This window comes from Rhodopila sp., assembly GCF_965276935.1.
In the GTDB taxonomy this organism is placed as follows: domain Bacteria; phylum Pseudomonadota; class Alphaproteobacteria; order Acetobacterales; family Acetobacteraceae; genus Rhodopila.
On record NZ_CBDIBS010000004.1, the window covers coordinates 1 to 453038 of the forward strand.

416 protein-coding genes, 3 tRNA genes, 1 other RNA gene, 2 pseudogenes and 1 riboswitch (1 of these 423 running past the window's edge) are annotated in these 453038 nt (G+C 64.4%); of the genes and pseudogenes, 166 read left to right on the plus strand and 256 right to left on the minus strand.

The features are described 5' to 3' along the window. The 9 genes from ACQY4S_RS16345 to ACQY4S_RS16385 form a co-directional block, all read right to left on the minus strand. Nucleotides 1-366, minus strand: a 366-nt coding sequence (locus tag ACQY4S_RS16345; protein WP_428486297.1) for an HAD-IC family P-type ATPase, incomplete at its 3' end; no start/stop codon positions are given. Then, nucleotides 302-646, minus strand: coding sequence for a cation-transporting P-type ATPase (locus tag ACQY4S_RS16350; RefSeq protein ID WP_428486298.1), 345 nt, complete (start codon nt 644-646; stop codon nt 302-304). The genes ACQY4S_RS16350 and ACQY4S_RS16345, both read right to left, overlap by 65 nt. A gap of 133 nt (nt 647-779) precedes the next feature. Next, a complete protein-coding gene (gene tpiA / locus ACQY4S_RS16355; protein ID WP_428486299.1) occupies nt 780-1556 on the minus strand; it encodes a triose-phosphate isomerase in 777 nt (258 codons plus the stop codon). 21 nt (nt 1557-1577) lie between these two features. Further along, entirely contained in the window at nt 1578-2129 is a 552-nt protein-coding gene (locus ACQY4S_RS16360; RefSeq protein WP_428486300.1) for a hypothetical protein, read from the minus strand. Continuing rightward, complete coding sequence (locus ACQY4S_RS16365) at nt 2119-2928, minus strand: PRC-barrel domain-containing protein (protein ID WP_428486301.1); 810 nt, start codon at nt 2926-2928, stop codon at nt 2119-2121. The genes ACQY4S_RS16360 and ACQY4S_RS16365 overlap by 11 nt, the downstream gene beginning before the upstream one ends. Nucleotides 2929-3084: 156 nt before the next feature. After that, nucleotides 3085-4263 (minus strand): acetate/propionate family kinase, encoded by a 1179-nt coding sequence (locus tag ACQY4S_RS16370; RefSeq protein WP_428486302.1) that lies wholly within the window; start codon nt 4261-4263, stop codon nt 3085-3087. Nucleotides 4264-4689: 426 nt separating this feature from the next. Continuing rightward, nucleotides 4690-5688, minus strand: coding sequence for a sodium:calcium antiporter (locus ACQY4S_RS16375; protein WP_428486303.1), 999 nt, complete (start codon nt 5686-5688; stop codon nt 4690-4692). 650 nt (nt 5689-6338) lie between these two features. After that, nucleotides 6339-7274 carry an SDR family oxidoreductase gene (locus ACQY4S_RS16380; protein WP_428486304.1) on the minus strand — a complete coding sequence of 312 codons (936 nt, stop codon included), beginning with the start codon at nt 7272-7274 and terminating at the stop codon, nt 6339-6341. A gap of 67 nt (nt 7275-7341) precedes the next feature. Continuing rightward, nucleotides 7342-8220, minus strand: coding sequence for an SDR family oxidoreductase (locus ACQY4S_RS16385; RefSeq protein WP_428486305.1), 879 nt, complete (start codon nt 8218-8220; stop codon nt 7342-7344). 102 nt (nt 8221-8322) lie between these two features. Here ACQY4S_RS16385 and ACQY4S_RS16390 point away from each other — a divergent pair, with 102 nt between their 5' ends. Beyond that, nucleotides 8323-9159, plus strand: a complete 837-nt coding sequence (locus ACQY4S_RS16390) for a helix-turn-helix transcriptional regulator (RefSeq protein ID WP_428486306.1) — start codon at nt 8323-8325, stop codon at nt 9157-9159. A gap of 563 nt (nt 9160-9722) precedes the next feature. Here ACQY4S_RS16390 and ACQY4S_RS16395 read toward each other — a convergent pair. The 4 genes from ACQY4S_RS16395 to tsaA all read right to left on the minus strand — a co-directional run bounded on the left by ACQY4S_RS16395 (nt 9723) and on the right by tsaA (nt 12951). Next, complete coding sequence (locus tag ACQY4S_RS16395) at nt 9723-10223, minus strand: ferritin-like domain-containing protein (protein ID WP_428486307.1); 501 nt, start codon at nt 10221-10223, stop codon at nt 9723-9725. 198 nt (nt 10224-10421) lie between these two features. Continuing rightward, entirely contained in the window at nt 10422-10805 is a 384-nt protein-coding gene (locus tag ACQY4S_RS16400; protein ID WP_428486308.1) for a RidA family protein, read from the minus strand. 13 nt (nt 10806-10818) lie between these two features. Next, nucleotides 10819-12168 (minus strand): hypothetical protein, encoded by a 1350-nt coding sequence (locus ACQY4S_RS16405; RefSeq protein WP_428486309.1) that lies wholly within the window; start codon nt 12166-12168, stop codon nt 10819-10821. Nucleotides 12169-12477: 309 nt separating this feature from the next. After that, a complete protein-coding gene (tsaA, locus tag ACQY4S_RS16410) occupies nt 12478-12951 on the minus strand; it encodes a tRNA (N6-threonylcarbamoyladenosine(37)-N6)-methyltransferase TrmO (protein WP_428486310.1) in 474 nt (157 codons plus the stop codon). Nucleotides 12952-13131: 180 nt separating this feature from the next. Between tsaA and ACQY4S_RS16415 the strand changes: the two genes are divergently transcribed. From ACQY4S_RS16415 to mnmE, 5 genes are all read left to right on the plus strand, one after another. After that, a complete protein-coding gene (locus tag ACQY4S_RS16415) occupies nt 13132-13866 on the plus strand; it encodes a CoA transferase subunit A (protein WP_428486311.1) in 735 nt (244 codons plus the stop codon). A gap of 14 nt (nt 13867-13880) precedes the next feature. Further along, the gene (locus tag ACQY4S_RS16420; protein ID WP_428486312.1) at nt 13881-14555 is read left to right on the plus strand and encodes a 3-oxoacid CoA-transferase subunit B; all 675 of its coding nucleotides are present in this window, start codon (nt 13881-13883) and stop codon (nt 14553-14555) included. Nucleotides 14556-14595: 40 nt separating this feature from the next. Then, entirely contained in the window at nt 14596-15510 is a 915-nt protein-coding gene (locus ACQY4S_RS16425; protein WP_428486313.1) for an AraC family transcriptional regulator, read from the plus strand. A 35-nt stretch (nt 15511-15545) separates the two neighbouring features. Continuing rightward, nucleotides 15546-15956, plus strand: coding sequence for a DUF2000 family protein (locus ACQY4S_RS16430; RefSeq protein ID WP_428486314.1), 411 nt, complete (start codon nt 15546-15548; stop codon nt 15954-15956). A gap of 173 nt (nt 15957-16129) precedes the next feature. Then, complete coding sequence (gene mnmE / locus ACQY4S_RS16435; protein WP_428486315.1) at nt 16130-17422, plus strand: tRNA uridine-5-carboxymethylaminomethyl(34) synthesis GTPase MnmE; 1293 nt, start codon at nt 16130-16132, stop codon at nt 17420-17422. A gap of 213 nt (nt 17423-17635) precedes the next feature. Here the strand turns inward: mnmE and ACQY4S_RS16440 are convergent, their stop codons facing one another. The 3 genes from ACQY4S_RS16440 to ACQY4S_RS16450 all read right to left on the minus strand — a co-directional run bounded on the left by ACQY4S_RS16440 (nt 17636) and on the right by ACQY4S_RS16450 (nt 19496). Next, entirely contained in the window at nt 17636-18040 is a 405-nt protein-coding gene (locus ACQY4S_RS16440; protein ID WP_428486316.1) for a hypothetical protein, read from the minus strand. Nucleotides 18041-18102: 62 nt separating this feature from the next. Beyond that, nucleotides 18103-18273: a hypothetical protein gene (locus ACQY4S_RS16445; protein WP_428486317.1), complete on the minus strand. Its 171-nt coding sequence runs from the start codon at nt 18271-18273 to the stop codon at nt 18103-18105. A 344-nt stretch (nt 18274-18617) separates the two neighbouring features. Further along, nucleotides 18618-19496 carry an aldo/keto reductase family oxidoreductase gene (locus tag ACQY4S_RS16450; RefSeq protein WP_428486318.1) on the minus strand — a complete coding sequence of 293 codons (879 nt, stop codon included), beginning with the start codon at nt 19494-19496 and terminating at the stop codon, nt 18618-18620. A gap of 94 nt (nt 19497-19590) precedes the next feature. On the opposite strand from ACQY4S_RS16450, the gene ACQY4S_RS16455 reads away from it, so the two are divergent. Beyond that, nucleotides 19591-20499 (plus strand): LysR substrate-binding domain-containing protein, encoded by a 909-nt coding sequence (locus tag ACQY4S_RS16455; RefSeq protein WP_428486319.1) that lies wholly within the window; start codon nt 19591-19593, stop codon nt 20497-20499. Between the two features lie 93 nt (nt 20500-20592). On the opposite strand, the pseudogene ACQY4S_RS16460 reads toward ACQY4S_RS16455, so the two are convergent. Continuing rightward, nucleotides 20593-21462: pseudogene (locus ACQY4S_RS16460) on the minus strand (nitroreductase family protein). Between the two features lie 281 nt (nt 21463-21743). Between ACQY4S_RS16460 and ACQY4S_RS16465 the strand changes: the two are divergent. Beyond that, nucleotides 21744-22523 (plus strand): ABC transporter ATP-binding protein, encoded by a 780-nt coding sequence (locus ACQY4S_RS16465; RefSeq protein WP_428486320.1) that lies wholly within the window; start codon nt 21744-21746, stop codon nt 22521-22523. A gap of 36 nt (nt 22524-22559) precedes the next feature. On the opposite strand, the gene ACQY4S_RS16470 is transcribed toward ACQY4S_RS16465, so the two are convergent. The 7 genes from ACQY4S_RS16470 to ACQY4S_RS16500 all read right to left on the minus strand — a co-directional run bounded on the left by ACQY4S_RS16470 (nt 22560) and on the right by ACQY4S_RS16500 (nt 28608). Further along, nucleotides 22560-23435, minus strand: a complete 876-nt coding sequence (locus tag ACQY4S_RS16470) for a TauD/TfdA dioxygenase family protein (protein ID WP_428486321.1) — start codon at nt 23433-23435, stop codon at nt 22560-22562. 107 nt (nt 23436-23542) lie between these two features. Continuing rightward, nucleotides 23543-24562 carry a ketol-acid reductoisomerase gene (gene ilvC / locus ACQY4S_RS16475; RefSeq protein WP_428486322.1) on the minus strand — a complete coding sequence of 340 codons (1020 nt, stop codon included), beginning with the start codon at nt 24560-24562 and terminating at the stop codon, nt 23543-23545. A gap of 23 nt (nt 24563-24585) precedes the next feature. Then, complete coding sequence (gene ilvN, locus ACQY4S_RS16480) at nt 24586-25104, minus strand: acetolactate synthase small subunit (protein ID WP_428486323.1); 519 nt, start codon at nt 25102-25104, stop codon at nt 24586-24588. An 81-nt stretch (nt 25105-25185) separates the two neighbouring features. Next, nucleotides 25186-26964: an acetolactate synthase 3 large subunit gene (locus ACQY4S_RS16485; RefSeq protein WP_428486324.1), complete on the minus strand. Its 1779-nt coding sequence runs from the start codon at nt 26962-26964 to the stop codon at nt 25186-25188. Between the two features lie 58 nt (nt 26965-27022). After that, complete coding sequence (gene miaA, locus ACQY4S_RS16490; protein WP_428486325.1) at nt 27023-28006, minus strand: tRNA (adenosine(37)-N6)-dimethylallyltransferase MiaA; 984 nt, start codon at nt 28004-28006, stop codon at nt 27023-27025. 39 nt (nt 28007-28045) lie between these two features. After that, on the minus strand, nt 28046-28342 hold the full coding sequence (locus tag ACQY4S_RS16495) for a hypothetical protein (RefSeq protein WP_428486326.1): 297 nt from the start codon (nt 28340-28342) through the stop codon (nt 28046-28048). Continuing rightward, on the minus strand, nt 28339-28608 hold the full coding sequence (locus tag ACQY4S_RS16500; protein WP_428486327.1) for a hypothetical protein: 270 nt from the start codon (nt 28606-28608) through the stop codon (nt 28339-28341). Before ACQY4S_RS16500 ends, ACQY4S_RS16495 begins: the two co-directional genes overlap by 4 nt. A gap of 226 nt (nt 28609-28834) precedes the next feature. On the opposite strand from ACQY4S_RS16500, the gene serB reads away from it, so the two are divergent. Next, a complete protein-coding gene (gene serB / locus ACQY4S_RS16505) occupies nt 28835-29710 on the plus strand; it encodes a phosphoserine phosphatase SerB (RefSeq protein WP_428486328.1) in 876 nt (291 codons plus the stop codon). Nucleotides 29711-29723: 13 nt separating this feature from the next. Here the strand turns inward: serB and tam are convergent, their stop codons facing one another. Genes tam through ACQY4S_RS16520 form a run of 3 tightly spaced genes read right to left on the minus strand, consistent with a single transcriptional unit; the run spans nt 29724 to nt 31884 of the window. Next, entirely contained in the window at nt 29724-30494 is a 771-nt protein-coding gene (gene tam, locus ACQY4S_RS16510) for a trans-aconitate 2-methyltransferase (RefSeq protein ID WP_428486329.1), read from the minus strand. Nucleotides 30495-30531: 37 nt separating this feature from the next. Next, entirely contained in the window at nt 30532-31629 is a 1098-nt protein-coding gene (locus tag ACQY4S_RS16515; RefSeq protein ID WP_428486330.1) for a CaiB/BaiF CoA transferase family protein, read from the minus strand. A 27-nt stretch (nt 31630-31656) separates the two neighbouring features. After that, on the minus strand, nt 31657-31884 hold the full coding sequence (locus tag ACQY4S_RS16520; RefSeq protein WP_428486331.1) for a CoA transferase: 228 nt from the start codon (nt 31882-31884) through the stop codon (nt 31657-31659). Nucleotides 31885-32201: 317 nt separating this feature from the next. On the opposite strand from ACQY4S_RS16520, the gene ACQY4S_RS16525 reads away from it, so the two are divergent. From ACQY4S_RS16525 to ACQY4S_RS16575, 11 genes are all read left to right on the plus strand, one after another. Beyond that, on the plus strand, nt 32202-33647 hold the full coding sequence (locus ACQY4S_RS16525) for an amidohydrolase family protein (RefSeq protein WP_428486332.1): 1446 nt from the start codon (nt 32202-32204) through the stop codon (nt 33645-33647). 113 nt (nt 33648-33760) lie between these two features. Further along, entirely contained in the window at nt 33761-34408 is a 648-nt protein-coding gene (locus ACQY4S_RS16530) for a TetR/AcrR family transcriptional regulator (protein WP_428486333.1), read from the plus strand. Then, nucleotides 34408-34776 (plus strand): nucleotidyltransferase family protein, encoded by a 369-nt coding sequence (locus ACQY4S_RS16535; protein WP_428486334.1) that lies wholly within the window; start codon nt 34408-34410, stop codon nt 34774-34776. Before ACQY4S_RS16530 ends, ACQY4S_RS16535 begins: the two co-directional genes overlap by 1 nt. Beyond that, nucleotides 34766-34948: a hypothetical protein gene (locus tag ACQY4S_RS16540; protein ID WP_428486335.1), complete on the plus strand. Its 183-nt coding sequence runs from the start codon at nt 34766-34768 to the stop codon at nt 34946-34948. Before ACQY4S_RS16535 ends, ACQY4S_RS16540 begins: the two co-directional genes overlap by 11 nt. 56 nt (nt 34949-35004) lie before the next feature. After that, the gene (locus ACQY4S_RS16545; RefSeq protein ID WP_428486336.1) at nt 35005-35574 is read left to right on the plus strand and encodes a DUF2852 domain-containing protein; all 570 of its coding nucleotides are present in this window, start codon (nt 35005-35007) and stop codon (nt 35572-35574) included. A 253-nt stretch (nt 35575-35827) separates the two neighbouring features. Then, nucleotides 35828-38707: a 2-oxoglutarate dehydrogenase E1 component gene (locus ACQY4S_RS16550; protein ID WP_428486337.1), complete on the plus strand. Its 2880-nt coding sequence runs from the start codon at nt 35828-35830 to the stop codon at nt 38705-38707. Between the two features lie 111 nt (nt 38708-38818). After that, on the plus strand, nt 38819-40174 hold the full coding sequence (odhB, locus tag ACQY4S_RS16555; RefSeq protein ID WP_428486338.1) for a 2-oxoglutarate dehydrogenase complex dihydrolipoyllysine-residue succinyltransferase: 1356 nt from the start codon (nt 38819-38821) through the stop codon (nt 40172-40174). Between the two features lie 151 nt (nt 40175-40325). Further along, a complete protein-coding gene (locus tag ACQY4S_RS16560) occupies nt 40326-40541 on the plus strand; it encodes a hypothetical protein (protein WP_428486339.1) in 216 nt (71 codons plus the stop codon). Nucleotides 40542-40602: 61 nt separating this feature from the next. Then, the gene (gene lpdA / locus ACQY4S_RS16565; protein ID WP_428486340.1) at nt 40603-41994 is read left to right on the plus strand and encodes a dihydrolipoyl dehydrogenase; all 1392 of its coding nucleotides are present in this window, start codon (nt 40603-40605) and stop codon (nt 41992-41994) included. A 3-nt stretch (nt 41995-41997) separates the two neighbouring features. Further along, complete coding sequence (gene pdxA / locus ACQY4S_RS16570; protein ID WP_428486341.1) at nt 41998-43026, plus strand: 4-hydroxythreonine-4-phosphate dehydrogenase PdxA; 1029 nt, start codon at nt 41998-42000, stop codon at nt 43024-43026. Nucleotides 43027-43462: 436 nt separating this feature from the next. After that, entirely contained in the window at nt 43463-44632 is a 1170-nt protein-coding gene (locus tag ACQY4S_RS16575) for an IS4 family transposase (protein WP_428484488.1), read from the plus strand. 823 nt (nt 44633-45455) lie between these two features. Here ACQY4S_RS16575 and ACQY4S_RS16580 read toward each other — a convergent pair. Further along, complete coding sequence (locus tag ACQY4S_RS16580) at nt 45456-45899, minus strand: hypothetical protein (protein WP_428486342.1); 444 nt, start codon at nt 45897-45899, stop codon at nt 45456-45458. 228 nt (nt 45900-46127) lie between these two features. Here ACQY4S_RS16580 and ACQY4S_RS16585 point away from each other — a divergent pair, with 228 nt between their 5' ends. The 3 genes from ACQY4S_RS16585 (at nt 46128) to ACQY4S_RS16595 (ending at nt 48477) form a co-directional block, all read left to right on the plus strand. Further along, nucleotides 46128-46583 carry an IS1/IS1595 family N-terminal zinc-binding domain-containing protein gene (locus tag ACQY4S_RS16585; RefSeq protein ID WP_428483389.1) on the plus strand — a complete coding sequence of 152 codons (456 nt, stop codon included), beginning with the start codon at nt 46128-46130 and terminating at the stop codon, nt 46581-46583. After that, nucleotides 46517-46849 carry an IS1 family transposase gene (locus ACQY4S_RS16590; protein WP_428483390.1) on the plus strand — a complete coding sequence of 111 codons (333 nt, stop codon included), beginning with the start codon at nt 46517-46519 and terminating at the stop codon, nt 46847-46849. The genes ACQY4S_RS16585 and ACQY4S_RS16590 overlap by 67 nt, the downstream gene beginning before the upstream one ends. Before the next feature lie 569 nt (nt 46850-47418). Next, nucleotides 47419-48477: a saccharopine dehydrogenase family protein gene (locus ACQY4S_RS16595; protein WP_428486343.1), complete on the plus strand. Its 1059-nt coding sequence runs from the start codon at nt 47419-47421 to the stop codon at nt 48475-48477. Nucleotides 48478-48622: 145 nt separating this feature from the next. On the opposite strand, the gene ACQY4S_RS16600 is transcribed toward ACQY4S_RS16595, so the two are convergent. Next, entirely contained in the window at nt 48623-49825 is a 1203-nt protein-coding gene (locus ACQY4S_RS16600; RefSeq protein WP_428486344.1) for an SMP-30/gluconolactonase/LRE family protein, read from the minus strand. Nucleotides 49826-50205: 380 nt separating this feature from the next. Next, nucleotides 50206-51897, minus strand: coding sequence for a methyl-accepting chemotaxis protein (locus ACQY4S_RS16605; protein WP_428486345.1), 1692 nt, complete (start codon nt 51895-51897; stop codon nt 50206-50208). 182 nt (nt 51898-52079) lie between these two features. Here ACQY4S_RS16605 and ACQY4S_RS16610 point away from each other — a divergent pair, with 182 nt between their 5' ends. From ACQY4S_RS16610 to ACQY4S_RS16620, 3 genes are all read left to right on the plus strand, one after another. Beyond that, the gene (locus ACQY4S_RS16610) at nt 52080-53081 is read left to right on the plus strand and encodes an NAD(P)H-quinone oxidoreductase (RefSeq protein ID WP_428486346.1); all 1002 of its coding nucleotides are present in this window, start codon (nt 52080-52082) and stop codon (nt 53079-53081) included. Between the two features lie 108 nt (nt 53082-53189). Then, nucleotides 53190-54125 (plus strand): D-2-hydroxyacid dehydrogenase family protein, encoded by a 936-nt coding sequence (locus ACQY4S_RS16615; RefSeq protein ID WP_428486347.1) that lies wholly within the window; start codon nt 53190-53192, stop codon nt 54123-54125. An 843-nt stretch (nt 54126-54968) separates the two neighbouring features. After that, nucleotides 54969-55451, plus strand: coding sequence for a hypothetical protein (locus ACQY4S_RS16620; RefSeq protein ID WP_428486348.1), 483 nt, complete (start codon nt 54969-54971; stop codon nt 55449-55451). A gap of 35 nt (nt 55452-55486) precedes the next feature. On the opposite strand, the gene ACQY4S_RS16625 is transcribed toward ACQY4S_RS16620, so the two are convergent. Continuing rightward, nucleotides 55487-55960 (minus strand): hypothetical protein, encoded by a 474-nt coding sequence (locus ACQY4S_RS16625; protein WP_428486349.1) that lies wholly within the window; start codon nt 55958-55960, stop codon nt 55487-55489. Nucleotides 55961-56417: 457 nt separating this feature from the next. Between ACQY4S_RS16625 and ACQY4S_RS16630 the strand changes: the two genes are divergently transcribed. Next, nucleotides 56418-58412 (plus strand): hypothetical protein, encoded by a 1995-nt coding sequence (locus ACQY4S_RS16630; protein WP_428486350.1) that lies wholly within the window; start codon nt 56418-56420, stop codon nt 58410-58412. 304 nt (nt 58413-58716) lie between these two features. Here ACQY4S_RS16630 and ACQY4S_RS16635 read toward each other — a convergent pair whose 3' ends face one another. From ACQY4S_RS16635 to ACQY4S_RS16655, 5 genes are all read right to left on the minus strand, one after another. Then, a complete protein-coding gene (locus tag ACQY4S_RS16635; protein WP_428486351.1) occupies nt 58717-60153 on the minus strand; it encodes an amidase in 1437 nt (478 codons plus the stop codon). 115 nt (nt 60154-60268) lie between these two features. Next, on the minus strand, nt 60269-61321 hold the full coding sequence (locus tag ACQY4S_RS16640; protein ID WP_428486352.1) for an aldo/keto reductase: 1053 nt from the start codon (nt 61319-61321) through the stop codon (nt 60269-60271). Nucleotides 61322-61553: 232 nt separating this feature from the next. Beyond that, nucleotides 61554-63065, minus strand: coding sequence for an AMP-binding protein (locus ACQY4S_RS16645; protein ID WP_428486353.1), 1512 nt, complete (start codon nt 63063-63065; stop codon nt 61554-61556). 180 nt (nt 63066-63245) lie between these two features. Further along, on the minus strand, nt 63246-63710 hold the full coding sequence (locus tag ACQY4S_RS16650; RefSeq protein ID WP_428486354.1) for a hypothetical protein: 465 nt from the start codon (nt 63708-63710) through the stop codon (nt 63246-63248). 64 nt (nt 63711-63774) lie between these two features. Next, nucleotides 63775-64038: a hypothetical protein gene (locus tag ACQY4S_RS16655; RefSeq protein WP_428486355.1), complete on the minus strand. Its 264-nt coding sequence runs from the start codon at nt 64036-64038 to the stop codon at nt 63775-63777. Nucleotides 64039-64167: 129 nt separating this feature from the next. Between ACQY4S_RS16655 and ACQY4S_RS16660 the strand changes: the two genes are divergently transcribed. Next, entirely contained in the window at nt 64168-65199 is a 1032-nt protein-coding gene (locus ACQY4S_RS16660; RefSeq protein ID WP_428486356.1) for an aspartate-semialdehyde dehydrogenase, read from the plus strand. A gap of 193 nt (nt 65200-65392) precedes the next feature. Here ACQY4S_RS16660 and ACQY4S_RS16665 read toward each other — a convergent pair whose 3' ends face one another. Then, nucleotides 65393-65854, minus strand: a complete 462-nt coding sequence (locus tag ACQY4S_RS16665; protein ID WP_428486357.1) for a DoxX family protein — start codon at nt 65852-65854, stop codon at nt 65393-65395. A gap of 404 nt (nt 65855-66258) precedes the next feature. On the opposite strand from ACQY4S_RS16665, the gene ACQY4S_RS16670 reads away from it, so the two are divergent. Then, entirely contained in the window at nt 66259-66762 is a 504-nt protein-coding gene (locus tag ACQY4S_RS16670) for a VOC family protein (RefSeq protein WP_428486358.1), read from the plus strand. A gap of 188 nt (nt 66763-66950) precedes the next feature. On the opposite strand, the gene ACQY4S_RS16675 is transcribed toward ACQY4S_RS16670, so the two are convergent. The 4 genes from ACQY4S_RS16675 to ACQY4S_RS16690 all read right to left on the minus strand — a co-directional run bounded on the left by ACQY4S_RS16675 (nt 66951) and on the right by ACQY4S_RS16690 (nt 71292). After that, on the minus strand, nt 66951-68177 hold the full coding sequence (locus tag ACQY4S_RS16675) for an acyl-CoA dehydrogenase family protein (protein WP_428486359.1): 1227 nt from the start codon (nt 68175-68177) through the stop codon (nt 66951-66953). Nucleotides 68178-68632: 455 nt separating this feature from the next. Next, a complete protein-coding gene (locus ACQY4S_RS16680; protein WP_428486360.1) occupies nt 68633-69208 on the minus strand; it encodes a VOC family protein in 576 nt (191 codons plus the stop codon). A 121-nt stretch (nt 69209-69329) separates the two neighbouring features. Further along, nucleotides 69330-70433: a rhamnan synthesis F family protein gene (locus ACQY4S_RS16685; protein ID WP_428486361.1), complete on the minus strand. Its 1104-nt coding sequence runs from the start codon at nt 70431-70433 to the stop codon at nt 69330-69332. A 97-nt stretch (nt 70434-70530) separates the two neighbouring features. Further along, nucleotides 70531-71292, minus strand: coding sequence for a class II aldolase/adducin family protein (locus ACQY4S_RS16690; RefSeq protein ID WP_428486362.1), 762 nt, complete (start codon nt 71290-71292; stop codon nt 70531-70533). A gap of 168 nt (nt 71293-71460) precedes the next feature. Between ACQY4S_RS16690 and ACQY4S_RS16695 the strand changes: the two genes are divergently transcribed. From ACQY4S_RS16695 to ACQY4S_RS16710, 4 genes are all read left to right on the plus strand, one after another. Continuing rightward, nucleotides 71461-72351 (plus strand): sulfite oxidase heme-binding subunit YedZ, encoded by an 891-nt coding sequence (locus ACQY4S_RS16695; RefSeq protein WP_428486363.1) that lies wholly within the window; start codon nt 71461-71463, stop codon nt 72349-72351. Nucleotides 72352-72495: 144 nt separating this feature from the next. Next, entirely contained in the window at nt 72496-73665 is a 1170-nt protein-coding gene (locus tag ACQY4S_RS16700) for an acyl-CoA dehydrogenase family protein (protein ID WP_428486364.1), read from the plus strand. A 19-nt stretch (nt 73666-73684) separates the two neighbouring features. Continuing rightward, complete coding sequence (locus ACQY4S_RS16705) at nt 73685-74485, plus strand: crotonase/enoyl-CoA hydratase family protein (protein WP_428486365.1); 801 nt, start codon at nt 73685-73687, stop codon at nt 74483-74485. A 65-nt stretch (nt 74486-74550) separates the two neighbouring features. Next, entirely contained in the window at nt 74551-75051 is a 501-nt protein-coding gene (locus ACQY4S_RS16710) for a Uma2 family endonuclease (protein ID WP_428486366.1), read from the plus strand. Here ACQY4S_RS16710 and ACQY4S_RS16715 read toward each other — a convergent pair. The 3 genes from ACQY4S_RS16715 to ACQY4S_RS16725 all read right to left on the minus strand — a co-directional run bounded on the left by ACQY4S_RS16715 (nt 75026) and on the right by ACQY4S_RS16725 (nt 77283). Then, on the minus strand, nt 75026-75448 hold the full coding sequence (locus ACQY4S_RS16715; RefSeq protein ID WP_428488437.1) for a type II toxin-antitoxin system VapC family toxin: 423 nt from the start codon (nt 75446-75448) through the stop codon (nt 75026-75028). The two genes, ACQY4S_RS16710 and ACQY4S_RS16715, sit on opposite strands and share 26 nt — an antisense overlap. Then, nucleotides 75445-75696 (minus strand): FitA-like ribbon-helix-helix domain-containing protein, encoded by a 252-nt coding sequence (locus ACQY4S_RS16720; protein WP_428486367.1) that lies wholly within the window; start codon nt 75694-75696, stop codon nt 75445-75447. Before ACQY4S_RS16720 ends, ACQY4S_RS16715 begins: the two co-directional genes overlap by 4 nt. Nucleotides 75697-76026: 330 nt before the next feature. Further along, entirely contained in the window at nt 76027-77283 is a 1257-nt protein-coding gene (locus ACQY4S_RS16725; protein WP_428486368.1) for an alpha-hydroxy acid oxidase, read from the minus strand. Nucleotides 77284-77442: 159 nt separating this feature from the next. On the opposite strand from ACQY4S_RS16725, the gene ACQY4S_RS16730 reads away from it, so the two are divergent. Then, nucleotides 77443-78450: an SMP-30/gluconolactonase/LRE family protein gene (locus ACQY4S_RS16730; protein ID WP_428486369.1), complete on the plus strand. Its 1008-nt coding sequence runs from the start codon at nt 77443-77445 to the stop codon at nt 78448-78450. Nucleotides 78451-78459: 9 nt separating this feature from the next. On the opposite strand, the gene ACQY4S_RS16735 is transcribed toward ACQY4S_RS16730, so the two are convergent. Both ACQY4S_RS16735 and ACQY4S_RS16740 read right to left on the minus strand, forming a co-directional pair. Then, on the minus strand, nt 78460-79446 hold the full coding sequence (locus tag ACQY4S_RS16735) for an aldo/keto reductase (RefSeq protein ID WP_428486370.1): 987 nt from the start codon (nt 79444-79446) through the stop codon (nt 78460-78462). Nucleotides 79447-79491: 45 nt separating this feature from the next. Further along, the gene (locus ACQY4S_RS16740) at nt 79492-80496 is read right to left on the minus strand and encodes a ketopantoate reductase family protein (protein WP_428486371.1); all 1005 of its coding nucleotides are present in this window, start codon (nt 80494-80496) and stop codon (nt 79492-79494) included. An 89-nt stretch (nt 80497-80585) separates the two neighbouring features. On the opposite strand from ACQY4S_RS16740, the gene ACQY4S_RS16745 reads away from it, so the two are divergent. Then, entirely contained in the window at nt 80586-80936 is a 351-nt protein-coding gene (locus tag ACQY4S_RS16745; protein WP_428486372.1) for a RidA family protein, read from the plus strand. Between the two features lie 16 nt (nt 80937-80952). On the opposite strand, the gene ACQY4S_RS16750 is transcribed toward ACQY4S_RS16745, so the two are convergent. The 4 genes from ACQY4S_RS16750 to ACQY4S_RS16765 form a co-directional block, all read right to left on the minus strand. Continuing rightward, the gene (locus ACQY4S_RS16750) at nt 80953-81732 is read right to left on the minus strand and encodes an SDR family NAD(P)-dependent oxidoreductase (RefSeq protein WP_428486373.1); all 780 of its coding nucleotides are present in this window, start codon (nt 81730-81732) and stop codon (nt 80953-80955) included. 328 nt (nt 81733-82060) lie between these two features. Continuing rightward, the gene (locus ACQY4S_RS16755; protein WP_428486374.1) at nt 82061-83113 is read right to left on the minus strand and encodes a sulfurtransferase; all 1053 of its coding nucleotides are present in this window, start codon (nt 83111-83113) and stop codon (nt 82061-82063) included. A gap of 3 nt (nt 83114-83116) precedes the next feature. After that, on the minus strand, nt 83117-83524 hold the full coding sequence (locus ACQY4S_RS16760; protein WP_428486375.1) for a VOC family protein: 408 nt from the start codon (nt 83522-83524) through the stop codon (nt 83117-83119). A 16-nt stretch (nt 83525-83540) separates the two neighbouring features. Beyond that, a complete protein-coding gene (locus ACQY4S_RS16765) occupies nt 83541-84293 on the minus strand; it encodes an SDR family NAD(P)-dependent oxidoreductase (RefSeq protein WP_428486376.1) in 753 nt (250 codons plus the stop codon). A 202-nt stretch (nt 84294-84495) separates the two neighbouring features. On the opposite strand from ACQY4S_RS16765, the gene ACQY4S_RS16770 reads away from it, so the two are divergent. After that, on the plus strand, nt 84496-85692 hold the full coding sequence (locus tag ACQY4S_RS16770; RefSeq protein WP_428486377.1) for an ABC transporter substrate-binding protein: 1197 nt from the start codon (nt 84496-84498) through the stop codon (nt 85690-85692). 157 nt (nt 85693-85849) lie between these two features. Here ACQY4S_RS16770 and ACQY4S_RS16775 read toward each other — a convergent pair whose 3' ends face one another. The 4 genes from ACQY4S_RS16775 to ACQY4S_RS16790 form a co-directional block, all read right to left on the minus strand. Continuing rightward, nucleotides 85850-87028, minus strand: a complete 1179-nt coding sequence (locus tag ACQY4S_RS16775) for a vWA domain-containing protein (RefSeq protein WP_428486378.1) — start codon at nt 87026-87028, stop codon at nt 85850-85852. Beyond that, nucleotides 87028-87873: an AAA family ATPase gene (locus ACQY4S_RS16780; protein ID WP_428486379.1), complete on the minus strand. Its 846-nt coding sequence runs from the start codon at nt 87871-87873 to the stop codon at nt 87028-87030. Before ACQY4S_RS16780 ends, ACQY4S_RS16775 begins: the two co-directional genes overlap by 1 nt. 164 nt (nt 87874-88037) lie before the next feature. After that, the gene (locus ACQY4S_RS16785) at nt 88038-89375 is read right to left on the minus strand and encodes a DUF2254 domain-containing protein (RefSeq protein WP_428486380.1); all 1338 of its coding nucleotides are present in this window, start codon (nt 89373-89375) and stop codon (nt 88038-88040) included. 187 nt (nt 89376-89562) lie between these two features. Further along, nucleotides 89563-91239: a GMC family oxidoreductase gene (locus ACQY4S_RS16790; protein ID WP_428486381.1), complete on the minus strand. Its 1677-nt coding sequence runs from the start codon at nt 91237-91239 to the stop codon at nt 89563-89565. A 132-nt stretch (nt 91240-91371) separates the two neighbouring features. Between ACQY4S_RS16790 and ACQY4S_RS16795 the strand changes: the two genes are divergently transcribed. The 4 genes from ACQY4S_RS16795 (at nt 91372) to ACQY4S_RS16810 (ending at nt 93167) form a co-directional block, all read left to right on the plus strand. Beyond that, nucleotides 91372-91788 (plus strand): hypothetical protein, encoded by a 417-nt coding sequence (locus ACQY4S_RS16795; RefSeq protein ID WP_428486382.1) that lies wholly within the window; start codon nt 91372-91374, stop codon nt 91786-91788. Between the two features lie 23 nt (nt 91789-91811). After that, nucleotides 91812-92333 carry a hypothetical protein gene (locus tag ACQY4S_RS16800; protein WP_428486383.1) on the plus strand — a complete coding sequence of 174 codons (522 nt, stop codon included), beginning with the start codon at nt 91812-91814 and terminating at the stop codon, nt 92331-92333. A 233-nt stretch (nt 92334-92566) separates the two neighbouring features. Continuing rightward, entirely contained in the window at nt 92567-92812 is a 246-nt protein-coding gene (locus tag ACQY4S_RS16805) for a FitA-like ribbon-helix-helix domain-containing protein (protein WP_428486384.1), read from the plus strand. Next, nucleotides 92793-93167, plus strand: coding sequence for a type II toxin-antitoxin system VapC family toxin (locus ACQY4S_RS16810; RefSeq protein WP_428486385.1), 375 nt, complete (start codon nt 92793-92795; stop codon nt 93165-93167). Before ACQY4S_RS16805 ends, ACQY4S_RS16810 begins: the two co-directional genes overlap by 20 nt. 91 nt (nt 93168-93258) lie before the next feature. Here ACQY4S_RS16810 and ACQY4S_RS16815 read toward each other — a convergent pair whose 3' ends face one another. From ACQY4S_RS16815 to ACQY4S_RS16825, 3 genes are all read right to left on the minus strand, one after another. Beyond that, nucleotides 93259-93429, minus strand: a complete 171-nt coding sequence (locus ACQY4S_RS16815) for a hypothetical protein (protein WP_428486386.1) — start codon at nt 93427-93429, stop codon at nt 93259-93261. A 713-nt stretch (nt 93430-94142) separates the two neighbouring features. Further along, nucleotides 94143-94547, minus strand: a complete 405-nt coding sequence (locus ACQY4S_RS16820) for a hypothetical protein (protein ID WP_428486387.1) — start codon at nt 94545-94547, stop codon at nt 94143-94145. Then, entirely contained in the window at nt 94544-95140 is a 597-nt protein-coding gene (locus ACQY4S_RS16825; RefSeq protein ID WP_428486388.1) for a recombinase family protein, read from the minus strand. The genes ACQY4S_RS16820 and ACQY4S_RS16825 overlap by 4 nt, the downstream gene beginning before the upstream one ends. 2 nt (nt 95141-95142) lie before the next feature. On the opposite strand from ACQY4S_RS16825, the gene ACQY4S_RS16830 reads away from it, so the two are divergent. Continuing rightward, nucleotides 95143-96085, plus strand: a protein-coding gene (locus tag ACQY4S_RS16830; RefSeq protein WP_428483280.1) for an IS630 family transposase whose coding sequence is annotated in 2 segments (ribosomal slippage) — nt 95143-95478 and nt 95480-96085 — 942 coding nt in all. Because the reading frame shifts where the segments join, the coding sequence is not laid out codon by codon here. Nucleotides 96086-96265: 180 nt separating this feature from the next. On the opposite strand, the gene ACQY4S_RS16835 is transcribed toward ACQY4S_RS16830, so the two are convergent. From ACQY4S_RS16835 to ACQY4S_RS16850, 4 genes are all read right to left on the minus strand, one after another. After that, nucleotides 96266-98293 carry an alpha/beta hydrolase domain-containing protein gene (locus ACQY4S_RS16835; RefSeq protein ID WP_428486389.1) on the minus strand — a complete coding sequence of 676 codons (2028 nt, stop codon included), beginning with the start codon at nt 98291-98293 and terminating at the stop codon, nt 96266-96268. A 125-nt stretch (nt 98294-98418) separates the two neighbouring features. After that, a complete protein-coding gene (locus ACQY4S_RS16840) occupies nt 98419-99681 on the minus strand; it encodes an MFS transporter (RefSeq protein WP_428486390.1) in 1263 nt (420 codons plus the stop codon). A gap of 8 nt (nt 99682-99689) precedes the next feature. Then, nucleotides 99690-100661 carry a D-2-hydroxyacid dehydrogenase family protein gene (locus ACQY4S_RS16845; protein WP_428486391.1) on the minus strand — a complete coding sequence of 324 codons (972 nt, stop codon included), beginning with the start codon at nt 100659-100661 and terminating at the stop codon, nt 99690-99692. A 16-nt stretch (nt 100662-100677) separates the two neighbouring features. Continuing rightward, on the minus strand, nt 100678-101403 hold the full coding sequence (locus tag ACQY4S_RS16850; protein ID WP_428486392.1) for a maleate cis-trans isomerase family protein: 726 nt from the start codon (nt 101401-101403) through the stop codon (nt 100678-100680). 112 nt (nt 101404-101515) lie between these two features. Here ACQY4S_RS16850 and ACQY4S_RS16855 point away from each other — a divergent pair, with 112 nt between their 5' ends. Beyond that, on the plus strand, nt 101516-102781 hold the full coding sequence (locus tag ACQY4S_RS16855) for an MFS transporter (RefSeq protein ID WP_428486393.1): 1266 nt from the start codon (nt 101516-101518) through the stop codon (nt 102779-102781). On the opposite strand, the gene ACQY4S_RS16860 is transcribed toward ACQY4S_RS16855, so the two are convergent. Next, nucleotides 102782-103594 (minus strand): metallophosphoesterase, encoded by an 813-nt coding sequence (locus ACQY4S_RS16860; RefSeq protein WP_428486394.1) that lies wholly within the window; start codon nt 103592-103594, stop codon nt 102782-102784. It lies immediately after the preceding gene. A gap of 72 nt (nt 103595-103666) precedes the next feature. Here ACQY4S_RS16860 and ACQY4S_RS16865 point away from each other — a divergent pair, with 72 nt between their 5' ends. The 4 genes from ACQY4S_RS16865 to ACQY4S_RS16880 all read left to right on the plus strand — a co-directional run bounded on the left by ACQY4S_RS16865 (nt 103667) and on the right by ACQY4S_RS16880 (nt 108131). Continuing rightward, nucleotides 103667-104149 (plus strand): FAS1-like dehydratase domain-containing protein, encoded by a 483-nt coding sequence (locus ACQY4S_RS16865; RefSeq protein WP_428486395.1) that lies wholly within the window; start codon nt 103667-103669, stop codon nt 104147-104149. A 14-nt stretch (nt 104150-104163) separates the two neighbouring features. Beyond that, a complete protein-coding gene (locus ACQY4S_RS16870; protein ID WP_428486396.1) occupies nt 104164-104586 on the plus strand; it encodes a MaoC/PaaZ C-terminal domain-containing protein in 423 nt (140 codons plus the stop codon). 281 nt (nt 104587-104867) lie between these two features. Next, complete coding sequence (locus ACQY4S_RS16875) at nt 104868-105353, plus strand: hypothetical protein (RefSeq protein WP_428486397.1); 486 nt, start codon at nt 104868-104870, stop codon at nt 105351-105353. Nucleotides 105354-105818: 465 nt separating this feature from the next. Next, the gene (locus tag ACQY4S_RS16880; RefSeq protein WP_428486398.1) at nt 105819-108131 is read left to right on the plus strand and encodes a TonB-dependent receptor; all 2313 of its coding nucleotides are present in this window, start codon (nt 105819-105821) and stop codon (nt 108129-108131) included. A gap of 334 nt (nt 108132-108465) precedes the next feature. On the opposite strand, the gene ACQY4S_RS16885 is transcribed toward ACQY4S_RS16880, so the two are convergent. Beyond that, the gene (locus ACQY4S_RS16885; RefSeq protein ID WP_428486399.1) at nt 108466-109242 is read right to left on the minus strand and encodes a helix-turn-helix transcriptional regulator; all 777 of its coding nucleotides are present in this window, start codon (nt 109240-109242) and stop codon (nt 108466-108468) included. A gap of 111 nt (nt 109243-109353) precedes the next feature. Here ACQY4S_RS16885 and ACQY4S_RS16890 point away from each other — a divergent pair, with 111 nt between their 5' ends. From ACQY4S_RS16890 to ACQY4S_RS16910, 5 genes are all read left to right on the plus strand, one after another. Continuing rightward, nucleotides 109354-110433, plus strand: coding sequence for an alcohol dehydrogenase catalytic domain-containing protein (locus ACQY4S_RS16890; RefSeq protein WP_428486400.1), 1080 nt, complete (start codon nt 109354-109356; stop codon nt 110431-110433). A 72-nt stretch (nt 110434-110505) separates the two neighbouring features. Next, nucleotides 110506-110814 carry a hypothetical protein gene (locus tag ACQY4S_RS16895; protein WP_428486401.1) on the plus strand — a complete coding sequence of 103 codons (309 nt, stop codon included), beginning with the start codon at nt 110506-110508 and terminating at the stop codon, nt 110812-110814. Nucleotides 110815-110851: 37 nt separating this feature from the next. Next, nucleotides 110852-111931, plus strand: a complete 1080-nt coding sequence (locus ACQY4S_RS16900) for an IS630 family transposase (RefSeq protein WP_428486402.1) — start codon at nt 110852-110854, stop codon at nt 111929-111931. A 152-nt stretch (nt 111932-112083) separates the two neighbouring features. Beyond that, nucleotides 112084-112319: riboswitch (cobalamin riboswitch) on the plus strand. 35 nt (nt 112320-112354) lie between these two features. Further along, entirely contained in the window at nt 112355-113419 is a 1065-nt protein-coding gene (locus tag ACQY4S_RS16905) for a HoxN/HupN/NixA family nickel/cobalt transporter (protein WP_428486403.1), read from the plus strand. Between the two features lie 155 nt (nt 113420-113574). After that, nucleotides 113575-113844, plus strand: coding sequence for a hypothetical protein (locus ACQY4S_RS16910; RefSeq protein ID WP_428486404.1), 270 nt, complete (start codon nt 113575-113577; stop codon nt 113842-113844). 147 nt (nt 113845-113991) lie between these two features. On the opposite strand, the gene ada is transcribed toward ACQY4S_RS16910, so the two are convergent. Both ada and ACQY4S_RS16920 read right to left on the minus strand, forming a co-directional pair. Further along, nucleotides 113992-115077 (minus strand): bifunctional DNA-binding transcriptional regulator/O6-methylguanine-DNA methyltransferase Ada, encoded by a 1086-nt coding sequence (gene ada, locus ACQY4S_RS16915; protein WP_428486405.1) that lies wholly within the window; start codon nt 115075-115077, stop codon nt 113992-113994. 104 nt (nt 115078-115181) lie between these two features. Beyond that, a complete protein-coding gene (locus ACQY4S_RS16920; protein ID WP_428486406.1) occupies nt 115182-116309 on the minus strand; it encodes an OmpA family protein in 1128 nt (375 codons plus the stop codon). A 501-nt stretch (nt 116310-116810) separates the two neighbouring features. Between ACQY4S_RS16920 and ACQY4S_RS16925 the strand changes: the two genes are divergently transcribed. Further along, nucleotides 116811-117431 carry a DedA family protein gene (locus ACQY4S_RS16925; protein WP_428486407.1) on the plus strand — a complete coding sequence of 207 codons (621 nt, stop codon included), beginning with the start codon at nt 116811-116813 and terminating at the stop codon, nt 117429-117431. A gap of 60 nt (nt 117432-117491) precedes the next feature. On the opposite strand, the gene ACQY4S_RS16930 is transcribed toward ACQY4S_RS16925, so the two are convergent. Next, complete coding sequence (locus ACQY4S_RS16930; protein ID WP_428488438.1) at nt 117492-118433, minus strand: SMP-30/gluconolactonase/LRE family protein; 942 nt, start codon at nt 118431-118433, stop codon at nt 117492-117494. Between the two features lie 348 nt (nt 118434-118781). Here ACQY4S_RS16930 and ACQY4S_RS16935 point away from each other — a divergent pair, with 348 nt between their 5' ends. The 3 genes from ACQY4S_RS16935 (at nt 118782) to ACQY4S_RS16945 (ending at nt 123479) form a co-directional block, all read left to right on the plus strand. Further along, entirely contained in the window at nt 118782-120227 is a 1446-nt protein-coding gene (locus ACQY4S_RS16935) for a carbohydrate porin (RefSeq protein WP_428486408.1), read from the plus strand. 235 nt (nt 120228-120462) lie between these two features. Next, a complete protein-coding gene (locus ACQY4S_RS16940) occupies nt 120463-121872 on the plus strand; it encodes an aspartate aminotransferase family protein (protein WP_428486409.1) in 1410 nt (469 codons plus the stop codon). Nucleotides 121873-122339: 467 nt separating this feature from the next. Beyond that, nucleotides 122340-123479, plus strand: a complete 1140-nt coding sequence (locus tag ACQY4S_RS16945) for an SDR family oxidoreductase (protein WP_428486410.1) — start codon at nt 122340-122342, stop codon at nt 123477-123479. A gap of 34 nt (nt 123480-123513) precedes the next feature. Here ACQY4S_RS16945 and ACQY4S_RS16950 read toward each other — a convergent pair whose 3' ends face one another. The 10 genes from ACQY4S_RS16950 to ACQY4S_RS16995 form a co-directional block, all read right to left on the minus strand. Continuing rightward, the gene (locus ACQY4S_RS16950) at nt 123514-124365 is read right to left on the minus strand and encodes an SDR family NAD(P)-dependent oxidoreductase (protein ID WP_428486411.1); all 852 of its coding nucleotides are present in this window, start codon (nt 124363-124365) and stop codon (nt 123514-123516) included. 51 nt (nt 124366-124416) lie between these two features. After that, the gene (locus tag ACQY4S_RS16955; protein WP_428486412.1) at nt 124417-125535 is read right to left on the minus strand and encodes an acetamidase/formamidase family protein; all 1119 of its coding nucleotides are present in this window, start codon (nt 125533-125535) and stop codon (nt 124417-124419) included. 79 nt (nt 125536-125614) lie between these two features. After that, entirely contained in the window at nt 125615-126724 is a 1110-nt protein-coding gene (locus ACQY4S_RS16960; RefSeq protein WP_428486413.1) for a Rieske 2Fe-2S domain-containing protein, read from the minus strand. Between the two features lie 267 nt (nt 126725-126991). Beyond that, the gene (locus tag ACQY4S_RS16965; RefSeq protein ID WP_428486414.1) at nt 126992-129781 is read right to left on the minus strand and encodes an EAL domain-containing protein; all 2790 of its coding nucleotides are present in this window, start codon (nt 129779-129781) and stop codon (nt 126992-126994) included. A 308-nt stretch (nt 129782-130089) separates the two neighbouring features. Beyond that, nucleotides 130090-130911: an acyl-ACP desaturase gene (locus tag ACQY4S_RS16970; protein WP_428486415.1), complete on the minus strand. Its 822-nt coding sequence runs from the start codon at nt 130909-130911 to the stop codon at nt 130090-130092. 204 nt (nt 130912-131115) lie between these two features. Then, entirely contained in the window at nt 131116-131526 is a 411-nt protein-coding gene (atpC, locus tag ACQY4S_RS16975; protein WP_428486416.1) for an ATP synthase F1 subunit epsilon, read from the minus strand. Between the two features lie 15 nt (nt 131527-131541). Continuing rightward, nucleotides 131542-132978, minus strand: coding sequence for a F0F1 ATP synthase subunit beta (gene atpD / locus ACQY4S_RS16980; protein WP_428486417.1), 1437 nt, complete (start codon nt 132976-132978; stop codon nt 131542-131544). 41 nt (nt 132979-133019) lie between these two features. After that, complete coding sequence (locus ACQY4S_RS16985) at nt 133020-133901, minus strand: F0F1 ATP synthase subunit gamma (protein ID WP_428486418.1); 882 nt, start codon at nt 133899-133901, stop codon at nt 133020-133022. A 12-nt stretch (nt 133902-133913) separates the two neighbouring features. Then, entirely contained in the window at nt 133914-135461 is a 1548-nt protein-coding gene (gene atpA / locus ACQY4S_RS16990) for a F0F1 ATP synthase subunit alpha (protein ID WP_428486419.1), read from the minus strand. 1 nt (nt 135462) lies between these two features. Then, nucleotides 135463-136047: a F0F1 ATP synthase subunit delta gene (locus ACQY4S_RS16995; protein WP_428486420.1), complete on the minus strand. Its 585-nt coding sequence runs from the start codon at nt 136045-136047 to the stop codon at nt 135463-135465. 226 nt (nt 136048-136273) lie between these two features. On the opposite strand from ACQY4S_RS16995, the gene ACQY4S_RS17000 reads away from it, so the two are divergent. Then, nucleotides 136274-137485, plus strand: coding sequence for an MFS transporter (locus ACQY4S_RS17000; protein WP_428486421.1), 1212 nt, complete (start codon nt 136274-136276; stop codon nt 137483-137485). A 574-nt stretch (nt 137486-138059) separates the two neighbouring features. After that, a complete protein-coding gene (locus ACQY4S_RS17005) occupies nt 138060-139520 on the plus strand; it encodes a purine-cytosine permease family protein (protein WP_428486422.1) in 1461 nt (486 codons plus the stop codon). A gap of 155 nt (nt 139521-139675) precedes the next feature. On the opposite strand, the gene ACQY4S_RS17010 is transcribed toward ACQY4S_RS17005, so the two are convergent. Further along, entirely contained in the window at nt 139676-140230 is a 555-nt protein-coding gene (locus ACQY4S_RS17010; protein ID WP_428486423.1) for a TlpA family protein disulfide reductase, read from the minus strand. A 69-nt stretch (nt 140231-140299) separates the two neighbouring features. Between ACQY4S_RS17010 and argH the strand changes: the two genes are divergently transcribed. From argH to ACQY4S_RS17025, 3 genes are read left to right on the plus strand one after another with little or no spacing between them, the layout of a single operon-like run. Next, nucleotides 140300-141715, plus strand: coding sequence for an argininosuccinate lyase (gene argH / locus ACQY4S_RS17015; protein WP_428488439.1), 1416 nt, complete (start codon nt 140300-140302; stop codon nt 141713-141715). Continuing rightward, nucleotides 141694-141849, plus strand: a complete 156-nt coding sequence (locus ACQY4S_RS17020) for a hypothetical protein (RefSeq protein ID WP_428486424.1) — start codon at nt 141694-141696, stop codon at nt 141847-141849. The genes argH and ACQY4S_RS17020 overlap by 22 nt, the downstream gene beginning before the upstream one ends. Before the next feature lie 18 nt (nt 141850-141867). Continuing rightward, the gene (locus tag ACQY4S_RS17025; RefSeq protein ID WP_428486425.1) at nt 141868-142839 is read left to right on the plus strand and encodes an SMP-30/gluconolactonase/LRE family protein; all 972 of its coding nucleotides are present in this window, start codon (nt 141868-141870) and stop codon (nt 142837-142839) included. Nucleotides 142840-142860: 21 nt separating this feature from the next. Here the strand turns inward: ACQY4S_RS17025 and ACQY4S_RS17030 are convergent, their stop codons facing one another. Further along, on the minus strand, nt 142861-143052 hold the full coding sequence (locus ACQY4S_RS17030; RefSeq protein ID WP_428486426.1) for a Tn3 family transposase: 192 nt from the start codon (nt 143050-143052) through the stop codon (nt 142861-142863). 317 nt (nt 143053-143369) lie between these two features. Then, the gene (locus ACQY4S_RS17035) at nt 143370-144455 is read right to left on the minus strand and encodes an aldo/keto reductase (RefSeq protein WP_428486427.1); all 1086 of its coding nucleotides are present in this window, start codon (nt 144453-144455) and stop codon (nt 143370-143372) included. Between the two features lie 81 nt (nt 144456-144536). Between ACQY4S_RS17035 and ACQY4S_RS17040 the strand changes: the two genes are divergently transcribed. Further along, nucleotides 144537-145160, plus strand: a complete 624-nt coding sequence (locus ACQY4S_RS17040) for a TetR/AcrR family transcriptional regulator (RefSeq protein WP_428486428.1) — start codon at nt 144537-144539, stop codon at nt 145158-145160. Between the two features lie 340 nt (nt 145161-145500). Here ACQY4S_RS17040 and ACQY4S_RS17045 read toward each other — a convergent pair whose 3' ends face one another. From ACQY4S_RS17045 to ACQY4S_RS17100, 12 genes are read right to left on the minus strand one after another with little or no spacing between them, the layout of a single operon-like run. Further along, complete coding sequence (locus ACQY4S_RS17045; protein ID WP_428486429.1) at nt 145501-145800, minus strand: hypothetical protein; 300 nt, start codon at nt 145798-145800, stop codon at nt 145501-145503. Further along, entirely contained in the window at nt 145797-146666 is an 870-nt protein-coding gene (locus ACQY4S_RS17050; RefSeq protein WP_428486430.1) for a cytochrome c oxidase subunit 3, read from the minus strand. Before ACQY4S_RS17050 ends, ACQY4S_RS17045 begins: the two co-directional genes overlap by 4 nt. Then, nucleotides 146659-148299: a cytochrome c oxidase subunit I gene (locus tag ACQY4S_RS17055; RefSeq protein ID WP_428486431.1), complete on the minus strand. Its 1641-nt coding sequence runs from the start codon at nt 148297-148299 to the stop codon at nt 146659-146661. Before ACQY4S_RS17055 ends, ACQY4S_RS17050 begins: the two co-directional genes overlap by 8 nt. Further along, nucleotides 148296-149249: a cytochrome c oxidase subunit II gene (gene coxB, locus ACQY4S_RS17060; protein WP_428486432.1), complete on the minus strand. Its 954-nt coding sequence runs from the start codon at nt 149247-149249 to the stop codon at nt 148296-148298. Before coxB ends, ACQY4S_RS17055 begins: the two co-directional genes overlap by 4 nt. Then, complete coding sequence (locus ACQY4S_RS17065; protein WP_428486433.1) at nt 149246-150037, minus strand: SCO family protein; 792 nt, start codon at nt 150035-150037, stop codon at nt 149246-149248. The genes coxB and ACQY4S_RS17065 overlap by 4 nt, the downstream gene beginning before the upstream one ends. Beyond that, complete coding sequence (locus ACQY4S_RS17070; protein WP_428486434.1) at nt 150034-150432, minus strand: hypothetical protein; 399 nt, start codon at nt 150430-150432, stop codon at nt 150034-150036. Before ACQY4S_RS17070 ends, ACQY4S_RS17065 begins: the two co-directional genes overlap by 4 nt. After that, complete coding sequence (locus tag ACQY4S_RS17075; protein ID WP_428486435.1) at nt 150425-151468, minus strand: hypothetical protein; 1044 nt, start codon at nt 151466-151468, stop codon at nt 150425-150427. The genes ACQY4S_RS17070 and ACQY4S_RS17075 overlap by 8 nt, the downstream gene beginning before the upstream one ends. Continuing rightward, the gene (locus tag ACQY4S_RS17080) at nt 151465-151971 is read right to left on the minus strand and encodes a c-type cytochrome (RefSeq protein ID WP_428486436.1); all 507 of its coding nucleotides are present in this window, start codon (nt 151969-151971) and stop codon (nt 151465-151467) included. The genes ACQY4S_RS17075 and ACQY4S_RS17080 overlap by 4 nt, the downstream gene beginning before the upstream one ends. After that, a complete protein-coding gene (locus ACQY4S_RS17085) occupies nt 151968-152465 on the minus strand; it encodes a DUF3341 domain-containing protein (RefSeq protein WP_428486437.1) in 498 nt (165 codons plus the stop codon). Before ACQY4S_RS17085 ends, ACQY4S_RS17080 begins: the two co-directional genes overlap by 4 nt. Continuing rightward, nucleotides 152462-153817 (minus strand): NrfD/PsrC family molybdoenzyme membrane anchor subunit, encoded by a 1356-nt coding sequence (gene nrfD / locus ACQY4S_RS17090; RefSeq protein ID WP_428486438.1) that lies wholly within the window; start codon nt 153815-153817, stop codon nt 152462-152464. Before nrfD ends, ACQY4S_RS17085 begins: the two co-directional genes overlap by 4 nt. After that, nucleotides 153814-156660 carry a 4Fe-4S dicluster domain-containing protein gene (locus ACQY4S_RS17095; protein ID WP_428486439.1) on the minus strand — a complete coding sequence of 949 codons (2847 nt, stop codon included), beginning with the start codon at nt 156658-156660 and terminating at the stop codon, nt 153814-153816. The genes nrfD and ACQY4S_RS17095 overlap by 4 nt, the downstream gene beginning before the upstream one ends. After that, on the minus strand, nt 156657-157310 hold the full coding sequence (locus tag ACQY4S_RS17100; RefSeq protein WP_428486440.1) for a cytochrome c3 family protein: 654 nt from the start codon (nt 157308-157310) through the stop codon (nt 156657-156659). The genes ACQY4S_RS17095 and ACQY4S_RS17100 overlap by 4 nt, the downstream gene beginning before the upstream one ends. Nucleotides 157311-157461: 151 nt before the next feature. Between ACQY4S_RS17100 and ACQY4S_RS17105 the strand changes: the two genes are divergently transcribed. Then, a complete protein-coding gene (locus ACQY4S_RS17105; protein WP_428486441.1) occupies nt 157462-158385 on the plus strand; it encodes a PfkB family carbohydrate kinase in 924 nt (307 codons plus the stop codon). Here the strand turns inward: ACQY4S_RS17105 and ACQY4S_RS17110 are convergent. From ACQY4S_RS17110 to ACQY4S_RS17135, 6 genes are all read right to left on the minus strand, one after another. Next, nucleotides 158382-159650 (minus strand): hypothetical protein, encoded by a 1269-nt coding sequence (locus ACQY4S_RS17110; protein ID WP_428486442.1) that lies wholly within the window; start codon nt 159648-159650, stop codon nt 158382-158384. The genes ACQY4S_RS17105 and ACQY4S_RS17110 overlap by 4 nt on opposite strands. A gap of 851 nt (nt 159651-160501) precedes the next feature. Next, nucleotides 160502-161713 carry a 5-aminolevulinate synthase gene (hemA, locus tag ACQY4S_RS17115; RefSeq protein ID WP_428486443.1) on the minus strand — a complete coding sequence of 404 codons (1212 nt, stop codon included), beginning with the start codon at nt 161711-161713 and terminating at the stop codon, nt 160502-160504. Nucleotides 161714-161977: 264 nt separating this feature from the next. Beyond that, nucleotides 161978-162895: a heme-binding protein gene (locus ACQY4S_RS17120; RefSeq protein ID WP_428486444.1), complete on the minus strand. Its 918-nt coding sequence runs from the start codon at nt 162893-162895 to the stop codon at nt 161978-161980. Nucleotides 162896-163810: 915 nt separating this feature from the next. Further along, on the minus strand, nt 163811-164428 hold the full coding sequence (locus tag ACQY4S_RS17125; RefSeq protein WP_428486445.1) for a hypothetical protein: 618 nt from the start codon (nt 164426-164428) through the stop codon (nt 163811-163813). 101 nt (nt 164429-164529) lie between these two features. Continuing rightward, the gene (locus tag ACQY4S_RS17130; RefSeq protein WP_428486446.1) at nt 164530-165060 is read right to left on the minus strand and encodes a glycoside hydrolase family 108 protein; all 531 of its coding nucleotides are present in this window, start codon (nt 165058-165060) and stop codon (nt 164530-164532) included. 177 nt (nt 165061-165237) lie between these two features. Continuing rightward, nucleotides 165238-168399 (minus strand): AAA family ATPase, encoded by a 3162-nt coding sequence (locus ACQY4S_RS17135; RefSeq protein ID WP_428486447.1) that lies wholly within the window; start codon nt 168397-168399, stop codon nt 165238-165240. Between the two features lie 378 nt (nt 168400-168777). Here ACQY4S_RS17135 and ACQY4S_RS17140 point away from each other — a divergent pair, with 378 nt between their 5' ends. Genes ACQY4S_RS17140 through ACQY4S_RS17155 form a run of 4 tightly spaced genes read left to right on the plus strand, consistent with a single transcriptional unit; the run spans nt 168778 to nt 172597 of the window. Further along, nucleotides 168778-170811, plus strand: a complete 2034-nt coding sequence (locus ACQY4S_RS17140; protein WP_428486448.1) for a S8 family serine peptidase — start codon at nt 168778-168780, stop codon at nt 170809-170811. After that, complete coding sequence (locus tag ACQY4S_RS17145; RefSeq protein WP_428486449.1) at nt 170808-171863, plus strand: radical SAM/SPASM domain-containing protein; 1056 nt, start codon at nt 170808-170810, stop codon at nt 171861-171863. Before ACQY4S_RS17140 ends, ACQY4S_RS17145 begins: the two co-directional genes overlap by 4 nt. Beyond that, on the plus strand, nt 171823-172107 hold the full coding sequence (locus ACQY4S_RS17150) for a hypothetical protein (RefSeq protein ID WP_428486450.1): 285 nt from the start codon (nt 171823-171825) through the stop codon (nt 172105-172107). The genes ACQY4S_RS17145 and ACQY4S_RS17150 overlap by 41 nt, the downstream gene beginning before the upstream one ends. After that, nucleotides 172097-172597 (plus strand): hypothetical protein, encoded by a 501-nt coding sequence (locus tag ACQY4S_RS17155; protein WP_428486451.1) that lies wholly within the window; start codon nt 172097-172099, stop codon nt 172595-172597. The genes ACQY4S_RS17150 and ACQY4S_RS17155 overlap by 11 nt, the downstream gene beginning before the upstream one ends. Before the next feature lie 38 nt (nt 172598-172635). On the opposite strand, the gene ACQY4S_RS17160 is transcribed toward ACQY4S_RS17155, so the two are convergent. The 6 genes from ACQY4S_RS17160 to ACQY4S_RS17185 all read right to left on the minus strand — a co-directional run bounded on the left by ACQY4S_RS17160 (nt 172636) and on the right by ACQY4S_RS17185 (nt 178944). Further along, entirely contained in the window at nt 172636-173595 is a 960-nt protein-coding gene (locus tag ACQY4S_RS17160; protein WP_428486452.1) for a Crp/Fnr family transcriptional regulator, read from the minus strand. Between the two features lie 348 nt (nt 173596-173943). After that, entirely contained in the window at nt 173944-174831 is an 888-nt protein-coding gene (locus ACQY4S_RS17165; RefSeq protein ID WP_428486453.1) for an MBL fold metallo-hydrolase, read from the minus strand. Between the two features lie 15 nt (nt 174832-174846). After that, the gene (locus ACQY4S_RS17170) at nt 174847-175590 is read right to left on the minus strand and encodes a glucose 1-dehydrogenase (protein WP_428486454.1); all 744 of its coding nucleotides are present in this window, start codon (nt 175588-175590) and stop codon (nt 174847-174849) included. 65 nt (nt 175591-175655) lie between these two features. Then, on the minus strand, nt 175656-177026 hold the full coding sequence (locus ACQY4S_RS17175; RefSeq protein WP_428486455.1) for an MmgE/PrpD family protein: 1371 nt from the start codon (nt 177024-177026) through the stop codon (nt 175656-175658). Nucleotides 177027-177040: 14 nt separating this feature from the next. After that, a complete protein-coding gene (locus tag ACQY4S_RS17180; RefSeq protein ID WP_428486456.1) occupies nt 177041-177832 on the minus strand; it encodes an enoyl-CoA hydratase/isomerase family protein in 792 nt (263 codons plus the stop codon). Beyond that, nucleotides 177829-178944 carry a serine hydrolase domain-containing protein gene (locus ACQY4S_RS17185; protein WP_428486457.1) on the minus strand — a complete coding sequence of 372 codons (1116 nt, stop codon included), beginning with the start codon at nt 178942-178944 and terminating at the stop codon, nt 177829-177831. Before ACQY4S_RS17185 ends, ACQY4S_RS17180 begins: the two co-directional genes overlap by 4 nt. Nucleotides 178945-179025: 81 nt before the next feature. Between ACQY4S_RS17185 and ACQY4S_RS17190 the strand changes: the two genes are divergently transcribed. Next, nucleotides 179026-180210: a cytochrome P450 gene (locus tag ACQY4S_RS17190; RefSeq protein ID WP_428486458.1), complete on the plus strand. Its 1185-nt coding sequence runs from the start codon at nt 179026-179028 to the stop codon at nt 180208-180210. Nucleotides 180211-180415: 205 nt separating this feature from the next. Here ACQY4S_RS17190 and ACQY4S_RS17195 read toward each other — a convergent pair whose 3' ends face one another. The 3 genes from ACQY4S_RS17195 to ACQY4S_RS17205 all read right to left on the minus strand — a co-directional run bounded on the left by ACQY4S_RS17195 (nt 180416) and on the right by ACQY4S_RS17205 (nt 183637). Beyond that, entirely contained in the window at nt 180416-181396 is a 981-nt protein-coding gene (locus ACQY4S_RS17195) for a hypothetical protein (protein ID WP_428486459.1), read from the minus strand. Between the two features lie 253 nt (nt 181397-181649). Then, on the minus strand, nt 181650-182219 hold the full coding sequence (locus ACQY4S_RS17200; protein ID WP_428486460.1) for a hypothetical protein: 570 nt from the start codon (nt 182217-182219) through the stop codon (nt 181650-181652). Then, nucleotides 182216-183637 carry an HD domain-containing protein gene (locus ACQY4S_RS17205; protein ID WP_428486461.1) on the minus strand — a complete coding sequence of 474 codons (1422 nt, stop codon included), beginning with the start codon at nt 183635-183637 and terminating at the stop codon, nt 182216-182218. Before ACQY4S_RS17205 ends, ACQY4S_RS17200 begins: the two co-directional genes overlap by 4 nt. A gap of 326 nt (nt 183638-183963) precedes the next feature. On the opposite strand from ACQY4S_RS17205, the gene ACQY4S_RS17210 reads away from it, so the two are divergent. Further along, the gene (locus ACQY4S_RS17210; protein ID WP_428486462.1) at nt 183964-184701 is read left to right on the plus strand and encodes a hypothetical protein; all 738 of its coding nucleotides are present in this window, start codon (nt 183964-183966) and stop codon (nt 184699-184701) included. Between the two features lie 26 nt (nt 184702-184727). Continuing rightward, entirely contained in the window at nt 184728-185330 is a 603-nt protein-coding gene (locus tag ACQY4S_RS17215; RefSeq protein ID WP_428486463.1) for a hypothetical protein, read from the plus strand. A gap of 92 nt (nt 185331-185422) precedes the next feature. Here the strand turns inward: ACQY4S_RS17215 and ACQY4S_RS17220 are convergent, their stop codons facing one another. From ACQY4S_RS17220 to ACQY4S_RS17245, 6 genes are all read right to left on the minus strand, one after another. After that, entirely contained in the window at nt 185423-185998 is a 576-nt protein-coding gene (locus ACQY4S_RS17220; protein ID WP_428486464.1) for a TIGR04282 family arsenosugar biosynthesis glycosyltransferase, read from the minus strand. Further along, entirely contained in the window at nt 185995-186666 is a 672-nt protein-coding gene (locus ACQY4S_RS17225) for a TIGR04283 family arsenosugar biosynthesis glycosyltransferase (RefSeq protein WP_428488440.1), read from the minus strand. The genes ACQY4S_RS17220 and ACQY4S_RS17225 overlap by 4 nt, the downstream gene beginning before the upstream one ends. Further along, nucleotides 186663-187136 carry a thioesterase family protein gene (locus tag ACQY4S_RS17230; RefSeq protein WP_428486465.1) on the minus strand — a complete coding sequence of 158 codons (474 nt, stop codon included), beginning with the start codon at nt 187134-187136 and terminating at the stop codon, nt 186663-186665. Before ACQY4S_RS17230 ends, ACQY4S_RS17225 begins: the two co-directional genes overlap by 4 nt. Nucleotides 187137-187307: 171 nt before the next feature. Next, a complete protein-coding gene (locus ACQY4S_RS17235; protein WP_428486466.1) occupies nt 187308-188108 on the minus strand; it encodes a hypothetical protein in 801 nt (266 codons plus the stop codon). Nucleotides 188109-188201: 93 nt separating this feature from the next. After that, entirely contained in the window at nt 188202-189128 is a 927-nt protein-coding gene (locus ACQY4S_RS17240; protein ID WP_428486467.1) for a VOC family protein, read from the minus strand. Nucleotides 189129-189226: 98 nt separating this feature from the next. Then, a complete protein-coding gene (locus tag ACQY4S_RS17245) occupies nt 189227-190912 on the minus strand; it encodes a thiamine pyrophosphate-dependent enzyme (protein ID WP_428486468.1) in 1686 nt (561 codons plus the stop codon). Between the two features lie 369 nt (nt 190913-191281). On the opposite strand from ACQY4S_RS17245, the gene ACQY4S_RS17250 reads away from it, so the two are divergent. Continuing rightward, entirely contained in the window at nt 191282-192802 is a 1521-nt protein-coding gene (locus ACQY4S_RS17250; RefSeq protein ID WP_428486469.1) for a glucan biosynthesis protein, read from the plus strand. Continuing rightward, on the plus strand, nt 192787-194940 hold the full coding sequence (gene mdoH / locus ACQY4S_RS17255; protein WP_428486470.1) for a glucans biosynthesis glucosyltransferase MdoH: 2154 nt from the start codon (nt 192787-192789) through the stop codon (nt 194938-194940). The genes ACQY4S_RS17250 and mdoH overlap by 16 nt, the downstream gene beginning before the upstream one ends. A gap of 530 nt (nt 194941-195470) precedes the next feature. Here the strand turns inward: mdoH and ACQY4S_RS17260 are convergent. Beyond that, nucleotides 195471-195911: a GNAT family N-acetyltransferase gene (locus ACQY4S_RS17260; RefSeq protein ID WP_428486471.1), complete on the minus strand. Its 441-nt coding sequence runs from the start codon at nt 195909-195911 to the stop codon at nt 195471-195473. Between the two features lie 197 nt (nt 195912-196108). On the opposite strand from ACQY4S_RS17260, the gene ACQY4S_RS17265 reads away from it, so the two are divergent. The 10 genes and pseudogenes from ACQY4S_RS17265 (at nt 196109) to ACQY4S_RS17310 (ending at nt 206029) form a co-directional block, all read left to right on the plus strand. After that, a complete protein-coding gene (locus ACQY4S_RS17265; RefSeq protein ID WP_428486472.1) occupies nt 196109-196975 on the plus strand; it encodes a DUF72 domain-containing protein in 867 nt (288 codons plus the stop codon). A 53-nt stretch (nt 196976-197028) separates the two neighbouring features. Beyond that, nucleotides 197029-197832 (plus strand): NUDIX hydrolase, encoded by an 804-nt coding sequence (locus ACQY4S_RS17270; RefSeq protein ID WP_428486473.1) that lies wholly within the window; start codon nt 197029-197031, stop codon nt 197830-197832. Nucleotides 197833-198183: 351 nt separating this feature from the next. Further along, nucleotides 198184-199614: an IS1182 family transposase gene (locus tag ACQY4S_RS17275; RefSeq protein ID WP_428486474.1), complete on the plus strand. Its 1431-nt coding sequence runs from the start codon at nt 198184-198186 to the stop codon at nt 199612-199614. A gap of 1129 nt (nt 199615-200743) precedes the next feature. Further along, the gene (locus tag ACQY4S_RS17280) at nt 200744-201325 is read left to right on the plus strand and encodes a chromate transporter (RefSeq protein WP_428486475.1); all 582 of its coding nucleotides are present in this window, start codon (nt 200744-200746) and stop codon (nt 201323-201325) included. After that, nucleotides 201322-201859, plus strand: a pseudogene (locus ACQY4S_RS17285) (chromate transporter). The gene ACQY4S_RS17280 and the pseudogene ACQY4S_RS17285 overlap by 4 nt, the downstream one beginning before the upstream one ends. A gap of 106 nt (nt 201860-201965) precedes the next feature. Then, nucleotides 201966-202793, plus strand: a complete 828-nt coding sequence (locus tag ACQY4S_RS17290) for an ArsI/CadI family heavy metal resistance metalloenzyme (RefSeq protein ID WP_428486476.1) — start codon at nt 201966-201968, stop codon at nt 202791-202793. After that, on the plus strand, nt 202790-203314 hold the full coding sequence (locus ACQY4S_RS17295) for an arsenate reductase ArsC (protein WP_428486477.1): 525 nt from the start codon (nt 202790-202792) through the stop codon (nt 203312-203314). Before ACQY4S_RS17290 ends, ACQY4S_RS17295 begins: the two co-directional genes overlap by 4 nt. Next, nucleotides 203311-203745 carry an arsenate reductase (glutaredoxin) gene (arsC, locus tag ACQY4S_RS17300; RefSeq protein ID WP_428486478.1) on the plus strand — a complete coding sequence of 145 codons (435 nt, stop codon included), beginning with the start codon at nt 203311-203313 and terminating at the stop codon, nt 203743-203745. The genes ACQY4S_RS17295 and arsC overlap by 4 nt, the downstream gene beginning before the upstream one ends. Beyond that, on the plus strand, nt 203742-204815 hold the full coding sequence (gene arsB / locus ACQY4S_RS17305) for an ACR3 family arsenite efflux transporter (RefSeq protein WP_428486479.1): 1074 nt from the start codon (nt 203742-203744) through the stop codon (nt 204813-204815). Before arsC ends, arsB begins: the two co-directional genes overlap by 4 nt. 35 nt (nt 204816-204850) lie before the next feature. Continuing rightward, complete coding sequence (locus ACQY4S_RS17310; protein ID WP_428486480.1) at nt 204851-206029, plus strand: MFS transporter; 1179 nt, start codon at nt 204851-204853, stop codon at nt 206027-206029. A 96-nt stretch (nt 206030-206125) separates the two neighbouring features. Here the strand turns inward: ACQY4S_RS17310 and ACQY4S_RS17315 are convergent, their stop codons facing one another. From ACQY4S_RS17315 to ACQY4S_RS17365, 11 genes are all read right to left on the minus strand, one after another. Then, nucleotides 206126-207121 (minus strand): ABC transporter substrate-binding protein, encoded by a 996-nt coding sequence (locus tag ACQY4S_RS17315; protein ID WP_428486481.1) that lies wholly within the window; start codon nt 207119-207121, stop codon nt 206126-206128. A 268-nt stretch (nt 207122-207389) separates the two neighbouring features. Continuing rightward, entirely contained in the window at nt 207390-209684 is a 2295-nt protein-coding gene (locus ACQY4S_RS17320; protein ID WP_428486482.1) for a xanthine dehydrogenase family protein molybdopterin-binding subunit, read from the minus strand. After that, nucleotides 209684-210166: a (2Fe-2S)-binding protein gene (locus ACQY4S_RS17325; protein ID WP_428486483.1), complete on the minus strand. Its 483-nt coding sequence runs from the start codon at nt 210164-210166 to the stop codon at nt 209684-209686. The genes ACQY4S_RS17320 and ACQY4S_RS17325 overlap by 1 nt, the downstream gene beginning before the upstream one ends. Beyond that, nucleotides 210163-211212, minus strand: a complete 1050-nt coding sequence (locus ACQY4S_RS17330) for an FAD binding domain-containing protein (RefSeq protein WP_428486484.1) — start codon at nt 211210-211212, stop codon at nt 210163-210165. The genes ACQY4S_RS17325 and ACQY4S_RS17330 overlap by 4 nt, the downstream gene beginning before the upstream one ends. A gap of 10 nt (nt 211213-211222) precedes the next feature. Then, entirely contained in the window at nt 211223-211552 is a 330-nt protein-coding gene (locus ACQY4S_RS17335) for a Rieske (2Fe-2S) protein (RefSeq protein ID WP_428486485.1), read from the minus strand. Further along, nucleotides 211549-212403, minus strand: a complete 855-nt coding sequence (locus ACQY4S_RS17340) for an ABC transporter permease (protein ID WP_428486486.1) — start codon at nt 212401-212403, stop codon at nt 211549-211551. Before ACQY4S_RS17340 ends, ACQY4S_RS17335 begins: the two co-directional genes overlap by 4 nt. A 3-nt stretch (nt 212404-212406) precedes the next feature. Next, nucleotides 212407-213525: an ABC transporter substrate-binding protein gene (locus ACQY4S_RS17345; protein WP_428486487.1), complete on the minus strand. Its 1119-nt coding sequence runs from the start codon at nt 213523-213525 to the stop codon at nt 212407-212409. A gap of 204 nt (nt 213526-213729) precedes the next feature. Continuing rightward, nucleotides 213730-215043 carry an amidohydrolase/deacetylase family metallohydrolase gene (locus ACQY4S_RS17350; protein WP_428486488.1) on the minus strand — a complete coding sequence of 438 codons (1314 nt, stop codon included), beginning with the start codon at nt 215041-215043 and terminating at the stop codon, nt 213730-213732. A gap of 308 nt (nt 215044-215351) precedes the next feature. After that, nucleotides 215352-216125, minus strand: coding sequence for an ABC transporter permease (locus ACQY4S_RS17355; protein ID WP_428486489.1), 774 nt, complete (start codon nt 216123-216125; stop codon nt 215352-215354). After that, the gene (locus tag ACQY4S_RS17360; protein WP_428486490.1) at nt 216118-216837 is read right to left on the minus strand and encodes an ABC transporter ATP-binding protein; all 720 of its coding nucleotides are present in this window, start codon (nt 216835-216837) and stop codon (nt 216118-216120) included. Before ACQY4S_RS17360 ends, ACQY4S_RS17355 begins: the two co-directional genes overlap by 8 nt. A gap of 73 nt (nt 216838-216910) precedes the next feature. Then, on the minus strand, nt 216911-217987 hold the full coding sequence (locus ACQY4S_RS17365) for an ABC transporter substrate-binding protein (RefSeq protein ID WP_428486491.1): 1077 nt from the start codon (nt 217985-217987) through the stop codon (nt 216911-216913). Nucleotides 217988-218222: 235 nt separating this feature from the next. Here ACQY4S_RS17365 and ACQY4S_RS17370 point away from each other — a divergent pair, with 235 nt between their 5' ends. From ACQY4S_RS17370 to ACQY4S_RS17380, 3 genes are read left to right on the plus strand one after another with little or no spacing between them, the layout of a single operon-like run. Then, nucleotides 218223-219062: a transporter substrate-binding domain-containing protein gene (locus ACQY4S_RS17370; RefSeq protein WP_428486492.1), complete on the plus strand. Its 840-nt coding sequence runs from the start codon at nt 218223-218225 to the stop codon at nt 219060-219062. Between the two features lie 30 nt (nt 219063-219092). Then, nucleotides 219093-219743 carry an amino acid ABC transporter permease gene (locus ACQY4S_RS17375; RefSeq protein ID WP_428486493.1) on the plus strand — a complete coding sequence of 217 codons (651 nt, stop codon included), beginning with the start codon at nt 219093-219095 and terminating at the stop codon, nt 219741-219743. Further along, complete coding sequence (locus tag ACQY4S_RS17380) at nt 219740-220531, plus strand: amino acid ABC transporter ATP-binding protein (protein WP_428486494.1); 792 nt, start codon at nt 219740-219742, stop codon at nt 220529-220531. Before ACQY4S_RS17375 ends, ACQY4S_RS17380 begins: the two co-directional genes overlap by 4 nt. Here ACQY4S_RS17380 and ACQY4S_RS17385 read toward each other — a convergent pair whose 3' ends face one another. Continuing rightward, nucleotides 220532-220903: a hypothetical protein gene (locus ACQY4S_RS17385; protein WP_428486495.1), complete on the minus strand. Its 372-nt coding sequence runs from the start codon at nt 220901-220903 to the stop codon at nt 220532-220534. It lies immediately after the preceding gene. A 253-nt stretch (nt 220904-221156) separates the two neighbouring features. Here ACQY4S_RS17385 and ACQY4S_RS17390 point away from each other — a divergent pair, with 253 nt between their 5' ends. Continuing rightward, the gene (locus tag ACQY4S_RS17390) at nt 221157-222755 is read left to right on the plus strand and encodes an ABC transporter substrate-binding protein (protein ID WP_428486496.1); all 1599 of its coding nucleotides are present in this window, start codon (nt 221157-221159) and stop codon (nt 222753-222755) included. A 9-nt stretch (nt 222756-222764) separates the two neighbouring features. On the opposite strand, the gene ACQY4S_RS17395 is transcribed toward ACQY4S_RS17390, so the two are convergent. The 7 genes from ACQY4S_RS17395 to ACQY4S_RS17425 form a co-directional block, all read right to left on the minus strand. Continuing rightward, the gene (locus tag ACQY4S_RS17395; protein WP_428486497.1) at nt 222765-224216 is read right to left on the minus strand and encodes a 4-hydroxyphenylacetate 3-hydroxylase family protein; all 1452 of its coding nucleotides are present in this window, start codon (nt 224214-224216) and stop codon (nt 222765-222767) included. Between the two features lie 352 nt (nt 224217-224568). Further along, nucleotides 224569-225276, minus strand: a complete 708-nt coding sequence (locus ACQY4S_RS17400) for an ABC transporter ATP-binding protein (protein WP_428486498.1) — start codon at nt 225274-225276, stop codon at nt 224569-224571. A 2-nt stretch (nt 225277-225278) separates the two neighbouring features. Further along, on the minus strand, nt 225279-226127 hold the full coding sequence (locus tag ACQY4S_RS17405) for an ABC transporter ATP-binding protein (RefSeq protein ID WP_428486499.1): 849 nt from the start codon (nt 226125-226127) through the stop codon (nt 225279-225281). Beyond that, nucleotides 226124-227803 (minus strand): branched-chain amino acid ABC transporter permease, encoded by a 1680-nt coding sequence (locus tag ACQY4S_RS17410; RefSeq protein ID WP_428486500.1) that lies wholly within the window; start codon nt 227801-227803, stop codon nt 226124-226126. Before ACQY4S_RS17410 ends, ACQY4S_RS17405 begins: the two co-directional genes overlap by 4 nt. Then, nucleotides 227800-228900 (minus strand): branched-chain amino acid ABC transporter permease, encoded by a 1101-nt coding sequence (locus tag ACQY4S_RS17415; RefSeq protein WP_428486501.1) that lies wholly within the window; start codon nt 228898-228900, stop codon nt 227800-227802. Before ACQY4S_RS17415 ends, ACQY4S_RS17410 begins: the two co-directional genes overlap by 4 nt. A gap of 53 nt (nt 228901-228953) precedes the next feature. Next, the gene (locus ACQY4S_RS17420; protein ID WP_428486502.1) at nt 228954-230210 is read right to left on the minus strand and encodes a branched-chain amino acid ABC transporter substrate-binding protein; all 1257 of its coding nucleotides are present in this window, start codon (nt 230208-230210) and stop codon (nt 228954-228956) included. Between the two features lie 267 nt (nt 230211-230477). After that, on the minus strand, nt 230478-231776 hold the full coding sequence (locus ACQY4S_RS17425; protein ID WP_428486503.1) for an NtaA/DmoA family FMN-dependent monooxygenase: 1299 nt from the start codon (nt 231774-231776) through the stop codon (nt 230478-230480). 484 nt (nt 231777-232260) lie between these two features. On the opposite strand from ACQY4S_RS17425, the gene ACQY4S_RS17430 reads away from it, so the two are divergent. After that, nucleotides 232261-232455, plus strand: coding sequence for a hypothetical protein (locus tag ACQY4S_RS17430; protein ID WP_428486504.1), 195 nt, complete (start codon nt 232261-232263; stop codon nt 232453-232455). Then, a complete protein-coding gene (locus ACQY4S_RS17435; protein WP_428488441.1) occupies nt 232456-234360 on the plus strand; it encodes a DEAD/DEAH box helicase in 1905 nt (634 codons plus the stop codon). Nucleotides 234361-234429: 69 nt separating this feature from the next. Here ACQY4S_RS17435 and ACQY4S_RS17440 read toward each other — a convergent pair whose 3' ends face one another. Next, nucleotides 234430-234627: a hypothetical protein gene (locus tag ACQY4S_RS17440; RefSeq protein WP_428486505.1), complete on the minus strand. Its 198-nt coding sequence runs from the start codon at nt 234625-234627 to the stop codon at nt 234430-234432. A 331-nt stretch (nt 234628-234958) separates the two neighbouring features. Then, on the minus strand, nt 234959-236326 hold the full coding sequence (locus ACQY4S_RS17445) for an aminotransferase (RefSeq protein ID WP_428486506.1): 1368 nt from the start codon (nt 236324-236326) through the stop codon (nt 234959-234961). A 153-nt stretch (nt 236327-236479) separates the two neighbouring features. Here ACQY4S_RS17445 and ACQY4S_RS17450 point away from each other — a divergent pair, with 153 nt between their 5' ends. Next, a complete protein-coding gene (locus tag ACQY4S_RS17450; RefSeq protein WP_428486507.1) occupies nt 236480-236878 on the plus strand; it encodes a RidA family protein in 399 nt (132 codons plus the stop codon). 13 nt (nt 236879-236891) lie between these two features. On the opposite strand, the gene asd is transcribed toward ACQY4S_RS17450, so the two are convergent. Then, complete coding sequence (gene asd / locus ACQY4S_RS17455; protein ID WP_428486508.1) at nt 236892-237782, minus strand: archaetidylserine decarboxylase; 891 nt, start codon at nt 237780-237782, stop codon at nt 236892-236894. A gap of 191 nt (nt 237783-237973) precedes the next feature. On the opposite strand from asd, the gene ACQY4S_RS17460 reads away from it, so the two are divergent. Next, a complete protein-coding gene (locus tag ACQY4S_RS17460; RefSeq protein ID WP_428486509.1) occupies nt 237974-239527 on the plus strand; it encodes an aminotransferase class III-fold pyridoxal phosphate-dependent enzyme in 1554 nt (517 codons plus the stop codon). A gap of 99 nt (nt 239528-239626) precedes the next feature. On the opposite strand, the gene ACQY4S_RS17465 is transcribed toward ACQY4S_RS17460, so the two are convergent. The 5 genes from ACQY4S_RS17465 to ACQY4S_RS17485 all read right to left on the minus strand — a co-directional run bounded on the left by ACQY4S_RS17465 (nt 239627) and on the right by ACQY4S_RS17485 (nt 245041). Further along, nucleotides 239627-240358: a hypothetical protein gene (locus ACQY4S_RS17465; RefSeq protein WP_428486510.1), complete on the minus strand. Its 732-nt coding sequence runs from the start codon at nt 240356-240358 to the stop codon at nt 239627-239629. Nucleotides 240359-240361: 3 nt separating this feature from the next. After that, nucleotides 240362-241048 carry a class I SAM-dependent methyltransferase gene (locus ACQY4S_RS17470; protein WP_428486511.1) on the minus strand — a complete coding sequence of 229 codons (687 nt, stop codon included), beginning with the start codon at nt 241046-241048 and terminating at the stop codon, nt 240362-240364. A 498-nt stretch (nt 241049-241546) separates the two neighbouring features. Further along, on the minus strand, nt 241547-243352 hold the full coding sequence (locus ACQY4S_RS17475) for a CocE/NonD family hydrolase (protein WP_428486512.1): 1806 nt from the start codon (nt 243350-243352) through the stop codon (nt 241547-241549). A gap of 207 nt (nt 243353-243559) precedes the next feature. Next, entirely contained in the window at nt 243560-244252 is a 693-nt protein-coding gene (locus tag ACQY4S_RS17480; RefSeq protein ID WP_428486513.1) for an SDR family NAD(P)-dependent oxidoreductase, read from the minus strand. Nucleotides 244253-244264: 12 nt separating this feature from the next. Then, on the minus strand, nt 244265-245041 hold the full coding sequence (locus ACQY4S_RS17485; RefSeq protein WP_428486514.1) for an SDR family NAD(P)-dependent oxidoreductase: 777 nt from the start codon (nt 245039-245041) through the stop codon (nt 244265-244267). Nucleotides 245042-245058: 17 nt separating this feature from the next. Between ACQY4S_RS17485 and ACQY4S_RS17490 the strand changes: the two genes are divergently transcribed. Genes ACQY4S_RS17490 through ACQY4S_RS17505 form a run of 4 tightly spaced genes read left to right on the plus strand, consistent with a single transcriptional unit; the run spans nt 245059 to nt 248426 of the window. Further along, a complete protein-coding gene (locus ACQY4S_RS17490) occupies nt 245059-246054 on the plus strand; it encodes an ABC transporter substrate-binding protein (protein WP_428486515.1) in 996 nt (331 codons plus the stop codon). Between the two features lie 7 nt (nt 246055-246061). Then, nucleotides 246062-246796 carry an ABC transporter ATP-binding protein gene (locus tag ACQY4S_RS17495; protein ID WP_428486516.1) on the plus strand — a complete coding sequence of 245 codons (735 nt, stop codon included), beginning with the start codon at nt 246062-246064 and terminating at the stop codon, nt 246794-246796. Then, nucleotides 246793-247572, plus strand: a complete 780-nt coding sequence (locus ACQY4S_RS17500) for an ABC transporter permease (RefSeq protein ID WP_428486517.1) — start codon at nt 246793-246795, stop codon at nt 247570-247572. The genes ACQY4S_RS17495 and ACQY4S_RS17500 overlap by 4 nt, the downstream gene beginning before the upstream one ends. Beyond that, complete coding sequence (locus ACQY4S_RS17505; protein WP_428486518.1) at nt 247569-248426, plus strand: SDR family NAD(P)-dependent oxidoreductase; 858 nt, start codon at nt 247569-247571, stop codon at nt 248424-248426. Before ACQY4S_RS17500 ends, ACQY4S_RS17505 begins: the two co-directional genes overlap by 4 nt. Here ACQY4S_RS17505 and ACQY4S_RS17510 read toward each other — a convergent pair. Both ACQY4S_RS17510 and ACQY4S_RS17515 read right to left on the minus strand, forming a co-directional pair. Then, nucleotides 248382-249155: an alpha/beta hydrolase gene (locus ACQY4S_RS17510; RefSeq protein WP_428486519.1), complete on the minus strand. Its 774-nt coding sequence runs from the start codon at nt 249153-249155 to the stop codon at nt 248382-248384. The genes ACQY4S_RS17505 and ACQY4S_RS17510 overlap by 45 nt on opposite strands. 177 nt (nt 249156-249332) lie before the next feature. Further along, nucleotides 249333-249821: a DUF4410 domain-containing protein gene (locus ACQY4S_RS17515; RefSeq protein ID WP_428486520.1), complete on the minus strand. Its 489-nt coding sequence runs from the start codon at nt 249819-249821 to the stop codon at nt 249333-249335. Between the two features lie 356 nt (nt 249822-250177). Here ACQY4S_RS17515 and trpE point away from each other — a divergent pair, with 356 nt between their 5' ends. Further along, nucleotides 250178-251707, plus strand: a complete 1530-nt coding sequence (gene trpE / locus ACQY4S_RS17520; RefSeq protein ID WP_428486521.1) for an anthranilate synthase component I — start codon at nt 250178-250180, stop codon at nt 251705-251707. A 117-nt stretch (nt 251708-251824) separates the two neighbouring features. Here trpE and ACQY4S_RS17525 read toward each other — a convergent pair whose 3' ends face one another. After that, the gene (locus tag ACQY4S_RS17525) at nt 251825-252418 is read right to left on the minus strand and encodes a TylF/MycF/NovP-related O-methyltransferase (RefSeq protein ID WP_428486522.1); all 594 of its coding nucleotides are present in this window, start codon (nt 252416-252418) and stop codon (nt 251825-251827) included. Nucleotides 252419-252575: 157 nt separating this feature from the next. Next, nucleotides 252576-255245 carry a tetratricopeptide repeat protein gene (locus tag ACQY4S_RS17530; protein ID WP_428486523.1) on the minus strand — a complete coding sequence of 890 codons (2670 nt, stop codon included), beginning with the start codon at nt 255243-255245 and terminating at the stop codon, nt 252576-252578. A gap of 442 nt (nt 255246-255687) precedes the next feature. Between ACQY4S_RS17530 and ACQY4S_RS17535 the strand changes: the two genes are divergently transcribed. From ACQY4S_RS17535 to ACQY4S_RS17555, 5 genes are all read left to right on the plus strand, one after another. Further along, nucleotides 255688-257697 (plus strand): tetratricopeptide repeat protein, encoded by a 2010-nt coding sequence (locus tag ACQY4S_RS17535; RefSeq protein ID WP_428486524.1) that lies wholly within the window; start codon nt 255688-255690, stop codon nt 257695-257697. Nucleotides 257698-257915: 218 nt separating this feature from the next. Next, nucleotides 257916-259040, plus strand: a complete 1125-nt coding sequence (locus tag ACQY4S_RS17540) for a tetratricopeptide repeat protein (protein ID WP_428486525.1) — start codon at nt 257916-257918, stop codon at nt 259038-259040. 118 nt (nt 259041-259158) lie between these two features. Then, nucleotides 259159-260040, plus strand: a complete 882-nt coding sequence (locus ACQY4S_RS17545; RefSeq protein ID WP_428486526.1) for a TauD/TfdA dioxygenase family protein — start codon at nt 259159-259161, stop codon at nt 260038-260040. Between the two features lie 166 nt (nt 260041-260206). Further along, entirely contained in the window at nt 260207-261118 is a 912-nt protein-coding gene (locus ACQY4S_RS17550; RefSeq protein ID WP_428488442.1) for a tyrosine recombinase XerC, read from the plus strand. A gap of 290 nt (nt 261119-261408) precedes the next feature. Continuing rightward, complete coding sequence (locus ACQY4S_RS17555) at nt 261409-263574, plus strand: malate synthase G (RefSeq protein ID WP_428486527.1); 2166 nt, start codon at nt 261409-261411, stop codon at nt 263572-263574. On the opposite strand, the gene ACQY4S_RS17560 is transcribed toward ACQY4S_RS17555, so the two are convergent. Next, nucleotides 263531-264478 (minus strand): SDR family NAD(P)-dependent oxidoreductase, encoded by a 948-nt coding sequence (locus ACQY4S_RS17560; RefSeq protein ID WP_428486528.1) that lies wholly within the window; start codon nt 264476-264478, stop codon nt 263531-263533. The genes ACQY4S_RS17555 and ACQY4S_RS17560 overlap by 44 nt on opposite strands. A gap of 591 nt (nt 264479-265069) precedes the next feature. Here ACQY4S_RS17560 and ACQY4S_RS17565 point away from each other — a divergent pair. The 5 genes from ACQY4S_RS17565 to ACQY4S_RS17585 all read left to right on the plus strand — a co-directional run bounded on the left by ACQY4S_RS17565 (nt 265070) and on the right by ACQY4S_RS17585 (nt 269520). Then, entirely contained in the window at nt 265070-265966 is an 897-nt protein-coding gene (locus tag ACQY4S_RS17565) for a ferritin-like domain-containing protein (RefSeq protein ID WP_428486529.1), read from the plus strand. A 405-nt stretch (nt 265967-266371) separates the two neighbouring features. Continuing rightward, entirely contained in the window at nt 266372-267028 is a 657-nt protein-coding gene (locus ACQY4S_RS17570) for a 3-oxoacid CoA-transferase subunit A (RefSeq protein ID WP_428486530.1), read from the plus strand. Nucleotides 267029-267068: 40 nt separating this feature from the next. Continuing rightward, a complete protein-coding gene (locus ACQY4S_RS17575) occupies nt 267069-267716 on the plus strand; it encodes a 3-oxoacid CoA-transferase subunit B (RefSeq protein ID WP_428486531.1) in 648 nt (215 codons plus the stop codon). Next, nucleotides 267713-268783 carry an alpha/beta hydrolase domain-containing protein gene (locus tag ACQY4S_RS17580; protein WP_428486532.1) on the plus strand — a complete coding sequence of 357 codons (1071 nt, stop codon included), beginning with the start codon at nt 267713-267715 and terminating at the stop codon, nt 268781-268783. The genes ACQY4S_RS17575 and ACQY4S_RS17580 overlap by 4 nt, the downstream gene beginning before the upstream one ends. Further along, on the plus strand, nt 268783-269520 hold the full coding sequence (locus ACQY4S_RS17585; RefSeq protein ID WP_428488443.1) for an alpha/beta hydrolase domain-containing protein: 738 nt from the start codon (nt 268783-268785) through the stop codon (nt 269518-269520). Before ACQY4S_RS17580 ends, ACQY4S_RS17585 begins: the two co-directional genes overlap by 1 nt. Before the next feature lie 172 nt (nt 269521-269692). Here the strand turns inward: ACQY4S_RS17585 and ACQY4S_RS17590 are convergent, their stop codons facing one another. Genes ACQY4S_RS17590 through ACQY4S_RS17600 form a run of 3 tightly spaced genes read right to left on the minus strand, consistent with a single transcriptional unit; the run spans nt 269693 to nt 271681 of the window. Next, nucleotides 269693-270277 (minus strand): carboxymuconolactone decarboxylase family protein, encoded by a 585-nt coding sequence (locus tag ACQY4S_RS17590; protein WP_428486533.1) that lies wholly within the window; start codon nt 270275-270277, stop codon nt 269693-269695. 8 nt (nt 270278-270285) lie between these two features. Continuing rightward, nucleotides 270286-271083 carry an SDR family NAD(P)-dependent oxidoreductase gene (locus ACQY4S_RS17595; RefSeq protein ID WP_428486534.1) on the minus strand — a complete coding sequence of 266 codons (798 nt, stop codon included), beginning with the start codon at nt 271081-271083 and terminating at the stop codon, nt 270286-270288. Between the two features lie 16 nt (nt 271084-271099). Continuing rightward, nucleotides 271100-271681 (minus strand): ester cyclase, encoded by a 582-nt coding sequence (locus ACQY4S_RS17600; RefSeq protein WP_428486535.1) that lies wholly within the window; start codon nt 271679-271681, stop codon nt 271100-271102. A 224-nt stretch (nt 271682-271905) separates the two neighbouring features. Here ACQY4S_RS17600 and ACQY4S_RS17605 point away from each other — a divergent pair, with 224 nt between their 5' ends. Then, on the plus strand, nt 271906-272280 hold the full coding sequence (locus tag ACQY4S_RS17605; RefSeq protein WP_428486536.1) for a nuclear transport factor 2 family protein: 375 nt from the start codon (nt 271906-271908) through the stop codon (nt 272278-272280). Between the two features lie 59 nt (nt 272281-272339). Beyond that, nucleotides 272340-273446 carry an MFS transporter gene (locus ACQY4S_RS17610; RefSeq protein ID WP_428486537.1) on the plus strand — a complete coding sequence of 369 codons (1107 nt, stop codon included), beginning with the start codon at nt 272340-272342 and terminating at the stop codon, nt 273444-273446. 310 nt (nt 273447-273756) lie between these two features. Here ACQY4S_RS17610 and ACQY4S_RS17615 read toward each other — a convergent pair whose 3' ends face one another. From ACQY4S_RS17615 to ACQY4S_RS17630, 4 genes are all read right to left on the minus strand, one after another. Then, the gene (locus ACQY4S_RS17615) at nt 273757-273969 is read right to left on the minus strand and encodes a dodecin family protein (protein ID WP_428486538.1); all 213 of its coding nucleotides are present in this window, start codon (nt 273967-273969) and stop codon (nt 273757-273759) included. A 425-nt stretch (nt 273970-274394) separates the two neighbouring features. Then, entirely contained in the window at nt 274395-274727 is a 333-nt protein-coding gene (locus ACQY4S_RS17620; RefSeq protein WP_428483390.1) for an IS1 family transposase, read from the minus strand. Continuing rightward, a complete protein-coding gene (locus tag ACQY4S_RS17625) occupies nt 274661-275116 on the minus strand; it encodes an IS1/IS1595 family N-terminal zinc-binding domain-containing protein (protein ID WP_428483389.1) in 456 nt (151 codons plus the stop codon). Before ACQY4S_RS17625 ends, ACQY4S_RS17620 begins: the two co-directional genes overlap by 67 nt. A 222-nt stretch (nt 275117-275338) precedes the next feature. Further along, on the minus strand, nt 275339-276538 hold the full coding sequence (locus ACQY4S_RS17630) for a mandelate racemase/muconate lactonizing enzyme family protein (protein ID WP_428486539.1): 1200 nt from the start codon (nt 276536-276538) through the stop codon (nt 275339-275341). 82 nt (nt 276539-276620) lie between these two features. Between ACQY4S_RS17630 and ACQY4S_RS17635 the strand changes: the two genes are divergently transcribed. Continuing rightward, a complete protein-coding gene (locus tag ACQY4S_RS17635) occupies nt 276621-277295 on the plus strand; it encodes an RluA family pseudouridine synthase (protein WP_428488444.1) in 675 nt (224 codons plus the stop codon). A gap of 775 nt (nt 277296-278070) precedes the next feature. Here ACQY4S_RS17635 and ACQY4S_RS17640 read toward each other — a convergent pair. From ACQY4S_RS17640 to leuD, 3 genes are all read right to left on the minus strand, one after another. Further along, nucleotides 278071-278147, minus strand: a tRNA-Arg gene (locus ACQY4S_RS17640). Nucleotides 278148-278192: 45 nt separating this feature from the next. Continuing rightward, a complete protein-coding gene (gene leuB, locus ACQY4S_RS17645; RefSeq protein ID WP_428488445.1) occupies nt 278193-279305 on the minus strand; it encodes a 3-isopropylmalate dehydrogenase in 1113 nt (370 codons plus the stop codon). A 17-nt stretch (nt 279306-279322) separates the two neighbouring features. Next, the gene (gene leuD / locus ACQY4S_RS17650) at nt 279323-279943 is read right to left on the minus strand and encodes a 3-isopropylmalate dehydratase small subunit (protein WP_428486540.1); all 621 of its coding nucleotides are present in this window, start codon (nt 279941-279943) and stop codon (nt 279323-279325) included. 91 nt (nt 279944-280034) lie between these two features. Between leuD and ACQY4S_RS17655 the strand changes: the two genes are divergently transcribed. Further along, nucleotides 280035-280223 carry a GIY-YIG nuclease family protein gene (locus ACQY4S_RS17655; protein ID WP_428486541.1) on the plus strand — a complete coding sequence of 63 codons (189 nt, stop codon included), beginning with the start codon at nt 280035-280037 and terminating at the stop codon, nt 280221-280223. 536 nt (nt 280224-280759) lie between these two features. On the opposite strand, the gene leuC is transcribed toward ACQY4S_RS17655, so the two are convergent. From leuC to gpt, 4 genes are all read right to left on the minus strand, one after another. Then, the gene (gene leuC / locus ACQY4S_RS17660) at nt 280760-282172 is read right to left on the minus strand and encodes a 3-isopropylmalate dehydratase large subunit (protein WP_428486542.1); all 1413 of its coding nucleotides are present in this window, start codon (nt 282170-282172) and stop codon (nt 280760-280762) included. Nucleotides 282173-282259: 87 nt separating this feature from the next. Next, nucleotides 282260-283450 carry a TIGR03862 family flavoprotein gene (locus ACQY4S_RS17665; protein WP_428486543.1) on the minus strand — a complete coding sequence of 397 codons (1191 nt, stop codon included), beginning with the start codon at nt 283448-283450 and terminating at the stop codon, nt 282260-282262. Nucleotides 283451-283609: 159 nt separating this feature from the next. After that, the gene (locus ACQY4S_RS17670) at nt 283610-284122 is read right to left on the minus strand and encodes a GNAT family N-acetyltransferase (RefSeq protein ID WP_428486544.1); all 513 of its coding nucleotides are present in this window, start codon (nt 284120-284122) and stop codon (nt 283610-283612) included. A 126-nt stretch (nt 284123-284248) separates the two neighbouring features. Continuing rightward, nucleotides 284249-284725 carry a xanthine phosphoribosyltransferase gene (gene gpt, locus ACQY4S_RS17675; RefSeq protein ID WP_428486545.1) on the minus strand — a complete coding sequence of 159 codons (477 nt, stop codon included), beginning with the start codon at nt 284723-284725 and terminating at the stop codon, nt 284249-284251. A gap of 100 nt (nt 284726-284825) precedes the next feature. On the opposite strand from gpt, the gene ACQY4S_RS17680 reads away from it, so the two are divergent. Next, entirely contained in the window at nt 284826-285590 is a 765-nt protein-coding gene (locus ACQY4S_RS17680) for an enoyl-CoA hydratase (RefSeq protein WP_428486546.1), read from the plus strand. A 42-nt stretch (nt 285591-285632) separates the two neighbouring features. Here ACQY4S_RS17680 and ACQY4S_RS17685 read toward each other — a convergent pair whose 3' ends face one another. Next, nucleotides 285633-287171 (minus strand): class I adenylate-forming enzyme family protein, encoded by a 1539-nt coding sequence (locus tag ACQY4S_RS17685; RefSeq protein ID WP_428486547.1) that lies wholly within the window; start codon nt 287169-287171, stop codon nt 285633-285635. 447 nt (nt 287172-287618) lie between these two features. On the opposite strand from ACQY4S_RS17685, the gene rutA reads away from it, so the two are divergent. Genes rutA through rutD form a run of 4 tightly spaced genes read left to right on the plus strand, consistent with a single transcriptional unit; the run spans nt 287619 to nt 290631 of the window. Beyond that, entirely contained in the window at nt 287619-288707 is a 1089-nt protein-coding gene (gene rutA, locus ACQY4S_RS17690) for a pyrimidine utilization protein A (RefSeq protein WP_428486548.1), read from the plus strand. Continuing rightward, entirely contained in the window at nt 288707-289450 is a 744-nt protein-coding gene (rutB, locus tag ACQY4S_RS17695) for a pyrimidine utilization protein B (protein ID WP_428486549.1), read from the plus strand. The genes rutA and rutB overlap by 1 nt, the downstream gene beginning before the upstream one ends. A gap of 8 nt (nt 289451-289458) precedes the next feature. Next, on the plus strand, nt 289459-289848 hold the full coding sequence (rutC, locus tag ACQY4S_RS17700; RefSeq protein ID WP_428486550.1) for a pyrimidine utilization protein C: 390 nt from the start codon (nt 289459-289461) through the stop codon (nt 289846-289848). Nucleotides 289849-289854: 6 nt separating this feature from the next. Beyond that, complete coding sequence (gene rutD / locus ACQY4S_RS17705) at nt 289855-290631, plus strand: pyrimidine utilization protein D (protein WP_428486551.1); 777 nt, start codon at nt 289855-289857, stop codon at nt 290629-290631. A 121-nt stretch (nt 290632-290752) separates the two neighbouring features. On the opposite strand, the gene ACQY4S_RS17710 is transcribed toward rutD, so the two are convergent. Then, nucleotides 290753-292330 carry a hypothetical protein gene (locus tag ACQY4S_RS17710; protein WP_428486552.1) on the minus strand — a complete coding sequence of 526 codons (1578 nt, stop codon included), beginning with the start codon at nt 292328-292330 and terminating at the stop codon, nt 290753-290755. 8 nt (nt 292331-292338) lie between these two features. Further along, nucleotides 292339-293010: a cysteine hydrolase family protein gene (locus ACQY4S_RS17715; protein ID WP_428486553.1), complete on the minus strand. Its 672-nt coding sequence runs from the start codon at nt 293008-293010 to the stop codon at nt 292339-292341. Between the two features lie 377 nt (nt 293011-293387). On the opposite strand from ACQY4S_RS17715, the gene ACQY4S_RS17720 reads away from it, so the two are divergent. Together ACQY4S_RS17720 and ACQY4S_RS17725 are read left to right on the plus strand one after the other, a co-directional pair. Next, nucleotides 293388-293648 carry a hypothetical protein gene (locus ACQY4S_RS17720; RefSeq protein WP_428486554.1) on the plus strand — a complete coding sequence of 87 codons (261 nt, stop codon included), beginning with the start codon at nt 293388-293390 and terminating at the stop codon, nt 293646-293648. Between the two features lie 8 nt (nt 293649-293656). Continuing rightward, a complete protein-coding gene (locus tag ACQY4S_RS17725; RefSeq protein ID WP_428486555.1) occupies nt 293657-293977 on the plus strand; it encodes a hypothetical protein in 321 nt (106 codons plus the stop codon). Nucleotides 293978-294300: 323 nt separating this feature from the next. On the opposite strand, the gene ACQY4S_RS17730 is transcribed toward ACQY4S_RS17725, so the two are convergent. Next, nucleotides 294301-295110, minus strand: coding sequence for an IS5 family transposase (locus tag ACQY4S_RS17730; protein WP_428483489.1), 810 nt, complete (start codon nt 295108-295110; stop codon nt 294301-294303). A 329-nt stretch (nt 295111-295439) separates the two neighbouring features. Continuing rightward, complete coding sequence (locus ACQY4S_RS17735; protein WP_428486556.1) at nt 295440-297989, minus strand: beta strand repeat-containing protein; 2550 nt, start codon at nt 297987-297989, stop codon at nt 295440-295442. A gap of 449 nt (nt 297990-298438) precedes the next feature. Between ACQY4S_RS17735 and ACQY4S_RS17740 the strand changes: the two genes are divergently transcribed. From ACQY4S_RS17740 to ACQY4S_RS17750, 3 genes are all read left to right on the plus strand, one after another. Beyond that, nucleotides 298439-301993, plus strand: coding sequence for an ATP-binding cassette domain-containing protein (locus ACQY4S_RS17740; RefSeq protein ID WP_428486557.1), 3555 nt, complete (start codon nt 298439-298441; stop codon nt 301991-301993). An 82-nt stretch (nt 301994-302075) separates the two neighbouring features. Further along, a tRNA-Ile gene (locus tag ACQY4S_RS17745) sits at nt 302076-302151 on the plus strand. Between the two features lie 125 nt (nt 302152-302276). Continuing rightward, a complete protein-coding gene (locus ACQY4S_RS17750; RefSeq protein ID WP_428483734.1) occupies nt 302277-303350 on the plus strand; it encodes an IS4 family transposase in 1074 nt (357 codons plus the stop codon). 386 nt (nt 303351-303736) lie between these two features. On the opposite strand, the gene ACQY4S_RS17755 is transcribed toward ACQY4S_RS17750, so the two are convergent. From ACQY4S_RS17755 to ACQY4S_RS17765, 3 genes are all read right to left on the minus strand, one after another. Next, a complete protein-coding gene (locus ACQY4S_RS17755; RefSeq protein WP_428486558.1) occupies nt 303737-305056 on the minus strand; it encodes a cytochrome P450 in 1320 nt (439 codons plus the stop codon). 87 nt (nt 305057-305143) lie between these two features. Next, complete coding sequence (locus ACQY4S_RS17760; protein WP_428486559.1) at nt 305144-306397, minus strand: LLM class flavin-dependent oxidoreductase; 1254 nt, start codon at nt 306395-306397, stop codon at nt 305144-305146. A 101-nt stretch (nt 306398-306498) separates the two neighbouring features. Then, the gene (locus ACQY4S_RS17765; RefSeq protein ID WP_428483659.1) at nt 306499-307632 is read right to left on the minus strand and encodes an ISAs1 family transposase; all 1134 of its coding nucleotides are present in this window, start codon (nt 307630-307632) and stop codon (nt 306499-306501) included. 695 nt (nt 307633-308327) lie between these two features. Between ACQY4S_RS17765 and ACQY4S_RS17770 the strand changes: the two genes are divergently transcribed. The 5 genes from ACQY4S_RS17770 to ACQY4S_RS17790 all read left to right on the plus strand — a co-directional run bounded on the left by ACQY4S_RS17770 (nt 308328) and on the right by ACQY4S_RS17790 (nt 315488). Continuing rightward, nucleotides 308328-309188, plus strand: coding sequence for an LLM class F420-dependent oxidoreductase (locus ACQY4S_RS17770; RefSeq protein WP_428486560.1), 861 nt, complete (start codon nt 308328-308330; stop codon nt 309186-309188). Between the two features lie 172 nt (nt 309189-309360). After that, on the plus strand, nt 309361-310332 hold the full coding sequence (locus tag ACQY4S_RS17775; RefSeq protein WP_428486561.1) for a LysR family transcriptional regulator: 972 nt from the start codon (nt 309361-309363) through the stop codon (nt 310330-310332). 525 nt (nt 310333-310857) lie between these two features. Next, nucleotides 310858-312015, plus strand: coding sequence for an efflux RND transporter periplasmic adaptor subunit (locus ACQY4S_RS17780; protein WP_428486562.1), 1158 nt, complete (start codon nt 310858-310860; stop codon nt 312013-312015). Beyond that, nucleotides 312012-315179: an efflux RND transporter permease subunit gene (locus ACQY4S_RS17785; RefSeq protein WP_428486563.1), complete on the plus strand. Its 3168-nt coding sequence runs from the start codon at nt 312012-312014 to the stop codon at nt 315177-315179. The genes ACQY4S_RS17780 and ACQY4S_RS17785 overlap by 4 nt, the downstream gene beginning before the upstream one ends. A 138-nt stretch (nt 315180-315317) precedes the next feature. Beyond that, a complete protein-coding gene (locus tag ACQY4S_RS17790; RefSeq protein ID WP_428486564.1) occupies nt 315318-315488 on the plus strand; it encodes a hypothetical protein in 171 nt (56 codons plus the stop codon). Nucleotides 315489-315517: 29 nt separating this feature from the next. On the opposite strand, the gene ACQY4S_RS17795 is transcribed toward ACQY4S_RS17790, so the two are convergent. The 12 genes from ACQY4S_RS17795 to ACQY4S_RS17850 all read right to left on the minus strand — a co-directional run bounded on the left by ACQY4S_RS17795 (nt 315518) and on the right by ACQY4S_RS17850 (nt 325816). Then, nucleotides 315518-316579 (minus strand): dihydroorotate dehydrogenase, encoded by a 1062-nt coding sequence (locus ACQY4S_RS17795; RefSeq protein ID WP_428486565.1) that lies wholly within the window; start codon nt 316577-316579, stop codon nt 315518-315520. Between the two features lie 16 nt (nt 316580-316595). Further along, on the minus strand, nt 316596-317828 hold the full coding sequence (locus tag ACQY4S_RS17800) for an acyl-CoA dehydrogenase family protein (RefSeq protein WP_428486566.1): 1233 nt from the start codon (nt 317826-317828) through the stop codon (nt 316596-316598). Nucleotides 317829-317872: 44 nt separating this feature from the next. Then, nucleotides 317873-318973, minus strand: a complete 1101-nt coding sequence (locus tag ACQY4S_RS17805; RefSeq protein WP_428486567.1) for an acyl-CoA dehydrogenase family protein — start codon at nt 318971-318973, stop codon at nt 317873-317875. Nucleotides 318974-319207: 234 nt separating this feature from the next. Further along, a complete protein-coding gene (locus ACQY4S_RS17810; protein WP_428486568.1) occupies nt 319208-319474 on the minus strand; it encodes a CopG family antitoxin in 267 nt (88 codons plus the stop codon). Then, nucleotides 319449-319754, minus strand: a complete 306-nt coding sequence (locus ACQY4S_RS17815) for a BrnT family toxin (RefSeq protein WP_428486569.1) — start codon at nt 319752-319754, stop codon at nt 319449-319451. The genes ACQY4S_RS17810 and ACQY4S_RS17815 overlap by 26 nt, the downstream gene beginning before the upstream one ends. Nucleotides 319755-319896: 142 nt before the next feature. Continuing rightward, a complete protein-coding gene (locus ACQY4S_RS17820; RefSeq protein ID WP_428486570.1) occupies nt 319897-320703 on the minus strand; it encodes an SDR family NAD(P)-dependent oxidoreductase in 807 nt (268 codons plus the stop codon). 512 nt (nt 320704-321215) lie between these two features. Continuing rightward, nucleotides 321216-321512, minus strand: coding sequence for a hypothetical protein (locus ACQY4S_RS17825; RefSeq protein ID WP_428486571.1), 297 nt, complete (start codon nt 321510-321512; stop codon nt 321216-321218). Between the two features lie 730 nt (nt 321513-322242). Then, the gene (locus tag ACQY4S_RS17830; RefSeq protein WP_428486572.1) at nt 322243-322782 is read right to left on the minus strand and encodes an MOSC domain-containing protein; all 540 of its coding nucleotides are present in this window, start codon (nt 322780-322782) and stop codon (nt 322243-322245) included. A 108-nt stretch (nt 322783-322890) separates the two neighbouring features. Beyond that, nucleotides 322891-323622 carry a DedA family protein gene (locus tag ACQY4S_RS17835; protein ID WP_428486573.1) on the minus strand — a complete coding sequence of 244 codons (732 nt, stop codon included), beginning with the start codon at nt 323620-323622 and terminating at the stop codon, nt 322891-322893. 68 nt (nt 323623-323690) lie between these two features. Beyond that, nucleotides 323691-324470 carry a CDP-diacylglycerol diphosphatase gene (locus ACQY4S_RS17840; protein WP_428486574.1) on the minus strand — a complete coding sequence of 260 codons (780 nt, stop codon included), beginning with the start codon at nt 324468-324470 and terminating at the stop codon, nt 323691-323693. Next, complete coding sequence (locus ACQY4S_RS17845) at nt 324470-325396, minus strand: NAD(P)-dependent oxidoreductase (protein ID WP_428486575.1); 927 nt, start codon at nt 325394-325396, stop codon at nt 324470-324472. The genes ACQY4S_RS17840 and ACQY4S_RS17845 overlap by 1 nt, the downstream gene beginning before the upstream one ends. Before the next feature lie 6 nt (nt 325397-325402). Further along, on the minus strand, nt 325403-325816 hold the full coding sequence (locus tag ACQY4S_RS17850; RefSeq protein WP_428486576.1) for a carboxymuconolactone decarboxylase family protein: 414 nt from the start codon (nt 325814-325816) through the stop codon (nt 325403-325405). A 488-nt stretch (nt 325817-326304) separates the two neighbouring features. On the opposite strand from ACQY4S_RS17850, the gene ACQY4S_RS17855 reads away from it, so the two are divergent. Beyond that, nucleotides 326305-327312: a lysine-2,3-aminomutase-like protein gene (locus tag ACQY4S_RS17855; protein WP_428488446.1), complete on the plus strand. Its 1008-nt coding sequence runs from the start codon at nt 326305-326307 to the stop codon at nt 327310-327312. A 45-nt stretch (nt 327313-327357) separates the two neighbouring features. Here ACQY4S_RS17855 and ACQY4S_RS17860 read toward each other — a convergent pair whose 3' ends face one another. Continuing rightward, nucleotides 327358-328401: a YncE family protein gene (locus ACQY4S_RS17860; protein WP_428486577.1), complete on the minus strand. Its 1044-nt coding sequence runs from the start codon at nt 328399-328401 to the stop codon at nt 327358-327360. A 163-nt stretch (nt 328402-328564) separates the two neighbouring features. Then, the gene (locus ACQY4S_RS17865; RefSeq protein ID WP_428486578.1) at nt 328565-329764 is read right to left on the minus strand and encodes a hypothetical protein; all 1200 of its coding nucleotides are present in this window, start codon (nt 329762-329764) and stop codon (nt 328565-328567) included. A gap of 199 nt (nt 329765-329963) precedes the next feature. Between ACQY4S_RS17865 and ACQY4S_RS17870 the strand changes: the two genes are divergently transcribed. Beyond that, on the plus strand, nt 329964-332300 hold the full coding sequence (locus ACQY4S_RS17870; protein WP_428486579.1) for a xanthine dehydrogenase family protein molybdopterin-binding subunit: 2337 nt from the start codon (nt 329964-329966) through the stop codon (nt 332298-332300). Between the two features lie 173 nt (nt 332301-332473). Here ACQY4S_RS17870 and ACQY4S_RS17875 read toward each other — a convergent pair whose 3' ends face one another. Together ACQY4S_RS17875 and ACQY4S_RS17880 are read right to left on the minus strand one after the other, a co-directional pair. Next, entirely contained in the window at nt 332474-332647 is a 174-nt protein-coding gene (locus tag ACQY4S_RS17875) for a hypothetical protein (RefSeq protein WP_428486580.1), read from the minus strand. Between the two features lie 113 nt (nt 332648-332760). Next, entirely contained in the window at nt 332761-333267 is a 507-nt protein-coding gene (locus ACQY4S_RS17880; protein ID WP_428486581.1) for a hypothetical protein, read from the minus strand. Between the two features lie 53 nt (nt 333268-333320). Here ACQY4S_RS17880 and ACQY4S_RS17885 point away from each other — a divergent pair, with 53 nt between their 5' ends. Further along, nucleotides 333321-333500, plus strand: a complete 180-nt coding sequence (locus ACQY4S_RS17885; protein ID WP_428486582.1) for a hypothetical protein — start codon at nt 333321-333323, stop codon at nt 333498-333500. Between the two features lie 332 nt (nt 333501-333832). Here ACQY4S_RS17885 and ACQY4S_RS17890 read toward each other — a convergent pair whose 3' ends face one another. The 4 genes from ACQY4S_RS17890 to ACQY4S_RS17905 all read right to left on the minus strand — a co-directional run bounded on the left by ACQY4S_RS17890 (nt 333833) and on the right by ACQY4S_RS17905 (nt 336879). Next, nucleotides 333833-334069, minus strand: a complete 237-nt coding sequence (locus ACQY4S_RS17890; RefSeq protein ID WP_428486583.1) for a hypothetical protein — start codon at nt 334067-334069, stop codon at nt 333833-333835. 196 nt (nt 334070-334265) lie between these two features. After that, nucleotides 334266-334559 carry a nucleotidyltransferase family protein gene (locus ACQY4S_RS17895; RefSeq protein WP_428486584.1) on the minus strand — a complete coding sequence of 98 codons (294 nt, stop codon included), beginning with the start codon at nt 334557-334559 and terminating at the stop codon, nt 334266-334268. Nucleotides 334560-334655: 96 nt separating this feature from the next. Continuing rightward, nucleotides 334656-335942 carry an MFS transporter gene (locus tag ACQY4S_RS17900; RefSeq protein ID WP_428486585.1) on the minus strand — a complete coding sequence of 429 codons (1287 nt, stop codon included), beginning with the start codon at nt 335940-335942 and terminating at the stop codon, nt 334656-334658. Nucleotides 335943-336003: 61 nt separating this feature from the next. Then, nucleotides 336004-336879: an alpha/beta hydrolase fold domain-containing protein gene (locus tag ACQY4S_RS17905; RefSeq protein WP_428486586.1), complete on the minus strand. Its 876-nt coding sequence runs from the start codon at nt 336877-336879 to the stop codon at nt 336004-336006. Between the two features lie 270 nt (nt 336880-337149). Between ACQY4S_RS17905 and ACQY4S_RS17910 the strand changes: the two genes are divergently transcribed. Continuing rightward, complete coding sequence (locus ACQY4S_RS17910; RefSeq protein ID WP_428486587.1) at nt 337150-338382, plus strand: MFS transporter; 1233 nt, start codon at nt 337150-337152, stop codon at nt 338380-338382. A gap of 17 nt (nt 338383-338399) precedes the next feature. On the opposite strand, the gene ACQY4S_RS17915 is transcribed toward ACQY4S_RS17910, so the two are convergent. The 6 genes from ACQY4S_RS17915 to leuS all read right to left on the minus strand — a co-directional run bounded on the left by ACQY4S_RS17915 (nt 338400) and on the right by leuS (nt 346037). After that, complete coding sequence (locus tag ACQY4S_RS17915; protein ID WP_428486588.1) at nt 338400-339617, minus strand: multidrug effflux MFS transporter; 1218 nt, start codon at nt 339615-339617, stop codon at nt 338400-338402. 278 nt (nt 339618-339895) lie between these two features. Then, nucleotides 339896-340924 (minus strand): hypothetical protein, encoded by a 1029-nt coding sequence (locus ACQY4S_RS17920; protein ID WP_428486589.1) that lies wholly within the window; start codon nt 340922-340924, stop codon nt 339896-339898. Nucleotides 340925-341353: 429 nt separating this feature from the next. Further along, the gene (locus tag ACQY4S_RS17925) at nt 341354-341737 is read right to left on the minus strand and encodes a hypothetical protein (RefSeq protein ID WP_428486590.1); all 384 of its coding nucleotides are present in this window, start codon (nt 341735-341737) and stop codon (nt 341354-341356) included. 128 nt (nt 341738-341865) lie between these two features. Next, nucleotides 341866-342891 (minus strand): DNA polymerase III subunit delta, encoded by a 1026-nt coding sequence (gene holA / locus ACQY4S_RS17930; protein WP_428486591.1) that lies wholly within the window; start codon nt 342889-342891, stop codon nt 341866-341868. Nucleotides 342892-342897: 6 nt separating this feature from the next. Then, the gene (gene lptE / locus ACQY4S_RS17935) at nt 342898-343428 is read right to left on the minus strand and encodes an LPS assembly lipoprotein LptE (protein ID WP_428486592.1); all 531 of its coding nucleotides are present in this window, start codon (nt 343426-343428) and stop codon (nt 342898-342900) included. Then, nucleotides 343425-346037 carry a leucine--tRNA ligase gene (gene leuS, locus ACQY4S_RS17940; RefSeq protein WP_428486593.1) on the minus strand — a complete coding sequence of 871 codons (2613 nt, stop codon included), beginning with the start codon at nt 346035-346037 and terminating at the stop codon, nt 343425-343427. Before leuS ends, lptE begins: the two co-directional genes overlap by 4 nt. Nucleotides 346038-346283: 246 nt before the next feature. Here leuS and ACQY4S_RS17945 point away from each other — a divergent pair, with 246 nt between their 5' ends. Continuing rightward, entirely contained in the window at nt 346284-346688 is a 405-nt protein-coding gene (locus ACQY4S_RS17945) for a hypothetical protein (protein ID WP_428486594.1), read from the plus strand. A 64-nt stretch (nt 346689-346752) separates the two neighbouring features. On the opposite strand, the gene ACQY4S_RS17950 is transcribed toward ACQY4S_RS17945, so the two are convergent. Beyond that, the gene (locus ACQY4S_RS17950; RefSeq protein ID WP_428486595.1) at nt 346753-347160 is read right to left on the minus strand and encodes a MarR family winged helix-turn-helix transcriptional regulator; all 408 of its coding nucleotides are present in this window, start codon (nt 347158-347160) and stop codon (nt 346753-346755) included. A gap of 63 nt (nt 347161-347223) precedes the next feature. Between ACQY4S_RS17950 and ACQY4S_RS17955 the strand changes: the two genes are divergently transcribed. After that, a complete protein-coding gene (locus ACQY4S_RS17955) occupies nt 347224-349119 on the plus strand; it encodes a chloride channel protein (protein ID WP_428486596.1) in 1896 nt (631 codons plus the stop codon). Then, nucleotides 349116-350657, plus strand: a complete 1542-nt coding sequence (gene hpnR / locus ACQY4S_RS17960) for a hopanoid C-3 methylase HpnR (RefSeq protein WP_428486597.1) — start codon at nt 349116-349118, stop codon at nt 350655-350657. Before ACQY4S_RS17955 ends, hpnR begins: the two co-directional genes overlap by 4 nt. 169 nt (nt 350658-350826) lie before the next feature. On the opposite strand, the gene ACQY4S_RS17965 is transcribed toward hpnR, so the two are convergent. The 3 genes from ACQY4S_RS17965 to ACQY4S_RS17975 all read right to left on the minus strand — a co-directional run bounded on the left by ACQY4S_RS17965 (nt 350827) and on the right by ACQY4S_RS17975 (nt 353404). After that, nucleotides 350827-351207, minus strand: coding sequence for a DUF29 family protein (locus tag ACQY4S_RS17965; protein ID WP_428486598.1), 381 nt, complete (start codon nt 351205-351207; stop codon nt 350827-350829). A gap of 157 nt (nt 351208-351364) precedes the next feature. Further along, on the minus strand, nt 351365-352744 hold the full coding sequence (locus tag ACQY4S_RS17970) for an alkaline phosphatase family protein (RefSeq protein WP_428486599.1): 1380 nt from the start codon (nt 352742-352744) through the stop codon (nt 351365-351367). A gap of 111 nt (nt 352745-352855) precedes the next feature. Continuing rightward, the gene (locus tag ACQY4S_RS17975; RefSeq protein ID WP_428486600.1) at nt 352856-353404 is read right to left on the minus strand and encodes a carboxymuconolactone decarboxylase family protein; all 549 of its coding nucleotides are present in this window, start codon (nt 353402-353404) and stop codon (nt 352856-352858) included. Nucleotides 353405-353460: 56 nt separating this feature from the next. On the opposite strand from ACQY4S_RS17975, the gene ACQY4S_RS17980 reads away from it, so the two are divergent. Continuing rightward, nucleotides 353461-353952, plus strand: coding sequence for a L,D-transpeptidase family protein (locus tag ACQY4S_RS17980; protein WP_428486601.1), 492 nt, complete (start codon nt 353461-353463; stop codon nt 353950-353952). On the opposite strand, the gene ACQY4S_RS17985 is transcribed toward ACQY4S_RS17980, so the two are convergent. Continuing rightward, nucleotides 353942-354967, minus strand: coding sequence for a Gfo/Idh/MocA family protein (locus ACQY4S_RS17985; RefSeq protein ID WP_428486602.1), 1026 nt, complete (start codon nt 354965-354967; stop codon nt 353942-353944). The two genes, ACQY4S_RS17980 and ACQY4S_RS17985, sit on opposite strands and share 11 nt — an antisense overlap. A 107-nt stretch (nt 354968-355074) precedes the next feature. Here ACQY4S_RS17985 and ACQY4S_RS17990 point away from each other — a divergent pair, with 107 nt between their 5' ends. Beyond that, a complete protein-coding gene (locus ACQY4S_RS17990) occupies nt 355075-355821 on the plus strand; it encodes an SDR family oxidoreductase (protein ID WP_428486603.1) in 747 nt (248 codons plus the stop codon). Nucleotides 355822-355895: 74 nt separating this feature from the next. After that, nucleotides 355896-356105: a hypothetical protein gene (locus tag ACQY4S_RS17995; RefSeq protein WP_428486604.1), complete on the plus strand. Its 210-nt coding sequence runs from the start codon at nt 355896-355898 to the stop codon at nt 356103-356105. Between the two features lie 3 nt (nt 356106-356108). Here the strand turns inward: ACQY4S_RS17995 and ACQY4S_RS18000 are convergent, their stop codons facing one another. Genes ACQY4S_RS18000 through ACQY4S_RS18010 form a run of 3 tightly spaced genes read right to left on the minus strand, consistent with a single transcriptional unit; the run spans nt 356109 to nt 358685 of the window. After that, a complete protein-coding gene (locus ACQY4S_RS18000; protein WP_428486605.1) occupies nt 356109-357191 on the minus strand; it encodes a zinc-binding dehydrogenase in 1083 nt (360 codons plus the stop codon). Nucleotides 357192-357207: 16 nt separating this feature from the next. After that, nucleotides 357208-358005 carry a S49 family peptidase gene (locus ACQY4S_RS18005; RefSeq protein ID WP_428486606.1) on the minus strand — a complete coding sequence of 266 codons (798 nt, stop codon included), beginning with the start codon at nt 358003-358005 and terminating at the stop codon, nt 357208-357210. Next, the gene (locus tag ACQY4S_RS18010; protein ID WP_428486607.1) at nt 358002-358685 is read right to left on the minus strand and encodes a GNAT family N-acetyltransferase; all 684 of its coding nucleotides are present in this window, start codon (nt 358683-358685) and stop codon (nt 358002-358004) included. Before ACQY4S_RS18010 ends, ACQY4S_RS18005 begins: the two co-directional genes overlap by 4 nt. A gap of 123 nt (nt 358686-358808) precedes the next feature. Here ACQY4S_RS18010 and ACQY4S_RS18015 point away from each other — a divergent pair, with 123 nt between their 5' ends. Next, on the plus strand, nt 358809-359270 hold the full coding sequence (locus ACQY4S_RS18015) for a CHRD domain-containing protein (RefSeq protein WP_428486608.1): 462 nt from the start codon (nt 358809-358811) through the stop codon (nt 359268-359270). Between the two features lie 419 nt (nt 359271-359689). Here the strand turns inward: ACQY4S_RS18015 and ACQY4S_RS18020 are convergent, their stop codons facing one another. The 8 genes from ACQY4S_RS18020 to ACQY4S_RS18055 all read right to left on the minus strand — a co-directional run bounded on the left by ACQY4S_RS18020 (nt 359690) and on the right by ACQY4S_RS18055 (nt 366483). Beyond that, nucleotides 359690-360460, minus strand: a complete 771-nt coding sequence (locus ACQY4S_RS18020; RefSeq protein ID WP_428486609.1) for a hypothetical protein — start codon at nt 360458-360460, stop codon at nt 359690-359692. A 309-nt stretch (nt 360461-360769) separates the two neighbouring features. Further along, entirely contained in the window at nt 360770-361024 is a 255-nt protein-coding gene (locus ACQY4S_RS18025; RefSeq protein WP_428486610.1) for a DUF433 domain-containing protein, read from the minus strand. Nucleotides 361025-361031: 7 nt separating this feature from the next. Then, complete coding sequence (locus ACQY4S_RS18030; RefSeq protein WP_428486611.1) at nt 361032-361223, minus strand: DUF433 domain-containing protein; 192 nt, start codon at nt 361221-361223, stop codon at nt 361032-361034. A 58-nt stretch (nt 361224-361281) separates the two neighbouring features. Continuing rightward, nucleotides 361282-362703 (minus strand): MFS transporter, encoded by a 1422-nt coding sequence (locus ACQY4S_RS18035; RefSeq protein ID WP_428486612.1) that lies wholly within the window; start codon nt 362701-362703, stop codon nt 361282-361284. Between the two features lie 345 nt (nt 362704-363048). Further along, nucleotides 363049-363777: a flagellar basal body L-ring protein FlgH gene (flgH, locus tag ACQY4S_RS18040; RefSeq protein ID WP_428488447.1), complete on the minus strand. Its 729-nt coding sequence runs from the start codon at nt 363775-363777 to the stop codon at nt 363049-363051. After that, nucleotides 363777-364736: a flagellar basal body P-ring formation chaperone FlgA gene (flgA, locus tag ACQY4S_RS18045; RefSeq protein ID WP_428486613.1), complete on the minus strand. Its 960-nt coding sequence runs from the start codon at nt 364734-364736 to the stop codon at nt 363777-363779. Before flgA ends, flgH begins: the two co-directional genes overlap by 1 nt. A 117-nt stretch (nt 364737-364853) precedes the next feature. Continuing rightward, the gene (gene flgG / locus ACQY4S_RS18050; RefSeq protein WP_428486614.1) at nt 364854-365639 is read right to left on the minus strand and encodes a flagellar basal-body rod protein FlgG; all 786 of its coding nucleotides are present in this window, start codon (nt 365637-365639) and stop codon (nt 364854-364856) included. Nucleotides 365640-365742: 103 nt separating this feature from the next. Continuing rightward, nucleotides 365743-366483, minus strand: coding sequence for a flagellar hook-basal body complex protein (locus tag ACQY4S_RS18055; protein ID WP_428486615.1), 741 nt, complete (start codon nt 366481-366483; stop codon nt 365743-365745). Between the two features lie 209 nt (nt 366484-366692). Here ACQY4S_RS18055 and ACQY4S_RS18060 point away from each other — a divergent pair, with 209 nt between their 5' ends. From ACQY4S_RS18060 to ACQY4S_RS18130, 15 genes are all read left to right on the plus strand, one after another. Beyond that, nucleotides 366693-367202: a flagellar basal body-associated FliL family protein gene (locus ACQY4S_RS18060; protein ID WP_428486616.1), complete on the plus strand. Its 510-nt coding sequence runs from the start codon at nt 366693-366695 to the stop codon at nt 367200-367202. Then, complete coding sequence (gene fliM / locus ACQY4S_RS18065; RefSeq protein WP_428486617.1) at nt 367199-368269, plus strand: flagellar motor switch protein FliM; 1071 nt, start codon at nt 367199-367201, stop codon at nt 368267-368269. Before ACQY4S_RS18060 ends, fliM begins: the two co-directional genes overlap by 4 nt. Nucleotides 368270-368352: 83 nt before the next feature. Further along, entirely contained in the window at nt 368353-368787 is a 435-nt protein-coding gene (locus tag ACQY4S_RS18070; protein WP_428486618.1) for a DUF6468 domain-containing protein, read from the plus strand. Next, nucleotides 368784-369554, plus strand: coding sequence for a MotE family protein (locus ACQY4S_RS18075; protein WP_428486619.1), 771 nt, complete (start codon nt 368784-368786; stop codon nt 369552-369554). Before ACQY4S_RS18070 ends, ACQY4S_RS18075 begins: the two co-directional genes overlap by 4 nt. 24 nt (nt 369555-369578) lie before the next feature. Next, on the plus strand, nt 369579-369965 hold the full coding sequence (locus ACQY4S_RS18080) for a chemotaxis response regulator CheY (RefSeq protein ID WP_428486620.1): 387 nt from the start codon (nt 369579-369581) through the stop codon (nt 369963-369965). After that, entirely contained in the window at nt 369958-370614 is a 657-nt protein-coding gene (locus ACQY4S_RS18085) for a protein phosphatase CheZ (RefSeq protein ID WP_428486621.1), read from the plus strand. Before ACQY4S_RS18080 ends, ACQY4S_RS18085 begins: the two co-directional genes overlap by 8 nt. A 10-nt stretch (nt 370615-370624) precedes the next feature. After that, entirely contained in the window at nt 370625-373633 is a 3009-nt protein-coding gene (locus ACQY4S_RS18090) for a hypothetical protein (protein WP_428486622.1), read from the plus strand. 175 nt (nt 373634-373808) lie between these two features. Continuing rightward, the gene (speD, locus tag ACQY4S_RS18095; RefSeq protein WP_428486623.1) at nt 373809-374273 is read left to right on the plus strand and encodes an adenosylmethionine decarboxylase; all 465 of its coding nucleotides are present in this window, start codon (nt 373809-373811) and stop codon (nt 374271-374273) included. Nucleotides 374274-374343: 70 nt separating this feature from the next. Continuing rightward, on the plus strand, nt 374344-375213 hold the full coding sequence (gene speE / locus ACQY4S_RS18100) for a polyamine aminopropyltransferase (RefSeq protein ID WP_428488448.1): 870 nt from the start codon (nt 374344-374346) through the stop codon (nt 375211-375213). A 305-nt stretch (nt 375214-375518) separates the two neighbouring features. Continuing rightward, on the plus strand, nt 375519-376367 hold the full coding sequence (locus ACQY4S_RS18105; RefSeq protein WP_428486624.1) for a tetratricopeptide repeat protein: 849 nt from the start codon (nt 375519-375521) through the stop codon (nt 376365-376367). A 232-nt stretch (nt 376368-376599) separates the two neighbouring features. After that, the gene (tilS, locus tag ACQY4S_RS18110) at nt 376600-377883 is read left to right on the plus strand and encodes a tRNA lysidine(34) synthetase TilS (protein WP_428486625.1); all 1284 of its coding nucleotides are present in this window, start codon (nt 376600-376602) and stop codon (nt 377881-377883) included. A 179-nt stretch (nt 377884-378062) separates the two neighbouring features. Continuing rightward, a complete protein-coding gene (gene ftsH, locus ACQY4S_RS18115; RefSeq protein WP_428486626.1) occupies nt 378063-379991 on the plus strand; it encodes an ATP-dependent zinc metalloprotease FtsH in 1929 nt (642 codons plus the stop codon). 136 nt (nt 379992-380127) lie between these two features. After that, the gene (locus ACQY4S_RS18120) at nt 380128-381105 is read left to right on the plus strand and encodes an aspartate carbamoyltransferase catalytic subunit (protein WP_428488449.1); all 978 of its coding nucleotides are present in this window, start codon (nt 380128-380130) and stop codon (nt 381103-381105) included. After that, nucleotides 381095-382366: a dihydroorotase gene (locus ACQY4S_RS18125; protein ID WP_428486627.1), complete on the plus strand. Its 1272-nt coding sequence runs from the start codon at nt 381095-381097 to the stop codon at nt 382364-382366. Before ACQY4S_RS18120 ends, ACQY4S_RS18125 begins: the two co-directional genes overlap by 11 nt. 48 nt (nt 382367-382414) lie before the next feature. Next, the gene (locus ACQY4S_RS18130; protein ID WP_428486628.1) at nt 382415-382801 is read left to right on the plus strand and encodes a DUF3574 domain-containing protein; all 387 of its coding nucleotides are present in this window, start codon (nt 382415-382417) and stop codon (nt 382799-382801) included. A gap of 109 nt (nt 382802-382910) precedes the next feature. On the opposite strand, the gene ACQY4S_RS18135 is transcribed toward ACQY4S_RS18130, so the two are convergent. From ACQY4S_RS18135 to selA, 4 genes are all read right to left on the minus strand, one after another. Next, nucleotides 382911-383936 (minus strand): OmpA family protein, encoded by a 1026-nt coding sequence (locus ACQY4S_RS18135; RefSeq protein WP_428486629.1) that lies wholly within the window; start codon nt 383934-383936, stop codon nt 382911-382913. 179 nt (nt 383937-384115) lie between these two features. Beyond that, nucleotides 384116-385183, minus strand: a complete 1068-nt coding sequence (locus ACQY4S_RS18140) for an OmpA family protein (protein WP_428486630.1) — start codon at nt 385181-385183, stop codon at nt 384116-384118. Nucleotides 385184-385367: 184 nt separating this feature from the next. Then, nucleotides 385368-385463 (minus strand) — tRNA-Sec (locus ACQY4S_RS18145). Between the two features lie 19 nt (nt 385464-385482). After that, nucleotides 385483-386835: an L-seryl-tRNA(Sec) selenium transferase gene (gene selA / locus ACQY4S_RS18150; protein WP_428486631.1), complete on the minus strand. Its 1353-nt coding sequence runs from the start codon at nt 386833-386835 to the stop codon at nt 385483-385485. Between the two features lie 154 nt (nt 386836-386989). Here selA and ACQY4S_RS18155 point away from each other — a divergent pair, with 154 nt between their 5' ends. Then, nucleotides 386990-387508: a GNAT family N-acetyltransferase gene (locus ACQY4S_RS18155; protein WP_428486632.1), complete on the plus strand. Its 519-nt coding sequence runs from the start codon at nt 386990-386992 to the stop codon at nt 387506-387508. 42 nt (nt 387509-387550) lie between these two features. On the opposite strand, the gene ftsZ is transcribed toward ACQY4S_RS18155, so the two are convergent. From ftsZ to ACQY4S_RS18260, 21 genes are all read right to left on the minus strand, one after another. Continuing rightward, a complete protein-coding gene (gene ftsZ, locus ACQY4S_RS18160; protein WP_428486633.1) occupies nt 387551-389095 on the minus strand; it encodes a cell division protein FtsZ in 1545 nt (514 codons plus the stop codon). A gap of 70 nt (nt 389096-389165) precedes the next feature. Beyond that, a complete protein-coding gene (ftsA, locus tag ACQY4S_RS18165) occupies nt 389166-390467 on the minus strand; it encodes a cell division protein FtsA (protein WP_428486634.1) in 1302 nt (433 codons plus the stop codon). 12 nt (nt 390468-390479) lie between these two features. After that, nucleotides 390480-391397, minus strand: coding sequence for a cell division protein FtsQ/DivIB (locus tag ACQY4S_RS18170; RefSeq protein WP_428486635.1), 918 nt, complete (start codon nt 391395-391397; stop codon nt 390480-390482). Next, nucleotides 391385-392305, minus strand: a complete 921-nt coding sequence (locus ACQY4S_RS18175; protein ID WP_428486636.1) for a D-alanine--D-alanine ligase — start codon at nt 392303-392305, stop codon at nt 391385-391387. The genes ACQY4S_RS18170 and ACQY4S_RS18175 overlap by 13 nt, the downstream gene beginning before the upstream one ends. Continuing rightward, nucleotides 392302-393288, minus strand: a complete 987-nt coding sequence (gene murB / locus ACQY4S_RS18180; protein WP_428486637.1) for a UDP-N-acetylmuramate dehydrogenase — start codon at nt 393286-393288, stop codon at nt 392302-392304. Before murB ends, ACQY4S_RS18175 begins: the two co-directional genes overlap by 4 nt. Then, nucleotides 393285-394727: a UDP-N-acetylmuramate--L-alanine ligase gene (murC, locus tag ACQY4S_RS18185; RefSeq protein WP_428486638.1), complete on the minus strand. Its 1443-nt coding sequence runs from the start codon at nt 394725-394727 to the stop codon at nt 393285-393287. Before murC ends, murB begins: the two co-directional genes overlap by 4 nt. After that, nucleotides 394724-395854, minus strand: a complete 1131-nt coding sequence (murG, locus tag ACQY4S_RS18190) for an undecaprenyldiphospho-muramoylpentapeptide beta-N-acetylglucosaminyltransferase (RefSeq protein ID WP_428486639.1) — start codon at nt 395852-395854, stop codon at nt 394724-394726. Before murG ends, murC begins: the two co-directional genes overlap by 4 nt. Continuing rightward, complete coding sequence (locus ACQY4S_RS18195; protein WP_428486640.1) at nt 395851-396969, minus strand: FtsW/RodA/SpoVE family cell cycle protein; 1119 nt, start codon at nt 396967-396969, stop codon at nt 395851-395853. The genes murG and ACQY4S_RS18195 overlap by 4 nt, the downstream gene beginning before the upstream one ends. After that, nucleotides 396969-398285 carry a UDP-N-acetylmuramoyl-L-alanine--D-glutamate ligase gene (gene murD / locus ACQY4S_RS18200; RefSeq protein WP_428486641.1) on the minus strand — a complete coding sequence of 439 codons (1317 nt, stop codon included), beginning with the start codon at nt 398283-398285 and terminating at the stop codon, nt 396969-396971. Before murD ends, ACQY4S_RS18195 begins: the two co-directional genes overlap by 1 nt. Beyond that, nucleotides 398282-399370, minus strand: a complete 1089-nt coding sequence (gene mraY / locus ACQY4S_RS18205; RefSeq protein WP_428488450.1) for a phospho-N-acetylmuramoyl-pentapeptide-transferase — start codon at nt 399368-399370, stop codon at nt 398282-398284. The genes murD and mraY overlap by 4 nt, the downstream gene beginning before the upstream one ends. Beyond that, nucleotides 399370-400776, minus strand: coding sequence for a UDP-N-acetylmuramoyl-tripeptide--D-alanyl-D-alanine ligase (locus tag ACQY4S_RS18210; RefSeq protein ID WP_428486642.1), 1407 nt, complete (start codon nt 400774-400776; stop codon nt 399370-399372). The genes mraY and ACQY4S_RS18210 overlap by 1 nt, the downstream gene beginning before the upstream one ends. After that, entirely contained in the window at nt 400773-402245 is a 1473-nt protein-coding gene (locus tag ACQY4S_RS18215; protein WP_428486643.1) for a UDP-N-acetylmuramoyl-L-alanyl-D-glutamate--2,6-diaminopimelate ligase, read from the minus strand. The genes ACQY4S_RS18210 and ACQY4S_RS18215 overlap by 4 nt, the downstream gene beginning before the upstream one ends. Before the next feature lie 4 nt (nt 402246-402249). Continuing rightward, nucleotides 402250-404313, minus strand: coding sequence for a penicillin-binding transpeptidase domain-containing protein (locus ACQY4S_RS18220; RefSeq protein ID WP_428486644.1), 2064 nt, complete (start codon nt 404311-404313; stop codon nt 402250-402252). Between the two features lie 10 nt (nt 404314-404323). Next, entirely contained in the window at nt 404324-405208 is an 885-nt protein-coding gene (ftsL, locus tag ACQY4S_RS18225; RefSeq protein ID WP_428486645.1) for a cell division protein FtsL, read from the minus strand. Further along, complete coding sequence (gene rsmH / locus ACQY4S_RS18230) at nt 405205-406158, minus strand: 16S rRNA (cytosine(1402)-N(4))-methyltransferase RsmH (RefSeq protein WP_428486646.1); 954 nt, start codon at nt 406156-406158, stop codon at nt 405205-405207. Before rsmH ends, ftsL begins: the two co-directional genes overlap by 4 nt. Continuing rightward, nucleotides 406155-406640: a division/cell wall cluster transcriptional repressor MraZ gene (gene mraZ / locus ACQY4S_RS18235; RefSeq protein WP_428486647.1), complete on the minus strand. Its 486-nt coding sequence runs from the start codon at nt 406638-406640 to the stop codon at nt 406155-406157. Before mraZ ends, rsmH begins: the two co-directional genes overlap by 4 nt. A gap of 657 nt (nt 406641-407297) precedes the next feature. Next, nucleotides 407298-407726: RNase P RNA component class A (gene rnpB, locus ACQY4S_RS18240), an RNA gene on the minus strand. Between the two features lie 51 nt (nt 407727-407777). Further along, nucleotides 407778-408842: a tRNA 2-thiouridine(34) synthase MnmA gene (gene mnmA, locus ACQY4S_RS18245; protein WP_428486648.1), complete on the minus strand. Its 1065-nt coding sequence runs from the start codon at nt 408840-408842 to the stop codon at nt 407778-407780. 2 nt (nt 408843-408844) lie between these two features. Further along, nucleotides 408845-409174: a ferredoxin family 2Fe-2S iron-sulfur cluster binding protein gene (locus ACQY4S_RS18250; protein WP_428486649.1), complete on the minus strand. Its 330-nt coding sequence runs from the start codon at nt 409172-409174 to the stop codon at nt 408845-408847. A gap of 5 nt (nt 409175-409179) precedes the next feature. Further along, nucleotides 409180-410388, minus strand: a complete 1209-nt coding sequence (locus ACQY4S_RS18255) for a cysteine desulfurase family protein (protein WP_428488451.1) — start codon at nt 410386-410388, stop codon at nt 409180-409182. A 15-nt stretch (nt 410389-410403) separates the two neighbouring features. Then, complete coding sequence (locus ACQY4S_RS18260) at nt 410404-411501, minus strand: cysteine desulfurase family protein (RefSeq protein ID WP_428486650.1); 1098 nt, start codon at nt 411499-411501, stop codon at nt 410404-410406. Between the two features lie 548 nt (nt 411502-412049). On the opposite strand from ACQY4S_RS18260, the gene ACQY4S_RS18265 reads away from it, so the two are divergent. Next, nucleotides 412050-412715: an alpha/beta hydrolase gene (locus ACQY4S_RS18265; protein WP_428486651.1), complete on the plus strand. Its 666-nt coding sequence runs from the start codon at nt 412050-412052 to the stop codon at nt 412713-412715. A 67-nt stretch (nt 412716-412782) separates the two neighbouring features. Here ACQY4S_RS18265 and ACQY4S_RS18270 read toward each other — a convergent pair whose 3' ends face one another. After that, entirely contained in the window at nt 412783-413856 is a 1074-nt protein-coding gene (locus ACQY4S_RS18270) for an anhydro-N-acetylmuramic acid kinase (protein WP_428486652.1), read from the minus strand. Nucleotides 413857-413914: 58 nt separating this feature from the next. On the opposite strand from ACQY4S_RS18270, the gene tyrS reads away from it, so the two are divergent. Beyond that, complete coding sequence (tyrS, locus tag ACQY4S_RS18275) at nt 413915-415159, plus strand: tyrosine--tRNA ligase (protein ID WP_428486653.1); 1245 nt, start codon at nt 413915-413917, stop codon at nt 415157-415159. A 218-nt stretch (nt 415160-415377) separates the two neighbouring features. On the opposite strand, the gene ACQY4S_RS18280 is transcribed toward tyrS, so the two are convergent. Next, on the minus strand, nt 415378-416427 hold the full coding sequence (locus tag ACQY4S_RS18280; protein ID WP_428486654.1) for a lysophospholipid acyltransferase family protein: 1050 nt from the start codon (nt 416425-416427) through the stop codon (nt 415378-415380). Between the two features lie 162 nt (nt 416428-416589). On the opposite strand from ACQY4S_RS18280, the gene ACQY4S_RS18285 reads away from it, so the two are divergent. Next, nucleotides 416590-418323: an autotransporter assembly complex protein TamA gene (locus tag ACQY4S_RS18285; protein ID WP_428486655.1), complete on the plus strand. Its 1734-nt coding sequence runs from the start codon at nt 416590-416592 to the stop codon at nt 418321-418323. A gap of 23 nt (nt 418324-418346) precedes the next feature. After that, complete coding sequence (locus tag ACQY4S_RS18290; RefSeq protein WP_428486656.1) at nt 418347-422324, plus strand: translocation/assembly module TamB domain-containing protein; 3978 nt, start codon at nt 418347-418349, stop codon at nt 422322-422324. A 13-nt stretch (nt 422325-422337) separates the two neighbouring features. On the opposite strand, the gene ACQY4S_RS18295 is transcribed toward ACQY4S_RS18290, so the two are convergent. Beyond that, nucleotides 422338-422934: a glutathione S-transferase N-terminal domain-containing protein gene (locus tag ACQY4S_RS18295; RefSeq protein WP_428486657.1), complete on the minus strand. Its 597-nt coding sequence runs from the start codon at nt 422932-422934 to the stop codon at nt 422338-422340. Between the two features lie 15 nt (nt 422935-422949). Then, nucleotides 422950-423675 (minus strand): hydroxyacylglutathione hydrolase, encoded by a 726-nt coding sequence (gene gloB, locus ACQY4S_RS18300; protein ID WP_428486658.1) that lies wholly within the window; start codon nt 423673-423675, stop codon nt 422950-422952. Between the two features lie 63 nt (nt 423676-423738). Here gloB and ACQY4S_RS18305 point away from each other — a divergent pair, with 63 nt between their 5' ends. Continuing rightward, a complete protein-coding gene (locus ACQY4S_RS18305) occupies nt 423739-424446 on the plus strand; it encodes a class I SAM-dependent methyltransferase (RefSeq protein ID WP_428486659.1) in 708 nt (235 codons plus the stop codon). Nucleotides 424447-424578: 132 nt separating this feature from the next. Here the strand turns inward: ACQY4S_RS18305 and ACQY4S_RS18310 are convergent, their stop codons facing one another. Genes ACQY4S_RS18310 through metX form a run of 3 tightly spaced genes read right to left on the minus strand, consistent with a single transcriptional unit; the run spans nt 424579 to nt 427508 of the window. Further along, nucleotides 424579-425670: an energy transducer TonB gene (locus tag ACQY4S_RS18310; RefSeq protein WP_428486660.1), complete on the minus strand. Its 1092-nt coding sequence runs from the start codon at nt 425668-425670 to the stop codon at nt 424579-424581. A 13-nt stretch (nt 425671-425683) separates the two neighbouring features. After that, a complete protein-coding gene (metW, locus tag ACQY4S_RS18315) occupies nt 425684-426283 on the minus strand; it encodes a methionine biosynthesis protein MetW (RefSeq protein ID WP_428488452.1) in 600 nt (199 codons plus the stop codon). A gap of 49 nt (nt 426284-426332) precedes the next feature. Beyond that, a complete protein-coding gene (gene metX / locus ACQY4S_RS18320; protein ID WP_428488453.1) occupies nt 426333-427508 on the minus strand; it encodes a homoserine O-acetyltransferase MetX in 1176 nt (391 codons plus the stop codon). Between the two features lie 194 nt (nt 427509-427702). Here metX and ACQY4S_RS18325 point away from each other — a divergent pair, with 194 nt between their 5' ends. The 4 genes from ACQY4S_RS18325 (at nt 427703) to ACQY4S_RS18340 (ending at nt 431190) form a co-directional block, all read left to right on the plus strand. Next, entirely contained in the window at nt 427703-428620 is a 918-nt protein-coding gene (locus tag ACQY4S_RS18325; RefSeq protein WP_428486661.1) for a chorismate mutase, read from the plus strand. Beyond that, complete coding sequence (hisC, locus tag ACQY4S_RS18330; protein ID WP_428488454.1) at nt 428620-429714, plus strand: histidinol-phosphate transaminase; 1095 nt, start codon at nt 428620-428622, stop codon at nt 429712-429714. The genes ACQY4S_RS18325 and hisC overlap by 1 nt, the downstream gene beginning before the upstream one ends. Further along, entirely contained in the window at nt 429707-430594 is an 888-nt protein-coding gene (locus tag ACQY4S_RS18335; RefSeq protein WP_428486662.1) for a prephenate/arogenate dehydrogenase family protein, read from the plus strand. Before hisC ends, ACQY4S_RS18335 begins: the two co-directional genes overlap by 8 nt. A 68-nt stretch (nt 430595-430662) precedes the next feature. After that, complete coding sequence (locus ACQY4S_RS18340; protein WP_428486663.1) at nt 430663-431190, plus strand: VOC family protein; 528 nt, start codon at nt 430663-430665, stop codon at nt 431188-431190. Between the two features lie 175 nt (nt 431191-431365). Here ACQY4S_RS18340 and ACQY4S_RS18345 read toward each other — a convergent pair whose 3' ends face one another. The 6 genes from ACQY4S_RS18345 to ACQY4S_RS18370 are packed head-to-tail and all read right to left on the minus strand — an operon-like array spanning nt 431366 to nt 436746. Continuing rightward, entirely contained in the window at nt 431366-431608 is a 243-nt protein-coding gene (locus ACQY4S_RS18345) for a hypothetical protein (RefSeq protein WP_428486664.1), read from the minus strand. After that, nucleotides 431605-432600: an ABC transporter ATP-binding protein gene (locus tag ACQY4S_RS18350; RefSeq protein WP_428486665.1), complete on the minus strand. Its 996-nt coding sequence runs from the start codon at nt 432598-432600 to the stop codon at nt 431605-431607. The genes ACQY4S_RS18345 and ACQY4S_RS18350 overlap by 4 nt, the downstream gene beginning before the upstream one ends. Then, the gene (locus ACQY4S_RS18355; RefSeq protein ID WP_428486666.1) at nt 432600-433571 is read right to left on the minus strand and encodes an ABC transporter ATP-binding protein; all 972 of its coding nucleotides are present in this window, start codon (nt 433569-433571) and stop codon (nt 432600-432602) included. The genes ACQY4S_RS18350 and ACQY4S_RS18355 overlap by 1 nt, the downstream gene beginning before the upstream one ends. After that, nucleotides 433568-434428, minus strand: coding sequence for an ABC transporter permease (locus ACQY4S_RS18360; protein ID WP_428486667.1), 861 nt, complete (start codon nt 434426-434428; stop codon nt 433568-433570). The genes ACQY4S_RS18355 and ACQY4S_RS18360 overlap by 4 nt, the downstream gene beginning before the upstream one ends. Further along, the gene (locus ACQY4S_RS18365; protein ID WP_428486668.1) at nt 434415-435365 is read right to left on the minus strand and encodes an ABC transporter permease; all 951 of its coding nucleotides are present in this window, start codon (nt 435363-435365) and stop codon (nt 434415-434417) included. The genes ACQY4S_RS18360 and ACQY4S_RS18365 overlap by 14 nt, the downstream gene beginning before the upstream one ends. 10 nt (nt 435366-435375) lie before the next feature. Beyond that, entirely contained in the window at nt 435376-436746 is a 1371-nt protein-coding gene (locus ACQY4S_RS18370; RefSeq protein ID WP_428486669.1) for an ABC transporter substrate-binding protein, read from the minus strand. Here ACQY4S_RS18370 and ACQY4S_RS18375 point away from each other — a divergent pair. Continuing rightward, nucleotides 436723-437022, plus strand: coding sequence for a hypothetical protein (locus ACQY4S_RS18375; RefSeq protein WP_428486670.1), 300 nt, complete (start codon nt 436723-436725; stop codon nt 437020-437022). The genes ACQY4S_RS18370 and ACQY4S_RS18375 overlap by 24 nt on opposite strands. 41 nt (nt 437023-437063) lie before the next feature. Here ACQY4S_RS18375 and ACQY4S_RS18380 read toward each other — a convergent pair whose 3' ends face one another. From ACQY4S_RS18380 to ACQY4S_RS18395, 4 genes are read right to left on the minus strand one after another with little or no spacing between them, the layout of a single operon-like run. Further along, nucleotides 437064-439079, minus strand: a complete 2016-nt coding sequence (locus ACQY4S_RS18380; protein WP_428486671.1) for a 3-hydroxyacyl-CoA dehydrogenase NAD-binding domain-containing protein — start codon at nt 439077-439079, stop codon at nt 437064-437066. Beyond that, nucleotides 439051-439173: a hypothetical protein gene (locus tag ACQY4S_RS18385; protein ID WP_428486672.1), complete on the minus strand. Its 123-nt coding sequence runs from the start codon at nt 439171-439173 to the stop codon at nt 439051-439053. The genes ACQY4S_RS18380 and ACQY4S_RS18385 overlap by 29 nt, the downstream gene beginning before the upstream one ends. A 57-nt stretch (nt 439174-439230) precedes the next feature. Continuing rightward, complete coding sequence (locus tag ACQY4S_RS18390; protein ID WP_428486673.1) at nt 439231-440265, minus strand: LLM class F420-dependent oxidoreductase; 1035 nt, start codon at nt 440263-440265, stop codon at nt 439231-439233. Nucleotides 440266-440277: 12 nt separating this feature from the next. Beyond that, complete coding sequence (locus ACQY4S_RS18395) at nt 440278-441231, minus strand: TIGR03619 family F420-dependent LLM class oxidoreductase (protein WP_428486674.1); 954 nt, start codon at nt 441229-441231, stop codon at nt 440278-440280. Nucleotides 441232-441311: 80 nt separating this feature from the next. Here ACQY4S_RS18395 and ACQY4S_RS18400 point away from each other — a divergent pair, with 80 nt between their 5' ends. After that, the gene (locus ACQY4S_RS18400) at nt 441312-442265 is read left to right on the plus strand and encodes an LLM class F420-dependent oxidoreductase (RefSeq protein ID WP_428486675.1); all 954 of its coding nucleotides are present in this window, start codon (nt 441312-441314) and stop codon (nt 442263-442265) included. After that, the gene (gene cofH, locus ACQY4S_RS18405) at nt 442262-444607 is read left to right on the plus strand and encodes a 5-amino-6-(D-ribitylamino)uracil--L-tyrosine 4-hydroxyphenyl transferase CofH (protein WP_428486676.1); all 2346 of its coding nucleotides are present in this window, start codon (nt 442262-442264) and stop codon (nt 444605-444607) included. The genes ACQY4S_RS18400 and cofH overlap by 4 nt, the downstream gene beginning before the upstream one ends. A gap of 5 nt (nt 444608-444612) precedes the next feature. Here the strand turns inward: cofH and cofC are convergent, their stop codons facing one another. The 4 genes from cofC to fgd are packed head-to-tail and all read right to left on the minus strand — an operon-like array spanning nt 444613 to nt 447998. Then, on the minus strand, nt 444613-445260 hold the full coding sequence (gene cofC, locus ACQY4S_RS18410; RefSeq protein WP_428486677.1) for a 2-phospho-L-lactate guanylyltransferase: 648 nt from the start codon (nt 445258-445260) through the stop codon (nt 444613-444615). After that, nucleotides 445257-446225 carry a 2-phospho-L-lactate transferase gene (gene cofD, locus ACQY4S_RS18415; protein WP_428486678.1) on the minus strand — a complete coding sequence of 323 codons (969 nt, stop codon included), beginning with the start codon at nt 446223-446225 and terminating at the stop codon, nt 445257-445259. Before cofD ends, cofC begins: the two co-directional genes overlap by 4 nt. Continuing rightward, entirely contained in the window at nt 446222-446989 is a 768-nt protein-coding gene (gene cofE, locus ACQY4S_RS18420; protein WP_428486679.1) for a coenzyme F420-0:L-glutamate ligase, read from the minus strand. Before cofE ends, cofD begins: the two co-directional genes overlap by 4 nt. Before the next feature lies 1 nt (nt 446990). Beyond that, on the minus strand, nt 446991-447998 hold the full coding sequence (gene fgd / locus ACQY4S_RS18425; protein WP_428486680.1) for a glucose-6-phosphate dehydrogenase (coenzyme-F420): 1008 nt from the start codon (nt 447996-447998) through the stop codon (nt 446991-446993). Nucleotides 447999-448286: 288 nt separating this feature from the next. Between fgd and ACQY4S_RS18430 the strand changes: the two genes are divergently transcribed. Both ACQY4S_RS18430 and ACQY4S_RS18435 read left to right on the plus strand, forming a co-directional pair. After that, complete coding sequence (locus ACQY4S_RS18430) at nt 448287-448673, plus strand: ANTAR domain-containing response regulator (RefSeq protein ID WP_428486681.1); 387 nt, start codon at nt 448287-448289, stop codon at nt 448671-448673. Between the two features lie 183 nt (nt 448674-448856). Further along, nucleotides 448857-449954, plus strand: coding sequence for a CmpA/NrtA family ABC transporter substrate-binding protein (locus ACQY4S_RS18435; RefSeq protein ID WP_428486682.1), 1098 nt, complete (start codon nt 448857-448859; stop codon nt 449952-449954). Nucleotides 449955-450035: 81 nt separating this feature from the next. Here the strand turns inward: ACQY4S_RS18435 and sthA are convergent, their stop codons facing one another. Further along, entirely contained in the window at nt 450036-451445 is a 1410-nt protein-coding gene (sthA, locus tag ACQY4S_RS18440) for a Si-specific NAD(P)(+) transhydrogenase (RefSeq protein ID WP_428486683.1), read from the minus strand. A gap of 127 nt (nt 451446-451572) precedes the next feature. On the opposite strand from sthA, the gene ACQY4S_RS18445 reads away from it, so the two are divergent. Both ACQY4S_RS18445 and ACQY4S_RS18450 read left to right on the plus strand, forming a co-directional pair. Continuing rightward, nucleotides 451573-452829: a thiolase C-terminal domain-containing protein gene (locus ACQY4S_RS18445; protein ID WP_428486684.1), complete on the plus strand. Its 1257-nt coding sequence runs from the start codon at nt 451573-451575 to the stop codon at nt 452827-452829. 13 nt (nt 452830-452842) lie between these two features. After that, nucleotides 452843-453038 carry the beginning of a Zn-ribbon domain-containing OB-fold protein gene (locus tag ACQY4S_RS18450; RefSeq protein WP_428486685.1) on the plus strand. Its footprint extends 326 nt past the window's final position, so only the first 196 of its 522 coding nucleotides appear in the window; it begins with the start codon at nt 452843-452845; its stop codon lies beyond the right edge, outside the window.

Here is a 453038-nt window from a genome sequence, read left to right on the forward strand (position 1 = left end):
CTTGCCGAAATAGGTCTTGCCGCCGGTGGCATAGACCAGCGCGCTGATCTCGCCGCGCCGGACGATCGAGCCGGAGAACACTGCCTCGCCCGGCTGCTTGGAGGCCGGCAAGGACTCGCCCGTCAGAGCGGACTGGTCGACTGAAAGTTCGTCGCCGTCCAGCAATCGTGCATCCGCCGGCACGATGTCGCCGAGGCGCAGGCGGATGACGTCGCCGGGCACCAGGTCCTTGGCTGGTGGCGTCACCCATTTGCCGTCGCGCTTGACCCGGGCCTTGATCGCCAGCTTGGCCTTCAGCGCCTCAATAGCGTTGCCGGCCTGCCGCTCCTCCCAGAAGCCGATGGTGGCGTTGGCGATGAGCAGCAACGCCCGAGAGCACCACAGCCACTTCAATCATCCAGGGGATCGGCCCCCAGAAATACTTCAGGAACTTCAGCAGCGCGTTGGTTTTCTTTTCTTCAATTTCGTTCGGCCCGTATTTTCCCAGCCGCTTCGTCGCCTCGGTCTGGCTCAGCCCATCCGGTGACGCGTCTAAGCGCTTCTCGACTTCGGGCAAGGGCAACGACTTCAGATCGTCTTTGGCGTCCGAAGGTGAAGCCGGCTTTGCATCCGGCGATTTGGCGTGGGCGGCATTGGGCTTCGCCATGACGGCTGTTCCTCTCGGTTCTCTGTGGTCATGCGTGCCGGGTAGGACGCCGGGCCGGGCCCAGCTAACAGGCCGGTCCCAGGACAAGCCCGGACGATAGGCAACACGCGGTCAGCATGGGGAGGGTCGGAAACTACGCAGGCGCGAAAAGCGCCTCCGGCACGCACCGGAGCACGGCGTCGAAATCCACCGCCAGCAGGCTCGCGCCGCCGATCAGCACGCCGCCCACGTCGGGAAGCCCGAGGACCTCGTCGGCATTGTCCGCGGTGACCGATCCGCCGTAGAGGATGCGAATGCTCGCGCCCGCGGCGCCTGCGAGCGCCACGAGGCAAGTTCGGAGGTGCCGATGCATCTCGGCGATCTGATCGGCGGTGGGTACGTGCCCGCTGCCGATCGCCCACAGTGGTTCGTAGGCGATCGCGGCCGTGCCGGACCGAGCGAGGTCCTGGGGCAGGCTGTCTGCGATCTGGTCGCCGCATACGGCAAGCGCATCGCCGCGCCGACGCTGGACCTCGGACTCGCCGATGCAGACAATGGTGGAAAGACCGGAGCGCCACGCGGCTTTTGCCTTCGCGGCCACCATCGGACCGGTCTCGCCATGATGCAGACGGCGTTCCGAATGGCCGACGATTACCGCAGCCGCACCCGCATCCTTCAGCATGTCGGCGCTCACGTCCCCCGTGAACGCACCGGAGACTTCGGCGTGGCAATCCTCACCGCCGATGGCGATGCGGCCCGCGGCTATCTGCGCCGCTCTGGAGAGCAAGGTCGCCGGAACACAGATCAGCACATCGGCTGCGGGCGGCCTAGCGTGAACGGATGCGGCGATGGCGCCGATCTCATGGAGTTCGGCCGACAACCCATGCATCTTCCAGTTCCCGGCGATCAGGGGCCGCACGGTAGTGCTCATCTTGTGGACACCCTTTCTTGGTTACGGAAGGCCAGCCGCTGTCGGTGGCGCGGCGGCAGTATGCTGCGGGAGCGGTACAGGAGCCGAGGAGGTTGGGCCGGAGATCGCGACCGGCTGTGAGACCGGTGCGATGACGTTGGTCGAGGGCTTTGGCGTCAGCAGCCCGCTCAACACCATCCAGACAGCGACACCCCACCAGATCATCGTGACCGGCAACCAGTTTGGCGTCGCCGCCACTGGCTTCGCGCCTTCCGCCCTTGCCGGGATGTCAGGCCGCGCCTTGCCGGGCAGGAGCTGGACCAGGCGCGCGGCGATGTCGCGGCTGCCGGTGAGCGCGGTCGGCGTGAGAGGCATCTGGGCAATGCTTTGCGAGAGGCCATCGATCGCTGCAGCCCGCGGCAGCCCAGCCCAGCCCGCCGCCTGCGCCCAGGGGTCGTTGCCGAGCCGGGCCAGCACCGAGAGGATCGTGAGCGGCGATCCGTTCAGCTCCGTGCCGACATCGGCATACAGGAACGCATCGAGGCCTGTGTTCTTCAGGGCGAATGCGTCGGGGTATTTGCGTTCACCAGCCATAGCCGGGCCAGTCGTAATGGTTGTGCAGCCGCCGTTCGTATTCGTTGTCGATGACTTGCGCCGGGTTCCAGGGCGGGCTGGATTTGACCCGGCCCCGGGCGATGGCGAGCCGGACATGACGGTCGGGCCAGTCCACGCCCTTGACCGCGTAGGGTGAGACCAGCACGTGCTGGCCGAACCACCAGTTCGAGGTATCGACGATGAGGTAGCGGATGCCCCAGCTTGCGCTGTCAACGAGAATGTCTTGGATGTGCCCGATGTCGCCGTCAGTAGCATGGACGTGGTAGCCGGTGACCTCGGCGATGCTGCGCAGGTGGGGGTCGCCCTCATCGGTGTCGGTCCCGCCCCGCTCGGCCTCTTGCACGGCCGCCGTGCCGAAATAGGCGGGCGCCGACAAAGGCGAGGCGATCGCGCCCATTCCGCCGCCATACCCATACATGGAGCCGCCACACATCCCGGCGCCGAACATTCCTCCGCCCCAGAGCGGATCCCAACCATAATAGCCGTAGAGGTCGTTCTGCATCTGTCGCGAGACCGGGCGGTCCTGCAGGATGTCGGGGCTGTCCTCCACCTGGGCCTTCGTCAGCGCAACTGTGAGTTCCCGCGCCCCATACTCGGCGGAGATCACGGCCGACGGGTGAATCAGAACCTTGCGCCCGCTCAGCCAACGTCCGGTGTCGACGACCATCCAGCGCACCTTCCAGGTGCTGTCATCGAACAGGAAGTCGCTGACGGTCCCGAGGCCGCCATCCTTGGCCTGGATCGCGAACCCCTTAAGCGATGTTACGGCGTTTAGCATGGTGCGCTCCCTTCGCCTGCGTCCATACTCGACGATCCCAGCGGCGGTGAGACGCGTGGCGCCAGAGCTTCGGCACAGGACGGCATGTTGGCTGGCCGGGCCGGGGAACACAGGCTCGGAAACTACTCACGCGATGCAGGCGTCGCGGCGGGCGACTCAGGCGATCAAGTCGCGCGTATGCCCGGCGATGGTGGCCTGCTCGTCCGTCGGGATGACGTGGACCTCGACGCGGCTGCCCGGCGTGCTGATCCGGCCCGCACCGCCCGTATTGGCGGCCGCGTCCAACTCGACACCTAACCAATGCAGCCGCTCGCACACCAAGGCGCGGCACTCAGCCGCGTGTTCACCGATCCCGCCCGTGAAGACAAAGCCGTCCAGGCCACCCAGCGCCGCTGCCATCGCGGCCGTCTCCTGCCCGACGCGGAACGCGAACAGCTCCACCGCCTCGCGCGCTCGCGGGTCGGGACTGGCCAACAGCGTCCGCATGTCGCTCGACACCCCGGACACGCCGAGCAGGCCTGAGCGTTCGTACAGCACGTGCTCCACCTCGTGCGCCGAAAGCCCCTTCTGCTGCAGCATGTAGAGCACCACCCCAGCGTCCAGGGTGCCGCAACGCGTGCCCATCACCAGCCCGTCTAGCGCTGTGAAGCCCATCGTGGTGTCCTGGCTGCGGCCGTCTTGCATGGCGCACAGGCTGGCGCCGTTGCCCAGGTGAGCCACGACCACCCGCCCGGCGGCCAAACCCGGCGCTTGCTGCCGCAGGGTGCGCGCGATGTATTCGTAGGACAGGCCGTGAAAACCGTAGCGGCGAACCCCTTCGGCCTCATACTCGCGCGGCAACGCAAAGCGCGTGGCGACTGCCGGCATGGTACTGTGGAAGGCGGTGTCGAAACACGCGACCTGGGGTAGGCCAGGCCGCAGCGCCATCAGCGCGCGGACTGGCGCCAGGCTGTGCGGCTGGTGTAAGGGCGCTAAAGACGTCAGTGCGTCCAGTTGTTGGAGAATTTCACCCGTCAGCCGCACTGGGACGGTGAACCGGCGGCCGCCATGCACCACGCGGTGCCCCACCGCGGCGAGGGTATCCGGTTGCACGTGGTGTTCCGCCCAGGCCAGCAAGGCACCCAGCATGGCGTCAAATGCCGCGTCCTTCCCCTGCCAATGCTTGTCTGCCAGCGTCGAGCCAGCCGCATCCTTGGCGGTGAAATGCGGGTCACCGCCGACGCCCTCGATGCCGCCTTTCGACATCAGGCGGAGCTTCGAGTCATCGCCGACCTCGAACAGCCCGAACTTGATGCTGCTCGACCCGGCGTTGAGCGCGAGGATGGCAGCCGACATCACAAATTGCCGGACGCGGGGACCGGTTGGCTTAACACCCGCGCCGGGGCCGCGCGGCGAACCAGCCGTTTTCGGCCACCACCATCACCCCTCCTGTAACCGCGTCGTTGCCCGCAACCACGACAACCGTGGCCCCCATCGGCCCCCCCGTCAACTCCACCATCGCGATACCGTCGGGCGCAAGCTCCTCCAATTGCATCCGGTCCGCCACTGCGGGCGCACCGCTGCGCCTCCAGGATTGGCGCGGAACGGGAGGTGGCACAGCGCGAGGCCGGCGCGATCGGGTGACAAGCTGTGCCGGGCTGATCAGCCAGCGGCCGTTTTCCGGCTGATCCGGCCGGGCCGTGAAAAAGGCGCTGCTGTCGAACCGCGGCCAACAGAGCCAATCGACCGACCTGTCACGCCGAGTCTGCTCATTGAGCTTGCTCAACCTACGGCAACCAGGATGGCGAACACCGCGTAGCCCACGATCAGCACCGCCCCCTCCCATCGCGTCAGCACCGCTCGGCGCAGGAACAGGGCCGCGGCGAGCAGAGTGCCGCCCAGCAGCCACCACAGCACCATCCGTCCGGCCCCGGACAACGGCGCCGCGGTCACGAACAGCGTGGGCAGGTAGGCGCCCGCGATCAGGTTCAGGCTGTTGCTGTTGAAGGTTTCGCTGACCACCGCCGCCCCGCGCCCCTGCACCGCCAGCCGGATGGCGGCGACGGCGTTCGGGATGCCCGTGAGCGTCGCTAGCACCAGGGTGCCCAGCACCGCATCCGGCACGGCAAGGTCGGCGCCTAGCACGGTCGCCGCTCTCACGATGCCGATGCTACTGACCACGACCATGCCGAGCAGCGGCACGACCGCCAGCTTGTCCGCCCAGGATGGCGGGGTCGGGAACCGCTCGCCGCCACTATCGACCTCCGCGTCGCGCACGGCCTCCTGCAGCCAGCGCAGCATCGGGCCGGGCAGCAGCGGCGAACGAAGCTGCCGCGGCTTCAGCGCCGACACCGCGACGTACGGCAGCATGACCGCAGCGATCAACGCGCCACCGACCAGCGGCGAGCCGTCCGTCAGAAGCTGCCAGGCCAGCACGCCCGTGATGGACACCGCCACGCCGGCGTTCAGCAGCAGCGTTTCACGCCCGCAGGCAAGCCGCCCGGCCACTACCGCGCCCAAGCCAAAAAGCGCGGCCAAGTTAAAAAGGTTGGAGCCGAAGATCACGCCCCGGCCTAGGTCGTGCTGCCCGCCCACGAGCGCCGTCACGGCGGTCGCGATCTCCGGCGAGTCGGCGCCTAGCGCGGTGACCAGACCCAGCAGGCCTTCCGACAGGCCCAGATACGTTCCGACCTGGTCCAGCCGGTGCGACAGTACGGCGCTGGAAATAGTGCCAAGAACGAGGCACCCGAGGAACAGGATTACGGCCGAGCCGATTGACACTATGCTCACCTCCGCCTGCCGTTGCTGCATCGCCGCATCGTTTTCACCTCCAACCGTATCAGCCCTATGTGACCGGGTAGGCAGTGACGAACCCGCATGCGACCTGCATGGCGAACCATAACTCCAGCACGTCGGCATTCAGAGCGGCGCCGAGCAAGCGGTAGAAGTTTGCGAACGCCATGAAGCCGTACATCCGACCTGCCAAGAGGCTAGCGACTGCGTGTCGGCCTCAAACAATAGCTATTCCGCGCAGATTTCGCCGAGCATACAGCCGCTGCCGCAGTACAGCGTCCCGTTGGCAACCATGACCGGGAACGACTTCTGGCTCCTGCCCGGCATTGTCTGCCCGCGGCCTACCGCGGCACGGGCCAGGATGTCCTGCGCAAGGCGGCCGCAGCGGCGAAGCGAGCGTACCATCTCCAGGATGGCGCGTAGTTTGGGATGAAGTAGCCCAGAACTCGCCCGGATGCCGTCCGACGACCACCGCCGACGCGCTGATCGGCTGTGCCAGCGCTATCGTCGCGCGGTGGGCGTTCCGCTGCCAAATGTGCGACGGGATGTCCCAACGCGCGGAGCCGAAAGCTTAAAGCGCGCGCTGATTATTCTGAAGCGAGGCTGTTCTAAGCGATTCTACGAAGGGCGCAGACCACTTAAGCTATTGTAAGAACTCTGGAAAATCTGGAGCGGGCGAAGGGATTCGAACCCTCGACCCCAACCTTGGCAAGACCCCGTTCGTCGCGTCCGAGCCGTCTCTTTAATGGCGGCAGCTTGGCCTTCCGGCAATATCGAAGGTATGCAGGGTGCCAGATCGGTGGGAAGCTAACCCGCCCATCAAAGCCTCGTGATGGTATTCCTGTTGGTATCTGCGATGACCGAAGGCATCGAAAATGACGCTTTATCAATGGGCTAGCCAACGATCTGGACTCCGCCCCTGGAAGATAGACATAGGCCATCGCGACCTCCTCCGGCGAACCGGCGCGGGGGACCGGCAGCTTTGCGACGAAGGATTGTTGCATTGCCGCCGGCATCGTCTGCTTCACGTGCTCGGTCAGGATGAGGCCCGGGCACACGGCGTTGACCCGCACGGGAGCGAGATCGACCGCGAGGCCACGCGTCAGATGCTCCATCGCTCCAGCCACGGCGGTCACCAGCGGCGCGTTTTTCATCGGCCGATGGCCGAGCATGCCGCTCGTCAGCGTGATCGAGCCATCCTGGGCGATCGTACGGCAACTGTGCTTGGCCGCCGCAAGCGCACCCCAGAAGCGCACCGTCAGGCCGTCCCGCGCCTGCGTGAGGTCGATGTCGGCGGTGGCGGCGAACATCTCGCCGCCCCAGTCACCCGCGGTCATCGCCAGGTGATCGAAAGGACCGAGGTCCTGGAAGAAGGCCGCGACCCCGGCCTCATCGCGAAGGTCGACGACGCGACCCGTTGAACCGCTCAGGCGTTCGATGGCAGCATCGACGGTGGCTGCGCGGCTCGAAGCAATCACGACGTCGGCGCCCGCCTCGCGCGCCAGTTCGGCCACGGCGAAGCCGATGCCCGAGCCGCCGCCGATGACCACCACGCGTTTTCCGCCAAGCGACAAGGATGCATCAGTCATTCTCTTTCTCCTTCAGAGCCACGGTCGCGTTCCGCGCATGGGCGTCGCATTGTCATTGGGTGTAGTAGCCAGGCTGATCGATGTCGGTCAGCAGGTCGGGGCCAGTCGGCTCCCAGCCGAGCTGCGATCGCGTGCGGGCGCTCGACGCAGGCACGTCGGCGGCCGCAAAGTTGGCGAACCAGTCGAAATGGTCGGGTGCCCGCGATTCAACCGGCAGGCCGAGCCGGCGGCCGATTACTTCGGCGATGTCCTTGACCGGCACGCCTTCGTCGGCGACAGCATGATAGGCGGGCTCGGTGCCGCCCTGCTCGAGCACCAGCCGGTAGAGGCGTCCGGCGTCCAGCCGGTGCACGCCGGGCCAGCGGTTCAGGCCCTCGCCGACATAGGCCGACACGCCCTTCTCGCGCGCCAGGCCGATCAGGATCGCCATGAAGCCGTGGTCGCCGAGGCCGTGGACCGAGGGCGACAAGCGAATCGTCGTGGCACGCACGCCCCGCTCCGCCAGCGCTCTCGCCGCCGCTTCGGACTTGCGAGGGAAGGACGGAATGACTGGCGCCACGTCCGCTTCGGTCGCCATTCTGCCGGGCGCGACCAGCGCGACGCCTCCGGTCACGAGGAGCGGTCGGTCCGATCCCTCCAGTGCGCTTCCCAGCGTCTCGATGGCGCGCCGGTCCTGCTCGGCATTCTCGACAAACCGAGAGAAATCGTGGTTGAACGCGAGATGGATCACCGCGTCCGCCGCCGAAGCAGCGCTGTGCAACGCATCAAGGTCGTCGAGCGTGCCGCGGATGACCACCGCCCCGGTCGCGGCGAGGGCGGCAGCCTTTTCATCGGACCGCGCGAGGCCCACCACCTGGTGGCCGGCATCGAGCAGTTCCTTGACTACGACGGAGCCGACCCATCCGGTGGCACCGGTTACGAATATCCGCATGTGCTTATTCTCCAGGTTTCCTGTCCGACTATTGTTGGCAGGTTTTCATGCTATTAAAGTAGGGAGATTATCCCGGTATAATCGCTAACAGGGTGTGCAGTCATGTCCAACAGCAGTTCGCTCGGCGCCTACCTCAAGAACCGACGCACGAAGCTTGATGCGGCGTCGTTCGGCGTCTCCGGCGGGCGGCGACGAACCTCTGGATTGCGTCGCGAGGAGGTGGCGCAGCGCGCCAACATCAGCCCGACCTGGTACACTTGGCTGGAGCAGGGTCGCGGCGGAAGCCCGTCAGCGGACGTGCTCGACCGCATCGCGCGGGCGCTGACCTTGACCGAGGTCGAGCGCGAACACCTCTTTCTGCTCGGTCTCGGCCGCCCGCCGAAAGCCCATTACCGCGGCAGCGACGTGATCACGCCGCGGCTGCAGCGCCTGCTCGACACGCTGACCTACAGTCCTGCCATCGTCCGGACGGCAACGTGGGACGTCGTCGCCTGGAACCATGCGGCCGCTTGCGTCCTCACCGACTACAGCTCTTTGCCGCCGGATCAGCGCAACATCCTGCGCATGCTCTTCTGCGATCCCCGCGTCCGCGCCGTGCAGTCTGAATGGGATGCTGTGGCCCGCTTCGTGGTGGGGGTGTTTCGGATCGATGCCGCCCGCGCGGGCGCCGAAGCCGAGGTTGCGCCGCTGGTCGACGAATTGTGCCGGTCGAGCCCCGAGTTCGCGTCCATGTGGCGCGACAACGACGTGCAAACGCACGGAGACGGCCTCAAGCACCTGCACCATCCCAAACTGGGTGTTATCGCCTTGGAATACTCCGCCTTCGCAGTCGACGCTCGGCCAGACCTCAGCTTGATCGTTTACAATCCCGCTACATCGGCCGACCAGAAGCTTATCGAGTCCCTGCTTGAAGGCAGGCCGGCTCTGGCCGCGGAGTGAGTTCAGGTTGTCCTCCGCTTTAAACTCTGTAAGTTTTGCCGGTCGGCTAAGCGCCTGCGGCGGTCACAGGAGTGCCACCTCAGGATTACTTGCACGCGGAAGTGGCTTCAGGGTGACGAAGTTCCGGGCGTGCCCAGCAGCGGCCCGCCTGCGTTGATTGCGACATGGTAACGCTAGCCATTGGCAGACTGATGCGGCGCCAGTGTCCCGAACAGCGAATGCAGCTTTATCGGCAGTCAAGTATATAATGGATATTAAACTTCAGTGGGCCGTATAAGGCCCTGCAACTTCTTTGCATGAAGCTGCGTGGCCGCGACAATGGCACTTGCGATTGCTGGCGGCGAAAAGCGCCTGCTTGCAGCAGGTGAGCGCACAAACAAGTCGGGATACAAGCCGGACCCCAAACCCGCTCCATCTGAATGGAAGGCGAGTTTGGGACCGATTCGGGGATCAATCGCGCAACAGCATCATGCGGCCTACCGACTTGCCAGGACAAACGCTCTCGCGGTCCCGGCCAGCGTCCACGTGGCTACACGATTGAACATACGCCTCACGTCCAAGGCTTACGCGCTCTTGGCCACGGCCTTCTCGGCTTGCTCTGCCATATGGCTCAAGTATTCGTCCGCCTTGTAGATGTCCTTGACGATCGACTTCAGCTTTGTCTCATCATCCTTCTGACCTAAAGCAGCGGCATAGGCAGCAGCCGTACCGAAGCCGGCCAGGCCATAGTGCGACATCCGCTGATACTGAGCCATGATGACGAGGTCGCGCAGTGAGCCCTCAACATCGTCCTCGCTCGTATGCTTCTTCGCCTCGGCGACGATCCCTTCCATGCCCTTGCAATGTTCCGTCGCGACCTTGCCTCCCTGGCTTTCAAGCACGGACTTGAGCGTCGCCGTATGCTTGGCGATCCCTGTCTCCGACTGTGCCAGCAAGTCCTTCAGCTTTTTGTTGGAAGCCTTTTCGCTCAGGGTTTTCATGACGCGCTGCATCTGGTCGTTCGCCGACCACAGATCTGCCATCTCGTCGATGTAGATCTCCTTCAGGCTTTCGGATGAAGACATAAGACACCTCGAATGATTTTTAGCCGCTCGGACAATCCGAACTCGGAGATCAACTCGCCTGGGCTGCTTTGGTTCAGTCGATGAATGTGAATACCGCGTATGGCAGGGAACTGGCGTTCGCCGCATCTACGCACTTGTCGCTCTGGTTAGGCCACCAGTCGAACATCAGCCCCCTCAACCAGATAGGCCATGCCCGCGCTAGGCCAGGACGGCCTGCGCCTCGATCTCCACCTTCAGCTCCGGCAGGACCAACGCGGAGACCTCGACTAGGCTCGAGGCCGGCCGGTGCGGGCCAAAGTAGCGCTGGCGAATAGGGTTGATCCGGGTGCGGTCCGCGATGTTGGTAAGGTAGACGGTCACCTTCACCACATGCTCCGCGCCCGCGCCGGCCGCCTTCAGACAGGCATCCATGTTGGCGATGGCGATCTCGAACTGCTCGACGACATCTGCCGGGATGCTGCCATTCGCGGTGATGCCGACGGTGCCGGAGACCCAGATCAGGTTGCCAGCCTTGGTGGCATGGCAATAGTGGCTGACCGGCTCGGGCTGGCCGTCCAGCATCAGGCGCTCGATTGCCGGCATGGTTCGCTCTCCCTTACATCAGCCAGCGCGCCGCGGCGGCGTAGCCGGCCCGTTGGATCGGCGGGACGGCATGGCTGGCGGTCTCATCCCCGATCATCGCGGCGACGACGTCGCGTCGATCCGCCTTCATCGCCGAGTCGATCAGGATCTGGCGGAACAGGTCGCGTTGGGCATTGCTGCCGCCGAGCAGGCGGATCTGGTCCAGGCGCGGCGCCAGCAGTGCCACGACCTGAGGATGCTGTCCGCGCCGGTGCGCCAACCCGGCCTGGCAGACCGGCAGGACAACGTCCTTGATCACCGCCGCGTCCCAAAGGGCGTGATTATCCGCCTGCTCGCGCAATGCCGCCAGGAACCGCGCCGCCGCGTCGTCCCGCCCAGTCGCCGCCAGAGCCAGCATCAGGTGCGGCGGCAGCAGCAGATAGGCGCTGTCGCCAATGCGGGCTTCGGCCTTGTCGGCCAGTTCGTCCCATCGAGCGCCGACATCCAGGCCAAGCTGCTCCAGTCGCCACAGCAGCGCCGTTGCGTTCTGCAGATCGTTGAACTGGGCCGGCGTTGCCAGCGTCAGCGGCGCGTTCAGGTTGCGGATATTGGCATCGTAGCTGGCGAGCACGGCGTCCCGCTCACCGAGATCAAGCTGCATCAGCGCGCGGTGCCACCACAAATGATGCACAAGATTGTTGCCGATCGGCCAGTAGCCGGTCTGTCGATCGAGCCAATCGTTGCCTTCACGCGGCCGGTTCTCCATCTCCAGGATGTGCGCCTTGACATGGTGGGCGAAGAAGTTCGTCGGGTCGCAGTCATAGGCATAGTCGATCGCGCGCTCCGCGCCGGCGGTGTCGCCGGCTTCCTCATGCGCAAAGGCCCAGACGGACTGGAAACAGTCGTATCCGGGCCGTCCGGGCGACCAGGCCGGGGCAAGGCGGTCCGCCTGTTCCAGCACCGCCTGTGTCTCGCCAAAGCGGAAATGCGTGGTGTCGCTGATCCGTACCGCCAGCAGATCGGTCGGGTCGGCATCGAGAAGCTCTCGCCAGATGGCAAACGCCTTACCGATCGCACCGCGCCGCCAGGCGGATAGCGCCGCGACATGGCGCTGTTCACGCTTGGTGGCGACGGCGGCACCGGCCTCGGCGGCGGCCAGGCTGGCGGCAATGGCTGACCGATGCGCCGGGTTGGCACCCGCCAGCATCAGGTAGCCCCTGATGCAGTGCCCCATGACGAAACCTGGATCGGCGGCGACAGCGTCGTTCACTAGGTTCATCGTGTCGACATGGTATTTGAGATAGTGCTCCACCGCGCGATCGAACAGCGCCGCGGCCGCCGCGCTGTCGGTCGAGAGCTCCAGACCACGTGCATCGCGGTGCATCGATATCCCCCCATCTGGCCCGCCGTCGAAGCCTGACGATGACGCATCCGCATGGCTCGCGCAACGTGCTCTCGGTCGAGGTCCCGCGTGCGCCTCGGCGCGTATTGGCAGCATAGGGCGTCATCAGGCAGGCACCTTCGCGCGGGCAGGATGATGCACACGCCCGCCGCATTCAACGAAAAGCCTTGGCATGGGTTCATGCAGCGGCATCCGAGACCGCGGGTCGGCATGTCCGCCATCTGTCGCTTGCTGGTCGGCCTCAAGCGGTGGTCGCATCGCGCCGATCCACGGTCGGCGCTTTCCGAGCCCTTAGCCTTTCCGGCGCGTGGCATGGGGATCGAGCCAGCCCATCGTGGCAGTTGGCTCGGTGTCCGTCGTCGGCAGATAGGGCTTGATGTCCAGCAGCGTCGTGCCGTCCAGACAGTCCAGGTAGCGCACTGCCAGCACGCCCAGGGCCTGAAAGCCCTCGAATGCGACCACCGATAGGCCGATCGGGTTCGGCCGCCATGGCGCACGCGTCGCGAATACGCCGCGTGGCGTGGGGTCGAACGGCGGGATAAACACCATCTCGGCCGACTTCGCCTGATCCAGCCAGTACAGCAGGATCAGGTGGGAGAACCCCTCAAGGCTTCGCAACCCGTCCTGGAAGGCCGGCAGCACATGCGCGGTGCATATCGGTGCGGGGTCAGGTTGGCGGCCGTTCCGAGGACAGTCGGCCACCGCGCGCCATGGTGTGTGCAGCGTGCCGATCGGGGTCAGCGTCAGGCCGCGTGTCTCTATCAAGGGGCTCTCTTTTCGCATCGGACGGTGCGACCCATCATGTCGGGCAAGTGCCTGTGCGTCCATCGCCGCAGGCCATGAACAGCGCTCCGGCATCTGTGCTTCAGGTTCCTGCCACCCGCTTCCCTTGACACCCAGCCGAGGCTGACCCTTCATCGCCGCAACATGAGTAGCGGGGAAGCGATGACCCAGAAGACCAAGCTGCGCGGCGGGTTTCACGACGCCATTGCCGATATCCCGGACGGCGCGACGATCGGCTTTGGCGGTTTCGCCATGCCCGGCACTCCGTTCAACCTGATCAAGGCGCTGCTGGACCAGGGTGCTCGGCGCCTGACACTGGTGGCCAACACCACCGGCGGCGCGCAGCAACCACGGATGCCCGATATCGGCATACTGGTGGAGAACGGGCAGGTCGCCAAGGTCATCTGCGCCTTCACCGCCGCCACCCGCCCGACCGACGTGCTGCCGTTCACGAAGTATTACGAATCCGGGGAGGTCGAGGCCGAACTGGTGCCGCAAGGCACACTGGCTGAACGGCTGCGTGCCGCCGGGGCCGGCATTCCGGCCTTCTACACGCCGACGGCGGTCGGCACCGAACTGGCCGAGGGCCGCGAAACCCGCGTCATCGACGGCCGCGCCTATCTGCTGGAATACGCCCTGAAGCTGGACTACGCCTTCGTCCGCGCCCGCACCGCCGATGCCGCCGGCAACCTGCGCTTCCACCGGTCGCAGCGCAATTTCAACCCGGTGATGGCCACCGCCGCGCGTGTCACCATCGCCGAGATCGAGGAGCCCGTCCTGCCCCTCGACGGCATCGACCCAGATGATGTGCACACCCCCGGCATCTACGTGCACCGCCTGGTGCAGGTGCCACCCGAGCCAGAAGGCATCTGGCCCATGAAGCGACAGGCCAGATAGTTGGAGAGCCAGACATGAGCGAGACGAAAGGCCTCACCCGCCAGCAGATGGCCGATCGCGTGGCGCGTGCTTTCCAGGACGGCTGGATCGTCAACCTGGGGGTCGGCATTCCGACGATGTGCTCGAACACCGACATCGGCGATCGCGACATCACCTATCACTCCGAGAACGGCGTGATCGGCTACGGCCCGGCCGCACCGGCCGGGCAGGAGGACCTGAACCTGGTCAACGCCGGCGGCCAAAATGTGACCTTGCGGCCTGGCGCGGCGGTGGTCCATCACGCCGACAGCTTCGGCGTGATCCGCGGCGGCCATATCGATGCAACGGTGATGGGCGCCTATCAGGTGTCGATGACCGGGGACTTCGCCAACTGGAAGCTGAAGGGCCAGAAAGGCGGTGGGATTGGCGGGGCGATGGACCTGGCCGCCTGCGCCAGGCGGGTGTTCATCATCCTGGAGCATGTCACCCGCACCGGCGCCTCCCGCTTGGTAGAGGCCTGCGACCTGCCGGTGACGGCGCGCGGCGTGGTGACACTGGTGGCGACGAACTATGGGCTGTTCGAGCCGACCGGCACCGGCTTCCTGCTGCGGGAAATCGCGCCCGGCTTCTCGGTGGAGGAGATACGCGCGGTGACCGGTGGGACATTGACGGTGGCGGACGGGCTGCGGGAGATCGACACCACTGGTTGAAGGACATGGCAAGGTCATCCATTCCGATCGCGTTCGCCTCGTGCGTGATGCTTTCAGCGGAGTCGAGGCGATCCATGCTTGCTTCACAGGCCATGCCTACGACCTGCACCGTCACGACGAATGGCTGGCTGGGGTCACTGATCACGGCGTGCAAGACTTCCACTGTCGCGGCGTGCGCCAGCGGAGCACAGCCGATCGGGTCATCCTGATCGAGCCGCAGCAGGCGCATGACGGGCGGGCCGGCAGCCCCGGCGGTTTTTCGTATCGCATGCTGTATCTACCGTGTGCCTGGGTGAAAGCCGGACTCGCGGATACGCAGGCAGGCGATACGGGGTTTCCGGAAACCCTTGTGGATGATCCACTGCTCGCTCACGCGGTCCGGCGCGCTTGCGCCATCCTGGGGCGTCCGCCGGATGGCCGCGTGGCGGATGGCTTGCCGGCTGCGTGCCTGCCGAATGATCAGGTGTCGCGTGTTGCCTTGACAAGCATTCGCCCGGTGAACCGCCTGCTGATTGACGCCGCCCTCGATGCGGTCATGCGTCTGTTGCGTCCGCACCTTGAACGTCCCGCGCGGCGTATCGCTGATGGACCTTGCCGCACGCACGATCGGATCGTGGCGCGGCGCGCCCGCGAACGGCTGCACGACACGCTCGCGGACGCTGTCGGCGCCGACGCGCTTGCCCGTGCGGCTGGCGCGGCGGATCGGTTCCAGCTCGCCCGCGCCTTCCGGGCCGCCTACGGCACCTCCCCGCACGCCTACCTCGTGCAGCAGCGCCTGCTGTCGGCTCGCCGCCTGCTCGCGGGTGGGGAGCCACCGGCCGGCGTCGCCGCAGCATGCGGTTTCGCCGACCAGAGCCATTTCGGCCGCTGGTTCCGCCGGGCCTACGGCGTGACACCCGCGGCCTACCGAACCTGCTGCACAAGCGTTCCAGACCGCGCCGCGGCAATCGGCTGAAATTGCCGCCGCGCAACCGCGGAGCGGACCGAACAATGATTTTCGACACGAAAGTCGCCATCCTCGTGCTGGAGGAACTGGCGGTCTGGCAGAAGTTGAACGTGACGGCCTTTCTTGCCACCGGCATCGCCGCCGCGGCACCCGAAGCCTTGGGCGAGCCCTATCAGGATGCCGCCGGCCGTAGCCACGCCAGGCTGCTGGGCCAGCCGATGCTGGTGTTCGCGGCCAGGCCGGAGGGGCTGCTGCGCGCCTGGCGCGTCGGGATTGAGCGGGCGCTGAGCAGCGCCGTCTATGTCCGGGCGATGTTCGCCACCGGCCACGACGCCGCCAACCGAGCCGCCTTCCTCGCCGAACCACCTGACGCGCCGGATCTCGTCGGCCTCGCCCTGCGCGGCCCGAAGAAGGATGTGGACAAGGCAACAAAAGGCTGTTCGCTGCATCCGTAGCAGCAATGGGTCTGGCCAAGACCCGTTCCGCTGGAAGCGCCATGCAGGTTCGCCGCTGGCGGCCCGTCGACGCCGCGGTCGCACTGCCCCGGGAGAGGTTGCGGCATTCAACCGCCGCCGGGGGATGAGCCTTGCCCGCTTCAGATGCCCCCGGATAAGCCTATGATGGATGCATGTCCGATGACACCATCTTCGCCCTTGCTTCCGGGTCCGCCCGTGCCGCCATTGCCGTCATGCGCCTGAGCGGGCCATCCGCCGGTCCCTCCGTCGACGCCTTGTGCGGGGGGACGCTGCCGGTGCCCAGGCACGCCACCCTCCGGCGCTTGCGCAACCAGGCCGGCGCGGTGCTGGACCATGCCTTGGTCCTGTGGTTCCCCGGTCCGGCCTCCTACACCGGCGAGGACTGTGCCGAATTGCACCTGCATGGCGGCCGAGCGGTCATTGACGGAGTGGCGGAGGCGCTGGCGCAAGCCGGGCTGCGGCCGGCCGAACCCGGCGAGTTCACCCGGCGCGCCTTCCTCAACAACCGGATGGACCTGGTGGAAGCCGAGGCGGTGCACGACCTGATCGCGGCGGAGACCGAGGCGCAGCGCCGCCAGGCCTTGCGGCAGATGGAAGGCGCCCTCGGCGCGCTGTATCATGATTGGTCGGATCGGTTGCGCGGCATCCTCGCCTACCAGGAGGCGCTGATCGACTTCCCGGACGAGGACCTGCCGCCGGAGGTGGAGGCGCAGCTTCTGGCGACGCTGCGCGGCGTCCGAGCCGAGATCGGCGCCCATCTGGACGACGCCGGCCGTGGCGAAAGGTTGCGGGAAGGCCTGTTCTTCGCCATTGCCGGCGCGCCCAACGTGGGCAAGTCCACGCTGATCAACGCGCTGGCGGAACGCGACGTGGCGATCGTCTCCGAGATCCCCGGCACCACACGGGACACGCTGGAAACACGGGTGGTCCTGGGCGGCGTGCCGGTGACGCTGGTCGACACCGCCGGGCTGCGCGAGACCACTGATGCGGTCGAGGCCGAGGGGGTCAGGCGCGCCCGCGTCCGCGCACAGGATGCGGACTTGGTGCTCACGGTCATCGAAGCCGGCTCGTCGCCACTCGAAGTCATGCCACCGCATCACCTGCTGATTGCCAACAAGGCCGATCTGGGACTGGCGGGACCCAGCGGCGCGCTGCGCATCAGCGCGAAGACCGGCCTTGGGATGGACCAGCTGCGCGTGCGCCTGAGCGAGGCCGCTCGGACCATGACTGAGTCAAGCGGACCGCCGCCGCTGACCCGGGCCCGCCACCGGTCCGCCTTGCTGGCGGCGGCGGCACATCTGGAGGCGGCGGAAAAGGCTGATCTGCCGGAACTGCGAGGCGAGGACCTGCGGCTGGCGATGCGCGCGCTGGGCCGCATCACCGGCCATGTCGGGGTGGAGGATCTGCTGGATACGATATTTTCCAGATTTTGCATTGGAAAGTAGTAACCAGATCGACGTTCAGGCCGTCGTGCTGCCGGGGCTTGATTGCCATGTCCTGGGCTGGCGGCACCGGGAACCTGCCGGTAGGTCATTCTCCACGCCGGCCTGTGGCGGCAGAGAACCACCCTTGATGACAGGCAGCCTGAAAGAGACCGTGGCTGGTGGGGTTCAATCCGGCGTCATCGAAGGATTGCGGGCGGCTTTCGCGGATCACGGTCAAACCTGGGCGGTCCGCATGGCCGGAGCATTGCGACGCGCTATGCGCTGCGCCGCGCGTTGTGCCAGGCGCGCCTGCTCCTGTTGACGCCGGCGGGTTTTTTCCGCCTGCCGCTCCAGCAGGCGGCGCTGCTGGCGGGACACGGGGGCAGCTTGCGGCACGGGTTCCGGCGCGGCGGCAAACGCGGCAATTGCTGGCTGCGCGGCGGCACGGGCGAAGCTCATCAGGTCGGCGGTCCCGAGGCTGGCGGGAAGCTCATCGTCCGGCAGGTCCCGCAGCGGCTCCGGCACGGCTTCCGCCGCGACAGGCGCCTGCCGTTGCAGCTTGTCCAGCCTGTTCTCGTTCTGTAGTGCCGCGCGGTTCAGCGCGTTGGCGTTGCCCCTCAGCCGCATCACCTGGTTCAATGTCAGATCCGCACTCGCCGCTCGACTGAGCGCATCCAGCGCGCCAAAGCTGAACGCGATAGTCAGGCGGCGAGGCGAAGTTCGCGATTGGTCTCAGCGCCGTAGCTGACAAGCAGCGCCCCAGCGGTTGCACGAGCGGCGGCGAGGTCCGCCACCGTCCCCAGGAAGAGCGGCGCGAGGAAGGCGAGGATCTTGTCCAGGAACACAGCGGTGGTGGTGGTCGGGAAGGACATGATGGGGCGCCCTGGGTTGGAGTGACTTCGTTAGGAATTTCTACCCCGGGTTGCATCACGATACAAGAACAAAATGAGATTTGCGGTGCTATCGGCGGCCGGTCCTTCCCGCACTGCGCCCGCGACGGCGCCCGCGACGGCGCATGACGATCCGCATGGCGCCGCTTTGGGTGGAAAGCCGACAGCACCGAGCGCCACCGGGCTGTCAGCCTTGCCCTCGATCACGGACCGTCCGCCGTCAAATGCGGGACGAGCAGGAGGACTGGCCCGCTATGGCACGAGCGAGCACGTCGCGCAGCAAACGGATTGCCCAGGACCTGCGCAGCCGGGACTTGCGCACATCGTCAGGCGGAGCCGACGCTCGCAACAGAGTCAAGCTGCTTGACCGCATCGTCCGGCAGCGCGCACTCGGTCGCGGCGAGATTCTGCTGCAAGTGCGCGACAGACGAGGTGCCGGGGATCAGCAGGATGTTCGGCGCGCGACGAAGCAGCCAGGCGAGTGCGATCTGCATAGGCGTGGCGCCGAGGCGCGCGGCGACATCGGACAGGGTAGACGACTGCAGCGGGCTGAAGCCACCAAGCGGAAAGAACGGCACATAGGCGATGCCGTCGCGGGCAAGGTCGTCAATCAGGGCATCGTCATTCCGGTGCGCCAGATTGTACTGGTTTTGCACGCAGACGATCTCGCAGATCCGGCGTCCTTGCGCGACCTGCGTCGGGGTAACGTTGCTCAGCCCGATGTGACGCACCAGGCCCTGCCGCTGAAGCTCGGCCAGGACACTCAGCGGCGCCTCGATCGAACCCTCGGCGAGGCCATGCCGGTCGAACATGCAGCGCAGGTTGACCACGTCGAGCACATCCAGGCCCAGGTTGCGCAGATTGTCGTGCACCGCCTGGGTCAGCTCTTCCGGCGAGAACGCCGGGTTCCATGATTTATCCTCGCCGCGCCGGGCACCGATCTTGGTGACGATGACGAGATCGCCGGGATAGGGCGCCAGCGCCTCGCGGATCAGCCGGTTGGTGACGTGCGGGCCGTAGAAGTCGCTGGTGTCGATGTGGTTCACGCCGCTGGCGACCGCTGCGCGCAGCACCGCCAAGGCCGCGTCATGATCCTTGGGCGGACCGAACACGCCGGGCCCCGCGAGTTGCATGGCGCCGTAGCCGAGCCGCTTTACCGTGCGGTCGCCCAGGGTGAAGGTGCCGGATTGGTCGATGATGGACATGAACGATCTCCTTCAAGGCAAAGCCACAGTTAAGCGTTGCCTGCGCCTGCGATAACGGGAAAAGATCCGCACAGGCTGTGCGGAGCGGCGAACAATGAAGGTCGATCTGGGTGATCTGAACGCCTTCGTGGCGGTGGCGCGTGCCAGGGGCTTTCGCGATGGTGCCCGCGCGAGCGGCAGCAGCGCGTCCGGGTTTAGCGATGCGATACGTCGCCTGGAGGCGCAGCTCGGCGTCAGGCTGCTCAACCGGACGACGCGAAGCGTTGCCCCGACTGAGGCGGGCCAGCGCCTGCTCGAGAGGCTCGGCCCGGTATTGACCGAAGTGGAGGCAGCCCTCGACGTGGTGAACGGCTTTCGCGACCGGCCGGCGGGCACGTTACGGCTTAATGTCCCGATCAGCGCGGCGCGGCTGGTGCTGCCCAGCATCGTGCCGCGGTTCCTCGCTGCTTATCCCGAAATCCGGATGGAGGTGATCGCTGACGACACCTTCGTTGATGTGCTCGCGGCCGCATGTGACGCCGGTATCCGCTACGACGAACGGCTGGAACAGGACATGATCGCGGTGCCGATCGGACCGCGTGTCCAACGCTTCGCCGCCGCCGCTTCCTCGGCCTATCTTGAACATCATGGTCGGCCAGAACACCCACGCGAATTGCTGGACCATGCCTGTTTGCGCGGCCGCTTTCCAAGCGGAATGATAACGCAGTGGGAGTTCGAGCGCGACGGTGCGGTGGTGCGGGTGGATCCTGCGGGGCCGCTGCTTGTACGAGTTGGCGCGGCGACCGATCTGGCTGTCGACGCAGCGATCGCCGGGACCGGCATCATTTATCTGTTCGAGGATTGGCTGCGCCCGCATCTTGATAGCGGCGCTCTCGAACCGGTCCTTGAACCATGGTGGCTGCGCTTCTCGGGACCGTTCCTCTACTATCCTGGACGGCGGCTGATGCCTGCGCCTCTGCGGGCGTTCGTCGACTTCATCAAGGCGTCGGCTGATCAACCTTGACGTCCGCCGTCATGCGCCCCGCCCGCCTGCCGCCTGCCGCCTGCCGCCGGGCAATGCAGCTTTGGGTGTTTCGACGGCGCTGTTTAAGCACCTTTACCGTGACTTCCTTAGCGAGACCGGTCCGGGATCGGGCGTTTCTGGTGCGCCAGACGCCTGCGTCCGAGCGCCGGTGAATGCGTCCCGCCATTGTCCAAGCCTGCTGTCCGCATCGTCCCACTCCAGCAAATTCTCTTGTCCCCGATACATCGCGAACGGCCGAAGCTTCTGAACGTAGAAATCCAGCATTGCGTCCGACCGGTGCTGCTCGGCGTGATAGCCGTTCCAGTGCACGACCTGTTCGAGCGGACGGCGATAGCGCTCCGAGACCTGCCTTTCAGGATAGCCGACCGGAATAGTACCGATCGCCTCGAAATCCTCGGGATAGCCAAGGAGACGCTGCAGCTCGCGGTTTGTCGTCTGCTCGCCGCCGCCCGACAGCCAGGCGGAGGTCAGTCCCACCGCGGTGACGCCGAGCTGGATATTCTGGATGGCGGCGCCGATCGAGGCGAGATAGATACGCTCGTTGTTCTCGGCTTATTCCGCCTGCCATGCCGCCGTGGATGCCTGCGGGAAGCAGCGCTTCCACCTTGGGTCGCCGAGGACGATGAAGATCGCCACGGTGTTGGCCAGATAGGTCTTCTTGACCGCTGGAAAGCCCTTCGCATGGTCGACCAGGCGCTGCGACTGGCGCAGGAAAACCTCCAGCACCTGTTGGCGTACTTCTGGGTTGTCGATGATCAACATATCGAAGCATTGGGCGTTGGCTCCGGTGGGCGCCCAGCGCCCGCATTCGGCGACCTGCAACAGGGTTTCCCGCGGCACGCCGCGCCCCTTCTCGAAGCGACGGACACTGCGGCGGCGACGGATCACCTCTAGCAGCTCGTCCGCGTGCAGCGGCAGCGGCACGATCTCGTCCATTGACATTTTCCTTTGCCTGGCAGGATGAACCTAGCTTACCCGGGTCGGGCTTACGACTCCGGGCGAAGCCACACGTGTTGATACCGGTCTCCGGGTGGTGCGATGGAGCACCGGTGGTGGGTTCAAGACCTTTGCCGGTTAGCGTCCGTCGTCCGCCGCATCCGAATCGGCGGCATTCTGACGGTGCTTGCGCGGCGCGCGTGGCGTGCGCATTCTCGGGTCGAGACGGAAATCAAGGGCCGACATCGCGGCTCGTCTTCGTCGGCGCAGGAGGATGCGTGAACCCAATGTCGGAGCAATCGGCCTCGCTGCTGTCGGTACGCGGCGTTACCTTGCGGTTTGGCGGCGTCGTCGCGCTGGACAAGGTCAGCTTCGAAGTCGCGCCTGGTCAGATCGCCGGACTGATCGGGCCCAACGGCGCCGGCAAGACGACCCTGTTCAACTGCCTGAGCCGGCTGTACCAGCCGAACGAGGGCGAAATCCTGTTCGAGGACCGCTCGGTCCTGACAGTGCCCCGGCATCGCATTCCGCTGATCGGCATCGGCCGCACCTTCCAGAACGTCGCCTTGTTCGACCGGCTGACTGTGCTGGAAAACGTCATGGTCGGACGCCACAGCCGCACCAGCTCCGGCTTCGTCACGAACGCGCTGCGCCTGCCGGCGGTGGGACGGGAAGACGCCGCCGCGCGTGACAAGGCGCTGGACCTGATCGGGTTCATGAATTTGCAAGCGTTCACCCACCAAGTCGCCGGCGGGCTGCCGTTCCCGATCCGCAAGCGTGTCGAGTTGGCCCGGGCGCTTGCGGCCGAACCGAAGCTGCTGCTGCTGGACGAGCCTGCCGCCGGCCTAAACCATAACGAGGTTCATATCCTGGAAGGTCAGATCCGCCGGGTCCGCGATGTTCAGAAGGTCACGGTACTGCTGGTCGAGCACCACATGAGCCTGGTCATGTCGGTCTCCGACAAGGTCGTGGTGGTGAATTTCGGCCGCAAGATCGCCGACGGAAAGCCGGAGGAGGTCAGGCAGAACCCGGACGTCATCCGTGCGTATCTGGGCACCGCGGCGTAACGGAATACGGGTGTGATCTTCTGAAGATATTCCTTATCAGAAAGGCTGATCTCCGCGGATCGTGATACGGTGCATGATCCGCGTCTCCGCCGGGTAATCGTTCACCGCGAAGTGCTGCGTGCAGCGGTTGTCCCAGAACGTCAGCGTGCCGGTCTGCCAGCGCAGCCGGCAGGTAAACTCCGGCCGGATCGAATGCTTCATGAAGAAGTCGATCAGCGGCTGGCTCTCCTCCTCGGTCATGCCGTCGAACTGCTGCACGTGGCCGCCGACGTAGATCGCTTTGCGGCCGGTTTCCGGATGGGTGCGGACAAGCGGATGAATGCTGGTGGTCTGCACGTCACCGGGGTCCTTGACCTTCATCTCACTCATTTGTCCCGCGTAGCGCTGGGCACGGGGAAGCCGGCCGGTGGCCTTGAAGTTGTCGCCGACGCAGACAGTATGAAGCTGGCCAGCAAGGTGCTTCATCCCGTCCGACAGGCTTTCATAGGCTAGGTACTGGTTGGTGAACATCGTGTCGCCGCCGGCCGAGGGGACTTCCTTCGCATACAGCATCGTGCCCATGGCCGGGCTTGGCGAGAACATCTGGTCGGTGTGCCAACTGCCGCCGAAATTCTTCTTGTCGGTGGGCCGCTTGATGATCGCCAGGATCTCCGGATAATCCGGCATGCCTTCGACGAAGGGATGCAGATGGATCTCTCCCCAGCGGCGGGCGAAGGCGAGTTGCTGGTCCGGCGTGATGTCCTGGTCGCGGATGGCGATGACGAGATTATCCAGCAGGGCGGCGCGGATCTCGGCCAGCACCGTATCGGACACATCCTGCGACAGATCGACACCGCGAACCTCGGCGCCGAGCGAACCGGCGATCTTCTGGACGTCCAGATGACGATACTGGGTGTTGCGTGGCGCGTTCATGAGCAAGGCCCTCCTTCCCTGCCGGGATGATGACTCCAAAGTCGACCGGTGGAAAGAGGCAACGCCCAAGCCCAATCATCACGCCGAAGCAGCGTGCTTTCCCTCGATCAGTTCCTCGTCTTGTCGACCAGCGCATTCTTGCTGATCCACGGCATCATCGCGCGCAGCTTTTCGCCGACCTGCTCGATCGGGTGTTCCGACAGCCGGCGGCGCGTGGCCTTGAAGCTGGACTGGTTCACCTTGTTCTCCAGCATCCAGTCGCGGGCGAAACGGCCGCTCTGGATGTCGGCCAGCACCCGCTTCATCTCCGCCTTGGTCTCGGCGTTGATGATCCGCGGGCCGGAGACATATTCGCCATATTCCGCCGTGTTGCTGATCGAGTAGTTCATGTTGGCGATGCCGCCCTCATAGATCAGGTCGACGATCAGCTTGACTTCGTGCAGGCATTCGAAGTAGGCCATTTCGGGAGCGTAACCGGCCTCCACCAGCGTTTCATAGCCGCCCTTGATCAGTTCCACCAGGCCGCCGCACAGCACCACCTGTTCACCAAACAGATCGGTCTCGCATTCCTCCTTGAACGTCGTTTCAATGATGCCGGCGCGGCCGCCGCCGATCGCGGAAGCGTATGACAGCGCCACTTCCAGTGCGTTGCCGGACGGATTCTGCGCCACCGCCACCAGGCATGGCACGCCGCCGCCGCGCTGATATTCGCTGCGCACGGTGTGGCCGGGTCCCTTCGGGGCGATCATGAACACGTCAATGTCCGGCCGCGGGTCCAGCAGGTTGAAGTGAACGTTCAGCCCATGCGCGAAGGCCAGTGCGGCGCCGGACTTCATGTTCGGGCCAAGCTTCTCGCGGTACAAATCGCCCTGGCCCTCGTCGGGTGTCAGCACCATGATCACGTCGGCCCACTTGGCGCACTCGGTCGGGTCCATCACCTTCAGGCCGGCGCTTTCAGCCTTCGCCACGCCGGCGGAGCTCGATCGCAGCCCGACGGCGAGGTTCTTAACGCCGCTGTCCTTCAGGTTGAGGGCATGGGCGTGGCCCTGGCTGCCGTAGCCGATGATGGCGACGTTCTTGCCCTTGATCAGGTTCACGTCGGCATCGCGATCATAGTAGACGCGCATGATTGTTCTTTCCTCTGCCTTGTTCAGATGACCCTGGAGCCGCGGGCGAGCGCGGCGATGCCGCTGCGGGACACCTCGGCCAGGCCAAGATCGCGCATCAGCTCGATGAAGGCGTCGATCTTCTCGACCGCGCCCGTCAACTCGAAGACAAAGCTGCCGAGCGTGGTGTCGACGACGTGGGCGCGGAACGTGTCGGCGATGCGCATCGCCTCCACCCGCTGCTCGCCCAGGCCGATGACTTTCACCAATGCCATTTCGCGGGCAACATGCGGGCCGTCCATCGTCAGGTCGGCGACCCGGTGCACCGGCACGAGGCGATCGAGCTGCGCCTTGATCTGCTCGATCACCATACTGGTACCGGAGGTAACGATGTTGATCCGGCTGCGCGCGCCGGCGGCATCGACCGGCGCCACCGTCAGGCTGTCAATGTTGTAGCCGCGACCAGAGAACAGGCCGATGACCCGCGCGAGCACACCCGATTCGTTGTCCACCAGCACCGAGATCGTCGCGCTGCGCTGTGTCGTGTCACCAGGGCTGGGCATCTCATCAACCAGAACAGAAGAACGGGGCCGCGCGCGGGTGATGGCCCGCCTCGACACGGCACGCAAGGTGAAACCGCCGGATCAGACCAGTGCCAGACCCGCATCGGTGACGCCGACGCTGGAAGCTTCATGCTCCGGCCCCAGCAGCATCTCGTTGTGCGCGGCCCCGCTGGGGATCATCGGGTAGCAGTTCTCCGCCTGATCGACGGCGATGTCGGCGATCACCGCGGTTGGGCAATCCAGCATGGCGTGGATTACCGCATCCAGTTCATCGACCGTCCGCGCCCGCATCCCGGTGGCATGGAACGCGTCCGCCAGCTTGACGAAGTCGGGCAGCGCCGCGGAGTAGGTTTCCGAGTAACGACTGCCGTGCAGCAGTTCCTGCCACTGCCGCACCATGCCCATGTACTGGTTGTTCAGAATGAACACCTTTACCGGCAGACGATACTGCGCCAGCGTCCCCATCTCCTGGATGTTCATCAGGATCGAAGCCTCGCCGGCGATATCCACCACCAGCGCGTCGGGGTGGGCGATCTGCACCCCCATCGCCGCCGGCAAGCCATAGCCCATGGTGCCAAGTCCGCCGGAGGTCATCCAGCGGTTTGGTTTTTCGAAGTGGAAATGCTGCGCGGCCCACATCTGGTGCTGGCCGACCTCGGTCGTGATGAAGGTCTCCCGGCCGCGCTGACGGGTGATCTCCATCAGGCGCTGGATGGCATACTGCGGCTTGATGATGCCGCCGCGCTGCATGTCCTGGCTGAATTTCAGACAGTCCTTGGCACGCCAGATGTCGATCTGCCGCCACCAACTGGTGATCGCCGCGGTGTCCGGCACCGTGGGATCGGCATCCCACGCATCCAGCAGCGCGGTCAGCGCTCGGCCGGCATCCGCCATGATCGGCACCTCGACCGGGACGTTCTTGTTGATGGACGAGCCATCGATGTCGATGTGGATCTTTCGCGAGTCCGGGCTGAAGGCGTTCAGGCGCCCAGTTACCCGGTCATCGAACCGCGCCCCCACCGCCAGCAACACGTCGCAGCCATGCATCGCCATGTTCGCCTGATAGGTTCCATGCATGCCCAGCATGCCAAGGAACTGAGGGTCGCTGGCGGGATAGGCGCCCAGGCCCATCAGCGTGTTGGTGACCGGGAAGCCGGCCAGGCGCGCCAGCCGCGTCAGGGCCGCGGCAGCCTCCGGCCCAGCGTTGATGACGCCGCCGCCGGTGTAGATCATCGGCCGCTTCGCCTGCTTCAGCAGGGCCACGGCCTTGGCGATCTGATCCGGATCAGGCTCGGTGCGCGGCCGGTAGCTGGGATGCTGGGCCGCCGGCTCCGCATAGGGCGCCGGGTTAATCATGATGTCCTTCGGCAGGTCCACCACCACCGGGCCCGGCCGGCCGCTGCGGGCGACGTAGAAGGCTTCATGCACCACCCGCGCCAGATCCTCGCCGCGCTTGACCAGGTAGTTATGCTTGGTCGCGGGACGGGTGATGCCCGTGGTGTCGGCTTCCTGGAAGGCGTCGTTGCCGATCAGATGGGTCGCCACCTGTCCGGTCATGCAGACCACCGGGATGCTGTCCATCAGCGCATCGACCAGGCCGGTCACCGCGTTCGTGGCACCTGGCCCGGAGGTCACCAGCACGACGCCCACCCGGCCGGTGGAGCGGGCGTAGCCCTCGGCCGCATGCACCGCCGCCTGTTCATGCCGCACCAGAACGTGGCGAATGGCGTTCTGCTGGAACAGCGCATCGTAGATCGGCAAGACGGCCCCGCCGGGATAGCCGAAAATGACCTCCACGCCCTGATCCTTGAGCGCGCGTAGAAGGATTTCTGCTCCCGACTGGGAAATGTCCGCCGACATCTGACCGGCTCCTGTTGCTGAAAGTGAGCGTGACGGATAGGCCGCTTGAAGCGGTGGGTCAACCGCCATCTTCAATAAACATGAACAAATCCTGGCGTTCTCTTTCCGAAAATTGCGTCAAATCCATGAATCGCGCACGGATGATGTGCATGCGGGTCTGCTCTGCGAGCGTGTGATGGCGGAACCACGTCGCCTGGCGCTTGGTGTACTGGCCGGTGACCTGTTCCGTGCGGTGGCGGGCCTCATCCAGCGACAGCACGCCGCGCAGATGCGCTGAAAGCTCCGGCACGCCGTGGGCGCGCATCGCCGGCAGGGCGGGATCAAGATCCAGGGCCAGCAGCGAGCGCACCTCCGCCAACGCGCCCTGCCGCAGCATGACATCGAAACGGCCTGCGATGGCGCCACGCAAGGCGTCTCGCGGCGGATCGAGCAGGATAGCGGAGAACCGCCAGGGCGCCGGCGTCGCACGCCGTGTCTGCCAGGCGGCGAGACCGGTTCCGGTGCCGCGCCAAACCTCCCACGCACGGGCAACGCGCTGGCTGTCCTCGGGTTTCAGCCGGGCGGCGGTGGCCGGATCGACCCTTGTCAGGCTGGCATGCAGGGCAGCGGAACCTTGCGCCTGGAGCAGGCGGCGGGCTTCGGTCCGGGCGTCCGGACCGGGATCCGGTACATCGGCCAGGCCGCCGGTCAGGGCGGCGAAATACAGGCCGCTGCCGCCGGTCAGGATCGGGCGGCGGCCGGCGGCGTGGGATTGTCGCATCGCCGCCAGCGCTTCGTAGCGCCACCAGGCCACGCTGCCGGCTTCCGCCGCGGCGCGAACACCATACAGTCGATGCGGGATGCGGTCTTCCTCGGCCACGGTGGGGCGGGCGGTGAGAATCCGCAGTTCCCTGTACACCTGCATCGAGTCGGTGTTGATGATCGTCCCGCCGATGCGTTCGGCGATCGCCAGCGCCAGCGCGGACTTGCCGCTGGCGGTTGGCCCGGCGATCAGCAGCGCGGGTGGTGTGGTGGTCATCACCGCCGTCGGTGTGATTGGCATCGCCGCAAAAGATCAGGCCGCCAAGGCGTGGATGACAGGTTAAAAGAACAGGCGGTACGGCGCCAAGGTTCCGGTTTCGCTGCGCACGTAGAACTGCTTGCCTGCTTCGGTTTCCTCGATCAGCGCTTCGTACAGCCGCAGGGCGTTCTTCACCACTTCCGCATAGGACGCCGCTTCGGTCTTCAGCTTCAGGATGTTCAACCGCTCCATGGAGCGCGGCGGCAGGTCAAACTGAACGCGGTTCTTCGGCACCTTCAGCCTGGCATCCGCCGGATCGTTGGTCTTGGCGTCTGGGTCGGAAGACAATGCTCCGGTCGAAAATTGCAGGGTCGTCATCGCCTATCCTTTCCCGCTGAGCCAAAATAGTGCGTCACCAACGCGCCGAGCATCGGGCCGGCCACTGCCCAAACGATTTCGACAGCGGCGTAGCTGCCGGTTGCCAAGCCATAGGCTCCGGTGACCGAGACAGCCCCACCCGCGCCCACCGCGATGACCCGCGACAGGAAGCCGCGCGTCCGGGCGTCGATGACATGGACTTCATGCAGTTCGAAGTCCATGCCGATGCGCGGCTGGAACCGTGGTTCCGATGTCCGCGACCGCATCCAGGACCTGTCCCACATCTGCCTTGCTCCAGCGAAAGAGACGCGCGTAGAACAAGAGGCTGAAGGAACGATTAACGCCGGCACTAGATTTGATCGCAGGTGTTAACTAATGCCTAGGCAAAAGATTTGCAAGGTTATTATGAGGCAATTTGCCTCATGATCCACTCGCACCAGCCGAAAGTCCGCTTGCACGGCGGAGAACCCGCTGCCAGGGTCTGGCCTCGGCATGACCTACATCCTCACCGTGATCGCCCAGCGCGAGGCGACCAGCCTGACACCCGCCCTGATCAACCAGATCCGCAACGCGGTGCACGGCGCCCCGCCGATGATCCTGTCACCAGGGGAAGCCGCCGATATCCCGCTTGCCGCGCCGCCCGACCCGGCCGTTCTGACCGAGGTGCTGCATGGTCAGCCGATCGACGCCATCACGGTAAAGCCGCGCGGCCGGCGCAAGGCGTTGCTGGTCGCCGACATGGACAGCACGATGATACAGGGCGAGACGCTGGACGAACTGGCGGGGCTCGCCGGCATCGGTGCGTGGGTCGCTGCGATCACCGCGCGGGCGATGAACGGCGAACTGGAATTCAAGGCGGCGCTGCGGGAACGCGTGGCAATGCTGAAGGGCCTGCCGCTCGACGCGCTGGAACGCACCTGGAAGCGCGTGCGGCTGACCCCGGGGGCGCGGGAGCTGGTGGCGACAATGCGGGCGCGGGGGGCGCTGACGGCCTTGGTGTCCGGCGGGTTCTCGTATTTCACCGGCAAAGTGGCGGCGGAGCTGGGATTTCAGTCGCACCGTGCCAACACGCTGCTGGACGATGGCGCGGCGCTGACCGGGGGCGTGGCGGAGCCGATCCTGGACCGCGACAGCAAGCTGGCGGCGTTGCACGAACTGGCGGCACAACGCGGGGTCAAGCTGTCCGCCACGTTGGCGGTTGGTGATGGCGCCAACGACCTGGATATGCTGCTCGCCGCCGGACTGGGCGTGGCTTTCCACGCCAAGCCGATCGTGGCGCGGGCGGCGCGGGCCAAGGTGGACCACGCCGGCCTGAGGGCGTTGCTGTTCGCGCAGGGTTATCCGGCCTCGGCGTTCGTGACGGAATAGCCGGTGCGGACGATCAGCCGGTCGCGACGATGAACAGCCGAGGAAATGGCAGCAGCACCGAACCATCCGGCAACGTCGGATAGGCGTCGGCCAGGCCGTCGCGATAGTCCGCCAGGAACGCCGACGCCTCGGCTGGATCCAGCGGCGCCAGGAAGGGCCGCAGCCCGCTGCCCTTGAACCACTCCACCACCGCGTCCGTCCCGCCGGTCAGCACATGGTGATAGGTGGTCAGCCACACGTCGACGCGCGCCGCATGCGGACGCAGCAGGCGGTAGTACCAGGAGGCGTCGTGCCGGCTGGCGCGTGCGCCGGCGGCGCCCGCGAGCTTCGCCGCCCAGGGCCCACTTGCCGCGACCTGGCGCATCAACCGGTGCGCCGGTTCCTCCAGGTTGTCCGGCATCTGCACGGCCAGGCTGCCGCCCGGGGCAAGCCTGGCGATCAGGCGCGGCATCAGGGCCTCGTGATTCGGCAGCCATTGCAGGACGGCATTCGCCAGGATCACATCGTAACGCTCAGGCGGATCCCAGGCTTCCAGTCCGCCCAACGCGAAGCGCAGCGCCGGCAGCCGCTGGCGTGCCGCCGCGACCATATCGGGGGAGCTGTCAAGACCGGTTACCTGAGCGGCAGGGAAACGCGCCGCCAGAACCTCGGTCGAGTTGCCTGGGCCGCAGCCCAGGTCGATCGCGTGGCGGGCATCAGTGGCCGGCACCGCGGCCAGCAGGTCACGCACCGGGCGGGTGCGTTCCGTTTCGAAGTTGACGTATTGTTTGGCGGACCAACTCATGCGCGGGACCTTTTCGGTTTGAGCCGGTCTACCACGGTCAGATCACGCCGCCGAGACGCAGCGCGTTCCGTTCCGCCGGAGAAAATTCCAGCTCCGCCAGGATCGCCTCGCTGTGTTCGCCCAGCGCGGGGGCCGCACTGCGCACCTGACAGGGCGTGGCGGAGAACTTCATCGGAAAGCCGAGCATCTGGATCAGGCCGTGGACGGGGTGCGGGACGTCGAGGACCATGTGCTGTGCGATGATCTGCGGGTCCTGGAAGACATCGGCGACGCTGTGCACCGGCCCACAGGGGACGCCGGCGGCGTTCAGGGTCTCCACCCAGAAGGCGCTGGTGTTGGCGGCCAGCCTGCCGCCGACGATGGCATTGATGCGCGCCCGATTGGCGACCCGCGCGTCCTGCGTCGCGTATAGCGGATCGGTCTTCAGGCCGGGCTCGTTCAGGGCATCGGCCAGCCGGCGAAAGAATGCATCGTCCGCCGGAGCCAGCGCGATCTGTCCGTCCCGGGTCGGGAACAGCCCGTAGGGTGCGGCGATCGGATGGTCATTGCCGCTGCGCGCCGGGGCGGCGCCGGTGGCGAAGTAGTTGGTGGCGATATAGGCCAGCAGGCTCACCATGCCGTTGGTCAGACTGACCTCGGTGCGCTGTCCCTGCCCAGTCTGGCGCGCATGCAGCACGGAGGCGGTGATGCTCAGCGCCGCGTACAGCCCGGCGATCAGGTCGCTGATCGGCAGGCCGGAGCGCAGCGGCGGGTCGTCGGGGCCGCCATTGACGCTCATGAAGCCGCTCATGGCCTGGGCGATGAAGTCGAAGGCGGGGCGGTCGCGGTAGGGTCCGGTGCTGCCGAAGCCGTTGATCGAGCAGATGACCAGGGGCGGCCGTAGTTCCTTCAGGCGCGCTTCGGTGAACCCCATGCGCGCCAGTACGCCGGGCCGAAAATTCTCCACCAGGACATCCGACCGCTCGATCAGGCGGGCCAGGACGTCCCGCGCCTCCGGCTTGCGCAGGTCGAGGCGGATCGAGCGCTTGTTGCGGTTGAATTGGGCGAAGTACCAGGACAGGCCGTTCTTGATCGCGCCCTGGCGGCGGACCGGATCGCCCTCCGGCGCTTCGACCTTGATGATACGCCGGGCCATTCTCCACCAGGACATCCGACCGCTCGATCAGGCGGGCAGGACGTCCCGCGCGGTGCGCAGGTCGAGGCGGATCGAGCGCTTGTTGCGGTTGAATTGGGCGAAGTACCAGGACAGGCCGTTCTTGATCGCGCCCTGGCGGCGGACCGGATCGCCCTCCGGGTCGATGTCGGCACCCATGTCGCCGAGCAGGGCGGTGCAAAACGGGCCGGACAACACGCGCGTCAGGTCGAGGACCCGGAGTCCGGTCAGCGGCATGGGGGGTTCCTTTTGGACAGGCTGGGATCGGCAGGCGGAGTCTGATCGCAGTGTTCTCGGAACAGGGAACTTATCCGGTTGATCGCGGTCAAGAGCTCGGTGCAAGAGGGTTACTATGTAACGTTCCGCGCGAGCGGCAGGCCGTGTGGTTTTGGGCGTCCAGACCCACAGTAACTGGACCGACAGTAAAATGCTTAAAGATTCACTTGGGTGTTCATGACGCCGCAGGCTTTGCGCCAGGCCCGGCCGTCATGCTCTGGTCTGTATGCCGCCGGCCTCCCATACTGCTGCCAGCAGCGCCACCCGCCGGAGTTCCCATGCCCATAACCTGCATCCGCAACGCCGCCTGGATCATCGCCTGGGACCCCGCCGCCGCCCGCCATGCCTACCTGCGCGACGCCGACCTTGTTTTCGAAGCCGACCGCATCAGCTTCATCGGCCGCCTCTATACTGGCCCCTGCGACACGGAGATCGACGGCAGGAACCGCATGGTCATGCCCGGTCTGGTGGACATCCACGCCCACCCCAGCACCGAGCCTTTCTTCCGCGGCATTCGCGAGGAACATGGCCTGCCCACCATGTTCATGTCCGGCCTGTATGAGCGCGGCTTCGCCTTCCGCCCCGACGCGGCAGGCCGCTACGCCGGCAAGACCACCGCCTATTGCGAGATGCTTCTAACCGGCATCACCTCGATCGCCGACCTGTCCGGCATCGACCAGGGCTGGATCGACCTCGCCGCCCGTTCCGGCCTGCGGGTGTTCCTCGCCCCCAGCTACGCCTCCGCCACCTGGCACCTGGAGAACAACTGGCAACTGAAGTATGCCTGGGACGAACCAGCCGGCCGCCGCGGCCTCGACGCCGCGTTGAAATTGATCGACGCGGCACAGGCCCATCCCAGCGACCGACTGTCCGGCATCCTCTCCCCCGCTCAGATCGACACCTGCACCGCCGACCTGCTGCGCGACAGCCACGACGCCGCGCTCAGCCGGAACCTGCCGTTCACCACCCACTGCGCGCAGAGCGTCAACGAGTTCAACGAGATGACCCACCGCCACGGCATCACCCCGGTGCAGTGGGCGAACGACATCGGCATCCTCGGCCGCAACACCGTCCTCGGCCACGCCATCTTCATCGATGAGCATTCCTGGCTGCACTGGCACACCCGCCGGGACCTCGACATCCTGGCCGGGACAGGCACCTCGATCGCCCACTGCCCATCGCCCTTCGCCCGCTACGGGCAGACACTGGAAGACTTCGGGCGCTACAGGCGGCAAGGCGTCAACATTGGCATGGGCACCGACGTCGCCCCGCACAACCTGATCGAGGAGATGCGCCTCGCCGCCACCCTGGCCCGTATCGCCGCCGAGGATATTACGACAACCAGCCTTTCCGACGTCTTCCATGCCGCCACCGCCGGCGGCGCCCAGGCGCTCGGCCGCACCGACATCGGTCGGCTGGAACCGGGCGCCAAGGCGGACCTGGTTCTGGTGGACCTGAAGAACCCGTGGATGATGCCGGCGCGCGATCCGCTGCGCTCGTTGGTCTACACCGCCGCGGATCGAGCGATCGAGACGGTATTCATCGACGGCCGGATGGTGGTGGAGCACGGCAAGGTGCTGACAATGGACCACGCCGCGGCGCTGGAGGCGTTGACCGACGCACAGGCCCGCATGATCGCCGAGGTGCCGAACCACGACTGGGCGCGGCGCGGCGCCGACGACCTGACGCCCGCAAGCCTGCCGATGCTGCCCGGCTTGAACTAGCGACGCTTGAACCGGCGCGCCCCGAATAGGCGATGGGTAAACGCGCCCTGAAAGGGCGACGGTTGAACCGGCATCCCTACCCGCCGCACGGAATTTATGTAAAACCCCGTTACATGAGCTGGTCCGACCCCACTGATGGCGCTCCGGGACGCCGCGGCTACCACCACGGCAACCTGCGTGAAGCGCTGATCGAGGCGGCGCTGGCGCTGATCGGCAGCAAGGGCCCGGCCGGCTTCACCGTGGCCGAGGCCGCGCGCCTCGCCGGCGTCAGCCCCGCCGCCCCCTACCGCCATTTTCGTGACGCCGAGGCCATGCTGGCCGAAGTCGCCGTGCGCGGCTTCGACCGCTTTGCCGCGAAACTGGCGCAGGCCTGGGATGCCGGCCGGCCCGCCCCGGTGCGGGCGTTCGAGGACCTGGGACGCGCCTATCTGGCCTTCGCCCGCGACCAGACCGCCTATTACGCCGCGATGTTCGACTCGCACTTGCCGATGGAGAACCATCCCGGGTTGCAGGCCGCCAGCGACCGCGCCTTCGCCGTGCTGCGGGAGGCCGCCGATCAGGTCAGTGCCACCCTGCCGAAAGGCCGCCGCCCGCCATCGCTGATGATGGCGCTGCACCTGTGGGCGATGGCGCACGGTACCGCGTCGCTGTTCGTCCGCGACGGCCCCTCCCGCCGCAAGCTGCCGATGCCGCCGGAGGACCTGCTGGAAGCCGGCGTGCTGCTGTATCTGCAAAGCCTCGGCCTGGCGGGGGGGGAGTAATGTCGTCCGCTAAAACAGGCTCCTGGCGGCGAACATCTGGAAGCGTAAGGAAACTGATGTATATAGGCATGATGATCCGAGAACAGGCGCTGGCGATATTGCAGGCTCATGCACCGGAACTGCGTCGCCGCGGCGTCCTGCACGCCGGATTGTTCGGGTCGGTCGCACGCGATCAGGCGACTCCCGCAAGCGACATCGACATCTTGATTGACCTGATGCCGGACACACCAATCGGTTTGTTCGAGTACATCGCTATTACGCAATATCTTGGTGACCGTTTCCCGAACCGCGTGGACGTCGCGAACCGCGGTCGCCTCAAGGCGATGGTTCGGCCGACCGCCGAACACGATGCGGTTTATGCTTTCTGATCGGACGCGTCTGGCTCTGTTTGACATTCGCGACAACATCGCGCTCGCCCGGTCAATCGTCGGCGATCTGCCAGAGGCGACGTTTCGGGCCGACAAGCGAACCTTCTACGCGGCCGCCGTCGAAACCGACATCGCCGACCTGCCCCTACATAATCCCGACCCGACCGCTTGACGCGCGACTTCCTCTTCCCCAATGTAAATGTGTCTTACATTCACATGAGGCCCTCAATGGTGAGCGCTGCCAACCAAGATGCCTACGCCAACCCGGCCTGGGGCAATGCCCCCAACCGGCCATGGGGCGACCCGAACCCGTCCTGGCGCAACAGCCAGTACCAGGGTCCGCCCTCTGGTTCCCCCTGGGGCCCGCCGTTCTGGACTCCGGTCGGCATCAGCCGTCCGGCCGCCATCGCCTTCACCATCCTGGGTTTCATGTTCTGGTGGCCGGTCGGGCTGGCCATGCTGATCTATACATTGGGGAGTCGTCGCATGGGATGCTTCGGAGGTCGCCGCCGGGGAACCTATCAGGCGCAGGGTGGGCAGGACGCGCCGCCGTGGGCCGCCTGGAAATCCTGGGCCTGCGGCACCGGCGCCAACCGCGCCGGCCCGTCCAGCGGCAACCACGCCTTCGACGAGTACAAGGCGGAAACCCTCCGTCGCATGGAGGAAGAGCAGAAGGAATTCGGTTCGTTCCTCGAACGTCTGCGCTTCGCCAAGGACAAGGCCGAGTTCGACCAGTTCATGGCTGAACGCCGCGGCCGTCCGCCGATGCCCCCAGGCGAGGAGCAGCCCTCCACCTGACACGGCCGGATGATTTGCACGGCGGGGAATGCAGGGATCAACCGGCTTCCCCGCCGCCCGCCGGCAGCACAACGCGCCATGCTCCCGACCGGAGTTTGGCGCGTTGCTTGCTTTTGACCGTCCGCGACCCAGGTATGGCGCTGCGAAGACACGTCCGGGCATGTTCTACACGTGACCAGTCGCCGTTTCGGCTTTCCGCCCCGGCTCGGCTTGTCTAAGAGGCGCGGAACGGACAGCGAAGGGGATCATGACAATGGCCGGTATCGATATCCTGGCGTCAGCCTTCAACGGCGCCAATGCGGCTTTCCTCAGCGACCTCTATGCCCGCTGGGCAACCGATCCAGCTTCCGTCGATGCCAGCTACGCCGACCTGTTCGGCGCGATGAACGATGAGGCCCGCGCCGTGCTGGCGGATGCCGTCGGCGCATCCTGGGCACCCCGCTCGCCGTTCGCCGCCCACCCCGACAGTGCCCAAGCTACCGGCTTCACCCGACCAGTCGAGCCGGCAGCCGGCCGGTCCGACGAGCAGGTTCGCGCCGCCACCATCGCCTCCCTCCGCGCGCTGATGCTGATCCGCTCCTACCGCGTGCGCGGCCACCTGCAGGCCCGCCTCGATCCCCTCGGCCTGGTCATCCCGGCGCACCACGCGGAACTTGACCCGCTGTCGTATGGCTTCACCGAGGCCGACATGGACCGGCCGATCTTCATCGACAACGTCCTCGGCCGCGACACCGCCACGCTGCGGGAGATCATGCACGTCCTCCGCCAGAGCTATTGCGGTCCGATCGGCGTGGAGTTCATGCACATCCAGGATCCTGGCCAGAAATCTTGGATCCAGCGCCGCATGGAAGGCGCGCCCTGGCTGACCGACCTTGGCGCCGACGACAAGCGCACCGTGCTGCGGCATCTGACCGAGGCCGAGGCGTTCGAGGTGTTCTGCCAGAAGCGCTACGTCACCACCAAGCGCTTCGGCCTGGAAGGCGGCGAGGTCACCATTCCCGCGCTGCACGCGATGATCGATGTCGCCGCCGCCGGCGGGGTGAACGAGGTCGCCATCGGCATGCCGCACCGCGGCCGGCTGAACACCCTGGTCAACATCGTCAAGAAGCCGCTGACCGCCCTGTTCAGCGAATTCGGCGGCGAAAGCTTCAAGCCGGAGGACGTGCAGGGCTCCGGCGACGTGAAGTACCACCTCGGCACCTCCACCGATGTAGAGATCGCCGGTCGCAGCGTGCACCTGTCGCTGCAACCCAACCCGTCGCATCTGGAAGCGGTCGATCCGGTCGTCATCGGCAAGGTGCGGGCGCGCCAGGATACCGGCGGCGATACGCAGAAGCGCAGCACGGTCATGGCGATCCTGATGCACGGCGACGCCGCCTTCGCCGGCCAGGGCCTGGTCTACGAGACCCTGGCGATGAGCCAGTTGATCGGCTACCGCACCGGCGGCACCATCCATCTGGTCGTCAACAACCAGATTGGCTTCACTACGGTGCCGGCGCACGCCTACTCGGGTCTGTATTGCACCGATGTCGCCAAGTCGATCCAGGCGCCGATCCTGCATGTCAACGGCGACGACCCGGAAGCGGTGATCTTCTGCGCCCGCATGGCCGCCGAGTACCGCATGACATTCGCCAGCGACATCGTGCTGGACATCGTCTGCTATCGCCGGCACGGCCACAACGAAACCGACGAACCGGCCTTCACCCAGCCGCTGATGTACCAGGCGATCAACCGGACCCGGACCACCCGCACGCTTTACGCCGAGAAGCTGGCGGCCGAGGCCGTCGTGCCTACCATCGAATCAAAGGCGATGTGGGCCGACTTCACCAAGACGCTGGAAGACGCCAACGCCGCGGCAAAGTCCTACCGGCCGAACAAGGCCGACTGGCTGGAGGGTCACTGGGCCGGTTTTCATGCCGCCGAAGAGGACGAGATCGAGCGCACCGAGAACCCGACGGCGCTGTCCGAGGCGACGCTGAAGCAGGTCGGTGCCGCCTTGGCGCATGTGCCGGACGGCTTCAACCTCAATCCCAAGATCGCCCGCCAGCTCGAGGCCAAGGCGCAGATGTTCGCCACCGGCCAGGGCATCGACTGGGCAACCGGAGAGGCGCTGGCCTTCGGCGGCCTGCTGCTGGAACGCAGCCGCGTCCGCCTGTCGGGCGAGGACACCCAGCGCGGCACCTTCAGCCAGCGCCACGCCGTGCTGATCGACCAGGTCAACCAGAACGAGTACATCCCGCTGAATAACATCGCCGTGGACCAGGCGAGGATCGAGATCTACAACTCGCTGCTCTCGGAAGCCGGCGTGCTGGGCTTCGAATATGGCTATTCACTGGCCGATCCGCGCAGCCTGGTGCTGTGGGAAGCCCAGTTTGGCGACTTCGCCAACGGCGCCCAGGTGATCATCGACCAGTTCCTGGCCAGCGGCGAGACCAAGTGGCTGCGCATGTCTGGCCTGGTGCTGCTGCTGCCGCACGGCTATGAAGGCCAGGGCCCCGAGCACTCCTCCGCCCGGATCGAGCGCTACCTGCAGCTTTGCGCCGAACGCAACATGTATGTCTGCAACCTGACCACCCCGGCGAACTACTTCCACGCCCTGCGCCGCCAGTTGCACCGCAACTTCCGCAAGCCGCTGATCGTGTTCGAGCCAAAGTCGCTGCTGCGGCACAAGCTGGCGGTGTCTTCGCTGGCCGACATGGCCGAGGGCAGCCGGTTCCGGCACGTGATCCCGGAAATCGATCCGATCGCGCCGCCCGACCAGGTGCGCCGCGTCGTGCTCTGCTCCGGCAAGGTCTACTATGATCTGCTGCAGGAAAGGCGGGCCAAGGAGATCAGTGACGTCGCCATCATCCGGCTGGAGCAGCTCTATCCGTTCCCGGAGATTACCCTCGGCCGGACCCTGGCGCCTTACCTCAACGCCGATGTCGTCTGGTGCCAGGAAGAACCCGAGAACATGGGCGGCTGGAGCTTCGTCGACCGGCGGATCGAGAAGGTGCTGATGCGCCTGGACAGCAAGGTCCGCCGCCCGGCCTATGTCGGGCGGGAAGCCGCCGCTAGCCCGGCGACCGGACTCGCCCGCACCCACATGATGGAGCAGGCGCGGCTGGTGGCCACGGTGCTCGGGATCGGCTAGAGCATGGTGGCGCTGGCGGAACGCCAACCGCGCGCGTCAATCATGCGATCGAGCAAGTTACTCAACCGCCCCATCCGCCGCCGTTGATCCACCGCTTGGAGACATACCGCCGTGTCGACTGAAATCATCGTGCCCACCTTGGGCGAAAGCGTCACGACCGCGACCGTCGCGCGCTGGATCAGGCAGCAAGGTGAGGCCGTGGCGGCGGATGAACCGCTGGTCGAACTGGAGACCGACAAGGTCACGGTCGAGGTCAATGCCCCCGCCGGCGGGGTTCTGGCGTCCATCGCCGTGCCGGAAGGCACCGAGGTCGAGGTCGGCGCGCTGCTGGGTCTGCTTGAAGGCGCCGGCGCGGCGGCGGCATCAAAGCCGTCAGCGGCTCCGCCGAAACCATCGGAGGCCACGCCGAAACCGACCGAGCCACGCCCCGACCCGGTCGGGATCTATCCATCGCCAAAGCCGTCGGAGACCATTCCGAAACCGGCGGAGCCACGTCCCGCCGCCAACCCGCCCGCCGGCGTGAACCCGCCGCCACGACCGCTCGGCCCGGTGTCACGCCCGGCCCCCGCGCCGACTCATGCGCCCTTGCCGGCCGCCGCCAAGCTGATCGAGGAGAACAAGCTCGCCACCGCCGATCTTGGCGCCGGCGCCGGCAAGGACGGCCGCATCACCAAGGGCGACGTGCTGGCCTTCCTCAACCGCCCGGCCCCGACGCCACCTGCCCCGACACCGCCTGCCCCGGCCGCCAGGCAGCGCACCGAGGAGCCCCGCGAACAGCGCGTCAAGATGACCCGCCTGCGCCGCACCATCGCCCTGCGCCTGAAGGAAGCCCAGAACAACGCCGCCATGCTGACCACCTTCAACGAGGTGGACATGAGCGCGGTGATGGCCCTGCGCGCTGAATATCGCGACATGTTCGAGAAGAAGCACGGCGGCACCCGCCTCGGCTTCATGGGCTTCTTCGTCCGCGCCTGCTGCGTCGCGCTGAAGGAGTTCCCCGCCGTCAATGCCGAGATTGACGGCGACGACATCATCTACAAGAACTTCGTCCACATGGGCATCGCCGTCGGCGGCCCGTCCGGCCTGGTCGTGCCGGTCATCCGCGACGCCGACCAGCTTTCCCTTGCAGGCATCGAGAGCGCGGTCGCCACGTTTGGCCGGCAGGCACGCGATGGCGCGCTGAAGCTGGACGACCTGACCGGCGGCAGCTTTAGCATCACCAACGGCGGCATCTACGGTTCGTTGATGTCCACGCCGATCCTGAACCCGCCGCAGTCCGCCATCCTGGGCATGCACAAGATCCAGGAACGCCCGATGGTGGTCGCCGGCAAGATCGAGGTCCGGCCGATGATGTACCTGGCGGTGTCCTATGATCACCGCATCGTCGACGGCAAGGAAGCCGTGTCCTTCCTGGTCCGCGTCAAGGAAAGCATCGAGGACCCGCGGCGGCTGCTGCTGGATGTGTGATAGCGCCGTCGTGCCAAGCGGAGTGAGCTGCCGGCATCGGAGGAATGCTGGCTTGGTCAGGGTTCGGTTCTGTCCCTGCTTCTTGCCTTGGCGTCCAGAAATAGGTCGCCACTTTGCTTCTACTGACTGAATTACCCGGAGGTCGGAAGCAATGAGTGATGTGCCGATTGACCTGACGTGTCTCGCGCGCCAGCAGAGGCAGATCCTGACGGATCTAGGAAGTCTGCGCGAGGATATGTCAGTCCTGACGGCAATCGTGTTGCGCCAGGATGCGACGTCGCCTGCCCTGTTGACCGAGGTGCGGGCGATGCACTCGCAGCACGGACGCCTGGCGAACCGGGTTCGCGATCTGGAGGCGCAGCCGTGAGCAAACCGATCGAACCAGTTACCGTGGCTTCCACCCGCGGTTTCAGCAAACCGAGGACTGAATGAGCGACTCCTTCGATGTTATCGTTATCGGCTCCGGCCCCGGCGGCTATGTCTGCGCCATCCGCGCCGCCCAGCTTGGCCTCAAGGTCGCCTGCGTGGAAAAGCGCGCGACCCTGGGGGGCACCTGCCTGAACATCGGCTGCATTCCCTCCAAGGCGCTGCTGCAATCGTCGGAGGAGTTCGAGAAAGCCAATCATGCGCTGAAGGACCACGGCGTGCTGGTCGATAACGTCCGGCTGGACCTGGCCCGCATGCACGCCCGCAAGAACGAGGTCGTGACCGCCAACACCAAGGGCGTTGAATTCCTGTTCCGCAAGAACAAGGTCACCTGGCTGAAGGGCGCCGGCCGCATCACCGCGCCCGGCGCGGTGGATGTCGACGGCACCAGCTACACCACGAAAGCCATCGTCATCGCCACCGGCAGCGAAAGCGTACCGCTGCCCGGCGTGACGGTGGACGAGAAGCGGATCGTCACCTCCACCGGTGCGCTGGAACTCGACGAGGTACCTGGGCATCTGGTGGTGGTCGGCGGCGGCGTCATCGGGCTGGAGCTGGGCAGCGTCTGGTGTCGCCTGGGGGCGCAGGTCACCGTGGTGGAGTTCCTTGACCGCATCGTCCTGGGCACCGACAACGAGGTCGCCACGATGTTCCAGCGCATCCTGCAAAGGCAGGGATTGAAGTTCCGGCTCGGCAGCAAGGTCAGCGGCGCCTTCGCCGACGCGGACGGCGTCAGCCTGACAATCGAGCCGGCCAAGGGCGGTGCGGCCGAAACCCTTCAGGCCGACATCGTCCTGGTCGCCATTGGCCGGCGAGCGTACACCGAGGGTCTGGGCCTGGAGGCACTGGGCGTCGAGATCGATGACCGCGGGCGGGTCAAGGTCGATCGCCGGTATGCCACCAACGTGCCCGGCATCCACGCCATCGGCGACGTGATCGCCGGCCCCCAGCTAGCTCACAAGGGCGAGGACGAAGGCGTCGCGGTGGCGGAAATCCTCGCCGGACAGGCCGGCCATGTGAACTATGCCGCCATCCCCAACGTGGTCTACACTTGGCCGGAAGTCGCCTCGGTCGGCCAGACCGAGGAAGAGCTGAAGGCCGCCGGCGTGGCCTACTCGGTCGGCAAGTTCCCGTTCACCGCCAACGGCAGGGCGCGGGCGATGGGCGATACGGATGGCTTCGTGAAGATCCTGGCGGACAAGACGACCGACATGGTGCTGGGCGCTCACATTATCGGCCCCGACGCCGGCACGCTGATCGCCGAACTGGCCACCGCGATCGAATTTGGCGCCTCGGCCGAGGATGTCGCGCGCATCAGTCATGCACATCCGACGCTCAGCGAGGCGGTGAAGGAAGCGGCCCTGGCAACCGAAGGGCGCGCACTGCATATCTGACCAATGAAATCCGCGGCGACGAGACCCCTGGCGTTGACGAAACCCCTGGCTTTGACAATGGGCGACCCGGCCGGCATCGGCGGCGAGTTGACGCTGCGGGCATGGCTGGCGCTGCGCGGCCGCGGACCGGCGTTCATCGCGCTGGATGATCCCGGCCGGCTGGCGGATCTGGCTTTGGGCCTGGGGCTGACGGTGCCGATCCACGTCATGCGGGACGCCGCCGCCGCGACCGAGGTGTTCGGTTCGGCGTTGCCCGTGCTGCCGGTGGCGCTGGCGGCATCGCCGGTCCCTGGCCAGCCGGACCCGGCCAATGCACGGGCCGTTGTCGGCTCCATCGAACGCGCCGCCGAACTGTGCCTGCACGGCGATGCCGGCGGCGTCGTCACCAACCCGATCAACAAGGCGGCGCTGTACCAGTCCGGCTTCGCCTATCCTGGCCATACCGAGTTCCTCGCCGCGCTGACCGGTGCTACCGGCCGTCAGATCATGATGCTGGCCAGCCCGATGCTGCGGGTCGTGCCGGTGACGGTGCATGCCTCATTGCGCGATTCCATCGCCATGCTGACCAGCGGGATGATCACTGCCGCCGCCCGCACGACGCAGGCAGCGCTGCGGCGGGATTTCGGCATCGTCGCTCCTCGGTTGGCGGTCGCCGGCCTCAATCCGCACGCTGGGGAACAAGGCGCGCTGGGGGGCGAGGAAACCAGCCTGATCCAGCCGGCGATCGACACGCTGCGGTCGGAAGGGATTGATGTCTCCGGCCCCTGGCCGCCGGACACCATGTTCACGCCCGGCGCCCGTGCGCGCTACGATGTCGCGATCTGCATGTATCATGACCAGGCGCTGATCCCGCTGAAGACGCTGGACATGGATCACGGGGTCAATGTCACGCTGGGACTGCCGATCGTGCGCACCTCGCCCGACCATGGCACGGCGTTTGACATTGCTGGCAAGGGTGTGGCCGATCCGGCCAGCTTGATTGCGGCGATTGAACTGGCGGGGAGGTTGGCGGAGCGGCGGTCGGCTGGCTGATCGGTTGGTGATGGAGTGACGAATAAGTTAAAAGATATACGGAATACATCAATTGAGGGCGCAGCACAGATCCATCGTACTCTGCCATTTCACTGCTTCAGCTTATCGACCAGCAGGCGTAGTGCATCCATTGTCTGCCTATCAGAATTGGCAATAGCGCCTACATTTACCTGCATCATAAGTAAGTAGTGGCTGAATAAGATCACTGTTGTTACGGAAAAAAACATTGAACAACTTAACGCATAAGCAACTATTTGAGTTCTTCCGGCAGCGCCGGGAGAGCGCAAGAATGCTATAGTTGAGCACTGCTGTCCGGTTTATTGACTAGGTTTGATGCGGAACGCCAGGAGTTCCGCCGGTTTCCAGGCCAAAACGGGTGGTGTCGACTTGAACGGCGCGTGCGCACAGGCTGCCGGGCTTTTGCCCGGAGAGCGCCGTGTATGCAGGCCAGACCTTATTCGCCCAACTGATGGACTTCGTCCCCTGGACAACGTTTGCGCGGCTTGTCCAGCGCTATGCAGGCGACAAGGGCGTCAAGACCCTGACCTGCGCGGAGCAGTACCGTGCGATGGCTTTCGCGCAACCGACGTACCGCGAGAGCCTGCGCGACATCGAGACCTGTCTTTCGGCGCAGCCCGGCAAGCTCTATCACATGGGCTTCCGCGAGGTGGTCCGCCGCTCGACCCTGGCCGACGCCAACGAGACGCGGGACTGGCGCATCTACGCCGGCCTCGCGCAGACGCTAATCGTTCGGGCGCGAAAGCTCTACGCGGGCGAAGACCTGGGCCTGGACCTAAAGAACACCGTCTACGCCCTGGACTCGACCACGATCGACCTTTGCCTGTCGATGTTCCCCTGGGCGCATTTCCGCGCGACAAAATCGGCCGTCAAGATGCACACCTTGCTCGATCTGCGCGGCAACATCCCCAGTTTCATCCATATTTCCGACGGCAAGCTGCATGATGTGCACGCGCTCGACCTGCTGGTGCCGGAGCCGGGCGCAATCTACGTCATGGATCGGGGCTACATTGACTTCGCCCGGTTGCACCGGCTGCACCAGGCCGGCGCCTTTTTTGTGACCCGAGCGAAGTCCAACCTCAAGGCGCGCCGGATGTACTCGGCAACGGCGGAAAAAGCCGCGGGGATTGTCGCCGATCAAACGATTGCGCTGGACGGTGTCCGGTCCGGCCAAGACTATCCGACGCACATGCGACGCGTCCGGTTCAAGGACCCGGCAACCGGCGAGACGCTGGTATTCCTGACCAACCAAGCCGCGCTGCCGGCGCTCACGATCTGCAATCTCTACAAGAGCCGCTGGCAGGTGGAACTCTTCTTCAAATGGATCAAGCAGCACCTGCGGATCAAGCGGTTCTACGGCACCTCCAAGAACGCGGTCAAAACGCAGATCTGGATCGCCGTGTCGGTCTACGTGCTGGCCGCGATCATTCGCAAGCGGCTGGGGATCCAGGCGTCACTCTACACATTGATGCAGGTCTTTTCGGTGGCAATATTCGAAAAGATGCCAATTAAAACAGCGTTTTTATCGGAAGCCTACAGTTCCACTACCGCTACAGAAAATAACCAATTGAAATTGTTTAGCAATTGACCGGACAGTAGTGATAGTTGAGATAAAAAATGACACCGAGAACATGGCTATGGCCGCAAAGTCCAATCGTAGAAAACACGCTTCCATACCGCCCAAACTAAATAGGCCGTTCAACCCCAAAAGGGTTACATCTACCACGGCCTTTCGGCCTTCCGGTGTCTTCTGTTCGTTCAGGCGGCCGTTGATGAAAGTCAGCAACCCGCCGGAACACGCGAGCAGACCCGCCAGAATTGGCACAACAAGTTTCAGGCTTTCGTTATCCACTGCGGCGACTTCCCAAACATGGCTGACGTTCCAGCCTATTGCAGCTTCACGAGAGCAAGTAATTCAAGCCCGTTTTGCTATTCAATGCCGCGCCGGTTCGCGACAAGAATGCTGGCGGGATGATCCTCCGCTTTAAGACCGAAGGGTTCCACAATCACGCCAAGGTCTGCCCGACAACAACAGCAACGAACGTGAAATACCGCCCCTCCGCTAGCTACCGTAAGGTGACCGGTGGCTTCGCTCCAGTTGGGGCGCCGATCTGTTCGACACCTATCAAGCCATTAGAACGACGTTACAGGGCAAACCCGTGCTCGCATCAGCTTACGCAGATATCTACTACTGACTAAGTAGGGTGCGCATCTGCTTGATCCGTGTCGCTGCCAAATCTGCGGCCATCGCTGGATAGTTCATTCCTCCAAAAGCTTTTTTAGCCATTGACTTTGCCCAATCGGGCATTGCCCCCGAGTTATTAACGGCTGTATTTACGCCCTCTTTGTCAACCATATGCTGTGCTGGGTTGAGTAGACCGAGATAATCGAGCGCGTCAGTGATTGCGGTATTAATGATAGGATTGCAGTGGGCCCGCCAGCTCGACCATGTATCGGAACGTGCAAGTATGGCTCTTCTTGTGCCATCGATTCTGTATCGTCACCGGGCAAAGTGCGAATACGCTGGTTCCGTCACCATGAGCGGCACTTGTCGGATTAAGTCCTCGATGGATAATCGCATTGCGTAATTCGCGAACATATTCCCAGTTTCCAGTATCACCGAAACCACTCTCGATCCGGAAAATGAAGGCCTGCTGAGCCGCTTTGTCGTCCTTGAGATGATCGCTTACATGATCAAACGCACTGACAAGGTTGGTAAAATACAGGGCATGATACATCTGCACATCGAACAGATGCGAACCATGCGGACATGACTTAATCTTCTCCAGCGCCCAGTTTCGCGCTTCTAGATACCAAAGGAGGCCGCTAAAGAAGGCCAGATGGGGATCAGTCATGTTTACGATATCGTGTGTCCTTCCTAAAGCGTTCGCAAATGGACCCAATTCCTTCACGGTTGCCGCTTGGCCGGCCCAGGTGGCTGGCGACGCGCGGGTGCGACGCGCGGATACCGGTTGTGAGTGGACAGCCGACGATGCCGAGGACCAGCCACAGCGGGGCGAGAGTTCTAACTTGAGATATCTGCCAGCGTTGCTAGACTGACGGTTTTTGGGCTGGAGGCTGTAATGTCTGCGGATGGTTTGAACTGCAAGCAGTGCGGAGGATTGGACTACGTCAAGAGCGGCACGGTGCGCGGCCACCAGCGCTACCGGTGTCATCGCTGTGGCTGCAACTTCACCGATACCCCGTTGCGGGGCAAGCCGCCTGCGATGAAGGCGCTGGCTATGCTGCTGTATGGCATGGGCAACATGAGCTTTAGCATGATCGGACGCCTGCTGGGTGTCAGCGACGTGGCGGTGCTGAAGTGGGTGCGAGCCGAAGCCTCCGCCTTGCCGGAGCCTGAGGTAGCGGCGCAGGTGATCACGGTCGAGGCGGACGAGATGTGGCACTTCATCAAAAAAAGTCTGCCAAGCTGTGGGTCTGGCGCGCCTATGACGTTGATACACGCCGCGTTGTGGCCTGGGTTCTGGGTGGGCGTGATGATGCAACCTGCCGCCGCCTGCTCGACAAGGTCGGCCTGAGCGGCAAGACCTTCGTCACCGATGATTGGGAGGGTTACCACCGGCTGATCCCGGAGGATCAACTGTTCACCGGCAAGGACTTGACCTTCCCCATTGAGCAGGACAACAGCAACGTCAGGCATTATCTCGCTCGCTTTCGACGCAAGACCAAGGTCGTGTCCAAGTGTCCCACCATGGTCGATCTGTCACTGCGCCTGCTCCACCACCTGCAAGATCCGGAAAACTATGCCACTTATGCCAAGACGTTCTTGGCTATCTTTGGTTAGAACTCTCAGCGGGGCGTGAAAGTTGACTGAAAAGACGAAAATCCATGTGCCAAATCTCAAAAAGGCTCTGCCTAACATAAGCGAGTGGCAGCCAAATTTGACACGTCGGATCTCGCTGCAATAGAAAAATTGCCCGCCTCCAGCCTATCAACTGATTGATGGTTCTCTTGCTTTGAGAGATAAGTCACTTCTTTGTGAGGGCGCGTGCCAGACGACGATGCCATTCCCGCGCGCCGCGTAAGCCGCTCGTTCTTTGGTTTGCTCGTCCATCATGGCTACACATCGGCGCCCGGCTAGCCAACCATGCGTGGGACGGGGGCAAAGCGTCCACAGGAGCATCTCATAACTGGCCGTAGGCCGCACAACCGATTGGTTAGGCACCGCGAGCACAGCCCACGACATCCGCCAACGACTTTCGTAGACATTTAGCATTAGGTTCGACCTCATGTCCATACAACGTTATTAGTTGTTACGAACTTTATGCACATGCTTGAGTCCTCTTCGGCAACGGCCATAGCCATCCCATGGGCCCGGCTTGGCCGGTGCGGACGTGACTGAGGCCAACGACAATGAGCGGAAACATCCTGATCTATGGGGCGACCGGCTACACCGGCAAGCTTGCCGCGCGCATGGCGCATGCGCGGGGACTGAAGCCCATCCTGGCGGGCCGCAACTCGGACAAGCTTGAAGCCGTCGCCGGCCCACTGGGCTTGGCCTGGCGTGCATTCGATCTTGCCGACCCGGCGCGGCTCGACGCTGGCCTGGAAGACGTGGCTGTCGTGCTCTGCATTGCCGGTCCGTTTTCCGCCACCTCGCGGCCGGTCGCGGACGCCTGCATCCGGCGCCACGTTCACTACCTTGATATCACGGGTGAGATTGATGTGTTCGAGGCGCTGGCCGCGCGGGATGCGGAGGCGAAGCAGGCGGGCGTCATGTTGCTTCCCGGCGTCGGCTTCGACGTGGTGCCGAGCGATTGCCTCGCCGCTGAGTTGAAGCGCCGGCTACCCGATGCGGTCGATCTGAAAATCTATATTGGCGCCAGCAGCGCCAACATATCGCGCGGCACCGCGAAGACCGCCGTTCAGGCAATCGCCGCTGGTACGCGCGTTCGCCGCGGCGGCCGTCTGGTCAAATGCGACCGCGCGCGCCGCGGGACGTGCGATTTTGGCCATGGTCCGAGACCAACGGCGCGGATCGCCTGGGGTGACGTTTCGACTGCGTTTTATTCGACAGGAATACCCGATATCGAGGTTCAGGCTGAAGTGGTGCCGGCTCTTGAGGTGATCGTGCGCCTGCCCGGTTTCGTCAAATCAGCCTTGGGGCTCGCGCCCATGCAGAGCTTTCTTAAATCCCTTATCGACCGCCAATCCGAAGGCCCGAGTGACGAGGCGCGACAGTCCGGACGAAGCACACTGGTCGGCGTGGCGCGGAACGCGAAAGGTGAGACTGCTCGCTTACGCCTGAGACTGCCGGACCCCTATACGCTCACTGCCATGACCGCTCTCGACATCGCTCGGCGCGTAACGGCAGGTGAGTTCAAGCTCGGTTTCCAGACGCCAAGCCTCGTCTACGGTGCCGATTACATTCTTGGTTTCGGCGGCGTGACGCGAGAGGAACCGAATGCGTGAAGCGCGCGCGGCCGGCGCTTCCAGTGCCGTAGTTAGTTGACCTGAATTCTGGCGAAAGACCTGAAACGTCTAACCGACCATCCATGAAAGTATGCTCTTCATGGATGGCGGGACGGTGGTGAGCCAAAGCCGCTCCATGCGAAATCTATCCCGGCGCGGCGCCTTGGGTCTGCAACTGAAGCAGATACAACGATTGGCTGGCGCACATGAACAGCATGTTCCGTTTCGGCCCCCCGAACGTCAGGTTCGCGCAGACCTCCGGCAGCCGGATGCGGCCAAGCAGTTTCCCCTCTGGAGAGAATACCAAGACGCCGGCGTAGCCGAGCACGGTGTTGGAGCTGATCCACAGGTTGCCGAAGACATCAGCCCGCATGCCGTCGGGGCCGCATTTCACCCCGTCCACCATCATGTCGGTGAACTGGCGCAGGTTGGCGAGCTTGCCGCCCTGCACGTCGAAGGCAAAGACGACGCTCTTGCCGCCGGGTCCTTGATCGCCCGGACCGCGGCCGGTGCTGATCACGTACAGGATCTTGTAGTCGGGCGAGAAACAGATGCCGTTCGGGTCTGGCAACTGGTCTTCCGTGATCACCACATCCAGCTGGCCGACGGGATCCCAGCGATATACCGTGTTCGGCAGCACCCGCGTGCGTCCCCCGATCACGCCGGCATTCGGCGCGCCGATCCGGGGATTAAGCGTTCCGGCCGTGTTGGTCGGGCCGCCCGCATCGTCCGGATGGCCTTCCGAAAGCGTGTCGCCGTAGGGTGGATCGGTGAACCAGATGCTGCCGTCCGGATGCGGCACCAGATCGTTGGGGCTGTTCAGCGCCTTCCCCTCGAACTGATCGGCGATCACCGTCATCGTGCCGTCGTGCTCCCACCGGACGACGCGCCGGTTGAAATCCTCGGTGGAAAGCTGGCGACCCTGGAAGTCGAAGGCGTTGCCGTTGCTGTTCCACGATGGATCACGGAATTTCGTTACGCGCTGGTCGTCCCAGATGTAACGATACTGAATGTTGGCCTGAACGTCGCTGAACACGAGGTATTGGCCCTCGCTGGACCAGGCCGGCCCTTCCGCCCATTTGAAACCGGTCCAGACCCGCCGGATCGCGGTGATGCCCAGCAGAAGCTGCTTGAAGGTGGGATCGACGACGATGATGTCGGGATCAGGATAGATGTCGGGGGCGGCGCCGCGGCCCCATTGCCGCGCCGGCGTGGTGATAACGCTTGGTGGCGTGGCTTGCGCGGCGTCCGTGCGGTTCTGCGCCCGCGCGCTGTGCCCGAGCAGTGTTGCGCCGGCGGCGCCGGCGATGATCCCGCGACGCGACAGGCCGCGATCGTGCATTGGCATGCTGATTTCCTCCATTACTTGCCGCCTTCTGGCGGTCGTCTTGTCGGTCCGTCGCGACACGCCAGCGACGCCGGCCCGGTCACGCGATGCCATCGTTGCCTTGGCTGGACGGCGCGTCGAGTCTTGGCGTGACCGAAAGCGTCTGGTGAAGGCTTTTTCCGCGGACAGTGTTGCCGCAACGGCGCTGTGCCGCAGCCGTTTCCAGCTTTGATCGTCAGCCGGTAGCCGAACCTGACCTGATCCTTCCACAGGCGTGCTTATCCTGGCGCGCTATGTGCTCACCGACTGAAAAGCCGACAGGCGGTTCCCTTTCCCGGCTCTTCGCGGTCCTGACGCCACTTCAGTTGATTTTCCGCGACACGGTCATTCGCTTCGAGGCATCAGGCGGCCCGCATGCCGGCGGCGAATGTGTTCACCTCGCCGGTCAGTTGCTCCGCCTGGCGCGACAGATTGCCGGCGGCATCCAGCACCAGGTCCGCGGCGGCGCCGGTGCTGGATGCCGCGCGGGTGACGCCGGCGATGTTGGAGGAGACATCCTGCGTGCTGACCGAGGTCTGCTGCGTCGTCTTGGCGATCTCGGCGGTTGCCGCACCTTGCTCCTCCACCGCCGCGGCAATGGCCGTGGCGATCGATCCGACCTCACTGATGATGCGCGCGATGCCGCCGATCGCGTCGACGGCCTCCCTGGTCGAGCCCTGCAACTGCGCCACCTGCGCGCCAATCTCCTCGGTCGCCTTGGCGGTCTGGTTGGCGAGGTTCTTGACCTCGCTCGCCACCACGGCGAAGCCCTTGCCGGCGTCGCCGGCCCGCGCCGCCTCGATTGTCGCGTTCAGCGCCAGCAGGTTGGTCTGGCCGGCGATGGTACTGATCAATTCGACCACCCGGCCGATCTTGCCAGCGCCATCCGCCAGCGCCCGCACGATCGTATCGGTCTGCCGTGCTTCGGCAACCGCCTGCTCGGTCATTCTCGCCGACTGCGCCACCTGCCGCGTGATCTCGCCGATCGAGGCGGTCAGTTCCTCGGCGGCGGTCGCCACGGTCTGCACGCCGGCGCTGGCTTCGTCCGCCGCGGCCGCGACGCTGGAAGCCTGCTGGTTGGTCTGCATCGCGGACCCGGACATCGACTGCGCGGTGGCCTGCAGCTTGACCGCCGCGGTCGCCAGCATCGCGGCCATCGCGGCGACCTTCGTCTCAAACGCCTGGGCCAGGTCCGCCAGCCGGAGCGTCCGCGCCTCCTCGCTCGCCTGCTGCGCCGCCTGCATCGAGGCCAGCGCCGCCGCGCTGATCATGTTGTGCTTGAAAACCTGGATGGTATCCGCCATCGCGCCGATCTCGTCCTTGCGGCCGGTGCCGAAGATCTCCACCGCGGTGTCGTTCTCGGCCAATCGCCGCATAACGCCGGTGATCGCCGCGATCGGTCGTGCCACGCCGGCGACCATGCCCAGCCAGGCGGCGATGCAGATAAGGATGGAAACACCCAGCGTGCCGATGATCCAAAGCCGAGCGGTCGCGTACATCGCGGCACTAGTGTCGGCCGCGGCATCGGCAGTCTGGTTGTTGAAGTAGATGTTGGTGTTCAGCGCGTCGCGGAAATCCATCATCTGCTTCTGGTATGGGCCGAGCAGCAGGGCCGCCGCACTGGTCCGGTTGTTGGCTCGGACGGCGGCCAGAATGGTCTCACTGGTCGCCAGCGCGTCATTCCACTTCTGCTTGAAGACCCTGGTCAGCACTTGCTCCGGCCCTGGGATGACCAGGGGCTCGTAGGCGGCGATGGCTTTTTGTGCCTCGGTGCGGGCGGTCGTCAGCAAGACCTCCGCTGCCGCGTGCGATTGCTCGTCGCTGCTGAACACCACCAGTGCCATATTGCCGTTGTAGCGTTCGGTTTGCGCCGCGACCCGGCCCAGCACGCGGACGCTGGGCAACCAGTTGTGCCGGATGGCGCCAATGGTGTCGTTCAAGGTGGCCATGCGATGGATGGTGAACACGCCCAGCGCGACGGTGGTCACGCAGATGACGGCGAAGGCGATCGCGACCTTGATCCGGATGGACAGGTTTTGGTCCAGTTTGCGCATGGGCCGGGGTCCTTCAGGATGGCAAGCGGGTGAGAGGGTGGGCGGCGGTTGACAGCACGCCCAATCAGCCAGGAAATGCTTGAGAAAGTGTTAAAACCGTCGGGCGGTTTGTCGATACAGGCCTTTTCGCACCGGCGTGCAGCGCCTAAGCGTCGACGCCCGCCAAACCAGAGGACAAGCCGATGCCGATCCCGCCGACCATGACCTATGTCCAAGCCGAGGGCGCCGGCGCGCCGGACGTGCTGCGCCTGGCAAACGGCCCGGTGCCGGAGCCCAAGCCGGACGAGGTGCTGATCCGCGTGCACGCCGCCGGGGTGAACCGGCCCGACGTGGCGCAGCGTCAGGGGTCGTACCCGCCGCCGCCGGGCGCCAGTCCGATCCTGGGCCTGGAAGTCGCCGGCGAGGTCGTCGCGGCGGGCAGTGCGGTCACCGCATGGTCCGTTGGTGATCGCGTCTGCGCGCTGACCAATGGCGGTGGCTATGCCCAATACTGCACCGCGCCGGCGCCGCAATGCCTGCCCTGGCCGAAGGGCTACGACGGGTTGCGGGCGGCCGCCTTGCCGGAGACCGCGTTCACCGTCTGGGCTAACCTGTTCCAGTTGGGTCGCCTGACCGCCGGGGAGACGGCGCTGGTGCACGGCGGCAGCAGCGGCATCGGCGTCACCGCCATCCAGCTCGCGCACGAATTCGGCGCCCGCATCCTGGTTACCGCCGGGTCGGACGACAAGTGCGCCGCCTGCCTGAAACTGCGGGCGGACGCGGCGATCAACTACCGCACGCAGGACTTCGCCGCCGAGGTGAAGGCGCTGACCGAGGGACGCGGCGTGAACGTGATCCTGGACATGGTTGGCGCACCTTACCTGGCGCGCAACATCCGCTGCCTGGGCATGGATGGGCGGCTGGTGCTGATCGCCTTCCTGATGGGATCGAAGGTGGAGGATTTCGACTTCGTGCAGGTGATGGTCCGGCGGCTGGCGATCACCGGCTCGACCATGCGGCCGCGCACCACCGCGCAGAAGGGTGCCATCGCCGCCGATCTGCGGGCGAAGGTCTGGCCGGTGCTGGATGCTGGGCGCTGTCCGCCGGTGATCCATGCCAGCTTCCCGATGGCGCAGGCGGCCGAGGCGCACCGGCTGATGGAGTCGAGCCAGCACATCGGCAAGATCATGCTGACAGTGGGATAGGGACTTAGCATGGCGAGTAGGCGGACGTCCGCGTAAGCTCCTGACTAGACCGAGGACATAAAGGCTGCTCCGTTGCCCGACGAACCACCCTCCAGGTAGGATCGATCCATGCGCATCGCCATCCTCGACGACTACCAGTCCGTCGCGCTGACGATGGCGGACTGGTCTCCACTCAAGGAACGAGCCGAGATCGCCGTTTTCACCGACCATGTCACCGACGAGGCGGTCCTGGCGGAACGCCTGGCGCCGTTCGACATTCTCTGCGTCATGCGCGAGCGAACGCCGCTACGCAGACACCTGATCGAGCAGTTGCCAAATTTGAAGCTCATCGCCTCGACCGGTCCGGTCAACGCGGCCCTCGACGTCGCGGCGGCCGAGGAACGTGGCATCGCGATCATGCACACGGGCTATTCGTCGACGCCGACGATCGAGATGACCTGGGCGCTGATCCTCGCCAGTCAGCGTCATCTGGTGCGCGAGGTCTCTTCCGTGCGGTCCGGCGGCTGGCAGCGGATGGTCGGCGGCGACCTGCACGGCCGCACACTCGGCTTGCTCGGCCTCGGCAACATCGGCGGCGCGGTGGCGCGGATCGGCGGCGCCTTCGGCATGCGCGTGATTGGACGGAGCAAGAACCTGACGCCGGAGAAGGCCGCAGCGGTCGGCGCCGTTGCAGTCCCGAAAGAGCAGTTGTTCGCTGATGCGGATGTCGTCAGCATCCACATGCTGTTGAGCCGCCGCACGCGTGGCCTGGTCGACGCCGGTGCGATCGGCCTGATGAGGCGTAACGCCTGGCTGATCAACACGTCCCGTGGCGCCATTGTGGACGAGGCTGCCCTGCTGGACGCTCTTGTCCAACGGCGGATTGCGGGACTGGCGGTCGATGTGTTCGATGAGGAGCCGCTTCCGGCCGACCACCCGTTCCGCACCATGGATAATGTGCTGGCGACGCCGCACCTTGGCTACGTCAGCGAAGGGCTTTACCGGACGTTCTACGGCGACACGGTCCGCAACATCGTGGATTGGCTTGACCGGGGTGATCCTTAGCTTTGAACGTCTGACGTGTGTCCGACAGCATAGGACGAGTGGACGCTTTGCGAGACATGTCTTGGAGGCCACGCGCGCCGAGCCGTCTAAAGAAGTTGCAGCGGCAAACAGGTGCCTTCGGCCTCAAGCCTGGCGGGGCTCAGGTGTATTGATGGCTGACTTTTCAGTTGTATCTTTTGCAATCTGCCACATGCCGAAATCATGGGGGCAACGGAACCGCCCGACGTCTTGATTTTCGGTAATAGGCGATGATGGAAAAGCCGCCCGATGGCGGCTAGCCGGTATTGAGTGGCCGTTCTCCAAAACTATCCAGCTTCGAACCCCAATCCACGGCTTTGCCGCCTCACCCACGGACGTCACAGCTGACTTATTCGGATGGCGCCAAAACTCGTTAGCGTCACTGTAGTTCATTCCGATGTTCTGGATCAAGGCGCTAGCCCCTCGGGGTACGCAGATCGATATGATGGCGCAGTTGATCGAAAGTGATGTGGCGAGAGGCGCAAAAGCGTAGATTAAAGATAGGCGGCAAAGTATCCCCGGCAAAATCTACAGCTGGGGCCGACCGTTCAAAACCGTACGAAATCAGTTATCTAGCCTTGCTGACCTGATTGCTTGATTCAAGGATCGATCTGCGAAGGGCGATGGTTATCAGACCCGCATCAACAGCGCCCCCCGCGAATACATCGTCCAGCACAGCACGAGGAATGAGTACTATGCCGGATCATGAGCCGCCGGTGACAGCTCGGGATAGCCCGGCAATGAGGTTCAGGCTCTTCCACTGTTGTGTCGTACGAAAAACTCCGGTTATGCTTCGCCTCCCGTTGCGAGTAGGGGGAGGCTGTAGTGGATAAACGAAACCAAGAACTCCGCGACCTCGGCAATGCCCTGCGCGCCAAGCAAGCGCAAGATGCCGCCAACATGGCGGCGATTCGGCAGCGCAACCATAATGCCACAATGGAGAACTATCGCGTTCAAGCCAAGGTCCAAGCGCTAAATGAATCTATTCAGCGCGCACCGAACCGGTCTTCCTGGGTTCAGCCAAGCGTTGGCACTGGCGCTGGAATGGAGGGAGCAGATCGTAACGATGCGTGGCGGCTTGTCGCATTAGCTGTCGCCGGTTTCGCAGGCTGGAAGACCTTTCTCGCGGTGCAACCCACGTACCCTGTCGGAGGAGCGCTCCTCACCGGGGCTATCGTCGCCATTCTAGCATATATGGTTGCAAACAGTTACGTGGTCCGGAAGTTAACCTTGGCGTTATTAAAGGTAGCTGCTGTTCTCGCCTTTGTCGGCGTTGCTCTGTACGCTTTTTCTCACTTTATCCGGTAAAGCGGAGAAGGTCGGAAGTTCGCTATAAACTCGGCTTATCGGCACCACTCGCCGCCGGCCTCCGGTGAAGCCGCCTGTTCCATCGTCTTGTTTGCTGCAATGCCTCCGCGCCTGGCCCACGCCGGAAATACGACCTTAGCATTCGATTGGAAGGAAAAGCCCTGGCTTTCACTGCACGGACCGGCTTGTGTCAGCCAGAATGTATATCCGCCTGCTGGTTGAGCGCGGATATGGGCCTCGCACCTCGCGTCGAGCTTCGGCGAATCCATGTGATCGTGGAAGACCCATTCCCCTCCAACTTCGGGGGTGGCAACACCGCTTATTCCGAAGTAGTGGCCACGTCCGGACCACGAACTAAGACTGAATTCCAACTCATTTCCTAAATGCCGTGCCAAGAAGGTCGTGGAATTGTTGTCGATGCAATATTTATCCCCGTTTGTTGACGCTGCGATCGCTGCAACTGAAAACATGAGCGTCATGACCGCGAGGAGTAAAACCCTGGCCAACATCGAAGCTTGTCCTTTACAGAGGAGTAGGAGCTGGTGACCATATTTAATTCAAGAATTTCTACAATGAGCGCTACCGCGCGTTCGCCTGCGTGGATTGAAGCCATCTAAGCAGGCTCCGCAAGCTCGGGCCCAAATTTCGCCCGTGGGTGCGTTCTGACTGTTTCCGGTAGGGTAAGACACCCTCGAACAAGCCATCAGGCGGCCAAATTATTGGCCCCTGCGTTGATGCTGCGAGGCATTGTCGGAGTCAGGATTTTGGCGTTTCCACTTGCTGACCCATCTGGGCGGCAAATTCGGCTTCGGCCTCCATGACAAGGTTGTTGTCCATATTAGCCTATGCCGCTAAAGGCACAGGAGTGAATGCACGAGACTGGCCGCCTGACGTCATCCAGCCCTGTTGTTTTACTATACAGTTGGCGCTACTCTGCTGGTCCAGACAACATTCTGGAGGCACGCCATGAGGCTTAAGCGGGGCATGGTTCTATTGGTTTGTGCATGCCTTTATGGCGTCCAAGCGCAGGCCCAGTTGATAGAATATTATCATACTCCAGAGGAGGCCGTCGCTGCCGGCGTCGCCCGTGACTTTAAATCGGCATTTCTGAATCTTCGCGCGGCTGCGCTGTCTAAACAGGAATTACAAGGAGAGATCGCTAATGCGCGGAACGCCTTTCTCGATGGTTGCGCCGAGGGCGTTAGGGATCCGCGAGCCGAAGCCGACTTCGCAGCTGCCCTGCAAAAGAAGGATTTTTATTATCTTCCTTTTTATGTGACAGGCGGATCAGTGCAATCGCTACCGATGGTAATGGACCGCGCGACTGGAGGCGCGGTGGACGGTGGTATCCCGCGCAGTGCGGCGTTTTCCTTTCAAGCGTGGGCTAACGCAATCTCCGAAATGCTGCGCGGGGTCGGATCGAACGATACCGAAGCAATTGGGGCCGCGGCTGAGCGAAGCAAGTTGCTTTATGCGCAATACGTCTCCTTCCGGAACGAAGCGGAAATAGAGTATTGGCGCAAAAACCGCAAATTGTTCGGAAGAGCCTCCGAGAATGATCCGGAAGGACTGGCGGACACCTATGTCCGGGTCGATCTGGTTCCGCAAATCACGTTTTTATATGGAGGCGAGCCGGACAAATTAGCGGCCTTAAAAACATGGAGCGAGCAGGTTAGAGCTGCTATCATTGCTTACGAAAAAGCACAGCCGACCGTCGATTCAGCCGTTCGAATCATGCAGGGTGCTAACTATCCTCCGGACATCATCCAGGCCTTCACCGACGAGGTCAACAAGGCCAGTCAAAATGGCCGCACCAACCAAGCTGTATTAGTGCAAGCCTATGCTAGGGCGCTCATGGCGAACGATAAGAGGAAGGACCCGAACCAGAAGCATCCGAGGGTGCCCGACATGACTGGCCTCCAGTCTGAACTGAAAGACAAAGCGGATCCCCAAGCGGCCGACCAAGTGAATCGTCTGGTGCGTGCCGACCCGTATCCCGTGCCCTACGATTCTTATACGTTTGCACGCTTCCATATGGTGCATGGAGACTTTTATGTCTCTGCTCCACCAATACTTCCAGGTGCAGACTGGTGCACGGGCCACCTCCCTGCTGGAGCACAATCTCCTTCGGTCGCCTCCGACCGTGCAGCGGCTGCTCAAGTTGCTGAGCAAGCCGCCGCTGCACGGGCGATCCGGGCTCAGCTCGAGCGCAGGGTCGCGGAGCGGAAGGCTGCGGAGCAGAAGGCGCGCGACGACGCTGCAAATGCCATGGCGGGGGTCACCACGGCGCGCGCAGCCGTTGCTTCCGCACTGGCAGGGGTTGCTTACGGGCCGGATATTAATGGCTTACGCCTTGGTATGCCTGCCGCACAGGCCGATGAGGTGGTGCGCCGCCAAATGCAGGTCGGCGCGGTGGTTGAGGCAACTTCCTTAACGGTCCCCTACCTCACTAAGGGTCTCGGTCGCGTTCGCATCTTCATTAGCAAGAACAGGACTGAGCAAGTGACTCTCCTTCTTCACGAGGCGAAGACGGGTCCAGTCGTCGGCATCCGACGCGAGGCTTTGACGGACAGTACGGTTACCGATGCCACACTTAAGGAGAAGTATGGTCCTCCGCAACTTATCACCCCAGTGGGTCACTGGTCATGGGGCGTAGAAAGCTCGCCGTGCGTCCTTCAAAACGATGCGCTAGACAATCTAAAGATGTTGGAAGGAACTTCCTCCCCATTTGGACCGCAGATGGTACTGCGACGGACGATGTCGGGGTTTGGCATGATTGCACCACTTCCAGGTAGTGCGCCTGCGGCCATCTCCAACTGGTCTAAATGCGGCGCATTGTTGCAGATCAATCGATATCATGGGGAACTTGAAGAGAGCCTATACGATGCGCGAATTTTCGGCATAGACCTTGCCGACGCGCAGGCAATGGGATCGCAGACGGCCTCAGCGCCGAAGCCTTAAACCTCTGCGAGCCCGCCTGCGGCGCAAGGGCGATGATCCTGGCCACATGCTGACACTATCGAGCGGGCAGGGTTCGATCCCTCATTGTCGATGGATGTCGATGCCGTGGGACTTTTCGTGTTGGCAGAATCCTTGGGTTTCGGAGATGCCGAGCCTGACTAACACCTTTCGGTTATGTTTCTACGGGCTCGGCGCAAAAGCTGGCGCATTCTATTTCCTCCAAAGCCCAGCAAGCGCGCGGTCGTCGATCTACGTCGGCATGACGAGCGGGCGCGCCCGGCATCAAGACCCTCGGCCACCAACATCACCACCCCGGCGGCGGCTTGAACCCCATCCACGCCTTCTCCAGCAACGCCGCCGCCGCGATCGTCGTCCGGTCGCCGTAGAGCGGGCCGGTGATCTGCACGCCCAGCGGCAGGCCGGCCCTGGTGACGCCCATCGGCGCGACGGTTCCCGGCAGATGATAGCCGCCGGTCAGGCCAGGCCAGAACAGCAGGTCGTTGTAGGCGATATCCTGGCCCTCGACGGTGATCCGCCGCTGCCACGGCTCGCCGTCCTGCCGGTGCGGCAAGGCGGCGGTGCCGAAGGCGGGGCACAGCAGCACGTCCCACTCCTGAAAGAACGCGGTCGAGGTTCGGCGCCATTTGAACCGCTGCTCGTTCAGGCCGAGCCAGGCGCGATGGGTGACCTCCAACATGCGGAGCATGATGGCATCGGCGCTGGTATCGCTGTCGGGCAGCACGTCCAGGCGCTTGCGCTTCGCTTCGACCACCGCATCGGTCATGCGGCCGCTCCAGCCGGCATCCAGGAGGCGAAGATACAGGTGGTACGCCTCAGTCGGATCAAACTCAGGCCGCGCGGTGCGGCTGACGGTGACACCCTGACGTTCCAGCCCGTCAGCCAGTCCGAGCAGCATCGCCGCCGTCTCGGCGTCAGTCGCCTGGCCCGGCTGGTCCGCCCAGACCGCGACCCGCAGATCCTTCAGGCCGGTGAAGCGCGGCGCCGGCAGGTTCAGCGTCAGCGCGGTCTCGTCCGGGTCGGGGCCGGCCATCACCTCCAGCGCCACCGCCAGGTCCGCGGCGGAACGCCCCAGCGGGCCAATGACGGAGATATCCGTGCCGGCGGCGGAGCTGATCGCCGGGTCGCCAAAGTTCGGCAGCAGGCCGAACGTCGGCTTGTGGCCAAAGACGCCGCAGAAATGCGCCGGCACGCGGATCGATCCGCCGATATCGCTGCCGATCTCGAACCCGGTCAGGCCGGCGGCCAGCGCGGCGGCCGACCCGCCGGAGGACCCGCCCGGCGTATGCGCGGCGTTCCATGGGTTCGAACTGGTGCCGTAGACCGGGTTGTAGCTCTGCCAGTCGGACAGATCGACGGGAACATTGGTCTTGCCAAAAATCACCGCGCCGGCCGCTTCCAGCCGCCTGATCGCGATCGAGGACATGCCGACCGGCTTGTCCTTCATCGCCATATGGCCGCGCGTGGTCGGCAGGCCCTGGACGTCGAAACTCTCCTTCACCGTGGTGGGCACGCCAAACAGCGGCGCGGACTTGTCGGCCTGGGAATCCAGCGCGCGGGCACGGGCGCGGGCGCGGTCGAAGTCGCGCACGACGACAGCGTTGATACGACTGTCATGCGCCTCGACGCGGGCGATGTAATGATCCAGCAGCTCCAGCGCGCCGAGGTCGCGGGTTCTGACCAGGTTGGCCAAGGCGGTGGCGGACAGGAATGTGGGGTCCATGACGGCGGTCCTTCTGCGGCGGGCGGCAGCGTCGCATTCCTGGCCGCGCGGTTCAACGGGTGGCCGTCACGCCCGCGAATGACCTGCCAAAGCGTCGGACCGGTGCGCCGACACCTCACCGCACGGTCTTGCGCCCCGCCTGGGCAAGCTGCTTCGAACGGGCGGACTGCTGCTCGAACATCCAGCCGGGATATTCCCTCGGCAACGCACTCACCGCGTCGAGCGCGTCGAGTTCCGCCTCGGTCAGCTCGACATTCGTCGCGGCGATGTTGTCATCGAGCTGGTCGAGACGCTTGGCGCCGATGATGACGCTGCTGACCACCTTCTGGTGCAGCAGCCAGGCGAGCGCGATCTGGGCGACGGATACGCCGCGCTCCCTGGCCATCGGCTGCATGGCATCGATGCAGTCGAAGGCGCGTTGGCGGTCGACCGGCGGGAAATCGAACGTGGCGCGCCGGCCGTCGGCGGCTTTGTCCTGATCGCGGGTGTACTTGCCGCTGAGCAGGCCACCGGCCAGCGGGCTCCAGACCATCAGCCCGACGGTCTCGCTGCGCAGCATGGGGACGATCTCGCGCTCAAGATCGCGGCCGGCGACGGTGTAATAGGCCTGCAGCGTCTCGAACCGCGCCAGGCCCTCGCGTTCGGCAATGCCAAGCGCCTTCATGATCTGCCAGGCCGCCCAGTTGGAGACGCCGACGTAGCGGACATGGCCGTGCTGCACCAGGGTGTCGAGTGCCCGCACGGTTTCCTCGATCGGCGTGGCGGGATCGAAGCCATGGATCTGATAGAGGTCGACGTGGTCGAGCTGAAGGCGCTTCAGGCTGGCCTTGACGGCATCGATGATGTGCGCCCGTGAAGCGCCGCGGGCGTTCGGACCGGGGCCGGTCGGGCCATAGGCCTTGGTGGCGATGACCACGTTCTCACGCGGGATCTTCAGGTTACGCAACGCCTGGCCGGTGATCTGCTCCGACAGGCCCTCCGCATAGACATCGGCCGTATCCATGAAGTTCACCCCAGCATCGATCGCTCGGCCGACCAGGTGCTCCGCTTCGGCCTGGTTCAGGCCACCGATCTGTTTCCACATGCCTTCGGCGGCGCCGAAGGTCATCGTTCCAAGGCAAAGCTCCGAGACAAAAAGGCCAGTCCGGCCGAGTTTGTTGGTGCGCATCGCTGTCGTCTCCTGGTTGTCGCTAGATCTGCCGAGCCTGGGCCGGCCAGGCGGTCACGATGACCTAACGCCGGTGCGGCCGGATGGTATGCCGGCAGGGCTGGAATTTTTGGCGACCCCGATCAGGCTGGCACCTGAGCTATCCCCCGCCGAAGAAAAATAGCGCGTGTCGTGGCTACGATAGTGTCGCGGCAATGACAGTTTTGAGTCGAATGCGGCGATCCTGAATGATCTACGACACGATTGGCCGCTTTAACGCTGCCTTGTCGATCTTGCCCACCGTGGTCTTGGGGATCGCCGCCACCACCGACAGCACCACCGGCACCTTGTAGCGCGCCAGGTTTGTCCGGCAGTGGCCGAGCAGTTCGTCCGTCGGGATGGGGTGGCGCAGGACGACGTGGGCGTGCAGCACCTCGCCGCGGTATGCATCCGGAACGCCGAAGGACGCCGCCTCCTGGACCGCAGGGTGCATCAGCAGCACCTCGTCAACCTCCCGCGGGTAGACGTTGTAGCCGCCGGTGATCACCATGTCCTTGCGGCGATCGAGGATGGCGAGGTGGCCGTCGGTATCGAAGGCGCCGATGTCGCCGGTGTACAGCCAGCCGTCGCGCAACGCCGCCGCAGTCTGCTCCGGCTGGTTCCAATAACCCAGCATGATCTGCGGCCCACGGGCACGTATCTCGCCCGATTCATCCGGCGTCGGCAGGGGAATGCCGGAGCTGACGTCGACCACCTGCACCTCGGTGCCGGGCAGCGGCAGACCAACCCGGCCGGGCTTCAGCGGGGAGTGGAGGGAGTTGTAGGTCAGGATCGGGCCTGCCTCGGTCTGGCCGTAACCTTCGTGGATCGGCACGCCGGTCGTGGCCTGCCAGCGCCGCAGGACGTCGGCCGGCAAGGCCGAGGCGCCAGAGTAGCACGCCCGAAGGTGGCGCAGGTCGGCGCCGGCGAGTCCGTCATAATCGAGCAGCCCGGTGAAGACGGTGGCGCCGGCGGGCAGCACCGTGATGCGCTCCCGGCCCAGTTCGGCAACCACCCAGTCAGGCCGGTAGCGCGGCAGGATGACGATCGCGCCGGCACAGACCAGCGCCTGGTACAGGTTCATCGCCAACGCGAACGAATGGAACAGCGGCATCATGCAGAGGAAGCGGTCGCCGTTTCGTGTCGGCAGCCAGGCCTCGCGCTGCGCGACGTTGGCGGCAATGGCACGGTGCGTCAGCATGACGCCTTTCGGGCGACCGGTGGTCCCGCCGGTGTACTGGATCATTCCCAACGCATCCGGGTCTGGAAGCAACAGCGCCGTTTCGACAGGCCAGCGCGACAGCCACGTAACCGTATCGCCATCCAGGACGACGACGTGGGCGATCGCGGCCTGCTGGGCGAGCCGGCGCACCAGGGACGCGCAGGCCGTATCGCACACGGCTATGAGGGGCCGGCAGTCGGTCAGGATCTGACGCAGTTCCCGCTCGGTATAGGTCGGGTTCATCGGGCAGAAGACGGCGCCCGCCGCCTGGATCGCCAGCGTCGCCACGGCGGCCTCGATCGAATTGCCGCACAGCAGCGCGACCCGAGTGTCGGAAGCCCCCAGCCGGCGCAGGTCCCTGGCGAAGCCGGCGACGGCACGGTGGTAATCACGATATGTCAGCCGCAGCGGGCCGCAGACGACCGCCTCGGCGTCCGGTGCCCGTTCGGCTGCCCGCCGGAGCAGCGAGAGGACGGTCGTGGCATCACGCCATGCGTTGGTCATCGGCGATTGGCGGGTTGACGCAACCGACGCCGCGCCAGGGTGCGGATCTCCCTCAATCATCGGGCCATACGATCGCCCCTTCGGTCAGAACGGCTTTGTCTTGACCGATGCATCGGCCGTGCAGCGAAGGCGGGCGCTTCAGGCCAAGAAACGTTCAAGCAGGACAGGTTCATTCGGTCATCACGGATCGATGGTCTGACGAAACCGGGCAATCTCCGACGGCAGGAGCGAAACCAGCAGCACGGCACTCTCGACCGCGTTTTTAGCCTGCACGTGGTCGAAAGCGTCATAAGCATGGGCGGCGATACCGCGGAACCGGCGGGTCTCGTCGGCGGCCCGGGCCGCCTCCGCTCCCAGGATCGCCGGGCGCGTCCCTAGGGGATGTGCCGCGCGGGCGATCAGGTCGGCGTGCCATCTCGCACCGGTTGGCGCTTCCTCGGCGCAGAGATCAAGGATGCGGAGCCGGGCCGCCTCCAGAGACGTATGGCCGGACTGCATGGCGTGCATGAACGCCATCTCCGTGACATACCGGTCCTCGGTCGCCTGCGCCACCGGCAGCCTTGGAAATATGGCCGCGGCACCGGCGAAATGCCGGACCGCCGCCTGGATCGCCGCATTCACCTCAAACCAGCGGGCATCACTCATGCCACCACCCGCAGGTCCGCTGCGATATGATCGAGGAACGCCGGCTTGCACCAGCCGTGCGGCATCAGGTCCGGTTCCAGTCCGTGTCCCAGCACACCGTCTCGGCGAATCGCCACGCCTCACTCAGCGTCTCGGCTGGAAAGTCGAGCAGCAGATCGCCGTCGCTGTGGTACTTCATCTGCTCCCGCGCGGCTGAACCATAAAGCCAGAAACGACCGCAGTGGTCCCGCGCATAGTCCGCCAGCACCGGCATCAGCGCCGCAACCGCCGCCTGGTGCCGCGCGGCCTCGGCTGTCTTACGCTCCGTCAGGGTGACGATCCGCTGCATCGCGCCATTATCCGCATTTCATGCGGCCAAGCCAAGAATCGGGCGTTTCGCTTGCTCTGCGGCCTGGGTGCCGCTACTCGTGTGCGCCTTGGTGCGACGGATCGTCGCCATACTTGTCAGGAGATTATCATGGCTTACAGGGTCGCGGTTGTCGGCGCCACCGGGGCGGTCGGACGCGAAATTCTGAAGACCCTGGCGGAGCGCAACTTTCCGGTGACGGAAGTGGCCGCCGTCGCATCCGGCCGTTCGACCGGCTCGGAAGTCTCCTTCGGCGAGAAAAAGGTTCTCAAGGTCCGCAACCTGGACACGTTCGACTTCACCGGCTGGGATATCGGGCTGTTCAGCCCAGGCGCCGCCGTGTCCGCCATCCATGCTCCCCGGGCGGCGGCGCAGGGCTGCGTGGTGATCGACAACACCAGCCAGTTTCGCATGGACCCCAACATCCCGCTGGTGGTGCCGGAGGTCAATCCGCAGGATCTGCGCGGCTTCGGCAAGCGCAACATCATCGCCAACCCGAACTGCTCCACCATCCAGATGGTCGTCGCGCTGAAGCCGCTGCATGACGAGTTCAAGATCAGGCGCGTGGTGGTCTCAACCTACCAGTCGGTGTCGGGGGCCGGCAAGGAAGGCATGGACGAGCTGTTCGGCCATACCAAGTCGTCCTTTGTCTACGAACAGAGCCCGCCGCAGCAGTTCACCAAGGAGATCGCCTTCAACTGCATTCCGCATATCGACAAGTTCATGGATGACGGTTCCACCAAGGAAGAGTGGAAGATGGTGATGGAGACGAAGAAAATCCTCGATCCCGCCATCGCCGTGCATGCCACCTGCGTCCGCGTGCCGGTGTTCATCGGCCACGGCGAGGCGGTGACCGTGGAATTCGAAAATCCCGTCACCGCCGGTGAGGCGCGCGCCATCCTGCGTGACGCGCCTGGGGTGGAAGTCGTCGACGTGCGGGAAGACGGCGGCTACATCACCCCGCTGGAAAGCGCCGGAGAGGACGCGGTGTTCGTCAGCCGCATCCGCAAGGATCCGACGGTGCCGCATGGGCTGTCGTTCTGGTGCGTGTCGGACAATCTGCGCAAGGGTGCGGCGCTGAACGCGGTTCAGATCGCCGAGACGATGATCGCGATGAACCTGCTGGCGAAGAAGGCGGCATAATATCCGGCCACGGAGGAGCCGCACCGCTTAAAGACGGGCTTGCTCCGCGTCCGAGGTGTCGCCAGGACCCAAGGGCGAGTGGTGGAAACCTGGCGGATGCTGTCCGCTGGGTCCTCAAGGCGGGGGCGCACATTCGCGGCAGATTGGGAAGCTGGTAAGCTGTTGATTTCGTTGCGTTTATGTGACGTCTGCACTAGAACTCCCGCGGCAACAGGCAATCAATCGAATACCGCCCGCCGCCCCGCACGAAAATGGCGAGGCAGAGCAGGTCCCACAGCAGCGCGTACTCGTAGCCCTGCTTGGTCCAGAAGTACCCGTTCGGCCACAGGATCACGGTGATGATCACGCTCATCTCGACGATGATGGAAAGCGCCGCCAGCCGGGTGAGCAGGCCGACGGCGAGCATCAGCGCACCGAACAGCTCCACGCAGCCAACCGCATAGGCGACCGCCAATGACAGGTCCGGACCAAGCCCGCCGAGCGCCGTCTTGGCCGTGCCGGCCGCGCCGCCGTGGAACAGCTTCACCACGCCATGCGGTACCAGCACCATCCCGGTGCAGAACCGCATGAACGCGTAGCTGAACGGCGCAAGGGCGCGGTAGAGTCCGGCGAGTTGCGGCACAATGAGGCGGTTGGCAACGATGTCGCCATCCATGGGATCGTTCCTTTGACCGTAAGGCTGCCAGAATGACGCACGCTGCCGTTACGGCAAGTGCGCTGCCGAGTGATTGGCGACAACCGCGACAGCCGGCTGGAATGCCGCATCTCGTATCCGCCCGATGACGACCGCCTCGCCGTCCGCAGGCCCCTCGACCAGGTAAATCGCAGGCAGGCGCATCGGCCTTCGGCGGAGCAGTGTTACTTCTTCGGCAGGGCGGCTCCCCGTCTCGGATGCCGATCGACGCAGATGGGCCGGCGGCAACGCGCGCGGCGAACCAATCCACGGCTTTCCCATTCACACCCGCCCATAGCGCCGCGCGGTTGCGCCAGGCAATCCGAAGTGCGATGTCACACAGCTTAAACTTCAATCACGCAAAACCGGATGACAGGGAGGCAACGATGCTACAGAAACTTCACCACGTCGCCTATCGCTGCAAGGACGCGACAGAGACAGTCGACTTCTACACCAACGTGCTCGGCTTGCGGTTCTCGCACGCCATCGCGCAGGATCGCGTGCCGTCGACACAAGCGTGGAACCCACATCTGCACGTCTTCTTCGAGATGGAGGACGCCTCCTGCATTGCTTTCTTCGAGCTGCCGGAACTGCCCGCCATGCAGCCTGATCCCAACACTCCGGACTGGGTGCAGCATCTCGCGCTGGAAGTGAAGGACATCGAGACCATGCAGGAGGGCGTCCGCCGCCTGCATGACCGCGGCATCGAAGTGATCGGCCCGATCGACCACCATTTCTGCCAGTCCGTCTACTTTTTTGACCCAAGCGGCCGCCGCCTGGAGATGACAGTACGCACGCAGACCGAGGCCGATGGCGAGCGCTTCGCGACGCAGGCGAACGCGACACTCGCCGCGTGGCAAGCGCGCAAGGCAGCCGCCGCGCTGCCATGATACGCTGACCGGACCAAGAACGCGCCGCTGCGCATGAGCGATAGCACGTCATCGGCGGCCGGCGTGCGGAGCCAATCGATCTTGCCCGGCGACACGCCCATGACGTCAGCCTTGACCGCCAGGTGCCTTGACGAAAGGTCATGCAAGCGCTGTCGGCGAACGACTTGCTTGCTGCTGCAACGCGATAATCAAAGCACGAAACGCTGTGTGGGAACGAACGGCGGCGGCTCCACGCCGAGTTTCGCCTGAGCATACAAGGTGGCGCTGAACTCCAGGTTGGCGGCGGGGTGATTGCGCATGGCGAGCAGGTCGCGGAAGAACCGCTGCAGCGCGCCAGGCGCTGCCATGGTGCGGCCTCCGCCGAGGCCCATCAACTCGTATATCGCGCCGGAGCAACTGGCATGGGCATACGCCGCTTCATGCAGGCACTGCGCACGATGCTCATACGGAATGGTCTGACCCGCTTCAAGCCGCGACAGAAAATCCGTCCAGGTCGACCGGACCCGCATCCGCGCGGCATCGACATCCGCCAAGGCGCGCGCAAGGGGCCGATGCAGCGCCGGACTCTGCGCCACGGGTGGGCCGCCATAGGCCGGAACGCGGCTGCGGTTCTGCTCGATGAAGGCGCCGATCGCGCCGGCGGCCGCACCGATCGCGGGCGCGGCGATCGTGGTGGCGAACACCAGCCGCCACGGTAGCCGGTAGTAAGGCCGGTCATTGACCGCGAAGCCGGGGTCGGTGCCGTGAAAGACGTCAATGATACGGTGCGTGCGATGCGCGGGGACGAAGGCGCCAGGCACCACGACATCCTTGCTGCCGGTGCCGCCCAGGCCGGCCATGTTCCAACTTTCGTGGTCAATGGTGAAATCCCGGCGCGGCACCAGGAAGCTGCGAAATTCCGCGCCGCTGCCGTCGTCCGGCACCACCGCGCCCAGCAGCACCCAGCCGCAATGATCAACCCCGCTCGAAAAATGCCAGCGGCCCGACAGGCGGAAGCCGTCAGCCTCCCGCCGCACCGATCCGGTGGGGGCGTACGACGATGATGCCCGTGCGTCCGGATCCTCCGCCCAGACCTCCCGCTGCGCTTCATTCGCGAACAACGCGATCTGCCAGGGATGGATGCCGACCACGCTTGCCACCCAACCGGTGGACCCGCAGGCCGAGGCAATCCGGATCATGCCTTCATAAAAGCTTGCCAGATCGAGTTCCAGGCCGCCCCACTGACGCGGCTGCACGGCGCGGAACACGCCCGCATCGGTCAGACCCTGAATGATATCGTCTGGCACCCGGCCAAGCTTCTCGGTGTCGGCCGCACGAGCCCTGATCTCCGGCAGCAGGCTCTCGATACGGGAAAAGAACTCTTTCGGACCGGCTCGCCAGGTCTCCGCTGCTTGAGCCGAGGCTAGTTCCGGCATGACGATCTCCCATTGGGGTTTTTTCCGCCGCCCCTGATTCGCGGCGGGACGTTCTTGTTGGCGGCCGAGGCGCCGATCGGGTCGCGCGCCAGCAAGATCCCCGTTGTCCGACGCCCTCCACCATGTCACGCCGTTCCGCAACGGCGCAGCGGTCGCGACCCTAGGTGACCGGACGCTCCGTCAAGCTGGTTCGGCGACCCTGTTGCCCATCGTCCCTGTCGCCCTCATTGTCCCTGTCGCCCATCGCCGTGGATGATCCATGTCAACCGACATCAACGACGGTTCCGCCGCCGCCTGGTTAGAGCGTGATCGCCTGAGGCTGACCCAGTCAGAAGGTGTGAATCACGCGATCAAACAATGAATTAAAGCGCGATCCGTGGATCAACCTAAACCAATCGCACTTTAAGGCACCGAAACCGCGCCTGCCCGGCGCCGCGGCTGGATCGGGCAATGCATCAGGCGGGCACAGGGCGGGCAAACACAGGCATGTCCGTTCTGTCGGCCAGCGCGGCCTCGCCGTCGACCGGCAGGGTCACGTAGTGGTTCAATGCCGCCTGGATGTCGCCTTCCCAGATCTCGCGCGGCAGTTCGTAGAGCAACTCCACGCTGTAGCCGTTCGGATCACGGATGTACAGGCTGTGGGTCATGCCGTGCTCTACCCGCCGGTCGAACTTCACGTCGCGGCTTTGCAGGTAGGCGAGCTGCCGTAGCCACGCCTCGCGGTTCGGCAAGCTAATGGCGATGTGGCTGATCGCGGTCGGCGCGGCGTCCTCGGCGGCTGGCGGCAGGCTTGGGGTTTCCACCAGGGCGATGTCGTGATGGTTCATGCGCCCACCGCCATGGTCGCCGCTGTAGAAGCGCATGGTCCCGCGCCGCGGCGCCCCGTCAGGCCGCCCTTGCAGTTCGCCGACCTGGGCAAATCCGAGGATCTCGGTCCAGAAGCGATGTGACTCCTCGAGATTTCGGACATTGATCACCAGGTGGTTGAGACCGGAGGGCGCCACTGGTCCGCTGGACGCGGTATCGGACATGATTCGCTCCTGTAAGGTTTTTTATGACTTGACAGGACGGTAGTAGGCGGAACACGCGAAAGTCAAGCGAGTGATCCTGCTGCGGCACCAGCTTGCTGCGACGGTAGCGGCGCGCGCCCCCTCAACCTGACGCCATGGTCGCCAGGTGCGCCTGCAGTTCGGCCAGCGGGCACGGGGAGTCCGGCGGCACCAGGTTGATCCAGTCGGCCACGTCCGGGATCCGGCCCGGATTGCGCAGGATCAACTCAGTCTTCAAGAACGGATAGCCGAAGCGCGTCGCCAGAACGTGCCACAGATGGTGCGTCGGGTTCAGCGGCCAGGCATGCAGCAGTTCGGTTGCCTGGGCCGGTGACAGACGATCCAGGTCCCGCAGCTTGGCGTGCGAGGCGGTCAGCCGAACCCGTTCCCCCGGGTCCGACAGCGCCGCCGCGATCAGCCGGTCGTAACCGAACAGCGCCGCCACCCGATGTCCCCGTCGGCGCATCCAGCGCGCCAGCCGGACCTCCCCCAGTTGCACCAGCAGCCATTTTGAGTGGCTCACATACACGCTCTGGACGAACGCCATCAGGTCGGCCGCCGCCGATCCACCCCGCGCGAGCAGCATGTAGCTTTGCAGATGGGCGCCCCCCTGGACGCTTTCGGTCAGCCCGAACAATCCCGCACCGCCCGTGCGCAGCGCGTCCAGCACCGGACCCAGCGGGTGGATCGGGCCCAGCACGCTGTCGTTGACCAGCATCAGTTCCGTCAGCGAAGGCCAGCGGCGGCGTACTTCCGGTATCAGATCGTGCCAGGCACCAAAATCCCGCCCAAAATTCTCCCGCTGTACAAGCAGCGCGCAAACCTGCCGGACCGCCTGCCAGTCTGCCTCCGGTATCCGCGCCGCCATGGAGATGAAGACGATCGCGAACCCGGACTGACGCAGAAAACCAAGCTGATCCAGGACCATGGCGGACACCCGGCCGGTCGTGGAGTAATGCACGTACAGCGCGATGCTGGTCGCATCGGCCTTTGGCTCGGTGCCGGTCTCGATCCGCGGCGGCGATGTCGGACCACGGCGCAGCGCATGGACCGCGTCGCGCGGCAAGGCGGCAATGAGTTCGCCCGCGACGACGAAGCCTCGGTAGACAAGGCGGGACAGTTTGCCCGACGCCGCATACCCATGGGCGACACGGCGAAGGCCGGACGAGCGCCTGTCGAGTTCTGTCAGGCGAAGCGGCTCGGTCACCAGTGCCGTGCGATCAAGGATATTTGCCGCCCGGATATGGAAGCGGCGCGGATGGCGTCCCGCGGGAGCCTCCGCACCGTGCTCTAGCAGCAATGGCTTAGCGGCGGAAGTCAGCGCCCTTGCGTTCGGCCGTCCGAACCAGGCCTTTCCACTCGTTCAGGCCATATTCATAGGTCGAGCGTACCTTCTTCATCCGCTCGGCCGCCTTGCGCTGGACAAATTCCTCGATGACCACCGGCTCCTCGTCCATCTGACGGGCGATCAGTTCAAGCTCGCAGGCGCGTTCCAGCATGTACAGCCGCATCAAGGCGCCGTGGATGGTCTCGCCCAGGGTCAGCAGGCCGTGGTTGATCAGGACAACGCAGCTTCCGTTGGCGCAGCTTTTGCCCAAGGCTTCACATTCCTCGACGGTCGCGGGCACGCCATAGTCATGATAGACGACATCGTCGATGACGTGCATGGCGTCCTGGCTGATCGGACGCAGGCCGCGGCGCAGCAGCGAAACGCCGGCGCCGGCGCGGGTGTGGGTGTGCAGCACGCAGTTGGCGTCGGGCCGAGCCTTGTAGACGCCGCTGTGAATGATGAAGCCGGCGTTGTTGAATTTGCCGCCTTGGGTCAGGACGTTGCCTGCCATGTCCATCTTGACCAGTGACGACGCGGTGATCTCGTCGAACATCTCGCCGTAGTTGTTGATCAGGAAGTGGTCTGGTTCCCCAGGAACGCGAGCCGACATATGGGTGTTGGTCAGGTCAGTCCAGCCAAGGTCGTTGCAGACATGGTAGAGTGCTGCGAGTTCGCAGCGCGTGTGCCATTCGGCTTCGGACATGCCGGATGTTGCGAGTTGGAGTGCGGCTGACATCAATCTTGTTCCTCTTATGGCGTACTTGACATCTGTATGGTGATCCGGTTGGCGGAGCGGCGCAAGTTTTTCGGCCGGTCCGGCCGACGTTCCTGTGTAACATTGGACAACCCGGTGGGTCACAGCGCACTGGCGACAGCCCATGGCTACCACGACGGAGATGGATCGATGAAGCTTCCCTGGCGAGACCGGCGCGGCAAGTTCCTGCCATTCAAGGCTGTTGTCCTGCTGTCGCTGCTGGTGCCCGGCGTGCTCTACGCATTCTGGCTGCGGACCGATGCGCTGGGCGGCCGGCCGGTGATGGAGGCGATCCACGGCGCCGGCCTGTGGGCGATCCGCCTGCTGATCCTGTCGCTGGCGATCAGCCCGTTTGCCCGAGCGCTGGATTGGCCGGGCCTGCTGCTGGTGCGCCGGATGATCGGGGTCGCGGCGGCGTGCTACGCCGTGGCGCATCTTTCCCTGTACGTCGTCGATCAAAAATTTGTGCTATGGACAGTGGTGTCGGAGATCGCGCTGCGCTTCTACCTGACCATCGGCTTCGTCGCACTGCTGGTCCTGCTCGCCCTGGCGTTCACCTCCAACGATGCGTCGGTGAAGCGGCTTGGCCCGAACTGGAAGCGGCTGCATCGGCTGGCTTATCCGATCGGCGCGGTGGCGCTGCTGCATTACTTCATTCAGTCTAAGGCGAACGTGTCCGAGCCGGTGTTCGTCGCCGGCCTGTTCATCTGGCTAATGCTGTGGCGCACGGTGCCGGAGGCATGGCGGCGGCGGCAGGGATTGGCGTTCGTGGCGGGGTTCTACGGCAGCCTGGCGGTGCTGTCCGGCCTGGCCGCGGCCGGGGTGGAATTCGCCTGGTACGGCCTTGAGACGCGGATCAACCCCTGGCGTGTGCTGGCTGCCGATGAAACGATTGCTTATGGCTTGCGGCCGGCGCACTGGGTCTTCGTCGTGGCTGTCGCGATCATGGCGGTTACCGTGGTGCGGCGGCTGTTGCCGCGCGGCACGCGTCGGGTTCCGCCGGCGCGACAGCGCCAGCAGGTGCCCATCGCCGAGGCGTAGATTGCTTGAGGTGCCCGGTTGCGTGAAGGGCTCGTCGCTTGACCCCATCGGACCCTCGGAGTACCGGCTGATCGCGCACGACCGCACCAGGCGGCACGTTCAAGGCACGTGAAACAAGCCAGCTCTGCAAGGACCTCTGCACCGGTGAATGCCTTCAGCTTCCCGCCTCCGCCGCCCTGCCCTGAAGCCGAGGTGCTGCGCGGAGAAGTCCGCGACTTCCTGAACACTGCCCTGGCCGATCGCCGACCGGTGGAGAAGGCCGAGTTCTGGACCGGCATGGATGCCGCCTTCAGTCGCGCGATGGGCCAGCGCGGCTGGATCGGCATGACCTGGCCGAAGGCGCATGGCGGGCACGGGCGCACCTCGCTGGAGCGCTACGTGGTCCTGGAGGAGATGCTGGCCGCCGGCGCGCCGGTGGCGCTGCACTGGATCGCCGACCGTCAGTCCGGCCCGCTGATCCTGCGCGTCGGCACGGACGAGCAGAAGAAGATCCTGCCGCGGATCGCCGCCGGCGAGGCGTTCTTCTGCATCGGCATGAGCGAGCCCGACGTCGGCTCCGATCTCGCTTCGGTTCGCACCAGGGCGGCGAAGGTGCAGGGCGGCTATCTGGTGAACGGCACCAAGGTGTGGACCAGCTTCGCCCACCTGTCGCACTACATGATCCTGTTCTGCCGCACCGGTTCGGCCGAGGACCGGCCAGGGAACCAGCCAGCGGATCGTCATGGCGGCGTCAGCCAGTTCCTGGTCGATCTGCACAACACGCCGGGTATCACCATCCGCCCGATCATGGCGCTGACCGGTGAGCACCACTTCAACGAAGTCGTCTTTGCGGATGCCTTCCTGCCGGAGGGCGCGCTGCTGGGCCGGGAGGGCGACGGCTGGAACCAGGTGACCAGCGAACTGGCATTCGAGCGCAGCGGACCCGAGCGGTTCCTGTCCTCCTTCACCCTGTTGGTCGAACTGGTGCGCACGCTGGGACCGGAGCCGTCCGATGCCGGAGCAATCGCGATCGGACGTCTGACCGGACATATCATGACGTTGCGGCGGCTGTCGCGTTCGGTTGCCGGCATGCTGCAGAACGGTGAAAATCCGGCCCTGCAGGCGGCGCTGGTGAAGGACCTGGGAGCCATGGTCGAACAGGAGATTCCTGAAATCGCCCGCCAGTTGGTCGATGCGGAACCGGATGCGCGCTCGACGCAGGATTTCGCCGCCGTGCTGGCGCATACGATGATGCACGCGCCGTCGTTCTCCTTGCGCGGCGGCGCGCGGGAGATCCTGCGCGGGATCATCGCCCGCGGGCTGGGGCTTCGCTGATGCTTTGGGGAAACCGGCAATGACCGACAAGGTGCTGTACCAGCAGGATGGCGCGATCGTCACGATCACGCTGAACGATCCGGCGATGCGCAACCCGATTTCCGAACGCGAGACGGTCGACGGGATCGTCGAGGCGATCGAACGGCTGAACCAGGACGGCTCGGTGCGCGTCGCCATCCTGACGGGCGCGGGCAGCGCGTTCAGCTCCGGCGGCGACCTGCGCAAGATGCAGCAGGAACTCGACCGGCGGGCGGAGAAGCCGGCGCTGACGCCGCGCTACTACAAGTTCGGCATCCAGCGCATTCCGCTGGCGTTCGAGAAGCTGGACGTGCCGATCATCGCCGCGGTGAACGGGCCGGCGATCGGCGCCGGACTGGACCTCGCCTGCATGTGCGACATGCGGATTGCCTCGGACAGTGCCCGTTTCGCCGAAAGCTTCGTCAAGGTCGGCATCGTGCCGGGCGACGGTGGCGCGTGGCTGCTGCCTCGGGTCGTCGGTTACTCGAAAGCCTGCGAGATGGCGTTCACCGGCGACATGCTGAATGCGCAGGAGGCGCTGGCGTGTGGGCTGGTGTCGCGAGTCGTGCCGGACACCGAGCTGCTGGACGCGGCGAAAGCCCTGGCGGCGCGCATCGCGGTAAACCCGCCGCACGCGGTGCGGATGGCCAAGCGGCTGCTGATCGAGGGGCGGCACAGCCGGCTGGACACGCTGCTGGAACTGTCTGCCAGCCTGCAGGCGCTGACGCATGCCACGGGGGATCACCGGGAGGCGGTCAGCGCCTTCCTGGAAAAGCGGCGACCGGACTTCAAGGGTGACTGATCGTCGGCATTGTTCAGGTGAGCCTGTCTGCATGGTAGGCTGAGCTACTGCGGAGGGGTGGCGTGGTGTCTGACCCACCGTTGAGGTCCTGGACCGTTGACAAATTCTTCGATTGGCAAACGCGCCAGACGATGCCAAGGCAAATCCGGCGGCCGGATGCGGGCGTTGACTGCGGACGACGAAACCCGAGTGGGCTAAAGGCTGTTCTGCCGCGCATGGTTGCCGAGGTTCTTTCGCCAACCACACGCGATTTCGATACATTCGAGAAATTGTCGGAATACAAGCAGATCGACAGCCTGGACTACATCATGGTCATCGAGCCGAACGCACCTGCGTTGGTCGTCTGGTCACGGGCGGAGGATCGGAGCTGGGATCGTCGTGTCATGGAAGGACTTGGCCACGCGGTGGACATGGCTGCAATCGGGGTCACGCTGCCCCTCGCAGAAATCTACGATGGCGTTGAGTTTCCAGCACGGCCTCGGCTTATCACATTATCCTTTCGAGGTGGAGCCGACCCAAATACCGACAGGCCACCGTCATTCATAATGCGTTCCACGGATTTATGACGGTAAGACCACAGCCCTCAAACCCGCTGATGTCACGAGTAGCGACAGCGGCCCCGGCAACCAGTGCGGTTGCTGCAATAAGGGCGTCGAAGGCTTCAATGGGCATGCCAGCAAGTCGGCGGCTGACGACAATATGAGCGTAATGAGATGCTGCCGCATCATCGAATGGCAGGACACGATTGGCGAGATCTTCGTCGAACATCGCAGCGGCTGCTTCAGCAAGTGCGATGCGCCGCCTGCCCTTGGGCAGCGCGGCGATACCATGAAGGATTTCCGCCCGGTTAATGCTCGTGGCGTAGAGCGTCGCGCGTGGCTGTGCGGCAGCCCAGGCCAATACCTGCGGATTTGGCTGCGAGCGCATCAGTTCCGAGATGACGTTGGTGTCGAGTACGATCAGTAATCGAACACAGGCGGATTGCGTACGGGCACCCGCGGATGGGCCTCAAGATTATCAACTCCACCAAACGGCGCGAAGCGGCGGCGAATGGCTTCCGCTAGATTGACCTCGTGGTGAGGTTTTGTGTTAACGGCGTCGGTTATGATGGCGCGCAGCTCGGCTTCCATGGAGCGGCCGTTGCGGGCGGCCTGCACGCGCAGTTGGTCTTTCACAGCGGCATTAATGTTTCGGATAGTAAGCGTGGCCATTTGAGTCTTGTGCGCTAGAGCGTAATCACCTGAGGCTGACCCAGTCAGAAGGCGTGAATCACGCGATCAAACAATAAGTTAAAGCGCGATTCGCGATTCGTTGGTCAACCTAAACCAATCGCGCTTTAATGTGCCTATCTTATAGGCAACGCTGTCAATGCTGTCAATGATCGCATCAAGCGCGGACGGCACGAAGCCAAAGTTTGGCCTGCATGTCAGCGTTCGGGGCTAAAAGATCGCTGGTGGCAGGCTAACTCTGCAGCAGTGACCGGTGGTCACGGCCGCCGAGGTAATTGAACCACGAATGAAGCGGCACGATCGCCAACAGCCCTAGTCCGGCTTCACGCCCCTCGCGGCACCATCCACCTCCAACAGCATCTCCCCGCTCGCCTCCCCAACATCGTGCAGGCCGAGCAGGGCGATGTCGGTGTCGATCTCCTTGGTGAGAAGGTCGATGGCATGGCTGACGCCCGCCTCGCCGGCGAGGATCGCGGCGAACAGGAAGGGGCGGCCGATGAAGACGAAGTCCGCCCCCAGCGCCAGCGCCTTCAGCACGTCGGTGCCGCGACGAAAGCCGCTGTCGATCATGATCGTCATGCCGCCCTTCTCGGCCATGATGCCGGGCAGCACCTGCAGCGGCGACACGGCCTCATCGAGCTGCCGGCCGCCGTGGTTGGAGACGACGATGCCGTCCACGCCGCACTCCCGCGCGATCCGGGCGTCCTGCGGCGACAGGATGCCCTTGACCACGAACGGCCCTTTCCACAGCCGGCGGATCAGCCGCACGTGGTCCCACGACAGCGATGAGTGGCTGGCGATCGAGGCAACGGCGCGGGAGAACAGGTTGGGGCCGCCCTCCGGCTCCAGATTCTCGATCCGCGGAAGGCCGCGCCGAAACCACGTCCGCGCCGCGGTGCCGACCAGCCAGCGCGGATGCGTCGCGGCGTCCCAGCTCAGGCGCGGCGTCGGCCAGAGCGGCATGCTATAGCCGGCGCGGTGGTCATTCTCGCGGTTGGACCCGACCGGCACATCCGCGGTCAGCACGAACGTCGAGAAGCCGGCCTGGGCGACGCGATCGACCATTCCCTCGATCGCCTTGCTGGTCGGCGACTGATAGGCGGCGAACCAGGCGCCGGGATACTGCTGCGCCACCTCCTCCATCGGGATGATCGAGTTGGCGCTGAGGATGAACGGAATACGCGCTTTCGCCGCGGCACGGGCCATGACGTTGTCGGCGTCGTACGCCACCACGGCGCTGGCCCCCATCGGCGCGATGCCGAAGGGCGAGGCGTAGGTGCGTCCAAACAGGGTTGTCGCCTGGCTGCGGTGCTCGACATCCGTCAGCACCCTGGTCACCAGCCGCCAGTCCTTGAACGCCTCGCAGTTTCCCTGGAGCGTCACGCCGTCTTCCGATCCGTTCGCGACATAGCCGTAGGCGGCGCGTGGCAGCATGCCGCGGACGGCTGGCTGGAAGTCGTTCAAATTGAGCATGCTCCGCAGCTTGCGTTCCTGCCCGATCAGGCCCCACGCACGCGCCCGTCGCGCATGGACAACCAGGGCACCGGCCGATTCGGCAGTTGCAGACATGGAACTCTCCCGCAGGTCGACGAAAGGTGGATAGTCGCATGGCTGCAAGCGTATCGGACCTGGCCGCGTTCAAGGCAGCGTGCTCAAGATCGCGTGGGCATCAGCCGGCGCCCAATACCGATGGCGCGGGATGGCGTTGGCTTCGATGGAGAGTGACATATGCCCAATCCTTACCGGCCCAATTCCAAGCCCCCAGGGCGGGACTGGCAGGACCGTTCGTCCGTGCGGATGCCCGATCCGAATATCGTCGCGGTCGACCCGCGCTTCCGCCAGTACATGATCCCGAACGCGCAGATCGAACGCATCCATACCGGCGCGCGCTGGTCCGAAGGACCGGTCTGGTTCGGTGACATGCGCTGCCTGATCTGGAGCGACATTCCGGACGACCGGATGCTGCGCTGGGACGCGCAGACCGGCCGCACCAGCGTGTTCCGTCAGGCGGCCGGCTTTCCCAACGGCAACACGCGTGACCGCGAGGGGCGACTGATCACCTGCGAGCAGGACAACCGCCGGGTGACCCGCACCGAGCATGACGGGCGAGTCGTCGTGCTGATCGACCAGTTCGACGGCAAGCGCCTGAATTCGCCGAACGATGTCGTGGTCCGCTCCGATGGCAGCATCTGGTTCTCCGATCCCGGCTACGGCATCAGCAACGCCTATGAAGGTCATGCGACGGAGTTTAAATTGCCGCGCTGCGTCTACCGGATCGATGTGAAAAGCGGCCCGGCGAAGGTCGTCAACGATGCGTTCGCGCGCCCGAACGGGCTGTGTTTCTCACCGGATGAAAAGCTGCTGTACATCAGCGACACCGCGGTCGGCGACGATCCGGCGAACCCCGCCACCATCACGGTCGTTCAGGTCGATGAGGCGGGCAGACTGTCCAACCCCAGGGTGGTCCACGACTTCAAGGACCACAAACCCGGCTTCGGCGACGGCATGCGGATCGACCGGGACGGCAACCTGTGGGTCGCCACCGGCTGGGCCGGCGAAGGCTTCGACGGCGTGCACGTCTTCGCGCCGGACGGCGTGCTGATCGGACAGATCCTGCTGCCGGAGGTCTGCGGCAATCTGTGTTTTGGCGGCGACAAGCTGTCGCGCCTGTTCATGGCCGCCAGCACCTCGCTTTACGTCGTCACCCTCCACGCACAGGGCATTTCGCCCTGCTGAGGTAGATGTCTATCGCTGCTCGCCGACGAAGCCGCTGGTCAGTGCGTTCAGCCGGTCCAGCGCGGCCCGCGGCAGGGGACCTTTCAGCACCGCCGCCAGGCTGCCCTCGAACTCCTGCACCGTCGCCATGCCGACCAGGATGGTGCCCATCGCCTTGTGGGTGATGGCGAAACGGATCGCCGCCTCGGCCAGGCTGGCGGCGAAGCCCTCGGTCACCAACGGCATCAGGCGGCGGGCGCGGTCGAGATCAGATGAGTAGCTGTAGGCCGATCCGATCGGGGCGGGTGGAGGGCTGGCGGTGGGATGGCGTTCAGCCGAACCGCTCAAGGCGCCGGCGGCCAGGACGCGGATGCCGACCACCCCGACACCGGCTTTTTGCGTGTGATCGAACAGGTGGCCATAGTCCTGTGCCGGATAGCCCGGCGGCAGCGGAGTCGCCGCGGAGGGGTTCAGCATGTTGTAGCTGACCTGAGCGCTGTCGAAGGCACCGGAATCAACGACCTGGTGCAGCGCCGCGGTGTCGCCGATCGCGGTGATGCCCAGGAAGCGGGTCTTGCCGGCCTGGCGCAGCGCCTGGAAGGCCGGCACCACCTGATCCAGCACCTGCGCCACGCTCAGGCTTTCGCCGCCGCCGTTCACCGTGATCTCGTTGTGCAGATGGAAGATGTCGACATGGTCCATCGCCAGGCGGCGCAGGCTGCCATCCAGCGATTCGGTCACCACGGCGGCGATACGGCTGACATCGGTGGACGAAATGCGAACCTTGGTGCCGACCTGGGCCCCGTCCGGCCTGAACCCACGCAGCACCCGCCCCAGGTTCGTTTCGGATGCGCCATTGCCATATTGCACGGCGGTATCGAAATAGTTGATGCCGGCGTCGAGCGCCTTGCCGACGGCGCGATCCTGGTCCGCCGCCGAACCCCGCACCATCAGGCCGCCCACCGCGCCGCAGCCAAACCCCAGCACCGACAGTCGCAGGCCGGTGCGTCCGAACATGCGCATTTCCATCGTCTCGTTCCTTCCCTACTGATACAGGCCGCCCTACTGATACAGACCGGCGGAGCGGCCCTTCAGCTTGCACAGCGCAACCAGCAATTCCAACGTCGGCACTTCAACGCCGGCCAGATGCGCCAGTGCCAGCGGAGCATCGAACATCCCATCAATTTCCATCAACCGCCCCACTTCCAGATCCTGCAGGATGCTCGGCTTATGATCCATCGCGCGGTGGTTGGCGATGCGCGCTTCGTGGTTGGTGGTGGGGTCGGCGCCGAGCGCACGGGCGATGGCGGTGGCTTCATGCATCATGCGCAGGGCGGCCTGTTGCGCCGCCGGTTCAGCATAGATCGATTTCGGCGCGCTGCCGGTCAGCACCGCCAGGGTGCCGCCCGCCAGGTTGCTGATCAGCTTGTTCCAGATCTCGGTGCGGATCGTGGCCGTCGCCTCGCCGCTGATGCCGCCGTCGGTGATCAGGCCGGCCAGCGTCCGCACCCGATCGGACAGACCGCCGTCAGGCTCGCCCAGGATGAAGCGGCTCTTCGGCTGCTCGACATGCACCACGCCGGGCTTGGTCACCGAACTTGCGGAGTACACCACGCCGCCGATCGCCCTGCCCGGCCCCAGCGCGCGGCGCAGCCGGTCATCCGGATCGATCCGCGGCAGCGAGCGGCCCTGCAGCGGCCCCGGCAGATGGTCGAAATACCACCACGGGATGCCGTTCATCACGAAGGCCACCGGCGTATCGGCCGCCAGCAGCGGACCGATGGCGGCAGCGACCGAGGGCAGCGCCGGCGCCTTCACCGTGACGAACACCGCATCCTGAGGCCCTAGCTCCGCCGGCTCGGATGAAGCCCGGACCGCCGCGCGATGCGTGCCGTCCGCCGCATGCACCACCAGCCCGTGGGCCTGGATCGCTGCCAGATGCGCGCCTCGCGCGACGACGGATACCGACGCGCCCGCCCGGTGCAGGCGCGCCGCCAGATGGCCGCCGATCGCGCCGGCGCCGTAGATGCAGATCTTCATCGCCGTGTCCCTGTTGCGTCGGTTCATCCGACGATACCAACCGCATCAGGGTCAAGTCTGGCCTGAACCGGCGACATGGCCTAGAACGGCGCGATCCGATCAACCTGGAGCCAACCATGAGCAAGATCATCCGCACCGAGCCTGGCCCGATCCTGTCCAAGGCCGTCGAGTACCACGGCTTCGTCTACCTGCCCGGCATCACCGCCCGCGACACCGGCAAGGACATCAAGGGCCAGACCGCCGACGTGCTGGCGCAGATCGATGCGATGCTGGAGCATCATGGCACCGACAAGACCCGCCTGCTGCAGGCGACGATCTGGGTCAAGCACATCAAGGACCGCGTGCTGATGAACGAGGTCTGGTCGCCTTGGCTGCCGAAGGAAGGCGCCCCGGCGCGGGCCTGCGTGCAGGCCGAGATGGCGGCACCGGAGGTGCTGGTGGAGATCATGGTGACGGCATGCAAGTAACGGGCTGCAAGTAACGTCAGGCTGTGGCGCCGCCATCGACCGGAAGCGCCACGCCATTGATGAACGATGCCTCGTCCGACAGCAGGAACAGCGCTGTGCTGGCGATTTCCTCGGGCTGCGCGACGCGGCGCATCGGATTGAGGCCGCCGCGTTTGGTGACCAGTGATTCCGGCGTCTCGCCGGGTGGAAGCTGGCTGTCGGGACGGGCGACGAAGACGCGCAGCATCGGCGTGTCGGTGGTGCCGGGGCAGACGGCGTTGATGCGGATGTTTTCCTGGCCGTAGCGTTTTGCCAAGCCCTTCACCAGCCCGACCACGCCGAATTTGGCGATGTTGTAGACCGGGCTGTACTGCGAACCTTGCAAGCCGGACGTGGACGCCGTGAACAGGATCGCTCCGCCGCCGCGGGCGCGCAGTTCCGGCAGCGCCGCCTCGGTGGTGACCAGCACGCTGCGGACGTTCAGGTTCATGGCGAAGTCGAAGTCCTTCCAGTCCAGGCCTTCGATAGATGCCGGACCGGGCGTGCCGACATGGTTCCAGACGAAATCAAGTCCGCCGAAATGCCGAGCGGTCTGGTGGACGATGGAACGGGCGAAGTCGTCGCTGGTGAGGTCGCCGGACAGACCGATCGCCTTGCCGCCGGCTGCCGTGATCTGCTGCACCACCGCGTTCGTGGCCGCCTGATCGAGGTCCACGACGGCGACCGAGGCGCCTTCGGCGGCGAAACGAATGGCCCCTGCCCGGCCCATTCCAGAGGCCGCGGCGGTGACGATGCCAATCTTGTTGTTCAGGCGCATTGTTGTTTCCTCCTATGGGTTGTTTATCGATCAACGTGTCGTCCGCGCTGGTGCGCCACGCGCCTGACGTCATGGCGGCCAGGCGTCCCCACATCACGGCCGGCGGAGGCCAGCTATCCACGTCTTTGCTGCCTCCAGATTCGCAAAGCGCCGGTGCCCGCTCGGGCGAACGTGCCCGACTTCCGACGACTAGCTGTCCATGAGACCATGATCGTTCATGGTTGCCTCATCGCGAATGTCCAATCATGGGCTACAGGTTTGTTTATCTCCTGATTCACGCCTTCTGACGAATCAGCTTCAGGCGATCACGCCCAACCCCATGATCCTGTCAGCCTGTCTCCATCGGCAGGGTTTCGTCCTTGGCCCATTCCGACAGCGATGCGTCGTAGATCTTCACGTCGGTATGACCCAGCATGGTCAGGATCAGGGCATCGGCGCTGGCGGCGATGCCGCCGCCGCAATAGGTGATCACTGGCCGGTCGAGCGCGCCGACGGCCCCCAGCCGCTGGCGCAGTTCATTAGCCGGCAAGAACGTGTTGGTCGCGGGATCGAGCAGGTGGGCCGCCGGCACATTGACACTGCCGGCAATGCGGCCGGAGCGGCCATAGCTGTTGCCGCCCTGACCCGCATGCTGCGCGGGCAACAGGGCGTTCAGCGTGCAGATCCCGGCGTCGCCAACAGCGGCTTTGACTTTGTCCTTGCCGACCATCAGGTTGCGCACTTCGCGAACGACGAAGTCACTGGCGGGACGGGCGGCGGCGGGACCGGTTTCGACCGGGCGGTTCTCGCGCAGCCATTTCTGCCAGCCGCCATTCAGCACCGCGGCGTTATCGTGGCCGAACTCTCGCAGCAGCCACCAGACGCGGGTCGCCCACCAGGGGTTCGCCGTACTGTAAGTGATGACCCGCGTGCTGTTGTCGATACCGAAACGACGCATCGCGGCGGCGAAGTGTTCCGGCGTCGGCCGCATGAAATTCAGTCTCTGCGAAGTGTCCGAGACATCGCGGGAGACGTCGCAGAACTGCGCACCAGGGATGTGGCCGTTCTCGAAATCCTCGCGGCCCGGCTTCACCGTGTAGGTGATCTTCGGGTCGGGGATCAGATGCGTTGTGCAATCCAGCACGACAATGTCTTGCGTGCCATCCGGCACGACGCTGTCCGGCGCGCCATCCGGCACGACGATGTCCCGCGCGCCATCCGGCACGACGATGTCCGGCGCGCCATCCGGCACGACGATGTCCCGCGCGCCATCCGGCACGACGATGTCCCGCGCGCCATCCGGCACGACGATGTCCCGCGCGCCATCCGGCACGACATCTCGCAGGTGCTGGGCGAGCCAGTCGGTCTCGACCAGGAATTCCGGGTGAACAAATCCTTCCATCGTTCAATGCCCCGCTGCGAGTTCGGCGAGTTCGATCACCACGTTTCCAGTCGCGGACGGATCCAGGAAGATGATCTTCGAGCCGCCATGGCCGATCCGCCAGGTATCGCTTTGCAGCTTGACGTTCTTGGCTTTCAGTTCGCCGATCGCGCCCTCGATGTCCTCCACTTCGAAGCAGATGTGGAACAGGCCGGTGCCTTTTTCGGCAATCCATTTCGTCACGCCGGACTCGGGTCCGTGGCCTTCCAGCAATTCGATGTAGCTTTGCCCCACCGGCAGCATCGCCAGACGGGTCTGACCGATCTGTTCTTCATACTCCAGTTCCAGGCCGAAGGTGTCGCGCATCAGGTCGAGCGACTGCTTCATTGAATCCACCGCAATGGCGATGTGTTCCACGCGCTTGATTTTCATCGTTGCAACTCCGTTGTCAGGATATGATGACGCCGCTGTCCACCGGGTAGACATGACCGGTGACCTTGCTGGATTCGTCGGATGCCAGGAACAGCGCCATGAATGCGATGTCCTCCGGCTCGATCAGGCCGAGCAGATGGGCGTTCGCCAGCTTGTCGAGGGCGGTGTTGCCGGCCACCAGTTTGCGAACGCGGTCGGTCATGGTGGCGGAGGGGGCGATGGCGTTGACCCGCACCTTTGGTGCGAACTCCACCGCCATCGACCGGGTGATGGCCGCCACGCCGCCTTTCGCCGCCGTGTAGCAGTCGCGTCCCGGAATGCCCATCAGCGCGACGTTGGACGCCATGTTGATGACCGACCCGCCGCCGGACTGGATGATCGCGGGAATGCCGAAGCGGCAGCCCAGGAAGGTGCCGAACAGGTCGAGCTTGATCACCCGCCAGAATTCCTCCAGCGGCGCATCGGTCACGTCGCTGTCGCGCGCGGTCGAGCCGCCGGCGTTGTTGTGCAGGACGTGCAGCCCGCCGTAGTGGCGCACCGCGGTGTCAACGGCGGCCTGCATGCTGTCGGGTTCGGTGACGTCCGTTCTGATGGCGATCGCCTCGCCGCCGGCCTGGATGATCGCATGCGCGGTCTGCTCGCCGGCCTCGGCGTCGAGTTCAGCGATGACGACCTTGGCGCCTTCTTTCGCGAACAATCTTGCCGTTGCCCTGCCGATGCCGGTTCCGGCGCCGGTTAGCAGCGAAACCTTGCCTTCCAGACGTGGCATGTGCGTTTCCCCTTGTATCCGGGAACTATCGTCGCCCGTGTGGTAAGGCGGATCAAGGGGCCGGACCCCCGCCCGGCAAAGTCCGTCGGTTTCGGCATGATCCGCTACACGGGCAACACGCCGTCCCCCCTTGCGGCCCGTGATCTGAAGGTGCAAACGAACAATCAATAACAATCGCGATCATGTTGTGGAGGAATAGTGAATGAAGCGGCGATCAAGCCATGCGTCCGTGCGGATTGGCATCCCGGCGATGGCGGCCTTGCTGGCCTTGTCGTCAGGGTCGGCTGTCGCGGCCCCAGCCACCCAAGGCGTTACCGCGACCGAGATCGTGGCCGGCTCCACCGCCGACCTTTCGGGCGTGACAGCCGTTCAAGGCGTCAACAACAGCAACGCGGTCCGCATGGTATTCGATGATGCCAATGCGCAAGGTGGCGTCAACGGGCGCAAGATCCGCCTCATCGTCGAGGACATGCAGTATCAGGTGCCGCATGCCGTGCAGGCGATCAACAAGCTGCTCAATCTGGACCACGTGTTTTTCACCGTGGTCGATGGCGGCACGCCGATGAACAATGCCGAAATGCCGATGCAGTTCCAGAAGAACGTGCCGAACCTGTTTCCGCTCACGGCCGCGCGCTCGATGTACGAGCCGTACAACCGGCTGAAGTTCGCGCAGTTCGCGTCGTATTACGACCAGATGCGCTCAGGCGTGAAATATTTCGTCGAGCAGCGGCACGTCAGCCATCTCTGCGCGATGTACCAGGACACCGACTTTGGTCGCGATGTTCTGCAGGGCGTTCAAGCCGAGGCGAAGGCGCTGGGGATGCAGGTGGTGGCGACCACGGCGCACCAGCCGACCGATACGAATTTCAGTGCTGATCTGACCAAGTTGCGCGATGCCGGCTGCGACTGGGTGGGGGTCGGCACGATCGTCCGCGACAGCATAGACATTGTCTCGCAAGCGAAGAAGATGGGCTGGACCGTGCCTTTCGTTGGTCAGTCCGCCTCCTACGACACGGCCATAGCGACGGCGCCAGGTGACGTGGGCGAGGGCTTCTATTCCATGAGTCCCTCGATCTATGCCTACGCGGACGATCCGCGGCCAGCGGTGCGTGAATTTTTCGCGGAATACAAGAAACGCTTCGGCATCGATCCCAACTTCCTTGGCGAGACCGGCTACAGCGCGGCGCACATGGTCCTGCTGGGTTTGCAGAACGCCGGGCAGGACCTGACGGTGGACAGCCTTATCAAGGGACTGGAGAGTATCCACAGCTACACGGACATCTTCGGCACGACCTATTCCTTCGGACCGAACCAGCATCATGGGGAAACGTCGTCGTACCTGTCGGTGGTGCATAAGGGACGCTGGGTTCCGGTTCAGACCGAGGCGCTAGGATATTGAATTGCGCCTGAATGAGAAGGTGGCGGATGCAGGCTTGGTTTCTAGAACTTGTCATGGATCGACCTGCCGCGTCTGCTGCCACTCCGCCCTGCCCGCTGGTCCCCCCGCTGGTCCCGTGGCATCAGTCGATAACCGGTCCAGGGGGCACCGCTTGCCGCTACCGGCTCAGCGCCCGCGTCATGTCGTCGATCCCGCTGACTGTCAGCGGGTACATCCGGCCTTCCATCAGGTCGTTCACCATGCTGATCGACCGCACATGCCCCCAGCTCTGCTTCGGCGTCGGGTTCAGCCACGCTGACCGCCGGTAGTGGGAGCACAGGCGCTCCAGCCAGACAACGCCGGCCTCGTCGTTGTAATGCTCGACGGAGCCGCCCTGCATGGTGATCTCGTACGGGCTCATCGCCGCGTCGCCGACAAAGATCATCTTGTAGTCGGGTCCGTAGGTGCGCAGCACCTGCCAGGTCGGGATGACCTCCTCATACCGGCGGCGGTTGTTCTTCCATACCTTCTCATAGGGAAAATTATGGAAGTAATAATACTCCAGGTGCTTGAATTCGGTTCGCGCGGCGGAGAACAGTTCCTCGGTCAGCTTCACATGATCATCCATCGATCCGCCGACGTCCAGGAACAGCAGCACCTTCACCGTGTTGTGCCGTTCGGCCACCATCTTCAGGTCCAGGCTGCCGGCGTTGTTCGCGGTTGACCGGATCGTGTCCGGAATGTCCAGCTCGGTGGCCGCGCCCTGCCTGGCGAACCGGCGCAACCGCCGCAGCGCCAGCTTCATGCCGCGGGTGCCCAGTTCCACCGTATCATCCAGGTCCCGGTAGTCCCGCCGATCCCAGACCTTCACCGCCTTGCGGTGGCGCGACTCGTCCTGCCCGATCCGCACACCTTCCGGATTGTAGCCATAGGCCCCGAATGGCGACGTGCCCGCCGTGCCGATCCATTTCGAGCCACCTTGGTGGCGGCCCTTCTGTTCCGCCAGCAGTTGCTTTAGCCGGTCCATCAGCGCATCAAACCCGCCGAGCGCCTGAATTTTTGCCATTTCCTCCGGCGACAGCAGTTTCTCCGCCAACTTGCGCAGCCATTCCTCCGGCAGGTTCTCGACAACGACACCCTCCGGCGGTTCCAGCCCCCTGAAGCACTGCGCGAACACCCGGTCGAACTTGTCCAGATGCCGCTCGTCCTTCACCAACGTCGCGCGGGCGAGAAAGTAGAAATCCTCGATGCTGTAGTCCGCCACGCCCGCCTTCATCGCCGCCATCAACGTCAGGTATTCGGTGATGGAGGCCGGCAGGCCGGCCGAACGCAGTCCCAGGACCAGGTGCGAGAACATCAGCTTCCCCGGCGCGCCAGGAAAGCCAGACGCTCGAACAGATGAACGTCCTGCTCGTTCTTCAGCAGCGCGCCATACAGCGGCGGAATGACCACCTGCTTTTCCTTGCTGCGGAGCACCTCGACCGGCAAATCCTCCACCATCAGCAGCTTCAGCCAGTCCAGCAGTTCCGACGTCGCCGGCTTCTTCTTCAGGCCGGGCACGTCGCGCACCTGGAAGAAGACGTTCAACGCTTCGCGCGCCAGGTCGCGGCGAATGTCCGGGTAATGCGCCTGCACGATGCGCTCCATCGTCTCCCGGTCCGGAAAGCGGATGTAGTGGAAGAAGCAGCGGCGCAGGAAGGCGTCCGGCAGCTCCTTCTCGTTGTTCGAGGTGATGATCACCACCGGCCGGTGCCTGGCCACGATCGTCGCGCGGGTCTCATAGACGAAGAACTGCATCCGATCGAGTTCCAGCAGCAGATCGTTGGGGAACTCGATATCGGCCTTGTCCACCTCGTCGATCAGCACCACCACCGGCTGGTCCGCCTCGAACGCGTCCCACAGCTTGCCTTGGACGATGTAGTTGCCGATGTCATGCACCCTGGCGTCGCCCAACTGCCCGTCCCGCAGGCGCGAGACGGCATCGTATTCATACAGTCCCTGCTGCGCCTTGGTGGTGGATTTCACATGCCATTCGATCAACGGCATGCCCAGCGCGCCGGCGACTTCATGCGCCAGGACGGTCTTGCCGGTGCCCGGCTCCCCCTTCACCAGCAACGGCCGTTGCAGCGTGACGGCGGCGTTCACCGCCACCTCCAGATCGCGCGTGGCGATGTATCGATCGGTGCTTTTGAATCCGGCCACACGAGGCTCCCTCTATTGATCCGCCGGATTGTCAAGGGATTGAGTGCTTTGAGCAAGCGGTGGATGTATTAGGCGTCCGAGGCCACGTTCGCTAGAACCGCATCCATGCATTATCGCCATCTGCTCGGCGAGCGCCAGGGCGCCGGACGCGAATTGCATCCGCATCATCTGCCCGGTGTGCCGCCGCCGGTGCAAATCCGCTCAAGCGCGGCCTGACGCTGCTCCAGCCGAACCAGGTCGTCGGCTGGCAGGCGGCCGCGGCAGCCGTCGACGACGCGCGTCGCGCGCTTGATGACACGCCGGCGCAGCGCCTCGCTTTCGATGGTGACGGCAAGGTCATCCAGCAGCCGCAGCAGCCGCAGGCTGACCGCCGCATCGGCCACGGCGTAGGCGCGGATCTGCTCGATGGCGGTGTTCAGCAACCCATCCAGGTCGATCCACGGCAGCACGACGCGCAGCACGTGCGGCGGGCTGAACAACTGCGATTCCGGAGGTATGCGATCGATCCAGCGGATCAGGATCCGGGTCAGCTGGTCGATGCAACTGATCGCCGTGCTGGGATCGTTGACCGCTGGCGAGATCGCCCGCAGTGCGATGTCGACGATCTGGATGACGCCGAATTCGACATCCTGCTGCAAGGTGCGCATCGGCCCCATGTCGAAAGCGCCGGTCAGGTCCACCGCATGGCGCCGGTCCAGCCCGGTCCGCCGCGAGACCATGAGCAACGGCACGCCGGCGGGGACGAAGTGGCCCACTCGGCGGGTGACGCGGACACGCAGATGGTGCTGCCGGGCGAACGCCAGCAGCCGCTTCGTGTCGATGAACCGGATGTAGCCGGAGATCTCGTTCAGGATCGGAAATTCCGGCTCGTCTGGCACCGACACGCTCGCGGGCGTCCTGTGCGGATCAAGCCGCGGGTCGGGCATCAGCGTGTCGATCACCTCTTCGGTCTCGCGCGCGATCCGGTCGACGATGTGGTTGACGCTGATGGCGTGGGAGATGTGGTGGATGAAGAACAGCAGCCAGCCGACGGCGATCAGCGCCAGCAGCATGGCCCCGAGGACGGTCAGCATGGGCGCGAAGGGCCGCGGTGAAGATCGCGCCGCCGGCAGCGCCGCCAGGCAATAGGTGAAGGTGCCTAGGAAGATGCCGAGGGTCCACTGCGTGCCCTGGTCGCGGACGAAGCTGATCAGGATGCGCGGCGAGAACTGCATCGAGGCGAGTGTCAGCGTCATCAGCAGGATGGCGAAGACGATCGACACCACGGTCATGGTCGATGTCGCGATGACACTGAGGATCACCTGGGCGACCTGCGCGTCCTGGTGCGAGGGAAACAGCGTGGTGGGCAGCCAGTCGCCAAGGGCGGGAACGGCTTCCTCGGCCGAGGACAGCACGGCGCCGCACAGCCCAAGCAGCAGGGCGATCAGCAGCGGCCGGACCAGGAAGCCGCCGCGCAGGGAATAGCCGGCCGACCGCAGCCGCAGGGGCAGTTGTTTCAACATCGCGGGTTCCTCTTGGAAACCCTGAGTAGTGGTTTACGCCGCGCCGGGAAACCGATTCCGGAATACGGCACGCTGGCGGCGTCCGCCGCGACAACGCGACGCGCGGAACGCGGCGCATCCCCATTGCCACAAGGCGATCCGCCGCAAGCGGTCCCGCTTCTCAAGCCGGCGGCTTCGTGGCACCGGTCTACGCCGCGATCCCCTCCACCGGCGCCAGCGGCGGCCGGCCGCGGATCATGTCCGATGCCTTCTCCGCGATCATCATCGTCGAGCTGTAGGTGTTGGCCGAGGGCAGGTTCGGCATCACCGACGCATCCACCACCCGGATGCCTTGCAAGCCGTGGATGCGCAACTGGTCATCCACCACCGAGGTCCGGTCCGTCACCGGCCCCATCCGCGCCGTCCCGATCAGGTGGTACGCCGTCGAGCCGTACTGGCGCGCGTAGTCCAGCCACTCGTCGTCGGTCCGCACGCCCGACGCCGGCAGTTCATCCCGATCGAAGAACGGTGCCAGCGCCTCGGTGTGCAGCAGCCGGCGCGCCAGGTGCATGCCCTTGACCAGGACCCGCTGGTCGAACCGGTCCTTCAGGTAGTTCGGCTGGATGACGGGGTCCTGGAACGGATCGCGGGAGCGGGCACGGACATGGCCGGTGCTCTCCGGCCGGTGCTGCCACACGCCGCAGGTCATGCCGGGATAGTCGTCGAGCAGCCCGACGAACCCCTGCTTGTAGCTGGCCGGACTGAACACGCCTTGCAGGTCAGGCTGGTGCATGGTGTCCTCGGTCCGCCAGAACCAGTGCACGATGGACGGCGTCAGCGCCAGGATGCTGGGCTTGCCCATCGTCCAGTGCGCGATCTGCGCCGCCAGGCCGACGCCACGCGACATCTCGTTCATCGTGCGCACGTTCTTCACCCGGGCGACAATGCGGGTGGCGTAATGGTCGCGAAAATTCTCCCCCACCGGCAGATCGGCGACCACCGGCACGCCAAGCTCCCGCAGCAGCCAGGCCGGCCCGACGCCCGACATCTGCAGCAGCTTCGCCGTGTTCACCGTGCCGGAGGAGACGATCACCTCCCGGCGCGCGAACACCTGATGTTCGGCGGAACGGTCCCGGTCATCGACATAGCGCACGCCGGTGGCGCGCGTGCCATCGAACAGGATCTGTGCCGCGCGCGCGTCCGTCCGCACCTCCAGCCGCCCGCAGGCGCGCGCGGGATGCAGGAAGACCCGCGCCGCCGACCGGCGGAAGCCGCGGTCGATTAGCCGCTGGAAATAGCCAACGCCGGCTTGGGCGTCGCCGCTGTTGTAATCCGCGCAGCGCGGGATGCCGAGTTCCTGCGCGCCGTCGATGAACGCCTCGTTCACCGGGTGAATCCAGTCGTTGTCGGTGACCGGCAGGCTGCCGGCGCGGCCGTGGATGCGGTCATCAATCGGGTTTGATCCGCGCGTGCCGATAGGACCGATCCGCCGCTCGCCCCGCTTGAAATAGGGCAGGATATCGACGTAGCCCCAGCCGCGGTTGCCGCGCTGCGCCCAGTTGTCGAAATCCGCCCGCTGGCCGCGGTTGTAGACCATGCCGTTGATCGAGCTGGACCCGCCGAGGGTGCGGCCCTGCGTGGTCGGAATGCGCCGGCCGTTGGTGCCTGGCCCCGGCTCGGTCTGGAACTGCCAGGTGTAGCCTGGGTTGAACAGCATCTTGATGAAGCCGGCCGGGATGTGGATGAACGGATGCCGGTCGGGCGGTCCGCATTCCAGCACGCAGACGGTGACGCCCGGGTCTTCCGTCAGCCGCTTGCACAGCACCGACCCCGCCGCTCCGCTGCCCACCACCACATAATCAAACACCCCTCCGTTCGGCTGCATTGGTTTCCCGTCCGTGCTTGTCATGCGCCGGAACCTGCCCCGGCGGTTTGCCCTTTGGCGGATTCCATTCTAAACTGTGATTTCAATTGCATCCAAGCCAAAGGCCAACTCAAGCCAAGGTAGGAAACGCCCATGGAGTATGTCTGCGACGCGCCCAATAACCTGACATGGTTCCGCCTGCTGACGGAGGGCGAGGCCGTGGCGGAGTCACTTGAAATGCGGCACGCGGTGGAAAAGCACTACCGGCGTGAGCGGGAACGTGCTGTCGAATCGTTCCACCCGTCCACCTCGGTGTTCATCGAGCAGGACATCAACAAGGAAGCCCACATCCGGCGGTCGATGCCGATGTTCCTGACCCTGCGGAACGAGGACGGCAAGGCCCTGGTCACCGCCATGCTGTCGGCGAAAGGCCGCGGCAGCGGCGGCTGCATCATCGTCGGCCCGGGCAATGCCGATCCTTATCCGCAGCATGCCGCCGCGATCGGCGCGTTGGGCGACCACTTCCGCATCACGCTCGACCGGACCAGTTGCTATCCCTATCGTCGCTGAACCATTCAACCCGAGGTAGAGCCATGGCCATCATACTGGAAGACTTCGTCGCCGATTGTCGTGCCGCGCTGAAGGCCCATCCGGGCGCCGCGGGCCGCGAACAGGTTCGCGTTTTGGTCGAGAAGGCGCTGGCGGACCCGGACTTCGTCGCGACCTATATCCCGAACGGCACGCCGGAGCGGCACGTGCTGCATGAGGACCCCGAACTGGGGTTCACCATCCTGGCGCACGGCTATGTCGGGCCGAAGAGCAGCAAGCCACACGATCACGGCCCATCCTGGGCGATCTATGGTCAGGCCGCCGGGGAAACGATCATGACCGACTGGGAATGCCTCGCCCGACCGACCGACAGCGCACCCGGCAAGGCGGCCCATCTCCGTGACTATGTCATGAAGCCGGGCGACGCCTATCTATACGATGTCGGCGTGCTGCACTCGCCCGAGCGCAAGGACGACACGCGCCTGCTGCGGATTGAGGGGCTGAACATGGCCAAGGTAAAGCGCTTCCCGTATGAGGCGGTGGCACTGAGCCAGGCGGCGGAATAGGCGCTTGCAAGGCCGTCGGTCGCCCTTCGGCGGCTGACGGATGTGTTTGCGGCCGTCGCCGGAGGCGCTCAGTCGTACGCCAGGTGGGGAGAACGCCTGGGTGGCTGCCGGGAACCGCCCGGTCAAGGTATCGGGCGCCGCGACGCGATACACAGGACAATCAAGCCGAAAACTGGGCATGCGCTTTGATTTTAGGCTAGACTTTGGAGCCAGATTGGAGCAGATTTGGCTTCATGCCTGTCAATCTATCCATCAAGAATGTGCCCAACGAGATGGTTCAGCGGCTGCGTGCACGGGCGGAACGACACCATCGTTCCCTGCAGGGAGAGCTATTGGCCATCGTCGAGGCCGCGGTCCGAACAGAACCTCAGGCCACGACCATGGATATTCTGGCCGAAGTGCGCCGGCTGAAGCTGCGGACATCCAGTGAAGCCGCCGATATCATTCGCGCGGACCGGGATGATCGTCCGGGTCGTTGACGCTTCCGCCCTGGCGGCCCTGCTGTTTGGCGAACCCGAGGCCGAAAGCATAGCCGAGCGGCTGAACGAAGCCCGATTGATTGCGCCATCCCTGCTCGGATTTGAACTGGCGAATGTCTGCTTGATCAAGATGCGCAGGCATCCGGAGCAGCACGACGCATTGCGGGCGGCGTTTGATCTACGGCGGCGACTGGAACTGGAAGAGGTCACGGTCGATCATGGCGGCGCCCTCGCGGTGGCCGAGGCAACGGGATTGACCGCATACGACGCAAGTTATCTCTGGCTTGCTCATGAACTTGGTGCCGAACTGGTGACGCTCGATCGACAACTGGCGAAGGCCGCGGCGGTAACCTGAACAATGTGGCGCGATGCACGGCGGCGTCGTGTGATTGCTGAACCAGCGGATGGACGCATCCTACGGATGATGCGGCTTGTGGTGCCGGCCGTCATCCAGCCATGGCCGGCTCGATGAAGCTGATGCCATGCTGGCGATAGAGCTTTATGATGCGGCAGGTCGCATGGCGTACCTCGCTGGCTTCCATGCCGCCTAAACGCTGATCTCGGAGAGAACCGGGCGCGGCGTGGAAACCCATAGAGGCGTCAATACGGACTTGCATCGCCTCATCAAGGATGAGCCTCGCGTCGATTTGGAACTACGCGCCTTCCTCGGCCGCGCTTATCAGCTCAAGGCGGTTGCCGAGTATGAGGCCGGCCCTGGCTTCGAGGTATCCCCGAATTGGCGACAGCGGCGACTGATACCAACGCGCAGAAGTGTTGACCCCTGGTAGATTCCCAAGTGCGGCCTGACACCTTGGTTTGGTCGCCACGCAGACCCGGATAGAGGTCAAGACTTATGGGCGTTGGTATGAGACAGGCAAGCGTTTCACGGCGCAGATAATCGATCTGATCGAGAGGCCGTGAATGCCGCATGATTGCACGCCGCTGTTGCAGCCGCAACTGACCGCCTGACCGTATATATATTTTATGGTAAGTCAGGGTGGGGGGTCAGATGCACACGCAACGGTGCAGCGACCGTTCGAAAGTCAGCCAGTTCGCTAGAAATAGTGCTCATAATTAAACTCACTAAGAGAAATGCAACGCCAGCGGCTGATATATGCAAACCTCCTACCGCTACGGTCTCCACCTTCTCATGAAGTTTTTTATCGTTGGCCGCGCGCACTTGTTTTTCTTGATCAAGGGCATTGATCTGCCGTGTCAGGTTTTTCCCTGTCTCTTGCTCAAACTCGCTGAGTCTATCTTTTAGCCTAAGCAGATTCTTTTCTGCCGCGTCGAGCCGAGTTTCGATGGTGGCGTCTGTGCTGGCGTTGTGTCAAATATCTGCTCTTGCCGTCGCGCTGGACTCCATAGCCATGTGCGCCTCTGCATAAATGACATGAGACGAGGAGCCGATTCGGGGAAATCGCCTCAGCCACTGACTTGCAAGCGCAATAGCGCTTGGATGGTCAAATTGCTCCCACGTCCCCCGAATGTTAAAAGCAACGGTGGCAATCCCGATAAGCTGCAAAACCAAACCAGTCACTCGGAAGGCACGTTCACTTCCCAGCAAAAAGGCGAGCATTGTCGCCGTCAGAATCGCCCCAATAGTGAACAAAAATAGACGATGCTCTCGCAACTCCAGTAACCAACGTCCAACCGCCAGTAGCCAACGTCCAACTGCGAGGAACTCCTCAAGTATTTTCTTTATCTCAACAGGGACGTAGCGTGTGACTTTCATCCCGGCAACCGCGAAATCGTCGCCTGACTGACGTTGTAGCTGCGGGCAACGCTGCGCTGTGTCTCGCCCGCGGCGATCCGCTTACGAGCTTCCCGCTGCTGGTGAGGCGTAAGGATGGGTTTCCGCCCGAACACCACGCCCTGAGCCTTGGCGTCGGCGCGGCCCCGTGCCGTGCGTTCCATGATGCGGCGGCGTTCAAGCTTGGCGGCAGCGCCAAGCATGGCAAGGACCAGTTCGGCAAAGTCGCCGGTCGTGTCTAGCACCGGCTCCGCAAGCGAACGAAGACCCGCCCCGGCCTGCTGGATGTCGCGGGCGATCACCAGGAGGTCGGTCGTGTCGTGCGAAAGGCGATCAACCGCCGGGGTCACCACCACATCGCCAGTGTTGAGTTTCGCCATGAGCTTCTTAAGCTGGGGGCGGTCAGCGGTTGCGCCGCTGATCTTCTCGCGGAAGATCGCACCACACCCGGCGGCCTTGAGCTGGACCACCTGATTGCTAGAGCATGATCGTTTTAAGTTGACTCCTGCGTGAGTAGGGGTTCCGGCGCGGCCTAAAATCTGATCCAAGCTGTGGGCTGGGTCGGAGGCCAGCATGGATGGGTGCTCCTTACACGTTGGATTTGCGAGAACGCGCTGTCGCGGCATTCCGCTCAGGCAGGAGCCGGCTTGAGACGGCGACCCTCTTCCAGGTCAGTGAGTCGTCTGTGCAGCGGTGGTCGCGGCTGGATCGACAGAAGGGCAGCGTGGCGGCGCAGGGGCTGGGTGGTCATCGGCCCTTCGCACTGGCCAACGAACGCGACAGGATTATCGAACGGATTGCGCAACAGCCGGATCTGCCGTTGCGCGCACTGCTCGCTGAGTTGCAAGACCGTGGCATCACGGTGAGCTATTTTGCTGTCTGGAACATCGTTGACCGCGCTGGTCTCAGCTTTAAAAAAAAGCCTGCACGCCAGCGAGCAGGATCGTCCCAATGTTGCCCGTCGGCGCCTGCAATGGCAAAAGCGGCAGGATAAAGTTGATCCCAGACGGCTTGTTTTTGTAGACGAAACCTGGACGAAGACGAACATGACCCCGATCCGGGGGCGGTGCCCGGTCGGCCAGCGTCTGCTCGCCAAGGTGCCGCATGGTCATCGCCAGACGCAAACCTTCGTTGCCGCCCTGCGATGCGACGGCATTCATGCGCCATGCCTGCTCGATCAGCCGATGAACGCGATCAGTTTTCGCGCCTATGTCGAGCAGTTCCTGGTGCCGACGTTACGACCGGGCGACGTTGTGATCATGGATAATCTGAGCAGTCACAAGGGCCCTGTCATCCGCAAGGCAATCCGGACAGCGGGTGCAAAGCTGATTTTCCTGCCACCCTATAGTCCCGACCTCAACCCGATCGAGCAGGTGTTCGCCAAACTCAAAACCCTGCTGCGCAAGGCCAACGCCCGCACCATCGACGCAGTGATCGAAGCGATCGCCAAGCTCCTCGACGAGTATACCGTCGAAGAATGCGCCAATTACCTCGTCAACTCCGGCTACGGGTCAACCTAAAACGATCATGCTCTAAGGTCTTGAGCGTCGGTCGAGACGCGGGCATAGCCGTAAATCATGCCCTTATTGTGCATCAGAAATATGCATCAGAAAAACTCCGTCTTATCAGCAGGCTGGGGTTGATACAGATATCTTGAACCACGAATACCTGCCCGACCAACCCTCCATTCCCCCTTCCCCTCAAACACCAACCACATGCCGAGCGGGATTCCACCGTTCAGCTTCCGCCGCACAGCGCTCAACATCCTCGTCCAGCATCAGGCCCTGCTCGACCAACTCCCGCGCCGCCTGTGTGATCGCCACCACGTAAGCCTGCCAATCAGCATACCGTTCCAGGACCGCCCGTCGCGGGTCACCTGTCGCCACGCGTTCCGACACCGTATCCGGAAACGGGATGTAGCTCCCCTCGAACCGCCACTGCACCCCATGCCCATAGCCGCGCGCCCGAGGGTTCCATCCCGTATAGGTCCCCAGCGGCGCACCGACCATCGGCGCGCGCACCCCGGCGACATCGTTGCCATCCGCGTCCACCGACGGAACCAGCACCGTGTACCGCAGCCCCGGACCACCCGCCGGATCATTCCGCCCATGCACGACGACCGGCGGTTCGCGCAGGATGCCCCGCTCCACCTCCGGTCCGAAATCCAGCAGAGGCAACGCATTCGCCTCCGCCAGCGGCATCACGCCGGGAATGGCGGGAAACTGCCCGCGCCACGTCGCATGATCGACCAGCGTGCCATCGGCGCGGCACGGAACCCGGCTGGGCGGCGGCGGCGTGCCGTCCGTCGCCCAGCGATCCATAGCGTCCAGCATCCTGCGGAACAGCATCGACGTCGCCACCGTGTTGGAGAAATTCTGCCCGATCCCGCGCGCCGGCGCCTTCAGCAGCGGGTTCGCGGAGTGCTGCGAACTGGCCCAGCAATAGACCCGCACCGTCTCCGGCTGAGGCAGGTCACGGCCCTGCGTGTCGGTGTGCACCAGCGACCCGCGGCGCACCCAGTATTCCGTCGCCGTCTGGGTATGGAACACCAGCGGATCGGTCTCCGGCCGCTTCAGGATCGCATCCTCCCGCCCGGTCAGATGGTCCACCGACCGTGCATAGGAGAACGGAAACGAATCCGCGATGTTGAAGTGATCCTCATACTGCTGGCCGCCGGAGACGATCGGGCTGGCGAACCGGTGGTTCAGCCACTTGCGCCCGGCCCCGGCCACATGCGGCATCACCCCGTCGAACACGCGGCGGCCGGCGGCATCGGCATTGTAGCCGCGATAAACAAAATCCCGCAGACAGCGCCCGGTCTGCGAGCGGCCCCAGCCATACGCCAGGCGCGTGCCGGCCAGCGGATTGGCGCCGGTCGCGTCGTATTTCAGGAAACTGACGAAATCCCGCACCGCGACATGGCCCAGACCCATCAGCTTCGGGTCCCGCGCGATATACATCAGTTCGTGGATCCAGCCGGGGTCGAAACCTGCCAGGTAATGGATGAAGCTATCCGACGGAAGCAAGGCCTGTTCCGGCGCCGCCGACTCGGCACCCGAACCGCTCACCTGCTGCGCGAAATCCCAATCCTGGACGGGAATAGTCTCAGGCTCGTCATACGGATAGCGCCGCCGCGTCAGCACCGCATCGCGCTTGTCACGCGACGCGACGGGATAGGAATGCGCGGCCACGCGGCCGCTCAGCGGTATGGTCGAGCCGGCCGGCGCATCGACGATGATCTCGGTGCGGACGCGGCCGGTGATCGGCGCGCCGTTCTCGGTCGCCACCGGCACATCCAGCACCAGACGATCGTCGCCCGGCAGGATATCACCCTCCCACGCCAGCCAGGCGACGGCGTAGCCGCGCCGCATCAGGAAGCCGTTGCCGGCGTGCGCCAAGGTCAGCGGATCGTTGCTGTGCGGCGCGTCGTTGAAGAACTGCAGCGCCCGCTTGTTGCCCCGGTTGCCGTAGTCGAACAACACCCGGCGGTTGCCCGACGCCGGATCGGTCGGCCGCAGGATCATGAAGTCAGCCTCGAACCGAACCAACCCGTCCGGATCGCGCGGCGCCTTGTCGATGTCCACCACATCCGCCTGCGCCGGCGCCCGTGGATCGACGTCGAACAGCACCCTGCCCGACAATCGTTCGTACGCGCCGCTGTCGCCAAAACGGTGGCCGGCGGCGAACGGCCGCCGGTCGTCGATCCGGATCGAAAGATGGCTGGCCATGCGCTGCGTCCCCTGAACCTCGGGAACAGTCTGCGCGACCGGTCCCGGCGGCTCAAGACCTGCCGCGCCCGGCCCTTGGCCGACCCGCCCCGGACCATCCGTGCGACCGCATAACGCCACACCTGTCAGCCGCGCGGCACCAGCAACCCCAGAATAAGCGTCAGCAGCGTGGACAGAACCAGGAAACCCGCCATGCCCGCCAGCCCAGCCGAGAACGAGCCGGTGGCGTCCCTCAGCCAGCCGACCACCGCCGGGCCGACAAAGCCGCCCAGCGTGCCGATCGAGTTGATGAACGCCAAGCCGCCGGCCGCCGCGATGCCGGTCAGGAAGCGCGCCGGGATCGCCCAGAAGATCGCCCGCGCGGCGGTGATCCCGATCAGCGCGACGGTCAGCCAGAGGAAGGACAGCCAGCCGACACCGAACGAGATAGAGAGCAACAACCCGGCCGCCCCCAGGCCGCAGGTCAGCGCCAAATGCGCCACCCGCCGGCCACTGCGGTCAACGTAGCCCGCCCAGACCAGCATCAGGACGGCGGCAATGACGTACGGCACGGCCGAAACGAAACCGACCGTCAGGTTGGAACGGATGGCGGTCTTGATGATCTGCGGCAGCCAGATGCCGATGCCGTATGATCCGGTGGTGAAACCGAACTGGATCAACGCCAGCAACAGCACCCGCGGGTCCTTCAGCGCGACCCAGAAATGCGCGACCTCGTGGTGTCGCGGCTCGGAGGCAATCCGATCCTCGATGGCGATGCGTTCCTCCGGCGTCAGCCAAGCCGCCACCGCCGGCCGATCGGCCAGCACCCACAGCATGGCGCAGCCCAGCAGCGCGGCGGGCAGGCCTTCAATGATGAACATCCACTGCCAACCCGACAGGCCGCCGAACCGGTCCAGCCCCAGCAGCGCCCCGGACAGCGGCCCGCCGATGATGGACGAAACCGGCACGCCCAGCAGCAAGATCGCCAGCATCCGGGTGCGCTTCTCCGCGGGAAACCATTGCGACATCAGGAAAGCGACGCCCGGAAAGAACCCTGCCTCGGTCAGCCCTAGCAGAACACGCAGGACAAAGAAGCTGCGCCACCCCACGATCAGCGCGCAGCCCGCGGCAACTAGGCCCCAGGTGATCATGATCCGCGCCAGCCATCGCCTGCCGCCGAAGCGGTACAAGGCGAGGTTGCTGGGAATCTCGAACAGGCAGTAGCCGACGGACAGAATGCCCGCGCCGAAGCCGAACTGCGCCGGGGTCAGTCCGATCTCCCGGTTCATCTGCAGCGCCGCGAAGCCGATGTTGCTGCGGTCCAGATAGTTCAGAATATAGCCGATTGTCAGGATCGGCATCAGCCGCCAAGTGATCTTGCGGCACGCCGCGGCCTCAATCTCATTCACCCCCATGCTCAGTGCGGCTTTGCCAGCGGACCGGCGAGCCGCAATGGCGTCCCTTGCGCATAGGCGACGATCTGCTGGAAGGCTTCGCTGAAATACAGCTCGAAATTGTCCCACTCCGCCCAGCCCAGGTGTGGCGTGCACACGACGTTGGGCATCGCCAGGAACGGATGGTTGCCGCCGGTGACAGGCTCCTGCTCATAGACATCCACCGCGGCATAGCCTGGCCGCCCCGCGCGCAGCGCGGCCAGCAGCGCGCCGGCCTGGATCAGTTCGGCACGCGCGGTGTTGACCAGCAGCGCCGTCGGCTTCATCCGCGCCAGATCGTCCGGTCCGACAATGCCTTTGGTGTCCGGGCGAAGCCGAGCATGCAACGACAGCACGTCGGAGCGGGCGAACAGGTCGGCCTGGCTGGCGGCGAAATCGTAGCCGGCCGCGGCGGCTTTCGCCGCTGATGTCGCGTGCCCCCAGGCGAGAATGCGCATGCCCATCCCGGCCCCGGCACGCGCCACCAGCGATCCGATCGTACCCAGCCCAAAAATCCCAAGCGTGCTGCCAGACAATCGATACGACAGCGTGCTCGGCCAGCCGCCCCGGCGCATCTGTTCCGCCTCCAGTACGATATTGCGGCGGGCGGCGAGCATCAGCGCGATGGTCAGTTCCGCCGGCGCCACGGGCGCGCTGCTGAGCCCGGTCGAGACCAGCACACCATGATCTGCACAAGCAGCGTAATCGATCGTCGTCGCGGCGCGTCCGACCAGCGCGATCAGCCGCAGGTTGGGCAACCGCTCGATCAGTGCCCGCGAGAAGTCCACCCGTTCCCGGATGGCAACGACGACTTCGGCGGGATGCAGCCGCTCGACAAGCTGGTCCGCATCGGCCGCCGGTTCCCGGTAGCGCACCACGTCGTGGCCGGACAGCAGGGAGAAACAGGCCAGGCGGTCGACGATGTCCTGGTAGTCGTCGGGGATGACGATCTTCATGGCGTCGGACAAATCGTCATGCCATGTGATCCCGCAGCAGGCGTCCCCATCCGCTGATTGGCGCATGGTAGCCGGCCAGGCGAAGCACTGCCCAAAGGCTGACCTGATTGGTTGCCAGCACCGGCTTGCCGATGGCCGATTCCAGCCGGCCGACGATCCCCAGGGTCAGCCAGTTGCCGCAGGCGAGCATGACCGCCTCGGCCTCCGGCTGGTCCACCGCCAGCCCCTGCTCATACGCCGTCTGTTCCGATAGAGCACCGATCTCGAGATTGCTGACAAGACCCATCGCGCGATGTGCCAGGACCTTGAATCCGCTGGCTTCGATGAAGGCGGCGGCCATCGCGTTGACCGGCTCGCTCCAGGGCGCGGCGATCGCCAGGCGCTGCACGCGCATCACGGTCAGGGCCTGGATCAGCGCGGTGGAGGCGGTCGTGGCCTTGCGGCCGGATGCCGCCTCGATCCGGCCGATCAGTTCCTTGTCGTAGCCAAGCCCGTTGCGCGAACTCGGCGCCGTCGCCGCCAGCACGATCGCATCCACATTGGCGTCCGCCAGCTTGCGGCTTTCGCCCTCGATATCCTCGACGACGCGGGCCGTCGCGTCGGCCGCCACCTCGCGCAGCGGCAGGCGGGCCACGTGCAGCGTGATCCCATCCGGCAGCATCCGGGTGAACTCCAGCTCCTGGGTGGTGTTGGACGACGGCAGCAGCAGCCCGATCCGGCGACGGTCCTGGTTCGGCCGCATGACGCCTGCTCCCCCCTCTGTTATTGCGCCTGATTGTTTCAAACGGTTCGGCCTGTGTCAAACCGGCGACAGCCGCTGTTCATCCCGCGCCGATCCGATACCATGCCTGACGATGGCGGAACCCGAGGACAGCGAGGCGGCGGCCGGCGCGCGATCGTTGCGCAAGGTTCGGACCGAGGACACCGGCTGGCGACGCACGCTGTGGGCCATGGTCGGCATCCAGTTCGTGATGACCGCCTCGATCAGCTTTCTCAGCCCGATCATCCCCCTGATGCTGCCGGGACTGGGGGTGCGGACGTCTCAGGGCGTCGACATCTGGGCCGGCGTCATCACTGGTTCGACATCGTTCGTGGCGGCCTTTGCTTCGCCGGTGTGGGGCCGCGTGGCGGACCGGTATGGCCGCAAGCTGTCGCTGCTGCGGTCCAGCCTGGCGATCAGCATCTTCACCGTCGTGATGGGCTTCGCCACCAACGTGTGGTGGTTCTTCGGCGCCCGCGCGGTGATGGGCGCCTTCGCCGGGTTTTCCTCCGCCGCCATCGCCCTGGTCGCCAGCCAGGTGCCGGAGCGGCGGCTGGGCTACGCGCTCGGCTGGCTGAGCACCGGCCAGCTTGTCGGATCATTGTTCGGTCCGGTGATCGGCGGCATCCTGGCCGATGCCACCGGCAGCTACCGCACGCCCTTCTTCTGCACCGGCGCGATTACCTTGATCGCCTTGACCCTGGTCTGGGCCGTGGTGCATGAGGACTTCACCCCACCCAGGACGGCCGGCAAGGCGAAATCCAGGTTCTCCAGCCTGCGAATACTGACCGGATCGACCGGGCTGGTGGCACTTTTCCTGGTGCTGCTGATGGCGCAGTTCAGCGTCCGTACGGTGCAGCCTGTGGTGACCCTGTTCGTGCAGCAGTTGGTCGGCTCGCCGCCGCAGATCGCCACCCTGTCCGGGATCGCCTTCTCCATCACCGGGCTAGCAGACCTGGTGTCCTCGCCGTTCCTCGGCAAGCGCAGCGACATCATCGGCTATCGCAAGGTGCTGCTGATCTGCCTGCTGGGCGCCACGTTGACCAGCGCGCCGCAGATCTTCGTCGGCAGCTACTGGGCCTTCGTGGCGGAGAGGTTCGCGGTCGGCCTGTTCATCGGCGGCATCCTGCCGACCGCCAACGCCCTGATCGGCCGCAGCGTGCCGCGCGAAAACCGCGGCACGGTCTTCGGCATGACCGCGTCGGCGACGTTCCTCGGCAATTCGCTGGGTCCGCTGACCGGCGGGACGGTCGCGGCGGAGCTGGGCATCCGATGGGTCTTTGTGGTCACCACCCTGCTGCTGGCGATCAATCTGGTCTGGGTCTGGTTTACCGTGGCGGAGTTGCGCGACGAGCCATGATCAGGCCGCCAGCAGGCCGATCCGGTCATCCTCCAGCACCGCGCAGGTCAGCTTGCCGCCCAGGCCGGCACCGGTGTCCAGCCCGATCCGGTTCGGCGTGATCGAGACCGACGGCCCGGAGGCGTGCCCGTGCACGACAACGACGCCAAGATCCTGCTCGGTCGACAGGAAAGGCTGGCGGATCGTCAGCAGGTCATCGCGCGCCTGATCCGCCAGCCGGACACCGGGTCTGATCCCGGCATGGACGAACAGGTAATCGCCTTCGCGATGCGTCAGGGACAGCCGCCGCAGCCAGGCCACATGATCGGCCGGCAGCGCCGCCGGCCAATCCTGCCGCGGCAGATCCGGGTCCAGGCCCCAGCTTGCCAGTGCCGCCTTGCCGCCGGCCCACAGCCAGTCGGTCGCGGCGGCACGGTCGCCGTCCAGGGCGTCGAGCAGCATCCGCTCATGATCGCCCAGCAGGTTTACCGTGGGCAGGTTGGCGACGGGATCGCCCGCGGCAAGCGTCCGCACGACGCCGGCGCTGTCCGGTCCCTGGTTGATATAGTCGCCCAGATGCACCAGCACGGCCGACCGCGCCGGACGAGCGGACAGGTCGTCGGCGATCAACCGGTGCAACGCCGCCAGCGCCTCGCGGCAGCCATGGATGTCGCCGATCGCATAGGCGCGCCGGCCCTGCGGCATCCATCCCGGTGCCCGGACGAAGCGGATGGCGGCGGCGGACGCGGCGGCTCCGCCTGGCGTCTCGAAGGTCGCGATGGCGGCGGCTTGCAACGCCGCGCGAACCGCCGGCCGGCGTCCCGGCCGCCTCATGCGAGGCTCGCCCTGTTTCTTCTTTCGTGCAGCCTGCTAACCTGCGTTCGCCCTAGCAACCGGAGGAAACCCGTGGCCAAAATCACTTTCCCTGTCGAAGCGACCCACATCATGATGTTCGCGCGCGCGGTGGGCGACACCAATCCGGTGTATCACGATGCCGCCGCGGCGAAAGATACCGAAACCGGCGGCATCATCGCCCCACCCAGCTTCGCCCAGGCGGTGGCGCAATTCGACCCGGACTACCATCTGCGCCCGAAGCCCGGTCAGCCCTGGTTCGGTTCGGCCAAGACACCCAGCGGCGTCGAGGGAAAGCCCTCGTCCTCCGGCGGCCTGCACGCGGAGCAGCACTACGAGTATCACCGCCACCTCCGCCCCGGCGATGTGCTGACGGTGGAGACCATGCCGGGCAAGACCTGGGAAAAGGAAAGCAAACGCGCCGGCAAGCTGACCTTCCGCGAGCGCATCACGGAGTATCGCGACCAGCACGGCGAACTGGTGATCACCGCGCGCGGCGTCGGCGTGACCACCGAGCGTCCGGTGGATCAAGGTTAAGGGGGAGAACGACAATGGCACTGAAGGCATCCGCCCTGAAGGTCGGCGACACCCACAGCGAGCGCGTGGTGGAAAACCTGTCTCGCACGCAGATCGTCCAGTACGCCGGCGTGTCGGGCGACTACAACCCGCTGCATACGGACGAGGTCTATACGACCCAGGTCGCCGGCTACCCCAGCGTCTTCGCGCACGGCATGCTGACCATGGGCCTGACTGGAAAAATGCTGACCCGTTATGTCGGCGATGGCCGGCTGACGAAGTTCGGCGTGCGGTTCACCAACCAGGTGTGGCCTGGGGATACGCTGGACACCAAGGCAACGGTAACTGGGTTGCGGGAAGAAAACGGCCAGCATCTCGCTGACCTGACGCTGTCCACGACGAACCAGGATGGCAAGGAAGTGGTTGCCGGATCGGCGACCGCCCGGATCGATCCATAGCTGGTTGCAGGCGGCCGCGACTTATGTCGCGGCCGTTGCGCAGGGCATTGATGCCCGAGGGCGCAGCCGACTTCCTGATTGGCCAACCGACACATGAACACGGCGCAACAGAGGCAATGGAGGCACGCCCCCGTTCCTCTGCAGCCCGATGGCGATCTTGACCGTGTCGCGCGGCAGAGACGGCATTGACGAAGCCCCGGGGCAGAGGATGCCTTTACCCGGGATGTCGATCCATGCTCTCGCCGCCCTCGCGATGGCCGCGGGCTGCATGCGGGTCGCGTGTGATTTTATTCGCCGGGAACGTCGTCAGCAGGCTTTTACGCGCGACAACGGGGCAGGAATCGTTCTTGTTTAACTACAAAGCCGTCAGATCCGTAAACGTCATGCTGCGCTGTTCCGCCCTGCTTTTGATGCTTGTGTCCTTGGCTGGCTGTGCCGGTGGTTTGGGTCAGACGTTCATGGTGCGGTTCGTGCCGTTCTCCCCAACGCCCGATGCGCAGGGGCAGGCCACTGTTCAGGCGGCAATTGCCTTAGCCAAAGCCAATCCACTATCGGCGGTAACCATCGACGGGTTCCAGCGTGGGCAATACTCCGACCAGTTCGATACGATCCGACAGGAGCGTGTTCGGGTCGTGCTGTCCATGTTGGTTAAAGGCGGCATCAGCCGCGTACGGATCGACATCCTGGGTAAAGGCCTTGCCTACCCCAAGGGTTCGCCGATGCCGTCTCTGCCGCCCGACACGGTCAAGATCGCCATCGGGTTGTAGCGGAACGACGCGGCGCGGCCCCATGCCACCGCTTCTGATAATCTAAAGCGTGATCGCCGGAGGCCGACCCAGTCAGAAGGCGTGAATCACGCGATCAAGCAATGAGTTAAAGCGCGATGGATGAATCAACTAAATCAATCGCGCTTTCAGGTCGCAGGCAGTGATGACCCGATTGCAATTTCAGCGCGACCCGACGGCAGACTACGATAGCATCAAGGCTTAGCGGGGTTGGTCCGGGTAGCAAGCCATCCGTAGCGGGTTCCGAAAGTCAACGACATATGCGACATCCATTGACCGCGTACAGGCTCAAGGACTTCCCCAAGCGTAACGGGGGAATACTCGCTGTTGGCGACCTGCGAGTGTTTGCACAACGATCCCCTGACGACCAAGAAGGCCAGGGGGAATGTATCGATGGGGAAGCGCCCGCGGCGCGACGTCTGCAAAACCATAAGCCGGCTGCTTGGCATGACCGCTCTCGCGCTCATCTGCGTGCCAGCTCGGGCGCAACAAAACGCCTCCGGCACGACGCCGGCGCCGTCAATCACATTGCCGCCCATCACCATCATTGGCGCATCGCCCCTGCTCGGCTCCGGCGTCGACCGCGACACGGTGCCGGCGGAAACCAACGTGCTGAAGCGTGATGACCTCACACGCGGCGGAACCACCACGCCGGACGCGGTCCGCGCGCTGAACGAGCAAGTCGGCGGGGTCAACCTGGACGAGGCATCCGGCAACCCGTTTCAGCCGACGTTGCTTTATCACGGGTACCAGGCCTCGGCGCTGCAGGGCACCCCGCAGGGCCTCGCTGCCTATGTCAACGGCGTCCGCTTCAACCAGGCCTTTGGCGATACGGTCAATTTTGATCTGCTGCCCAGCCTGGCAATCGACGCGATGAACCTGGAGGGGTCGAACCCGGTGTTCGGCCTGAATGCCCTCGGCGGCGCGCTGAATGTGCAGCTCAAGAACGGCTTTACCTACCACGGCGGCGAAATAACCATCCACGGCGGTTCATTCACCACGTTCGGCGCCGATTTCCAGTATGGCCGGCAGAGCGGCAATACATCGATGTACGTCGCGGCAAGCGGCTTGCACCAGGATGGATCGCGCGATCAGCAAGCCTCCGACCTGGAGAATTTCTACGGCGACATTGGCTGGCGCGGCACCACGGGCGAACTGCATTTCAACGTCTTGTTGGCCAACTCGGCGCTGAACGGTCCGGGCACGTCGCCGGTGGAACTGCTGGCCGCCGACCCACGCGCCCAGTTCACCGCGCCAAACCTTATCAGCAACAAATTCATTCAGACGAGCCTGTCTGGCAACGTGGACATCACCGCAACGGTGTCGCTCCAGGCTGTCACCTACTACAATAATTTTCTCCAGCGTGTGTCGAATGGCAACGCGCCAAATGACACGCCCTGCAACGACGGCTCGGGCCTGCTGTGCGCCCGTTCCGGCCCCAGTACGACGCTTGGCGGCGCCACCGTCCCGGCTTTCCTCGGTCCCGACCCGCTGTTCTATTCAACGCTGGACACCCAGACAACGAATACCAACGGCTACGGCGCCTCCTTCCAGGCAACCGATACACAGACCGTGTTCGGATTTAACAACCACCTCGTCGGCGGCATCAGCTTCGATGGCGCGCAAACCACGTTCACCGCCGCCTCCACGATTGGCGGCATCATTCCTGAGTCGCGGGCGTTTATCGGGCCGGGCGTGATCATCGACGAGCCCGGCATCGACGCGCCGGTCAGGGTCGGCATCAGCGACGCCAATTATGGCGCGTTTGTCGCCGACACGTTGGACCTGACCGATCGCTTGACGCTGACCGCGTCGAGCCGGTTTAACCTCGCCCAGATCAACCTGAATGATCGGAACGGCGGGGACCTGTCCGGCAACCACGCCTATCAGCGTTTTAATCCGGCAGCCGGTGTGGCCTATAGGGTAACCCCCTGGTTGACAGCCTACGGCGGCTATGCGGAAGCGAACCGCGCCCCCACGCCAGCCGAACTGTCGTGCGCTGGCCCAACCAATTCGTGCAGCCTGGCCAACTTCTTCGTTGGCGACCCCAACCTCAAGCAGGTCGTCGCTCATACGACGGAGGTCGGCTTGCGCGGCACTGTGGCGATCCGCGACAGTGAGCGCCTGAGCTACAATCTCGGGTTTTACCGCAGCAATCTTGATGACGACATTGTCTTCGTCAACAGCGTGGCGCTGAACCGCGCGTTCTTCACCAATGTGGGCCAGACGCGCCGGCAGGGGATGGACGCCAGTATCCAGTTTAAGACGCCGCGCTGGTCGGCCTATCTCGCCTATAGCTATACCGATGCGACCTACCAGAGCGGCTTTGTGGAAGCCGCCGGCGACAATCCAGCCGCTGATGCCAGCGGCAACATCGCCATCCGCCCTGGAAACCGGCTGCCGGGTGTCCCGGCGCATCAAGGCAAACTAGGCTTGACCTATCACCTCACCGACCAATGGACGCTCGGCGTCTTCGCCATCGCGCAGAGCGGGCAGTATCTGTTCGGCGATCAGGCCAACCTGACGCCAAAGCTGCCCGGCTTCGTCACGCTGAACCTGAGCACCAGCTACCAGTTCACGCCGCACATTCAGTTGTTCGCATCGGCCGAGAATGTCACCAATGCGAAATATTATACCTACGGCACATTCTCACCCACCACAGCGGTATTTCTTGCCCCGGCACCGAACGCGACCAATCCGCGAGCCTATAGTCCGGCGACGCCGGTCGGCGCCTTTGGTGGCTTGCGCATCTCGTTCTGACGATCATGCGAGTTTTGCCGATCGGACATGCTGCATCGAGGCTATTCAATGGGGTGTCGCTGGTACACGACGGATCATCCCGACGCTTGGTTACTGGCGGAGGAACCCGCGCAGCAGCGCAGGTCCAAGGCTGTCTCATTGTTCGCGAATGTTGCGATCCATCGCTGACCACCGCGAACTTGCCCGTTGCGCAAGGACTAAACCCGAGGCCGCTGTTCATCCCGGCCATCGATGCGATGTTGACGATGTGGCCGGCTTCGCCGTGAGTGCGGATGCAAGACCCCATGCGGGTGGGAGTGGTGGCCGGTTGCGGGATCGGGACTGCCGCGACAAGTCACAACGGCGTATAGATCGCGAGCTTTAGCGCGGGATCGTCATTAGCCTGAAACGTCGCATACTGGAAGCGCAGCAAGCCCTTTTCGGGATGGCTCAGAAGTTTCTGGCCGGACGCGACGCCGCGGATGTCGTGCGCTCCCCACCAGGTCGTGAACTCGGGGCTGCCCTGCCACAGGCGCGCCAACAGATCGAGAAACGCCGGATCGTGCGCCCAGAGGTCATAGGTCGTGCGGAACTGGGCAACCATGCGCCGCGCCTCGTCGGCCCACGTCGCGCCGAACAGGCGGCGTGCGTCGGGATCGGTCAGCATATAGATCAGGATGTTGCGATCCGCCTCGGCCGCTCCGCTGAACGCGGGGAAGATGTCGGCCGCGGCCGCGTTCCACGCCAGGATGTCCCACCGACGGCCGGTGACATAAGCTGGCTGATTGAGGCTCTCGACCAGGCGCCGGATCGCCTCGGGCACGCTCTCGCGGACGAATGGTCGGCGGCCGGTATTGCGCGCCAGCGCCCGCAGATGGGCATGCTCCACCTTGCCAAGTCGCAACGCGCGCGCCAGCGCATCGATTGTGGTGACGGACGGGCTGATCGCACGCCCCTGTTCCAGCCGGATGTACCAGTCGACGCCGATGCCGGCGAGTTCGGCCACTTCTTCCCGTCGCAGTCCAGGTGTCCGGCGCCTTCGGCCGCCAGGCAGCCCGATTGCCTTCGGGCTCAGTTTCTGTCGCCGAGATCGAAGGAAGTCACCAAACTCGCTTCGGCCCGGATCCGACATGAGCTTTGCCCTTTGTGCTAGGGAGGGATCATCCGATCCCAGGATAATACCAGGCCTTGATGGAAGCGGAAAGCCTGCAAGGATGCGCTGGTCAGAAGGGGTGGGACGAACATGAAAGCGGCGGTTTTGAAGGCGTTCGGATCGCCACTCTCGATCGAGACCTTGCCCGACCCGATCCTGGGTACCGGAGAGGTCATCGTCGATGTCGTGGCGGCCGCTGTCCTGCCTTATGCGAACGAGGTCTTCAGCGGCGAGCGGAAATACCTGCTCACCCTGCCGGTGGTGCCGGGGTGCGGCGCGGTCGGCCGGGTCCACGCCATAGGGCCGGACGCGACGCGTCTCGTTGTCGGCGATTGGGTCTCCTGTGATCCGACCGTGCGGTCGCGCGACGATGCGCTAGCGCCGGACATAACGCTGCAAGGCTGGAGCGCGCGCGGCGAAGGTGGCTTGCGCCTGCAGAAACATTTTCACCACGGCTCCTTCGCCGAACGAATGCGTGTCCCAACCGAGAACGCGATTCCGATCGGCCTGATCGATCCGGCGGAGGCGGGGCGGTGGTGCGCGCTGAACCTGCTGCTCGTGCCATACGGTGGTCTTCTCGCGGCGAACCTGCAGGCGGGAGAAACAATCCTGGTCAGCGGTGCCACCGGGAACTTCGGCAGCGCGGCGGTCGCCGTCGCCCTCGCGATGGGCGCCGGCTGCGTCGTGGCACCCGGCCGGAACGAGACGATGCTGGAGGACCTGGTGCGCCGTTTTGGTCATCGCGTGCGGACGGTGAAGCTCACCGGCGACGAGGCGGAGGATCGTGAGCGGATGAAGCAAGCGGCACCGGGCCCGATCGACTGCGTAATCGACCTGCTGCCACCCTTCGCCGGGACAAAGGCGATGCGGGCCGCCGCGATGACGGTGCGGCAGTTCGGCAGGGTCGTGCTGATGGGCGGCGTCGGCATGCTGGGGGGCGACGATCTCGCGCTGCCATACCCATGGATCATGCGGAACTGCATCACCATTATCGGCCAGTGGATGTATCCGCCCGAGGCCAACATCCGCCTGGCCAGGCTCGTCCGGTCCGGACTACTGGATTTAGGCAACTGGGACATTACGGATTTCGATCTGGACAATGCGAACGAAGCCGTCACGCAGGCTGCCGCCGCTGGCGGTCCCTTCAAGTTGACCGTGATCCGGCCATGACCTTCTCGCCATTCCGCTGCGGCCATGGTCGGATTTCCGTGAACGGGCCTCATGCCGATGCGTTAGAACGGCATGGTCTATTCTCACCGAATGCCGCCATCCGCATTCCTGCTGGTCTTGTTCCTGCCCGTCCTGTTCCTGCTGGGCTGCACCCCGTCATCCGTCCAACCCGAGGCAGCCGACAGCCGGGCGGGGCCTGCCGATCCACCGGCCCAGATAGAACGCGACCAAGCACGCTGGGCGGACCAGGAGGCACAGCGGCGGGTAACCGACGGTGACTATGATGGCGCTGTTCAAGCGCATCGGCAGGCCGAAAAAGACCTGCGGGACGCTGAGCGGCAGCAATCTAGTGGATATAATCTGACGCTTGCATCCGGTTGAGGATTCCTTCGGCAACTTGGCCGTGCGAGTCTGGCGGATGCGCAAGTCCATCAAAATCAACTTTACCGAAGTCGACCGCCAAGCCCTGGCCGCCATCGTTATGGACCGCAACAGCCCACAGAAGCACGTCTGGCGGGCGCAGATCGTTCTGCTGACCGCCGACGGCTGCGGCACCATGGAACTCACCCGCCGCGCCGGCACCAGCAAGACCTCGGTCTGGCGATGGCAGGCCCGCTTTCTTGCCGAAGGCGTGCCGGGCCTGCTGCGCGACAAGACCCGCCGCTCGCGCATCCCGCCGCTTTCGGCAGATGTGCAGGCCCGTGTGGTTGGCGCCACTCTGGCCGCGCCTCTGGGCGAGACCACGCACTGGACCTCGGGTGCGATGGCCAGACACATCGGGATCAGCGTCAGCTCGGTGCAACGGATATGGCGTGCGCACGGCCTGCAGCCGCACAAGATGCGCCTGTTCAAGCTGTCCAAGGATCCCCGGTTCGCCGAAAAGGTCGTCGACGTCGTCGGGCTCTACGTCAATCCGCCCGAGCACGCCGTGGTCCTGTCGATCGACGAGAAGAGCCAGATTCCAGCACTTGACCGGACCCAGCCCGGCCTGCCGATGAAAAAAGGCCGCTGCGGCACGATGACGCACGAGTATAAGTGGAACGGCACCACGACGCTGTTCGCGGCACTGAACGTGCTGGACGGCACGGTGATCGGGCGCTGCATGCAGCGCCACCGGCACGAGGAATTCATCCGCTTTCTGAACGCCACCGAGGCGGCCGTTCCGAAGGACAAGGCTGTCCACGCCATCATCGACAACTACGCCACCCACAAGCATCCGAAGGTCAAGGAATGGCTGGAGCGCCACCCGCGCTGGACGTTCCATTTCACCTCGACATCCGCGTCCTGGCTGAATGCCGTTGAAGGCTACTTCGCCAAACTCGCCAAGCGGCGCCTGCTGCGCGGTGTATTCCGCTCGGTCGCCGACCTCCAAACCGCCATCAAGCGGTTCCTCGCGGAGACCAACGCCGAGCCCCGGCCCTTTCGGTGGACAAAGGACCCCGACAAGATCATCGCCGCCGTGAAAAGAGGGCACCAAGTATTAGATTCTATCCACTAGGTCCGCGCACGATGATGCACGACGTGGCACGCCGATGAAAGCAACGCGCGCATTGGCACGAAGGGACCCGAACGACCCCTGTGAATTTCTTGAACCAGACATCTCGATCGGTGCCTCGGCAGCACGGGTTTGCCAACCCCGACAAGCTAAAGCTACGCTTACCTGTCGATGGTCCCGCGCAAGCGGGTGAAAAGGGAACGCCGTGCGTCCTGGCTGGACCAAGGGTCCGGGGACAACTCGGCGGCTGCCCCCGCAACTGTCAGCGGTAAGCCGCTGTCCCGCCCGCCTTACGCAAGGGCGAGCCACTGAATCCGTCAAGGATTTGGGAAGGCAGGGCCAGCCGCATTGATCCGTCAGCCAGGAGACCTGCCGTCGTCGCACCAACCGCCGCCGGGCGGGATGACCGAAGGTACGGAGACAACCATGCTGACGCTTATGCGGCGGACTTTCGCCGAACGCGCCACCGATCTGCGCAATCGGCTCGTCGCGCTCTATACCATCCTGATCGTCGCCAACGTCGGGATCTGGGCGTGGGCGTTCGAAACCTTCCGCCATCACCCGCTGATGCTTGGCACGGCGCTCCTGGCCTATAGTTTCGGGCTGCGTCATGCCGTCGATGCTGATCATATTGCCGCCATCGACAACGTCACCCGCAAACTGATGCAGGAGGACAAACGCCCGGTCAGCATCGGCTTCTTCTTTGCAACCGGCCACTCCCTGGTTGTCATCCTGGCCGCGCTTGGCATCGCGGCAGGTACATCGGAACTGGCGGTACGCTTCGGTTCGCTGAAGGATATTGGCGGCGTCGTCAGCACGTTGGTCTCGACGCTGTTCCTGTTTGCGATCGCGGCAATGAACATTGTCATCCTGCTTGGCGTCTGGCGAACCTTTCGGCACGTGCGTCGAGGCGGGATGTTTCACAATGAGGACTTCGACCTTCTGCTGAACAGTCGCGGACTGCTGGCGCGACTGTTCCGCCCGCTGTTCCGGCTGGTCACGCAAAGCTGGCACATGCTGCCGCTCGGTTTCCTGTTCGGCCTTGGCTTCGACACCGCGACCGAAATCGCGCTGCTCGGCATTTCAGCGACACAGGCCGGGAAAGGCATGTCGATCTGGTCGATCATGATGTTCCCCGCCCTGTTTGCCGCCGGCATGTCGCTGATCGACACGACCGACGGCGTGTTGATGCTCGGCGCTTACAATTGGGCGTTCGTCAGGCCAATCCGCAAACTTTATTACAACATGGTAATCACTGCCATGTCGGTCGTCGTGGCGGTGCTGATCGGCGGGATCGAGGGGCTTGGGTTGATCGGCGACCGACTGGGCCTGAACGGCTGGTTCTGGGATGGCATCGGCCTGCTTAACGACAACTTCAACGGGTTGGGCTTTGCCATCATCGGCGTGTTCATTCTGGCCTGGGTGGTCTCCTTGATCATCTACCGCTATGCGCGGCTCGACGAACTGGAAATCACCTCGACGAAGGGCTGATCACGCCTGGGCTGGCATCGGCAAGGTGCTAGCGTCTTCTGCCCGGCTTGACATCATCCCGCAGTGCCCGCACTGAACCTCCGGTTCCAGCTTGTTGCCGCCGTTCAAGCTGGCTCACGACAGAAACGGGCGCCCCACAAGTGCGTTGGAACGGTATGGTCAAGCCTGACAGACTGCTGCCATCCGCATCCCTGCTGACCCTGCTCCTGCTGGGCTGCACGCCATTATCCCACAAGCCCGAAGCAACCGATACGCGGGCCGGGCTTGCCGATCCACAAGCCCAGATTGAACGCGACCAGGCACGATGGGCGGACCAGGAAGCACAGAGACGCATAACCGACGGCGACTATGACGGTGCCGTTCAAGCGCATCAGCAGGCTGAACAGGACTTGCGGGAAGCCGAGCGGCAGCAAACCGGGCACTAGCACCTGACCTGGTGAAACGGCGAGACACGGATGCGCACTGTCAGTGCTGTAGCCGCGCAGTCGTTTGAACCGCCAGGACACCAAGGTTTTTCGCCAGCTACGGCCCTTGATGTCGACCTGCAAGAGCAGGCCAACGGCCAATAAAGATTACGAACCTGGCTTCAACCGCCGTTCCTGCTCCAGCAGCGCCTTCTTGCGCGGCACGCCCCAGCGATACCCCGTCAGCCCGCCATCGCTGCCGACCACGCGGTGACACGGAACCGCCAGGGAGACGGGATTGGTCGCGCAGGACCGGGCAACGGCGCGGATGGCTTTCGGATTGCCGGCCATTGCCGCCAACTGGGCATAGGTCCGGGTCTCGCCAGCCGGAATGCCGCACAGCGTCCGCCAGACTCGCTGCTGAAACGCCGTGCCGCGCAGGTCCAGCGGCAGGTCAAGCGCCTGTTTCGGCTCGCGCAGGAAATCCAGCACCGCTTGCACCGTGCCGGTAAGACAGGGGTCGTCCAGCGTGACCTCGGCGCGCGGAAAGCGGCGGCGCAGATCACCCATCAGGGCGTCATCCGGTTCGGCGAAGCCGATGAAGCAGACACCTTTCTCCGTGGCGCCGACCAGCAGCCGGCCGAACGGGCAGTCCGCGAACGCCGTGCGGATCAGTTCGCCGTCGCCGCCGCGCCGCGCCGCGCCGGGGGTCATGCCGAGCAGGGCGGCGGTTTTCTCGTAGACGCGGCTTTCCGAGCCGAAGCCGGCTTGTGCCACCGCATCGACCACGCGGTTGCCGTCGGCCAGCGCCGCATGCAGCCGGCGCGCGCGGACGCCCTCGGCGTAACGGCGCGGCGTCAGGCCGGTATGGTCTCGGAACATGCGCAGGAAATGAAAGCGGGAGTAGCCGGCCCGCGTCGCCAGGGCTTCCAGCGACGGCATCTCATCCCGCGCTTCGATGCAGGCGCAGGCGTCGCGAACGACATCCCGCGCGATGCGCGCGCGATCACCCTTCGGGTCACAGCGCCGGCACGCCCGGAAGCCGGCACGTTCGGCCTCTCCCGGTGAGCGGAAGAACCGGACGTTCTTGCGCAGCGGCCTGGGCGACGGGCAGACCGGCCGGCAGTAAACCCCCATGGTGGTGACGCCATAGAGAAAATCGTCGCCAGGGCGACGCGCTAGGACCTGATCCCAGAGACGGTCGTCCGGCGACAGGTCGACAACGTGCATGTCTTCAAGATGAATGTTTTTCATGAACGATATTGTGGCGCGGCACACCGGGGCGGCGCCATCCGCCGATTGCCGCGACACGAAAAAAGCCGGGAGTCGCCTCCCGGCCTTGCTCCCGACCTCCCGGATCAGCGAATGATGATCTCGACGCGGCGGTTCTGCGGCTCCCGCGTGTTGCGACCGGTGGCGACCAGAAGATGCGTCTCGCCAAAGCCCTGGATGCCGATCGAGGCCTTCGGCACACCATCCCGCACCAGTTCGGCCGCCACGGTGTCGGCGCGCCGCATCGATAGGCCCTGGTTGTATCGCACGGTGCCGGAGGTGTCGGTGTAGCCGTTGACCTCGATCCGCGTGTATTGCACGCGGGTGGAGTTGTCAGCCGCCTCCTTGACGATGGCACGCGCGCGGTCGGTCAGGCTGGCCTTGTCCCAGTCGAAGAACACCAGGTACGACCGCGCGGGTGCCGGCGCGGGGGCGGCGACCGGCGCGGGTGCCGGGGGTGCCGGCGGCGGCGGCACGTTGAACGCGTAGCGGACGCCGACAACAAGCTCATGATCGAACTGGTTGTGCAGCTTCAGGCTGGCCGGCAACGCCCTGCCGCCTTGCGTCACAACCTCGGCGCCGTCGAACTTCTCGCCGCCCAGGATGTCCATGAAGCGGTAGTCCGCCGTCAGCGACAGCCCCGGCACACGTGGGATCGGGAAGGATGCGCCGACGATCGCCTGCCCCGCAAACGCGCCTTGCTGGCTGTTGTTGGTGGTGCCGAACACGAACGGGCCGCCCGGCTGGACCGCCCCAACATTGTTCAGCGACGTCCACTGGTAGCCCGCGCCGACGCCAAGATACGGGTATACCCAGGGCGAACCGATATCGAGGTCGAACATCGCATTGGCCATGGCACCCCAGGTGCGGACATGACCGCCGCTGGACGCGGTCGGGAACGGGGTGCCGTTGATCTCGCGCAACGGGCTGCGCAGGAAGTCGCCCTCGATCTCGAAGCGAAAGCCGTTGCCGATGCCGTAACCGACCGCAAGCTCGGAATTGAAGCCGAAGCCCTCATCCAGTTCCACCCGCCCGGTCCTGAAACCGGTCCCGTAAGACGTTGCCTTCGGGTTCTGAGGCGCGCTCAGTCCGGCGCCGCCGCTGATGTAAAGGCCGGTGATCGGCTGCGCCATCGCCCTGTCGGGTGTCAGCGTCAGTACCGCCATCGGTGTAACGGCCAAGGCTGTTGCAAGCATCGCATTGCGAACGCGCATGCGTCGTGACTCCTGGTTGAGGTCTCAAGCGTCCAGATAGGATCGACCGCGCCAACTTGGTCGTAGCCCACCAGCCTTCAGGCGAGGACGGGTATTCTTTACGGGACCCAAGGCGGCAAGTCACCACGACTTGAAGATAATCACGAAGGCCGGATTGCCTGGCGGACCGGCGCTCGGCCCGGACCGGCGCGCCAGACAGGATTTCATGTAAGATATTGAGATAGACGGCAATTGACGTCGCTTTCGTATAGTGTCATCGCCAGCTATGGTAACAGTTCCTAACCCGCGGCCCAGGAAAGCACGCCGTCAGGTCATGCACATCGGCAACATTCAGGATTTTTTTCGGTCGTGCCTGGTTCCGGTCGCTGACGAACCCCGTTTCGCTTCACGGGACCGCGTCGACGCCGGCTTGCCCCGGAATGGCCCGCGGAGGGGATCGACCGGGGCAAACCGCCAGCCGGCAAGAAGACGCCAGCCGGCAAGAAGACGAATGTCAGCTTCATGTGGTCATTGATCAACGACGCCGTCGCGCTGGTGGCGCTTTATCCCGGATGCGCGCTGGCGGTGGTCTTCGCCGCCGCGATCATCGAGGCGGTGGCGGTGGTCGGCATCCTGGTTCCCGGCACGCCGATCCTGATGGCGGTGGCGGGCGCGGCGGCGATGGCGGGACAACCGATGGTGCCGTTCCTGATACTTTCGGTGGTCGGCGCGGTGATCGGCGATTTCCTCTCGTTCTGGGTTGGCCGGCGCTTCAGCGTCCGGCTGCGCCGCATGTGGCCGTTCTCCCGCTGGCCGGCCTTGATGGACAACGCGGTTTGCTTCTTCGCGCGATATGGCACCTACAGCGTGGCACTTTGCCGGTTTGTTCCGGTGCTGCGCTCCACCGTGCCGTTGGTAGCCGGCATGGCGGGCATGCGGCAGCGGCGCTTTGTGCCGGCCAATGTAGCCTCGGCCGTCGTCTGGGCGCCGCTGCATATCTATCCGGCGCAGATGGCCGGCCTGTCGCTGGATCGCCTGCGGACGGGGCACTGGGGATCGGCCGTGCTATGGGGCGTCGTCCTGCTGGTCTGCTGCGCCGCCGCCTGGATGCTGCATCGGACGATCCTCAGTCGAACCCGGTGATCAACCCCAAGGGATTATGTCACAGGGGATCAACCTCCCGGTGGATCAACCTCCCGAGGATCAACCTCCGGGCGCACCCTGGGTGTTGACGTAAAGCGCATACAGGCCGTGGCTGGCGGCCATGAACAGGCGGTTGCGGAAGCGGCCGCCAAAGCACAGGTTGGCGCAACGCTCGGGCAGCGCGATGTGGCCGATCGGCGTCGCGTTGCGGTCGAACACGCGAACCCCGTCCAGCTCCGCCTCGCCCATGCCCCAGCCGCACCACAGGTTGCCGTCGACATCCACCCGGAACCCGTCGGGCGTGCCTGCCGCGGCGTCGATAAAGCTTCGGTTGTTGCCGATCTTCCGGCCGTCCTGCTGAACATCAAAGGCGCGGATCGCCCGGTTGGGCGCGGCGCGGGAGGCCACCACGTACAGCACCGATTCGTCGGGTGAGAACGCCAGGCCGTTCGGCCCTTCGATGTCATCCGCCAGCATGGTCAGTTCCCCCGTCTGGCCGTCGATGCGCCAGACCGCGGCGGGCACTTCCGACTCCGCGCGCTCGCCCTCGTAATAGCCGCCAATGCCGAACAGCGGGTCGGTGAACCAGATCGAGCCATCGGACTTCACCACCACGTCGTTGGGGGAGTTCAGCCGCTTGCCTTGATAGCGGTCCGCCAGGACGGTGATCGTGCCGTCATACTCGGTGCGGGTCACCCGGCGGCCGCGATGTTCGCAGGTCACCAGGCGCCCCTGGCGGTCGCGGGTGTTGCCGTTGGCATTCCACGAGGTTTTCCGGAACACGCTGACCGCGCCGGTCTCCTCCTCCCACTTCAGGATGCGGTCGTTGGGGATGTCGCTCCACAGCACATAGCGGCCATCGCCGAAATATACCGGCCCTTCGGACCAGCGGCAGCCGGTGGCCAGCCGCTCCACCGACGCGAGCGGCAGGCGATAGGCGTTGAAGCTGGGGTCCATGACCTGGACATTCGGGTCCGGGTAGCGGTCGCTTGGTTCCCACATGGCTGGTTTCCCCTGGTTGAACCAGGATGGTAGCGCGGTGCCCGCCGCCGGCAAGCCGTGACGCATCATGCCGACGGAAACCTTGGGCGCGTGTGGCGAAATGATTGCCGTGCCGCGACGGGGACCAGGTCGGCAAGACTTGGTGCCGAACAGCCGCATGAACGCCAATGAAAATCCGGCGGCTCACTAATGCGTGTGCCACGTCGCGAACAATCGGCGTGATCGCCTGAGGCCGATGCAGTCGGAAGACGTCAATCTCGCGATCAAACAACATGCGGTCTGGGCCAGATCATGCTTAGAGACGCGGCGAAGGCTTTGCCACGCCCCTGATCTCCCTGACGGTGAAAAATGACCGCCGCGACACTCCGTTTCGCGATCCCCCTTCTTGTTGCCTGCCTGTATCCGGCGCTTGCCCAGGCTCAGTCAGGATCGCCCTCCCCACCGGATACCTCGCAACAGCCCGCCTCCTCCCAACCCGGCGCGCCGACGCCGACCGTGCCGCCGCCCACGGGACCCGCGAGCATCCCGGCATCGGATACCCTGACGGGGAATTGGAGCGGCTTGCGCACGAGGCTCGAGTCGGCCGGCGTCATTTTCGGACTGGAGGAGCAAAGCGAGGTCTGGGGGAACCTGGCCGGCGGGCTGCGGCGCGGTGCGGTCTACGACGGCCTGCTCACCCCCAGCCTGACGCTTGACCTCGATCAGCTTGTGGGCTGGCAGGGTGCCCGGTTCTTCGTCAACGCGTTTCAGATCCATGGCCGCGGGCCGTCGGCCAACCTTGTCGGCAACCAGCAGCTCGTCAGCAACATCGAGGCGACCCGCGACACCAAGCTCTTCGACCTTTGGCTTGAACAGACCCTGATGGGCGGACGCCTCATCATCCGCCTCGGACAGGAGGGCGCCAATGACGAGATGATGATCACCCAGTACGGCGCCGTGTTGCTGAACTCGAGCTTTGGGTTTCCCGGTCTTCCGGCCGCCGACCTGCCGTCAGGCGGCCCCAATTATCCGATAGCAGCGCCCTTCGTTCGAATCTCGTTCCAGGCCACCACCAACGTTACCGTTGTCGGCGCTGTCTTCAGCGGCGATCCGGCTCCGCCAGGCACGGGAGATCCACAGGCGCGCGACGCCGGCGGTACGGCGTTTCGCTTCAACGCCCACTCGTTGAGCTTCGTCGAGCTGTGGTATTCGGCCAATCAAGGCGACAACGCGGTCGGGCTGCCCGCCACGTACAAGCTGGGGACCTGGTATTCCTCCGCCGGCTTCGCGGATCAGTTCTATGACACCAACGGCTTGCCGCTGGCGTCTCCTGGCGGCGGCGGCATCCCGCGCGGCCACTCGGGGGATTTCGCGATCTACGGCATCCTCGACCAGATGATCTGGCGGCGGTCCGGCACGAAGGATCAGGGGATCGCGGCGTTTCTGCAGGTGATGGGATCGCCCGGCGGCTACAACGTCAGCAACCTGTTCATCGAGGGCGGGATCAACTGGAAAGCGCCATTCGCGGGCCACGACAAGGACATCATGGCTTTCGGCGTCTCATACCTCGGAATAAGCCCCGCCGCGCGCCAGTTCGCCGACAGCGTGATTTCGCTGACCGGCTCCGGATCGCGCTACAGCAGCAATGAGACGGTGCTTGAAGCGAGCTACCTAAATCAGGCGACGACCTGGCTGTCGCTGCAGCCCGATGCGCAATATATCATCAATCCCGGCGCCAGCATCCCGACCGCCGCGAGCCACACGCCGCTGAAGAACGCCCTCGTTCTGGGCGTACGGGCCTCCATCCTGTTTTAATCGGCCGATCAGGCACTGCCCGCGAACGGACATGAGCCATGCGCTTCGGCATCCCCGAATGCGGCCATTGGTGCGGCTATCACGACTTTCGCGTGTTTCCCCGGTGTCGCAATTGCAACTGCTTGCCCCGCACTGGTACGGCATTGCCGCCGTGATTTTTATCCCCTGTTCCCTCCTCACCCTGCCGGGTCTAGTATTTCCATATACGGCCCCATAGCTCAGTCAGGAAACCAACATGGCCCCGCCCCCGCCTTTCGGCGCCAATTCCGCCGCCGCCCGCGACATCGCCACCGTGCTCCACCCCTACACCGATTTGCAGGCCCACCAGGAAGTCGGACCCGTCGTCATTGCCCGCGGCAAGGGCGTGCGGGTCTGGGACGAAGCCGGCAAGGACTACATCGAAAGCGTCGCCGGCCTGTGGTGCGCCTCCCTCGGCTTCGACAACGAACGCCTGGTGCAGGCCGCCACCAACCAGATGCGCAAGCTGCCGTTCTACCACGCCTTCACCGCCAAGTCGCACGAGCCGATGATCGACCTGGCGGAGATGCTGATCGCCCGCGCGCCGGTCCCCATGAGCAAGGTGTTCTTCGCCAATTCCGGCTCCGAGGCCAACGACTCCGCCATCAAGATGGTCTGGTACCTCAACAACGCGCTCGGCCGGCCGAAGAAAAAGAAGATCATCGGCCGCCTGAATGGCTACCACGGCATCACCATCGGTTCGGCTTCACTGACCGGATTGCCGTACAACCACCGCAGCTTCGATGTCCCGCTGCCCGGCTTCCTCCACACGATGACGCCGCATTTCTACCACGGCGCACTGGCCGGCGAGTCGGAAGACGACTTCGCCACCCGCTGCGCCGACGAACTGGAAAAACTGATCCTGGCCGAGGGGCCTGACACGGTCGCGGCGATGTGGGCCGAACCGATCATGGGCGCCGGCGGCGTGATCCTGCCGCCGCGCGGCTACTTTCCGAAGATCCAGGCGGTGCTGCGCAAGTACGACGTGCTGTTCGTCGCCGATGAGGTGATCTGCGGCTTCTGGCGCACCGGCAACTACTGGGGCAGCCAGACCCTGGACATCCAGCCGGATATTCTCGTCTGTGCCAAGGCGCTGTCGTCGTCCTACCTGCCGATCAGCGCAGTGATGGTGAACGAAACGGTGTTCCAGGCCCTGGCGCAGGAAAGCCACACGATCGGCACCTTCGGCCACGGCTTCACCTATTCCGGCCACCCGGTGCCCGCCGCCGTTGCGATCGAGACCTTGAAGATCTACGACGAACTCGAGATCGGCGCCCATGTCGGCGCGGTCGGCCCGCATCTGCAGACAGAACTGCGCCGGCGCTTCGCCGACCACCCGATGGTGGGGGAGGTGCGCGGCACCGGCCTGATCGCCGCGGTCGAACTCGTCGCCGACCAGGCCACCCGCACGAACTTCGATCCAAAGGCGAAGGTGGGCGGCCGGCTGACCAGACTCTGCGAGGACAACGGGGTGATCAGCCGCACCACGGCGAACGACAGTCTGTGCTTCAGCCCACCGCTGATCATCTCGAAGGACGAGATCGACGACATGCTCGATCGCGTCTCGAAGTCGCTCGACGAACTGACCGTCCAGCTTCGGCGGGAGCAGATCGCGGTGGTGAGCTAACAGGTTCCACCCCCGAAGTTCGTCGCATCTTGCGGCGGATGTAGGGGTGGCGACACATAACGGTTGCGAATCAGGCACGGGTGAGCAGGTCACACCTGACGACAGGACGATAGCACTTTTCGATCAGTTTGCGCCTATTCGTCATGGCCGGGACAAGCCCCGCCATGACGGGTTCAAAACGGAGCGACCTGATCGAAAAACTGCTTTAAGCCCCCGCGCCACCGCGACGGCCGCCTCTCGCTCCACGCCGCACCTGTTCAAGGAACAGGAGCGGAGCGTCCAACTGTCGCCAATCAAACACTGTCTGGCATGCAAGCCACAAAAAAAATCAATCGTGACGATCATGCGCGGTTCCCGCCAGGCAGGATCGCTAAGTTCTGGACACGCCCGCGGCGCCGCTTTAGTCACGAGAGTGTGACAGGCAGAGCGTGGATATCTTGGCGAACACCCGAAGCACGCCTTTATCCTTGACGGCAGCGGCCGATCGGTCCGGGCTGCCGGCCGAGGGGACAGCGGGCGTCGTGATCATCACAGGTGCCTCGTCCGGCATAGGGCGTTGCACGGCCGGATTGTTCGCCCGCCATGGCTGGCGTGTTGGCCTGATCGCCCGCGGCGAAGCGGGGCTTCAGGCAGCCTGCGGCGATGTCGAATGTCAGGGCGCCATGGCCGCGATGGCGCAGGCCGACGTGACCGAAGCCTGCGCATTGGAAGCCGCGGCAACGTCGATCGAACAGGCGCTCGGCCCCGTCGACGTCTGGGTGAACTGCGCGGGCAACGGCACCTATGGGCGGTTCCTCGACACGCCGGCCGAGGAGTTCCAGCGCGTCACCGACGTGACATATATTGGCACGGTGAATGGCACGCGCGTGGCGCTGCGGCGCATGTTGCCGCGCGATCATGGCCGCATCGTCAACGTATGCTCCGCCGCCGCCTTTCGCGGCATGCCGCTGCTGTCATCCTATTCGGGCGCGAAGCAGGCCGTGCGCGGCTTCGGCCAATCGGTCTGCGCCGAACTGGCGCAGGACCGCAGCCGGGTGCGGCTGACGACAATCTTTCCGCCCGCAGTCAACACGCCGTTCTTCGAACACGCCATATCGCACATGGGACGGCCCGGGCGGCCAATGTCGCCGGTCTATCAGCCCGATATCGTTGCGGATGTAATACATCTGGCGACGATGACCGGACGCCGCGAGATGTCGGTCAGCTTCACCACGGTACTGTTCTCGATCTGCGTGCGACTCGTTCCCGCCGTCGTCGATCGGGCGATACGCCGGCTCGGCTATGACGGGCAGCTCTGCGGCCGCACGATCGGGCCGGTGCCGCACAACACCACGTTGTTCACACCCTCTGATCAGCCCTCGCCGGTGCGCGGTGCGTTTAGTGCTCAGGCGCGATCAGGCAGCGTGCACGTTCGTATTCTGTGCGCACTTGGTCGCCTGACCGGGAAAAACCGCCGTGATCCACGTGCCGGATCGGCAGCCGTGTTCCGTCGCCCCATGCGGGAGGCCGCGTCGCGGGAGACGGAGTCGCGAGAGACAGCATCCGCCTTCACCGAGGGCGGTGTTTCAAGCGCCCTCACCCCAGCGTCCGGTCCCAAGCGAGCGTAATAAACCTGCTACCGAGGCGTTTTCACGTCCCGGTTCAGCGCAGCGTGCGCTCTGCCAGGACCCGCGTCACGGCGTCGACGCGGCGCACCAGCGCGGGATCATGGACGCGGGCATTGGGCCGGACAGCAGCACGATCCTTGACATAGGCACCAGTGACCGTCGCCCATTCCGAGGCCAACGCCACGTGCAGCGGCGTATCCGCGCCTTGCGCCTCCGTCCGCAGGAACGGCGCCATCAGCCGCCAGGCGGCACCGATCGGTCCGCCCTCCCGTATCAGGCCGGTCGCCACCGCGCCGGGATGTACAACGTTAGCCATAACCCCACTGCCGCGCAGTCGCTCGGCGCGCGCGAATGTCGCCATCATGACTGCGAGCTTCGACCGGCCATAAGCCCGTACCATGCCCCAGTGCCGGGTCAGTTCAAGATTATCGGGATCAATGCTGGCACGGTCCGAGGTAGACGAACCGACGTTGACGATCCGTGACGGCGCGCCGGCGCGCAGGGCGTTCTCCAGCGCATCGGTCAGGACAAACGGCGACAGATGGTTGACCGCCAGCACCGCCTCATGTCCTTCGGCCGTCACCTGACGGCGCGCCGAAAACATGCCGGCGTTATTGACGAGCAGGCCGACCCGCGGGTGCGTTGCGGCGATGTCCAGACCGAGACGGTGCGTGGCGCGCAGTGAACTCAGATCGGCCAGCCGCAGTTCTGTGCTGGCGCCGGGCACCTGGCGCGCGATCCAGCCGCGAGCCGCTTCGCCCCGGCCCGCGTCCCGGCCTACCACAATGACATGATGACCGGCGTGCGCGAGGCCCCGCGCGATCCAGCATCCTATGCCGCCTGTGGCACCCGTCACCACGGCTATGGGGGGAGCCGTCTGGTTCATCCGGAACGACGTCTCACCGCCATCATGCACAAGGGCCGTCCGATCGCTCGGCTACCCAAAGATGTCCAGCGGAAGGAACGCGGAGACGATCAGGTTCGGCACGTCGACGACCTGGCTGACTTTCAGGTCGACCGCGACACTGGTCAGGCAATAGGCCTGCGCCCGCGTCAGGCCTCGCGCATCGACCAGATAGTCGATCATGTTGAGCAACGCGTTCCTCGCCGCCATCGACAGGTCTTCCGACTCGTTGCGCAAGCCGTCGCGGCTGACTGGAATCCCGGTCGTCGCATAGAACCGCCGCGGCGTGGCCATTTCGGGTGTCGTGAAGTAGCCGGGGTGCTCGAATGACGGGTCGTTCTGCCGCCGGCGTGTCGCCTCGCCCTTCAGCACCTCGAATTTGGCGACGAACGTGGCACTCGTCTCGACCGCCGTGCCGCACGACTCGCCGTCGCCTTGCGCGAAATGCGCATCGCCGACCGAGAACAGGCCACCCGGCTGATAAACCGGCAGATACAGCGTGGCGCCGGCCGTCAGTTGCTTGATGTCGATGTTGCCACCGGTTTCGTGCGGCGCGATGGTGCGGAATGCCTTGGCGGCGATCGACGGATCGGCTGGCACCGCGGCCGCCGCGTCAGGTGGCAGCACCGCCCCGCCGCGCGACAGCAGATCCGCCTCCCGCCTATTGATCCGCGCCAGCAGGTCGTGCGACGGCGCCACGCCCATCACACCCATGAACGGCGCGCCCGGTATCTTCACCCCCGGAAGATCCTCGGAACAGGCGAAACCACCGGACATTTCCCAATGCACGATATACGGCTCCGGGAAATGCTCTCGCAGGAAACCAAAGCCGGGCATGATGAACGTGAAGCCAAGCGCGGCCGTTTCGATCGCCTCGATCCGGATGGCGAGCAGGTCGCCGGGCTCCGCGCCCGCCACATGCACCGGGCCGGTCAGCGGATGAATGCGGCCCATGTCGATGCCCAAAAGCTCGCTTGGGGTCATGGTCGGGGTGATCTGCCGGTCCAGCGCGTCGATCGTATCCAGCGACACCGTCGAGCCAGAAGCGATGCTCACCGCGGCTGCGATGTCCGGATGCCAGCGGTTGTGTCCCTTGCCGTCCTGCTGCGCCAAGGGCTGAGCCGGGTGGAGGTGGACGTGGGCATCGGCCATGCTGCTCTCCGCGGAGGGTGATGGCACAGTCCAACAGAACTACGGGTGCGTGTCGATCCTGCGAAGGACGATCTTGGGATCAGGCGCATTCCAGGCGGTTGGTTGCCGCCGGCAGATCCGCTGCCGCGCCGCACCGCCGCAGCAACGTACGCAGGCTGCGGATCGCCGGAAAGACTTCCTGGTTCCAATCGGCACCCTGCGCATCATGCGCCGCCTGCTCCGTCTCGACGATGGCACGGTCTTCCTTGAAGATGCGCTCGGTGAACAGCACCAGCAGCGGCCAGGCTGCCTGCAGCAGACCCGGGATCTTCGGCCGTTTCACCGACAGCAGGCCGAATGTCCGGCAGCGTCGCTGTTCACGGTCCAGCGGCACATAGACGATCCAGAGATCCATGACCGGCGTGGCGGAATTCGTGCGAATGCGCAGCGTCTGGTACGGATACTCCGTACGGATCGTCATCAGGTCCTTGTCCGCGGTCCGTTCGCCAATGCCGCGGCGCTGCCCCAGGATGGCAGCCTCGCCGAGCGGCTGCTTGCCGCCGGTCCGGGCAAAGCTGTAGCGCGTTTCCAGCCAGTCCGGGCCGCTATCCTGACCCAGGAACCGCGGCCGCATCTGGCCCATCTGCTTGCGATGCAGGAACTGATGGTTCATGTCCATCAGGTTCTCATGCATGAAACTGTAGTGGCAGGCGATCTCGCGGCCGAAGCGGCGCGTCTTGTAGCTCGGGTCCGCCAGCGACCCGAGCGCAGGCAGCGGCACGTCCGCGGCGCGCGCGGCATTTCCCGGGAACACCAGGATCAGCCCCTCGACCTCCCGGCACGGGTAGGCGCGCACGCCGTTCGGCAGTTTTCCCTTGCCGAGGTAGGGAACATCGATGCAGCGCCCGGACGCGTCGTACGCCCATCCATGATAGCCGCAGCGCACGGCACAACCCTCGACCACGCCCTGGTTGAGCGGGACCTGTCGATGTGCGCAACGGTCCGCCAGCGCGAAGACAGGCCCTTGCTTGGGCCGGACCAGCACGATCGGATCGCCCGCGAACCGGGTCGCCAGCGTCCGCCCAGGCTTCAGTTCGTGCGACCAGGCGAGCGGATACCAATGGTCCGGATGCGACCCGACGCGCCGCAGATCACGCTCCGGTTCGGCGTTCCAAACCTCGTTCTCAAGGATAGGCAGGTTCTGATCCATCAAGACCTTTCAATTGACATCGCTGGTTGGACCGGCAGTCGTGGACGCCGGTTCACGCCCGCAGAACAGGCTTTGGCGGTATCGATGAGTTCGGTCCCGAGATCGAAGCGAAGCTTCGGGAAACGAGATCAGGTCGCTGTTTCGAACTACCGACGGGTATGTTGCTGGAAACAGCAACAGAAGAGCGCGCGTTCATGAACACTCTTGTAGACCGTTTCGATCGTCTTTGCCAGATCGGCCTGATAACGTCTTCACCTATCTGCCGCGTCAGCCTGATGCGGGTTGGACACTGTAAGCAATCGACCGGGCGGCGAAATCGCGGCTTCGCGCGCCGATATCCACCCGGCTGAGCGAACGACGCTGGGTGGACATGAGATGCGGATCGGCATCGTCCGCCGTCTCGGCAACGGAACCGCCGTCCCATATGTGACGCGACAATTCCGCTGCTTGTGGCGCATTGGACATCATCGTCAGGTCACTCTGGTACTGCTCAAGCCCGCACAACGTTCGCATGACGGCGGGAACCTCGCAGGCGGGGAGCGGTTGGCTGAACAGATAGCCCTGCACGTTGGTGCAGCCCCGGGCACGCAGCGTTGCAAGCTGGTCTTCTGTCTCCACGCCTTCCGCGGTCGTCGTCATGCCAAGGCCGCCGGCGAGATCTATGATGGCTCCCACGATGACGGCGGAGTCCCTGTTCGTGTCGACATCGCGAATGAAGGATCGGTCGATCTTGATCTTGTCGAATGGAAAGCTGCGGAGGTAGCCGAGCGATGAATAGCCGGTGCCAAAGTCATCCAGGGCAATGCGAATGCCGTGCGCACGGAGCTGGTGCAACAAGGCCAGCCGGTCATCGCTGCGCTGCAGCAGGACCGATTCCGTGATCTCGAGTTCCAGCCGGTTCGGCGCCAACCCCGAAGCAGCAAGCGCCTCCTGCACCACGGCAAGAAGCTGCCCGCCCTTGAACTGGGCAGGCGAAAGATTGACCGCGATGTCGATCTCCTGCGGCCAGGCCGCTGCCTCCAGGCAGGCCGTTCGAAGCACCCACTCGCCGATCTGGACGATCAGGCCGGTTTCCTCGGCGATCGGGATGAAGTCAGCCGGCTTGATCAGGCCCCGGCCGGGGTGGTTCCAACGTATCAGCGCCTCAAATCCCGTCACCCGGCCAGAGCGGAGATCGACAAATGGCTGATAGTGCAACTCGAGCTCATTCCCCGGTACGGCTTGGCACAGATCGAGCTCGAGCGCGCGACGCTCCTCAACCCGCGCATCCATCTCTGGTGCGAAGAACCGGTAGGTTCCGCGCCCTTCCGCCTTTGCCAGGTAAAGCGCGATGTCGGTGTTCTTCAGCAGTGTCTCAAGTGAGGTCCCGGCATCGTCCGCCATGGCGATCCCGATGCTCACGCCCACCGCGATCTTGTGACCATCGATGTCATAGGGTTCGTGGATAAGCTTGATGATGCGGTCGGCCAAGGTAGCCGCGTGTTCAGGCAGTGAAAGGCCCACCTGTATGATCGCGAACTCATCACCGCCAAGACGCGCGACCGTATCGGCTTGCTTGACAGCCGCGAGCAGCCGGCCGGCAACGGCACGCAGCAATCCGTCGCCCACCGGATGCCCCAGCGTGTCATTGATCACCTTGAAGCGGTCAAGGTCGAGGCACAGCAAGGCGCATTCGGTTCCGCGCCGGGTCAGGGCCATCGCCTGCTCCAGCCGTTCCCGGAACAGCACACGGTTCGGCAATCGAGTCAGGGCGTCATGGCGCGCCATGAAAACAAGGTCCGCCTCGGCGCGCCGCCGTTCGGTGATGTCCTCGTGCGTCGAGACCCATCCGTTGTTCGGCAGCGGCTGGTAATGCATCGAGATGATGCGTCCGTCGCTGAGCTCGTCCGTGACGTTGAAGGGTATTGCCGGGCGCGCAAGCTTTTCCCGCCGCGCAAGGAAATCGGCTCGCGTCATGTCGGGGAAACTGCCAAGCGCCAGGCGGTGGTCAAGGATGTCCGACAGCAACGTTCCCGTGCGCGTCTGGTCTGGCGACAACCGATAGATCTCGGCATAACGACGGTTGCAAACAATCAGCTTCTGATCGCCGTCGAAGAACGTAAGGCCCTGCGATATGGAGTCGAGCACCGCGTGGAACTGCAGACGACCGAGTTCCAGGTTGGCATTTGCCTCCGCCAGTTGCGCATTGTTCTCCCGAAGGATTGTGGCCTCGCGCTTCGCCGAAGCCAGCAGACGCCTTTCCAGCGCCTGGGCCTGCCGTGCCTTCTCGCGCAGCATCTCGACCGCTCGGCCAATCTCACCCAGTTGATCCGTGCGGCCGGCGCATGGCACGGAGATGTCGAGCCGGCCGTCCCCCATGGTGCGAACCGCGCCCGCGAGTGCCTGCAACGGCCGCATATTGGCTCGCAACACCAGCCAGCCGAGGGCGCCAACGACAAGGATCACGACCAGGGAAGCCACGCAGCTTTGCTCGATGATTTCGTCCAGCACCGTTTGAACGTCGGCACGCGGCACACCTACGAACAGGATACCGATCCGCCTGCCAGCGACATCGCGCAACGGCTCGTACACGGTGAAATATTGAACGCCGAGGATGTCGTTTATGCCGCGATACGTCTGCCCACGGCCGAGCACGGCATCCCGCGCCGCCCCCGCGGCAAGTCTTGTTCCGATCGCAGGGGAACCGTCGGGACGCTTCACGGTCGTCGCGACCCGGGTATCGCCAGCAAACACCGTGGCTACCCCACCCGTGATGCGGCTGACATCCTCCACCACCTTTTCAAGCCCGTCCGCGGCCTCGCCATCCAGCGTAAGGCGACTGTCGTCGTCCAACTGCCAATGCGTCCCATGCTGACGCAGTGCCACTTTCAGCACCGCGAGGTTGACGTCGAGATGCACCTGTGCTGCCCGTGTCTCGGATCGTCCGACGATGTGCAGTGTCCAGGCCTGCAGCACAAGGACGGCAATCACGACGGCAACAAGCGACGTCATCAGCAGCCCAGGGACAATGCCAATCTGGCCGATACGACTTCGTCGCGTCGCAACAGCTTTGACCATCGACCTCTTATCCCGTGGCATGGGAATGAAGGTCTCAAATAGTTATTAATAAATCATTACCTGCTGCCGGCGGACGCTGCACCCAAAGCCCTTCAAGGCGCTGGCGTGCCCATCGATTACCGTCCCGTGCCGCCGACCATGGTCCTGCTCCACCGCTCGGAGCGTGTGAGAGGCGTCACGACGGGCAGCCCCGCCATTAGCATTCCAGCCGCTATGGCGTTGGAACCTCGGCCAACTTGACCCAGCGGCGACGGTGCGGCGGCGCCACGAACACTCCGGACAAGCCTTGCCAATGCCGCATGTTCGCGTTAGGCCGCGAGCTGCTGTTCGAAACGCCGTTGCCGCCATTGCAGCAGCTTCCACGCCAGTTTGGTCGCACCGATCGACAGCCGGCCGCGCGGCGGCAGTCCGACCGCCTTCAGCACCATGCCCGTGCTGCGTTCGACGTGGCGATACCGGTAGAAGCCCATCGCCAGCGCCATGTAGGACGCGATGCACCGCTTGTGCTGGTACAACACCGATTCAGGTTCGTTGCCGCAGTGGTAGGCATAAGCCAGCTCGTCGTCCTCGGATTCGCCGATCCGGCCCAGCGCGATCCGCAGCCGGCTGAGCATCGACAGGTTCTCACGCGACAGGTATCGGCGCATGTGATCGTAGAACAGCTTGAAGTGCCGGTACTCGTCGGCCGCGATCAGCTTGCAGACCTGCTTCAGCACCGGTTCCCCGGTGGCCTCGGCCAGCGCGGTGTAGTAGCTCGATGTGCCGGTTTCGACCATGCAGCGAGCGATCAGCTCGCCGGTGCGGGAGCCGCGGATGGACGCATCGGCATCCGTGTTGACGCTGTAGCCGGCGCGGTAGCGATCGAACGCGGCGGCGAAGTCCCAGCCTGGATCAGCCAGTTCGGCCCATTTCGCCAGCGCGTCGCCATGCTGGACCTCCTCCAGCGCCCAGTTGTCGGCGGCCTGGCGGAAGTCCGGATCGTCCCCGAACACGCCGCCAAGATACAACGCATAGTCGGTTCCGTTGCGCTCCACCATCGCCGCCGCCTTCACCAGGGGAACGAGCTGTGCGTCCACCGCGGCCGGATCAAATCGATCCCAGGCAATGTCCTCGATCCGCCAGTGCTTCATCTTGTGGCCATGACTTGCTCAACGACTATCGTGCGCTGACACCCGCGCCAGGCACGCTCGGATCCGATATATGCGCGGGGCGATTGAAAAAAACCGCCGGTGCACCGGTTGCCAGGACACATTACGTCAAGCTGTGGCTGCCATGGCACAAGTTGAGCCAATTCAACATGATGACATCAGGCTGGCGGGTGAACGCCCGCCGCCCTACCCGGTGCCGCCAGCCGCTTCCACCATGGCGCGGGCTGACTGGACCCGATCCAGCGCGGCATCCTCGGTCGGCACGTCGCGCTTGTCCGCTGCGTCATAGGCGGCATCAGCCTCGGCCAGCCGCCGTTCGGCGTCGGTCCGGTTCAGCTCGCCCAGCGGCACCGCGAGGTTGGCCAGCACGGTGCAACGCTCCGGCGTCACTTCGGCGAAGCCGCCATCGACGAACAGCCGGTCGGTGATGCGATCATTTTCATGCAGCTCGATCGTCCCGCCCCGCAGCATGACGATCATCGGCGTGTGGCCTTCCAGCACCCCCATGTCGCCTTCCGACGCCGGGATCACCGCCATGTCCACCGGACGCGACAGCAGTAACCGTTCCGGGCTGACGATTTCCAGCGAAATCGGCATGGCGCCAACGCCCTCTCAGGCCTTTGCCTTCATGGACTCCGCTTTCTCCACCGCCTCCTCGATCGTGCCGACCATGTAGAAGGCGGCCTCCGGCAGATGATCGTATTCGCCGGCGCAGATCGCCTTGAAGCTGCGGACCGTGTCGGCCACCGCCACCAGCTTGCCGGGAAAGCCGGTGAAGACTTCCGCGACGTGGAAGGGCTGCGACAGGAACTTCTGGATCTTGCGGGCGCGGGCGACCACCAGCTTGTCCTCCTCGGACAGCTCGTCCATGCCCAGAATGGCGATGATGTCCTGCAGCGACTTGTAGGTCTGCAGAATGCGCTGGGTCTCGCGCGCCACGGCATAGTGCTCCTCGCCGACGATGCGCGGATCAAGCGAGCGCGACGTGGAATCCAGCGGATCGACCGCCGGATAGATGCCCAGCTCCGCGATCTGGCGGTTCAGCGTGGTGGTGGCATCCAGGTGGGCAAACGACGTCGCCGGCGCCGGGTCGGTCAGATCGTCGGCGGGTACATAGATCGCCTGGATCGAGGTGATCGACCCCTTGTTGGTGGAGGTGATCCGTTCCTGCAACGCGCCCATATCGGTGGCCAAGGTCGGCTGGTAGCCCACCGCCGAGGGAATGCGGCCCAGCAGCGCAGACACTTCCGCGCCGGCCTGGGTGAAGCGGAAGATGTTGTCGACGAAGAACAGCACGTCCTGGCCTTCTTCATCGCGAAAGTATTCCGCCATCGTCAGGCCGGACAGGCCGACGCGCGCCCGCGCGCCCGGCGGCTCGTTCATCTGGCCGTACATCAGCGCGACCTTGGAGCCTTCCTGCAACGTACCATCCTCGCCCATCTTGATGACGCCGGCGTCGATCATCTCATGATACAGGTCGTTGCCTTCACGGGTGCGCTCACCCACGCCGGCGAATACCGATACGCCGCCATGCGCCTTGGCGATGTTGTTGATCAGCTCCTGGATCAGCACCGTCTTGCCGACCCCGGCGCCCCCGAACAGGCCGACCTTGCCGCCCTTCAGGTAGGGGCACAGCAGGTCGACCACCTTGATGCCGGTGACCAGGATCTCGGCCGAAGTGGCCTGCTCCTCGAAGCTCGGTGCCGGCCGATGGATCGGGTAGCGCTTGGCGGTGTGGACCGGGCCCTTCTCGTCGATCGGCTCACCAATCACGTTCATGATGCGGCCCAATGTCTCCGGCCCGACCGGCACGGTAATCGACTCGCCGGTGTCCTTGACCTCCTGGCCGCGCACCAGGCCGTCGGTGACGTCCATGGCGATGCAGCGGACGGTACGCTCACCCAGTTCCTGCGCCACTTCCAGCACCAGGACACGGTCCTCGATCTGGCAGAGCAGCGCGTTCTGGATGAACGGCAGGTCGCCATCGAATTGCACGTCCACCACGGCGCCCAGAACCTGGGTCACCCGACCGACGATGTTGCTTGCCATCAGAATGCTTCCTTCGTGGTGCGGCTATATGAAAATCAGGGTCAGAGGGCTTCGGCGCCGGAGATGATCTCGATCAGTTCCTTGGTAATGTTCGCCTGGCGGGCGCGGTTGTAGTTCTGGCTCAGCCGCTTGATCATGTCGCCGGCGTTGCGCGTCGCGTTGTCCATCGAGGTCATCCGCGCGCCATGCTCGCCCGCGGCGCTTTCCAGCAGCGCGCGATACACCTGGATGGCGATCGCCTGCGGCAGCAGCCTGGCCAGGATGGTTTCCTCGTCCGGCTCGAATTCATAGATGGCGCCGCCGGTATCCTCGGTTTGACCCTCCGGCGGTGGTGGCGCGGGAATGATCTGCTGTTCCGTCACCACTTGCGAGATCACCGACTGGAAGCGGTTATAGATGATCGTCGCCACATCGATCTCACCGTCCGCCAGCATCGCCGTGACGCGCGCCCCGACATCCTGCGCATCGGCGAACTCGATCCGGCGCTTGCCGGCATAGCTGATGTCGTCGGCGATCCGGCTGGCAAGCTCGCGCCGCAGGTAGTCGCGCCCCTTGCGGCCGACAGCGAGGATCTTCACCGTCTTGCCCTCTGACTCCAGCCGGCGAGCCAGGTTGCGGGTCGCTCGGCCGATATTCGAGTTGAAGGCACCTGCCAGACCACGGTCGGCGGTCACCGCGATCAGCAGTTGTACTTTATCCTGCCCGGTTCCCACCAGCAGCGGCGGGGCCGTAGGCGAATCCGCCACCGACGCCGCCAGCGCCCGCAGCATCCGGTCCATCCGCTCCGCATACGGCCGCGCGGCCTCCGCCTGCTGCTGCGCGCGCCGCAGCTTGGACGCCGCCACCATCTTCATGGCCGAGGTGATCTTCTGCGTCGACTTGACGCTGTTGATGCGGGTCCGAAGCGCCTTCAGGCTGGGCATTCCGTGGCGCCTCTAGCTGAACGACTTGGCGAAATTGTCCAGGAACGTAACCAGCTTCTTCTCGGTCTCCGGCTTGAGCTCCAGATCATTCCGGATCGCCTCCAGAATACCCGGCTCCCGCGACTTCAACTCGCCGATGAACCGCGATTCGAACGGACCCACCTTGCCGACATCGATCTTGTCGAGATAGCCGCGCACGCCGGTGAAGATCGCCACCACCTGCTCCTCGATCGGCATCGGATGGTATTGCGGCTGCTTCAGCAGTTCGGTCAGCCGCGAGCCGCGCGCCAGCAACTGCTGCGTGGACGCGTCAAGATCCGAGGAGAACTGCGCGAACGACGCCATCTCCCGATACTGCGCCAGTTCCAGCTTGATGCGGCCGGCGACCTGCTTCATCGCCTTAATCTGCGCCGCCGAACCGACTCGCGACACCGACAGCCCGACGTTCACCGCCGGGCGGATGCCGCGGAAGAACAGCTCGGTTTCCAGGAAGATCTGGCCGTCGGTGATCGAGATCACGTTGGTCGGAATGTAGGCGGAGACGTCTCCAGCCTGCGTCTCGATCACCGGCAGCGCCGTCAGCGAACCGGCGCCAAGCTCGTCGTTCATCTTCGCCGCGCGTTCCAGCAGGCGCGAATGCAGATAGAACACATCGCCCGGATAGGCCTCCCGGCCGGGCGGGCGGCGCAGCAGCAGCGACATCTGCCGGTAGGCGACGGCCTGCTTGGACAGATCGTCATAGAAGATCACCGCATGCTGGCCGCTGTCGCGGAAGAATTCGCCCATGGTGCAGCCGGTATAGGGTGCCAGGAACTGCATCGGCGCCGGGTCGGACGCGGTGGCGGCAACCACGATGGAATAGTCCATCGCGCCGTTCTCCTCCAGCGTGCGCACCAACTGCGCAACGGTGGAGCGCTTCTGGCCGATCGCGACGTAGATGCAGAACAACGCCTTCTTGGGATCGTCGGACGCGTTGATCCCCTTCTGGTTGATGCCCTTCTGGTTAATGATCGTGTCGATGATCACCGCGGTCTTGCCGGTCTGGCGGTCGCCGATGATCAGCTCCCGCTGGCCGCGCCCCACCGGGATCAGCGCGTCGATCGCCTTCAGGCCGGTCTGCATCGGCTCGTGCACCGACTTGCGGGGAATGATGCCCGGCGCCTTGACCTCGACGCGGCTCATTTTCGCGTCGGCGATCGGGCCCTTGCCATCGATCGGATTGCCCAGGCCATCGACCACGCGCCCCAGCAGGCCGCGGCCGGTCGGAACCTCGACGATCGAGCCGGTGCGGGCCACCGTGTCGCCCTCGCGGATTGCCGTGTCGTCGCCAAAGATCACGATCCCGACGTTGTCGGTTTCCAGGTTCAGCGCCATGCCGCGCAGGCCGGCGGTCGGGAACTCGACCATCTCGCCGGCCATGACGTTCTGCAGGCCGAAGACGCGGGCGATGCCGTCGCCGACCGACAGCACCTGGCCGGTTTCGGCGACATTGGCCTCGGTATCGAACGCGGCGATCTGCTTCTTCAGGATCTCCGAGATCTCGGCTGGGCGGATCTCCATCTCACGCGGCTCCCTTCATGGCGTACTGCAGGCGTTGCAGCCGGGATTTCAGACTGGTGTCGTACAGGCGGGCGCCAATCCGGACGATCAGGCCGCCCAACAGATCTGGCTCGACCCGCTCATTGATGTTGACGTTGCCGTAGCCAGCTTCGATCAGGCGAGCGCGAAGCTGCTGGCGCTGCACGTCGGTCAGCGGATGGGCGGACGCGACATGCGCGGTGATGATGCCGCGCCGGCGCGCCACCAGACCGGCGAAGGCGGCGACGATATCGCGCAGTTCGCGCAGGCGGCGATTGACTGAAACGACGCCGACGAAATCCCGCACCGCCTTGCCGAAACCCTCCTGCTGCAGCACCGCCTGCGCCGCGGCGGTCGCGGTCTTCACATCGATCAGGGGCGATGCCAGTAGCCGCCGGAAATCCGCGCTGGCGTCGATCAGCCGGCCCAGGCCATCCATGTCCGATACGACGGCATCGAGCGCGCGGCTTTCCTCGGCATGGGCATAGAGCGCGGCGGCGTAGCGATCAACCAGGCCGCCGGCACCGGATGCGATTGTCGAAGCCTCAGAGGCCACGGGCTGTTCCATGTGTTGGGCCGAACCAAAGCGGCCCGGGCGTGAGTCTTTCCATGCGGCCGAGCGAAGCGGCGCGGCGCGTCTAGCATGGGGTATGGGGGCACGCAACACGCGACCAAGCGGTTTCATGACGTCTTGACCGCTGGCGCAACGGCTGATGGCCACCGTTTACGCGGTTCTTGACGCACCATGGTACCAGCGGCAAAATTAACCGCCGTTCATATTGGGACTTCCTCGCATGGCGCTGAGCCGATCGACCCGTGTCAACATTCTGATTGGCAACGGCCATTTCCTGTCGCACTTCTATATCCTGTGCCTGCCGCCGATGTTCATCGTCTGGCAGACCGCCTTCAACGTCAGCTTCGCTGAACTCGGGCTGACCATCGCGCTGATGTCGGGCACCACCGCGATCCTGCAGACGCCGGTCGGCTTCCTGGTGGACCGTCACGGTGCGCGCCGGTTCCTGGTCGGCGGCGCGCTGCTGATGTCCTTGTCGATCGCGGCGATGGGACTGGCGACGTCATTCTGGCAGGTGCTGGTGCTGGCGACGCTGTCCGGTGTCGGCAACTCGGTGATCCATCCGGCGGATTATGCCATCCTGTCCGGCTCCGTCGACAAGGACCGCATGGGGCGCTCTTTCGCGCTGCACACGTTCAGCGGCAACCTCGGCTTTTCCGCCGGGCCGCCGGTCGCCGCCTGCCTTATGGCCTTGGTCGGCTGGCGCGGCACCCTGCTGACCGTCGGCCTGCTGGGCATCCCCGTGGTGCTGTCCATCCTGTTGCAGAGCCGCGTCCTGCGCGATCAGGTTACCACGCCAGCCGCCCACGCCGGTGCTCGGCTTTCAGGCCGGGACCTGCTGACCAGCCGGACGATGATCCTGTTCTTCATGTTCTTCGCCCTCGGCGCCATGGCCAGCGGCGGTGTGCAGTCGTGGCTGGTGACCGTGCTGCATACCGTCAAGGGCGTCGATCTGCCGGTCGCCGCAACCGCGCTGACCGCCTACATGGTCGGCTCGACCTGCGGCGTGCTGTTCGGCGGCTGGTTCGCCGACACGTTCAAACACCACGTCCTGCCCTTCATAACCGGCCTGACCATTCTCTCGGCACTGCTGATGCTCGCCGTCGACTGGCTCAGCCTGCCGATCGTGGCGATCTTCGCGATGACCTTCGCCTCCGGCCTGGCATTGGGGGCCAGCCGGACGCCGCGCGACGTGATGGTGAAGGACGCGGCACCGCCCGGCGAGATCGGCAAGGTGTTCGGCTTCGTCAGCGCCGGCCTGCCGCTGGGCAGCGCCATCACGCCGGTCCCCTTCGGCATGCTGATCGACCGCGGCCATCCGGAACTGGTGCTTGTCCTGGTCGCCGTCGTCCTGCTGCTCAGCCTGTTCTGCGGCGGATCGGCCCAGGTCTCGGCACGGACCGGGGAAGCCGTGGTGCTGGCGGCGGAGTAGGCCGTCCGCTCTTCGTTAAAGGCAAGCGGACGGTTTAGGACCTGGATACGCCCATCCACCCAACAATCTGCGGGCAAATTATGCCTGCGAGTCATGCATTCGTCACCTAATCCCGTCATGGCGAGCCTGCCAACCTGACCGGAAACCACACTAATTGACGCAAAGTCGAGCTGAAGCGGATCAGTCAGCAGGCGTGCGTCACCCGATCGGACAAAGCCTTGGACCATGTTCGGACACCGGCCGCGAGACAGCCTCAAACAATCCTGGACCAACACCCATTACGCTCCATCCCGTCCGGACTTGCTGTCGCGGCATCGGCTGGAATAGGTAGCTGAAAGGAATGAAGTCGTCAGTGCAAGGGACGCCGATCTTGATCCGGACGGCGGTGATGACGCGCACTACGTCAGCCATAACGCCTACTTCTATAGCATATGCTAGAAATAGCGATAAATTTGACTTAAAATAGGGCATATGAGGATCAGTCCATGAGGTAATTGCTGCATTCTGAAGCAATCGCGGTTTGCCATCCGTCCGACCCTTGTGTACGGTTGTCATGCATCAGGGAGCTGACGCCATGCACGACCAGGCCGCGATCGAGGAGCAGATCCGTCGCCGCTACCACCAGCCCAAAGGGGTGGAGCAGTTCGGCGTCGAGCCGATCCCGGCGGAAAAGAAGACCGTCCGCGGGCTGGACATCTTCTCCATCATTATCGGTCTCTGCCTCAGTCCCGGATCGATCATGGTCGGCGGACTTGCGGTCGTATCAGGCCTTTCGTTCGTCGGCGCCGTCACCGCGATCACCCTTGGGATGGCGATCGCGGTGGTGCCCTACACCATCATGGCCACCGTCGGCGTCGACTACGGCCTGCCGGGCCAGGTGGGCACCCGCATGGCATACGGCCTGCTCGGCGCGAAGTGGATTCCGTCGCTGATCCGTACCTTCGCCTCGGTCTACTGGTTTGCCTTCCAGACCGTCGCCGGATCACTCGCCCTGGTGGCCGTGTTGCACCGTTGGACCGGCGCGCAATTCTCCCTGGTCACCGTCAGCCTGGTATTCGCCATCCTGCAGGCCTTCGTCGCCATCGTCGGCTACAACAGCCTGAAGCACCTGTCGCGCATCGCGCTGCCGCTGAAGCTTTGCATCCTCGGCTATGCCTTGCTGGTGATGGCCACCCACGGCGATCCGCATTTCACCCCAGCGGCCGTGCTGCATTATGCCGGCGGACCGAAAGGCACCTGGCTCGCGTTCATCACCTGGGTAAACGTGCTGGCGGCCAACTCCCTGACCATGGTGACCGACTCGGCGGATTTCTGCCGCTATACCCGCAGCCGGTGGGACATGTGGTGGGGCACCACGGCCGGCAAGCTGGGCGGCGCCTTCTTTTCGGCGATCCTCGGCGCCTATGCTGCTTCCGCGACATTGGGGCATACCGCGAACATGTTCCAGGTTGTCGCCGACCTGTCGACCTGGTGGCTGCCGTTGCTGGCGTTCGTCGTGGTGATCGCCCTGGACAACTGGACCATCAATGTCCTGAACCTCTACACCGGCGGCCTCTCCCTGCTCAACATCTTCGAGCGTCTGGGCCGGTTCTGGAGCACCTTGATCATCAGCGTGCTGGGCATCGCCCTTTCCATCGTGCCGGATGTGGTGAACGGCTACACCAGCTACGTCGGCATGCTGGGCAACTTCTTCTCGCCAATCGCCGGTGTTCTGGTGGCCGACTACCTGTTCGTCAAGCGCATGCGGATCGACGTGGTCGCGCTGTTCGAGCGCGGCGGCCCGTACTGGTACTGGAAGGGGATCAATCCCATCGCGGCCTTCTGGACCGTGGCAGGCTTCCTGATCTACATGTTCGTCATCCCGCAGGCCTATATCCAGACGCTGTGCACGCTGCTGATCACCGGCGCCGGCTACTGGGCGACAACGCGGCTGGTGGCGCTGCGGTCGAATGTCATGGCACGCGCCGCGCGGCCCGGCGACCAGCGGGAGAGCGTGGATGAACTGGCGTGGGATCTGGCGATACGGCGGGCGTGATCGCTCCGGCGCAGGCGATCACACACTCTGAGTAGCGGCATTTGTTGCTCAACAGCGCAAGAAGTTTCGAGGCCCACCGGCGTGTCTCGCGGTTCACCTGTCAAGCCGCGAATGACCCGGACGGCCGCGCCCCTTGTCGCACCCCGTCATTCCGACTACCCAGACGCCAGCCGCCGGATCAGCGCCTGTGCCTCGGGTGCCGACCAGTCGGCCGCCCCTTCCAGACGAGCGACGGCCTGGTTGTTGGTGTTGACGATCACCGTGGTGGGGATGCCGCGGGCGTTGAAGGCCCTGGCCAGCGCGCCCTGTGGATCCAGCAGCACCGGCAGTCCGGTGATGCCATGCGCGGCGTACCAGGCCTGCACCGTATCCGCCCCGCCGCGGTCCGACGATAGCGGCAGTACCGCGATGTCCTGCGGCGCCAGCGCCTTTGACAAGGCCTGCAATGACGGCATCTCGGCCACGCACGGCGCACACCACGTGGCCCACAGGTTCACCACCATGCCGTGGCCCTTGAACTCGCTCAGATGATGGCTGACGCCATCGCCGGAGACGAACACGCCGTCCGGCAGGTTGGCGGGCGGAGACAACGGCTCCAGCCCCTCCGCCAGCGGCGGCAGCCGCTCCTCGGCGCGTGGTTTGCCCGGCAGTGCGGCGGAGGCTAGAATACTTGTCGTGGCTGCCAGGATCGTCCGGCGGTGCGTCATCATCAAGCTGGAACCTTTTGCGTGACCGATACGCCGGATCGCCCGCCCCAAGGTCGCCCGCCCCCGGGTCGCCTGCCCGCTCGCCCGCCCCCCGGTCGCCAGAACGAGCCGGCCAATAAACAATGGGGTGGCCGCTTCGCCGGCGCGCCCTCGGCCATCATGCAGGACATCAACGCCTCCATCGGGTTCGACCGCAAGCTGTGGCGGCAGGACATTCGCGGCTCCCGCGCCCATGCGGCGATGCTGGCGAGGATCGGGCTGCTCAGCAGCGAACATGAGGCTGCCATCGCCACCGGTCTAGAGGCGATCGCGCACGAAATCGAGGCTGGCCGCTTCGCCTTCGATGTCGCGCTGGAGGACATCCACATGAACATCGAGGCCCGGCTGACCGACCGCATCGGCGAGGCCGGCAAGCGCCTGCACACCGCGCGCAGCCGCAATGACCAGGTGGCGACCGATTTTCGGCTATGGGTGCGCGACGCGATCGACGGCCTCTCCGCGCAGCTTTCCGATACCATGCTGGCGCTGGCGCAACGCGCCGGGGAGCATGCCGCCGACCCGATGCCCGGCTTCACCCACCTGCAGACCGCCCAGCCGGTGACCTTCGGCCATCATCTGCTGGCCTACGTCGAGATGCTGGACCGCGACCGTGGCCGGCTGGCCGATTGCCGCCGGCGGCTGAATGCCTGTCCGCTGGGGTCGGCGGCGCTGGCCGGCGCCTCGTTCCCGATCGACCGCCACATGACCGCCGCCGAGCTCGGTTTCGATCGCCCGACGGCGAATTCCCTGGATGCGGTGTCGGATCGGGATTTCGCGCTGGAGTTCCTCTCGGCCGCGGCGATCTCCGCCATGCACCTGTCGCGCCTGGCGGAGGAGATCGTCATCTGGTGCAGCGCGCCGTTCCGCTTCATCCGGCTGTCGGACGCCTTTACCACCGGCAGCTCGATCATGCCGCAGAAGCGCAATCCGGACGCGGCGGAGCTGGTGCGCGCCAAGACCGGACGGGTGACCGGCGCGCTGGTGGCGCTGCTGACGGTGATGAAGGGCCTGCCGCTGGCCTATGCCAAGGACATGCAGGAGGACAAGGAACCGGTGTTCGATGCCGCCGAGGCTTGGGCGTTGTCGCTGGCGGCAACAGCGGGGATGGTGCGGGACATGACGGCGGACACGGCGCGGATGCGAGACTTCGCCGGCTCGGGCTTCGCCACGGCAACCGACCTGGCGGACTGGCTGGTGCGGATAGTGCGGCTGCCGTTCCGCAATGCGCATCACGTGACCGGTCGGCTGGTGGCGCTGGCGGAGGCCAAGGGCGTCGATCTGTCCGGCCTGTCGCTGGCGGAGATGCAGGGTGTCGAACCCGGCATCACCGAGGACGTGTTCTCGGTGCTGTCGGTCGAGGCCTCGGTGGCGTCGCGCATGAGCTATGGCGGGACGGCGCCGGCGAACGTGGCGACGGAGGCGGCGCGGTGGCTGGCGACATTGGCATGAGGATGGTGCTGACGGTGCTGGCTTCGGGTCTGCTGGCCCTGGGCCTGCTGGCAGGGTGCGGCAAGAAGGGCTCTCCGGGGCCGCCGGGGCCGGCGAACCAGATCATATATCCAAAAATCTATCCGACACGTTGACAGGCCGGAGAACAACCCATGCAGCCAGCTTCCGCGACGCCCATCTCCGATGCTCGGCCGTCCCGCTGGGAGCAGTCGGCGCCAATCCGCTATCCCGATCCCGGCATCGTCATTCTGGACCCCAGGTTTCGCCGGCTGGTGCTGGACAATGCCGCCATCCGGCGGATCGCGACAGGGTTCCACTTCACCGAAGGCCCGGTCTGGTTCGGCGATGGCCGCTACCTGCTGTTCAGCGACATCCCCGCCGACACGATCTACCGCTGGGACGAAACCGACGGTGGCATCAGCGTGTTCCGAAACCCCTCGCACTACGCCAACGGCAACACCCGCGACCGCCAGGGCCGGCTGGTGACGTGCGAGCACGACACCCAGCGGCTGACGCGAACCGAGCATGACGGCAGCGTGGTGGTGCTGGCGGATACCTGGCAGGGCAGGAAGCTGACCGGCCCCAACGACGTGGTGGTGAAATCGGACGGCACGATCTGGTTCAGCGACAACGGCGCGGGAACGCGCGGGAACTATCTGGGGCACAAGGCGCCGCAGCACCATCCGTTCCGGGTCTATCGCTATGACCCGGCCACGAACACCCTGGGCATTGGCGTCGACACGCAACCTCGGCCGAACGGCCTGTGCTTCTCGCCGGATGAGTCGCGGCTTTACGTGGTGGACACACCGGGCGACCGGCCGAAGAGCACCTGGGTCTATGACATGGTGGATCATGGCACGCGCGCGGTGAACGGGCGGGTGTTCTTCGAAGGCGCGGGTTGGGCCGATGGCATCCGTTGCGATACCGAGGGCAATGTCTGGTGCGGGTTCTCCGGTGGTGAAGGCGAGGATGGCGTGGCGGTGTTTGCCCCGGACGGCACGCTGATCGGGCGGGTGTTGCTGCCGGAACGCTGCGCCAACGTCTGCTTCGGCGGGTTGAAGCGGAACCGGCTGTTCATGGCGGCAAGCCAGTCGGTCTATGCGCTTTATGTGGATGTGCGGTAGCAACGGAACCGAAACTGCATTTCAGGTTTCGTCGTCCACGATTGCCGGATCACGGCGCGGTCGAAGCTCCCCGCGGGCGACCCGATCGGGCAGGATGAAGGCGTAGCGGCCGAACATGTTGATGTGGTCGAACCCGAGCGGCGACAGCCAGGCTGCATCCTCCGCGCGCACGGCAAAGCCCTCGGCGCGGAGCAGGTCCAGCGCTGCATCCATATAGATGGTGTTTCAAAGCACGATGACGATCACCACCAGGCCGAGAGCGTCGAGATGGTCCCCCTGGCCTCCCGCAAGCCATTTTGTTTCGAAAAAGTTCAGATCCCGGAACGCTACCGTTCCATAATGGCGAAAACAACCTTAATGGCACGCAGAAAGCGCCCCATGCAGCCGTGCCCCAAGGGTCTGCCCCAACGCGGCTATGACCGCTTGTTATGGTCAGGCGACGGTCCGCTTTTGTACGCGAAGCGAGGTTAGGCGGAACGTCTGATCCGATGAGCCAGTTTTTGCCGGAGAAGACGCAACCTGTTGCCTGATCAATTGCGCTGTTCGTTCCATCCGGCGACGTCGTGGCCGCCAAACACCATGCGGCGGATTGCTGGCTGCGTCAGTCCAGCACTGAACCCGGGCGCCGGCGTGCTTGCCTCGTCAAGGTGTTTCGCTTGAGCGGCGGTCAACCGAATATCCGTTGCGGCGATGTTGCTCTCTAGCTGCGACACCTTGCTCGCGCCGATCAACGTCGAGGCGACCCCGGCGCGCGTCAGGGTCCAGGCGAGCGCTACCTGCGCCGCTGGCCGATCGAGCTCCGCGGCAACCGCCTTCAGCGTGTCGAGGATGTCCCAATTGCGATCCACGAACTTGCTGTTGCCGAACGGGTTCGCGCCGCTCAGCCGGCCGGTGTCGGCAGTGTTCCCGCGCTGGTACTTGCCGGACAGGAAGCCCCCCGCGAGTGGGCTCCACGGCATGACCCCCATGCCGCCCTCCCGCGCCGCCGGAAAATGCTCGCTTTCCACGTCGCAGGCGACGAGCGAGTATTCGAGCTGCAGCGCAATCGGCCCGGGCACGCGCCGCTCGGCCGCGATCGTCGCTGCCTTCATCGCCAGCCAGGCGGGCATGTCCGACAAGCCATAGTAGCGGATCTTGCCGGCCCGCACGAGGTCACCGAGTGTCTGGACGATTTCCTCAACGGGCGTGACGCCGTCCCAGATGTGCATCCAGTAAAGGTCGATATAGTCGGTGCCCAGCCGCTTCAGCGAGGCCTCGAGCGCCCGATGGATGTTCTTGGCGCCGGCGCCGCCCGCATTGGGGTTGCCCCCGCCCGCCTGTGTCGCGGTCAGCGGGCTAGCCGATCCATTGAACGCGAACTTGGTGGCAAGGACGATGTCGTCGCGCGCGCCGCTGTCGGCGATGAACCGGCCGACCAGTTCTTCGCTCTTGCCACCCGCATAGATGTCGGCGGTGTCGACAAAATTGCCGCCAGCCGCACGATAGGCATTGAAGATCGCCCGTGACGTCGCCTCGTCCGCGCCCCACGCGCCGGGGCCAAAGGTCATCGTCCCCAGCGCGAGCGGGCTGACGACGAGGCCGGAATGGCCGAGCGTGCGAAAATCGGTGAGGGACATGGTCGGCTACTTTCCTAGTGTTCGATACGGAATTCATGCTATGCTAATCGACTGCTGTCAACCTGTTTCAGAGCGTTCACTATGGATTATGCTGAATCCAATCCCGCGCCACGCCGCAAAACCGGCAGGCCGCTGTCGTTCGACCGCGATGCCGCGCTCGAACAAGCGATGCTGACGTTCTGGCGCCATGGGTACGAAACGACGTCGATCGTCGACTTGACGACCGCGATGGGGGTGACGGCGCCCAGCCTCTACACCGCATTCGGGGACAAGAAGCGGTTGTTCCTGGAAGCGGCACACCGCTACGCTGGCGATCCCGAGGCGATGGCGCAGGCGATTGATGGCGCGCCGACCGCGTACAACGCCGCGCGCGAGCTGTTGACCGCCGCCGCGACCGCCTATACCGGCGATGCGACGCCCAAGGGATGCCTGCTTGCCAGCGCGACCGCCAGCGGTTCGGCCGCGTCGGCCGATGTCCAAAGTGCGATTGCCGACATTCGCAGCTCGATCGACGGGCGACTTCGCGCCCGGATCGATCGTGACATCGCGGCAGGCGTGCTGCCGCCGAAGACCAATGCTGCCGCGTTGGCCGGTCTTGTCATGACTGTGACACAAGGGATGTCGGCGCTGGCGCGCGACGGAACGCCGCGCGCCGCCTTGCTGGCCATTGTGGAGGTTGCCTTGCAAGGCTGGCCGCGGGATTAAGCTCGTGCCCGTGCGCGACCCAAGGCAAACGTCGCAAGACGATTGCAAAGGCGCGAACGACAGCTTCGGGACAGCCACAACGCCTCGACGTCGGGCGTGGTCGACAGCGACCGCTGTCGTTTGGAATCAGCGGCCATGCGCCGTCAGCCAGCCGACTGAGCTTCCGTGCTAGGCCGAAATGCACTTTCGGCTCGGTTGCTACCGGACCCCCTACCTGGAGGCGCAGGGGATCCCTGCCCTCATGGGTGTTAAATCACGCATCGGCTTGTCAATTGAGCCCCCGTCACGGCCGGGACGAGTCCCGTCATAACCAACTGGCGCAACTTGATCGGAAACCGCCCTAATCGGCATGCATCCCCGGCTCGGTCCGCATGCCAACTGGTATGTCGTGCCGGGTGAAGGAGTCGAGGCTGCCGAGACCCAGCATGATGCAGAGCCAGAAGGCCGCGACCAGCGCGAATACCGGTACCAACCCGCGGCTGCTGCCTAAACGCATGAAGGTCAGCGCCACCAGCAGGGCCGCGCCGATGCCGACGAAAGGAACCACGCCACGGACGGCGGGCAGCCGCGCCAACAGGACCTCGACGCCGACCAGCACCAGCAGCGCGAGCCAGACCAGAACCGCCAGCCAGGGCTTCACGCGCTGGCGCGATCGACAAGATAGAGCATGGGATAGAGGCAGAGCCAGACCATGTCGACGAAGCTCCAGTACAACCCGACGACCTCCACCGGGGTAAAGTAACCGGCGCTGAAGCGCCGCTGCCGCGCCGCCCAGGCAAGCCAGGCAACCAGCCCCACCCCGACAATCATATGCACACCATGCAGCCCGGTCGCGACGAAGTAGAAGAACCAGAACAATTCCGCCCCTCCGGCGTTCGGTCCGGTGATGGAGAAACCGCGACCCGGAAACAGGTGCTCATCCAGGTCGTCGTGCCATTCCCAGCCTTTCAGCAGCAGGAACGCCGAACCGAGGACAACGACCGCCACGCACGCCCAGAACAGCCGGCGGTTGTCGCCGGCCTGGGCGCGCCCGAGGCCCCACGAGAACACCGCGCTGCTGGTCACCAGCAGGACGGTGTTGATGCTGCCGATCACCAGTTCAGTGTGCCGGGACGCCTCGATGAATGCGTCCGCGTATTGCTGCCGGTAGATCATGTAGAGCAGGAACAGGCCGCCGAAGAACAGCACCTCGGTCGCCAGGAACAGCCACATGCCGCTGAGCGCGGTCTCGGACTGGTGCTCCATGCCGGCGTACTGGAACTCGATGTGCGCGGCGACGGCCGCATCCGGCGAGCCGGTCTTCCAGGTGCCGTAGTAGCCGCCGCTGCCAGGCTCACCCCGCTGCACGGCGGCAAGTTGCGCCTCTCTGTCCTCCGCTTGTGCCCAGTCGGCATCGTGCGCCGGCGCATAGGCCGGAGCAGGACGGCGCCGCACGCCGGTGAACAGCACGGCCGCCGCCGCTCCCACACCCGAAAGAATTGCCAGCCGGCGGCGCGGGTTAGACATGCTGCCGCTCCTCGGGTTTCGGATAGTAGTAGGGCGGCGCGGTCACCACGGGCGTGATGGCGAAATTCTCGGTCCGCGGCGGCGATTGGGTTTGCCATTCCAGCCCGGTCGCGTCCCATGGGTTGGACGGCGCGCGCGCGCCCGCGAACATCGACCACGTCAGGTACGCCAGCGGCATCAGGTAGGCGATCGCCAGGATCACGGCGCCGCAGGACGACAGGACGTTCAAGACCTGGAACTCGGGTGCGTAACTGGCATAGCGGCGCGGCATGCCCTGGTAGCCGAGGATGAATTGCGGGAAGAAGGTCAGGTTGAAGCCAAAGAAGATCATCACGGCGGCGATCTGGCCCCAGACCTCGGGGTACATCCGCCCGGTGATCTTGGGCCACCAGTAGTGCAGCCCGCCGAAGAACGCCGACACCATGGCACCGACCATGATGTAGTGGAAATGCGCCACGACGAAATAGGTGTCGTGCAGGTGGACGTCGGCCCCCAGGGACGCCACGAACAGCCCGGTCAGCCCGCCCATGGTAAACAGGCCGATAAAGCCCAGGATATACAACATCGGCGCATTGAAGCGGATGAAGCCCTTGTGCAGCGTCCCCAGCCAGTTAAACACCTTGATCGCCGATGGCACCGAAACCATGAACGACAGCAGCGAGAACACCAGGCTTGAATACAGCGATGTGCCGGCCACAAACATGTGGTGGCCCCAGACGAAGAACGAGATGATGGCGATCGACACCGACGACCAGGCGATGAACTTGTAGCCGAACACGCTCTTGCGGGAGAACGCGGTGATGACCTCGCTGACCACCCCGAAACCCGGCAGGATCATGATGTAGACGGCGGGGTGCGAGTAGAACCAGAACAGGTGCTGGAACAACACCGGGTCGCCGCCCAGCGCCGGGTCGAAGATGCCGACCCGGAACACCCGTTCCAGCACGATCAGCAGCATCGCCATGGTCAGCACCGGCGTCGCCAGCACGTAGATCACCGATGTGGCGTACAGCGACCACAGGAACAGCGGGACCCGGTACCACGTCATCCCGGGCGGCCGCAGCTTGTGGATGGTGATGATAAAATTCAGCCCGGTCGCGATCGAGGAATAACCCGACAGGATGATCCCGAAGCACACCAGCGTGACGTAACCCTTGGCATAGGCGGTCGAAAGCGGCGTGTAGAACGTCCAGGCGGTATCGACGCCGCCGATCAGAAGGCCGGCCAGCGCCAGCACGCCGCCCGCCATGAACAGGTACCAACTGGTAAGGTTCACCCGGGGAAACGCCAGGTCCCGCGCGCCCAGCATCAGCGGGGTGACGAAATTGCCCAGCGTCACCGGAATCGCGGGCACCAGAAAGAACCACACCATGATCACGCCGTGCAGCGTGAACAGGCGGTTGTAGGTCTCATGATCAACGATCAGGCCGTCCGGTGACAGCAGGTTCAACCGCATCAACGCCGCCGCGGCGCCACCCAGGAAGAAGAACGCGGTGATCGAGGCGAAATACAGCAGCGCGATGCGCTTGTGGTCGGTGGTCAACAGCCACGACCAGATCGACTTCTGGTCCGTGAGATAGTTCTCGCGCCCAGGGTCAAGCGCCACGAAACTGGTTGCGGTGCTGCTGCTCATGATCGGCCTGGCAGCGGCGCATGCGGCCCCAGCGACTTGATGTAGGCGATGATTTTCACCAGGTCCTCCTCACCGATCACGCCCTTGAAGGACGGCATGACCGGGGCGTAGCTCGCCACGATCTGCTCCTTGGGATAGATGATGGAATCGTGTATGTAACGGTCGTCGGCGATCACCGTGCTGCCGTCCGACAACGGCACCGGGCTTCTGTACAGGCCGTTCAGCGACGGCGCCCGCACCGTCCCGGCGCCGCCCGACAAACCCGCCTGGTGACAGCCGCTGCAGCCGTTGCGGATGAACAGCGCCTGGCCGTCGGCGACCAGGCCGCTGCTCGTGCTGTTCCGCTCCAGCCAGTCCTGGTATTCTGGCGCGGTCATCACGGTGACCGTGCCGATCATGGACGAGTGATCGGTGCCGCAGAACTGGTCGCAGAACAGGTGGTAGTCGCCGATCCGGTTGGGGTGCAGCCATAGTGCCTCATAACGGCCCGGCAGCACGTCCCGCTTTACCCGGAAGGCCGGCAGTCCGAAGTCATGGATCACGTCCTCGCTGGTCAGCAATAGCTGCACGTCCCGATCGACCGGGATATGCAGTTGGTTGATTTCGTGCTGCCCGCCGGGATACTCGGTCTTCCACATCCACTGCTTGCCGATCACGCTGATGGTCAGCGGGTTGGGATGCGGCCGGTACACCCGGACGAACAGGTTGCCACCCCAGATGAACAGGCCGAAGAAGGCTACCAGCGTGGCGGTTGTCCAGACGACCTCGATCCGCCAGGTCTTCTGCGCGACATCGCCGCGGTCGAGGCCGCTGCCGTGCCGGTAGCGGATCACGTAGACGCCCATCAGCCCCATCACCAGGGCCAGCACCAGCAGCGAAACCCCCAGCAGGCTGCCGATCAGCCAGTCTACCTCGTCAGCGAGGGGGGAGGCGCTCGGCAGCAGGTTCATGGCGGCGGCGCGGGTCGGTTGCGGTGCAGCACCACCAGCAGCCCGACAATCGTCAGCACGGTCAGGCCGCCCGCCAGCCGCAGGAGCTTCACGATGGCGAGGGTGTAGCGCCCCGTACTGGAATCGAAGTGGAAGCACAGCAGCAGGATGGGCAGCGCCGCCTGTGCGATGCCGCCCTGGCCGGCGCGCAGCACCGCGGCACGCAGTTCGCCGCCGGAGTAGCCGACGCCTTGCAGGTAGCCGCTGACAATCCCGGCCTTGGTCAGCACGACCAATCCGGCGGGATGCAGGAACTGCCTGAACCGCTCGTCGTAGCGGTCGCGAAAGCCGACCGCCGCCTTGACCGCCGCGACCGCCGCCGCTGGACCGGTCAGGTAATGCCAGTCGGCGCCGCTCGCGAACGGCGCCTGCGCCAGGTCGGCCGCCTTCGCGTCAGCCGCGTCCTTCGAGGTTTCCTTCGGGTCGATCGACACCGACACGAGTGAGTAGTCCCGGCCCTCCCGCAGCCCGCTCGTTCCCAAAGCGGCCAGCAGGTCGGCCCGTACCACCCCACACAGCGTCGGGCAATGGAAATAGCCGATATCCAGGATCACCGGCTTGCCGGCGAACGTAGCGCCGAGCGTCGTGTCGCGCCCGGCCTCGTCGTGCAAGGTCACCCCGAGCGGCACCTGCGCGCCACGGTTCATCTTCCAGGCATAGTCGAGCGGATTGTCCGGCGCCGCGTGACCGGCGGCGGGCAACAGCAGGGCGACCGCGGTGACCGCGCCGCGCAAGGCAGCCCACTTCATCGCCGGTCCCCCAGGCTGACGGTCTTGCTGCCGGCCGGCCATCCCTTGATACCCTCCGCCGCCACCGCCCGCATCGCCTGCGCGATCGGAATGTGGACCGTCCCGGCGGCGCGGTCCTGCCAGCCGGCGCTGTTCAGTTGGCGCATCTCCTGCGCATAGAACACCTGCATGTCGACCGCGGGCGCGGGTTGCAGCACCGGGCCGGGGAAGGACGGGAACGGCCCGGCGAACCGGTTGTCCTTCACCTCGCCTGGGAAGATCTCGTAGGCGAGGCCAATCAGCAGCACCGCGATGCCGCCGATCAGCCCGAACAACCCCAGCATGAAGCGGAAGCTGACGTCGCGGGACTCGTGCCGGGCGGCCGATAGCGCCCGGTCGGTCGCGTGCTCAGACATGTACGGCCTCCATGCCGGGGGTGTGTATGCCGGGGGCGCGTCGGGCGGCCCAGCGCGCGAAGCCGATCGCAGCACCCCCCATGCCCACCACACAGGCCACATCGATCCAGTTCACGCCGCGGCCGAGCGACGGCAGCACCGTCCACCAGCTTCGCAACACCTCCATCGCCACCAGCAGCGCGGCGACCGACACCACCACGCGACGGGATCGCTGCATGCGCGGGGACAGCAGCAGGAAGAACGGCAGCACGAAGTGCCCGCCGGCCACGATGATCCGCAGCGCACCCCACCCACCGCGGGACCGATCGAGGTACCAAGGCGCCTCGGCCACCAGGTCCGACTGCCAGACGATCAGCAACTGAATGAAATCCAGGTAGATCCACAGCACCACCAGCGCCAGCAGCAGCTTGCCGAAATCGGCCCGCACCTCCTGCGCCACCTCGCCCGCGGTCAGCAGCACGGCTATCGACAAGGCCAGCAGGGCCATGCCAGCCGCGCTGATCATGCCATAGATCGAGGAGGTGAAATGCGGGTCGAGCGACATGGTGGTGTCGATCGCGGCGAACGTCGTGGTGATCGCCAGCAGGAACAGCCCAGCCGGTGCGATCCGCGCCAGGCCGCGTCCGCGCAGCACCAGCCAGCCCAGCCCGAACCAGACGACCAGATAGGCCGCGCCGCGCCAGGCCAGGAACGGCACATTGAGGTAGAAGCTGTTGCCAAACTGCTGCGCCGCGCCCGGCCGTGCCCACGGATACAGCGGCGACAGGCCGGCGGCGAGCGGCACCACCGCGGGCAGCAGCAGCGGCACCGAGCACACGCCCAGGCGCAAGGCCGGCCGCAGCACGTCGCCCCAGCGCCCGCCGGTCAGGGCATGGATCAGCAGCAAGGCCATGCTGCCCAGCGGCCAGGCGCTGAACAGCGTCAGCGCCGCCAGCCAGCCGCCATAGAAGCCGCCCGCATCCAGCGCCCAGCCAAGTGCTGCCACCGCCAGCCCGGCCAGCCCCACCCACGCTACGAACCGGTCGGTGCGGGTCATGGCAGCGCCGTCCGCTGCTCGGGTGTCAGGTCCGCGACCGTGGCGTCCTGGCTGCGCTGCAAGGCGCGGATATAGGCGGCGATCGCCCACCGGTCTGGCGGCTGCACCCGGTAGGCGAAGGAGTACATCGCGCCATAGCCGTTGGTCATCACGTCATAGAAATGCTCCACCGGCGCATCCCGCAGCCGGGCGATGTGGTAGGATGGCGGCGCCGGGAAGCCGCGCTGCACGATCATGCCATGACCGTCGCCCAGTTCGGAATGGCACGGCGTGCAGTAGATGCGGAACCGTTGCTGCCCGCGCTCCAGCAACGCCAGCGTCACCGGCGGCGGTGTCACCCGCCGCGAATGGAAGTCCACGGTGTCGGCCGGCGTCTTGCCCGGCCCGACGCGGCTGTCGGCATAGGCGGTCTTCTTGTCCTGATGGATCATGTCGTCGCAGCCGCCCAGCAGCACGGGCAGCAGCACGGGCAGCAGCGCGGCGCGGAGAATCAGACGCCTCATCCCGGCAACTCCTCGACGCTGACCGGGTGCAGCTCCCGCAGCAGGGCACGCGCGCCCTGCAATACCTCCGGGTCTTCCGTCGTCACCCGCAAAAACCACCGGTCGCGGCTGGCTCGCCGCATGGCGTCCGACTCGTCGACCGGGTCGTACAGTTTCGGCAGCCGATTGATGACCATGAATGCCACGAAGCCGGCCGCGATGGCGACCAGCACGGCGTTTTCAAACGTCGTCGGGATGAACGACGCCCAGGCGAATTCCGGCCGTCTACCGATCTTGAACGGATAGGCCACGGTGAACGAGTACGTCTGCAAGCCGAAGCTCGCGGCGGCGCCGAACAGCCCGGCAAGCAGGATGATCAACGGGATCGGCGAGGCTGTCGGCTCCCCGCTCAGCGGCGCCGGCGTATAGGTTTCGAGCGGCCCGATCCGCGCCTCGCGGAACCGTTCGAGCGCCCGCGCCAGCCCGTCCTCGTTGGTGAACATGGCCAGGATCATGTCCCCTGCCCCTGCTCGGTCAGCAACTCGCGCATCTCGAACATCGACACCATGGGTATCAGCCGGACCGCGAGCAGGAACCCGCTCATGAACAGCCCGATGGTCCCGCCGAACACCGCCCAGTCCCAGAACGTCGGCACGTAGCTGCCCCAGGCCGACGGCAGGTGGGTGCGCGTCAGGCTTAGCTCGACGATGTTGAAGCGTTCCAGCCACATGCCGATGATGGATGATACCGCGACCAGGGCGAGCATCGCGTGGCTGGCGCGCACGCGGCGGACGCACAGCACCAGCGGGAACAGGCAGTTGCAGAATATCATGCCCCAGTAGATCGGGGCATAACCGCCCAGCAGGCGGTTGAGGAACTGGATCCGGTCGGTGGCGTCGCCGCTGTAGAACGGCTCGAACGCGTCCAGCACATAGGCGTAGGACATGCACAGGCTGCTGGTCAGCATCAGCTTGGCGAGCACCTGGATATGCCGCTCGGTGATGACCGTCGTCAGCCGCAGCGGGCGGCGGAACGCCAGCAGCAGCAGCATGACGGTGGACAGGCCCGACCACAAGGCGCCGAACACGAAGAACGGCGGGTATTCGGTGGAATGCCAGCCGGGCGTGGCGCCGCCGGCGAAGTCCAGCCCGACGATGGAGTGCACCGACACCACCAGCGGCGCCATGATGGCCGCCAACGTGCCATAGGTCGCCTTCAGGTGGCGCCACTGCGCGCCGGTGCCGCGGAACCCCATGGCGAAAAAGCCATACGCCATCTGCGCGGGCTTCGAGCGGGCACGGTCCCGCATCGTCGCCAGGTCCGGCATGGCGCCGAGGTACCAGAACAGCACGGAGGCGATCACGTACGTCAGCAGCGCCATGAAATCCCACAGCAGGGGAGATTTCCACTGCGGCCACAGCGTCATTGTGTTCGGATAGGGGAACAGCCAGTAGGCGAAATACGGCCGCCCGAGATGCAGGATCGGATAAACGCCCGCACAGGCCGCCGCGCACAGCGTCATCGTCTCCGCCATGCGGTTGATGGACGTGCGCCACTGCACCCGCACCAGGAAGAAGAACGCCGACACGAACGTCCCGCCCGACGCGATGGCGATCCACCAGACATAGGCCAGGATGGGAAAGCCCCACATCACCGGCCAGTCGTTGCCCCAGACCCGGATGCCGCGCAGGAATGCCCACCCCACGCCCAGAATACCCAGTCCGAGCAGCAAGGCGGAGGGTACGAACGCCCACCACCACCAGGCCCAGTCACCGCGGAACGGCACCACGCTGACCCGGTTGGTCATCGTCGTGATCGTCTCCCGCGGATCGACGACCGGCAGCGCCTCGATCGGCACGTCGCTCATGTCACGAGCCGCGGGTTGGGGTTGGTGATCCGCGCCTCATAGGTCAGCCGCGGATGGGTGTTCTGGTCCGCCAGCAGGGCGTAGTCGAGCGGACTGCGCTTGCGCTGTGTCACCTCGCTGCCAGGGTCATTGATGTCGCCGAAGCTGAAGGCCCGCGTCGGGCACGCCGCCTGGCACGCCGTCACGACCTGCTCCGCCGTGCCGTCGCGGTCATGCGCGATCCGCGCCTCGGCGATCCGCTGCACGCAGAACGTGCACTTCTCCATCACGCCGCGGCTGCGCACGGTCACGTCCGGGTTGCGCGAGATGGGCGGACGGTGCTCCTCCGCCGCCCAGGCGCCGAAGTTGAAGCGGCGGACCTTGTAGGGGCAGTTGTTCGAGCAGAACCTTGTGCCGATGCAGCGGTTGTAGACCTGCAGGTTCAGGCCCTCGCTGTCGTGGATGGAGGCTTCCACCGGGCAGACCGGCTCGCATGGCGCGTCCTCGCAGTGCATGCACAGCATCGGTTGCAGATAGCTGTCCGGGCTGTCCGCCGGACCCTCGTAGTAGCGGTCGATGCGCAGCCAGTGCATCTCCCGCCCGATTAGCACCTGGTCGCGGCCCACCACGGGGACGTTGTTCTCCGCCTGGCAGGCGACGACGCAGGCGTTGCAGCCGATGCAGGCATTCAGGTCCACGCTCATGCCCCAGGCGACGCCGCTGGTTTGCGCGCGATGGTAGATCGACGGCTGCTTGTCATCGCCGTGCAGGAACGTCGGGTTGACGGCGAATTCGGCTTCGGTGCCGTGCCGGACGATGCTGTCGATCGTCTTGTTGTCGACTTCCAGGACATTGTGGTGGTCGGTGCTGGCGATGCGGATATGCTTGCCGGTCGCGCGCAGGGTGGGAACGCCGTCCAGGCCGCGCAACGGCGTCACGTCCCAGCCGACGCCGTTGCCGACCTCTCCCGCGCTGGTGCGGCCGCCGCCCAGCGTGGCGATGATGCAGTCAGGCGCCTGCCCAGGTATCACATAGACCGGGGCGCGAAGGCTCCGGCCGGCCAGCGTCAGCTCGACCTCGTCGCCGTTCGCCAGGCCGGTGCGCGCGGCGAACGCGGGGGCGATCAGCAGCGGGTTGGCCCAGACCAGCTTGCCCAGCGGGCGCGGCAACTCCTGCAGCCACGGATTGTTCGCGTGGCGGCCATCCCACAGGCTGGAGTCAGGCCGTATGAGCAGTGTCAGCGCCTGCCCCGCTGGGATCGCCAGTGGCACCGGCGCCGCCTTGGGCGGGTCGGCGACCGGCTGGCTGGCGGTGCCAGGCACGATCCCGGCCGCCAGTGCGTCCTCCCACCCGTCATCGTCCAGCCGGTCGCGCCAGGCCGCCCGCACCCGATCGAGGTCGCGCACCGGCGTGCCGTCCGCGACCTGGTCGTCGAACAGCGCCAGGATCTCGAACGCGTTGTGCCCCTCATACAGCGGCAGGGCTTGCGGCTGCTGGATCGTCAGCGTGCCGTCATGCGCGCGGATGTCGCCCCAGGTCTCGAACAGGTGGGTCTGCGGCACATGCCAGGTAACGACGCGGGCCGTCTCGTCCGGCGCCGGCGCGGCGGACAGGCTGAACGGCACCCGGCGCAGCGCCTCGCGGAAGCCCGCCACGGCATAGACCGGGTTGCTGTCCAGGATCAGCAGCGTGTCCACCCGGCCGCTCCGCATGTCGTCCAGCAGCCCGGCCAACGGGCCGGCTTCGTCCGCCGGGCGATACGCGACTGGCTCGATCAGGTCGAAGGTGATGCCGCGGCCGCCAAGCCGCTCGTTCACCTGGTGCACCAACGAATGCGCCTCGGCTGGCAGATCCGGCCCGGCGTGTACCAAGGCGCGCGCTCCGGCGGCACGAAGGTCGGCAACCGCTGGCGCCACCCAATGCGGCGCCTCGCTGGCGTCAGCACCGCCCAGTATGGCGGCGGCAAGCGCATTGACGGCGGCCGCCATCTCCCGCGGGCCGGCGATGAAGCGATGGTCCGCGATGCCGCCGATCAGGCTCGGCACCGGTTCGGCGGCATAGATCCGACTCATCGGACCTCGCACCGGATTGCGGCGCGATGCCACGTCCCGCGCATGGCGCAAATGCCCAGGCGCCGAACTGATCAGGTCGCTGTCCAGCGCCAGCACCACGTCCGCCGCCGCCGCACGCGGCAGCAGGTCCAGCCGCCGGCCGTAAGCCAGCTCCGTGCCGCGGCCCACGGCGTCACGCGACACCGGCTCCCACTGCACCCACCGCGCCCGCGGATAGCGGTCGAGCAGCGCGGCGACCGCGGCGCCGAGCGTGGGCGACACGACCCGGCCAGTGAGGATGCGGAAACCCGCCCCGCCGTTGGCAGCCAGCGCGGCACGCTGCGCCAGCATCGCCCGCAGCAAGGCCTGCCACGTCGCCACGTCGCCGCCCCGCAGCACGCCGGCGGAGCGATCAGGATCATAGAAGTCGAGCAGCATGGCTTGGCCGTGTACGCTGGTCGCCCCCAGGCTGGCGGGATGCGCGGCATTGCCTTCCACCTTGATGGGGCGGCCCATGTCCTGGGTGACGACGATCCCCGCCGCCGTGCCGCCATCGGGCAGCGCGGTGGCAAACCGGTTGGGCAGGCCCGGCACGATGTCGGCCGCCTGATTGACCGCGGGGACGTAATGCCCGTCCGGCGCGCTCGGGTCGCAGGCCGCCAGCCCGCCGAGTGCGATGCTGGCGGCCATCAGGCGCAGCACGCCACGCCGCGACTCCGGCCGCGCCAGCGACCCGGCCAGCGCCGGGAACTCGCGCGCCATCAGCTCGGCATCCTCCAGCCGGCCTCGCCATTGCCGCGGACCGGTGTTCATCGGTGGCATATCGAGCAATCCGTCAGCGTGCGGTTGGGGATGCCGTAGTGCGCCAGCATCGCATCCGGCGACGGCATATCGGCGGGACGCACCCATTCCGTGTTGTAGATCGCATTCTCCGGCCGCAGTTGCGGCCCCGGGTCGCGGTGGCAGTTGAGGCAGAACTGCATCGTCAGTGTCGCCGCCTTGTGGGACAGCGGCATGTTGTCGACCTGGCCGTGGCACGAAGAGCAGCCGACGCCCTTCGCCACATGGATCGAATGATTGAAGTAGACATAGTCGGGCAGGTTGTTCACCCGGCCCCACACGATCGGCTTGTCTTCCGCCAGGCTTTGCCGCACCGGGGCCAGCAAGCCGGCGTTCGTCCAGATTTGCGAATGGCAGGTCATGCAGGTCCAGGTTGGCGGCAGTCCGGCCTTGGCCGACACCTCCACGGACGTGTGGCAAAACCGGCAGTCGATTCCTAGCCCGGCCACATGATGTTGATGACTGAACGGCACGGGCTGGTCGATGGTGAACCCGACGCGCCGCGCCCAGTCGGAACGCGGCGCCAGCCACCACCAACCGACCGCGACCGTCACTGTCATCGCCATGGCCAACAGGACGGCACGGCCGATCAGTGTCGATCTAGGTCTGAAGATCGCTGGCATTAACCCGAGGTATCCTGTTGGTGGAATTGTTAATGGCCGAAGCTCGCATGGCGTTGCAAGGCTCGACAACCCAGGAAAACGCGGCAAGCCTGCTTGAGGGGGGGAACCTCTGTCGCGTTTGCGCGATCAACTTGCTCTTGCGGGTGTGGCCATGCTGCTGATCTTTGGATCGATCAACATAGACTTCATTTTTCCCTTGTCGTGTTTGCCGCGGGCGGGGGACACGTTATGGAGCGCAAGCGCCCGCACCGAGCCTGGCGGCAAGGGCGCGAATGCCGCCATCGCCGCCGCCCGCGACGGCGCCGCTGTCACCCTGGTCGGGGCCGTCGGGACAGACGTCCTGGCGGACGCCGCATTGGCCGGCCTGACGAAGGCGGGCGTCGCGCTGAGCCATATCGCACGGCTGCCGGAGGATACCGGACGCGCCGCCATCTGCATCGATCCCGAGGGCTACAGCACCGTGGCGGTGCAGGCCGGCGCCAACCGCCTCGCCCGCGCCAGCCAGGTGCCGGACAGCCTGCTCGGCCCGCGCACGACGCTGCTGGTGCAGATGGAAACCGACCCGGCGGAAACGGTGGCGCTGATCCTGCGGGCGAAGCGGCTTGGCTCCAGGGTCATCCTGCACTTGTCACCGGCGCGGCCGATCGACACCGCCGCATTGACGGCGGCGGATGTCCTTATCGGCAGCAGCCCCGAACTCGCCTGGGCCGGCGAGCGTCTCGGCACCGGCAACAATCCGGCGTCGCTGTCCGCCGCCCTAGGCGTTGTCACCGTGCGGATGATGGGCGTGCAGGGGGCGGAGTCGATGTCGCCGGACGGCTTCCGGCACATGCCGGCGTTCCCCATTCACATGCGCGACACCACCGGCGCCGGCGACTGCTTCAGCGGCGTGCTGGCGGCGGCACTGGCCCGCGGGGCGGCGCTGGACCCCGCGATGCGGCGTGCCTCGGTGGCCGCCGCGCTATCGGCCACCGGCCTCGGGGCCCAACGTAGCATGCCGCACGCCCGCGATATCGACGCCGCGCTGCGGACCGCACCGGACGTCACGGACCAACAGGCGGAACTTCCCGACTAACTCCGCTCGGCGCCGGCGGGACGCGCCGCAGCGACTGCCGCCGGCGACGCGACAACCACGCTGGACACCGCGACCGGTAACCCGGAACTGCGCTGGAGACCGACCCGATCGTCGCGCCCCGCCGCGTGGCCATACTCGGCGGATTGAATTCCATAGTAGGCGGCGAACAACAGGCACATGGATGTCGCAAAGCCGACGCTCGCCTTGCGCGCCTCTGTCATCAGGCCGGCGGATGCATCGTAGAACCAGCGGTTCACCTGGTTGGGTCCATGCACGAACATGGCAAGCAACGGCACCACGATCGGCAGGTGTCCGATGGCGTCGATCTTGCCAAAGTCGAGGATCGCCGCGGAGAAGATCATAACAAGCCCGAGGATCGCCAGCCGCACCAGCGAAAGCCCGGTCATGATATAGAAGGCGAGCGAGAATTCAACGAAGCCCGCGATGATCATGACATCCCGAGGCGGCACACCCATCGTGAGGTAGGGACGCGCCTCGAGCAGCGGGATGGTCCACTGCGGATAGGCCCATTTCTCGACGGCGCCCCACATCAGCCCAATGCAGATGGACACACCCAGAACCGGCATGCGCAACGCGCGCAGCCGTTCCGACCAGGATGATGTCAATCCGAGATAGACAGCGACGCCAAGAAACATCGGATAGTCAGCCAGGTGAAATATGCCATACTGTACTACTCCATAACTGTACAGCAGCAGAATGCCGATCCCGCCAAGGACGCAGGTCCGCCTGGACAGCAGACTGATCGCAATGCCGACTTGCAACCAGGGCAGCCAGTCCGCGTTGCTTTTCAGCTCTGGCGTCAGGATCACGCCGCCGGTGGCAAAAAGCGCCATGAAGAAACCACCCATCCCCGCGCGCAACAGCGTCTCGGCGGCTTCCCTTTGCAGCATCGCGCCAACCAGACGGCCGCCCCGCGGCGCCAGCAACCGGTCGAGCAGAAAGCCCGCGAACACCAGGACAGTAAAACCCAGCAGTATAAGGACAAACTGCGTCGAGATGACCTGGTCAGCCGATGCCGGCACCGCGCTGACATCATAAGGCTCGAACCATTTGATATGGGCCGAGGCCTGCTCTGGCAGAAAGGCCAACACCAATGTGGCGCCCAATGCGACCGGTAGCAACGAACGCATCCGCGAATGTCCGCCATGATCCGACGGTTGCCGATGATTTTGCCGAACCAGGGCAGGACCGGTCCGCATGGGCGAGTACAGCTTGTTGTTGTTCTCGGATATCAAAACGCTCATGGGTTGATTCTCCGTGGTTTGTCCTGTCGGGTCGACAATCAACGAGCCTGGCGATTGAAAGAGGGCCTATCTGAAGTGCATGACTGTCAGCAACAAGACAAAAGCCAATATTGAGCCTCCAACAGGCAGGCTGGCTTGCAGGCATAAAGCTCTCGACAACTTTCCCTGCCCGCTGTGACCATGATCTGGCATGTGTAGCCCTCCGCATTTTATGAATGGCAGACATCGCTGATACATGGCTTAATGCAGGCTGCCCTGTTCCACTGTGCGGGCCGTCACAACCCATATTTCCCAGGACTGGAACTCCGGCTTTATTTGTCGCCGAACCACAGGTTATGGCGGGGAGCATGCCTGTTGACCGGTCGGCGCGACGACGTCGATCGCCATGGTGGCGCAGGCCCGACAGGCGTTAAAGTAGCCCTATGGAAGCGGCCTGAACGTCCCTTGTCGTGGCCGGCGAAGGCCGGCCATCCATGCCTTGCGCTATGGGTTTCATGCCGGTGACGCCACACCGGCTTGACGGTTCCACCACCGTGATATCGTTTCTGACTGATGCCGCTTTCGTCTTGTGGTCAACGGCGTGCTTCCCGCGAACCCGCGGGATCGGCAACCTTTTGCCTGAGGCCGTTCAGCAGCGCCATGCCCTCTTGACCACCTGGCAAGTTGTCAGGGGCGACCTGGCGTGCTTCGACATTCCGCACTCGGCACGATCAGACCTTCGCAAGTGGCGCGCCGCTGTTTGGCCTGACAAACCGGCTGCCGCGCGGCGTCACGGCAAGTACGCATGCCGGCGGACGTCGCCGATGCCATATCAGATGAAACGACTTGTCGGCGCCGACCAGAAATCCTGTTCAAGCGGCATGTCTCAAGTTGAGCTCGGACCAGATGATCGCCAGTGCGCCTGCAAGATGATCGATGTCGGCCTCTGAGTGCAACGGCGACGGCGTGATCCGAAGCCGCTCCGTGCCGCGCGGCACGGTCGGATGGTTGATCGGCTGCACGTAGATGGCGAACTGCTCCAGCAGGCGGTCGCTTATCTGCTTGCACAGGACCGGATCACCAACCATCACAGGCACGATGTGGCTCGGATTGTCGAGGTGCGGCACACCGGCCAGGTCCAGGCGTCGCCGCAGCAACGCGACGCGATGCTGATGCAGTGCCCGTTCGACCGAACTGGCCTTCAGGTGGCGAATGCTGGCGAGCGCACCAGCCGCGACAGCCGGCGGCAACGCGGTGGTAAAGATGAAGCCGGACGCGAAGCTGCGCACGAAATCGCACATCACGGCTGAACCCGCGATGTAGCCGCCTACAACGCCAAACGCCTTGGCTAACGTACCCTCGATCACGGTCAGCCGTCGGGCCACGCCGTCACGCTCGCTGATGCCCCCGCCGTGCCGGCCGTACAAGCCGACCGCGTGCACCTCATCAAGGTAGGTCATCGCGCCATAGGCGTCCGCCACGTCGCAAAGCGCCTTGATGGGTGCGATATCGCCGTCCATTGAATAGACGGATTCGAACGCCACCAGCTTCGGCCTGTCGGGATCAAGCGCCGCCAGGTGCCGTTCCAGATCGGCGGGATCGTTGTGCCGGAAGATCCGCTTCTCCCCTCGGCCATGCCGAATGCCCTCGATCATTGACGCATGGTTTGCTTCATCCGACAGCACCACGCATCCCGGCAGCTTCGCCGCCAGCGTGCTGAGGGTCGCCCAGTTCGCCATGTAGCCAGAGTTGAACAGCAGTGCCGCTTCCGTCCCATGCAGATCAGCTAGTTCCTGTTCCAGCAGCACGTGATAATGATTTGTGCCGGCGATGTTGCGCGTGCCGCCGGCGCCGGCGCCGCAACTGTCCAGTGCCTGATGCATGGCCTCGATCACCGCCGGGTGCTGGCCCATGCCCAGATAGTCGTTTGAGCACCAAACCGTCACCGGCGCTTGAGCACGACCATGATGATAGGTCGCCCGAGGGAAGCTGCCGGCGTGCCGCTGCAAGTCCGCGAACACCCGATAGTTGCCACCTTGGCGCAGGCCATTGAGCTGCGTGCGGAAGAAAGCGTCGTAGTTCATCGACATTCCCCTGGATTTGATTGTCGAGCGCGCGGCCTATGGTCGGAAGGGCGGCCGGACCTGCGCCGTGAGGTAAGCATCACCCTCGTACTTTACCCGCACGGGAACAGTCGTCCGACGCGTAAAGTACGAGAGGCAATCGGCTTTGCGTTGTTGCGTGATTGCCTGAGGTCGACTGGTCGGAAGGCGCGAATCACATGACCAGACAAAGCGCCAGATCATGATTGAACGCCCTAAAGCGAGGCAACCTCAGACACTCATGGTCTAATCTCGCCGCGGACCCTGTTGCTTCCGCAGGGTCGCAACCGAGATGTGCGGCCAATGAATGCCGATGAAATCGAGAATGACCCTCTGAACGTACTGCAATTGTAGATACTCTCCATGCTCCGGATCCTTGACGGTTTCGATCCAGAAGATCGCGTCCATCTGAATTGCGTTGGCATTGTCGTCGACGAAAGCGGTGTTGACGATACCCAATCCAGGCAGAGGCGGCGTAGGCTTGGTCGAGATTTGAATGACCACGGTATTGGTGATCGTTTGTCCTTTGATGTCAGCCAGAAGCACGAGCGCGGGATTCTTGATTGTGTCGGCCGCATTCAAGCCAGCAGGCAGGAACTGCGGCAATGCATCCGTTGTGAATGGCTTCATGTAGGCCGGATTGGGCACCGGTGTGGTTGGTGAGGAATTCAGCGCTGGAATAGCCGCGTCGGTGAAAGGCGTGGAGTCGACAGGATTGATCAACGGCCCGCCATTGACAGTGATGGCGAGCGTGCTCTGCGCGACCAGCGAGTCACCATGCGGAATCGTCGCCTGACGCACATAGGTTTCCGTCGCGACCGCGGGATCGGTGGTAGGGGGAACGTGAAGCCAAAGGCCGGGCTCGATATGAATGCCGGAATTATCCTTGCGGTCCGTTACCTGCTGCAGATAGTGAATGCCATGGATTTCGATGTCGCCTTGCAGCGATCCACGATTTGGGATGTCCCCGCCAATCGTTACAAAATTGATCGTCTCGCTTGTGGCGTTGAGTTCCAGGAAAAACGGCTGATTGTTCTGTTTGTCGGGGCGAGCAATCAGATTGAAGCCGTGGCCAACCCATGTGCCCGGAAGCTGCGCCAAGAGTCCAAGATCCTCCTTGCCTACCGCGTCCGGACGGCCGAAGTAAAGTTCTGGTGCTGCCATGATGTTTTCTTCCCAAGAGTTGATGGTTTATCCGGCTTGTTCATGATCGGTTAAGAACAAGTATCCCGCTAAATAAGCCAAACTTCCGGGACGCGCTGTGATCAAGCTCACACCGCCATTCGTTCATCCGTTTGCCCGAACGGCTCGGCCCGCGAATTCTATCCGGTCCGGTTGAAAGCTGCCTGCATGACGATGCCGTGGCCGGTCTCGCTCCTGCTGCTGGCATCCAGGCCCTGCCGCTCCTCGGCCACGCGATAAGGGCGCCCGGGCCAACTCCGTCGGGCCGATCGAACCGGACCAATGGGCGTTCGGCGGGCGCTTATCACCCCGCGTGGCGCGGCCCAGCCGGACGCTGCGCTGCTGGTCGCAGGAACGGTGATGCGCAGTGCCGCCGCCCGCCGTTGCGGCACCATGTCGGTGGCGCACCACCAGCCGCTCCGGACCCGACAGCAGCCCGGAGAGGTGCTCTCACACCAGGGCCTCGATCTGCTCCGCCTCCACGTTACGGCTGGCCAGCGGCGGATCGAGCGATCATGAGGCAGCTTAGCCGTAAGCTTCGCAGCCAGGCACGCCGTGCGGGAGGTCAGCATGTTGCTGCTGTTACGGAACGAGGACATCGCGTTCCCGGCGAGGTGCGCTTGCGCCTCGCCCCAGACGTCGGGATTAAGCAACGCCGGCACGGGAACGACGACCGACCGCTCGCGCGGCCGGCGCTGGCGGCACGACGCCTCGTGGCTGCGGCGTCGTGCCCGGCGCAGTCAAATTGTGGGTCCCGCCTGGGCTTGCCCCAAAGCGGGGGCTGCGTCCGGATCACGCGCTTCTGCTCGAATGCCTCAAGTTACCCCGCCATCCGTCGGGATCCGGGCGGACGCTCCGTGATGTTCAACCCGGCCGTCCGCCGCATCATCTCAAGTCTCAGCCCGGAAGCTGGCCGGCCAGCACCGGCGGCAGCAGCCGGTGCACGATGTCGCCCGGCACGAGCGACTGCGCATCCGCGGTCAGCGCGGCAATCTGTTCATTTTTCGCCACTGAACCCGACGAGGAACCAAGCCAGTAGTTTGCGACCTGCGTTGCCATCGCCGCGAGGGAGCCGAGCAGCACGTTAGCAAGCGGCATCGATTCTCCGGATAGATTGTTCTTGGTCAGTACAACAAAAATCAGCCCGCCGAACGCGACAAGGATGATGGCGCTTAAGACCGCCGGCGCCCAGGCCATGCCGCTGTGCATCTGCGCAAGCGCCTGCGTCTGGCTTCTGGCACCGGTTCGATCCGCCGCCGCGGCCTGCACCCGGGCAAGATCCGCGGTCCGCTGGGCTTCCGCGGCTTTGTCCGCCTCCTCCTGCTGCTGCGCGGCAATCATCGCGAGTTGCAGGCGCAGTTGCGAAACGGCAGCCGGATCCTCGGCAAATTTCTTCTGTGCCGCATCGGAATCGCTCGTGCCAGTCACCGACTCCACGACCTGCGCGACCAGGCCGGCGGTCTTCTCGCCCGTGCTGCCAAATAGCCAGCGGCCGACTTCCGGCGCGATACCCACCACGACACCACCAAGACCGCCAACCGCGGCGCCGATCGGGCCTGCGAGGGAACCAGCCGCGGCACCCTTCGCCGCACTTGTCAGTGTATCGAGAACGTTCATCACACGACTCCTAACTGCATGGCCTGGAACGGCAGAGTACAAAGCCTTCGTGACCAGCCATTGCCGAATGTTCGCCACCCGGAAAGACCGGTCATGAACATCAGGCGGCTTGATTGAAATTCCGCGCACAGCGCCTGCACGCGGTTGGCTTGCGCGTTGATTGCCTGGATTGTGCCCGGTCCGGCCACGCCGTCCTGCGCGACGCCGAGCGCGGCTTGCAGCCAGCGAATTGCCTGGCTCACCCCGTTATTCACCGCCGCATCAAAAACCAGCAGCGCCAGCGGTGCGGGAAGCTTGTCACATTGCGCGGAATTCCAATAATCCCGCCGGTAGATTTCATGCGCCTCCGATAAGCCAAGCTCATGAATGTCCAGTTGCGGATAGGCGGCGGCACTGATGCCCCAGTTCGTCCCGTGACAATCGCCGACGCCGCACCGGCCGCCTGTCCAGTTGCCGGGATCAGAGGGATTGGCAGTATAGCCGCCCTCGTGCCCGACAACGATTGCAAAGCTTGGCTCGAACGCATCCATGTTTGACCCCCCATTTCACAGACCGAGTATCCAATCAGGAAAATGCAGTCGGAGGCATCATCTTGTCTGTGACGGCCATCACACTCGGGCAGACGACGCCAGCCGCCGCGACGGCGTGCTATGCGCGGGTTTGCCGCGACAGGAATACCACCCCGGTCTCTGGTCTTGCTTACGCGATTACCGCGGCGAGACCGCGCGCTGTTCACGCAGCAGCGCCAGCTCGCCGGCCGCGCGCTTTGCCGTCGCGATGGCGCCTTGCACCTCGGCAACCGCCACGGCCTGTTGCAGGATTTCGGCGGCCTGCTTCGGATCGGTTGGGATCAGCAGTTCGCCCTTGAAGCGCAACGTCTCGGGTTGATAGAACAGGATCGATTGCGCGGCACTCAGCTCCAGCGCCTGATCCAGCAGCGACACCGCCTCATCCCGTCGCTCCTGGTGAATTGCGTCGGCCAGCAGAAAGAAGATGTACGGCGACAGCAATTCGGCGCCGGTGTCGGTGTAATGGCGCAGTCCCTGACGCAATTTGTCCTCGCCGGCCGCGACCTCGCCGTCTCGCGCCAGCGCCCAACCTTGCAGGATTTCGGCCCACGCCGCCCAGTAGGGGAAATCATGCGTCCGGGCGATCTGCGCCATCTCCATGGCGGTGGCCCGCGCCACGGCCGGACGGCCAGAAAACTGGCCGATGCAGGCGCGAAAACCCAGGGCGAAAGCCAACGAGTGCGGATGGTCAAGCGCGCGCGCCGCGGTGATCGCCGCTTCGCTTTCTACCTCCGCCCGGGCCGCATTGCCTTGAAACCATTCGATCCATCCCAGATGGCAGCGACCCAGAACGCCGGGATCCGATCCGTACTCGAACCGTTGCGAGGCATGTCGCGTCGGATCATAATGTTTTAGTACAAGAATGAAACTGCTCCGTGCCGCTTCGAACTTGCCGAGGTACAGCAGCGCCAGGCCATGCGCCCGATGCGCCTGGATCAGCAGGGCCGGGTCGGTCGTCTCGCGAACCAGCGACATCAGGCGCCAGCTTACCGCATGCCCGGCGGCCACATTGCCGCGCACCAGATGATAGGTGATCAGGCCGCGCAGCGTCCGGAACAAGGCCCAGGTTTCTCCCAGGCGTTCGGCTGCCGCATGGGCACGTTCAAACGCCTGCAGCACCTCGGGCTCCGCGTTGCCCCGCAAGATGGTAAGCTGAACTGCCAGCAGGACGTTCAAGCGAATCTCGGCCTCGATGTGGTCTCGTGTTTCCGGCAGGTGGTCCAGCAGCGACAGCGCCGCTCGGCAGTGCTCCACCGCCTCGACATGCGCGGTCTGCGCCATGGCCTGACGCGCCGCCGCCTCGTAGGCCGCGGCCGCCTCCGCATTCTGTCCCGCCGCGGCCAGATGCCGCGCCAGCAGTTCCGGCCGCGCTGCCACCATCTGCGGAAACCGCTCACGCAACACCATCGCCACGCGCAGATGTTCGGCCTGGCGTTGCTGCCGCAGCAACGACTCGTAGGCCGCGTCCCGGATCAGGATGTGACGGAAGGTATAGGCCTCGGGCGCCTGGGGCGAAGCTTCGGAATCCAGGAAGCGGGCCTCGATCAGCCGGTGAACCGATTGCCGCAAGGCCGCCGGAGCCACCCGGTTCGACACGGCTTCCAGAACATCGAAGCGGAACGACCGGCCCAGCACGGATGCAAGCTGGGCGATCGGTTTCGCGTCGCCCAGCCGGTCAAGCTGCGCCATCAGCGATCCGCGCAACGTCATCGGTATGCTGTCGTCGCTCTGCACCGCCGTGCCAGCCGCCCGTGCCACTTCTTCAACAAACAGTGGAACGCCGCCGGTGCGCGCCAGGATCTGCTGGAGCACCCGGGGTGCGAAGCCGACAGGCGTCACCACCTCCACCAGTTCCCGCGCGGCCTCCTGGGACAATCCCTCCAGCCGCAACACCATCGGCGAGTGTCCGGGCAATGCGGTGACCAGTCCGGGCCGCATCGTCATCAGCAGCATCGCCCGCGGGCGATGCTCCGCGCGGCGATCGGCCAACGCGCGCAGGAAGGTCAATGTGGAATCGTCAGCCCAGTGCACATCATCAACCAGAACCAGCAGCTTGGGTTCGTCACGCTGGTCGGCCAGAACGACCGAAACCAACGCGTCGATGATACGTTTGCGCCGCCGCCGTGGCAGCGCCGTCAGCACCGCTGCCTCCGCCTCGGACAGGCAGCCAAGCAATGCGCTCAGCGGCGCCAGCACGTCGGCTTCCGTCAGATGCAACTGCCTTATCAAGGCCAGCAATTTGCGGCGCGCCTGTTCCGCCGCCTCATCGGGCAACAGGCCGAGGCGACGTCGCAGCCACGCGGCGACCGGTTGAAACGCGCTGGCACGGTCATCCTCGGCGCAGATCATGGTTGCCGCGTTGCCGCCGTCCTCAATGATGCGCCTGCGAAACTCCAGAACCAGGCGCGACTTTCCCATGCCGGCCTCACCCTCGACGATCACCACGGGACTTGCACCCGCGATCGCGCCGCGCCAGGCGTCAAGCAGGCTGCGCAACTCGGCTGTGCGATTGATATAGGGTACGTGCGATGCGCTGGCAGGCGACAGACGGGCATCCAGTGGCAGTTCCGACGTCGCGATATAGGCATGGACCGGTCGTTCCACGCCCTTGAAGCCGTGTGACCCGAAGTCGACGAAATGAAATGCATCTTTCGCCAGGCCATAGGTCGCCTCGCTGACCAGCACCTGCCCAGGAAGCGCCGCTTGCTGCAGCCGCGCCGCAGTGCTGGTCGTGGCACCAACCACGGCGGTGCCTTCGGCATGGCGTCCGCTGCCCAGGTCGGCGACGACGACGATACCGGTATGCACGCCGACCCTGGCTTCCAGCCGGCTGTCCAGGACACCGCCGGCGACCAGTTGCTCGCTCAGCCCGTGCAATGCCGCGATCGCCCCCAGCCCCGCGCGCACCGCCCGGCACGGGTCATCCTCCCGCGCCCTCGGGAAACCGAAATAGGCCAGCACCGCGTCGCCCAGATACTGGCCGATCGTTCCGCCGCATGCCTCGATCGTGCCGATACAGGCCTCGCGGAACACCAGCAGAATTCGCCGCAGATCCTCCGGGTCGAGCATCGAGGCGAGCCGGGTGCTATCCACCAGATCGCAGAACATGACGGTCAGAGGACGCCGCTCGCCGGAACTGGCCGCCGCCCGCGCGGGACGACCGCCGCGCGACCGCGGGCGAGACGCCATTGCCGAGGACACGGATGGCAACGGCGCGCCGCAGTGACCGCAGAAGCGCATCGTCCGCTGGATCTTGGATCGGCAGGTGGGGCAGGCGTTCATCTTCGTTACGGATGCCATTCTTGGGAAAACCCAGCATCGATCTGCCGTTGTGCAGCGCGATTGACAAGACCGCCGATCCACTTTGCCCTCTGGCTTGCTGACCGCGGGTGCGATCAATCGTGAGGAAGTGACTGCGAACTCGCTGCCATCAAGTCGAAGTGACGAGTGCGACAGGCGTTTCTGGTTGCGATGCGAAAAAAAACGCCTCAGTGTTACCAGCAGCGAAAGAATAAACCACATGAGCATGAAAAAATGTGGAGTAGAAACATGTGGATGGCATCAACGTAACTGGCTTTCCGCGTCTATCCTCGCGCGCTATGCAAACGATGCAGTGATCTGGCGGTTCATGCGATGTCGGCGCTACACCAACTTGGCCCTGTATAAGGCAGAACGTCTATGGCGGCCTTTAATTCGCAAGATCGGGCCGGTGGAGATACTGTCGATCCCGGTATCGTCATTGCGGTGGTCGCCGCATTGCTCGACCACAAGACAGCCCGTTTCGCCGTAATGGTTTCATTAAGGACGGCGAAGAACGTGCCGGTGCCGTCGTTCATGACGTTTGGCTACGGCGTCGATGCCGCGAATGGAGAAATCTTGCCGCCCCCTGGCGAAGCACGAAGCTTTGCCGTCAATCAGCCGGTGTTCGCCTCCGCCCGAATCGATCTGACCAAGGTGAACGATGGATCGCCGGCGGCAAAGCTGGATACGGTGCTGCGGCAACTCCGCCAGGTCACCGCCGAGGGCTGGCACCTTGAACTCACCCACAAGGTAATGCCGCAGCTTGACCGCTCGGTTCCCGCCATGCATGCCTCTCATCAGCAATTGCCGAGCGATTTGCCGTTCGAAGGACCGCTGGACGGCCGGGACGTTCTGCTCGGCGTGGTTGATTTCGGCTGCGACTTTGCTCATCCCGCCTTTCGGACACAAGACGGGAAAACACGCCTGCGGATGTTGTGGGATCAGAACGCCACCGGCGCCCACGGTGCAGGCAAGCCTGGCCTGCCGGGCCGCTTCTTCTCCACCCAGGATGTCGACAACGCGCTGCGGACCGCCGATCCTTACGCGACCCTCGGTTATCATCCGCTGTCGAACAAGAATCTCTACACGCCGTCCACCGCGCTGCCAGGCGAGCCAGTACATGGCACGCATGTGCTCGGCGTGGCGGGCGGAGGCGCCACGCCTGGCTGTCCAGCGGGCGTGGCACCGGGGGCGGACCTGGCTTTCGTTCAACTGCAACCAGGAGCCCTGGTGTCCGATGGCGACGCGGTCGACGTCTTCGACGGCGTTTGCAGCATCTTCGAACATGCCGCCGCGCGCGAACAGCCAGCCGTTGTCAATCTCAGCGTGGGCGCCAATGCCGGCCCGCACGACGGCAGCACGATATTCGACCGCGCTGTTGACGCGCTGCTTCAGGCGCCGGGACGGGCGATCACTGTCGCAGCCGGCAACGCACGTCAGGAACATCTGCACGCGATGCATGTCGTGATCCCCAACGCGCCCGCCATCCTCGGATGGCGTTTCAGCGAGGGTAGCTCGGCTTTCAACGTGGCGCGTATCTTCTGCGGCGCCGAGGGCGGCCGCCCACCGGTCCGCTGTGTGATCATGGATCCGGATGGGCGGCGCATCGAACTGGGTGGTGCAACGGACAACCTGCTTGAAATCATGACTGATCCGGACAAGCCGCGCCGCACCGGCATCGCCTACAGCGGATTGGCCACGCCGCTCGGCGACCTCCCGCTCCAGCACATCGAGATCCGGCTGTCCCCGCGCACGAGAAGCGGTGAGATCTGGCGGATCGAGCTGTCGCTCGGTGACGCGCAAACCAGCCAGGCGGCGCTCCGGGAGATCACGGTTCATGCCTGGATCGAACGGCACGACCGCCGGCTTCATCAGCAATCGACGTTCGTTTCCAACGATACGGACTTCCTCGAAGGCTGCTCCCTCGGTTCGACTGCCTGCGGCTATCGCACGATCTGTGTCGGCGCCTACGATTCCACCGCGGCGGACTTGCCAGCCGCTGGCTTCAGCTCCGCCGGACCGACACGGGACGGGCGAACAAAGCCCGACATTGCCGCACCAGGCATCAACGTGCGGGCGGCCTATGCAATGGGCGGCTGCCGCTCCCAGAAGGCGCAGCTTATCCACCGAAACCCCATGCGCGGACGCATGAGCGGCACCAGCGTCGCGGCGCCGCACGTCGCCGGCGTTGTCGCCCTGATGCTGCAGGCGAACCGCCATCTTGGGTCCGACGATATTCTGCACGCCCTGCGGTCGACCACGCAGTTGCGGCCGCCGACCGAGGCACTCAAGAGCGGCACCGCCCGGTACTGGCTGCCGCAACTTGGCTACGGCCGGGTCGACGCCGCCGCAGCGGTGCGCTGGGCGCTGGAGCAAGCTGGAACACCTGACCGGGCACTAGCCGGATCATGACCAGCATTGCCCGAGGATCGCCTCGGCTGGAGCGCCCGCTCAAGGTCACGATCTCCTTCACCCATAGCTGCAATCTGGCCTGCCGCGTCTGCTACGCCGGTTGCACTCCTGAACCGTCGGCCCGCGAGCTGTCGGGTGAGGCCTGGCTGCCGGTGATCGATGAACTGCTGGATGCTGGCGTCATCTCCATCATGTTCGAAGGCGGCGAACCGCTGCACCGAATCGACTTCCCGATGGTGCTGCGGCACTGCGCACCGCGCGCCATGACCCGCCTGCGCACCAACGCAACGCTGGTGGACGCCGCGAAAGCCGCTGAATTGAAAGCGGCCGGCCTCGGCGATGCCCTGGTGGACCTGCTAGGCGCCCGCCCGGAGATCCACGATGCCCTGACCGCAACGCCCGGCAGCCACGCGCGCACCCTCGCAGGTATCCGGGCCCTGCGCGCCGCCGAGGTCCCGGTGACCGTGCTGGTCATCTTGAACCGCCACAACATCCAAGACCTGCAGGACCTGCTCGCTCTCGCCCACATGCTCGGAGCCGAAGCGGTCGGCGTGCTCCGCCCCTATCCGCTCGGCCGCATGCGGGAGAACTGGAACGAGTTCTCGCTCTCGCTGCAGGAGATGACGGCGGCCATAGGCTCGCTGATCCCGCCGCCCGGGCTGCGGCTGATGCAATCCTGGCACCCCAATGATGCCAACTGCTGCTGGCAGATGGCGGCGGTGAACGCGTTCGGGGACTCGATCGGCTGTACCTATCTGCGGGAGTACGTGAACTACGGCAATTTGCTGGACACGCCCTTCCTGTCGACCTGGGACCATCCGCTATACCGCACGTTGCGGGCCGGCAAGATCGAGCCTTCATGCCCGGAATGCTCGCACACTCAGGGCTCGCACGGCGGTTGCCGCGCGACCGCCTTCGCCTTCCACGGGCGGTGGGACGCGCCGGATCCGTTCGACAGTGGCCTTAACAGTGGGGTGAACCTGCATGTGCTCCCAGACCATACCCGCGAATATGCGGCGGACGCCGGGGCTGCGGGTGCGGCCGGTTCCTGAACTGGGAACCTGTATCGTCTATACCCCGGCGTCACCGCGGTTGCACAAGCTCAATCCCACCGCATGGCTGGCGCTTGAACTGGTTGACGGGCGACCGTCGCCGGTCATTGAGGCGGAATTTCTCGTCCGAACAACCGCGCGATTGTCAAACGCCGCGGCGCGCCGCCTGCTGACCGACGCAGTCACCATGCTGCTGGCGGCCGGGATTGTGGAAGACATGGGGGAAACGCATCATGACGACTGAGCACAGCAGCCTTGATACCGCGGCCGCGCTGCTGGCCGGCAGCTCGATGATCCCCGCTCCCGCGGTCGAACGGCTCCGTTCAGAGGTGCGGTCGGGTGAGAACTTCCTGCTGACAAGCCCGACGGCGGCGGCCAACTTCATCGGCAATTTCGTGGTCGAATGGGGCTTCGAGGTAAAGCCCGCCCAGGTGCCCGAATTTCATGAATTCCTGATCGACAACGAAATGACGCTGCATCAGGAAAGTCCCGATGGCGTATCCTACAAAGGCACCTATGCCGTCTGGGCACAGTCCGCCATGCAGCTTGGCAGCTACCGGACCATCTGGGCGTTTGATGAACTGGCCGACATGGCAAAGCTGGCACACGCGATGGCCAACGACACGGAATTCGCACGGTTGCTCAAGCGGCTCACGGCATTCCGCGATACAACCATCGGTGCCTCGCGCAGCCAGCAGATGTACCAACCGGCTGCAAGCGCGCGGCAAACCTGATAACGGCTTCGTCCCCACCTGCCGGACGAGGTAGGCGATCAGCCCGCTGCCTGAAGGCTGCCTGGCCACGTCTTGCTGCCCGTACGCGCTTCAACCTCTGACCGCAGTTGCTCGGGGGCATGAAGGACGATGGATCGCCGGCCTATGGTCAGCAAACCCGCACGCGCCATCTCGGTCAGCTCACGCGATACGCTTTCACGGCGTGTGGCGATCCAGGCCGCCAGCACATGCTGAGGCGGTGGTGGACTTACCACGCGCTCTCCGCCGCCACGGTCGCGTGAAAGGCGGAGCAGCTCGGCAATCAACCGCTGCCGCACCGACAAGACACTGTACTCGATCAGCCGCTCATCCTTGGCGCGAAGCCGGGTCGAAAGCATGCGGAGCAGCCGCAACCCGACCTCGGGCGTCGAGAGCGTGAGTTCGACGAACGCCTCGGCCGGCACGATGCACAGCCGGCTGCGCTGCAGCGCCGTCACGTTGGCGGATCGATGAATGCCATCGATCGCGGCAAGCTCGCCAAAGAATTCCCCAGTACGCAGCTCGTTTAAAATGGCCTCGTAGCCAAACACCGTGCGCGCGATCACACGAACGGCGCCTTCGATGATCAAGAATACATCATCCGACACATCGCCCGCATCCACCACCACCTCGCCCGCGGTGTAGTCTCGATAACGAGCTCCCGCCAGGAACTGGCTCATTTTCTTGTCCGGGACGCCAGCGAACAGCGGCACGCGGCGAAGCTTGTCGATACTGCTGCTGATCAATGAGCTTGCGGCCGAGGCATGCCTCTCCATCAGCCGCGGCATGCTCGTCTGATCTTCAAGGTTCATGGTGGCTCTGGACATTTGCAAAATCCCCGTGAGCGCGAACGTTGATCTGATAGGATTACATCTGCACTGTTCGCGGTAGATGTTCGTCGCTAAAGGATTGATATAGCAACGAACATCTTGCGTCCGCGATACCGTGTCAATCCTGCCGTGGCAGCGATACTTAGACACTGGAACCTGTTAAGTGCAAACACAGATCACGCTGTTTCCGATCCGCTCATTTCAGAAAACCGCGAACGGATCGCGGAAACTTCTGCAGCGTGAGCGTGTTTCCGCATAGTGGCCATGAGCGGGATAGTCCATGCCCGGATCGAGTCGCCACGGAATTACCCTGGTTGGTGCGCCGCCGCGACGGTTTTGGCCAGGTCGCTGATCATCAGGTGATGATAGAGCCAGTCACAAGCAAGCTGCGATCAATGCCATTGCTGACGATCCGGTCGTCAAGAACCATGCACATTGCATTTGCCGCCGAAAGGCGATGTCAGCCGAAGGCGCCGGCCGCGCGGCGCCTTCGTCCGGTCAACCGCCAAACGCCTGATCCCAAGGCTCCGGCAGCATCAGATAGCCATCGTCTTGCCTCACCAAATGCGCGAAGCCTGGGAAATGCACATGCATCCCGGCGATCAACTGCCGGTCCGTCGCTACCCTGTCGAATGTCCGCTTCCGCGTCGCCGCCGCCTGCTGCGGGTCCGTGTCGAACGCCATCGTCACCTCCGGCCGAGGCACCTGCACCTCCGGCACATGGATGATGTCGCCCCAGATCAGCAACGACTGTCCGCCCGACGCGATCATGTAGCCGCAATGACCCGGCGTATGCCCATGCAGCGGCACCGAGGTCACGCCCGGAAACACCTCGACTGCATCGGCGAAAGTCCGCGTCCGATTGTGGTATGGTGCGACCTGCTCACGCGCACATTGAAAATACAGCGTCCTTGCCCGCTCGTCCGCTCGGCCCATCGCCCCGTCATCCTGCCAATGCCGAAGCTCGTTTTCATGCACCACCAGTTCGGCGTTGGGGAAAAACTTCTCGCCGGTCCGCGGGTTTGTCAGGCCAGCGGAATGATCCGGATGCATGTGCGTCAGGATGACCGTTTCGATATCCGCTGGATTTACACCGGCTGCCTTCAGGTTCTGTTGCAGCTTTCCCACCGTCGGCTGCAGATAATCGCCTGATCCCGTCTCGATCAACGCCAGCCGCCCCGCCGCATGGACCAGGTAGCAGTTCACCGACGTCCGCCGCCCAGGCCGAAACCTGTCGGTCAGCATCCGCGTCGCATCGGCCGGGGCGATGTTCTGCATCACCTCCACCGTCCCGTCCAAGTAGCCGTCGGACAGCGCGGTCACCACGATGTCGCCGATGCGTCGATGATAGACACCGGGAACCTGTGCGGAAGGAACCTGAACCATGGTCAAAACTCCTGACTACTGGGCAATATATCCGCCGTCGATAACAAGTTCCGTTCCCGTTACGAACGACGCCTCGTCGGAAGCCAGGAACAGCACGCCGTAGGCGACCTCGATCGGCTCGCCCAGCCGCCGCAGCGGCGTGGCGTCGATCTTGGACGCGCGGCCGGCGGCGTTCGTCGCATTCAGCATCGGCGGCATGTAGCCGGGATGCACCGAATTCACCCGGATGCCGGCCGGCCCATATTTTGCCGCTGCCGCCTTGGTGTACAGCCGCACCGCGCCCTTCGATGCCACATAGCCCGGATGGCTCTCCGCGCTACCCACGAAGCCCATGATGGATGATATGTTGACGATCGAGCCTCGCCCGTTCGGCGCCATCGCCGCCGCCGCCAGCTTGGTGCCGAGGAACACGCTGGTGGCGTTGACCGCCTGCAGCTTCTGCCATCCCTCCAGGCTGTCCGGGTCGCCGACCGAACTGCCGCTGATGCCGGCGTTGTTGACCAGGATGTCCAGCCGGCCATGGGTAGCGATCGTTTCGGCAATCAGGGCCTGCCACTCCGCCTCCGACGTCACATCCGTGCGGATGAACCGGGCCCGCCCCTGGCTGGCGCTGATGTCGGCCGCCAGTGCTTCGCCTTCGGCCGTCAGCACGTCGGCAATGACGACCGCGGCGCCTTCCTTGGCGAACAGCCGAGCTTCGGCCTCGCCCATTCCGTGTGCGCCACCGGTTACGATGGCGGTCTTTCCCGCAAGACGCATTTGCTTCCTCCCGATCCAGTTCTACCCGCCGCTACTGCCACGGGACGAGGGGCGGATCGCCGCCGTTATTTTGCACAAAGTTTCACAATGCCCCGCACATCGGGCAACGCATCCAGCCGGCCGATGTCCGCGACCAGTTGGGCGGCGCAGTCGGTTCCCAGCACCGGATCGGCCAGGGCGGCGAACTTCGCCTCCAGCCGCCTGCCCTGCTGCGCGACATCGACCGCGGGAACGCCAGAATCATGCGCAGCGGTGAAGCGGGCACCGTCGGTCAGCAGCAGGTCGATTTCGGAGAAAGTGGTGGAAATGCCGGCGCGAAAATCCAGTTCCACCTTGTCGCGCAACCCGACCAGAACCGGATCGGCGGCAACCTCTTCCGAGTAGGTGGACAGACGGCTGGTATCCACCCCGGCCAGGCCCATCGCCGTGGTCAGCCGCAGCGAGAACTTTGCCTCGAGCCCGGTGCGCGGCGTGGGGATGTTGCAGATCCGGTCAGAGGATTCCTCTAGCCGCAAGGTGATGCGTTGCACCCGATCCGGCGCCACCCCATGCTGTTCACGCAGCTTGCGGGCAGCCTCGATCGCGGCGTGCGTCATGTAGCAGGAGGCATGATACTTGAACAGGTTGTTGACAATCCACCAGCCATTCGGCGGCGGATCGAAGGCTCGGTCCGGGTTGAAGTCCGGGCTATGCGTACGGGCGAAGCCCTGGCCGCACTCCACCACATCGGTCCGGCTGGTGAAGCCGCGCGAGGCCAGCTTCGCCGCCATTAGGCCGTGGTAGGAGGCCTTGCCGGCGTGCAGCGGCTTGCACATGGTGCCGAACATCGATTTCAGCCCGGCCGCCTGGGTGCCGGCGATGCCGAGCGCGGTGGCGAATGTCTCCGTGTCCAGCCGCAGCAGGTGCGCGCACGCGGCGGCGGCGCCGAAGCTGCCGACGGTGGCGGTGGCGTGGAACCCCAGCCCATCATAATGACCCGGCGCGATCGTCCGGCCGATGCGGCATTGCAGTTCGTAACCGGCGACAAAGGCCGTCAGCACGTCGGCGCCGCTTGATCCACGTTCCTCGGCCAGCGCCAGCAGGGCGGGCAGGATGGCCACCGATGGATGGCCCGGCATCGCCAGGTTTACGTCATCGAAGTCCAGCGCATGCGACGCCGCGCCGTTCACCATGGCGGCCGAGGCAACCGGCAGGCGTTCCGCATGGCCCAGCACGGTGGCGGCTTCACGTCCGCCTTGCTCGTTCATCTCCGCCAGCAGGATCGTCACCAGTTCGTCCGAGGCGCCCGCCAGGCCGCAGCCGAGGTAATCCAGCACACACTGACGCGCCCAAGAGCGGACAGATTCGGGGATGTCCTCCAGGCGCAATGTTCGTGCCTGTTCGGCCAAGCTCCGGGTCAGGCCCCTGCCCACCTGGATATCGCTGATCGCGTTCATCGTTTCTTCCCTGTTCAGCGGCCTTGGTAGACCGGCTTGCGCTTTTCGTTGAAGGCCCGGATGCCTTCCCGCCGGTCCTCGGTCGGGACCATGCGGTTATAGGCTTCGATCTCGAACATCATGCCGGTCCGCAGGTCGGTGTTCAGGCCCATGTTGACCGACTGCTTGATCTGCCGGGTGGAGATCGGCGCGTTGCCGGCGATCACCGAGGCGGTTTCCAGTGCCTCTGGCAGCAGTTTTTCGGCTGTGCAGATCCGGTTGACCATGCCCCATTCCAATGCCTGCTGCACCGAAAATGGCCGGCCGGTCAGCAGGATCTCCTTTGCCCGCCGGCCGCCGACGGCGCGCGGCAGGCTCTGCGTGCCACCGGCGCCAGGCATGATGCCGAGCGTCACCTCGGTCAGGGCGAAGCGGGCGTGTTCGGCGGCGTAGATGAAGTCGGCGCACAGCGCGATCTCCATGCCGCCGGCATAGGCGGCGCCGTTCACCGCGGCGATGATCGGCACCGGGCAGTCGATGATGGCGCGGATCATCCGCTCGAAGATCAGGTGCTGGTCCTGCCATTGCGCGTCTGTCATGCCGTTGCGCTGCTTCAGGTCGCCGCCGGCGCAAAAGGCTTTCGGCCCGGCGCCGGTAATGACGATGCAGCGCTGCCGGTTGGGTTCGGCGCAGAAGCCGTCGAACACCGCCAGCAGGTCCAGCCCCATCTGGGTGTTCATGGCATTGGCGACATCCGGCCGGTTCAGCGTCACCAGGGTGGTGTGTTCCTGTGGCGCCTCGATGGTGACGGTTTCAAATGCGTTCATGGTTCCACGGCCTGCATGATGAGTCGGATGAATGTGTCGATGGCGGTCGGGTCGGTCCAGCGCAGCACCGCGACCAAGTCCTGCCGGGGGGCGATCCAGGTCAGGTTGCCGCCGGCGCCGGAGGCGAAGAAGCTGTCCTCCGGCGCGCTGTTGTAGCGGCCATGGTCGGTGTTCAGCCACCACAGCAGGCCGTAGGTCGGCTTCAGCGCGCAGGGCCGCAGCGACTCGGCGATCCAGCGGTCCGGCAGGATGCGGCGGCCGTTCCACTCGCCGCGACGTAGCATGAGCAAGCCGATGCGGGCCTGGTCCTCGGCGTGGATCAGCATGCCGCCGCCCCAATGGGTGCCGCCCGACACGCTTTCGATCATCCGCCCGTCGATCTCGACCTGGGAGGTGCGGTAGCCATGCCAGGACCAGTCGTTGGATGCCCCGATCGGCTGCATGATGCGTTTGGCGAACACCTCCGGCAGCGGGCGGCGGAAGCGGCGCAGCAGCGCCAGGGCCAGCCGGTTGACGCGGACGTCGTTGTATTCCCAGTGTTCGCCGGGGGATTTCAGCGGACGCGGATCGCCCTTGCGCGCCTTGCCCTCCAGGCCGACATTGCGGTTGCGGTCGATCATGTCCGACTTGCCGAACAGCGTGCCCGCCCATTCGGAGGTGTTTTGCAACAGGTGCCGCCAGGTCACCGTGCGGTTCTGCTCGCTGTCGAAGCCGCCGTCATCGACGGTGCGGCCGACCGGTTCATCGAGGTCAGTGATCAGCCCGTCCATCACCGCGATGCCGGCCAGCAGGCTGAGGTAGCTTTTGGCGGCGGAGAAGGTGAAGTCGACCTGGTCGGTGTCGCCCCAGCTTGCGATCTTGAAGCCTCGGCGCAGCACCAGGCCGTTGGCGGGGCCGCGCGGGCGCACCGGTCCCAGGATTTCGTTGAACGGCGGCGGCTCGAAGAAGCCGCTTTCCAGGTGCAGGCGCAGGTCTTGGGGCCATGGAGTTTCATTCTCGGTGGCGAAGCGGGCGGCTTCCTCCAGCCACATCCAGTTCATGCCGGCCGCGTCGGCCATGGCCTCCGGCCAGGCGGTGCCATGCGGCGGCGGCACGATCGACGGCAACTCCATGCAGGCTGTCCTTTCCTCTGGCGCGGACTATGGCGTTGGTGGTGCGCGATGCATAGTGCGGCGGCAGGGAAGGAAACCGACATGACGATACCGGCGCTGCCCATCGACCCGTTCTGCCAGGCGTTCTTTGACGATCCGTTTCCGGCGCATGCGGCGATGCGCGATGCCGGGCCGGTGGTCTATCTGCCGGTCTACGACATCCATGCCGTGGCGCGATACGATGAGGTGCGGGCGATGCTGCTGGATTGGGGCAGCTTTGCCTCGGCGCGTGGCGTCGGGCTTTCCGACTTTGCCCGCGAGACACCGTGGCGGCTGCCGAGCCTGCTGCTGGAGGCCGATCCGCCGGTGCACGACCGGACGCGGAAGTTGATGGACCGGGTGCTGGCGCCGGCGGCCGTCCGGGCCTTGCGCGACGGGTTCATTCAGGCCGCCGATCGGCTGGTCGATGCGCTGCTGGAACGCGGGAGCTTCGATGCCATCCCTGATCTGGCGGAGGCGTATCCGCTGACCGTGTTTCCCGATGCCGTGGGCATGCCGGTGGAGAACCGGCGGTTCCTGCTGCCGTATGGCAACATGGTGTTCAACTCATTCGGGCCGCGCAATGCCTGGTTCCAGGCGGCGGTGGCCGATGCCGCGCCGGTGCTGGACTGGGTGCAGGCGCAGTCTCGGCGCGAGGCCTTGTCGCCCACCGGTTTCGGTGCGGCGATCCATGCCGCCGCCGACAGCGGGGAGATCAGCGTGGCGGAGGCCGAGGTGCTGGTGCGTTCGTTGCTGACGGCCGGCGTGGACACCACGGTCAATGGGTTGGGCGCGTCGCTGTATTGCCTGGCGCGCTTTCCGGATGCGTTCGCACGCCTGCGGGCCGATCCTGGGCTGGCGCGGGGGGCGTTCGAGGAGGCGGTGCGGCTGGAAAGCCCGGTGCAGACGTTCTTCCGCACCACGACGCGGACGGTCGAGATCGGCGGCGAGACGCTGGACGAAGGGCGCAAGGTGCTGATGTTCCTGGGCGCGGCGAACCGGGACCCTCGGCGGTGGGAGGACCCGGACGACTATGACATCGGCCGCCGATCGGCCGGCCATGTCGGGTTCGGCACCGGTATCCATGGGTGCGTGGGCGCGGTGCTGGCTCGGCTGGAAGGCGAGGCGGTGCTGGGGGCGCTGGCGCGCAAGGTGGCCTCGATCGAGATCGCGGGGGTGCCGCGGCGGCGTTACAACAACACGCTGCGTGGGTTGGCGAGCCTGCCGGTGGTTATTCGGGCGGGGTAGGTTGGATTGCGGGGGGGGTGCGCAGGTTGGGGTGCGTGATTTCAGAACGGTTTTTGATCAGGCCGCTCGTTTTGAACCCGTCATGGCCGGGCGACCAAGCACGGGCGGGAGGGTTGTCCCGGCCATCTTCGCATGAACGGCTGGGGGCGGATGGCGTGGGCCGGCGCGGGCAAGCCAGTTTGACGCAACGTGGCCGGAAACAGCGCTAGCCGAGCGGCGGCTGGATCGTCGGGTCGAGGATTGGGGGGATGCGGGTGCTGCCCAGCGTGGTGCTGCCCAACAGGCTGGATTTGTAGGCCGAGCCGGGGCTGCCGGACTGGGCGGCGAGTGAGCCGGCAGCACCGGTCAGGCTGTTGATCCAGCTTTGGTTGTCTGCCCGCTGCTGCGGCGACTGACTGGCGAGATCAGCCTGTAGCTCGGCCGCGACGTCGGCCATCGCGCTGGCCCAGATCAGCCGCCGCTGCGCCTCATTGGCGGCGGCCTGAGTGTCGTCGGAGGCGGAGGCTGGGGGATTCGCCCGGTTTGCGGTGGGGCGGGCCGCGGCTGGTGTGATGGCGGTGGCCGCGGCTGGTGCGGTTGTGGCTGGTTGCGGTGGGGTTGGCCGAGGCGGGGCTGTGCGGGTCAGGAGCGCCTGCGTCGGGGCTGATTGCGTTGGGGCGGCTGGCGCTGCCTTGATGCCGGCTCGGGCGGCTTCGATCTGCGTCCGTGCCGCGTCGATGGCGGCCTGGCATTCGGCCTCGGCCGCTGCCTGTTCGGCTGGTCCGGGCTGGGGCCAGGCGGTTGTCCCGTCGTGCTCCATCATTGGTTGAGCGGTGCCGCGCTGGTGCCGGTCCTTTTCTAGGGCCTGGTTGTTTTGCTGCGCCGAACGGTTCAGGCCGTTGGCGCAGCCGCGCAGGCGCAGCTTCATCGATAACGTGGCAGCGTCGCCGGCGGACAGGCGCATGTTGTCCATCGCGCCGAGGCCGAAGCCGACGATCTGCATGATCTTGATGAGGTCGGCTTCGGTGCTGGGGCCGTAGGATAGCAGGGTCTGTGTCGCGAGGTGGCGGGCGTGGGCGAGGTCGGCGATGCCGCCGGCCATGACCAGGGGAGTCAGGAAGGTGGTGACCATGTCCATGAGGGTGCAGGCGGGGGTGGATGGGGAGGTCAGGTTACCGGCTTCGGCAGTTCGGGTGGGCTGGCTCACGATGGGCTGATCCTGAGGTCACTTTCAGAATTTTCTATCCTAGGCAGCAGCCAAAGTCAAGAAATAAGTCCTAACAGCGAGACCGAAGAATCACTGGGAGAACTGCCGAGCCAACCGCCTATTTGGTAACTGCGGTTGCTTCCAATTTCAGGCTTCAGGGCTGCAATTGTGCCATTTCCCGGGGATGCCTAGACGTGATTGGTCATCGGAACCATGAGACACAGGCTGAACGACAAACCAAAGATGGAACAAACTAGGTTTGTTCCGACGCCCGTTCGGTTTTGATTAGTGGTGACGGCAACTCCGGCAACGGAGTAGGCGTCCGCAATTTGCGAAGCGCGTTGTAAACATCGGCTGCGCGTTGCAGGCGACCATCAGCAGACTTTTCAGGCTTGCGCAGCTTGGTTTCTTCCCAGGGATTACCGGGTTTACTGTTTCCTATCTGCTCCACAACAAACAAATATGCCGCTGTCGCCGCTAACTCTAGTTCGTTGGCGTCAACGCCTTTTGCGTGTCGAAAGAACGCCGTCCGATCGGGATCAGTTGGTCGAGAAGACCTCAGAGTGTAAACCGAATAGCGGCCGCCCCAATCCGTCTGACGCTCGACCTCCTTCACTGGGCCTAACGCAACGGCGATCTCCATGCTGCGCGCCAAGTCTTCACTAAACGGGCCGTAATGACGATATTCAAACTCGAAATCGTTACTAAATCCAGCAAGTTGCGACAAATATGTCACTTTTTGTAGCCTTGTGCAGCCGACAAGCTCACCTCCCGCGTCCTGAATTATCCGTGCAGCGATCTTGTGCGGCTCACGCAGTCTCATTTCCTATTCCCGACAATGGCTGTTCTTACTTCGTTCTCTACCACCCTTTGCGCCTCCTTGTCATCGCGAAAAACGTAAGCCCGACTGATCACGAATGGCTGAGCCGCTGCGATCACGGATGAGAACTGAGCCATGTCTTGGAGCTTGCCGGAACCGGCGTGGATCAGAACCCGGTTTAGTGGCGTGTCAGAGTCCTGGTATCGCTTGTAGGGCGACCGACTATATCGGTCGAGCAAAACCCGGTCCCGCGAGGCACCGTTATCCTTGCACCATCGTGTCAGGCTACTCTCGGCCTTCGATAAAGCCAAATTGATCCGTGCCTGATGTTTTTCAAGAGACTCACCCTTACGACGCTGAACACCGGCTGCAACACGCTGATGGACATCAATGCAGCGCGTCAACGCCCGCCCCCGCAAGCTTCTCGCCAACAGCACCACCTCTTTATCCTCTGCCTCTGACAACATGAGCAGCGCTCCCCAAAGCACACCATCGTCTAGACCCAAAGCATGTTCTAGCCGATCAGGTTTTGAGACAAAACGACGGATGGGATGGTTCTCCGACAATCCACTTTTGTCGCTATGCCCGTACCGTTCGAGCCGTATCAAGCGCCGTATCAATGCCCCAAACATTAATTCGGCACCCCGTGTTGCCTTGTGCAGATACACGTTCGGGTAGAGATGAAATAACGAGAGAAGGTAGCTCTCGGCAGTTAGCGCTGCCTTAGGTCCGAGAACTAGCGTCTCAACCGATCCGGCCGAACTATCGTCAGCACCCGTGCGAACCGCATGAATTTCCAGATTTGCTATCAACCATGTCTGATCGACTCCGCTGCTGCGGACGCCAGTCATCAACCGATCACGCTGCATGTAGTCTAGTCGATCGGCATCAAATTGGCTGGATACCACAGCGTCATACAAATTACCCGGCCCCTTTTGCCCCACCAGCCTCGCAACTTCATCCGCAAAACTATCGCCGAGCGGCCTCAGCCTTTCAGCGATCTCCGTCTGCCTAACAATCAGCGCACTGACGTGTTCATGTTCAGCCATTGCAAGGCCAAACTCTTTTCCAATCGCCTCGAACGCATGGCTGAACATACCATGGCCGACGTCGTGAAGCAGCGCAGCGGCTAAGGCGACATCCACCTTATGACTGCGGACCTGTCCGTGCCCATTTTCAATGTGCTCCTTAATTACCCGCATCAACTGACGTGCAATATGAAAAACACCCAGACTATGTGCGAATCGGGTGTGCGTGGCACCCGGGAAAACGAACTCGGAAAACCCAAGCTGCCGTATGCGGCGGAGGCGCTGAAATGACTCAGTTTGAATAACCGTCCAAAGGGTATGTTCAAATTCGCCCGTGCCAAACTCGATAAGATTGTGAACTTGATCACGTATGCGTTGGGGGCGGATCGTCATATGACTTCTCCAGGCAAAGTTGGCCATTTCTGATCATCGCGACGCACCAGATTGAGCACAGACACCAGCCACTGCCCCTTGCCATGTCCTCCAGTGAGTTGCCAACGGCGCATCTTTCAAAGTGAATCCGTAACCGACGCTTTATCAGGACAAACTACATTGATCAAAATACTGTTCGTGAGATGGACGACTTTGACATTAGCCTAAAGGACAACCTGCGAGTGAAGCTCAGATCACAATCCGGTTAGGATAGCGATCAGTTCTGAGCACGACTCGGGCGTGTGCTGCAGCATATCATGCTATTTGGATTATCGGCATGACGGACCATGATCATCCCAAACGACATCTACGAGAATCAGGTTATCGGCTGCTTCATGACGCTGCTTGTTCGCGAACATGGTGTCCGGTATGGGCGCGCGCCGTTTGAGCCATTTGGAATTCAATTGCTTCAGCAGACGCCGGACGACAAACCTCTTGGTGACGTGTTGATTTCTCAGGCCAAGCTCGTGCGGCTTGTCGAATTCAAGCGTGAGCGGAACAAGTCCAGAAAGGAACGGGCTAAATTGGCTGTTCTGCGGCCTGTGCTGCAATGTAAGGAAAATGCACACCTTGTCGCGATATCTCGCGAGATTCACTGGTACATCCAAACGAACTTCACCGTGGCCGCCAGTTCGATTGTTGTTCCATATCTAGATTTGGAAAACCCGAACGGTGATTGCGACCTAGCCTGGCTTGTCGAAGAAATTGGCGAAGCGATGTTGGGGCCGGGGATGAGCGACGCAGAATTGGAATCGCTTCAGCTTTATATGCAAATCCTTGCTACGTGCGCTGGCGAACGCAAACCTGGAAAACGTAGCGGAGCGTTGATCATCACTTCGGACGCAAGCGGTAAGACGCAATACTTCCCGGTCCGAGACGTGCGCGAACTCGCTATGACGCCGCAGCAGGTGTTTCGTGAGTACTCTATGGACGTGCAACGATTGAAGATCGAACAAGCGCGACATATGGAACATAGGCTAGATCAAGATCTCCGACCAAATCACGGGCCGAGTCTCGGTCTATGACAAGGCCGCCTGATGCGATCGATTTCATGAGCGCGGTACGAGGAATTACTGAAGCTGCGCTCGCGAAAGAGGACTCGATTGAGCTTGCCGTCGCTGAAATGCAGAAGGTTATTGTAGCGCTGCAACAGGCCGAACGTGCCGTCCAAGCGCAGCAAAAGGCCCTACCAAACTTCGTTGCTTTAGAGGTGGACCGCAAGCTAGACCAAACTGTTGCCAAGGCAACCGCGCAAATCAGCGCACGCTTTACTGCGAGTCATGAAGCCGCAGAGCGAGCTCGCAAGACTTTTGATGAAGCGTCTGAACGCGCACGGCATACCTACGAGAAGGCTGAGGACTCGCTGACGAGGAACGTAATTCGTAACTCGTTCATATATTTTACGGTTGGTTGCCTAGGCATGATCCTTGGGGTCTGGGCCTGTGCGCATCTTTTTGTTCCACCCGCTGACATCCTTCAACGTCAGCGCGAGGCAGAGCGAGCAGTTGCAATCTTGGCGCCGCAAGGCGGAAAGAGTGTGCTCAGCTACTGTGGTCAGCGGAGGTGTGTCCGTACCGATGAGGCCACGCAAAACAGCCTTTGGTCGGATACAAAGGATCTTTCGGTAACATACCGCATCATTTATGGCTACTGAGTCTCGCTAGTTTCATCCGCTGTCTTGTCGAAGGTTACATGCGCGACGATCCGTTGGTGCCACGGCAAACACGGTTTAGGCCAGCGGCAAAACTAGACAGAAGTGGCAAAACGCCGACCCCAATCCGTTAGCGTATCTATATCCGGCAGTCGCCGGATGAATCCCACCTGATGCCGCCGAAACTGCCGCAGCGTATCCCCCAGCGCATGCTCGGTGGACCAGCGGGACGCCCCAAACAAATCCGCCGGCCGGCGCGGACCTAGCGCGATCAGCCAGTAGCCACCATCCACCGCCGGCCCAAAGACGGCGTCCGCCGAACCCAACCGCCGAAACGCCGCCCGCACATCCGCCGCCCCGGCATCCGGAATATCACATCCCATCAACGCCACCCGCCGATACCGCCGCAACGCTCGGCTCATGCGACACCCGAGGTCGCCGTGCCCCTGATCAATCCGACGCACGCGCACCGGCAGCCGGAACCGGGCATGATCCGGCGTCACCGCCAGCACCACGTCGAAGCGCCGGCACGCCAGCAGGTCCCGCAGCAGCGCGGTCAACGTGGCCACATGGAAGCGCAACGCCGCCCGCGCGCCAATGTCCTTCGCCAGCCGGCGCTTCACCATGCCCAATCGCGGCGCGCGGGCGAACACCACCACCGTGTCCCTCATGCGTAAAGCCGCAGGATCAGCCGTGGCGGCACGCCGGCGAACCACAGCGACAGGCACAGCAGATTGCGGGCGGAGCGGCGCAGGTAGCCGTCCCTCTCCCACTTCGCGGCCGAGGTCAGCGCGTCCGCCGGCAGGGCGACCAGCCGGCCGCGGCCGAGGCGGCGCACCAGGTCGACATCCTCCATCAGCGGGATCGCGCTCATGCCGCCGACGGACCGCAGCAGGTCGCGGTGGATCAGCAGGCCCTGGTCGCCATAGGGCAGGCCGAGCACCCGGCTGCGCCAGGCGACGAGCCGTTCCAGCCGCCTCGCCCTGGGATGATCGGCGCTGTCCAGGGTGAAGCGGAAGTAACCGGCTCGATCGGCTCCCTGTGCGACGTGTTCCGCCACCGCCGTCTTCCAGTCCGGGCCGAGCCGTGTGTCGGCGTGCAACAGCAGTAGCCATGGATGTGTGGCGGCGGCGATGCCGGCAGCTATCTGACCGCCTCGGCCGCGCGGGGCCGTCAGGACACGGACGCCGGACGCGGTGGCGCGTGCGATGGTGCGATCCGTGCTGCCGCCGTCGACCAGGATGATTTCGGGCCCGTCGCCGATCGCTGCAAGCGACGCCGGTATATACGCCTCAGCGTTCAGGGCGGGGATGATGACTGAAAGCCGCGTTGTCGTCAGCCCGGCAGCGCGATCTTGCGGCCGGCGCCTCTCGGCGGCGTTGCCGGCGCGTGGTCCGACACCATTCGTTGCAGGAACGCATAGCGTTCGGGTGGAAAGGGTGCCACCCGGCGGATACGCATGTCGATGTGCAGCGCCAGCAGTTCCTGCGCGGCGGAACGCTCGCCGCTTTCGACGTGAAACATCTCGTGGAAGTAATGCAGCCGCTTGGTGTCGGCGCCGAGCAGCCAGCTTGAGACGCGGAGCTTGTCGCCTAGATGCACTTCGCGCTCATAAAGCGTGTGGGTCTCGGCGGTGAAGCAGGAGTAGGAGCTGGCGTCGCGGTATGCATCGCCGATGTCCAGCGCGTTGTACAACGCGTCGGTGGCGAGGTCGAAGACCACGACGTAGTAGGCGAGGTTCAGGTGGCCGTTGGAGTCGATCCACTCCGGCCGGACGACGGCTTCGATTTCGACGATTGGGTGGCTCATGGTGCGGCAACCGTCTTGGGGGAGCAGGGCGGAATGAAGGCGGACCGCACCTGAGGCGGATTGTGCCCTTCAGGCTGACCAGGGCGACAGCTTCGCGCCGGACCACACCTGACATCAAACCCGCCGCACGGCGGGCTTTGGGGACCGTTGCGCTCAAGGTTCGCCAGCTCGTTACGCTGCCTCCGCAAGCTGCCGAGGGTGGTAGATCGCGATGTGCATCGCCTGGAGGACGGGTGTCGTTTCATTGGCGACGACCATGGCGTCGAGTTCGACCCACTTGTGGCCCTTGTGCTCGTAGTTCCGGGTGATCCGGGCGCGCACGTTCAGCGTGTCGCCGACATGCGCGAGGCCCAGGTTGCGCACGGTGCTGCCCATGTGGATCCACGCCGGCAGGATGACGTTGTGGCTCAGCGCCCAGTTGCAGCAGCGCATCACCGTGCCGGCATGAACAATGCCGTGTTCCGCGTAGATCGGATCGGTCTCGCGCAGGTCCAGCAGGTCCTGGGCCTGGTCCGCCGGCGTGATGGTCATGGGCGTCATGCCGAGCCAGTCGCCGGGTCGCAGGGTTGATTCGTCGGCGGGGCGGCGGGTGGGGCGTGCGGCAACGGCCCGGTAGTCGGCCAGTGTGGGCGCCGGCGGCAGATCGGCCGGCAAGCCGGCTCGGCCTGAGGCGCAACGGACGTCGACGCTATGCACCGTCAGTTCCAGTCCGTCCGCATCCTGGACAGCCGAGACTTCTGTAAGGTCGCCCTCGTACACCGGCTTGCCGAAGCGGGCCTGCAGGGTGCCGCGTTCAAGCCAGGCCTGGCCCCACACGTGCAGCGGCTGGTGCGACATGTAGGCGTAGACGTTCACTCCGCTGACGAAGCCACCCTTGAAGCCGAAGCGCTGGGCGGTGGCGTCGTCGTGGATCTTGTTCTCCGACGCCTTGGCGGTGTTGAAGGCCAGGACGTCGTAGCGCGGGATCGGCATGGAGACTCCTGCGGTCGATGGGTTTCCCGGTGCGTCACGGCCGTCGCCGGGGATCAGGTGACGGCCGTGATGGAAAGGGAACGCGTGTGGACGTCAGTTCAGCGCCCACAGGCCGACTTCATAGCCCGGAACGAAGTTGCGGTTGGTCATGTCCGGGTTGCGATTGATGAAGGTGCGGTTGAACATCGGGTGGCGCATGCTGCGGGTCTCGTGCTCGATCCGGACCAGAGGCTTGTTGGTGTCGACATCGACGACATCCAGGAAGCGGTACTGGTGCTGGTCGCTTTCCTCGCTGATCAGCCCGCGTTCCAGCAGCTTCCTGTGTGGGCCGGAGAAGTCGACCAGCGTGATCTGGATGTGGTGGCCGTCATACTCCGGCTGCGGTTCGGCGGTTTCCCGGTAGATGACCTTGCTCTCGGCCGAGGTCTTGGCCCAGGCGTAGGGGCCCTGGGCATCACTGGACACGCCGGCGAGGCCGCCCAGGATATCGGTGTAGAACTTCGCGATGGCCGCCAGATCGGTGCCGGTCGCGACATTGACCTCGACGTAGGGCATGCCGACGCGCATCGGGCCGAAGCGGCTGAGATTGGGGGCGTGGACGCGGATGCGGTTGCCCCAGGGACAGGTCGCCTCGACCGTGTCGCCGGCCTCACGGAAGCTGAAGTGCGTGCCTTCGAGGAATTTCTTGGCGTGGTCCAGTCGCTTCAGCAGTGCCTCCAGGTCCGGCAGCACCAGGGCGGTGGTGCCGCGCACCACCTGCGGCTTGGCGCGCGACGGCAGATGGAACTGGCCGCGGCCGACGTTGACCCACATGTTCTCCAGCCCGGCCATCAGATACGGGTCGCGTGTCAGGCCCAGACCCATCAGGTAGAACGCGACGGCCTTGCTCTGATCCGGCACTGTCACGTTCACATGGCCCAGTTCGACGACATTGCCGAGGTCCTCGGCGGTCCGGTCGAATGTCGGCGTCATTACAGCGGTGTCGTCCATCCCCTTGGTCTCCCCTTCTGCGGCGTTCATCCAGGCCCGCATCCTAACGCGCCGCGCGGCTTTGGTCCATGCCGGCGGCTGCCGGGGCGGCGACTGGAAGAAAGCCGGGCGTTTGTCTCCCGGCCGCCTTACGGCAGCTTGCCGCCGTTCTCGAACCGCCGCCACGCGCTCATTTGCAGCGCCGAGGTCAGGCAGTGCACCACTACCGGCTTGGTCTTGACCGCGAACGCCCGGGCGATGCCCTCGGCCACGTCCGACTCGTTCCGGATGGTGATCCCCTCCGCCCCGAATGAGCGTGCCCAGGCGGCGAAGTCCGGGTTGGTCAGGCGCGTGGCTTGCATAAACTTGCGGTCAGGGTAGCGGACGTAGCTGTGCATGCCGATCGTGCCGTACATGGAATTGTCCGAGATGATGACGATCGGGTTGCCGCCGTATTGGCAGGCGGTGGCGATTTCATTGCCCATCATCAGCGCGCCACCATCGCCCATGAACGCGACCACCTGCCGGCCCGGCCGGCGCAAGGTCGCCGCCACTGCCATCGGCATGCCCGACCCCATGGCGCCGACCACCGAGGACAGGAACTCCTGTCCCGGCTTGAAGCCGATGTAGCGGTGCAGAAACGAGCCGAAGTTGCCGGCGTCCGAGGTAACCACCGCGTCATCCGCCAGATGCTTGTCCACCTCGCACACGACAGCGGCGAAGTTCAGGCCGTCGGTCGTCGGCTCCCAGGTCTTTTCAAGCAACGACAGATGGATCTTGTGCAGGCCGTCTACCCAGCCGCGCCGTTTGGCGGCATTGGCGGGCGTCGGCAGCGACAGCAGCGCCTTGACCACCTCGTGCGGATCGCAGGGCATGCCCAGGTCGGCGCGCCAGACGCGGCCGACCTCGTTCGGATCGGGCCAGATGTGCACCAGGGGAAGCTGCGGCTGCGGCGCGGCGGGGAAGCTGTAGGACTGGCTGACGGTGTCGCTCAGGCGCTCGCCCAAGGCGACGATCAGGTCGGCCTTCTTCATCTCGGTGATCAGCGCCGGCGGGACGCGGATGCCCATGTAGCCGCCGTAGTTGGGATGCTGCGCGTCGAAAAGCTGCGGCCGGCGATGGGTCGGGTTGATCGGCAGCACCCATGCCTCGGACAGCCGGCGCAGGTCGGCGTAGACGGCAGGGTCGTGCAGGCTGTCCGCCAGCAGTGCGCCGCCGGCCAGGATCAGTGGGCGTTCGGCGTTCGCCAGCAGGTCGGCGAGGCGGTGCAGGTCCTGCGTCCGTGGGCCGGCGACGACGCGCGGCCGGGGCAGGTTCAATACCGCATCGGTCGGTTCATCGAAGATATCCTCCGGCAGGATGACGGCGACCGGGCCTGGCGTGCCGCTTTCGGCGACGTGGAAGGCACGGGCGATGGCTTCCGAGGCCTGCTCGGGCTCGTTCACCTCGATCACGCTCTTGGTGATGTCGGCGAGCAACTTCGAATAATTTTGTTCCTGCAACGCGAGGCGGCCAAAATCCTTGCGCTCGACCTGGCCGATCATCATTACCATGGGTGTTGCGTCGTGGAACGCCGAGTGCAGCGATACCATCGCGTTGGACAGGCCCGGCCCGCGCGAGACGATGCAGACGCCGGCGCGGTTGCGCAGGCGGCCATCGGCGACCGCCATGAAGCCGGCCCCGCCCTCATGCCGGCAGACGATCATGCGGACGGAGTTGCGCTCGGTCAGCACGCTGGTCAGGCCGACATAGCTTTCGCCTGGAACGCAGAAGATCTGGTCGATGTCGTGGGCTTCCAGACTGTCCGCCAGCAGGCGGGCGACGGTGGTGGTCATCTTCTACGTCTCCTGTCGGGTCGCGGTCACGATAGGATAGCGCAGCGTGGGTGACCAGGGAGGCGCCGGGTGCGAGATCGGTTGCCCATCCAGTCGATGAGGTTGATCAGCATCGTGACGGATGATGACCGCGGCGGCGCGGACTGCTAAAGGTTGCCTTGGGCGTGACCGGCGCGCGGTTCTGGGTCGATCCGTGGGCCGCTTACAGCCTTGCGATGGCGGAACGTGATCTGGGTGCGCTGATCGAGCAGGAGGTAGGTGCGGCGGTTTCATTGTAAGCGCCGGGCTCACCGTAACGTGTAGGCCGTCGCCACATTTCGGATCGCATACGCTGTCATTCCCGCCAGGTTTCCGAACCGGAGGTCGCCGTTGCTGCGTCGCGTTTTCCTGGGTGCCAGCGCATCCCTTCCCTTGCTGGGCGCGGCCGATCGTGCCGGTGCTGCGGACTTGATCCCGCCAGCCACGCCGTTCGATGGCGCGACGGTTCGCAACATGGCGCGTCAGCTTGCCACGCAGCCCTACAAGGCGCCGGACTCCAACCTGCCGGCGGACTTCAAGAACCTAGATGTCGATGCCTATCACGATATCCGCTTCGACCCGGCCAAGGCACTTTGGCGCGGCCAGGGGCGGAAGTTCACCGCGCAATTCTACCCGCGCGGCTACATCTACCAGGACCGCGTCGGCATCTTCGAGGTCGCCGACGGACACGCGACACCGATCGGATATAGCAACGACCTGTTCAGCTTCGGCAAGACCCAGCCCAGCACAGGGGACCTTGGGTTCGCCGGGCTGAGCATCCAGTACCCGCTGAACCGGCCGGACGTGCCGGACGAGGTCTGCGCCTTCCTCGGCGCCAGCTATTTCCGCGCCGTGGCGAAAGGCCAGGGCTATGGCATCTCGGCCCGCGGCCTGTCGGTCCGGACAGCGGATGCCGGCGGCGAGGAGTTTCCGGTGTTCCGGTCGTTCTGGCTGGAACGGCCGACGCCAGGGGCCGACCTGATGGTGATCCACGCCCTGCTGGACAGCCCGAGCGCGGCCGCCAGCTTTCGCTTCACCATCCGCCCCGGTGAGGATACCGTGTTCGACACCGAAACCGCGTTGTATCCGCGCGTCGACGTTACCCAGGCTGGCCTGGCACCGCTCACCAGCATGTTCCTGTTCGACGACGCCAATGACCATAGCCGTTTCGACGACTGGCGGGCGGCGGTGCACGATTCCTCCGGCCTGCAGATCCGCACCGGCCACGACGAGGCGATCTGGCGCCCGCTGACCAACCCGCGGGGCTTGCAGATCAGCACGTTCTCCGACACCAGCCCGCGCGGCTTTGGCCTGATGCAGCGCAAGCGCGCCTTCGCCGACTACCAGGACCTGGAGGCACGCTATGAAAAGCGTCCCTCGCTGTGGATCGAGCCGATCGGCGACTGGGGCCAGGGTGTCGTCGAGCTGGTGGAGATCCCCAGCGACCGCGAGGTCAACGACAACATGGTCGCCTTCTGGCGGCCGCATGATCCGCTGCGGGCGAAGGGCGAGTATCTGCTCAACTATCGCCTGCACTGGTGCTGGTCGCCACCCAGCCAGGTCATGCTGGCGCAGGTCGTGCAGACCCGCGACGGCTTTGTATCCGACCCGAAGCACCGCCGGTTCGTCATCGACTTCGTGGGTGACGCCTTGAAGGTTCTGAAACCGGAGGCTCCGCCGGCGCTGGATGTCGGCAGCGACAAGGGCAAGATCATCAGCAGCATCGCGCAACCCAACCCCGACAGCGGCGGTTGGCGCATCAGCCTGGAGATCGACTTGCAGGACAATAAAGTGGTGGAGATGCACGCCCGCCTGATGAACGCCGACCAGCCGCTGACTGAAACCTGGATCTACCGGTGGACGCAAGGGTGACGTTTCGCGCACTGCCCGACGAGGCGCCGCTGGCGATGCCGACGCAGTCGCTGCGGTCATCACCCGCACGCGGCGCCGAACCGGCTTCCTCGCCGCGGGCGATCGGGTTGCGGCGGCTGCTGGTGATCGGCGCCGCGATCGTGCTGACCGGCTTCGGCGCCCGCGAGATGTACCGGGTGCTGGCGGTGAACGGGCCGACGCCGCTGGCGATCATCATGCTGGCGCTGTTCGTCGCCCTGTTCGCCTGGATCGCGCTGTCGTTCACCAGCGCGCTGGCCGGCTTCGCCTCGGTCCTCGGCGGCCGCGGCAGGCGGTTGCTGGTGCCTGGCACCCTGCCCGCCTGCCGCACCGCCCTGCTGATGCCGACCTACAACGAGCAACCCGCCCGCGTCATGGCCGGGCTTCAGGCGATCGACGAATCGCTCCAGGCGCTTGGCGTCGGGCACCTGTTCGACATCTTCATCCTGAGCGACACCACCGATCCGGAGGTCTGGATCACCGAGGAAGCCGCCTTCCTGGCGCTGCGGGTCCGCACCGGGGGGACCGACCGGATCTTCTACCGGCACCGCCCCAACAACACCGCGCGCAAGGCCGGCAATATCGCCGAGTGGGTTGGCCGCTTCGGCGCCGCCTACCCGCAGTTCCTGATCCTGGACGCCGACAGCGTGATGCGCGGCGATACCTTGGTGTCGCTGGTGACCGCGATGGAGGCGCATCCCGACACCGGCCTGATCCAGACCCTGCCGATCATCACCGGCGGCACCACCCTGTTCGCCCGCATGCAGCAGTTCGCCGGCCGGGTCTACGGTCCGGTGATCGCCCACGGCATCGCCTGGTGGCACGGCGCCGAAGGCAATTACTGGGGCCACAACGCGCTGATCCGCACCCGCGCCTTCGCCGAACAGGCCGGCCTGCCGGAGCTTGCCGGCCGCAAGCCGTTCGGCGGCCACATCATGAGCCACGACTTCATCGAAGCGGCGCTGATCCGCCGCGGCGGCTGGGCGGTCCACATGATGCCGGGCCTGGAAGGCAGCTATGAGGAAAGCCCGCCATCGCTGATCGACCTGGCGGTGCGCGACCGCCGCTGGTGCCAGGGCAACCTGCAGCACATGGCGATCCTGCCCGCCCGCGGACTGGTCTGGGTCAGCCGGCTGCATCTGCTGACCGGGATCGGCTCCTATATCACCGCGCCGCTCTGGCTGCTGTTCCTGCTGAGCGGCATCCTGATCGCGCTGCAGGCCCGCTTCGTGCCGCCGGACTACTTCCCGGCCGGAAAGGCCCTGTTCCCGCAATGGCCGGTGATCGACCCGGTACGCGCCATGTGGGTGTTCATCGGCACCATGGCGCTGCTGCTGATCCCCAAGCTGCTGGGCGCACTGACCGTCATGCTTCGCCGCGACACGCGGCGCGGTTGCGGCGGCGTGGTTGGTCTGGTCGGCAGCCTGCTGCTGGAGACGCTGATTGCCGGGCTGCTGGCGCCCGTGGTGATGCTGACCCAGTCGATCGACGTCGTGGCGATCCTGATAGGCCGCGATTCCGGCTGGAACGCGCAGCGGCGCGATGACGGCGGCCTGCCATTCGGCGCCATCATCCGTCAGTATCGGCGGCATACGCTGCTGGGACTGGCGCTGGGGTTCGGCGCCTGGGCGGTATCGCCCTATCTGGCGCTCTGGATGCTGCCGGTGGTTCTGGGCATGGCGCTGGCGGTGCCGTTGACCGCCTTGACCGCCCGCCGGTCGCTGGGCCTGGCGCTGCGCCGGATCGGCCTGCTGCGGATTCCGGAGGAGGCGCGGCCGCCCGCGGTGCTGACGCGGACGGCGATGCTGTATCGGGAGCTGGCAAGCAAGCCTGAAGTCCTGGCCATCCAGATCCTGCTGCGCGATCCCGTGCTGCTGGCCGCCCATCGCGACATGCTGCCGCCTGGAAGACGACCCGGCCGCGATCCCCTGAATGTTCCGCTGCTGATCGGAGCGGCCAAGCTGCATGAGGCAACGGATCTCGATCCGGTCTGGCCGACGCTGCTCGCGTTGGAAAGGACGGCGGTCCTGTCGGATCAGGCATCGCTCGATCGGCTATGCGCGCTGGACCGGGCGCGGATCGGTTCCAACGATCGCCGATCGGCAGGAATTGCCGGGTAGATCTTGCCGGTCGGCAGATCTTGCCGGGTGGGCAGGCAGAAACGGCCTAGGAAAAACCTGCCGGTACAACCGCCGCGTGGGTTGGCACGCTGATTGCTGATATTGTTTCAAACCAGGATTTGGCGGAAAGATCGCACATGTCGCCCATTATCAGCCTCGCAGCGAACGCATCCGGCGTGTCCAGCTATGTTCAACCGGCCAAGCCCTTGCCCGGATCAGCAATATCCTTGATTGAAAGCCCAACCAGCAGCCTGGGCTCTCAATCAGTCGCGTCCGTTACAACCGCGCCTGCTTCGAATCCCTTGTCGGATCAGATGTTGGCGACGTTGATAACCGCCGCGGTTCCACTCTACGGCTCCGACTTTGGGGCCTGAAATCCACCTCGGCAAATGTCCCCGCGGTCTCGGCGCGATATGACGGGAGCGCGCAATGCCCTTGCATCGTGACGCGATCAGGTGCTGCCGCCGATCCTGAAACCATTGCTTCCGAATGGCCGGGTTGAAGATGGAGCAACCTGATCGGAAACCGCTCTACACCCCCACCGGCACGCCCAGACGCTTGCGCAGAAACAGCTTTGTATGACCCGGAGGATAGTCGTCGAGCCGGCCAAAAACCTCATAGCCGCGCTTCAGGTAAAATCCAGGCGCTTGGAAACTATGGGTTTCCAGCGTTGCCGCTAGCGCACCGCGCTCGGCCGCCAAGCCCTCCGCCGCATCCATCAGCCGAGCCCCCTGGCCCTGGCCGCGCAGCATTTCGGTGACCCAGAGGAAATTCACCTGCAGCCAGCCGCCCCAGATGGCGCCGGTCAGGCCGCCGCACCATTCACCCGCGGCGCTCTTCAGGAAATAGCCGATGGGGTGCCAGTCGCTGAGGCCGGTCCGGGCGATATTGAGGTTGATGACGTTCTCGCTCACGAAGCGGGTTAAGGCTTCGCCTGGCAGCGGATCAAAAACAAGCTTTGGATTGTCCATCCTGCACTCCTTCTGGTCCAGTATTCATGGCACGGCATGATCACCAGGTTTCGTCAGCGCGGTCAGTGGGTCGTCCAGCCTTGCGTGGAGCGGCGAGGTGTGGTTGGCGGGGCGCCGACGTCAACAGGCCACCGATCTTCGCCTTATTTCAGGACCTATGCCATGGGGCACGCGCGGCCGGCGCCTGACAGCCGCTCTTGACGTCTGGAATCATTCGGATCGGCATCTCCGGCTGGACCTACGCGCCATGGCGCGGCGGCTTCTATCCCAGAGGCCTCAAGCGCGAGCACGAATTGGCATACGCCGCCAGCCGCTTCCGCGCCATCGAGGTCAATGCGACGTTCTATGGACCGCAGAGACCTGATACCTTCGCCAACTGGGCCGATCAGGTGCCGGCGAATTTCGTCTTCACCATCAAAGCACCACGCTTCATCACGCATGTCCGGCGCCTGCAAGACGCCGAAGCGCCGATCGCCAGCTTCATCGCCTCCGGCCTGTTGCGGCTGGACATCCATCTGGGGCCGATCCTATGGCAGCTTCCAGCCAATTTCCGGTTTGATCCGGTTCGGCTGGAGCCGTTCCTGCGGCTGCTGCCGCATGATACCAAGGCCGCGGCCGAACTGGGCCGCAGGTACGACACCAGATCGCGCGCGGCGGAGTGGCTTGAGGTCACGTCAGGCCGGCCGCTGCGCCACGCGCTGGAAAGCCGCCACGAAAGCTTTCGCAGCCCGGATTGCATCGCGTTGCTGCGGGCGCATGACGTAGCGCTGGTCTGCGGCCATTCGGTCAAGTGGCCTCGGCTGAGGGATCTCACCTCCGACTTCGCCTATTGCCGGCTGCAAGGGTCGAAGGAACTTGATGCCAACGGCTATGACAACGCGGCGCTGGACGAATTGGCGTGCAGGATCAAGGCCTGGGCGGCCGGTGAGGAGGCGCCGGAGGCCAGCCGAACCGGAGGGGTGGCCCACCCGCGCAAGCGGGACGTGTTCGTGCTGTTCGACAATGACCTGAGGGTGCGCGCGCCCGCCAACGCCATGGAACTAATTCGTCGGCTGCGGGCGTGACCACCGGCCTGGGGTGGGTTAACTTGCTTGCAGCCAACCAACAGGACACCTCAATGAGTTTGGAAGCGACCGCTCGGCCTGCCGCCACTATCCTGCTGCTGCGCGATGGGCCGGAGGGGATGGAGGTCTTCATGGTCGTGCGCCATCACGCCATCGACTTCGCCGCCGGCGCGCTGGTGTTTCCCGGCGGCCGTGTGGAAGAGTCGGATCAGAGTCTGGCGGAACGGGCGGATGAATGTCCCAATCCGGCAGGGCTGGACGTCGCCGCGATGGCCTTCCGCATCGCCGCGATCCGCGAAACCTTCGAGGAATGCGGCGTGCTGCTCGCCCGGCCGCGTGGGGCCGACAGCCTGATCGACGCGGCGACCTTGTTGCGGGTGGAGGAGCAGCATCGCGCCGCGCTGAACGCGGGTGCGATCGGCTTCGACTCGGTGCTGGCGGCGGAGGAGCTGCTGCCGGCCCCCGACCTGCTGGTGCACTTCGCCCACTGGATCACGCCGTCCCATCAGCCGAAGCGCTACGACACGCAGTTCTTCCTGGCGGAGGCGCCGGCCGAGCACCTGGCCGTGCATGACGGAAGGGAAGCGGTGGACTCGGTGTGGATCACGCCGGCGCGGGCGCTGGCGGAGACCGAGACCGGTCGGTTCAAGCTGGTCTTCGCCACCGCCAAGAACCTGGAGAAGCTTGGGCAGTGGCGCACGGTGAAGCAAGCGATGGACGCCGCACGGGCGGCGACCGTGGTGACGGTTCAGCCGCGGGCGACTCGGCTGGAGGGGACCAAGCGGCTGCTGCGCATTCCCGTCGAGGCCGGCTACGGCGGCACCGACTTCATCGTGGACATGCCTCCGGCGTCGTAGAGCGCGCCTGGCTTGGTCGGGCGCTTGGGTTGTGCTGCCGGAGCTTCTCGGGGAGCGGGGGGAAGCTCTTTTGGTCGAGAATGTCCGTATTCGTGCCTCAAGGTGATCGCCGGCCACCCTGCGGCGGTTCAATCCGCCTTGCAGGCAGCCGCGTCGTAGCCGCCTATCAAGATCCCGGACCCGCCACGGTAAGGCGCGGGTCCGACGCCTGACTTTTGGTCGTATTTTTTGGAATGCCTAACCTGCTGAAATCACGGGCGGCGGGAAGTTGCCTGAAAGTCTTGCAGACCGTGTGAAATCTTTGCCGCAACGGATTCCCGTGCGCTGTGAGGTGCGGTAGAATACGACATCATGACGCACATTGCCGGTGACGACCGATCCCAGATCCTGCTGCTGCCCGAATCGCTGGATGACTATGTCGGTGCAGAGAACCCGGTTCGTTTCATTGAAGCCTTTGTCGACGGTCTGGATCTGACTGCGGCCGGGTTCGCCCGTGTGATGCCGAAGCTGACCGGCCGGCCTGGCTACGCGCCGAGCGATCTTCTGAAGCTCTACATCTACGGTTACCTCAACCGAGTGCGGTCGAGCCGCCGGCTAGAAGCCGAGACGCATCGCAACATCGAGGTGATCTGGCTGCTGCGTCATCTGAAGCCGGACTTCAAGACGATTGCTGATTTCCGCCGCGACAACCGCAACGCCTTTCGCCCGATCTTCCGTCAGTTCGTGCTGCTGTGCCGTCAGTTGGATCTGTTCGGCCGAGAGTTGCTGGCGGTGGATGGCACCCGCATCAAGGCGGTCAACAACAAGGACCGCAACTTCACCCGCGCCGCGCTGGCCACGTTCATCAAGCTCGCAGATGCCAAACTCGAAGATTATCTGCAGCGTCTCGATCAGAGTGATGTGACGGAAAGCCAAACCGCTGGCTCACGGGTCAAGAACCTGGCTGAGAAGATCACCGCAATCCGGGCACGGCGCACACGATGCCAGACCATGCTGGCTGAACTGGATCGCACCGGCGAGGATCAGATTTCACTGACGGATCCCGATAGCCGTGCGATGGCCGCGCATACGCATGTTGCCGTGGGCTACAACGTCCAGGTTGCGGTTGATACCAAGCACAAGCTGATCGTCGAGCAGCAGGTCACCAACCAGGTCGTCGACATGGGGCTGCTGACGCAAACCGCCGAGGCGGCAAAGGAGATCCTCGGCGTCGAGACGATCGATGCCGTGGCCGACAAAGGTTACTTCAAGATCGAGGACATCGAGGCTTGCGAGAACGCCGGGATCACGCCCTATGTGCCGCGGCCGCAGCGCGGTCCCTCGGTCAAGGCCGGCCTGTTCCGCAAGGATGAGTTCAGCCACGACGCCGACAGCGACAGCTATGTTTGTCCGGCGGGTCAGCGGCTTTATCCCTATTCATCATCGCTGCTGCGGGGTCTGAAGAGGACTAACTACGTCAACAAGCTGGCATGCGATGATTGCAAGATCCGTTCGCGCTGCACGAAAGGCAAGTTTCGCACCGTCTCGCGTCTTGAGAACGAAGCGGTGTTGGACCGGATGGCAGCCCGCCTGGCGCAGCGCCCCGAGGTTCTCGACCGCCGCCGCGAGACAGTTGAACATCCGTTTGGCACCATCAAGCAGTGGATGAGCCCGGGTGGGTTTTTGATGCGCGGTCTGGCGAAGGTGCGTGCCGAATTCAGCTTGACGGCGCTCGCCTATAATCTCCGGCGGGGGCTCAATATCGTCGGGTTCGCCGAGCTGATGGCCGCTGTCGCGGCCTGAAAGGCTTCTACTGGCGGGTTTTGTCCGCCTGGCGGGCATAACCGTGGACAACATGATGCGGAACCGGGGCTTTCCGGAAATCGCCCGGTCGGATCACCAGGATCTTGGCGTGCACATCTGAACGCCAATTTCACCAGCGTTCCCGCTCAAGCGTGTTTTCGCACAGTCTGCTTGAGTTTTAGTTAGTCCTCGCCGCTGCCTTCCTCCGCCTCCTGCACCTCGTGAAGCGAACCCACCTCGCCTAACCGGCGGCTCTCGTTCCGTTTTGGAGAAGACTTGGAATTGCTTTGCTCTGTCTACCGCCTTAGTCTGCGACCGCATCCTAAGATGTGAGCTAGCCCGGAAAGCGCGTTTTTTGTGGAATGATAAGTCACCGGTGACATACGGGCCGCCACGATGGGGTAGGCTATGGGCTTGGTTAAATGGTTGGGCGCCCTAATCGTAGGGATCCTTGTCTCAGCTTGGAGCCCTTTTTGGCCAACATATCCGGTCGTTGCGGCCGGGGAGTTTTCTGCCTCATCGCCATTTACCATTCCATTTGCTATTATGAACAGAAGCACGCTGTTCGCGATAAACCAGGCGCGATTTATGTGCCGTATTATTTCAGCAAAGGGCCCGAATAATCAGTCTGTTAGCAACTTAAATACTACTACGATGCAGAGCTTCGATATACCACCGAACCAACCAGGTAGTTATCACTGCATTTTTGACCAGGTCATTCAGTTCCAATCCCCAGGTGTACAATACGCACAAATACAAATACGGATCAGATACAAGTCACCGTGGCCTTGGGGGGGAATGATCTATCCTAAACCCAGCACATTCACTTGGGATGCATCTTTGACGCCGGCCAGATGGGTGCCCGGAGAACCCATGCAATAAGAAGTCGGGCCCGCTGGAAAACGTCCATTTTGGCAAATCGGCCGCCTGGCCCCAAGCCTATCGCCCGCCCTCGGCGCTATCGCGGTGGCTAGAACTGACGGCACCGCCGCCGCCACGCATCCGAAAGCCAAAGGACCCCGACCGCGTAACGTCGGCTTATGGCAAACCCGAAACCTGAGTTTGGGGCGATGGCGCATATCGCGCTGTTCGGCTACCGCTATGAGCCTAAAAACACAGCGGGGGGAGAATGGTCGAGTCAACGAGCGCTGCCCACGAGCCTGCGCCAGCCCCTAGCCCTGGCCGGATTGCCAATTTCTTCGTCCGCTACGGCAATTTCACCTTGGGAGGCGGCAGCGCGACCTCGGCCGTGATGCACCGCGAACTGGTCACGAAACGCCGTTGGCTGAGTGACGACAGTTTTGCCCTCTGCTTTGCCCTGGGCCGCCTGACACCAGGCACCAACTTGCTCGCCAACTGCACCGCACTCGGCTGGCTGCTCCGCCGTCTGCCGGGTGCGATCAGCGCGTTGCTTGCGGCCTCAATCCCTTGCACGCTGATGGTCGTCATCCTGACGGCTCTGTTCAGGGAGTGGCAGGACAACCGCATTGCCCAAGCCGCCATTCATGGCGCGATTGCTGCGGCGGTGGCGATTACCGCCAAAACGAGCTGGACCATTGCCCGGCCTCACTACAAAGGCGGGACGCGCTGGCGCGTCGTCCTCATCGGCGCAGCCGCATTCCTCGCCTATGTCGCCCTTGGAATCCCGGCAATTTACATTCTGCTGCTTGCGGGCGTCGTGGGTGCGTTCTTACCGGCGGCGCAGTCATGAACCCGGCCCTGCTCTACCTCCTGCTGCTCAAGGGTACGATTACTGCTTTCGCGGGCCTTGCCTCGCTGCCGGTGATCCAGGATTCGCTTGTGGCGCATTACCATGTGCTGACAGACCAGCAGCTTAACGAGGCGGTTGTCATCACCCGCAGCACGCCGGGGCCTGTTGGGCTTTACATCGTCAGCGTTGGCTATTTCGTGGCCGGTGTGCCTGGTGCGGTCGCCGGCTGGCTCGCCATCATTACCCCAAGCCCTGCTGGTGATCCCGCTTGTCCACTATACTGGGCGGCACATAGAGCATCCCCGCGTCAAGGCGATCTTGCAGGCCGTCGTGCTGGCGAGTGCGGGTCTGCTGCTCGCGGCGGCAATCCCTCTCGCCCACGACGCGCTCACCGACTGGGTTACAGTGGCGATCGCGGCGGCCAACCTTGCTGTCTTGCTGACTACCGAAATCGACACGCTTTGGATCATTTTTGGCGCCGCGGTCGTATCCCTCTCCACGTCGTCTCTCGGGGTCGTCGCCCGCTTCGCCTGATCGTCATGCCGATGGCATCCTGTCAAAGGGCGTTCCTGCATGACGTTGACAATCTCCATATTTCCATTAACTTGGATATATGGAGAAGTTAGACGCTATAGCCGCTTTGGCGGCGCTTGCGCAGGGAACCCGCCTCGATATCTTCCGCCTGCTGATGCAGGCTGGAACTGAGGGCATGCCGGCCGGCCAGATCGGTGAACGGCTGGGCCTGCCATCGGCCACCCTCGCCTTTCATCTGAAGGAACTGAAGAACGCGGGCCTGGCGACATTCGAGCGCAACGGCCGATCGCTGATCTACTCGGCCGTCTATCCCGCGATGAACGCGCTGCTCGGCTATCTCACCGAAAACTGCTGCCAGGGGCGATGCCGCCGGCTGCGGCATCGCCGTCGGCGACGGCGTCACCCTGGTCAACGTCAAGGAAGGAACCCGCCAATGAAACGCATGCACATCCATGTCGGTGTGAACGACATCGAGGAAAGCGTCCGCTTCTATAGTGCCCTGTTCGGCACCGAACCCGCCAAGCTCAAGTCCGACTACGCGAAGTGGATGCTGGACGATCCCCACGTCAATTTCGCGATCTCGACCCGCGCCCGCACAAAGGGTGTCGATCATATGGGCATACAGGTCGATAACGCTGACGAGCTGGTGGCGCTGCGCGAGCAGATGTCGGCGGCGAACATCAGCACCCACAGCGACGGTGAAACCACCTGTTGCTACGCGAAGTCGGAAAAGTCGTGGGTGGAAGACCCGAGCGGCATTGCCTGGGAAGCTTACCACTCGATGGAAGACGCGCAGATCTTCTCGGCCGAAGATGCCGTCAGCGAGCCAGCCTGCTGCACCCCGGAGACCCTGCAAGGTGTGTGCCGCGCCCCTAAACCCGAGCTGGCCGCAGAGGCCCCCTGCTGCGGGCCACGGCAGGAAGCGGCCGAATGACCCGCCCGCCCTTCAACGTCCTGTTTCTCTGCACGGGCAATTCCGCCCGGAGCATCCTGGGCGAGTCCCTGCTGAACCATTGGGGGCATGATCGCTGCCGGGGCTTCAGTGCGGGCAGCTTTCCCAAGGGTGCGATCCATCCCTGCGCCCTCAAGCTGCTGCACGCGCTCGAACTGCCGACCGAAGGATTGCGGAGCAAGAGCTGGGACGAGTTCGCGAAGCTTGGCGCGCCGGTGATGGATTTCGTCTTCACCGTCTGCGACCAGGCCGCCGGCGAAGTGTGTCCGGTCTGGCCGGGACAGCCGATCACCGCCCATTGGGGCATGCCCGATCCGGCAGCCGTCGATAGCTCTGACGTGGAACAGTGGCAGGCATTCCGCGACACGTTCCGCGCCCTGGAAAACCGCATCAAAATCTTCGTGGCGCTGCCCGTCGCTTCGCTGGATCGGATGTCGCTCGCCCGCCAGGTGCAGGCCATCGGCCGGATGCGGCCTGACGAGGCCGAGGATCGCGCGTCATGAGCATTACGATCTACCACAACCCGGCCTGCGGCACGTCCCGCGATGTCCTCGGCCTGATCCGTGCCACCGGCGAGGAACCGAGGATCATCGAGTATCTGAAAACCCCGCCGAACCGGGACGAACTGGCCGGCCTGATCGCCCGCATGGGGATCCCCGTGCGCGACGTGCTGCGCCGCAAAGGAACGCCTTACGACGAACTGGGGCTGGATAATTCCGAGCTGACGGATGACCAGTTGCTCGACGCCATGATGGCCCACCCGATCCTCATCAACCGTCCGATTGTCGTCACCGATCAGGGCGTGAAGCTCTGCCGCCCGTCCGAGGCGGTGCTGGACATGCTCACTTCGCCCCAGCGGGAAGCCTTCGCCAAGCAAGACGGCGAAGCGGTGATCGGCGCACACGGCAACCCTATCGCGAGGCCGACGCCATGAGCGAAGCTGCCATCACCGCCCCCGGAAAAGCCCCCTCCATGGGGACATTCGAGCGCTACCTGACGCTGTGGGTCGCGCTCTGCATCATTGTCGGCATCGGGCTCGGGCAGGCCATCCCCGGCGTGTTCCATGCCCTCGGCGCCGCGACCGTGGCGCAGGTCAACCTGCCGGTCGCCGTGCTGGTCTGGCTGATGATTATCCCCATGCTGCTGAAGATCGACCTGGGAGCGCTTGGCCAGGTCAGAAGCCACTGGCGCGGGATCGCGGCGACGGTCGGCGTCAACTGGCTGGTCAAGCCGTTCTCGATGGCGCTGCTCGGCTGGATCTTCATCGCGCATCTGTTCCGGCCCTACCTGCCGGCCGGCCAGATCGACGGCTATATCGCCGGGCTGATCCTGCTGGCGGCGGCTCCCTGCACGGCGATGGTGTTCGTCTGGTCGAACCTGGTTGACGGCGAGCCGCATTTCACGCTGAGCCAGGTCGCGCTCAACGACACGATCATGGTGTTTGCCTTCGCCCCGCTCGTGGCGCTGCTGCTCGGCCTGTCCTCCATCACCGTGCCCTGGGACACGCTGATCCTCTCGGTCGTCCTCTATATCGTCGTGCCGGTGATTATCGCGCAGCTCTGGCGGCGGAGCCTGCTGGCGAAGGGCGGACCGGCGGCGCTCGGGCGGACGCTTCGCATGCTTGCGCCGCTGTCGCTTTCGGCGCTGCTGCTGACGCTCGTGCTGCTGTTCGGCCTGCAGGGCGAACAGATCATGCGCCAGCCGGTCGTGATCGCGCTGCTGGCGGTGCCGATCCTGATCCAGGTCTATTTCAACGCCGGGTTGGCCTATCTGGTGAACCGCGGGCTCGGCGTCGAATGGTGCGTGGCCGGACCATCGGCGCTGATCGGGGCCAGCAACTTCTTCGAGCTGGCGGTGGCGACGGCCATCGCCCTGTTCGGCTTCCAGTCCGGTGCGGCGCTCTCGACGGTCGTCGGGGTGCTGGTCGAAGTGCCGGTCATGCTGTCGGTCGTGCAGATCGTCCGCCGCTCACGAGGCTGGTATGAGCGGGGACAGGCGGCATGACCGGGGCGGCATGACCGGACGAGATCCCTCCGAGCGTGGCTGACGCGCTCGGGTTTCGTGAGCGGCGGAGCGTCATCGTCTCCACCCTCGGCGTTACGCAGACGCTCGCCTGGGGATCGACCTATTATCTGCCGGCGGTGATGGCCGATCCGATCTGCGAAAGCCTTCACCTGTCGCGCACGTGGTTCTTCGGCATCTTCTCGGCCTCCCTGCTGCTATCAGGTCTGCTCGGCCCCGCTGCCGGCCGGATGATCGACCGTCATGGCGGGCGCGACGTGCTGGCCGGCACCAATCTGATGTTCGCCGCCGGCCTGGCGCTTCTGGCGTCCGCTTCCGGCCTCGTTGGCCTGTCGCTCGCCTGGACGGTGATCGGCATCGGCATGGGTTTCGGGCTCTACGAGGCGGCCTTTGCGACCGTCGCCGGCCTCTATGGCCGGGAGGCCCGCAACGCGATCACCGGCATTACGCTGTTCGCCGGCTTCGCCAGCACGATCGGCTGGCCGGCAAGCACCCTGTTCATGGACGGGTTCGGCTGGCGCGGGGCGTGCCTGATCTGGGCGGCGATCCATCTTGTCATCGGCCTGCCGTTGAACCGCCTGCTGGTGCCGAAGGGGCGGGCCGCGGTGGTGGAGACCGCGGCGCCTGAAATGGTGCATGCCGTTCCCTGGACGATGATCGTGCTGGCCTGCGTATTCGCGGCGAGCTGGTTCGTTGCCACGGCCATGGCGGCGCATCTGCCCCGGCTGCTGGAAGCCCTTGGGGCGACGCCAGCGGCGGCGGTAACCGCGGCGGCTCTGGTCGGTCCGGCCCAGGTCGGCGCACGGCTGATCGAATTCAGCTTCTTGCGCCACGTCTCGCCTGTCGTCTCAGCCCGGCTGGCCGCGCTGGCGCATCCGGTCGCCGCCACGTTCCTGGCAATATTCGGCGCGCCGGCAGCCGTGTTGTTCACGCTGCTGCATGGCGGCGGCAACGGGATGATGACCATCGCCCGAGGCACCTTGCCGCTCGCGCTGTTCGGCGCCCCCGGCTATGGCTTGCGAACAGGGCTGATCGCGGCCCCATCCCGGATTCTGCAAGGCGGCGCGCCTCTCCTGTTCAGCCTGGTGCTAGATCGCGCCGGGCCAGGTTATGCGCTGCTGCTCTCGGGAACCCTCACCAGCGCCGCCTTCCTGGCCCTGATGTTCGTGCGCGGATCACAACCCGCAGCCGCATAATGTCGATGTATGGTGCGTTGGCGGCACCAGATCGGAGGCCGGCCCGATGTGTTGCATGGTTGCTTCACCATCTCCCGCCTCCCTGGCCGATCTCCATCATCGCGGCGCTGATGATGGGTCCGGGAAGCTGCCGGAATATTCGGTCGCGGAGGGCACCTGATACAACGCCTGTGGCTTCCACAGGTGGCTGAACCGGGTCGCGACCACCTGCTGGTACGGCACCTCCGCCGACAGCACGCCCAGGTCGCGGGCGAAGCGGTTCATCGCCGAGACGAATGGTTCCGACAGGCTTGGGTCATAATACGGCGCATCCCGCGCGACCAGTTCGGCGATCAGCTCGGCTTGCAGCGGCGGGAACAGCTTGCGGCCGACCTGGGTGGCCAGGCTGGGATCCTGCCGCAGCGCGGCCTGCGTCGCCACGATTGCCCGGATCGCACCGGCGGCGGCCTGGGGTGCCGCCGCGATCAGCCGGTCCGTGGTCGCGACGGTTGCCGCGGTGTAGTCGAAGCAGCCCGGTGGTCCGTCGCCGCGGCGGGTGTCGATCACCACCGTGCCGACGCCACGGCGAACGGCGATTTCGGCACCCATGCCGTTCGCCCAGAACCCGTCGATGCGCTGATCGGCCAGCGCCTCGGCGACCGTCACGCCGGTGTTGACCTTCAGTGCCACCGAACCGGGCAGCGGCGCGATGTCCACCTTGTCGGCCAGCGGATCGATGCCGGCGGCCATCAGCATGCGGCGCAGTCCCATCTCCACCCAAGGCGCGGCGGCGATCCGCCGGCCGCGCACCACCGACAGGTCGCCACGCGCCGCCCCCAGATCGGTGCGCATCACCAGGAACCAGTACATGCCCTGGCCCTGGGCGCAGAGCAGTTTCACCCCCTGCCAATCGGGAAAGGCGGCCAGCGCGGCGTGTGCGCTGGCGCCGACGAAATCGACGTGGCCATCACGCAGGTCTTCATAGCAGCGGTTGGCGGGCGCGCGCAGATCGTGCGTCACGTCCAGCCCCTCGCGCTGAAAGAAGCCCAGTTCGACCGCCGCCAGCGCCGGGAAGTAGGACGGCGAGATCATGTCGGGGACCGCGAGTTTCATGATTGCGTTGCCTTGTCATCGTAATGTTCGTCCCGCCCGCGGGCGCCGGGATGGAAAGGACGGATCCCGCCAACCACGACTTGCGGTGCTGGACCGGGCAAAGTCGTGGATGGTCGGCCTCCGCCGACCAGAACGCGGGACACGTAAAGGCCGCCTCGACAACGCTGTGGTAGCGCTGATGGGCCGGCGCCCGGCATCACGCCGAGAGGATGCCACGCTGCTCCACCGGCCATGTTCAGTGATCAACGGTCGTTAAATCCGCGCACGGCTACTCCGCCGTGCCCGTGCCGGCGACCCGGGCATCCAGCGCGGCCAGAACCTTTTCCGGCGTGAAGGGCAGACTGGTCAGCCGGATGCCGGCCGCGTCCTCGATGGCGTTGGCGATGCAGGCGGCGACACCCAGGATGCCGGCCTCCCCAATACCTTTCAGTTTGCCGGGGCCGCGGCCGAGACCGTGTTCGGCGACGAAGCTTACGAACTCGGCCGGCAGGTCGGGCGTCTGAGCAACACGATAGGCGCGTGGTGTCGCGTTGCCTGGCGCCGAACCGTCGTAGCGCAGTTCCTCGAACAGCGCCTGGCTGACCGCCTGGATCGCGGCGCCCTCGATCTGGCCGTGGCACGCCAGAAGATCAACGGCGCGCCCGGCATCGGCGCCGACCACCAGCCGGTGCAGCCTTACCTGACCGGTTTCGCGGTCCACCTCGACCTCGGCGCCCGACCAGCAGGGCATCCAGGCCATGGTCTTCGACCGCAGCGGCGCGGCGGCGTCATAGGGTTCCTTGAAGGCGCCACGGCCGATGAACTCCCAGCCGATGCCGCCATACCAGGCGCGGATCATCGGCTCCAGCGGATGCACGTGATTGCCGATGCGCGCGGTCCAGCCGTCCAGCACGACCGAGGCGGCCTCGCAGCCCAGTTGATCGGCGACGAAGTCGATGATCTGCCGGCGCACGTCGCGCGCCGCCGCCTCGACCGCCAGGCCGGTGACGGTGGTGCCGCAACTGACATGCGTGCCGTTGTCGGGCGGCGTGTGGTCGGTGTTGATCTGGGAGTACACCACGTTCTCCGGCGGCAGGCCGAGGGTTTCGGCGGCAATGCGGCACAGGGCGGTGCCGGCGCCCTGGCCGATCTCCACCACTGCCGCGCTGATGATCGCCTCGCCGCCCTGGGTGACCTTGATCAGCGCCTGGGCATGGTTGCCGGTGCCGCCGGCATCCTTCAACCCGACGGCGAAGCCGCGGCCGCGGCCGGGTGGGCAGGGTCCGGGGCGGCCGAGACGTTCCGCCACCTCGGTCAGGCCGGCGCGCAGGTCGGCGTCCATGCCGCTGTCGCCGGGCGCGAACGGCTCCTGCACCGCCAGGAAGTTGCGCATGCGGAAGGCGAACGGATCGAGCCCCTGCCGGCGCGCGATCATGTCGATCTGGCTTTCCGACGCCCAGGATGACTGGGTGCCCCCGAACCCCCGGAACGAGCCGCCCGGTACGCAGGTGGTGCGCACCACTCGTGCTCGGCTGTCAATCGCCGCCCACCGGTATGGTCCACCGGCGCGGAAACCGGCCTTGATGGCGACGGTGACCGAGGCATCGGCATAGGCGCCGCCATCCAGCACGATGTCCGCTCGCCTGGCGGTCAGGCGGCCGGTGGAGTCGACGCCGGTGGTCAGGGTCAGGATGGCGGCGTGCTTGGTGGTGGTCAGGATGCTCTCGTCGAAGGTCAGGCCGAGACGCACCGGGGCGCCGGCCTGATACGCCATCAGCGCGACCAGGGGTTCCATCTTGCAGTATGACTTGCCGCCGAAGCCGCCGCCGATCGGGGGCGTGTGCAGGCAGACGTTGTGCAGCGGCAGGCCGAAGACGCGGGCGATGTCAGCGCGGATGACGAACGGGTCCTGGTTGCAGGACCACATCTCCAGCCGGTCGCCGATCCAGCGGGCAACGTTGACATGCGGCTCCAGATGGAAGTGGTGAATGCGGGAGAAGCCGAAGCTGTCGGTGTAGACCGCGGCCGACGCCGCCAGTGCGGCGTCCACATCGCCGTAGCCGAACGTGTAGTCGCACAGGACGTTCTTCGCCGGCTCGCCAATGCAGGTCGAGCCTTGCCCGACCGCGATGATGCCACCGCCGGCGGGCTGGTCGAACAAGGCCGGCGCGTCGGGGACCAGCGCGTCCTGCGGCGTCATCAACGCGGGCAGCACCTGGTAATCCACGACGATGGCCTGGGCGGCGCGGAATGCCGTTATTTCATCGCCGGCGACGACTGCGGCGACGGTGTCGCCGACATAGCGGACCCGGTCGGTGGCGATCAGCGGCTGGTCGCGCAGGCCGACGCCATAGAATGGATCGGCTAGCTGGGCGGTGTCCTGCCCGGTCAGGACAGCCGCCACACCAGGGATGGCGCGGGCGGCGGTGGTATCGATGTGCCGAATGCGCGCGTGGGCGTGCGGGCTGCGCAGCAGCTTGCCGTGCAGCATGTTCGGCAGCGCGATGTCGAAGCTGAAGCTGGTGCGGCCGGTGACGCGGTCCCGACCGCTGGGCGGAAAAAGCCGCTTTGTCATGCCGTCCATCACGCCACCGCCTGCATCATGCGGCGGGCGGCGAGGCGCACGGCGTTGAGGATCGCGGCGTAGCCGGTGCAGCGGCAGACATGCGCCTCCAGCCAATGACGGATCGTGGCGTCGTCCGGATCGGGCACGCGGCGCAGCAGGGCGTGCACCGACAGGATCAGGCCGGCGGTGCAGAAGCCGCACTGCACCGCGCCAGTTTCCAGGAAGGCCTGCTGCACTGGATCGAGTTGGCCGCGCGGTGCCAGGCCCTCGATGGTCTCGATCGCCGCGCCTTCCGCCATGAAGGCGAAGCTGGAGCAGGCCGCGACGGGTGCGCCGTCCACCAGCACGGTGCAGGCGCCGCATACCGCCTGATCGCAGCCGACCTTGCAGCCGGTCAAGCCAAGCTGGTCGCGCAGCATGTCAGCCAATGTCTGTTCGTCGGCGACCGTCACCTGCCGCGCGACGCCGTTGACGATGAAGTCGCGTTGCCTTGTGCTCATGCGCTGCTTCCGATGCGGACCAGGATGCGTCTTGTCAGGACGCCCGTCATGCGCCGGCGGTATGCGGCGCTGGCCTGGCCGTCGCTGACCGGCTCGGGGAGCAGGCGGGTGATGCCGGCGGCGATGTCGGCCGCGTTGGCGCCAAGCGAGGCGAGCGGAAGGTCAAGGGGCATCGTGGCGCAGACCGCGGATGGATACGCCATGCCGACCGCAAGACGAAGCGTGGCTACAAGCTGGTCCGCGAGTGTCAGGCCGCACCACACCGTGATAACCGGGCGCAGCGACCGGTCGGCGAACAGCCGCAGCGTTGCAGGGGCGCGGACAGGGATGACGAAGGCGGTGACCAGCGGCTGCGTCAGGGCGGCAAGATGGTCGAGTGGAATGCGCTGCCTGCCTGCATCCGTCAGGACTGGCGAAGCGTTGGCATCCGCGGCTTGCGGTGCGGGTTCCGACAAAGCCGTGGATGGCGGGCCTTCCGCTCCCTCGCGTGCTCGGTCGCCCGCCATGACGGGTTGGGTCGGTGCCGACTTGGACGGGTGGGTGGATGGCCCGCCTTCACCGGCCACGATGGTATGGATCGGTGTCACCTCCGCTCCACCAGAGGGCGCCAAGGCAACCTCTGCCTCCGCGCCCAGGGCCATCAGCGCTGGCAAGGCGTCGTACTCGGGGCGGCCGGCCATGACGTTACCGCCGATCGTGCCGGAGAAGCGCACCCGCGGATTGGCGATACCGTTCCATAGTTCGGCCAGGTCGGGCACCGCGCCACGGATCAGCGCGCTGTCGGTGATGCCAGCGTGGCGGACCATCGCGCCGATGCGCAGGCCGTCCGGGCGGTCGGAGACCGTGGCAAGGTCCGGCAGGCCGTCCAGCCGGATCAGCCGATCGACGGCGTTGCCCTGCTTGAGCCAGTCGATCAGATCGAGGCCGCCGGCCAGGAAGGCGCTGGGGCCCGGCGCTGACCGCAAGGCGAGCGCTTCCGCCAGGGTGTCAGGCCGGTGCAGGGCGAAGGGCGCGATGTGCCGCCGTGAGCGTAGTGCGACCAGCATGATGGCTCTCCTATGGCGCCTGGTCGATGACGACCTTGTCGTCCTGCACGCGCACCGGCAGGGCGGTCAACGCCTCGCCCGCACAGGGGCCACGGACGCACAGGCCGGTATCGGGGTTGAACAGGGCGCCGTGCCCGGTCCATTTCAGGTATCGGCCGCCGCGGGTCAGCAGGCGGTTCGGCTCCCAGTCCAGCTCGATGCCCATGTGCGGGCAGGCATTGCGCCAGGCGACCAGCGCGCCGTCCGTCAGGCGCAGCAGGATGACCGAGAAGGTTGGCGTCAGGCGCGCCAGGACCGGCCGTCCGGGCGTGACCTCGGCGGCGGCGCAAAGGGCGATCATACGAAGCCGCCGACGCTGATCGGGGCGCCGTACCAGCGTCGCACGAACAGCTCCGCGAGTGCCACCGCGCCATACAGCAGCAGGCCAATGCCGCAGAGCAAGGCGATCGCCGCGAACACCAGCGCGGTCTGCGCCGCCGAGGAGGCGAACATGATGATGTAGCCGAGACCTTCCTGCGCGGTGACGAACTCGCCGATGACCACGCCGATGATGGCGACCGTCACGCCGACCTTCAGTCCGGCGAAGATGTGCGGGATGGCGTATGGCACCCGAACGCGGACGAAGGTCTGCCATGGGCTAGCGGTCAGTGAGCGGCAGAGCCGCAGCGCGGTGGGATCGGCCGAACGGAACCCGGTGGCGGCCGAGACGGCGATCGGGAAGAACGACAGGAAGACCGCGAAGCAGAGGCGCGAGGCCGGTCCCATGCCCAGCCAGATGATGAACAGCGGCGCCACCGCCACTTTCGGGATGAGCTGGAAGATCAGGATATGCGGCCAGAACGCCTGCTCGACCCGGCGGGAAACGACCAGCGCACCGCCGATGGCGATGCCCAGGATGGAAGCCAGCAGAAAACCCACCATGCTGTTCACCAGGGTTGGCCAGGTCTGCACCAGCAGGATCGGCCAGGCCTGCACCAGCACGGCCCAGATCTCGGAGGGCGGCACCAGCAGCATGGGCGAGACGGCCAGGCGCACCGTCAGCACCTGCCACGCCAGCAGCATCGCTGCGGCGAACAGCACCGGCAGCAGCACGGGCCGGTAGAGTTTCCACCGCGGCCACGGCCGGAACGGCCCCACGGGGACGCGCGCGGGGGTGAAGCTGGTGGTGAGGCGTTGGTAAGCGGACATCATCGGTCAGGCGAGCAGTTTGCCAAATTCGGTGACGCGCGCGTCGACGGCGCTCCATTGCGCGGCGGACAGGGTGACCTTGCCGCCAAAGCCGGGCGCGTACCAGCTTTCGACCGTCGGCCGCTGCATTCCTGGTGTCGCGACGGACTGCATCACCAGATCGACCATGGCGGCGAGCGTCGCGGGGTCGGCATAACCCAGGCCGTGCTGCTTCGCCTCCGGCTTGGCGACGGCGTAATCGTGCAGGCCCATGCCGATGCGAAGGAATACGTTCGCACTGGGGTTCAGCGCCATTTCCGGCAGGGCCTTGAGGAACAGGGCAGCGGCCTGTTGCGGATCGGTCAGCGCGAAGGCCAGGCTTTCGCAGGCGGCATCGGCCATGGCGGCGCACAACCCCTTTTCGTTCGCCAACATGGCCTGGGTGGTGACCAGCGATGTGCCGTAGGACGGCAGCCCGACGGAGGAGTACAGCATCCAGCGCACCGGGATGTTCTTCGACATGAAGATCGGCAGGCTGGAGGATGCGACGCCGGTCATCGCGTCCACCTGCTTCTCCGCGAGGACGCGTTCCAGCACCTTGGCGTCGGTGTTGACGAACTGCACGCTGTCGAGGCTGAAACCGGCCTTTTTCGCGAATGCCGGGAAGAATGGGAATTCGGCGGATGTCGGCACGTCGCCGATCTTCTTGCCGGCGAGCATGGCCGGGCCGGTGATCGGACTGTCGCCGAGGACGCCGACGCCCATGCCGGCGTCGTAGTCCATGACTGCGAGCGAGACCAGCGGCAGGCCCTTGGCGACCAGCAGGATGACCGGGGTGGTGATCATCGTGCCAAAGGCGAACTGGCCCGAGGCGACGGCCTGCCCGGCGGGCAACGAGCCGAAGCCGCGGCTGATGTCGATGTCGATGCCGTGTTTGGCGAAGATGCCCTTCTGCTTGCCGGCGATCAGGAACACCGAGCCGCCCTCGGCCAGCCAGGGCAGGGTGAACTTGACCGGGTGCGTCTGGGCGAGCGCGGGGCGGGTCAAGGCGACAGCGGCCGTGGCGCCGGCGAGCGCGTGGCGACGGGTCAGGGCCGGTTGATAAATAAGCGCATCGTTGGTTGTGGCACGCCGCGCTTGCGGCATCGTGGTGGGCGTCCGAGCACGCCAGGGTTGAGGCGACCGGTCGTCCACGCCTTGCGGCACTGGCTTCAAAAAAGCCGTGGATGGCGTGCCTTCGCGCGCCATGACGGGACTGGGCGACCGCGCCTGGAGCGCAGCAATGATTTGCCTATGGACCCTCATGATGCTTTTGCGCATGGACCGATGCTCCGGCGCTGGCTGGTTGCCCTACGCCGCAAGCTGCGCGAGGTCGGGCAGCAGGGGGCTGTCCACGTTGATCACGCGGCCGGCGCGCACCACGCGGTCTGGATGCAGAAGCTGGTTGGCTACGACTTCCTGGCCGTTCGAGTCGCGCAGGGTCCATTCGCCTTGCAGCACGCGGAACACCGAAATGTCGGCGTCCATGCCGGGCTTCAGGGCGCCGATCTGGCCCTCCATCCGCAACAGCTTCGCCGCGTTGGAGGTCGCCATGGCCACGACCTGCGGCAGGGTGACACCCAGCGCCATCAGTTCGCTCATGGCGTGATGCACGCCGTAGGGCGTGGAGAATGGCAGCGAGGCGTCCTCGGGCGGTTCCATCTCGGCGGTATCGGTGAACATGCCGCGGTACCAGCGGCCGCCATCAGGGAACTTGATGTTGTAGCCGTGCAGGTCGGCGCCCAGGGTGTTGGGCAGGATGCCGGCGGCGAGCACCGCACGGGCGTTGTCGAAGCTGAAATGCGCGCCACGGCCAACATCGATGGTGACGCCCTTGGCCAGCGCCTCGTGGACCAGCGGATGGATCGTGCCGTCTTCATTGACGAAGCCGGAGGGATAGCGGGTGAACGGATGCGCCAGCACGTCGCCGGCGTCCAGCAGCGGCACGACCTGCTCGATGATGCTGCGCGGATCGACAGTGGTGCCTTCCTTCTGCGGCCACAGCGTCCCCAGGTGCACGTAGACCGGCAGTCCCAGTTCCCGGCTTGCCTGCTTGGCGAGCTTCAGCGCCTCCAGCCCCCAGCGGGAGAAGCCGCCGGGTTCGGCGTGCGCCTTGATGCCCTTGATCAGCTCGGGGTTCTCCCGCGCGGTCTTGACGATGGCGGCGACGTTGATCCCGCTGGGACCGTACAGGTCGACGTAGCGATGGCCGAGCAGGCCGCCGGCGAGGTAGCTGGAGATGAAGCAGAGGACGCGGCTTTGCGACGGCTCGACGATGAACTGGCGAAAGCCGTTGAAGGTGAGGGCCGACGGGCCGCCCTGGTCGACCACCGTGGTCACGCCGCCGCGGACGCCCACCAGGTCGGCGTTCAGGCCGAAATCGCCGGTGACGTGTTCATAGATGTGCGCGTGCGTGTCGATCAGGCCTGGGGTGACGATGGCGCCTGTCAGATCGAGGCAGGTTGCCCCGCTCGGACAGGGCAGGTCGGGCCCCAGCGCGGCGATCTTGCCGTCAGCCACGGCAACATCCAGCACGCCGTCGGTGCCGGTGGCCGGGTCGATCACGCGGGCGCCCTTCAGCACGAGGTCGTAGGCACCAGGCAGCGCGGACAGGGTGGAACTCATTGGGATGCCTCCATGGATTCAGGGTTTTTAGACCGATAGCTGCTGTGGATCGGCCACATCTATCTAGATCCGTCTAACTGCTTCGGATCAGGCATGATCATTCTGTTTCGTCATGGCGGTCGAAGGGCCGCCACCCAGGCCTTTGTCCAGACCAGCACCGTCAGGCGTGGACGGCGGGCCTGCGCCCGCCATGACGTTCAAAGCACCGGATGCATGACGCCGAAAGCGTGGAATGTTGCTATAAGCGCCGCGCTCATTTATCAACATGCCCGATAGGGCCGGCGGTAACACGCCCATTCGGCTGACGCTCATCCGTGCCACGCCTTGCGGACACGCAGTTCCAGCCAGACGATCATACCGTACAACGCCAGCCCGATGGCGCACAGCACCACCACGGCGGCGAAGATGCGCGCGGTCTCGGCCCGCGAGCCGGCCAGCAGGATGTAGGAGCCAAGCCCGTGCTTGGATGAAATAAACTCGCCGACGATGATGCCGATGACCGACAGCGTCGCCGCCACCTTCATGCCGCTGAAGAAGAACGGCAGTGCGTAGGGCACCTGTACGTGACGGAAGATCTGCGATGGGCTGGCGGTGAGCGACTGGCAGAGCCGGATCGCGTTGGGGTTGGTGTCCAGCAGGCCGGTCAGGGTGCCGATCGCCACCGGGAAGAAGCTGATGAAGACCGAGAACACCAGCCGCGACGGCGCGTCGATGCCGAGCCAGATGACGAACAGCGGGGCCAGCGCGATCTTTGGGATAAGCTGGAACGCGACCAGGTTCGGGTACAGCATCTGCCGCAGCAATGGCGAGGCCGCCAGCGTTGCCGCGACCAGGGCGCCCAGGGCGGCGGACAGGAAGCAGGCGGCGACCGATTCGGCGCCAGTGAAGCTGGCCTGATACAGCAGCTCGCGCCAAGCGCCGGCAAGCTGATGCGCGATGTCGCTCGGCGCGGGCAGGATCACCGCCGGCACCGCCCAAAGTTTCGTGAAGGCCTGCCAGCATGACAGGAAGACCACGGCGGTCAGCACGGGCAGCAGGACGGTCAGCGCCCGCTCGCGCGTCGGGGTTACGGTGCTAGACAACCACCGGTGTCCGCGCGGCGCGATGGGAATGTTCGATCATTCCGCGCAACGTGCCGCAGAGTTCGTTGAACAGTTTCGTTTCGCCTACAGACGGGTCGCGCGGGCGCCCGATCGGGATGGCGATGTAGGCGACGACAGTGGCGGGGCGGCGGTTCATCACCAGCACGCGGTCGGCGAGATACACCGCTTCGCGGATCGCGTGCGTCACGAACAGCGCGGTCTTGGTGGTGCGGCTCCAGATATCCAGCAGCACGTCGTTCATCTCGTCGCGGGTGATCGCGTCCAGCGCCGAGAACGGCTCGTCCATCAGCAGAATGTCCGGATCGTAGACCAGGGCTCGGCAGATCGCCGCGCGTTGCCGCATGCCGCCGGAAAGCTGGTGCGGCTTGTGGTTCTCGAACCCATCCAGGCCGACCAGGGACAGCAGTTCGCGCGCCCGTGCCATGTGCTCGCGCCGCGGGCGGTGCAGCAGCTCGATCGGAAACATGACGTTGTCCAGCACGGACTTCCACGGCAACAGGGTGCTTTCCTGGAACATCACGCCGATGCTGGTGCGCGGACCGGTCATCGGCGCGCCGTCGATGCTGATCGTGCCGGCGGTAATCGCCTCCAGCCCGCCGCACATCATCAGCAAGGTCGACTTGCCGCAGCCGGAGGGTCCCAGGATGGCGACGAACTCGCCACGGCGAACGGCGAACGAGACGCCGGCCACCGCCTCGACCGGGCCGTTGCTGGTTTCGAAAATCTTCCACGCATCCTCGGCACGGATGCATTCGCGGCTGGGTTCAGACGAAGAGATCGCGGTACTCCTTCACGTTTGTCCCGGCCTTTGTCCATTCGTCGGCGCCGAGGGTCACGCCGCCGACGAAGTCGTTGGTGAACAGCGAGGCCGGGTCAGGCGTCTTGTCTCCCGGTGACCCGAGGTAGCGCATCACCAGGTCGGTCATCGCGGCATAGCCGTCCGCTCCGGACCAGCCGACCGCATGCTGCTTCGCCGGGGCGGCGATCTGGGTCATGTTGAAGATGCCGAGGCCAGTGCGGATCTGCTTGGCGCCATTGGCCGCCAGCGCTGCCTCCGGCACCTGTTTCAGGAACAGTCCCACCGCGTCCGCGGGTTGCAGCAGGCAGAAGCGGGTGGCCTTCATGATGCCGACCGCCATCGCCTCGCACAACTTCGGGTCCGCCTTCAGGACCTCCGGCCGGGTCAGCAGGGCATTGTTGTAGAAATCCAGGCCCGCGCTGCTGTACAGCATGAAGCGCCCCGGCATGTTGTTGGCCACCAGCACTGGGGCGATCGAGATGGCAAAGCCGCAGATGGCATCGACCTGGCGTTCCATCAGCACGCGCTGGCGGACGTTGGGATCGACCTGCACCAGCTTCACGCTTGCCAGATCCAGGCCGGAGGCTTTGGCGAACGCCGGCAGGAAGGGGTACTCGCCGGAGTTGACGGTGCCGCCTAGGGATTTGCCGGCGAGGTCGTTCACCGCATGCACCGGAGAGTCGGCCAGCACCGCGACGCACATGGTCGCGTCGTAGCCGCAGCAGGCGATGGAGACCGTCGGCAGCCCCTTGGCGGCCTGCTGGATGCCGGCCGAGGCCGCGGCCAGGCCGAAATCGAACTGCCCGGCGCCGACCGCCTGCGCGGCGGCGACCGAACCGTAGCCGCGGCTGATCCTTACATCCAGTCCGGCGTCCGCCCAGTAGCCGTTCGCCTTGGCGACGAAGGCGACCGCGTTGGAGCCCTCGGCGACCCAGGGCAGGGTCAGGCGCACTGTGCGCGTCGGCGCGGCGCGCAGGCGGCTGGATAGCAGGAACGGCGCGGCCAGGGTCGTGGCGCCAAGGATCGTTCGGCGGGAGGGCATGCCGGAAGCACTTCTCGTATTTGAGTCAGCCCATTTGGGCCAGTGACACGCAGCAAGACGCGTGCCACCAACTCGGGCGTTGATCGGGGTTGCATTGATCGAGATTGCCCATGTTCTGACCATCTGCTTTCCGACAAGGCCAGGGATTCAGCAAGTGCTCGCCCGTTGTGCCGTGATGAGTGGCATGGCTGTTGCTAGACCGCTGGAGCAGAAAAACCAAGCCAGGGGTCGCTTCATGTTCCGTCGATCGCTTCTAACCGCCGCCGGCGCCGTGGGCCTGACCGGTCTGTCCTCGGCGCGCTCCGCCCAGGCCGATACGCTGGACGAGGTGAAGAAGCACGGCACGCTGATGGTCGGCACCGAGGCCGCTTACGTTCCATACGAATTCTTCAAGGACGGCGCGATTGTCGGCTACGACCCCGACATCGCCGACCTGATGGTGCCGAAGATCGGCGTGAAGGCGAAATTCATCGATACGCAATGGAGCGGCATTATCCCCGCGCTGTACGCTGGGAAGTTCGACTGCATCATCTCCGCCATGACCATCACCAAGGAGCGGGCGGAGAAGGTGCTGTTCTCCATGCCGTACGCCGATGCCAGCAACATGATCCTGCTGCGCGCCAACGAAACGAACATCAAGACCGCGGACGATCTGTCGGGCAAGATCGTCGGCGTGCAGCTTGGCAGCGCGGCGGCCGGCATCATCAAGGTGTTCGAGGCGAAACTGAAAGCCGCCGGCAAGCCTGGCTACGCCGACGTGAAGCAATACGAACACTATCCCGAAGCGTATCAGGATCTGCTGAACAAGCGGATCGATGCGGTGGTGAACTCGCGCTCGACCATGCTGGTGGTGATGCGCGATGCGCCGAACAAGTTCAAGATGATCGGCGGTGTCTCCGACATCACCGCCTATTTCGGCATGGCGTTCCGCAAGGAAGACGTGGCACTGCGGGATTTCGTCAATACCCAGCTCGCGGCGATGAAGCAGGACGGCACGCTGGCGAAGCTGCAGGAGAAATGGTTCGGCGCCACGATGGAGACGCCCAATTCGGTGCCCGACGTGCTGCCGTCATAAGGGCGGCTTCGCCTGTGGGTGATTTCGCCAATGGGTGACTTTGATTGGGGCGCCATCTGGTATGCTGTCCCGTACATGCTGAAGGGGACGCTTGTCACCCTGGAGATTTCCATCTGCGCCATGATCCTGGCGTCGCTGGTCGGGCTGGTGATGGGGCTGATCAGCGCTTCCAACCTGCGCGTACTGCGCGTGTTCATCCGCGCCTATGTCTACTTCGTTCGCGGCACGCCGGCGCTGGTGCAGATCTTCCTGGTGTATTTCGCCCTGCCCCGCATCGGCTTCGAGTTCTCCGCGTTCTGGAGCGGCGTGGTGGCGCTGGCGTTCAATTCGGCCGGTTTCATCGCGGAAATCGTGCGCGGCAGCCTGCAGTCGATCGATGCGGGCCAGTCCGAGGCGGCATTGTCGATCGGCATGACCGACCGGCAGTCGATCCAGTTCATCCTGCTGCCGCAGTCGCTGCGCCGCATGACGCCGCCGCTGACCAATGAGGTGATAACATTGGTCAAGAGTTCGTCGCTGCTGTCGGTGATTTCCATTACTGAACTGACACGGTCGGCGCAGTTGATCATCGCCGAACGCTTCGTGCCGTTCGAGCTGTACGCCGCGCTCGCGGTCTATTACCTGATAATTATCTCGATTCTGTCGTGGTTTTCCGAAGCCGTGGAAAAGCGCCTGGCATGAACGCGCCCCCGCTGCTCGGCATTCGCGCGCTGTCGAAGATCTTCGGCGATATTCCAGTGGTGGACAGGGTCGATCTGACGGTGACGCAAGGCGAGATCGTCATGGTGGTGGGGCCGAGCGGCGCGGGAAAGTCGACGCTGCTGCGGTGTGTGAACCGAATCGAGGTGCCGTCGGAGGGCGATATCCTGCTCGATGGGATCAACATGGCGGGGGAGACGCGCAACGGGCGGTTCGTGCCCGATGCGCCCGCGATCACCGCGGGCAAGCGGCGACGCATCGGCATGGTGTTCCAGCGGTTCAACCTGTTCGCCCACCTGACGGCGCTGGACAACGTGGCGATCGGACCGCGCCGGGTGCTGGGGATGAGAGCGGTGGAGGCGCGTGCCCTGGCGGCGGAACAGCTTGGCCGGGTGCGGCTGTCCGATCACATGATGAAGCGCCCGGCGCAGTTGTCAGGCGGCCAGCAACAACGGGTCGCCATCGCGCGGGCCATGGCGATGCGACCCATCCTGATCCTGTTCGACGAGCCGACCTCGGCGCTGGACCCGGAACTGGTGGGCGAGGTGCTGGAGGTCATCCGGGTGCTGGCCGAGGACGGCATGACGATGCTGGTGGTGACGCACGAAATGCAGTTCGCGCGCGAGGTCGGCACGCGGGTGCTGTTCATGGACAGCGGGCGGGTGCTGGAGGACGCGCCGCCGAAGCGGTTCTTCAGCGATCCCCAGCACACGCGGGCCAAGGCGTTTCTCCGGCGGATCAGTGTCATGCCAGCGGGCCGGTCCGGCTGATCAGGCGCCGCTTCCTTCTATGAAGCAAATGATGGCGTTGCCGGACCAGCATGCGATGCCCTCCCCGGTCGGGTTGTCGTGGTGGTACAGCACACTTGTCTCCGGCACATCGACCCAGGCGTAGGGCGGGTTTTGCCAGCGGGCGAACTCGCCGCCGATGAACGCCTGGAAATGACCGTTGGCGACGCGGTATTGCACCCGGCGGCAATCCGCCAGATCGCAGCAGGACAGGCCTGACTTCGGCTGGCGAAGGTTCCTGAACCACGGCGCGAGTTCCGGATCGGCGTTCGGCGGCGGTGCGGCCTGGAGCGGCGCCTGGAAGCAAAGCATCAGACCTACCGCGCCGATGGCTCGTATCGCCTGTCGCAGCATGTGGTTCAAGCCTCCTTGCTGTCCGATATGCCAGAACATATCGGACCTCGGTTGCGTGTCATGCAAGTGTACACGGTTTCAGATTAGACCACCGCCTGACGAACGGCTCCCTCACGAACTTGAAGTCGATGGACCTGGCCGACGAACAGCGTGGTTGCGCCTCGTCTTTTCAATTCGGTGGCACGTGCATTGCTTTCTTCCAAGACGATGCCCGTGGCGTCAGGGCGTGGGGTTGACCATCAGGAGCAACAAAATGCTGGACCGCCGCAGCTTTCTCGCCGCCTCCGCCGCAGCGACAGTCGGCGCACGTGACGCTGCCGCGGCGCCGGCCCAGGTGCTACGGATCGCGATGACCGCATCCGATCTGCCAACCGTCACCGGTATACCGAACAACGGCGGCGAAGGATTTCGCTTCCTCGGCTATCCGGTCTACGACGGCGTGGTAAACTGGGACTACAGCCATCCTGACAAGACGGCCGACGCCATCCCGGGGCTGTTCGAGTCCTGGACGATAGACCCTGGCAACCCGAACCGCTGGATCTTCACGCTGCGGCAGGGCGTTACATTCCACGACGGCTCGCCGTTGACGATGGATGATATCGTCTGGAACCTGCGGCGCGTCTGGGATGACAAGTCGCCGCAATACGATGCGCCGGCGGCACCGATCGTGCGGGCGACCGTCACGGTGCTGGATCGGTGGGAGAAGATCGACGACAGCAAGATCGCCATCTACACAGCCGTGCCGTTCAGCTTTTTCCATTACCTGCTCACGGTCTTCCTGATCGCCAGCCCGCGGCAGTGGGAGAAGATGGGACGCAGTTGGACCGGCTTCGCGAAGCAGCCTTCAGGAACAGGTCCATTCCGGATCACGCGGGTGGTGCTCGGACAATACGCCGAAATGACTCGCAATGAAACTTACTGGAACAAGTCACGCATCCCCAAGCTTGAGCGCATGATCGTTTATCCGATGCCGGAGCCGACAACCCGCCTTGCGGCCCTGCGGTCAGGGCAGGTGGACTGGATCGAGGTTCCGCCGCCTGACGCAATTCCGTCGCTGCGCGATGCTGGCTTCCAGATCAGCCTGTGGCCGTATCCACATACGTATCCCTACGTGCTCAATTGCGCCTCCGGGCTGGTGTTCAGCGATGTCCGGGTTCGCCAGGCGATCAACTTCGCGATCGACCGGGACGGCCTGTGCTCCATGCTGAACGGCACAGCCAGGCCGGCTTATGGCTTCTATCCGCCTGACAATCCGCTGTTCGGCCAGCCGAAGCTTCGCTATGGCTATGATCCTGACCGTGCAAGGGACTTGCTGAAGCAGGCGGGCTATGGGCCGAACAAGCACGCCCACGCCAAGATCATGATCTCGACTTCGGGATCAGGACAGATGGTGCCAATCCCGATCAACGAATTCCTGCAGCAGAACTTCGCCGCGGTGGGGCTCGACGTTGATTTTGACGTTGTCGAGTGGGGCACGATGCTTATTGCGCGACGCAGTTCGCCCAGCCCGGCGACATCCCATGGCGACGATGGGATCAACAACAGCCTGGGTTACACCGATCCCTCGACGATGTACCGCCTGTTCGCCACCGCCAGCTTCCCGCCGGCAGGCACCAACTGGGGGCACTTCAGCAGCGCGCGATTCGATGATCTGGCGACGCGCGCGCAGAACAGCTTTGATCGCGCCGAGCAAACGAAACTATTGGCGGAGGCGCATGCCATTCTCGTCGACGATGCGGCGTGGCTATACATCTGTCATGACCTCAATCCGCGGGCAATGAGCAAGCGGGTGCGGGATTTCCGCCCGGCGCAAAGCTGGTCGCAGGACTTCACCCAGATCACGATGGCCTGACAGTTCCGCTTAGGGCCGTTCGCCGATCTTGTCCGACAGCGATGCCGCCTTGCGTACGAACTCCAGCGGTCCGGCGAAATCGAACGCGTTGTAGACCGCGGCCAGATGGTTGAAGTGCGGCGCCTGCGCGAACTGCACGAAGGTGAGGCGGTGCCCGGCGTAGTCGGAGTTCAGCAGATCGCGCGCGAACGCCAGCAGCTTGCGGCGGTCTTCCGCCTCCCACTGTTCGTTGAGCGTATAGAACTTCTCCAGCCATCCCTTGGTGCCCTCGGTCTGGAACGCCGCGGCGTTTGGGGTCACGCAGATCTGGCCGCCGCATAGTTCGCGGGCGATGTGCATCATCCGCGGCAGGTTGGAACAGGCGAAGACGCGCCCGGCGTACAGCATCGACTGGTGCGGCATCAGCAATCCGGCCGGACTACGTCGGGCCAGGGCGATCGCGCTGGTCAGATGCGCGTTGATGCCCTCTCGGTAGCAGACCAGGTCAGCCATCTTCTCCCGCACCGCCTGCAGCTTGTCCAGGCCGGTCTGCTTCGCGTTCCACATCGCCGCGCCGATCATCATGTCGGCGACGTATTGCAGGCGCAGCACGTAGGGGAACGCCGAGTAGCGGTGCAACGTCGCCCGGACGTGCTGAGCGGCGCGGGTATGGCGATAGAAGAAAACGTCCTCCCACGGGATCAGCACATCATCCAGCACCATCAGCACGTCAACCTCATCGAAACGATTTGCCAGCGGGTAGTCCGCCATGCTGCCTCGTCCCGCGAACCCGGCTCGGCAAATGTGCTTCACCCCCGGCGCGCCCATCTTGACGATGCAGCCCACCGCGTAGTCGGACAGCTTGTCATTGGTCCATGCGCCAATGGTGGGTTTCAGGAAAGCCTGGTCGGCGTAGGCGGCGGCGGTTTCGTACTTGGCGCCGCGAATGACGATGCCGGCGTCGGTTTCGCGGACGACGTGAACCATCATGTCCGGATCCTGATCCTGCGGCGGCCGGGAACGGTCGCCCTTCGGATCCGTGTTGGCGGAGACGTGGAACACATCGCGTTCCACCACCGCACGAATGTGGCGATCGATGTTGTCGGCGAAGCGCGGGTCGATCTCCGCCAGCACATCGCGGCCGTCCAGCAGCGACCACATTTCGCCCACGGTCTCGTCGCCGACGCGGGTGACGACGCCGCAGATGTCGTTGAATACCTGATCTAACGCGGTCGTCTTGTCGGTCCAGTCGCCGGCCTGCCGCGGCGGACGGTTGAAGGTCGAGTGGCGCTGGCCGTTTTCAACATAGCTCAGCGAGTTTCGATACGCCGCCTCATGCGCCATGTCATACATCCGCGCCCTGACATCGATGATCGGCCTGAAGGCGGGATGCGTGGTCACGTCGCGGACGCGTTCGTTGTCGATCCAGACCTCGCGGCCATCACGCAACCCGTCTCGATAGGCTTCGGCGGTCCGTATCATCGGTTTCTCCTGGCGTGGCGTGCTGATCTTGCCGCAGGTCGCGTTGATCGGACAAACCAAAGTTTCGGCCTACGGCTCCGGTGGGGCGCAGGGGCAGCCGTTTTAAAGCCGAAGGGCTTGTCCATTGGTAAGTGTGTCGTTCAAAGCAGCGGGTTGCACTGTCGCCGTAACATCAGGTGCAAGCCTGTCATCCACGTCTTTATCAGACCGGCACCGCAAGGCGTGGATGGCGGGCCTGCGCCCGCCATGACGCAATCTAGCGATCATGCCCGATCCCCGGACGTTGTCCGCCATGACGCTATCAAGCGATCTGGCCTGATCCGCGGCAGTCACTTGTCCATACATCAGAACATCATCCGAGATATGCGCGTCTGACCCGGTCGTCGTCGATCAGGTCCGCAGCCGGTCCATTAAGAACGATCCGACCGCTTTCCAGCACATAGCCATAATCCGAGATCATCAGCGCCATCAGTGCATTCTGTTCGACGAGCAGGATCGTTACACCCTGCTGGTTGATTGTCCGGATCGTCTCGAACACCTGCTCGACCACCATTGGCGCCAGACCCATGCTTGGCTCGTCCATCAGCAGAAGCCGCGGACGCGCCATTAACGCACGGGCCGTGGCGACCATCTGCTGCTCGCCGCCCGACAATGTGCCAGCCACCTGGCGCAGCCGGTCGCGCAGGCGCGGAAACAAGGTCAGCATCCGCTCCCGATCCTCTGCGACGGCGCGGCGGTCGCGGCGGGTGAAGGCGCCCATGCCGAGGTTCTCGTCGACCGTCAGGCGGCCAAAGATGCGGCGCCCCTCGGGGATGTGGACCAGCCGCATCGCGGCGATGTCGTGCGCGCCGATACCGGCCAGGGTCCGGCCGTCGTAGCGGATCTCGCCCTGCCGCGGGTGCAGCAGACCGCTGATCGCCCGCAACGTGGTGGATTTGCCCGCGCCGTTGCCACCCACCAGGGTCACGATGCGGTTCGTCTCGACCGTGAGCGAGATCCCCTTCAGGCCCTGGATGTTGTCGTAGAAGACATGGATATCATCGACTTCCAGCAGGGCCATCTTCAGGATCCATGGCCCGCGTCCGGAACCACATGAGACATCTCCCGCACCGCCCGGTCCCGTTCCGCCGGCCGCAGCGTGGACTTCACGCCGAGATAAGCCTCGATCACCGCCTGGTCCTGTTGCACTTCGGACGGAGGTCCTTCCGCGATCTTTACCCCATGATCAAGCACGGTCACCCGGTCGGACATTGCCATCACGACGCGCATCTGATGCTCGATCAGCAGGATGGTAATACCAAAACGAGTTCGAACCGATTGGATGAACGCCATCATGTCGGTCGTTTCATGCGGGTTCATGCCGGCGGTCGGTTCATCCAGCAGCAGCAGCCGCGGCTTGGTGGCCAAGGCACGGCCGATTTCCAGCCGGCGCTGCTCGCCATAGGCGAGGTTGCGCGCCAGCATGTCGCCGCGGCCGCGCAATCCGACGAATTGCAGCAGGCGAAGCGCTTCGTCATGCGCGGACTGCTCGTCCGTACGCGTGGCGGACGTGTTGAAGATCGCACCCCACCAGGTGGAATTCAGATGCAGGTGCATGCCGACCAGCAGATTCTCGATGGCGGTGATGTTCCGGAACAGCCGGATGTTCTGGTAGGTGCGGCTGATGCCCGCCGCCGCGACCCGATCGGGCTTCAGGCCGTCGACACGCTGGTTCCTGAACCAGACCTGGCCGGAGGTGGGGCGCAGGTTCTGCGTGATGCAGTTGAACACGGTGGTCTTGCCGGCGCCATTCGGGCCGATGATGCTATGGATGCTTCCGGGTGAAACCACCAGATCAAGGTCGGCCACGGCGGCCAATCCCCCGAACCGCATCCCCAGACGTTCACAGGCCAGGATCGGCTCGCCTGTCATGATCGTTGCGCCGGAAGCAGATCGGCGCCGGCATCAACCGCCAACACGTCGTTGGTGGCGGACAGCTCTCGCCGGCGAGTTTCGGAGGGCCAGAGTCCCGCCGGCCGCAGGCGCATCATGACGATCAGCACCGCGCCATAAAAAAGGTAGCGGTACTCACCGAATTCGCGCAGCAGTTCTGGCAGGCCGATAAGCGCGACCGATCCCAACGCGACGCCCGGCAGGCTGCCCATCCCGCCAACGATGATCAGGGCCAGGACGTTGACCGAGATCAGCAACTGAAAGCTTGAAGGATAAACCGAACTCAGCATCACGGCGAAGATCGAGCCCGCCAGTCCGGCGAACGCGGCACCCAAACCATAGGCCAGCAGCTTGGAGCGGATCAGGTTTATCCCCAGCGCCTGGGCCACATCCTCATCATCCCGCAACGCCATCCAGGCTCGGCCGAGCCTGGAGTTTTCCAGGCGCCAGGCGATGAAGGCGGCGATGGCGGAGGCAACCAACGTCAGGTAGAACAGCGCGACGGGGCCGCCCAGGACGAAGCCGCCAATGCTCGGCTTTGGAATTTGCAGGATGCCCTGGGCACCGCCCAGCAGCGGGGACGCGAAGTCCGACATCACGATGACCCGGACGATCTCGCCAAGACCCAAGGTGGCGACGGCAAGGTAGTCACCGCGCACGCCAAGCACCGGAATGCCGAAGATCACGCCCATCATGACCGACAGCACCACGGCGACCGGCATGGCCGCCCAGAACGAGATGTGCATCAGCGCGTGCGGGCTGTCCGCGGTGAGCAACGCGGTGGTATAGGCGCCAACCGCGAAGAAGGCGACAAAGCCCAGATCAAGCAGTCCGGCCAAGCCGACTTCCAGGTTCAGGCCCATGCCCATCAGGATGTAAAGCCCGACCATCATCAGGACCTGGCCGATATACGATCCAGCCAGGGCCGGCAGTATGGCGAGCACCAGCAGGATGCCGGCTGCCCAGGTCAAGCTTTGCCGGCGCCGCTGCTGCTCGGTCAGCACCGCCGGGCGGCGGCCGCGCGCCACGCTCCAGGCGGTGCTTGCGACCAAGGCCGCAATGAAGATCACCACCGCGCCTTGCTGGCTCAGTCCTTCCCAGGTGTAGAAGAAGTCGCGGATGTCACCGACGGTCCCCTCGTATTGCAGCATGAGCTGGATCAGTTCCTGGAAGACGCCGGCGAAGATGACGGCGGATGCGCCGGCGATCACGGCGCGGCGCGGCATGGCCGGGCACAGGCGCAGTGCCGATCCGGCCAGACCGCCCAGCGCGCCCGCACCGACCAGCGCGCAGACGCCCGGGCCGACGCCGAGACCGAGGGTCAGCATTACCAGCAGATCGTGCGACAGCGCGATGAAGATCGGCTGCAGCCGGACGAGGTCCATGGCAAGCACCAACGCCGCGAGAGGCAGCGCCGCCGCCGCGCCCGCGGCCATGCCCAGAAGCAGACGTTGCGGCGCGTCAGCATGTCTGCCAGCGGGCACGGCCATGGCACCAGCGCCGACCGTCAGCACGATTAGCACGGCCTGCCCAAGGCTGATCGTGTCGACCACGATCGCGCGCTGATGCAGCATCAGCAGGACGCCGACAACCGCCAGATGCACGCCGCCGGCACCGAACAGCAGCCCGCGCTGGATGGCAATGCGCAGCATCATGCGCGGGTCCGCGCCAGGCGTTCGCCAAGCAAGCCCTGCGGCCGAAAGATCAGGACCATGATCAGCAGGGTGAACGCGATCAGGTCGCGCAACTGGTACGGCGCGGGAATGCCAAGTCCTTCCAGGAACAGGGATGGCCCGACGGATTCCACCATGCCGAGGAAGAAGCCGCCCAGCATGGCGCCCGGGATGCTGCCGATGCCGCCCAGCACCGCGGCGCCGAACGCCTTGATGCCCGGCGTGAAGCCCATGTAGAAATAAACCTGCTTGTACAGGAACGCGTAGAACACGCCGGCGATTCCGGCCATCGCGCCGCCCAGGATGAAGGTGAAGACGATCACCTTGTTGACGTCGATGCCCATCAGCGCGGCCGCCTCCGCGTCCTCCGATACCGCGCGCATGGCGGTGCCCATGCGGGTGCGGTGAACGATCAGGTACAATGCCAGCATGAACAGCAGGGCCAGCACGATCAGGATGGCGTCGATGCGCGGCACGTTGAAGCCGAACAGGTGGAACGCCGCGCGCTGCCAACGCGGCTCCGGATACGACTTCACGGCTGAACCGAACATGCCGCGGAAGGTCTGCTGCAGGAAGAACGAGACGCCGAAGGCGCAGATTAACGGCGCGAGGCCGGATACGCGGCGGAACGGCCGGTAGGCGATGCGCTCGGTCAGCAAGGCGATCGCGACGGAGGTCGCGATCCCGACGGCGAGGATCGCGGCCATGCCGAGTACGGGCTGGTTTTCGAGAAAGCCTGACTGCTCCAGCGGGGCGGCGACGAAATAGCCGGCGAAGGCGCCCGCCATGACGAAGTCGCCGTGCGCGAAGTTGATCAACCGAAGCACGCCGTAGACCATGGTGTAGCCAAGCGCGATCTGTGCATAGATGCTGCCGATGGTCAGGCCGAACATCACGAAGTCGAACCACTGGGCCGCGGTGTAGCGGTTCTGGATCAAGGAGCCGATGGTGCCGGCGACAACCACGCCCAGCACGAGTAGGCGCAATATCCATAGCACGATGTCGACGGCATTCAGTCGCCTCAAGGTCTGGAGCCACGACATCGCAGCCGGCGAAACAGCGCCGGCACTCGTGCTCATGCGGTCATGACAATGGCAGCGGCGTGCGGAGCAGCCAGATGATCATACCTCATCTATGGCCAGATCTTCTTCGGGTTGGTGCCGATCTTGAAGGTCTTCGGATCGGCTGAGGTGAATTCCATCACGGCGGGCTTGAAGGACGCGCACTGGCCGTAGGCGTCACAGTTGATCGGCCCGCTGAGACCATCGAACTTGCTGGCGAAGACGGCGTCGCGCAGAGCCTTCTTGCCAATGAACAGGTTTCCCGCGCTGTCGGTCTTGGCGACGGCGGTGATCGCCTTCAACGCCATCATCGCCGCGTCGTAGGAGTTCGCGTTATAGCCGGAAATCGGTGCTTCGCCGAACATCGTCTTGTACTTTTCGAGGAAGTCGGGATAGCCCTTTCCCATGCTGTCCGCCGACACATCGGGATAGCCGATGCGGAATCCCACGACCGCCGGACCGGCTGCCTCGATAAAATCCGGTGCCGCCAGGGAACCGCCGCCGATCAAGGTGGTATGGTCAAGGCCAGGCGTGTCCTTTGACTGACGCAGGATCTGCGCGGCGGCGGCGACGAAGATCGGCATATACAGGACGTCTGGCTTCGCGGCGGCAATGTCCGACAGCAGCGGATGCATATCGACATCGGTGGGCGCGATCGCCTCCTGCGCGACCACCTTGCCGCCTAGTTTGGTAAAATTCGCCGCCATCACCGCCGCGAGCTGCTGCGCGTATGGGCTGCCGTCATGCACCGTGGCGAGCTTGGTGGCCTTCATCACCTCGAAAACGTATTTCGCATCGGACGCACCCTGATCCTTGTCGCTGGCGATGGTGCGGGCGAAGCCGTCGTAGCCGGGCTTGCGGTTGGCATCGGTCAATGCGGGCGCGGAACAGGCGTTGCAGACGTTGGTAATGCCCGATTGCCACAGGATGGGCGCTGCCGGCGTCGTGGCACTGGAGCATGCGCCGCCGAGAACGATCACCGTTTGCGGGTTGGCGGCGAGCTTGGTGGCCGCCGTCTGGCCGCCCTCGGCGCTGCACTGGTCATCCTCGACATTGAACTTGATGGGATGACCGAGGATCTTGCCGCCGAAATCCTTGATCGCGATCTCCGCGCCACGGCGGCCGTCAATCCCGAGCGCGGTGTCGGGGCCTGACAAGACCCAGTAGGCGCCGATTTGAACCGGTGCGCCCTTCGGGATGCGGATGACGCCGAGATCGTCGGTCACCGGCCCGACCGTCTGCGCCGCCGGAACCGGCGTGACGCAAAGCAACTGCAAGACGGCGGCAAGAACAGGCAATAGTATTGGCGACTTCACGCGGAGCATCATCGTCGGGGTTCCTTTCCCGATGGCACATGGGCCAAGCCGACGCTCCCTCGTGTGCCACGTAGGTTCGCGGCATCATCCATATGTTTGACTAGCATGGCTACCATGCGTCAGCCCGATGACAGCGTCAATACGCGTTCTGCGTGTGGCAGACGGGTGCCGATACAAGCCGGCCGCTGGCTTCAAAAATGCTGATGTCGTCGGTTCAATGTTCGCAATGTTGCCTAGATAGAGGCGCGTTGCGGAAACCATGAGCGCGGACGGCGCGGTCTAGAACTCACGCAGCGTGTCGCGCAGCAGCGTCCGTGTATAGGTCTTCCGCGCCAGGCCGCGCCGTTGCAGGGCCGGCACGAGGCCCTCGCAAACCTCGGTGATGTAACGCCGGCTGATCCGCTGGAAGGGTGTGCTGATCAGGAAGCCATCGCCGCCGATCGCTTCCATCGCCTCGCCCATCCGCTCCGCCACCGTATCGGGCGAACCGACCAATTGAATACCGGCATCGAAACGCTCCTGCGCAAGTTGGCGAAGTGTCTTGCCTGATCCCCATTGCGCGAACTTGTCGAGCGAGCCTTGTTCGCCGTTCGTGGTCAGATGCGGCAGCGGTGCGTCAAGGTCGAAGCCGGAGAAGTCGATGTCAGTCACGGTGCCGACGGCGGCCAACGCGGCTTCGACGAAGCCGGGGGCGTTGACCATGCGATGCTGGCGGGCTTGCGCCTCGTCATCGGTCTCGCCCAGGATCGGGTAAACCAGGAACAGCACCTTCACGTCGTCCGGGTTGCGGCCGGCGGCGACCGCGTGCCGGCGGACGTCGTCGCGGTAGGCCTTCATGCCTTCCACGCCGTTGCCCACGGCGATGATCGAGTCCGCATGGCGCGCGGCGAAGGCGCGTCCGCGCGGGGAACCGCCGGCCTGCACGAAGACCGGCTGGCCCTGCGGCGAGCGCACCGTGTTCAGCGGCCCGCGGCACTTGAAGAACTGGCCCTCGAAGTTGATCGGATGGACCTTGGTGTGATCCGCGTAGGTGCCGGTCTCGTCGTCCTTCACCACCGCGTCCGGCTCCCAGGAGTCAAACAACTTGCAGACCAGATCGACGTATTCGTCCGCCATGGCGTAGCGGGTCTCGCGCGGCGGCAGCTTGTCATGGCCAAAGTTCTGCGCCGCGGTATCCTCGCCACTGGTAACGATGTTCCAGCCGAAGCGGCCACCGGATATATGATCGAGCGTGACGGACAGGCGAGCGAGCATGAACGGCGGATAGGCGAGGGTGGACATGGTGGCGACGACGCCAAGTTTCGATGTGGCGGCGCCGATCATGGCGGCGAGCGGCATCGGGTCGTGCTTTGGGACTTGCAGGGCGTACTTCAGCGTTGCCGCCGAAGTGCCGCCATAGGCTTCGGAGACCATCAAGGTGTCTTCCAGCATGATGTAGTCGAAACACGCCCGTTCCATCGCCTGCGCCATCTCGACGAAGAACTTGCCGTCCCAGTTGCCGGTGCCCTGCGATACCGGGTTGGTCCAGTCACCCTGGGTGAAATTGGTGAACCAGCCCAGGTGAAACGGCTTCGGCATCGTTGTTCTCCTTGTGCATGGATCATTGAAACGATGCCGTATAGCCGCTGTTGCCGCAAGGCGTGGCGAACAAGATGGATCGCAAGACAACGCGCCCTGTTTCCATGACCCGTGGCCATTCTGAAATGTCTCGGCCGGACGGAGCGGATTACAACAGACGTGGCGATTGTGCGGCTGTTCGTAGTGGCGATCCGCTTGGCACGCATCATGACATCGTGCCGCGGCCAGCCGCCGAACCGCTCGGCTATGCGTTCGGGGCTGTCCAACTCCAGGATCTGATGCCCTGTCAGGTCGTGCTGCCCGTGCACAACGTATCGGTTAGACCGCAGGCTGGGACTGCGCTTGACGTTGCCGCGTCAGACAGGTTTTTGCACCGGCCGGCACAGCGTAACGGCCACCGATGTCCGCGGCGCCGGCTGGGTGAAGCACGCCGAATCCGATAGTGCCGGCAGCCGATCTACGACCCGCGCGGATGCAACTTATCGTGAACATTCAGGCGGAACGAGCATCGGCAGGCCGGCATATCCGCCAACAGGGAGAGAGACGCGTCAATAACGCCAATTTTGTCATGATTTGGAAATGCATCAAAACGAACGCGACGACCATTGAATTTGCAGAATTTCACGCTCAACGGCAGAGCGTTAAATCCATCTCCGTTCTGCAACCTGGAGCTGTCTGACTGTCATTCCCGCCGCGTTCCCTTCGACCCCATCAGGCGCGTGTCGACGCTATCGTGCGTGCGCTGGCTGCCGGTGAAGCTGATGACGTCAGCGATATCCTCGCGGCGGTGACACCCGGTGGCGGCAAGTCCCTGCTGCCGGTGATCGCGGCGGCGCGCCTGATCAGCGCGAATGTCGTTGATCGGGTCTGCTGGGTGGTGCCGCGCGACAGCCTGCGCCTGCAAGCCGAGGAGGCCTTCGCCGACGGAACGTGGCGGGCCAGCCTCGGCCATGCCCTGTCGGTCCGGGCCGCCGAGAATGCCAACGATCTGTGCCGTGGCCTGGCGGGCTATGTTACCACCTACCAGGGCATTGCCGCGGCACCGGGTCTGCACCTTAACGAGTTTCGCCGCCACCGATACCTGCTGGTGGTCGATGAGGTGCACCACCTGCCGGCGCTGCCTGAGCTGACTGCCGATCCTGTCGTCGCGCCGCGCGATGATGAGGCTTCCGGCTGGAGCCGCGCCATCGTCCCGCTGCTGGAAACCGCTCGCCTGCGGCTGCTGCTGTCCGGCACGCTGGAACGCGCGGATGGCCGCGGCATCCTCTGGCTGCCTTATCGCAAAGGCCCGCGCGCAAGCACCCGGGAGGTGGACCTCGCGGCGCCGGGCTGGGCGGTGGTGGGCTACAGCCGGGCGCAGGCGCTGGCCGACCGCGCGGTTCTGCCGGTGATGTTCGGCGCCCTGGACGGGGACGCCACCTGGCTGGATGAGGATGGGTTGTCCTGCGGTCCGCACCGGCTGTTCAACCACTGGCCGACCGAGACGACGCGGCCGGCGTTGTTTACCGCATTGCGCACCGGATTTGCCGATACGTTGCTGCGCGAAGCCTTCCGCTCCACCCGCGATCTTCGGGCCAGGCGCCGTGTTCAGCGCGGCCTGCCGCCGGGGGCGGTTGCACGCGGCCTGGGCAAGCTGCTGGTGGTGGCGCCGGATCAAGCGGTGGCGCGGCGTTATCAGGACCTGATCCGTGGCTGGGTGCCGCCATCGCAGGCGGATGCGGTTCGGCTGGCGACCTCGGGCGAGACGGATGCACACGAAATTCTGGCCGGGTTTCGCCTGAATGCCGAACCGAGCGTGCTGGTCACCGTCGCGATGGCCTATGAAGGACTGGATGCCCCTGAAGTGGCCGTGGTCGCGGCGCTGACGCACATCCGCAGCCGCCCTTGGCTGGAACAGATGGTGGCCCGCGCGACCCGGATCGATCCGCAGGCCGGCGATTACGACGCACAGCGCGCGCTGGTCTATCACCCGGACGACCCGCTGTTCGCGCGGTTCCGCCTGCGTCTGGAGACCGAGCAGGGCACCCTGGCGAAGCGGCCGGCGCCAAGGCGCCAGCAGACGCTGCCGCTGTGGCTGCAAGAGCAACTCGCGGAACAGGAGGACAAGGTGCAAGGCATCGTGCCGCTGGAGAGCAACGCCCTGGCGATGCGCTTTGCCTTGCTCAAGCCAGGTCCCGACCTCGCGATGCGGCGTCCGGAACATGAGGCGGCGCAGGCTGAGCTGCTGGATCCGCCCTCGGTCATCGAGCGCCGGCTGCGGGCGCGGGTCGGCGAGATGGTTGCCACCCAGGCGGTGGAGGATGAGGTGGCGTTGCAGGCGCCGCGTGGCCACGGGCTTTATCATCGCTACAACGCGGTGCTGAAGCGAATGATGGGCAATCGCAGCAGAGCCGAGATGAGCCTGGAGGATCTGGAAGCCTCGATTGGATGGTTGGAGCGCCACCGGCTGGGCGACCATGTCAATGTGCTTGAGGGTGATCCGAAATACGCATGGACGGAGCGGCAGCGCAGGGAATGGAAGCCGCCTGTAGGCCGAGCGGATGGCAGGCCACGCAGGTCGTCGAGTGGCCGGCACGATCATTAGGCCTGAGACGGCAGGTTGGCGCGTCCTGGAACGTCAGAAATGGCATCGGCGCCAGAGACGGAAGCCGTGTCAGGAGACGGACACCAGCCGCCAGGGCCTTTGGAACCATCCGAGCGTGCGATTGATGGCCCCGATCACCTGGGTCTTGCCTTCAAGATTGTTGACCGAATCCAACGTGATGATGATCGCGGCGGCTATGGCTACGGTGAATGCCTCGCTGGGATTGTCGCTGTAGGTGGCTGTCAGGTCCTTGTCGAGGCTGCGCATATGTCTTTCCGTTGTCATCAAGATGTCTTCAAATTCGTCATCGGTTAGTCTAAGCTGAGTCATCAGAGTGTTTCCTCCGTTACAGTTTCGCTTGCGCTTTGCCGCGTGAAGCCACGCCGTATGCGAGTGCTGGCGATACGGCTACAATCAGCCTTTGGATCAGCGATTCGTGTGGATCTTACCGCCTGTGACGGCAACGGCTGCTTGAGTCGCCCATGTCGTGGGTTTGCACGGCGGCTCGCTTGACATGCATCAAGCTCCCGGGCCATCCGTGGGCATATCGGTCGTCGCCGACGGCGATGCCGCCGGTAGTGGACGATCTACAGTATTCTCAGCGGACGTCCGCGTAGGCTTCGTCGAGGCTGCGGCGCAGCCGCGCCACCATGTCGTCCACCTCCGGCTGCGTGATGATCAGCGGTGGGGAGAAGGCGATCCGGTCGCCGATGAAGCGGGCGATCAGGCCGTGCTTGCGCGCCAGTTGATCGACCCAGGAACCCAGCTTCAGGCTGGGATCGAACGGCGCTCCGGTCGCCTTGTCCCGCACCATCTCCAGGCCGACGATCATGCCGACACCGCGGACATCGCCGATCAGCGGATGGTCCAGCAGGCCGGCCACGACTTTCTGCATATAGGGGCCGACGGAGCGGACATGGCCGAGCATGTCGATTTCCTGGTAGATTTTCAGGGTTTCGAGGGCGACGGCGGAGGTAACCGGGTGCCCGGCATAGGTGAAGCCGTGGGCGAAGCCGCCCAGCTTGCGGCTTTCGTCGAGCATCGCCTGATAGATGCGCTCGTTCACCAGCAGCGCGGAGATCGGCTGCATGCCGGCGGACAACGCCTTGGCGCAGGAGATCATGTCGGGCTTCAGGTCATAGGTCTCGCTGCCCCACATGTTGCCGGTGCGCCCGAAGCCGCAGATCACCTCATCGGCGATGAACAGCATGTCGTATTTGCGCACCACCGCCTGCATCTTCTCCCAATAGGTGCGCGGCGGCACGATGCCGCCGCCGGCCCCCATCACCGGTTCGGCGATGAAGGCGGCGCAGGTGTCAGGCCCTTCCGTCAGGATCAGGTCCTCCAGCGCGTCCGCCATGCGGGAGGCGAATTGTTCCTCGGACTCGTTGTCCCGGCGCTGGCGATACCAGTGCGGGAACTCGGTGTGGCGGAAGTCGGGAAACGGCAGGCCGAAATCGGCGTGCATGTCGGGCTTGCCGGAGGCGCTGATCGAGGCGGATGTGCTGCCGTGATAGCCCATTCGCCGGCCGATGATCTTGCGCTTGGCGGGCTTGCCGATCGCGGCATGGTAGTACCAGACCAGCTTGATCGCGGTGTCGTTGGCTTCCGAGCCGGAGCATTGGAACAGCACCTTGCTCATTGGCACCGGTGCCAGTTGCAGCAGCCGTTCCGCCAGTTCCACACCGATGGCGTGCGAGGTGTGCCGATACATGTGGTAGTAGCCCATGCGGCGCATTTGCTCATACGCGACCTTGGCCAGGCGTTCGCTGGCGTAACCGAGGGAGGCGCACCAGAGGCCGGCGGCCGCGTCCAGGAAGCGCTTGCCGGAGTCGTCGTAGATGTAAATGCCTTCGCCGCGCTCCATCACCACCGGACCCTGCGTCTCGTGCAAGGCGAGGTTGGTCTGCGGATGGATGATCGAGGCGATGTCACGTGCCTGGATCGAGTTGGGGATATGGTTCATCGGCTTGTCCTCCAGCCTGGTCGCAGCGGAGCTTGCAGCAGGACAGCCCGATCAGGAAGCGGCAGAATGATTGACGCTGATGGGTTGATGCGCGGCCCGTGCAAGCACAGTCTGCGTCGCAGGTCCTTGTCCGCGATTTGGGGGTGGATGCGCATGAGCGACGAACCAGGGTTCTTGATGATGCCGGGCGCGCCAACGCCGGTGGCACCTTTCAGCCACGCGGTGCGCGTCGGTCCGTGGCTGTTCGTCACCGGCCAGATGCCGACCGACCCGCATGACGACGCCGCGCCGCTGCCGGACGGGATCGAAGCGCAGACCAGACGGGTTGTCGAGAACCTGAAGCTGGTGTTGGCCGGCGCGGGCTACGAACTTCGCCACGCCGTGCAGGCGCGGGTCTATCTGGTGGAATTCAAGCGCGACTATGCGGCGATGAACGCAACCTACCAGTCGTTCTTTCCCGCCGATCGCCGCCCGGCGCGTACCTGCGTCGGTGTTACCGGCCTTGCCCGAGCTGCGTTGGTCGAGATCGACCTGATCGCCTATCAGGATTAGCGGCTGGTCAGGATTAGCGGCTGGCGGCCGTTGCCGCTTCGGGCAAGCGCATGAGTGGTTGCCCAACGCGGATCATGGCGCCAGGCCGGACCGTCTCACACAACCTGAATCCTTTCGGCGCGAAGACAATGATGGTCGATCCGTGCTGGAACCATCCCATCGCCTCGCCCTTCTGAACAGCCGCATCGCAGCGGATGGTCCGTGGACCTGCCCGGCGAAGATCAAGCGAAGGGTCGAGAAAGCTGAGACGGAGGCTGGCCACCAGGATGGCCGCGACCGGCACCAAGGTAACGGAGTGGCCGGAGGCGGACAGTCTGGTCCGGATCACGGCACGCTCGTTCTTGCAGAACAGGCGTTCGACGCGCTTCAGCGCGATTGGATTGACGTTCCAGGTATCGCCGGAGACATAGGTCGTGGACTGGATCAGGCAGTCATGCGGCGCATGGAAGTGGTGATACATGGTCGCGGTCAGACGCAGCGTCACGTAGCAGCCGTTGCTGAAGATCGCGGCATGGTTCTCGTCGCCGAACAGATCGCGCACCCGATAGGGAAACCCCTTGATCTGCAAAACTTGGCCGTCCTCGACCAGCCCGGCGGCTCCGACGATCGCGTCGCACGGACTGACAAGCAGATTTGGATCGGCATCGACCGGGCGCGCGCCATCCCGCAGTTGGCGGATGAAGCAATCATGCAGGCTGCGAAAGCGCTGCTGCCGCGCATCACTCAAGTCGAGGTCGGAACAAAGCCGCCAGAGACCGATCGACAGGTCACGCACGAAAGGCTGCTCGATCTGACTGAACCAACCAAAGAATTGCGTGGCAAGCCGCCGCGGGATGCGATTAGTCAAAAGGAAGTTGATGTCTTCCTGCTGGACGATACTTGCGATCACCGATCGAAACGTCATGGTGATGTCATCCCGAAAGCATAAAAGGTCGGTAAGGCGGCGACATGGAATTATGCAGCCTTGTCATGTATGGAACCGGTGCGGGCGTGGTGACGGCCTTGCTCATGAAGGCCAGACCACGGCTTGCATTATCGAAGGCAAAGCACCGTTCGCTGACGGGCCATGCCCGAATGGCCCGCCGGATCGCATCGTTGATTCCCTTCTATGAATATGATGAAGAGCGGTTCTTCCGGTCGGATGATGCGCCAGAAACGGTCGCGATCCGCCGCCGGATTGGGTTTTTGCGCCTGTCGCATCTCTACCAGGAGAAATTCGCGAAAACCAGCGCGCGGACGGCCGAGATCAAGGATGGCCTGTCCGATCTGCAGTTCATCGACACCTACCGGGTTCCGTTCCAGTACAGCCGCGTCGTCCGTCAGCACCTTCGTGCCGGCGCGTTCCTGAAGTCGTCTTGCGGCGTGACCTTCACTGATCTTGACGGCAATGTCCTGTACGACCTTGCCGGCTCCTACGGCGTCAATCTCTTCGGATACGACTTCTACAAGGCGTGCATCGCGAGCGGCACGCGGCAGGTCGGCAACCTCGGGCCGGTGCTGGGCGCGTACCATCCCGTCGTGGCCTACAACGTCGAGCGGCTTCGCGCGATTTCCGGTCTCGACGAGGTATCCTTCCACATGTCCGGCACCGAGGCCGTGATGCAGGCCGTGCGGCTGGCGCGCTACCATACGGGACGCTCGCATCTTGTGCGCTTCTGTGGCGCCTATCACGGCTGGTGGGGCGATGTGCAGCCCGGCATCGGCAATCCGATGACAGCCCGCGATACATATACGCTCGCGGACATGTCGGAGCAATCGCTGCGCGTGCTGCGCGGACGGCGCGACATTGCCTGTGTTCTGGTCAACCCGCTTCAGGCGTTGCATCCGAATGCGGCGGCCCCAGCGGATTCGGCGCTGGTCGACAGTGGCAGGAACGCACGCTTCGACCGCCCGGCCTATACCGCATGGCTGAAGCAACTGCGCGCGGTCTGCAGCGACCGCGACATTCCGTTGATCTTCGATGAGGTGTTTGTCGGTTTCAGGCTCGCACCGGGCGGTGCACGGGAATATTTCGATGTCCAGCCCGATCTGATTACCTATGGCAAGACACTCGGCGGTGGGTTGCCGGTTGGCGTGCTGTGTGGCCGGCACGCGCTGATGAAACGCTATCGGGACGACCGGCCCGTCGATGTCTGCTTCGCGCGGGGCACCTTCAACGCGCATCCTTACGTCATGGGCTCGATGCATGAGTTTCTTCGTCGCCTGGCGAGTCCGGAGATCATGCAGCTTTATCAAGGTCTGGACGCGCTTTGGAATGAACGAGCCGAACAGCTTAACCGCCGGTTGAGCCAGAATGATCTTCCGGTCAGGGTGGCCAATCTGTCTTCCATCTGGACAGTCTGCTACACTAAGCCGAGCCGCTACAACTGGATGTTGCAGTATTACTTGAGAGCCAAAGGACTTGCACTGAGTTGGGTGGGCACCGGTCGTATGATCTTCAGCCTGAATTACAGTGAGGCGGATTTCACCGAGGTCATGGAACGGTTTGTGGCGGCGGCCAAGGCGATGGAAGCGGATGGCTGGTGGTGGAGCAGCGCGACCCTGACGAACAAGTCGATCAGGCGGCAGATCCTGCGTGAGATACTTGGCGGTGTCGTTGGCAGGTCAGATAGACAAGTGAGGCTCCGAGCAAGTTCCCGAAGTTGCTAGATCCCAAAAGGAAGCAATGGCCGCGCGCTCGGCTTGGTCGCTCAATCGCTTCATAGCGAGCATCGGGTCATCGGGGGAGACCGGACGGTGGCTAGAGTGTCACAGTTCGACTTCTTGCGGATGGTCCTGTGCGATCGAGGTATCAAATAGCTGACCATGCAACAGGTAGGTCGGTGCTCGATAGTAAAGCCTGATATCGTGGAAGGGGTCGGTGATGATTTTGGTGGCCCAGGCCAGGCCGGTCTGCAAATCCTTGATGAAAAACAGGTGCAATGTCCGAAACAGCAGGCCGCTGACGCCAATGAGCAGCCAGAAGTTTCCCAGATGGTAGATGAAATCGCTCGGCTTGACGGGTGGCTGACAGCTACCCAGCAAGGTTGGATCGGCAAGAAGCAGGAAAGGCGACAATGCCCAGATCGTCATCAGCACGATCTTGCGGTGAATATTGTAGCCGACCTTGATTTCTTCCTTATATTCGTTCGTGGCCTGATTGACTTCGTCATAGCCTTTCGGCTCGAAGAAGAAGTGCCCGAGCTGCCGGGTTGTCATTGCCACCAGCCATCCGATCAGGGCGGCCTTGGCGGGATCCCTGAACACCATGATATAAGCGCATAAGAAGCTGATCGCGCTGATCAGATGCAGCGTCTGATTGATGCGACTGTGATGATAATAGCGATGATCATCCCAACGCTGTACTTTCAGAAGGTCAAGAAAGCTCCTCATGGATATTCCTTTTCGGTCATCGAGATACACCTGAGCATGAACGTTAGCGAAAAAACGAGATGATCCGTGACCGCCGGTGTGCTCGATCGTGCGGCTGTCGGGCGCCATTCATTAATGAATTGCCTCGGCCGCGGCTGCCTTATTGGGCCCGGAGCCGGTCGGACGCTTGGTGAATCGGATTAGCGAGAAGTGGCCGAACGGTGGAATTGGACGACGCTCCAACAGGCGCACCGACGGCAACTCGGCGGCCCACCGCTCATAGCGCCCCCAGGGAAACTCCGTGCGCCAGCCAAGTCGGCTGGTCATCGGCATCAACCATTTCTCCAGCGTGCGCCGCATGCCTGCTTCCGCGCCGATGCGGCTGGTGATGACGATCTCGCCGTCTGGTTTCAGCACGCGAAGAAACTCGTCCAGGGCTTTCTCCGGATGCGGGACGGCGGTCACCACATATTGAGCTACAACGACATTGAAGGAGTTATCTGGAAACGTCAGCCGCTCGGCGTCCATGATGGCGAGACCCTCGACGTGATCAAGCCGTAGTCGTGCCACGCGTTGACGGGCTTTGCTCAGCATCGGTCCGGAGATATCGACGCCGAACAAGGTGTTGCTTCTGGCGTAGCCTTCGAGCGAAAGGCCGGTGCCGACACCGACTTCCAGGATGCGGCCGCCGACGCGGTCGGCGGCGTCGATGGCGGCACTTCGCCCGCGCCTGAACACCGGACCAAAGACGAGGTCATAGATCGGCGCCCAGCGGCCATACGCCTCCGCCACCATCGCTGTTTCCAAAGCTCTTGTCATGGCCTTACTCCTTGTCCCTTCGGGGGACCATGTCCAACAGCAGCCGGTGGAGCCTGTTCGAGCAAACCTGGAACGGAGACTGACCTGGAAGCGACATCAAGTCGTCTTAATACGGTGACTGTTCAAGATGAGCATTCGTTCGCAGTTACCGTAACGTCTATCTGTCCATCAAGACCTCCGGCGAATCGGACTTCCGCCAAACCTCGTGCCGTCTAGCCGATGTTATGTGCCGCGCCAAACCCCAACCATCCTACGAAAGTAACATTCTTCAGATTGTCACATTTTGCCTTCTGTCGGCTTCAGCATTGGCTTGTTGATATTCGACCCGCGGTTGGTCCCTCGCCCAGCCTTGAATCCCAGGGGTCGTCCACACGGGTAGGCGACAAGCGCGTGAAGGTTGCCAAGCCGCGCATCGCTGCCGTGAATGTCGCCAATCGCGTAGATACCGCGATCGGGTGGCAGCGACGCCGGCGGCAATAAAAGCGAGCGGCAAGCCTGTTACACCGCCAACAGCGGCAGCACCACGCGGCTCGGCCGGCCGGCATCCATGAACACAGTGTTGGTCGCAACGCGCCGCCGTCGTGCCAGGCCCTCCGGCTCCCCAGTATTCGGGTTCACGTCGAACTTTGGAAAGTTCGAGGACGAGACATCCAGACGGATGCGATGGCCGGGGAGGAACAGGTTCGCGGTGGGGAACAGCGTGATGCGGATGCGCGTGACTTCCTCAGGCTCGCGCAGGCGCGGGTGGGACGGATCCTCGGCGTAGCGCAGTCGCAGGATGCCATCGGTCAGGATCATGGCATAGCCGCGCGGATAATCGGCGCTGGGCGGATGCACGTCGATCAGCTTGGCGGTGAAATCGGTGTCGGGACCATTGGTGGTCACCCAGAACTCCGCCTCAACCGGCCCGACCACCTGCACCGGTGAGCGCAGTGCCTCGGTCTGGAACGCCAGCACGTCGGGGCGCGAGGCCAGCGGCAGATAGGGTGGCGTGCAACCGAAGAATTCGGGCGCTTCCACCTGATCCCAGGCGCCAGCGGAGGCCACGGGTTCCAGACTGCTCATCGCCCCGCCAATCGTCGGCACCGGGCGCACGGGGTCGAAATCATACGAAACCGGTGCAGCGGTGTCGCACGGCGGCGCAAGGTCGAGCGCAAAGTTGTTATGGAGGTAAAATGACGTGGGTTCGGCATTTGGCAGCGGCCAGTCGGCGGCGCTGATCCATCGTCCTCCATGTTCCAGCCTGCCGGCCGCGTTGCGCCGGCCGCTGCCGCCGCCCATCACGAAAATCCGGACGGACGGTTCGTCCAGCGGCGCGCCTTTCACCACGTGATCGAAGAAGCGCACCCGATATTGCCGCCAGTCCCCAGCCCATGCATCGAGCGGTGCGTCCGCACCAAACTCGACGTCGCCGAAACACGAATCGGACCGATCGCCATGCTTCCACGGTCCCAGGATCAGCCGCTGCGAACCCCGCCCCGCCCGCTTCAATCCCATGTAGTTGGAGGTCGCGGTCAGCGGATACGGATCCCACCACGATGACATATGCACGCAGGCCGCCTTCGCGTAACGATCGTGCCAACCCTCGGTCCAGATACCGAGCTGCTGCCAGAATTGATCGAAGGCGCCATGGGTCCATTGCTCGAACAGATAGGCCTCGTAGTCGGGATGGTGCCGCAACGGCGAGTGACCCGGATGCCAGGGCATGCGGGTGAACCACTCGGCGATATCCTCGGACTTCAGCGCGGCCTTCATCACCGGATCGGCCTCGGCCTCTGGCGAAACGATCGCCTGGTGGAACGCCCAGGTGACCTGCTTCAGCTCGAACGCGCCCGACTGACGAATGCCGGCCTGCCAGGAATTGGCGAAGCCGCCGCAATCCAGGATCTGCGCCACCAGGCCGGGTGGATCGAGACATGCCAGGGCCGCCTGGGTATGCGCCGCATAAGACAGGCCCATGGTGCAGATGCGCCCGTCGCACCAGGGCTGCTCCCGCAGCCAGGCGCAGGTATCGAACCCGTCCTCGCCATCCGACAGGTACTTGACGAAGCGACCTTCCGAGCCGTAGCGACCGCGCGTGTCCTGATACACCACTGCATAGCCGTGTGCGGTGAACTCGGAGGCGATTTCGGCGCGCGAGGCGGGCGTGCGATTGGCCGAGGTGATCTCACTGCGACTGGCCAAATGGCGGCCGTACGGCGTGCGCTCCATGACCACCGGAAGCGGCCCTGCTCCGTCCGGCAGATAGACGTCGGTCGCCAGCCGCACGCCATCGCGTACGGGCACCATGTGAGTGGTCAGCATCGGAACGCTCCTCAACTTTGTTGAAACCACGATATTCTTGCTCGCAGGGCGCACGTTGTCAGGGACAGCGCCGCGACAGCATGCAAAAGTCTTTTGCTTCTTTTCTCCAGAAAAGAAGGCCTTTTTTCATAAGCCACGACGTGCAGGAGTCGGTGTCGCTGTTGCCATGACGATCTGTCGCCGCGACCGGCAGCCAGTCATGTGTCCTCACGGCAGCGCCAGGCTACCTCCGTCGATCGGCAAGGCATGGCCGGTGATGCCGTGCGATTCACGGCGCAACAGCCACACGACGGCATCGGCGATGTCGCGCGGCGAGGCAATGCGGCCGGTCGGCACCGAAGCGGCGGCCTGTTCCGGCGTGATGCCAAGTTCGGCATAGCGCCGGGTCGCCATCTCGGTGTCCACCCAGCCGGGACAGAGCGCGTTCACGGTGATGCCACGCGGCGCCAGCGCCAGCGCCAGCGCGCGGGTCAACCCGACCACCGCATGCTTAGCGGCGCAGTAGGCGGTCTGGTCGGGCACGCCGCGCAGCCCCAGCACCGACGCCAGGTTGACGATCCGCCCAGTGCCGTCCGGCAGCAGCGGCAGGACCGCCTTGCAGCAGTGATAGGTGCCATGCAGGTTGGAGGCGATGATCGCATGCCAAAGCGCGTCGTCGCCGTCCAGCGGGTTGGCGCCGGCGATCCCGGCGCAGTTCACCAGTACGTCGACCTGGGAGAGCGTGGCGAAGACCGTCCGCACGGCGGCCGGGTCGGCTACGTCGCAGGCGACGAACCGGTGCGGGCAGTCCGCCACCGGGCGACGGGCCAGCACAAGCACGTCCCAGCCTTCTTGCGCCAGCCGGTCCGCCACCGCCCGGCCGATCCCGCGCGTGCCGCCGGTGACCACAGCCTGCCGCATGGCGTCCCCTGTCTATTGTGCCGTGCCGCCGCCATCAACCGGCAGCACGGCGCCGGTGATGAACGACGCGGCATCCGAGGCCAGGAACGCCACCGCCGTCGCGATCTCGGATGGATCGGCGAAGCGGCCCAGCGGAACGCCGGACCTGTAGGCGTCGGCGGAGGAGGCCGCGAACCGGTCCGGATAGCGTGCCGCCAGGTCGTCGATCACCGTCGCCAACATGGCGGTGTCGGTGCTGCCGGGCGCGATGCAGTTCACCCGGATGCCGAACCGCGCCCAGTCCAGCGCCGCCGATCGGGACAGTTGCGCGATCGCCGCCTTCGATGCGCCATAGGCGGCACTGACCTGCTTGCCGATCAGCGCCTGGTCGGACGCGATATTGACGATGGCGCCGCGCCGGCGCGCCACCATGCCGGGCAGCACCGCGCGCATCAGCGCATAGGCCGCCAGGAAGTTGACCCGGAACACCCGCTCCACCTCCGCCAGCGAGGTTTCCAGCACGGAGCCCAGGACCGTGACGCCGGCGTTGTTGACCAGGATGTCCACCGGCCCGCGTTCGGCCATCAGCGCGGCGAGGCGGTGCTCCAAGGAGCCGGTGTCGGACAGGTCGAAGTCGGGCAGGTCGAGGCCGATCACCGCCACGCCGTCTCGGGTCAGCGTCTCGAAAATCGCGCCGCCGATGCCGCCGCGATGTCCGGTGACGATCGCCCGCCGCCCCGCCAGGCCGAAACTCAGGTCCGTTCCCATCTTGCCTCCATCCCCATCGGTGTCATTCTTGCCGCCTGACATCGAAAGGGATCCCCTTGATGCGTGCCCGGCCCGCGATGCTCGCCGTCGTCGTGTTATCCGTCGTCCTGGTGCCTGTCGCGGCATGGGCGAACGACAAGATCACCTTCGGCCTGGATTGGAAAGCCGAGGCCGAGTACGGCGGCTACTACCAGGCGCTGGCGACCGGCCTCTACCAGAAAAACGGGCTTGACGTGGTGATCCAGCAGGGCGGCCCGCAGGTCAACCACACCCAGTTGCTGCTGGCCGGGCGGCTGGATTTCAACATCACCAGCAACGCCTTCCTGGCGCTGAACTTCGTCAAGGAGAACATCCCGTTCCGCACCGTCGCCTCGATCTTCCAGAAGGACCCAGCGGTGCTGATCGCCCATCCCGGCGAGGGCAACGACAGCTTTCCGGCGCTGAAGGGCAAGCCGATCATGATCAGCGCCGACACGCGGGTTGGTTGGTGGAATTTCCTCAAGGCCAAGTTCGGCTACTCGGACAGCCAGATCAGGCCGTACACCTTCAACCTCGCACCCTTCCTGGCCGACAAGAAAGCGATTCAGCAGGGCTACCTCGGGTCGGAGCCGTTCTCCATCAAGCAGGCGGCGCATTTCGATCCGGTGGTGCTGCTGGTCGCCGATGCCGGCTTCCAGGGCTACTCCAGCCTGATCGCGACATCGGACAAGCGGATCGCGCAGCAGCCGGACCTGGTGCAGCGCTTCGTCAACGCCTCGATCGAGGGTTACTACTCATACCTGAATGGCGATCCAGGTCCCGGGAACGCGCTGATCCTGAAAGCCAATCCGGAGATGACCCAGGCGCTGATCGACTACGGCCGGTCGTCGATGAAGTCGCACGGCATTGTGGACTCGGGCGACGCGGCGACGATGGGGATCGGCGCGATGACGGCGCAGCGCTGGCAGCAGTTCTACGCGGCCACGCTGGATCAGGGGCTGTATCCAAAAGGCATTGACATCAGCAAGGCCTACACCCTGCGCTTCGTCGACCAGAAGGTCGGGATGCGGCCTTGAGCCCTCGGTGCTGACGGTCAGCCATGTCGGCCGCCGCTTTCCCGGCGGCACCGAGGCGCTGCGCGACACCTGCCTGCGCCTGCACGAAGCCGACTTCATCGTCCTGCTTGGCCCCTCCGGCTGCGGCAAGTCGACCTTGCTGCGGCTGATCGCCGGCCTGGACCAGCCGGATGATGGCCGGCTGGACTGGGACAGCGGTCCTCCGGCGTTTGGCGACATCGGCTACGTGTTCCAGGACCCTACCCTGCTGCCCTGGGCCACCGCCGAGGACAACGTCTTGCTGCCGCTGCGCCTGCGCGGCGTGACGAAGCGGGCCGCCATGCCGCGGGTCCGCGACGCGCTTGCCCGCGTCGGCCTGGCCGGGTTCGAGACCATGCGTCCGCGACAGCTTTCCGGTGGGATGCGCATGCGGGTCTCGATCGCGCGCGCGCTGGTCACCCAACCACGCCTGCTGCTGATGGACGAGCCGTTCGCCGCGCTGGACGAGTTCACCCGTCACGCTTTGCAGGCCGATCTGCTGGCGGTCTGGCAATCGGCCGGCTGCACCGTGGTGTTCGTTACCCACTCGATCTACGAGGCGGCGTTCCTCGCCCGCCGTATCGTGTTGATGACCCCCCGTCCCGGCCGGATCGATCGCGAGATCGCCTCGGCGCTGCAAGCCGAACCCGAGACGCGGCTTGACCCGGCGTATGCCGAACTGGTGGCGCGGATCACCCGTAGCATGGCGGAGGCGTTGAGATGAGACGCGGCGTGCACGACAGCGCGCCGATGCGATGGGCGCCCGCACTGTTCGGCCTGCTGGCGCTGGCGCTGTGGGAGGGTGCGGTGCGGCTGTTCGACGTGCCGGTCTACCAGTTGCCTGGTCCGATCGCGATCGTCGGCGCCTTCGCGGCTGATCCGGTGGGGCTGCTGGAGGCGCTGGCCTCCACCTTGCTGGTTACCTTTGCCGCCCTGCTGGCCGCCGCGGTGCTGAGCGGCGCGATGGCGGTGGCGATGTCGGCCAGCCGGCTGGCGCAGGCGGCGATCCAGCCCTGGGCGGTGGCGCTGCAGGTCACCCCGCTGCCGGCGATCGCGCCGCTGATCATCATCTGGGTGGGCGAGCCGTTCGCCGCCCTGGTGGTCTGCGCCACGATCATCGCGTTCTTCCCGCTGTTCGCCAACACCGCGACCGGGCTGGCCTCGCCGCCGGCTGAACTGAACGACCTGTTCCGGCTGTATGGCGCCAGCCGGTGGCGCACCATGAGCTTGCTGCGGCTGCCCGCCGCGCTGCCGTTCTTCCTGTCCGGCCTGCGCATCTCGGGCGGCCTGGCGCTGGTCGGCGCGGTGGTGGCGGAACTGGTGGCGGGGTCTGGCGGTTTCGCCTCGGGGCTTGCCTACCGCATCCTGGAGGCCAGTTTCCGGCTGGAGATGCCGCGCATGTTCGCGGCGCTGGTGCTGCTGGCGCTGGCCGGCATCGTAATGAATTTCGGCCTGGACGCGGTCGGCCAGGCCATCCTGCGGCGGCGAGGCGTGGCATGAACCAGTTGCTGATCTTCGGGCGTGGTTACAGCGGCACGGCCATCGCCGACGCGGCCCAGGCGGCCGGGTTCGCGGTGACCGCGACGACCAGGGCCGGCGAGACTGGCACGATCCGGTTCGACGCCGCCGACGCGGCGATCAGGTCAGCCACCCATCTGCTGACCACCGCCGGCCCCGATGGCGACCAGGACCCTGTGCTGGCGCGCTATGGCGCGGCGATCGCGGCGGCGCCGGACCTGCGCTGGATCGGCTACCTGTCGACGACCGGCGTCTATGGCGACCGCGGCGGCGGCTGGGTGGACGAGGACACACCGGCCGCCCCGTCGCAGGCGCGCGGCCAGCGCCGCCTGGAGGTGGAGAATGCCTGGTCGGCATTTGCCGACCGCCGAACCGTCGACATCTTTCGGCTGGCAGGGATCTATGGCCCGGGCCGCTCCGCGTTGGACGACGTTCGCGCCGGACGCGCCCGCCGTCTGATCGCGTTCGGCCACAAATTCGGCCGCATCCATCGCAACGACATTGCCCGGGCCGTCGTCGCGGCGATGCGGCAGGACCGCACGATTGACCTCCCGCTTGGCCGCCGCGTGCTGAACCTGAACGATGACGAACCCTCGGAATCCGCCCTGGTGGTGGCCGAGGCGGCGGCGCTGCTGGGGGCACCGCCGCCGCCGGCGATCGGCTTGGCCGACGCATTGCCCGGCATGAGCCCGATGGCGCGCGGCTTCTGGGCGGAAAGCCGCCAGGTCGCCAGTGCCAAGACCAAGGCCGCGCTTGGGATTTCCTGGCTGTATCCGACCTATCGCGAGGGGCTACGCGGCATCCTGGCCGAGGAACTCGGCCAGCGTTCGCCGTAGCAGATCAAGGTCGGCCGGACGCGACAGCCGGTGGTCGCCGTCCTTGACCAGGATTACCCGGGCATCGGGCGTTTCGACCTGTTCGGCGATCCGCAGGGCAAGCTCCCACGGCACATCCGGGTCCGCCTGACCGTGCAGCAGCCGAACCGGGCAGTGGATCGGAATGCGCCCGGTCAGCACCAGATGATTGATGCCGTCCTTTATCAGGCCGAGGGTGATCGGCGTCGGCTCGCCATACTGGCTGGGCACATGCAGCACGCCGTCCCGCTCCAAGGTGGCGCGTTCGGCTGGCGTTGCGGCATCCCACATCAGCCGCTGGGTGAAATCCGGCGCCGCGGCGATGCCGACCAGCGCGGCCACCCGATTAGGACGGGCCAGCGCCGTCAGCAGCGCGATCCAGCCGCCCATCGACGAGCCGACCAGGACCAGCCGGCCGGCGGTCAACGCGTCGATCGCGGCCAGCGCATCGGCTGCCCAGGCGCCGATGGTGCCGTCCAGGAAGTCGCCGCCGCTGGCGCCGTGCCCGGAGTAGTCGAAGCGCAGCATCGCCTGGCCGCGTTCGGCACAGAACAGGGCGAGCGCCGTCGCCTTGTCGCCATTCATGTCGCTGCGAAAGCCGGGCAGGAAGACCACGGTCGGGCCGGCGCCTTGCAGCCTAGTCCAGGCGAGTTCGGTGCCGTTGCCGCGGTCTAGGCGTCCGGTGGTTTCGGTTCCGGTGGTCTCAGTCATCGATGTGATATCCTAAAGATCCCTATCTTGAGCTCACCTCACGGGTTTCTCAAAATTGCATGCCAAGCGAAATATAACGGGAAATCACAGCCTTTCACGAACGGAGGTACGCGGACGGGTTGTTGCTCTGGCGGCTGGTGGTACGGCTGTTGGGAACAGGCCTCATTGGGGGCGGCCTCAGCGCAGTGCCGCAACCGTCTCGGTCGCGAACTCCCGATCGGCGTCGAGCAAGGTAGTCTGGCCGCTGAACGGGTGCGCGGCTGAGTCGCCCTCGACCTCGAAGGCGCGCAGCACCGCGCCGGTGCTGTCGCGCAGCGTGTCCGTGCCGACGACGACGTTGCGCCCCGCAACCGTGCCCAGGACCACCCGCGCCGTTGTGGAGACCGTCCGTATCCGAGTGACGCGCACGTCGAGCGAGAGGTCGGCGGGCTGGCCGGGGAGCGCGATGCGCGCGGCCAGCCCGGCGCCGACCAAGTGGCCGGCCAGGGCCGTGAGTAGCTCCTCGCACTGGTCGGGCTGCGGGCAGCCCTGGACCGAGAGCGCCCAGGTCGCCGCGTTGGGGAGCGGGGCGGCGGCGCCGGTCAGCAGCGGCGTGACCTTGCCCTCGGTCGAACAGGCGGCGAGCAGCAGGGCTAGCCCGACGACGGACAAGGTGGGTTTCAGCATCGGGTGGGTTTCCTCGGGGCAGATTCGAGATGCGTGTTCATGCCGAGCGCAGCATAAGCAGGTCGTCCATGAACGTGCATACGGTGGCTTCGGGCTGTCGCGTCAAGCGACGGTGGTAAGGAGACCCCAGTTCCTTGCCGTGACGCACGGCGAGGATTACCACGCGCGGGCCGTCGAGGCGGCAAGTGATCGCGGTAGCGACACGCATCACTGGGCGTCCCCCGCACAGAACCGCACGAGCGAAATACCCGCATACGGCTCGCGGAGCAATCGTTGATCGACAAGGGGATCATCTCCGGTAAAAGAGCGGCGATCTGCATTGCCAGTGCCATTTCCGCTTCAGCAAAGAGAGCGTCATGAACGTATCCGTTCCCCCGGGCTTCGCCGCCTTCCGCCTGGCCTACGAAGCAGGGCGCGGCAGCCTGGTGTGGCGCAAGGGCGTGGCGGACCTGGAAACCCCGGTCGCGGCCTTCCTGAAGCTGGCGCACGGGCAGCCGAATGCATTTCTGCTGGAAAGCGTGGAGGGTGGCGCGGCGCGCGGCCGATACTCTGTGATCGGCATGCAGCCCGACCTGATCTGGCGCTGCCAGGACGGCCGCGCCGCCGTCAACCGCCATGCGCTTGCAGCGCCGCATGCCTTCGTGCCGGAGGTTCGGCCGGCGCTGGAAAGCCTGCGCGCGCTGATCGCGGAAACAAGGCTGGACGTGCCGGCGCATCTGCCGCCGATGGCCGGCGGGCTGGTCGGCTACCTGGGCTACGACATGGTCCGCCAGATGGAGGTGCTGCCCGACAAGAACCGCGATGTGATCGGCGTGCCGGAGGGGCTGATGGTCCGTCCCACGCTGTTCGCCATCTTCGACAACGTCAACGACGAGCTGTCGCTGGTCACGCCGGTCTATCCCGCCGGCGACATCCCGGCCGCGACCGCCTGGCAGCGGGCCGATCTCCGGCTGGCGGCGGCGGAGGCGGCGCTGGAGCGGCCGCTGCCGCATCAGCCGCCGCCGGTGATGCTGCCCGATCCGCCGGCGCCGGGATCGAATTTCTCCGCAGCGGCGTTCGTCGCAGCGGTGGCGCGGTGCAAGGACTACATCGCCGCCGGCGACGCGTTCCAGATCGTGCTTTCGCAGCGCTTCTCCGTGCCCTTCGCGCTGCCGCCGTTCTCGCTGTACCGGGCGCTGCGGCGGATCAATCCGGCACCGTTCCTGTTCTTCCTGGATTTCGGCGGGTTCTCCGTGGTGGGCTCGTCGCCGGAGGTCCTGGTGCGGCTGCGCGATGGGACGGTGACGATCCGGCCGCTGGCGGGGACACGACCGCGGGGTGCGACGCATGAGGAAGACAAGGCGCTGGAAGCCGAGCTGCTGGCTGATCCGAAGGAACGGGCGGAGCATCTGATGCTGCTCGATCTGGGGCGCAACGATGTCGGGCGGGTCTCGGCGATCGGCAGCGTCAAGGTGACCGAGAGCTTCATTGTCGAGCGGTTCAGCCACGTGATGCATATTTCGTCCAATGTCGAGGGCCGTTTGCGCGACGGGCTGGACGCGCTGGACGCCCTGGTGGGGGGCTTTCCGGCGGGGACCCTGTCGGGGGCGCCGAAGGTGCGGGCGATGCAGATCATCGAGGAGCTGGAACCGGACCGGCGGGGCATCTACGCCGGCTGCATCGGCTACTTCGCAGCGAACGGCACGATGGACACCTGCATCGGGCTGCGCACCGCGCTGGTGAAGGACGGCGTAATGTATGTGCAAGCCGGCGCCGGCATCGTCGCCGACAGCGTGGCGGCGTCGGAGTTCGAGGAGTGCCGCCAAAAGGCACGAGCGTTAGTGCGGGCGGCGGAGGAGGCGGTGCGGTTCGCGGCTGGGAAGGGTGGCGGCAACAATGCGGCGTGACGGTCCGCCGTAATCCACAACCGCCGTGTGCGCGCGGACCATCTGCCTGGAGCATGTGCCGCGATCATCCCGATCCGGTCAAGCAGGGCCTCGACAGCGGCAAGCCCGGTTCAGCGGCTACTTCAGCCCGTCTGGTTCGAACGCGATGCGCTTCATGTGTCCAAATACCTGATCCGGATTAGGCCGATCCCCGCCGCCCCTGGTTTGGGCAAAGAACTCGACCTGGACTGGAAATCCCGCGGCGAAGTCACGCAGGGCAATGACCTCATCATAAATGAAATCATCCATCAGGAAATAATATTCATCCAGCTTGAACCACAAAGCGGCGAGAATGAACAAGGTTGACGAATACAAATCCGCATCAAAATGTACCAGTACAGGTCGGGTGTGGTCCTTGCTGAAATCATCAAGGAAACTTGGAATCGAGTTCTGGAACCAGCCTTTTATGAATTGCACACGATCGTCGCCGATCTGTGGAAACACGCCGCGATTGGAGAATGCGCCGATGTCATGCATCTGCCATTTCTCGGGCAATCCAATGAAGCTATCAAAGCCATGAAAACGCGCTTGCGCGCTGGTAAATATCGTCACCATCTCCTGCATGCTCTTGCCATGCGCGACACCGAACTCGAGATAGTCGACCGGTTCATTGCGGCCGATTTTCTCGCCGGTAAAGGCATAGAACGCTGAAAGGTCTTTTGCCAGGATCACCGGCGCGGGCTTCGGCCAGTATATCGCGTCCATGGCGTGCGCGCGATTCTGCTCCCAGAGGCGTCCCTTGGTTGACATGTCCTAGCTCACCTTCGCGCTGTAACCGGTGTGGTTCTGCATGACGGCCATTACGTTCGCAATCATATAATATGAATTGTCACCAGTTGTCGGCCGAGGCGCGCATCTGTCGCCAAAGGCAATAGGCATTCCTGGCAACCGCCGCCCAGGACTTCGCAGGAAGGCTGATCTGCGCGCCATCAGGACTGATCGAGAACTGATCGATATGGCCAACGAGCAATCCCGGTTGCGGCGACTCCACATGGGCAAAGCGGGCGCTTTCGTCTTGCAGACGCACATACAGCAACGTTGAACGACCGTATGCACGAACCGCCTTGTGCAACTGCTTGATCTCGGTTTCCGAAAGGTTTCGATGCGCGTTCTTGTAGACAAAGATCTTGTCGCCGCCATGCAGGTCGTCGATGAACTTGGATCGCAGATAGGTCAGACGCCTGCACAGTTGCACAAACATCCTGTCGGCGGGCACCTGATCGGCACGAACGAAGGTGTGCATCATCATGCCGAAGCGCCGGTCGCTGGCGCCATATTCCAGGTGCCTGCCACCCTCGGGCGACCGCAGGATCGTCTGCTCCGGCGTGCCGACACCCTCGAACCCGGCGTCCAGCGCCGCGAGAAGTTGTTCCGGCCGCATTTCCGTCCAGCGGAGCAGCCCCAACGGCTCCGCACCGAAATGCCGCTGAAAAAGGCCGAACTCGCAACCAAGTCCGGTGCCGCCCATGCTCTCGAAGCTGGTGACGATGTCCTCGATGCCGATGTCATCGCCGATCGCCGGAACGACAACAGCGGGGGCGTTCCGGATCGACGCGACCGGATCGGTCCCCAGTCCCAGCAACAGGGTGCGGCGCTCGAACAGGTCTCGGCGCAACAACGGCGTTCCGCCGGGGCGGGCGTCGAGCGTCCGCCACAGCGACGTGGCCTCGGCCAGCTCGTTCTGCGCGATCAGGATGTCCAGCAGCGATATATCGAACGATACGTCCGCCGGGAACAGGTTGTTCGCCTGACGGATCACCGTTTTCGCATCATTCCATTTTTGCACCGTAATCAGCGCGTTCGCATAATCGTTGAGCAGACGAGGGTTTGGTGGGTAGCGCGCCACGTGATCAGCGAATGCGGCCAGCGCCGGATGCCATTTTTCCTGCCGGACAAGAGCGATTGCCAGCAAATGCGAAAGCGCCGGTTCGCAGGAAAATCGCCCGATGCTGGCACGCAGGAACGTCTCCGCCTCGATGTCCAGGTGATTGACCAACAGTGCATCGGCCATGCTGCGGCATACGTCGTGATTGTCGGGAAATTTCGCCTGCAGCAAGCGGGCGCGTTCCAGATAGGCCTGGTCTCGGATGGCTCCGCCTGCATCGGACAGGCGCAGGCCTGCAATCGCCAACTCGACGCGGGCCGGAAAACGTTCAATCGCGTTGCCTAACAGCACCTCGGCCTCCGTCAGCAGGCCTTGATGGTTGAGAGCCCCGGCCAGCCCGGTGATGGCCGATGTTTCGTCGGGAAAGCGCTCAAGGCAGAGGCGGAACCGCCGCGCCGCTTCGTTCCAGTCGTTCTTGCGCTCCGACAGACATGCCAGATCGAGAAGAAGATGAAGGCCTGCCCCAGCCTTTTCCACCCCCTCGGTCAGCACCTGTTCGGCTGTCGGAATGTCCGCCACCGAAACATAAAGCCGCGCGAGATGGATGTAAGGGAATGGATTGCCTGGTTCAATCGAGATCGCATGGCGGAACCGCCGCGCGGCGTCGTCCGTCAGGCCCAGCGTTTGCGCCAGCTTGCCGCTTTCCAGGGCAATGTCGATATTCCTGGAGAACCGCACCGTGGCAGCGCGAAGCGTGTTCGATGCCTTATCCCATTCGCCCTGCAACCTCGCCGCCTGGGCGGACCCGAGCGGCCCGGCGGGGAGATGCGGATATCGCTCGCAGACCGCGTCCCAGCGCTGCGCGGACCCCGCGAGATCCCCCGCCGCGTCGGCCAGCCGAGCGTGGCAAACAAGCAGCTCGGGCTCGTCTGGGAATCGGGTTATCGCACTGCTGAGAATGTCTGACGCGGCCTCGAACGCGCCTTGCTGCCGCAGCGCCGCCGCCAGTGCGGAATGCGCCTGCCAGAAGCCGGGTTCCGCGGCGATTGCGATGCGCCACCAGCGCTCCGCCGCGCTCCAGTTGCTCTGCGCCTCCTCAAGACGAGCCAGTTCGGCGGGCGGCTGTGCCAGAGCCGGGAAATGTGCAACGGCCTGGGTCAGGGCATGCCGCGCCGCGGCGACATGACCTTGCGCCCGCAACGCGCGCGCCTGGCCGATCAGAGCGTCCCTGACCTCGGGGAAGCGTTCGGCCACCACCGCCCAGCGCGCGCCGGCTTCCGGCCAGTCTTGGCAACCATCCGCCAGGCGCGCGTGCTCGATGAATACACCGGCTTCGTTCGGGAACTTTTCGCGCGCGCCCGCCAGCAGCGTATCCGCGTCCGCGGTGCGTCCCTGCCGGCGCACCGTCTGGGCAACATGCGTGACGCCCCACCAAATGGTCGGTGCAAGCGTGGTGAACTTCCACCAGGAACGTTCGGCATCTCGCCAGTCTTGCCTCACCTCGGCCTGACGGGCGAGATCGTGCCAGACCGAAGCATCTTCGGGAAATCGCTCCACTGCCGCCTTAAGCAACGCATTGGCTTCGTCGGTGCGTCCTGCTTCGCGCGTGTTTCGAGTGATTTCAAGCCACTTGCGAACGTCGTTTCCGGCCTGCGCCGCGGTCTCCCGAAGCACGTCGGTGCAGCCACCTGAGGCTCGGTCAGTCCGATGGGTCGAAGTCCGCATCTTCACATTACCCAATCGTCCCGAGGGGAAGCTGCGCTTTATGTCGCGGCGTGCCGCGGGAGGCCGAGTAGCCGAAGACCATCAGCCCGTGTCGATTATGCCTCTTGCTGCTTCAACCGAGCAAGCATCAAACGTGATTACAGACGAAAACAATTGCCTGCTGAAGCCGTCACGATTTTTGTTTTGCCGTCGCTCTCTTGGCAGTATAGTCAGCGTTGACTCGTGCCCAATGGGTTCGCGGCGGACGGGACGACCAGGTTGCATCCACGCCGCCTTGAGAATGATCAATCTTGCTGAATAACGGCAAGGTCGCAGGCAGGACAATGACATTGGCATTTCGTCAATCATGACATCCGGACCTGGCAGGGCACGGCATTGAAACGGAGGCATCTTGAAGATCACCGAGGTTGCCAACGACGCTCCTGCCCACACCGTATTCTTTTCGGAGAACCTCGAGGTCCTGTTCATAGAGGCTGCTACATCCTATCTGCTGATCACATTCAACGAGGCCGGGGAACCGGCAAACGGGCGAACGGTCTGGGGTGACGGTCTGGTCCGCTCCGCGGGGATAACGACTCTTGGTTTCATGTGCCGTTCCGCGAACTGGTTTCCACAGGCGGATATGCATGCAGCCGTCGTGGCTCTCGAACCGCTGCTGGCCCGGTTTCGGGAACGTATCCTGTTTGGCCATTCAATGGGTGGATATGGGGCAATCAAGTTCAGCCGGTTGCTTGGCGCCAGTGTTACCCTGAGCTTTTGCCCGCAATACTCGATCGATCCCGCGGATGTAGGCTTGTTTGACAGTCGCTACGTTGAGTCTTATCGGCCGGGTCTGCATGGCGGAATGCATATAGGCGCCGCGGATATCGCTGCCGCCATCTATCTTTTTCATGATCCAAACCTTATCGAGGATCAGTTGAATGTCGACCTGATCCATAGGGCGGCACCGTCAGTGCATCTCGTGCCCATGCGGAACACCGGGCACGGCACGATAGCGGCGTTTCGCGGCACTGCCGCCGCGACCGAATTGTTCAACCTGTGTCGCACCCAGGGTCCCGACGCCGTTCGGCGCCTTGCGGCGATGCGACGGCGAGGCCATCCGGAACGTCCATCGCTGATCTTGCGGGGGACCTGCAAGCGGCATCTGTCCTGGGCCGCCTCGATATTTCGCTTCGCCGGCAAAAACATGCGCCCGGAACTGGCGAGCTGGTTCGCCTGCCATATCGCCACGCTGGCGATCCAGCGCGGCGACAAGAGTCTCTGCCGCCTGATCATGCAATATGGGCTTGAAGTGCTGCCGAACGATCCACGGCCGTTGGACGCGTTCGTGCATCTTCTGGGAACCTCGGGCGACGTTCCTGGGGCGGTCGCGATGGCGCGTCGCCTGACGCAACTGGATCCGCTTAGTGTCGCCGCCAAGATCCTGCTCGCAGGCTGGCTGCAGCGAAACGGTGATCTTCAGGCCGCCTACACCGAAGCGCGCATGGTGCTGCGGACTGATCCGACGAACCTGCATGCGTTGCGAATGCTGGCCGACATCGACCGCCGCTGCGACCGGTTGGAGCAGGCCATCGCGTGGCTGCGCATCGCCGTCTCGGTCGAACCAGACGATACCGCCTTGCACCTCAAGATAGCGGCAATGCTGATACAGCTCGACGCCCTCGCGGAGGCTCGCCAGGCAGCCGAAACAGCAGCCCGGATCGCGCCGGTTGAAGCGGCGCCGTTGAAGGTGCTGGCCGAAGTCGCGCAGCGGCTGGGCGACCTTCCCAAGGCGGTTGCAATCCTGCGCCGGGCCGCGCCGTTGACCCATCGCGACGTTCAGCTTCACGCCTGGCTGGCTCACCTTTTGATGGAAGCCGGAGAATTCGAGGAAGCCCGGGAACGAGCCGAACACGCCCTGGCGCTGGAACCGGCGAATGTCGGCGCACTCTGTTCCCTGGTGGAAATTGCCCGGCGCTCCGGCAGGCCGGATGAAACCGCCAGATGGGCCCGTGCGGTGGCGCGATGCGGCAACGCTGATACGGGAAAGCTGGAATGGGCAGCCGGCGCCTTGATCCAGGCCGGCGATCTGGCCGGCGGTGGTGACGTCGCGTTGTCAATCCTTGGCCGCGACCCTTCGCATATCGGCGCGATGACCTGCCTGGCCGATATCTGTAGCCGCTCCGGCAATCTGGCGCACGCAATTGTCTGGGCGCACCGCGTCGCCGCCGCGGCGCCTGAAGACGCTGACCGACAGTATCACATCGCATCGTTGCAGATCCGTAGCGGGAATCTGGCGGCCGCCAGAACGGCGGCGCTATCAGCCCTGGCGCTTGAGCCAAACCACCGCCCTGCCCTGAACTGCATTTCGGATGTCGACGCTCGCCTGCTTGGCCCGGTCGCGGCTGAAGCGCTTGTCTAGAGCATTTTCATGGTGACTGGAACCGCTCGATCTACCACCCGCCGTCATGGCCGGCCTCATATGAGGCCGGCCATGACGAACCGGGAAGGCCCATGCATTTTTCCGGTCACCGTGGAAGCGCACTAGTTCCTTGTTTTCAGGGCCCTGCTTATCCCGGCGGGATGCCGCTGGTGACTGATTACCGGAATTCCACCCAATCCTAACGGACCAGATGCCTCATGAGCGGTCTTCTTTCAGCCTGGCGGGAGTGGCGGGATCGCCGCGACATCCTGCGAGATCTTCGCCGCCAGCAGGGCGATGCCAGCGAACGGGACCAGTTCAAGGTCAAGGATGACCTGACGTATGCCCTATCGGCACTGGAGCGGGACGATCCCGCCCAGGCAACGCAACTCTGGACCCAGTCGCTTTCCCGCTATCCGAGGGAAACCCGCAATTCACCGCTCGCGCTCAAGGTTCTTCTTGGCCTGCGCCGCTTTGATGAAGCGCAGGCGCTGATGCAAGAAGGCCGGACGAAAAATCCGCGTGAGGTCTATTTCGCGCGCAGCCTCGCGGAGGTCGCCCAGGCACGCGGCAACCATGATGAGGTCATAAGGCTCTGTGCCGACCTGCGAAAGCAGTACCCGGGCGTCATGGAAGGGTATGGTCTGGCTGCCGGAACATTCGCCGCCAAGGGTCAACTGGACGAAGCCGAGGCCCTGGCGGCAGAGACCATCAAGCGGTTTCCAGACCAGCTCATGGGATACCTGGAATACGGGCGGATCGCGGACAGGCGAATGGATTGGCCGCAAGCCTTGGCGCGCTGGCAAGTCGTTCAGCGCCAGTTCGGTCACCATATCGGCTACACCGGAACCGCCCAGGCGATGCTCCGGCTGGAACGTTACCATGAAGCCGATACGCTGCTTTCGGAAGCACGCGCTCTGTTCCCGACCAACCTGGGCATCTTTACCGAATTTGCCCGCTCGGCCCAGATGAAGGGCGACGTCATGGAGGCAAAGGAACGCTGGAACGCTGTGCTGAAACGTTTTCCGCAGCAGCCACATGGTTTTTTCGCGGCGGCCGAAGCGTTTGAGGCGCTTGGTGAACCCGCCGAAGCCGAGGCAACGCTGCGTGTGGCGATCGACCGCTTCCCGCGGGAACAACGTCCGTTCTTCGAGCTGGCACATCTGCTTCAGCGGCGTGGCAACGTGCTGGCCGCCGCGGAGGTCTGGGCCGGTTTGCGCCAGGCATTTCCCGACACCGAGGAATCCTATATCCATGGCGCCGAAGCCTTGGCGCACACCGGCCGTTCCGACGAAGCCGAGGCACTCCGCGCCGAACACCGCCGCCGCTTCGGGTCCGGATGATCGCGCCGGCTGGCCGATCCGCGTCTTAAACCACGCCGTGATACAACCCGCCCCTTGCGAGCCGCGCGTCAGCGGCCGATGATCCAGCGCAACGTCCAACCGGAAAGGCACTGACGCGATGAACGTCCTGCGCGGCAACAACGGCCCCCGCTACCGCCATATGGCCGGCTCATCCGAGCCATATGAGAGCATCACCATCGACAAGCTCACCCCGATCATCGGCGCCGAGATCGGCGGCGTCGACCTGTCCACGCCGCCGCCGAACCACCAGATGGCGGAAATCCACCGCGCCCTGGCCGAGAACTCGGTGATCTTCTTCCGCGACCAGACGCTGACGCCCGACCAGCACCTGAGCTTCGGCCGCAACTTCGGCGCACTGCATCTGCACCCGGCGGCACCGCACGCCCCCGGCCATCCCGAACTGATGATCATCCACGCCGACAAGGACAGTCCGCGCGCCAACGGCGAAGGCTGGCACAGCGACGTGTCCTGCGATCCGGAACCGCCGATGGGCAGCATCCTGTATATCCGGCAGACCCCGCCGCGCGGCGGCGACACCCTGTTCGCCAGCATGTACGCGGCGTACGAGGCGCTGTCCGACCGGCTGAAAACCTACCTCGACGGCCTGACTGCCGTGCATGACGGGGAGGAGTCGTATCGCGGCACCTATGCCAACCTCGGTGTCGCCGACAAGCCGGTCTATCCGCGCGCCGAACATCCTGTCATCCGCACCCACCCGGTCACCGGCCGCAAGGCGCTGTACGTGAACCGGGGCTTCACCAAGCGCATCCTCGGCATCCCGCGTGATGAAAGCACGGCCATGCTGTCGTACTTGTACAGCCACGTGGAGAATCCGCTGTTCCAGTGCCGCTTCCGCTGGCAGCCGAACTCGGTGGCGTTCTGGGACAACCGCTGCGTCCAGCATCGGGCGATGTGGGACTACTGGCCATATACAAGGTCCGGCTTCCGGGTCACCGTCGCGGGCGACAAGCCGGTCTAGAGCGTGATCGCCGGAGGTTGATCAGTCAGGAGGCGTGAATCACGCGATCAGACGAGAAATCAGGCCATGATCGGACATCGGCGATGATGCAACCTCAAACGATCATGGTCTGATGAGCCGCCGAACCGTTGACAGCGCACCCGCGCCATCCGGCTCGGTCTCCCGCATGACGGCGGAGGCCGCGCGCACGGCCTTCCTTGACTGGCTGAGACAGGAGCGCCACGCCGCCGCGAACACGACTGAGGCGTACGGTCACGCACTGGCCGGGTTTCTTGGGTTCCTGACGCGACATCTGGGCGCCGAACCGGACCTGACCGTGCTGGCGGCGTTGCGGGCGGCGGACATCCGGGCGTGGCTGGCGGCGCTGGCGAAGGACGAGTTGGCGGCGTCCTCCCGCGCGCAGCATCTGTCGGCGGTGCGCGGCTTCTTCCGCTACCTGAACCGGCGGCACGGCGTCGATCTGACCGCCATCCGGCTGGTCTCGACCGCCCGCGCCCACCCTGCCCTGCCGCGCGCCCTGAGCGTGGACCAGGCACGCGATGTCGCCGAACACGCCGGCGACCTGTCGGATACGCCCGCCTTGCAGGCCCGCGACATCGCGTTCTTTTCGCTGCTGTATGGCAGCGGGCTGCGTATCGCGGAGGCGCTGGGACTGGATGTGCGGGACGCCGCGGCGTTGCCGCGAAGTCCGACACTGCGGGTTGTCGGCAAGGGGTCGAAAACCCGCATCGTGCCGGTGCTGCCGGCGGTTCGCGCCGCGCTTGAGGCGTGGCTGGCGCTGCACCCGGACAAGCAGCCGGACAGTCCGCTGTTCGTCGGGGCGCGTGGCAGGCGGCTGGACCCGGCGGTGGCGCAGAGGGTGCTGCGGACCTATCGCCGCCTAAGTGGGCTACCAGAGCATGCAACGCCGCATGCGCTGCGTCATTCGTTCGCCACCCATCTGCTCGCCGGCGGCGGCGATCTCCGTTCGATCCAGGACCTGCTCGGCCATGTCAGCCTGTCGACGACGCAGCGTTATACCGCGGTCGATGAGGCCGGGCTGCTGGCGGTGTGGCGGAAGACGCATCCGCGGGGATAATTCCAAACAAAAAGACGGCGCCCGAAGGCGCCGTCGAAGTTTGGGGGGGAAACGTCATGCAGAAACGGCAGTGCCGCTGTCTGCGCTACCCACATTGGGTGGTGACATCGGGAGTCAAGCCCACGCTTGCGCGCGCGGCGCATCCCGGCAGCGATCGGGATGACGCTATCGATTTCGTGTTTTCATCCAGCGGCGACGGGTCCTGGGCTGGCGAGAGCGGGACAATCCAGCCTATATCCTCGTCCCCCACCTTGGACCACAATTTCCCTTGCCCCGCTGGAGACCATACGATGGATCATGTCGAGTCAGCCGGACTTCGTATTGCTCGGCCACTGTACGATTTTCTCGACACCGAGGCCTTGCCGGGGACGTCGGTTGGGTCGGATGCATTCTGGGACGGGTTCGCGGCGTTGTTGAAGGACCTGGCGCCGCGCTGCAAGGCGCTGCTGGACAAGCGCGACAGCATCCAGGCGCAGGTCGATGCCTGGCATCTGGCCAACAAGGGCAAGCCGGCCGACGCTGACGCTTACCTCGGCTTTCTGCGCGGTATCGGCTACCTGGTGGACGAACCGGCCGATGTCGCGGTCAACACGACGCATGTCGATCCGGAGATCGCGACAATCGCCGGTCCTCAACTTGTCGTTCCGGTCACCAATGCGCGTTACGCGCTGAATGCCGCCAACGCCCGCTGGGGCAGCCTGTACGATGCGCTGTATGGCACGGACGCGATCCCGGAGGATGACGGCGCGACGCGGGGCCGAGGCTACAACAAGATCCGCGGCGATCAGGTGGTGGCGAAGGCACGTTTGGTCTTGGATGACGCCGCGCCGGTTGCCTCCGGCAGCCATGCCGATGCGACCGGATACGCGGTGAAGGACGGTATCCTGGTGGTTGCTCTGAAAAACGGTGCCGCCACCGACCTGCGGGATCCTGATCAGTTCGCCGGCTATCGGGGCGAGCCGTCCGCGCCATCGGCAGTGCTGTTGAAGCACAACGGTCTGCACCTCGAAATCGTGATCGACCGCACGAACCCGATCGGCAAGGACGATCCGGCCGGTGTGGCGGACGTGATGATGGAAGCGGCCATTACCACCATCCAGGACTGCGAGGATTCCATCGCCGCCGTTGATGCCGCCGACAAGGTGCTGGCCTACCGCAACTGGCTGGGCCTGATGAACGGGACACTGCAGGACACGTTCGAGAAAGCCGGGCAGATGATGACCCGCAAGCTGAACGCCGACCGGCAGTATACCAAGCCCTCCGGCGGCAGCCTGTGGCTGTCGGGGCGCAGCCTGATGCTGATCCGCAATGTCGGCCATCATATGTATACCGATGCGGTGCTGGATGCGGCGGGGCGGGAAATCCCGGAAGGTTTTCTGGATGCCCCGGTCACTGCGCTGATCGCGATGCATGACCTGAACAGCAAGGGGCCGATCCGGAACAGCCGAGCCGGGTCGGTTTACATCGTCAAGCCGAAGATGCATGGGCCGGAGGAGGTGGCGCTGACCAGCGACCTGTTTGGCCGTATAGAGACGATCCTTGGATTGGCGCCGAACACGCTGAAGATGGGCATCATGGATGAGGAGCGGCGGACGTCGGCCAACCTGAAGGCGTGCATCGCGGCGGCCAGGGAGCGGGTGGTCTTCATCAACACCGGGTTTCTGGACCGCACCGGCGACGAGATCCATACCTCGATCGAGGCCGGCCCGATGATCCGCAAGAACGAGATGAAGGGAACCGCCTGGATCAAGGCGTACGAGGACCAGAACGTCGAGATCGGCCTGGAATGCGGATTGCGGGGCAAAGCGCAGATCGGCAAGGGCATGTGGGCGGCGCCCGACCGGATGGCGGACATGCTGGTGGAGAAGATCAGCCATCCGATGGCCGGCGCGAACACCGCATGGGTGCCGTCGCCCACCGCCGCGACCTTGCACGCGCTGCACTACCATCAGGTCGATGTCGGCGCGCGGCAGACCGCGCTGGCGTCCCGGCCGCGAGCCCCCCTAAAGGATCTGCTGACCATCCCGGTGGCCGAGGGGCAGAACTGGTCCCCTGATGATCTCCGGCAGGAGTTGGACAACAATTGCCAGGGCATCCTGGGTTATGTGGTGCGTTGGATCGACCAGGGGGTCGGCTGCTCCAAGGTGCCAGACATCCATGATGTCGGGCTGATGGAGGATCGCGCGACGCTGCGCATCTCCTCGCAGCATATCGCCAACTGGCTGCATCATGGCGTGGTGACGCCGGCGCAGGTGACCGAGGCGCTGCAACGCATGGCGCTGATAGTGGATCGGCAGAACGCCGGTGACCCGCTGTACAAGCCGATGGCGCCCGGCTTCGACGGCGTGGCGTTCAAGGCGGCCCGCGACCTGATCTTCGACGGACGCACACAGCCAAACGGCTACACCGAGTTCATTCTGCACCGCCGCCGGCGCGAGGCGAAGGCGGCGGCCTGAGGCGTGGCGGGAACAACCGCGGCGCGTCTTGCGATGCAGACCTGACGACGGTGGAACGCATTAGCGAGCCGCCGCTCGGTCCATTGCCGCCAAGATGGCGCCGAATCGCTCTTGTAGCTCGGCCCGCCAGTCCGCACCGGAATGCGTGAACACATAGAGTTCGTCGTTCCGGATCGCGGCAAGAACCTGCGCGGCAACATCGGATGGGTCGAGTCCTGCCCGGCCGAGTTCGGTCGAGCCGGGCGATGAGCTTGCCCGCTGTGCTTGCGAGGTCCGGTGTCCGCATCGGGCCATAGCGCTCCGGCCGATTACGCCCACTCTCCCAGATGCGGGTTCGCACAAATCCGGGACACAGCACGGTCACGCCGATGCCAAGCGGGGCGACCTGCATTGCCAACCCTTCCGACATGTTGACCACCGCGAACTTGCTTGCCGAGTAAGGGCTGAACCCAAGCCCGCTGTTCATGCCCGTTATCGACGCGGTGTTGACGATGTGGCCGCCTTCACCGTGGGCGCGAATATGCGGCAGGAAGATTCGGATGCCGTGCAGGACCCCCATGAGGTTGACGTCGAGCACCCATCGCCAGGTGTCAAGCGAGATGTTGTCGATACCGCTGCCGCCGCCAACGCCGGCGTTGTTGCAGACCACATGGACATTTCCGAATGCCTCGTATGAGGCGTTAGCCGCACGCTCGACACTGGCAGGGTCGGCAACATCGCACGGAATGCCGCGCACGTCCGGTGCGGAATCGTGCAGACTCCGGACGGCGGCGGCCAATGCATCCGGCTCGATATCAGCGAGCATCACTTTCATGCCCGCGTCCGCAAAGGCACGGCCGAGCGCGAACCCGATGCCGCTTGCTCCGCCAGTCACGAAAGCTGTCTTACCGGCGAGTTCCCGCATGACTTTCCCCTTGCCACCTCCGCCGACGTTCCCGCCCTGCCCGAGCGGTGTGACATCTCCGCTCCATCTTGGACATAATGCCGTTCTCCCGTTGCGCAGGCAGGGGTAAACCCTACGCCATGCCCAGCCGCGGTGCGATGGCGTGCGTATCCTTGCTGCTGGCCAGTGTGGCCGGGGCAGTCGCTTGGTACAGGTCCAGTTCGACCGCGCCGCCGAAAGCCGCGACGCCGTCCCGCCCTTCCCACCCCGCGTCACTGAAGGCAGAGCTGGTCGCCCGATGACCTCCGACAGGAGGCCGGATGCAGCCGAACGGCTACACCAAATTCATCCTGCACCGTCGCCGGCGGAGGGCGCGCGGTAACACCTACGATCCGGGCATCTGGTCACAGCGCAGCCCAGGAAGATCGTGGCTTCGACGAAAATAGGTGCATGGTCGATCCGTTTTAGTCAAATATCGCAGATGTTGCGATAACGAATAATACTAGTTGTGCAGATCGATGTTGCTTTTTCTTTGTTGGCACCGGCAAAGATAGCCGGTCGGAGGTCCTCAGCCGACGCCATGTTTGTTTGATGGAATTAAAAGGAAAGCAAATGGGAACAAGACGCCACCTGTTGACCCGGGCTGGATGGAGCGCGGCCGCGGTCGGCGCGGTTGCATCACTGGGCTTTGGCAATGCTAAGGCAGCAAGCGGTCTCGATCCGCTGCTGAACCTCGGCTTTCAGCCCAACAACCCACCCAGCGGCGGATCGGATTATGACATTCTGAACTTCGCCTTGAATCTTGAATATTTGGAAGCGGAATTCTACCTACGCGCGTTGACAGGCGTCGGCTTGTCGGCAGCCGACACATCCGGGGTGGGCACCAAGGGTACCGTCACAGGCGGCGCAGCGGTGCCGTTTACAACAGCGGCGATGGCACAATATGCCGCCGAAATCGCGGCCGACGAGCAGGCGCATGTGCGATTTCTTCGAGCCGCTTTGGGCGGCTTGGCGGTTGCGGAACCAACCATTGATCTTTCCAGAAGCTTCACCACGGCCGCGGTCGCGGCCGGCCTGATCCCGGCGGGCGGGACCTTCAATCCGTTCGCGGACGAAACCAGCTTCCTGCTTGGTGCCTACCTCTTCGAAGATGTCGGCGTCACCGCCTATCATGGTGCCGCGACGCTGATTCAAAGCAAGACGTATCTTGATGCGGCGGCGGGCATTCTGGCGACCGAAGCTTATCATGCGGCCACCGTGCGCACGCTGTTGTTGCAGATGGGGCAGGCACCTGCCACGGCGGCGATCTCCGCCTTGCGGGCAGCGGCATCAGGCGTGGCTGACGACCAGGGTGTCACCTTGGGCGGGGTCACCAACATCTCGCTGGGCGACGGCAATGCAATTGCCTATGATCGCTCAACCGCTCAGGTCTTGAACATTGTCTATCTTGGCGGGGCAAGCGGCGGCTACGGGTTCTTCCCGAATGGCTTGAATGGTGCCATCGCATAGAACGGCATTGTCCGACATTGACTTAACCTTAGACGATCGCACTGTTGAACAAATAAACCTGGAGTCTCTCAACCTGCTGGACGCGCGTCTATCACTGGACGCGCGTCCAGCAAACTTAATAACGTTACATTTGATAATTTCGTGCAAGGAGACGCCCCTGTCGGTTGGTTAATGCGCGCCGCTCGTGCAGCATGTCCGCTTGATCATCGACACGTCGCGTGTGATTGCCGATCGCAGGGTCCAGCGCGATTTCACCGCGTCATGGTGGCGGACGGTCCTGGCATCCGCTTGCGACACGTCAGGAATTATTGATCCTGACGAGTGGACGAGTGTTCCGTTGCCACCAGCTTCAATCCGCGCTCAGATGTCGGGCAGCAGCATCCAGTGCCCGAGGAAGCCCTTCGCATGATCGACAAGTTCGTGCCCGACATGGCAACGGCCCTGGCCGGCATCGCCGACGGGTCCGTTATCCTGCTGCCCGGGTTCGGCAACGGCATGCCGGAAGCCCTGGCGCAGGGTCTGCTCGCACAAGATGCGCGGAACCTGACCCTGGTGGCGAATGCCGGCGGGCGGGAGGCCGGGCCGACCGCTGACCTGCTGGCGTCCGGCCGTTTCCGCAAGCTGGTCTGCAGCTATGTCCGCGCCGACAGCGTCGCCGGCCGCCTGTTCGCCGCCGGCAGGCTGGAATTGGAGATCGTGCCGCAGGGCACACTGGCCGAACGCCTGCGCGCGGCTGGTGCCGGCATCGAAGCATTTTATACCCCCACCGCCGCGGACACGCTGCTGGCCGAGGGCCGGGAGACGCGGATTATCAACGGCCGCAACTGCGTGCTGGAATTTCCGATGCATGGCGATGTCGCGCTGGTGGACGCCTGGGAAGCCGACCGCTGGGGCAACCTGACGCACCGGGAGAGCGCGCGGAACTTCAATCCGGTCATGGCGATGGCGGCGAAGCTGACCATCGTGCAGACCCGCCATGTCGTCGCGCTGGGGGATATCGCGCCGGCCAACGTCCACACACCCGGCGTCTTCATCCAACGCGTGCTGCACGTATCGGCGTGACGTGGGCCAGCATGACGAAGCCGGCATAACGGAGGAAAGCATGACAGTCCGCCCGCTCGACCGCGCCGGCATCGCCGCCCGCATCGCGCACGACATACCGGAAGGCTGGTTCGTCAATCTGGGGATCGGCATTCCCACCGGCGTGTCTGATCACGTGCCGTTGGACCGCGAAGTGATCTTCCATTCCGAGAACGGCGTGATCGGCGCCGGGCCGGCGCCTGCCGCGGACGCCATCAATCCATACCTGCTCAACGCCGGCACGCAACCGATCACCCTGCGCACCGGCGGGTCATTTGTCCACCACGCCGATAGCTTCGCCATCGCCCGCGGCGGTCACCTGGACCTGTGCGTGCTGGGCGCCTTCGAGGTCGCCGAAAACGGCGATATCGCCAACTGGGCGCGGTCGCCAGACGAACCGGTCAAGCAGGTCGGCGGCGCGATGGACCTGGCCATCGGCGCCAAGCGGCTGTGGGTGGCGATGGAGCATATCACCAAGGGCCACGGCGGCTCGCGGCTGCGGCGCGCCTGTTCCTACCCGCTGACCGCGAAGGGCGTGGTGCGGCGGGTGTATACCGACCTCGCGGTTCTGGACGTCACGCCGGACGGTTTCGCGGTGATCGACATGGTGCCCGGCATGACGCGTCAGGCGCTGCAGGACAAGACCGAAGCGGAGCTGCACTGGCCATGATCACCGGCATCGAGATCAAGCACCGCGCGCCCCTCGTCGGTGGCGCGGCATTCGGCGACACGGGTGCCTATGAGCGGATCGACGGCACCGCCATTGGCGCCCTGGACCCGGCGCATCCGTGCAATCGCGGCATTGCCCTGCTGGAGCAGGCGCCTCGCAACGCCGCCGGACGGGTTGAATATCGCAGCGACTTCGTGCTGCTGCGGCCGGCCGATCCCGCCCGCGGCAACGGCCGCCTGCTGTATGAGGTGAACAACCGCGGGCGGATCATGCTGTTCGCCAACCTGTGCGCCGGCGCCGGCGGCAACCAGCCGAAGACGGCGGACGAACTCGGCAACGCGCTGCCGCTGCGGCGGGGATTTTCACTGCTGTGGACCGGCTGGGACCCAGGTGCGCCAAAGCCCACCGGCCTGCCGCTGGAGGTGCCGGCGATCGAGGGCGTGACGAAAAATATCCGCGAGGAATTCATCTCCGGCACGCGGCTTGGCCTGCTGGAGGTGTTCAAGCTGGCCTACCAGGCGACCGGGCCGGCGTCGGTCACCGTGCGGCGAACGCAGACCGCGCCGCGCACCGACGTGCCGTTTGCGTTCGCGGACGACCGCACGATCCGGCTGATGCCCGACGGCACGATGCCGGAACTCGGGTCGATCCATGAAATCCGCTACGAGGCGACCAGGCCGCGTGTCCTGGGCATCGGTTTCGCGGCGACTCGCGATGTGGTCAGCCATCTGCGCCACGACGGCGCCGGCCTGCTGGGGCGGCCGATCACGCACACGCTGGCGTTCGGCATCTCCCAGGCCGGCCGTTACCTGCGCGACCATATCGCGCAGGGCTTCAACGGCGACGAGGACGGGCGGCGCGTGTTCGACGGCGTGTTCACCCATGTCGCGGGGATCGGCCGGGTGTTCCACAACACGCCGTTCGGCCAGCCGTTCCGAACCCGGACATGGCATGAGGATCATGACTTTCCCGAAGTGGAATTCCCGTTCTCCGCCACCGCGCTGGATGACCCGATCACCGGCGGCTCCGGCGCCCTGCTGCGCGGCGACGCACTGATCCGAAGCTGATCGAGACCAATACTTCGACCGAGTATTGGCAAAAGGGTGCCTCCTTGCTGCACACCGATCCGCTTGGCGGACACGACGTCGCGCTGCCGCCGAACGTGCGGGGCTATCTGCTGGCGGGAACCCAACATGGCGGCAAGGCGGGGATGCCGCGGGACAACGGCCCTTGCGTCAATCCGCGCAACTGGCATGACCCGATGCCAGCGGTGCGGGCGCTGCTGATGGCATTGGACGAGTGGGTGGCGACAGGGCGCGCGCCGCCCGACAGCCGGCTGCCGCGGATCGATGACGGCACGCTGGTGCCGGCCGAACAGGTGGCCTTTCCCGCGATCCCCGGCCTGATCCGGCCGTATGCCGCAAACGATGTCGCACCCTTGGCGGATTGGACGAACCTGGTGCCGGCGGCCCGCGCGTACATTGCGCTAGTGCCGCAGGTCGACGCCGACGGTAACGAGCGTGCCGGCATCCGTCTTCCCGATATCGCGGCACCGCTTGGTACCTTCGCCGGATGGAACCTCTACACGGCGCCGTACCCGGAGGGCGAACTCGCCGATCGCGACGGCACGTTCCTGGCATTCGCAACCACCGATGCGGAACGCCGTCAGAGCAATGATCCTCGGGCTTCGATGGCCGCACGTTATCCGGACAATGGCCATGCCGACGCGGTGCGGACCATGGCGCAGGCACTGCTGCGCGACCGGCTGTTGCTGGCCGAGGACGTCGAGCGCCTGATGAAGTGAAGGGTGGGTTTGGGGTGCCGCTTCATGCAGAATGCGCCGTATCGGCATTAGACCATGATCGGCCGGAGTTGCATCATCAGCGTCCGATCATGGCCTGACGCCTCCTTTGGCCGCGCGACTCAGGCCTTTCGACTCCACCTCCGGCAGACCTGAGCTGACTGCATCGACGGCATCAGCCCTCCGGCAACCCCTCCTCGCGTCCCGGCACTGAAATGTCATAAGCATTCAGCAGCAGCGACACGAGGCAATACCCGCCAACCAGGTAGATCAGTTCCGCTGTCTGCTGCTCGCCGAACAGCCGCACCGCCCGCGCGTAGGTGGACTGCGGCAACTGCCGCCCGGACGCCAGCGCAACCGCCACGTCGTATGCCGCCTGCTCTTGCTCCGTCAGGTCCGCCGGTCGTTGTCCCGCCGCGATCGTCGCGATTTTCGAGGGACTCAATCCTGCCCCTTCCGCGACGCGCTCGTGCGCATAAAGTTCATACCGCGAGCTGAACACTGCTCCCGTTGCCAGGATCGCGACCTCGTGCGCCGGCTTTGGGAGATGCGAATGGTCGATCAGCGCTTTCGTGTAGCTCCACGCCGCACGTCCAAAGGCCGGGAACCGCAGCATCGGCGGGAACGGCCCCACGAGCGCCCGGTCCGTCCGCATGGAGACGAACCCTTTCAGGTGTTCGGCGACGTAGGCCGCCATCTCGTCATGCAGCGCCCGCAGGTCGGCGGGCATCTCGTCCGGTGGGTAAGGTGCAGCGCGCATTGTTGCACTCAACCCGCGGAGCCGGGTTCGGACAGCCCGCGATGTGCCTTGGCGGCCGCCGTATCGGGCAGCAGGTCGGCGATCGCGCCCATGATCTTGTTCTTGCCCGTGGGCGTGACCTTGTCCTTGCCGGCCATCATGGCGTCGAACCCGGCCTTGGCGACCACGGCGGGATCGTCCTTGTTGTCCTTCACGCCCGCCTTGGTATCCATCATCTCGGCGCGCTTGAAGAAGTTGGTTTCAGTGACGCTGGGCATCAGCACGGAAACGCTGACGCCGGTTTGCTTCAGCTCCTCGTGCAGCGCCTCGCCGAACCAGCGCAGGAACACCTTGGTGCCGCCGTACACTGCCTCGAACGGGTCCGGCATCGTGGCGGCGATCGAGGACGTGAACAGAATCCGCCCGGCGTTGCGCGCCACCATCTCCTTCAGGACCAGCTTGGTGAGCTGCACGGCGCCCCGCACGTTGACGTCGATCAGCCAAAGCTCGCGCTTGAGGTCGGTTTCGGCAAAGGGGCCGCCCAGGCCGAAGCCGGCATTGACGCACAACGCGTCCACCGGCCGCCCCGTGTCGCGGATCGCGGCGTGCAGCGCATCGACCTGATCCTCGCGGCCGAGGTCACCTGCCCAGCAGGTCACGGTGCCGCCATCGGCGGAAAGTTGGCCCGCGGCGTCGCGCAGGTGTGCCTCATCCTGGGCGGCGATCAAGACGTCGAAACCGTTGGCGAGGAACTGGCGGGCCAGCTCAAAGCCAATGCCGTTGGAACCGCCGGTGACAACGGCGAAGGAACGCTGGTGGTGGGACATGGGTACTCCTTGGGAATTACGAATTGGATGCATTCTGCTGGCTCCGACACTCCTCGGTGGGCCAACCGAGCTGTTCCCACATGGCGAGCTTGTTCCATTCCTTGATGAAGGCGGTGAGCTTGCCATCCTTGGCACGGAACAGGGCGGCGGCGGTCCAGCATGCCTTGCGGCCGGTCGGCGCGATGCTGCCATGGGGCTCGCCCCTGTGGTGCCCCTCGGCCGTGTAGCGGATCGCGACCTGGTCGGCCTTGGCAAAGATTACGTCGAAGCTGACCAGGCGGAGGTCGTTCACCTGCTTCATCAGCTTCCCGTGATCTTCGGCGTATTCCTCCAGTGTGTGGACCTTCGGAAAGGTGGTCGGCACGGTGAAAATGTTGCCGGGGGCGCAGAGATGAACGACCGCCTCCCGGCCGGCCTTTCCAGGCGTGTACGAGATCCGCATGTACTCGCGCGCCAGCTCGACGTTGCGGGTTTCCTCCTCGGTCAGGCCCGCAAGGGCCGGCGTGACAGGGGCCTCACTCATGATGGCAGGCTCCAATGAACGGGAGGGAAACGCGGAAGCACCGTGGAAGTTCGCGCCTGCCACGGCCCTGGTCATGACCACCGCCCGCATACCGGGTCTTTGACGAAGCGATCAGCGTCTCGGACGGCACATGTGGTCGCGAGACTTGCTCCGCGCATCGGAAAACGCCGAGCGTCGTGGCGTCGGAACGTGCGGTCGGCTGGCGCCAGGACCTGCCCTTGCCGGCGGTCATGTTACGGCCGCCATTGCACATCGGCGGTTGCATGGGCCACACTGGTGCCTCGTCCGGAGAAGCAATCATGGCCAACGATCTGGCTGCCATCGAAGCCGTCCTGCGAACCTACTTTGACGGGCTGTACGAGGGCAGCGTCGAGAAACTCGGCATGGCATTCCATGAAACCGCCGACCTGCGAAGTGTCGCCGCCGACGGAACGTTATCGGTGATGTCCCGCGCCGCCTGGTTCGAGGCGGTGCGGTCGCGTCCCTCGCCCAAGAGCCGCGACCTGCCGCGGCATGATTGGGTGGTGACGATTGACCGCTCCGGCCCCGCCACTGCGTTCGCCAAGGTGTTCTGCGCCATTCCGCCGCGCTATTTCACCGACTACCTGACGCTTGCCCGGCTGCCCGAAGGCTGGATCATCGTCGGGAAGACGTTCCACACCGATACACACTGATCCCCTCCAGCACGGCGACGCATCCCCGTCCCATCGCGGCCAGGCGGGCAATCAGCCTGGTGTTCTGGGTCAGCGGGTTCGATATGGGGATCTGGGCGTCGCAGATCCCGCGCATCAAGGCCGGGTTTTCCTTGTCTGACTCCGGCCTTGCTACGATCGTGTTCGGTTTTGCCGTCGGCGCGATCCTGACGATGCCGATCACCGGGGCGTTGACCACCCGGCTGGGCGGCGTCCGCACGGTGGTGGCCACCGGGCTTGCGGGCGCGGTCTCCATGGCGTTGCTCGGCGCGGTGGAGAGCTACCCTTGGCTGCTGGCCGCGGCGCTGCTGACGGGTGTCGCCCTCGGCGGGCTTGATGTCGCGATGAACACGCAGGCGAGCGTGATCGAGCGTGCCTGGGGCGGCCCGATCATGTCCGGCATCCACGGCTGGTTCAGTCTTGGGAGCCTCGCCGGGGCGGCGGCGGGCGGCGGGCTGACAGCGGCGGCGGCATCGTTTCAGGCTGTGCTATCCATCGCGGCAACGTTGGACCTTGTCGCGATCTGTGCCGCCGCAAGCTGGCTTTCTGTGGAAGGCGTGCCAGCCGGTGGCTCGAATTTTGCGTGGCCACGGCGCGCGGTGCTGGGTATCGGCTTGCTCTGCCTGCTGGCGTTCCTGTTCGAGGGCGGCGTGTTCGACTGGACCGCGGTCTATCTGCACGAGGTCGGCGGCGCCTCGCTCGGCGCCTCGTCCGCCGGCTTCGCCGGGTTCTCGCTGAGCATGGCGGTGACCCGTTTCGCCGGCGATGCCTTCGTCCGCCGCTTCGGTCCCAGGCGTGTGCTTGCGGGCGGTGCCGGTCTGGCAGCCTTCGGAATCGCGCTGGCCTGCGCGGTGCCCGACCTGCTGGTGGCGACGGCGGGCCTTACGTTGGCAGGGTTTGGAGAGGCGAATGTCGTGCCGGTACTGTTCAGCGCGGCTGGCCGTGTGCCGGGCGTGACGCCGGGCGGCGGCATCGCGATGGCGGCGACCATGGGCTATGGCGCGTTCGTGCTGGGGCCGCCGGCGATTGGGTTCCTGGCCGATGGGGTCGGGTTGCGTCTGGCGCTGCTTGTGCTGCTGGGATGCGCGCTGGCGATTGCTGTCTGTGGGCGGGTGGTCGAGCATAGGCCGCCACCCCCCGGTCATTGAGCCGATCGTCGCTGGACGCAGGACCGGAAAGTACTCGTGCGGCTTACTACCAAGTGCAAGTGGAACGACCAGATGTTGCAGACGGGGGCCGTAGGCTACACCGCCTGGTTCATGGTTGCCGCAACTGGAAAGCCACGGCTGCAATCTGCTTTAGCGGTATCTGCAGCCGTATTTTTAGGGCTCAAGGTATAATTTGCGTCGCCCTCTGATGCTGACCTCTTGGACTGTGGAGCATCAATCAGCCGGAACGACCGGCGTAGCCCATGCCGGACGCCGTGTCCGTCATGGGCCCACACGACAAAGGAGCCCTTCAGCTCTGGCTTTTCTCCACCAGAAAGGAGATCTTTACATTAGCCCGGAAGTTCTTGACTCGATCGTTTTCGACCGTGGCCTGGAACTCGTTGACGTAAACGGAACTGATGCCGCGTACGGTGCGCGATGTTTCCGCAACCGCCTGACGCACAGCATCTTCCCAACCCTGCTCGGACTCGGCAAGCAACTCGATGACTTTTACGACCGCCATGGTATCCTCCTTGGCGGCTCTCCACGCCGCCTATGTCCGGAACGACGCCAGACGTGCCCGGTTGCCGGTTTCCACGGGCAATTTCTCACATCCGAATACGGGATCTCGCGTTTTAATTGGCCAGCCTGTCAGGCCGGGGCGACGTATTGGTAATCCCCGCAGTTGACTGCCTTTAACGGGATACGACCGACCTTCTGGTAATTGCCCGCGCTATTCACCAGGCCAGGGCGAGTTTTCGGTTGCCCGCCGAGTCTGTTCTGGATACGATCCAAAAGAGGCCATCAAAAATTGCCCTGGGAGAATCCATGGTCACATATTCGATCAGTTAAAATAGTCCTTCCAAAATAAGTAATAGAGTATAGTTGTCAATGTGGAGATGATGTTCTTTATTATCTACATCAGCCGGTAGTAGAGACATGAGAGTTCTAACCAAAGATAGCCAAGAACGTCTTGGCATAAGTGGCATAGTTTTCCGGATCTTGCAGGTGGTGGAGCAGGCGCAGTGACAGATCGACCATGGTGGGACACTTGGACACGACCTTGGTCTTGCGTCGAAAGCGAGCGAGATAATGCCTGACGTTGCTGTTGTCCTGCTCAATGGGGAAGGTCAAGTCCTTGCCGGTGAACAGTTGATCCTCCGGGATCAGCCGGTGGTAACCCTCCCAATCATCGGTGACGAAGGTCTTGCCGCTCAGGCCGACCTTGTCGAGCAGGCGGCGGCAGGTTGCATCATCACGCCCACCCAGAACCCAGGCCACAACGCGGCGTGTATCAACGTCATAGGCGCGCCAGACCCACAGCTTGGCAGACTTTTTTTGATGAAGTGCCACATCTCGTCCGCCTCGACCGTGATCACCTGCGCCGCTACCTCAGGCTCCGGCAAGGCGGAGGCTTCGGCTCGCACCCACTTCAGCACCGCCACGTCGCTGACACCCAGCAGGCGTCCGATCATGCTAAAGCTCATGTTGCCCATGCCATACAGCAGCATAGCCAGCGCCTTCATCGCAGGCGGCTTGCCCCGCAACGGGGTATCGGTGAAGTTGCAGCCACAGCGATGACACCGGTAGCGCTGGTGGCCGCGCACCGTGCCGCTCTTGACGTAGTCCAATCCTCCGCACTGCTTGCAGTTCAAACCATCCGCAGACATTACATCCTCCAGCCCAAAAACCGTCAGTCTAGCAACGCTGGCAGATATCTCAAGTTAGAACTCTCAGAGACATAACCGCCCTGCGGAATGAAAGCTTCATGGTGACGCTGCCGTGGGAACCATCCGCGCTTGTGCCTGCGATGCTTCGAACGTCCGCCTTGGATCAACGCAATCATCATGCTCGGCCATTGATCTCGTCCCCCCATCCGCCCGGGAAGGTCCTCAATATCCCGTTTTGGTTGCCGCGATGGCATAGTGCTTGCGCGGGAACTCCTCGGTGTACGACCGCAGCCCCTTGCCCATCCGCGTGCCCATGTCGCGGAATGGCCTGGCACGCAGCTTCGCCACATCAAGGTCGATGCCGATGCCCGGCGCGGTCGGCAGATCAACAAAGCTGTCCCGCACGACGAGCGGCGCACCGGCGATCTCGTCGCACGCCGGCTTCAGGTTGACGAAGCATTCGGCGATCCAGAAGTTTGGGATCATTGCTGACACCTGCACCGTCGCGGCCAGACCAACCAGCGTCGAATTATAGTTGTGCGGCGCGATCGCCACCGCGTGCGGCTGCGCCATCGCGGCGATGTCAAGCATCGCCAGAATACCGCCGCAGTTGCAGATGTCCGGGTTGATGATGTCGGCGGCGCGCGCGGCAAAGGCGGCGGCGAAAGCTTCCTTCGAATAGATCGCCTCCCCCGTCACGATCGGCATCGGCAGGGCGTGGCGCACCTCGGCGACCAGTTCGATGTTGTCGCACAGGCAAGGTTCCTCATACCAGCCAATGTCGTATTCGGCGATGCGGCGGCCGATGCGGATGGCGTGCATCGGCGCGAGCCGGCGGTGGACTTCCACCAGCAAGGTGAAGTCCGGGCCGAGCGCCTCGCGCATCATGCGGACGTAGCGGACGACGTGGTCCTCGTCCTCGCGATGGATGAAACTGCGCCAGGGGCCGGGGAACGGGTCCCATTTCAGCGCGGTGTAGCCCAGTTCCTTCACCGCCAGGGCACGCTCGATGTTCCGCTCGATGCTCTCGGTGCCGCTCGACCAGCCGTTGGCATAGACTTTCACGCGCTCGCGGGAGGCACCGCCCAACAGGTTGTAAAGCGGCAGATTGGCGTGCTTGGCGACGATGTCCCACAGCGCGATCTCGATGGCGCTCCAGGCCGACATCAGGTCCAGCGATGCGCGGCGCATGGCGAAATCCTCGAACACCACCTGCGCGGTGTGGCGGATGCTGAAGGCGTCGCGGCCGATCATGTACTGCGCCAGATCGCGCAGCAGGTGCTCGATGACCGGTTCCTTGCCGGGGGTGACGTAGGCCTCGCCCCAGCCATGCAGGCCGCTGGCGGTTTCGATGCGGCAGAACAGCAGGTTCTTGGCGGTGCCGGGGTCGAACAGGAAGGTCTCGATGCGGGCGATCTGCATGGCGGTTGCCTCGACGTCTTGTTGATGGCCAATGTACGTCGCGGATCGGACAGCGGGCAATGACGGCGCTTGCGGCGGTGCGATGGGCGTGCGTAAGGCCTGGGCTGTGACATTGTCCTCGCCTGTCGTGCTGTTCCGGGATCAGCGGTTCGTCGTGCTCGACAAGCCGACCGGGCTGGCGGTGCATGCCGGTCCGGCGGGCGGAGGCAGCGTGGAGGACTGGTTCCCGCTGCTGTCCCGCCGCAAGGATGGCCCGTGGCTGGCGCATCGGCTGGACGCCGATACCGCCGGCTGCCTGGTGGTCGCGCTGCGGCATGCCGCGCTGCTGGCGGCGCAGGCCTGTTTTGCCACGGGTTCGGCGCGGAAGACCTATTGGGCCGTGGTGGATGGGGCGGTTCGGGGCGAGCACGGCACCATCAAAGCCGCGTTGCGCCGGCAGACCAGCCCGCTCGGCTGGCGCATGGTCATCGACGCCGCCGGACAGACAGCGGTGACGGACTGGCAGGTGCTGGGCCGTGCCGATGGGCTGACCTGGCTGGCATTGCAGCCAAGGACGGGGCGGACGCACCAGGTGCGGGTGCATTGCGTGGCCCTGGGGACGCCGATCCTGGCGGATGAGCGATACGGCATCCGGGGCGATGGACTGCATCTGCTGGCCCGCTCGATCCATCTGCCGTTGGACCCGCCGGTCGATGCGATCGCCGAACCGCCGCCACATATGATGGCAGCGCTGGAACGATGCGGGTTCCGGCGGTGAATTGGGCGCCGCGTGTTCCCGGATGACCGCCGTGACGCAACGCAACAACAACGCCGTTGGTCCGATTCCTGGGTGCATCGAGCATGAGGGCGATCAACATCCCTTGGCCAAAGTCGCAAGCTTCGAAACCGGGGGGGTAGTATAACCAGTCGCTCGGCCGCCATCGAAACAAAGCATGGGTTGCCGCGACAAATCGCGGTTGCGGATCTCGCACCGCACTCTGTCGATCGTGTCAAACAGAACTCATAGCACGGTTCCATGCCCTGAGCGTCGGCACGACAAAGGCGGCGCGGTCGGTGTCACTTTTTTCGCCGGTTGATATCTTGTATCAGATTTGGAGGTGTTCTCATCATCCGCTGACTGCGATCCGACTTCGGCGGCCTCCCGCTCGAATTCATCGGCGAGTTCGAGCAGCGTGGTCCGCAAGCGCGCGGCACCGCCCGCAGCGACGCAGGCACAAAGTCGCTTGGCTTCTGCACGCAACTCCGGCGCACTTCTTCTTGGCATGACCAGAACTCTGCGCGTAACTGCCGTTAGATGGCTGCTTGTCGGAAGCGTGATCCTCCGACGTCATGTCAAATCATGAGGCAGCTACGATCTGTCGCTCCGTGGGCAGGCGTTATAGGCCTTGGTCAGGATAGTGAGATATGCAGCGGAGTGGCGGGTTATTGATGCCGGGACCTACGGCAGTGGCTGCGCTGCCGCAGGCGTGACCGATACTGCCTGCCAGAAACACCACGCCATAAGGATAAATCCTGAAGCCGGCTGATTTCACTGGCGCGCCCGGAAAGACTCGAACTTCCAACCCCCAGATTCGTAGTCTGGTGCTCTATCCAATTGAGCTACGGGCGCAGTCAGGCGCGGGGGTGTAACCGAACCCCCGCCGGCGGGCAACCCCTAAGCCGCGAGTTTGTCCAACTCCCGCAGGATCGACTCGCCCATCACGCCGGTGCCGACGCGGGCCGAACCCCGGCCCATGATGTCGCTGGTGCGCAGTCCGTTCTTCAACACGTTCACGCACGCCATCTCGACCAGCGCCGCGTCGTCGTTCAAGCCGAAGGAGTAGCGCAGGAGCATCGCGAAGCTCAGGATCTGCCCCAGCGGATTGGCGATGCCCTTGCCGGCGATGTCCGGGGCGCTGCCATGGATCGGCTCATACAGCGCGTGCTGCTTGCCGGACGGCTGGACCGCGCCCAGCGTGGCCGAGGGCAACATGCCCAGGCTGCCCGTCAGCATGGAGGCGAGGTCCGACAGCAGGTCGCCGAACAGGTTCGAGGTCACGATCACATCGAACTGCCGCGGGTTGCGAACAAGCTGCATGGCGCAGTTGTCGGCATACATGTGCGCCAGTTCGACGTCCGGAAACTCCCGGTCGCGCAGTGCGGTGATGGTCTGGCGCCAGAACAGGCCGGACTGCATGACATTGGCCTTTTCCACGCTGCAGAGCCGGTTCTTTCGCTTGCGCGCGAGGTCGAAGGCGATGCGGCCGACGCGCTCGATTTCGTTGGTGGTATAGGTTTCCGTGTCGAAGCCACGCTGCTGCCCGTCGGGCAGTGTCTCCACGCCGCGGGGCTCGCCGAAATAGATCCCGCCGGTGCTTTCGCGCACGATCATGAGGTCCAGTCCGCGCACCACGTCGGCTTTCAGGGTGGAGGCGTCGACCAGCGGATCGAGGACCGTCGCTGGCCGCAGGTTAGCGAACAGGTCGAGCTCCTTGCGCAGGCGCAGGATGGCGATCTCCGGCCGGAGCTGAAAGCCGAGCGTGTCCCATTTCGGGCCGCCGACGGCGCCGAACAGGATGGCGTCGGCATCCTTCGCCTTCTGCAGGGTTGCATCCGTTATAGGCGTGCCGTGGGTGTCGATCGCCGACCCGCCCACATGGTCGTCGGAGACGTCGAACGTGACAACGCGACGCCGATCCATCCAGTCGATGACGCGGCGCACCTCGCGGATCACTTCCGGACCGATACCGTCACCAGGCAGGATCAGGAGCTTCTTGTTGGCGGGCATCGGCGGTCCCCCATGGTTCATGCAGCGGTTGACGGCAGCCATGGCTGGCTTTCGCGGCGGGAAGCCTCAAAGCCATCGATAGCGGTTTCGTGCTGCAATGTCTGACCAATATCATCCAATCCGTTTAGCAGCGAGTGCTTTCGGAATGGATCGATGTCGAAGTGAATTTCCTCACCGTTTGGGCGGATGACGACCTGGCGTCCCAGTTCAATGGTAACGCGCGCATTGCCACCGAGTTTCGCGTCGTCGATCAATTGGTCACAGACGGCGCGGGGCAGGCGGATCGGCAGGATACCGTTCTTGAAGCTGTTGTTGTAGAAGATATCGGCGAAGTCGGGCGCGATGATGCAGCGGATGCCGAAGTCCAGCAGCGCCCAGGGCGCATGCTCCCGCGACGAGCCGCAGCCGAAGTTCTCGTGCGCGATGATGACTTGGGCGTTTCGGAACGGTTCCTGATTAAGAACGAAGTCGGGCTTCTCGTTGCCTTCCTTGTCAAAGCGCAGCGGGTCGAACAGGTGCACGCCCAGGCCGGAGCGCTTGATGGTCTTCAGAAAGCGGGCCGGGATGATCTTGTCGGTGTCGATGTTCTGCATCGGCATTGGTGCTGCAACGGCGGTGAGCGTGGTGAAGGCGTCCATGATGGGTTTTCCCTGACCTAGAGAGCGCGATCGGCGGTTTGCTGACCCCCGATGCACATGTTGTTAAGGGTTTGTGGTTAGGCATGTCCCGATGCGAGGCGGCTGGGTCTACATTATGTCGAACCGACGGAATGGGACGCTTTATACCGGCGTGACAGCGGATATCGTGCGCAGGGCGTTCGACCATCGGACGGGGTGCGTCGCCGGCTTCACGCGCCGCTACAGGCTGAATCGACTGATCTGGTTCGAGCCGCACGACGAGATCGTGATGGCGATCTAACGGGAAACCAACATCAAGGGCTGGCCGCGCGCCTGGAAGGTGCGGTTGATCGAAAAGATGAACCCGGAATGGTATGATCTTTACCTTACGCTGCTTTAGGGACATCGCCGCCAGCGTGACTCCGTCATGGCGGGCGAAGGCCCGCCATCCACGCTTTTGCATCCCCACCGCACGCCGAGGTGGCATTGAGTGCGGGATACAGTCAAAGTATTTGATTGAAGCACCGTAAGGCGTGGATGGCGGGCCTTCGCCCGCCATGACGATAGGCCATGGCGCCACCTTGTCCGCCATAACGATAGGGTAGCGTTTCACCTTCCGCCATGACGATAGCGTAGCGTTTCATTTTGTCTAGCGTGACGATGGCCAGTGTTTCTCCTCGTCCGCCGTGATGATAGAACGAGCTTCCGCTCCGCCGGCCATAACAACGGAGCAGCTTTTTGCCCTACTGCCAGCGAGACGCCGCGGCATGAGGCCCCAGCCGCCATGGCTGGAGCGGCATGACGTATGCGCAACGCTAACCGCCCACACCCACCGCCTCAAACCAACTGCCGAACATCGGTCAGACGCCCGGTCACCGCCGCCGCCGCCGCCATTGCCGGGGACAATAGATGGGTTCGCCCATTCGGCCCCTGACGGCCCTCGAAGTTGCGGTTGGACGTGCTGGCGCAGCGCTGGCCCGGCGTCAGCTTGTCCGGGTTCATCCCCAGGCACATCGAGCAGCACGGCTCCCGCCATTCGAATCCGGCCTCCAGCAGCACCCGGTCCAGGCCTTCTTCCTCGGCCTGGCGCTTGACCAGGCCGGAGCCTGGGACCACCAGCGCCTGCACGCCATCGGCGACCTGCCGGCCCTTGGCGACGCTGGCAGCCGCCCGAATATCCTCGATCCGGCCGTTGGTGCAGGAGCCGATGAAGACCACGTCCACCGGCAGGTCGCGCAGCGACTGACCCGGCGTCAGCGCCATGTATTCCAGCATCCGTTGCATCTGCGACCGCTTGCCCTCGTCCGGCTCGTTCGAGGGGTCTGGCACGACGCCGGTGACCGGCACCACCGCGCCGGGCGTGGTGCCCCAGGTGACCATTGGCGCGATCTCCGCCGTGGTCAGCCGCACCACGGTATCGAAATGCGCCTCGGGGTCGGACGGCAGGGTCTTCCAATAGGCTACGGCCTGCTCGAACGCCTCGCCCTTGGGGGCGAACTCCCGGCCACGCAGGTAATCGTACGTCGTCTGGTCCGGCGCGATCAGCCCGGCCCGCGCGCCGGCCTCGATCGACATGTTGCTGACGGTGCAGCGTCCTGCCATGTCGAGCGCGCGGATCGTGTCGCCGGTGTATTCGATGACATGCCCATTGCCGCCGGCCGTGGTGATCTTGCCGATGATCGCCAGCACGATGTCCTTCGCCGAACAGCCGAAGCCCAGCGTGCCGGAGACGTCGATCTGCATGTTCTTGGCGGGGTTCTGCAGCAGCGTCTGCGTGGCCATCACGTGCTCCACCTCCGACGTGCCGATGCCGAAGGCCAGCGCGCCCAGCGCGCCGTGGGTGGAGGTGTGGCTGTCGCCGCAGACGATCGTCGTGCCGGGCAGGGACAGCCCCAGTTCCGGCCCGATAATGTGGACGATGCCCTGGCGGACATCCAGGATCGGGATGTAGGGCACGTCGAACTCGATGACATTCTTCTCCAGCGTCTCGACCTGAAGGCGGCTGTCGGCTTCCTTGATCCCGGCCCTGCGGTCGGTCGTCGGGATGTTGTGGTCGGCTACCGCGATCGTCATGTCCGGGCGGCGCAACCTGCGGCCGGCCAGGCGCAGTCCCTCGAACGCCTGAGGACTGGTGACCTCGTGCAGAAGGTGCCGATCGATGTAGAGGATACAGGTTCCGTCTGGAAGTTTCTCCACGACGTGACTGTCCCAGATCTTGTCGAAAAGCGTGCGTGGCCGGCTGGCGGACATGGTGTCTCCCGGTTTGTCTTGCGGTACAAGACCTTGGATTTGGATGGACGGGGCTAGATGCGCAACCGCTTGACCATCCGTCAAGCGTCAACCCAGCCATGCCAGCGCGCTTCTGGCCGCCGCGACGCCGGTGCTGAAGCAGGCTTGCAGCAGGTAACCGCCGGTCGGCGCTTCCCAATCCAGCATCTCACCGGCGGCGAACACGCCGGGCCGGTCGCGCAGCATCAGCGACGCGTCCAGCGCGTCCAGCCGCAGGCCACCGGCGGATGAAATGGCGCGCTCGATCGCCACCGGCGCGACCAGGCGCACCGGGATGCCCTTGATCAGGCCGGCGAGGTCGGCCGGATCGGCACCGCCATGCAGCGCTTCCTGGACCAGCCCGATCGCCTCCGGCGACAGGCCCGCGGACTTACGCAGAACATTCGCCAGCGACTGGCCGCGCCGCGGCTCCGCCAGGCGTCGGGACAGCAGATCCGCCGGCAGGTCGGGCCGCAGATCGATCAGGATGACAGCGGAACCCCCGCTTTCGATCGCATCGCGCAGCCTGGCCGACAGGGCATAGATCGCGCCGCCCTCCAGGCCATGGGCGGTGATCATCGCTTCTCCCAGCACGCGGTGCGATCCGAAGCGGATGGCCAGGCGCTTCAGCGGCCGGCCGGCCAGGCGATCCCGCAGATGCGCCGACCAGTCCACCACAAAGCCGCAGTTCGCCGAGCGGAACGGCGCCACCAGCCCCGGCAGATGGTCAATCCATCGCGCATCGGCGCCAAGCCTTGGCCAGGAGGCACCGCCAAGGGCGAGGATCGTGGCGCAGGGATGCTCTCGCGCCGGTCCCTCGGGTGTCGCAAAACAAAGCGCGCCATCCGTATCCCAGCCGGTCCACCGATGCCGCAGCCGCAACCGCACCCCGAGGTCATCCAACCGTCGCAGCCAGGCGCGCAACAGGGGCGAGGCTTTCATCGCCCGCGGGAACACGCGCGCGCTGGAACCGACGAAGGTCGGCTGGCCGATCCCGTTGCACCAGCCGATCAGCGCGTCAGGGGGAAACGCCGCGATGATCGGCGCCAGCCAGTCTCGCACGGAACCGTAACGCGACAGCAGAACCGGCAAGGCTTCCGCGTGCGTCAGGTTCAGCCCGCCGCGCCCGGCCATCAGCAGTTTCCGCCCGGCCGATGGCATCTGGTCGAACACGGTCACCCCGCGGCCGGCCAGGGCCAGCACCTCGGCCGCCATCAGCCCGGCGGGGCCAGCGCCGATCACGGCGATCCGCTGGGTCATGACACTATTTCATCCGGACCAGCGGAAGAGGTGGCCCATCGGCCGCGCCGCTTTGCCATGGCGACCGCCAGAACCGGATACATCGATCGCCGTCGTTCAGGATTTACTCGGGTCACCAAAAAGAGCCCAGGATAGAGCTTATGGCAGCGGGCCGCATGGCTAGACGACTGACGACTGGTGCTGTCGGCCACGCTGGTAAAGCAAGCGCCCCGTCTCAGGGACGAACCGCACCATCTCGAAGCCGGCCTTCGCCAACACACGCCGCGAAGCAGCATTCTCAGGCCGGGCGAAAGCTCGGATCTCGGGCAGTCGCAAAACATGGTCAGCCAGGGCGGTGCAGGCTATCGCCAGCTCCGTCGCATAGCCTCGCCCCCACGTCGATGGGTGGAAATAGTAACCGATCTCGACACCCCAGCCCGGCTCAAACGGATCGTCATACAGGCCACCCCAGCCAATGATCCGGCCGTCCGTTTTCATGCCGATCGTCCAGGGAGCGTAGCCGGTGCAACGACGACACCACTCGTGGACGGCGATGCGGCGACGGCACGCGCGCAGCGAGCCATCAGCATGGGTATATCGCATTGCCTCGGCATCGCCCAGGAACTCGAACAGCTTTGGCACGTCCGCCAGCACTGGACGGCGCAGGATCAACCTTGCCGTCTCGATGTTCATGCGAAACCTCCTGCTGACAGCATCGCGGACCTGTAGGTGGTCGTTTACCCTCGGGGCAGTGGCAACTCGATGAGCAGCGCCGGCGTGTTCAATATCTGTGCGCGAAACCTCCGAGACTACAACAGATCAAGGCGCGCCGCGCCGAGCAAGGGGTTCGATGAACTGCGGCTCGGTGTCCCAGGGGAACAGGATCCAGGTGTCTTGCGAGACCTCGGTGACGAAGCTGTCGATCGTATCACGTCCCAGCGGCTTGGCGTAGATGCAGGCGAAATGCGCCTTCGGCAGTAGCTTGCGGACCACGCGGGCCGTGGTGCCGGAATCTACCAGGTCATCGACGATCAGGAAGCCGGTGCCGTCGCCGGCCGCGGCGGGCGGCTTGGTGATCCGCGGCTCGCCACGCGCCTCGTCCTGGTAGGTGACGACGCAGACGCTTTCCACCAGCCTCAGGTCCAGCTCCCGCGCGATGATGGCGGCGGGGATCAGGCCACCGCGGCTGACCGCGACAATGCCGGTGAACGGGCCGTCCTGCATCAGCCGCCAAGCCAGCGCGCGCGCGTCACGGTGAAGCTGGTCCCAGGTGACAGTATAGTAGTGCGTGGCCATGCCTGGCTTTTGGGCGAACACCCGCGGTCGGCGCAAGAGGTTTCAGACATATTGCCACTACGGGTTGCCATCGATACCGTTGCGTCAAGGGAGGGATGCCATGACCGAGGTGATCGTCGAGCAAACCGGGCCGGTGCTGGAAATCGTTTTCAACCGGCCGGAAAAGAAGAACGCGCTGACCCGGGCGATGTACCAGGCGACGGAGGCGGCGTTCAAACGCGCCGACGAGGATGCCTCGATCCGCGTCGTGCTGCTGACCGGCGCCGGCGACACCTTCACCGCCGGCAACGACATCAAGGACTTTCAGGGTCGGGCAACGACCGACACGCCGACGCCCGCTTCGCCGTTCCTGGTGGCGCTTTCCGGGTTGGCCAAACCCCTGGTGGCGGCGGTGAACGGGGCGGCGATCGGCGTCGGAACCACCATGCTGGCGCACTGCGACCTGGTGATCGCGGCGCGTTCGGCGCGGTTCGTGATGCCGTTCACCAGCCTGGGTCTAGTACCCGAAGCGGCCAGTTCCCTGTTGTTTCCCCTCCTGGTCGGGCATCAGCGGGCCAGTGCGCTGCTGCTGCTGGGCGAGCCGATGGATGCGGAAACGGCGCGGGAGTGGGGATTCGTCAATCAGGTGGTGGCGGATGCCGACCTGCTGGCCACGGCGCGCGGCGTGGCGTCCCGCCTGGCGGCCCTGCCGCCCGAAGCGGTGCGGCAGACCAAGGCGCTGATCAAGAATGGCCGCCGCGATGTCCCAGGCCGGATCGAACAGGAACTGGTGCTGTTCCACCAGCGTCTCCACTCCCCGGAGGCGGCGGAGGCCTTCGCCGCGTTCGTGGAAAAGCGCAAGCCGGATTTCTCGCGATTTTCGTGAAGGCCGAGAGCACGATGTGTTGCCCGAGAGGGCATCGACAATTCATTGTCGGGTCAGCCATTTTTCCACCTCGTGCCGCTGGATCTTGCCGGTGGTGCTGCGCGGCAGATGTTCAACGCCGATAAAGCGGATGTCCTTGGGGCGCTTGTAGCGCGCCAGATCGCGCCGGCAAGCCTCGATGAGGTCGGCCTCGGTCAGGCTTTCGTCGCGGCGGGCGACGAAGGCCACCGGCACTTCGCCCCAGGTCGCATCGGCGCAGCGGACCACCACCGCGTCAGCGACCCTGGGATCGCGCAGAAGCACCTGTTCGATCTCCGCCGGATAAATGTTTTCGCCACCGGACTTGATCAGGTATTTGACCCGGTCGACGAAGTCGAGCGTGCCATCCGGGTTGCGGACGAAGACGTCGCCCATGTGGAACCAGCCGCCGCGGAAGTCATGCGCGTTGGTGTCCGGCGCATTCCAGTAGCCGCTGAACAACGTCGGTCCGCGCAGCGCGAGTTCGCCCGGCGTGCCATCCGGCACGTCCCGGTCGTCCGCATCCACCAGCCGGAACACGCAGCTCGCACTCGGCTGCTTGGACAGACGGTCTGGGGTGCCGCCGATCGGGATCCGTCCGGCCGATGCGGGTGGCAGGCCGGTTTCGGTCGCGCCGAACGTGTTGGCATAGGGCGCCCGCAGCAGGCTGGTGATTTCCGCCAGTTGATGACGCGGCACCAGATCGGCCATCGCCCCGATCAGCTTGATCCCGCGCGGCACGGTGCGGCGGCGCCTCGCCCCGGCGATGATGTCCTCGATCATGCCGGGCATTACCACCAGCCACCAGAGATGCTCGGTCTCGACCGCATGCAGAATGCGATCGACATCAAGGCCGGGAATGATGACCACCTTGCCGCCGAGGCATAGCGCCTGGATCGACTGGTCGGTGGAGACCATGTGAAACATCGGCGCCCAGGCGACAAACACATCCCCCGGCGCCAGGCTGAAATCCACGCAGCTTGAGTGCAGGCGAGCGAGCTGCGCACGGTGGCTGATCAGCGCGCCTTTCGGGTTGCCTGTCGTGCCGCTGGTGTACAGGATGACGTGCCCATCCTCGGCCCGCGCCGCGATTTCGGGTTCATTGGTACTGGCGCGCGCCAGGCGCTGCTCGTAGTCGTCGCCGAACAAGATGGTCTCGGCTGGGGCGGTTCCGAGCCGGCCGGCGGCCGCGGCGTGAGCGGGCGAGACGAACGTCGCCTTGGGCGAGACCAACGTTACGCAATGCAGCAGTTCCCGCTCCGCGAGGCGCCAGTTCAATGCGCACACGATCGCGCCGATCTTGCCGGCGGCGAACATCAGTTCAAGATATTCGGCGCGGTTTTCCGACAGGATCGCCACCCTGTCGCCACGCGTGATATCGAGTGTGCGCAGCAGCACTGCCAGTTGGTTCACGCGCGCATTGAACGCGGCGAAGCTGAACCGCCGTGCGCCGTCGATAATGGCAGGCCGGTCGGGATGCAGCCGCGCGCGCGCCAGCAGCATCGCGCCGATCGTCACTTCGGCTGCCTGACGCGCGCGCGCCACGTCGATGCCGTTGGACATTCAGGGCGCGGGAGCGATCAGCGTGGCGGGGGCGACGTAGTCACCACGCGGTCGGTGGCCGGAGCATGGGTTGGTCTTGCCATCGCCTTCCATCGCGCCGGCCACCGACCGACAACAATAGCCGAGCACGGGTTGCGGCCGCCGCCATGGAAAGCTCAATTGCTGCTTGATAACAATAGCGTATTCTGGCATCGCCGTGTCCCTGCCCTGGTGCGTCGCGCTTGATTGCCTGTATCGCGCTTTCCCCCACGGTAGGGCCGGCCGGGCTGCGGCAGCAAGATCCGAGCCTAACGTCCAGGTGGACATCCAATCCTGTGGCGGCGATGAAGCAATCCGTGGCATGTCCGGCCCGCGACGGCAGCCTTGATTGGCGTTGTTCTTGCTTGCAATGACCCGGATATCAACGCAGACCTAACCATCGACATTGACCAGGGGAGCAAGGCTGGCGTGAAAATTGGCGTCTTCATCCCGATTGGAAACAACGGCTGGCTGATCTCGGAAAGTTCGCCGCAGTATATGCCGACCTTCTCGCTCAACAAGCAGGTCACCCTGACCGCGGAGCGATACGGGCTGGACTTCGTGCTGTCGATGATCAAGCTGCGCGGCTTCGGCGGCAAAACGGAGTTTTGGGACCACAACCTAGAATCCTTCACCCTGATGGCCGGTTTGGCGGCGGTGACCACCCGCATCAAGCTGTTCGCTACCTGCGCCACACTGGTCATTCCACCCGCCATCGCCGCGCGCATGGCCTCGACGATCGACTCGATCTCCGACGGACGCTTCGGGCTTAACCTGATCACTGGCTGGCAGAAGCCGGAGTATTCGCAGATGGGCCTGTGGCCAGGCGACGAATACTTTGGCAGCCGCTACGAGTACGTCGCCGAGTACGTCCAGATCCTGCGCGAGCTATGGGCGACCGGACACTCCGACCATCGCGGAAAGTTCTTTCAGATGACCGACTGCCGGCTCAGTCCGCGCCCGCAGGCGAACATGAAGATCATCTGTGCCGGTCAAAGTGACGCCGGGATGGCATTTTCCGCGCGGTACGCCGATTACAATTTCTGTTTCGGCAAGGGCGTCAACACGCCGACCGCTTTCGCCCCCACCGCGGCCAAGCTGATCGAGGCGAATGCCGCCACCGGCCGCCATGTCACCAGCTACGTGCTGTTCATGATCATCGCTGACGAAACCGATCAGGCCGCCCGCGCCAAGTGGGAGCATTACAAGGCCGGCACGGATCAGCAGGCCGTCGCCTGGTTGGTGGAGCAGTCGGCGGTGGACAAGACCTCCGGCAAGGATACCAACGTGCGACAGATGGTCGACCCGGTGTCCGTGGTGAACATCAACATGGGTACCCTGGTCGGATCATATGAAACCGTCGCTCGTCTGCTGGACGAGGTCGCCACGGTTCCCGGCGCCGAGGGCGTGCTGCTGACCTTTGACGACTTTATCAAAGGCGTGGAGGATTTCGGCGCCCGTATCCAACCGCTGATGAAAACCCGCCAGTCCTTGCTGAATACCGTGGAGGTCGCCTGATGAATGCACCGGTTGCCACCGGCTACGCCGCCCCCGAGGCCCGCGCCGACAGCATCACCCTGCCCGCTCGGCCCGAAGCCTTGCGTCTGAAAGCGTCGGAAACCGCGATCATCGTCGTGGACATGCAGAACGCCTATGCGACGCCCGGCGGATACCTGGACATCGCCGGCTTCGACGTCTCCGGTGCGCCTGTCGCAATCAACGGCACAAGACGCGTGCTGGACGCCGCCCGCGCCGCCGGCGTGACGGTCATCTTCTTCCAGAACGGCTGGGACAAGGACTATGTCGAGGCCGGCACCGCCGGCTCCCCCAACTACCATAAATCCAATGCTCTCAAGACCATGCGCGCTCGGCCTGAACTGAAAGGCACGCTGCTGGCCAAGGGCACCTGGGACTACGCGATCGTCGATGCGCTGACGCCGCGGCCCGGTGATATCGTCATCCCGAAGACCCGCTACAGCGGGTTCTTCAACACCAACATCGACAGCACGTTGCGCGCCCGCGGCATTCGCAACCTGGTGTTCACTGGCGTCGCGACAAACGTCTGCGTCGAGTCTTCGTTGCGAGACGCGTTCCATCTCGAATATTTCGCGGTTGTACTGGAAGATGCCGTGCATCACGCCGGTCCGGATTTCGTTCGGCAGGCGGCGTTCTACAACGTGGAAAAATTCTTCGGCTGGGTGTCCACCGTCGCGGATTTCTGCGGCGCGATTTCCCAGGCCGCTCCGTCCTCCAGCAAATAGGTTGCATCATGCCCAAAACTGTTGTCGTGCCGCTCGACAGCACGCCGCCTATCGCGCCGTTCTCGCCCGGAACCCTGGCGGACGGGATCGTCTATGTGTCCGGCACCTTGCCGTTCGACGGGCAGAACAACGTCGTGCATGTCGGCGATGCGGCGGCACAGACCGCGCATGTGCTGACCAGCATCAAGTCGGTCATCGAGACCGCCGGCGGCACCATGTCGGATGTCACGTTCAACTCGATCTTTATCCGCGACTGGGCGGACTACGCCGCGATCAACAAGGTGTACGCCGCGTATTTTCCTGGCGACAAGCCGGCGCGCTTCTGCATCCAGTGCGGCCTGGTGAAGCCAGACGCGCTGGTGGAGATCGCCAGCATCGCACATGTGGGCAAGAAGTAGCCAGCGGTGCACTACGAAGTCCACGGCCGGACCGATCCGGCCGCGCCGGTCGTCTTGCTGTCGTCTGGCCTGGGGGGCGTGGCGCATTACTGGACGCCGCAGCTCCCGGCCTTGGCGCGCACGTTCCGCGTCATCACCTACGATCAGCGCGGAACCGGGCGCAGTTCCGACAGCCTGCCTCAGGATTACGCGATCGCCGACATGGCGGCGGAGGCCGCTGCGCTGCTGGACGAACTGGCGGTGGAGACATGCCATTTCATCGGCCACGCACTGGGCGGCCTGATCGGACTGCGGCTCGCGCTGGACCGGCCGGCGCTGATCGACCGCCTTGTGGTGGTGAACGCCTGGGCGAAGACCCATCCGCACACGCTGCGCTGCTTCGCCGCGCGCAAGAGCCTGCTGCTGAACACGGGTCCGGCCGCCTATGTCGCCGCGCAGCCTTTGTTCCTGTATCCGGCGTGGTGGATGGCCGACCGGACAGGCTGGCTTGCCGAACAGGATGCGGCGGGCCTGGCGCATTTCCCGCCGGCGCACACCGTGCTGCGGCGCATCGGCGCCATCGAGGCATTTGATATCGAAGCGACGGTTCCCGCCATCGCCGCGCCGACTCTTGTCATTGCCACGCGCGACGATGTGCTGGTCCCTTCCACCTGTTCGGTGCGGCTGGCTGAACGGCTGCCCCAGGGGCGGCTGGAACTGCTCGATCACGGCGGCCATGCCTGCAACATTACCGACCCAGCCGGGTTCGACGCATTGGTGGGGGCGTTCCTGCGGGTGGAGTGACGGTGGTTTCTTCCAACATGATCCGCCGGCGAGAGCGTGATCGCCCAGGGCAGTTAGCATACATGAATTACGCGGGATGCTTCAAACGTGCCTTTCCTGGACCATGCCGCGACCGCCTCGGTCAGTCGGCTTCCTGCGCCGCACTGTGGTTCGCGGCAACGATCGGACTAAACGCCGCGTAGCGGGAGCAGAAGAACAGCAGTCCAGCGACCGCCAGGTAACCCACGCACACCTCGGGCGAACTGCCGATGCCGATGCCGTTCGCGCCATGGATGAAGCCGAAGAACGTCAGGATCGTCCCGGCCAATGCAAAGGCGGCAGCCTTCTCGAAGGCGCGGTCGATGATGAACACGGTGATCGCGCCCAGGATGATGCCGGCCAAGGTGGCGCCACCGCCCAGGGTCGCCAGCCCGTCATACAGCACGCCCACCTGCGCCAGCTTGCCGATGCCAACCGCCTGGACCGTCGTGCCGGCGGCACCCAATGCATTGTCGATCTGAGTCTTGCCCCACTCGGCGATCTGCGGCAGCAGCGCCAGCACGATCGCCGGCGCATGCCGATGCGGCGATTCCTGGAACGCCTGCGATCCGATCAGCATGCCGATATACAGCAGGATCGGCAGGATCGCGACGACCGGGATCAGCGCGCTCATGACGGCGATGATGCCGAACCAGGTCAGTATCAGCACGAGCAGACCGGTCACGGCGGAGTAGCCGATCCGCCCACCCATCGCCTTCCATCCAGGATGGCCGATGTACACCGCGTTGATAAAGGGGTTGCCCAGCAGGCAGCCGATCAGGCTGATCACGCCGTCCGCGGTCAGCACCCGCGTTGTGGGGAAACTGTCGCCGGCTGCGGCAGCGCTCTCGACATTGTCCAGTGCCTCGATCAGGTCGTAGATGCCGAACGGGATCGCGGTCACCAGGATGATGCCGAGGTATTTGAAGCCGCCGAAGGTGTGCTCGACCGCGGGCAGCGGAAACGCAAAACCGAAATTCGATACCGACAGGCCTAGCTTGGTCAGACTGAGGTCGCCGTAGTTCAGCCCCACGGCCGTGGAGCCCCAGGCGATCACCGTGCCGACGGCGATCGCCACCAGGCCGCCAGGCACGCCACGGAAATAGCGCACGCCGCCGAACCAGTTGGCCAGGATGACGGCGAAGCAGATGATGCCGATCACCGGAGTGGTGAAGACCTGCGCCGCCGGGCTCATGGAGATGAAGGTGATGGAAATCCCCGCCAGCGAGCCAAGCAGCGCGGCGCGTGGCGTGATCTTGCGGATATACGGCCCGATGAAGCCGCCCGCCATCAGCACGAAACTCTGGATGAACACCCAGGTCAGCCCGGCCTCCCACGCCTGCAGCGGATCGTTGGTGGCAAGCTTGATCGGCAGCATCACCACAAACGTCACGACGAACATGTGCGGCACGCTGATGCCGGACGGCAGCGCGCAGACATCGGTTCGCCCGGTCTTGCGCGCCAGGTTCCAGGCCAGGAACGCGTAGTATCCCGTGCTGAGGCAAAGCATGAGGCCGAGCGCTGGAAGGATGCGGCCGAATACCAGGGCATCCGGCATCTTCAGCACGAAACGCAGCAGCCCGGTCAGCACCAGGACGTTGACCAGGATATTGGTGCCGAAGCCAAACAATGCGTTCCAGTCGCCCGCCACCCAGAATTTCGGCCGCAAGCCGCTTGTCATGCTCGGGTTCATGATGTCACGTCCCGCAGCGCCTGAATGACCGCGCGGGAAGGCGCGACCCAGCCGAAGATACCGCCCTGGGCCTTTACCATCCGTAGCCCCATTTCATGGAATTCAGGGAAGTATGATCCGCAGCAGTCCGCTACCACCAGGCAGTCGTAGCCGCGGTCGTTGGCTTCCCGCACGGTGGTGTTGACGCAGACTTCCGTAGTTACGCCTGTCACCACGATCTGCGAAATGCCGCGGTTCCGCAGAATGGCGTGCAGGTCGGTAGCGAAGAAGGCGCCCTTGCCGGGCTTGTCGATCACCGGCTCCCCGGCGGCGGGGTAAAGTTCGGGAATGATGTCGTGGCCGACTTCGCCGCGCACCAGGATGCGGCCCATCGGGCCAGCGTCGCCGATGCAGGTGATGCCGCGCCCACGGATTCTCTTGGCCGGCGGCAGGTCGGCCAGATCCGGGCGGTGGCCTTCGCGCGTGTGCATCACCAGACCCCCGGCCTGCCGCCAGGCGGCCAGCAGGGCGCGGATGGGCTCGATGGTGCGGCGGAGCTGGCCGACGTCGTTGCCAAGCATTTCGCCGAAGCCGCCTGGCTCCAGGAAGTCGCGCTGCATGTCGATGATCAGCAGCGCGGCCGATTTCAGATCAAGGTCGTACTCGTAGGGTTCCGCGTCGATCCGCATTGGCCGCCCCCGCCGACATTTTTCTAAAGCCGTTGTATGCAATAGCGGTGCCAGTCATGGCGGCAGTGACCGTTCTCACCATGCCATGGCCGCCGAATGGATGGCTAACCTCCTCTGGCCGCCGGTGCCAGAGGTCGGCTTCCAGCCACTGGCACAGCGCGTGCCTGCGATACGTGCGATAGAAGCCGACTGGATACCCGGTCAGGTCGGGCACCGATGGGCTTTCAAACCGGCTGGTTTCTGCCTATGTAGGTGGCATGAGGCCACCAAAGCAGCCTGACACCAAGTCTGGCCGACCTAGTCCCGGGCCTCAGCGCGTTGGACGGGCGAACGCGGTCTCGGCCTCTCAAAGTGGCATTAATGATCTCATCCAGCGTATGAGAGCCCCGAATGACAGAGACGAACATAAAGATAAATTTTCCGCTGCAAGTGAGCGCATACAAGGTTGGGTGTTCAAGCATGTGGGTAGCGGGGTCAACGTTCTTGAGCCTGGGCAGATGGATTCTTTGGTAGAGATGGCCGAAAAGGCGATTGCTGAAGAAGATAAGGAAGTAGACATGATATTCGCGCGGATAGATCGCGAATTGGTTGTCGAAGAGGCTCTTACCCAGAAGCCCCTACGGCGCTACGGCATCTAAATCCCGCGATGGCGTTTAATCCGATTTCCTGGCTGGACACAGCCCGGCGGTTTGACCGGCTGTTTAATTTGGAAGCGGCCCATCGAAAGCTAATCGACCTACAGGCTGACGAAATCCAGGACCTTAAGAACCGGCTCACCAAGCTGGAAGAACACGTCAAAGCGCGCGAGGAAATATTGGTTGCGGAGGCTAAGGGAGCGGCGGCTGCGGTTGCCTCGGCCACCGCTTCCCAACATTTCTCCGACATTTCCCGCCGCTTGGGGGCGATGGAAGAGCGATTGCGCGGAGGCGGGTTTACCAGGTTGCCATCGCCTGATGATGCAGGCTGACTAACGAAGTAGGACCGCGTAATCATGATTGGACATCAGCGATAATAAAACCTTAGTGGTCCGATCCGTAAGAGGGGCACAACCCTGGGCACGCAGGTGCAGCATAAACTAAGTTCAAGCAACGGAACAGCGGAAATCTGCCACCGTTGCAACGGAAGGAAGTGCAACAAAACTCGACTTTACATAACTTGCCCGAACTTTTGCCCCTATTACTCCAATCCTAACGTTTGGTTCCCAAGCGTTAGGTGAATCGGCCCACCAAATCAAAGCCTAGTGGATAAATTCAACGGACCTATACGTTGGATTTTATCCACTAGAGGCTGTTATGAACCTACCGCCAGTGAAGCGACGCGTTTGAGCATGAGGCATACAAATGCAATGAGGTGAAATCCTGCCAGAGTACTGGCATATCGTTCATAATCCCTGACCAGGCGCCGAAAGCGGGTCATCCAAGCGAACGACCGCTCGACCACCCAGCGACGCGGTAGCAAGACAAAACCCTTTTTGGCTTCCGGCAACTTGACCACAACCAGTTCGATACCGTTGGCTTCGGCGGCCGCGGCGGCGTTGGGACCATTGTAGCCCTGATCGGCGAACGCAACCTCGACGTTGTTGTCACTCACGGCCTGCACCGTCCGGGTCAGTCGGCCGACCTCAACCCGCTCGTCGACATCAGCCGCAGTGACGTGCAGTGCCAGCAGACTGCCCAGCGTATCGACCGCCAGATGCAGCTTCGAGCCCTTTTTGCGCTTGGCACCGTCATAGCCCGCACGCTGCCCGCTTTCCGGCGAGGACCGCAGGGTACGGCTGTCGAGAATGACGGCGCTTGGCTCTGCTGAGCGGCCCAAGGCGTGGCGGAGCACCGCCCGCAAATCGTCAACCAGCGCCTCGAAACAGCCCGCTGCCAACCACCGCTGCGCCTGCTGGTAGACCGCTGCCCAGGGCGGCAGGTCATTTGGCATCCAGCGCCATTGCGCGCCGGTCTTGATGATGTATCGCAGGCCGTTGAACACTTCCCGTAGCGGATGGGCCCGTTGTCCGGCATCCTCCGCCAGCAAGGTCAGGTACGGCGCAACCAAAACCCATTCTTCATCAGTTACATCAGACGGGTAGGGCTTGCGGACGGTGCTCATGCCTGCAAACTTGGTGATTACTCCGCCGCAGGTCCATAACAGGCTCTAGCGAGCATAGCCTAAGCGCGCCCATCGTGTGTAAGAGCTAGGTTAGCAATCTAGTATCACTGTCGGGCAGCGAATTGGCGGCACCACCGCGTCCGCCGCTTGTCACACGTTATCTCGGTTTGACAAGATACCTATCTCACTCGGAACATTGCCGCCCAACGGCGAACTCGGCTGCCGTTTTTGGCTGCCATAGCAAGAGCAACTCGATCAGGCGCGGGCTAAACAGTCAACGTTGTCTGGGTTGGTTCGCGGCTAAACCCCGTGACTTCCGGGCAATCCCCTCAGTGGCTGGTGATCGGCAGTGAATGGCCGCCGTCGGTCGCGGTCAGCGTGACCGATCCGTACGGGCCGAAGGCGGGCTCCGGATTGAACGATGCATAGAGGTTGGCCTGGCCGCTGATGTGCAGGTCCGCCACCATCTTGGCGCTGTTGTAGAGAAACAGTTCCCCCGCCGTCGGGCTGGTGTGGTTGAACACCTCGCTCGTTGCATTGGTCTGGAAAAGAATGATCGAGCTGCTGGCGCCGAAATTCGTAATCGGCGCCAGGAAATTCATGCCGGGGTTGGCCACTCCGCCGACGCCACCGCCGATAAAAAGCGTGGCGGCCGAAAGCTGGATTGTTTCACCGCCGCCGGCCGATCCGACCTCCAGATCGCTGCTGGCGGTTCCGCTGACGACGCCAGTACCAGTCAGGCTGCCGACCTGAAGCGTGGCGGCCGAGACCGTCATCGTGCCGTTGTTCGCCAGCGGCCCGTTCGGCAGGCTTGTGGCGCCCAGTTCCTGCACGTTCAGCCGCGCGCCCGCGGCCAACGTGCTGTTGCCGTCGATGATCAATTGGCCATTGCCGTTAAAGTCCTCAACCAGGAGCGACGAACTCGCAAGCTGAACCCCCGTGCTCGTGAGACTTGCCGCACCGGTCGGTATTCTGATTGTCGAGGAACCCGACGAGGCGCTCAGGGCGCCCACACTGAACGTTTCGCCAGCACCGGTGCCGGGTGTGCCGGTCTGGAGATCGAGATTGACGCCCTGCACCGGGTTCACGGTCGTCGGCGCCGCGCTGGTGCTGAACGTCGTTCCGGTATGGACGATCGAAACCCAGTTGTCGCTGCTGTTCTCCTGCCAGACGACGCCGCCCACATAGGCAAGTTCGATGACATTGGCCGTGGCTGGGATGGCGACGCCGTTGAAGGCAACCTTGCCGCCGCTGGTAATCGTCCAGGCGTTGCCGCCGGCGTCGAAGACCGCGCCGGATGACCCGGTCGGATTGGCCGCGACCACGGTGTTGTTCGCGCTGCCGACGATCGGCAGAGCGCCGGCGCTGTCGGTTGCGCTCAATGTAACCGAGCCGTTCGCGGCCGAGGCATAGATGTTGGTCTGGCCGCTGATCAGCAGGTCCGCGACCATCACAGTACCGTTGTAGAGATACAGTTCGCCGGCGGTCGGGCCGCGCCTGACGAAGACCTCGTCCGTCGCCTGGGTTGCATAAAGGGTGATCGCGCTGCCCGCGCCAAAATCCGTGATCGGCGCCAGGAAGGTCATCCCAGCATCGGTCTGCTGCGACGCGCCGCCAATATAAAGTTGGCCGGCTTGAAGCTGGATCGTCTCGCCGGTGTCGGCCGCATCGATGTCCAGCGTGCTGTTGCCGGTTGCGGTGATGACGCCTTGGCCGGTCAACACGCCAACGGTCAGCGTGGAGGCGGAAACCGTCATCGTCCCATTGTTTTCAAGCGGCCCCGGCGGCAGGCCCCCGGTGCCTTTGAGTTGAAACGACAGCGTGGAGTCATCAGCAAGGCCGCTGTTGCCGTCAATGATCAGGGGGCCGTATCCCAACTGGACGAGAGCCGAGAATGCGAGATTGTAGTCCGTCAGTTGCACGCCCGTGGTTGTCACGCCGGCCGCCGCGTATGGCATGGACAGTGCCGTGGATCCCGGCTCCCCGCCGGTCCCCGATGCTGACAACATGCCAAGGTTGAACACCGCCCCGGAACCCGGACTGGCCGCGTTGAAGGCGAGGTTGATATCGACCCCCTGCACGGGGTTCGCGGCACTGCCGTAGGGCGGCGACCATGGACTGGCCGGCGTGGTCTTGCTCCACCATAAGCCGCTGGCGTTCTCCTGCCAGACTTGCCCGTTGACATAGGCCATCTGGGTTACATTGGCGGTGGTCGGATCGGCCGCACCGTTCAGCGTCACCTGACCGGCCGCGATGGACCAGATGTTGCCGCTTGCGTCGGTGAAGGTGCCGACCGTTCCGGCATTGCCCTCGGCGATGACCGTGTTGTTGGGCGAGGCGACCTGATTGGGGATCGGATCGACCGAGGTGCCGTACGGCGGCGACCAGAAACTGGCAGGCGTGGTCTTGCCCCACCACAGGTTGTCGGCGTTCTTTTGCCAGATCGTGCCATTCTCGTAAGCCAGTGCGATGACGCTGCGCGTGGTCGCATCGACAACGCCATTGAGCGCGACCTGGCCGCTAACGATGGACCAGACGTTGCCGCTGGCATCCGTGATCGCTGACAGGCTCGCGCCAACGGCGTTGATCGTGAGCAGCGTGTTGTTGGGTGAGGCAACCTGATTGGGTATCGGATCGACCATGGTGCCGTAAGATGGCGACCAGGAGCCGGACGGCATGGTCTTGCTCCACCAAAGATTAGCGGAATTCTTCTGCCAGATCGTGCCGTTCTCGTAGGCCATTTCAATGACGTTGCCAGTCGTTAAGTCGACGCTGCCGTTAACCGCGACCTGACCATTCAGAATCGACCAGACATTGCCGTTCAGGTCCACGATCTGCTGCGTGGCCAGGCTTATTACTGTGTTATTTGGCGATTGCATGTGCTGCCCCCGTGCGACGCATTCCACCGTTGCTTCATAGGGGTTATTATTTGGCGATAACAGCCGATCTTTATCACGTCGCGGTTACCGTATCGGTTGCAAAAGGCACTTTATTTCGACAAATCCTGCTATAACGGCGCAATGCTAATATTTTAGTATCACCTTCATGGTTAAATTGGCGGCCGAGCGCGAAGATGAGGCACAGACTACCGCTTTTCGCGACAGAGCAAGTTGATTCGGGCACTGTTTCCAAGCTTCGTCCTTGGATGGGTCATGATGACGAACGCGCCGTGGACCAGTGCAGACACACTTGTCGTTTGTCAGTGATGTTCTACTTTGGGTTGAAGTAACATACAAATGCGCAACCTGTTTATGTGTCAATACTTACCCAGTACTTTAAGCGTCATCCGCACCATCGACGCTGAATGGCGCGTCAGGCATCATCGGCCATGCACTTTGACCTCAAGCTCTGGCGCATGACCGCCGGCCTGCGTGGGCGCATTGCCCTCTCCGCCCTGTTCGGCTTGCTCGCCCTGGCGGTTGGCATTGCCCGTTTCGCCTTCCTGGGCCGCTTCCTGGCCGGCGTGTTCCGCAATGACAATGCCGCGCACCTGATCCCGCCATTGCTGGCCGCCGGTGCCGCGATCCTGCTGCGTGCCTGGCTGGACCATCACCGCGGCATGATCGCCCATTGCACCGCCGCGCGCGTGCAGCAGACCCTGCGCGGACGCCTCTATGACAAGATCGTCGCGCTCGGCCCCGCCTGGTTCGGGGCGGAGCGGACTGGCGGCGTGATGCTGTCGATGGTCGATGGGGTGGAGCAGCTTCAGTCGTTCTTCGGCCAGTACCTGCCGCAGGTCACCATCGCGATCTGCGCACCCGTCGCGATTTTCGTGTTCATCGCCTGGTGGGATGTGCCGGTCGCCGCGGTGATGCTGGCGGCTGCGCTGTTCACTCTGCTGCTGCCCGCCACTGTGCACCGCAGAACCGGCCGGGCGTCCCACGCCCGCCAGGCAGCGTTCAAGGCGTTTGGCGAGGAGTTCCTGGACGCGGTGCAGGGATTGCCGACGCTGAAGGCGTTTGGGCAGAGCGCCGCCTATGGCCGGACCCTCGCCGCCCGCGCCCGCGCCCTGTCGGACAGCACGTTCTGGGTGCTGTCGCTGAATGTGGCGACGCGCGGCCTGACCGATCTGGGCACCGCCCTGGGTTCGGCCGCCGCGCTGGCGCTGGGCACCTGGCGGGTCGAGCACGGCGCTATGAGCCTGGAGGCGCTGCTGATTGTGCTGATGGCGGGGACGGAGATCTTCCGGCCGCTGCGCGACCTGCGGACCGTGCTGCACCAGGGGCTGAACGGCCAGGCGGCGGCGAGCGGGATCAATGCCCTGCTGGACACCGATGTCGCCGCGCCGACCGGCACGCAAATCGCCGCGGTGACGTCGGAGATCGCCTTCGACAGCGTCACCTTCGCCTACCCAGGCGGCCGGCGGCCGGCGCACCGCGGCCTGGATTTCCGCATCGGCGCTGGCGAGCGCGTCGGCATCGTGGGGCCGAGCGGCGCGGGTAAATCGACGATTGTTCGGCTGCTGCTGCGCCTGCATGAGCCGAGCGGGGGCGCCATCCGCATCGGCGGCCACAACATCCGGAGCCTGGACCCGGCGCAGGTGCGCGGCATGATCGCCATGGTCGCGCAGGACACCTACCTGTTCCATGGCACGGTCGAGGAGAACCTTCGGCTCGGTGCGCCCGATGCGACGCCCCAGCAGCTGACCGCCGCCGCCATTGCCGCCAATGCGCATGGCTTCATCAGCGCCCTGCCGCAGGGCTACCGGACGATCATCGGTGAACGCGGCACGCAGCTTTCCGGCGGCCAGCGTCAGCGCATCGCGATCGCACGGGCGCTGTTGCGGGATTCACCCATACTCGTGCTGGATGAGGCGTTGTCCTCGGTCGATGCCGAAAACGAAGCGGTCATTCAGCAGGCACTCGATCGGCTGATGGCCGGGCGCACCACGCTGATCCTGGCGCACCGCCTGTCCAGCGTGATCGGCGCCGACCGCATCCTGGTGCTGGACGACGGGGCAGTCGTGCAATCCGGCGCGCACCCCGACCTGATCCGCCAGGACGGCCCCTATCGCGACCTGATGGGACCGCAGTTGGCCGAACGGGACGCCGAAGTGCTGCAGCGGCCCGCGGCGCAACCCGAGGCCGGTTCGGCGGACATGCTCTTCGGCGGTGCGGTGGCCGGCAGCCTGACACAGGACGCCGCCTCGGTCGGCTGGCCCGCCACGATCAAGACCCTGCTGCGGGTGGTACGGCCGTATCGTGGGCAGTTGGCGATCACCGTGCTGTGCGGCATCGGCCGGGTCGTTGCCTTCATCGGCGTCAGCGTCCTGGGAGCCCTGGTGCTGGGGGCGGTGCGCAACCACGCGCCGACCGAGCTTCTGGTCATCGCCCTGCTGGTGATCGCGCCGCTCGCCGGCGTGCTGCACTGGCTGGAGTCCTGGATTGCCCACGCCATGGCGTACGCACTGCTGGCGGAGCTGCGGATCGACCTGTTCCGCAAACTCGATGCGCTGGCGCCGGCTTACCTGCTGCGGCGGCGCTCGGGCGACCTGGTGGCGCTGGCGACGCAGGATGTGGAGACCGTCGAATATTTCTTCGCTCACACCATCGCCCCGGCGATCGTCGCGGTGCTGGTGCCTGGCGTGGTGCTGGCCGCGCTAGGCTGGATCGCCTGGCCGCTGGCCTTGGTGCTGGCGCCGTTCCTGCTGTATGCCGGGGCATCGCCGGTGCGCGGGCGGCAGCGGATCGATGACCTGGGATCAGCCGCGCGCGGGGCGCTTGGAACGATCAGCGCCTATGCCACGGAAACCATCCAGGGACTATCCGAAATCGTGGTGTTTGGCGCCGCGGGACGGCGGCGGGACGGCTTCATGCGGGCGGTCAAGGAGTACCAGGGCCTGCGGCTGGCGCTGCTGGCCGATCTGTCGTTCCAGTCGAGCGCGTTGGACGTGGCGACCAGCCTGGGCAGTCTCGCGGTCGCCGCGCTGGGGGCGGTGCTGGTGACGCACGGCCTGTTGGCGGCCACCGCGCTGCCGCTGGTGACGCTGATTTCGGTTGCGGCGTTCCTGCCGGTTTCCGAAATCGCGCAGGTCGGGCGGCAGTTGGCCGATACCATCGCCTCGACCCGGCGGCTGGCGGCGGTGCATGCCGAACCGGTGGTCATCATTGATGGGCCGGATCAGCCGGCGGCGCCGTTGGGCGGTGCGGCCGTGCGGTTTGATGACGTTGGGTTCACTTATTCGGGACGCTCGGTGCCAGCCGTGTCGAACCTGTCGTTTGTTGTGCCAGCGGGGGCGACAGTCGCGCTGGTGGGCCCATCGGGCGCCGGCAAGACGACAGTGGCGAACCTGCTGCTGCGGTTCTGGGACCCCTCGACCGGATCGATCTGCCTGGACGGCATGGACCTGCGGTCGCTGACCCTGGATGGACTGCGCGGACGTATCGCGCTGGTGGCGCAGGACACCTATCTGTTCAACGATACGCTGGAGGCGAACGTGCGTCTGGCGCGTCCCGACGCGACGGCGGAACAGGTCGGGCTGGCTCTGTCGCGCGCTTCGCTGGCCAGCTTCGTGGCCGGCCTGCCGGAAGGGCTGGCAACCCGGGTGGGCGAGCGCGGCGTCGCACTGTCGGGCGGTCAGCGGCAGCGTATCGCCATCGCACGGGCCTTCCTGAAGGACGCGCCGCTGCTGATCCTGGATGAGGCGACCTCGCACCTGGACACGATCAGCGAGCAGGCGGTGCGGGCAGCGCTGGACGCGCTGATGGCGGATCGGACGACCATCGTCGTGGCCCACCGGCTGTCGACCATCCGCGCCGCTGACCTGATCCTGGTGCTGCAAGCCGGCACGGTGATCGAAGCCGGCACCCACACGTCCCTTCTGGCGCTTGGTGGCGTCTACTCTCGGTTGGTGGAGCACCAGATGGCGGGCGTTGCAGCCTGATCACGGCAGCTTGAAGATCATATGGGTCCAGTAACGGACTTGTCGGTTTCGGTTGTGCGGTTATTTCTGTCACTCTGCGTGTGGGCTGGTAGCTCAGCGCCAGAGCACACGCTTGATAAGCGTGAGGTCGGACGGTTCAATTCCTCCCCGGCCCACCATTGAAGACTACTTTCGCCTGCGCACCGGACCTCCAGCGCCGAGGGTAGAAAGCAAGGCGAGGGCTCCGCCCCATAAGCGCTAGGATAGGATTGACACGGCACGTTTTGGCGTGATTCCGGGGCAGATGCAAACCGCATTGTTTCATCTGGATCATTGGCCAAGCGTCGTCGGCCACGTCTCTTCGCTGATTGATCTGGAGGTCAGCGCCCGGACGCACAAAGCCCTGGTGCGCAAACGTGGCGTGCGCAGCGCGGCCGACCTGCTGCATCTGGCTCTCCTCTACGGCCCCGGCAGGCTATCGCTGCGTGCGGTCGCCAGCCATGCCACCGAAGCCGGGATTGCCGATCTCTGTGACGTCTCGCTGCTGGATCGATTGCGCAATTCGGGTGATTTCCTGGCTGATGTGCTGGACCGGCTGCTGGCGGATCGTCGCGGCGACACGCCAATGGAGGGGCGCCTGCAACTCAACCTGGTGGATGGCTCCACGGTCTCGATCCCGGGCAGTAAAGGCAGTGACTGGCGGCTTCACGCGCGCTATGAACCGGCGCGCGGCTGTTTTACCGATCTTGCGATGACCAAGGCCGCCACGGCCGAAGCGCTCAGTTGCGTGGCGGTGCGGCCCGGTGATGTTCTGGTGCAGGATCGTGGCTATGCGCGGGTGCGCAACTTTGCCCATGCCCACGCCAACCAGGCGGACTTCATCACCCGGATCGGCTGGCGCTCGGTGAACGTGTTCGATGCGTCGCGGCAGGCCTTTGATCTGGTCGCGGCGCTGTCCGACAACGGCCCGTCGGTGGTGGAACACGCCGTGTCAATCGGCGCCGGCCGCGCCCCGGTGCGCGCGCGCCTGATCATCGCGCGCAAGCCGCCCGAGGCGACCGAGCGCCAGCACAAGAGGCTGCACCGCAAGGCCAGTCGCAAGGGCCACAAGACCGATCCGCGCACCCTGAGGGCGGCTGGATACATGATGCTGCTGACCTCGCTGTCGCCAGAACAGGCGACAGCGGCGGAGGTCGTGCGGCTCTACCGCATGCGCTGGCAGGTGGAACTCGCGTTCAAACGACTGAAAAGCCTGGGCGGCTTTGCGGCGTTGCAAGCAAGCGATCCCAAGCTCGCGCGCAGTTGGCTGCTCGCTCATCTCATCGCCGCCGTGCTGATCGAGACTTCGCTGGGCGAGGATCTCGGCTTTCCCCCCTGAGCCAACATCTGGCCGTGCAACCCGTCACGCCAGCCTTTGGCGGGTTTGGCAATCCAACCACCGCCGTCTGCAAGTGGCTCTGTTCGCACAACCCCGAAGACGCCGCAGCCTGGCGACCCGCAGAACGGCACGCAGGCGGCTGGCCGAGCCGCCCAGAAAGCGCCGCTGCCAAGACAAAGACGCTAAAAATGCCTTATCCTAGCGCTTATGGGGCTCCGCCCCTCGACCCCGCCAAAGGCTGACGCCCTTGGAACCCATTTAGGGGTTTGGGGGAGAGGGGGCGACTCGGGGTTATCAACGCCTCAGTCGCCCCCTCTCCCCCAAACCCCTGGACGGGGATCAAAGGGGCATCCGCCCCTTTGCGGGTCCAGGGCAGCGCCCTGGCCTTACTTTCTCCGCTCAGTCCGCGCCGTCAGCCGGACCAAGGCCGGGTGATCCGGCTGGGTGGTCACGATGGCGACGGGCAGGATCGGGCGGCTGTCTTCGCGCGCCACGTCGAACCGGCGGATCAGCGCGGCGAGGACCAGCACCGCCTCGGTCATGGCGAATTGCGCGCCGACGCAGACCCTTGGGCCGGCGCCGAACGGCATGAAGGCGAAGCGTGGCGGCGGCGGCGCATCGGGCAGGAAGCGGGATGGATCGAAGACATCCGGATCGCGCCACAGCGCGTGGTGGCGATGCAGCACCCAGGGTGCGATCAAGACCAACGTGCCGGCTGGCAAATCGACCTCACCCGCGCGGTCGGCCGTGATGGCCTGCCTCGCCATGGTGAAGGCAGGCGGAAACAGGCGCAGGGTCTCGTTGATCGCGGCGCGGGTGCGGACCAGGCTGGCGACAACGGCATGGGCGGTGTCAGACTTGATCGTGACGCCGGCGGCTTCCTCCGCCACACGCGTCTGTTCCTCCGGCGCCTGGGCCAGCATGATCAGCGCCCAGAACAGCGTGACCGCGGTGGTTTCGTGACCGGCCAGGATCAGCGTCGCGACCTGGTCGCGAAGCTGCTCCGGGGAGAAGCCCGCACCCGTGTCAGGATCGCGCGCCGAACGAAGCAGGTCGAACAGATCGCGCGGCGTGTCGGGCATCGGCATGCGCGAACGCGCCGCGATCATGGTTTCGACCAGTCCCATCCACCGTTTCTTGAAACCCGCTCGGCCCAGATCACGCAAGGTCGGCAAACGCGGCGGCAGCACCATGTCGAGCAGATGCGGCCGTGCAAAGCGTTGCGAGTACTCGGTGATCAGCCGCCGCATCGCAATGCCATATTGTTGCATTTCCAACGAAAACATCGACCGGCCGGCGATGTCCAGGGCCAGGAACTGCATCGTCGCCAGCAGGTCGATAGGCGTGTCGGTCGGAAGGCGGTTCAGCAGGTCATCGGTGGCGGTGACGACATGGCCGGCGAGCATCGGCATCACCCGCGGCGCCAGCGCCGGTGCTATGGTGCGTCGTTGCAACTTCCAGTCATCGCCCTCACTGAGCAGCAGCCCCTTGCCGGTAATCGGCCGCAGGATGCGGATCGTCGCGGGCGTGCGGCGGTAGTTGCCGGGATTGCCGACCAGCACGTGGTGGATCGCCTCCGGTGCATTCAGCAGGACGGTCGTCCGACCGAGAAAGGTGCGTACGCTGGTGTCCTGTTCATAGGCGGCACGCGGCCATATCGTCAGCGGATTGGTCCGCACCGCGCGCAGGAAGCCGAACAAAGACAAGGCCACCTCGCGCGGCGACGGAACGGGCGGGCGGAGCCGGCAGCGTGCGACGCTGTCCAAGCTACACCTGCCCCGGCACGGGCGCGCCTACTCGGCGGCCCGCAGTGCCGGCATGTAGGCCGGAACATCCGCCCGCTGCGCCGGCTCCATCGGCTTCGGCCACCACCAATGCTCCCATTCGGCATAAAACTTCTTCAGCGTCGGCATGACCTTGTCGGCGAACAGCTTGGTGTTGTAGCGGGTCAGGTCCTTGTTCATGTTGCCGAACTGCATCAGCAGCATTAGGTTGCCGACATTAAGGTTCTCGGCCAGTTCGACGATCTGCTCGGTGACCTGGCTCGGCGTGCCGATAACGATGTAGCCGGCGTCGACCAGGTCCTTCATCTCGGTCGGGCGAGCGACGGAGCGCAGGGCGGCGGCGCTGACCTGGCTGGCCAGCCCAGCGCGCTGCGTCGCCTCGGTGGAGTAGCCGGGTGGCGCCGCGAAGCGCGGATCGATGTGCAGGCAGCGGCCGAAGAAGTATTCCGCCGCATCGGTGTACATCTCCAGCGCCTGATCGCGGCTTTCGGCGACCGCGACGGTTTGCGCGAAGCCGGCGCGGTAGGGGTTACGGTCCTTGCCGAGCCGGTCCATCTCCGCCCAGAAGCCGTCCATGGTGACCTGGCCGGCCTTGTGACCGTAGTAGGACAGGTAGCAATAGACGTAATCCATCTCGGCGCACCACTGCCAGGTCTCGATCGAGCCGCCGCCGGGGATCCAGATCGGCGGATGCGGCTGCTGGATCGGCCGCGGCCAGATGTTGACGTAGCGCTGCTGGTTGTAGCGGCCGTTGAAGGCGAATGTTTCTTTTTCGCTCCAGGCTTTCATCACCAGATCGTGCGCTTCCAGGTAACGGTCACGCAACTGGCTGGGGTTTTGGCCGTAGGCGAAACAATCATCCATCGGCGTGCCAACCGGGAAGCCGGCGATCAGCCGCCCGCCGGAGATCACGTCGATCATCGCGAATTCTTCCGCCACGCGCGTTGGCGGGTTGTACAGCGCGAGCGAATTGCCCATGACGCAGATCGTCGTGTCGGTGGTGCGACGCGCCAAGGACGAGGCAATCAGGTTGGGCGATGGCATGAGGCCGTAGCCGTTGGAATGATGCTCGTTGACGCAGATCGCGTCGTAGCCGCAGTCGGCGGCGTACTCGAGCTCGTCCATGAAGTCGTTGTACATCAGATGCGCGCGCTTCGGGTCGAACAGCGACGAGTGGATGTCGACCCAGACGGAGGGATGCTTCTGCTTGAAGTCCTCCGGCAGCTCGGTATACGGCATCAGGTGGAACCACATCAGTTTCATGGCGCGTCTTCCAATTCCTGTCAGGTCATCGATCAGTAGCCTGACCGGGGTGAGGCGGCAACCGGCGCGCTGTCCTCGAGCAGGGGAATCGCTTGAGTGTCTCATGCGATGCGCCGGATGACGTTTTCCAGATAATCCTGATTCCAGCCGGCCTTTTTACGGCGGTTCTTAAAGCTGGTGACGGGTTTCGCCTGGTTCAGTAAATTCATGGCAGTATGTTTCACGACCGCCATGTTGGCAGGGCCATGAGCGGTGCGCAGGCGCGCCAAATCGTCGTGGAATACCACATCCAGCACCCAGTGCAGCCGGTTCTCAATGCCCCAGTGGCTCCGCACGACCCTGGCGAGGGTCTCGGCACTGAGTTTGGTTGAGCACAGGTAGTATCGGGTTTCTGTCTGGATAACGCCGCCCCGCTCGGTTTCGCTTTCGATCATGCCGATGGCGGTCAGGCCAGGGAATGCAAATTCGCCCGGATGACGCCGCTCGGCGAACAGCCAGTTGATGTCGTGGCAGATCGTATGGCGGCGGGTTTCGATCCGGCCATGGTCGCCATCGACGGTCTCGAAGCTTTGCAGCGTCAGCGTTGGTGGTGGATCGGCAAAGACGGTTTCCACTTCGGCATAGGTCGCTGGCCAGTTCTCCTTCAAGGCCAGCACGTAATCGCCACCACCCTCGATGATCGTCTGGGCAATCTCCTTCTGCGTGCCCATGGCATCGATGGTCACCAACGCGCCGGCCAGTTCCAGACGACGCAGCAGCACAGGAATGGCGGTGATCTCATTGGATTTCGCCGACACCGCCTCTTGTCCAAGGACCAATCGCTGACGCGTCGCCCAGGCGGACACCGTATGCAGCGGCAGACGCCCTTTGCCGCGGGCATGGCTGCGACGCGAGGTCTTGCCATCGATCGCGATAATCTCGGGCGTGTCAGTCCGCAACCCGTCTACCCAGGTCAGGAAACATGTCTTGAACAGCTCAGGATCAATCGCCGCGATCACGTCGCACAATGTGTCGTGGCTCGGGATGCCGTGCTTGAACGGCAGAAAACGGCGGAGGAAGCCCTGGCGTTCGCTGCCCCACAGGCTGATTTCGACAAAGTCGTCCGCACCGGCGATGGTCCCGCAGAGCATCAGCAACAGGATTTCCGGTAGAGGATATAGCACCTTCGTCGCTTGGCGCGGGTCCCGGAGGGCCGCGAAGTGGGACAAGAAGCAGGGCTGGCTTGGCATGGACATAGAGACCTCCTGATGAGAGGCTTCCTATGAATCCGATTCTAGCCCGCACGGGAATCCCTCAACCACTCAAGCGATCGCCCTGTGTCCTCGGGTTCGGCCGCGGGTTTGGCTGGTGCCGGTTTAAGCGCGGGTTTCGGAATGGGACGCGGCTCAACCGGGCCGCTGATGACGTCGAAGTCGAAACTGCTGCGCTGCATGGGAACCTCCTGTTGATGCGGACCGGAGGGCCTTCCCTTGTGCGGTTTGTGTTTCCAAGGCAGGGCAAAAACACGAAAGCCGCCAGCAAGGGGCGGCTTTGGGGTCCTGCTATGAATGCACGATCCTAGGCCGCTGGTGGATACCAGCGGTACCAAAATCGCGAGGCGGGCAATGATGCGGCCATGCCGATCTTATGCAAGCGCGTGGCGCGGAATGCAAGCCACCTGTGACCCGCCGGCCGAGCTGCGACTTTCCAATGTTCGAGAGGGTTTCGCCTGAGCTGAAATCGGGCGGTGACCAATGATCCGATCGACGCAGCGCCTGGGCGCTTCGCGTGATTGACATCCTATCAGGAAAAACCTTGTTCAGCCTTTCTGAGGGGGGGCGCTGCCCGAGCTTCCTTGAAATGGCGCATCAGTGCCTAGCCAAACAAGCGGCCCAGGGGGTGGAGCCAGATTGCATTCCGGTGCAGCATGTCCGAACAGGAGGAACCCATCATGCTGAAATCTGGCGTATCCATGTTCTTCACCGACTACTCCATGGCCCCGGGCGAACTCGGCCAGGCGTTGGAGCAGCGAGGATTCGAGTCCGTCTGGGCTCCGGAACACTCCCACATACCGCTCAGCCGCAAGTCGCCGTTCCCCGGTGGCGGCGATCTGCCAAAGAGGTACTACGATGCCATGGATCCGTTCGTGACCCTGACGGCGGCGGCGGCGGCGACCAAGACGCTGATGGTCGGCACCGGCGTCTGCCTGGTGGCGCAGCGCGACCCGATCCAGACGGCCAAGCTGGTCGCCTCCATCGACCAGGTCTCCGGCGGACGGTTCCTGTTCGGTATCGGCAACAGTTGGAACCAGGACGAGCTGGAAGACCACGGGATCAAGTTTGCCGACCGCCACAAGGCGGCGCGGGAACGGGTCGAGGCGATGAAGGCAATCTGGACCAAGCCCAAGGCCGAGTATCACGGTGAATTTGTCAATTTCGATCCGATGATGACCTGGCCGAAGCCGGTGCAAAAGCCGCATCCGCCGGTGATCGTCGGCGGCGCCTTCCCGTACTCCGCCCGTCGCGCCATCCGTTACGGCGAGGGCTGGATTCCGCAGGCGGCGCGCGGCGGCTACGGGGAGATCGCTGACCTGATCCCGGAATTTCGCAAGATGGCCACCGAGGCCGGGCGCGACCCGGCGGAGATCGCCATCACCGTATGGGCTCCCCGCCGCGAGCTGGACCTGATGAAGCGCTACGCCGACCTCGGCGTTGAACGGGTCGTGTTCAATGTAGACTCCGAGGCGGCTGACAAGGCGCTGCCAGTGATCGACGAGATCGCCGCGTTCATGCAAAAGGCGAATGCGGGCTGACAGTGCGCTGGTTTGGAGCAACCGATTAGCGTTCGCGCACTGGAAAATGCCTCGTTTATCCCGACGTGCCACCCTGCCACGGTCATGGCCGGCACAGACCAACTATCCCGGACTTGCAGTGCTGGTCTCGACAAAGGCGTGGACAGCGAGGCCTGCCCCCATGCTGTGACGCTTGTCACGGCGGTTTGGCGTTGCCGCGGGCAGGCGGGAGACAGACTGCAATGAGCCGTTGAGCAACTGGCAGGGCCTCGACCTCAACCTGCTAGCGGTGTTCGACGCCGTCATGCAGGACCGCAGCCTGACGCGGGCCGGCAAGCGCCTGGGCCTCAGCCAGCCGGCGGTCAGTCATGCGCTCGCGCGGCTGCGTCACACGCTTGCGGACGAGTTGCTTGTCCGAGGCGCGGACGGCATGGTCCCGACCCCGCGCGCAGAGCAGCTTGCCGGGCCAATACGGGAGGCATTGGCGGGCCTGCGGATGGCGCTCGAGCCTCAGGCCGTCCAACCAGCGGATATGGCGGGATCATTCACCATCGCGGTGAATGGCTACACGGCGGCTGCCCTGACAAACCGGATCGTGGACGCAATCTGGGCAGAGGCACCGCAGCTCGGACTGACGGTGGTGCCGAGCGGCACGCGCAACATTCAAGACCAACTCGACGCCGGGCTGATCGACCTCGCACTAGCTGGATTGTTGGAGGGCGGCGATCGCTTCAAATGCAGCCGCGTGCTGACGGATCATTACGTGGTCGTCATGCGCCGCGAACACCCCGCGGCATCAGCCGCGTTGTCGCTGGAGGATCTGGCGGGGCTGCGTCACCTGACGCTTACATCCACCGGTGACAGCACAAGCTTTCTGGACGAGGCGCTGGAGGCTGCTGGCCTGAGGCGTCGTGTGGCACTCAACCTGCCGTTCCTGGCTGCGCCAGAGGCATTGGCGGGATCGGATCTGGTTGCCATCCTGCCCGCGCGGGTCGCCGCCCGGTTGCGGCGGAATTGGCCATTGGTTGACCGCCCGCTGCCCTGCTCCGCGCCCCCGGTTGATCTCTCGATGTCCTGGCACCGCCGGATGGACGGGCAGGGCGAGCATCAATGGATGCGATCAGCGGTGCGGCGTTGCCTTGCCTCGATCGCGCAAGAGAGCTGACGCGGCTAGCCCATTCGTCCGGTGCATACCCTGGTGCAGTCAATCGATGCGACTGGGCGGTACCCACGGCGTAGCTTGATAGCCGAAACCTTGAAGGTGTTGTCATGCGCGCAGTGAAAATTGTCATGGGTCTCGCGGTCATCACCGCGGCCGGACTTGGATCGGATTTGTTTCTGGCCGCCGCCTCGATATCAGTTGCACAAGCGGCTCCGCCCGTACCCGCCGTGCTGGCGCAGGTGGAGCAGGGCAGCGGGCCCATCACCCCCAGCGACCTTGGGACGGTAGAGGCACTCAACTCGGCAGTGGTCCCCTTGCAGGTGACCGGGGTCGCGCAGCGGAGTTTGCCAGCCCGACTCCCGGGGTTACCACCCATCTTGTCACCATCGCCACTGTTTGGCGCCGCATCGATGGATGGAAAGACCGGGTCCTGAGATCCATTCGTCCGGTGCATATCGCAGTGACATCAATCGATGGGACTGGGCCAGCGTCACGATGTAGCGTGACAACCTGCTTTGAAAGTTCGTCATGCGCGCAGCCAAGATTGCCATAGGGGTCGCGCTCATTGCCGCGGCCGGGTTTGGATTGGATAGGGTCCTGGCACCCGCACCGATACCGGTCGCACAAGCGGCTCCGCCCGTCCCTGTCGTGTTGGCGCGGGTGGAGCAGGGCGACGTGCCGATCATTCTCAGCGGCCTCGGGACGGTACAGGCGCTGAACTCAGCGGTGATCCGGTCGCAGGTGACCGGGCTGCTGCAGAGTGTGGATTTCGTCGAGGGCCAGCAAGTCAAGCGTGGCGACCGCCTTGCGCAGATCGACCCGCGGCAGGAGCAAGCCAGGCTGGATCAGGCCCAGGCGCAACTCGCGCGCGACCAGACGCAGGTCGCCAACATACAGGTCAATCTGGCGCGAAACGTGCCACTCCTGAGCAAGGGGTTCGCTACGGACCAGCAGGTGACGGACCAGCGGTCGCAGGTTGTCCAGATGCAGAACGCCGTGAAGTTGGATCAGGCGGTCGTCGAAGATGCGCAAACGCAGCTCGGCTATACCTCGCTGACCGCGCCGTTTGACGGTGTGACCGGCGTCCGCGCCCTGGACGTCGGCAACATCATCCATCCGACGGATGCGTCCGGCCTGGTGACGGTGACGCAGGTGCAGCCGATCGCCGTGCTGTTCACCTTGCCGGCCAGCGCCATCACACCCGTGCAGGAGGCTTTGGAGGACGGCGCCGTGAAGGCCGTGGCCTATGACCAGACCGGGACCAGGCAGCTCGACACCGGCATGTTGCTGCTCATCAATAACGAGGCCAACCCGACGACCGGCACCGTGCAGCTCAAGGCGCTGTTTCCCAATCCCAAGCGCTTGCTGTGGCCCGGAACATTCGTGAACATCGATCTGATCGTCCGCATCGTTCCGAATGGTCTGACGGTTCCGACCGATGCCGTGCAACAGGGGGCGGCCGGTCCGTTCGCGTTCGTGCTCGGTCCGGACAACAAGGTCGCGGCGCATCAGGTTCAAGTGGCCCAGCGCGAGCGCGGCAGGGCTCTGATCAGTCAGGGTCTGCAAGCGGGCCAGTCGGTCGTGGAACAGGGCCAGTATCGCCTGGTCGATGGCACGGTGGTGGTGTCGTCCAAGCCGGACCAGGTCGCCAATGCGTCGGCGGCGACGTCTGGGTTGCTGCCATGAGCCTCTCCTCCGGCTTCATCCGCAGGCCGATCGCGACATCGCTCCTGATGGTGGCGATCGTCTCGCTGGGCGTGCTCGGCTACCTGAAACTCCCGGTAGCGGCGTTGCCCAGCGTTGACTTCCCGACCATCCAGGTCACCGCGCAGTTGCCCGGCGCGGACCCGCAAACCACGGCCGCGACAGTTGCGACGCCGCTGGAGCGGCAGTTCGGCGAAATCGCCGGCATCTCGCAGATGACGTCCAGCAGCGGCACTGGATTCACCCAGATCACGCTTCAGTTCGACCGCAGCCGGACTATCGACTCCGCCGCGTCCGACGTGCAGGCGGCGATCAACGCAGCCGCCGGACAATTGCCGGCTGCGTTGCTCAACCCGCCGATCTACCGCAAGACTAATCCGGCGGACCAGCCGATCCTGCTGATCTCGCTCTCGTCCGACACGCTGCCGATCACCACCGTCAGCGACTACGCCAACTCCATCCTGGCGCAGAAGATTTCCCAGGTGCCCGGCGTCGGGCTGGTTGGCATCGGCGGGCTGCAGAGCCCGTCGATACGCATCCAGGTTAATCCCGCGCAGCTTGCGGCAGCGAACCTGGATATCGACGAGGTTCGCGCCGCGCTGGTGAATGCAACCGTCGATCAGCCGAAGGGCCAATTGTATGGCGCCGAACAGACCTTCTCGCTGCAGACCAACGATCAACTGAAAAGCGCGGCGGGTTTCGCCGACACCATCGTTGCCTACCGCGCTGGCGCGCCGGTCCGGGTGCGCGACATCGGCCAAGCCATCAATGCGCCGGACGACCGGACACTCGGCGGCTGGTTGAACGGCAAACCCGCCGTGCTGCTCGCCGTCCAGCGCCAGCCCGGCGCCAACGTCATCGCGACGGTCGCCGCCATCCGCAAATCCCTGCCGCAGTTGCAGGCGTCCGTACCACCCGCGCTGAAGGTGCAGGTGGTAGCCGACCGCACCCAGACGATCCAGGCAAGCGTCTCGGACGTGCAGTTCACCCTGATGCTGACGATCGCCCTCGTCGTGGCGGTGATCGCGATCTTCCTGCGCAAGTTCTGGGCGACGGTCATTCCCGCCATCTCCGTGCCAATCTCGCTGATCGGCACCTTCGCGATCATGTACGTGCTGAACTACAGCCTGGACAACCTGTCGCTGATGGCGCTGACCATCGCGGTCGGCTTCGTCGTGGACGACGCCATCGTGATGATCGAGAACATCGTCCGCCACCTGGAGGCAGGCGCCACGCCGCTGCAGGCCGCGTTGCAGGGCGCGGCGGAAATCGGCTTCACCATCCTCTCCATCTCCATCTCGTTGATCGCGGTGTTCATTCCGCTGTTCCTGCTGAGCGGCGTGGTTGGCCTGCTGTTCCGGGAGTTCGCGGTGACGGTCGCGGTGTCGATCCTGGTCTCCGTCCTCGTGTCCCTGACATTAACGCCGATGATGTGCGCCTACCTGTTGAAGTCCGGACATGATGCCAAGCCGGGTTACCTGTCGCGCCTGCTGGAACGCGGGCTGGACGGGTTGGTCGCCGCCTATGACCGAGCCCTGATCGTGGCGTTGCGGCATCGGCGGATCACGCTGGCGGTCATGATCCTGACTGTCGCCGCGACGATGCAGTTGTTCATTGTCATCCCGAAGGGGTTCTTCCCGCAGCAGGACACCGGCCTGATCGTCGGCATCAGCGAGGCGGCGCAGGATGTCTCCCCCGCTGACATGAAGCTGCGCCAGCAAGCGCTGGTGGAACTTGCCAGCCGTGACCCGGCGGTGGCGTCCGCCGTCGGCTACATCGGCGCCGGCGGCCCGACCGTAACGGAGAATGACGGCCGGGTGTTCATCACGCTCAAGCCGCGGAACCAGCGCAACGTCACCGCCGACCAGGTGATCGCACGGCTGTCCCAGACGCTGCAGCAAGTGCAGGGGATGACGCTCTACATGCAGTCCGCGCAGGACATCACGATCGGCAGCCGCCTGTCCAAGACGCAGTACCAGTACACGATGACAGACGTGGACGCCCAGGAGCTGGCACTCTACGCGCCCAAACTGCTGCGGAAGCTGCAGGCGCTGCCGGAGGTGACCGCCGCGGCGAGCGACCAGCAATCGTCCAGGCAGACGCTGATGGTCGAGATCGATCGCTCCACCGCGTCCCGCTTCGGGATCGATCCGGCGAGGGTGGACACGACATTGTATGACGCCTTCGGCCAGCGCCACATCGCCAAGATCTACACGCGGCTGAACCAATACTACGCGATCCTGGAGGTGAACCCGCGTTATCAGCTCGGCCCGGATGCGCTGCGGCGGATCTACGTCCGTTCGCAGACCGGCACGGAAGTGCCGCTGAGCCAGATTGCCTCGTTCAAGACGACGATCGCGCCGTTGGCGGTGAACCATCAGGGACAGTTTCCGTCCGTCACGCTCAGCTTCAACCTCAGTCCCGGCGTGTCGATTGGCGCGGCGGTCACCGCGATCCAGAAAGCCGCGGCCAGCCTGCATCTGCCGGCGTCCATGGCGACCGGCTTCCAAGGCAGCGCGCAGGCGTTCCAAAGCTCGCTCAGCAGCACGCCGATCCTCATTCTTGCAGCCTTGTTCGCGGTCTACCTGATCCTGGGCATGCTTTACGAGAGCATGATCCATCCGCTAACGATCCTGTCCACGCTGCCGGCCGCCGGGTTGGGCGCCTTGGCGACGCTGATGCTGTTCGGGATGAACCTCGACGTGATCGGCATTATCGGCATCATCCTGCTGATTGGCATCGTCAAGAAGAACGGCATCATGCTGGTTGACTTCGCGATCCACGCCGAACGGGAACGCGGCCTGTCCAGCGAGGACGCCATTCACGAGGCCTGCCTGCTCCGGTTTCGGCCCATCCTCATGACGACGCTGTGCGCCATGCTGGCTGGCGTGCCGCTGGCGCTCGGCACCGGAACCGGCTCGGAGCTGCGGCAGCCGCTCGGCTACGCCATGGTGGGGGGATTGCTGGTGTCGCAGGTGTTGACGCTGTTCACCACGCCGGTGGTGTACATCTACATGGACAAACTGAGCCACATGCTGCGCCGGTCGCACCCGGTCGTGGGGGCGCCCGGCGAACCCGGGCAAACGCCGTCGCCTGACCCGCTCAGGGGCCATCCAAGCAAACAACGATCGTTGGAGACGGTATGATCATGCGCTTCGGGCGGCTGGGTGTCACCGCTATCATGCTGACGAGCGCGGCGATCATTGCCGTGGCCATCCCCGCCGAACCAGGAAAACCATCGTCCCTGGAGGAGCCCGGTTCACCGGCCCGTCATCGGCGACCGCATGAACACGGTCATCCAGCCACGACATACCAAGCTCTGGCTGGGCGGCAATGAACGGAACTGGGCATATGCGGACCATGAGCGCCATATTATTGGTGGCGTGCTTGCCCGCATCGCCACGGCAATTCCAGACTTTCGCAGGCTAAACACCCTGTCACGTCAGACATGTTAAGTCAGGCAAGACTATTCCCGGATAGTTGTTCACCCCGGAAGGTCCGTTCCAGCCAAGCTCTCCGGCGGCACGAAGTCACGCCAGCGACCGGGGCATTCAGGCTGGTCGCCATATCCGGTCAGCCCATCGGCGAGACGTCCGACCAGGTCCTGAAAGTGCAGTTCACGGCCGGCGAGGAACGTCTCCAGCTCCTCGATGATCCGCGTCAATCCGGCGAAACCCTCGTGCATCGTCACCGACAGAAGCTCCACCGCGCCGGCGCCGCACAGCGCCATGCGCACCACGTCGCCGCCGGAGCGCGCGCCGTTGGTGCCCAGCAACGGCAGTCCCGCGCCGGCGGCACGCCGGGTCAGTGCGAGAAAGCGACAGACGATCGGCAACGCCCAGCCTCCGCCATAAGCGGCGGAGGTGCCGAGCACCGGTTCGAATGTGTCGAGGTCCGGGACCAGCGCCATGAAGCGGCCCATCATGCAGACCGCGTCGGCGCCGCCGGCCCTGGCCGCCAGCGTCAGGGCCGGCAGGTTGGACGACAGCCCGGTCAGCTTGACCCAAAGCTGCATGCCCTCGGTGGCGGCGCGAACCTGGCGCACCAGGCCAGTCAGGCGCGCCGGGTCGGTTTCCTGGGCGATGGCGCCGGGCGTGGCCTCCGCCGCATGCGGTGCGCCGACGTTGAGTTCGAAGACCCGAAGGCCCGCCTGGCGGGCCTGGGCGGCGATCGCCACGGCGCCCTCGGGTCCGGCATAGACGATGCTGGCGGCAACGAACCGGCCGTCGCGGGCGGCATCCCGATCGATGGCGGCGACGGCGGCGAACCAGTCCGCGGCATCGCGCTGGATCAGGCCGGAGCGGTTGAACAGCGACACGCCCTGCCCGGCGGTCGGCATCCCATTGGCGTCCAGCCGCACATAGTCGGCACGATCGAGCTGGCGCGCCGCCGCCGGCTGTTCGTTGACCGACTTGGCGATCACGCCGGCGGCCCCGGCCCGCAGCGCGGCACGAATGCCGGCTTCGGTCATCACCGGTTCGCCGGCGCCGCAGATGACCGGGTTGCACAGGCGAAAAGCGCCGATAGCGGTTGCCAGCCGGGTCATCGTGACAGCGGACGTCCTATCGCCGCCCCGTCGCCACCTGGTTGAACGGCTTGTTCTTGTCCACCCGGATATCCGCCGGCAGGCCCAGCACGCGTTCGGCGATGATATTTCGAAGGATCTCGTCCGAACCGCCGGCGATGCGGGAACTCGGCGACGACAGCAACGCCGCCTGGAACATCCCATAGGCCTCCGCCAGGTCGGCATCCACCACCAGCCCGGCTTCGCCCATCAGGTCCAGCCCGTAACTCGCGATATCCTGCGTCTTCGAGGCATTCACCAGCTTGTGGATGGAATTCTCCGGACCCGGCGTCTCGCCTTTCGACAGCGCGGTAAGGGTGCGGAAGCGGGTGAACTTCAGCCCCTGCGCCTTAGCATGCCAGGAGGCGATGCGTTCCCGCATCGCCGCGTTGCGCACCGCCGGCTTGCCGTCGAGCCGCACCGAACGGGCCAGTTCCAGCAGGTCGTCGACGTCCGGCCGCTGCACGTCACCAACCGCCAGACGCTCGTTCATCAGCGTGGTCAGGGAGACCTTCCACCCCTGCCCGACCGCGCCCAGGCGCTGGCTGTCGGGCACGCGCACATCGGTTAAGAAGACCTCGTTGAAATGCCGCGCGCCGGACATCTGGTGGATCGGGCGGATGTCGATGCCGGGGGATTTCATGTCGAGGAAGAAGAACGTCAGCCCCTCGTGCTTCGGCACGTTCGGATCGGTGCGGACGACGATGATGCCGAAGTCGGACAGATGCGCGCCGGAGGTCCAGATCTTCTGGCCGTTGATGATCCAGCCGTCGCCATCCTTTTCCGCCCGCGTGCGCAGGGCCGCGAGGTCGGAGCCGCCGGCGGGTTCACTGAACAACTGGCACCAGACCTCCTCGCCGCGCAGCGCCGGACGGACGTAGCGGTCGAGCACGTCGTCGTTCGCATAGGTCATCATGGTCGGGATGCACATGCCCAGGCCGATCTCATACAGGCCGCGCGGCACGACGAAGTCGTCCTCCTCCTGGTTGTAGATCACCTGCAGGATGGAAGACGCCTCGCGGCCGCCGAAGCGCTTGGGCCAGGTCAGCCCGGCGAAGCCCGCGTCGGCTTTCCTCGCCTGCCATGCCTTGCAGCGGGCGACGGCATCGGCATCGATGCCGCTCTGCCGCAGCACCGGGCGGGCACCCGCCTTGGGTTCGGCGTTGGCGTGCAGGAAGGCACGCGCCTCGGCGCGGAAGGCGGCTTCCTCTGGCGTGTCGTTGAAATCCATGATCGGGTTTCCTTGGTCGGAGTTGTCGTGACCGGTGTCTTCGGTCAGGCCGCGTTGCGGGTTTCCAGCAGATCGACCAGCCGGTCCTGCCAGAACGGCAGCCCTCCCAGGCCCAGGGCAAGCTGCTTGGATCGGCGGTAGAACAACTGGCAATCCACCGCCCAGGTAAAGCCGATGCCGCCATGCGTCTGGATGTTTTCCTTCGATGCCAGATGAAACGCCTCGGTGGCGGAAACCCGGGCGGTGGCGGCGGCCAGCGGCAGGTCGGACGCATCCGCTCCCAGCGCCCAAGCGCCGTAGTAGGCATTCGACCGGGCCAGTTCGAGGGCGACATACATGTCGGCCAGCTTGTGCTTGATCGCCTGGAACGAACCGATCGGGCGCCCGAAGGCGAAGCGCTCCAGCGCATAGTCGCGCGCCATGCGCAGGCAGGCATCGGCGCCGCCCACTTGCTCGAACGCGAACAGCACGGCGGCCCGGTCCAGCACGCGCTGCACCGCATCCCAGCCGCCCTGAAGCCGCTCCACCGGCGTTCCGTCGAAGTCGAGGCGGGCCTGGTTGCGGGTTGGATCGAGGCTGCGCAGGTCACGCCGTCCCACATCGCCCAGCGGCGCCAGGAACAGGCCGACCTGGGCCGCCTCATCGCGCGCCACCACCACCGCGCTGTCGGCGATGCCGCCGTCGGCGACCGGCCACTTGGCGCCGGTCAGGCGGCCGCGTACGACGCGGGCCTTGATCATGGCCGGGTCGGGATTGCCGGCGCCCTCGGCCAGCGCCAGGCAACCGATCAGCGATCCATCAGCCAGCTTCGGCAACATCGCGCGCTTCTGCGCCTGCGATCCGGCGGTCAGGATTGCCTCGGTGGCCAGATAGGCGGTCGAGCCGAACGGCACCGGGGCGACGACGCGGCCGATTTCCTCGGCCAGCACGCAGAGCCCTTCATACCCCAGGCCCGCGCCGCCATACTGTTCGGGAATGGCCGCGCCGATCCAGCCCATGGCGGCGATCTCCCGCCACAGGTCGGCGGCATAAACCTCCTGCCCATCCAGCGACCTGCGGACCACGGCCGGCGCGCATTGCTCCGCCAGAAAGCGCCGCGCCTGGTCGCGAAGCTGTTTGAGGTCGTCGGAAAAATCGAAGTTCATGGTTTCCCCACCGCCCTGTTGGTCTTCGCGACAGACTGCCAGTGACATGACGGCATGTGAAGCCTTGCACCATGATCGTTTGAGGTTGCATCGTTGCCAGCATCCGATCCCGGTCTGATTCTTTGTCAGACCGCACGGCCTGTCCATGTCACTCGAAATGGAGTCCTTGTGACGGGATGTTGAGGGGATCGAATCAGTCAAAAAGCCGCGCTCAGAATTTCGAATGAAAATCGGCTACGGGCGCGGCTTCCCGGGTTGAAGAACCTCGCGCTCTATAAGGTGTCGGATGAACCGGGTATAGGGAATGCCTCGGACGCGGGCGCGTTCCTTCACCGCATCGAGCAGCGGTTGCGGAACCCGCATATTGATGTGCGCCGACTTGGCTTCGAACTCAAACTTGACAGACGTTCCACCCGACATGTCGTATTCCGCAAGACTGGCGGTATCGACAAATTCCTGCGCCTGCTGGTCGGTCTCAAAGGTCGGGATTGTCTTTTTCATAGCTGTCGATCTCCTCCTGGTGCATGTAGCGGGCACTGACAGGCCGAATGTATCGGCGTCCGCCGCGCTCCCGGATGGTAAACACGATGAAGGCGGTCCGCCCGTCGCCCGTCCTGCCGATAGCCCTGAGCCGGCGCTCTGTCTGCGAATGGCTAGGATCGGGCAGGACAATAACCGGGCCGGTGAACACCTCCTCGACCTCTGGCCGGGAAACGCCGTGTTTGCGGCAATGCTCAAGATTGCCGTCATCCCACTCGAATCCCGAAACCAGTCCTTTCATAATGGATATTACATTTTTGTGTAGACAAAAGCAACGCTTTCACCACTGGTCCGAGGCCGTTCATAGCCTGGGAATGATCGCCCCGCTGATGGACTGGCGGTCAAAATGTATCACCTCAGGCCGTAGGTATGGCAGCGTTGTGTTAAATTTGGTTGTTGCCGGGCAGGCCGCGGGGAAACAGGTTCGCGGCGAGCAGGCCGCCATCGACGTCCAGCGTCGTTCCGGTGATGTAGCGCGCCATATCGGATGCCAGGAACAGCGCCGCTTTGCCGATATCATCCGGGGTTCCGCGGTTCCGCATCGGCAGCAGGCTGCCGGCGTAAAGCTCCGCCCGCTGCGGCGTGTCGTACAGCCGGGGCGTGACGATGTGACCGGGCGCGATGGCGTTGACCCGGATGCGATGCGGCGCCCACTCCACAGCCATGGTCTGCACCAGGCTGATCAGGCCGGCCTTGGCCGCCCCGTAGACGCCGCGCATCGGCGCCGCGCGCTGCCCGTCCACCGAGGCGATGCCGACGATCGCACCAGGCTGGTCGCGGCGGATGAACGACCGTGCCACGGCCTGCGCCACCAGGAAGAAGTACCGCAGGTTCAACTGGATCTGCTGGTCCCAGACCGCGGCGGTGGTGTCCAGCAACGCGCCCCAGGCAGCGGCGCCGACGATCGACACCATGACGTCGAGGCCGCCGAGACTGTCCTCGGCTTCGGCAACGATGCGCGGGATCTGGCTGTCATCCAGCACATCGCCCACGATGGTGAAGGCGCGCCGGCCGAGATCGGCGACGGCCTGTCCGACGCGATCGGCCCGCTCCGCCACAAGGTCCACCAGGGCGACGTCGCAGCCGGCACGGGCCAGCAGCAGCGCGGTGCTCTCGCCCATGCCCTGGCCGCCGCCGATGATCAGCGCCCGCTTGCCGATCAGGCCGAAAAATGAAGCTTCTTCCGTCATGGTTGCAATCCCTGAATGCCTAAAGCGTGATCGCCTGAGGCTGACCCAGTCGGAAGGCGTGAATCACGCGATCAAACAATAATTTAAAGCGCGACTCCTGGGTCAACCTAAACCAGTCGCGCTTTAAGATCAGTGGACCACTATGCCGCGTTGCTGGCAAAGCGGCTACGAGCTGCACCAGATTCGTTACTTCGTCGGAACTTTCTTGACCGCTTGATCCGTTGGCGATTGAATCCAGGCAGGCTCATTTGGAATCTTCGCGCTCGCGGAAAAGGCTGCGTCAACAGCCAGCGGGAACAAGTACGCTCACTCCATCGCGCTTTCCGGCCGGCAAACTAACTGCGGCACCGACCGCACATCCGGGCGGACGGCACCGAACGATGGATCAAGCCATGCCGATAGCCGCCCGCCGTCAGCGGCGGAACCGATGCCTGCTCGGATATAGCCGTCCGTTGCCGCTTGAGCGATCCTGTCGGTCGCCTTCGGCGCTCGACCAGCCTGAAGCGCCGACCTCAGTATGCAGGATTGCGGCGGTAGACCGGGGGGGGCGCATAATAGCCGTATGCAGGGGGGGCCACGAAAGGAAACCCAGGGTGCGCGCCGAAGGGTGCCGGCGCATAATAACCCTGATGCTCCCGCCATTCATGTTCGCGCCATTCATGCTCCCGCTGCTCATGCTCCCGCCACTCTTCCTGGCGATGGTCCTCGATGTCGCGCCGGCGCCAATTGTCCTGAGCGAACGCCGGGACGACGGCGGCAAGCGCAAACGAGGCGCACAGCAGGCTGAGCATGAACATACGGTATCGCATCGAATTCTCCCGCAAGTGCCTTGGTGGGTCATCCGCCCAGCATTGATGTCGGCGACAGGCGCGACATCCGCTCTTCATCGTCGCTTCTCCCAGCCATAGATGGCGAAACTCTGGCGGCATCATGATTTTCTGATGCAACGCCACGGCGATGGATTGGTGCCTCGCCATCAGGGCAGAGAAGTTCATGTCACTCACGCGTGACATGAAGCGGCGAGGCGAAATGACGCCGCCATCGACGCGCTTTCTGACGATGCTTATGCTTGTTGCAGGAGACGCGGCGCAGCAGGGGTGCGGGCTTGTCGCCTGCTTCCATCGGCAGGCGCCGCAGCGCCATTCTGCTCCGCCAGACGTATAGCCGGCTCGCGGGCCTTAAATCTGCTGACCGCAAGCAGCGGATTATCCGGCAGATCCCATGTTCGACCGGTTACCGGTTGGCTCGTGTACCTCATCCGCGAACAGGTTCGCCGGCCAGTCCAGTTCGGCGACTGGGCCAGATGGAGCACACACATCCTGCCGACGGCTGACCCATGATGAGGCCGCGATCATTCGCGGGCGCCATTCGAGGATGACGGAGAGGCCGATGGCCGGATCAACAGTGAAGGTGCTGTCGAAAGATCGCATTGCTGTTCGCAGGGACATGAGGGTTCTCCTTGGCTGTCCCTCTGCTAACATCCGGTATTGCGTCTGGCTGTGACCTGCGACACGTCTCGTGCGGCACTGCCGGCTTGTTTCAGACCGGCAGCAGCCGGCGGTGCGGTTTGGTTGGCAGGCTGACCTCGATCACATCGCCTGGCCTGACCTCGCCGCCGGTCATCACCACGCCCATGATGCCGGCCTTGCGGATCAGGTTGCCGTCCGCGTCGCGGCCCAGGGTCGCCGCCATGAGGTTCGGCTTGAACCGGTCGAGCTGAACGCATGGGTTCCGCAGCCCGGTGACCCGAATGGAAGCGGTGCCAATCCGAAGCACCGTGTCGGTCGGCAGGCCCAGCAGGTCGATCCCGCCAGTCAGGATGTTCTCGCCGATCTGTCCGGGACCGATGACAAACCCGTGCAACCGCAGTTCCGCCAGCAACTCCCGATGAAGCAAGTGGACCTGGCGCAGGTTCGGCTGGGTAGGATCGCGCGCGACGCGGGAGCGATGCTTCACCGTCGTGCCGAGGTGGGCATCTCCTTCCACGCCAAGGCCGGTCAGCAACGTGATCCACAACCTCGGCTGCTTGCTGAACCTGTGCGTGCTGCCTTGGCTGACCGCTTCAACGATACCTGCCATCCGATCACGCCTCCCTCACCCGGAATAATGCCAGGAAACCGGTGAAAGTGGCCACTGACAAGGCTTCGGCCATGACGACAGAAGCGGGTCTGGCAGCCTCACTGGCGATCACGATGGTTCTTGTGTCCCGGCGCGCGCAGGCGCACTCCGGTTGATCGACTGTTTGTGGTCGCTTGCAGATCCTGGCTGATGAGGCTGGTTGTCCGATGAACGCTCCATGTCCCGCCGCGATTCGTCCATCAAGCGGCTTTCGTTGCGCTTGACGTAGATAACGGCGCACAGCAGCGCCGCGCCGCCGACCACCGCCAGCCCGATTCCCGCCGGTCCGCTGATCCGTTTCACCGCATCGCCCAGACCATAGGCGCCGAAGCCATAAAGGCTGGTCCAGGCGATGCCGCCCAGCGCGTTCCACAGCAGGAAGCTGTGCCAGCGCATCCGGTTCGCCCCCGCGAGCACCGCCGCGAAGGTCCGCAGGATCGCGATGAACCGGCCGAGGAACACGACGCGCCCGCCATAACGGCGAAACAAAAAACGCCCGACTTGCAGCCGCTCGTCCGTCAGGCCCAGTTTGCGCCCCCATCGCGCCAGCACCCGAAAGCCGACCGAGTAGCCAATGAAATAGCCGATCTGATCGCCGGCGATCGCGCCGCACGCCGCCACCGGCACGAGAATGAAGATGTTGAGCGCGTGCGAGGTCGCGGCATAGATCGCCGCGGCGATCATCAGGCTTTCGCCGGGCAGTGGCAGACCGAGGCTCTCCAGCAGGATACCGAGGAAGATCACCGGGTAGCCGTACTGGTGCAGCAGGCCATGCAGGGCGTGGCCTGAGAAGATCGACATCGGGCAAGCCTTTCCACGACAACAATTCGTAATCACCTAGAAGGCGTTCAGCGATCAACCGACCCGCGTCATTTCCTTGCGATCGCGCAGGAATGATCCTCAAGCGATTCACCCGACGCCCGATCGCCGGTCGCAAGGTCGGCATGGTCGTCGAGCAGCACGAACCCTCGGGTGGCATCCGGGAACGTCTCGCCCACCAGGACCAGCGTATGCATCGCCATATCGCCGGATCGCTGGGTGTCCTCGGCCAACACCCGGAATGGGTCCACGCCGTCCAGGGTTTCCTGATTGATCCGCATCGCCTGATAGGTGACACCGGCCAGCGGCACGGGGAATGGGGCCCAGACGCCGCCGATCCTGTCCAGGTTGGCGCTCAGGGCTTGGCGCACGTCGGAACGGATGCAGTCAATATGGATATGCAACTGATTCTGGCTGCGCGCGTCCACTGAATTGATCGCCAGTGCGAAGCCGTCACGCGGCAGGTTGGTGTGCAGCCGGCCCTCGACATAAATGCGGGCCAGCCAGGCGTCCTGCCAGTAGTTGGTGACATCGGGGGCCAGGATCGCCGGGTCCTCGATCCCGCCGATCCGCGCCGTAGGGATCAGCAGGAACTGCGCGACCCCGTTGATGTCCTTCAGGACAGCGAAGCCCTTGTCGATCCCGTGCGACAGGTCGACCGCCGAACAGGGTGATGGGTCGCCGGCAGTCTGCTCATGCGGAACGCATTTCCCGCTGACAATCTTCCACAAGACCGAGGAATCAGCCGCGCAGGCCGCCGGTGGAACAAGCATCCATGCGGCAAGCGTCACCGCCAGACCACGGTTCGGCGATACGAGCCGGGCGAGCATCACGCCTCGCCGAGTTCCGATCCCGCCAGCATCTCGCACAGCCTGGCCATCTCGGTGTGATCGGCGTTCGGGCCAAACTTCGTCTCGGCCGAAACGATGAATTCCTTGACCAGCGCCGACAGCGGCGCGGCGGTGCCGGTTTCGCGGCCGACCTGAAGTGCGATGGACAGGTCCTTCGCCAGCAGTCCCATGGTAAAACCGGCATCGAAACGGCGCGACAGCACGAACTGCTTGAACTTCTTCTGGGTGGAATTGTTCATGCCGGTCGCGGCGTTCAGCACATCGGTCATCACCGCCGGGTCCAGGCCGAAGCGCTGGCCGATCAGCAGCGCCTCGATCCCGATCAGGAAGCCGCCGGTGCTGACCAGATTGTTCAGCGCCTTCATCGCCTGGCCTGAGCCGACCGCGCCGGTGGGCAGAACGGAGGTACCCATCGCCGACAGCACCGGCATCGCCCGCGCGATCGCGGCCGCATCGCCGCCAACCATGATCGCGAGCTGCCCGGTCCTCGCCCGCGGCACGCCGCCGGACACCGGGGCATCGATCAGGGTGCCGCCAAGTCCGGCGACTTTTTCAGCCAGCCGTTGCGTAACGGACGGCACGCCGGAACTCATTTCGATGATGATGGTGCCGGGCTTCATGCCGGCGAACAGGTTGTCGTCGCCTTCCATCAGGACGCGTTCGACGATAACGCTGGTCGGCAGCATGGTGACAATCACGTCGGAACCGGCGGCGAGTGCACGCAGCGTGTCGGGGGCGAAGCCGCCGGTCTGCTGGACGAAGTTGTTGGCGACTTCACGGCGAGAGTCGTTGATGGCGACGGTGAAGCCGGCCTTCACCAGGCAGGCCGCCATCGGCCAGCCCATGTTGCCGACCCCGACGAAGCCGACCTTTTGCCCGCCTTGGGCAATCGATTCGCTGGCCATGCCGGATCACCCCTTCGCCGCGTCCACGTCCTTGAACACCTCGGTGGCGATCTTGAAGGCCTCCAGGCTGGCGGGGATGCCGCAATAGGCACCGACCTGCATCAGGATTTCCTTGATCTCGTCGCGTGTCACGCCGTTGGTCAGCGCGGCTTTCAGGTGCAGGCGGAGTTCGCTGCCGCGGTTCAATGCCGACAGCATGGTCAGGTTGATCATGCTGCGGGTCTTGCGGTCGAGGCCGGGGCGAGTCCAGCACATGCCCCAGGCGATTTCCGTGGTCATCTGCTGGAACGCGGCATTGAAGTCATCGGCGCGGGCCAGCGAGGCATCGACGTAGTCGCCGCCGAGGACCTCGCGGCGGACGGCAAGGCCCTTCTGGAACAGTTCGCTCTGATACTCGGGTCGGTTCGGGACATCGACCATGGCGGCTTCTCCTGGCTGTTCAGGGATGTTTGTGGATGCGTGTCTTCGGACACGTGTCCTCGGACGCGCCGGACCCTAGGCGTCGCGCGTTGGGCGGGCAAGCGGAACGGCACCGACTGACCGCCCGCGTACGGCCATGCGGACGCCGCGCTTTCACCACCGGGTTCTGCCTGCTCTATCGTGCATTTGCCCCCACCACCTATTATGCCGAGCGCTGGTTGGCGATGTGGCACGACGTGAAGGCGGTCAGGGTGATCGGACGGGGCGCGGCGAGGCCAAGCGATCGACCCGCGAGTGAAGAGTTGGAGGTCGGTTGCATGGCAGCGGAGATCGGTCGCGCGGGTGGACGGCAGGTTTATTCAGGCCGGCCAGGTGTGGCGGACGAAGATTGCAAGCGCGTTGAAGGGCCAGTTCAAGCTGTAGACAAGGACATCGCGGGACAAGGCGTTTCAGTTAATGAAACGCCGCGCCCATACGGTCATGAAAACCTGACGCTGCGGGATGCCCGGGCACTGCTGACGGCCGGGCTGATCAAGGCGGAGGCGCTGGCTGGAGCGGAACTGACCGAGGCCCGGTATGCTGTCGCCGTATCGCCGGCGATGCGGGCGCTGGTCCAAGCGCCGGACGATCCGATCGGGCGGCAGTTCATTCCCGATCCGGCGGAACTGGTCACGGCACTGCATGAAAACATCGACCCGGTCGGCGACGACGCGCTGTCGCCGATCAAGGGCGTGGTGCACCGCTATCCGGATCGGGCATTGTTAAAGCCTCTGCTGATCTGCCCGGTGTATTGCCGGTTCTGCTTTCGGCGGGAGCATGTCGGTCCGGACGGCGGCGTGCTGACGGACGGCGAATTGCAGGCGGCCTACGCCTGGTTCGCCGAACATCCGGCGGTGACCGAGGTCATCCTGACGGGCGGCGACCCCTTGATGCTGTCGCCCCGGCGGCTGGGCGGGATCGTCACGGCCCTGGCGGCGCTGCCGCATATCCAGACGATCCGTATCCACTCACGCGTGCCGGTCGCCGATCCGGAGCGGCTGACCGAGGCGCTGGCCGCGGCGATGGAGACTGATAGGTCGCTGTGGCTGGTGGTGCACGCGAACCATGCGCGGGAGTTCACCCCGGCGGCGGCCCACGCACTCCGGCGCGTCCGCGCGCTCGGCATTCCCGTTCTGGGTCAGTCCGTCCTGCTGCGCGGCGTCAACGACAGTTCGGCCGAACTGGAGGCCCTGTTCCGGGCGATGATCAGGCACCGGGTGAAGCCATACTATCTGCATCAACTGGACCCGGCGCCTGGGACGGCACGGTTTCATGTGCCGATCGAGCAGGGCCGGGCACTGCTGGAGTCGCTGCGCGGCCGGGTGACTGGGCTGGCCTGGCCGACCTATGTGCTGGACATTCCGGGTGGGCACGGAAAAGTCCCGGTCGGGCCGGATTACCGGCAGGCGGATGGTTCGGTGCGGGACATCCAGGGTACGGTGCACCGCGCTGGATAATCCTGAAGGCTGTTTCCGCACAGGATCATTTCCGGATTGCTAAATCTACCGTGCCGGGCGCTCCGGCGTGTAAACCAGCAGACGCAGCGTGCCGGGGACGAAGGTCAGGCGGGGCCTGCCTCCGGCGGTCTTTGGGGGTTTGGTGCCTGCCACGGATGCGGTCACCAGGAAGACGCGCCCATTCTCCGGGTCGACCGCCATCGTCCGGGCGCCAGGCATGGTCGGCACCGTGCCGAGCGAACGCACGCCGGCCGCGGTTTCCGCCACGATCCCCAGGGTGCCGTCGCCATCGCCGCTCAAGGCGAGATGCCGCGACGGGTCGAAAGCGGCCGAGTCCGAGCCCTTGCCGATGGGCAGCAGCGCGGTCTGGCGCCCGTTGCCGGTGTCGATCACCGCCATCTGCCCGGCAGGACAGGAAATAAACAGACGGCCGGAGCGGGCGTCCAATGCGGCGCCGTGCGGGTCGTGGCAGCCGGGCAGCTTCCAGCGCGCCAGCACGCGGCGCGCCCGCGTGTCGACGACGGCGACCTGATCGCGGTCCGCCAGCGCGACGAACATTTTTCCCTCGCCGTCCACGGCCACGCCCTCGGGCGAGCCGCCAAGCGGCAGAGTGGCGGAGAGCTGATCGGTGCGGGGATCGATGAACCCGGCCGCCGCGGCGTCGCCGCCCAGGACGACGACCTGGCTGCTGGCAGGGTCGTAGATCATCCCATCCGCATCGCCGACGGCCTTGATCGTGGCGTGGGCGGCGAACGTCCTGGCGTCGTAGTCTGTCACCGTCCCGTCCTTGCCGCTGTCGGCGAAGACCTTGCCAAGCGCGGGAACCGGGGCCGTACCGTGCGCGCCGTTGAGGCCGTCAAGCTGGCCGGTGATCGAAAGGGTGGTCGCGTCCACGACGGTGACGGCGTTTTCATGCGCGATGTAGACACGCTGCGTTGCCGGGTCGAAAACCACGTAGTCCCACCGGTCGGGCGAACCCAACGGAAGGCTCGCGGTAAGTTTGTAGGCCGGTCCGGCGCCGGTTGCTGGAAGTGCGAGGGCGAGGAAGAAAACAGTGGCGCATAGGCGCTTGATGACATGATCAACCAAATCTGGATCCTTTGTTTTTGGCATCAATGCGCGAGCGCTGGCACAGTGTCACAGGTGGCGTAAAAGCCCCGATCCGACAGCAAAAGCAAGCGTCAACTCGGATCATAACGATTGATGGCCGTGGACAAGTCTTAATCGTTGCTTGAAAGCTACTTATTTTTCCCTAAATCGTCAGCGCGGAACCGGCCAATGCCAACGGCTGCTCGCCCAGCATGTCGCGCAGGATGACATCGCGGGCTTCCTCCAGATCCAGGCCATTCGCCGTCAGCATTGGCGCCGCGTCCTGAAGAATCGCATCGATGTCCTGCATGATCTTCAGCCGCTTGAACAGGTCGGGCCGCTGCAAACCCATGCTCTCGCCGACGAGTTCGAGGAAATTCACCACCTCGAAAGGCCAGTCGCGCTCGTGGCTGCACAACTCGCGGTGGCAGGCGTGATAGATTCCCGCCAATGTCGTCACCCCGGCGTCCGCCGCGGCCTGTAGCTGCTGGCGATGCACATCCTGCTTGAACGCCGGCAGCGGGCTGAGCTTGTTGCACATGTAACCAACCCGCGGCTGTTCCAGATCGACCAGATCCAGTTCCGGGATGCACCGCAGGATCGCCTGCGCGGCTTCCGGGACGCCGGCGGTGCCGGGATGCTCGTGCAGGCCGACCCGCTTGCGCACCGGATGCCGCAACAGCGGCCGCAGCGTATCAAGGCGTTCGGCCAGGAACAGCACGAAGGGCCGCATGTCCAGCCGCGTATCGGGTTTCGTGGGCGCCGCGATCTCGCCCAGTTGCACCTGGCAGGTCGGGCACCAGGACAGCGCCCGCGGGGCGGCGGCGGCCAGGCGGTCGATAGTGCGATAGGCGATGCGGCCGGAGGTCGCCAGATCGCCGGCACCGAACTGCAGCACGCCGCAACAGGCCGATGGGCCGCCCATGACGCGATAGCGCACCCCCAGCGCATCCATGATATCCAGACACAGCAACGCGATATGCGGCGTCTTCATGACGTTGCAGCCGGTGTAGAAGACGACCTCCGGCGGCTCTGCCGAGGCATCGTTCACAAGATCGCTCTCGGGTCGGAACCGCGCCAGCAGGTCAGGCGGCATCTGCAGCCGCGACAGCACCCGGACGCCCGTCGTCATCGCGCCGAACCGGGTGAACCCCACCTTGCGCCGGCCGCCGCTATCCCCGCGCCCGACATCGGCGACGCGCGCCAGCGCCAGCATCAGGCGCGGATTGACGCCATGCTGACACGCCGGGATGCAGTGCCCGCTGCCCGAGCAGACCTCGGCACAGGCGCCGCAGCTTGTGCAGCGATCGAGGATCTCGGTGACCCGATCCCGCAATGCGTGTTCCATGGGCGGCGCGTCCATTCATGTCCTCCGGTCGCATTGCGATAGTGGCGCGGGAACGGGATGCAGGGAAGCCTTGTGCCTCGGTCCGGTGGCGCCGCGGTGCAAGGCCGGTTGCCAAACAGGTCGGCGCCCCGTCTATTGCAGCCAGCCAAGGGATGAAAAGCCAAGCGCCATGCTGGGTAAAGCGGCCCCGCCGAAAAATGAGGATGTCCAGCCGATGACCAACCGCGCCATGACCGGCGACACCAACCGCGCCGTCATCGGCGACACCAACCGCGCCGTCATCGGTGACGCGCCGCGTCGGCGGGAGGATGCCCGCTTCGTCACCGGCCACGGCGCCTACCTGGACGACCTGCGCTTCGACGGCGTCGTCCACGCTGTCTTTGTCCGCTCCCCGCACGCCCATGCCCGCCTCGGTCGTATCGACGCCAGCAGCGCCCTGGCCTGTCCTGGCGTGATCGCCATCCTGACCGCGGCGGAGGCCGCTACCGACGAACTCCGCCCGCTGCGCCCCACGGTCGAGGCCAACGTGCAGACCGGCGAGCCGTTCCACTTCCTGCCGCAGCCGTTGCTGGCGGAGGACACGGTCCGCTATGCCGGCGAACCGATCGCGCTGGTCATCGCCGAAACCCGCAACCAGGCACTGGATGCCGCCGAACACGTGGTGATCGATTACACGCCGCTGCCCGCCGTTGTCCAAGCCCGCGACGCGCTGAAGCCGGATGCTGTCCTGATCGCCGACACCGTGCCCGGCAACCTGTGCCTCGACTGGCACTGGGGACAAAGTATGGAAGTCGCGGACACGCTGAAGACCGCTTCCCATGTCGTGACGGTCAGCCTGAACAACCACCGCATCGTCACCAATCCGATGGAACCGCGCGGTGCCATCGGCACGCATGATCCGGACACCGGCCGCTCCACCTTGCATCTGTCCAGCCAAAACATCCACGGCAACCGTGACGCCGCGGCGCGTGCGCTGGGCGTCGATCCGTCGGCCATCCGCTTTGTCGCCCCCGATGTCGGCGGCGGCTTCGGCGCCAAGAATTTTGCTTATGCCGAACACGCCCTGATCCTGTGGGCCGCCCGCCGCACCGGGCGTCCGGTGAAATGGATCGCCACGCGCTCGGAAACCTTCCTGTCCGACCACCAGGCGCGGGACCACATCGCCGATGCCACCCTGGCGCTGGACGCGGAAGGCAACTTCCTCGCGTTGCGGGTGGACAGCATCGCCAACCTCGGCGCCTACATGGCGGGCGGCGCCGGCGGGGTGCAGACCAACCAGTATCCCCACCTTCAGGGCACCGTCTACGGCATTCCGGCGATCGCGCTGCGGGTGCGCGCCGTGCTGACCAACACCACGCCGATCGGCGTCACCCGCGGACCCGGCTTCGGCGAGGCGGTGAACATCATGGAGCGGCTGATCGATGCCGCCGCCGCGCGATACGGCTTCGACCGCATCGAGTTGCGCCGCCGCAACTTCGTCCGCGCGACGCCGATGACCAACGCCTTCGGCTTCGTCGTCGACAGCGGCGATTTCCGCGCTGGCTTCGATGCCGCGCTGCACCACGCCGACCTGCCGGGCCTGATTGCCCGCCGCCGCACCAGCGAAGCGTCCGGCAAACGCCGGGGCGTCGGGTTTGCCTGCCATATCAAGGCCACCGGCGGCTCCCCCACCGAGAACGTCGATATCCGCTTCGAACCCAATGGCGGCGTGTCGCTGATCACCGGCACGCAGACCATCGGCCAGGGCCACGAGACCACCATGCCGCAGATCCTTGCCGACCGGCTGGGCCTGCCCAACGCCATCATCCACCTGAAGCAGGGCGACACCGACCTGATCCCGCTCGGCGGCGGCCATGGCAGCTCGCGCGCCACGTACATGGGCGGCACGGCGATCTGGCGCGCCTCCGACATCATTATCGCCAAGGGCCGCGTCCTTGCGGCGCGTGCGCTGGAAGCAGCCGAGGCGGACATCGAGTTCAAGGACGGGCGCTATGCGGTGGCCGGCACCGACCGGTTCATCACGCTGCTGCAGGTCGCGGAGAACGCGCGTGACAGCAACGAACCGCTTGACACCTACCACGTCTGGACACGTGATGCGATGACCTTCCCGAACGGCACCCATGTCGCCGAGGTCGAGGTCGATCCCGCAACCGGCAGCGTCACGCTTGATCGCCTGACCGCGGTGGACGACTACGGCGTGATCGTCAATCCAATGGTCGCCGCCGGCCAGGCGCACGGCGCGATCGCCCAGGGCGCCGGCCAGGCGCTGCTGGAGCACGCGGTCTATGACCCGGTTTCCGGCCAACCCATCAGCGGCAGCTTCATGGACTACGCCATGCCCCGCGCCGGCGATCTGCCCAGCTTCGACATCCGCTTCGCCGGCACGCGATGCACCACCAATCCGGTCGGTGTGAAAGGCTGCGGCGAAGCCGGCGCCATCGCGCTGTTTCCCGCCATCGCCAATGCGATCCAGGATGCGGTGGGGATCGCGAGTTTGGAAGGACCGGCTTCGGCCGCGCGCGTCTGGCAGGCGATGCGGCAGGCCAGCTAAACCGCGTCCGATTCGGAAACTTTAGTTTCGCCTGCCGAATCGGCGACGTCGATTGGTCGTGGTCCTTTTGGTCCCAAACAAACAGAATCACAGGTCGTAAGTTGGACGGGGTTTAGCTAAAATTATTCCTGCCGCACTACCAAAGAGTGCCGTGGGCGAGGGATAACTGTCTTCTACTCCTTGGATTTTTCCGTCAGGGGCTTGAGCAGTTCCACAAGTTTGTGTCGCTTCCCCTCAATATGGATGAAGGCGTTTTCCAAATTGAGGACAGGATTAGGAGCGTTGTCTTCGTTGACCTTTTGATTTGGGGGAGCCAAGTCCATATTGACTCTTGTCTGAAAAGCCATCTGTCGTTACCTTTATGTTGATGCCCTGCCTACTTAGGTAAGGCAATGCAGGCCTGCAAGGCGTCTGAATACTTCCATTTCTTTATGGCGATAGCGCAGGTTACGGCATGCTTTCACGAAGTCCGCGTAATGATGACCTTTTCGCCGCGCGTAAAGAACATCATCATGCCGAGAATGACGGCTCCAATCAGCCACACCCACAAAATGACGGAAATGCCGATAGTGCCGCCGAAAGCAGTCCCGGCGCGTGCCGCTTCACTTCCAGCCCCATACTGCTGCCCGACCATAGACAGATACGAAATCGCCCAGAGAACCATGAGGAGTTGCCAGCCCCAGAACACGATGGAGACGAGCTTGCCGAAAAAGCCGCGCTGGTATCGTTCAGTGATAATTTGCGTTCCGGCAGGCTGATGCCGCGAAGGATTCTCGGCTTCATCCGGCGAGAACTCTTCCCCTCGGCGCGACGGTATCAGCCACAGAATGAGCACCGTGGGCGCGAACCAGAACGAGAAAAATGCCCATGCGCGGCTCCGGCCCTTGCGCCTTGCGATACTGACCGCCGCACTACTGGCGACGACCGCGACGACGAAGGCAAGAAAAGCCGTAAAACCGTTGTCCAAATTCCACTCCCCCGTTGTCGCTAAGGCAAGCCAGTAAAGCTGATACGGATAGAATGGAGCACCGGATTTACGATTTCGGCTTCAGGGACATCATGGATTTCATGCAGGCCACCGTGGTCTTGAGTTTGCTGTATCCCGCCTTGCATCCGGCGGCGGCGCAATCCTCTATGGTGCGGTCGTTCAACGCCTGGGAATTGCTGTTTATGAAACTAAGCGAGTCCACTTCCTGCTGAATGCAATTCTGTATTAATCCTGGATAGCCACCGTATTGTTCCGAGCAGAGCTTTGGCGGGCTAGGATCTGTCATATCGCAAGCGAACTTAGGTTCTGCCTGAACGCTACATGTCATTGCGACCAAAGCAGTAAATGACAAAAGCAACTTTTGCATTTTTTTAGCTGAACAGTTCGATCAATCGGGTAGTTGGAAACGCTGTCATTCCATTCTCTCCTTTCCCTGAAACCGCTTACCGAGCCGTGAGGTCTTAGCCCATCTTGTTCACCACATAGTGGGGATTCGCTGGCGGGCATGGTCTAAACGCCGAGATTTGCATAGAGATTTGGATATTTACGGTACTCTCGATGCCCAGATAGTTTCTGCCATGCCTACCAGCCCAACATTAGCCTTCTGCCCTTCTCTCTGCCAAGTCTCTGCGAGAAGAAGATCGCCGCCGCCTTTGATGCCAGTCGGATCAGTTGTGATGGCGGCGTTCTGCTGCTGGCAGGCGCCGACAAACGCCTTGGCCTGATCGAGACCCCGGCCGCGCTCATCCCCGACCACCGCGATCCGGCGCAGATCATCCACGCCCTGCGGGCTTTAAGATCATCGTCGCTCAGGCTCCGGCTGGCCTCGGAGACAATCTCGACGCCACGCTCCACCAGCCATTGTCTCTGCCAATCCGCCTCGAATACCGCGAGCGTCAGATCGCCCATGATGCCACGCACCCGTTCGATAGCCTCCACGATGTCCGTGAGGCGTGGGATGTTCGAACGCGCCGGCACTAGAAAACCGACACCGCTGCCGCTTCAATCTGCTGCCGAAGGGTTTTGTGCAGGCTATCGCGCGTCATGATATCGGCGTTGCGACCGAGAATGCTTGATGTCCGTTCCTTGACATCCATCAACTGGAACAGCCCGAGTGCGCCCTTCTCGTAGTCGAAGAAAAGGTCGACATCTGAATCCGCGCGGGCGGCACCGCTCGCGGTCGAGCCAAACAAAAACAGGTGTTTGACGCCGAGCTTCTTCAGCTCTGCCTCGTGCTGCCTCAATTTCCCTATTGCCTCGTCGCGTTGCATTGGATGTCCGAGCGGTTGCGTCCTAGTGGTTGCATGATAGCACAACAAGCCGCCGCCTAGAGCCAGGCCATTCCCCATAAATCAGTGTGCTACAAGTCACGCCCTCCGCCGCGGCCGCCGCACCAGCCCTACCACCACCAGCAGCGCCGGGATCGCCGCCGCCACCCGGAACGTATCCTGGAACGCCGGAACGAACCCACCTGACGCTTGCAGCGTCTGGAACACCAGCATCAGCACGGTCGCCCCTGTCACCATGCCAATGCTTCGCGTCGCCATGCCCAAGGCGCCGGCCACGCCCCGGTCGCGCACCGGGATGGCGGCGGTGACGATGTCGAAATACGCCACCTGGAACAGCCCCATCCCGAACCCCTGCACGAACATCGAAGCCGCCAGCAGGGAAACATCCGGCACGACGCCCGCCAACGAGACGCCTGCCAAACCAAGCGCGCTTGCCGTCATACCCGCCAGCGCGACAACCCGCGGCGCCCGGTCCATCGTCAGCCGTCCCGCCAGCGGCGCGGCCAGCATGATCCCCATCGGCGACACCGCCAGCACCAGCCCGCCCACCGGCACCGACAACCCGGAGACCTTGCTCAGGTAGAACGGCGCCAGCAGCATGATCGCGAACCCCGCCAGGTTGACCAGCGCGAACGCCACGTTGACCGCGGTGAAAGCGGAATTCCGAAAATACGACAGGTCGATGATCGGCCGAGGGATCCGACGTTCCCGTCGCACGAACGCCCCAAACGCAAGCGCCGACGCCGCGGCGAAAAGCCCCAGCCACAGCACGTGCCGCGACTGGTTCAGCGCCAGCAGCATGAAGCTCAACGCCGCCGCCAGCAGCCCGCCGCCCGCCGCATCAAAACTCTCCCGCCGCTCGGCCTTGGCATCCGCCGGCAGCGTCCAGGCCAGCAGGAACGCCGCGGCGGCGACCGGCGCGCGGAAGCTGAACACGGCGGACCAGCCGAAGCGTTCCAGCAGCAGCCCGAACACTGCCGGGCCGAGCGCCCCGCCGAGACCGAACATCATCATGTAGTGGCCCAGCACGCGGGCACGCATCGCCTCGGGGAACAGGCTGGTGGCCAGCGCCGGGCCGCAGCTCAGGATCAGCCCGGCGCCGATGCCTTGCGCGATCCGCCCGATCAGCAGCAGCGGATAGGATGGCGCCAGCGCGCAGGCCACGAACGCCAGCGTGCTCCAGCCGGTGCCGAACAGGAACACGCGGCGGTATCCCACCATGTCGCCGATGCGCCCGAAACTCAGCATCAGGCTGGTCTGGGTCAGCACGTAGCTGATCACCAGCCACTGGATCATCGGGATCGGCAGCCCGAACCGCTCGACGATATACGGAAAGTCGATGTTGACCGCCGAGTCGAGCGGCACCACCAGGGTGCCGAGCCCGACGATCAGCAGGGCAAGGAGCGAGCGGTCCGTGACGGCGGCGTCAGCTCAGATGGCGTTGGAAGAACGCCGCCGTCGGCTCGATCGAGGCCGTCGCGCGGGTCGCGTTGTCGATCGACAGCAACTCCAGCGAGCCGCCGGCCGCGCGGTAGTCGTGGGCGAAGCGCTCCGGCTCGTTGCCGTCGAACGTGCCGTCCGGATCGCGGTAATCATGGATCGGATCGGGCTTGCCCTGGATCCACAGCGCCGGCGGCAGCGGGACCTTCTCGCCGCGCTCCAGGATCAGCATCGGGTTGCCTTCCTGCATGACGGCCTCGGTCTTCCAGTAGAGGTCGTGGCGATCGGGAATATCGCCCACCCAGGCCGGCGGCTGGGCGGAATCGCGCAGACGGACGGCGTTGCGGTAGCGCGACAGCGGGTTGATCACCGGCCACTGCATCACCACCGCCTGAACGGACGCATCGACAACGATGTCGCCCGGCACGCCATGCGGCGAGGGAATGGCGATATAGCGCGGATCGGCCGGCCGCATCGCGGCGAGCATCGCCAGGTGGCCGCCGCTGCTCTGGCCGGACAGCCCGACCTTGTCCGCTTTCAGGCCAAGCTTGCCGGCATGCGCCTTCAGCCAGCGGATCGCGTAGTTGATGTCGACGGAGGAGGCTGGATAGCCCTCCCCCGCATGACGGAAATTGACGGCGGCGACCGCGAAGCCGTCGCCCACCAGGGCCAGGTCGCGCGCCTCGCAGTCCTTCAGGTCGCCGTTGCACCAGGCGCCGCCGTGGATGTCCACGACCAGCGGGAACGGGCCGGCACCGACGGACGGTCCTGTCGGCATGAACAGGCGCAGGCGCTGCGGGACGCCACGGTGCTCGATGTAGTTGAAGTCGGCGACGGTATAGTCGGATGCCTGACTGCTCATCGGAACGCTCCCCTGCTGCTTTCTGATCAGTCTACGGCTGTTCGGCGGGTTCCGACAACAAGCAGGCGATCAGATCCGTCATGAGAGGATCAGCTTGACCATCAATGGATCAGCGAAAAATCCGCTCTCCGACCGCAGGCGCCACTGCCTTCAACGCCACCTCTCCAACGCCAATGACGTTACGTCCGAACTCATTGACTTCGCCATCTGGACAAGTTCGCCGCATCGTCCGGATTGTCTTGCGCCGGCCGCGGTTCGATGCTGCGCCCGATGTTGCCGTCCGCTCAGTCCCCGCCGCGGCCGATCGCCCGCTTCCGCCTTGGCGCCGTGCTCGGTATTAACCAGACCCTGTCCTGGGGCATGACCTTCTATCTGCCCGCCATCGTCACCGGCGCCGCGGCCGAGACATTGCATCAAGCGACCTTCCGCATCCTTGGTGCGTTTTCCTGGGCTCTGCTGGTGACCGGTCTGTGCGCCCCGAGGGTTGGCCGCTGGATCGACCAGCACGGCGGACGCGGCGCGCTGCTGGCCAGTATCCTGGTCATCGCCTTGGGCCAGGTGCTGCTGGCTTGCGCGGCCAGTCTGACGCAGTGGTATCTCGGGTGGACAGTGATCGGAGCCGGCATGGCGATCGGCCTGTATGATGCCGCCTTCGCCACGATCGGCGGCCTGCTGGGGCAGGCGGCGGGACCGACGATCACTGGCGTCACCCTGGTCGCCGGTTTCGCCAGCACGGTATTCTGGACGCTGGGCGCGGCGCTGATTGGCGCATTTGGCTGGCGTGGCCTGCTGCTGTCCTATGCCGGCCTGATGCTGGCGATCAACCTGCCAATGGTCTGGCTGCTGGTGCCGCCGGCCCCGCCTCGCCGGCGAACGGCTCCCCGTGTCACGGCAGCGGACGGCACAAGGCCGGACCGGCGGGCCGTGAGTTATCTGGCAGCGTTCTTCACGATGCGCTGGTTCATCACCTCCGCCATCGCCGTGCACATCCTTCCGCTGCTCGCCGGGATCGGACTGACATCGGCGCAGGCGGTCGGCATCGCCGCCGTGATCGGCCCCGGCCAGGTGTTCGGCCGCATTCTGGAATGGACCATCGGCACGCGCGTCGGCCTTCTCACCAAGGCTCGTTTGGGCGCGATGCTGTTCCCGCTAGGTGCAGCCATGCTGCTGACCGGCGGCATCCTCGGCTGCCTGTTCGCCGCCGCCGCGTTCGCCTTGCTGTATGGCATGAGCAACGGCATCCTGACGGTCAACCGCGGCACGCTGCCGCTGGCCCTGTTCGGCGCCGACGGTTACGCTCGGCTGCTCGGCTGGCTTGCAGTACCTGTGCTGCTGGCGCAGGCGACCGGTCCCACCCTGGCCGCCCCCCTGGTGGCCGGCCTCCCGGCGCTGGAGGTGCTTCTAATCAGCGGTGCCGGTGCGGCAGCCGCGATGCTGTTCCTGCTGCCGTTGCATCTGCCGCCCACTTCGACACGGACCGAGCGGGCCGTCATTGGCGACTGACAGGCATCAGCCCGCGTCTACGCCCTGTCCGGCCGCCGCGGCTCCGCCCGCACCGCCATCGACATCGCCGCCTGGCCGAGCAACGCGGAGGCAAGCAGAACCGTGGCGACCGGATAGACCGCGCCGGGATGCCAGGTCTCCGCCACCACCGTGCACAGCATCCCGTAGCTCATCTGCACGAAGCCATACATTCCGGACGCCGCGCCGATCGCCTGCGGATTGACGCTGACCGAGCCGGCCAGCGCAAAGGGACTCGCCATGCCGGCGCCGACCATGAACAGCGTCACCGGCGCGACGATGGTCGCCACGCTCAATTGGTTGGTGACGTCGGCCAGCACGAACAATGCCGCGCCGAGGACGCCAACCCCATTGGCGAGCCGCAGCGCCACCGGCACCGACAGGCGTCCCGCCAGCCGGTTCGCGCCCAGACTGCCCAGCGCGACGCCGCCCATCAGGAACAGGTAATACAGGCCCATGTCCTGCACCGGCTGATGCAACTGCGTCTCAAAGATAAAGGGGGACGCCGACATGAAGCCGTAGAACGCGGTGGTCGAGCATGCGCCACCGATCGCGTAGCCGAGGAACCGCCGGGAGCGCAGCAACCGGACATAGCTCGTGACCAAGGACCGTCTGGCCCCGCTGTCCGGCGTCCGGGTCTCCGGCAGGCGCAGCACGCAGGCCAGCAAGGTCAGGCAGCCGATCAGCGCGAGCAGCACATAGCTCGCCCGCCAGCCATAATAGGCGGTGATGAAGCCACCAATCGCCGGCGCGATGGCCGGAACCAACGCCATCACCAGTGTCAACAGGGCGAGTTGCCCAGCCGCCTTGTCCGCCGCCGCCCCATCCCGGACGGCGGCGCGTCCCAGCACAAGCCCGGCGCAGCCGCCGATCGACTGCATGATCCGCGCGCCAATCAGGACCGCCGCATTCGGTGCGACCGCGGTCACCACGCTGGCGGCGCTGAACAGCGACAGCCCGGCCAGCACGACCGGTCTTCGGCCAAAGCGGTCCGACACCGGACCATACAGAAGCTGCCCAATCGCCAGGCCGATCAGGTAAAGGGTGATGGTCAGTTGCGCGGCGCCGATCGACATGCCCAAAGCGCGCGCCGTGGCGGGCAATGCGGGAATGATCACATGCATGCCCAGCGTGCCGCACGCCGTCATCGCCACGAGCAAACCGAATGGCGCACGCTCGCCGGCGCGCAGCAGCGGGGTGGTCAGTAATCGCATCATGCCTTCCGATGTCCGCGATGACTGTGCCCCCATGCTGTGTGCACTGCAACATCGCCAAGCGTCCAAGTCGCCGGACATACCGGAATTGCCGGACATAAAGATTCCGGTCAAAGCCTGCTTGGAAGTAATGACTAGCGGCGGCAACCCGAGTATGACCGTCGCCGAACCAAATCTCAGGTGACCACCACATCAGGCCAAAGGTGGTTTACGATTACGCGACGCTAGCTAATACGTCCGCCGTCCAAGCAACTTGGGAGGCGGAAGCCCCTGATTAGCCGTCAGGCATGCGCGAACAGAAGCTGGTTTCCCTGGGTGGTAAAGTTGGACGCAGCATAGGTGTGGGACGTGTCCAGAGCGAGGTCCATCAACTGCACCTTTCCAGTTCCTCCAAAGTAAGCACCGATGATCAAGTTATCATGGCCGCCTTGACCCGTGGGCGACTGGAGCAGGTCTGAGAGAGACGTCGCGCCGTCGAACGTCAGGGTGAACGAACTTCCGCTGAATTTCGTCGTTACGGTAGACGAAATGCCCATCGCGCTGGCATTGAGGAAGGTCATGTTCCCCGCATTGAGATCAAGAGTGCCTGAACCGCCCATTGGACCGCCAAGGATGAACGTGCCGCTATCCACGGCGACAACGCCCCTCTGCCCGACGGTCAGCGCCGAGTTGACGGTAATTGTACCGTTGCCGCCCGCGACTAAAGCACCTTCATTATCGAAGTTCCCAGCAGGCGAGTTACCCACGGTAATTAATCCACCATAGGCACTGATGCCGCCATAGTTAGACAGCGTCTGCTGCCCGATCGAGAATGACAGGTTCCCGCCACCTTCGCTGTACATTTGCCCATAATTGCTGAACGCGCCGTTTTCAGCCACGGTTAACGTCGCCTGATAATAACCTGAATACGGTGAGTAATCACCGCCTACGACGGTTGTGCCGACTATCACGCCATAGGTATTACTTGAGATCGACAGGGTTGTGCTGCCATTTTGCGCATAGAGGTTGCCATAAAGCACAGAGTCGCTGAAAATGATTTGCGGCGTGCCGACGCTGGCGTTGATGAAGATCGAGGTGTCGCTGCCAATCGCGGTGTTGTAGAACGCCACACCGACGTTGGCGTTAGCATTGGCATTCTGGATCAGAATTAGCGGACCGTCGAGATACGCACCATAAACGTAAGGCACGCCGTTTTGGATAAGCGCGGTGTCGTACAAGCCTGGTTGCCCATATTGACCGGAAGTCAGGTTATCCCAGACGCCGTAACTGTACCAATACGCGTAAGGAGAAACCAAATTATATTCCGCCACTGTCTCACCCCCTGACTGGTATCATTTTTGTTGCCATACGATCGAATTCGGACGCTGTCAACGGTGCGGCGGCAGAGCCCACGGGGCATAAGCAGAGCATTAGACAATGTGGACACGCGTTGCGCTTGACGGGATCGAGCCGGCATAAAACACTTGATGCGCCATCAAGCGGACTTGCCTAACGATCCTGCTTGGACTGGTCCGATATGCTCTGCCGAACCGGATGCGGGCTAAAAGTTTGTGTAGAATACCGGCTGCAAATCAGGGTCGGTCGCCCACTGCCGTCATGGAGCGCCCGCGCCGCCAACCGATAAGCGCATGGCGGAGTGATTCAGCGATGCGCTGGCCTCCTCAAGTCATGGGGACTCACGGATCGATCTTGGGGACGGACGCGCGGTCCATCCTTTGGTCCATAATCGATCCTGATCTTTAATGCATGGCCAAAGGCGAATCAGCTTGGCAGGCCGTGAAGGTTAGGCGGACCTGTATGGCCGCGACCGTTTCAGTGAGGGCGGAATAGATACCAACCTCATGCATTTCGTCCCAGTGCAGTTGATCAAGCCTGAAACCAAAATTTTCCCGGCTAATCACGAAGCTGGGACCCTTAGCGTCATCGCCGTCTTCCGGCAGCAGGATTAGAGTTGCCTCATCCGAACAAAAGCCGTGTAGATCGACCGTCCATTCCGGCGCAACATCGAGCAGGGCATTGCGCATAATGTCTAGTTCGGCCGATCCCAACGGAGACGGCGGCACGACAATGACCGGATTATGCGGATTAGGGCGCGCCCGGAGGCTTGACCGCTTGACCGACATTTCAATCTCCAGGGCCTATAGTGGCGCCGCAGTGCGCAAACAGCCAATAACAATGTTGTTGCACACAGGCCCGCGAAAAGAAAGTCTCTTTTCGCTCGATCCGTCCATAACGTGATACGCCCTGTTGATTAATCCGCTTTCCGACGAACCCTCAGCGCGGATCGTCGCGCCAGCGTCAAGACAGCGCCACGGCAAAGGAGACGGTCCGGCCATCCCGTCCGCTTGCAGCCCCGTTCGGCCTCGGTCATTGCCCCAAGCGCGGCATTCAGCGCCGCTGCCGACCACAGCCCCAGCGCCCGGTTGAACGCGGCGACCTTCTGATAGAACACCGGCGGCCGCAGCGCCTTGGCGGCATCCGCCGGGGACAGACCAAATTGCTCCATCGCCAGTCTGGCGCGATGCAGACGCTGCAGGTGAGCCATCGCGGCACGCAGCACCTGCACCGGCGCGGCCCCCTCCGCCATCGCCAGTTCCAACGCGCGGTCGGCGGTGGACACATCGCCAGTGGTGGCGGCGAACAGCGCATCGTCCAGCGACAGGCCAGCCAGATCGCCAACACAGGTTCGCGCGGCATCGATGTCCACGCGGTTCCCCGGACCGACATACAGCGCCAGCTTCTCCACCTCCGCCCGGGTGGAGGCGCGGTCGGCGCCAAGCTGGCGTGACAGCCAGGACAGCGCGTCAGGATCGATCGCAACCCCGGCGGCCTGCAATGTTCCCCTGATCGTCTCCTCCAGCGCCCGCCCCTCCTCCGGATAGCAGGCGATGGCGGTGCCGTCCGCCGCGGCCTCCAGCAAGGTTCGCAGCCTGGAGCGGCTTGGCAGGCTGCTGCCCTCCAGCACCACCAGCGCCGGCGCCGAACCTTTCAGCACCGCCTGCACGGCATCGGCGGCGGCGTCGGTCACGTCGCGCACGCGCACCACGCGGCGGCCGCCCATCAGCGACAGCGACGCCGCCTCGTTCGCCAGGTCGCGCATCTGGTCGCGCGCCAGTTCGGCCACCAGAAACGGATCATCCAGCGAACCGGCGACGCCGCGAACCAGCGCCTCCGCCCGGTCGCGGATCATGCCGGCGTCGTCGCCGAACAGCAGCACCACGCGGACCGAGCCGGGATTGCGCAGAAAGCCCGGGACCTGAGCGGGAGACAGCTTCACCGCGCCTCAGCCGGTCCGGGCCGCCCGCCGGCGGAACCATATTGCAAGCTGGACGGTGATCTGCTGGGCAAGCGCCTCGGCCAGCCGCGTCTGCACGGCCTCGGTCTCCAGGTCGGCGGCGAAGTACTGCTCGTTGAAGACGTTCACCGCGTCCAGCGCGCGGGCGTTGCCGGAGGTCAGGACGCTCTGCGCTGTATCGTGCGCGAGCAGGGTCCAGTTCGCGATGCCGGTCAGCCGGACGCGGGTGGCGATGTCGTTGGTGGTGATCCCGATGCCTTCGCCGGCGACGGTGAAACCGACCTGAAGATCGTATTGCGCCGGGGTGCCGGCGTCGTCGCCAAAGCGCTCCTGCAGCGCCTGCCGCAGCACCTGTCCGGGCCGGTCTGGAATGATCCGCACGAAGACCGCGGCCAGTTCCCGCTGTGCCACGCCGGCCTTGCCGGACGCCGTCGGCATGTACACCGGCTGGAACCCGCAGCCCGCCACGGACGCGGTCAGGCCGAGACCGAACCAGCGCCGGCTGACCGGGTGCTTCATCCCGCGACCACGAAGTTGATGATCCGGTTGGGGACGTAGACCTCCTTCACGACTTGCTTGCCCGCCAGCGCCTTGGCCACATTGACCTCGGCTTTGGCGACCGCGACGTTCGCGTCCCTTGGCGCGTCCGGAGCCACCTCAATCGTGCCGCGCAGCTTACCCATTACCTGCACGGCGATGGTGACACTGTCCGCCGCCAGCAGCGCGGGATCGGCTTGCGGCCAGTTCAGTTCAGCGACCAGATGGCCGTTGTCGGGGAACAGGCGCGCATAGATCTCCTCGGCCAGATGCGGCATCATCGGGCTGCCCAGGCGCGCCAGGATCTCCACCGCCTCGCGGCGCGCCCAGGCCAGGCCGGCCTCCGGTGCCGAGCGTTCGGCATCGGTGATGGCGTTGGCCAGTTCATAGATCCGTGCGACGGCGAGGTTGAAGGCGAAGCTGTCCAGCGCTTCCGTCACCGCGGCGATGCAGCGGTGGGTGGCCTGGCGCAGGGCGCGGCCGGCGGGACCGAAGCTGTCGGGCATCATCTCGGCGCGGACGCCGTCGAGCGTCTCGGCTAGACGGAAGACTCGCTGGGTGAAGCGGAAGGCGCCGGCGGCGCCGGCCTCGGTCCACTCCATGTCGCGTTCGGGGGGATTGTCCGACAGGATGAACCAGCGCGCCGTATCGGCGCCGTAGCGGGCGATGATGGCGCCGGGGTCGATGGTGTTGCGCCTGGACTTGCTCATCGCCTCGACGCGGCCGACGGTGACCGGCTCGCCAGTCTGGCGATGGATGGCGGTGCCGTCCGGCCGCTTTTCGACCTCTTCCGGATACAGCCAGGTGTGATCGATGGCGCGGTAGGATTCGTGGTTGACCATGCCCTGGGTGAACAGGCCGGCGAACGGCTCCGACACGCCGATGTGGCCGGTGTCGCGCATCGCGCGGGTGAAGAAGCGGGAGTACAGCAGGTGCAGGATGGCGTGCTCGATGCCGCCGATATACTGGTCCACCGGCATCCAGTGATCGACGGCTTCTCGTACCAGGGGAACATTCGCGGTCGGGCAGCAATAGCGGGCGAAGTACCAGGAACTGTCGACGAAGGTGTCGAAGGTATCGGTTTCGCGGCAGGCGGGCGCATCGCAGACCGGGCAGGCGACATGCTTCCAGGTGGGGTGGTGGTCGAGCGGGTTGCCGGGCCGGTCGAACGTCACGTCATCCGGCAGCGTGACCGGGAGCTGCTCGTCTGGCACAGGCACGACGCCGCACGTCAAACAGTGGATGACCGGGATCGGGCAGCCCCAGTAGCGCTGCCGCGATACCCCCCAGTCGCGCAGCCGCCAGTTGGTGACCCTCTGGCCGACGTTCTGCTTTTCCAGCGCCTCGATCGCCGCGCGCTTGGCGGCATCGACCTCCAGCCCATCCAGGAAGCCGGAGTTGAAGGTCGTGCCGGGGCCGACATAGGCCTGGTTGCCGATGGCGAAGCTTGCCGGATCGGCGGCGGGCGGCAGCACCACGGGGGTGACGGTCAGCGCGTACTTCCGGGCGAAGTCGAGATCGCGCTGGTCGTGCGCGGGACAGCCGAAGATCGCGCCGGTGCCGTATTCCATCAGCACGAAATTGGCGATCCAGACCGAATAGGTGGCGCCTGGGATGAACGGGTGCTCGACCCGCAGGCCAGTGTCGAAGCCAAGCTTTTCACCGGTTTCAATCGTGGCCTCGGAGGTGCCTCGGCTGCGGCAGTCGGCGACGAAGGCGGCGGCGGCGGGACTTTCGGCGGCGACCGCGGCGGCCAGCTTGTGTTCGGGGGCGATGGCCAGGAAGGACATGCCGAACAGGGTGTCGGGGCGGGTGGTGTAGACCTCGATCGTGTCCTTGCTGTTGGCCAGCCTGAAGCCCAGCCTCGCGCCCTCGCTGCGGCCGATCCAGTTGGCCTGCATCAGGCGGACGCGCTCCGGCCAGCGCTCCAGGCCGTCCAGCGCGTCCAGCAGGTCCTGCGCGTATTTGGTGATGCTCAGGAACCACTGACTGAGCTGCTTCTTTTCCACCGGCGCGCCAGAGCGCCAGCCGCGGCCGTCGATCACCTGCTCATTGGCCAGGACGGTGCCGTCCACCGGGTCCCAGTTGACCCAGCTTTCGCGGCGCTCCACCAGGCCAGCCTTCAGGAAGTCGAGGAACAGCTTCTGCTGGTGACGGTAGTACTCCGGCTGGCAGGTGGCGAATTCGCGCTCCCATTCCAGCGACAGGCCCATGCGCTGCAGTTCGGCCCGCATCGTGGCAATGTTCTCGAAGGTCCACCGGGCGGGGTGGACGCCACGTTCCCGCGCGGCGTTCTCGGCGGGCAGGCCAAACGCGTCCCAGCCCATCGGGTGCATGACGGAATGGCCGCGGGCACGCTTGTAGCGGGCGACGACGTCGCCCAGGGTGTAGTTGCGGACGTGCCCCATGTGGATCTTGCCGCTGGGGTAGGGAAACATCTCCAGCACGTAGTATTTGGGTTTTCCGTCCGTCGGCACATCGGCCACGCGGAAGCAGCCGCGCTCCGCCCAGGCGGCCTGCCATCTGGGTTCGGCGGCGGCGAAATCGTAGCGCGGGCCGGCTCCCGGGACGGATAATGTCGTGTCGTTCATGGACGGGATGTATCGTTCGCGGCGCGGTGGGTTGCAAGTCTGATTGACTGTCCCGCATGCAGGTGTGTGGCCAGGCCATCATGCGGCAGTGTGTTGCCGCTCACAACGAAGTGTCTCCAATCCGCGACCATGGCGAGACAGCAGCCTATCGATGCAGCGATACGTGCGTTGAAATCGCGCGGTTCAGCCACGGAGACAGTCATGACGTCGCAGCGCCCTCGGCCCCTTGGAAACAGCAGATGGGCCGTGCCATCCCTGCTGCTGACGTCGGTTCTTGCGCTGACAGCCTGCGCGACGCCGCAGGAACGGGTTTCGCAGAGAGAGGACAGCCTGGCCGCCGCGGGCTTCATCGTGCGCCCGGCCAATACGCCGGAGCGCCAGGACATGTTGAACCGCCTGCCGCCGCACCGCTTCCTGCAACGCCCGCATGGCGACACGGTGAACTACGTCTATGCGGACCCGCTGGTCTGCGACTGCCTCTATGTCGGCTCGCAGACGGCTTTCAATCGCTATCAGCAGTACGTCCAGCAGAAGAGACTGGCCGACCAGCAGGAAACCACCGCGCAGTTGTATTCCGACGGGGCGTGGAACTGGGGAGGCTGGGGTCCTTGGGGGCCGGGCTACGAATTCGGACCGGGTCCCGGCTGGTAGGTCCGGCTCGCCTCACCCTGCCTTCACCCGGTCGATCAACCGCGACATCATCAGGCCGGCAGGATCAGAACCGTCGCAGCAGCGCCAGCAGATTAGGCCGGATCGCCCGCAATTCGCCTAGATGGGCAGCCGAAAGCGCGGCGAGCACCGTCTCGGCCTTCGCTGTCAGCACGACCAGGCTGCGCCGGCCGTCCGAGGGGTCGGCCTGGCGCCGAACCAGGCCGGCCTCCACCAGCCGATCCACCAGCTCGACCGCGGTATTGTGCTGAATGAGCAGATCGTTGGCGATCTGGCTGATTGGCAGCCCGTTCGCCGGGGCCGTACCTCTGATCGCGAGCAGCGCCTGATGCTGCCGTGGGCTTAGGCCGGACGCCTTGGCTTGCGTCTCGCTGAAGGCGACGAACCGCCGCAACGCCTGTCGGAACGCCGCCAGCGATTCGTAGTCCCGGTCGCGGATCACATCATCCGGCATATCTCACCTTTCCCGGCAGCGGCTCATCGTATATGTCGTATTGCGATATAAATGGAGCCGACGATGAAACCTGCTGGTCCAGTGGCCATCCCGCCGTTGGGTGACTTCACCCTGGATGCGCGCGTGCTCCTGCTGGCCGCGATGGCGGTGGTAGTCGGCGCCGGCGGCGTCGCCTCGGCCTGGGTGCTGCTGCGCCTGATCACGTTCTGCACCAATGTCGCCTATTTTCATGATCTGTCCGTCGCCCCGCACGACCTTGCGGATGCCACACTCGGGCCTGCCTCGATCCTGATCCCGGTGGCTGGCGCGGTCATCATCGGACTGATGGCGCGCTACGGCTCGGAGAAGATCCGTGGCCATGGCATTCCAGAGGCGCTGGAAGCCATCCTGATCGGCCGCAGCCGCATTGGGCTGAAGGTGGCGGTGCTGAAGCCGCTGTCCTCGGCGATCTCGATTGGCACCGGCGGCCCATTCGGCGCGGAAGGCCCGATCATCATGACCGGCGGCGCCATCGGCTCGCTGTTCGCTCAGCTCTTCCACATGACGGCGGCGGAGCGCAAGGTGCTGCTGGTCGCCGGCGCCGCGGCGGGCATGACCGCCGTCTTCGGCACGCCGATCGCGGCGGTGCTGCTGGCGGTCGAGTTGCTGCTGTTCGAATGGAAGCCGCGCAGCTTCATCCCGGTGGTGGTGGCCTGCGTCACCGCCTCGATCCTGCGGGTCGGTATCCTGCCGGCGGTTCCGCTATTTCCCCATGCCGGCACCACCCCGCTGCTGCCGGCATACGTCGCGGCCTGGCTCGCGATCGGCATTGTGTGCGGCCTGGGCTCCGGCGTCCTGACGGCGATGGTGTACGGCGCCGAGGATGCGTTCGGCCATCTGAAGCTGCACTGGATGTGGTGGCCGGCGATCGGCGGCATCATTGTCGGTCTGGGCGGCCTGATCGAACCGGCCGCACTTGGGGTCGGCTATGTCAACATCGCGCATCTGCTGGATGGCCACCTGCTGCTGGGCGGCGTGCTGCTGCTGCTTGTGGTCAAGTCCGTGATCTGGGCGGTGGCGCTTGGATCGGGCACCTCGGGCGGCGTTCTGGCGCCGCTGCTGATCATGGGCGGCGCACTGGGCGTACTGGTCGGGCACATCCTGCCTGACGCCGGCCCTGGCTTCTGGGCGCTGCTCGGCATGGCGGCGATGATGGGCGGGACGATGCGCGCGCCGCTGACCGCCTCGCTGTTCGCGGTGGAACTGACCGGAGACTTCACCGCCATCCTGCCGCTGTTCGCTGCCTGCGCGACAAGCTACGCGATCACCGCCCTGCTGCTGAAGCGCTCCATCCTGACCGAGAAGATCGCTCGCCACGGCCATCATATCGTCCGCGAGTACCACGCCGATCCGTTTGCCTTGACGGCGGTGCGGGAGGTGATGGCGACACCGGTCGATACACTGCCAGCCGCCATGCCGGTCGCCGCGGTGGTGACCTTCTTCACCAAGGCCGAACCGCGCCACAAATCCTATCCGGTGGTCAACCCCGACCAACATGTTATCGGCATGGTGTCGCGCGCCGACATCCTGCACTGGGTGCGCAAGCCGCCCGGCGGCACCTTGGGCGAGGTGGTCGGCGACCCGAACCTGCTCGTCGCCTACCCGGACGAACCGGTCGGCGACATCGCCGACCGGATGGTGTCGGCCGAGGCCGGTCGCGTGCCGGTCATCGACCGCGACACGCGCCGGCTGGTTGGGCTGCTGGCGCGCAAAGACCTGCTGCGCGTGCGCCAGCGCGTCGCGTTGGAGGAGCAGCAGCGGGAAGCGTTCTGGCGTCCCCGGCTGGCCGGGAGCCCCAGTCTTCACGATCACCAGTCTTCACGATCACACGACGCAGCGGGCGCCGACGCCGACTGGCGCGTTAGATCGTCGTCGGGCTGCTTCCGGCCTGGGCGAAACACCGATCGGAACTCCGCATGAGGCTGCTGGCCGTCCACCCGAGCGGGCTGATGTACACCCGCGTCTTCCTGACCCTGGAGCCGCTCGGCCTTGAGCTGGTCGCCGGCGCGGCGCGCGCCGCCGGACATGACGTGCGCATCGTCGACCTGCAGGTGGAGGATCCGAAGCGGCTGTGGCGTCTGATCGACCAATGGCGGCCGGATACGGTGTGCCTGGCCGCCAATTATCTGGCCAACGTGCCCGAGATCATCGATACCGCGAAGGCGATCAAGGCGCGGCTGCCAGGCTGCTTCGTGTTCGCCGGCGGCCACAGCGCCAGCTTCGTCGCCGCCGATCTGCTGGCGCACGGTGCCGGCGCGATCGACTGCGTCATCAAGGGCGAAGGCGAGGTCTCGGTGCCGCTGCTGTTGCGCGCGGTGCAGGACAACGCGGACCTGACCGGCGTGCCCGGCGCGGTGTGCGCGGCCGGCGAGGGGCCGCCGCCGCGGTTCGTCGAAAGCCTTGATACCATCCGCCCAGCGCGCGACCTGCTGACGCGGCGGAAGCGCTACTTCATCGGCACCCTCGACCCCTGCGCCTCCATCGAGTTCGCCCGCGGCTGCCCGTGGGACTGCACGTTCTGCAGCGCCTGGACCTTCTACGGCCGCACCTATCGTGTCGCGTCGCCCGAGGTGATCGCCGACGAGCTTGCCAGTATCCGCGAGCCTGGCGTGTTCATCGTCGATGATGTCGCCTTCGTGCACGCCCGCCACGGCTTCGAGATCGGCGAGGCGATCAAGCGCCGCGGCATCCGCAAGGAGTATTACCTCGAGACCCGCGGCGACGTCCTGCTGCGCAACATGGACGTCTTCCGGTTCTGGCGCGACCTGGGCCTGAAGATCATGTTCATCGGGTTGGAGGCGATCGACGAGGAAGGCTTGCAACGATTCCGCAAGCGGATCGACCTGGATCGCAACATGGAGGCGCTGGAGGCGGCCCGTTCGCTCGGCATCGACGTTGCCATCAACCTGATCGCCGACCCGTCGTGGGACCGCGAACGGTTCGAGACGATACGGCGGTGGTGCCTGGAGATCCCGGAGGTGGTGAACATCAGCGTCACCACTCCATATCCGGGCACCGAGATCTGGCAGACCGAGCAGCGCAGGCTGACCACGCGCGACTACCGGCTGTTCGACATCCAGCACGCCGTGTTGCCGACCAAACTGCCCTTGCCGGAGTTCTATGCCGAACTGGTGAAGACCCAGCAGGTGCTGAACAACAAGCACCTGGGCGTTGCGGCGATACGCAAGTCCTTCGGGATCGCCAGCAAGCTGCTGCTGCGTGGCCAGACCAATTTCCTGCGCATGATGTGGAAGTTCAACTCGGTGTTCGATCCAGCGTTGCAGATGGCCGATCATGCTCGCCCGGTGCGGTACGAGTTGCCGCTGCGCCCGGAGTTCGCGGCGGTGGCCGACAAGCGCGCGCTATACGTGCACAAGCCGGCGGGACGGCGCGGGCGCACCCTGGACGATGCGACGGAGCAGTTCGTTGATGCCAGCCGTTCCGGTGCTGGTTCGTGATCAAGAGAAAGTCGCCCAAGCGGAGCAACCCCATGCCGAACAATGGTTCAAATGACCCGGCTTAGAGCGGACCGCCGTGCGATGGCATCGCCACGGACAGCAAGCCCAGCAGAATGGTCCAGTTCTCGCCGAGAAGCTGATCGAGCGAAAACGGATTCACGATGGGCAGTCAGATGGGTATCGCACCGTCGGGTTGAGTTGCCTGCACCTGCTCGACCGCATCGGCATATAGCGTTTCGATATCAAGTTTCTGCCGCATGGACGCAGTGAACCGACGTTTTGCATTGTTTTGGAAGGCGACGACTTCCCCACGCCAGTGGCCGGCTGATGGGCTGTCGGGCCAGGCGTGAAAATGCAAAAGATGGACCAAGACGAGACTTAGATGGCTTTCGACCGAGTGCAGTTCGGACAGCCCCACGTCCTCTATCGCCTCGGCGAGATGCGTCCAGTCCACGTCATTCGCCCGCTCCCCTCGCCCCAGGCGGCGAAGCAGGTCAGCCTGGTGGTGCGACCAGGCCAGGATGTCACGCTCGTAGAGATCATCCGGCATGTGGAGGATCATACGGCAAACCGGCTTTCTGTGAATACGGTTCAACGGGAGTTGGCGCTCTCGGTCTATCATCCGTGACCATTGCTTTAGGCAACCGTTTTGGCGCCATCGCCAGCCTTTGCACGCATGGGCTGGCTGAATTTCGCTTGGCCAAAATTCATTTCAAATGCAACAATCTTGATACCGCGCCGATCACGCCTGACGCACGCGTCCGCTCCTCGATGAACGCCCCTGCCCTGTCAGTGGCAAGTCGAGCTTGGCTCATGCTGTCAGCCAGGGCTTCGTGGGCGCGGGCCATCAAGGCACTGCGGTTGCCGGCGTGGTCGATAGCACTTTCCAGATGATGGCTTAGTCCGAACAACGACGTCTTGAACCCGGCAAGACCCGGCAGGGTGCGCGCCGGCTGAATGTCCGGCGCAACCGGCGCTTCCGGCAGATCAGCGCGCGGTGACTGGCGCCAGTGCAGTTCAGCCAGCGGGTCGTTCGCCTGCTTCGCGCGACGGCCAAGTGGCGTGACGCCGGGCCACTTTTCGGCGGCCATGCGAAGCAGGCTGGTGTGGTCATGAACCGCCTTCACGACGCCAGGGTCCAGCCAGGGTGAAACGAAGATGGCGGGCACACGAAACCCTAACCGGTCAAAGCCAAAGTGTTCGGTGTGATCGTCGGGCGCGATGGTCGCCGGCGGCGGCACATGATCGAAGAAGCCGCCGTGCTCATCATACAGCACGATCAGCAGCGTCTTTTCGAACAGCGCCTGGTTGCCGCGCAGCGCATTGTAGACCTGGGCGATCAGCGCGTCGCCGCGCATCACGTCGTGCGGCGGGTGCTGGTCATTCTGGTAGGGACCGAAATAGGTAGGTTCGATGAACGTGTAGGCGGGCAGCGTCCCGGCCGCTATGTCCGCATTCCAGTGCTTGAACGCGCGGTAGTTGCCCAGGTGGTGGTATTGATGCGTCAGCACCAGCGATTGCGGAACATCGCCAAAGTAGATGCGCCAGGACACGTCGGCATCGGTCAGTTCGTCATACAACGTTCTTTCATTGTACAGATGAAGATCAGAACTGAACAGGCTGCCCGGTTCTGCGACCGAGCCGAGCGAGGTGCCGGTGTGGGCAAACAGCCGGTTCATCCAGGTTGGTCCGGGCAACGAGGCGAACCAATGGTCGAACACCACGAAGTTCTCGGCCAGGCAGTGCAACGCCGGCAGGAAGCCGCGCGGGTAGTAGGCCATGATCTCCCGCCGTTGTTCCGGCGTGCTGTTCGGATGGTTCATGACATAATCGTTGACGAAACCCTGATTGGTGCCGCCGTCGAGCTGCGCCAGGGAGTTGGGCAGGTAATGCAGCGGGTCGCGCTCGACGTTCCGGGTGGTGGTCTCGGCCTGAAGAACCAGGCCGCCATCGATCCGGTCGGGGTTGGAGCGCGGGTGGAGCGGATCGATGCCATCGACGCCTCGGTCTGTCGCGCCCATCCAGCCCAGCATGCGATCGAAGCCGCAGTTCTCCATCATCAGGACGACGATGTGTTCGATCGGCATGGTGGACGAACTCCTGCTTGATGCGCCAGACATGACAGATGCGGCCGCATCGGCGGATCACCAGATCAGGTTTGACATGTTTTCAAAAGGTTGAATGCCGCTGCTGGCCAATTAGGCTGGGAAGGGGAATTTGTGCAAGTACGGCATGTAGTCCGGCTCGACATCGATCTGCAGCGTGGCCAGCACGCGGACGACGGCGTTGTAAAAGCCGATCGTCAGCGTCAGGTCCATCACCTGTTCATTACCTAGGTCGGCTTGCAGCGTCGCGAAGGTCGCCTCGGCCATGGCGCCATCGTCTGTCATCTCCCGGGCCGCTTTCAAGACGGTTCTTGACAGCGGATCAAGCGCCGTGGACATCCCGGCCGTGTCATCGATCAGCCCGCGGATATCCTGGTCCGTGACGCCGAAATCATATCCCAGCTTGACGTGGTGCGACCATTCATAAGGCGACCGGGCAAGCCACCCGACCTGCAGGATCGCCAGTTCGCGCAGCCGGGGATCCAGCTTGCTGCCATAGCGGATATAGCCGCCCAGGCCGGAGAACGCGCGCGCCGCCTTCGGCGAATTTACCAGGGCCTTGAACAGCGAGATGGGACGCCTGAGCAGATCCTGATCCTCGGATGCGAGATCGGACTGTTCGAGGTACGGAACGCGGGCCATTAGTTTCCTCCGGTGACTGGTTTGCAGGTAAGATCAGTTTGGCTGGAGGCAAATCGATGCGCGCAATTGTAACGCCAGATGGCGTTTTCACCTTTCGCGGCGAAACCGTCCGGGCCGCCCTCGGGTATGGCGGCGTACGGGCGGACAAGCGGGAGGGTGATGGGGCCACGCCGCTGGGCGTGCTGCCGCTGCGGCGGGTGCTGTATCGTCCCGACCGGGGTCCGCCGCCGTCCTGCGCCGTGCCGAGAAACCCGGTCACGCGAACCGACGGCTGGTGCGACGATCCGGCGCATCCCGACTACAACCGCCTGGTCCGCCTGCCGATCGGCGCACATGCCGAAGCGCTGTGGCACGACGATGGCACCTACGACATCATCGGCGTCCTCGGCTGGAATGACCGGCCGGTCTATCCGCGCCGTGGTTCGGCGATTTTCCTGCACCTTGCGCGACACGATTACGCACCGACCCAGGGCTGTGTGGCGCTGGCATCGGACGATCTGCGGCGGGTTCTGGCGCTGGGCCTGACCGAGATCGTGGTCAAGGCGTGAACCGCACCGCTGTCGCCTGGCACCGCAGCGCCAGCCGGCAGACGGTGAACACGCGGCCGTTTTCCATCATCCCGCCGGACCGGTCCCGCACGTCATCAAGAAAATCCCGGTAGTAGGTCACCGGCAGGTCGCTGCAATCGCAATAGCGTGTCCGTTGCTGGTTCGCGACGAACATGTGGTTGCCCCCTGCCCTGCCCTCGATATCCAGGTTCTTGCGCAGTTCCAGCGTGCCCTCGGTGCCGACCAGGAACAGCCGCCCATCGCCCCAGTCCGGCAGACCATCAGGGGTGAACCAGTCGAGCCGCATCGTGCCCAGCATGTTGCCTGACACCCCTGCGGCGCGCAGGCTGAATTCCGCAAAGTCCTCGAAGCCCGACGGGGCGATGTCCGCGGCGGTGCCGAAGCAGCCGATTGTCGCGGCGGCAATGCTGGCGTCCGGCGCGTCGGCGAAGGCCAGGAACTGGTCGATCGCGTGCACGCCAATGTCGTTGATGATCCCACCGTAGGCGTCCCGTTCAAAGAACCAGGCCGGCCGCAGCGCGCGGTTCAACCGGTGCGGCGCCAGGCTGGTCAGATGCACCAGCCGGCCAAGCTCCCCGGATCGGACCACACGCAGCGCCGCTTGCACGGACGGTGAGGTCAAGCGCCCGAGGCAGATCGACCAGATGCGTCCGGTCTGCCGGACCGCGGCCTCGACCGCCGCGAGTTGCTCCGCCGTGGTCACGCCGGGCTTGTCCACCATCACGTCCTTGCCGCGGCGCATCGCCTCGATCGCCACGCCGGCCCGGTCGCACGGGCCGGCGCACAGCACGATGAAGTCGATGGACGGGTCGTCCAGCAGACGTTCCCGGTCAACCGCCGGGACCTGCGGGAAGCGCTTGCGGAACCCGTTCAGCACGCGCGGGTCCGTGGTTTCGGGATCATGGCCGACACACGCCGCCCCGGCGGCGATCAGCCCAGCCGTCATATCGTAGACATGGCGGTGGTCCAGCCCGATCGCGGCGAAGCGCAGCATGGTGTTTCCTCCGATTCCAACGTCGCACCATCTTCCCGAGGCGGCAACCACGGTCCAGAATAGGCGCTGTTTCACCTGGGGAGGACCACCTAATGGCAGATCGGCCCATGACAGATCGGATAGCCGTCATCACCGGCGCGGGCAGCGGCATCGGGCGGGCCACCGCCCTGAACCTGCTGGTGGGGGACTGGTCGGTCGTGCTGGTCGGGCGCCGCAAGGATGCGCTGGAGGAAACCGCCGGAATGGCGACCGGCGGCAAGACCCTGGTGGTGCCCACGGATGTCACCGATCCGGAACAGGTGGACGCGCTGTTCGCCAAGGTGAAGTCCAGCTACGGCCGGCTGGACGCGCTGTTCAACAACGCCGGCGGCAACGTGCCGACCACCAACTTCGGCGACTTCACCTTCGAGATGTGGCGCCGCGTCTGCGCGGTGAACCTGGACGCGATGTTCCTGTGCGCCAACGCCGCCTTCCGCATGATGCGGGACCAGACGCCGCAAGGCGGACGGATCATCAACAACGGCTCGATTTCGGCGCACAACCCGCGGCCTGGGTCGGTGGCCTATACCTCGACCAAGCATGCGATCACCGGCCTGACCAAGTCGATCGCGCTGGACGGGCGGCAATACGACATCTGCTGCAGCCAGGTCGATATCGGCAACGCGGCCACGCCGATGACGGCGCGCTCCACCAACGGGCAGATGCAGCCGCACGGCCAGATGGCGGTCGAGCCGCGGATGGAGGCCGACCATGTCGGTCAGCAGGTGGCGTTCATGGCCAACCTGCCGCTGGAATCGAACGTGCAGTTCGTCACCATCATGGCGACCAAGATGCCCTGGATTGGGCGGGGTTGAGGCTTCGCGGCCAGATCACGGCTGCGAATGGAAACCCGCGTTGGCTACTCAGCAAGTGAAAGTGGGAGAACGTTATGGACGGTATCAAGATCCTGGATGAGGCCCTGTGGCCGGAAGTGCCTGAGGACGTCATCGCGGAAGCCAAGCGCGCCGCGAAATCACAGCCATGCTGGATCGCGCGCCAGGGCAACGGGCACATCGTGGCAATGGATGGGCCGGGCGATCCGGAGGTCGCGACGGGCGACGTCCAGTTCATCGCCGAGGTGGGACCGTTCCAAGAATAACCGTCACGCCCAAGGATCAACCATGACCTTGGCATGCCGTTCCGGGTTTGCCAGTTCGGCGAAGGCTTGGTTGACCCCGTCCAAACCGACCGTCCCGGTGACCAGCGGCGTGACATTGACCTTGCCCTCCGCGATATGATGCAGGCTCTCGGCGAACTCCTGTGCCGTGTAGGCCAGCACGAACTGGACGTTCAGTTGCTTGACGATGCCGAAGAACGGCTCGGTCCGGTCGGTTTGCATGCAGACGCCGACCACGACGATGCGGGCGGCGGGGGGCGCGCCCTCCATGATTTGCTGGATCACGCCGGGCACGCCGACGCATTCGAAGATCACCGCCGGTCGCAGCTTCGGTCCTAAGCCGAAAAGCTGGGCGTAGCGGCTGGGGTCGTAGCCCTCGGGCGTCGCGGCCTGCCGCCAGGTCTCGTATGGTGATACCTCCGCCGGATCGATCGCGAGGTCGGCGCCCATCTTCAGCGCCAGCGCCCGCCGGCCGGGGGAGTAATCGGCAGCGATGATGGGATGGACGTCGCGGATGACCAGGCCCGCGATCACCGCCAGACCAACAGGCCCGCAGCCGACCACGAGGGGCACGTCGTCCGGCGTCAAGCGCGCGGTCTGGACAGCGTGCCAGCCGACCGCGATCGGCTCGGTCAGCGCGGCGTGGGTGGCGGACAGGCCGTTCGGCACCGGCAGCAGCATCCTGTCGGCCAGCGGCATGTACTGGGCGAAACCGCCAGCGATGTCGTTGGAATAGCCGATGCCCTGCACGGTTTCACCGGCCAAAGTCATTGGCATGGAACAGACCAGCGTGCCGGGCGGCAGACGGGCCGGTGTTTCCGGACCGTATTCGACGACCTCGGCGCAGAACTCGTGCCCGAACACCACATCCCGGTCGGCGTCCATGGCCCATCGGTTGCCGGCGCGCTTCGCCAGGTTGACGAACTGCTGCCTATGCTTGGCTGCATGCAGATCTGTGCCGCAGATGCCGCAGGCGCGGGTCCGCACCAGCACCTGACCCTCGACCGGCACCGGATCCGGCAGCGTGTCGACGACGATCGAGCCTTTCCGAAGCACAGCGGCGCGCATGATGGTGTCCTTTTGGTTATCGCAGGTTGATCCGCCAGGTGCGATCTTCCAACGCATCGAGCAGGACGTCCACACCCAGCCGCGGCAGGCGGGCCAGCAGCCTTTGCCGCTTTGGCGCGAACCGGCGGGCGCGGGCGCGATCGCCACCGAGCTGCCTGACCAGATCGTCGACCGTTTCGAACCCGTCGATCAGGCCGCGTTCCAGCGCCTGCTCGCCCAGCATGAAGCTGCCGTCGAACAGCGTATCCTGGTCGCCGCGCAGGCGCTGGCCCCGGCGGGTGCGAACCCAATCGGTGAACCTGCCATGCAGCTTTTCCATCAGGTCCTTGACGAAGACCACATCCTCCGGCTTCTCCGGGCTGAACGGGTCCAGCCGGGCCTTGTTGCGGCCAGCGGTGTAAAGCCGGCGCTGGACACCGAGGCGGCCGAGCAGTTCGGGAAAGCCGAAGCCGCCGCCGACGACGCCGATGGAGCCGACGATGCTCATGCGGTTGGCGTGGATCTCGTCCGCCGCGCAGGCCAGCCAGTAGCCGCCGGATGCGCCGACCTCACGGATCACCGCGTGCACGCGCACCCCGGTGCGGTCCGCCTGGGTGCGGATCATGCCGGCGATCAGGTCGGACTGCACCGGCGAGCCACCGGGGCTTTCGATGTCGAGGATCACCGGGCGACGGCCGGCGGCGGCGAAGGCTTTCTCGATCAGCGGGCGGGCCGAATCGGCGCTCAACATGCCCACGCGGGCGGCGATCACGCCATGCAGGACGATCACGCTCAGACGCGGCCGGCGCCAGGGCAGCAGGCTTGTTTCGGTCATGCGAGGCGGCCCCGCAACTCAGCCAGGCCGTGCAGCGCGGTTCCGTCGGGGCCGAAGTTGGCCGGGTTCAGCCAGGCCAGCAGCGCATCGCGGCAACGCGGCCATTCGTCGCCGGCGATGCTGTACCAGTCGGTGTCGCGCAGGCGGCCCTTGGTAACCATGTGCATCCGGTGGCGGCCTTCATAGGTGAAGCCCAACCGCTCGGCGGCACGTCTGGACGGCGCGTTCAGCGCGTTGCACTTCCAGACCAGGCGCCGATAGCCCAGATCGTCGGCCGCCAGCTTCAGCATCAGGAAGATGGCCTCGGTCGCGGCGCGGGTGCGCTGCAGGCGTGGGCTGAACCAGATGTTGCCCAACTCGATCGCCGCGTTCCTGGGCTGGATGTCCGCCAGGGCCAGCCATCCCGCGACAACACCGGTGGTGATCGGCCGGATCGCCCAGAACATTGGTTCATGCACCGCCGCAACGTCCGCCACGTGGCGCGCCATCGCCTCGGCGGAGGCGAACGGGCCAGCGCCGAGGTAGGTCCAGCTTTCGTCCGCGCCTTGCGCGGCTTGCCAAAGTTCCCCGGTATGGCGGCGGTGCAGCGGTTCCAGTGAGACATACTGGCCGCGGATCGGCGTATGGACAGGCAGGGGACGAGGGATCGCATCGACCTCTGGCCCGATCGGCGGGGGCATGTTCAATCCTTGGTTCCGTGGCATTTGGTTCCATGGCATAGCGTGGCCTCAGTGATAGCGATCGACAAGCTGTTACCGTCCTGGCCGGTTGCCAGGGCGCCACGTTCACATGGGGAAATGATAATGTTACGAAGGGTATTCCTGACTGCCGCGTTCGCGGTCGCGTTCGTTTCCGCGGCATCGGCCGCCACGGTCAACTACACCGCGCGCCTCAGCGGCGTAAGAGAGGTTCCGAAGACCGACAGCAAGGGCTCTGGTCATCTGAATGCGACATTCGATACGACGACCAAGGTGCTGACCTACACGCTGACGTTCCAGGGACTGACCGGGCCAGCCACGGCGGCGCATTTGCATGGTCCCGCGCCGCGCGGTCAGAACGCCGGTGTCCTTATTGCCATTGGCAAGGATGTGACCAGCCCGACATCCGGCAAGGCGACATTGACGGATGACCAGGTGACGGACCTGACGACCGGTAAAATGTATGTGAACGTTCATACGGCGGCCAATCCGAACGGGGAGATCCGCGGCCAGGTCGTGCATGCCTCCAAGAGGCGGAAGGCGGCGGCCGCTACGAAGGCAAGCTGACACTGAGATCGCGGACCGCTTGCGTCGCTTTGAGGCGAGCGGTCCGCGCCTTTCGATCCATGCTGACAGGGATCGGGGTCGGCTGTACTCTGAAATGACGTCGGGATCTGACGCGCCTGTGGGGAAAACCCATGAGCCGTCGCAGGCATCTGCTTCAGGCATTCGCCGTCGCGATGGTGTGGCCTGCCAAATGGAGCGGCAATCTGGATGGAGGACATGCGGCACGTCTGGCAGTCGAGCGCTGGTGTCGTTGACGCTGGTGCGCTGGTGGCCGAACCTCTGGCTACCTGATCCTGGTTGGGCTGACGGCTTGATGCGCGATCGGTTTGGGTTGACCCAGGAGGCGCGCTTTGCCTGGTTACTTGATCGCGAGATTCACGCCTTCTGACTGGGTTAGCCTCAGGCGATCGCGCTCTAGGTCAACGGGCCGCGAGACGGATAGGTATGGTTGCCGCTTGGGTCGGCGGGAAGCCGCCAGCGCCAACTGCCACGTGTGCACCAGCCGCCGGAGCCGGAGCCAGCATTTGCGTCAGAACAGGCATTTCGCCGCCGTCTTGCAGGGCCTGTATCATCCCGCTGGCTTCCCGCTTCATCTGTTCCAGTGCGCCATCGCCCCAATTGGTTTCCCTGGCATGTGACGCCGGGGCGCATGGCCGCGCGGTATCCGGTTTTGACGAGCGGGCCTGGGGTGCGGAGGCTTTGGCGGCGGGAACGGGATCCGGCATTGAACCGGCCGGAGTGGTGGCGGCGGCAAGCGGTGCCGGAATGGTCGGCGTTCGAGTCTGCGCGGTCCGAGGCGCATACACCGGCATAATCAGCGGCTTCACGCCGGGGCGCCGGTTGCCTTGAATGTCCTGTAGGACCTTGCGGCATTGTTCAGCATTACGGCTCAGCGCGACGGCGTTGCTGCGGTAACGCAGGACCTTGCTGTCCGCCAGGCCCTCGGTCATGGAAAGCCGCAGGTTGTCCATCGACAGGGTGCTGAAGCTGATGATGCGTCCGACCAGCTCGAGTTCCTGCGGCGTCGCGGCCTGATAGTCGTTGACGAGGTCCATGATCGTCGCGATGGCGAGGTCCGGGTTGCCCCCAGCGCCTGCCAGAAGGAACGGCAGCATGAAACCAAGGATGGTCTGGAGAATGACGTCGACGGTGCTGAGGTCGGGTTCTGGCTGAGGGTCTGGATTAAACATTTCGCCGCGCTCTCGTTAAAGTGTTCGTCTAATGTTCTTTCTCTACTCCAGGTTGCAAAACGACGCAATAGGAATTTTTGCTTCGATGGTGGATGTTCCTAATTGCGGCTTTAGACGCCGCCAATACCGAAAGCTGTGGAATGACCCGGCCTTTGCCGGCCATGACCGGGGCTTATTTGACTACGGCGATGCCTTTATTTAACGCCTATGGGGCCGCGCCCGCCGTGACGGGATTCGCCGATCGCGCCAGGATCGCAGGTGTTGGAGCGCTTTCACGGTGACTGGAATCGCCGGATCTACCGACCGCCGTCATGGCCGGGCTTGTCCCCACCGCCCGCACACAAGGGCGGAACGTTTTACCCCTTCAAGCATGGTCTGCAGGCGCACATGAGCCTTGATCAGCACGAGCAGCCCGAACGCACATTGACCGCGTATCAGGCTGCGGTCGGAGAAACTCTCGGAGCTCAGCGTGTCGCGCGCATAGGAAAGGCAGGCTAGGATGGCCCTGCGGGTGATCCCGGAATAACTCGCCAGAATGTCCGCTTCGCTCCATCCATCGGCCAACTACCAATCACGACTCAACAGAAAGGCGCGTGCCGCGAATGACAGGTTCACCAGCCAACATGGTTGGGTCGAGGGTGATGGATGGCTGCGCCACGGTCATGGATCGGCGGCTCCCTTGTTCCACACCGATGTAGACGGAAACGTCCGCAAATGCGACGCCCTTCGGCAACGCGCCGGCCCGGCGGAAAGCCGATTCCATTGTTGAAGGCCAATGACGAAGTCCGCCACCCACCGCCGCCGGCCGTCATCGCCATCCCCTACGCCGACGATCCCGCCTCAGCCGCCGCGGTCAACGTGCCGTCGATTTCCGCGATGGTCCGCCCCTTGGTCTCAATCCCGATAAACCAGATCGCGGCGGCCCCAACCAGGTACCAAACCGCGAAATAGTTCATCGCCGGCACCAGCGCCGCCAGCGTCGCCTTCGGCGTGACGAAGTTGGTGGACCCGGCGATCACCGCCAGCCCAGCGGGGCCGATGAACTTGCCCAGATTACCAAACCCATACCCCAGGCCCATCCCGCTCGCGCGCAGCTTCGACGGCCAGACTTCGGCCATGTACGGACCGACGATCGCATAGTTGCCGCTGCCAAAGAAACTCTGCAGCAGGATCATTACATAAAAGACGGAAACCTCACCAATATAAACATCACGCAGATATCCGCCCAGCGACATCGTTACAGCCGCGATCAGACAGCTCAAGACGACTGCGCGCCGGCGCCCCATCGCATCGGAAATCCAGGAGCAGAACAACCGCCCGAGGATCGAGATCGCGCCCACCCAGATAATGAGCCACGACGCCTCGACCGGGCTGATCTTCAGCACCAGCACGAACAACGTTGTCATCCACAGGCTCAACCCGACGGTGCCGGTCTGGCTGATGCCGGTCAGACAGGCCACGGCCAGGCTCCGCGGGTAGCGGAACAACTCGAGCCATGCCGTCTTTTCGACCTTGGCCACGCTCGTCGGCAACTGGATCGACGTGGGATCGACCTGCAGTGCCCAGGCCAGCGACTTGCGCGCTTCATCGAGCCGCCCCTTGCCGATCAGCCAGTGCGGTGACTCCGGCACCCATGCCCGGATCATGAGCGTCAGTCCAGCCGGCAACAGTCCAACCGCGAACAGACCGCGCCAGCCGATGGCGGGCTCCAGATAGGCGCCCGCCAGCGCGCCCAGCAGCGTGCCGGCGGGCAGCAGCGTCGTCGTCAATCCGGTGATCCAGCCGCGTTTATAAGCAGGCACGAATTCCTGCACGATCGCGATATCCACCGTGTAAAGACCGGTTACACCCATTCCGACAAAGAAACGACAAATCGACAGGAACAGCCAGCCGTGCTCGGGGGTCAGCGCCATCAGGCCGGTGGCCAGCGTGAAGTTCAACACAGTCAGGATCATCACTGAACGCCGGCCGATCTTGTCCGCCATCCATCCCCAGAACAGCGAACCAATCGGAGCGCCAATCCCGGAGGACAGCAGGATTGCCCCCGACTGGCCGTAGGTCAGGTGCCAGCCGCCAACAATAAACGCCAGGACGAACCCAATCAGATAAAAGTCGAAGAAGTCCAGCATATCGCCGACCGTTGCCGCGGCAAAGATCTTCCATTGGTTCGTTGTCAGTGATTCTTGCCTCTCCAGATGTTCAAGCAATTTTTCCTCCCGGGTTGTCGATTTATCTTTCTTCATTATTTTATCGTTATGGCCTCGCCCGGCGACGGATACAAATTGGGATGAATTCAAGCCGTCGTCAGCATATATCGAACAGCGCCGAGCGTCAGGTCATACCGGGAGACACTGCACCAGAGCGCCTCGGAATGCGAGGGGCCACCGATACGAGCCATGGCGCCATCCCCTTGCAGGGACGACAACCAGCGCTAAAGTCGGGCTTCGAACTAGGGAAACCCGCGCGGAATCCTCTCCACCTTCACCCTATCCGATATCAGAACAACCGGCGCCCAAAATACCAGGGTCTTCCCGCGACGTTTTTATCGCCTTCACGGTTCATGCGGACTGCTGGCGGTCCAGCCGGCGCTAGAACGGCACGAGAATGTCCATCATCTGCTGGCCCCAGCGGGCGCGCTGCAGATCGGTGAGCTGGCCCCTGCTGCCGTAGGAGATGCGGGCTTCAGCCATGCGGTCGTGCAGCACGGTGTTGTCGGAGGCGATGTCCTGCGGGCGAATGACACCCGTCACCTGCAGGTTCCGCAGTTCGCTGTTGACCAGGAATTCCTGGCGAGCGGCAACCACGAGATTACCATTGGGGAGGACCTGGGTGACGATGCCGGCAAGCCGCAGCGTCACGGCTTCGGTGCGCTGGATCTGTCCGGTGCCGATATTGGTGTTGCCGCTGCTGGCCGACAGCAGCTTGGACGGGTCGATGGCTTTCGGCAGGATCGTTTCGAGGCCGAAGAAGTTTGGCACGCCCGCCGATTCGCTGCTGGTCCGGGCGGCGGACGTGACGTTCTTCAGGTTCGCGGCGTCCTTCATGTTGACCAGCACGGTGACGATATCGCCGACCTGGGCGGCCCGCTGGTCCTTGAAGAACGCGCGGGAGCCGGACCGCCACAACGCGTTCGCCTCATTCGGCGAAGGCGTCCGCACCGGCATGGGCATGGTGATCGGGCGCCACTTCGGATCTTTTGTCGGGTCCTCGGTCGGCGTCATTGCGGGATCGCGGCCAACCTCCGACAGGCGAGTAAGGTTGCCGCACCCGCTCAGCAGGAACGTGCCGAGCAAAACCCCCGCCATCGCGCGGATCATCATGGGCCGAACGTCCTGCGATCATACCGGGTGGTCGCGGTGGGAAGCTCGTCCGGCGTGACCCGCACCAGGCCGGGGCCAATCACCTGCGCGGTCAGCAACGCGCGGGAGTTGCGGTTCTGCACACGAATACGTTCGCCTTCGGCCCCCGCATCCATCGCCACCGCCTGTCCGTTGACGGACAGTCCGGCGACCTCAAGCTGGACCTGAACGGTGGCGCCCCGTTGCACCAACGGCGGCTTGGTCAGATCCGCCAACCGCAGCGGCTGGCCGGCTGGGACGGGGCGTTTCAGCTCCATGCCGATGATCTGATCCACCGACGTGGCGACCTGGGTGCGGATCTGCGAGATCCGGACGCGGGCGGTGTGAACATCGTCGGCCCGCAGCACGGTCTCCGGCAGCAGCCGCGTCGACGCCACCGGTGCCTCCGCCATCGCCTCGACCCGGCCGCCGATGCGGACGTTGATCGGGTTCATGGCTTCCCCAGTGATCGACAACATGGCGGTGAAGCGGCCGGTATTGCTGTCGTAGTCAAGCTGGGAGACAGTCGGCGCGCTCACCCCCTCGAACGGAACGATGGGTGGTGAAAATCCAGGGATATCGATGTCCCAGTCATCCGGCGCACCCGCCGCGGTGATGGCGGTGCGGACAGCCTCGATGGCCTCCTCCCGCTTCAGCGGACGGCCTGGCCATTCGAGAACCGCCCGGTCGGCGGGCGAGACCGATCGCCACGCAACGTCGAACTGGCGCGCGATCGCATTCAGTTGCGTCGCCTCGACGACGATGCGTCCGCCAGGATCGGGGCCGGTGCCCAGCAACATGTCGGCGTTCTTGCCGGCATCGTCGAACAGGTCCCGCAGGTAGACGTTCATGCTGTGCAGCGTCGTCATGGTGCGCAGCGAGGCCGCATCGGCCTGAGTCGCGGCAAGCATCGCAAGCAGGAAAATCAGGCTGCGCATGGCATTAGACCATGATCGCTTGAGGTTGCGTCATTGGCGGTGTCCGATCATGGTCTAATTCCTTGTCTGGTCGCGTGATGCGCGTCTTCTGACGGATCAGCCTCAGGCGATCACGCGCTAGCGCAGGTTGGTCAGCGTGGACATCATCTCGTCGCTGGACGAGATGACCTTGCTGTTCATCTCATAAGCGCGCTGCGCGGTGATCAGGTTGGTGATCTCGGTCACGACGTTGACGTTCGAGGTTTCGATGAAACCCTGCTGGACGGAACCGAATCCGGTGGCGTTCGGGTTGCCGGTGACGGGCGCGCCGGAGGCGGCGGTTTCCAGCAGCAGGTTGCCGCCTTGCGAATCCAGCCCGGCGGCATTCGGGAAAACGGCGAGCTGAAGCTGTCCGATCGTTTGCGGCGCGGTCTGGCCGGCCAGCGTCGCCTGCACCTGACCCGACGTATTGATCGTCACGCCCGTGGCGGCCGAGGGAACCTGCAAGCCCGGCTGCACGGTATAGCCATCGGCGGTGACGATGGTGCCGTCCGCCGCCAGGCCGAAGGTGCCGTCACGCGTATAGGCGGTCTGGCCGGAGGGCAGGGTCACCTGGAAGTACCCGTTGCCCTGAATCGCCATGTCCAGCGTGTTTGAAGTCTGCTGCAGGTTGCCCTGCTCGTTGATTGAGTAGATCGCCGCGGTCTGCACGCCAAGCCCGACCTGGGCACCGGACGGCACGATGGTTCCCGCATCGGAACTGTTGGAGCCCACGCGCCGCAGGTTCTGGTAGATCAGGTCCTGGAATTCCGCCCGCCGGCGCTTGTAGCCGGTGGTCGTCATATTGGCCATGTTGTTGGAAATGACCTCGACGTTGGTCTGCTGGGCCTGCATGCCCGTGCCGGCGATATCAAGCGAGCGCATCCGTTGATCTCCTGTGGCGTTTTGTCACGATGCCGCCAGTCACTGAACAATTCGACACTAAACAATTTGGCACTAAACAAGGTTGGTCACTGAATCATTTCGATCATTGACCCTGCGGCAGCAGCTTGTCGATGGCGTTCTGCTGCCGGTCGCCTTCCGCCTGAACCAGCTGGGTGACAAGCTGGAACTGGCGTAGATTGTCCATCATGCGGGTGGTCTCCAGCACCGGTTGAACGTTCGAGTCCTCGATCGCCCCCTGCACGACGCCTGGTACGGCAACCGGCTGAGTGGGTGAACCGGAAACGAAGTTCGTGGCGCCCTCGGCCGTCATCTTCATCGGGTCGGTTGGCTGGACGACACCGATCTTGCCGAGTTGGCCATTTTCCGAGGAGATCGAACCGTCGCCGGCGATGCTGATCTGGGTGTCCGCGGGCGAGAGCTGAACTGGCTTGCCGGCCGTGTCCAGCGCCGCGTCGCCCTTGCTGTCCGCCAAGGTTCCGTCCGGCATCAGACCGAAGCGGCCGTCACGCGTCAGCCTTGGACCGGCCTTGGTGCTGACGGTGAAATAGCCGTCGCCGGCAAGTGCCAGGTCGAATGTGTTGGCGGTATGGGTCAAGGTCCCTGGCTGCTGTTCCCGCCAGGTCGCGCGATCCTGGGTATAGGTGATGGACCTGCCGCCGGAGGGCGCCGCGGTTCCGTCCTGCTGGCTGATGAAGTCAGCGAACTGCATGCGTTCGGCGCGGTAGCCAGGGGTGTTCGCATTGGCGATGTTGTTCGCCGTGACGTCCAACGCACGCTGTTGCGCCATCAGACGGGATGCGGCGAGGGCAATGGTGATGTCCATGGGCGGGTCCGAGAAGTCCTGGCCTTTCAACAGCAATCGACGTGCCACTCCGGCAACATTGGAAAGGTATTGAAAAACCCCCTTTTTTGCCCATACCCCCCACGCCCGACCCCCGGCAAATCCTGCCGCTCGGCATATCTTGCCGCCTGCTCGACCGCCGGCGGAGTCTGATAACCTTTCGTTAACGCTTGTCTGCGATCTTGGCAGGCATGAGTTCCGCTCCGGCCAAATCCAAGGATGCGACGACGGCCGAAAAACCGGCTAGGAAGCTGGGCAAGCGCAAGCTGATCCTGCTGGCTGTCCCGGTCGCGCTGATCGTGGTGGGCGCCGGACTTTGGTTCAGCGGCATCCTGCCGCACATGCTGGGCATGGAGAAAAAGCAGGAGCAGGCCAGCAAGGAACCGCCCAAGCCGGTTCCGCCCAGCTATGTCGACCTGCCGGAAATGATCGCGAACCTGAACGGCACGCACAAGCCGGCCTACATCAAGCTGGCCGCTCGGGTGGAAGTGCCGAAAGCCGAGGATGTCGACAAGGTGAAAGCCGCCATGCCTCGCCTGCAGGACATCTTCCAGACCTACCTGCGTGAAATGCGGCCCGAGGAGCTGCGTGGATCGGCCGGTACCTACCGATTGCGCGAGGAACTGCTAGTCCGCGCCAATGCCGCCGTGGCGCCGGCCAAGGTCAGCGACATCCTGTTCACGCAGTTGCTGGTACAATGAGCGATACAACTGAGCAATCCGATGAGGATCTCGCCGCCGCCTGGGGCGCGGAAACCGAAGCCGAGGCCGGCGCGGATAGCGGGTTGCCCGCGCGCGAACTGAACCAGGCGGAAATCGACAACCTGCTGGGTTTCGACGACGGTCCCGCATCGGGCGAAGCCCGCACCGGGATGCAGAAGATTATCAGCTCCGGCCTCGTGTCATACGAGCGTCTGCCGATGCTGGAGATCGTCTTCGATCGGCTGGTGCGGATCATGTCGACCAGCCTGCGCAACTTCACCTCGGACAATGTCGAGGTCGGCATCGACAACATCATCTCGTTGCGCTTCGGCGACTACCTGAACTCGATCCCGCTGCCCGCGATGCTGGCTGTGTTCAAGGCCGAGGAATGGGACAACCAGGGATTGATGGTGATCGATTCGGCGATGATCTATTCGATCGTCGACGTGCTGCTGGGCGGCCGGCGCGGCACCGCCGCGATGCGCATCGAGGGACGGCCCTACACCACCATCGAACGTACGCTGGTGGAACGGCTGATCCAGGTCGTGCTGGCCGACCTGTCCACCAGCTTCGATCCGCTCTGTCCTGTCACGTTTCGCTTCGAGCGGCTGGAGGTCAATCCCCGCTTCGCCACCATCAGCCGCCTGTCGAACGCCGCGATCCTGGCGAGGCTGCGCATCGACATGGAGGACCGCGGCGGCCGGCTGGAACTGCTGCTGCCCTACGCCACGCTGGAGCCGGTCCGTGAGCTGCTGTTGCAGCAGTTCATGGGCGAGAAGTTCGGCCGCGACTCGATCTGGGAGACCCATCTGGCCGAACAGCTCTGGACCACCGATGTGGAACTGTCGGTCGTGCTGGATGAGCATACCATGCGGCTGTCCGACGTGATCGGCCTGCGTCCGGGCCAGCGTCTGCTGCTGAACACCGGCCCAGGTGCGCCGGTGCAGGTCCGTTGCGGTTCGGTGGTGATGTTCGAGGGCCGGATCGGCCAGAAGAATAACAATATCGCGGTGAAGATCGAGCGAGGCATCTCCCGCAGCCCGCAGGCGGATCGTGCCGGCGGTTAAGCAGACCTGGCGGCGACCCAGCCGCAGCGAAAGCGCCTCGTCCACTCATCATTTCTTAACCTTTGACCGGCACGATGGCTGACATGGAATGGATCCTCGAACTTGTCCTTGTCGTGCTGCTGGCGGCGACCCTGGTCCAGGCGCTGCGGCTGGAACGCGCGCTGGGTGTCCTGAAGCGCGACCGTTCCGCGCTGGAGTCCCTGGTGGCCGGTTTCAACGCCAGCACGCGGCAGGCGGAGAACGGGATCGAGCGGCTGCAAATCGCCGCGGACGGCGCGGGCCGGCAGATCGAGCGTCAGGTTGCGGCGTCGGTTTCCCTGAAGGACGACCTGTCGTTCCTGACGGAACGCGGCGACCGGTTGGCGGATCGGCTCGACGCACTGGTGCGCGCCGCACGTCCGCTGACCGCCGAACCGACAGCGGCGGCGGCCGTGATGGAACTGGCGGGTTCGCCTGCTCCGGCGGCTCGCAGCCAGGCGGAGAAGAGCCTGATGCAGGCGCTTCGCCTGGCACGATGATGGTCAAGCTTCCCGCTCCCCGCCTGTTGCCGGTGACCATCACCACCCTGTCGGTGCTGCTGGCGGTAAAATGCGGTGTCCTGGTGCAGGCGGCCGTGACGGATGGCCGACGCACCGACAGCGTCATGGTTGCACCCGCGAATGCGGCGGCCGCGGAAGCGGACCACGCCAAGCCGGCAGCCACCCGGTCGCCGCCGCTTTCCCCGCCGCCAGCCGAACCCTCGAAGGGCGAACCGGCTCAGGTCTCGCCGCCGCGTCAGGGAATGCCGGCCCAGGCGGCACGCCCGCAGCAGAGCGAAGCGCCGCCAGTCAGTGCAAGCGAGAAGACCATCCTGCAAAACCTGCGACAGCGCCGGAAAGAGCTGGACGCACGGGAAACCTCGGTCGCCGCGCGTGAATCGGTGCTGGCAGCCTCTGAGCAGAAGCTGACAGTGCGGGTCAGCGAGTTGCAGGCGCTGCAGAAAAAGCTGGAAGGCCTGGACAGTGCGCAGAAGGAGAAGGAGGACGCCGGGTGGCAGGCGATGGTCAAGCTTTACGAGGCGATGAAGCCGAAGGAAGCGGCGACGATCTTCAACGAATTGTCGATGCCGGTTCTGCTGCAGGTGATGGATCGGATGAAGGATGCGAAGGCGGCCGCGGTGATGGCGGCGATGAACCCCGACAGAGCACGCGATGTGACATCGGAACTGGCCCAGCTACGGACCGGTCAGGACATCTCGTCAAATCAGGCCGAGCCAGGCCTGAAGTCCAGCCCATCAGGCGGATGATACTTGCAAGAAAGGAGATTTTAAATGGCGATTGATAAATCCATGAACGTTCTAATCGTGGACGACTATAAAACCATGTTGCGGATCATCCGCAACCTGCTGAAGCAGATCGAATTCAACAACGTCGAGGAAGCGTCGGATGGCGCGGAAGCGTTGTCCAAGCTGCGCGGCGGCAACTTTGGCTTGGTGATCAGCGACTGGAACATGGCTCCGATGACCGGCCTGCAACTGCTGCAGGAAGTCCGCGCCGACAATCGCCTGAAGGCGATGCCGTTCATCATGATAACGGCTGAAAGCAAGACCGAGAATGTCGTCGCCGCGAAAGCCGCCGGCGTCTCCAACTACATTGTCAAGCCGTTCAATGCGGAAACGCTGAAGGACAAGATCGAGAAAGTTCTCGGTCATGCTTGATGTCCCCGACATCGCCGGACCGCGCGGCGTCGACGCCTTGAAGGAGAGGCTGGCGCTGATCAGGGCGCGTCAGCCCGAGCTTGAACCCGAAATGCTCGCGGAGGTCGTACGCGCCGTGCTGACAACAATGAGTGACGATCTGACGGCAAAGGAGGCGTCGTTGCTGCGGGAAGTCGAGGAACTGGCGCGGACCATCGCGAGCGCCAAGACCGACATTGCCGCCCTGCGCGTGGACGACATCAACGGCCACGACATCCCGTTCGCGACGGACGAACTGGATGCGATCGTCCAGCACACCGCGCAGGCAACGGACGCGATCCTGGAAACCTGTGAGACCCTGGACGAGGTTGCCGCGACGCTTAGCGGCGATCCCGCGAGCAAGCTGCAGGACGCGACGACCCGGATCTACGAAGCGTGCAGCTTCCAGGACATCACCGGGCAGCGGATCACCAAGATTGTTGCTACCCTGAAGGCGATCGAGGGAAAGGTCGCCCATATCATCCAGACCTTCAGCCCGGGCATCAGCGACGTTGTCCGGCAGACCGGCGATCAGGTTCTGACCGACGCGGATCTGCTCAATGGTCCGCAGCTTCCGGCGCAGGCGATGGATCAGTCGGACATCGACAAGCTGTTGGCCAGCTTCGAATGACCAGCTTCGAATGAGGTACACGGCGCCGATACGCGGGATCGCGTTCGGTGCGATCATGGCAGCGGCGGTCACCACCGGCCATGCGTCATCCGCCGCTGCGCCCGACCTCATCCCTGTCCGATCGGGAACTCATGCCAATTTCGGACGGATCGTGGTGGACGCGGGCGGCACGCTACCGTACAAGCTGGAACAGGATGGCGATCACGTCGTCATCCAGTTCACCGATCCGGTCCACCTGGACCATGCGCCAAGACCGCCGCGCAATGTGCTGACGATCGAGACAAACGGTTCGGCCATCGAATTCGTCGTCGTGCCGGGCGCCTCGATCCGGCCCGCGATGATGACCGGCCATATTTTCTTCGACATCCTGGATCCGTCAGCCGGCGCCGGATCCGCTACGGTCGCCGCTTCAGGGAGGCTACCGAGGCAGCCTGCCAAATCCCCAAAACAACCGACAATGATGCCGGCCGCGGAACTTGCGGGGCGTCCACCGGTCTCGGCGCCGGAACCTGCGTCACCGGCACCGGCGGTGACCGCTGCACCAGAGCCGATGACCACTGCACCAGAACAGAAACCGGCGGCTGCGCGGGCTCTTCCGCCACCGCCTGACGATCCGGTGGCAGCGCGGGCACTTCCGCCGCCTGACAATCTGGAAGATCGTTCACTGGATGTGACTCAGGCGGAACCGCCAGGCCGCGATGTCCTGCCGGAAAATGCCGGACCGATGGGCCTGCTCGCACGACGGGCGAAGCTTCCGAAGGAACTTGAAGGTTCGGCGTTCATCGTCCCGTTCGGCAATACGACAGGCGCCGCGGCTTTCCAGCGCAATGGCAGGACCTTTGTGGTATTCGATGAACGTCGGCCGGTGGATATGTCCGAGCTGCATGGCGATCCGGTGTTTGGACAGGCTGACGTACAGCTTCTGCCGGATGGCACGGTGCTCAGGCTTCCGGTTCCGAATGGGATTACGGTCGCGGTGTCGCAGACGGCACGGGGCTGGCGGATCGCCGGCCTGAAGGCTGTTCCGAAATCCCGGCCGATCATCACAAGTTACGCGAATGGTGCCATTCATCTGGCCGTTGAACAATCCAGCAACGTGATCAGCATGGCCGACCCTGATACCGGAGCCACCTTGCTGGTCGGCACCACCCGTCGACCGAACCAGGACATCGAGACCGGCCTGCGGGCGACCGAGTTCATCCTGCGTCGGACAGGACTGGGCGTCGTGGTCGAGCCATTGTCCGACGCCATTGCCTTGAAGGTCGTCCCCACCGGCTTCAGTCTGACAGGGCGATCCGGCGGCCTCGCCGTGTCACCGCCAACCGCTGAGACCGAGGCGCTGATGGACGCGGCGCATCTGACACGGCGGCTGACCTTTCCAACAATGCCGACCGAACCCCTGATGCGGCGATTGACAACGCAGATTGCCGATGCGGCGATGACGCCGCCGCAGGCCAGAGGGCCGAAGCAGCAGGCAGCCGCGCAAAGCATGATGGCGCTCGGCCTTGATGCCGAGGCGGAAAGCCTGCTCAACGTTGCCGCTGAACAGGATCCCATGGAAGCCGCCTCGGCCGACGTGGTCGGCTTGACGGCAATCGCTGCGTTGCTTGCCGGCCGGGCAGCGGAGGCCGATGGCCTGAATGATCCACGCCTGACCGGGACCGATGAGATCGCGTTGTGGCGTGCGGTGCGCCAAGCCATGCAGGACGAGGGCTCGCCCAGTGCCGCGGCGGTTTTCGCCAGCACCGCGTCTCTAGCGCTGCTGTATCCGAAGCCGATCAGCGACCGGATCGTGCCGCTGATTATCGAAACCATGATCGAGGGCGGCGAGATCGCACCCGCCGAACGCCTGCTGGCGAAGCGCAAGGGTGATAGCAGGCTGGATTATGCCCGAGCGTTGCAGCGGCAAGCCGAGGGCGACACGGACCAGGCGCTTGCACTGCTGGACCACCTGGCCGAAGGCCATGACCGGTTCGATCGCGCCCGAGCGGCGGTCCGCGCGGTGGAGTTGCGGCTGTCGACGCGCAAGATCACCTTGGCACAAGCCGCCGATGCGTTGGACAAGCTGCTTTATGCGTGGCGCGGCGATCAGCGGGAGCTTGCGCTGCGCAAACGTATCGCTGAACTGCGCGGACAGGCGGGAAACTGGCGCGTAGCGCTGTCCATCCTGCGGCAGGCGGAAACCGATTTTCCCGAGCAGGCCGCCTCTGTTCATCAGCATTTGAAGGACGCTTTCGCCGGCATGGTCAGCGGGCGCGGACTGGACCAGATGGCGCCCATCGACGTGGTTTCGGCGATTGATGAAAATGCCGACCTGATGCCCACCAATGGCGACGATCCGGTTTTGGAGGAACAGTTGGCGGATCGCCTGCTGGCGCTGGACCTGCCGGAGCGTGCCAAACCGGTGCTTGAGAAACTGATGAAGTCAACGTCGTCCGCGGTCGGCAAGGCCCGATTTGGCGCGACCCTGGCGGCGCTTCAATCGCGGGAGAAGGACGATGCCGGCGCGCTTGCGGCGCTTGACGCGTCGGAGGGCCACGATCTGCCGGCCGCATTGATTGAAAGGCGCGCCTTGCTGCGAGCCGACGCCATGGCTCGAACCGGCGATCCGGCTGTCGCCGCGGCGACACTCACCGCATTCAGGACGCCAGCGGCCAACCAGGCACGTGCGACGATCCTGGAGCAGGCGCGGGATTGGGCAGGTGCCGAGAAGGCATGGTCGGATTATGCCTCCACCGTCCTGCCGGACACTGGCGAACTGGACGATGGACAGGCGCGGACCTTGCTGCGCCTGACGACCGCCGCGGCCCGAGCCGGCGACGACACGATGCTGGCGTCCCTGCGCGAACGATATGACAGCCGGCTGAACGCCGGACCGCTCGCCAACATGTTCCGTCTGCTCGTCGCCCAACCGGTGCTTGGAACCAGCGATCTCAAGCGGGCTCGCCAGGAGGTGAGCCTGGCGCAGTCGTTGCCGGCCAGCCTGAAGGCGCTGGACGGCACGGTGTCGGCGCACTGAGTCGGCGCGCTGAGGATCGACAGCGGTCAGCCGCGGTGCGCTTCCGGATTAACCAGAAAAGGGCTTGCATGACACCCCCCTAGTGATCATGTTCCGCGTCCTTGGCCCCAGGGGACTGTGGGCGCTTCAGCGCGTACAGTCCAACAGGCCGTCTACTGGTAGGAAGGGGTACGCGATGAACGCACTCAGCCCACTGGGGATGGTCTCGGAACTTCCGAGCAGCAACCAGACATCATCCGACGCTGAGCGGACTGTGACCGAAGTCGAGAAGGACTATTTTGTCCAGAAGGACGGCATAAAGTTCGCCGGCACGCATCTGTTGGTGGATTTGTGGGGCGCATCCAATCTGTGCGATCCGGATCATATCGACCATGCCCTGCGGGAAGCCGCCGAAGCGGCCGGCGCGACAATCCTGCATGGGCATTTCCACCACTTCTCGCCCAATGGCGGCGTCAGCGGCGTGCTGGTGCTGGCGGAAAGCCATATCTCCATCCATACATGGCCAGAGCGCGGTTTCGCCGCGATCGACATCTTCATGTGCGGAGCCTGCAACCCGTATCGTGGGCTGCCTGCCTTGAAGACGGCGTTCCAGGCCACCTCGGTCAATCTAGGTGAGCAACGGCGCGGCCTGATCGCCTGAACAGCGGGACGGTAGAGTAATGCCGGACGGCCCGGACCCCGGTTCGGGCCGTCGCGGCGTGGAGACGACGATGGCCACCGATTGCTGGATCAACGAGACGCTTTATCCCGCCTGGGGTCAGCGCTTCCGCGTCACACGCGAATTGGCACGGGTGCGAAGCGCTTTTCAGGACATCGGGATTTTCGAGACTGAAACGCATGGCCGGATCATGGTGCTGGATGGCGTGATCCAGATCACCGAAAGGGATGAATTCGTCTACCAGGAAATGCTGACCCATGTGCCGCTGCTGGCGCACGGGGCAGCGGAGAATATCCTGATCATTGGTGCCGGCGACGGTGGCGTGCTGCGACGCGTGCTGTTGCACACCACGGTCAGGCGGGCGGTGATGGTTGAGATTGACGGCGAGGTGATCCGGCTGTCGAAAAAGTTCTTGCCGCGGATCGCCGGTGACGCCTGGACCGACTTTCGGGCCGAAGTCATCGTCGGGGACGGGATCGACTACGTCAAGCGCGCACCGGATGCGGCTTTCGACGTGATCATCGTTGATTCAACCGATCCGATCGGTGTGGGTGAGGTTTTGTTCACGGATGAATTCTATCGGAATTGCGCGCGAATCCTGACGCCGCGCGGCCTGGTGGTCAACCAGTGCGGCGTGCCATTCATGCAGGCGGACGAACTGCGCGACACCAGCATACGGCGGCGCGACTTCTTTCCGCACGTCACCGCCTACGTCATTGCGGTTCCGACCTATATCGGCGGCTTCATGACGTTGGGATGGGCGGCGAAGGATGCCTTGCTATCGACCGTGACGGTCGATGTGATCCGCGCCAGGGCGGAGAAAGCCGGCATCCTGGGAACGACGCAATACTGGACCCCGGAAATCCACCACGGCGCCTTCAACCTGCCGCCCTACATCGCTCGGCATCTCGCTGCGGGTTAATGGACGGTGTGAAATGCCGCACTGTGGAGGGGCGGGGCTATTATCGCCATGAGGCACCATGCGGTGGCGCGTACGGCGCGGCCTACAAGACGGATCCCGGCAAAAGAGGTGGCTGGTGGCAAGCGTTTGCTTGCTACGATCGGATCACGCGCCTGTCCCGCAGTCAAAGTAGTTGCGTACAAATATGTCCTCAACCGGAATTTTCATGTCGCATCTGCCATCAGGTAGCCGCGGTCATGTATCATGGTCGTAATCACCCATGAACTTTTGAGGAAGCGCGTATGCGGTCCAGTGCTCGATCCTTCTTGACAGCAAGCCTCCTGCTCCTGGTTTTCGAAGCAAGATGGCCGGCGCATGCCCAGGTCGACAGCCGAGAGGGTATCGCGCTGCAGAACCAGATCTACCAACTGCGCCAGGACCTAAAGGCGTTAGAGGATCAATCCGCCCGCGGCGGATCACGTGCGCCAGCCTATAATCCGCCCGCGCCGCAATACGGTGGCAGCGACATTGTCGCACAGCTTCTGACCCGGGTGGACGCGCTGGAAGACCAGGTTCGCCAGCTTCGCGGACGGATCGACGAAACGCAGAACCAGCTACAGCGTCAGAATGATGACCTGAACAAGCGAATCGATGATTTGGCGTTCCAGGTGAATCCGCAAGGCAACAATCCGCCGCCGGCAAACGAGCCTGCCGCGGGGCCGCCGCCACGCGCGCTGCCAAGCCAAGCCCTTCCGGCTACGCCGCCGCCTGCCGCTCGTTCGTCGGGGCCTCGCACGCCTGAAATTGCCTTGCAGGAAGGTAACGCGGCGCTGCACCGCCGCGACTATCAGGCAGCGGAAGCCGCGGCGCGGGAGGTCCTGGCGAATCGCACGTCGCCGCGCGCCTATGACGCCCAGCTTCTGCTCGCCCAGGCGTTATCGGGCGAGCGACAATATGCGCAGGCGGCGATCGCCTATGACGATGCTTACAACCGGTCGCGCAAGGGAACGCATGCCCAGGATGCCCTAGTTGGCCTGGCGAACTCGCTCGCGGCGATCAACGAGAAGAAGGCGGCCTGCGACACGCTGACCCGCTTAAGAACCGAGTTTACGCAACCGCGCGCGGATATTCGTGACAGCGAGGCGGTGATCAGCCAAAAAGCCGCCTGCCGCTAGTGGTCCGATCCTGACGCTTGGTTTCCAAGCGTTAGGTGAATCGGCCCACCAAATCAAAGCCTAGTGGATAAATTCAACGGATCTATCCGTTGGATTTTAGCCACTAGTGTCCTGGGTCAGCAGTTCGCTATAAAGGGCGATTGGTGCAGGTTGATCCAGGAGTCGCGACCTGCTTGTCCCCTACGTCCGTCACAAGATGCGACCAACTTCGGGGGCAGGACAGTGGCGTGACATGACAGAAGCGCCTGCCTCGGCACTGGACGGAGCCTTCGCCGCGGCGATGGATCGGCTGGGGCCATTCGAGCCGAAGCCCGCCCTGAGCGCGGCGGTATCCGGCGGCGCCGACAGCACGGCCCTGGCGCTTCTGGCGCATGATTGGGTCCGTCAACGCCAGGGGAGGTTGCTGGCGCTTGTCGTCGATCATGGTTTGCGGCCGGAGTCCGCGAGGGAAGCTCAACTCACCATCGATCGCCTAGGCTTGCTCGGCATTGCGGCTATCCTGCTGCCGCTGACAAACCTGCGTCGGGGGCCGGCGCTGGCGGAGCGGGCGCGGATCATGCGCTATCAGGCGTTGGCTGCTGCCTGCCGATCCGATGGCTCGGTGCATCTGCTGCTTGGCCATCACGCGGCGGACCAGGCGGAAACCATGATGATGCGCGTGTTGAGGCGCAGCCTGACGCACGGCCTGGCGGCGATGCCGGCGGCATTGGAAACCCCATGGGTGCGCCTGCTGCGGCCGTTGCTGACCATCGATCCGGACGCGTTGCGCCGGTGGTTGCGCGACCGCGGCATCGGCTGGACGGAAGATCCGTCCAACCACGACCTGCGGGCACTGCGGCCGCGGCTGCGACATCGTGCAGCAAGACATATGTCTGGTGCCGGAATGGCGGAACTGACCGCGGCGGCTTGCGCGGTCGCTAACCAGCGCGCGCGTGAGGAGGCTGCGACCGCCGCGGAACTGGCACGGCGCGCGACGATCCGGCCGGAAGGTTTCGCGCTGCTTTCGCCAGGGCGGATCAGTGCCGGCGCGCTTGCCAGCCTGGTTCGCATGATTGGCGGCGCTCTCTACGGACCCAGCCTGGCACGGATCGACGACCTTGCTGCGTGGCCCCGGCCGGCGACACTTGCCGGGGTGCGGATTTTGCCGGCCGGCCGGATGGGGGCGGGTTTCCTGCTGGTTCGAGAGGACACCGCGGCCGCGGACCCTGTCGCGGCGCAACCCGACATGATCTGGGACGGTCGTTTTCGGCTGATTGCCAACGACATTCCCGCCGGAGCAACCATCGGCAAGCTGGCGGCGGACGCAACACACTTTAGACGGTGCTCGTCCCTGCCATCCGCTGTTCTGCGGACCCTGCCGGCGCTTCGGTACGGCAAAACGCTGGCGGCGGTACCCCATTTACGATACGCTGTTGATAACGTATGGGGAGGGAAGACAATCTTGTTCGAACCTGGGAAGCCGTTGGCTGGTTCGTGCTTCGTACCCACATCATGCGTGATGGACCGGCCGGCGTAGAGCATCCTGGCATAGGCCCATCGTCACGGACGCGATTTTCGACGCCGAATGAAGCATCCCGAGGGGGTGGGGGTGCAGGGTTCATCCTCACACCCCATGTTAAAGTGATAACGCTGCCTTATGTCGTGGATAAATGTGTGGCAAGCCCCAAGTCGGACTGAGAACGTGAGCAACATCATATGAGCAATTTTGGCCGTAACCTCGCGCTATGGGTGATCATCGCCCTGCTGCTCGTGGTACTTTTCAACCTGTTCCAGCCCGGCGTCAGCCATACCAACTCGACCCAGATTGCATATTCCGACTTTATCTCGGAAGTGAATTCCGGGCGAGTGCGCGATGTGGTGATCCAGGGACGCACGGTGTCCGGGCAGCTTAACGACGGGCGGACCTTCCAGACCTATACGCCGGAAGATCCGGCCCTGGTGAAGACCCTGACCGACAAAAGCGTGCGGGTGATCGCCAAGCCGGAAGACAGCGACGTCAATCCGCTGCTGCATTACCTGCTGTCGTGGTTCCCGATGCTGCTTTTGATCGGCGTCTGGGTCTTTTTCATGCGCCAGATGCAGTCGGGCGGCGGCCGGGCAATGGGTTTCGGCAAGAGCCGAGCACGCATGCTGACCGAAAAGCAGGGTCGCGTGACGTTTGAGGATGTGGCTGGCATTGATGAGGCCAAGAGCGAGTTGCAGGAAATCGTCGAGTTCCTGAAGGACCCGCAGAAGTTCCAACGCCTCGGCGGCAAGATCCCGAAGGGCGTGCTGCTGGTGGGTCCTCCCGGCACCGGCAAGACCTTGCTGGCGCGGGCGATCGCGGGTGAGGCGAATGTGCCGTTCTTCACGATTTCCGGCTCCGACTTCGTGGAGATGTTCGTCGGCGTCGGCGCCTCGCGTGTCCGCGACATGTTTGAACAGGGCAAGAAGAACGCGCCCTGCATCATCTTCATTGATGAAATCGATGCGGTTGGGCGGCATCGTGGCGCTGGTCTGGGCGGCGGCAACGATGAGCGTGAGCAGACGCTGAACCAGATGCTGGTCGAGATGGACGGCTTCGAGTCCAACGAGGGCGTCATCCTGATTGCCGCGACCAACCGGCCGGACGTGCTGGACCCGGCGCTGCTGCGCCCCGGCCGGTTCGACCGGCAGGTCGTGGTTCCGAACCCGGACGTGAACGGACGCGAGAAGATCCTGCGTGTGCACATGCGCAAGGTGCCCCTGGCATCGGACGTTGATCCGAAAGTGATCGCACGCGGAACACCTGGATTCTCCGGTGCCGATCTGGCCAACCTGGTGAACGAGGGCGCGCTGCTGGCGGCACGTCTGGGCAAGCGAGTCGTGGCGATGGGGGAGTTCGAGGCCGCCAAGGACAAGGTCATGATGGGAGCCGAACGCCGGTCGCTGGTGATGTCCGAAGCCGAAAAGCGCATGACCGCCTATCACGAGTCTGGCCATGCGCTGTGCGCGATGCATGAACCGGAATGTGATCCGGTGCACAAGGCGACCATCATCCCGCGCGGTCGCGCGCTGGGCCTGGTCATGAGCCTGCCAGAAGGCGACCGCTACTCCAAGTCAAAGTCGAAGCTGTTGTCCGAGCTGACCATGGCGATGGGTGGCCGTGCGGCGGAAGAGATCATCTTTGGGCCGGACAAGGTCTCCAACGGGGCTTCCGGCGACATCAAGATGGCCACGGATCAGGCTCGCCGGATGATCACCGAGTGGGGCATGTCGGACAAGCTCGGCATGATCGCCTATGGCGACAACAGCCAGGAGGTGTTTCTGGGCCACTCGGTTACGCAGAACAAGAACGTGTCGGAAGCCACGGCGCGCGAGATCGACGCCGAAATCAAGTCAATCATCGATCGAGCCTACAACAAGGCTCGGCATCTGCTGACCGAGAATGTCGAAGAGCTGCACCGGCTGGCGCGTGGTTTGCTGGAACACGAGACCTTGTCCGGTGACGAAATCCGCACCGTTCTGCGCGGTGAGCCGGTGATCCGCAAGGTTGTCGACGAGCCGGCACCGGAGTCGCGCAGAGCCTCCGTCCCGACAGCGGGACGTCCCGCTGCTCCGACCCCACCGGCGGGTGGAGCGGCACCGGCGCCTCAGCCGAGCTGACGCGTTCGGGTTTGTGTGCAGGTTGGATGGCGGCTCTCGGGCCGCCATTTTTTTGGCACCATCTGCCGAGGCTCAACCTGCCTTGCAGCCGGTTGGCAGGCCTCGACAGGACAATCCACCGGCAGGAGCACCGCCACTGGTTGACGCCTCCCGCATGATGCTGCAACGAGGTCGCGTGTTCTACCGGCAGAAACATCTTCTGGCGATCGAGGGGCTGGAACCGCCGGCGATCAGCCAATTGCTCGAGCTGGCGGAGAGCTACGTGCTGCTCAACCGGTCCGGCAAGACACAGCGCGACCTGCTGCGCGGGCGCACATTGATCAATCTCTTTTACGAGGACAGCACCCGCACCCGCACCAGCTTCGAGCTCGCCGGCAAGCGTCTGGGGGCCGATGTGATAAACATGTCGGTGTCCACTTCCTCGGTCAACAAGGGTGAGACGCTGATCGATACGGCGACCACCTTGAACGCGATGCACTGCGACCTGCTGGTGGTGCGCCACGATCAGTCGGGTGCACCGAACCTGCTGGCGAGGATCGTTGATGCCGCGGTGATCAACGCCGGCGACGGCACGCATGAGCATCCGACTCAGGCGCTGCTGGATGCGCTGACGATCAAGCGTCACAAGGGCTGTATTGCCGGACTGACCGTGGCGATCTGTGGCGACATAGCGCATTCGCGCGTTGCCCGCTCCAACATCCATTTGCTGACGACGATGGGCTGCCAGGTTCGGGTGGTTGGACCGCCGACATTGATACCCGCCGAGGTGGCCAATCTGGGCGTGACCGTCTTCCACGACATGGCTGCCGGCCTGGACGGGGCGGATATCGTGATGATGCTGCGGCTGCAGCGGGAGAGGATGTCGCGCGGCCAAGTCCCGAGCGGGCGGGAATACTTTCGCTTTTATGGTCTGGACTGGGAGAAGCTGGGCTATGCGAAGCCCGACGCGCTGGTGATGCACCCCGGCCCGATGAACCGGGCCGTGGAGATCGACAGTGCCGTAGCCGATGATCCGTTGCGCAGCCTGATCCGGGAACAAGTGGAGATGGGGGTCGCTGTTCGCATGGCGGTTCTGGACACGCTGTCGCGGGGCCACGGCCGCAATGAACCCTGACACGTTGTTCACCGGCGCCCGTATCATCGGCGCCGGCGTCGATCTCGTTGGCGACCTGCTGGTGCGAGATGGTCGGATCGCCGACTTCGGTCTGTCTCTTGGCCGACCAGACGGCGCGAACGTGATCCACGCGGACGGCGCGATTCTCTGCCCGGGCCTGGTTGATATGCGAGCTACGCTGGGCGAGCCCGGTTTCGAGTATCGGGAGACAATCACGTCGGCGGCGTCGGCGGCGGCGGCCGGCGGGATCACGACGCTTGCCGCCCTGCCCGACACGCAACCGGCGATCGACGATCCGGCACTGGTGCAGCTTCTGCGGACCAGGGGTGAGGAGACCGGAAGTCTAACAATCCTGCCGTACGGCGCCGTCACCCGTGGCTGCCGCGGTGAGGAACTGGCCGAACTCGGTCTGCTGCGCGAAGCCGGCGCCGTTGCCTTTACCGACGGATCAAACGCGATCGGCCCCGCCAGGCTGATGCGCCTTGCCTTGTCCTACGCCAGCGGCTTCGGCGCGCGGATCGTGCAGCATCCGGAAGAACCGTCCCTGGCCGCCGGCGGTTCGGCGACAGAAAGCGAACAGGCAACAAGGCTGGGACTTCCAGGCATTCCGGCGGCGGCCGAACCGATCATGGTGGCGCGTGACATCAGGCTGGCCGAGTTGACCGGCGGCGCAGTACATTTTGCTCACGTTTCGACCGGCGAGGCCCTGGCACTGATCCGCCGGGCGAAAGATTCGGGTCTGTCCGTAACATGCGATACCGCGCCACCCTACTTTGACCTGAACGAGACCGCGATCGGCGATTTTCGTACCTATTCCAAGTTATCTCCACCGTTGCGTAAGGACCATGATAGGCGAGCGGTGGCGGCGGCCTTGGCGGATGGCACGATCGATGCGGTGGCATCGGACCATCAACCGCGCGACGCGGACGACAAACGCCTGCCGTTTGCTCTCGCCTCCGCGGGCGGCTCCGGCCTTGCGACGCTACTGGCGGTGACGCTGACGCAGGTTCACAACGGGCTGTTGTCGCTAACCGCTGCCATCGCGCTGCTGACGTCCCGCCCGGCGGCACTGCTGGGCGTCGAGTCAGGGCGGATCGCCAAAGCGGCGGTTGCCGATCTGTGCCTGTTCGAATCTGACCGTATCTGGAAGGTCGAGGCCGGCAAGCTACCTGGCAAGGCACAGAACACGCCGTTCGATGGGCGGCCGTTGGAGGGCGTGGTTGTGGGAACCTGGAAGCGTGGCAAGCGCGTGTTCGGCTAGATGGTGCGAAGCACGGCTTCAGTTGTCAGGATGGTCTGCCTCGCCGCCATGATCGCAGCCCTGACGGGATGTATCACGCCACCCAACGCCGTATGCTCGCCCGGCCTAGGGCCGCCGATGCTAATGTTCGACCTGTTCTTCGGGCGCGCCATCGCCGGACGGAGTGACCTGACCGAAGGCGAATGGCAGGACTTTCTGGACGACGTGGTCACGGTGAACCTACCGAACGGCTATACGGTCGTGGACGCATCCGGCGCCTGGATGAACCCGATCACCCATAAGACGATCACGGAACCCAGCCGCGTGATTTTGGTCGCCATGCCTGAAACACCTGACAGCCTAGCCGCGATCAACCGGATCAGGACGGCCTATCAGATACGCTTTGACCAGCAACTGGTCGGCATGACGGTCGCACGGGCCTGCGGCTCGTTTTAACGGCGCAAGAAGAACGTTATCGGGCTGTCCGGCTGATGTGTTCCGCGCTTAGCCAAAATGGAAGGGGCACCCGAGGGTGCCCCAAATCATTTTATCGAACCGGCTGCAATTACCGGATGATGATTTCGACGCGCCGGTTCTGCGGCTCGCGGACACCGGGCCCGGTCTGCACCAGCAGGTGGGTTTCGCCAAAGCCCTGGATCGAGATCGCGGCCTTGGGCACGCCATCCTTGACCAGTTCAGCGGCGACCGCCTGGGCACGCCGGATCGACAGGCCCTGGTTATAGGTGGCGGTGCCGGACGTGTCGGTATAACCGTTCACCTCAAGCCGGGTGTATTGCACCTTGGTCGAGTTCGCTGCCGCTTCCGAGACGATCTGGCGGGCTCGCTCGGTCAGCACGGCCTTGTCCCAGTCGAAGAACACGAGGTAGGAGCGGGATACGGGCGATGCCGGAACCGCAGCCGGCGCCGCGGGGGGCGGCGGGGTGGCGGCACCAAAGGTGTAGCGGAAGCCAACTGTGATTACGTGATTGTAATCATCAGCCATAATTCGCGTTCCGGAAATGCCGGCGTTTGGGTAACGGCGTTCACTTCCCAGTCCAATGAAACGATAATCCGCCGTCAGCGCCAAACCGGGCGCGGCTGCGATCGGGAACGCCGCGCCAATAATACCCTGATAGGCCCAGGAACCCTTGGTTGAGTTGCTGGATGTAATTCCGGCGGCATGCAGATTATTTTCATTTGCCCATAAATAGCCGACACCCGCGCCGATGTATGGCTGGACTTGGGGAATGATTGGAAAGTCATAGAGCACGTTTACCATTGGGCCAAACTTCTGTTCATGGCCGCCAACGTTGACACCGTGAAAGCTGTTGTAGCTGTAAAAGCCTTCCAACTCGGCCCGGAGGCCATTACCCAGCCCGTAGCCCAGGCTCAGATCGAAGGCTGGACCGACCTCAGGTTTAAGGTGGGCAGTGCTGGAAAAACGCGGTGCGGTAACCTTCTCAAGTTCATTCTGCATGATGTTCACGCCGGCGCCACCGCCGATGTAAAGCCCGGCGACCGGCTGCTGCGCGTTTGCCGCGACTGGCAGCGCCAGGACTGTTGCAGTCACCACTACTTTGCGAAACTTCACCTATACCTCCCTCAGCTTGTCAACCAGACGCAACGGGCCGACCGGTGCCGCTTGAAACGGCTTTCTTGCCGCAAAAATTTCAAATTCACTACGTTCAGGCAGATAGAACATCGCGCTTCCAGTCAAAATGAAAGGGGCACCCGAGGGTGCCCCAAATCATTTTATCGAACCGGCTGCAATCACCGGATGATGATTTCGACGCGCCGGTTCTGCGGCTCGCGGACACCGGGCCCGGTCTGCACCAGCAGGTGGGTTTCGCCAAAGCCCTGGATCGAGATCGCGGCCTTGGGCACGCCATCCTTGACCAGTTCAGCGGCGACAGCCTGGGCACGCCGGATCGACAGGCCCTGGTTGTAGGTAGCGGTGCCGGACGTGTCGGTATAACCGTTCACCTCAAGCTGGGTGTACTGCACCTTGGTCGAGTTCGCTGCCGCTTCCGAGACGATTTGGCGGGCTCGCTCGGTCAGCACGGCCTTGTCCCAGTCGAAGAACACGAGGTAGGAGCGGGATACGGGCGATGCTGGAACCGCGGCCGGCGCCGCGGGGGGCGGCGGGGTGGGGGCACCAAACCTGTAACGAAAACCGATCAGGATGGTATGGTTGTAGTCGTTATTCAGCCTAAGGCTTGCTGGCAATGTCCTGGCGCCGACCGTCTCGGTGCCAGGATAGGTACGGTCGCCAGCCAGACCCATGAAACGGTAATCCGCCGTCAAGTCAAGTCCAGGCACGGTCTTGATCGGGTAAGCAACACCAACAATTCCCTGGTATGCGAAATCGCCCTTGGTAGCGTTCTGTGCGCGAGAAAGGGTGTTACCCGACGTGGCGTAAACGTTTCTTTCTTGCACCCACTGCCATCCCGCACCCACGCCGACGTAAGGATTCACATAAGGTTTCAGGAAAGGAACCAGAGCGCTGATGTCATACAGGACGTTGACCATGGGTCCGAATTTTTGTTCCTGGCCACCGGCCCCGATGCCGCGGAACGTATTGTAGCGATAGTCGCCCTCGATCTCAGCCCGCAGCCCGTTGGCAAGGCCGTAGCCCACGCTCAGGTCGAACGCCGGCCCGACCCTTGGCTCAAGCCTGCCGCCGAAGGTACGCCCTCCGCCCGTTATCTGGGCGTCCTCATCGTGCATGATGTTCACGCCGGCACCACCGCCGACATACGGGCCGGTGATAGGCTGGGCCGTCGCTGCGATCGGCAGCGCCAGGATCGTCGCGGCCGCAAGCATACTGCGGAAACTCATTCATTCTCTCCTTGAGCTCATCAACCGGGCGAAACGGGCCGAGCGCGTCGTGCGTGGAAACCGGCTTTTATTCGCTGAAATAATCATAGCGACGCTGGTTGGTGATGACGAGAGGCGATTGGTTGATCCAGACACACTGTTGCACCAATGCTACAGGTTGCGGATTGGCATTTTTCGCTGGTCCTGGCGGAAGAGAGCAGGAGTCGAACCTGCCCGGGACCGCTTGGCAGCCCCAACCGGGTTTGAAGTCCGGCCGGCCCACCGGGGCCGGTTCTCCTCCAGCCGGGAGTATCAACCAGTCAACGAAGCTGAGCAATGAACGCCGCTTCATCGATCGGCTCCAGACAGCGGCAGTCCAACAACAGGCGTCCCTGAGCGATCCGGCCGATGACCGGGCGAGGCAGGCCTCGCAGACTTGAAGCGAGGTTTTCCAAGCCGCTGCCGCCGATCGAGGCGGCCACGGAGGGCAACAGACCAACCGGCAGTGCTCCTGAGCCGATCTGGCTCTGGCAAGGCTGAAGCCTGACATCGCGGTCTGGCCAGCGGTCGGTCAGAACAGGCGCAATGCGTTCGGCTGTGGCCCTGATCTCAGGCTCCGGCCGCGTCAGCAGGCGCAATACCGGCAGCCTGGCGGTTAGCCGATCCGGATCAAGATACAAGCGAAGCACGACCTCGAGCGCCGCCAGGCGGCCCTTGTCCAGGCGCAGGGCCCGCTTCAGCGGATTGCGGTTGATCATGGTTATCACCTTGTTGTGACCCACGATCAATCCCGCCTGCGGTCCGCCAAGAAGCTTGTCGCCGGAGAAGGTGACAACATCCGCACCCGCTGCCAGGGCTTCGCGCGGCGTCGGCTCGTGCGGCAAGCCGAAGCGGCCGAGGTCAATCAGGCTGCCGCTGCCGAGGTCCTCGATCAACGGCAGCCCCGCATCATGGGCAATGGTGGCGAGCACCTGGGTCGGAACCGAGGCGGTAAAGCCGACGATGGCATAATTGGCCTGATGCACCCGCATGAGCGCCGCCGAACCAGCGCCGACTGCATCCTGGTAATCGCGCGGATGGGTGCGATTGGTGGTGCCAACTTCCCGCAAGATGGCGCCGGACCGGGCCATGATGTCGGGTATCCGGAAGGCCCCGCCAATCTCGATCAGTTCGCCGCGCGAGACCGCGACTTCCTTGCCCAGCGCCAGCGTGTTCAAGACCAGCATCACCGCGGCGGCATTGTTGTTGACGACGGTCGCCGCCTCGGCACCGGTCAGTTCACACAGCAGCGGCGCGATATGGTCATCGCGTTCTCCCCGGCGCCCGGTTCGCAGATCGAACTCCAGCGTCGTGGCACTGCGCAGAGCTTCGGCGGCGGCCTCGGCGGCCTCTGGCGGCAGCGGCGACCGGCCGAGGTTGGTGTGCAGCACGGTGCCGGTCAGATTGAACACCGGACGTTGCGAACGTGCGAAACGCCTCGCCAGCCGATCCGCCACTTCGTCGACGACCTGCGCGGCCGTTGTCTTGAACCGCCGGTCCGTCCGACATTCGGTCAGAACCTGACGCAGCATCGCCGTCACGGCGGTTCGGCCGAAACCGGCCAGCAGCACCTGCGTTTCGGATGCTCTCAGCAGAGCGTCGACGGACGGAAACGGACCGATCTCTTGCACCATGGATGTTCTAACGTTTGCTCGGCAGCATAGTATCTGATCGCAGAGAAGCGTGAGACGCGTAGCGGCCACGTTTCGGCGCGCGAATCAGATACTTCAGGCCAATAGCGACGTATCGCGCTTCTCTGATGCGCGATACTAGGGAGCATAACGGACCATGCCGATTCCGACACTGACCACTGATCGCCTGATCCTGCGAGGCTTCCGGGCCAGTGACTGGAACGCGTTTGCCGAAATGAACGCTGATCCGCGGGTGCGGCGGTCCTTGGGCGGCAGGATCATGAGCCGAGAGGAAACCTGGGCCCAGATGGAGACCTTTCTGGGACAGTGGGCGTTGCGAGACTACGGTGTGTTCGCGCTGGAGGCCGACGGGTGCTTCGCCGGCCGGGTTGGATTGCTGCATCCTGTCGACTGGCCCGAAGCGGAACTGGCATGGACCCTGGCGGCCCGGTTCTGGGGGCGCGGCCTGGCCACGGAAGCCGCCGGCTGCGTTCGCGCGTGGGCCTTTGGCCAGTTCGGCTGGGACCGCCTTGTCAGCTACATTCGGCCGGAGAACGACCGGTCCCGTCGTGTCGCCGAGAAACTCGGGGCGGTTCAGGAGGGCGCGATCACACTTCGGGGCGTCGTGTCAGACGTCTGGGTTCATCCGACGCCAAGTCGAGGCATTATCGTGTGATGCAGGGTGAAGCTGGCGCGCCGCCTGCCTCACCCTGGCCGTTCAGGACGACTGCCGCCGGAGGAACGCCGGAATCTCGATGCCGACATCATCTGTTGCCGATGCCTGGCGTATCGTGACCCTGGGCGCCTCGGGCTGGACCTGTGCGATGGCCGGCTCCCGGCGCAATGGCTGCGCTTGCGCCGCCGGTTCCTGTTGTAGTGTCGGCCGCCGACGGAACACACCCGTTACCGTGCCGAACAGGCTTTGCCGAGATGATTCCGGTTCGGCATGCGCCGGATTGGCCGGCGTTGCGACCGGCACGGTTCGTTGACTGGCGAACAATCCGGGGCGCCCGGCCGGCTGGCTGGCAGCAGTTGCCTGCATCTGAGGCTGGCGCTGCTGAACCGGTCTTGCTGAAGCGGCCGGAGCTGCCGCCTGCGTCTCGACGTTGATCGTTTCAGCTATGTCGGACTGCGGCGACACCTGCCGCAGCGGGGCAGCGGCGTGGGCGTTGACGGTGCCGGGCGCGGGCGTGCCTGCTGGCGCGCCGTTGCGCACGGGAATCGGCTGCGGCGCGGGGGCGGCACCGCCTCCGACGGCAACCAGCTTCGGCCGCGACTGTTCGGCCAGCTTATGCGAGTCGATACCGGTCGCGACCACCGATACCCTGATCCGCCCGGCCAGCGTTTCGTCCACGGCCGATCCGAAGATGACATTGGCTTCCTCATCCACCTCCGCCCGAATGCGGTTGGCGGCCTGATCGACCTCGAACAGGGTCAGATCCTCGCCGCCGGTGATGTTGATCAGCAGGCCGCGCGCGCCGGACATGCTGGTGTCTTCCAGCAGCGGGTTGTTGATCGCCGCCTCGGCGGCAACAATGGCACGATTTTCGCCTTCGGCTTCCCCAGTGCCCATCATGGCCTTGCCCATCTCCGCCATCACGGTGCGGATGTCGGCGAAGTCCAGATTGACCAGACCATGTACCATCATCAGGTCGGTGACGCCGCGCACGCCCATGTAAAGCACTTGGTCGGCCATCTTGAAGGCGTCTTTCCAGGTCGTCCGTTCGGTTGCCATACGGAACAGGTTCTGGTTGGGGATGACGATCAGCGTATCCACGTATTGCTGAAGTTCCTCGATCCCCTGGTCGGCGGAACGGGCGCGGCGGACGCCTTCGAAGCCGAACGGCTTGGTGACGACGCCGACGGTCAGGATGTTACGCTCCCGCGCCATGCGCGCGATGACCGGCGCGGCGCCGGTACCGGTGCCGCCGCCCATGCCGGCGGTGATGAACACCATGTGCGCGCCATCCAGATGGCGATACAGTTCATCGGCCGCCTCTTCCGCTGCCGCCTTGCCGATTTCCGGTTTGGCACCCGCCCCCAGCCCCTGCGTGATATGCGGACCAAGCTGGATGCGTCGGTCCGCCCGACTATGCATGAGCTGCTGGGCGTCGGTGTTGGCGACGACGAATTCCACGCCCTGCAGATTGGCGGCAATCATGTTGTCGACCGCATTGGTCCCGCCACCGCCAACCCCTATCACAGTAATGCGGGGCGAAAAGTCGGTGTGGGTGATCTGCGGGATCATCAGGTTCAGAGTCATTTTGATCTCCCCCGGTTACGGGACGGCTATGTGAGTGGATATTACAACGAATACGTCGATTCGCGGCGGTTCAGACACGTTCCTTCAGAAAATTCACCAGCCGCCGGAACAATCCGACTGGTGGTTCACCTTGCAAATCGATGTCCTGGAAGGTTCGGCCGTCGCCGGCTGCCCAGGACAGCAGACCGGCGGCTGTGGCGAAGGCGGGACCCGAGGCAAGTTCAGGCAGGCCACGCAACGTCGCAGGACGCCCCAGGCGCACCTGACGACCGAGCATGCGCGCGGCCATTTCGCGCACGCCAGGAAGCTGGCAGGCGCCACCGGTCAGCACCACGCGATTGCCGGCCGCCCGCGCCATGCCGGCGCGATCGAGCCGGTCCTTGATGTGATCGAAGGTTTCTTCCAGCCGTGGCCTGATGATATTCACCACCATGCTGCGTGGGACCTTTGCCAGTTGGTGGTCCTCCTCACCCACCAAGGGCACCGGCAAGAGCTCGCGATCATCATCCGGACTGACCTCGACATTGCCGTACAGCGTCTTCAGTCGTTCCGCGTGAATAAGGGTGGTCGACAGCCCGATGGCGAGGTCCCGGGTCACATGCAGGCCACCCATGGCAAGCTGCGCGGTGTGCATGATCTGGTTGTCGGCGAACACCGCCAGGCTGGTCGTGCCGCCACCCATATCAATGATCGTGGCGCCCAAGTCTCGCTCTTCCGGCACCAGGGTTGAAAGCCCTGCCACCAGCGGCGCGGACACCAGATCCTCGATGTCGAGGTCGCAACGTCTGATACAGGCTTCCATGGTGCGCAGCGCAGTCGAGACCGCATCGATTATGTGCAACCTTGTGTTCAGCGTGGTGCAGAACAGGCCGCGCGGATCGACGACATGATCGGTGGCATCAACGGCGAAATTCAGCGGCAGGACATGGATCGCCTCGCGGTCATCCACCTCCGCCCTGCTGCGGCCTTCGCTCACCACGCCGCGAATGTCGTTGCCGGTTATCGCTCGACCGCCGATTGGCCATTGCACGTTGAACAGCCGCGATTCCGGCTGACCACAGGTCAGGTTCACGGTCACCGCGCGCAGGCGGGTATCCGCCATGTCCTCGGCCTGGCCGACGCAGGCGCGGATGGCCTTCTCCGCCGCCTCCAGGTCGGTGATGTCGCCGCTGTTCAGGCCCCTGCCCTTCTGCCAACCGAACCCCAGCACCCGCAACGTCCCGTCGCTTTCAGTCCGGCCGATCAGGCAGGCGATCTTCGTCGTGCCAATGTCCAGCACGCCGAACGGCGCGGTCCGATGATGCCGCGGCGCCTCGAAGTCCAGGGGGCCAGTTTCCGCGGGCGGAAGCACGCGACGAGGATTGTCAGCCATCCGTTCGTGCTCCTAGGTAGGTTTCCTTCCGACCACGGGAAGCGTGGCCGGTGACGACGCGGCAGGCGATGACGCGGCAGGTGGCAACGGCGGCACGACGTCGGCATCGTCCGGCGCCGGCCGGGGGCGTAGCACCAGCCGGTCGGGCAGGCGCAGATCGATTGCCAGCAGCGGCCGATCGAGCACCGCATGGTCCTGCTGAAGCTGCAACAACCGATTCATCGCCGCGACCTCGTGCCCTTCCGGCAGCATGACGTCGGTGCCATTGGTCATCCGCAGGTTCCAGCGCCGCTGGCCGACACGGACGCTGGCGACGACCTTGGCCGCCAATGATGGGCGATCAGCCAGAGCGTCCAGAAGTCCGGCCGCCGCGCTAGGGGCACCCTGACCGACAATCAGGGGAAGTTGGCGGAACTCGGCGACGTCCTGATCGGCCACCACCTGGCCGGCGCGATCGACAAGCACGTATTTTCCTTGATTCTGCCAGATCGCGAAGGGCCGGCGTTCCTGCAGGAAGACCAGCACGGTGTTGGGTAGCCGGCGCTCCACCGTCGCATGCTCCACCCAGGACAAGGTCTCGATTCGCGCCCTTGCCTGCTCCAGCGAGAAGCCGAGGATCGGGTCGCCCTTGCGGACACCGACGGCTGCCCGCAACAGCGGTTCCGGCGTGTTGGCGCGGCCTTCGATCACGACGTCCTTCACCCGCAACCCGGTGGCCGCGGTTGCGCTGCCGAGACGGTCGCGCAAGCTGGTCAATGAGTGGCCCGGTGCGGCGGAATGTCCGATGAACACAATCAGCATTCCGGCGATCGCTGCCAAAGCGATCCAGGCCACCGGCCTGACCAGGCCACGCTGCCGGCGCAGCAGAAGGCGCCAGCCCGCCGGCCGATCGTTTACTGAATTGCGTGGAGAACGCCTCACGCTCGGCATGCAGCGTTCTCCACCATCCAGGTGCAAAGCTGCGGAAAGCTCATGCCCAGGTGCGCCGCCTGTTCCGGCAGCAATGATGTCGGAGTGAGGCCCGGTTGCGTGTTGATTTCCAGCAGAACCAGACGGCCAGGATCTTCAATGGTATCATCGTAACGAAAATCGCAGCGCGAGGCACCTCGGCATCCAAGCACGCGATGCGCTGCGACCGCGACGTCCATCGCCCGCGCATAGGTATCGGGATGTACTGCTGCCGGAATGATGTGCCGTGATCCATGGTCGGCGTATTTCGACTCGTAGTCGTAGAAGCTGTTGGCGACGGCAAGGATCTCGGTTACCGCAAGCGCACGATCGCCCATCACGCCCACGGTCAGCTCGCGGCCTGGGATATATTCCTCAACCAGTGCGGAGATGCCAAATCGCCAGGCGCGGGCGATATCGGCACGTCGGTTGTCGCCGCCGCGGATGATCTCGACCCCGACCGAAGAGCCTTCGTTGACCGGCTTGACCACATAAGGCAGCGGCATCGGGTCGGCGGTTTCCAAATCCGCGATCGACACCATCCGGCCACGCGCGACCGGCAGTCCGGCGGCAATGAACAGTGCCTTCGCGGCCGCCTTGTCCATCGCCAACGCCGAGGCGCGCACGCCGGAATGGGTGTAGGGGATGCCCAGCCAGTCCAGCACGCCCTGAATGGCACCATCCTCGCCGAAACGACCATGCAGCGCGTTGAACACGGCGTCGGGCTTCGGCATTAATGCGGCAATCACCGCGCCAAGATCGGCACCGACGTCGATCGGGTCGGTCTCGAAACCTGACTGCCGCAGGGCGGCGATCACCTGCGCCCCGGTGGACAGGCTGACCTCGCGTTCGGCGGAGATGCCGCCGTACAGGACCGCGACACGGGTCATGGCATGATTTCCCGCACGCCATGGGCCACGACGTCCCGCGCGCAATGGGCCACGACCTCCGGCTTGCCCGCCGGGATGCCAACGCGGCGGATTTCCCAGTCGAGTCTGATTCCGGTCGCGGCGAACACGCGACGCCGAACTTCCTCGCCCAGGCCCTCGATATCGGCGGCGGTGGCGTTGCCGGTATTGATCAGGAAGTTGCAGTGTTTTTCGGACACCATCGCGCCACCGCGGGTCAGGCCGCGGCAGCCCGCAGTTTCGATCAATTCCCAGGCCTTCATGCCGTCCGGATTGCGGAACGTGGACCCGCCGGTACGAGACCGGATCGGCTGAGATGCCTCTCGCGCCGCCTTTATGTCGGCCATGCGGGCGCCGATCAGGCCGGATGCACCCGGCATGCCGCGTAGCCGAACCCGCGTGACAACGGCACCGGCGGGCATTGTGGCATGGCGATAGGCCAAGGCCAGACGAGCCGCGGCAAGGCGCCGCTGGTCGCCAGTGCGCGTCACGATCTCGACCCAATCCAGCACGGCCGCCATGTCGCCACCGTAGGCGCCAGCGTTCATCGCCACCGCGCCACCGATCGAGCCGGGAATGCCAGAAAGGAATTCGAGGCCGGTCAATCCGGACGCCGCAGCGTGTTCGGAGACTGTCACGTCCAGTGCCGCCGCGCCGGCGATCATCCCGTCGCCGTCTTGAGCAATGGTGGAAAACCCGCGTGCCAGCCGAATGGTCACGCCGGGCAGCCCGCCATCCCGCACGATCAGGTTGGAGCAGGCGCCGATCACGTGCACTGGCACGTCATGCGGGAGCGCTCCCAGAAAGGCCGCCAGGTCATTGGTATCCGCCGGACGTATCAGCACGTCCGCCGGGCCACCCGCGCGAAACCAGGTGAACGGCGCCAGCGGGGCGTCCGCCTGCGAGCGGCCGCGCAGCTTCGGCAGCGATCCGACAAGACCGGGGATATGTGGCGCAGCCATCATGCCGCACCGCCGGCGGCGCGCCTGGTGCCGCCGGTCTGCAGCGCGGCGAGGTCCGCCGGCAGCGCGGCGGCCCATTGCGTGATCGATCCGGCGCCGAGACAGACAACATAGTCGCCGGATCGGGCGATGGCATGTACCATCTCGGCCAGTCTTCCAGGGTTTGGCAGCGCCACGACACTTCGGTGACCACGGGCACGCAGCCCCTCCACCAGCGCATCGCGCGTGATGCCCGGAACCGGCTGCTCACCGGCGGCATAGACGTCGGCGACAATCACCGTGCCGGCGTCGTTCATGCAGGTGCAGAACTCGGCGAAGAGCGATTGCAGCCGGGAGTACCGATGCGGCTGCACGACGGCCACGACATCGCGCGCACCGGCCTGGCGAGCCGCCTTCAACACGGCGGCGATCTCTACCGGGTGATGACCGTAGTCGTCGATGATGGTGATGCCGGCGGCTTCGCCGATCTTGGTGAAGCGGCGCTTGACGCCCTTGAAGCCAAGAAACGCCGAACGCAGCGTTGCGTCGTCGATTTCCATCTCGATACCGACAGCGATCGCCGCCAGGGCGTTCTGCACGTTGTGAGCGCCCAGCATCGGCAGGCGGAACGGCCCGAGGCGGCGAGAGCGGTTGCGGGCGCGGTCGGTGACGGTGACCTCGAACGTCGAGCCCAGCTTGTCCGGCATCACCCGCTCCGCCCGGACATCGGCCTGGGGCGAAAATCCGTAGGTGATGATGCGATGATCGGACAGGCGGGGGATCATCTGCTGCACCGCCGGGTGGTCGATGCACAGCACGGCGAAGCCATAGAACGGGATGTTGGCGACGAACTGGTCGTAGCCCGCGAGCATTGCCTCCGGTGTGCCCCAATGGTCCAGATGTTCCGGGTCCATGTTGGTGACCACCGCGATCACCGCCGGCAGCCGCAGGAACGATCCATCGCTCTCGTCGGCCTCGACCACCATCCACTCGCCGCTGCCCAGGCGGGTGTTGGTGCCATAGGCATTGATGATGCCGCCGTTGATCACGGTCGGGTCGAGGTGCGCGGCTTCCAGCACGGTGGCGATCAGGCTGGTGGTGGTGGTCTTGCCGTGCGTGCCGCCGACCGCGACGGCCCATTTCAGCCGCATCAATTCCGCCAGCATCTCCGCCCGCCGCACCACCGGGACAAGGCGGGCGCGGGCCGCCGCGACCTCCGGATTGTCGCGCTTGACCGCGGTGGAGACGACGACGACCTGCGCTGACCCGAGGTTGCCGGCGTCGTGACCGATCATCACAGGAATGCCCGCATCCCGCAGGCGTTGGACATTGGTCGATTCGGCAATATCGCTGCCCTGTACCGCGTAGCCGAGGTTGTGCAGCACCTCGGCGATGCCGGACATGCCGATGCCGCCAATGCCGACGAAGTGGATCGTGCCGATCGAAAGCGGCAGTGCCCTCATGAGCGGTCTCCCGGCGCGACGGCGGGCTGCGGGATGCGGGCTTCCACGAGGTCGGCCAGACAGTCCGCCGCATCGGGACGGGCCTGATCCCGGGCGGCGGCGGCGGCGGCGGCGAGGCTGACCGGATCGGACAGCAGGCACATCAGGCGGTCTGCCAGCGCAGTGGGGGTGAAATGCGATTGCGGCATGACCCACGCGCCACCGGCATGCGCCAAAACCCGTGCATTGGCGGACTGATGGTCGTCGATCGCACCGGGCAGCGGCACCAGGATCGCCGGGCGGCCGGCGACCGCCAGTTCGGCGACGGTTGATGCCCCGGCTCGCGCGATCACCAGATGCGCCGCCGCCAGCCGTGCCGCGACATCAGGGAAAAATGCAGAAAGCTCCGCCGTGATGCCTGCCTCCGCATACGCCGCTGCCACCCTCTCCAGATCCTCCGCTCGGCACTGTTGAGTTACCGTGACGTGCGCACGAAACGTCTCGGGCAATGATCTGAGTGCCGCCGGCACGACATCACTGAGAACCCGCGCACCCAGCGAGCCGCCGAGTACCAGAAGCGCAATCCGCTCATTCGGCGCCGTGTAGATGGTCCGTCGCAGCGCGCCGACTACCGGCCGGACCGGATTGCCGGTTTCCACCGCTTGCACCCTGGCCGGCACCCGCTCGGTCGCGGCAAAGCTCAGCGCCAGTACATCGGCGCGGGTGACCAGGAAGCGATTCGCCCGTCCCAGCACCGCGTTCTGTTCGTGCAGGATCACGCTAGGCTTGCTCCGCAGCAGATGAGATGCCAACACCGGCGCGACACAGGGATAGCCGCCGAAGCCGACGACGCAGGCGGCGCCGATACGGCCGAGGACGCCGTGTGCCTGGGCGACGCCGGCGGCAAGGCCGAGCATCGCCTTCGCACCACGCGCTACACCGCGCCCGGCAATCCCGGCACCGCTTAGAACGTATTGCTCCCGGCCCGCGAACACCGCGCTGGTCAGGCCGGCCGAGCGGGCGTCGGTCATCAGCACGATCCGATGCCCACGCGCCGCGAGTGCGGCGGCGAGCGCCTCGGCTGGGAAGAAGTGCCCGCCCGTCCCGCCGGCGGCGATGACGATGGGCTGCACGGCCGGTCCCCTCATGGCGGCTCGTCCCGACTACGACGGCGGGTCAGTGCCAGCAGCATGCCCATCCCCAGGGCGACCGCGATGACCGATGATCCACCGTAGGAGATGAACGGGAGGGTCATGCCCTTGGTCGGGATCAGATGCAGGGTCGAGGCCATGTTGACCAGCGCCTGCAGGCCGAAGCCGGTGACGAGGCCGGTGCAGGACAGGACGATGAACGGGTCCTGCTCACGCAGCAGCCGCAGCAGGCCGCGCATCACGATGAAGGCGAAGACCGACAGGATGATGACGCAGATCAGCATGCCGAATTCCTCACCGGCGACGGCGAAGACGAAGTCGGCGTGGGCGTCGGGCAGCACGTCCTTGACATGGCCCTCGCCTGGGCCGCGGCCGAGCAGGCCGCCATTGCCGAAGGCTTCCAGCGCGGTCGTTACTTGGTAGTTGTCGCCGGTGCCGTCCCAGAAGCGGGTTACCCGGCTGCGCACATGCGGAAATATGGTATAGGCCAGGACAGAGCCGCCGCCGATCATTCCGATCGCCGCGCCCACCAGGATCAGCGGCAGACCATCGATGTAGAGCTGCGCCAGGAATACCGCGGTCACCACCGCCAGCATGCCGATGTCCGGCTGCGACTTCAGCAGCAGCAGGATCAGCACGAACACGCCGAAGGCCAGCAACCGCCCGGGGAAGCGCGGTGATTTCCGGGCACTGCTCAAAAGCCATGCGGCAACGACGGCGAAGCATGGCTTCAGAAACTCACTTGGCTGGATAGTCATGCCGGGCAGCGAAATCCAGCGGCGGGCACCCTTGATCTCGACGCCCATGACCATGGTCGCGGCGGTCAGCGCCAGTGCCACCAGGCAGCCGGCGATGGCCAGGCGCTTGATGTCCCGGGGCGACATCAGAGACACCAAAAGGATGATCACCAGAGCCACCGCGAGGAACACGACCTGCTTCAGGATGAAGGTTTCTCGCGACGTGCCGATGCGCTCCGCGACGGCGGGACTGGCGGCCAGCATCATGATGTAGCCGAAGCCGATCAGCACGCCGATCGCGCCGAGGATCCAGCGGTCGATGCTCCACCACCAGCGGCCCAGCACAGAATCATCCGCGCGCGACAGGGAGGACATCAGGCGTCTCCCGCATGCAGGGCACGGGCGGCGGCGGCGAAGCGGTCGCCACGCTGGTCGTATCCGGTGAACTGATCCCAGCTCGCGCAGGCCGGCGACAGCAGCACGACGGGCGTTCCGGTGGCGCGGGCGGCATTGAAGGCAGCGGGGACGGCGGCATCCAAGCTTCCCACGATGTCGAAGGGGACGTGGTGGCGGGCGAGGGTGGCGGCCAGAACCGGCGCGTCCCGTCCAATCAGCAAGGCGCGGGCAATGCGGGGGAACAGCGGCAGCAGCGGCTCGATCCCGCCTTCCTTGGCCATGCCGCCGGCGATCCAGATCAGCCGATCGTAGCAGACCAGCGCGCATGCCGCGGCCTCGGCATTCGTCGCCTTGCTGTCGTTCACGAACGTGACGCCATCAGAGGTAACGATGCGCTGCTGCCGGTGCGGCAGGCCGGGATAAGTCAGCAGCGCCGCCTCGATAGCCACATTGGATGCGCCCAAAAATTGCGCCATCTCGACCGCCGCCGCCGCGTTTTGCGCGTTATGCGAACCGGGCAGCGCTGGACCAAGGCGGAACGGCCTCCAAACGCCCGACACGTAGACCACCTGGGCTGGGCGGGTTGTCAGCCAGGCGGCCATTTCGCGGGAATTTGGGTCGTCGATGCCGATCACCGCGAGGTCCGTGGCAAGCTGCCGATCGAAGATCGCGCGTTTCGCCATGGCGTACCCGGCCATGTCGCCGTGACGGTCAATGTGGTCCGTGCTGAGATTGAGCATCGCGGCCGCATCAAACCGCAACGTTACGAGTCGCTCCAACATATAGGAGGACATTTCAAGCACGTACACTCCATCATGTGGCAGCAACGGCAAGGACAGCGCGGGCGGACCGAGATTGGCACCGGCGGCGACAGGGATGCCGGCGGTGTTCAGGATGTGCGCCAGCAATGCCGTGGTAGTGGATTTGCCATTGGTTCCGGTGATGCCGGCGAACCTCGCCCGCGAACCGGCGGCTCGCACGGCCTGGAACAGCAATTCCGTGTCGGACAGAATCGGCACGTCCGCCTTGATCGCCCGCGTCGCGATCGGGTGCGGCTCCGGCAACCGGTGCGGGATGCCAGGCGACAGCACCAAGGCATCAAAATCAAATTCCTTATCCGCGGGATCGCGCAGATCCAGCCCCGCGGCATCGGCGCGCGCGGCGGGATTGTCGTCCCAGGCAACGACGTTGGCACCCATGGCGGTCAGGGCCTGGGCAGCGGGTAGCCCGTTCTTGCCGAGACCGACAACGGCGAAGCGTCTGCCACTGAAGATCGAGGACGGAAACGCGCTCATCGGATCTTCAAGGTCGCCAGACCGACCAGCGCGAGGATCATTGAAATGATCCAGAAGCGGATGACGATGGTGGGTTCCGCCCAGCCCTTCTTCTCGAAGTGATGGTGCAGTGGCGCCATCAGGAAGACGCGTCGGCCGGTGCGCTTGTACCAGAACACCTGAATAATGACCGACACCGTCTCAACAACGAAAAGGCCGCCGACAATCATCAGCACGATCTCGTGCTTGGTTGCCATCGCGACAGCACCCAGTGCGCCGCCGATACCCAGGCTGCCGATATCGCCCATGAAGACGGCCGCCGGCGGTGCGTTGTACCAGAGGAACCCCATGCCGGCGCCGACAAGGGCTGCGCAGAAGACGGCCAGCTCGCCGGCACCGACCACCGGGTTGAGCTGCAGGTAGTCGGCGAAGATGCGGTTGCCGACCAGATAAGCGATCAGGGAGAAGACACCGGCGGTGATCATGGTCGGCACGATTGCCAGGCCATCGAGACCATCAGTCAGGTTCACCGCGTTGGACGCCCCCATCATCACCAGCGTGCCGAAGACCGGAAAGAAATAGCCCAACGGAATCGCCACCTCCTTGAAGATGGGGACAGTCAAGGCGGTGCCGAGCGGCCCGCGTGCCAGCGAGGTTATCCAGATGGCGGCGGTGAAGCCCACGGCGGCCTGGACAAACAGCTTCATTCGACCCGGCACACCGTGCGTGTTGCGCCTGGTCACCTTCAGGTAGTCGTCGCAGAACCCCAGCGCACCGTAGCCCAGGGTGACGAACAGCACCGCCCAAACGTAGCCGTTGCGCAAATCCACCCACAGCAAGGTCGAGATGGTCAATGTGCCGAGGATGAGCAGGCCGCCCATCGTGGGTGTCCCTTTCTTCTCGACCAGATGCCGTGCCGGTCCATCCGGCCGGATTGGCTGCCCCTGCCGCTGTACCAATTTCAACCAGCGGATGACGGCGGGGCCGAGGAGAAGGCTGGCGATCAGCGCCGTCAGGCAGGCGGCGCCGGCGCGGAAGGTGATGTAGCGGAACAGGTTGAACAAGATGAACTCGTCGGCGAGCGGCCGGAAAACGATGTAGAGCATCATCCGTCCCCCGCGGCCGCTGCCTCGATTGCCTCGACCACGCACTTCATCCGGCTGCCCAGGCTGCCTTTGACAAGGACCGCGTCACCGTTGGCGATACGGCCGGCCACAACGTCTGCCAGATCGCGCGCATCAGCGGCATGGGCGCCGCGCAGTGCGGGCGGGACCTTGTCGAACAGGGTTCGCATCAGCGGGCCACAGGTGAACAGGCAGTCGACTGAAGCGGCTACCGTCTCCGCCAGATCCGCGTGTTCCGCGGGTCCGTCCGCACCCAGTTCCAGCATGTCGCCCAAAACCGCGATCCGACGTTTGGCCGGCTGCAACCGCAGCACGTCGAGCGCCGCACGCATTGAGGCGCCGTTGCCGTTGTAGCTTTCATCCAGCAGCAGGGCGGATCCCTGGCCGATCGCCAGGATGCGGCGTGCGCCCCGGCCAACGACGGGTTCAAACGATTCCAGGGCGCCGACCGCCTCCGCCGGGTTCAGTCCCAGCGCGGCGATGGCGGCGAGGCTGACGACCGCATTCATTGCCATGTGCTGCCCGGGTGCATTCAGCCGCAGCGACAGGGTGCGGCCGAAGACGGCGACATGGATCAACGACCCGTCAGCGTCGGCTTCGGCATGCAGCAGCCGGACGTCGGCAGCCGGATTGATGCCGAAGGTCATGACCGTGGCCTGGCCGGCGGCGGCGCGCAACCGCGGAAGCTGCCCGGAATCGGCGGGTAGAACGACGATGCCGCCTGGCTCCAGGCCGAGGGCAATGCTGGCTTTTTCATCGGCAATCGCTTCAATGCTGCCAAGATGGCCGACATGGGCCTTGGCGATCGTCGTGATCACCGCGACATGCGGACGAGCCAGCCGGGCCAGCGGCGCGATCTCCCCGGCATGATTCATGCCGATTTCCGCCACGCAGTAAGCAGCATTGCGCGGGATGCGGGCGAGGGTCAGCGGCAGGCCCCAATGATTGTTGTAGGAGGCAACGGCGGCATGGGTGGCAGCGAACGCCGCCAGGGCGATGCGCAGCATTTCCTTTGTCGTGGTCTTGCCCGCGCTGCCGGTGACGGCGACCAGTTTCCCGGGCGGCGTGTCATTGCCGAAGCGAGCACGCGCGAAACCGCCGAGACGCGCAAGGCCGGCAAGTGTGTCATCAACCCGCAGCACCGGGACCCGCAGCACCGGCGCGCCAGGCGGGGGATCGGTATGCACCATGGCACCGGCGGCGCCCTTGGCAAATGCGTCAGCGATGAACGCGTGGCCGTCACGCCCGTCCCCGACCAGAGCGACGAACAGGTCCCCAGGCATCAAGGTCCTGGTGTCGATCGACACGCCGGTGGCGTTGAACGGAACGGATGCCACGCCGCCGGTTGCCTCGATTAGGTCGCGTGATGTCCAAAGTGGCAGTCTCACGCGCTGACCTCCGCCTGGCCCGTAAGGCCGCGGATGACGCCGGCGTCGTCGAACGGCAGCACGGCGCCGCCGACGATCTGCCCCTGCTCATGGCCCTTGCCGGCAACGACCAGGACATCCCCGCTGGCAAGACCGTCGAGCGCCATTTCGATCGCCTGGGCGCGGTCGGCGATCTCCAGCGCCTTGGGGCAGGCGGCGAGGATCGCGGCGCGTATCGCCGCGGGCACTTCGCCGCGGGGGTTGTCATCAGTTACGATACAGACGTCGGCGAAGCGTGCGGCGGCATGGCCCATCAGCGGGCGTTTGCCGCGATCACGGTCGCCGCCGGCGCCGAAGACGACATGCAGGCGCCCGGTCGTGTGAGGGCGCAGCGCTATCAGCAGCCGTTCAAGCGCATCGGGCGTATGCGCGTAATCGACATAGGCCGCCGCACCATTCGGCAGGCGCGCGGCCAGCTCCATACGGCCACGCACGCCTTGCAGCAGGGGCAGGCGGTCGATGGCGTCAGAAAGGCCGAGCGCCTCGGTCAGCGCCGCTGCGATCAGCGCGTTGTCGGCCTGGAAACGGCCTGGCAGGTTCAGGACAACCTGACGTCGACGGCCCTGCGTGAAGACAACCAGATCCTGTCCATCCGGGCGGGGTGCAGCGCTTACAAGCCGAAGCCGATCGCCGCTGTCACCGACAGTGCGCAGATCCAGGCCCCGCCGTATGGCGATCTCCCGCAGGGCGGCGAGGGTAGCAGGGTCCATGTCCGCGTGGGCGATGGCCGGCGCACCGGCCGGCAGCAGCGTTTCGAACAGCCGCAGCTTGGCCTGCCGATAGGCGTCGAATGAAGCGTGATAATCCAGGTGGTCACGCGTCAAGTTAGTGAAAGCCGCGGCCGTCAGCCGAACGCCGTCCAGGCGAAACTGATCCAGTCCATGCGACGAGGCTTCCATGGCGGCGCGATGGACCCCGTGACGCGCCAACCCGGCAAGGACCTCCGCCAGTCTGACGGGGTCCGGCGTGGTCAGGCCAGGGCCTGGTTCGAACCCAGGTGCGATCAGCCCCAGCGTCCCAAGGCTGGCCGCCTGCTCGCCGGCCGAAAGCCAAAGCTGGCGGGTGAATTCCACCGTGCTGGTCTTGCCGTTGGTGCCGGTGACCGCAACCACCGTTCGGGGCTGCGGACCCGCCAATTCCGCGGCGATCCGCGCGAGGGTGCGCCTTGGTTCAACGTCGATTATGATCGGCCGCGGCGGAACGCCGGGCGGCCAAGCCGTGCCGGGTGGCGCGAGGACAGCGACCGCGCCTCGCGCCACGGCGTCAGCGATGAAGGCGCGTCCGTCCGTCCGAGTTCCCGGCAGCGCAGCGAACAGGTTGCCCGGGACGACATGACGGCTGTCGGCAGTCACGCCCGACAGCTTGAGATTTGCGACGGCCTGGCATACCGGAACGTGTGAGGCGCCGAGGCTTTCAGCAAGGTTTCTCATGATCTCAGCGAGCAACAACGGAGGCTACCGTCGACACGGTCATCACCGGCGAGGCCGCGAGGTTTGGCTGCAAGCGCGCGTCCTGCCTGCGATCTGATGACGGCTGGGTGACGGCCGGCGGAAGGACGGTCGGCGGCACGGTCAGCGCGGGGCGGTTCTGGCTGACGGCGGGTTTGCTGGTGGTCAGCGACCGAGCCGCGGTAACCGCCGGCGCAGGTCCACGCGCCGTGACACCACTGGGACGGTTCGGCTGCAACGGAATCGCCAGCGCCTGATTGATCGCCGGCATATCCACGAGATCCGGCAGCATGCCCAGCATCGGCGCGATGCGAGCAATTACCTTGCCGGCGGCCGGTGCGACCACCCAGCCCGCGGTTGAATAGCCGTGGGTGCCCTTGTTGCCGTGCGGCTCGTCCAACATCATGTAGACCGCATACCTAGGTGCGTTCATCGGAAAGACGCTCATGAACGCGGCGACGTTGGAGTGCTTCTTGTAGCCGCCGTGCGCGGTCACCTTCTCGGCGGTGCCGGTCTTGCCGCCGGGGTAGTAGCCCGGCACTTCCGCGGATTTGCCGAAGCCATCCGTGACCACCAACCGCATCAGCCGGCGCATGATGTCGGAGGTGGATGGCCGCATGACGCGGACTGTCTCCGGCTCCTGCCCTGGGTCAAGCGCCAGGATCGTGGGCCGCGGCAGCAGACCGCCGTTGGCGACCGCGGCGGTACCCCGCACCACGTGCAGCGGCGTGACCGAGATACCGTGGCCAAAGCCCACGGTCATGGTAACGAGTTCCTTCCATCTGGCAGCCGGCTGAATGATCGGGCGATTGGCTTCAGGCAACTCGATCCCGATCCGGTCAAACATGCCCATGTTGCGGAGCCAGGCTTGCTGACGCTCCGCGCCAACGGTCAGGGCGATGTGCGCCGCACCGAGATTGGAGGAATATGCCAGAACCTCCGGCAGGTACAGCCAGCGGTGCTTGCCCTCGAAGTCCGAGATCGTGAAGCGGCCGACCGATATGTTGCGGGACGCATCAAACTGGTCCCAGATGTGGACGAGGCCGCTGTCGAGGGCCATCGACGCGGTTTGCAGCTTGAACGTGCTACCCGGCTCGTAGCGGCCTTCAACGGCGCGGTTGAACCGGTCGTCCCCTGGCGCGGTGCGAACCAGGTTCGCGTCATAATCCGGCAGGCTGACCATCGCCAGCACCTCACCGGTGTGCACATCCATGACGATGCCGCAACCGCCGATCGCCTCGAAGGTCCGCATCGCGTTCATCAGTTCCTCGCGCACCGCGGCCTGCACGTGCAGATCGATCGAAAGGCGCAGTGGCTCGGGATCGGTGCGCAGACGTTCGTCGAAATATTTCTCGACGCCCGCGAAGCCTGATTCGTCTACGTCAACACCGCCAAGAACCTGTGCGGCGGTGCGGCCAAGCGGATATTCCCGGTGCTGCGTCGGGCGGAAATCGACGCCAGGGATGCCAAGGTCATTAACCGCCTTCTCCTCCCGCGGGGTGATCTCACGCGCCAGATAGATGAACTTCTTGTCGCGCTTCAAACGATCAACCGTTTCGGCCACGTCAAGTCGTGGCAGCACATGCGCCAGCTTCCGTGCGGCATCATCGGGATCGGCGATCTGGCGGGGATCGGCAAACAGCGAGACAGTACTGATCGAGATCGCCATCGGCTGGCCATTTCGGTCGGTGATCATGGCGCGTTGGCCAGGCAAGGTGGCTTCAATGGGGGCAGGCGGAGCGTTGGCGACGATCTCGGTCACCTCGTGCGCCATCCTGTGCGGTAGCACCGGCATGATGATTGTCGCCAAGGCAAGCTTTGCCAGGACAGCCGAAAACAGCACGGTGAAGCAGCCGGCCGCGATCACCAGACGGCAGCGGGTCTTCTCCAATGCAATCTGCCTGGCAAGATCCGGGGCCGTGATCCGGACATTCTCCATCCGCGGCACCGCATCCGACTGCGCCGCGCCGACGCGTGGCATTGGACGACCGGATCGGCCCTTCAGGAGCGGCAAGTGGCGCGGTGGCACCTGGTCAGGCGGGTTGCTCATGAAGATCGATTCAGTTCGCGTTATACCATTGCGTGGCATTCACGGGTGTTGGACGCGGCACTGGCAGAGAACCCGATGCACGCGCCGCACCAAGCAATGAGCCGGTGAATGGGATGGGAGCGGGTCTCGGAAGCGGGGCGATGGCGGAGACGGGCCGTGGCGCGGCGGCGAGGACTGTCGGGCGAGGCAGCAGGGAAGCCGTCGGCGGGTGGCTCTCGGCGGTCCGGAGTTCAGTCACATGCGTCTCGGCGGGATGCACGGCATGCTGGTCGGCATGTGGATCGTTCGCACGCGGTCCGGGCAAACGTTGCTCTGCCATATGCTGTTCCTGAGGCCGGAGATCCGTATTCGCGACCATCCTGGAATACGGAACGGCATCCGCGACGACCGGCCTGGAAGTCGCGATTCTTCGCTCCGCCGGGCGGGCGGCTGCAAGAATGGCTGGGGCAGCGGGTGGGGTGGCTGGCCGTCGCGAAACCGGAGCGGCGTCCTCAACGACGGCGGCAGGAGCGGATTGCATTGCAACGGTCGGCACAACAACGGACCCGGCGGCAACCGGGGCCGGCGCGTCCTCGTCGTTGCCTTGCGACGGCGAAGCATCAGGCAGCCGCACCGGAGGCAGACGACTGTCAAGGTCTCCCAGGCTGGTGAACTGCGTGGGGGTTATCGCTTTCAGGCCAAGATAGGTATCGGAGAACCGGCGCAACTTCTCGGGATCGTTCATCATTGTCCATTCCGTCGCCAGCAGACGGCTCTGCTCCCTGAGGGCAGCGGTATCCCGAACGGTTTTCTCGATCGTCCGATCGAGCACCTGCGCCTCGTGCTTCGACTGGTAGAGATACAGGCCGGAGCCACAGGCCATGAGAAAGGTGGCGATCGTCAACGGTTTGATCATGGCGTACTGCCTTGTTGGGCGGAGACGGCGATGCGCTCCAAGGCGCGCAGCCGGGCACTGCGGGAGCGAGGATTGGCCTGTGCTTCCTGGCTTGTCGGGCGCAGGGCTCGCGCGGTCAGCAGCCGGAAATCGGGGCGCTGGCGGGCCATCAGCCCACGCGGATCATGACGCGACGGGGCGGCGGAGCGTCCGGACAGTTCGGTCATGAAACGCTTTACGATACGATCTTCCAGACTGTGGAAAGCGACAACGACAAGCCGTCCGCCAGCGGACAGCAGTTGAACCGCCTGCCGCAATGCCCGCTCGATCTGCCGCAACTCGTCATTGACCTTGATGCGCAACGCCTGAAAGCTTCGTGTGGCGGGATCAATGCCGGAGCGGTCTGGCGGCAGAACCGAGCGGATGATCGCGGCGAGTTTGCCGGTGGTCGCAATCGGCGCCTCCAGACGGGCCGTTACGATGGCATGGGCGATCCGACGGGAGGCACGCTCCTCGCCAAATTCATACAGGACATCCGCCAAGGCGTTTTCGGGCAAGGTGTTGACCAGATCGGCGGCGCTTGTCCCATGCCTTGCCATGCGCATATCGAGCGGGCCATCCAACCGGAAGGAGAATCCGCGCTCCGGGGCGTCGATCTGGAACGATGAGACGCCAAGGTCGAGAACAACGCCGTCGAGCGCGTTTATACCGGCGGTGTCGAGCAGCGCCACCATGTCGCCGAACGCCCCATGCAGCAGATGCAGGCGGCCGGGGAAGCGGGCGACCAGGCTGGCGCCGCGCTGGATCGCCTCCGGATCGCGGTCGATTGCCCAGAGTGTGCAGCGCGCCGAGTCGAGGACCGCATTGGCGTAGCCGCCGCCGCCAAAGGTCGCATCCAGATAGGTGCCGCCATCACGTGGTGCGAGGCTCGCCACGACCTGATCAAGCATGACGGGAACATGGCCGCTCATGCCGCGCCCGATGGCGGGCTGCTGCGCAGCGTCAGTTGGCCGGCCCGCACATTCGCACGGGCCTCGGCCTGGCGACGCGCGCCGGCGGCCGGCTCCCAAATCTGAAAGGTCTTGTTGGTGCCAATGAAAGTCACGTTTTCCGTCAGCCCGGCATGCGCCACGAGCTCGGCCGGCAGCACGATCCGCCCTTCCCTGTCGGTTTCCACCGGACAAGCATCGCCGAACAGCGCCATGACGAAATCTTCGTGTTCCTGACTGAACTGGTTGAAGCCGTCCAGCGGGGCGCTCAACGCGTCAAAGCCCTTCTGCGTCCAGCCCTCGATGCATGGATACTGGTGTGACGGACGCAGCACCAGCGAGGCCACGGCGGAGTCCTCACCGGCATGACTCATCTGTTTGAGAACAGAACGAAAGGATGCTGGGATCGATACGCGTCCCTTGGCGTCCAGCTTGTTCTGGTGAGTGCCGAGGAACAGGGCCATCCGGACCTGCCTGCCTTTCCTGTGTCGCGTTGCATCGGTGAATGAGAGAGGCGCAGCCGCTTGGACAACAGGATTCGCCAGGGCATGAGTTCAGTCGGATCCTGCTGGGCCCGACGGTGGACGACAGGTCCGCCGTGGGGAATTTTGGGATAACATGGGAAAAGATGGGGAGCAAGTACTTTCACCGAAACGCCTGCTCGGCCGAGGAAGAATTTGCTGGTTTCCTCAATAACTTAACGGCCCACTTCCGATTCACACCAAGCGCAATGTGGTAAGGGACGTTTTAAATTAAAAATTATTCTATTCTCGTTCCTGTGGACAACCTTGTGGACGGTTTTGGGATGACTGAATTTGCAACGGTCGCATGGCCGCGGCATGTCTGAAATCGGATGCACGGCATCTGGCATCGGTTTGCCGCGTGCGTCTGGTCACTTGTAGAGTGAGTGCAGTCGTGGATCTTCAACCCCAGAGGATGTGACGATGCACGAGAGCATCGGCGATGGCGTTAACAAGCCGTATCAGTTCGCGTTCGGCTCGAAGGTTGACCCGGCTGGAACAACCGCCATGGTGTCCTAACGACGGCCGCAGCTAGCGTGCTCCGCGCCAAAAGGCTCAGGTGGGCTTCACGCGCCCACGGGGCGAAGAGCGTACCAGGAAAATGCCAGACAGCCTATAAGCCGGGTTCTGTCCACCCCTTGCGAGGCTGGACGGCCATTCCTCTTGAGCGCAACTCGCGCTGCGCCTCTCGCGACCAACCCGGGTAGCGGGACGGGAGCGTCCCTGCGATTCGGCATGGTGCAAGATCCCAGGCCATCGCCGCCACCCCTATTCGGTCTTGCTCCCGGTGGGGTTTACCGTGCCGCGTCTGTTACCAGCCGCGCGGTGCGCTCTTACCGCACCGTTTCGCCCTTGCCCGCGGGAACTGGCCGGCTTGCGCCGGCTGCTCTTGCGCGGGCGGTTTGTTTTCTGTGGCACTGTCCCTAAGGTTGCCCTCGCCGGCGGTTAGCCGGCACCGTGTTCCCGTGGAGCCCGGACTTTCCTCTGTCGACGGATTGCTCCGCCGACAGCGGCCGTCCGGCTGTCTGGCAGGTCGGGTGTGCCCTTGCGGCTAGTCCTGGTCAAGCGTTGCCTTCACGGTTACCGACGCGTAATGATGCCACCACCCAGGACGCGGTCACCCGCGTAGAGCGCGCAGACCTGGCCTGGAGCGGGCAGCGCCGGCTCATCCAGGCGCACGACCACACTTTCGGATTCAGGATGAACGACCGCCTGCCGCGGAACATCCCGGGCGCGCAGTTTGACCTGACAGCGCAGAGCGGCGGTGGGCCGGTCGATCAACCAGTTCATGTCTCGCAGCGGCACATTTCGCGTGCCCTCCGCGCGCGGGCCCACCACGATGCGTCGTCGGCCAGGTTCGGTGGCAAGGACAACCTGACGCCGACCAGCAACGACCGCAGCCTTGCCAAGACGCTTGGCCTGTCCAACGGTGTAACGGCCAATCCCGTCGTGACGACCAACATATTGTCCATCAGTTGTGACAATGTCACCCGGTTCAAACGCATCGGGCCGAAGCTTCGCGACCACGTCCATGTAGCTGCCGGAAGGGACGAAGCAGATGTCCTGACTATCCGGCTTTTCCGCGACCGCGAGGCCGAGTCGCTGGGCGATGTCGCGGACCGCCCGCTTGTCCGCCATGCCGCCAAGCGGAAACAGGCACATGGCGAGTTGCTGACGGGTTGTCGCAGAGAGAAACCAGCTCTGATCGCGCGTCTCATCGGCAGCGCGATGTAATTCCGCGCCGTCTGGGCCGTCGACCCGGCGGACATAGTGACCAGTGGCGAGACTTTCCGCCCCTAATCCCGCCGCCAGTGTGGACAAATCCGCGAACTTCACAGTCTGGTTGCAGGTTATACACGGCACTGGGGTTTCGCCGCGCGCATAGCTATCGGCGAACGGTGCGATGACGGCGCGGGCAAAACGCGCCTCGGCGTCAATGACGTAATGACAGATCCCGAGTCGATCCGCGACGCGGCGGGCATCGTGAATGTCCTGGCCGGCACAGCAGGCACCGTTGCGGGCGGTGAGGGCGCCATGATCGTAGAGCTGAAGCGTAACGCCAATGACCTCATGCCCGGCTTCGTGCAGCAGGCCAGCGACGACGCTGCTGTCCACGCCTCCGGACATTGCCACGACGATACGCATGTTCAGCCCATCGCGTTGCGTGTCGCGGCTGGCAGCTTGACCACCAGCCCGTCCAGCGCATCCGTCATCACGATCTGACAGCCTAGGCGAGACGTCTGGGTCAGGCCAAAGGCCAGGTCGAGCATGTCTTCCTCGTCCTCGGTTGGTTCGGCGAGTTTCTTGCACCAGGCAGCATCGACGACGACATGGCAGGTCGAGCAGGCCAATGAGCCTTCGCAAGCGCCTTCGATGTCGACACCGTGCTTGTGGGCGATCTCCAGCACCGAATAGCCTACCGGCGCATCAACCTCACGATGGGTTCCGTCGCGCTCGATAAACGTCATCTTCGGCATGCGGGTCAGGCCTCGGCCAGGTTTTGCGGATTGGACTGGGCCGCCATTCCGGCAGCATGGGCCGCGGGCAGCGCGGCGGCGGCATAATCTATATCGGCGGCGGAGGTAAAGCGTCCGATCCCAATGCGCAAGGTACGCGACGCAGCGTCGTCGGAAAGTCCCAAGGCGCGCAGGACGTACGACGGTTCAATCGCGGCAGACGAGCAGGCGGACCCGGTTGAGACACAAAGATCAGGCAGGGCGTGCAACAGGTCGGCGGCGGCAATGACGGGAAACGTCAGGTTGAGGTTGCCGACAATGCGCGCCTGCATCGTGCCGTTGACCTGCAGGCCCGGAATCGCATTTAGCAGCCGGTTCAGCAGACGAAGACGCAGGCAACCAATGCGTTCGGCTTCATCCGCCATCTCGATGCCGGCCAAACGGCATGCCTCACCCAAACCGACGATCAACGGCGCGGGCAATGTGCCGGACCGCAACCCCCTCTCCTGCCCGCCGCCGGAGAACAGCGGTTCCAGACGCACACGGGGACGGCGGCGGACGAACAAAGAGCCAACGCCCTTGGGGCCGTACAACTTATGCCCGCTGATCGAGGCGAGATCGACCTGCCAGCCAGCCAGATCCACTGGCACCTTGCCGACGGCCTGCGCCAGGTCGGTATGAAACAAGGCGCCGGCCTGCTTGGCGGTCGCCGCCAGACCAGGGATGTCCTGAATCACGCCGGTCTCGTTGTTCACCGCCATGACGCTGACCAGCAAGGTCGGCGTTTCGAGCGCGTGCTGGAGTGCCGCGGCGTCGAGCAAACCATCCGAACGGACTGGCAGAAAGACTGGCTCGAAACCCTCGGCTTGCAGGTCGGCCACCGCCTCCAAGACGCATTTATGTTCAGTCGCGACGGTGACAACACGGCGGCGTTGGTTTCCCATCCGCAGAGCGAAGCGCGCCGCGCCCTTGATGGCGATATTGTTGGACTCGGTGGCTCCGGAGGTAAAGATAATCTCCCGCAGGTCGGCACCGATCAGCGCGGCGACCTGACGTCGCGCGCACTCCACCGCATCTTCCGTTCGGCGGCCCATGACGTGTTCGGCGCTGTGCGGATTGCCGTAATTCTCGGTGAAGAACGGCAGCATCGTTTGCAGGACCCGTGGATCGCAACGGGTGGTGGCCTGGTTGTCCAGGTAAATTGGCTGGTTGGGGCGGGGCGGCAGTTCGATCATGCTCAAGAATTAGGATCAGGCAGCGCGTGGAACCAGTGCCGATCGCAGCCGAGCAGCCACGCGCGGATAAGCCGCGGCGAAGGCATTGATGTTCGCCCGTGTTGCGTTCCACGGCAGCGAGACTCGGATCGCCTCGCTGGCGAGCGGTCCAAGTCCCATCGCCCGCAGAACATGGCTGGTGGCGACCTTGCCGGAACTGCATGCGGCGCCCGCGCTGACCGCCACGCCCTCCAGATCAAGCGCGATAACCTGAGCATCGGCGCGTACCCCTGGCAGCGCGAGGCAGGTCGTGTTCGGCAAGCGATTGGTTGCATCGCCGCACACGACGGCACCAGATGCCACGGCAGCGGCTTCGGCTTGATCTCGCAGTTCGGCCAACCAAGCCCAGTTGTCTGTTGCGGACGCTGCCGCCGCGAAGCCAGCGGCCAGGGCAACCGATGGTGTACCGCCGCGCCGCCCACGCTCCTGCCCGCCGCCGGCGATCAAGGGTGCCGTGAAAGGCGCATCTTGCGCCATCAGAAGCGCACCGATGCCGGCTGGTCCACCAAGTTTGTGGGAGGAGATGGCCAAGCTATGGGCACCGGCGGCGAGCAGGTTGACCTCCATTCGGCCAACAGCCTGTACCGCATCGACATGCAGCAGAGCGCCGTGCTGACGGCAGATCGCTGCAGCCTGGGCGACGGGCTGAACGACGCCCGTCTCGTTGTTCGCCAGCATGAGGCAGACAAGGGACGGCACATCGTCACGCAGCACCGTTTCGAGAACGTCCAGGTCCACCACCCCATCGGCGCCAACCGGCAGCACGATCGGATCGAGGGCAGCGACGCGAACCGCGTCATGCTCGATCGCACTGATTAACACGCGGCGATTCGGCGAGAACGTATGAAGTGCCAAAGCATCGGCCTCGGTTCCCCCGGAGGTGAAGACAACATCCTGCGCACGGCCGCCGAAGCGCTCTGCCAGCGTCTCCCGCGCGGCTTCCAAATGCCGTCGAACTGCGCGTCCAGCCTGATGCACCGACGCGGGATTACCGGTCATGTCGAGTGTCGCGACGACTGCGGCCTTGGCCTCAGGCCGCATAGGCTGTGTGGCATTGGCGTCGAGATAATGCATGGCAACTGGCTTTCCGGACAGCTAAGGATATGCGGCTTGCATTGAGCAATACATGCAGAGGTTTACTCTAACTAATTCCATGCACTTCATGGTAGTAAAGCAGCATTTTATATAGAGAAGCACGCTGCTGCACCACGCGGGTTATCGTTTCGATTGTTTCACGCAGGAACATGAGAGGCATGGGATATTTTCATTTGAAGCCCGTCCTTCTTGGCCTATGATAGTTTATTAATGGTCACGAATAGCCTGAAGCGTTCTTCAACTGGGGCGGGTGGCGGAACGGGAAAAGGAGATTTGAACAGAGAACTTTATCTGAAGGTTGCGAACGACCCGAAAATTTCCGACCCTCTGGGTCAATAATTGGTGGTTTGACGATGTGATAGGTGACACGGAACTGTAATCGGGGGATTGCGTTCCTAATATCTATGTTTTGGATGGACCGAAGAGGGTATCTTGGTCCGTGCAAATGTAAGGCAGGCCCGGCAGCATGTCCGAAGTCACGGTGGCTTCTGGAGCAGGCGTTGCCGGTGGGACAGGAAACAGATTACATGCCCGAGGTAATGTTTGCCGGTCCGGATGGTCGGCTCGAAGGTCGGTATCACCACTCGAAGGAGTCGGGGGCTCCGGTTGCGCTGATATTGCATCCACATCCGCTGCATGGCGGGACGATGAACAACCGCATTACGTATTCCATGTATCAGGCATTCCAGAAGCTTGGCTGCTCGGTGATGCGGTTCAATTTCCGCGGTGTAGGCCGTAGCCAAGGTCGCTATGACGGGGGCATTGGCGAAATTGGTGACGCTGCTGCCGCGTTGGACTGGATGCAGGCAGTCAACCCCGGCCACGGTGGTTTGTGGATTGCTGGCTATTCATTCGGTGCGTTTATCGGCATGCAGCTTCTGATGCGCCGCCCTGAAATCTCAGGCTGGGTGAGCGTCGCACCACCGGCCAACCATTATGATTTCGGCTTTCTGGCGCCCTGCCCGTGCGGCGGGCTGATGCTGCATGGAAGCACGGATGAACTGGTGCCAGAACCTGCTGTCCGCAAGCTGGTTGACAAGCTGAACACACAAAAGGGTGTTCACGTTGATTATCGCGTCTTCGCCGGTGCGGATCACGTGTTTGCCACGCACGCGGACATGGTGGCGGATGCGCTAGAGGATTATTGTGGCAAGGCGATTGCCCGTAAACAATTGGCGTTGGCTGCGGATTAAGCCTTGATTCAGTTCATGGGTCAGTCCATTGGGCGGGCGTATATTTCCTGCACCCGCCTGTTGGACCCTAGTCTGTCGCTGAGACAATACGTCCTCCCGTAACCAGCTTTCGTGCGCCGGTTGTTTCGGGGAAACTCAATGGAAGCGCATATTTAACGCGCACTGCCAAAAATCCAAAGCATTGCGCTTCAAGTCCGTCGCCGTCCCAGCTAACCGCCTCGGCCGGATCGACGGGAACATGAATGCTTGAGCGCAGGGCGTCCATCACGACTGGATTGTGCCGGCCGCCGCCGCAGACAATCCAGCGGACCGGGTTCTCTGGGAAGCGGGCACAGACGATCGATGCCACGGTGAAAGCGGCAAGTGTCGCCGCGCCATCCGCAGCAGACAGATTTGAAATGCCGCTTTCCGCAAACAACGCGTCGAAATCCAGCCGGTCAAGCGACTTTGGCGCTGGTCGGCCGAAATAGGGATGCGACAGCATCCGATCCAGCACCAGCTTGTCGGGTCGGCCTGATCGAGCCAAACAACCGTCCCGATCATATCGCGCGCCGGTGTGCCGAGCGGCCCAATCATCCAGCGGTCCGTTTCCCGGACCGGTGTCGAACGCGACAAGGGATCCGTCGCGTCCGATCCAGGTGGCGTTAGCTACACCGCCTATGTTGAGTACGACCAGCGGCTTTGGAAGGTCTCGTGCCAGCGCCGCATGGTAGACTGGCGCCAACGGCGCCCCCTGCCCGCCCGCCGCCACATCCGCAGAGCGGAAGTCGAACGCGACGGGCAGTCCCGTGCGGCGCGCCAGCATGGTGGCGTCGCCAATCTGCCAGGTGCGCCGCAGATGCGGCTGATGCAAAATTGTTTGGCCGTGAAAGCCGATCAGGTCGGCGGGACGCCTGATCGCCTCGACCGCCTGCACGTGATAGGTCGTCAAGCGATCAGTGGCATCGGCAAGCTGGTCATTGTCAGCATCCAGTGTCGGCGCGAGATCGAGAATAGCGCGCAGATCGCGCCGCAAGGCAGCGTCGTACGGCAGGGTGAGGGAAGGTCCGAACGAATGGATTTCATGTCCGTCGGTCTCCAGCCACGCAGCATCGACGCCATCCAATGAGGTGCCGCTCATGAGGCCGATCGTTCTTAGCATTTGCCCTCGCAGCGCTGTGTGTTAACCCGCGTCGTCCGTACAGTACGAGTCTGTCATCATGTCCACCAGCAACTTTCTGGATGAAGCCATCGCGCGCGGCTTTGTCTTTCAATGCACCGACGCCGAGGCGCTTCGAGCCGAGATAGAGGCCGGCCCGATCGCAGCCTATATCGGCTTCGACTGTACGGCGGACAGCCTGCATGTCGGCAACCTGGTGCAGATCATGATCCTGCGGCTGCTGCAAAGGCATGGGCACACCCCGGTTGTCCTGCTGGGCGGCGGCACGACGCGAATTGGCGACCCTTCAGGCAAGGACGAGTCACGGCAGATGCTAACCGAGGCGGCCATCGCGGCAAACATGGCGGGCATCCGTCGCTGTTTTGCGGGATTTCTGCGGTTCGGCGAAGAACCGGCCGAGGCGATGCTGGCCAACAATGCGGATTGGCTGGACGGGCTTGGATACATCCCCTTGCTGCGGGACATCGGCGCGCATTTCACTATCAACCGCATGTTGGGCTTCGATTCGGTGAGGCTACGCCTGGAACGGCAGCAGCCGCTGACCTTCCTGGAATTCAACTACATGATCCTGCAGAGCTACGATTTTCGAGAATTGAATCGCCGCCTCGGCGTCGTGCTGCAAATCGGTGGATCAGATCAATGGGGCAATATCGTGGCCGGTATGGAACTCACCAGGCGCACGGATGGGAAAGCAGTTTTCGGCCTGACAACTCCGCTGATCACCACCGCCTCCGGCGCCAAGATGGGCAAGACGGCGCAGGGCGCGGTCTGGCTGGCCGCCGATCGGGTTTCCGCGTACGACTACTGGCAGTTCTGGCGCAACACCGAGGACGCGGATGTCGGACGGTTTCTACGACTGTTTACCGATCTGCCATTGGAGGAAATCACGCGTCTGGAATGTCTAGGCGGCGCGGCGATCAACGAGGCCAAGAAAATCCTGGCCACCGAAGCGACGACTTTGGTGCATGGTGCAGAGGCGGCTGCTTTGGCGGCGGAGACCGCCCGCCTTGCATTCGAGGCGGGCGAAGTCGCGGCGGCGCTTCCCAGCATCGATGTGCCGCTTGGCGAGCTGGAAGCTGGCATAGCCGCCTTCAGATTATTCACCGTTGCCGGGCTCGCCGCCAGCAACAGTGAGGCACGGCGGTTGATCAGGGGCGGCGGCGCCAAGGTGAACGATGCTTTGATCATTGACGAGGGCGATATCATCTCCTCTGCCTTGCTGCGCAATGGGACGATCAAATTGTCTTCCGGGCGCAAACAGCATCGGCTGGTGAGGGGGGTGTAGGAGTATCGATCGTTAATGGCTGGGATACCTGGATTGATGTGACCCTGGTGCTAAAGACATCCGCTGCAGCAGCTGGCATGGCAAACCCAAGGGCCGGTTCCGATTAGACCATGATCGTTTGCGGTTGCTACTAGCCGGTGTCCGATCATGGTCTGGTTGCTTGCCTGATCGCGTGCTTCACGCCTTCTGACGGATCAGCCCCAAGGCGATCACGCCTTTCAGGCCCGACAGCGTGCAGCAAAAGTTGGCTTACCAGAAGCAGTGGCCGGAAGGTCCAGGGGCGGAACTGGGCGGTTCTGGCGCAGCGTCGACGCGCCATCGGCGACCACTTGCCAGACCGCCTGCGACAGTGCCTTTCGATCCGCAAAGCTGGCGGGTTCCATTGGCGTATGCAGCAAGATCGTGGCACGGAGGCCGATATGCTGGCTTAGACGCCAAAAATGCGATGCGATATCCATATCGCCATACCAGGCAAAAACTGGACGGCTGGCCCGTCCGGCCGGCAGCCCACCCAGGCGGTCGTAGACCACCGACATGGGTTGAATCAGCGGAAGAGCCTTGGGGCTGTCTCCCTGTCTGACCTCCGCCAGAGCGAAAAACGACGTTCTGAACGGCAGAACCCTGGAGCCGTCGGAGCTTGTTCCCTCTGGAAACAGGATCAGGTTATCGCCATGGGCGAGTTTAGCCCGCATCGCATCACGCTCCAGCGCAATAGCCGTGCGGCTGCGTGACACAAAGACGGTGCGCCCCAGCCGGGCGATTGTGCCGATGACCGGCCATTTCGCGACATCGCGCTTCGAAACGAAGCAGCCATCCACGACACCACCCACGACGGGTATGTCGACCCAGGATGAATGGTTTGAAACAAAAACCACCTGCCTTCCATCGGCAGCCGAGGCGATATGTCCAATCACCCGGACCTTGATGCCGATCAACCGGGTAAAGATTCTCCAGTAGAACCGGGCGAACTTGATCTTCGTGCGACCTGGCGCAACAAGGCAAGCAGCTTGTATCAGCATAGCCGGGATCGTCCAGGCCAACACAGCCAAACCGCGCCGTATCACCCGGACACGTCGGGCAATTAACCAGCCTTCACGTCCGTTCAGCAGTTCCAGCAGAAAGCCCGGATTGTGATCTGGCTCCGGCAGCAGTCTGGGTCGTCGGACGAGATGGCTTGATTGACTTTCCTGACCCATCCTCAATGATCCGTTCATGACAAACGGAATACATCGTCGGCCGCGCTGGAACAATGGCGCAACCGTGACCATTTAGCAAAGGCTTCTGGAGCAAATTCCGCGCTAGACTGCGACATGCGCTGCCTCCGAATGCCACCCCGTCTCGCCACGCGGTGGCTTGCCATCTGGCTTTTCAGCTTGCTCGTTACGTCCGGACTCAATGACCTTCGAGCCGCGGACCCGCAGCCATATGACGTGACCCTGAAGCCCACCGGGAACGGAGTCTTGGACGCGGCGCTGCATGACAGCGCAAGCCTTATCTCCCTCCGCGCCTCCGCGCCAACTGGCGGCTTTGCGCTGACTGAGCGGGCTCGGCAGGATGTGGGAAGATTTAAGACCGCCCTGCAAAGCTTTGGCTATTACAAAGCTTCGGTACACCTGACCATCGACGGCAAGACGTTGGATGATCCGGGGATCTTTGCCGCTCTTGATCAGGCACCCGCAAGCCCTCCGATCGCGGTCGTCGTCAGCTTTGATCTCGGGCCGCGCTTTCAGCTTGGCCAAGTGACGATCTCCACGCCGGTTCCCGCCGACATTCCGGGGCAGCTTGACCTGCGGTCGGGCCAGCCGGCCATGGCGGCGGACGTCCTTGCGGCACAGGGTCGTCTGCTGAGTGCTCTTCGCGAAGACGGGTATCCAATGGCAAAGGTGCCAATACCCCTTGCAACACTCCGACCGGATGAAAACCGGCTGGACGTCGAGTTTCAGCCAGATGCTGGGCCGAAGACCGATATCGGTCCGATCAGCTTTAGCGGCCTAAAGGACATGAACGAGTCATTCGTGCGCCGGCGCCTGACAGTTCATCCTGGAGAACTCTTTACGACCTCGGCAATCGACACGGCACGGCAGGACCTGACGTCGATCGGGGTATTTTCGGTTGTTCGAGCCGTTCCGGCGGATGCGCTGGACCCGCAGGGCCAATTGCCGATCACATTTGATCTGACGGAGCGCCCGTTGCATGCGGTGGACCTAGGCGTCGCCTATTCCACCGACGTCGGGATAAACGTCACGACGGGCTGGCACGATCACAATCTGTTTGGCAACGCTGAGCAGCTAAACCTGACAGCGGCTGTCCAGTTGGGTGGCAACGCCGTAACCAGACCCGGCTACAATGTTGGCGCGCAGTTCATCAAACCGGACTATCTGGTGCGCGATCAGTCGCTGGAAATCGACGTGAACGCGATTGACCAGAGCCTGCAGGCCTACCAACAGACGGCGCTGCTGGAGAAGATCGCGCTCAACCGCAAGCTGACACCGCATTGGACCGCAAGCCTGGGCCTGTCGGGCGAGCAGGAATCGATCCTCCAGGAAGATGTGACCCGGCACTACGAGCTGGTGGGTATCCCGGCCAGCCTGAGATACGACAACACGACCAGCCTGCTGGCGCCGACCAGCGGGATTCGCGCAAGCCTGACGGTCACGCCGACCGAGTCCCTTGGCACGACCAGCGCGACGTTCTTTATCACGCAGCTTGCCGGATCAACCTACCTGGACCTGTTCGATAACGGACGGAGCATTCTGGCGCTGCGCGGCCTGGTCGGAAAGGATTTCGGCGCCGGCGTGTTCAGCCTGCCGCCTGACCAGCGGTTTTATGCCGGCGGCAGCGGCACGGTCCGGGGATATCGGTTTCAGACGTTGGGTCCACAGTTCGCGAACAGGATACCAACGGGTGGCACGGCGATCTCGGCCGGAACGGTGGAGTTGCGCCAGCGTATCCTGGGCAGCTATGGCATTGCGACGTTCCTGGATGTGGGACAGGTGAGTTCGAATGGCGCCCCCTTCACGAGCAACTGGCATGCCGGAGCCGGCATTGGGGCTCGCTACTACACATCCATCGGCCCGATTCGGCTTGACGTCGCGGTGCCGCTGAACAAGCTGCCGGGCGGAGACTCTCTCGAGTTGTATATTGGTATCGGAGAAGCGTTCTAGTGCGCCGGTTGGCGAAGTGGGTCTTGATTGTCGTTGCGGTTCTGATCGCGCTGCCCTTGCTGGTGGTTGTCGTCGTGCTGATCGGTGCCAACACGGGCCCGGGGCGGCACTTGATCCAGACCGAGACCGCCAGCCTGACCGGCGGCATGGTGCGTATCCAGGATCTGACCGGCCGGTTTCCCGATGCGCTGCGGATCGGCCTCATTCAGGTTTCCGATGCGAAGGGGCGCTATGTTGTCGTTCAGAACCTTGTGCTTGATTGGTCGCCACTGAAACTACTGGGACGCACTGCGCAGGTGGACCAGCTTAGCGCGACGAAGGTCGATTTCAGCCGCCTTCCGGTATCCAGTGGCTCATCCCGCAGCAGCGGCGGGTCGTTCAACCTGCCGGTTCGGGTGGACCTGCGTCACCTTCATGTGGATGCAGCGATGATCGGCGCGCCGGTCGCCGGCACCGCGGCCACTCTTGTGCTGGATGGCTCGGGTGAACTGCAAACGCTGACCGAGGGCACCGTACATCTGGATGTTCGGCGACTCGACAGCCCAGGCCGATATGATGTTGACGGAGCAGTAACTGCCGACCATGTCCAGGCGACAGTCAGGGCCGACGAACCGGCCAAAGGTCTGATTTCCAGTGTGGCTAGTCTTCCGGACCTTGGTGCGATCACCGTTCAGGCTTCGATCAGTGGTCCCCGCGACGGTCTTGTGACACAGGCGGATCTGTCGGCTGGGCCGCTGAAAGCCGCTGCCTCAGGCACCGTTGATTTGGTGCACGAGGCGGCTGACCTGACGTTGAAGGCCGAGGCTCCGGCAATGGCGCCGGCACCGGGCGTATCCTGGAATGGCGTTCAGGTGAATGCGCATGTGAATGGCCCATTCGGCAAGCCTGACGCCACCGGAATGGTGGACATTCAATCCTTGGCCGCGGGTGGGGCCAAGATCGGCGCTTTGAACGCCAATGTCAGTGGCAATGCGGGTCACATCGAATTGCACGCGACCGTCGCCGACCTTCACGTGCCGGGGCCGAAGCCTGACCTGTTGGCCGCAGCGCCCGTGGTGTTGGATGTGTCGGCCCAACTGGCTGCGCCGGCCCGCCCAGTGATGTTCACGCTGCACCATCCGCTCATCGCGATTGATGGTTCGGCGACAACCGGTAGCGAACGACAGGGTCACGCGCATCTTGTATTGCCCGACCTTGCACCGTTCGCGGCGGCGGCCGGAGTCGACATCCGGGGCGGAACCGACCTTGATTTACGAGCCGAAATGGCGGGTGGCACCACCACGGTCGCGGCGACAGGCAAGGTATCGATCACCGGCGGCATGACGCCAGTTCCCGCGTTGATCGGTCCAGATGGCCGGATCGATCTCGCCGCCTCGATGCATGGCGAGGATGTGACGCTGTCACATCTGACGATCAGCGGGAGAGCGCTGAATGTGTCGGCCCAAGGAGGCGTGGCGGCGCAGGTGGTCGACCTGGACTGGGCGCTGCGGTTGAGCGACCTCGCGGCCGTACAGCCCGCATTGTCGGGCAGTCTGGACGCGAAAGGCCACGCAGCGGGCAAGACCGATGACCTGGCCGTGAGGTCCGACCTCGATGCCGACCTGGCGGCCAAGGGATTCAGATCAGGTCATATCATGGCGCATCTGGACGCCACGGGACTACCAGCCGCACCACATGCCTCGGTGACCGCGGACGGCACATTGCTTGATGCGCCCTTATCGCTGGCTTTGTCGGCGGATCGAACCGACGGTGCCGTTCACGCCGCGATCAGCCGAGCGACCTGGAAATCGTTCCAGGCGGAGGGGGCCGTCAACCTGCCGGCAGGTGCCACGTTGCCGGTCGGTTCGCTGCGGATCAACCTGGCACATCTGGCGGACTTCGCGCCATTGCTCGGGCGACCGATGGCTGGACAGGCCGCGGTTGCCTTAAATGCGGATGACAAGGCTGCGCACCTCGCCGTTACCGTGCGAGATGCGGCGATCCCTGGCACTGCCGCAGTGGGTAAAGCCTTGCTTAACGCGACGGTGACCGATCCGACCAACCATCCCGCCATTGACGGCACCTTCACGGCTGATGGCGTCTCCGCCGGATCGGCCAAGGGTGCCTCCGCCCGCCTCACCGCCAAGGGGCCATTGGACGCGGTCGGCCTGACTGTCGCCGCCAACGCCCCCGCGTTGGCGGGTGGTCCTGCCAGAGTGGAAACCGCTGGCGTTCTGAACGTCCAGGACCGCACCTTGGCACTGGGAAGGATGGCGGCAAGTTGGAAGGGGGAAGTTGTAAGACTGCTGGCTCCGGCAAAGCTGGCATTCGCCGACGGCGTATTGGTGGACCGGCTGCGCCTGGGTTTCCGGCAGGCGGAGCTGTCGGTATCCGGCGGCGTCGGCAGCAAGCTGGATCTGACCGCCGCGCTGCGGAATTTGCCAGCCGATGTCGCCGCCATCGCTGATCCGGCCCTTGCCGCGGACGGCATGATAAACGCCGCGGCGCGTCTGACCGGTACCACCGCCAGCCCTGAAGGCACGGTCAAACTGACCGCCGCTGGCGTGCGGCTTCGCGAGGGTGCCGGCCGAGCAATACCGGCTGCGAATTTGACGGTAGATGTAGGCTTGCTGGGTAGCAAAGCTCGCTTGAACAGCGCGCTGACGGCGGGCCAATCGCATTTCGCGGCAGTCGGGATGGTGCCGCTGTCGTCGACCGGTGCGCTCGACCTGAAGACGGACGGGCGCGTCGACCTTGCGATGCTCAATCCATTGCTCGCCGCACAGGGCCGCCGGGCGCGAGGCGAGGTGACCTTGAACGCCGCGGTGGCCGGTACTGTTGCGGCACCGAAGATTGACGGAAAGCTTGTCCTGACGAATGGCGACGTGGCCGACTATGTCGTCGGTGCCCATGTTACCGATCTGGCCGCCACGATCGAGGCAAACGGAGATACCATCCGGCTGGCTCAGTTCAGCGGCAAGGCTGCTCCAGGCACGCTGGGGGGAAGCGGCACGATCAGCTTGAAGGGAGCAATGCCGGTCGATCTGCACTTTACCGCGGACAATGCGCGCCCGGTGTCAAGCGACCTGCTGACCGCGCTGATCGACGCGAATATAACGGTTCAAGGTGAGGTCAAAGGTGACCTGCAGGCTGGCGGCACGCTGCATGTGCGGCGGGCCGACATAAGGATACCCGACAAGCTGCCAGCCAGTGTCGCAGTGCTGCCGGTGCGCGATCCGAATGCACCGCCGCCCGCGCCGCCCGAGACATCAAACTCGAACATCGCGCTGAACCTGACCTTGGATGCGCCTGGGCAGGTCTTCATTCGCGGCCACGGTCTGAATGCTGAACTGGGTGGCTTGATTCACGTGACTGGGACCGCCAGCAAGCCTATCCCCGATGGTGGCCTGCATCTCCGCCAGGGGACGTTGAGCGTTATCGGCACCACGTTGAACTTCACCTCGGGCACCATCGACTTCAGCGGCGCAGGCATCACGGATCCGTCGCTGCATTTCGTCGCGACGTCCACCACAAGCACGCTTGTCGCGACCTTGACAATCAGCGGCAGCGCGAAGGACCCGAAGATTGCGCTATCGAGCGTGCCGGAGATGCCGCAGGACGAGATCCTGGCGCAGCTTCTGTTCAATACCAGCGCGTCCAAGCTTGGTCCGTTGCAACTCGCGCAGATCGCGGCGGCGCTGGCATCGCTATCGGGTGCCACATCCGGCGCAGGTGATCCGCTGGATAAGCTGCGAACGGCGGTTGGCCTTGATCGGTTGTCCGTTGGTAGCGACAGCGCCGGTAACCCGACGCTGCAAGCGGGTCGCTATGTCGCCCGCGGCGTCTATGTCGGCGCTCAACAGTCGGCATCAGGCAATGGGACTCAGGCGACGGTGCAGGTAGATATCGCGAAAGGGCTGAAGCTTCAGACGACGGCCGGATCGGGCACAACGGACGCGACCGGCAGCACCAGCAGCGGGGACGCCGCGAGTGTGGGGATGACCTACCAGTTCGAGTACTGATCGGCGCGATCGGTTACCCCGGGGGCGCCGTCTCCGCGATGCCCTTGTTCTGCACGAACGCCTCATACCACGCCGTCAGCTTCGGGTGGTTCGGCCGCCATGGATCCGAACTGAAGCGGAAATCCAGGTAGCCCAGCGCGCAAGCCACGGTAATGGAGCCGATGTCGATGTGTTTGTGCGGCGGATCAACCTCCAGCGCGTCGACCGTTCTGCTGATCGCGGCCTTGAAGCGGGCGATCTGTGCATTCCGGGCTGCTTCCTGGGGTTTGCCTTGCTCACCACGACATGGGACAGCCGCATCCAGAATGCCGTCACCCATCGACTGGTGCTTCAAGGCCCGCCACCGAGGCGCACCGTGCGTGGGAAACAGTTGCAGTTGTTCCCCCAGGCTATCGAGGTACTCGCAAATCAACTGACTGCCGAACAACGACAGGCCGTCATCGGTGACAAGACAGGGGACTTTGGACAACGGATTGTTCGCGACCAGATCCGCAGGCGATTCATGCGGATTGCTGGAATGCTTTTCGATCTGTGTGTCCAGTCCACGAATGATGGCACAGGCCATCACTTTCCGGACGTATGGACTGGTTGGTGAGTGATACAGTTTCACGGCTGGTGATCTCCCTCAGAAGCGGTCCTTCCTGGCGCGCAATGCTGTGAAGCTTGCCACGTCCGGCGCCAGCAAAAACGGATTCGCCTTCAGCTCATCCTCTAGCACCGATGGTACGCTCGGCTGACCGGCGGAGCGAAGCTGCTCGACCTTCGCGACGAAGGCGTGCAGCGCGGCGTTGTCTGGATCGACGGCCAGCGCGAAGCGGGCATTGCTTTCGGTGTATTCGTGCCCGCAACACACCAACGTATCGGCGGGCAGAGCGGCCAGCTTGCGCAGGCTGGCATACATCTCCTCCGGCGAGCCCTCGCTAAGCCGGCCACAGCCCAGACTGAACAACGTGTCACCCGACAGCAGGATGTCGCCGTCCGGGAAAAAGAAATTGATCTGGCCGCGGGTATGGCCAGGCGTGTCGATGACCTGAGCGGTGGCGTTGCCAAGCCTGACGGTGTCGCCCTCGGTCACCGTCTGGTCAAGTCTGGGTAGCCTGTTCCTGTCGGCGGCGGCGCCGACAACCGGACAATTAAAACGGGCACGAACCTCATCGGTGCCAGCGGTATGGTCCGCATGGTGATGAGTCAACAGGATCATGTCCAACCGTCCTCCTGCCTTCTCGATGGCTTCGATGATCGGTTGAGGATCGGCGGGATCCACGATCGCGGTGGCGCCGGTATCGCTGTCGCGCAGCAACCAGGCGTAATTGTCCTTGAGGATGGGGACGGGAGATGCTGTGACTGTCATAGCAGAAAGCCTAGCACTCGTTCATTCGGGCGAAAACGGGTGAACGTGTTATAGAGCGAAGTCATGACCGCCGATGCACATCTCGCCGCGGAATTTTATGGCTCTGCCCGAGGCGCTGTGACCGCTCGTGTGCTACGGGCGCGTCTGTCGATGATGTGGCCTGACCTGCAGGGCGAGGCGGTGCTTGGGATCGGCTATTCGGCGCCCTATCTGCGGCTATGGCGCGATCATGCCAAGCGGTGCATTGCCTTGACGCCTGCTCAACTCGGAGCGGCGCACTGGCCGGCGGGTGCCGCCAATCTGTCATGCACCGCGGAAGAGGACGCGCTGCCGTTCGCGGACCTGACATTCGACCGTATCCTGCTGGTCCATGGTCTGGAGACCGCGGAAAATGCGAAGCGGCTGCTGCGGGAGGTCTGGCGTGTCCTTAAGGATGACGGGCGCCTGATGATCGTGGCGCCGAACCGCAGTAGCATGTGGGCCTACTGGGACAGTACGCCGTTCGGACATGGCCTGCCATATTCCACAGGCCAGATCAGCCGGCTGTTGGCTGCCGGGCTGTTCCGTGTCGAACGGCGGGATGCAGCGCTGTGGATGCCGCCGTTCCGGCTGCGCATTCTGCTGCGCGGTTCGCCGCTGTTCGAGCGCGCAGGGCGTAACCTGATGCCAGGACTGGCGGGCGTGACACTGACGGAGGCCGTCAAGGACGTCTACGCGGCAATGCCGGTGAATGCCGTGCCACGTCGGCTTGTCCTTTCGGGAGCCGCCTGATCATGGCCATCAGGGTCGCCTAAAGCGCGATTGGTCTAGGTTGACCCAGAAGTCGCGCTTTAACTCGTTGCTTGATCGCGTGATTCACGCCTTCTGACTAGGTCAGCCTCAGGCGATCACGCTCTAACCCACCTACTGACGGATCAGGATGTAGTGCATTGTAAAGGTGAAGTCGATCGGCTCCCGAGTCCCGCTCGGCAACGGCGGAATGCGTGCGTCACGAAATAACGCCTGCAGTGCCAGATCCAGCCACATCGAGCCTGACTTGCCAGTCAGTTCGACCGACGTCACCCGACCGCTCGGCATCACGACGACGTGGACCTTTGCGTTCCCCTCCTCCCCCTCACGACGGGCCTGTGGCGGGTAGTATGCATGTTCCGATACCCAGCGGCTGAGGGCGTTGCGCCAGTCAGGGCCCGCTTTGTCGCTATCAACGTCAGCAAATGGCGTATCGTCGGCCGGTCCCGGCTTTGCCGGCCCAAGTGAGAAATCTATCGCACCCGGCGGGTGCGGCGTTGATTGCGGACGTGAACGCGGTACAGGGGCGCCGAAGCTGTAATTCATCGGCGACGGAAAGTCCGGCGGCTTGGCTGGTGCGGCGTGCCTGACTGGCGGCGGCAGCGGCGGAGATGTTGGAGGTGGCTTAGGCGCAAGCGGCGGGGGCAAAGGCATCGGTTCGGCCTCCGGGCTCTGCTCGACCGGCGGACGCGGTGGTGCTGGCGTTGCTTGAGGCGGAGTTTGAGGAGGTTGCGGCGGCACGGGCTCGGGCGGTACCGGCGATGGCGCTTCGAGGGGCGGCGGTAGCGGAGGAATGGATATTGGCGCCTGATTGATCGGCGCCTGATTGACCGGCGGTGCCGGCGGAGGCGTTTCGACGGATGGCGGTCTTTCCGGTGCCGGCGGCGTCGGTGACGCCATGCTATTCGGCTGCGGCTTCGGCTCTGTCGGGCCACTCCGGCGACCGCGATCGAACAGCATTGTGACTGTCGCCGGCGGCGGAAGAAGTTCGCTTTTCCGTTCGCGGCGGATCGTCACCAGCAACAGGATAGCGATCACGATGTGAACCAGCAGGGAGATAGCCGCCGCGATGAGAAGACGGCGGGATGCAAAACGCCTGGTCAGGCGGCGTCGCAGCGGCCGGCGGCGAAGGGGGTCGGAAGGCGCACATAGCCGTGATGGTCGGGGCCGCGATGGTCGGGGCCGCGGCGGTCGGGGCGGCGTCATCCGTGCGCCGCGCCTATCGGCGCCTCAGTCGGAATACACCCTGCTCGCCGAGCAGGTTCGCCAACCAGGAGAAGCGCCGCCAAGGTCCGCGCCGTCCAGCATCGTCGGCGGCCAGCCACGTCTCTACCAGGTAGCCCTCCTGTTCGCTCAGGATAAAGAAATCCCGGATCGTGCAGGGATGGATGTTGGGGGTCTCATACCAGGCCCGGTCCCAGGTCGAGGTCATCGGCATCCGCCCGGTTGACAGAAGCTGCCAACGCACCAGCCAATGACCGAAGTTCGGAAAACTGACCACGGCGCGAGTGCCAATCCGCAGCATCTGCCCCAGCACCTCACGCGGCCGCTCCACGGCCTGCAAGGCGCGTGACAGCACGACGTAGTCGAATGCACCGTCCGGATAGTGGGCCAGATCGATATCGGCGTCGCCGTGCATCACCGGCAGGCCGTGCGCGACCGCGCGAGTGACCGCGGCCATGTCGATCTCGATGCCCCGTGCATCGCAGCCCTTGGTCCGGAACAGGTGATCGATCAGGCTGCCGTCGCCACAACCAATGTCCAGCACCCGCGAGCCAGGCGCGATCATGCCAGCGATCAACGCCAGATCAACGCGCATGTTCTTGGCGATGAAGCGCACCGGATCCAGCGTGCTCATGCCGTCAGACTCATGGATGCAATCCCGCATGGATCGCGCAGCCGCCCAGGAAACCAGCCAGCGTTCGATGGAAATCCGGCTCATCCAGCAGGAACGCGTCGTGTCCCTTGTCGGTTGGAAACTCGACGAACGAGACGTTGGCGCCGGCGCGGTTCAGAGCACGCGCGATCGAGCGGCTCGCGGTCGTCGGAAACAGCCAGTCGGAGGAGAACGAGGCCAGCAGGAAGCGGGTTCGGGTGCCCTTGAACGCTGTCGCGAGGTCGCCGCCGCAATCCGCCGCTACGTCGAAATAGTCCATCGCACGCGTTATCGTCAGGTAGCTGTTGGCATCGAACCGCTGCACGAAGCTGCTGCCCTGGTGGCGCAGATAGCTCTGTACCTCGAACATTTCTCCGAACAGGTTGATCGCTTCCGTGCTGTCCTTCGGCGCGTTCTGCAGCCGGCGGCCGAACTTGCGCGTCAGCGCCTCTTCCGAGAGGTAGGTGATGTGCGCGCACATCCGAGCAACCGCCAGGCCCCTGGCGGGAATTTGCCCAGTCTGCCAGTAACGCCCGTTCTGCCAGTCCGGATCGGCAAAGATTGCTTGTCGCCCAACCTCATGAAAGGCGATGTTCTGGGCGGAATGATATGACGCGGTGGCGATTGGCATCGCCGCGAATACTGACTCCGGATACAGCGCGGCCCATTGCAGCACCTGCATGCCGCCCATGGATCCACCGATCACCGCGAACAGGCGGTCGATACCCAGATGTTCGATCAGCCGCTTTTGCGCGCGCACCATGTCGCGGATGGTGACGGGGGGAAAGTCGGTGCCCCACGGTTCGTCCGCCGAGACCGCACCATCCGGCAGTTCGCGGTTGCTGAGCGGGCCTGTGCTACCCATGCAGCCACCCAGCACGTTGGGACAAATAACAAAAAACCGATCCGTGTCGACCGGGCGGCCCGGGCCGACCACAGCGTTCCACCACCCAGGCCGGCCGGTGATTGGGTGTGGCTCCGCCACATACTGGTCCAGGGTCAGCGCGTGGCACACCAGCACGGCGTTGCTTCTGGCGGCATTGAGACGGCCGTAGGTGCGGAAGGCAACGGTGTGGCTACGCAACGTAACGCCACATTCGAGGGATAGCCCCTCGTCGAAGGTGACATGACTGTGGGCAACGTCCGCGCGTGTGACTGGCTGGTCCATCGCGGCGACTGAATAGGACCTGCCGAAGGCGCCCGCAACCGGCAGCACCGATTTGGTGATCCGCGCGCGGTTTGGGGGTGGCCAGTGGAGGTGGCCAGTGGGCGTAGTCAGCCAGCCGCTTGGACTGTGCCGTTCGAATAGGTTTGCAGAGCGATGCGCTTCCGCTAAGTCTGCCTTCCTGCCAGGGAAGAACAATGGCTCATCCTGCTGCAACAGCCGATGCCTCTACCGCGCCTTCGCTTGACGAGGAAACGCCTCTCGGTGATGGCTGGCGACCCGCTGATGGCGGTCCCAGGGCTGGCCTGTCCGGCTTGCGGGCGGAACTGGACCAGATCGACGACGCAGTCCATGACCTGCTGATGCGGCGTGCCCAGGTCGTGGAGCAGGTTGCGCGGACGGGCAAACCGGCGGCATTCCGCCCGGGCCGAGAGGCGTCGATCGTGCGTCGTCTGGTGAAACGTCATCAGGGATCGCTGCCGGCAGCATCGCTGTTCCGCATCTGGCGTGAGCTGCTGGCTGGCACCACGTCCATTCAGGGCGGATTTTCACTGGCAATATGCGGCAGCGATCCGGGCGCCGGGTTGACACAGCTCGCGCGAGAACATTTTGGCGCGCTGACGCCTCTCCGCCTGCATGACAACGCGGCGGCGACTTTGTCGGCTGTCGGCGACGGCGCGGCCTCGGTTGCGGTGCTGCCGTTCCCGTCCGACATCAACACCTGGTGGGTTCTGTTGCTGCATCACGAACCACGCCTGCATATCGTGGCGCGGTTGCCCTTCTGGCGTGATCGGCCGGATGGCGCACCGCAACTCCAGGCGCTGGTCATAGCCGCCGCGCCGCCGGATGCCAGCGCCAAGGATTGCTCCTTTATCGGTCTTGAATGCGACAGCGACATCAGCCGGCCCCGGCTGGCAGACGAATTGACTGCCGCAGGGCTGGCCTGCGACACAATGGTGTTGCTTCGCGAGCAGGGTGCGGCAACGGCGCATGTGCTGGCCGAGGTCGACGGGTATGTAACGGACGACGACCCTCGCCTCAGCCACCTGGGGGCCGCCTTGCGCCGGCCGGTGGTGATCGGCAGCTACGCAGTTCCTTTCCCGGAAGCCACATGATGACGTCCCCGACGCCTCGCCCAGAGATTCTGACCATTCACCCGTATGTCGGCGGCGAGTCGGCGGTTCCTGGTGCCAATCGTATCGTGAAATTGTCGTCGAACGAAGGCGCGTTCGGCGTGCCGCCATCCGCCAGGGCCGCTATCGCTGCGTTGGCCGAAGACGTCCACCGCTATCCGGACGGAGGCGCCGAACGGCTGCGGGCTGCGATCGGCAAAAGCTGGGGCCTGGACCCGGCGCGCATCGTCAGCGGCGCGGGATCGGATGACCTGATCTACCAGCTCTGCCTGTCCTATGGTGGTTCGGGACGCGACATCATCATGTCGGCGCACGGTTTTTCCATCTATCATATTGCCGGGGCCTATGCGGGTAGCCGTGTTATCAAGGTGGCGGAACGCGACCTGACGGCGGACCTGGATGCCATGCTGGCGGCCGTGTCGCCTTCCACAAGACTGGTTTTCCTGGCCAATCCCAACAACCCGACCGGCTCGATGCTGCCGGCTGAGGCGGTTGCGCGCTTTCGCGCCGCCCTGCCGCCCGAGGTGCTGCTGGTGCTTGATGCGGCCTATGCCGAATATGTCACCCGCGCCGATTACGATGCCGGCACAAAGCTCGTGGATGCGACCAACAATACTGTCATGACCCGCACATTCTCGAAGATCTATGGTTTGGGCGGCATGCGCATTGGCTGGTGCTATGCGCCGACGGCGGTGGTGGATGTGCTCAATCGCGTGCGGAGCCCGTTCAATGTCTCCGTCGTCGGTCAGGTCGCCGCGATTGCCGCCTTGACCGAACCCGGATGGGTCGAGCGAGGGCGTAACCACAACGCCTTGTATCGAACGAAACTTAGTGCCGGGATCAACGCCGCCGGCATCAAGGTCTGGCCAAGCGAAGGCAATTTCGTGCTTGCTGATTTTGGCGCCGCCGAAAAAGCCGACGCCGCGGATGATTTCTTGCGGTCACGCGGCATCATTGTTCGCAAGGTGACTGGCTACGGCCTGCCAAATTGCCTTCGCATCACCGTCGGCACCGATGAGGAAGTTGGTATGGTGATCGACGCGTTCGCAGATCTCTCGCACCGAACCCATGCCTGATCCTTTGTTTCATCGGCTCAGTCTGCTCGGCGTCGGGTTAATTGGTTCGTCCATTGCCCGGATCGCTCGTGAGCGCGGCGATATCGCGGCCGAGGTCGTCGTCAATGCCCGAACCCAGATGACGTTGGACCGGACGATGGAACTTGGCATTGCCGACCGGGTGGAGATTGATCCGGCCCGCGCGGTCGTCGGCGCCGATTGCGTTGTTCTCTGCGCGCCGGTCGGCGCCTTCGCTGATCTGGCGGTACGGATCGCGCCCTATCTGTCACCAGGCGCCGTGCTGACGGATGTCGGTTCGACAAAACAGTCGGTGATCCGCGATGTCGGTTCATTGGTGCCAGCCGGCGTGCATTTCGTCCCGGCGCATCCGATCGCTGGCACCGAGCACTCGGGCCCGGATGCCGGCTTTGCCGAGCTGTTTCAAGGCCGTTGGACTGCGCTGACCCCGCCGCCCGGCACCGATGAAGCCGCGATCGAGAAAATCGCGGAACTGTGGCGACGCTGCGGCTCCCTGGTAGAGCGGATGGAAGCGAGCCATCACGACCGGGTGCTGGCCATCGTCTCTCACCTGCCGCATCTGATCGCGTTCACCATCTGCGGCACCGCCGACGACCTGGCTGATGAGAGCCGGCAGGAAGTGGTCAATTTTGCCGCTTCGGGTTTTCGAGATTTTACCCGGATCGCGGCTTCAGATCCCGTGATGTGGCGCGATATCTTCTTGAACAACCGAGAGGCGTTGCTGGAGATGCTGCAGCGCTTCATGGAGGACGCTCAGGCAATGGCGCGTGCCGTGCGCTGGGGCGATGCAGCCTATATCGAGGACAAGGTCGAGCGCGGCCGGAAGATTCGTCGTAGCCTGATAGAGCGCAAGCAGGCGTAGCTCTTGCCCTGGAATGCCGCATTGAGTCACACTCAATGCTTGTCAGATAGAAAAACAGGGAGCCAGCCATGACCGCTAAAAGCAAGGGTCGTCTGCGTCACGTCGCACTCAGTGTTGCCGACCCGTGGGAGACGGCAGAATTCTATAAGGACTCACTTGGGCTGGAGGAAGTGACAGAGCTGGATGGAGAACTCGCGGAAGGCGTGTTCCTCACTGATGGCGTGGTGAACTTGGCAATCCTACATTTCAAGTCGGACGAGGCTTCGCAGGGCACCGGGACGGATTTCGTCGGCTTGCATCATATCGGGTTCTGGGTGGACGACGTGATCGTCTCTGGCGAGCAGGCGCGTGCGGCAGGGGCGACCTGGATCATGGGGGACCCAAACAACCCCGACGGCTATGAGGTGAAACACACCGACCTATCCGGGATTATCTTTGACATCGCCGCACATGGCTGGGCGGGGTCACAGAAGCGCCCCGGTGAGCCGGAGAATGAAGTCCACCCTAATCCTCAGCGGCGGCTGGCAAAATTCGATGCTCGGCGGGAGGCTGCTCGACAAGCAATCGCGTCAAAGAAACTGGCGGAGGTTGCCTGAACCAAACTGTTGAAAATTTCGATTGTTGGGTAAGCCGGCCGTGATCTGGAGGTGCGAGCCGTCCATCGCCGGTCGGCGCCCGTAGTAGGCGTCGCCGGCTTCTCCTGACGCTTACGATTGTTTCTTTGGCGGCTGCATGGTCAGACCTTGAGTGAGGACTGCTTCAAGCAAAACTTCATGACGCCGGCTTTTCTATTTTCGTTGATGTCTTGCCAAGATTTTCCTTGCCGGCGCGCGTGCCGCCGACACGATCTGCTCCCTGTGCGTCCGCTGCACCAGGCTTCTTGTGATTGCCCGTGTTCTGCTGCGTGTCGGTATGATCCACGGTTTCCTCGGTATGCGGCTGCTTCATCTTTAACGCTCCTGTTTCCAGAACGGTGAACGATCCAGCCGCTGCATGGTTCGCTGCCGTGATCAAGTATCCTGATCCGCCGTGATCAGGTGGCACGCGACGAAGTGCGCTGGGCCAGACCGACGGACCGCCGGTTCCTGAGCCGAGCAGATCGGCATGACATGTGGGCACCTGGTATGAAAGCGGCAGCCGGGGGGCGGTGCGAGGGCTGTCGGGATATCACCTGTCAGCGGCGGCTTACGCGCCAGGCCGCGTTTGCGTTGCGATGGATGGGTTACCGGCACCGAGGCCAGCAGCGCCTGGGTATAAGGGTGAAGCGGTCGAGCATACAGCGGACGCTTGTCGGCGATCTCGACAACCTTGCCCAGGTACATCACGGCGACCCGCGTCGAGATATGTTTTACCACACCGAGATCATGCGCGATGAACAGGTAGGTCAATCCGAGTTCCGCCTGCAGGTCGGTCAGCAAGTTGACGATCTGTGCCTGGACCGAGACATCCAGCGCCGAAACCGGTTCATCCAATACAACGAATTTCGGCCGCAGGATCAGTGCGCGGGCTATCCCGATCCTCTGCCGTTGGCCGCCCGAGAACTCATGCGGAAAGCGGTAGCGCGCGCTGGCCGGCAGACCGACCTTGTCGAGCATGGCCGTCACAGCCTCTCGTGCGGCGACGGCCTTAACTACTCCGTGGATCAGCAACGGCTCCATGATCGTGTCTTCCACCGACATGCGCGGGTTCAGCGCGCCGAACGGGTCCTGGAAGACGATCTGCATCGACCGCCGTGCCGCCCGCAGGGCCTTGGCGCCGAGGCGGGTGATCTCCTGCCCGTCGAACGTGACCTGTCCGCCGGTGGCGGGGATCAGGCGGATCAGCAGACGGCCGAGCGTGGATTTGCCGCAGCCCGATTCTCCGACGAGGCCCAGGGTTTCGCCGGCTTTGATCGTCAGGTCAACGCCGTCCACGGCGTGGAGCGCGGTCCTCGTGCGGCGAAACAGGCCGCCCGATTCGACGTTGTAGTGCTTGGTCAGGCTGATGGCTTGCAGCAGCGTGGGCATCAGGCAAGGTCACGCACACGGATGCAGGCGGCCTTGTGATCCGGCTCGAACGACTTCAACTCAGGTATGCCGCCGCTGCAAGCTGAAATCGCATGATCGCAACGGGCGGAAAAACGGCAGCCGCTGGGGCGGCGGGATGGTTCGGGCAGGTTGCCTGGAATGGCGACCAGCCGGTCGGTATCCTGATCCAGGGTTGGCACGCAGGCGAGCAGGCCGCGGGTGTATGGATGCAATGGGTTGTCGAATAGACGTGCCACCGGCGCCCGCTCCACGACGCGGCCCGCATAGGTGACCAGAACCCGGTCCGCGGTTTCGGCGATAACCCCCATGTTGTGCGTGATAATGATGATGGCCATACCGAACTCGTCGCGCAGGTCCAGCAGAAGATCCAGAATCTGCGCCTGGATCGTCACGTCCAGTGCCGTTGTGGGCTCATCGGCGATCAACAGACGCGGGCGGCAGACCAGGGCGATTGCCAGCATCACCCGCTGACGCTGACCGCCGGATAACTGGTGCGGGTAGTCCGTCATGCGCCTGACGGCGGACGCGATGCCGACCTTCTCAAGCATCTCGACGGCGCGGGCAAAGACGTCAGCCTTCGGCAACGTCTCGTGCGCGCGGATCGTTTCCATGATCTGCTCACCGATGGTGAACACCGGGTTCAGGGAGGTCATCGGCTCCTGGAACACCATGGCGATGCCGGGTCCGCGCAGGCGCTGCATCGCGCGCCTTGACAAGGTCAGCAGGTCGGTGCCGTCGAACCGGATACTGCCGCCGAGAATGCGGGCGGGCGGGATTGGCAGCAGGCCCATGATGGCCAGGGCGGTGACGCTCTTGCCACTGCCGGATTCACCGACGATACCCAGGATTTCACCGCGATCAAGCGTAAAGGAGATTTCCTCGATGGCGGTGACCTGGCCGTTGGAGGTTTGGAAAGCCGTTGTGAGATTTTCGACTTCGAGCAGGCTCATTGCTGGATTCTCAGGCGCGGGTCGAGGACGTCTCGCAGCCCGTCGCCGAGGAGGTTCAGGCCGAGAACGGTGATCATCAACGCCGCACCGGGAATGGTGATGATCCAGGGTGCGTCGATCATGTACTGGCGGCCCTCGGCCATGATGTTGCCCCAGGTCGGGGTTGGCGGCACCGCGCCGACGCCAAGAAAGGACAGAGTGGCCTCGGTCAGTACGGCATAGGCGAACAGGAAGGAGAGCTGCACGATCAGCGGCGCCATGGCGTTGGGCAGGATGTGGCGGCGCAGGATCCGCCAATGGCCGGCGCCGGCGGCACGCGCGGCCTGCACATACTCCATCTCCCGCAGCACGATCACGGAGGAGCGGACGATGCGCACGGTGCGTGGTGTATAGACAATCGCCAGGGCGATGATGACGTCGTTGACTGACGGGCCGAGCACCGCGGTGACGGCGATGGCCAGCAGCACGGCGGGGAAGGCCATCAGGGCGTCGTTGACGCGCATCAGCATGTTATCGAGGCGGCGGAAGTAGCCGGCGACGGCGCCGATCGCGGTACCGAGGATGGCATTGATGGCCACGACGGCGGCCCCGATATACATCGAAAGCTGAGCGCCCCAGATGACCCGCGACCATAGCGATCGACCAAAATTGTCGGTGCCAAACAGGAAGTCTCGACTGGGCGGCTGGAACTTGGTGCGCATCGACAACTTATTGGGGTTAATCGGGGCGATCAGCGGGGCGAGGATTGCGACGGCCAGGATGATACCGAACAGGACGCTGCCGAGCAGGAAAAGGCGGTGATGCAATAGTCGACGCAATGTGGCACGCGTCGAGGAGATTGGGTCAGGCGCCTTCATAGCGTACCCTGGGATCGAGCAGCGCGTAACAGATATCGACCCCGATATTGATCAGCACCAGCAAGGCCGTGGTGATCAGCAGGCCACCCTGCACCATTGGGTAGTCCCGGTTGAGCACCGCCTGGGTCAGCAACTGACCGATGCCGGGGATCGAAAACAGCGTCTCTGTCACCACCGAGCCGGAGATCAGCAGGCTGACGATGATGCCGACGACCGTGGTGATCGGGATCAGCGCATTCGCCAGCGCGTGCTTCAGCACCACCTGGCGGTTTGGCAGGCCTTTGGCGCGGGCGGTGCGGACATAGTCCTGCCGCAGCACCTCTAGCATTGTTGATCGTGTGATGCGGGCGAGCAATCCGGTCAGCAGCAGCGCCAACGAGATCGCCGGCATCGTGGAGGTGACAAGCCACCCCAATGGATCATGGCTGAAGGCGATATAGCCGCCGGTGGGCAGCCAGCCCAGATCGACCGCGAACAAAATAATCATCAGCAAGCCGAGATAGAAATTAGGGACGGAAATCCCCAGCATCGCCAGCACCATGGCAAGTTGGTCCACCCAGGTATTCTGCCGCAGCGCCGCGACGATGCCAGTAAGAAGGCCAAATACCAAAGTCAGCACGAGTGCGTAGGCGGACAACGCCAAGGTGATCGGCAGACGCAGCATCGTGGCCTGGATGACAGGCTGGCCCAGCAGGAGCGAGCGACCAAGATCGCCATGCAGCAGGTTGGCATACCAATACCAGAGCTGCGACAGCAGCGGCTGGTCCAGCCCAAGATCATGACGGATGTTCGCGACCTGCTCTGCCGTCGCCGACATACCGGCGATGGCGGTGGCCGGATCACCGGGAATCAGATGGATCATTGCGAAGGTGATCAGACTGACGATTAGCAGGATCGGCAAAGCGCTCGCCAGTCTTCGAAGGATAACGCCGCCCATCAGGCGGTGATCAATGGCTGAACCAGACGTTGGCGAAGCGTGGGATACGGAACGGCACAAATCCATTGACGTTCGACCGAACCGCCTCGACCTGGGTATAGGAGCCAAATGGCACGGCGTAGACCCGATCCAGCACCAGCTTCTGCATTTGGACGTAGGCGTTCTGCCGTCCTGCCGCGGTCGGCAGCGTGTTCATGTCGTTCCAGGCCGCCAGGACATCGGGATCATCCTTATTATCCTTTGGCTTGTAGGTCGCGTTCGGCTCCACCAAGAACTGCATGGTGGCCAAGGCACCCAGCGCCGGCTGGGTTCCCCATCCGGTAAAGAAGAAATTCCAGCCTTGGGTTGTGTTCTGCATTATCTGAACAGAGGTCGGCCAGTCGACAACCTTCATCTGCGCATTGATCCCAACCGCCTGCAACTCCTGCTGCATTACCAGGGCGGAGTTATACATCGGCGGATAGTCCTTGTTCGTCAGCAGCACCACCGGCTCCCCCTGATAGCCGGCCTGGGCAAGATACTTTTTCGCCAGTTCAGGATCATGTAGGTTGTATGTGTCTTTCCCGACGTCGGTGTAGTCGGGCTGGTTTGGATACTGGAAACCGACGTTCAACTGATAATTGCCGTCCGAGGCGGCATCCATGATCTCGTCCATGTCCAGCGCCGCCTGGATCGCCCTGCGGACCAGAAGCTTGTCGGTCGGCGGGTTGGACACGTTGGGATTGGCGATCTGGATCCACCAGTTCTTCAGCGGCAGGATGGTAATGTTGGTGTCCTGCTTCAGGTCCGGCAGGGACTTCGCGGGCAGATCCTCGACCGCCTGAAACTCGCCTGTGCGCAATCCGGCCACACGCGCCCCCGGCTCGGTGACGATACGGAATGTTACCGTGTCGACGCATGCTATCTTATAGCCGCCGAAGCCGGTGCGGTCCTGAAAACTCGTGTTCGGCTTGTAGCCGTCAAATCGCTTCAGCTTGACCGCGCTGCCCGGAACGGACTCGACGAGCTGAAACGGTCCCGTTCCGATCGGCTGGGTAAGCTGCTGCGCGGGAATGTCGCGATTTTCCGCGGGGATGATGACAATAGGGACGCTAAAGGACGACAAAGCCTCAATGAAGGTAGGCTGCACCTTCTTCATGTGGAGCACGAAGGTGGCGGCATCCGGCGCATCCCAGTGATCGACGGCGTCCAAGGTGCTGCGCTGATTGCCAACCTTGGCGTAGCGATCAAACGAAGCCACCACATCGGCCGAAGTCATCAGCTTGCCGTTATGAAAATGCACTCCCTGCCGCAACTTGAATGTGTAGGTCAGGTGATCGGGGGCTTCGTCCATCGACTCGGCCAGTTCCAGAATCGGATGATTGTTTTCATCGCGCGTCATCAGCGCTTCGTAGATGTTCATTGCGATATTGCGCGTGGAGATGGTCGACGACGTCATCTGATCGAGGGTGTTGATGTTCGCTTCCTGAGCGAACACAAGATCGCCTCCGACATGCGGGCATTTGAACGGTTCAGCGCGCGCTGGATGAGTTCCGGCGGCGAACATCGCAACAAGGCCAAGCTGGGCGAGACGTCCACGATGCATGCGATCAGAACCCCCAGAGGCTGGTCCGAATCATCCCGGTCGCGAATTTTCACCGCTTGTCATTCAGCGTGACGTCGCCGCTCTGGGTCGTCAAGCGGATAAATCCGGCGACTTCAGGCGAATAGCGCCGGCTTGGCGTCCCGCAACGGCGTGTTGGTTTCCGCCAGTTCCCGCAGCAGGCGCGACGGTGCCCAACGTTCGCCATATTGCTGATGCCAGGAGGCGATCTGCGCGTGGACGTTCTTCACGCCGATCCCGTCAGCCCAGAACATCAGGCCGCCACGATAGCGCGGGAAGCCGAAGCCATGCAGCCACATGACGTCGACATCGCTGGCGCGGTAGGCCTTGCCTTCCTCCAGGATGCGGCAGGCCTCATTGACCGATGAAAACAGCAGACGCTGCAGAATTTCCGTATCGGAGAACGTCTTCCGCGGCACGCCCATTTCACTGGCGACGGACTTGATGATGGCGGCGACCTCCGGGTCGGGGTGCGGGGTGCGGTCGCCTTTTTCGTACCGATACCAGCCGGCACCGGTCTTCTGGCCATAGCGGCCCATCTCGACCAGCTTGTCGGCGATTGGCAGCTTGCGGTAATTCGGGTTGGCGAGCGCCCGCCTGCGTCTTCCGGCGGCGCCGATATCGAGACCCGCGAGGTCGCCGACCGCGAATGGGCCCATCGGGTAGCCGAAGTCGATCATCACCTTGTCCACTTGCTCCGGCAGGCAGCCTTCTTCCAGCAGGATGACCATTTCGTTGTTGAACGGTGCGCGTGAGCGGTTGGCAACGAAGCCATCGGTGTTGCCCGCCATTGCCGAGATCTTGCCGATGCGACGGCCGAGCGCCATGGCGGTGAACAGCGTCTCGGGCGATGATTTTGAACCGCGAACCACCTCCAGCAGCTTCATCACGTTGGCCGGCGAGAAGAAATGGGTGCCGGCGACGTTCTGCGGCCGCTTCGTCATGTCGGCAAGAGCGTCGATATCCAGTGCGGAGGTGTTGGAAAACAGAAGCGTGTCCGGTTTCATCACCTCGTCCAGCTTCGCGAAGATCGGCTTCTTGACATCCATTTCCTCGAAGACGGCTTCGACAATCACGTCGCAGTCGGCGATGTCTTCATAGCCGCCACTCGGATGAATGCGGGCTAGCCGGCGCTGCATTTCATCTTCCGCCAGGCTGCCGCGCTTCACCGACGTGGCGTAGTTGGCGCGGATGCGCGCCATGCCCCGATCCAGCGCTTCCTGCGTTGCATCGATGATCTTCACGTCGTAGCCAAAATCCGCGAAGGACATGGCAATGCCGCCGCCCATTGTTCCGGCACCGATCACCGCCGGCAGGGCGAAGTCGCGCGGCGCGATCCCCGCCGGCAGATCGGGCAGCTTGGCGACTTCGCGGTCGGCAAAGAAGGCATAGCGGAGCGCCTTGGCTTCGTCGGCATTCTCCAGTTCGGCGAACAATTCGGCCTCGCGCCGGATGCCCTGGTCGAACGGCAGGGTGCAGGCAGCTTCGACCGCGGCGATGCAATGATAGGGCGCTATCTGGTTGCGCGCCCGCCGAGCGATGGATTTCCGCATAGCCTCGAAGATGCCTGACTCGGCCTTGGCTTCCTTGTCGCGCACGCGCGGCAATGGCCGTACGTCCGCGATCTTGCGGGCGTAGGCAACGGCGGCCTCGCGCAGGTTGGCACCATCCGGCAGAACGTCGTCGAGAATACCCAAGTCGGCGGCTTCAGGCGCTGGAACATGACGGCCGGAGGTAATCATTTCCAGTGCGGTCTTTGGACCGGTCAGGCGCGGCAGGCGTTGCGTGCCGCCGCCACCGGGCAGGATACCGATCAGCACTTCGGGCAGGCCGACCTTCGCGGACGGCACAGCGATCCGGTAATGGCAGGCCATGGCGTTTTCCAGGCCGCCGCCCAGGGCAAAGCCGTGAATCGCGGCGACCACGGGTTTCGGGCTGGCGTCGAGCACGTCATAGGTGCGTTTGCCGATCGGCGCGCGCTTGCGCCCGGTGCCAAAGCCGCGAATGTCAGCGCCGGCGATGAAGCTGCGACCGTCGCCGATCAACACCATCGCCTTGACCGCGGGATCGGCATTGGCCTGGTTAAGGGATTCGATGATCCCGTCGGACACGCCCCGGGCCGAGCGCGTTGACGGGCGGATAGTTGACGATGATGACGCCGATGTCGCCGTCTTTTTCCAGTCGGACGACCGAGGTTTCGCTCATGAACATGGATCCGTGTTCTGTTGATGCAATGATTGGGGACGCGGTGGCGACATCCGGCTACAGCACTGCCTCGGCCACCACCCGCATGGCCTCTACGTTGGCGCCCTTCAGCACCATGGTGCCGAGATGTCCCTGCTTCGCGACATCCTGCCAGGCCGCCAGCCGGTCCTTGATCCTCTCGGCCGGTCCACAGAGCGAAATCTCGTCGATTAGCGCGTCGGGCACCGCGGCGGCCGCTTCCGCCTTCTTGCCGTCGAGATAGAGGTCCTGGATGGTCTTGGCTGCGCCCTCATAATCAAGTTTGACGGCGACATCGTTATAGAAATTCTTTGCCCGCGCGCCCATGCCGCCGATGTAAAGTGCCAGTTCCGGCCGGATCGCGTCCCGACACGCGGCGGCGTCCGGGCCCACCTTGATACGCACGTAAGGCGCGGTGTCGAACCCAGCCATGGTCAGGCCGCTCTTTCTCCGCCCCTCCAGCGTAGGGCCCGTTATGACATCCGGCTTATTTGGCGAGAAGAAGATCGGCAGATTGCCGTCCGCCACTTCACCGGCGGAGCGCAGGCCGGCTGGGGTGATCGATGCGGTATAGAACGCCACGTCCGGGTTGCCATGCGCGATGCTGCGCAACGGGCGTCCCAGACCGGTCGCATCCGGTCCGTCATAGGGAATGGCGTATTGATCGCCGTGGAATTCCAGCGGCTTCTCCCGCGCCAGCACCTGCCTGATGATGGCGATGTATTCCTTGGTCCGCTGGATTGGCTTGCCGAAGCGCACGCCGTGCCAGCCCTCCACGACCTGCGGTCCGGAGGGACCGATGCCGCACAAGAAGCGGTTGCCGGACAAGGCTTGCAGCGACAGTACGGTCATCGCCGCGCAGGCGGGGGTGCGGGCAGGCATCTGCATGATGCCTGTTCCGGCCTTGATCCTTGTCGTCCGCGCCAGGATCCAGGCGACCGGCGAGACCGCATCCGTACTGTAGGATTCGCCTGTCCAAACCTGGGCGAAACCCAGACGCTCCGCCTCCAGGACCCGTTCCATGTCAAGTTTTGGGTGCGGGCCCGACATGTCGACGGTAATGCCAAGTTGCATGATACGAACCTCCTACCGGACCTTGGCCACAACCTCGTCGCGGAAGCGTTGCATGTTGTCCAACGTCGCGGCCACGGTGGGGCCGAATAGTCCAAAGTCGAAGGCGGTGACACCAACATCCTGAAGCGCCCTGATGTCGCCGGCATAGTCAGCCGCACCGCCGGTGAACAGCTTCCGCTCGCCGTTGACCATGCCCTTCGGCTGCGCCTCGGGATTCGAGGACACACGATATGCCAGCCCGACCACGGCCGGGTCGCGCCCTGCCTTTTGCGTCAATCCGCGCAGCTTTGCCGAGGCAGCCTTGAAGCGCGTCAGCGTGTCCACGGGGAATTGCGGGTTGGTGCCGATCGGATACCATGCGTCGCCGTACTTCGCCGTGCGGCGCATGGCTGGTCCGCTCTCTCCACCAACCCAGATCGGGATTGCGGCCTGGGCGGGCTTGGGCGGAAACAGGACGTCCTTGAACTGGACGTATTTGCCGTCGAACTTCGGTTCGTCCGCCGTCCACAACTCCTTGCACGCCATCATCCACTCGTCCGTTACCGCCCCACGTTCGGCGAAGGGCGGGGCGCCGATCGCGACGAATTCTTCCTCGCACCAGCCGGCGCCAATTCCCAGGGTCAGGCGGCCTTTGGACAGGTAGTCCAGCGTGGCCAATATCTTTGCCGTCAGCACCGCCGGACGGTGTGGCACAACCATCACCGAGGTAACGATCCGCAGCCTTGACGTGGCCGCCGCGATGAAGGTCGCCGCCGTCAGTTGCTCCAGCCGCGGCGCAGCCGCGCCCGAGGGGAATTCGCCAGAATCGGAGTATGGATAGCGCGAGGCGATGCTGGTCGGGATCATCACATGGTCGCTGACGGTGACGTAGTCGTAGCCTAGCTTTTCGGCTTCCGTCGCGATCCGCAACAGGCTGTCAGGCTCGATGAGGGGGCCGCTGGTTGGGGCGCTGCATCCGATTTGCATGAGATTCTCCTGCTTGGATTGCGTTATGGAAGCCGATAGCACACGATGATGGGCCAAGAGGCAACCGGGGGCGATTCAGGATGGACTTCGGCATCCACATCGGCACGCGCGGTTGTCTGACCACGCGCGACAATATCATGGCCATGGCATCCGCCGCGGAAGCGCGGGGCTATGCCATCATTGGCGTGGCTGACCATCTGATCGTCCCGGTTCATACTGACGTGCGTTACCCTTATACCGCCGATGGCATCTGGCCCGGTGCTCCGACCGGCGAATGCCTCGACGCCATTGCTACGTTGTCGTTCCTGGCTGGATTCACCCGACGAATAAAGCTGCTGACATCCGTGCTGGTGGTGCCGCATCGTCCCGCCGTGTTGACCGCCAAGCTGCTGCTGACCGCCGACGTTCTATCTGGTGGACGGATGATCGCCGGGATTGGCTCCGGTTGGATGAAGGAAGAATTCGCTGCCCTCGGGACCCCGCCGTTCGCGGAGCGCGGCGCGGTGACCGACGAATATCTGGCTGCCTGGAAGGCATTGTGGACGCAGGAACGCCCAGCGATCGATGGCAAGTACGTCAGGTTTGAAAATGTCGTGTGCAAACCGAAGCCGGTTTCTACGCCTCATCCGCCAATCTGGGTTGGCGGCGAAAGTGCGCCGGCACTCCGGCGGACAGTGCAGTTCGGCGACGCATGGTATCCGGTGTCAAACAACGCGCATATCCTGATGAACACGCCGGCGACCTTGAAAGCCGGCATCGACCGGCTGCACCGTGCCGCCGAAAAGGTCGGTCGCGACCCGTCCTCCATCGACGTCGGCTATGTCTGGTTCATGCCACCGCGCTGGACCGTGAAGATGAACGAGGATGGCATACGGCAGATGTTTACCGGCGGCGCAGATGCTATGCTGGAAGACGCGGCGGCGTTTCGAGACGTTGGCGTGAAGCACCTGATCGTCTACCTGCAGCAGCCGACGATCGAACAGACCCTGGATGTTCAGCAGCGATTCGCCGAGGATGTGGTAAGCAAATCATGATGACGTGGTTGGAATCCGCCTCCCTGGCGGAAATGATGACGAAGGCGGCGGAACGGCGGGATACGGCGTTCGGGCGGACCATCTCCTACTCCCGCAAGGTCTTCATTCCCCTGACCAAACTCTGCCGTGACGTGTGCCACTACTGCACCTTCGCGGAGCGGCCTCGTGCCGGTCATGCCGCCTATCTGTCGGCTGACGAAGTCCTGGCCATTGCCCGTGCTGGTGAGGCGGCCGGCTGCACGGAAGCGCTGTTCACCCTGGGCGACAAGCCGGAGCTGCGCTACCGTGCGGCTCGTGAAGCCCTGGCCGAATTGGGCCACGACACCACCATCAGCTATTTGCGGGCGATGTCTGCGCTGGTGCTGAAGCACACGAGCCTGCTGCCGCACGTGAACCCTGGCGTGATGACGCGAGAGGAAATCGCCGGCCTGCAAGCGGTTTCCGCCAGTCAGGGGATCATGCTGGAGTCCATCAGCCAGCGGCTGTGTGAACCTGGTGGTGTGCATTACGGTTCGCCGGACAAAGCCCCCGCCGCGCGGCTGGAAACACTGCGTCTGGCCGGCGAACTTGCCGTGCCGTTTACCACCGGCATCCTGATCGGCATTGGCGAGACGCGCGCCGAACGGCTGGAGGCGCTGGCGGCGATCCGTGACCTGCACGTGGCGCATGGCCACATTCAGGAAGTGATCATTCAGAACTTCCGCGCCAAGCCTGCGACCAAGCTGGCCAATGCGGACGAACCTGATCTGGACGACCTGCTGTGGACCATCGCCGCGGCGCGCCTGATCCTTCCAGACGATGTGCATGTCCAGGCGCCCCCGAACCTGTCCCCCGGCGTCTATCAAAAGCTGATCGGCGCCGGCATCGACGACTGGGGCGGCGTGTCCCCGGTCACGCCTGATCATGTCAATCCGGAAGCGCCGTGGCCGGAACTGGATGCTCTGGCACGCCGAACCGCGGAAATGAACAAGATCCTGGTTGCTCGGCTGCCGGTATATCCGGCATGGATTGCCGATCCTGACCACTGGCTGCACGCCAACGTCGCACCACGTGTTCGGCAGAGCGCGGACGCGGAAGGCTGGGCACGTGACGATGATTGGGCGCCGGGCCTGACGTTCGCGCCCAAGCCTCGTGCGGTGCTGCTTAATGCCGTTGATCCCGATGTGGAGCGGATTCTACAACGCGCCACCGCGGGCGAGCGGCTGCGGGAAACAGAGATCGTCCGGTTGTTCACCGCCCGCGACACGGATTATGACCGTGTCGTCACCGCCGCCGACGACCTGCGCAGAGCGGCAAGCGGCAACATCATTCGTTACGTGGTGAACAGGAATATCAACTACACGAACATCTGCTACTATCGTTGCAAGTTCTGCGCGTTTTCCAAGGGCAAGACGCATGACGCACTACGGGGAACACCTTACGATCTAGAAATGAATGAGATCGTTCGCCGAGCACGGGAAGCCTGGGATCGTGGCGCAACCGAGGTCTGCCTGCAGGGAGGCATCCATCCCGACTACACCGGCGAGACCTATGTCAACATCTGCAAGGCGATCAAGACAGCAATTCCGGGGATGCACATCCATGCCTTCTCGCCTCTGGAAGTCACCCAGGGCGCGGCAACCCTGGGATTGTCACTGACCGACTTCCTGAAGCGGTTGAAAGAGGCTGGTCTGGGCACCCTACCTGGCACCGCGGCGGAAATCCTAGATGACGAGATCCGCGCCATCATCTGCCCGGACAAGATCAACACGGCTCAGTGGGTCGATGTTGCCCGCGCCGCCCATGCGCTGGGCCTGCGTACCACGTCCACCATCATGTATGGACATGTCGAAGGCCCGCTCAACTGGGCTCGGCATCTGCTCGTGCTGCGGGATCTGCAAGCAGAGACCGGCGGCTTCACCGAGTTCGTTCCGCTGCCGTTCGTGCACATGGAAGCGCCGATGTACCTGCGCGGCCTGGCCCGCAAAGGACCCACGTTGCGCGAAGCGATCCTGATGCATGCTGTCTCTCGACTGGCGCTGCATCCGCTGATCACCAACATCCAGACCTCTTGGGTGAAGATGGGGCCGGAGGGCGCGGCGATGTGCCTCAATGCCGGCGCCAACGATCTGGGAGGCACGCTGATGAACGAAAGCATATCTCGCGCCGCCGGCACTCAACACGGTCAGGAGTTCGCGCCGGAAGCCATGGAGGGATTGATTGGCTCGTTGTCTCGGGTGCCGGTGCAGCGTGACACGCTATACCGTGCGGTCGGAAATGAGCGCAGAGTGATGGCTTTCAATGCGCCGGAACTGACGCCGATCGTGCTGACACCGCCGAGGAAAGTGTTGGCGGCGGAGTAAGAGGTCTACAACTCAAACCGCTCCAACAACACAAGCGTCCGCGTCGGCATCCGTGGCTGGGCTGCGATGAACCTACGCAAGTCCGCCGGATGGTCCATATCCAACCCGATTCCCCGCAGCCGCACGATCACCGGCTCGACCCCTGCCTGCCTGGCCGCTATTAGATGAGGAAAATAGCTGTCGTCGCCAAATCGTAACGGCACCGAGAACGGCGGTGCGCACAACACGGCATTCGATCCCAACTCATCATGCGCTGGCACGATGGCGAAGGACGGCGGAGGACCACAGGACGACACCACCGCATCAATCTCCGCCGACGTCACCCGAGGAATATCGCCCGGTACTGTCAACAATGCGCCCTTCCCCTCCCGTGTCAGCACCCGAGCCAGGCCGTTGACTGCGCCCGTATGCCCGTCCAGCGCACCCTCGGTTACCACCCGCGCGCCATACCGCTCGGCCAACGCAGCGGCAACCGGATCAATGGTATTCACCAGGATTCCTGCGAGCCGGGACGCTCCGGCCAACGCGGTCAGCACGTCCTCCAGCATCGTCGCCGCCAATTCTTCGCGTTGCGCCGGCGACAGCACCGAGCCTGTGCGCATTTTCGCCCCGGTGAATGCCTTTACCGGGACCGCAGCCCAGACGTCGATCATTGCGCGGTGCGGTGCCGCAAACCACGTAACTCCCGCCGGCGCAGCACCGCGGCCGCGTCCAGCACGATTCGCGCCAGCGACTCGCGATCCTCCAGTGTCGTCATCAAGGTCTGAGCCAAGGTGACGCGCGCATCAATCGACACAACCTCCGACATGTCGGCATTATCGATTACATACCCGTCCAGCAGGTCATTGTATCGTTCCGCAACCGTACCCGCCGTCGCGTCCAAGCCCAGTTCGGTCATCATTTTCGCCGTCGGCCCCTTAACCGCACGGCCGGCAATGATGGGGGAGACCGCGATGATCGGTGCCTTGGACGCGATCAGCGCCGCCCGCACGCCAGGGATCGCCAGGATCGGCTCGACGCTGATGAACGGATTGGAAGGACAGATCACCACCGCCTCCAGCGACGCATCGGCCAACGCAGCGAGAAAATCCGGATGTGCCTTGGCCGCACCCGCGCCTTGGAACTGAAGTTCGCTGACCACCGGCTCACAGCGCTGATGAACGAAGTATTCCTGGAAATCCAACCATCCTTGATTGGTCAGCAACCTAGTCCGCACCGGGTCGTCGGTCATTGGCAGCACGCGCGGTCCCACGCCCATGCGCCGGCAGAGATCGGCGGTCACGCTGGACAGGTTTTCGCCGCTTTTCAACCGCCGCGTACGTTCCACATGCAAGGCAATGTCGCGGTCACCTAGACGAAACCATGTCTCACCACCCAACGCATCCATCGTCTCCATGAACGACCAGGTTTCGTCATGCCGGCCCCAGCCAACTTCGCGGTTTGCCAAGCCAGCCAATGTATAGGCAACGGTATCGATGTCCGGAGAAATCGACAGCCCCAGATGTTCGAAATCGTCGCCTGTATTGACGACGACGAGCAGGTTCTCCGGCGGCATGATGCGTGAGAGGCCCAGGGCCAGCTTCGCGCCTCCTACCCCACCGGACAAGGCAACGATCACTGAAAAAGATCCTCCTCAGGCGGCCGTATCACAGCCGCTGCCGAGATGTTGGGTGCCTGCCATGTCAGGCCACGCAGCACGACGACGGGTTGCGCCTCCGCCGCCTGACCTTGCAACAATGAGGCGGCAGCAGCAATTTCGTCAGCAAAACCGATGATGCTGACCTCCAGGGTGCGACCGAACAGGTCAGGTTGGCCGCGCAGGTCGATCAATGATGGCAGTCCGGCGGCGCCGATTGCGACGCCGACCGTGCCGCGGCGCCAGGGACGGCCGAAACTGTCGCTAATAATCACGCCAATGTTAGCCCGATAACGCTCGGCCAGATCAGCGCGGACCGCTTCGGCCGATCGGTCGGGATCCAGCGGCAGCAGCAATGCACGGTGGCGTCCATCCGTGGCCGCGACATTGGATTGGTCCACGCCAGCATTTGCCATCACGAAGCCAAGCCGGTGCTGCATGATCATCAGACTGGGGCGGGAGCGGACGACCTTGGCAGACTCCGACAAAACAACCTCGACGATCCGCGGGTCCTTGCCAGCCTTGGCGGCCAGCGCGACCGCCCCAGGCGACGGCACCACGTCCGCCAGATCGACCGTCCGACCCTCGGATTTTGAGATGACCTTCTGCGCGATCACCACGACATCACGGTCCTGCAAGCGTTGTCCCGCACGGTCCAAGCCAGCCGTGATCAGCGCGGGCAAACTATCGCCAGCCTGTACCATGGGCAGACCGGGCAGCGCGAAAAGCTCCAGCCGAGCGGTCATGCTATCCAAAATGTTGGCGCAGCTTCGGCAGCACCAGTTCGCCATACAACTTCAGGAAGCGAGCCTGATCGTTGCCCGGCGCGTGGAACACCAAGTGCCGGAATCCCATGTCGATATACGGCTTGATCTTCTCGATATGCTCATCGGGGTCGGAGGAAACGATCCAGCGACTGGCAGCACGCTCAACTGGCAGGGCGTCGGCGAGCCGTTCCATCTCCCGCGGGTCGTGTACGGTCATCTTCTCTTCTGGGGTCAGCGCGAGGGCGGCCCAGATGCGTGTGTCCTCCAACGCCCGGTGCTTGTCGGTGTCGAACGAAACCTTCATTTCAATAAGTCGGTCGAAGTCGGGCTTTGGTTTCGTGGAAAGTTCCAACCCCTCGGCTACGTTGGGCAGCAGCGTCTCGGTATAAAGATCCCATTTCTTGCCGCTGGTACAGATGAAGCCGTCCGCCATGCGACCGGCATATTTCGCGACCATTGGTCCGGCACCGGCGACATAGATCGGCAGCGGCAGTCCGGGCTTGTCGTAGATCGTCGCGTTTTGGGTGCGGTAATATTCGCCCTGAAAACTTAGATTGTCCTCCGCCCACAGCTTGCGGATCAAGCTGATGGCCTCCCGCAACCGGGCAAAGCGTTCCTTCATCTCGGGCCAAACCATGCCGGTGGAGGGGATTTCGTTCAGTCCCTCCCCCGTGCCGACTCCAAGAATGAGCCTTCCGGGGAACATTGATCCGAGTGTGCCAAACACTTGTGCGACAACGGAAGGATGATAGCGAAACGTCGGCGTGAGCACACTGGTGCCCATGACAATCCGCTGAGTGCTGGCGCCGAGGGCGCCGAGCCAAGCGAGAGCGGACGGCGCGTGGCCGTCGGTATGCTTCCACGGCTGGAAGTGATCGCTGACAAAAACAGAGTCAAAGCCTGTCTGTTCCGCCACGATGGAGAATTCCAAAAGCCGCTTCGGCGCAAATTGCTCCGCGGATGCCTTATAACCGAGTTTCAGGGCCATGACCTGTCTCCTTCATGCCGGCAGCAAGCTACCGCCACGTTGCACAGGCGGCAATGCACGCCGTCAGCGCGACTCAAGCTGCACATTTTTTGGCATTCTTCTGAATGCTTACAATGCAGCCTTGAATGCGTCACGACCGGCTGGCCCGCCGACGGCCGTCCAGCCGTGAATAAATGGTCGCAATAACATCCCACTCGTCAAAAAAAGCCGCAAGCTTGTTTTTTGGCGTGTGCTAGTCCCTAGCGGCACAGCCTTTGCCTTCATATCATCCATGCATAGCACCCATCCGTGAAAATTTTGCTGGCAGATGACAAGGTAGAACGTGTCAATTCGCTTGTTCATGTCCTGGCGGCGGATTCGTCCCTGACCATCATTCGTTTGAAACAGCATGAGTCTCTGGCGGACGCTGTCGCCGCCGTTTTACCCGACGTTGTTCTGGTCGACATGATGCGTCCAGATCGCGATGCCCTGGAGGGTATTCAGCAGCTAACGGCGACGCATCCACGGCCGGTGATGCCGTTCGCTGACGAAGGCGACCCTTCGCTTATGGCGGAGGCGGTTGGTAACGGCGTTTCACTTTACAGCGTCCAGGAGATGGGACTGCCGGATGTCCAAGCTATACTGCGCGTTGCCGTTGCCGTGTTCGGCACCATCGGCGGGCGCGAGAAAATCTGAAACCAGCCGAGTCTCGCCGGAACGAGCGTGCAGTATTAAGCTAGGGGAAAGCACTCCTGATCAAGCAGCGCCGGCCGGTCGATCTGGGAAGGCAAAACGATCTCATCGGCAGGCCGTGAGTCGCGGACGCCGCCATGTTGATCTCACCAGCGAACGGGCACGAGAAACGGAAGGGGACGCAGGATGAGCAAGCCGATCCGCGTCGGGGTGCTGCGGCTAGTGGACAGCGCGCCAATCATCGTCGCGCAGACGGAGGGGATGTTTGCTGCTCTCGGCTTGACGGTGGAGATCAGCATCGAGCCTTCCTGGTCGAACATCACTGACAAACTGACATACGGCTTGCTTGATGTAGCGGTAATGCTGCCGCCCTTGGCCCTTGCCGCCTGCGGCGGTCTCCGTGGTCCCAAGGCTCGCCTGATCGTGCCGTTGTCGTTGAGTCAGGGCGGCAATACCATTGTTCTTGCGCATGCCACAGCCGACACCCTGAGCGCCGGGACACAGCCGCCGCGCATGCGGCTGCTCGAGTGGCTGCGGTCGCAGCCAACCCGGCCGCGGTTCGCTGTGGTACATGCGTTCTCGACGCACAACCTTTTGCTGCGATATTGGCTTGCGTTGGGTGGCGGCGATCCGGATCGGGATATTGAGACCGTCGTTATTCCACCCGAGGACGCAGTAAACGCGATGGCCACTGGTCGGATCACCGGGTTCTGCGTCGGGGCGCCGTGGGGCCATATCGCGGAGCATCAAGGCGTCGGACGTATCCTGAGTGGCACCTCGGTGATCTGGCCGTTCCATCCGGAGAAGTGCCTTTGCGCGTCCGAGGCGTGGGCCGAGGCAAACCCGGACCTGCTGCATTATGTGCTGCGCGCGTTGCTACGAGCGCAAATCCATTGCGACCAACCTGACAACGCTGCCTCGATCGCCTCTCGTCTAGCCGATCCAGACTGGCTGCACCTGCCGGAGGAGGCGAGCCGGACAGCGTTGGCAGGCGGCAGCGGACCGGAGCATATAAGATTTCACGCGCGGGGCGCCTGGTTTCCAGCCCAGGCCCACGCCGTATGGTTCCTCGGCCAGATGCGTCGCTGGCGATGGCTGGACGCGCAAACCGATCTGGAAGCGCTGGCTGCAACGGTCTATCGACCTGACCTGCTGGCTTCCGCAGTGGAGGCAGAGGGTCTTTATGCCGCGGCCGCCCTGCCATCGCTGGAAGGTTCGGCAATGCTGCCACAGCCTGACGAAGCGGCGTTCGGGTCGGGACGAGGCATTCGGCGCCCCGTGTGATGCCGAAAGCCAAGGCTGGGATCCAACGACGCGCGATGATCAGCGAATGCGAAATTGGTGTTGGGTATGTGGAGCGCACGGCTAAACGGGCGTCATGCGGTTCCAGGCATCCAGAGCCGCAATTTTATATGCTTCTGCCAGAGTTGGGTAATTGAATGTATTCTCGATGAAATAGTCCAATGTTCCATGCAGGTTCAGGACGGCCTGGCCGATATGCACAAGCTCGGTAGCACCCTCCCCAACGATGTGAACACCCAGGAGACGACGGGTCTTGATCGAAAAGAGCATTTTCATCATGCCATTGCTCAGACCCATGATATGCCCGCGGGATGTCTCTCGAAAGCGAGCGATCCCGCATTCATAGGGAATGCCACGGCGGCGGACTTCCTCCTCGCTCATGCCGACCGTGGAAATTTCTGGAACGGAATATATTCCGTATGGAAAATAATCAGGCGCCGGCGGCATGGCGATGCTGAACGCGTGGCAGGCAGCGATACGTCCCTGTTCCATCGAGGTCGATGCGAGACTAGGGAAGCCTATTGCATCCCCAGCAGCGTAAATGTGTGGCACGTTGGTCTGGAAAGTGATGGGATCGACCTTCAGCCGGCCACGGTCATCTGACATCAGACCACAGGATTGAAGGTTCAGGGTATCCGTCGCCCCTACCCGTCCGGCCGCATAGAGCAGCATTTCCGAACGGATGCGGCGGCCATTGTCCAAGATCGTGACCGGCCAATCATGTTCGAATTCGATGCGCGCCACCTTCTGGCCAAAGCGGATGGCCATGCCTCGGTCGCGAAGCTGGTGGGTGAAATCCTCAATCAATTCGTGATCAATAAATTCCAAGAAGCTTGGCCGTGATTCAACTAGAGCAACATTGACATCCAATGCGCTGAAGATGGTCGCATATTCGACGCCGATCACACCGCCGCCTACCACAGTCAGGCTGCGGGGGAGATGCGGAACCTGCAAAATGTCGTCGCTGTCAAGAATGTTGATACCGTTAAAGGGAACGTCAGCGGGACGATAAGGCCGTGTCCCCACGGCGATCATGATCTTGATACCTTCAACAACCCGCACATCGCTGTTGTCCAAGGTAACCTCGATGACGTGCGGTTCGATGAACCGACCCAGGCCAAACATGGTATGCACACCATTGCGGGCAAATTGATGCTCAAGCACATCGACCTCGTGATCCAAGGTCTTGTGCAACCGAGCCATGAGGTCTTTGGCCTCAATATCCTTTTTTACCCGATACGCTTTGCCGTAAAATCCACGCTCGCGCCAGCCGGTCAGGTTCAACACCGTCTCGCGCAGTGTCTTGGACGGAATGGTTCCGGTATGGACGGACACTCCTCCAACCCGACGGCCCTTTTCGACGACCAGGACCGAACGGCCCAGCTTGGCAGCCTGTATGGCTGCTCGACGGCCTGCTGGGCCACTGCCTATGACGATGAAGTCGTAACGGATCATCATTGCGATCGTTACCATATCCACTCCGGGGAAACCTAGCCTTTTTCATGACCCTTGCACGTTGAGTTGGCCGGAGATTGACGCCAATCGATCGGAGGATCAGCGTTCCTCGGATCTAGGGCAACGACAATTGGGGAAGCGTGCCGTGAAACCGCCAACGGATTCGGATGTCAGTACGCCAAAATATCTCCGCGACAAGTATGCGATCGTCGGAATTGGCGAAACCACCTACACTCGCGGATCAGACAAAACCACTCGGGCGCTCGCCACCTGGGCACTGCGCAACGCGGTCGCGGACGCCGGTCTCAAGCCGACGGATGTGGATGGGATGCTGTCGTATTCCAACAACGACAGCACATCAGCCACGTTCGTTGCCGGCGACATTGGCGCTCGACTAAATTTCTACATGGACTGCATCGGCGGCGGATCATCGACCGAGGCACTTGTCGGGATCGCCATTGGTGTCATGGAAGCAGGATTGTGCCGCTGTGTGGCGATCTTCCGGGCGATGAACGGCTTTTCGCAGGTTCGGATTGGTGGCACGGGCGCGCGCTCCGCCACGCCGGTCAGCGGCGACATGCTGCACAATCGCGCCTATGGCTGGCAGAGCGCTGGCCAGATGTTCAGCCCGACCTTCATGCGGCACATGTACGACCATGGGACGAGGCCGGAACAGGTGGCGATGGTGAAGGTCGTGCATTCCGAGCATGCGTCCAACAACCCGAAAGCCTATTACAAGAAGCGCTATACGGTCGATGACGTGCTGAACAGCCGCATCATCTGCAAGCCGCTGCACCTGCTGGATTGCTGTGTCGAAACTGACAACGCCACCGCCTTTATCGTCACAAGCACGGAACGGGCGCGCGACATGCGGCATACGCCGGCCTTGATCCGCGGCATCGTTGGACGGTGCAGCAAGCCGCGCATGGACATGCACTACCAAGCGGGTCCGATCTCCCGCGTCGGCGGCTACTATGCCAAGGACATTCTGTGGCCGAACGCTGGCGTCGGGCCGGATGATATCGATGCAACCGGTGCCTATGGCGCATTCACGTTCACGTCGATGCTGCAGTTGGAGGATTACGGTTTTTGCAAGAAGGGCGAAGGCGGCGACTACGTGTCCTCCGGCATTACCCGTTTGGGCGGGCGGCGTCCCAACAACACCTCCGGCGGCCATCTATGCGAAGGCTACACGCATGGCATGAACACGGTGATCGAGAACGTGCGCCAGCTTCGGCACGATGTGGATGACAGTTGCCCGCTAGGGCCCGACGGCAAGCGCCAGCACAGCTTCGATTATAGCGAGGGCGGGTGCCGTCAAGTGAAGGCCATCGAGGTCACCGCGAACCTTGGATGGGCCAACCCGACGACCACCTCCGCCATGGTGATGCGGCGGGCCTGAGGAAGGAAAGTTCATGTCTTTGCAGGGCACTTATCTGGGCATGTCACTGACGATCGATGATCTCGACCACGAGAACCTGGCGTATTTCCGCCATTGCGCCGCGCACAACTTCCATTTGCAGAAATGCGACAACTGCGCGTTGCTGCGGTATCCGCCGACCACTGGGTGCCCGTGGTGCGCTAGCCCGCGATCAACCTGGACCGCGGTAG

What these genes read in the sequence shown, in the direction of transcription:
- ACQY4S_RS16350 (WP_428486298.1), bottom strand. Translation starts at nt 646, where the DNA reads ATGGCGAAGCCCAATGCCGCCCACGCCAAATCGCCGGATGCAAAGCCG.
- tpiA (WP_428486299.1), bottom strand. Translation starts at nt 1,556, where the DNA reads ATGAGCACTACCGTGCGGCCCCTGATCGCCGGGAACTGGAAGATGCAT.
- ACQY4S_RS16360 (WP_428486300.1), bottom strand. Translation starts at nt 2,129, where the DNA reads ATGGCTGGTGAACGCAAATACCCCGACGCATTCGCCCTGAAGAACACA.
- ACQY4S_RS16365 (WP_428486301.1), bottom strand. Translation starts at nt 2,928, where the DNA reads ATGCTAAACGCCGTAACATCGCTTAAGGGGTTCGCGATCCAGGCCAAG.
- ACQY4S_RS16370 (WP_428486302.1), bottom strand. Translation starts at nt 4,263, where the DNA reads ATGTCGGCTGCCATCCTCGCGCTCAACGCCGGGTCGAGCAGCATCAAG.
- ACQY4S_RS16385 (WP_428486305.1), bottom strand. Translation starts at nt 8,220, where the DNA reads ATGCGGATATTCGTAACCGGTGCCACCGGATGGGTCGGCTCCGTCGTA.
- ACQY4S_RS16390 (WP_428486306.1), top strand. Translation starts at nt 8,323, where the DNA reads ATGTCCAACAGCAGTTCGCTCGGCGCCTACCTCAAGAACCGACGCACG.
- ACQY4S_RS16395 (WP_428486307.1), bottom strand. Translation starts at nt 10,223, where the DNA reads ATGTCTTCATCCGAAAGCCTGAAGGAGATCTACATCGACGAGATGGCA.
- ACQY4S_RS16400 (WP_428486308.1), bottom strand. Translation starts at nt 10,805, where the DNA reads ATGCCGGCAATCGAGCGCCTGATGCTGGACGGCCAGCCCGAGCCGGTC.
- ACQY4S_RS16405 (WP_428486309.1), bottom strand. Translation starts at nt 12,168, where the DNA reads ATGCACCGCGATGCACGTGGTCTGGAGCTCTCGACCGACAGCGCGGCG.
- ACQY4S_RS16415 (WP_428486311.1), top strand. Translation starts at nt 13,132, where the DNA reads ATGACCCAGAAGACCAAGCTGCGCGGCGGGTTTCACGACGCCATTGCC.
- ACQY4S_RS16420 (WP_428486312.1), top strand. Translation starts at nt 13,881, where the DNA reads ATGAGCGAGACGAAAGGCCTCACCCGCCAGCAGATGGCCGATCGCGTG.
- ACQY4S_RS16430 (WP_428486314.1), top strand. Translation starts at nt 15,546, where the DNA reads ATGATTTTCGACACGAAAGTCGCCATCCTCGTGCTGGAGGAACTGGCG.
- mnmE (WP_428486315.1), top strand. Translation starts at nt 16,130, where the DNA reads ATGTCCGATGACACCATCTTCGCCCTTGCTTCCGGGTCCGCCCGTGCC.
- ACQY4S_RS16445 (WP_428486317.1), bottom strand. Translation starts at nt 18,273, where the DNA reads ATGTCCTTCCCGACCACCACCACCGCTGTGTTCCTGGACAAGATCCTC.
- ACQY4S_RS16450 (WP_428486318.1), bottom strand. Translation starts at nt 19,496, where the DNA reads ATGTCCATCATCGACCAATCCGGCACCTTCACCCTGGGCGACCGCACG.
- ACQY4S_RS16455 (WP_428486319.1), top strand. Translation starts at nt 19,591, where the DNA reads ATGAAGGTCGATCTGGGTGATCTGAACGCCTTCGTGGCGGTGGCGCGT.
- ACQY4S_RS16465 (WP_428486320.1), top strand. Translation starts at nt 21,744, where the DNA reads ATGTCGGAGCAATCGGCCTCGCTGCTGTCGGTACGCGGCGTTACCTTG.
- ACQY4S_RS16470 (WP_428486321.1), bottom strand. Translation starts at nt 23,435, where the DNA reads ATGAACGCGCCACGCAACACCCAGTATCGTCATCTGGACGTCCAGAAG.
- ilvC (WP_428486322.1), bottom strand. Translation starts at nt 24,562, where the DNA reads ATGCGCGTCTACTATGATCGCGATGCCGACGTGAACCTGATCAAGGGC.
- ilvN (WP_428486323.1), bottom strand. Translation starts at nt 25,104, where the DNA reads ATGCCCAGCCCTGGTGACACGACACAGCGCAGCGCGACGATCTCGGTG.
- ACQY4S_RS16485 (WP_428486324.1), bottom strand. Translation starts at nt 26,964, where the DNA reads ATGTCGGCGGACATTTCCCAGTCGGGAGCAGAAATCCTTCTACGCGCG.
- miaA (WP_428486325.1), bottom strand. Translation starts at nt 28,006, where the DNA reads ATGCCAATCACACCGACGGCGGTGATGACCACCACACCACCCGCGCTG.
- ACQY4S_RS16495 (WP_428486326.1), bottom strand. Translation starts at nt 28,342, where the DNA reads ATGACGACCCTGCAATTTTCGACCGGAGCATTGTCTTCCGACCCAGAC.
- ACQY4S_RS16500 (WP_428486327.1), bottom strand. Translation starts at nt 28,608, where the DNA reads ATGCGGTCGCGGACATCGGAACCACGGTTCCAGCCGCGCATCGGCATG.
- serB (WP_428486328.1), top strand. Translation starts at nt 28,835, where the DNA reads ATGACCTACATCCTCACCGTGATCGCCCAGCGCGAGGCGACCAGCCTG.
- tam (WP_428486329.1), bottom strand. Translation starts at nt 30,494, where the DNA reads ATGAGTTGGTCCGCCAAACAATACGTCAACTTCGAAACGGAACGCACC.
- ACQY4S_RS16515 (WP_428486330.1), bottom strand. Translation starts at nt 31,629, where the DNA reads ATGGCCCGGCGTATCATCAAGGTCGAAGCGCCGGAGGGCGATCCGGTC.
- ACQY4S_RS16520 (WP_428486331.1), bottom strand. Translation starts at nt 31,884, where the DNA reads ATGCCGCTGACCGGACTCCGGGTCCTCGACCTGACGCGCGTGTTGTCC.
- ACQY4S_RS16525 (WP_428486332.1), top strand. Translation starts at nt 32,202, where the DNA reads ATGCCCATAACCTGCATCCGCAACGCCGCCTGGATCATCGCCTGGGAC.
- ACQY4S_RS16530 (WP_428486333.1), top strand. Translation starts at nt 33,761, where the DNA reads ATGAGCTGGTCCGACCCCACTGATGGCGCTCCGGGACGCCGCGGCTAC.
- ACQY4S_RS16535 (WP_428486334.1), top strand. Translation starts at nt 34,408, where the DNA reads ATGTCGTCCGCTAAAACAGGCTCCTGGCGGCGAACATCTGGAAGCGTA.
- ACQY4S_RS16540 (WP_428486335.1), top strand. Translation starts at nt 34,766, where the DNA reads ATGCTTTCTGATCGGACGCGTCTGGCTCTGTTTGACATTCGCGACAAC.
- ACQY4S_RS16545 (WP_428486336.1), top strand. Translation starts at nt 35,005, where the DNA reads ATGGTGAGCGCTGCCAACCAAGATGCCTACGCCAACCCGGCCTGGGGC.
- ACQY4S_RS16550 (WP_428486337.1), top strand. Translation starts at nt 35,828, where the DNA reads ATGGCCGGTATCGATATCCTGGCGTCAGCCTTCAACGGCGCCAATGCG.
- ACQY4S_RS16560 (WP_428486339.1), top strand. Translation starts at nt 40,326, where the DNA reads ATGAGTGATGTGCCGATTGACCTGACGTGTCTCGCGCGCCAGCAGAGG.
- lpdA (WP_428486340.1), top strand. Translation starts at nt 40,603, where the DNA reads ATGAGCGACTCCTTCGATGTTATCGTTATCGGCTCCGGCCCCGGCGGC.
- pdxA (WP_428486341.1), top strand. Translation starts at nt 41,998, where the DNA reads ATGAAATCCGCGGCGACGAGACCCCTGGCGTTGACGAAACCCCTGGCT.
- ACQY4S_RS16580 (WP_428486342.1), bottom strand. Translation starts at nt 45,899, where the DNA reads ATGACTGATCCCCATCTGGCCTTCTTTAGCGGCCTCCTTTGGTATCTA.
- ACQY4S_RS16585 (WP_428483389.1), top strand. Translation starts at nt 46,128, where the DNA reads ATGTCTGCGGATGGTTTGAACTGCAAGCAGTGCGGAGGATTGGACTAC.
- ACQY4S_RS16595 (WP_428486343.1), top strand. Translation starts at nt 47,419, where the DNA reads ATGAGCGGAAACATCCTGATCTATGGGGCGACCGGCTACACCGGCAAG.
- ACQY4S_RS16600 (WP_428486344.1), bottom strand. Translation starts at nt 49,825, where the DNA reads ATGCCAATGCACGATCGCGGCCTGTCGCGTCGCGGGATCATCGCCGGC.
- ACQY4S_RS16605 (WP_428486345.1), bottom strand. Translation starts at nt 51,897, where the DNA reads ATGCGCAAACTGGACCAAAACCTGTCCATCCGGATCAAGGTCGCGATC.
- ACQY4S_RS16610 (WP_428486346.1), top strand. Translation starts at nt 52,080, where the DNA reads ATGCCGATCCCGCCGACCATGACCTATGTCCAAGCCGAGGGCGCCGGC.
- ACQY4S_RS16615 (WP_428486347.1), top strand. Translation starts at nt 53,190, where the DNA reads ATGCGCATCGCCATCCTCGACGACTACCAGTCCGTCGCGCTGACGATG.
- ACQY4S_RS16625 (WP_428486349.1), bottom strand. Translation starts at nt 55,960, where the DNA reads ATGTTGGCCAGGGTTTTACTCCTCGCGGTCATGACGCTCATGTTTTCA.
- ACQY4S_RS16630 (WP_428486350.1), top strand. Translation starts at nt 56,418, where the DNA reads ATGAGGCTTAAGCGGGGCATGGTTCTATTGGTTTGTGCATGCCTTTAT.
- ACQY4S_RS16635 (WP_428486351.1), bottom strand. Translation starts at nt 60,153, where the DNA reads ATGGACCCCACATTCCTGTCCGCCACCGCCTTGGCCAACCTGGTCAGA.
- ACQY4S_RS16640 (WP_428486352.1), bottom strand. Translation starts at nt 61,321, where the DNA reads ATGCGCACCAACAAACTCGGCCGGACTGGCCTTTTTGTCTCGGAGCTT.
- ACQY4S_RS16645 (WP_428486353.1), bottom strand. Translation starts at nt 63,065, where the DNA reads ATGACCAACGCATGGCGTGATGCCACGACCGTCCTCTCGCTGCTCCGG.
- ACQY4S_RS16650 (WP_428486354.1), bottom strand. Translation starts at nt 63,710, where the DNA reads ATGAGTGATGCCCGCTGGTTTGAGGTGAATGCGGCGATCCAGGCGGCG.
- ACQY4S_RS16655 (WP_428486355.1), bottom strand. Translation starts at nt 64,038, where the DNA reads ATGCAGCGGATCGTCACCCTGACGGAGCGTAAGACAGCCGAGGCCGCG.
- ACQY4S_RS16660 (WP_428486356.1), top strand. Translation starts at nt 64,168, where the DNA reads ATGGCTTACAGGGTCGCGGTTGTCGGCGCCACCGGGGCGGTCGGACGC.
- ACQY4S_RS16665 (WP_428486357.1), bottom strand. Translation starts at nt 65,854, where the DNA reads ATGGATGGCGACATCGTTGCCAACCGCCTCATTGTGCCGCAACTCGCC.
- ACQY4S_RS16670 (WP_428486358.1), top strand. Translation starts at nt 66,259, where the DNA reads ATGCTACAGAAACTTCACCACGTCGCCTATCGCTGCAAGGACGCGACA.
- ACQY4S_RS16675 (WP_428486359.1), bottom strand. Translation starts at nt 68,177, where the DNA reads ATGCCGGAACTAGCCTCGGCTCAAGCAGCGGAGACCTGGCGAGCCGGT.
- ACQY4S_RS16680 (WP_428486360.1), bottom strand. Translation starts at nt 69,208, where the DNA reads ATGTCCGATACCGCGTCCAGCGGACCAGTGGCGCCCTCCGGTCTCAAC.
- ACQY4S_RS16690 (WP_428486362.1), bottom strand. Translation starts at nt 71,292, where the DNA reads ATGTCAGCCGCACTCCAACTCGCAACATCCGGCATGTCCGAAGCCGAA.
- ACQY4S_RS16695 (WP_428486363.1), top strand. Translation starts at nt 71,461, where the DNA reads ATGAAGCTTCCCTGGCGAGACCGGCGCGGCAAGTTCCTGCCATTCAAG.
- ACQY4S_RS16705 (WP_428486365.1), top strand. Translation starts at nt 73,685, where the DNA reads ATGACCGACAAGGTGCTGTACCAGCAGGATGGCGCGATCGTCACGATC.
- ACQY4S_RS16720 (WP_428486367.1), bottom strand. Translation starts at nt 75,696, where the DNA reads ATGGCCACGCTTACTATCCGAAACATTAATGCCGCTGTGAAAGACCAA.
- ACQY4S_RS16725 (WP_428486368.1), bottom strand. Translation starts at nt 77,283, where the DNA reads ATGTCTGCAACTGCCGAATCGGCCGGTGCCCTGGTTGTCCATGCGCGA.
- ACQY4S_RS16730 (WP_428486369.1), top strand. Translation starts at nt 77,443, where the DNA reads ATGCCCAATCCTTACCGGCCCAATTCCAAGCCCCCAGGGCGGGACTGG.
- ACQY4S_RS16735 (WP_428486370.1), bottom strand. Translation starts at nt 79,446, where the DNA reads ATGTTCGGACGCACCGGCCTGCGACTGTCGGTGCTGGGGTTTGGCTGC.
- ACQY4S_RS16740 (WP_428486371.1), bottom strand. Translation starts at nt 80,496, where the DNA reads ATGAACCGACGCAACAGGGACACGGCGATGAAGATCTGCATCTACGGC.
- ACQY4S_RS16745 (WP_428486372.1), top strand. Translation starts at nt 80,586, where the DNA reads ATGAGCAAGATCATCCGCACCGAGCCTGGCCCGATCCTGTCCAAGGCC.
- ACQY4S_RS16750 (WP_428486373.1), bottom strand. Translation starts at nt 81,732, where the DNA reads ATGCGCCTGAACAACAAGATTGGCATCGTCACCGCCGCGGCCTCTGGA.
- ACQY4S_RS16755 (WP_428486374.1), bottom strand. Translation starts at nt 83,113, where the DNA reads ATGGAAGGATTTGTTCACCCGGAATTCCTGGTCGAGACCGACTGGCTC.
- ACQY4S_RS16760 (WP_428486375.1), bottom strand. Translation starts at nt 83,524, where the DNA reads ATGAAAATCAAGCGCGTGGAACACATCGCCATTGCGGTGGATTCAATG.
- ACQY4S_RS16765 (WP_428486376.1), bottom strand. Translation starts at nt 84,293, where the DNA reads ATGCCACGTCTGGAAGGCAAGGTTTCGCTGCTAACCGGCGCCGGAACC.
- ACQY4S_RS16770 (WP_428486377.1), top strand. Translation starts at nt 84,496, where the DNA reads ATGAAGCGGCGATCAAGCCATGCGTCCGTGCGGATTGGCATCCCGGCG.
- ACQY4S_RS16775 (WP_428486378.1), bottom strand. Translation starts at nt 87,028, where the DNA reads ATGTTCTCGCACCTGGTCCTGGGACTGCGTTCGGCCGGCCTGCCGGCC.
- ACQY4S_RS16785 (WP_428486380.1), bottom strand. Translation starts at nt 89,375, where the DNA reads ATGTTGAAACAACTGCCCCTGCGGCTGCGGTCGGCCGGCTATTCCCTG.
- ACQY4S_RS16790 (WP_428486381.1), bottom strand. Translation starts at nt 91,239, where the DNA reads ATGCAGCCGAACGGAGGGGTGTTTGATTATGTGGTGGTGGGCAGCGGA.
- ACQY4S_RS16795 (WP_428486382.1), top strand. Translation starts at nt 91,372, where the DNA reads ATGGAGTATGTCTGCGACGCGCCCAATAACCTGACATGGTTCCGCCTG.
- ACQY4S_RS16800 (WP_428486383.1), top strand. Translation starts at nt 91,812, where the DNA reads ATGGCCATCATACTGGAAGACTTCGTCGCCGATTGTCGTGCCGCGCTG.
- ACQY4S_RS16805 (WP_428486384.1), top strand. Translation starts at nt 92,567, where the DNA reads ATGCCTGTCAATCTATCCATCAAGAATGTGCCCAACGAGATGGTTCAG.
- ACQY4S_RS16810 (WP_428486385.1), top strand. Translation starts at nt 92,793, where the DNA reads ATGATCGTCCGGGTCGTTGACGCTTCCGCCCTGGCGGCCCTGCTGTTT.
- ACQY4S_RS16815 (WP_428486386.1), bottom strand. Translation starts at nt 93,429, where the DNA reads ATGCAAGTCCGTATTGACGCCTCTATGGGTTTCCACGCCGCGCCCGGT.
- ACQY4S_RS16820 (WP_428486387.1), bottom strand. Translation starts at nt 94,547, where the DNA reads ATGAAAGTCACACGCTACGTCCCTGTTGAGATAAAGAAAATACTTGAG.
- ACQY4S_RS16825 (WP_428486388.1), bottom strand. Translation starts at nt 95,140, where the DNA reads ATGCTGGCCTCCGACCCAGCCCACAGCTTGGATCAGATTTTAGGCCGC.
- ACQY4S_RS16835 (WP_428486389.1), bottom strand. Translation starts at nt 98,293, where the DNA reads ATGGCCAGCCATCTTTCGATCCGGATCGACGACCGGCGGCCGTTCGCC.
- ACQY4S_RS16845 (WP_428486391.1), bottom strand. Translation starts at nt 100,661, where the DNA reads ATGAAGATCGTCATCCCCGACGACTACCAGGACATCGTCGACCGCCTG.
- ACQY4S_RS16850 (WP_428486392.1), bottom strand. Translation starts at nt 101,403, where the DNA reads ATGCGGCCGAACCAGGACCGTCGCCGGATCGGGCTGCTGCTGCCGTCG.
- ACQY4S_RS16855 (WP_428486393.1), top strand. Translation starts at nt 101,516, where the DNA reads ATGGCGGAACCCGAGGACAGCGAGGCGGCGGCCGGCGCGCGATCGTTG.
- ACQY4S_RS16860 (WP_428486394.1), bottom strand. Translation starts at nt 103,594, where the DNA reads ATGAGGCGGCCGGGACGCCGGCCGGCGGTTCGCGCGGCGTTGCAAGCC.
- ACQY4S_RS16870 (WP_428486396.1), top strand. Translation starts at nt 104,164, where the DNA reads ATGGCACTGAAGGCATCCGCCCTGAAGGTCGGCGACACCCACAGCGAG.
- ACQY4S_RS16880 (WP_428486398.1), top strand. Translation starts at nt 105,819, where the DNA reads ATGACCGCTCTCGCGCTCATCTGCGTGCCAGCTCGGGCGCAACAAAAC.
- ACQY4S_RS16885 (WP_428486399.1), bottom strand. Translation starts at nt 109,242, where the DNA reads ATGTCGGATCCGGGCCGAAGCGAGTTTGGTGACTTCCTTCGATCTCGG.
- ACQY4S_RS16890 (WP_428486400.1), top strand. Translation starts at nt 109,354, where the DNA reads ATGAAAGCGGCGGTTTTGAAGGCGTTCGGATCGCCACTCTCGATCGAG.
- ACQY4S_RS16895 (WP_428486401.1), top strand. Translation starts at nt 110,506, where the DNA reads ATGGTCTATTCTCACCGAATGCCGCCATCCGCATTCCTGCTGGTCTTG.
- ACQY4S_RS16900 (WP_428486402.1), top strand. Translation starts at nt 110,852, where the DNA reads ATGCGCAAGTCCATCAAAATCAACTTTACCGAAGTCGACCGCCAAGCC.
- ACQY4S_RS16905 (WP_428486403.1), top strand. Translation starts at nt 112,355, where the DNA reads ATGCTGACGCTTATGCGGCGGACTTTCGCCGAACGCGCCACCGATCTG.
- ACQY4S_RS16910 (WP_428486404.1), top strand. Translation starts at nt 113,575, where the DNA reads ATGGTCAAGCCTGACAGACTGCTGCCATCCGCATCCCTGCTGACCCTG.
- ada (WP_428486405.1), bottom strand. Translation starts at nt 115,077, where the DNA reads ATGAAAAACATTCATCTTGAAGACATGCACGTTGTCGACCTGTCGCCG.
- ACQY4S_RS16920 (WP_428486406.1), bottom strand. Translation starts at nt 116,309, where the DNA reads ATGCGCGTTCGCAATGCGATGCTTGCAACAGCCTTGGCCGTTACACCG.
- ACQY4S_RS16925 (WP_428486407.1), top strand. Translation starts at nt 116,811, where the DNA reads ATGTGGTCATTGATCAACGACGCCGTCGCGCTGGTGGCGCTTTATCCC.
- ACQY4S_RS16930 (WP_428488438.1), bottom strand. Translation starts at nt 118,433, where the DNA reads ATGTGGGAACCAAGCGACCGCTACCCGGACCCGAATGTCCAGGTCATG.
- ACQY4S_RS16935 (WP_428486408.1), top strand. Translation starts at nt 118,782, where the DNA reads ATGACCGCCGCGACACTCCGTTTCGCGATCCCCCTTCTTGTTGCCTGC.
- ACQY4S_RS16940 (WP_428486409.1), top strand. Translation starts at nt 120,463, where the DNA reads ATGGCCCCGCCCCCGCCTTTCGGCGCCAATTCCGCCGCCGCCCGCGAC.
- ACQY4S_RS16950 (WP_428486411.1), bottom strand. Translation starts at nt 124,365, where the DNA reads ATGAACCAGACGGCTCCCCCCATAGCCGTGGTGACGGGTGCCACAGGC.
- ACQY4S_RS16955 (WP_428486412.1), bottom strand. Translation starts at nt 125,535, where the DNA reads ATGGCCGATGCCCACGTCCACCTCCACCCGGCTCAGCCCTTGGCGCAG.
- ACQY4S_RS16960 (WP_428486413.1), bottom strand. Translation starts at nt 126,724, where the DNA reads ATGGATCAGAACCTGCCTATCCTTGAGAACGAGGTTTGGAACGCCGAA.
- ACQY4S_RS16965 (WP_428486414.1), bottom strand. Translation starts at nt 129,781, where the DNA reads ATGGTCAAAGCTGTTGCGACGCGACGAAGTCGTATCGGCCAGATTGGC.
- ACQY4S_RS16970 (WP_428486415.1), bottom strand. Translation starts at nt 130,911, where the DNA reads ATGAAGCACTGGCGGATCGAGGACATTGCCTGGGATCGATTTGATCCG.
- atpC (WP_428486416.1), bottom strand. Translation starts at nt 131,526, where the DNA reads ATGCCGATTTCGCTGGAAATCGTCAGCCCGGAACGGTTACTGCTGTCG.
- atpD (WP_428486417.1), bottom strand. Translation starts at nt 132,978, where the DNA reads ATGGCAAGCAACATCGTCGGTCGGGTGACCCAGGTTCTGGGCGCCGTG.
- ACQY4S_RS16985 (WP_428486418.1), bottom strand. Translation starts at nt 133,901, where the DNA reads ATGCCCAGCCTGAAGGCGCTTCGGACCCGCATCAACAGCGTCAAGTCG.
- atpA (WP_428486419.1), bottom strand. Translation starts at nt 135,461, where the DNA reads ATGGAGATCCGCCCAGCCGAGATCTCGGAGATCCTGAAGAAGCAGATC.
- ACQY4S_RS16995 (WP_428486420.1), bottom strand. Translation starts at nt 136,047, where the DNA reads ATGGAACAGCCCGTGGCCTCTGAGGCTTCGACAATCGCATCCGGTGCC.
- ACQY4S_RS17000 (WP_428486421.1), top strand. Translation starts at nt 136,274, where the DNA reads ATGGCGCTGAGCCGATCGACCCGTGTCAACATTCTGATTGGCAACGGC.
- ACQY4S_RS17005 (WP_428486422.1), top strand. Translation starts at nt 138,060, where the DNA reads ATGCACGACCAGGCCGCGATCGAGGAGCAGATCCGTCGCCGCTACCAC.
- ACQY4S_RS17010 (WP_428486423.1), bottom strand. Translation starts at nt 140,230, where the DNA reads ATGATGACGCACCGCCGGACGATCCTGGCAGCCACGACAAGTATTCTA.
- ACQY4S_RS17025 (WP_428486425.1), top strand. Translation starts at nt 141,868, where the DNA reads ATGCAGCCAGCTTCCGCGACGCCCATCTCCGATGCTCGGCCGTCCCGC.
- ACQY4S_RS17030 (WP_428486426.1), bottom strand. Translation starts at nt 143,052, where the DNA reads ATGGATGCAGCGCTGGACCTGCTCCGCGCCGAGGGCTTTGCCGTGCGC.
- ACQY4S_RS17035 (WP_428486427.1), bottom strand. Translation starts at nt 144,455, where the DNA reads ATGTCCCTCACCGATTTTCGCACGCTCGGCCATTCCGGCCTCGTCGTC.
- ACQY4S_RS17040 (WP_428486428.1), top strand. Translation starts at nt 144,537, where the DNA reads ATGGATTATGCTGAATCCAATCCCGCGCCACGCCGCAAAACCGGCAGG.
- ACQY4S_RS17050 (WP_428486430.1), bottom strand. Translation starts at nt 146,666, where the DNA reads ATGTCTAACCCGCGCCGCCGGCTGGCAATTCTTTCGGGTGTGGGAGCG.
- ACQY4S_RS17055 (WP_428486431.1), bottom strand. Translation starts at nt 148,299, where the DNA reads ATGAGCAGCAGCACCGCAACCAGTTTCGTGGCGCTTGACCCTGGGCGC.
- coxB (WP_428486432.1), bottom strand. Translation starts at nt 149,249, where the DNA reads ATGAACCTGCTGCCGAGCGCCTCCCCCCTCGCTGACGAGGTAGACTGG.
- ACQY4S_RS17065 (WP_428486433.1), bottom strand. Translation starts at nt 150,037, where the DNA reads ATGAAGTGGGCTGCCTTGCGCGGCGCGGTCACCGCGGTCGCCCTGCTG.
- ACQY4S_RS17070 (WP_428486434.1), bottom strand. Translation starts at nt 150,432, where the DNA reads ATGTCTGAGCACGCGACCGACCGGGCGCTATCGGCCGCCCGGCACGAG.
- ACQY4S_RS17075 (WP_428486435.1), bottom strand. Translation starts at nt 151,468, where the DNA reads ATGACCCGCACCGACCGGTTCGTAGCGTGGGTGGGGCTGGCCGGGCTG.
- ACQY4S_RS17080 (WP_428486436.1), bottom strand. Translation starts at nt 151,971, where the DNA reads ATGAGGCGTCTGATTCTCCGCGCCGCGCTGCTGCCCGTGCTGCTGCCC.
- ACQY4S_RS17085 (WP_428486437.1), bottom strand. Translation starts at nt 152,465, where the DNA reads ATGATCCTGGCCATGTTCACCAACGAGGACGGGCTGGCGCGGGCGCTC.
- nrfD (WP_428486438.1), bottom strand. Translation starts at nt 153,817, where the DNA reads ATGAGCGACGTGCCGATCGAGGCGCTGCCGGTCGTCGATCCGCGGGAG.
- ACQY4S_RS17095 (WP_428486439.1), bottom strand. Translation starts at nt 156,660, where the DNA reads ATGAACACCGGTCCGCGGCAATGGCGAGGCCGGCTGGAGGATGCCGAG.
- ACQY4S_RS17100 (WP_428486440.1), bottom strand. Translation starts at nt 157,310, where the DNA reads ATGCCAGCGATCTTCAGACCTAGATCGACACTGATCGGCCGTGCCGTC.
- ACQY4S_RS17105 (WP_428486441.1), top strand. Translation starts at nt 157,462, where the DNA reads ATGCTGCTGATCTTTGGATCGATCAACATAGACTTCATTTTTCCCTTG.
- ACQY4S_RS17110 (WP_428486442.1), bottom strand. Translation starts at nt 159,650, where the DNA reads ATGAGCGTTTTGATATCCGAGAACAACAACAAGCTGTACTCGCCCATG.
- hemA (WP_428486443.1), bottom strand. Translation starts at nt 161,713, where the DNA reads ATGAACTACGACGCTTTCTTCCGCACGCAGCTCAATGGCCTGCGCCAA.
- ACQY4S_RS17120 (WP_428486444.1), bottom strand. Translation starts at nt 162,895, where the DNA reads ATGGCAGCACCAGAACTTTACTTCGGCCGTCCGGACGCGGTAGGCAAG.
- ACQY4S_RS17130 (WP_428486446.1), bottom strand. Translation starts at nt 165,060, where the DNA reads ATGGATGCGTTCGAGCCAAGCTTTGCAATCGTTGTCGGGCACGAGGGC.
- ACQY4S_RS17135 (WP_428486447.1), bottom strand. Translation starts at nt 168,399, where the DNA reads ATGGCATCCGTAACGAAGATGAACGCCTGCCCCACCTGCCGATCCAAG.
- ACQY4S_RS17140 (WP_428486448.1), top strand. Translation starts at nt 168,778, where the DNA reads ATGGCGGCCTTTAATTCGCAAGATCGGGCCGGTGGAGATACTGTCGAT.
- ACQY4S_RS17145 (WP_428486449.1), top strand. Translation starts at nt 170,808, where the DNA reads ATGACCAGCATTGCCCGAGGATCGCCTCGGCTGGAGCGCCCGCTCAAG.
- ACQY4S_RS17150 (WP_428486450.1), top strand. Translation starts at nt 171,823, where the DNA reads ATGCGGCGGACGCCGGGGCTGCGGGTGCGGCCGGTTCCTGAACTGGGA.
- ACQY4S_RS17155 (WP_428486451.1), top strand. Translation starts at nt 172,097, where the DNA reads ATGACGACTGAGCACAGCAGCCTTGATACCGCGGCCGCGCTGCTGGCC.
- ACQY4S_RS17165 (WP_428486453.1), bottom strand. Translation starts at nt 174,831, where the DNA reads ATGGTTCAGGTTCCTTCCGCACAGGTTCCCGGTGTCTATCATCGACGC.
- ACQY4S_RS17170 (WP_428486454.1), bottom strand. Translation starts at nt 175,590, where the DNA reads ATGCGTCTTGCGGGAAAGACCGCCATCGTAACCGGTGGCGCACACGGA.
- ACQY4S_RS17175 (WP_428486455.1), bottom strand. Translation starts at nt 177,026, where the DNA reads ATGAACGCGATCAGCGATATCCAGGTGGGCAGGGGCCTGACCCGGAGC.
- ACQY4S_RS17180 (WP_428486456.1), bottom strand. Translation starts at nt 177,832, where the DNA reads ATGAACGCATTTGAAACCGTCACCATCGAGGCGCCACAGGAACACACC.
- ACQY4S_RS17185 (WP_428486457.1), bottom strand. Translation starts at nt 178,944, where the DNA reads ATGGAGTTGCCGTCGATCGTGCCGCCGCCGCATGGCACCGCCTGGCCG.
- ACQY4S_RS17190 (WP_428486458.1), top strand. Translation starts at nt 179,026, where the DNA reads ATGACGATACCGGCGCTGCCCATCGACCCGTTCTGCCAGGCGTTCTTT.
- ACQY4S_RS17200 (WP_428486460.1), bottom strand. Translation starts at nt 182,219, where the DNA reads ATGAGACTGCGTGAGCCGCACAAGATCGCTGCACGGATAATTCAGGAC.
- ACQY4S_RS17205 (WP_428486461.1), bottom strand. Translation starts at nt 183,637, where the DNA reads ATGACGATCCGCCCCCAACGCATACGTGATCAAGTTCACAATCTTATC.
- ACQY4S_RS17210 (WP_428486462.1), top strand. Translation starts at nt 183,964, where the DNA reads ATGATCATCCCAAACGACATCTACGAGAATCAGGTTATCGGCTGCTTC.
- ACQY4S_RS17215 (WP_428486463.1), top strand. Translation starts at nt 184,728, where the DNA reads ATGAGCGCGGTACGAGGAATTACTGAAGCTGCGCTCGCGAAAGAGGAC.
- ACQY4S_RS17220 (WP_428486464.1), bottom strand. Translation starts at nt 185,998, where the DNA reads ATGAGGGACACGGTGGTGGTGTTCGCCCGCGCGCCGCGATTGGGCATG.
- ACQY4S_RS17230 (WP_428486465.1), bottom strand. Translation starts at nt 187,136, where the DNA reads ATGAGCCACCCAATCGTCGAAATCGAAGCCGTCGTCCGGCCGGAGTGG.
- ACQY4S_RS17235 (WP_428486466.1), bottom strand. Translation starts at nt 188,108, where the DNA reads ATGCCGATCCCGCGCTACGACGTCCTGGCCTTCAACACCGCCAAGGCG.
- ACQY4S_RS17240 (WP_428486467.1), bottom strand. Translation starts at nt 189,128, where the DNA reads ATGAACGCCGCAGAAGGGGAGACCAAGGGGATGGACGACACCGCTGTA.
- ACQY4S_RS17245 (WP_428486468.1), bottom strand. Translation starts at nt 190,912, where the DNA reads ATGACCACCACCGTCGCCCGCCTGCTGGCGGACAGTCTGGAAGCCCAC.
- ACQY4S_RS17260 (WP_428486471.1), bottom strand. Translation starts at nt 195,911, where the DNA reads ATGGACAATCCAAAGCTTGTTTTTGATCCGCTGCCAGGCGAAGCCTTA.
- ACQY4S_RS17270 (WP_428486473.1), top strand. Translation starts at nt 197,029, where the DNA reads ATGAGTTTGGAAGCGACCGCTCGGCCTGCCGCCACTATCCTGCTGCTG.
- ACQY4S_RS17275 (WP_428486474.1), top strand. Translation starts at nt 198,184, where the DNA reads ATGACGCACATTGCCGGTGACGACCGATCCCAGATCCTGCTGCTGCCC.
- ACQY4S_RS17280 (WP_428486475.1), top strand. Translation starts at nt 200,744, where the DNA reads ATGGTCGAGTCAACGAGCGCTGCCCACGAGCCTGCGCCAGCCCCTAGC.
- ACQY4S_RS17295 (WP_428486477.1), top strand. Translation starts at nt 202,790, where the DNA reads ATGACCCGCCCGCCCTTCAACGTCCTGTTTCTCTGCACGGGCAATTCC.
- arsC (WP_428486478.1), top strand. Translation starts at nt 203,311, where the DNA reads ATGAGCATTACGATCTACCACAACCCGGCCTGCGGCACGTCCCGCGAT.
- arsB (WP_428486479.1), top strand. Translation starts at nt 203,742, where the DNA reads ATGAGCGAAGCTGCCATCACCGCCCCCGGAAAAGCCCCCTCCATGGGG.
- ACQY4S_RS17315 (WP_428486481.1), bottom strand. Translation starts at nt 207,121, where the DNA reads ATGAAACTCGCGGTCCCCGACATGATCTCGCCGTCCTACTTCCCGGCG.
- ACQY4S_RS17320 (WP_428486482.1), bottom strand. Translation starts at nt 209,684, where the DNA reads ATGGACGGCATGACAAAGCGGCTTTTTCCGCCCAGCGGTCGGGACCGC.
- ACQY4S_RS17325 (WP_428486483.1), bottom strand. Translation starts at nt 210,166, where the DNA reads ATGAGCACAAGGCAACGCGACTTCATCGTCAACGGCGTCGCGCGGCAG.
- ACQY4S_RS17330 (WP_428486484.1), bottom strand. Translation starts at nt 211,212, where the DNA reads ATGCTGGTCGCACTACGCTCACGGCGGCACATCGCGCCCTTCGCCCTG.
- ACQY4S_RS17335 (WP_428486485.1), bottom strand. Translation starts at nt 211,552, where the DNA reads ATGATCGCCCTTTGCGCCGCCGCCGAGGTCACGCCCGGACGGCCGGTC.
- ACQY4S_RS17340 (WP_428486486.1), bottom strand. Translation starts at nt 212,403, where the DNA reads ATGATGTCCGCTTACCAACGCCTCACCACCAGCTTCACCCCCGCGCGC.
- ACQY4S_RS17345 (WP_428486487.1), bottom strand. Translation starts at nt 213,525, where the DNA reads ATGCCGCAAGCGCGGCGTGCCACAACCAACGATGCGCTTATTTATCAA.
- ACQY4S_RS17350 (WP_428486488.1), bottom strand. Translation starts at nt 215,043, where the DNA reads ATGAGTTCCACCCTGTCCGCGCTGCCTGGTGCCTACGACCTCGTGCTG.
- ACQY4S_RS17365 (WP_428486491.1), bottom strand. Translation starts at nt 217,987, where the DNA reads ATGCCCTCCCGCCGAACGATCCTTGGCGCCACGACCCTGGCCGCGCCG.
- ACQY4S_RS17370 (WP_428486492.1), top strand. Translation starts at nt 218,223, where the DNA reads ATGTTCCGTCGATCGCTTCTAACCGCCGCCGGCGCCGTGGGCCTGACC.
- ACQY4S_RS17375 (WP_428486493.1), top strand. Translation starts at nt 219,093, where the DNA reads ATGGGTGACTTTGATTGGGGCGCCATCTGGTATGCTGTCCCGTACATG.
- ACQY4S_RS17380 (WP_428486494.1), top strand. Translation starts at nt 219,740, where the DNA reads ATGAACGCGCCCCCGCTGCTCGGCATTCGCGCGCTGTCGAAGATCTTC.
- ACQY4S_RS17385 (WP_428486495.1), bottom strand. Translation starts at nt 220,903, where the DNA reads ATGCTGCGACAGGCGATACGAGCCATCGGCGCGGTAGGTCTGATGCTT.
- ACQY4S_RS17390 (WP_428486496.1), top strand. Translation starts at nt 221,157, where the DNA reads ATGCTGGACCGCCGCAGCTTTCTCGCCGCCTCCGCCGCAGCGACAGTC.
- ACQY4S_RS17395 (WP_428486497.1), bottom strand. Translation starts at nt 224,216, where the DNA reads ATGATACGGACCGCCGAAGCCTATCGAGACGGGTTGCGTGATGGCCGC.
- ACQY4S_RS17400 (WP_428486498.1), bottom strand. Translation starts at nt 225,276, where the DNA reads ATGGCCCTGCTGGAAGTCGATGATATCCATGTCTTCTACGACAACATC.
- ACQY4S_RS17405 (WP_428486499.1), bottom strand. Translation starts at nt 226,127, where the DNA reads ATGACAGGCGAGCCGATCCTGGCCTGTGAACGTCTGGGGATGCGGTTC.
- ACQY4S_RS17410 (WP_428486500.1), bottom strand. Translation starts at nt 227,803, where the DNA reads ATGATGCTGCGCATTGCCATCCAGCGCGGGCTGCTGTTCGGTGCCGGC.
- ACQY4S_RS17415 (WP_428486501.1), bottom strand. Translation starts at nt 228,900, where the DNA reads ATGAGCACGAGTGCCGGCGCTGTTTCGCCGGCTGCGATGTCGTGGCTC.
- ACQY4S_RS17420 (WP_428486502.1), bottom strand. Translation starts at nt 230,210, where the DNA reads ATGATGCTCCGCGTGAAGTCGCCAATACTATTGCCTGTTCTTGCCGCC.
- ACQY4S_RS17425 (WP_428486503.1), bottom strand. Translation starts at nt 231,776, where the DNA reads ATGCCGAAGCCGTTTCACCTGGGCTGGTTCACCAATTTCACCCAGGGT.
- ACQY4S_RS17440 (WP_428486505.1), bottom strand. Translation starts at nt 234,627, where the DNA reads ATGCGCAGCCTCGACAAGGACCTGACAGCCACCTACAGCGACAATCCC.
- ACQY4S_RS17445 (WP_428486506.1), bottom strand. Translation starts at nt 236,326, where the DNA reads ATGAACCATATCCCCAACTCGATCCAGGCACGTGACATCGCCTCGATC.
- ACQY4S_RS17450 (WP_428486507.1), top strand. Translation starts at nt 236,480, where the DNA reads ATGAGCGACGAACCAGGGTTCTTGATGATGCCGGGCGCGCCAACGCCG.
- asd (WP_428486508.1), bottom strand. Translation starts at nt 237,782, where the DNA reads ATGACGTTTCGATCGGTGATCGCAAGTATCGTCCAGCAGGAAGACATC.
- ACQY4S_RS17465 (WP_428486510.1), bottom strand. Translation starts at nt 240,358, where the DNA reads ATGGCGCCCGACAGCCGCACGATCGAGCACACCGGCGGTCACGGATCA.
- ACQY4S_RS17470 (WP_428486511.1), bottom strand. Translation starts at nt 241,048, where the DNA reads ATGACAAGAGCTTTGGAAACAGCGATGGTGGCGGAGGCGTATGGCCGC.
- ACQY4S_RS17475 (WP_428486512.1), bottom strand. Translation starts at nt 243,352, where the DNA reads ATGCTGACCACTCACATGGTGCCCGTACGCGATGGCGTGCGGCTGGCG.
- ACQY4S_RS17480 (WP_428486513.1), bottom strand. Translation starts at nt 244,252, where the DNA reads ATGCGGCAGGCTGTGGTCACCGGCGGCACGCGCGGGATCGGCCGGGCG.
- ACQY4S_RS17485 (WP_428486514.1), bottom strand. Translation starts at nt 245,041, where the DNA reads ATGTCAGGCGGCAAGAATGACACCGATGGGGATGGAGGCAAGATGGGA.
- ACQY4S_RS17490 (WP_428486515.1), top strand. Translation starts at nt 245,059, where the DNA reads ATGCGTGCCCGGCCCGCGATGCTCGCCGTCGTCGTGTTATCCGTCGTC.
- ACQY4S_RS17500 (WP_428486517.1), top strand. Translation starts at nt 246,793, where the DNA reads ATGAGACGCGGCGTGCACGACAGCGCGCCGATGCGATGGGCGCCCGCA.
- ACQY4S_RS17505 (WP_428486518.1), top strand. Translation starts at nt 247,569, where the DNA reads ATGAACCAGTTGCTGATCTTCGGGCGTGGTTACAGCGGCACGGCCATC.
- ACQY4S_RS17510 (WP_428486519.1), bottom strand. Translation starts at nt 249,155, where the DNA reads ATGACTGAGACCACCGGAACCGAAACCACCGGACGCCTAGACCGCGGC.
- ACQY4S_RS17515 (WP_428486520.1), bottom strand. Translation starts at nt 249,821, where the DNA reads ATGCTGAAACCCACCTTGTCCGTCGTCGGGCTAGCCCTGCTGCTCGCC.
- trpE (WP_428486521.1), top strand. Translation starts at nt 250,178, where the DNA reads ATGAACGTATCCGTTCCCCCGGGCTTCGCCGCCTTCCGCCTGGCCTAC.
- ACQY4S_RS17540 (WP_428486525.1), top strand. Translation starts at nt 257,916, where the DNA reads ATGAGCGGTCTTCTTTCAGCCTGGCGGGAGTGGCGGGATCGCCGCGAC.
- ACQY4S_RS17545 (WP_428486526.1), top strand. Translation starts at nt 259,159, where the DNA reads ATGAACGTCCTGCGCGGCAACAACGGCCCCCGCTACCGCCATATGGCC.
- ACQY4S_RS17550 (WP_428488442.1), top strand. Translation starts at nt 260,207, where the DNA reads ATGACGGCGGAGGCCGCGCGCACGGCCTTCCTTGACTGGCTGAGACAG.
- ACQY4S_RS17555 (WP_428486527.1), top strand. Translation starts at nt 261,409, where the DNA reads ATGGATCATGTCGAGTCAGCCGGACTTCGTATTGCTCGGCCACTGTAC.
- ACQY4S_RS17560 (WP_428486528.1), bottom strand. Translation starts at nt 264,478, where the DNA reads ATGCGGGAACTCGCCGGTAAGACAGCTTTCGTGACTGGCGGAGCAAGC.
- ACQY4S_RS17565 (WP_428486529.1), top strand. Translation starts at nt 265,070, where the DNA reads ATGGGAACAAGACGCCACCTGTTGACCCGGGCTGGATGGAGCGCGGCC.
- ACQY4S_RS17570 (WP_428486530.1), top strand. Translation starts at nt 266,372, where the DNA reads ATGATCGACAAGTTCGTGCCCGACATGGCAACGGCCCTGGCCGGCATC.
- ACQY4S_RS17575 (WP_428486531.1), top strand. Translation starts at nt 267,069, where the DNA reads ATGACAGTCCGCCCGCTCGACCGCGCCGGCATCGCCGCCCGCATCGCG.
- ACQY4S_RS17580 (WP_428486532.1), top strand. Translation starts at nt 267,713, where the DNA reads ATGATCACCGGCATCGAGATCAAGCACCGCGCGCCCCTCGTCGGTGGC.
- ACQY4S_RS17590 (WP_428486533.1), bottom strand. Translation starts at nt 270,277, where the DNA reads ATGCGCGCTGCACCTTACCCACCGGACGAGATGCCCGCCGACCTGCGG.
- ACQY4S_RS17595 (WP_428486534.1), bottom strand. Translation starts at nt 271,083, where the DNA reads ATGTCCCACCACCAGCGTTCCTTCGCCGTTGTCACCGGCGGTTCCAAC.
- ACQY4S_RS17600 (WP_428486535.1), bottom strand. Translation starts at nt 271,681, where the DNA reads ATGACCAGGGCCGTGGCAGGCGCGAACTTCCACGGTGCTTCCGCGTTT.
- ACQY4S_RS17605 (WP_428486536.1), top strand. Translation starts at nt 271,906, where the DNA reads ATGGCCAACGATCTGGCTGCCATCGAAGCCGTCCTGCGAACCTACTTT.
- ACQY4S_RS17615 (WP_428486538.1), bottom strand. Translation starts at nt 273,969, where the DNA reads ATGGCGGTCGTAAAAGTCATCGAGTTGCTTGCCGAGTCCGAGCAGGGT.
- ACQY4S_RS17625 (WP_428483389.1), bottom strand. Translation starts at nt 275,116, where the DNA reads ATGTCTGCGGATGGTTTGAACTGCAAGCAGTGCGGAGGATTGGACTAC.
- ACQY4S_RS17630 (WP_428486539.1), bottom strand. Translation starts at nt 276,538, where the DNA reads ATGCAGATCGCCCGCATCGAGACCTTCCTGTTCGACCCCGGCACCGCC.
- ACQY4S_RS17635 (WP_428488444.1), top strand. Translation starts at nt 276,621, where the DNA reads ATGGGCGTGCGTAAGGCCTGGGCTGTGACATTGTCCTCGCCTGTCGTG.
- leuB (WP_428488445.1), bottom strand. Translation starts at nt 279,305, where the DNA reads ATGCCCGCCAACAAGAAGCTCCTGATCCTGCCTGGTGACGGTATCGGT.
- leuD (WP_428486540.1), bottom strand. Translation starts at nt 279,943, where the DNA reads ATGGACGCCTTCACCACGCTCACCGCCGTTGCAGCACCAATGCCGATG.
- ACQY4S_RS17655 (WP_428486541.1), top strand. Translation starts at nt 280,035, where the DNA reads ATGCGAGGCGGCTGGGTCTACATTATGTCGAACCGACGGAATGGGACG.
- leuC (WP_428486542.1), bottom strand. Translation starts at nt 282,172, where the DNA reads ATGTCCGCCAGCCGGCCACGCACGCTTTTCGACAAGATCTGGGACAGT.
- ACQY4S_RS17665 (WP_428486543.1), bottom strand. Translation starts at nt 283,450, where the DNA reads ATGACCCAGCGGATCGCCGTGATCGGCGCTGGCCCCGCCGGGCTGATG.
- ACQY4S_RS17670 (WP_428486544.1), bottom strand. Translation starts at nt 284,122, where the DNA reads ATGAACATCGAGACGGCAAGGTTGATCCTGCGCCGTCCAGTGCTGGCG.
- gpt (WP_428486545.1), bottom strand. Translation starts at nt 284,725, where the DNA reads ATGGCCACGCACTACTATACTGTCACCTGGGACCAGCTTCACCGTGAC.
- ACQY4S_RS17680 (WP_428486546.1), top strand. Translation starts at nt 284,826, where the DNA reads ATGACCGAGGTGATCGTCGAGCAAACCGGGCCGGTGCTGGAAATCGTT.
- ACQY4S_RS17685 (WP_428486547.1), bottom strand. Translation starts at nt 287,171, where the DNA reads ATGTCCAACGGCATCGACGTGGCGCGCGCGCGTCAGGCAGCCGAAGTG.
- rutB (WP_428486549.1), top strand. Translation starts at nt 288,707, where the DNA reads ATGAATGCACCGGTTGCCACCGGCTACGCCGCCCCCGAGGCCCGCGCC.
- rutC (WP_428486550.1), top strand. Translation starts at nt 289,459, where the DNA reads ATGCCCAAAACTGTTGTCGTGCCGCTCGACAGCACGCCGCCTATCGCG.
- ACQY4S_RS17710 (WP_428486552.1), bottom strand. Translation starts at nt 292,330, where the DNA reads ATGACAAGCGGCTTGCGGCCGAAATTCTGGGTGGCGGGCGACTGGAAC.
- ACQY4S_RS17715 (WP_428486553.1), bottom strand. Translation starts at nt 293,010, where the DNA reads ATGCGGATCGACGCGGAACCCTACGAGTACGACCTTGATCTGAAATCG.
- ACQY4S_RS17720 (WP_428486554.1), top strand. Translation starts at nt 293,388, where the DNA reads ATGAGAGCCCCGAATGACAGAGACGAACATAAAGATAAATTTTCCGCT.
- ACQY4S_RS17725 (WP_428486555.1), top strand. Translation starts at nt 293,657, where the DNA reads ATGGCGTTTAATCCGATTTCCTGGCTGGACACAGCCCGGCGGTTTGAC.
- ACQY4S_RS17730 (WP_428483489.1), bottom strand. Translation starts at nt 295,110, where the DNA reads ATGAGCACCGTCCGCAAGCCCTACCCGTCTGATGTAACTGATGAAGAA.
- ACQY4S_RS17735 (WP_428486556.1), bottom strand. Translation starts at nt 297,989, where the DNA reads ATGCAATCGCCAAATAACACAGTAATAAGCCTGGCCACGCAGCAGATC.
- ACQY4S_RS17740 (WP_428486557.1), top strand. Translation starts at nt 298,439, where the DNA reads ATGCACTTTGACCTCAAGCTCTGGCGCATGACCGCCGGCCTGCGTGGG.
- ACQY4S_RS17750 (WP_428483734.1), top strand. Translation starts at nt 302,277, where the DNA reads ATGCAAACCGCATTGTTTCATCTGGATCATTGGCCAAGCGTCGTCGGC.
- ACQY4S_RS17760 (WP_428486559.1), bottom strand. Translation starts at nt 306,397, where the DNA reads ATGAAACTGATGTGGTTCCACCTGATGCCGTATACCGAGCTGCCGGAG.
- ACQY4S_RS17765 (WP_428483659.1), bottom strand. Translation starts at nt 307,632, where the DNA reads ATGTCCATGCCAAGCCAGCCCTGCTTCTTGTCCCACTTCGCGGCCCTC.
- ACQY4S_RS17770 (WP_428486560.1), top strand. Translation starts at nt 308,328, where the DNA reads ATGCTGAAATCTGGCGTATCCATGTTCTTCACCGACTACTCCATGGCC.
- ACQY4S_RS17780 (WP_428486562.1), top strand. Translation starts at nt 310,858, where the DNA reads ATGCGCGCAGCCAAGATTGCCATAGGGGTCGCGCTCATTGCCGCGGCC.
- ACQY4S_RS17785 (WP_428486563.1), top strand. Translation starts at nt 312,012, where the DNA reads ATGAGCCTCTCCTCCGGCTTCATCCGCAGGCCGATCGCGACATCGCTC.
- ACQY4S_RS17790 (WP_428486564.1), top strand. Translation starts at nt 315,318, where the DNA reads ATGAACACGGTCATCCAGCCACGACATACCAAGCTCTGGCTGGGCGGC.
- ACQY4S_RS17795 (WP_428486565.1), bottom strand. Translation starts at nt 316,579, where the DNA reads ATGACCCGGCTGGCAACCGCTATCGGCGCTTTTCGCCTGTGCAACCCG.
- ACQY4S_RS17800 (WP_428486566.1), bottom strand. Translation starts at nt 317,828, where the DNA reads ATGGATTTCAACGACACGCCAGAGGAAGCCGCCTTCCGCGCCGAGGCG.
- ACQY4S_RS17805 (WP_428486567.1), bottom strand. Translation starts at nt 318,973, where the DNA reads ATGAACTTCGATTTTTCCGACGACCTCAAACAGCTTCGCGACCAGGCG.
- ACQY4S_RS17810 (WP_428486568.1), bottom strand. Translation starts at nt 319,474, where the DNA reads ATGAAAAAGACAATCCCGACCTTTGAGACCGACCAGCAGGCGCAGGAA.
- ACQY4S_RS17815 (WP_428486569.1), bottom strand. Translation starts at nt 319,754, where the DNA reads ATGAAAGGACTGGTTTCGGGATTCGAGTGGGATGACGGCAATCTTGAG.
- ACQY4S_RS17820 (WP_428486570.1), bottom strand. Translation starts at nt 320,703, where the DNA reads ATGACGGAAGAAGCTTCATTTTTCGGCCTGATCGGCAAGCGGGCGCTG.
- ACQY4S_RS17825 (WP_428486571.1), bottom strand. Translation starts at nt 321,512, where the DNA reads ATGCGATACCGTATGTTCATGCTCAGCCTGCTGTGCGCCTCGTTTGCG.
- ACQY4S_RS17830 (WP_428486572.1), bottom strand. Translation starts at nt 322,782, where the DNA reads ATGGCAGGTATCGTTGAAGCGGTCAGCCAAGGCAGCACGCACAGGTTC.
- ACQY4S_RS17835 (WP_428486573.1), bottom strand. Translation starts at nt 323,622, where the DNA reads ATGTCGATCTTCTCAGGCCACGCCCTGCATGGCCTGCTGCACCAGTAC.
- ACQY4S_RS17840 (WP_428486574.1), bottom strand. Translation starts at nt 324,470, where the DNA reads ATGCTCGCCCGGCTCGTATCGCCGAACCGTGGTCTGGCGGTGACGCTT.
- ACQY4S_RS17845 (WP_428486575.1), bottom strand. Translation starts at nt 325,396, where the DNA reads ATGGCCAGCGAATCGATTGCCCAAGGCGGGCAAAAGGTCGGCTTCGTC.
- ACQY4S_RS17850 (WP_428486576.1), bottom strand. Translation starts at nt 325,816, where the DNA reads ATGGTCGATGTCCCGAACCGACCCGAGTATCAGAGCGAACTGTTCCAG.
- ACQY4S_RS17865 (WP_428486578.1), bottom strand. Translation starts at nt 329,764, where the DNA reads ATGGACGCGCCGCCCATGGAACACGCATTGCGGGATCGGGTCACCGAG.
- ACQY4S_RS17870 (WP_428486579.1), top strand. Translation starts at nt 329,964, where the DNA reads ATGACCAACCGCGCCATGACCGGCGACACCAACCGCGCCGTCATCGGC.
- ACQY4S_RS17875 (WP_428486580.1), bottom strand. Translation starts at nt 332,647, where the DNA reads ATGGCTTTTCAGACAAGAGTCAATATGGACTTGGCTCCCCCAAATCAA.
- ACQY4S_RS17885 (WP_428486582.1), top strand. Translation starts at nt 333,321, where the DNA reads ATGGAGCACCGGATTTACGATTTCGGCTTCAGGGACATCATGGATTTC.
- ACQY4S_RS17895 (WP_428486584.1), bottom strand. Translation starts at nt 334,559, where the DNA reads ATGCAACGCGACGAGGCAATAGGGAAATTGAGGCAGCACGAGGCAGAG.
- ACQY4S_RS17905 (WP_428486586.1), bottom strand. Translation starts at nt 336,879, where the DNA reads ATGAGCAGTCAGGCATCCGACTATACCGTCGCCGACTTCAACTACATC.
- ACQY4S_RS17910 (WP_428486587.1), top strand. Translation starts at nt 337,150, where the DNA reads ATGTTGCCGTCCGCTCAGTCCCCGCCGCGGCCGATCGCCCGCTTCCGC.
- ACQY4S_RS17915 (WP_428486588.1), bottom strand. Translation starts at nt 339,617, where the DNA reads ATGATGCGATTACTGACCACCCCGCTGCTGCGCGCCGGCGAGCGTGCG.
- ACQY4S_RS17925 (WP_428486590.1), bottom strand. Translation starts at nt 341,737, where the DNA reads ATGTCGGTCAAGCGGTCAAGCCTCCGGGCGCGCCCTAATCCGCATAAT.
- lptE (WP_428486592.1), bottom strand. Translation starts at nt 343,428, where the DNA reads ATGAAGCACCCGGTCAGCCGGCGCTGGTTCGGTCTCGGCCTGACCGCG.
- leuS (WP_428486593.1), bottom strand. Translation starts at nt 346,037, where the DNA reads ATGAACGACACGACATTATCCGTCCCGGGAGCCGGCCCGCGCTACGAT.
- ACQY4S_RS17950 (WP_428486595.1), bottom strand. Translation starts at nt 347,160, where the DNA reads ATGCCGGATGATGTGATCCGCGACCGGGACTACGAATCGCTGGCGGCG.
- ACQY4S_RS17955 (WP_428486596.1), top strand. Translation starts at nt 347,224, where the DNA reads ATGAAACCTGCTGGTCCAGTGGCCATCCCGCCGTTGGGTGACTTCACC.
- hpnR (WP_428486597.1), top strand. Translation starts at nt 349,116, where the DNA reads ATGAGGCTGCTGGCCGTCCACCCGAGCGGGCTGATGTACACCCGCGTC.
- ACQY4S_RS17965 (WP_428486598.1), bottom strand. Translation starts at nt 351,207, where the DNA reads ATGCCGGATGATCTCTACGAGCGTGACATCCTGGCCTGGTCGCACCAC.
- ACQY4S_RS17970 (WP_428486599.1), bottom strand. Translation starts at nt 352,744, where the DNA reads ATGCCGATCGAACACATCGTCGTCCTGATGATGGAGAACTGCGGCTTC.
- ACQY4S_RS17975 (WP_428486600.1), bottom strand. Translation starts at nt 353,404, where the DNA reads ATGGCCCGCGTTCCGTACCTCGAACAGTCCGATCTCGCATCCGAGGAT.
- ACQY4S_RS17980 (WP_428486601.1), top strand. Translation starts at nt 353,461, where the DNA reads ATGCGCGCAATTGTAACGCCAGATGGCGTTTTCACCTTTCGCGGCGAA.
- ACQY4S_RS17985 (WP_428486602.1), bottom strand. Translation starts at nt 354,967, where the DNA reads ATGCTGCGCTTCGCCGCGATCGGGCTGGACCACCGCCATGTCTACGAT.
- ACQY4S_RS17990 (WP_428486603.1), top strand. Translation starts at nt 355,075, where the DNA reads ATGACAGATCGGATAGCCGTCATCACCGGCGCGGGCAGCGGCATCGGG.
- ACQY4S_RS17995 (WP_428486604.1), top strand. Translation starts at nt 355,896, where the DNA reads ATGGACGGTATCAAGATCCTGGATGAGGCCCTGTGGCCGGAAGTGCCT.
- ACQY4S_RS18000 (WP_428486605.1), bottom strand. Translation starts at nt 357,191, where the DNA reads ATGCGCGCCGCTGTGCTTCGGAAAGGCTCGATCGTCGTCGACACGCTG.
- ACQY4S_RS18005 (WP_428486606.1), bottom strand. Translation starts at nt 358,005, where the DNA reads ATGACCGAAACAAGCCTGCTGCCCTGGCGCCGGCCGCGTCTGAGCGTG.
- ACQY4S_RS18010 (WP_428486607.1), bottom strand. Translation starts at nt 358,685, where the DNA reads ATGCCCCCGCCGATCGGGCCAGAGGTCGATGCGATCCCTCGTCCCCTG.
- ACQY4S_RS18015 (WP_428486608.1), top strand. Translation starts at nt 358,809, where the DNA reads ATGTTACGAAGGGTATTCCTGACTGCCGCGTTCGCGGTCGCGTTCGTT.
- ACQY4S_RS18020 (WP_428486609.1), bottom strand. Translation starts at nt 360,460, where the DNA reads ATGTTTAATCCAGACCCTCAGCCAGAACCCGACCTCAGCACCGTCGAC.
- ACQY4S_RS18030 (WP_428486611.1), bottom strand. Translation starts at nt 361,223, where the DNA reads ATGGAATCGGCTTTCCGCCGGGCCGGCGCGTTGCCGAAGGGCGTCGCA.
- ACQY4S_RS18035 (WP_428486612.1), bottom strand. Translation starts at nt 362,703, where the DNA reads ATGAAGAAAGATAAATCGACAACCCGGGAGGAAAAATTGCTTGAACAT.
- flgH (WP_428488447.1), bottom strand. Translation starts at nt 363,777, where the DNA reads ATGATCCGCGCGATGGCGGGGGTTTTGCTCGGCACGTTCCTGCTGAGC.
- flgA (WP_428486613.1), bottom strand. Translation starts at nt 364,736, where the DNA reads ATGCGCAGCCTGATTTTCCTGCTTGCGATGCTTGCCGCGACTCAGGCC.
- flgG (WP_428486614.1), bottom strand. Translation starts at nt 365,639, where the DNA reads ATGCGCTCGCTTGATATCGCCGGCACGGGCATGCAGGCCCAGCAGACC.
- ACQY4S_RS18055 (WP_428486615.1), bottom strand. Translation starts at nt 366,483, where the DNA reads ATGGACATCACCATTGCCCTCGCCGCATCCCGTCTGATGGCGCAACAG.
- ACQY4S_RS18060 (WP_428486616.1), top strand. Translation starts at nt 366,693, where the DNA reads ATGAGTTCCGCTCCGGCCAAATCCAAGGATGCGACGACGGCCGAAAAA.
- fliM (WP_428486617.1), top strand. Translation starts at nt 367,199, where the DNA reads ATGAGCGATACAACTGAGCAATCCGATGAGGATCTCGCCGCCGCCTGG.
- ACQY4S_RS18070 (WP_428486618.1), top strand. Translation starts at nt 368,353, where the DNA reads ATGGAATGGATCCTCGAACTTGTCCTTGTCGTGCTGCTGGCGGCGACC.
- ACQY4S_RS18075 (WP_428486619.1), top strand. Translation starts at nt 368,784, where the DNA reads ATGATGGTCAAGCTTCCCGCTCCCCGCCTGTTGCCGGTGACCATCACC.
- ACQY4S_RS18080 (WP_428486620.1), top strand. Translation starts at nt 369,579, where the DNA reads ATGGCGATTGATAAATCCATGAACGTTCTAATCGTGGACGACTATAAA.
- ACQY4S_RS18085 (WP_428486621.1), top strand. Translation starts at nt 369,958, where the DNA reads ATGCTTGATGTCCCCGACATCGCCGGACCGCGCGGCGTCGACGCCTTG.
- ACQY4S_RS18090 (WP_428486622.1), top strand. Translation starts at nt 370,625, where the DNA reads ATGAGGTACACGGCGCCGATACGCGGGATCGCGTTCGGTGCGATCATG.
- speD (WP_428486623.1), top strand. Translation starts at nt 373,809, where the DNA reads ATGAACGCACTCAGCCCACTGGGGATGGTCTCGGAACTTCCGAGCAGC.
- speE (WP_428488448.1), top strand. Translation starts at nt 374,344, where the DNA reads ATGGCCACCGATTGCTGGATCAACGAGACGCTTTATCCCGCCTGGGGT.
- tilS (WP_428486625.1), top strand. Translation starts at nt 376,600, where the DNA reads ATGACAGAAGCGCCTGCCTCGGCACTGGACGGAGCCTTCGCCGCGGCG.
- ftsH (WP_428486626.1), top strand. Translation starts at nt 378,063, where the DNA reads ATGAGCAATTTTGGCCGTAACCTCGCGCTATGGGTGATCATCGCCCTG.
- ACQY4S_RS18125 (WP_428486627.1), top strand. Translation starts at nt 381,095, where the DNA reads ATGAACCCTGACACGTTGTTCACCGGCGCCCGTATCATCGGCGCCGGC.
- ACQY4S_RS18130 (WP_428486628.1), top strand. Translation starts at nt 382,415, where the DNA reads ATGATCGCAGCCCTGACGGGATGTATCACGCCACCCAACGCCGTATGC.
- ACQY4S_RS18140 (WP_428486630.1), bottom strand. Translation starts at nt 385,183, where the DNA reads ATGAGTTTCCGCAGTATGCTTGCGGCCGCGACGATCCTGGCGCTGCCG.
- selA (WP_428486631.1), bottom strand. Translation starts at nt 386,835, where the DNA reads ATGGTGCAAGAGATCGGTCCGTTTCCGTCCGTCGACGCTCTGCTGAGA.
- ACQY4S_RS18155 (WP_428486632.1), top strand. Translation starts at nt 386,990, where the DNA reads ATGCCGATTCCGACACTGACCACTGATCGCCTGATCCTGCGAGGCTTC.
- ftsZ (WP_428486633.1), bottom strand. Translation starts at nt 389,095, where the DNA reads ATGACTCTGAACCTGATGATCCCGCAGATCACCCACACCGACTTTTCG.
- ftsA (WP_428486634.1), bottom strand. Translation starts at nt 390,467, where the DNA reads ATGGCTGACAATCCTCGTCGCGTGCTTCCGCCCGCGGAAACTGGCCCC.
- ACQY4S_RS18170 (WP_428486635.1), bottom strand. Translation starts at nt 391,397, where the DNA reads ATGCCGAGCGTGAGGCGTTCTCCACGCAATTCAGTAAACGATCGGCCG.
- ACQY4S_RS18175 (WP_428486636.1), bottom strand. Translation starts at nt 392,305, where the DNA reads ATGACCCGTGTCGCGGTCCTGTACGGCGGCATCTCCGCCGAACGCGAG.
- murB (WP_428486637.1), bottom strand. Translation starts at nt 393,288, where the DNA reads ATGATGGCTGCGCCACATATCCCCGGTCTTGTCGGATCGCTGCCGAAG.
- murC (WP_428486638.1), bottom strand. Translation starts at nt 394,727, where the DNA reads ATGAGGGCACTGCCGCTTTCGATCGGCACGATCCACTTCGTCGGCATT.
- murG (WP_428486639.1), bottom strand. Translation starts at nt 395,854, where the DNA reads ATGAGGGGACCGGCCGTGCAGCCCATCGTCATCGCCGCCGGCGGGACG.
- ACQY4S_RS18195 (WP_428486640.1), bottom strand. Translation starts at nt 396,969, where the DNA reads ATGTCCTCCCTGTCGCGCGCGGATGATTCTGTGCTGGGCCGCTGGTGG.
- murD (WP_428486641.1), bottom strand. Translation starts at nt 398,285, where the DNA reads ATGAGCGCGTTTCCGTCCTCGATCTTCAGTGGCAGACGCTTCGCCGTT.
- mraY (WP_428488450.1), bottom strand. Translation starts at nt 399,370, where the DNA reads ATGCTCTACATCGTTTTCCGGCCGCTCGCCGACGAGTTCATCTTGTTC.
- ACQY4S_RS18215 (WP_428486643.1), bottom strand. Translation starts at nt 402,245, where the DNA reads ATGAGAAACCTTGCTGAAAGCCTCGGCGCCTCACACGTTCCGGTATGC.
- ACQY4S_RS18220 (WP_428486644.1), bottom strand. Translation starts at nt 404,313, where the DNA reads ATGAGCAACCCGCCTGACCAGGTGCCACCGCGCCACTTGCCGCTCCTG.
- ftsL (WP_428486645.1), bottom strand. Translation starts at nt 405,208, where the DNA reads ATGATCAAACCGTTGACGATCGCCACCTTTCTCATGGCCTGTGGCTCC.
- rsmH (WP_428486646.1), bottom strand. Translation starts at nt 406,158, where the DNA reads ATGAGCGGCCATGTTCCCGTCATGCTTGATCAGGTCGTGGCGAGCCTC.
- mraZ (WP_428486647.1), bottom strand. Translation starts at nt 406,640, where the DNA reads ATGGCCCTGTTCCTCGGCACTCACCAGAACAAGCTGGACGCCAAGGGA.
- mnmA (WP_428486648.1), bottom strand. Translation starts at nt 408,842, where the DNA reads ATGCGTATCGTCGTGGCAATGTCCGGAGGCGTGGACAGCAGCGTCGTC.
- ACQY4S_RS18250 (WP_428486649.1), bottom strand. Translation starts at nt 409,174, where the DNA reads ATGCCGAAGATGACGTTTATCGAGCGCGACGGAACCCATCGTGAGGTT.
- ACQY4S_RS18255 (WP_428488451.1), bottom strand. Translation starts at nt 410,388, where the DNA reads ATGATCGAACTGCCGCCCCGCCCCAACCAGCCAATTTACCTGGACAAC.
- ACQY4S_RS18260 (WP_428486650.1), bottom strand. Translation starts at nt 411,501, where the DNA reads ATGCATTATCTCGACGCCAATGCCACACAGCCTATGCGGCCTGAGGCC.
- ACQY4S_RS18265 (WP_428486651.1), top strand. Translation starts at nt 412,050, where the DNA reads ATGCCCGAGGTAATGTTTGCCGGTCCGGATGGTCGGCTCGAAGGTCGG.
- ACQY4S_RS18270 (WP_428486652.1), bottom strand. Translation starts at nt 413,856, where the DNA reads ATGCTAAGAACGATCGGCCTCATGAGCGGCACCTCATTGGATGGCGTC.
- tyrS (WP_428486653.1), top strand. Translation starts at nt 413,915, where the DNA reads ATGTCCACCAGCAACTTTCTGGATGAAGCCATCGCGCGCGGCTTTGTC.
- ACQY4S_RS18280 (WP_428486654.1), bottom strand. Translation starts at nt 416,427, where the DNA reads ATGGTCACGGTTGCGCCATTGTTCCAGCGCGGCCGACGATGTATTCCG.
- gloB (WP_428486658.1), bottom strand. Translation starts at nt 423,675, where the DNA reads ATGACAGTCACAGCATCTCCCGTCCCCATCCTCAAGGACAATTACGCC.
- ACQY4S_RS18305 (WP_428486659.1), top strand. Translation starts at nt 423,739, where the DNA reads ATGACCGCCGATGCACATCTCGCCGCGGAATTTTATGGCTCTGCCCGA.
- ACQY4S_RS18310 (WP_428486660.1), bottom strand. Translation starts at nt 425,670, where the DNA reads ATGACGCCGCCCCGACCGCCGCGGCCCCGACCATCGCGGCCCCGACCA.
- metW (WP_428488452.1), bottom strand. Translation starts at nt 426,283, where the DNA reads ATGCGCGTTGATCTGGCGTTGATCGCTGGCATGATCGCGCCTGGCTCG.
- metX (WP_428488453.1), bottom strand. Translation starts at nt 427,508, where the DNA reads ATGGACCAGCCAGTCACACGCGCGGACGTTGCCCACAGTCATGTCACC.
- ACQY4S_RS18325 (WP_428486661.1), top strand. Translation starts at nt 427,703, where the DNA reads ATGGCTCATCCTGCTGCAACAGCCGATGCCTCTACCGCGCCTTCGCTT.
- hisC (WP_428488454.1), top strand. Translation starts at nt 428,620, where the DNA reads ATGACGTCCCCGACGCCTCGCCCAGAGATTCTGACCATTCACCCGTAT.
- ACQY4S_RS18335 (WP_428486662.1), top strand. Translation starts at nt 429,707, where the DNA reads ATGCCTGATCCTTTGTTTCATCGGCTCAGTCTGCTCGGCGTCGGGTTA.
- ACQY4S_RS18340 (WP_428486663.1), top strand. Translation starts at nt 430,663, where the DNA reads ATGACCGCTAAAAGCAAGGGTCGTCTGCGTCACGTCGCACTCAGTGTT.
- ACQY4S_RS18350 (WP_428486665.1), bottom strand. Translation starts at nt 432,600, where the DNA reads ATGCCCACGCTGCTGCAAGCCATCAGCCTGACCAAGCACTACAACGTC.
- ACQY4S_RS18355 (WP_428486666.1), bottom strand. Translation starts at nt 433,571, where the DNA reads ATGAGCCTGCTCGAAGTCGAAAATCTCACAACGGCTTTCCAAACCTCC.
- ACQY4S_RS18360 (WP_428486667.1), bottom strand. Translation starts at nt 434,428, where the DNA reads ATGAAGGCGCCTGACCCAATCTCCTCGACGCGTGCCACATTGCGTCGA.
- ACQY4S_RS18365 (WP_428486668.1), bottom strand. Translation starts at nt 435,365, where the DNA reads ATGGGCGGCGTTATCCTTCGAAGACTGGCGAGCGCTTTGCCGATCCTG.
- ACQY4S_RS18375 (WP_428486670.1), top strand. Translation starts at nt 436,723, where the DNA reads ATGATTGTTTTCATCGCGCGTCATCAGCGCTTCGTAGATGTTCATTGC.
- ACQY4S_RS18370 (WP_428486669.1), bottom strand. Translation starts at nt 436,746, where the DNA reads ATGACGCGCGATGAAAACAATCATCCGATTCTGGAACTGGCCGAGTCG.
- ACQY4S_RS18385 (WP_428486672.1), bottom strand. Translation starts at nt 439,173, where the DNA reads ATGAGCGAAACCTCGGTCGTCCGACTGGAAAAAGACGGCGACATCGGC.
- ACQY4S_RS18390 (WP_428486673.1), bottom strand. Translation starts at nt 440,265, where the DNA reads ATGCAACTTGGCATTACCGTCGACATGTCGGGCCCGCACCCAAAACTT.
- ACQY4S_RS18395 (WP_428486674.1), bottom strand. Translation starts at nt 441,231, where the DNA reads ATGCAAATCGGATGCAGCGCCCCAACCAGCGGCCCCCTCATCGAGCCT.
- ACQY4S_RS18400 (WP_428486675.1), top strand. Translation starts at nt 441,312, where the DNA reads ATGGACTTCGGCATCCACATCGGCACGCGCGGTTGTCTGACCACGCGC.
- cofH (WP_428486676.1), top strand. Translation starts at nt 442,262, where the DNA reads ATGATGACGTGGTTGGAATCCGCCTCCCTGGCGGAAATGATGACGAAG.
- cofC (WP_428486677.1), bottom strand. Translation starts at nt 445,260, where the DNA reads ATGATCGACGTCTGGGCTGCGGTCCCGGTAAAGGCATTCACCGGGGCG.
- cofE (WP_428486679.1), bottom strand. Translation starts at nt 446,989, where the DNA reads ATGACCGCTCGGCTGGAGCTTTTCGCGCTGCCCGGTCTGCCCATGGTA.
- fgd (WP_428486680.1), bottom strand. Translation starts at nt 447,998, where the DNA reads ATGGCCCTGAAACTCGGTTATAAGGCATCCGCGGAGCAATTTGCGCCG.
- ACQY4S_RS18435 (WP_428486682.1), top strand. Translation starts at nt 448,857, where the DNA reads ATGAGCAAGCCGATCCGCGTCGGGGTGCTGCGGCTAGTGGACAGCGCG.
- sthA (WP_428486683.1), bottom strand. Translation starts at nt 451,445, where the DNA reads ATGGTAACGATCGCAATGATGATCCGTTACGACTTCATCGTCATAGGC.